This is a genomic window from Thiorhodococcus fuscus (assembly GCF_042682685.1).
Lineage (GTDB): Bacteria > Pseudomonadota > Gammaproteobacteria > Chromatiales > Chromatiaceae > Imhoffiella > Imhoffiella fuscus.
On record NZ_JBHUHX010000016.1, the window covers coordinates 1 to 378002 of the forward strand.

Annotated in this window: 313 protein-coding genes, 6 tRNA genes, 1 pseudogene and 1 CRISPR repeat array; of the genes and pseudogenes, 177 read left to right on the forward strand and 143 right to left on the reverse strand. The window is 63.9% G+C overall.

The window, feature by feature from the left end:
• Positions 1 to 178: 178 nt before the first annotated feature.
• On the forward strand, positions 179 to 1801 hold the full coding sequence (locus tag ACFSJC_RS07625) for a GGDEF domain-containing protein (RefSeq protein ID WP_386025367.1): 1623 nt from the start codon (positions 179 to 181) through the stop codon (positions 1799 to 1801).
• A gap of 229 nt (positions 1802 to 2030) precedes the next feature.
• On the opposite strand, the gene polA is transcribed toward ACFSJC_RS07625, so the two are convergent.
• Positions 2031 to 4733 (reverse strand): DNA polymerase I, encoded by a 2703-nt coding sequence (gene polA, locus ACFSJC_RS07630; RefSeq protein WP_386025369.1) that lies wholly within the window; start codon positions 4731 to 4733, stop codon positions 2031 to 2033.
• 120 nt (positions 4734 to 4853) lie between these two features.
• On the opposite strand from polA, the gene rapA reads away from it, so the two are divergent.
• The 4 genes from rapA to ACFSJC_RS07650 all read left to right on the forward strand — a co-directional run bounded on the left by rapA (position 4854) and on the right by ACFSJC_RS07650 (position 17440).
• The gene (gene rapA, locus ACFSJC_RS07635) at positions 4854 to 7634 is read left to right on the forward strand and encodes an RNA polymerase-associated protein RapA (protein ID WP_386025371.1); all 2781 of its coding nucleotides are present in this window, start codon (positions 4854 to 4856) and stop codon (positions 7632 to 7634) included.
• Positions 7635 to 7762: 128 nt separating this feature from the next.
• Entirely contained in the window at positions 7763 to 10231 is a 2469-nt protein-coding gene (locus ACFSJC_RS07640; RefSeq protein ID WP_386025373.1) for a putative bifunctional diguanylate cyclase/phosphodiesterase, read from the forward strand.
• Positions 10232 to 10263: 32 nt separating this feature from the next.
• A complete protein-coding gene (locus ACFSJC_RS07645) occupies positions 10264 to 12585 on the forward strand; it encodes a FecR domain-containing protein (protein ID WP_386025375.1) in 2322 nt (773 codons plus the stop codon).
• On the forward strand, positions 12578 to 17440 hold the full coding sequence (locus tag ACFSJC_RS07650) for a PKD domain-containing protein (RefSeq protein ID WP_386025376.1): 4863 nt from the start codon (positions 12578 to 12580) through the stop codon (positions 17438 to 17440). Before ACFSJC_RS07645 ends, ACFSJC_RS07650 begins: the two co-directional genes overlap by 8 nt.
• 318 nt (positions 17441 to 17758) lie before the next feature.
• Here ACFSJC_RS07650 and ACFSJC_RS07655 read toward each other — a convergent pair whose 3' ends face one another.
• On the reverse strand, positions 17759 to 18913 hold the full coding sequence (locus ACFSJC_RS07655; protein WP_386025378.1) for a GGDEF domain-containing protein: 1155 nt from the start codon (positions 18911 to 18913) through the stop codon (positions 17759 to 17761).
• Between the two features lie 248 nt (positions 18914 to 19161).
• Complete coding sequence (locus ACFSJC_RS07660) at positions 19162 to 19359, reverse strand: Trm112 family protein (RefSeq protein WP_386025923.1); 198 nt, start codon at positions 19357 to 19359, stop codon at positions 19162 to 19164.
• 174 nt (positions 19360 to 19533) lie between these two features.
• On the opposite strand from ACFSJC_RS07660, the gene ACFSJC_RS07665 reads away from it, so the two are divergent.
• Together ACFSJC_RS07665 and ACFSJC_RS07670 are read left to right on the forward strand one after the other, a co-directional pair.
• On the forward strand, positions 19534 to 21111 hold the full coding sequence (locus tag ACFSJC_RS07665) for an alpha/beta hydrolase (protein ID WP_386025380.1): 1578 nt from the start codon (positions 19534 to 19536) through the stop codon (positions 21109 to 21111).
• Between the two features lie 197 nt (positions 21112 to 21308).
• A complete protein-coding gene (locus tag ACFSJC_RS07670) occupies positions 21309 to 21758 on the forward strand; it encodes a hypothetical protein (RefSeq protein ID WP_386025382.1) in 450 nt (149 codons plus the stop codon).
• 58 nt (positions 21759 to 21816) lie between these two features.
• Here the strand turns inward: ACFSJC_RS07670 and clpX (ACFSJC_RS07675) are convergent, their stop codons facing one another.
• From clpX (ACFSJC_RS07675) to ACFSJC_RS07715, 9 genes are all read right to left on the reverse strand, one after another.
• The gene (clpX, locus tag ACFSJC_RS07675; RefSeq protein ID WP_386025384.1) at positions 21817 to 23103 is read right to left on the reverse strand and encodes an ATP-dependent Clp protease ATP-binding subunit ClpX; all 1287 of its coding nucleotides are present in this window, start codon (positions 23101 to 23103) and stop codon (positions 21817 to 21819) included.
• Positions 23100 to 23987 (reverse strand): nitrogen fixation protein NifM, encoded by an 888-nt coding sequence (gene nifM / locus ACFSJC_RS07680; RefSeq protein WP_386025386.1) that lies wholly within the window; start codon positions 23985 to 23987, stop codon positions 23100 to 23102. Before nifM ends, clpX (ACFSJC_RS07675) begins: the two co-directional genes overlap by 4 nt.
• A complete protein-coding gene (locus tag ACFSJC_RS07685; RefSeq protein WP_386025388.1) occupies positions 23984 to 24460 on the reverse strand; it encodes a nitrogen fixation protein NifZ in 477 nt (158 codons plus the stop codon). Before ACFSJC_RS07685 ends, nifM begins: the two co-directional genes overlap by 4 nt.
• On the reverse strand, positions 24444 to 24788 hold the full coding sequence (nifW, locus tag ACFSJC_RS07690) for a nitrogenase-stabilizing/protective protein NifW (protein ID WP_386025390.1): 345 nt from the start codon (positions 24786 to 24788) through the stop codon (positions 24444 to 24446). The genes ACFSJC_RS07685 and nifW overlap by 17 nt, the downstream gene beginning before the upstream one ends.
• A 69-nt stretch (positions 24789 to 24857) precedes the next feature.
• Entirely contained in the window at positions 24858 to 25400 is a 543-nt protein-coding gene (locus ACFSJC_RS07695; RefSeq protein WP_386025392.1) for a hypothetical protein, read from the reverse strand.
• Positions 25401 to 25407: 7 nt separating this feature from the next.
• Entirely contained in the window at positions 25408 to 26190 is a 783-nt protein-coding gene (cysE, locus tag ACFSJC_RS07700) for a serine O-acetyltransferase (RefSeq protein WP_386025394.1), read from the reverse strand.
• A 24-nt stretch (positions 26191 to 26214) separates the two neighbouring features.
• On the reverse strand, positions 26215 to 27369 hold the full coding sequence (gene nifV / locus ACFSJC_RS07705; protein WP_386025396.1) for a homocitrate synthase: 1155 nt from the start codon (positions 27367 to 27369) through the stop codon (positions 26215 to 26217).
• A 249-nt stretch (positions 27370 to 27618) separates the two neighbouring features.
• Complete coding sequence (locus tag ACFSJC_RS07710) at positions 27619 to 29649, reverse strand: bacteriohemerythrin (RefSeq protein WP_386025398.1); 2031 nt, start codon at positions 29647 to 29649, stop codon at positions 27619 to 27621.
• Positions 29650 to 29658: 9 nt separating this feature from the next.
• On the reverse strand, positions 29659 to 31437 hold the full coding sequence (locus ACFSJC_RS07715) for an ATP-binding protein (RefSeq protein WP_386025400.1): 1779 nt from the start codon (positions 31435 to 31437) through the stop codon (positions 29659 to 29661).
• Between the two features lie 719 nt (positions 31438 to 32156).
• Here ACFSJC_RS07715 and ACFSJC_RS07720 point away from each other — a divergent pair.
• A complete protein-coding gene (locus tag ACFSJC_RS07720; RefSeq protein WP_386025402.1) occupies positions 32157 to 32936 on the forward strand; it encodes a hypothetical protein in 780 nt (259 codons plus the stop codon).
• Positions 32937 to 33063: 127 nt separating this feature from the next.
• On the opposite strand, the gene ACFSJC_RS07725 is transcribed toward ACFSJC_RS07720, so the two are convergent.
• The 5 genes from ACFSJC_RS07725 to ACFSJC_RS07745 all read right to left on the reverse strand — a co-directional run bounded on the left by ACFSJC_RS07725 (position 33064) and on the right by ACFSJC_RS07745 (position 41436).
• A complete protein-coding gene (locus tag ACFSJC_RS07725) occupies positions 33064 to 34656 on the reverse strand; it encodes an Eco57I restriction-modification methylase domain-containing protein (RefSeq protein ID WP_386025404.1) in 1593 nt (530 codons plus the stop codon).
• Between the two features lie 269 nt (positions 34657 to 34925).
• Positions 34926 to 38165 (reverse strand): efflux RND transporter permease subunit, encoded by a 3240-nt coding sequence (locus ACFSJC_RS07730; protein WP_386025406.1) that lies wholly within the window; start codon positions 38163 to 38165, stop codon positions 34926 to 34928.
• Between the two features lie 129 nt (positions 38166 to 38294).
• Positions 38295 to 39446 (reverse strand): efflux RND transporter periplasmic adaptor subunit, encoded by a 1152-nt coding sequence (locus ACFSJC_RS07735; protein WP_386025408.1) that lies wholly within the window; start codon positions 39444 to 39446, stop codon positions 38295 to 38297.
• A 452-nt stretch (positions 39447 to 39898) separates the two neighbouring features.
• On the reverse strand, positions 39899 to 40813 hold the full coding sequence (locus ACFSJC_RS07740; protein WP_386025409.1) for an alpha/beta hydrolase: 915 nt from the start codon (positions 40811 to 40813) through the stop codon (positions 39899 to 39901).
• A 125-nt stretch (positions 40814 to 40938) separates the two neighbouring features.
• Positions 40939 to 41436, reverse strand: a complete 498-nt coding sequence (locus ACFSJC_RS07745) for a hypothetical protein (RefSeq protein ID WP_386025411.1) — start codon at positions 41434 to 41436, stop codon at positions 40939 to 40941.
• 252 nt (positions 41437 to 41688) lie between these two features.
• Between ACFSJC_RS07745 and ACFSJC_RS07750 the strand changes: the two genes are divergently transcribed.
• Positions 41689 to 43629 carry an EAL domain-containing protein gene (locus tag ACFSJC_RS07750; protein ID WP_386025413.1) on the forward strand — a complete coding sequence of 647 codons (1941 nt, stop codon included), beginning with the start codon at positions 41689 to 41691 and terminating at the stop codon, positions 43627 to 43629.
• A gap of 353 nt (positions 43630 to 43982) precedes the next feature.
• Here ACFSJC_RS07750 and ACFSJC_RS07755 read toward each other — a convergent pair.
• From ACFSJC_RS07755 to ACFSJC_RS07775, 5 genes are all read right to left on the reverse strand, one after another.
• A tRNA-Thr gene (locus ACFSJC_RS07755) sits at positions 43983 to 44058 on the reverse strand.
• Between the two features lie 121 nt (positions 44059 to 44179).
• Positions 44180 to 45295: a glycine oxidase ThiO gene (gene thiO / locus ACFSJC_RS07760; RefSeq protein WP_386025415.1), complete on the reverse strand. Its 1116-nt coding sequence runs from the start codon at positions 45293 to 45295 to the stop codon at positions 44180 to 44182.
• 36 nt (positions 45296 to 45331) lie between these two features.
• On the reverse strand, positions 45332 to 46279 hold the full coding sequence (gene ispH, locus ACFSJC_RS07765; protein ID WP_386025416.1) for a 4-hydroxy-3-methylbut-2-enyl diphosphate reductase: 948 nt from the start codon (positions 46277 to 46279) through the stop codon (positions 45332 to 45334).
• Between the two features lie 100 nt (positions 46280 to 46379).
• Positions 46380 to 46844, reverse strand: coding sequence for an FKBP-type peptidyl-prolyl cis-trans isomerase (locus ACFSJC_RS07770; protein WP_386025418.1), 465 nt, complete (start codon positions 46842 to 46844; stop codon positions 46380 to 46382).
• Between the two features lie 48 nt (positions 46845 to 46892).
• Entirely contained in the window at positions 46893 to 47030 is a 138-nt protein-coding gene (locus ACFSJC_RS07775) for a hypothetical protein (RefSeq protein ID WP_007041688.1), read from the reverse strand.
• A gap of 267 nt (positions 47031 to 47297) precedes the next feature.
• On the opposite strand from ACFSJC_RS07775, the gene rimO reads away from it, so the two are divergent.
• Complete coding sequence (gene rimO, locus ACFSJC_RS07780) at positions 47298 to 48641, forward strand: 30S ribosomal protein S12 methylthiotransferase RimO (protein ID WP_386025925.1); 1344 nt, start codon at positions 47298 to 47300, stop codon at positions 48639 to 48641.
• A gap of 70 nt (positions 48642 to 48711) precedes the next feature.
• Here rimO and ACFSJC_RS07785 read toward each other — a convergent pair whose 3' ends face one another.
• Positions 48712 to 48912, reverse strand: coding sequence for a YgaP family membrane protein (locus tag ACFSJC_RS07785; RefSeq protein ID WP_007041686.1), 201 nt, complete (start codon positions 48910 to 48912; stop codon positions 48712 to 48714).
• 222 nt (positions 48913 to 49134) lie between these two features.
• Between ACFSJC_RS07785 and ACFSJC_RS07790 the strand changes: the two genes are divergently transcribed.
• A complete protein-coding gene (locus tag ACFSJC_RS07790; RefSeq protein ID WP_386025420.1) occupies positions 49135 to 50742 on the forward strand; it encodes a bifunctional aminoglycoside phosphotransferase/ATP-binding protein in 1608 nt (535 codons plus the stop codon).
• A gap of 29 nt (positions 50743 to 50771) precedes the next feature.
• Here the strand turns inward: ACFSJC_RS07790 and ACFSJC_RS07795 are convergent, their stop codons facing one another.
• Positions 50772 to 51647 carry an EamA family transporter gene (locus ACFSJC_RS07795; protein WP_386025422.1) on the reverse strand — a complete coding sequence of 292 codons (876 nt, stop codon included), beginning with the start codon at positions 51645 to 51647 and terminating at the stop codon, positions 50772 to 50774.
• A gap of 271 nt (positions 51648 to 51918) precedes the next feature.
• Between ACFSJC_RS07795 and ACFSJC_RS07800 the strand changes: the two genes are divergently transcribed.
• Both ACFSJC_RS07800 and ACFSJC_RS07805 read left to right on the forward strand, forming a co-directional pair.
• Positions 51919 to 54543, forward strand: coding sequence for an EAL domain-containing protein (locus tag ACFSJC_RS07800; RefSeq protein ID WP_386025423.1), 2625 nt, complete (start codon positions 51919 to 51921; stop codon positions 54541 to 54543).
• A 4-nt stretch (positions 54544 to 54547) separates the two neighbouring features.
• Positions 54548 to 57094, forward strand: a complete 2547-nt coding sequence (locus tag ACFSJC_RS07805; protein WP_386025425.1) for a PAS domain S-box protein — start codon at positions 54548 to 54550, stop codon at positions 57092 to 57094.
• 1 nt (position 57095) lies between these two features.
• On the opposite strand, the gene dusA is transcribed toward ACFSJC_RS07805, so the two are convergent.
• From dusA to ACFSJC_RS07830, 5 genes are all read right to left on the reverse strand, one after another.
• Complete coding sequence (dusA, locus tag ACFSJC_RS07810) at positions 57096 to 58088, reverse strand: tRNA dihydrouridine(20/20a) synthase DusA (RefSeq protein WP_386025927.1); 993 nt, start codon at positions 58086 to 58088, stop codon at positions 57096 to 57098.
• Between the two features lie 194 nt (positions 58089 to 58282).
• Complete coding sequence (gene nifN / locus ACFSJC_RS07815) at positions 58283 to 59620, reverse strand: nitrogenase iron-molybdenum cofactor biosynthesis protein NifN (RefSeq protein ID WP_386025426.1); 1338 nt, start codon at positions 59618 to 59620, stop codon at positions 58283 to 58285.
• The gene (gene nifE, locus ACFSJC_RS07820) at positions 59608 to 60960 is read right to left on the reverse strand and encodes a nitrogenase iron-molybdenum cofactor biosynthesis protein NifE (protein ID WP_386025428.1); all 1353 of its coding nucleotides are present in this window, start codon (positions 60958 to 60960) and stop codon (positions 59608 to 59610) included. The genes nifN and nifE overlap by 13 nt, the downstream gene beginning before the upstream one ends.
• Before the next feature lie 272 nt (positions 60961 to 61232).
• On the reverse strand, positions 61233 to 62609 hold the full coding sequence (gene gorA / locus ACFSJC_RS07825) for a glutathione-disulfide reductase (protein ID WP_386025429.1): 1377 nt from the start codon (positions 62607 to 62609) through the stop codon (positions 61233 to 61235).
• 262 nt (positions 62610 to 62871) lie between these two features.
• On the reverse strand, positions 62872 to 63612 hold the full coding sequence (locus ACFSJC_RS07830) for a glutathione peroxidase (protein ID WP_386025431.1): 741 nt from the start codon (positions 63610 to 63612) through the stop codon (positions 62872 to 62874).
• A 378-nt stretch (positions 63613 to 63990) separates the two neighbouring features.
• Here ACFSJC_RS07830 and ACFSJC_RS07835 point away from each other — a divergent pair, with 378 nt between their 5' ends.
• The 14 genes from ACFSJC_RS07835 (at position 63991) to galE (ending at position 78939) form a co-directional block, all read left to right on the forward strand.
• Positions 63991 to 64287, forward strand: a complete 297-nt coding sequence (locus ACFSJC_RS07835) for a sulfur globule protein CV3 (protein ID WP_386025433.1) — start codon at positions 63991 to 63993, stop codon at positions 64285 to 64287.
• Between the two features lie 203 nt (positions 64288 to 64490).
• Complete coding sequence (glk, locus tag ACFSJC_RS07840; protein WP_386025435.1) at positions 64491 to 65471, forward strand: glucokinase; 981 nt, start codon at positions 64491 to 64493, stop codon at positions 65469 to 65471.
• Positions 65472 to 65556: 85 nt separating this feature from the next.
• Positions 65557 to 65754, forward strand: a complete 198-nt coding sequence (locus ACFSJC_RS07845; protein ID WP_386025437.1) for a heavy-metal-associated domain-containing protein — start codon at positions 65557 to 65559, stop codon at positions 65752 to 65754.
• Positions 65755 to 65785: 31 nt separating this feature from the next.
• A complete protein-coding gene (locus tag ACFSJC_RS07850) occupies positions 65786 to 67603 on the forward strand; it encodes an autotransporter assembly complex protein TamA (RefSeq protein WP_386025439.1) in 1818 nt (605 codons plus the stop codon).
• Positions 67604 to 67619: 16 nt separating this feature from the next.
• Positions 67620 to 71654: a translocation/assembly module TamB domain-containing protein gene (locus ACFSJC_RS07855; RefSeq protein WP_386025441.1), complete on the forward strand. Its 4035-nt coding sequence runs from the start codon at positions 67620 to 67622 to the stop codon at positions 71652 to 71654.
• Entirely contained in the window at positions 71623 to 72594 is a 972-nt protein-coding gene (locus tag ACFSJC_RS07860; protein ID WP_386025443.1) for a lysophospholipid acyltransferase family protein, read from the forward strand. The genes ACFSJC_RS07855 and ACFSJC_RS07860 overlap by 32 nt, the downstream gene beginning before the upstream one ends.
• Positions 72591 to 73586: a lysylphosphatidylglycerol synthase transmembrane domain-containing protein gene (locus ACFSJC_RS07865; RefSeq protein WP_386025445.1), complete on the forward strand. Its 996-nt coding sequence runs from the start codon at positions 72591 to 72593 to the stop codon at positions 73584 to 73586. Before ACFSJC_RS07860 ends, ACFSJC_RS07865 begins: the two co-directional genes overlap by 4 nt.
• A gap of 273 nt (positions 73587 to 73859) precedes the next feature.
• The gene (sdhC, locus tag ACFSJC_RS07870) at positions 73860 to 74240 is read left to right on the forward strand and encodes a succinate dehydrogenase, cytochrome b556 subunit (protein ID WP_386025447.1); all 381 of its coding nucleotides are present in this window, start codon (positions 73860 to 73862) and stop codon (positions 74238 to 74240) included.
• Complete coding sequence (gene sdhD, locus ACFSJC_RS07875; protein ID WP_386025448.1) at positions 74237 to 74581, forward strand: succinate dehydrogenase, hydrophobic membrane anchor protein; 345 nt, start codon at positions 74237 to 74239, stop codon at positions 74579 to 74581. Before sdhC ends, sdhD begins: the two co-directional genes overlap by 4 nt.
• Positions 74582 to 74588: 7 nt before the next feature.
• On the forward strand, positions 74589 to 76352 hold the full coding sequence (gene sdhA / locus ACFSJC_RS07880; protein WP_386025451.1) for a succinate dehydrogenase flavoprotein subunit: 1764 nt from the start codon (positions 74589 to 74591) through the stop codon (positions 76350 to 76352).
• A gap of 81 nt (positions 76353 to 76433) precedes the next feature.
• Entirely contained in the window at positions 76434 to 77126 is a 693-nt protein-coding gene (locus tag ACFSJC_RS07885; RefSeq protein ID WP_386025453.1) for a succinate dehydrogenase iron-sulfur subunit, read from the forward strand.
• 8 nt (positions 77127 to 77134) lie between these two features.
• Positions 77135 to 77416, forward strand: a complete 282-nt coding sequence (locus tag ACFSJC_RS07890; protein ID WP_386025455.1) for an FAD assembly factor SdhE — start codon at positions 77135 to 77137, stop codon at positions 77414 to 77416.
• Positions 77417 to 77422: 6 nt separating this feature from the next.
• Complete coding sequence (locus ACFSJC_RS07895) at positions 77423 to 77881, forward strand: protein YgfX (protein ID WP_386025457.1); 459 nt, start codon at positions 77423 to 77425, stop codon at positions 77879 to 77881.
• A gap of 47 nt (positions 77882 to 77928) precedes the next feature.
• Positions 77929 to 78939 (forward strand): UDP-glucose 4-epimerase GalE, encoded by a 1011-nt coding sequence (gene galE / locus ACFSJC_RS07900; protein WP_386025459.1) that lies wholly within the window; start codon positions 77929 to 77931, stop codon positions 78937 to 78939.
• Positions 78940 to 79059: 120 nt separating this feature from the next.
• On the opposite strand, the gene ACFSJC_RS07905 is transcribed toward galE, so the two are convergent.
• The 9 genes from ACFSJC_RS07905 to hrpB form a co-directional block, all read right to left on the reverse strand.
• On the reverse strand, positions 79060 to 80400 hold the full coding sequence (locus ACFSJC_RS07905) for an ATP-binding protein (protein ID WP_386025460.1): 1341 nt from the start codon (positions 80398 to 80400) through the stop codon (positions 79060 to 79062).
• The gene (locus ACFSJC_RS07910; RefSeq protein WP_386025462.1) at positions 80397 to 81095 is read right to left on the reverse strand and encodes a response regulator; all 699 of its coding nucleotides are present in this window, start codon (positions 81093 to 81095) and stop codon (positions 80397 to 80399) included. Before ACFSJC_RS07910 ends, ACFSJC_RS07905 begins: the two co-directional genes overlap by 4 nt.
• A gap of 55 nt (positions 81096 to 81150) precedes the next feature.
• A complete protein-coding gene (locus tag ACFSJC_RS07915; protein ID WP_386025464.1) occupies positions 81151 to 81381 on the reverse strand; it encodes a PepSY domain-containing protein in 231 nt (76 codons plus the stop codon).
• A 140-nt stretch (positions 81382 to 81521) separates the two neighbouring features.
• Positions 81522 to 81845 (reverse strand): hypothetical protein, encoded by a 324-nt coding sequence (locus ACFSJC_RS07920; RefSeq protein WP_386025466.1) that lies wholly within the window; start codon positions 81843 to 81845, stop codon positions 81522 to 81524.
• Between the two features lie 104 nt (positions 81846 to 81949).
• Positions 81950 to 83311: a DegQ family serine endoprotease gene (locus ACFSJC_RS07925; RefSeq protein ID WP_386025467.1), complete on the reverse strand. Its 1362-nt coding sequence runs from the start codon at positions 83309 to 83311 to the stop codon at positions 81950 to 81952.
• Positions 83312 to 83491: 180 nt separating this feature from the next.
• Positions 83492 to 83956 carry an Hsp20 family protein gene (locus ACFSJC_RS07930; protein ID WP_386025469.1) on the reverse strand — a complete coding sequence of 155 codons (465 nt, stop codon included), beginning with the start codon at positions 83954 to 83956 and terminating at the stop codon, positions 83492 to 83494.
• 121 nt (positions 83957 to 84077) lie between these two features.
• On the reverse strand, positions 84078 to 84686 hold the full coding sequence (mobA, locus tag ACFSJC_RS07935; protein ID WP_386025471.1) for a molybdenum cofactor guanylyltransferase MobA: 609 nt from the start codon (positions 84684 to 84686) through the stop codon (positions 84078 to 84080).
• Positions 84687 to 84697: 11 nt separating this feature from the next.
• Positions 84698 to 85432 carry a carbonic anhydrase gene (locus ACFSJC_RS07940; protein WP_386025473.1) on the reverse strand — a complete coding sequence of 245 codons (735 nt, stop codon included), beginning with the start codon at positions 85430 to 85432 and terminating at the stop codon, positions 84698 to 84700.
• A gap of 162 nt (positions 85433 to 85594) precedes the next feature.
• Complete coding sequence (hrpB, locus tag ACFSJC_RS07945; protein ID WP_386025475.1) at positions 85595 to 88141, reverse strand: ATP-dependent helicase HrpB; 2547 nt, start codon at positions 88139 to 88141, stop codon at positions 85595 to 85597.
• Positions 88142 to 88302: 161 nt separating this feature from the next.
• Here hrpB and ACFSJC_RS07950 point away from each other — a divergent pair, with 161 nt between their 5' ends.
• The 5 genes from ACFSJC_RS07950 (at position 88303) to ACFSJC_RS07970 (ending at position 91931) form a co-directional block, all read left to right on the forward strand.
• Positions 88303 to 89019 (forward strand): transposase, encoded by a 717-nt coding sequence (locus ACFSJC_RS07950; RefSeq protein ID WP_386025477.1) that lies wholly within the window; start codon positions 88303 to 88305, stop codon positions 89017 to 89019.
• A gap of 1 nt (position 89020) precedes the next feature.
• Complete coding sequence (locus tag ACFSJC_RS07955; protein ID WP_386025479.1) at positions 89021 to 89434, forward strand: cupin domain-containing protein; 414 nt, start codon at positions 89021 to 89023, stop codon at positions 89432 to 89434.
• Positions 89435 to 89511: 77 nt separating this feature from the next.
• Positions 89512 to 90114, forward strand: coding sequence for a flavin reductase family protein (locus ACFSJC_RS07960; protein ID WP_386025481.1), 603 nt, complete (start codon positions 89512 to 89514; stop codon positions 90112 to 90114).
• A gap of 84 nt (positions 90115 to 90198) precedes the next feature.
• Positions 90199 to 91647 carry a pyruvate kinase gene (gene pyk, locus ACFSJC_RS07965; protein WP_386025483.1) on the forward strand — a complete coding sequence of 483 codons (1449 nt, stop codon included), beginning with the start codon at positions 90199 to 90201 and terminating at the stop codon, positions 91645 to 91647.
• 209 nt (positions 91648 to 91856) lie between these two features.
• Positions 91857 to 91931 (forward strand) — tRNA-Val (locus tag ACFSJC_RS07970).
• Positions 91932 to 92046: 115 nt separating this feature from the next.
• Here ACFSJC_RS07970 and ACFSJC_RS07975 read toward each other — a convergent pair.
• From ACFSJC_RS07975 to ACFSJC_RS07990, 4 genes are read right to left on the reverse strand one after another with little or no spacing between them, the layout of a single operon-like run.
• Entirely contained in the window at positions 92047 to 92757 is a 711-nt protein-coding gene (locus tag ACFSJC_RS07975) for a potassium channel family protein (RefSeq protein WP_386025485.1), read from the reverse strand.
• A gap of 11 nt (positions 92758 to 92768) precedes the next feature.
• Complete coding sequence (locus ACFSJC_RS07980) at positions 92769 to 93338, reverse strand: HlyD family secretion protein (RefSeq protein WP_386025487.1); 570 nt, start codon at positions 93336 to 93338, stop codon at positions 92769 to 92771.
• Entirely contained in the window at positions 93326 to 93802 is a 477-nt protein-coding gene (locus tag ACFSJC_RS07985; RefSeq protein ID WP_386025489.1) for a biotin/lipoyl-binding protein, read from the reverse strand. The genes ACFSJC_RS07980 and ACFSJC_RS07985 overlap by 13 nt, the downstream gene beginning before the upstream one ends.
• Positions 93803 to 93805: 3 nt before the next feature.
• Entirely contained in the window at positions 93806 to 94171 is a 366-nt protein-coding gene (locus ACFSJC_RS07990) for a DUF3302 domain-containing protein (RefSeq protein WP_386025490.1), read from the reverse strand.
• Between the two features lie 312 nt (positions 94172 to 94483).
• Here ACFSJC_RS07990 and ACFSJC_RS07995 point away from each other — a divergent pair, with 312 nt between their 5' ends.
• Positions 94484 to 95770, forward strand: coding sequence for a TerD family protein (locus tag ACFSJC_RS07995; protein ID WP_386025492.1), 1287 nt, complete (start codon positions 94484 to 94486; stop codon positions 95768 to 95770).
• Positions 95771 to 95919: 149 nt separating this feature from the next.
• Complete coding sequence (locus ACFSJC_RS08000) at positions 95920 to 96432, forward strand: OsmC family protein (protein WP_386025494.1); 513 nt, start codon at positions 95920 to 95922, stop codon at positions 96430 to 96432.
• Between the two features lie 157 nt (positions 96433 to 96589).
• On the opposite strand, the gene ACFSJC_RS08005 is transcribed toward ACFSJC_RS08000, so the two are convergent.
• The 9 genes from ACFSJC_RS08005 to ACFSJC_RS08045 form a co-directional block, all read right to left on the reverse strand.
• Positions 96590 to 97297, reverse strand: a complete 708-nt coding sequence (locus ACFSJC_RS08005; RefSeq protein ID WP_386025496.1) for a P-loop NTPase family protein — start codon at positions 97295 to 97297, stop codon at positions 96590 to 96592.
• A gap of 295 nt (positions 97298 to 97592) precedes the next feature.
• Positions 97593 to 98087: a CreA family protein gene (locus ACFSJC_RS08010; protein WP_386025498.1), complete on the reverse strand. Its 495-nt coding sequence runs from the start codon at positions 98085 to 98087 to the stop codon at positions 97593 to 97595.
• Positions 98088 to 98131: 44 nt separating this feature from the next.
• Entirely contained in the window at positions 98132 to 99325 is a 1194-nt protein-coding gene (locus ACFSJC_RS08015; RefSeq protein ID WP_386025499.1) for a protoporphyrinogen/coproporphyrinogen oxidase, read from the reverse strand.
• A gap of 10 nt (positions 99326 to 99335) precedes the next feature.
• On the reverse strand, positions 99336 to 99839 hold the full coding sequence (locus ACFSJC_RS08020; RefSeq protein ID WP_386025500.1) for a hypothetical protein: 504 nt from the start codon (positions 99837 to 99839) through the stop codon (positions 99336 to 99338).
• A gap of 7 nt (positions 99840 to 99846) precedes the next feature.
• Complete coding sequence (locus ACFSJC_RS08025) at positions 99847 to 100452, reverse strand: Tll0287-like domain-containing protein (RefSeq protein WP_386025501.1); 606 nt, start codon at positions 100450 to 100452, stop codon at positions 99847 to 99849.
• Positions 100453 to 100629: 177 nt separating this feature from the next.
• A complete protein-coding gene (locus tag ACFSJC_RS08030) occupies positions 100630 to 102159 on the reverse strand; it encodes a methyl-accepting chemotaxis protein (RefSeq protein WP_386025502.1) in 1530 nt (509 codons plus the stop codon).
• A 268-nt stretch (positions 102160 to 102427) separates the two neighbouring features.
• Positions 102428 to 108052: an excinuclease ABC subunit UvrA gene (gene uvrA, locus ACFSJC_RS08035; protein WP_386025503.1), complete on the reverse strand. Its 5625-nt coding sequence runs from the start codon at positions 108050 to 108052 to the stop codon at positions 102428 to 102430.
• A 226-nt stretch (positions 108053 to 108278) separates the two neighbouring features.
• Positions 108279 to 108803: a Spy/CpxP family protein refolding chaperone gene (locus tag ACFSJC_RS08040; protein ID WP_386025504.1), complete on the reverse strand. Its 525-nt coding sequence runs from the start codon at positions 108801 to 108803 to the stop codon at positions 108279 to 108281.
• A 169-nt stretch (positions 108804 to 108972) separates the two neighbouring features.
• On the reverse strand, positions 108973 to 110589 hold the full coding sequence (locus tag ACFSJC_RS08045) for an RNA-binding domain-containing protein (RefSeq protein WP_386025505.1): 1617 nt from the start codon (positions 110587 to 110589) through the stop codon (positions 108973 to 108975).
• 188 nt (positions 110590 to 110777) lie between these two features.
• Between ACFSJC_RS08045 and ACFSJC_RS08050 the strand changes: the two genes are divergently transcribed.
• From ACFSJC_RS08050 to ACFSJC_RS08060, 3 genes are read left to right on the forward strand one after another with little or no spacing between them, the layout of a single operon-like run.
• Positions 110778 to 111242 (forward strand): PH domain-containing protein, encoded by a 465-nt coding sequence (locus ACFSJC_RS08050; RefSeq protein ID WP_386025506.1) that lies wholly within the window; start codon positions 110778 to 110780, stop codon positions 111240 to 111242.
• Between the two features lie 17 nt (positions 111243 to 111259).
• A complete protein-coding gene (locus tag ACFSJC_RS08055) occupies positions 111260 to 111559 on the forward strand; it encodes a hypothetical protein (RefSeq protein ID WP_386025507.1) in 300 nt (99 codons plus the stop codon).
• A gap of 34 nt (positions 111560 to 111593) precedes the next feature.
• The gene (locus ACFSJC_RS08060) at positions 111594 to 112361 is read left to right on the forward strand and encodes a M48 family metallopeptidase (RefSeq protein WP_386025508.1); all 768 of its coding nucleotides are present in this window, start codon (positions 111594 to 111596) and stop codon (positions 112359 to 112361) included.
• 48 nt (positions 112362 to 112409) lie between these two features.
• Here ACFSJC_RS08060 and ACFSJC_RS08065 read toward each other — a convergent pair whose 3' ends face one another.
• The 6 genes from ACFSJC_RS08065 to ACFSJC_RS08090 form a co-directional block, all read right to left on the reverse strand.
• Positions 112410 to 113939: a glucosyltransferase domain-containing protein gene (locus ACFSJC_RS08065; RefSeq protein ID WP_386025510.1), complete on the reverse strand. Its 1530-nt coding sequence runs from the start codon at positions 113937 to 113939 to the stop codon at positions 112410 to 112412.
• Complete coding sequence (locus tag ACFSJC_RS08070) at positions 113926 to 114993, reverse strand: lysylphosphatidylglycerol synthase transmembrane domain-containing protein (protein WP_386025511.1); 1068 nt, start codon at positions 114991 to 114993, stop codon at positions 113926 to 113928. Before ACFSJC_RS08070 ends, ACFSJC_RS08065 begins: the two co-directional genes overlap by 14 nt.
• Positions 114990 to 115730, reverse strand: coding sequence for an SDR family oxidoreductase (locus tag ACFSJC_RS08075; RefSeq protein WP_386025513.1), 741 nt, complete (start codon positions 115728 to 115730; stop codon positions 114990 to 114992). Before ACFSJC_RS08075 ends, ACFSJC_RS08070 begins: the two co-directional genes overlap by 4 nt.
• Complete coding sequence (locus ACFSJC_RS08080) at positions 115727 to 117046, reverse strand: FAD-binding protein (RefSeq protein ID WP_386025515.1); 1320 nt, start codon at positions 117044 to 117046, stop codon at positions 115727 to 115729. The genes ACFSJC_RS08075 and ACFSJC_RS08080 overlap by 4 nt, the downstream gene beginning before the upstream one ends.
• A complete protein-coding gene (locus ACFSJC_RS08085) occupies positions 117043 to 118488 on the reverse strand; it encodes a UbiA family prenyltransferase (RefSeq protein ID WP_386025517.1) in 1446 nt (481 codons plus the stop codon). The genes ACFSJC_RS08080 and ACFSJC_RS08085 overlap by 4 nt, the downstream gene beginning before the upstream one ends.
• Before the next feature lie 195 nt (positions 118489 to 118683).
• Positions 118684 to 120165 (reverse strand): leucyl aminopeptidase, encoded by a 1482-nt coding sequence (locus ACFSJC_RS08090; protein ID WP_386025519.1) that lies wholly within the window; start codon positions 120163 to 120165, stop codon positions 118684 to 118686.
• A gap of 111 nt (positions 120166 to 120276) precedes the next feature.
• On the opposite strand from ACFSJC_RS08090, the gene lptG reads away from it, so the two are divergent.
• Positions 120277 to 121341: an LPS export ABC transporter permease LptG gene (gene lptG, locus ACFSJC_RS08095; protein ID WP_386025521.1), complete on the forward strand. Its 1065-nt coding sequence runs from the start codon at positions 120277 to 120279 to the stop codon at positions 121339 to 121341.
• Between the two features lie 78 nt (positions 121342 to 121419).
• Here the strand turns inward: lptG and ACFSJC_RS08100 are convergent, their stop codons facing one another.
• Positions 121420 to 121884, reverse strand: a complete 465-nt coding sequence (locus ACFSJC_RS08100; protein WP_386025523.1) for an RDD family protein — start codon at positions 121882 to 121884, stop codon at positions 121420 to 121422.
• A 100-nt stretch (positions 121885 to 121984) separates the two neighbouring features.
• Between ACFSJC_RS08100 and ACFSJC_RS08105 the strand changes: the two genes are divergently transcribed.
• Together ACFSJC_RS08105 and ACFSJC_RS08110 are read left to right on the forward strand one after the other, a co-directional pair.
• Positions 121985 to 124522, forward strand: coding sequence for a PAS domain-containing sensor histidine kinase (locus ACFSJC_RS08105; protein ID WP_386025525.1), 2538 nt, complete (start codon positions 121985 to 121987; stop codon positions 124520 to 124522).
• Positions 124523 to 124542: 20 nt separating this feature from the next.
• Entirely contained in the window at positions 124543 to 125160 is a 618-nt protein-coding gene (locus ACFSJC_RS08110) for a response regulator transcription factor (protein WP_007042353.1), read from the forward strand.
• Between the two features lie 193 nt (positions 125161 to 125353).
• Here the strand turns inward: ACFSJC_RS08110 and ACFSJC_RS08115 are convergent, their stop codons facing one another.
• The 6 genes from ACFSJC_RS08115 to ACFSJC_RS08140 form a co-directional block, all read right to left on the reverse strand.
• On the reverse strand, positions 125354 to 126073 hold the full coding sequence (locus ACFSJC_RS08115; RefSeq protein WP_386025527.1) for a class I SAM-dependent methyltransferase: 720 nt from the start codon (positions 126071 to 126073) through the stop codon (positions 125354 to 125356).
• On the reverse strand, positions 126070 to 127299 hold the full coding sequence (locus tag ACFSJC_RS08120) for a BtaA family protein (RefSeq protein ID WP_386025929.1): 1230 nt from the start codon (positions 127297 to 127299) through the stop codon (positions 126070 to 126072). Before ACFSJC_RS08120 ends, ACFSJC_RS08115 begins: the two co-directional genes overlap by 4 nt.
• A gap of 214 nt (positions 127300 to 127513) precedes the next feature.
• Positions 127514 to 129115 carry a PepSY-associated TM helix domain-containing protein gene (locus ACFSJC_RS08125; protein WP_386025529.1) on the reverse strand — a complete coding sequence of 534 codons (1602 nt, stop codon included), beginning with the start codon at positions 129113 to 129115 and terminating at the stop codon, positions 127514 to 127516.
• Positions 129116 to 129121: 6 nt separating this feature from the next.
• Positions 129122 to 129403 (reverse strand): hypothetical protein, encoded by a 282-nt coding sequence (locus ACFSJC_RS08130; protein WP_386025531.1) that lies wholly within the window; start codon positions 129401 to 129403, stop codon positions 129122 to 129124.
• Positions 129396 to 129698 carry a hypothetical protein gene (locus ACFSJC_RS08135; RefSeq protein ID WP_386025533.1) on the reverse strand — a complete coding sequence of 101 codons (303 nt, stop codon included), beginning with the start codon at positions 129696 to 129698 and terminating at the stop codon, positions 129396 to 129398. Before ACFSJC_RS08135 ends, ACFSJC_RS08130 begins: the two co-directional genes overlap by 8 nt.
• A 137-nt stretch (positions 129699 to 129835) precedes the next feature.
• Positions 129836 to 131956: a TonB-dependent receptor gene (locus tag ACFSJC_RS08140; RefSeq protein WP_386025534.1), complete on the reverse strand. Its 2121-nt coding sequence runs from the start codon at positions 131954 to 131956 to the stop codon at positions 129836 to 129838.
• A gap of 581 nt (positions 131957 to 132537) precedes the next feature.
• Here ACFSJC_RS08140 and ACFSJC_RS08145 point away from each other — a divergent pair.
• Together ACFSJC_RS08145 and ACFSJC_RS08150 are read left to right on the forward strand one after the other, a co-directional pair.
• On the forward strand, positions 132538 to 133521 hold the full coding sequence (locus ACFSJC_RS08145) for an aldolase catalytic domain-containing protein (RefSeq protein ID WP_386025536.1): 984 nt from the start codon (positions 132538 to 132540) through the stop codon (positions 133519 to 133521).
• 2 nt (positions 133522 to 133523) lie between these two features.
• The gene (locus ACFSJC_RS08150; RefSeq protein WP_386025538.1) at positions 133524 to 134813 is read left to right on the forward strand and encodes a citrate synthase; all 1290 of its coding nucleotides are present in this window, start codon (positions 133524 to 133526) and stop codon (positions 134811 to 134813) included.
• Positions 134814 to 134933: 120 nt separating this feature from the next.
• Positions 134934 to 137306: a CRISPR direct-repeat array (repeat unit 28 nt; unit sequence TTTCTGAGCTGCCTATCCGGCAGTGATG).
• 129 nt (positions 137307 to 137435) lie between these two features.
• Here ACFSJC_RS08150 and cas6f read toward each other — a convergent pair.
• The 7 genes from cas6f to ACFSJC_RS08185 form a co-directional block, all read right to left on the reverse strand.
• A complete protein-coding gene (cas6f, locus tag ACFSJC_RS08155) occupies positions 137436 to 137999 on the reverse strand; it encodes a type I-F CRISPR-associated endoribonuclease Cas6/Csy4 (RefSeq protein WP_386025540.1) in 564 nt (187 codons plus the stop codon).
• 4 nt (positions 138000 to 138003) lie between these two features.
• Positions 138004 to 139044: a type I-F CRISPR-associated protein Csy3 gene (gene csy3, locus ACFSJC_RS08160; protein ID WP_386025542.1), complete on the reverse strand. Its 1041-nt coding sequence runs from the start codon at positions 139042 to 139044 to the stop codon at positions 138004 to 138006.
• Positions 139045 to 139065: 21 nt separating this feature from the next.
• Positions 139066 to 140091, reverse strand: coding sequence for a type I-F CRISPR-associated protein Csy2 (gene csy2 / locus ACFSJC_RS08165; protein ID WP_386025544.1), 1026 nt, complete (start codon positions 140089 to 140091; stop codon positions 139066 to 139068).
• Positions 140088 to 141392: a type I-F CRISPR-associated protein Csy1 gene (csy1, locus tag ACFSJC_RS08170; RefSeq protein ID WP_386025545.1), complete on the reverse strand. Its 1305-nt coding sequence runs from the start codon at positions 141390 to 141392 to the stop codon at positions 140088 to 140090. The genes csy2 and csy1 overlap by 4 nt, the downstream gene beginning before the upstream one ends.
• Positions 141393 to 141443: 51 nt before the next feature.
• Positions 141444 to 144818, reverse strand: coding sequence for a type I-F CRISPR-associated helicase Cas3f (cas3f, locus tag ACFSJC_RS08175; RefSeq protein WP_386025547.1), 3375 nt, complete (start codon positions 144816 to 144818; stop codon positions 141444 to 141446).
• Positions 144815 to 145804, reverse strand: coding sequence for a type I-F CRISPR-associated endonuclease Cas1f (gene cas1f / locus ACFSJC_RS08180; protein WP_386025549.1), 990 nt, complete (start codon positions 145802 to 145804; stop codon positions 144815 to 144817). The genes cas3f and cas1f overlap by 4 nt, the downstream gene beginning before the upstream one ends.
• A 113-nt stretch (positions 145805 to 145917) precedes the next feature.
• The gene (locus ACFSJC_RS08185; RefSeq protein ID WP_386025551.1) at positions 145918 to 146529 is read right to left on the reverse strand and encodes a 2OG-Fe(II) oxygenase family protein; all 612 of its coding nucleotides are present in this window, start codon (positions 146527 to 146529) and stop codon (positions 145918 to 145920) included.
• 129 nt (positions 146530 to 146658) lie between these two features.
• Here ACFSJC_RS08185 and ACFSJC_RS08190 point away from each other — a divergent pair, with 129 nt between their 5' ends.
• The 3 genes from ACFSJC_RS08190 (at position 146659) to ACFSJC_RS08200 (ending at position 149057) form a co-directional block, all read left to right on the forward strand.
• Positions 146659 to 147213, forward strand: coding sequence for a hypothetical protein (locus tag ACFSJC_RS08190; RefSeq protein ID WP_386025553.1), 555 nt, complete (start codon positions 146659 to 146661; stop codon positions 147211 to 147213).
• Positions 147214 to 147656: 443 nt separating this feature from the next.
• The gene (locus ACFSJC_RS08195) at positions 147657 to 148013 is read left to right on the forward strand and encodes an HPF/RaiA family ribosome-associated protein (protein ID WP_386025555.1); all 357 of its coding nucleotides are present in this window, start codon (positions 147657 to 147659) and stop codon (positions 148011 to 148013) included.
• A 126-nt stretch (positions 148014 to 148139) separates the two neighbouring features.
• Positions 148140 to 149057: an SDR family oxidoreductase gene (locus ACFSJC_RS08200; protein WP_386025557.1), complete on the forward strand. Its 918-nt coding sequence runs from the start codon at positions 148140 to 148142 to the stop codon at positions 149055 to 149057.
• 92 nt (positions 149058 to 149149) lie between these two features.
• Here the strand turns inward: ACFSJC_RS08200 and ACFSJC_RS08205 are convergent, their stop codons facing one another.
• Positions 149150 to 149971 carry a ferritin-like domain-containing protein gene (locus ACFSJC_RS08205; protein ID WP_386025558.1) on the reverse strand — a complete coding sequence of 274 codons (822 nt, stop codon included), beginning with the start codon at positions 149969 to 149971 and terminating at the stop codon, positions 149150 to 149152.
• A complete protein-coding gene (locus ACFSJC_RS08210) occupies positions 149968 to 151239 on the reverse strand; it encodes a glycerate kinase type-2 family protein (protein ID WP_386025560.1) in 1272 nt (423 codons plus the stop codon). The genes ACFSJC_RS08205 and ACFSJC_RS08210 overlap by 4 nt, the downstream gene beginning before the upstream one ends.
• 166 nt (positions 151240 to 151405) lie before the next feature.
• On the opposite strand from ACFSJC_RS08210, the gene ACFSJC_RS08215 reads away from it, so the two are divergent.
• Positions 151406 to 151663 carry a hypothetical protein gene (locus ACFSJC_RS08215; RefSeq protein ID WP_386025562.1) on the forward strand — a complete coding sequence of 86 codons (258 nt, stop codon included), beginning with the start codon at positions 151406 to 151408 and terminating at the stop codon, positions 151661 to 151663.
• A 116-nt stretch (positions 151664 to 151779) separates the two neighbouring features.
• On the opposite strand, the gene tsaB is transcribed toward ACFSJC_RS08215, so the two are convergent.
• The 3 genes from tsaB to ACFSJC_RS08230 all read right to left on the reverse strand — a co-directional run bounded on the left by tsaB (position 151780) and on the right by ACFSJC_RS08230 (position 154580).
• On the reverse strand, positions 151780 to 152454 hold the full coding sequence (gene tsaB / locus ACFSJC_RS08220) for a tRNA (adenosine(37)-N6)-threonylcarbamoyltransferase complex dimerization subunit type 1 TsaB (RefSeq protein ID WP_386025564.1): 675 nt from the start codon (positions 152452 to 152454) through the stop codon (positions 151780 to 151782).
• Positions 152455 to 152475: 21 nt separating this feature from the next.
• Positions 152476 to 153405 (reverse strand): hypothetical protein, encoded by a 930-nt coding sequence (locus ACFSJC_RS08225; protein ID WP_386025566.1) that lies wholly within the window; start codon positions 153403 to 153405, stop codon positions 152476 to 152478.
• A gap of 185 nt (positions 153406 to 153590) precedes the next feature.
• On the reverse strand, positions 153591 to 154580 hold the full coding sequence (locus ACFSJC_RS08230; protein WP_386025568.1) for an adenosine kinase: 990 nt from the start codon (positions 154578 to 154580) through the stop codon (positions 153591 to 153593).
• 281 nt (positions 154581 to 154861) lie between these two features.
• Between ACFSJC_RS08230 and ACFSJC_RS08235 the strand changes: the two genes are divergently transcribed.
• From ACFSJC_RS08235 to ACFSJC_RS08260, 6 genes are all read left to right on the forward strand, one after another.
• The gene (locus ACFSJC_RS08235; protein WP_386025570.1) at positions 154862 to 156073 is read left to right on the forward strand and encodes an MFS transporter; all 1212 of its coding nucleotides are present in this window, start codon (positions 154862 to 154864) and stop codon (positions 156071 to 156073) included.
• Between the two features lie 291 nt (positions 156074 to 156364).
• Complete coding sequence (gene megL, locus ACFSJC_RS08240) at positions 156365 to 157621, forward strand: methionine gamma-lyase (RefSeq protein ID WP_386025572.1); 1257 nt, start codon at positions 156365 to 156367, stop codon at positions 157619 to 157621.
• Positions 157622 to 157733: 112 nt separating this feature from the next.
• Positions 157734 to 160154 carry a DEAD/DEAH box helicase gene (locus tag ACFSJC_RS08245; RefSeq protein WP_386025574.1) on the forward strand — a complete coding sequence of 807 codons (2421 nt, stop codon included), beginning with the start codon at positions 157734 to 157736 and terminating at the stop codon, positions 160152 to 160154.
• Positions 160151 to 160588, forward strand: coding sequence for a hypothetical protein (locus ACFSJC_RS08250; RefSeq protein ID WP_386025576.1), 438 nt, complete (start codon positions 160151 to 160153; stop codon positions 160586 to 160588). Before ACFSJC_RS08245 ends, ACFSJC_RS08250 begins: the two co-directional genes overlap by 4 nt.
• A gap of 8 nt (positions 160589 to 160596) precedes the next feature.
• Positions 160597 to 161943, forward strand: a complete 1347-nt coding sequence (locus tag ACFSJC_RS08255) for a ribonuclease H-like domain-containing protein (protein ID WP_386025578.1) — start codon at positions 160597 to 160599, stop codon at positions 161941 to 161943.
• On the forward strand, positions 161897 to 163129 hold the full coding sequence (locus ACFSJC_RS08260; RefSeq protein WP_386025580.1) for a DUF1615 domain-containing protein: 1233 nt from the start codon (positions 161897 to 161899) through the stop codon (positions 163127 to 163129). Before ACFSJC_RS08255 ends, ACFSJC_RS08260 begins: the two co-directional genes overlap by 47 nt.
• Before the next feature lie 4 nt (positions 163130 to 163133).
• Here the strand turns inward: ACFSJC_RS08260 and cydC are convergent, their stop codons facing one another.
• The 3 genes from cydC to ACFSJC_RS08275 form a co-directional block, all read right to left on the reverse strand.
• Positions 163134 to 164900 (reverse strand): thiol reductant ABC exporter subunit CydC, encoded by a 1767-nt coding sequence (cydC, locus tag ACFSJC_RS08265; RefSeq protein ID WP_386025581.1) that lies wholly within the window; start codon positions 164898 to 164900, stop codon positions 163134 to 163136.
• Positions 164897 to 166696, reverse strand: a complete 1800-nt coding sequence (cydD, locus tag ACFSJC_RS08270; protein ID WP_386025583.1) for a thiol reductant ABC exporter subunit CydD — start codon at positions 166694 to 166696, stop codon at positions 164897 to 164899. The genes cydC and cydD overlap by 4 nt, the downstream gene beginning before the upstream one ends.
• A 129-nt stretch (positions 166697 to 166825) precedes the next feature.
• Entirely contained in the window at positions 166826 to 168241 is a 1416-nt protein-coding gene (locus tag ACFSJC_RS08275; protein ID WP_386025585.1) for a sigma-54 dependent transcriptional regulator, read from the reverse strand.
• A 593-nt stretch (positions 168242 to 168834) separates the two neighbouring features.
• Here ACFSJC_RS08275 and rpsP point away from each other — a divergent pair.
• From rpsP to sbcB, 5 genes are all read left to right on the forward strand, one after another.
• Positions 168835 to 169092, forward strand: coding sequence for a 30S ribosomal protein S16 (gene rpsP / locus ACFSJC_RS08280; RefSeq protein WP_386025587.1), 258 nt, complete (start codon positions 168835 to 168837; stop codon positions 169090 to 169092).
• 23 nt (positions 169093 to 169115) lie between these two features.
• Positions 169116 to 169622, forward strand: coding sequence for a ribosome maturation factor RimM (gene rimM / locus ACFSJC_RS08285; RefSeq protein WP_386025589.1), 507 nt, complete (start codon positions 169116 to 169118; stop codon positions 169620 to 169622).
• 99 nt (positions 169623 to 169721) lie between these two features.
• A complete protein-coding gene (gene trmD, locus ACFSJC_RS08290; protein ID WP_386025590.1) occupies positions 169722 to 170474 on the forward strand; it encodes a tRNA (guanosine(37)-N1)-methyltransferase TrmD in 753 nt (250 codons plus the stop codon).
• A 20-nt stretch (positions 170475 to 170494) separates the two neighbouring features.
• Positions 170495 to 170839: a 50S ribosomal protein L19 gene (gene rplS, locus ACFSJC_RS08295; protein ID WP_386025592.1), complete on the forward strand. Its 345-nt coding sequence runs from the start codon at positions 170495 to 170497 to the stop codon at positions 170837 to 170839.
• Between the two features lie 56 nt (positions 170840 to 170895).
• Positions 170896 to 172335: an exodeoxyribonuclease I gene (gene sbcB, locus ACFSJC_RS08300; protein WP_386025594.1), complete on the forward strand. Its 1440-nt coding sequence runs from the start codon at positions 170896 to 170898 to the stop codon at positions 172333 to 172335.
• Between the two features lie 52 nt (positions 172336 to 172387).
• Here sbcB and ACFSJC_RS08305 read toward each other — a convergent pair whose 3' ends face one another.
• The 5 genes from ACFSJC_RS08305 to ACFSJC_RS08325 form a co-directional block, all read right to left on the reverse strand.
• The gene (locus ACFSJC_RS08305) at positions 172388 to 173353 is read right to left on the reverse strand and encodes a sensor domain-containing diguanylate cyclase (protein WP_386025596.1); all 966 of its coding nucleotides are present in this window, start codon (positions 173351 to 173353) and stop codon (positions 172388 to 172390) included.
• Positions 173354 to 173357: 4 nt separating this feature from the next.
• Positions 173358 to 174002, reverse strand: a complete 645-nt coding sequence (locus tag ACFSJC_RS08310; RefSeq protein ID WP_386025598.1) for a chemotaxis protein CheX — start codon at positions 174000 to 174002, stop codon at positions 173358 to 173360.
• 3 nt (positions 174003 to 174005) lie between these two features.
• Positions 174006 to 174380, reverse strand: a complete 375-nt coding sequence (locus tag ACFSJC_RS08315; RefSeq protein ID WP_386025600.1) for a response regulator transcription factor — start codon at positions 174378 to 174380, stop codon at positions 174006 to 174008.
• A 124-nt stretch (positions 174381 to 174504) separates the two neighbouring features.
• Positions 174505 to 175221 (reverse strand): tRNA (N6-threonylcarbamoyladenosine(37)-N6)-methyltransferase TrmO, encoded by a 717-nt coding sequence (tsaA, locus tag ACFSJC_RS08320; RefSeq protein WP_386025602.1) that lies wholly within the window; start codon positions 175219 to 175221, stop codon positions 174505 to 174507.
• Positions 175218 to 175889 (reverse strand): TetR/AcrR family transcriptional regulator, encoded by a 672-nt coding sequence (locus ACFSJC_RS08325; RefSeq protein WP_386025604.1) that lies wholly within the window; start codon positions 175887 to 175889, stop codon positions 175218 to 175220. The genes tsaA and ACFSJC_RS08325 overlap by 4 nt, the downstream gene beginning before the upstream one ends.
• 203 nt (positions 175890 to 176092) lie before the next feature.
• Between ACFSJC_RS08325 and ACFSJC_RS08330 the strand changes: the two genes are divergently transcribed.
• Together ACFSJC_RS08330 and ACFSJC_RS08335 are read left to right on the forward strand one after the other, a co-directional pair.
• Entirely contained in the window at positions 176093 to 177172 is a 1080-nt protein-coding gene (locus ACFSJC_RS08330) for an efflux RND transporter periplasmic adaptor subunit (protein ID WP_386025606.1), read from the forward strand.
• A complete protein-coding gene (locus ACFSJC_RS08335) occupies positions 177169 to 180264 on the forward strand; it encodes an efflux RND transporter permease subunit (protein ID WP_386025608.1) in 3096 nt (1031 codons plus the stop codon). The genes ACFSJC_RS08330 and ACFSJC_RS08335 overlap by 4 nt, the downstream gene beginning before the upstream one ends.
• Here ACFSJC_RS08335 and ACFSJC_RS08340 read toward each other — a convergent pair.
• Positions 180197 to 181243 (reverse strand): EamA family transporter, encoded by a 1047-nt coding sequence (locus tag ACFSJC_RS08340; protein WP_386025610.1) that lies wholly within the window; start codon positions 181241 to 181243, stop codon positions 180197 to 180199. The two genes, ACFSJC_RS08335 and ACFSJC_RS08340, sit on opposite strands and share 68 nt — an antisense overlap.
• Before the next feature lie 98 nt (positions 181244 to 181341).
• On the opposite strand from ACFSJC_RS08340, the gene ACFSJC_RS08345 reads away from it, so the two are divergent.
• A complete protein-coding gene (locus ACFSJC_RS08345; protein WP_386025612.1) occupies positions 181342 to 182232 on the forward strand; it encodes a LysR family transcriptional regulator in 891 nt (296 codons plus the stop codon).
• A 496-nt stretch (positions 182233 to 182728) separates the two neighbouring features.
• Entirely contained in the window at positions 182729 to 183058 is a 330-nt protein-coding gene (locus ACFSJC_RS08350) for a hypothetical protein (protein WP_386025614.1), read from the forward strand.
• A gap of 104 nt (positions 183059 to 183162) precedes the next feature.
• Here ACFSJC_RS08350 and ACFSJC_RS08355 read toward each other — a convergent pair whose 3' ends face one another.
• Positions 183163 to 184899 (reverse strand): DnaJ domain-containing protein, encoded by a 1737-nt coding sequence (locus tag ACFSJC_RS08355; protein ID WP_386025616.1) that lies wholly within the window; start codon positions 184897 to 184899, stop codon positions 183163 to 183165.
• Positions 184900 to 185081: 182 nt separating this feature from the next.
• On the opposite strand from ACFSJC_RS08355, the gene ACFSJC_RS08360 reads away from it, so the two are divergent.
• Positions 185082 to 185501 (forward strand): PilZ domain-containing protein, encoded by a 420-nt coding sequence (locus ACFSJC_RS08360; RefSeq protein ID WP_386025618.1) that lies wholly within the window; start codon positions 185082 to 185084, stop codon positions 185499 to 185501.
• 105 nt (positions 185502 to 185606) lie between these two features.
• On the opposite strand, the gene ACFSJC_RS08365 is transcribed toward ACFSJC_RS08360, so the two are convergent.
• Positions 185607 to 187241 (reverse strand): alpha-D-glucose phosphate-specific phosphoglucomutase, encoded by a 1635-nt coding sequence (locus tag ACFSJC_RS08365; RefSeq protein WP_386025620.1) that lies wholly within the window; start codon positions 187239 to 187241, stop codon positions 185607 to 185609.
• A gap of 273 nt (positions 187242 to 187514) precedes the next feature.
• On the opposite strand from ACFSJC_RS08365, the gene htpG reads away from it, so the two are divergent.
• From htpG to ACFSJC_RS08450, 17 genes are all read left to right on the forward strand, one after another.
• Positions 187515 to 189434: a molecular chaperone HtpG gene (gene htpG, locus ACFSJC_RS08370; protein WP_386025622.1), complete on the forward strand. Its 1920-nt coding sequence runs from the start codon at positions 187515 to 187517 to the stop codon at positions 189432 to 189434.
• A 185-nt stretch (positions 189435 to 189619) separates the two neighbouring features.
• A complete protein-coding gene (adk, locus tag ACFSJC_RS08375) occupies positions 189620 to 190279 on the forward strand; it encodes an adenylate kinase (RefSeq protein WP_386025624.1) in 660 nt (219 codons plus the stop codon).
• 112 nt (positions 190280 to 190391) lie between these two features.
• Positions 190392 to 190769, forward strand: coding sequence for a thioredoxin (gene trxA / locus ACFSJC_RS08380; protein ID WP_386025626.1), 378 nt, complete (start codon positions 190392 to 190394; stop codon positions 190767 to 190769).
• 246 nt (positions 190770 to 191015) lie between these two features.
• Positions 191016 to 191531: a DUF1249 domain-containing protein gene (locus ACFSJC_RS08385; RefSeq protein ID WP_386025628.1), complete on the forward strand. Its 516-nt coding sequence runs from the start codon at positions 191016 to 191018 to the stop codon at positions 191529 to 191531.
• Positions 191532 to 191734: 203 nt separating this feature from the next.
• Positions 191735 to 192190 (forward strand): Rrf2 family transcriptional regulator, encoded by a 456-nt coding sequence (locus ACFSJC_RS08390; RefSeq protein ID WP_386025630.1) that lies wholly within the window; start codon positions 191735 to 191737, stop codon positions 192188 to 192190.
• A gap of 221 nt (positions 192191 to 192411) precedes the next feature.
• A complete protein-coding gene (prmB, locus tag ACFSJC_RS08395) occupies positions 192412 to 193335 on the forward strand; it encodes a 50S ribosomal protein L3 N(5)-glutamine methyltransferase (protein ID WP_386025632.1) in 924 nt (307 codons plus the stop codon).
• Complete coding sequence (locus tag ACFSJC_RS08400; RefSeq protein ID WP_386025634.1) at positions 193332 to 193718, forward strand: hypothetical protein; 387 nt, start codon at positions 193332 to 193334, stop codon at positions 193716 to 193718. The genes prmB and ACFSJC_RS08400 overlap by 4 nt, the downstream gene beginning before the upstream one ends.
• Positions 193719 to 193721: 3 nt before the next feature.
• Complete coding sequence (hemN, locus tag ACFSJC_RS08405) at positions 193722 to 195107, forward strand: oxygen-independent coproporphyrinogen III oxidase (RefSeq protein WP_386025636.1); 1386 nt, start codon at positions 193722 to 193724, stop codon at positions 195105 to 195107.
• A gap of 11 nt (positions 195108 to 195118) precedes the next feature.
• Positions 195119 to 196705, forward strand: a complete 1587-nt coding sequence (locus ACFSJC_RS08410) for a long-chain-fatty-acid--CoA ligase (protein WP_386025638.1) — start codon at positions 195119 to 195121, stop codon at positions 196703 to 196705.
• 158 nt (positions 196706 to 196863) lie between these two features.
• Complete coding sequence (gene tig / locus ACFSJC_RS08415; protein WP_386025640.1) at positions 196864 to 198165, forward strand: trigger factor; 1302 nt, start codon at positions 196864 to 196866, stop codon at positions 198163 to 198165.
• 78 nt (positions 198166 to 198243) lie between these two features.
• Positions 198244 to 198885, forward strand: coding sequence for an ATP-dependent Clp endopeptidase proteolytic subunit ClpP (gene clpP / locus ACFSJC_RS08420; RefSeq protein ID WP_386025642.1), 642 nt, complete (start codon positions 198244 to 198246; stop codon positions 198883 to 198885).
• Positions 198886 to 199081: 196 nt separating this feature from the next.
• On the forward strand, positions 199082 to 200356 hold the full coding sequence (gene clpX, locus ACFSJC_RS08425; protein WP_386025644.1) for an ATP-dependent Clp protease ATP-binding subunit ClpX: 1275 nt from the start codon (positions 199082 to 199084) through the stop codon (positions 200354 to 200356).
• A gap of 215 nt (positions 200357 to 200571) precedes the next feature.
• On the forward strand, positions 200572 to 203031 hold the full coding sequence (gene lon / locus ACFSJC_RS08430) for an endopeptidase La (protein ID WP_386025646.1): 2460 nt from the start codon (positions 200572 to 200574) through the stop codon (positions 203029 to 203031).
• A gap of 307 nt (positions 203032 to 203338) precedes the next feature.
• Complete coding sequence (locus ACFSJC_RS08435) at positions 203339 to 203650, forward strand: HU family DNA-binding protein (protein WP_386025648.1); 312 nt, start codon at positions 203339 to 203341, stop codon at positions 203648 to 203650.
• 13 nt (positions 203651 to 203663) lie between these two features.
• Positions 203664 to 203739 (forward strand) — tRNA-Val (locus ACFSJC_RS08440).
• Between the two features lie 6 nt (positions 203740 to 203745).
• A tRNA-Asp gene (locus tag ACFSJC_RS08445) sits at positions 203746 to 203822 on the forward strand.
• A 75-nt stretch (positions 203823 to 203897) separates the two neighbouring features.
• On the forward strand, positions 203898 to 205814 hold the full coding sequence (locus ACFSJC_RS08450) for a SurA N-terminal domain-containing protein (protein ID WP_386025650.1): 1917 nt from the start codon (positions 203898 to 203900) through the stop codon (positions 205812 to 205814).
• Positions 205815 to 205953: 139 nt separating this feature from the next.
• Here ACFSJC_RS08450 and ACFSJC_RS08455 read toward each other — a convergent pair whose 3' ends face one another.
• A complete protein-coding gene (locus tag ACFSJC_RS08455; protein ID WP_386025652.1) occupies positions 205954 to 206730 on the reverse strand; it encodes an enoyl-ACP reductase FabI in 777 nt (258 codons plus the stop codon).
• Between the two features lie 437 nt (positions 206731 to 207167).
• Here ACFSJC_RS08455 and ACFSJC_RS08460 point away from each other — a divergent pair, with 437 nt between their 5' ends.
• The 10 genes from ACFSJC_RS08460 (at position 207168) to ACFSJC_RS08505 (ending at position 226030) form a co-directional block, all read left to right on the forward strand.
• Positions 207168 to 209297: an ABC transporter substrate-binding protein gene (locus tag ACFSJC_RS08460; RefSeq protein ID WP_386025654.1), complete on the forward strand. Its 2130-nt coding sequence runs from the start codon at positions 207168 to 207170 to the stop codon at positions 209295 to 209297.
• A complete protein-coding gene (locus tag ACFSJC_RS08465) occupies positions 209294 to 210271 on the forward strand; it encodes an ABC transporter permease (RefSeq protein WP_386025656.1) in 978 nt (325 codons plus the stop codon). Before ACFSJC_RS08460 ends, ACFSJC_RS08465 begins: the two co-directional genes overlap by 4 nt.
• A 19-nt stretch (positions 210272 to 210290) precedes the next feature.
• Entirely contained in the window at positions 210291 to 211694 is a 1404-nt protein-coding gene (locus tag ACFSJC_RS08470) for an ABC transporter permease (RefSeq protein WP_386025658.1), read from the forward strand.
• A gap of 45 nt (positions 211695 to 211739) precedes the next feature.
• Positions 211740 to 213758: an ABC transporter ATP-binding protein gene (locus ACFSJC_RS08475; protein WP_386025660.1), complete on the forward strand. Its 2019-nt coding sequence runs from the start codon at positions 211740 to 211742 to the stop codon at positions 213756 to 213758.
• Between the two features lie 212 nt (positions 213759 to 213970).
• Entirely contained in the window at positions 213971 to 215305 is a 1335-nt protein-coding gene (locus tag ACFSJC_RS08480) for an EAL domain-containing protein (protein ID WP_386025662.1), read from the forward strand.
• A 541-nt stretch (positions 215306 to 215846) separates the two neighbouring features.
• Positions 215847 to 216059, forward strand: a complete 213-nt coding sequence (locus tag ACFSJC_RS08485) for a cold-shock protein (protein ID WP_007039980.1) — start codon at positions 215847 to 215849, stop codon at positions 216057 to 216059.
• Positions 216060 to 216301: 242 nt separating this feature from the next.
• Positions 216302 to 218890 carry a DNA translocase FtsK gene (locus ACFSJC_RS08490; RefSeq protein ID WP_386025664.1) on the forward strand — a complete coding sequence of 863 codons (2589 nt, stop codon included), beginning with the start codon at positions 216302 to 216304 and terminating at the stop codon, positions 218888 to 218890.
• A 174-nt stretch (positions 218891 to 219064) separates the two neighbouring features.
• Positions 219065 to 219658: an outer membrane lipoprotein periplasmic chaperone LolA gene (lolA, locus tag ACFSJC_RS08495; protein ID WP_386025666.1), complete on the forward strand. Its 594-nt coding sequence runs from the start codon at positions 219065 to 219067 to the stop codon at positions 219656 to 219658.
• A gap of 7 nt (positions 219659 to 219665) precedes the next feature.
• Positions 219666 to 220976, forward strand: coding sequence for a replication-associated recombination protein A (locus ACFSJC_RS08500; protein ID WP_386025668.1), 1311 nt, complete (start codon positions 219666 to 219668; stop codon positions 220974 to 220976).
• Positions 220977 to 220981: 5 nt separating this feature from the next.
• On the forward strand, positions 220982 to 226030 hold the full coding sequence (locus tag ACFSJC_RS08505; protein WP_386025670.1) for a diguanylate cyclase domain-containing protein: 5049 nt from the start codon (positions 220982 to 220984) through the stop codon (positions 226028 to 226030).
• 13 nt (positions 226031 to 226043) lie between these two features.
• On the opposite strand, the gene ACFSJC_RS08510 is transcribed toward ACFSJC_RS08505, so the two are convergent.
• The 5 genes from ACFSJC_RS08510 to ACFSJC_RS08530 form a co-directional block, all read right to left on the reverse strand.
• A complete protein-coding gene (locus ACFSJC_RS08510) occupies positions 226044 to 226811 on the reverse strand; it encodes an arylamine N-acetyltransferase family protein (protein WP_386025672.1) in 768 nt (255 codons plus the stop codon).
• Between the two features lie 71 nt (positions 226812 to 226882).
• Complete coding sequence (locus ACFSJC_RS08515) at positions 226883 to 227185, reverse strand: YkgJ family cysteine cluster protein (RefSeq protein ID WP_386025674.1); 303 nt, start codon at positions 227183 to 227185, stop codon at positions 226883 to 226885.
• A complete protein-coding gene (gene asd / locus ACFSJC_RS08520; RefSeq protein WP_386025676.1) occupies positions 227186 to 228070 on the reverse strand; it encodes an archaetidylserine decarboxylase in 885 nt (294 codons plus the stop codon).
• Positions 228067 to 228687, reverse strand: a complete 621-nt coding sequence (locus ACFSJC_RS08525) for an SCO family protein (protein WP_386025678.1) — start codon at positions 228685 to 228687, stop codon at positions 228067 to 228069. The genes asd and ACFSJC_RS08525 overlap by 4 nt, the downstream gene beginning before the upstream one ends.
• A gap of 12 nt (positions 228688 to 228699) precedes the next feature.
• Positions 228700 to 229896, reverse strand: a complete 1197-nt coding sequence (locus ACFSJC_RS08530; protein ID WP_386025931.1) for a pyridoxal-phosphate-dependent aminotransferase family protein — start codon at positions 229894 to 229896, stop codon at positions 228700 to 228702.
• 155 nt (positions 229897 to 230051) lie between these two features.
• Between ACFSJC_RS08530 and msrB the strand changes: the two genes are divergently transcribed.
• Positions 230052 to 230453, forward strand: a complete 402-nt coding sequence (gene msrB, locus ACFSJC_RS08535; RefSeq protein WP_386025680.1) for a peptide-methionine (R)-S-oxide reductase MsrB — start codon at positions 230052 to 230054, stop codon at positions 230451 to 230453.
• A gap of 34 nt (positions 230454 to 230487) precedes the next feature.
• Here the strand turns inward: msrB and ACFSJC_RS08540 are convergent, their stop codons facing one another.
• Positions 230488 to 231090, reverse strand: coding sequence for a hypothetical protein (locus ACFSJC_RS08540; protein WP_386025681.1), 603 nt, complete (start codon positions 231088 to 231090; stop codon positions 230488 to 230490).
• A gap of 216 nt (positions 231091 to 231306) precedes the next feature.
• Between ACFSJC_RS08540 and ACFSJC_RS08545 the strand changes: the two genes are divergently transcribed.
• The 3 genes from ACFSJC_RS08545 (at position 231307) to ACFSJC_RS08555 (ending at position 234609) form a co-directional block, all read left to right on the forward strand.
• Positions 231307 to 231801: an ATP-dependent zinc protease family protein gene (locus tag ACFSJC_RS08545; RefSeq protein ID WP_386025683.1), complete on the forward strand. Its 495-nt coding sequence runs from the start codon at positions 231307 to 231309 to the stop codon at positions 231799 to 231801.
• Between the two features lie 212 nt (positions 231802 to 232013).
• The gene (locus ACFSJC_RS08550; protein ID WP_386025685.1) at positions 232014 to 233474 is read left to right on the forward strand and encodes a circularly permuted type 2 ATP-grasp protein; all 1461 of its coding nucleotides are present in this window, start codon (positions 232014 to 232016) and stop codon (positions 233472 to 233474) included.
• A 172-nt stretch (positions 233475 to 233646) separates the two neighbouring features.
• Positions 233647 to 234609, forward strand: coding sequence for an alpha-E domain-containing protein (locus ACFSJC_RS08555; RefSeq protein ID WP_386025687.1), 963 nt, complete (start codon positions 233647 to 233649; stop codon positions 234607 to 234609).
• Here ACFSJC_RS08555 and ACFSJC_RS08560 read toward each other — a convergent pair.
• The gene (locus ACFSJC_RS08560; RefSeq protein WP_386025688.1) at positions 234600 to 235955 is read right to left on the reverse strand and encodes a YhjD/YihY/BrkB family envelope integrity protein; all 1356 of its coding nucleotides are present in this window, start codon (positions 235953 to 235955) and stop codon (positions 234600 to 234602) included. The genes ACFSJC_RS08555 and ACFSJC_RS08560 overlap by 10 nt on opposite strands.
• An 80-nt stretch (positions 235956 to 236035) precedes the next feature.
• On the opposite strand from ACFSJC_RS08560, the gene ACFSJC_RS08565 reads away from it, so the two are divergent.
• The 5 genes from ACFSJC_RS08565 to ACFSJC_RS08585 all read left to right on the forward strand — a co-directional run bounded on the left by ACFSJC_RS08565 (position 236036) and on the right by ACFSJC_RS08585 (position 243265).
• Positions 236036 to 236548, forward strand: coding sequence for a peroxiredoxin family protein (locus tag ACFSJC_RS08565; RefSeq protein WP_386025690.1), 513 nt, complete (start codon positions 236036 to 236038; stop codon positions 236546 to 236548).
• 148 nt (positions 236549 to 236696) lie between these two features.
• Positions 236697 to 240272, forward strand: a complete 3576-nt coding sequence (gene dnaE / locus ACFSJC_RS08570; protein WP_386025692.1) for a DNA polymerase III subunit alpha — start codon at positions 236697 to 236699, stop codon at positions 240270 to 240272.
• Positions 240273 to 240296: 24 nt separating this feature from the next.
• Complete coding sequence (locus ACFSJC_RS08575; RefSeq protein WP_386025694.1) at positions 240297 to 241721, forward strand: paraquat-inducible protein A; 1425 nt, start codon at positions 240297 to 240299, stop codon at positions 241719 to 241721.
• Between the two features lie 90 nt (positions 241722 to 241811).
• Positions 241812 to 242372 (forward strand): GNAT family N-acetyltransferase, encoded by a 561-nt coding sequence (locus ACFSJC_RS08580; RefSeq protein ID WP_386025696.1) that lies wholly within the window; start codon positions 241812 to 241814, stop codon positions 242370 to 242372.
• 194 nt (positions 242373 to 242566) lie between these two features.
• Positions 242567 to 243265, forward strand: coding sequence for an SDR family oxidoreductase (locus ACFSJC_RS08585; RefSeq protein WP_386025698.1), 699 nt, complete (start codon positions 242567 to 242569; stop codon positions 243263 to 243265).
• Positions 243266 to 243328: 63 nt separating this feature from the next.
• On the opposite strand, the gene ACFSJC_RS08590 is transcribed toward ACFSJC_RS08585, so the two are convergent.
• The 3 genes from ACFSJC_RS08590 to ACFSJC_RS08600 form a co-directional block, all read right to left on the reverse strand.
• Positions 243329 to 244213, reverse strand: coding sequence for a DMT family transporter (locus ACFSJC_RS08590; protein WP_386025700.1), 885 nt, complete (start codon positions 244211 to 244213; stop codon positions 243329 to 243331).
• 337 nt (positions 244214 to 244550) lie between these two features.
• Positions 244551 to 245786 carry a 2-oxoglutarate dehydrogenase complex dihydrolipoyllysine-residue succinyltransferase gene (gene odhB, locus ACFSJC_RS08595; protein WP_386025702.1) on the reverse strand — a complete coding sequence of 412 codons (1236 nt, stop codon included), beginning with the start codon at positions 245784 to 245786 and terminating at the stop codon, positions 244551 to 244553.
• Complete coding sequence (locus ACFSJC_RS08600; RefSeq protein ID WP_386025704.1) at positions 245783 to 248656, reverse strand: 2-oxoglutarate dehydrogenase E1 component; 2874 nt, start codon at positions 248654 to 248656, stop codon at positions 245783 to 245785. Before ACFSJC_RS08600 ends, odhB begins: the two co-directional genes overlap by 4 nt.
• Before the next feature lie 300 nt (positions 248657 to 248956).
• Here ACFSJC_RS08600 and ACFSJC_RS08605 point away from each other — a divergent pair, with 300 nt between their 5' ends.
• The 4 genes from ACFSJC_RS08605 to ACFSJC_RS08620 all read left to right on the forward strand — a co-directional run bounded on the left by ACFSJC_RS08605 (position 248957) and on the right by ACFSJC_RS08620 (position 251913).
• Positions 248957 to 249181 carry a hypothetical protein gene (locus tag ACFSJC_RS08605; protein WP_007040005.1) on the forward strand — a complete coding sequence of 75 codons (225 nt, stop codon included), beginning with the start codon at positions 248957 to 248959 and terminating at the stop codon, positions 249179 to 249181.
• A gap of 213 nt (positions 249182 to 249394) precedes the next feature.
• Positions 249395 to 250144 (forward strand): NRDE family protein, encoded by a 750-nt coding sequence (locus ACFSJC_RS08610; RefSeq protein ID WP_386025707.1) that lies wholly within the window; start codon positions 249395 to 249397, stop codon positions 250142 to 250144.
• Positions 250145 to 250218: 74 nt separating this feature from the next.
• Positions 250219 to 251145 carry a hydroxymethylbilane synthase gene (gene hemC / locus ACFSJC_RS08615; RefSeq protein WP_386025709.1) on the forward strand — a complete coding sequence of 309 codons (927 nt, stop codon included), beginning with the start codon at positions 250219 to 250221 and terminating at the stop codon, positions 251143 to 251145.
• Complete coding sequence (locus ACFSJC_RS08620) at positions 251146 to 251913, forward strand: uroporphyrinogen-III synthase (protein ID WP_386025711.1); 768 nt, start codon at positions 251146 to 251148, stop codon at positions 251911 to 251913.
• Here the strand turns inward: ACFSJC_RS08620 and ACFSJC_RS08625 are convergent.
• Positions 251881 to 252531 (reverse strand): hypothetical protein, encoded by a 651-nt coding sequence (locus ACFSJC_RS08625; RefSeq protein ID WP_386025713.1) that lies wholly within the window; start codon positions 252529 to 252531, stop codon positions 251881 to 251883. The genes ACFSJC_RS08620 and ACFSJC_RS08625 overlap by 33 nt on opposite strands.
• A gap of 151 nt (positions 252532 to 252682) precedes the next feature.
• Here ACFSJC_RS08625 and ACFSJC_RS08630 point away from each other — a divergent pair, with 151 nt between their 5' ends.
• The 3 genes from ACFSJC_RS08630 (at position 252683) to ACFSJC_RS08640 (ending at position 255020) form a co-directional block, all read left to right on the forward strand.
• Positions 252683 to 253552, forward strand: a complete 870-nt coding sequence (locus ACFSJC_RS08630) for an SDR family oxidoreductase (RefSeq protein ID WP_386025715.1) — start codon at positions 252683 to 252685, stop codon at positions 253550 to 253552.
• 305 nt (positions 253553 to 253857) lie between these two features.
• Positions 253858 to 254289 carry a heavy-metal-associated domain-containing protein gene (locus ACFSJC_RS08635; protein WP_386025717.1) on the forward strand — a complete coding sequence of 144 codons (432 nt, stop codon included), beginning with the start codon at positions 253858 to 253860 and terminating at the stop codon, positions 254287 to 254289.
• Positions 254290 to 254741: 452 nt separating this feature from the next.
• On the forward strand, positions 254742 to 255020 hold the full coding sequence (locus ACFSJC_RS08640; protein ID WP_007040013.1) for an RNA recognition motif domain-containing protein: 279 nt from the start codon (positions 254742 to 254744) through the stop codon (positions 255018 to 255020).
• A gap of 66 nt (positions 255021 to 255086) precedes the next feature.
• Here ACFSJC_RS08640 and ubiD read toward each other — a convergent pair whose 3' ends face one another.
• The 4 genes from ubiD to cobF form a co-directional block, all read right to left on the reverse strand.
• On the reverse strand, positions 255087 to 256562 hold the full coding sequence (gene ubiD, locus ACFSJC_RS08645; protein ID WP_386025719.1) for a 4-hydroxy-3-polyprenylbenzoate decarboxylase: 1476 nt from the start codon (positions 256560 to 256562) through the stop codon (positions 255087 to 255089).
• A gap of 21 nt (positions 256563 to 256583) precedes the next feature.
• Positions 256584 to 258617, reverse strand: a complete 2034-nt coding sequence (gene prlC, locus ACFSJC_RS08650; RefSeq protein WP_386025721.1) for an oligopeptidase A — start codon at positions 258615 to 258617, stop codon at positions 256584 to 256586.
• A 214-nt stretch (positions 258618 to 258831) separates the two neighbouring features.
• Entirely contained in the window at positions 258832 to 259404 is a 573-nt protein-coding gene (locus ACFSJC_RS08655) for a CNP1-like family protein (protein WP_386025723.1), read from the reverse strand.
• A gap of 103 nt (positions 259405 to 259507) precedes the next feature.
• Positions 259508 to 260293, reverse strand: a complete 786-nt coding sequence (cobF, locus tag ACFSJC_RS08660) for a precorrin-6A synthase (deacetylating) (protein ID WP_386025725.1) — start codon at positions 260291 to 260293, stop codon at positions 259508 to 259510.
• A 363-nt stretch (positions 260294 to 260656) separates the two neighbouring features.
• Here cobF and bchE point away from each other — a divergent pair, with 363 nt between their 5' ends.
• From bchE to ACFSJC_RS08695, 7 genes are all read left to right on the forward strand, one after another.
• Positions 260657 to 262297 carry a magnesium-protoporphyrin IX monomethyl ester anaerobic oxidative cyclase gene (bchE, locus tag ACFSJC_RS08665; protein ID WP_386025727.1) on the forward strand — a complete coding sequence of 547 codons (1641 nt, stop codon included), beginning with the start codon at positions 260657 to 260659 and terminating at the stop codon, positions 262295 to 262297.
• A gap of 170 nt (positions 262298 to 262467) precedes the next feature.
• Positions 262468 to 264036 (forward strand): cobyric acid synthase, encoded by a 1569-nt coding sequence (locus ACFSJC_RS08670; protein ID WP_386025729.1) that lies wholly within the window; start codon positions 262468 to 262470, stop codon positions 264034 to 264036.
• A gap of 44 nt (positions 264037 to 264080) precedes the next feature.
• Positions 264081 to 264311, forward strand: a complete 231-nt coding sequence (locus tag ACFSJC_RS08675) for a hypothetical protein (RefSeq protein WP_386025731.1) — start codon at positions 264081 to 264083, stop codon at positions 264309 to 264311.
• A 35-nt stretch (positions 264312 to 264346) separates the two neighbouring features.
• Complete coding sequence (locus tag ACFSJC_RS08680; RefSeq protein ID WP_386025733.1) at positions 264347 to 264676, forward strand: cysteine-rich small domain-containing protein; 330 nt, start codon at positions 264347 to 264349, stop codon at positions 264674 to 264676.
• A gap of 51 nt (positions 264677 to 264727) precedes the next feature.
• Positions 264728 to 265093 carry a CidA/LrgA family protein gene (locus ACFSJC_RS08685; protein WP_386025735.1) on the forward strand — a complete coding sequence of 122 codons (366 nt, stop codon included), beginning with the start codon at positions 264728 to 264730 and terminating at the stop codon, positions 265091 to 265093.
• Positions 265090 to 265824, forward strand: a complete 735-nt coding sequence (locus tag ACFSJC_RS08690; RefSeq protein ID WP_386025737.1) for an LrgB family protein — start codon at positions 265090 to 265092, stop codon at positions 265822 to 265824. The genes ACFSJC_RS08685 and ACFSJC_RS08690 overlap by 4 nt, the downstream gene beginning before the upstream one ends.
• Positions 265825 to 265901: 77 nt before the next feature.
• Complete coding sequence (locus ACFSJC_RS08695) at positions 265902 to 266345, forward strand: acyl-CoA thioesterase (protein WP_386025739.1); 444 nt, start codon at positions 265902 to 265904, stop codon at positions 266343 to 266345.
• Positions 266346 to 266396: 51 nt separating this feature from the next.
• Here ACFSJC_RS08695 and hypF read toward each other — a convergent pair whose 3' ends face one another.
• On the reverse strand, positions 266397 to 268760 hold the full coding sequence (gene hypF, locus ACFSJC_RS08700) for a carbamoyltransferase HypF (RefSeq protein WP_386025741.1): 2364 nt from the start codon (positions 268758 to 268760) through the stop codon (positions 266397 to 266399).
• Between the two features lie 85 nt (positions 268761 to 268845).
• Here hypF and ACFSJC_RS08705 point away from each other — a divergent pair, with 85 nt between their 5' ends.
• The 8 genes from ACFSJC_RS08705 (at position 268846) to ACFSJC_RS08740 (ending at position 278932) form a co-directional block, all read left to right on the forward strand.
• Positions 268846 to 269445: an NUDIX hydrolase gene (locus ACFSJC_RS08705; RefSeq protein WP_386025743.1), complete on the forward strand. Its 600-nt coding sequence runs from the start codon at positions 268846 to 268848 to the stop codon at positions 269443 to 269445.
• Entirely contained in the window at positions 269442 to 270917 is a 1476-nt protein-coding gene (locus tag ACFSJC_RS08710; protein WP_386025745.1) for a sigma-54-dependent transcriptional regulator, read from the forward strand. Before ACFSJC_RS08705 ends, ACFSJC_RS08710 begins: the two co-directional genes overlap by 4 nt.
• A 130-nt stretch (positions 270918 to 271047) precedes the next feature.
• Positions 271048 to 271584: a peptide-methionine (S)-S-oxide reductase MsrA gene (gene msrA / locus ACFSJC_RS08715; RefSeq protein ID WP_386025747.1), complete on the forward strand. Its 537-nt coding sequence runs from the start codon at positions 271048 to 271050 to the stop codon at positions 271582 to 271584.
• A gap of 243 nt (positions 271585 to 271827) precedes the next feature.
• Positions 271828 to 275586, forward strand: coding sequence for a methionine synthase (metH, locus tag ACFSJC_RS08720; protein WP_386025749.1), 3759 nt, complete (start codon positions 271828 to 271830; stop codon positions 275584 to 275586).
• Between the two features lies 1 nt (position 275587).
• Complete coding sequence (cobU, locus tag ACFSJC_RS08725) at positions 275588 to 276157, forward strand: bifunctional adenosylcobinamide kinase/adenosylcobinamide-phosphate guanylyltransferase (RefSeq protein WP_386025751.1); 570 nt, start codon at positions 275588 to 275590, stop codon at positions 276155 to 276157.
• A gap of 91 nt (positions 276158 to 276248) precedes the next feature.
• The gene (locus tag ACFSJC_RS08730) at positions 276249 to 277130 is read left to right on the forward strand and encodes an ABC transporter substrate-binding protein (RefSeq protein ID WP_386025753.1); all 882 of its coding nucleotides are present in this window, start codon (positions 276249 to 276251) and stop codon (positions 277128 to 277130) included.
• A gap of 9 nt (positions 277131 to 277139) precedes the next feature.
• Complete coding sequence (locus ACFSJC_RS08735) at positions 277140 to 278138, forward strand: FecCD family ABC transporter permease (RefSeq protein WP_386025755.1); 999 nt, start codon at positions 277140 to 277142, stop codon at positions 278136 to 278138.
• The gene (locus tag ACFSJC_RS08740) at positions 278135 to 278932 is read left to right on the forward strand and encodes an ABC transporter ATP-binding protein (protein ID WP_386025757.1); all 798 of its coding nucleotides are present in this window, start codon (positions 278135 to 278137) and stop codon (positions 278930 to 278932) included. Before ACFSJC_RS08735 ends, ACFSJC_RS08740 begins: the two co-directional genes overlap by 4 nt.
• Positions 278933 to 279034: 102 nt before the next feature.
• On the opposite strand, the gene ACFSJC_RS08745 is transcribed toward ACFSJC_RS08740, so the two are convergent.
• On the reverse strand, positions 279035 to 279445 hold the full coding sequence (locus ACFSJC_RS08745; protein ID WP_386025759.1) for a cobalamin biosynthesis protein: 411 nt from the start codon (positions 279443 to 279445) through the stop codon (positions 279035 to 279037).
• Between the two features lie 78 nt (positions 279446 to 279523).
• On the opposite strand from ACFSJC_RS08745, the gene ACFSJC_RS08750 reads away from it, so the two are divergent.
• Positions 279524 to 280840, forward strand: a complete 1317-nt coding sequence (locus tag ACFSJC_RS08750; protein WP_386025761.1) for a cobyrinate a,c-diamide synthase — start codon at positions 279524 to 279526, stop codon at positions 280838 to 280840.
• Positions 280841 to 280902: 62 nt separating this feature from the next.
• Positions 280903 to 281784 carry a radical SAM protein gene (locus ACFSJC_RS08755; protein WP_386025933.1) on the forward strand — a complete coding sequence of 294 codons (882 nt, stop codon included), beginning with the start codon at positions 280903 to 280905 and terminating at the stop codon, positions 281782 to 281784.
• Positions 281785 to 281809: 25 nt separating this feature from the next.
• Here the strand turns inward: ACFSJC_RS08755 and ACFSJC_RS08760 are convergent, their stop codons facing one another.
• Entirely contained in the window at positions 281810 to 282361 is a 552-nt protein-coding gene (locus tag ACFSJC_RS08760; RefSeq protein WP_386025763.1) for a YaeQ family protein, read from the reverse strand.
• Between the two features lie 143 nt (positions 282362 to 282504).
• Here ACFSJC_RS08760 and ACFSJC_RS08765 point away from each other — a divergent pair, with 143 nt between their 5' ends.
• Positions 282505 to 283137: a trimeric intracellular cation channel family protein gene (locus tag ACFSJC_RS08765; RefSeq protein ID WP_386025765.1), complete on the forward strand. Its 633-nt coding sequence runs from the start codon at positions 282505 to 282507 to the stop codon at positions 283135 to 283137.
• 33 nt (positions 283138 to 283170) lie between these two features.
• Here the strand turns inward: ACFSJC_RS08765 and cbiE are convergent, their stop codons facing one another.
• A complete protein-coding gene (gene cbiE, locus ACFSJC_RS08770; protein ID WP_386025767.1) occupies positions 283171 to 284418 on the reverse strand; it encodes a precorrin-6y C5,15-methyltransferase (decarboxylating) subunit CbiE in 1248 nt (415 codons plus the stop codon).
• 197 nt (positions 284419 to 284615) lie between these two features.
• On the opposite strand from cbiE, the gene ACFSJC_RS08775 reads away from it, so the two are divergent.
• From ACFSJC_RS08775 to cobJ, 3 genes are read left to right on the forward strand one after another with little or no spacing between them, the layout of a single operon-like run.
• Positions 284616 to 285239 carry a precorrin-8X methylmutase gene (locus tag ACFSJC_RS08775; protein ID WP_386025769.1) on the forward strand — a complete coding sequence of 208 codons (624 nt, stop codon included), beginning with the start codon at positions 284616 to 284618 and terminating at the stop codon, positions 285237 to 285239.
• Between the two features lie 5 nt (positions 285240 to 285244).
• Entirely contained in the window at positions 285245 to 285973 is a 729-nt protein-coding gene (locus ACFSJC_RS08780; protein WP_386025771.1) for a precorrin-2 C(20)-methyltransferase, read from the forward strand.
• Between the two features lies 1 nt (position 285974).
• Positions 285975 to 286793: a precorrin-3B C(17)-methyltransferase gene (cobJ, locus tag ACFSJC_RS08785; protein WP_386025773.1), complete on the forward strand. Its 819-nt coding sequence runs from the start codon at positions 285975 to 285977 to the stop codon at positions 286791 to 286793.
• Between the two features lie 103 nt (positions 286794 to 286896).
• Here cobJ and ACFSJC_RS08790 read toward each other — a convergent pair whose 3' ends face one another.
• Together ACFSJC_RS08790 and ACFSJC_RS08795 are read right to left on the reverse strand one after the other, a co-directional pair.
• Complete coding sequence (locus ACFSJC_RS08790; RefSeq protein WP_386025774.1) at positions 286897 to 287685, reverse strand: cobalt-precorrin-6A reductase; 789 nt, start codon at positions 287683 to 287685, stop codon at positions 286897 to 286899.
• Between the two features lie 63 nt (positions 287686 to 287748).
• Positions 287749 to 288291 carry a cytochrome b gene (locus ACFSJC_RS08795; RefSeq protein ID WP_386025776.1) on the reverse strand — a complete coding sequence of 181 codons (543 nt, stop codon included), beginning with the start codon at positions 288289 to 288291 and terminating at the stop codon, positions 287749 to 287751.
• Positions 288292 to 288592: 301 nt separating this feature from the next.
• On the opposite strand from ACFSJC_RS08795, the gene ACFSJC_RS08800 reads away from it, so the two are divergent.
• On the forward strand, positions 288593 to 289402 hold the full coding sequence (locus tag ACFSJC_RS08800) for an SAM-dependent methyltransferase (RefSeq protein WP_386025778.1): 810 nt from the start codon (positions 288593 to 288595) through the stop codon (positions 289400 to 289402).
• Positions 289403 to 289456: 54 nt separating this feature from the next.
• Here ACFSJC_RS08800 and ACFSJC_RS08805 read toward each other — a convergent pair whose 3' ends face one another.
• From ACFSJC_RS08805 to tcuA, 3 genes are all read right to left on the reverse strand, one after another.
• Positions 289457 to 290851 carry a DUF6513 domain-containing protein gene (locus ACFSJC_RS08805; protein ID WP_386025780.1) on the reverse strand — a complete coding sequence of 465 codons (1395 nt, stop codon included), beginning with the start codon at positions 290849 to 290851 and terminating at the stop codon, positions 289457 to 289459.
• Positions 290852 to 290956: 105 nt separating this feature from the next.
• Positions 290957 to 292069, reverse strand: coding sequence for a tricarballylate utilization 4Fe-4S protein TcuB (gene tcuB / locus ACFSJC_RS08810; RefSeq protein WP_386025782.1), 1113 nt, complete (start codon positions 292067 to 292069; stop codon positions 290957 to 290959).
• Positions 292056 to 293438 carry an FAD-dependent tricarballylate dehydrogenase TcuA gene (gene tcuA / locus ACFSJC_RS08815; RefSeq protein WP_386025784.1) on the reverse strand — a complete coding sequence of 461 codons (1383 nt, stop codon included), beginning with the start codon at positions 293436 to 293438 and terminating at the stop codon, positions 292056 to 292058. Before tcuA ends, tcuB begins: the two co-directional genes overlap by 14 nt.
• Positions 293439 to 293641: 203 nt before the next feature.
• Here tcuA and cobM point away from each other — a divergent pair, with 203 nt between their 5' ends.
• The 3 genes from cobM to ACFSJC_RS08830 all read left to right on the forward strand — a co-directional run bounded on the left by cobM (position 293642) and on the right by ACFSJC_RS08830 (position 296730).
• Positions 293642 to 294457 (forward strand): precorrin-4 C(11)-methyltransferase, encoded by an 816-nt coding sequence (cobM, locus tag ACFSJC_RS08820; RefSeq protein ID WP_386025786.1) that lies wholly within the window; start codon positions 293642 to 293644, stop codon positions 294455 to 294457.
• Positions 294458 to 294499: 42 nt separating this feature from the next.
• The gene (gene cbiB, locus ACFSJC_RS08825) at positions 294500 to 295459 is read left to right on the forward strand and encodes an adenosylcobinamide-phosphate synthase CbiB (RefSeq protein WP_386025788.1); all 960 of its coding nucleotides are present in this window, start codon (positions 294500 to 294502) and stop codon (positions 295457 to 295459) included.
• A 428-nt stretch (positions 295460 to 295887) separates the two neighbouring features.
• The gene (locus tag ACFSJC_RS08830; protein ID WP_386025790.1) at positions 295888 to 296730 is read left to right on the forward strand and encodes a hypothetical protein; all 843 of its coding nucleotides are present in this window, start codon (positions 295888 to 295890) and stop codon (positions 296728 to 296730) included.
• Positions 296731 to 297033: 303 nt separating this feature from the next.
• Here ACFSJC_RS08830 and ACFSJC_RS08835 read toward each other — a convergent pair whose 3' ends face one another.
• Positions 297034 to 297288, reverse strand: coding sequence for a Txe/YoeB family addiction module toxin (locus tag ACFSJC_RS08835; RefSeq protein ID WP_386025792.1), 255 nt, complete (start codon positions 297286 to 297288; stop codon positions 297034 to 297036).
• Positions 297285 to 297536: a type II toxin-antitoxin system Phd/YefM family antitoxin gene (locus ACFSJC_RS08840; protein ID WP_200286229.1), complete on the reverse strand. Its 252-nt coding sequence runs from the start codon at positions 297534 to 297536 to the stop codon at positions 297285 to 297287. The genes ACFSJC_RS08835 and ACFSJC_RS08840 overlap by 4 nt, the downstream gene beginning before the upstream one ends.
• Positions 297537 to 297685: 149 nt before the next feature.
• On the opposite strand from ACFSJC_RS08840, the gene ACFSJC_RS08845 reads away from it, so the two are divergent.
• The 3 genes from ACFSJC_RS08845 (at position 297686) to ACFSJC_RS08855 (ending at position 300776) form a co-directional block, all read left to right on the forward strand.
• Positions 297686 to 297808: a hypothetical protein gene (locus ACFSJC_RS08845; protein WP_386025794.1), complete on the forward strand. Its 123-nt coding sequence runs from the start codon at positions 297686 to 297688 to the stop codon at positions 297806 to 297808.
• 101 nt (positions 297809 to 297909) lie between these two features.
• Positions 297910 to 299199, forward strand: coding sequence for an alpha/beta hydrolase family protein (locus ACFSJC_RS08850; protein ID WP_386025796.1), 1290 nt, complete (start codon positions 297910 to 297912; stop codon positions 299197 to 299199).
• Positions 299200 to 299591: 392 nt separating this feature from the next.
• Positions 299592 to 300776, forward strand: a complete 1185-nt coding sequence (locus ACFSJC_RS08855; RefSeq protein WP_386025798.1) for an acyltransferase family protein — start codon at positions 299592 to 299594, stop codon at positions 300774 to 300776.
• A 270-nt stretch (positions 300777 to 301046) separates the two neighbouring features.
• Here the strand turns inward: ACFSJC_RS08855 and ACFSJC_RS08860 are convergent, their stop codons facing one another.
• The 3 genes from ACFSJC_RS08860 to ACFSJC_RS08870 form a co-directional block, all read right to left on the reverse strand.
• The gene (locus ACFSJC_RS08860; RefSeq protein ID WP_386025800.1) at positions 301047 to 303032 is read right to left on the reverse strand and encodes an NHL repeat-containing protein; all 1986 of its coding nucleotides are present in this window, start codon (positions 303030 to 303032) and stop codon (positions 301047 to 301049) included.
• A gap of 259 nt (positions 303033 to 303291) precedes the next feature.
• Positions 303292 to 306381, reverse strand: a complete 3090-nt coding sequence (locus ACFSJC_RS08865) for an efflux RND transporter permease subunit (RefSeq protein ID WP_386025802.1) — start codon at positions 306379 to 306381, stop codon at positions 303292 to 303294.
• Positions 306378 to 307610, reverse strand: a complete 1233-nt coding sequence (locus ACFSJC_RS08870; protein ID WP_386025804.1) for an efflux RND transporter periplasmic adaptor subunit — start codon at positions 307608 to 307610, stop codon at positions 306378 to 306380. Before ACFSJC_RS08870 ends, ACFSJC_RS08865 begins: the two co-directional genes overlap by 4 nt.
• Positions 307611 to 308152: 542 nt before the next feature.
• Here ACFSJC_RS08870 and ACFSJC_RS08875 point away from each other — a divergent pair.
• The 3 genes and pseudogenes from ACFSJC_RS08875 (at position 308153) to ACFSJC_RS08885 (ending at position 310603) form a co-directional block, all read left to right on the forward strand.
• Positions 308153 to 309466, forward strand: coding sequence for a glycoside hydrolase family protein (locus ACFSJC_RS08875; protein WP_386025806.1), 1314 nt, complete (start codon positions 308153 to 308155; stop codon positions 309464 to 309466).
• 132 nt (positions 309467 to 309598) lie between these two features.
• Positions 309599 to 309855, forward strand: a pseudogene (locus tag ACFSJC_RS08880) (transposase); the annotation flags it as partial.
• Positions 309856 to 310081: 226 nt separating this feature from the next.
• The gene (locus tag ACFSJC_RS08885) at positions 310082 to 310603 is read left to right on the forward strand and encodes a GNAT family N-acetyltransferase (RefSeq protein WP_386025808.1); all 522 of its coding nucleotides are present in this window, start codon (positions 310082 to 310084) and stop codon (positions 310601 to 310603) included.
• 406 nt (positions 310604 to 311009) lie between these two features.
• Here ACFSJC_RS08885 and ACFSJC_RS08890 read toward each other — a convergent pair whose 3' ends face one another.
• Positions 311010 to 311261 carry a hypothetical protein gene (locus tag ACFSJC_RS08890; protein WP_386025810.1) on the reverse strand — a complete coding sequence of 84 codons (252 nt, stop codon included), beginning with the start codon at positions 311259 to 311261 and terminating at the stop codon, positions 311010 to 311012.
• A 96-nt stretch (positions 311262 to 311357) separates the two neighbouring features.
• Here ACFSJC_RS08890 and ACFSJC_RS08895 point away from each other — a divergent pair, with 96 nt between their 5' ends.
• Positions 311358 to 311714 (forward strand): cupin domain-containing protein, encoded by a 357-nt coding sequence (locus ACFSJC_RS08895; protein ID WP_386025812.1) that lies wholly within the window; start codon positions 311358 to 311360, stop codon positions 311712 to 311714.
• Positions 311715 to 311742: 28 nt separating this feature from the next.
• Here ACFSJC_RS08895 and ACFSJC_RS08900 read toward each other — a convergent pair whose 3' ends face one another.
• Positions 311743 to 312348, reverse strand: a complete 606-nt coding sequence (locus ACFSJC_RS08900) for a DUF938 domain-containing protein (RefSeq protein WP_386025814.1) — start codon at positions 312346 to 312348, stop codon at positions 311743 to 311745.
• Between the two features lie 186 nt (positions 312349 to 312534).
• Between ACFSJC_RS08900 and ACFSJC_RS08905 the strand changes: the two genes are divergently transcribed.
• Positions 312535 to 313071: a protein disulfide oxidoreductase gene (locus tag ACFSJC_RS08905; RefSeq protein ID WP_386025816.1), complete on the forward strand. Its 537-nt coding sequence runs from the start codon at positions 312535 to 312537 to the stop codon at positions 313069 to 313071.
• 38 nt (positions 313072 to 313109) lie between these two features.
• On the opposite strand, the gene ACFSJC_RS08910 is transcribed toward ACFSJC_RS08905, so the two are convergent.
• Together ACFSJC_RS08910 and ACFSJC_RS08915 are read right to left on the reverse strand one after the other, a co-directional pair.
• Entirely contained in the window at positions 313110 to 314765 is a 1656-nt protein-coding gene (locus tag ACFSJC_RS08910) for a c-type cytochrome (protein ID WP_386025818.1), read from the reverse strand.
• Positions 314766 to 314916: 151 nt separating this feature from the next.
• The gene (locus tag ACFSJC_RS08915) at positions 314917 to 315423 is read right to left on the reverse strand and encodes a glycosyl-4,4'-diaponeurosporenoate acyltransferase CrtO family protein (protein ID WP_386025820.1); all 507 of its coding nucleotides are present in this window, start codon (positions 315421 to 315423) and stop codon (positions 314917 to 314919) included.
• A gap of 293 nt (positions 315424 to 315716) precedes the next feature.
• Between ACFSJC_RS08915 and ACFSJC_RS08920 the strand changes: the two genes are divergently transcribed.
• Positions 315717 to 317375 (forward strand): methyl-accepting chemotaxis protein, encoded by a 1659-nt coding sequence (locus tag ACFSJC_RS08920; protein WP_386025821.1) that lies wholly within the window; start codon positions 315717 to 315719, stop codon positions 317373 to 317375.
• A gap of 106 nt (positions 317376 to 317481) precedes the next feature.
• A complete protein-coding gene (locus ACFSJC_RS08925; RefSeq protein WP_386025823.1) occupies positions 317482 to 318081 on the forward strand; it encodes a hypothetical protein in 600 nt (199 codons plus the stop codon).
• An 83-nt stretch (positions 318082 to 318164) separates the two neighbouring features.
• Here ACFSJC_RS08925 and ACFSJC_RS08930 read toward each other — a convergent pair whose 3' ends face one another.
• The 4 genes from ACFSJC_RS08930 to ACFSJC_RS08945 all read right to left on the reverse strand — a co-directional run bounded on the left by ACFSJC_RS08930 (position 318165) and on the right by ACFSJC_RS08945 (position 321358).
• Entirely contained in the window at positions 318165 to 318524 is a 360-nt protein-coding gene (locus tag ACFSJC_RS08930; RefSeq protein ID WP_386025825.1) for a PilZ domain-containing protein, read from the reverse strand.
• Between the two features lie 271 nt (positions 318525 to 318795).
• The gene (locus ACFSJC_RS08935) at positions 318796 to 319137 is read right to left on the reverse strand and encodes a hypothetical protein (protein WP_386025827.1); all 342 of its coding nucleotides are present in this window, start codon (positions 319135 to 319137) and stop codon (positions 318796 to 318798) included.
• 17 nt (positions 319138 to 319154) lie between these two features.
• The gene (locus ACFSJC_RS08940; protein WP_386025829.1) at positions 319155 to 319535 is read right to left on the reverse strand and encodes a P-II family nitrogen regulator; all 381 of its coding nucleotides are present in this window, start codon (positions 319533 to 319535) and stop codon (positions 319155 to 319157) included.
• Positions 319532 to 321358, reverse strand: coding sequence for a DUF1538 domain-containing protein (locus ACFSJC_RS08945; protein ID WP_386025831.1), 1827 nt, complete (start codon positions 321356 to 321358; stop codon positions 319532 to 319534). Before ACFSJC_RS08945 ends, ACFSJC_RS08940 begins: the two co-directional genes overlap by 4 nt.
• A gap of 446 nt (positions 321359 to 321804) precedes the next feature.
• Between ACFSJC_RS08945 and gnd the strand changes: the two genes are divergently transcribed.
• From gnd to ACFSJC_RS09015, 14 genes are all read left to right on the forward strand, one after another.
• Positions 321805 to 322782, forward strand: coding sequence for a phosphogluconate dehydrogenase (NAD(+)-dependent, decarboxylating) (gene gnd, locus ACFSJC_RS08950; RefSeq protein WP_386025832.1), 978 nt, complete (start codon positions 321805 to 321807; stop codon positions 322780 to 322782).
• Positions 322782 to 323510, forward strand: coding sequence for a 6-phosphogluconolactonase (gene pgl / locus ACFSJC_RS08955; RefSeq protein WP_386025834.1), 729 nt, complete (start codon positions 322782 to 322784; stop codon positions 323508 to 323510). The genes gnd and pgl overlap by 1 nt, the downstream gene beginning before the upstream one ends.
• A 9-nt stretch (positions 323511 to 323519) precedes the next feature.
• On the forward strand, positions 323520 to 325067 hold the full coding sequence (gene zwf / locus ACFSJC_RS08960; RefSeq protein ID WP_386025836.1) for a glucose-6-phosphate dehydrogenase: 1548 nt from the start codon (positions 323520 to 323522) through the stop codon (positions 325065 to 325067).
• Between the two features lie 483 nt (positions 325068 to 325550).
• Positions 325551 to 325982 carry a phosphate-starvation-inducible protein PsiE gene (locus ACFSJC_RS08965; protein WP_386025837.1) on the forward strand — a complete coding sequence of 144 codons (432 nt, stop codon included), beginning with the start codon at positions 325551 to 325553 and terminating at the stop codon, positions 325980 to 325982.
• Positions 325983 to 326226: 244 nt separating this feature from the next.
• The gene (gene glyA / locus ACFSJC_RS08970) at positions 326227 to 327483 is read left to right on the forward strand and encodes a serine hydroxymethyltransferase (RefSeq protein ID WP_386025839.1); all 1257 of its coding nucleotides are present in this window, start codon (positions 326227 to 326229) and stop codon (positions 327481 to 327483) included.
• A 107-nt stretch (positions 327484 to 327590) separates the two neighbouring features.
• The gene (nrdR, locus tag ACFSJC_RS08975) at positions 327591 to 328106 is read left to right on the forward strand and encodes a transcriptional regulator NrdR (RefSeq protein WP_386025841.1); all 516 of its coding nucleotides are present in this window, start codon (positions 327591 to 327593) and stop codon (positions 328104 to 328106) included.
• Positions 328103 to 329248: a bifunctional diaminohydroxyphosphoribosylaminopyrimidine deaminase/5-amino-6-(5-phosphoribosylamino)uracil reductase RibD gene (gene ribD, locus ACFSJC_RS08980; protein WP_386025843.1), complete on the forward strand. Its 1146-nt coding sequence runs from the start codon at positions 328103 to 328105 to the stop codon at positions 329246 to 329248. Before nrdR ends, ribD begins: the two co-directional genes overlap by 4 nt.
• Before the next feature lie 38 nt (positions 329249 to 329286).
• Entirely contained in the window at positions 329287 to 329946 is a 660-nt protein-coding gene (locus tag ACFSJC_RS08985; protein ID WP_386025845.1) for a riboflavin synthase, read from the forward strand.
• A 75-nt stretch (positions 329947 to 330021) separates the two neighbouring features.
• Positions 330022 to 331152, forward strand: a complete 1131-nt coding sequence (gene ribBA / locus ACFSJC_RS08990; RefSeq protein ID WP_386025847.1) for a bifunctional 3,4-dihydroxy-2-butanone-4-phosphate synthase/GTP cyclohydrolase II — start codon at positions 330022 to 330024, stop codon at positions 331150 to 331152.
• A gap of 109 nt (positions 331153 to 331261) precedes the next feature.
• Positions 331262 to 331732 (forward strand): 6,7-dimethyl-8-ribityllumazine synthase, encoded by a 471-nt coding sequence (ribH, locus tag ACFSJC_RS08995; protein ID WP_007042619.1) that lies wholly within the window; start codon positions 331262 to 331264, stop codon positions 331730 to 331732.
• 1 nt (position 331733) lies between these two features.
• Positions 331734 to 332225 (forward strand): transcription antitermination factor NusB, encoded by a 492-nt coding sequence (gene nusB, locus ACFSJC_RS09000; RefSeq protein WP_386025849.1) that lies wholly within the window; start codon positions 331734 to 331736, stop codon positions 332223 to 332225.
• A gap of 10 nt (positions 332226 to 332235) precedes the next feature.
• On the forward strand, positions 332236 to 333189 hold the full coding sequence (gene thiL / locus ACFSJC_RS09005) for a thiamine-phosphate kinase (protein ID WP_386025935.1): 954 nt from the start codon (positions 332236 to 332238) through the stop codon (positions 333187 to 333189).
• Between the two features lie 255 nt (positions 333190 to 333444).
• Positions 333445 to 334212 carry a hypothetical protein gene (locus ACFSJC_RS09010; RefSeq protein WP_386025851.1) on the forward strand — a complete coding sequence of 256 codons (768 nt, stop codon included), beginning with the start codon at positions 333445 to 333447 and terminating at the stop codon, positions 334210 to 334212.
• A gap of 14 nt (positions 334213 to 334226) precedes the next feature.
• A complete protein-coding gene (locus ACFSJC_RS09015) occupies positions 334227 to 335366 on the forward strand; it encodes a hypothetical protein (protein WP_386025853.1) in 1140 nt (379 codons plus the stop codon).
• A 42-nt stretch (positions 335367 to 335408) separates the two neighbouring features.
• Here ACFSJC_RS09015 and ACFSJC_RS09020 read toward each other — a convergent pair whose 3' ends face one another.
• The 7 genes from ACFSJC_RS09020 to hoxE all read right to left on the reverse strand — a co-directional run bounded on the left by ACFSJC_RS09020 (position 335409) and on the right by hoxE (position 341130).
• Complete coding sequence (locus tag ACFSJC_RS09020) at positions 335409 to 335864, reverse strand: hydrogenase maturation protease (RefSeq protein ID WP_386025855.1); 456 nt, start codon at positions 335862 to 335864, stop codon at positions 335409 to 335411.
• A gap of 5 nt (positions 335865 to 335869) precedes the next feature.
• Entirely contained in the window at positions 335870 to 337297 is a 1428-nt protein-coding gene (locus tag ACFSJC_RS09025; RefSeq protein ID WP_386025857.1) for a Ni/Fe hydrogenase subunit alpha, read from the reverse strand.
• A 54-nt stretch (positions 337298 to 337351) separates the two neighbouring features.
• Positions 337352 to 337639, reverse strand: coding sequence for a hypothetical protein (locus ACFSJC_RS09030; RefSeq protein ID WP_386025859.1), 288 nt, complete (start codon positions 337637 to 337639; stop codon positions 337352 to 337354).
• Between the two features lie 44 nt (positions 337640 to 337683).
• The gene (locus ACFSJC_RS09035; RefSeq protein ID WP_386025860.1) at positions 337684 to 338226 is read right to left on the reverse strand and encodes an NADH-quinone oxidoreductase subunit B family protein; all 543 of its coding nucleotides are present in this window, start codon (positions 338224 to 338226) and stop codon (positions 337684 to 337686) included.
• Positions 338223 to 338954, reverse strand: a complete 732-nt coding sequence (gene hoxU, locus ACFSJC_RS09040; protein WP_386025862.1) for a bidirectional hydrogenase complex protein HoxU — start codon at positions 338952 to 338954, stop codon at positions 338223 to 338225. Before hoxU ends, ACFSJC_RS09035 begins: the two co-directional genes overlap by 4 nt.
• Before the next feature lie 63 nt (positions 338955 to 339017).
• A complete protein-coding gene (locus tag ACFSJC_RS09045; RefSeq protein ID WP_386025864.1) occupies positions 339018 to 340634 on the reverse strand; it encodes an NADH-ubiquinone oxidoreductase-F iron-sulfur binding region domain-containing protein in 1617 nt (538 codons plus the stop codon).
• Between the two features lies 1 nt (position 340635).
• A complete protein-coding gene (gene hoxE, locus ACFSJC_RS09050) occupies positions 340636 to 341130 on the reverse strand; it encodes a bidirectional hydrogenase complex protein HoxE (RefSeq protein ID WP_386025866.1) in 495 nt (164 codons plus the stop codon).
• 266 nt (positions 341131 to 341396) lie between these two features.
• On the opposite strand from hoxE, the gene pssA reads away from it, so the two are divergent.
• A complete protein-coding gene (gene pssA, locus ACFSJC_RS09055; protein WP_386025868.1) occupies positions 341397 to 342149 on the forward strand; it encodes a CDP-diacylglycerol--serine O-phosphatidyltransferase in 753 nt (250 codons plus the stop codon).
• Positions 342150 to 342352: 203 nt separating this feature from the next.
• On the opposite strand, the gene ACFSJC_RS09060 is transcribed toward pssA, so the two are convergent.
• Positions 342353 to 342439, reverse strand: a tRNA-Leu gene (locus tag ACFSJC_RS09060).
• Between the two features lie 115 nt (positions 342440 to 342554).
• Between ACFSJC_RS09060 and rnr the strand changes: the two genes are divergently transcribed.
• The 4 genes from rnr to ACFSJC_RS09080 all read left to right on the forward strand — a co-directional run bounded on the left by rnr (position 342555) and on the right by ACFSJC_RS09080 (position 351561).
• Complete coding sequence (rnr, locus tag ACFSJC_RS09065; protein ID WP_386025870.1) at positions 342555 to 344921, forward strand: ribonuclease R; 2367 nt, start codon at positions 342555 to 342557, stop codon at positions 344919 to 344921.
• Position 344922: 1 nt separating this feature from the next.
• A complete protein-coding gene (rlmB, locus tag ACFSJC_RS09070; protein ID WP_386025872.1) occupies positions 344923 to 345669 on the forward strand; it encodes a 23S rRNA (guanosine(2251)-2'-O)-methyltransferase RlmB in 747 nt (248 codons plus the stop codon).
• A gap of 201 nt (positions 345670 to 345870) precedes the next feature.
• On the forward strand, positions 345871 to 349764 hold the full coding sequence (purL, locus tag ACFSJC_RS09075) for a phosphoribosylformylglycinamidine synthase (RefSeq protein ID WP_386025874.1): 3894 nt from the start codon (positions 345871 to 345873) through the stop codon (positions 349762 to 349764).
• A 126-nt stretch (positions 349765 to 349890) separates the two neighbouring features.
• Positions 349891 to 351561, forward strand: coding sequence for a putative bifunctional diguanylate cyclase/phosphodiesterase (locus tag ACFSJC_RS09080; RefSeq protein ID WP_386025875.1), 1671 nt, complete (start codon positions 349891 to 349893; stop codon positions 351559 to 351561).
• An 88-nt stretch (positions 351562 to 351649) separates the two neighbouring features.
• On the opposite strand, the gene ACFSJC_RS09085 is transcribed toward ACFSJC_RS09080, so the two are convergent.
• Positions 351650 to 352141 (reverse strand): methyltransferase family protein, encoded by a 492-nt coding sequence (locus ACFSJC_RS09085; RefSeq protein WP_386025877.1) that lies wholly within the window; start codon positions 352139 to 352141, stop codon positions 351650 to 351652.
• A gap of 160 nt (positions 352142 to 352301) precedes the next feature.
• Between ACFSJC_RS09085 and ybgC the strand changes: the two genes are divergently transcribed.
• The 8 genes from ybgC (at position 352302) to ACFSJC_RS09125 (ending at position 358138) form a co-directional block, all read left to right on the forward strand.
• The gene (ybgC, locus tag ACFSJC_RS09090) at positions 352302 to 352763 is read left to right on the forward strand and encodes a tol-pal system-associated acyl-CoA thioesterase (RefSeq protein ID WP_386025879.1); all 462 of its coding nucleotides are present in this window, start codon (positions 352302 to 352304) and stop codon (positions 352761 to 352763) included.
• Positions 352764 to 352768: 5 nt separating this feature from the next.
• Entirely contained in the window at positions 352769 to 353443 is a 675-nt protein-coding gene (gene tolQ, locus ACFSJC_RS09095) for a protein TolQ (protein ID WP_386025881.1), read from the forward strand.
• Positions 353444 to 353462: 19 nt separating this feature from the next.
• The gene (gene tolR, locus ACFSJC_RS09100) at positions 353463 to 353906 is read left to right on the forward strand and encodes a protein TolR (protein WP_007042600.1); all 444 of its coding nucleotides are present in this window, start codon (positions 353463 to 353465) and stop codon (positions 353904 to 353906) included.
• Between the two features lies 1 nt (position 353907).
• Complete coding sequence (gene tolA, locus ACFSJC_RS09105; RefSeq protein WP_386025883.1) at positions 353908 to 355176, forward strand: cell envelope integrity protein TolA; 1269 nt, start codon at positions 353908 to 353910, stop codon at positions 355174 to 355176.
• Between the two features lie 16 nt (positions 355177 to 355192).
• Positions 355193 to 356503: a Tol-Pal system beta propeller repeat protein TolB gene (tolB, locus tag ACFSJC_RS09110; RefSeq protein ID WP_386025884.1), complete on the forward strand. Its 1311-nt coding sequence runs from the start codon at positions 355193 to 355195 to the stop codon at positions 356501 to 356503.
• Positions 356504 to 356515: 12 nt separating this feature from the next.
• On the forward strand, positions 356516 to 357061 hold the full coding sequence (gene pal / locus ACFSJC_RS09115; RefSeq protein WP_386025886.1) for a peptidoglycan-associated lipoprotein Pal: 546 nt from the start codon (positions 356516 to 356518) through the stop codon (positions 357059 to 357061).
• 13 nt (positions 357062 to 357074) lie between these two features.
• On the forward strand, positions 357075 to 357959 hold the full coding sequence (ybgF, locus tag ACFSJC_RS09120) for a tol-pal system protein YbgF (protein ID WP_386025888.1): 885 nt from the start codon (positions 357075 to 357077) through the stop codon (positions 357957 to 357959).
• A 103-nt stretch (positions 357960 to 358062) separates the two neighbouring features.
• A tRNA-Lys gene (locus ACFSJC_RS09125) sits at positions 358063 to 358138 on the forward strand.
• Between the two features lie 298 nt (positions 358139 to 358436).
• Here the strand turns inward: ACFSJC_RS09125 and ACFSJC_RS09130 are convergent.
• Complete coding sequence (locus ACFSJC_RS09130) at positions 358437 to 359102, reverse strand: DUF3313 domain-containing protein (protein ID WP_386025937.1); 666 nt, start codon at positions 359100 to 359102, stop codon at positions 358437 to 358439.
• A 112-nt stretch (positions 359103 to 359214) separates the two neighbouring features.
• Between ACFSJC_RS09130 and ACFSJC_RS09135 the strand changes: the two genes are divergently transcribed.
• The 3 genes from ACFSJC_RS09135 to ACFSJC_RS09145 all read left to right on the forward strand — a co-directional run bounded on the left by ACFSJC_RS09135 (position 359215) and on the right by ACFSJC_RS09145 (position 363655).
• Positions 359215 to 360132, forward strand: a complete 918-nt coding sequence (locus ACFSJC_RS09135) for a sirohydrochlorin chelatase (RefSeq protein WP_386025890.1) — start codon at positions 359215 to 359217, stop codon at positions 360130 to 360132.
• Entirely contained in the window at positions 360119 to 361573 is a 1455-nt protein-coding gene (locus ACFSJC_RS09140) for an FMN-binding protein (protein ID WP_386025892.1), read from the forward strand. The genes ACFSJC_RS09135 and ACFSJC_RS09140 overlap by 14 nt, the downstream gene beginning before the upstream one ends.
• A gap of 63 nt (positions 361574 to 361636) precedes the next feature.
• Positions 361637 to 363655 (forward strand): TonB-dependent hemoglobin/transferrin/lactoferrin family receptor, encoded by a 2019-nt coding sequence (locus tag ACFSJC_RS09145; protein WP_386025894.1) that lies wholly within the window; start codon positions 361637 to 361639, stop codon positions 363653 to 363655.
• A 146-nt stretch (positions 363656 to 363801) separates the two neighbouring features.
• Here the strand turns inward: ACFSJC_RS09145 and ACFSJC_RS09150 are convergent, their stop codons facing one another.
• The 7 genes from ACFSJC_RS09150 to ACFSJC_RS09180 form a co-directional block, all read right to left on the reverse strand.
• A complete protein-coding gene (locus ACFSJC_RS09150) occupies positions 363802 to 364608 on the reverse strand; it encodes an energy transducer TonB (protein WP_386025896.1) in 807 nt (268 codons plus the stop codon).
• Positions 364608 to 365021, reverse strand: a complete 414-nt coding sequence (locus ACFSJC_RS09155; protein WP_386025898.1) for an ExbD/TolR family protein — start codon at positions 365019 to 365021, stop codon at positions 364608 to 364610. The genes ACFSJC_RS09150 and ACFSJC_RS09155 overlap by 1 nt, the downstream gene beginning before the upstream one ends.
• The gene (locus tag ACFSJC_RS09160; protein WP_386025900.1) at positions 365018 to 365413 is read right to left on the reverse strand and encodes an ExbD/TolR family protein; all 396 of its coding nucleotides are present in this window, start codon (positions 365411 to 365413) and stop codon (positions 365018 to 365020) included. Before ACFSJC_RS09160 ends, ACFSJC_RS09155 begins: the two co-directional genes overlap by 4 nt.
• Positions 365403 to 366296 carry a MotA/TolQ/ExbB proton channel family protein gene (locus ACFSJC_RS09165; protein ID WP_386025902.1) on the reverse strand — a complete coding sequence of 298 codons (894 nt, stop codon included), beginning with the start codon at positions 366294 to 366296 and terminating at the stop codon, positions 365403 to 365405. The genes ACFSJC_RS09160 and ACFSJC_RS09165 overlap by 11 nt, the downstream gene beginning before the upstream one ends.
• 26 nt (positions 366297 to 366322) lie before the next feature.
• On the reverse strand, positions 366323 to 366757 hold the full coding sequence (locus tag ACFSJC_RS09170; RefSeq protein ID WP_386025904.1) for a Tat pathway signal sequence domain protein: 435 nt from the start codon (positions 366755 to 366757) through the stop codon (positions 366323 to 366325).
• A 130-nt stretch (positions 366758 to 366887) separates the two neighbouring features.
• Complete coding sequence (locus ACFSJC_RS09175) at positions 366888 to 367550, reverse strand: potassium channel family protein (protein ID WP_386025906.1); 663 nt, start codon at positions 367548 to 367550, stop codon at positions 366888 to 366890.
• Entirely contained in the window at positions 367547 to 369007 is a 1461-nt protein-coding gene (locus ACFSJC_RS09180) for a TrkH family potassium uptake protein (protein WP_386025908.1), read from the reverse strand. Before ACFSJC_RS09180 ends, ACFSJC_RS09175 begins: the two co-directional genes overlap by 4 nt.
• A 566-nt stretch (positions 369008 to 369573) precedes the next feature.
• Here ACFSJC_RS09180 and ACFSJC_RS09185 point away from each other — a divergent pair.
• From ACFSJC_RS09185 to ACFSJC_RS09215, 7 genes are all read left to right on the forward strand, one after another.
• Entirely contained in the window at positions 369574 to 370218 is a 645-nt protein-coding gene (locus tag ACFSJC_RS09185; RefSeq protein WP_386025910.1) for a DUF502 domain-containing protein, read from the forward strand.
• 79 nt (positions 370219 to 370297) lie between these two features.
• Positions 370298 to 373210 carry a monovalent cation/H+ antiporter subunit A gene (locus ACFSJC_RS09190; RefSeq protein ID WP_386025911.1) on the forward strand — a complete coding sequence of 971 codons (2913 nt, stop codon included), beginning with the start codon at positions 370298 to 370300 and terminating at the stop codon, positions 373208 to 373210.
• Positions 373210 to 373545 carry a Na+/H+ antiporter subunit C gene (locus ACFSJC_RS09195; protein WP_386025913.1) on the forward strand — a complete coding sequence of 112 codons (336 nt, stop codon included), beginning with the start codon at positions 373210 to 373212 and terminating at the stop codon, positions 373543 to 373545. Before ACFSJC_RS09190 ends, ACFSJC_RS09195 begins: the two co-directional genes overlap by 1 nt.
• Positions 373542 to 375131: a monovalent cation/H+ antiporter subunit D gene (locus ACFSJC_RS09200; protein ID WP_386025915.1), complete on the forward strand. Its 1590-nt coding sequence runs from the start codon at positions 373542 to 373544 to the stop codon at positions 375129 to 375131. The genes ACFSJC_RS09195 and ACFSJC_RS09200 overlap by 4 nt, the downstream gene beginning before the upstream one ends.
• Complete coding sequence (locus tag ACFSJC_RS09205; RefSeq protein ID WP_386025917.1) at positions 375128 to 375637, forward strand: Na+/H+ antiporter subunit E; 510 nt, start codon at positions 375128 to 375130, stop codon at positions 375635 to 375637. Before ACFSJC_RS09200 ends, ACFSJC_RS09205 begins: the two co-directional genes overlap by 4 nt.
• Positions 375637 to 375906 carry a K+/H+ antiporter subunit F gene (locus ACFSJC_RS09210; protein WP_386025939.1) on the forward strand — a complete coding sequence of 90 codons (270 nt, stop codon included), beginning with the start codon at positions 375637 to 375639 and terminating at the stop codon, positions 375904 to 375906. The genes ACFSJC_RS09205 and ACFSJC_RS09210 overlap by 1 nt, the downstream gene beginning before the upstream one ends.
• Before the next feature lie 14 nt (positions 375907 to 375920).
• A complete protein-coding gene (locus ACFSJC_RS09215; RefSeq protein ID WP_386025919.1) occupies positions 375921 to 376247 on the forward strand; it encodes a Na+/H+ antiporter subunit G in 327 nt (108 codons plus the stop codon).
• A 303-nt stretch (positions 376248 to 376550) separates the two neighbouring features.
• On the opposite strand, the gene ACFSJC_RS09220 is transcribed toward ACFSJC_RS09215, so the two are convergent.
• Entirely contained in the window at positions 376551 to 377885 is a 1335-nt protein-coding gene (locus tag ACFSJC_RS09220) for a hypothetical protein (RefSeq protein WP_386025921.1), read from the reverse strand.
• Between the last annotated feature and the right edge of the window lie 117 nt (positions 377886 to 378002).

Below are 378002 nucleotides of genomic sequence, written 5' to 3' on the forward strand. Positions count from 1 at the left end.
ATCGACCCGTATCCGGACTTTCAGTCCGTAGCTTCAACCCACCAGCTTTAGCTGGTGGTTGTTGAGTGTGTGTATGGTTTGATGCGTGTCGACCGCTCGGAGATCGGTGCTGTTGCGGGCGTGCTCGGACGGGGTGTCATGCTTGGATCCAGGGTTTCGATATTCGCGGATGGCGTCCATGTCCTATCGCACTGTCGTTTTCCTCGCGAGCGTGCTCTTGCTCGGCAGCTTCGCGGCGATCGCGCGCTTGGTCGACACCCTGGCCGAGCAGCGTCTGAGCGCGGATCTCGATCGCGAGGCGGTGCGTTTGAAGACGGCCTTCGGGGTGATGCGGGTGGAGCTGGAGCACGGGATGATCTCCATCGCGGATCTGCTCGCGTCGGATACGGAGATCAGGGGGTTGGTGGCGGACGGCGCGGCGGCGGTGCGTGCCGAGGGTGGAGGGCGCGGCGGCGCCGAGGCGGAGCGGATCCGTCGGGCGCTCGCGCACCGGCTCGCGCCTCAGTGGAAGACGATGCGCGAGGAGATCGGTCTGCAGCAGATTCATTTCCATCTGGCTCCGGAGGCCGTTTCCTTTTTGCGCATGAGCGCGCCGGGCGCGTTCGGCGATTCGTTGCGCGATAAACGCCGGCTGATTGTCGACGTGCAGCGCGATGGGCGTCGGCGCGCCGGTTTCGAGATCGGTCCTTCCTTTGCTGGGATTCGGAGCGTGGTTCCGGTCGTGGCGCCCGAGTCGGATCCGGGGCGGGCGTCGGCCATGATCGGCACCCTGGAGGTCGGGGCCAGCTTTCCTGAGCACCTCCGACGTCTGAGCGTTCAAGTCGGTGTCGGTTACGGTGTGCTGCTCAAGCACGAGGCCATTTCCGGGCTCCTGTCCGTCAACCGCCAATCGGCGCGGATTCCTGCCGAGGACGATGGCGACTATCTGCTGGCCGCCTCCCGCGACGAACTGAAAACCTGGCTGAGCCGATCCCTGCTGCCGGCCTATAACGATGCCGACCAGAATACCCGGCTCGACTGGAATGGCAGGATCTATCAGGTCGTGCGTTTTCCGCTGCATCGTTATCAGCGATGCACCGATCCGCCATCGCCACCGGTGGGTTCCATCGTCATCTGGAGCGACATCAGCGATCAGGTCGAGGCGCTGGCGCACTCGCTTGCTCGGGTGAACCGTTTCGCCCTCATCGGCTATCTGGGCGTGCAGCTTCTGCTTCTGGGGCTGGTGCGGTTCTCGCGTCGGGAATGGCAGCGCCAGCTCGACGCGCAGACCGCCGAGCTGAGATGCAAGGAGGCCCGTTTGATGGAGCTGGCGACCACGGATCCTCTGACCGGCTTGCTCAATCGCCGGCGATTCTTCGAGCGGCTGACGGATCAGCTGGCGCGACTGGACCGTCTGGGCGAGCGCTGTTCGCTCCTGATGATCGATTTGGATCACTTCAAGCGGGTCAACGACAGCTACGGTCATGCGGCCGGCGATGCGGTGCTCCAGCGTTTTGCCGATCACTGCCGGCAGTTGCTGCGCCAGACCGATTCGGTCGGGCGGATCGGCGGCGAGGAGTTCGCCGTCCTCTTGCCTGGCGAGGATCTGGGACACGCCAGGAGCGTGGCCGAACGTCTGCGCGCGCTGGTGGCGGACGATGCCGTCGAGACGGAGCGCGGGGCGGTGCGCGTGACCATCAGTCTTGGCGTCACCGAACTCGCCTCGACGGATGGTCCTGACACGGCGCTCGGGCGCGCGGACGAGGCGCTCTACGCAGCGAAAGAGGGCGGTCGCAATCGCGTCATCCTGTCGGAACCGTAGCCCTGACGAGGCGCTGGCGCGATCCAGATCCATGACGTTGAGACGGGCGATCTGGTTGGATTGAGGCGGCACAAAAAGAAACCCCCGAAGTCCGGGGGTAGGGGCTTCGGGGGAACATTGCCCGGCTTGGGGATGCCGGGTTCCGGGATCTCCATCCAGGGGGGGAATGGAAGATCCCAGCTCGCTCGTCCTATATGATTCAAGAGTATAGTGGAAGTTCCCGACTACGTTAGTGTGCTTCTTCCCAATTATCCCCGATACCGATATCCACGATCAGCGGGACGGCGAGTTGGGCGGCCGATTCCATGGCGGCGCGGATGGGCTGGCGGCTGTCCTCGATGGCGTCCTCGGCGATTTCGAGCACCAGTTCGTCGTGCACCTGCATGATGATGCGCGCTGGCGGGCGCTCGCGCTGGATCCAGTCGTCCACGGCGATCATGGCGCGCTTGATGATGTCGGCGGCAGTGCCCTGCATGGGGGCGTTGATGGCGGTGCGTTCGGCGGCGGCGCGCCGGCCCTGGTTGCTGTGGTTTATCTCGGGGAGATAGAGCCGGCGGCCGAACAGGGTCTCGACGTATTTGTCCTCGTGCGCCTTGGCGCGGGTGCGTTCCATGAAGTCCTTTACGCCCGGATAGCGTTGGAAGTAGCGGTCCACATAGTCCTGCGCGGCGCCGCGCGCGATTCCCAGCTGCTTGGCGAGTCCGAAGGCCGACATGCCGTAGATGAGCCCGAAGTTGACCGCCTTGGCCGAGCGGCGCTGTTCGCCGGTGACCTGCTCGGGATCGAGGTCGAGTATCTCGGCGGCGGTGGCGCGGTGGATGTCCTGTCCGCTGGAGAAGGCGGCCAGCAGGCGTTCGTCGCCCGAGAGGTGGGCCATGATGCGCAGCTCGATCTGCGAATAGTCGGCGGCGAGCAGCCGGTGCCCCGGTTCGGCGATGAAGGCGCGGCGGATGCGTCGACCTTCATCGGTGCGGATGGGGATGTTCTGCAGGTTGGGATCGCTGGAGGAGAGCCGGCCGGTGGCGGCGACCGCCTGATGGTAGGAGGTGTGCACCCGTCCGGTCTCGGGATTGACCATCTGGGGCAGCTTGTCGGTGTAGGTCGACTTGAGTTTGGACAGCCCTCGGTGCTGGAGGATGAGGCGGGGCAGGGCGTGCCCCTGGTCGGCGAGCTGCTCAAGCACGTCCTCCGAGGTGGACGGCGCGCCCTTGGGCGTCTTGGCGATGGGCTTGATGCCCTGTTCGTCGAACAGGATGGCGCCGATCTGTTTGGGCGAGCCCATGTTGAAGGGACGCCCGGCGGTCTCGTGGGCTTCGACCTCCAGTTCAGCGATGCGCTGGCTCAGCTCCTGGCTCTGTTGGGCGAGCAGGTCGCGGTCGATCCGCACACCGGTGCGCTCGATGCGCGAGAGGATGTCGACCAGCGGCATTTCGGTGGTGCGATACAGCTCGGCCAGCGAGGGCTTTGCCTCCAGCTGGGGCCAGAGGGCTTGATGCAGTCGCAGCGTGACGTCGGCGTCCTCGGCGGCATAGTGTCCGGCCGGTTCGAGCGGGATCTGGTCGAAGGTGATCTGTTTGGCGCCTTTGCCGGCGATGTCCTCGAAATGGACGGTGTTTCGATTCAGGTATTTTTTGGCCAGGGTGTCCATGTCGTGGCGACCGATGCTGTCGAGCACGTAGCTCTCCAGCATGGTGTCGTGGGCGACGCCGCGCATCCGGATGTCGTAGCGCGCCAGGACGCTCATATCGTATTTGAGGTTCTGCCCGACCTTGAGCCGGCTGGGGTCTTCGAGTAGGGGCTTGAGGCGGGCTAGGACGGCATCGCGATCGAGTTGATCCGGGACGCCGAGATAGCGGTGGGCGAGCGGGACGTAGGCCGCCTGTCCCGGCTCGACCGCGAAGGAGACCCCGACCAGTTCGGCGACCATGTAGTCGAGCGCGGTGGTCTCGGTGTCGAAGGCGAAGAGTTCGGCCCCCTCCAGCCGGCTCATCCAGGTGTCGAAGGACGCCTGGGTCAGGACCAGATCGTAGTCGGCGTCCTGCTGCGTGGGCGTGTCGGATGCCTCCGGCGTTTCGGGCGCGTCGTCCAGGCTGGCGAGCAGACGGCGCGATTCGATGCGCTCGTACCAGGTGCGCAAGGTTTCGCGATCGGGCGGGGTCGGTGCGAGATCGGCCGGCCCCAGGTCGAGCTGGACGTCGCGCTTGATGGTGGTGAGCTGGCGCGCGAGCTGGAGCTGATCCAGCGCCGCGCGCAGGTTCTCGCCGACCTTGCCCTTGATCCGCTCGGCGTTGGCGATGACGCCGTCCAGGTCGCCGTACTCTCCGATCCATTTGGCGGCGGTTTTGGGTCCGCACTTGGGCACGCCTGGCACGTTGTCGGCGGTGTCGCCCATGAGGCTCAGATAGTCGACGATGCGCTCGGGCGGGACGCCGAACTTTTCGCGCACCCCTTCGGGGTCGAGCCGGGTGTCGGTCATGGTGTTGACCAGGGTGATCCGCTCGCCGACCAGCTGGGCCATGTCCTTGTCGCCGGTCGAGATGAGGGTCGGGATGTCCTGTGCGGCCGCCTGGGTGGCCAGGGTGCCGATGACGTCGTCGGCCTCGACCTCGGGGATCACCAGCAGCGGCAGCCCCATGGCGCGGATGATGTCCTGCAGCGGCTGGATCTGTTCGCGCAGATCCTCCGGCATCGGCGGGCGGTGGGCCTTGTAGTCCGGATAGAGGTCGTTGCGGAAGCTCTTGCCGGCGGCGTCGAACACCACTCCGATGTAGTCCGGACGATGTTCGTCGATCAGCTTGCGCAGCATGTTGAGCACGCCGATCAGGGCGCCTGTGGCCTCGCCCTTGGAATTGGTGAGCTTGGGCAGCGCGTGGTAGGCCCGGAACAGATACCCGGAGGCATCGACCAGGATCAGGGGGTACTGGGTCGCCATGGTGGATCTCGTCGTCAGCGATTCGAATGCGATCGCAGAACGGTAGCACAGCCGTTGGGTCTCATTGGCCGCCGGTGTAGGATAGGCCGCTTTTCTGAACGGCTCGAATCTGTGAGTAGCATGCTTGACTTCGTTCCTGGCCAACGCTGGCTGAGTGAGACCCAGGGCGAACTGGGCCTTGGTATCGTCATTTCCACCGATGGGCGCTGTGTGCGCATCGCCTTTCCCGCCACCGGCGAGACCCGTCTTTATGCGATGCGCGAGGCGCCGCTGGCGCGGGTGGAGCTGGGGGCGGGCGAGCGGATCCGCGATCATAAGGGACATGAGCTGCGGGTGACCGGAACCCGTGTCGACGGGGGGCTCATCACCTATCTCTGCGAGGACCAGAGCGGACGATACCGCGAGCTTCCCGAGGCCCAGCTCGACGATCGCATGCGCGTCAACCGTCCGCAGCAGCGTCTGCTGGCCGGTCGCATCGATAGCGATACCTGGTTCACACTGCGGCTGCGCACCTGGATGCAACGCATGGCCGAGTCTGGTTCGCCGACCCAGGGTCTGCTCGGGCCGCGCGTCGCCCTCATCCCGCATCAGCTTCAAATCGCTGCCGAGGTGGCCGGGCGCGACGCGCCCCGGGTGCTGCTGGCCGATGAGGTGGGGCTCGGCAAGACCATCGAGGCGGGCCTGATCCTGCACCGCATGCTGTTGACCGGCGCGGCGCGCCGGGTGCTGATCGTAACCCCGGAGCCGTTGCTGCATCAGTGGCTGGTCGAGATGCGCCGGCGTTTCAATCTGCGCTTCGCCCTGTTCGACCAGGAGCGGGTCGAGTCGATGCCGAACGCCAATCCCTTCCTCGATGACCAGCAGGTGCTCTGCAGTCTGGATCTGATCGCCTCGCACGGGCGGGCTCGCGAGACGGTGGTCGAGGGCGACTGGGATCTGCTGGTGGTGGACGAGGCGCATCATCTGACCTGGTCGGAGTCCGAATCGAGTCCCGGCTATCAGGTCGTCGCCGATCTGGCCGAGCGCACGCCCGGCGTGCTGCTGCTGACCGCGACGCCGGAGCAGTTGGGGCGCGCCGGACACTTCGGGCGTCTGCGTCTGCTCGACCCGGCGCGCTTTCACGACTATGCCGCCTTCGTCGCCGAGGAGGAGGGCTATGCCCCGGTGGCCGATCTGGCGGCGCGTCTGCTCGACGGTGAGCCGCTGTCGGAGGCGGATCGGGCGCTGCTCGGTTCGCTGATCGAGGATGCGGAACGGCTCGGTACCGAGGAGATCATCGCCCGACTGCTCGATCGTCACGGTACCGGACGGGTGCTGTTCCGCAACACCCGCGCCGCCATTCCCGGCTTCCCGGGGCGCGAGCTGCATGCCTATCCCTTGCCGCTGCCTGCCTGCTACAGCGCGCTCGACGGCGATGCTCGGGTGCGACTGACCCCGGAGCGTCTGGCCGACAAGTCCTGGCTGGACGAGGATCCGCGCATCGACTGGTTGATCGAGACATTGCGCGAGTTGCGTCCGGCCAAGGTGCTGCTGATCTGTGCCCATGCCCGCACCGTGCTGGAATTGCGCGAGGCGTTGTTGCGGCGCGCGGGGCTGTTCGCCGCCATCTTCCACGAGGACATGGAGATCGTGGAGCGCGACCGTGCGGCGGCCTATTTCGCCGCCGCCGAGGATGGCTCCCAGTTGCTGCTCTGCTCCGAGATCGGCAGCGAGGGACGCAACTTCCAGTTCGCCCATCATCTGATCCTCTTCGATCTGCCGCTGGTCCCCGACCTGCTGGAACAGCGCATCGGTCGGCTCGACCGCATCGGTCAGACCGAGACCATCCGTATCCACGTGCCCTATCTCACCGGCACTCCGGGCGAGGTGCTGCTCCGCTGGTACGCCGAGGGTCTGGGCGCGTTCGACGCCATCTGCCCGGCGGCGACGGCGGTCTATGAACAGGTGCGCGACGATCTGATGGAGGCCCTGGAGGATCCGGCCCGGGTGGAGCCGCTCATCGCCGATACGCGCGACCTCAGCATGCGCATCAACGCCGACCTCGCGGCCGGACGCGACCGCTTGTTGGAGCTTCATTCGCACCGCCCCGAACTCTCGGCCCCGCTGGTGGACCGCATCGAGGAGCTCGACGTCAGCCGCGAGTCCGCCGACTACATGATGCGTTTCTGGGATAGCTTCGGCGTCGAGTACGAGTCAGGCTCCGGCGGTTCGTTGGTGCTGCGTCCGGGTCCGCAGATGCTGCACGAAACCTTTCCCAGACTGCCCGAGGATGGGCTCACCGCGACCTTCGACCGTGCCGGCGCATTGGCCCACGAGGACCGCGAGTTCCTGACCTGGGAGCATCCCATGGTGCGCGAGGCGATGGAGTTGCTGACCGCCTCCGATCTGGGGACCTCGTCCGTGACCCTCTTGCGCAGCAGTCGGTTCAAGCGGGCGACCCTGCTGCTGGAGATGCTCTATGTCGCCGAGTGTCCGGCGCCGCCCGAGCTGCTGGTGGGGCGTTTTCTGCCGCCAACCCTGCTGCGTCTGCTGCTCGACGTCGAGGGGCGCGATCTGGCCGGCGAGATCGATCATGCCGATCTGCGCGGCGACTGTCTGACCCGCAACTACAAGCTGGCGCGCTCGGTGATCAAATCGCAGGTCCCGCGTCTCGCGGCTATGCTGGAGCGCGGAGAGTCGCTGGCGAAGGCCGAGGTCGCCCGTCTGGAGTCCGAGGCCATGGTACGCATGCGCGCCCTGCTCGGCGAGGAAATGGATCGACTGACGGCGCTCGCCGAGGTCAATCCCAACGTGCGTTCGGATGAGATCGAACGGTTGCGCGCCCGGCGCGAGCGACTGGAGGGGTATCTCACCAAAACCCATCTACGCCTCGATGCGGTGCGTGTGATCGTGACGACCTGAGTTCCAAGGGTTCGAGCGGTCGCTCGGGTTACCCCCCATGCTACCTTCCGCGATAGGTAGCCGATAACGATATAGATCAGTGGTGCCAGGATGGGATGAACGGCGAGCTGCGAACAGGATCCGCGTCCGTGCCCCGGCCCTTCGGTATGGGGTGGGGACGGGCGTTTTGGCTTCGGCATCGGCTGGGTCTGAGCGCCCGGATCGTCCTCTTTGCCATCGCGTTGGCGATCGCTCCACTGCTGTGGTTCGGGCTCTCGACGCTGACGGAGACCGAGGCCGAGCTGAAGAGCGCGGTCAACGAGCGGGTGCTGGCGACCGCTGGCGCTCTCATGGATCGGATCCGGCTCGCCGTGGAGCCGACTCGGACCGCGCTCGTCCTGCTGCGCGATGCGGTGGACGATCCGCGCGTTCCGCCCGACGGCAAGATCGCCATGCTGGAGGGAAGTCTGCGGGGCTTGCCGAACGTGCGCGCCCTGCGGGTTTCGGTCGCCGGACAGTCGCCGATCTTCTTGCTCGAACGCTCCTTCAAGGCCGGTCTCGATAACATCCAGCCAGATCTGGAGACGTTGCTCGCGGCCGCCGAGGCCCCCGCCTCTGGACCGGATCCCTTGCAGGTTCGGGCCTCCGCGCCCCTGCGTATCGCGGCGCTCGATCGTTGGCTGCTGCCCTTGCAGGTCGAGTTTCGCGAGCCCTTGGACGCGCGACGGGCGAACCTCCTGGCCTATCTGGAGGTGACCGACCTGATGCGCCAGTTGCGACACGAGAGCTTCGATCCTCCCGGCGGCGTTTGGATTTTGGACGAGACGGGTGCGCCGGTCTTTCCGTCGCGGTCTGGTCCAGGCCCGCCGCCCCACGTCGGGGACCTGTCGGATCTCCATTCCAGCGGACCTGGCACCCTGCTCGCGACGCCTTTCGCGGGTGCGGATGGGGCGCCCATGCTGGGCGCCTTCGCGGTTCTCGATTTTCCGCCTTGGCTGCTGTTGGTCGGTGCGCCCGAACGCCAGGCCTATGGGTTGGCTCAGCGGGTGCGCGAGCATCTGCTGTGGTGGTTGGTGTTGTCCGCCTGCGTTGGGCTGGGCGGCGCGCTGATCCTGGTGCGTCATGTCGGGCGTCCGATCCGCGAGATGGCGGTCGTCGCGGAGCGTGTCGGCGGCGGAGATCTCGGGGCACGGGTGGGCCATGCGCCGCGCAATGACGAAATCGGTCTGTTGGGCGAGTCTCTCGATCGGATGATCGTGGAGCTGGCGCAGGGTCATCGGCGGCTCGATGCGCTTGCCCACCAGGATCCGCTCACCGGACTGCCGAATCGGCGCTCGGTGCTGCGGTATCTTCAACAGGTGCTCCCCGAACTCGACGGGGAGACCGACTCGGTTGCGATCTTCTTCCTCGATCTCGATCGTTTCAAACGGGTGAATGACAGCCTCGGGCATGGGGTCGGCGACGAGCTGTTGCGGCTCGCGGCGAGGCGTCTGAGCGAGAACCTGGGCGACGATGAGTGGGCGGCCCGGTTGGCCGGCGATGAGTTCCTGGTGATCCGGCGCGGTGTCGCCGATCGGGAGGCGATCTCCCAGATCGCGATGCGTCTGGTCGGGGCCTTCGGTGCGCCCTTCCATCTGGCCGATGTCGAGCTGCATCTGGGAAGCAGCATCGGCATTGCCATTGCGCCTCGTGATGGCGTTGAGGTCGCCGAACTGATCACCAATGCGGACATGGCGATGTATCGCGCCAAGGAACTGGGGCGGGGGCAACACCATTTCTTCGATGCCGCGCTCAAAACGCGCGCGGTGCGCAAGCTCGGGCTTGACGTGCAACTGCGTCGCGCCTTTGAGCGGGGCGAGCTGGAGGTCTACTATCAACCGCAGGTCGATATCGACAGCCGTCGGATCCTGGCCGCCGAGGCGTTGCTGCGTTGGCCCGACGGCGAGGGCCGCTTCGTCGCCTCGCCCGGCGAGTTCATCCCGCTGGCCGAGGAGACCGGCCTGATCCTTCCGCTCGGCGATTGGGTGATGGAGACCGTGTGCGCCCAGGTCGGCGCCTGGCTGGCGCAAGGGGCGTCTCCGGTCACGGTGTCGGTGAATGTCTCGTCGCTCCAGTTCAGGCGTAGCGATTTTGTCGATCGCGTAGGCGCGGCGCTCGACCGCAGCGGCCTGAATGCCTGCCACATGGGGTTGGAGCTGACCGAATCGGTCCTGCTGGATGACGTGGACCTGGCGATCGGTCGCATGGAGCAGCTCAAGGAAATGGGGGTTCAGCTGATGATCGACGATTTCGGAACCGGTTATTCGTCGCTCGCCTATCTGCGGCGTTTTCCGCTCGATTATCTCAAAGTCGCGCAGGAGTTCGTCGCGGGTCTCGAGACGAATCGGCACGACGCCATGATCGTCGGCGCCGTCATTGCGCTCTCCAAGAGCCTGGGGCTCAAGATCATCGCGGAGGGTGTCGAGACGGCGGGGCAGCTCGCCTATCTCACCGAACGGCGCTGCGATCTGATCCAGGGGTTCTATTTTGCCCGTCCGCTTCGGGCGGGGGATTTCGTGTCGCTCCTAGAGCGCGGTCCGATTCAGACGCCGGCTCTTCCCGTGCGTTTGGGCGTCTGAGTCGAGGCGTTGGACGCCTGGGGAGATTCAGGATGACATCTCGCGTCTCGTTTCGTGTCTGCATGCTGCTCTTGGGCGCGCTCTGGGGGCCGATCGTTCTGGCCGACGAGACCCTCTCTGTGACAGTGGGTCCGGATCAGGTGCTGCGCGATCTGGCGGCCGACTATCTGGGCGATCCGAATGCCTGGCCCGAGATCCTGCGCGCCAATCGGCTCGACGCGCCCCATCAGGTTCAGCCAGGCATGTCGCTGAACCTGCCGGTGAGGGCGATGCGCGATCTGGGCCGGGCCCTGATCCATCTGCGGGGACTCATCTATCGCGCTACCGCCGCCGGGGCGGAGGTGTTCGCAACCCAGTCCATCGCCAGCGCCCTTTCGGATCAGGCCTCCGCAATGGAGGCGCAGCGTCTGGGCGACCTGGCCGAGGCGCTCCGCTTGGCGCGTTCCGGGATCGTCGAGGCCAGTCGCGCGCTCGATCGCAGTCTGAGCCAGCGCGACGTGGCCGCCGAGGCCGTTCTGGACGCTGCGGGCGGTGTGGTGCAGCGGCGTTTGCCGAGCGAGTACGACTGGACCCCCATTCCGATCCGCACGCTCCTGGCCGAGCACGCGCGTCTGCGCACGCTCGAGCGTTCTTTCGCCCTGGTGCGTTTCCGCGATGCCAGCTCGTTGCGCATGAGCGAGCACGCCCAGCTGGAGATTCGCCGTCTGCGCCGCGACCGGCTCACCCGCTCCGAGACCGTGGACGTGGTGCTCTATGGCGGCGATCTGCGGGCCATCATCGCCCCGGGAGGCCGGCAGACGCTCCGGGTCGAGCTGCCTGGCATCGAGACCTCCGGGGATTCGACCCACTATTGGCTGCGGAAGAGTCCTGACGATACGCGCCTGGCGAACTATGCGGGCGAGTTCTGGGTGTCCGCCGGAGGCGGGAGCGTGGTGGTCGGGCAGAATCAGGGCACGCTGGTCGAGGCCGGTCGGCCGCCGGTGCCGCCGATCGATCTGCTTCCGCCCCCAGGGCCGATCTCGCCCGAGCAGGGTGCGGTTCGCTATGGCAAGGGCGTCGCGCTCGTCTGGAGCCCGGTGCCGGGTGCGCGCACCTATTGGGTCGAGATCGCCCGCGACCCGCAGTTCAGCCGTTTGGTCTTCACCGATACGGATGTGCGTGGGACCGAACGACGCGTTCCGATCGAGGGCGAGGGGCTCTACTACTGGCGGCTGTCTTCCGTCGATTCCTCCGGACTGCCCGGACCCGCGAGTGTGGGGCGGGTCTTCCAGATCGCTTCGGACAGTACGCCGCCTTTTCTGATGGTCGAGACCCCGATCGCCGCTCAGCGGGTGGCGGATGCAGCGATCGCGGTGCGCGGTCGAACCGAGCCGGACGCACGTCTTTGGCTCGATGGCGAGTCGATCGCGGTGGAGGCGGATGGGCGCTTCAGCCTGGAGCGTCCGCTGAGCGAAGGTCCTAACCGCCTGGTGTTCGAGGCGCGGGATGCGGCTGGCAATCTCGGTCGCCTCGAACGAGTCCTCTATCGCACGCCGGGATCGCCGATGCCGCTGCGGATGGCGGAAGGCGTGCCGCGTGACGATCGGGACCGGCTCCTGGTGGCGAGCCGGCGGTTCGCACTGTCCGGCGTGACGCTCCCCGGCGCCAGCGTTCGGATCGATTCAGAGGATGATCCGACTGTTTCGGTGACGGCTCCGGCCGATGCCGATGGGCATTTCGATCTGATCCTGCCGGCTCGTACCGAGGGGACGCGCTTTCATGCAGTCGCGAGCGGTCCGCTCGGCGAGCGCGCCGAGTCGGATCTGGAGGTGGTGCTGGACGGCACGCCGCCTCGGATCCTGCTCGACCAGGTCGTGCCTCGGCGCACCTCCGATCCGCATCTGTCGCTGAGCGGCCGGGTCGAGGACGGCGAATCGCTCGAATTCGACGGGCAATCGGTCGCACTGTCCGAGGAGGGCACGTTCGCGTTCGGTATCCCGCTTCGATCCGGCGAGAACCGAATTCGGCTGGTCGCGCGCGATCGGGCGGGCAATCGGGCGACTCTGGAGCGGTCCCTCCTGCTCGACCGCGAACCGCCTCGGCTGACCGCGTATCGGTTGAGCGAGGAGATCGGGCCACCGCGTCGACTGCGGGTCGAGATCGCGGCAGAGGATGCGAGCGGTCTGACCGCCGGCGTTCCCTATCGCCTTCAGATTGGAGAGACCCTGCACCAGGGGGTCGCTCGGCGCGGATCCGAGCGCGATGACTATGAGGATTGGGTGGCGCTCCCGGCCGATCTCACGGCCAAACCGCGTCTGCGCTCGGTCCAGTTGCGGGACTATCTCGGGAACCGACGGGAGGTGGTCATTGAATAACTCGCTGCTGCGTGGATTGCTGTTCTGTGTCGTCCTGCTGGGAGTCGGTGTCGCCGTGGCGGAGGATCGGGTTCGGCTCGTCACCTTCGGTCCGGAGGCCCATCCAGGGAAGGGCGACGACGACTTCACCGAGGTCGTCTATATCCAGGTGCCCGACTCGGCCCCCAGTCCGCTCTTCCTGCGGATCTGGGACCCGGATCTGGGCGGGGCCGAGGACGAGCCCAACGGTCTCTGGAACGGGCGTACCCGCTTCAGCCTGTTCGGCGGTGAGGGCGCCTCCAGTCAGGCCGGACCCACGGCCGATCCTGCTGCCTGGCGGTCGGCCGGTCATCTCTTGGGCAAGGCCGAATTCGGCGAGGATGCGTCAATCGACGGGCGCTGGCAGACCCTGGTCCGGTTCTCGCCCGATCAGGGCGAGAGGGTCGGTGAGGCGCGCGTCTTTCGGCTGGTGGTCGAGGGGGTCGCCGGCGACGACGGCAATCTCTACGATCTGGCGGTCAGCACGGATGCCGACTCCAATCGTCCGGTCGAGGGGCTGCGGCTGATCGATTATCGTCCGACCTTTTCGGTTCCGCCCGGCCCCGATCGATTGGCCGAGGCCGTCTTCGCGGTTCCTCCCGATGCCAGCGCGCTACGGATCCGTCAGTTCGATCTGGATCGCGCCCGGATCCAGCTGGAACTGCCCTTCATGGCGCCCGTCCCGCTACGGGCCTCGGGCGAGGCCCGATGGGAAGAGGCGCGGATCGCGCTCGATCCCGGCCTGGGTGCCGAGCGCGCTGCCATCCAGGTGCGCGGCGGACGCACGCTGCTGAACGATTTGGTGCTCGAAGCGGCCGATCAGTCTGCTGCCCCGCTTGCGTTCGAGCTGCCGATTCGTCTGCGTCCGCCGAGCATTCCACCCGAGCCGCAGGCGGACATCGCCATTCTGGACGACTGTCTGGGCGTCTCCTTCGATGCCGGACGTTCGGATGGCCGTGACGACGCCCTGATTGGTTTCATCTGGGATTTCGGTGATGGTCGGCAGGGTCGGGGCGAGCGTCTGGAGCACCGATATGCCGAGCCCGGTCTCTATCCGGTGACCCTCACCGTCATCGACGATTCGGGCCGGGTCATGGACCGGGCACGTCTCACCATGCCGCTGAAGGTGAATCGGCCGCCGCTCGCGGTGCCCGGTCCCGAGCGGACCGTGGCGCCGGGCGATGCCGTGTCTTTCGATGCCGCCGCATCCGTCGATACCGACGGGCGTATCACCGACTATCGCTGGGATTTCGGTGATGGCGCTCAGGGCAGCGGCGTTCGCGTCTCGCACGCCTATGAGCAGCCCGGACGCTATCCGGTGCGGCTCCTCGTCCAGGACGATGGTCCGGGGCCCTGCACCGACACCCGTGCCGAGACCCTGGTCTGGGTCAACGCCCAACCCGTTGCGTGCGCGGGTGACGATCGTCGCGCCACGGCCGGCGAGGTCCTGGTCCTGGATGCCGGCGCCAGCGGGGATCCAGACGGTGAGCTGAGGGGTTTCCATTGGGACCTGGGTGACGGCCAGACAGCGGACGGCGCGCGGGTCGAGCATGCCTATGCCGCGCCCGGACGCTATCGGGTCCTGCTTTCGGTCGAGGACGATGCCGGGGTCGGCAACAGCCGGGCGGAAGACGCACTGCTGGTCTGGATCAACGATCCGCCGCTTGCCGCCGCATCGGGTCCGGATCGCGGTGCGGTGGGCCAGACCCTGGTCTTCGACGCCTCTGCGTCCAGCGATCCGGACGGTGCGCTGGTCGAGTATCGCTGGGATTTTGGCGATGGCGGGGCGGCGAGCGGTGTGAACGTCGAGCACGCCTATGGTGCGCCGGGCCGCTATTCGGTGAGGCTCGATATCCGCGACGATTCGGGCACCGGCTCGGCGACGGCCAGCACGGCTTTCGAGGTCGTCGTCAATGCCCCGCCGGTCGCGGATGCCGGCGAGGATGTCTGGGTGACGGCCTGCGAGGTCCGCTTCGATGCGAGCGGATCCAGCGATTCTGACGGCCATATCGTCGCGTATGAGTGGGACTTCGGCGATGGCACCCAGGGCGTCGGACCGACCCCGGCCCATGTCTATGCGGTTGCGGGGACCTACGCGGTGCGGCTGACCGTGACCGATGATTCGGGAACGCCCTCGGCGAGCAGCCAGGACGGCATGCAGGTGCGGATCAACGCCGCTCCGGTTGCGGATGCCGGTCCGGACCGCCTGGTAGCTCCGGGCGAGACCCTGGATTTCGATGGGGCTGGGTCGTTCGATCCGGACGGGCGCATCCAAGACTATGCCTGGGATTTCGGCGATGGGACCTCGGCGACCGGTGTCGCCCCCAGTCACGCCTATGCCGAGCCGGGTCTCTACCAGGTGCGGTTGCGGGTCGCGGACGATTCGGGACATGCGGAGGCGATCGCCTTCGCCGAGGCGTCGGTTCGGGTGAATGCCGCTCCGGTGGCCCTGGCTGGCCCGGATCTGCTGGTGGCGCCCGGCCAGGAGATCCTCTTGGATGGCTCGGACTCCTATGATCCGGACGGACGCATCGCCTCCTATCGCTGGACCTTTGACGATGGCCGGTCGGCGGTCGAGACGGACAGGATCGCGCTGAGCTTCGCCGAGTCTGGAAGCTACTCAGCGAGGCTCGCGGTCACGGACGACAGCGGTGCGTCCAACGGACATGCCGAGGATCGGCTCTACATTCGGGTCAACCATCGCCCGATCGCCTCTGCAGGCGAGCCGGTCCAGACCTGCGAGACCCTGGTCGCCTTCGACGGCAGCGGTTCCAGCGATGCCGATGGCGATGCACTGAGCTATCGCTGGTCCTTCGGCGATGACGGGGAGGATGCGCAGGGGCCACGGGTCGCGCATCGGTTCGCCGAGGGTGGGCGCTATCCAGTCGTTCTGACGGTGGACGACGGCACCGGGCTCGACAACGCGAGCCATGCCGCATCCACCCAGGTCTGGATCCATCGTCGTCCGCAGGCCGTCGTCGATGCGCCCGAGGTGGTCTGCGCGGGCGATCTGGTCCTGTTCAACGGGCTGCAATCCAGGGACCCGGACGAGGGGCGCCTGCTCTATGCGTGGGACTTCGGCGACGGTAGCGACTCGCATTCGGCGACCCCGGCCAAGTCGTTCGCGCGTGGCGGACTCTATCCGGTCACCTTGCGGGTCGAGGACGATTCGGGGCTTGAGTGCGATTCCTCCAGCGACCGGCGCATGGTGCGTGTCGTCGATGCGCCGGTGGCCGAGGCCGGTAAGGATCTCGAAGTCTGCGCCAATACGCCCGTGACCTTCGATGGGACGGCATCGCGCGATTTCGATGGGGTCGTCAACAGCTATCGCTGGGACTTCGGCGACGGCACGCAGGGTGGGGGACCGAATCCGACCCATCTCTTCGGTCAGGCCGGCGATTATGCGGTGACCCTGACCATCACCGGCGACCAGGTCGGCAGCTGCGACAACAGCAACAGCGACCGGCTGAGCGTCACCGTCCTCGACACCCCCGAGGTTGAATTGACCGCCCCCGCCCAGGTCGCGCTCGGTGAGTCGGTGGTCTTGAGTGCGCATCCGCTCGGCGATACCGCCGATGCGGTGCGTTCGGATCTGGTCTACAGCTGGGATCTGGGCGACGGCACCCAGGCCGAGGGGGCGAGAGTCGAGCATGAGTATCGCGAGCCGGGACGCTACCTGTTGAGCATGACGGCCGACGACGGACGCGGCGGCGACTGTAGCCGCCTGACGCTCAAACATGCGCTCCAGGTCAATGCACCGCCCGTTGCGGAGGCCGGCGACGACCGTGTGGCCGCCCCGGGTGAGATTCTGCTCTTCGACGCCTCGGCGAGCCGCGATCCGGATGGTGCCATCCGTCGCTATGTGTGGGATTTCGGCGACGGTGCGGGCGCCGAGGGCATCCAGGCGACGCATGTCTATCGCCAGCCGGGCGACTATGCGGTCAAGCTGACCGTCACCGACGATACGGATCTGCCGAACGCGAGTCGCAGCGATACCCTTGTCGTGCGCTGCAACGCGGCGCCGTTGCCGGCATTCGAGGTCCGCCCTGAGGTCGCCTGTCCGGCCCGCGAACTGGTGCTGGATGCCGGCGGGTCGAGCGATCCGGATGGTGCGCTGACCGCCTGGCGTTGGGATCTGGGCGACGGGGCGGGCGCCGAGGGTGCCGAGATACGTCACGCCTATGCCGAGCCAGGGCGTTATTGGGTCGTCTTGCAGGTGGCCGACGATTCCGGGGCGGGGAATGCGCTCGCGACGCTCGGTCGTGAGGTGCGGGTGAATCAGGCTCCCGTCGCGCGTCTGGATCGGCTGCTCAGGGGGTGTCCCGGCGAGCCGATCCGCTTTTCCGGTTTGGGTTCATCCGATGCGGACGGTCGGATTGCCGCCTATCGCTGGTCGTTCGGCGATGGTGTCGAGGCCGAGGGCGCCGAGGTCGAGCACGCCTACTCGACCCCTGGCCGCTATGCCCTGGTGCTGCGTGTCGAGGACGATTCGGGCAGCGCTTGCGCCGGTGCCGAGCAGCGGGCCGAAGTGCGGGTGAATGCCGCGCCCCAGGCCGACATAGGTGCCGACTCCAGGGTCGCCTATCTGGGCGGTGCACACGATGGCGTGCTGTTCGATGCCTCCGGGTCCAGCGATGCCGATGGCGATCCGCTTCGTTTCCGCTGGGACTTCGGCGACGGCCACCAAGGGCGCGGAAGCAAGGTTCGGCATGCCTTCGCCGCGCCGGGACTCTATCGGGTCATGGTTCAGGTGGAGGACGATTCCGCGAGCGGGTGCGCCACCGCCAGCGCGGAGATCGAGATCGAGGTGAAGGCGCGGCGGTCCGAGGGACCTTAGAAGTGGTCCACGAACGCGGTCGTGGACTGGTTGTGATCCCGCGTAGGGCGCAATAGCGAACGCGTATTGCGCCGCATGGCATGCAACGACAAGGCTTCGGTCGCACCCCGGTGCTCGCATACGGCGCAATACGGCCGCTCCAAGGTCGAACGCTGGCGGTTCATGGACTGTATCTCCAGCGACATGGGGAGCAGCCACTCGTTGAAGGCGGCCTATTACGCCCTACCTGAGTCGGGGCTTCTTCCTTCGGGCGGTTTGGCTTGGAATGACCTTCGTGGGAATTGGGGAACGGTGGATTCGTTGCGTTTTCCGTCTGGCTCAGAGCGCCCGGACTACACAGTTGCGTCCCTGGCGCTTCGCCGCATAGAGGGCCGTGTCGGCAGCTTCGATCAGGTCGGATGGGACGCGTCCTGGATTCGGGATCAGTTCGGCCACGCCGAGGCTGATGGTCACGTGATTTGCGATGGGCGAGTTCGGATGCTTGATCCGCAACGCCTCGATCCTATGGCGTACCTGCTCGGCGATTCCCAGGGCGTCCTCTGAGGGGGTATTCGGCAGTAGGAAGGCGAATTCCTCGCCGCCGATGCGGGCGACTCGGTCTCCGGGACGTTTCGCGACACTGGCCATGGCCTCTGCGACACTGGTCAGACAGGCGTCCCCCGCCAGATGCCCTAGTCGGTCGTTGTAGCGTTTGAAGTAGTCGATGTCGGCCATGATCAGCGAAAACCGGTTTCCGGTGCGCAGGGCGCGTTTCCACTCGTCATTTAGGCTTTCGTCGAAGAGCCGACGGTTTCCGAGTCCGGTCAGCGGATCGAGGTGGGCCATGCTATTGAGCGTGAGCTGCTCTTCGATCGCTTGCGAGAGCTTGAGACGCAGCTCGGCCGTTTCACGAGCGAGTCGATGGACGCGTGCGGACGATGCGGTCATGGCGAGCGCGAAGATAATGAGCATCACACCCATGGTCGTGTGGATGCGGTCGTCCTGTATCAGCATCTGCAGCGTGATCGGCGAGAGGGTCGGAATGAGGAAGCTATGAAAGCTTGGGGGCAGCGAGGATAGAACGGGCACGGCTCCAGCAACCATGCCGCCGAGCGTGAAGGTAAGAAAGATCTGGTGTGGGAAGGAGTCCGGGTGGAATAGGATGATGCCCGCCGAGCCCCACGTCAGTCCCGAGGCCAGTGAGCCGAGTATGAAATAGCGTCCCCAGCTTTGGGTGTCATGCGTCTGTCGTTGTCGCCGGTTGTGGTAGGCCCGGACTAGGGCGAAACGACCGAGGGTGACGGCGAGAAGTGCCGTCAGCCAGATCGCCAGGCGCATGCCGTCGATGGCGTTCCAGAGCACTGCGGCCAGGATGAATCCGTTGAGAATTGTAACAAGAAGGCCGATCGGCAGTTGGCGGTAGGATTGTGCGATCTGCAGGGCGGCGACCTGCTCGTCATGACGCTGAGATTCGGCTGATGACGTGATGTCCATTGGGCGTCGCCTACCATGAGGCATCCGTGCGGGGACTGTCTCGGCCCTGTCGTCGATCGTTCGGTGGAACGAGGACGCTATCCCTGGATATGGCTGTATCGGCAGCGGTCCATGCCTATTGAGCCATCGCCGAGCATGTCTCCTATTCTAGAGCGCTCTGCTCGGTCTTGGCGACGCCTGTCGAGTTGGCTGCGCATTCCCGTCCTCTGCGTGGTGCGGTGTGACGGGAAGCGTCGGTGATCGCGGGTTCAGTGGGCGTTGCGGTAGGCGTCCATCTCCTCCAGGGAGAGATGCCGGGCCTCGTCCTCGAGCATGACCGGGATATCGTCGCGGATCGGGTAGGCGAGTTGCGCCGAGAGCGAGATGAGTTCGCCACGGTTCTTGTCGAGGATGAGCGGTCCCTTGGTGACGGGACAGACCAGGATGTCGAGGAGTTTCTTGTCCAACATGGATTGCGTGCTCCGGTGTGAGTCGGTCAATGGGGGCGCGTGGCATGGTCGAGGCAAGCGTCGGCGCCTCGCGGGTTTTAGCTCCGCAGTTTAACCGCCCGCGCCGCTTGGTGGCGAGCAGGGCGAACGTTCGTCAAATGCAGAGGCTTATTGAGGAGAGTGCGTGTGGTCATGAGTCGGTCGATTGTGGGCATTATCGCTGTTTGTCGCGGACGCTGTTGGCTGGCGGTCGCCGTTGCGCTCGCCGCCCTGCTGGCCATCGGGGTCGCGCTCTGGCATCTGCTCGGAGAAGCGGACACCGTGTCGGTGGAGCGGACCTGGGCCGGCTCGGTTCCATTGACCCTCTATCGTCCGGTCTCTCGGGGGCCGGCTCCGGCCGTGGTGATCGCCCATGGCTTCGCCGGTTCACAGACCCTGATGCGGAGTTACGCGCTGACTCTGGCACGTAACGGCTATCTCGCGGTCACCTTCGATTTCCCCGGTCATGGACGTAATGCGCAGCCGTTCGTGTCCGGTCTCATGGATCGCGAGAAACGGCTGAGTATTTTGGGCGGAGCACTGGAATCGGCGATCGATGTCGCGCTGCGACAACCCGGAGCGGATGGACGCCTCGCGCTGCTGGGGCATTCCATGGCCGGGGACCCGCTGGTCGACTACACCGAGAGACATCGCGGCAAGGTCGGGGCGCTGGTGCTGCTGTCGCCCTATATCTCCGACGAGACGCCGACGGAGGCACTGCCCGATCTGCTCTTGGCCTATGGCGAGTTCGAGCCTGAGATGCTGCACGAGCAGGGGCGCAAGATCCTCGCGGCGTCGGTGGGGCACGAGATCGAGCCTGACGCGACCTATGGCGATCCGGCGCTGGGCGATGCCAGACGGATGCTGATCGCCGAGCGCGTCGAACACATCGGTATCCTCTACAGTCGGGATGCCGAGCGGGCCGCGCTGGATTGGCTAAACCGGTCCTTCGATTGGCGCGGCGATGGATTCGTGGCGGAGCCTGGCCCCTGGATCGGTCTGCTGTTCCTCGGGATTCTCGTCCTGGCCTGGCCGCTGGCGCGGTTGCTGCCTCGGGTCGCCTCTCGGCCGCTGGGGGCGGGGCTCGCCTGGCGCGATCTGCTTGCGGTGGCGGTCGCGCCGGCCATCTTGACCCCGCTCATCCTCTGGCGTCTGCCCAAGCATGTTCTGCCGATCCTGATCGGCGACTATCTGGTCTTGCACTTCGCGGTCTATGGGGTGCTCACCTGGCTCGGGCTTTGGCTCATCCGGCGCCGTCGTGGCGCATCCGCCGCCGAGCCGATGCGAATCGACCGGAGACGCCTGGCGATCGCCATCCTCGCCGCAACCGGCTATGCCCTGTTCGCCTTCGCCATTCCTGTCGACCGCTTCGTCACGACACTGCTTCCGGGTAGCGAGCGTCTTCCTTTAGTGTTCGCCATGCTGGGCGGGACGTTGCTCTATTTTACCGCCGACGAGTGGGTGACGCGCGGTGTCGGGAGCGCCTCCGGCGCTTACGCGGCGACCAAGGCGCTCTTCCTGCTGTCGCTGGTGTTGGCGGTGGCGCTCAATCTCTCCGAGCTGTTCTTCCTCATCATCATCGTGCCGGCGATCCTGGTCTTCTTCCTGGTTTACGGTCTCCTGAGCCGCTGGATCTACGCGCGCACCGGGCATCCCATGGTCGGCGCCGTCGCCAACGCGGTCGCCTTCGCCTCGGCGACGGCCGTGACCTTTCCCTTGGTCGGGGCCTGATGCCGATTCATTGACCGCGAGCAAGCTACATTCAACGGACGCTTTCGCGTAAACTGCGGGAACCACTATGGTTTACTTGAGCCGTGACGTGAATCACGGCCTGTGCCTCGGTGCCACCACGTAGCATTTTCGTATCCCAATTGATACCGAAGTACCACACCTGACTTGCCAGCCACCGACCGGAGGAGTGTTTCGAAATGGTCGTCTTCGCCCAACTGCATGCCCAAAATCATAAGATCACGGAACTGTCGAACGTCTTCATGTACCTGGTTCGCGAGCGCTCGATGTGCGATACCGACGTCGCCTGCGATGTCTTCTTCGATCTGACCAACCGGGTCAAGGAACACATGGAACTCGTCGATCGCGAGCTGTGCGGCAAGCTGATCTCGCACCCGGATCAGTCGGTCAAGAATACAGCCAACCGCTTCCTGTCCGGCTCGACCGAGATCAAGCGGATCTTCTCGTCCTACGTCAAGGAATGGTGTTCGCACAAGCGTCATGCGCTGACCATCAGCGACCATGCCTCCTTCATGCAGGACACCGAGCAGATGTTCGCCCTGGTGATGGATCGGCTTCAGCGCGAGACCGAGCATCTCTATCCGCTGATCCGCAAACTCGAGGATTCGGACAAACAACAGGTCGCCTGACCTCGTGCGTTCCGGGACGCGATCGGCGCGTCCAATCGCATCCCTCCCGCCTCCCGATTCAGCCTCCCGCCGATGCCCGCTCGGCTTCGTCCTCTGATCCATGGATCCAGTGGACGGGGCCGGTGCCCTCGACCGTCTCGACGTCGACCTGGCAGCCGACGACATCGGTCATGGAGGGCAGCTCGAACATGGGGCGCTGCAACAGCCCCTCTAGCACGCTGCGTAGACCGCGCGCCCCGGTACCTCGATCGATGGCCTTGCGGGCGATGGCGGTCATGGCCTCGGGCGTGAATTCGAGCTGGACGCCCTCGAAGGCGAACAGTTGCTGATACTGACGGATCAGGGCGTTCTTCGGCTCGGTGAGGATGCGCACCAGCGCGGCCTCGTCCAGGTCGTGCAGCCCGACCAGTACCGGGAAGCGTCCGATGAATTCGGGAATGAGACCGAACTGACGCAGATCGTCCGGATGGGTCTCGCGATAGAGTTCGGGGTCGCGCCTCTTATCGTCCTCATTGCGCGCGCCGACGTCCGCCTGAAACCCGATGCCCGAGGGGCCGGGGCGCAGGCGTCGCGTCAGCAGCTTCTCCAGGCCGGCGAAGGCGCCGCCGACCAAAAAGAGGATGTTGCGGGTGTCGATCAGGGCGCCATCGCCGCTGTCTTTGCGCCCCTTGGGATTGATCTTGACCTGGGTGCCCTCGACCAGCTTGAGCAGTGCCTGCTGCACGCCCTCGCCCGAGACATCGCGTGTGCCGTGAGCCGTTTCGCCCTGGCGCGCGAGTTTGTCGACCTCGTCGATGTAGACCATGCCCCATTCGGCGACCTCGCGGCTGCCGTTGGCGGCGTCGAGCAATCGGCCGAGAATGCTCTCGACGTCCTCGCCGACATAGCCCGCTTGGGTCAGTGTGGTGGCGTCGGCGATGACGAAGGGCACTCCGACGATGCGCGCCAGGGTGCTGGCCAGCAGCGTTTTCCCCGTCCCCGAGGGGCCGAGCAGCAGGATGTTCGACTTGTCGATCTCGACCCGGTCATCGTCGTCGAGCGAGCGGCGCGGATTCTTGGACTCGGCCGCGAGACGCTTGTAATGGTTGTAGACGGCGACGGCGAGCGACTCCTTGGCCGCCTCCTGGCCGATGACGTAGCGGTCCAGCTGTTCCTTGATCTGCAGGGGTTTGGGCGGCGACTTGAGCGGGCCGCTCAAGGCTCGGGCGCGCCCCCAGCTGCTGACGACCTGATGCGCCAGGGTGACGCAGGCCTCGCAGATATGGCCATCGAGGCCGGCAATCAGCGGTGTGTCCGGGGCCTGGGAGGCGCCGCAGAAGGAACAGGTGTGGACCGTGTCGTTCATGCTGTTGATGTCTCCTCGGTCGGGGGCGCCTGCTGGCGCAGTTCGGCAATCCATGCCTTCTGACAGTCACGGCTCCGACGCGCGTCCAGCGCCTCGCGGATCTTGGAGCGCGCGCGTTCGAATGGAACCTCGGTGGTCGCGTGGATGCGTTCGCAGAGAATCAGATGGAAGCCGATCTCGCTTTCGACGACATCGCTCACCTGGCCCTCGTCCAGAGCGAACAATGCGGCGTCGATTTCGGGGTAGAGCTTGCCTCGGGGCAAGGTGCCGAGTGCGCCTTCCTCCATGGAGGTCGGGCATTCGGAATGCGCACGCGCGAGCGGGCCGAACTGATTCGGATCGGACTGCAGCTGGGAGGCGATGCGCTCGATCCGTGCCCTGGCGGCCGAACGCTCGTTTTCGGCGTACTCGGCGTTGATGGTGATGAGGATGTGGCGCGCGGTGCGTCGCTCGGGGGCGATGAAGCGCGCCTGGTTCTGTGCGTAGAAGCGACGCTCGTCGGCCTCGGTGACGGCCTCGGCGCGGGCGCCGATGCGTTGCAGCACGGCGTCGAACAGCAGCTCTCGCTGCAGGGCGACCCGCAATCCGGATTCGTTCAGTCCGTTGCGTTCCAGGTCCGCCTGGAAGGCGTCCTCGTCCTCGAAACGCGCGCGAAGCTCGGCGACGGCCTCTTCGATGCGTGTCTCGGGAAGAAGCGTGTCGCGTGCCTCCGGCGATGAGAGCACCAGACTCTCCAGCTCCAGGGTCTGATGCGCCTGGCGTTCGGCCTGGCTCAGCTGATCGGCGGCGAGCGTGCTCGGTGCGCCTTGGAAACGTTCGCTCGCAGCGCGCAGCAGATGATATCGGTACTCGGGGCTCGATTCGCTGGGTCGGGTTTCGGTCATGGCTCGCTGCTGTTGTCTGTGTCGTTGATCGCGGGTTCGGACTCGGTCAGCGCGGTCTCCGGGACCAGCAGTGTGTTGCGGTCCAGGAAATGGACGTGATAGGCCACGCCGTCGGGGTGATCGCGCACGACCTTGATCACCTCGCCGATCTCGCCAGCCTCGACCAGGACTTGGCCCTGGATGCCGAGCGGGATGCGTGTGGCGACCTTGTCGCGGAACTCGAAGCGGCTGGGAACCCAGGGTGCGTCGACCGGAATCAGCTCCTCCTCGCGGCAGCCGACGATGCGGTCGGCGTCGAGGAAGTGCACCGAATAGATGATCTGGTCCTGGAGAAAGGTGCCGACATCTTTGACGAAGCCGGTGCTGCCACGCCGCACCAGCAGGGTTCCGGTCGACTCGCCCGGAAAGGTCCCGTCGTTGCGCACGTTGCGCACGACGCGGACCTCGTCTCCATAGTCATACTGAGGGCGCATGTTTCACCTGTCCCATCAGGTCGCTGAGCGGAACCGAGGCGGTGCGCGGCTCGTGCATATGGAAAACGCGGAAGACCTTCTCGGTCTTGGCATCGGAGCCGACGAAATCCTGATAGGCCTGGTTGAGCAGGTCGGCGTGCAGTGTCCAGCGGGCTTGGGTCTCGGTCGGCATCTCATCGACCTTGGCCAGATAGTCGTGGAAGCGCTGCAGGATGTGCAGCCGATTGACCTGAACCAGGCGCTGTTCGTATTGGATGCCGAAATACTCGAGGAAGTCCTCTGCGCTTGAGAGCTCGCTCATGTCGAGGTCGAAATCGTCGTCAGTCATGTGTGCCTCCGGATGGCGTCTCTGTGATCGTTGGATAGGGTCGGTCGCGTCGGACCCGATGGTTTCGCCTCAGCGTTTGAGGAAATGGATGTTGTCTCCCGAGCGCTCGATTTCGCTTTCGGTGACCGCCGAGCGGGCGATCTTCAGCAGATCGGCGATGCCGAGACGGTCGCTGGTGTCGATCTCGGCGATCTTCTCGAAGCGCTCCAGGGCCTGTGGCGCCTCGTTCAGACGCATCAGCAGGTAGCCGGAGCCCTTGAGCGCGAGTAGCAGGAAGCGCGTCAGGGTCATGGAGACCAGAACCGAGCGTCCCAGATCCTGCTCGGACAGATCCTGCCAGCGCTCGGGCAAATCGAGCCGGTTCGCAGTGATGGCGATGGCACGATCGGCGGTGATCAGCGCCTCGCGATAGCGGTGACGATAGTAGAAATAGCGATAGAGCGCGACCAGGACCGTCAGGTGATCGGGCTCCAGGAAATAGGCCTGGAGCAGGCTGAGTTCGGCCGCATCCTCGCCGTAGCGGCGGGCGGCATCGAGCAGCAGGCCCTCGACGTCCGAGCTGATCGGCTCGTCGAAATACATGTCCTCGCCAGCGAAATCCAATAGGTCCATGGTGATCTCAGGCGGTCTCGTCCTGTTGGCGGGTGTGCGGTGGTTCGCACATGCGCACGGCGTCGCAGCTGCCGCATTCGTGTTCGGGCTGGGTACCGCCGGGGATGCAGCCGTGAACGCCCGCAGCCTTTTCGAGCAGGCGGATGCGCTCCAGCAGACAGTTGATGGCGCCTGCGACCGGATCGGGGATCAGATGGTGGTCCAGATCGATGCCATGCGGATTGGGGCTGGCCGAGCGTCGCGAGCGGACGATCTTGGCCGGGATCCCCACCACGGTGCTCGATGCCGGGACGTCGCCGATGACGACCGAGTTGGCGCCGACCTTGACGTGATCGCCCAGGATCACCGGTCCCAGTATCTTGGCTCCGGCCCCGACCACGCAGCCATCGCCGAGCGTTGGGTGACGTTTGCCCTTGCGCCAGGAGGTGCCGCCCAGCGTGACCCCATGGTAGAGGGTGACGTCGTCGCCGACCTCGGCCGTCTCGCCGATCACGACTCCAGCCCCATGGTCGATGAAGAAGCGGCGTCCGATATCGGCGCCCGGATGGATGTCGATGCTGGTCCAGATCCGGGCCAGATAGGAGATGAAGCGCGGCAGCCAGCGCCAGCCTCGGAGCCAGAGCGGGTGGGCGAGCCGATAGAGAATCACCGCGTGCACGCCGGGGTAGGTGGTGTAGACCTCGAAACGGGTGCGCGCCGCTGGATCGCGTTCGAAGATGCAGTCGACATCCTCGGCGATGCTGGCCCAGGCTCCGGGCTTGGCAAGTGGCGCGAGCACGGCTTCGTTCATCTCTCGGCTCTCCGATGTTGGCTGTTACTGGAGCGAGATGGCCTGGTGATGACCGATCTCGGACAGGAAGCGGCACAGGTCGCCCGTCTCGGGCGAACGCTTGGTCTCGGTGACGAAGCGGCGCACCAGAGGCAGGACACGCTCGGCCTCGTCCATATTCAGGTCGAAGTGCAGCAGCTCTGAGTAGACCTGACGCACCGCGTGCTTTCCTGAGTGCTTGCCCAGGACCATGCGGTGCATGCGTCCGACCTCGGCAGGATCGATGCCCTGATAGTTCAGCGGATCCTTGAGCAGACCGTCGACATGGATGCCGGCCTCATGGGTGAAGGCGCCCGCGCCCACCAGGCTCTTGTGCCAGGCGACCGGCTTGCCGGAGGCCGTGGCGACCAGCTGCGACAGTTCCTCGAAATGGGTCAGGTCGATACCGCAATCAATGTGGTGGACGTGCTTGAGGCCGATGATGACCTCTTCCAGGGCGGCATTGCCTGCGCGCTCGCCGAGTCCGTGGACGGTGGTGTTGACATGGGTCGCGCCGCCGCGCACGGCGGCCAGGCTGTTGGCGGTGGCCAGGCCCAGGTCGTCGTGGGCGTGCATCTCGATCTCCATGTCGACGATGGCGCGCAGATCGCGGATGCGCTCGTACAGACCGAAGGGGTCCATGAGGCCCACGGTGTCGGCGAAGCGGAAGCGGCGCGCGCCGGCCTCCTGAGCGGTTTCGGCGGCGCGCCAGAGGAATTCGGGATCGGCGCGCGAGGCGTCCTCGCCACCGACGCAGACCTCCATGCCGAGGTCCTGGGCCGCGCGCACATGGCGCTCGATCTGGCTCAGCACCCAGTCGCGGTCGCGGCCGAGCTTGCGCGCGATCTGCTGATCGGACATGGGGATGGATAGGTCGATCATCTGTACCCCGAGATCGCGGCACTGGGCGATGTCGTTCGGCAGCATGCGGGTCCAGACCATGAGTCGGGCCGACAGACCCAAGGCAGCGACGGCGCGGATCGAGTCGCGTTCCTCGTCCCCCATCGCCGGGATGCCGACCTCCAGTTCGGGGACGCCGAGTGCGTCCAGACTGCGGGCGATCGCGAGCTTCTCGTCCAGTGAAAAGGCCACGCCTGCAGACTGTTCTCCATCGCGCAGGGTGGTGTCGTTGATGGTTACCTTGGTCGAGTCGATGGACATGGGTTGGCTCCAGAATGCCTATGCAGCTTACTGAAGCAACGGTTATGCCAGTTATTGGCGGCTGTTTTTACAGCCACTTAACCTCGCTTGCTGGCCTGCTTTGAGGGGTTTGCGACAAGCAGCCCAGGCATCGGTTGTCGGGGAAATGACCAAGCAAAGTGGTCTTGGAATTGGCCTTGGAGCCCATTGCGATCGTCTCTGGACGCGTCGATCTCGGCGTTGGAGCTTCGGTCGGGCGCGGTTCGTCGATCAGGCGCCTTTCGCCACCGGCTTCAGGATCTTGCGGTCGGACTTGAGGATGTGATCGATCAGCCAGCTGCGCAGATATTCGAGCATCTCCACCCCGGCGATGAAGGGGTTATGCGCGATTTCCAGGCGTAGTTCGTGGAGCTTTTCCTCGAACTCGCGGTGCCTCAGCTGGTGGGACTCAAGCTCGATCGGCGAACGCCCCAAGGCCGAGATCAACCGTTCCTCGGCGCGAAAATGGATGCGGGTGTACTGCTCCAGGGCAAATAGCGCCTTGGCAACCTCGGGTGTCGCGGCTTGCTGTTTGATGGCGCTATGGACGCGATTGGCCCAATAGATGAGATAGCGGTGGTGTTCGTCGATGATGTCGATGCCGACCGAAAAACGTTCGCTCCAGACGATCCACTCCTGCCGGCCCGGCTCCAGATTCACCGCAGGCAGCAGTTCGCGCGGATCGATGGCGTCGTCCTGATAGCGGGCTTTGATCGTCAGCAGCTCCGGGAGCGTCTCGGAAAAGGCGCGAACCACGCGAGGATCGAACGAGGATTCGCTCAATGACTCGATGGTGGCGACGGCGCGCTCGACCGGCCAGGCCTCTTTATAGGGTCGCTCCATGGTGAGCGCGTCGAAAACGTCGGCGACCGCGCAGATACGTCCGGAGAGTGGAATCGCCTCCCTGGACAGTCCATGGGGATAGCCGCTACCGTCCCATTTCTCGTGGTGGGTGAGGGCGATCTCACGGGCCAGCTCGATCAAAGGATCGTTGCCCTCCAAGATGCGGGCGCCGATCAGGGTGTGCCGCTTCATGGTGGCGAATTCCTCGGCGGTCAGCTTGCCCGGCTTGCGCAGAATGCTGTCGTCGATGCCGATCTTGCCGACGTCGTGCATCGGCGCAGCCAGTTCGATGAGTTCGCAGAGCGTCTCGTCGCAGTGCAGGGTGCGTGCGATGGCGCGGGCGTACTGACTCATGCGGGTCACGTGCAGCCCGGTCTCGGTGTCGCGGAATTCGGCGGCGACGCCGAGTCGTCGGATGACCTCGTTGCGGACCATTTGGATCTCGATCTGATTGATCCTCAGTTTCTCCTCGATCATCCGGCGGCGGATCAGTCCGCTGAAGGCGTCGGCGAGCTCGTTCATGAAATCCTGCTCGCCCGGCTGTGGGGTGTGGCCCTGCGGCATGATGATGCAGAGCGCGCCGTAGATCCGCTCGCCTTCCGTCAGGGGGAGCGAATAACCGCCGACCTTGAGCGGCCCCATGATGCAGTGTTGCGTGCTTTCGGAGACTTCCGCCAGGAACAGCGTTTGCCGTTTGAGCAGCGCCTGGCCGCAGAGACAGGATCCCTGGCGCGCCTTGGTGCAGATCATGCCTTGGTTGATGCTCATGCCGTGCTCGGCGACCAACACCAGCTCGTCGTGCCGATTGAAGAGAAAGAGCAGTCCGCGCGGTTCGATATCGAGCCAGTCGATGGCGTTCAGCAGGTCGAGGGTCTCGACCAGAAAGTGTTGCGGCGTCAGGTCGCGCAATGCCGCCCGCGTGATCGCCAGCAGCGCCTGTTGGCGGTCATGGATACGCTGACGCTCGATCTCGGTTCGATCGCGCTCCTCGGACACCTCGGCGATACGCTGGTGGAGCATCTGATGCCGCTCGCGCAGCTGGGCGGCGAGCGCCAGTTGGGCCGCGACGCGCGCCTTGAGCACGGGCGGGTTGATGGGCTTGGGGACATAGTCGGCCGCGCCGACCGCGAAGCCTTTCACCTCGTCCTCGGACTGGGTCTTGGCGCTGAGGAAGATGACGGGGATATCGCGGGTCGCCGGATCGTCCTTGAGACGCTTGCAGACCGCGTAGCCGTCCATCCCAGGCATCATGATATCCAGCAGGATGAGGTCCGGGTGCGGCCGATCGGCGACGAGTTGCAGGGCCTCTTCGCCGCTGGTTGCGACCTGGATGCGATAGCTCTGCTTAAGCAGGCCTGAGATCACCTTGAGGTTGTTGAGTGTGTCGTCAACCGCCAGGATGAGTGGGTCTTCGGGCATGTCGATGTCCTACATGTCTCGCGTGAGCAATAGCGCGTCGAGCGTCGCCGAGGCGTCGGCGAAGCGGTATTGCGTGATCTGGTGGGATAGGGCGGCGAAGCACTCGGGCGACAGCGTCTCGGCGAGGATGTTGCGGTGCTCGGCCAGCAGATCCTCGGTTGTGGGGTCGCGTCTGGCCGCGCGCTGGCGCAACGCGTCGAGCAGATCTGCGAGCGCGGGGGCGGTGGTTTCCGTCTTGCGGGGATCCTCGGTCGTCGATCCTCTCGGATTGCTGGAGCGTTCTTTGTGCGTCCCAGTGACGCTATGGGCTGAGGTTGCGGTTTCGCTCGGGCATTCGGTGGAATCTGCGAGCGCATCCACCCAGATGTCGAATCTGAATGTGCTGCCGACGCCCTCCTCGGTCGTGACGCCGATGGTTCCGCCCATCAGCTCGACCAGGCGTCGGCTGATCGAGAGCCCGAGACCGGTTCCACCGTAGCGGCGCGTGATGGAGCTGTCGGCTTGGCGGAAGGGCGCGAACAGATGTCTGATCTGGGATTTGGCGATACCGATTCCGGTATCCGTCACGGTGAATTCGAGGCGGGTCCGCCGGCCGTGCCTCTCCAGTTGGCGCACGGATAGGCTAACCTCGCCGCGCTCGGTGAATTTGAAGGCGTTGTCGATCAGGTTGGTCAGCACTTGTCCCAGCCGCAGCGCGTCTCCGATCAGCATCCTGGGAACCTCCGGCGCGATCCGGACCTGGAAGCTCACCTTGGGATCCGGGCTGCGCTGGGTCACGAGCGCGGCCAGATTCTCGATCGGTTCCTCGATGGAAAAGGGGTTTATCTCCAGTGCCAGTCCGCCGGCCTCGGCCTTGGAGAGATCCAGAATGGCGTTGAGCTGATGCAGTAGCGATTCCGATGCTCGGCGTGCCGCGTCCAGATAGTCGCGCTGTTCCTCGGTCATGGGGGATTCGAGACAGAGATGGAGCATGCCGATGATGGCGTTCATCGGAGTACGGATCTCGTGGCTCATGTTGGCCAGGAAGGCGCTCTTGGCGCTGTCGGCTTTCCGCACCGCCGCGATGGCGGCGAACAGATGCTCCTCCAGTCGCAGCCTTGGGGTGAGGTTGACCTCGATTCCTTCGACGCGGACCGTGCGCCCCTGATCGTCCTTGACCGGTCGCGGATGGCTGATGAGTTGCTGGCGCATGCCCTCGCTGAAGAACTCCAGTGTGACCGGCGGTGGAACCTCTCCGGCCAGGCAGGTCTTTATGGCGGACTCGAACTGCTCGATGGCCGATTCGGACCAGGCGGCGATGTCCCTCCAATGTCGGCCGATCATCTCCTTGGCAGGGATCCCGAAGAACGCGAACGAGCTCGGGCTCGCGTACTCCAGTCGGCCGTCGGGCGTGATGGAGTAGAAATGGAAATCCGTGCTGCCAGCGGACTCGACCATCTCGCGATAGCGTCGCTCGCTTTGGGCTAGGGTCCGCTCGGCGCTGCGGCGTCTGGCGACCTCGTGTCGCAAGCGGCGGTTCCAGTAGAGTGTGACCGCCAATACCAGAGCGAAGATGGCCAGTGCTTCCCAGAGCGGGTCCTGGTTGGCGACCATCGGTGGTGCTTGGTCTTGGATGCCGGCGGGTTCGACTGGGTGTGTCGAGGAGGGCTGGGCCGAAACGTGCGTCGACAGGTGTTGCGCGATGTCCTTCCATGCGATCGTCGAGATGAGTTGCAGGGAAAGGAGCGCGATCGGCAGGCCGAGCAGGATTGCCCTGATGCGGCGTGAAGAGACTCTTGATGACCCCATGGGTCTGTTTATATCCAGCTCGGGTTTGTTCGAATCTTGTCCGCTACCGTCAGCCAGACGCATTGACCGAGAGGTCGCGCTTGTGCGGTCGGGCGGTCATGTCTGGTGCGTACCGAATCGTTTCATTGGTGGTTGCAGCTCGCGATCGAATGGTTCATCGGATCCGCTATTCAAGATGATAAACGCCGGAGTTTGGGCGATACGTGCCTGGGGTCACAGCTTGCGCTTGTCTTTTATCCCGCATCGCGAAATTGGGGGTGACGTTGAGTCGGCATGGGCAGGTTGTTGCACGGCTTTCGCCAGAGCGTCCTCCGGACCTCGTCTGCATCGGGGTCGATCGGGTGGCGTGTGCGTCCAGGCACCAACGATTTCGTCCAGTATTCTTGAATCCAGTACACATTTTTCCTCACGATAGACTTGTAATATCCCCAGAAGGCGTTGGCTTATAGGATCATGCGAAAGGCGGTTTCCGGACCTGCGCCGGTTCATCTGTTCTGTGTAGACGTCCCATACCCCAGCCGAGAACGGCGTGCATTGGTCTCTTTTTCGCGCTCGCCTGAGAGCAACTTGGTGCGATAGGTTACCGGGCTGACGACGCCGAGCCGTGCTGCCGAATCAAGTCTTCGGATGCTGGGCCTCGTTCACGAAATGGACGGGGCCGACCTGAAGTGCGCGTCGTTCAGTACCGAGAAAAAACAAGAAAAATGGAGGACACGATCTTGAAGCGCGAACTCGTCTTTCGCATCTCGTCTGCGGCCGGTATCCAGCTGCGGACCGTGCAACGCCTCAAGCAGATCGGCATCCTGACCACCAAACGGGGGTTCAAGGAAAGCCCGAATGGCGATCGGTTCATGGTGCTTGAGGTCATGGGCGCCCAGGTCTCCGATGAGGATATCTGGCGCCAGATTTCGGAGATCCAGGGGGTACTTTCTTTGGCCCAGACCGGCGATCTGGCGCCTGCGAAGGTTCAGCCCAGTGCCGAGACATCGATCAAGACCAAGCAGAAGACGCAGCCGGAGTTCGTCCCCGAATCCGGCGACGCGGCCATCCGCGACCGGATGCTGATCTTCTCCCTGCTCAGCCGTTATCCGAGGCTCGACGGTCGATTCAACGAGATCTTGACCGCCATCCCACCGGAAAGCCGCCGTGAGCGCGCGCTCGAACTGGGTCGGGGGTTCGGCGGTTATCTGGCTAAGCAGGTCAAGCCCGACAAGGCTCCGACCAAGCTCTCCGATGCGATGACGGACCTGCTGATCCCCGCCCTGTCTCCGATGACGACGCTACGATTGGACGGCGATGCGCTGCTGATCGGCGACAACCGGATCGACCTGAAGGGCAAGGGACATCGGGAAGAAACCTGCGACTTCCTCAAGGGAACGATCGCCGGACTGCTCGACACCTATGACCTCGCGCCACTCTTCATCGGGCACGAGTGCCGGAACGCATCGCAGGGCGAGACCTGCGTCTTTTCCTTCCGGCAAAGGCTGGAGACCGCCTAACCGTCCATGGGGCTGACGATGCCCTGAATCGGGGCTGCGACCCGGACGCTGGCGTGCCTGCGCCCGCCATGCCGTTCAGCGGCACCCGCGACGGGAGCAGGACGGGAAGCTGTCGGTGGGCGATTGCTCAGTTTCCATCGCCTCCAAGCGCGGCCCGTTCCTCTTGGGTCAATCCGTAAAGATCGAAACAGGCTCTGTTGCAGGCGTCCAGATCGTGTCCGATGGCGGCGTTCGCGAGTGCTTCCCTCAAGGCTGGGGGGACTTCGTTCCAGCGCGGCAGTCGGATTCGGCGCAGGTACTGCGCCTGAAAACGCAGGAAGCCGCCGCGCATCTGGGTCGAGTAGGTCGCGATGAAAAGCCGGGTGACGGAGGAGAGCAGCACGGCTTGCAGGGCGCGCAGCTCCCAGTCGTCCGAGACGACGTAATAGAGATTGTGATGCGGATAGCGTTCGCCCGGCTCGAAGACGATGTGGGCTTCGCCCTTGATGTCCGGTATCAGGAGTTTCGGTCTGGCGGCTAACGACGGAGTGATGCGGTCGATAGTTCGGTACCAGTTGCTCGGCGCCTTTTTCGCGCAATGGCGATTGGCGATCACCTCTTTGCGTGCCTCCAGATAGCGACGCAATCGCGGATAGTCGCGCAGATCGACGAGTCCACCCGTCTCCGTGAAGGGGTTGATGACCCCCAGGCCTTGCCATTGTACCTGGCCCGAGACGATGTCCTTGGTCGTGACCAGCGGGAGCTTGCGGTCGGGCTCGACATCAAGTCGCTCGAAATCGCCGATGAATGCCTTGTCGGCTCCGGTCGCCACGCCGATACCCACCTTGCACCCCACCTCTTCCAGGCAGGGGAATGCGCCTTCCAAGCGGCGGATCACGGCCATCTGGTCCGACGTCTCCAAGAGCCAGGGCTCGGCATCCTTCATGATGTTCGACAATTCGCGCACTGAGCCGGTGTCTTCCGGCAGATTGGGTGCCCGTAAGAGCTGCGCCAGAGCGTGCAAGGCGTCTCGGTCGATGGCCGGGCGATGAGCGATGCGGGTCGTCCCCGGCGCCTCCCGACCGATGACGGTGATCGCTGGATAGGCGATGACCTCGGAATGAAAGGCCGGGGTGTCGACCATGTCGACATGGATCTTCAGGTGGAAGCGCTCGGCCACGAGGCGGCGCAGCGGTCCGCCATAGCGATTCTTCATCCAGCGGTCGGCGCAGATGAAGCTTAGGTTGCCTTGGGGCGCGAGTAACGACAACGATCGCTCGATGAAGGGGACATACAGATCGGCCCGGTCGTACAGTGTCTGGTAGCGATTCCGATACTCGATCAAAAGGGGGGCGGGGATCTGCTCCTGGCGTACATACGGCGGGTTGCCGACCACGAAGTCGAAATGACCGGGAAGCGGGGTCAGCAGAAAGTCGCCCTGAATCAACCAGCGATCCGTGAGCGCGGTGGCTGTCTCACTGTCCAGTCCCTCGTGGCGTAGCAACTCGCGAAGCGCCGAGCGGGTCGCATGGTAGGTTTCGCGATGTAGTTCGACCGCGCGAACGGCGTCTCCCAAGGCATCGAGCGCGGCGCCTCCATGCTCTGCCGCACGCCAGGAAGCCAAGAGTCTTTCCACGCTGGGCAGCAGGAAATCGCCGCCGCCGAAGGAGGGTTCCAGAAGGCGTTTTCGATGGATCCGGTTCTCCGGCGTATAGCCGGTCAGGTCGAGAATGAAATCCACGACCTCGCGGCGTGTGAATACCGCGCCCCGCGACGCTCTGTCCGTCGCGATCGACAGTTGCTCGACCGCATCTGTGACCCTGTTTGAGGCGGGGAAGCCCCCATCGCCTTGAAGGTCGAAGCTGAGTTGTCTCGATAACAAGGCATGATCCTCGATTGAGCGTGCGAACCGCATCTGTGGCAAGCGATGCGGTTCGTTCCTCGCCTCATCCTACGACAGGTACTGCCCGGGCGTGGCGACCCGGGGCCTGCGTGGGATGCGGGCGGTCGTTACGCGGTCTTGCTCCGTGTCAGGTATTTGCCCGCGCTGACGCATCCCAATGGAATGACCACCAGGGTCAGGAGCGTTGAGACCAGGACGCCGAACAGCAGCGAGATGGCCATGCCCTGGAAGATGGGGTCGGTGAGGATGACGCTCGATCCGGCCACCAGGGCCAGCGCCGTGATGAGGATGGGGCGGGTGCGCGCCTTGCAGGCGTTGATGACGGCTTCGGTGACGCTTTGTCCGCGCGCGATCTCCTCGATGGAGAAATCCACCAGCAGGATGGAGTTGCGCACGATGATGCCGGCCAGGGCGATGAAGCCGATCATGGAGGTGGCGGTGAAGTCGGCGCCGAGCAGCCAGTGGCCGGGCACGATGCCGAGCAGGGTCAGGGGGATCGGGGCCATGATGACGCCGGGCGTGACCAGGTTGCCGAACTCGGCGACCACCAGCATGTAGATGAGCACCAGGGCTACGCCGAAGGCCAGTCCCATGTCGCGGAAGGTCTCGTAGGTGACGGTCCACTCGCCGCCCCACTCGAATCCGGACTGCCCGTTGTCCGGCGGCGCGCCGCTGAACAGGGTGCCCGATAGTGTGACGCCGTCCGGCGTCTCGTAGTCGGCGAGCAGATCCTCGACCTCCATCATGGGATAGAGCGGGGCGCCCAGCTTGCCGACGGCATCGCCGACCACGTATTCGAGCGGACGCAGATCCTTGTGATAGACGATCGGATCCTGGGGCGTCTTGACGAAGGCGCCGAGCTCGGTGAGCGGTACCGTGTAACCGTTTCCGGCCGGGATCGGCAGGTCGGCCAGACGGGTCAGGTTGGCGCGGATCGCCAGCGGCACCTCGATGGTGATGAAGGTCGGCTCGAGCAGGCTGCCGCGCTTGACGTCGCCGACCTTGAAGCCGCCGAGCGCCATGTCGAGATTGCGGATGACGGTGTCCACCGAGATGCCGAGACGCACCGCCTTCTCGGTGTCGACCTCGAAGCGCAGCATCTCGAAGGGCTCCTGCATGTAGTTGTCGACGTCGGCCAGGCTGTCGACCTGCTCGAAGATGCGGGTCATGTCGGCGGCGACCTGACGCCGGGTGGCGGCGTCCGGGCCGTAGATCTCGGCGACGACTGACTGCAGCACCGGTGGCCCCGGCGGCATCTCGACCACGGTGATGCGGGCGCCGGCCTCGCGTGCCAATGGGGTCAGCAACTCGCGGGCCTGGAGCGCGATCTCGTGGCTGGAGCGATCGCGTTCGTGCTTGTCGGTGAGCTGGACCTGGATCTCGCCCTGCCAGGGTTTCTGGCGCAGATAGTAGTGACGCACCATGCCGTTGAAGTCGAACGGCTTGGCGGTGCCGGCATAGGTCTGGATGGCGACCACCTCGGGGATCTCGCGCACTTTCTCGGCGATCATACGGGCGGTGTTGGCGGTTTTGCCCAGCGCCGTGCCCTCGGGCATGTTCAGCACCACGCCGAACTCGGGCTTGTTGTCGTAGGGCATCATCTTGAAGGCGACCGCCTTGGCGTAGAAGAGCCCGCAGGAGAGGAAGAAGGCACCGATCAGGGCCAGGAGGAAGCCATAGCCCAACGGCTTGCGCTCGATCAGCGGTAGCAGCAGGCCACGGAAGAAACGCTCCAGCGTCTCGCTGGTCTTGTGTTCGCGGGCCTCGGCCTTCTTCAGCGCCGACAGGCTCGGCTTGATGCGCATCGCCAGCCAGGGGGTGAAGGCGAAGGCGGCGAACAGCGAGAAGACCATGGCGACCGAACCCAGCGCCGGGATGGGTTCCATGTACGGCCCCATCAGACCGGAGACGAAGCCCATCGGCAGCAGGGCCGCGACCACCGTGAGCGTGGCGATGATGGTCGGGTTGCCGACCTCGGCCACGGCGGCGACGGCAGTGTCCGTATCCGTCTCGCCCTGCATCAGCCAGCGCCGGTAGATGTTCTCGATCACCACGATGGCGTCGTCGACCAGGATGCCGATCGAGAAGATGAGCGCGAAAAGACTGACCCTGTCGATGGTGTAGCCCAGGATCCAGGCCAGAAAGACCGTCATCAGCAGCACCACCGGGATGACCAGGGTGACCACGATCGCCGGCTTGACCCCGAGCGCCAGCAGCACCAGCAGGGTCACGGCGCCGGTGGCGACGAAGAGCTTGAAGATGAGCTCGTTGACCTTGTCGTTGGCGGTCTTGCCGTAGTCGCGGGTGACCTCGACGTGGACGTTGTCCGGGATCAGCTGTCCCTTCAGGTGTTCCACCTTCTCCAGGATGGCGTCGGCCACGGTCACGCCGTTGCTGCCCTCCTTCTTGGCCAGGGCGACGGTCACGGCCGGCATGCCGTCGGCCTTGGCGTCTCCCGGATAGCTGGGGCCGGTGAAGTAGTTGACCTGCTTGCTGTACTCCTCGGGCTCCAGACTGACCTTGGCGACATCGCGCACATAGACCGGCGAGTCCTTGTAGGTGCCGAGCATCAGACGCTCGACGTCGGAGGCGCTCTGCAGGAAGGATCCGGTGTAGACGGTCAGATGCTGCTCGTTGGACTCGGCGTCGCCGGTACGGCGCTCGGCGTTGGCGGTGCGGATGGTGTTGGCGATGTGATCCAGGGTCACTCCGAATCCGGCCAGACGCTGGGGCTCGACCTCGACCCGGATCTGCTCGTGACGCCCGCCGACCACGAAGCCCTGACCGACGTTGGGGATCTGCGACAGGCTCTGGAGCAGCTTGGCCCCGAGCGCGCGCAGCGCGGCGTCGTCGATCTCGTCGGACCAGAGGGTCAGGGTGACCGCAGGGACGTCGTCGATGCCCTTGGGACGCACGACCGGGGTCAGGGCGCCGGGCGGCATCACTTGCTGGTTGGCCTGGAGCTTGTCGTGAACCTTGACCAGCGAGGGACCCATCTGCTCGCCGACATCGAACTGGACGGTGATGATGCCCTGCTCGCGCTCGCTCGCCGAGTAGACGTGATCGACGCCCGGGATCTCGGAGAGCAGCCGCTCCAGCGGCTCGACGGCGAGGCTTCCGACCTGCTCGGTCGAGGCGCCCGGATATTGGACGAAGACGTCGATCATGGGGACCGAGATCTGCGGGTCTTCCTGGCGCGGCGTCGAGAGCAGGCCGAGGATGCCCATGCCGAGCATGGCGAAGAAGAGCAGCGGCGACAGGGGCGAATGGATGAAGGCCCTGGCGGTTAGACCGGCCAGGCCGAGCTTGCGTCCGTGTCCGGACGGCGTGGCGATGGTATCGGACATGGGATGTCTCTGAATCAGGTGTCGGTGGGCGCGGACGCCGGCCGGCAGGTCGGTTGCGTTCCGCCCTCCGCGCGGTCTATCCACGCTCGCGGGCGGTGCGTCAGCGCTGGCTCGGCGATCCGTGTTGCGTCAGTCTTGCTGGATCTTGGCGGGGTCGAGCAGGAGGCGCTCTCCGCCCTTGAGACCGGTCAGGACGGTGACGGTATCGCCGTATTGCTCGCCGAGACGCAGCAGGTGCAGGCGTGGCTGGTCGTTGGCGTCGAGAACGTAGACCATCGGCAATCCGCCACGGTAGATCAGGGCCGTCGTCGGGATCACCGGGGCCGAGTCCCGAGCGCTATCGGGCTGCGGGATCAGCAGTTCGGCGTACATGCCGGCCTTGGCCGGGGCGCCTTCCTGCAGGTCGAGCTTGACCCGAACCGTGTGGCGGGTGGGGTCGGCCATGGGAAAGACCTGGGCGACGCGGGCCGCGACCACGGTCTGTTTGGGGTCGTCGAGCTTGACGCGGGTGATGAAGCCGGGCTGCAGCGGCGCCGAGAGACGGGTCGGCACATCGGCTTGGAGCTGCAACTGGTTCATGTTGGCGAAGCTCAGGAGCGGCTGGCCGGGCTGGACGGTGTCGCCGGCATTGACGTGCTTGTGGGTGATGTAGCCGTCGAAGGGGGCGGTGCTCTTGGTGTCCGCGAGCTTGGCGTCGATCTCGCGCAGCTGGGCTTGGGCAGCGACCAGCGCGCCCTGGGCCTGCTCGATCTGGGTGCCGTACTGGTGCAGCGTGGCGCTGCGCGCGACGCCGGTTTCGCGATCTCCGCCGAAGAAGGGCATGGGCATCATCTGGCTCATCATGTTGCCCTGGCGCGGCGTCGGATCCTCTCGCTCGCGCTGGAACTGAACCTCGGCGTTGCGATAGGCGGCCTGGGCGTTGGCGATGGCGGCGATGGCGGCCTGGCGCTGGGCACGCAGTCCGGCCGGGTCGAGCGCGGCGAGCACCGCGCCCTTTTTGAAGAAGTCGCCCTCGTTGCCGGCGATGAGATCGACGCCGCCCGGCATCTGGGCGGTGAAGGTGATCTCCTCCAGGGGTACGATGGTTCCGCCGACCGTGGCGTTGCCGCCGAGGTTGCGGCGCTCGACGCGCACCCACTGTGGCGCGGATGGTGGCGTCTGTTCCGCGATGGGGCGCGGATCGTCGGCAGTGATGACGGGCTCCTCGGCGAAGAGGACTCCGGTCAGGAGCGATCCGCCTACCACCAGGGCGAGCGTGGGTTTCAGCAATGGGTGATGCATGATGCGCAGCTTCCTCGTCGGTTCTTATGCATTCGATCGACAGCCAGGCGCGACCTCGGACCCCGCGCTGGGGACGTGGCGTCGCGGCCGGGGGCGGGTCGGTTGGGATGGTCGTCGAGCGGCCTGTCGATGAAGGCCTGTAGCGTTCCTGCCCCGAGAGTCCGTCGCGAAAGGCGCGTGCCTTGGCGAGGCGGGATCATTTCCCAAGGGTTCGGTGCACGGGAGGGCGCGAAGGATACCACAAGCGGTGCCATGGACACCCGCGCTCGGCCGGGGATCGGTGTGGAGTTTCGGCGGTGCGTGCGAGCCGCCACCGGGACTCCATTTGGTTCGAACGCGGCACGGCCGTCAGCGGGTCGTGGTCGCCACGGGCAAGGTTCCGGTGCGCGCACCTTCGGCATAGCCGCCCCGGCCGAGGTGCGCGGCCCGAGTCGTGAGGAGACTGGCCGGGCTCAGCCCGTGACGCCAAGGCGCCGTAGATAGGGCGTCAGTGCCTCCAGGAATGCCTCGGGGGTCTCCTCGTGGGGCATATGGCCGCATTCGGGGATGACGACCAGCTCCGCCTGCGGCAGTCGGTTGGCAAGCCGCCGGCTCTCGTCCGGTTGGACGGCCCGATCGTGGTCTCCAGTGACGACGAGTGTCGGAATCGTAATTTCCGGCAGTCGCGGGTCGAGGTCGAGCCGATGGCTGGCGAGGAAAAGCTCGAAGAAGGCCTGTCCCCAGGGGCCTTGCATGAAGTCGGCCCGATAGGCGGCGAGATCCGCCTCGGGGAAGCCTTCTGGACCGTGCCAGAACTTTCTCAGGGCCGGGTCGTAGAGTCGGCCGATGAGAAAGCGCATGAAGCGCCAGAACAGTGGTTTGAGCGCGCGCATGCCCACCAGTACCGGTCCGGGGACCTCGCTCGTCGCATAGCCGCTGAAGATCATGGCACCGACCAGCACCAATCCCTCGACCCGTTCCGGGTGGCGCAGCGCGGTCAGGACCGACACGGTTCCTCCGGTCGAGTGACCGATGAGGATGGCCTTTTCGAAACCGAGCGCAGCGATCAGATCCGCGACCAGATCGGCCTGCGATTCGGCTGCGTAGGGCGAAGGTCCCTTGCCGTTTGGAAGCGGGCGGGAGGTGCGGCCGCAGACTGGACGGTCGAAGGCGACCAGGGTCGCCGTTTCGGCCAAGGGGGCGATGATGTGCCGCCAGGACCTGAGATTTAGAAAGCTGCCGTGCAGTAGCAGGATGAGCCGTGGACCGGATCCGAGCCGCTTGTAATGGAGTTGGAAGCCGCCAAGTTGAATGAAGTGGCTCTGTGCGTCGGCGAATGGGTCGTTCGCTGTCGGGTTTTTGTGCATTGGATTCGGGTTGTCTGTCATGGCGTCACGGGCGTCGAGAGTGCGAGGGGACGGACAGTTTACAGGTTTGGATCGCGCGTTCGGCGGGCGGCGGTGCATTGACATCCGGGAAGTCGCTCAGGAGACCTCACTGTATTCCGGTTGTGTCATTGACCATAACCCCAGTTGTTACGGATGCAATTCTCGTAGACGATATCGTAAACTCGCTGTGGATCTCGCATGGCGCTCTGGCTCAGCACGGCGCCGGTCGTTGCTCCAGCGACGGCACCCGCTCCTCGGTAATCGCGGCGGTAACCGTGATAGGGGTAGCCTCCATGATGCCAGTGAGATCGGCGACCCGGCGGGTAGCGCGGCTCCACGTCGTAGGACAACGCGCTGCCGATGGCGACCCCGGCCGCAATGCCGATCAGCGTATATCCCACCTCGCGGTTGATGTTCGAGCGTCTGGTTTGCTCGGCCAGACGATAGGCCTGACCTCGGCATTTGATATCCAGTTCCCAGGATATTCCGTCGGAACCACCGACCGGGGCCGGATAGGTCGGAATCATGGGGGTCGGTTTCAAACCGGAGCAACCTGCTCCGATGGTGAGTGTCATTGCGAGCGGCGTCAGGATCAGGATGCGCTGAGAGAGGGGGCGGCTCATCGCGGCTGAGACTCCGTGCGATTGGTTTGCGACGCGTGAAGGGAGGCGACACGAGGCGCGGCCGTCGGTCGGCGTGTCGCGTCGCGCCTTTCGCTCCAAAGTATCATGCGCCCAGTCTGCCGTGACGGCAAAGGCGCGGCTTCGACTTTCGGCTTGGCCGATCTCGGTGTGTGATTCGCGGAGCGGTTCGTTTTAGTGTTGAGCCCGCGATTCGCAGTTGTTGGACATCATGACAAGGGAGTGAGTCTCGGTATGGAGAAGACGTCGATAATCAGGGAAACCCAGATATTACAGGGTTGGTCCGTCGACCTGCGGGCGATTGCCGAGTCTTCGCTGGAATTGCTTCCCGATGATCTCAGTCTTGATGACATCTTGGATCGGGAGGAGGCGCAGCAATTTCAGGATGCCTTCGCGGCAGCGACCGACGTAGCCTCGATCATTACCTACCCCGATGGTCGGCCCTTTACGCGGCCGAGCAATTTCTGTCGGTTATGCGCTGACCTTATTCGTAAGTCCGATATCGGTCTTGCCAACTGCATGCACTCCGACGCGCTGATTGGTGCCGCCAATGGCGAGGGACCGATCATTTGGCAATGTCTGAGCGGCGGGCTGACGGATGCTGGCTGTCGCATCATGCTGGGGCAGAGGCACGTCGGAACCTGGTTGATCGGGCAGGTGATCTGCGGATCCGCCGACATGGACGAGGCGGCGCATTACGCCGAGACGATCGGAGTGGATGTGACCGAATACAAGGCCGCGCTCGACCAGGTGACTCGGATGTCGCCCGATCGGTTCGAGCGCATTGTCAGGGCGCTGTCGCTGATTGCCGGGCGGCTTTCGAATGCCGCGCTCAAGAATCTGGTCCTGGCGCATCAGGTGGAGCAACTGAGCGTCGCCGAGCATCGGCTGCATCAGTTGGCGCTCAACGATCCGCTCACCGGACTGCCTAACCGGGCGTTGGCCAATGATCGACTCAGGCAGGCGATCGCCCAGGCGCGGCGTGCCAATGCCAGGGTCGCGTTGCTGTTCGTGGACCTGGATCAGTTCAAGCAGGTCAATGACACGCGGGGCCATTCGGCTGGCGATGCGCTGCTGTGCGAGGCGGCCGAGCGACTGCGCGCTTGCTGTCGTGCCGGGGACACGGTGGCTCGTCTAGGCGGCGACGAGTTCATGATTCTGCTTCCGATGCAATCCTCTCCCGAGATTTCGGAGTGCATCGCGCGCAAGGTCGTCGAGTATTTATCTGCTCCCTTTCGCGTGGATGGTCATCTTCATCATGTCACGGCCAGTGTCGGTATCGCCCTCTATCCGGATGATGGGCTCAGCGGTGAGCGTTTGCTGTCCTGCGCCGATGTCGCCATGTATCGAGTCAAGGCCGAAGGTCGCAACGGATTTATGCGTTTCAGTCCGGACATGAACTCCAGGGCCTTGAGGCACGCCAGTCTGGAGGATGGTTTGGGTCTGGCCTTGGAACGATGCGAGCTCATCTTGGAGTACCAGCCCATTCATCGTTTCGGTGCGCGGGCTCCCGTTGGGATCGAGGCGTTGCCGCGCTGGAAACATCCGACGCTTGGGATCTGTCTGCCGGGTGAATTCATTCCGCTCGCGGAAGAGACGGGGGCCATCGTGGCCATCGGAAATTGGGTCCTGGAACAGGCCTGCATGGAGGCGATGGCATGGCCGAGGTTGGAGGATGCACCGTTCGTCTCCGTGAATCTCTCGCTCGTCCATCTGAACGACTCGGGATTTTTCGACACGCTCGGGCGCATCCTTGAGCGAACTCAGCTGCCGCCCGAGCGTCTCTGTCTCGAATTCACCGAAGAAATCATGACCGGGGCCAAGCACGGTGGTTTCGATCTGATCAAGCGTTTGCGTGCGATGGGCGTCTCGATTGCCATCGATCATTTCGGCGTGGGCAGCGCTGCCTTGAGTCATTTCAGGCATCTGCCGATCGACGTCCTGAAGGTCGACTCTGTCTTCATTCGCGATCTGCCCGAGAGTCCGGTCGACCAGCAACTGGTCAGCGCGATTGCGACCATGGGGCGCAATCTTGGGATCCAGGTCGTGGGCCAGTGTGTCGAGACCCAGGCTCAGGCGGACTGCGTTGAATCTTGCGGCTGCGACTGCTTCCAGGGTTACTGGAAGAGCCGGCCGATCGGCGCGGCCGACTTGGGGAGCTATCTGCAAGGGTGACTTGCGAGAGCGCGCAACGGTGCGTCGCCGACGCTGGCCGGGTCGGCATTGGGCGCGATGCTTTCGCACCTGTCCACTATGGTGCGCTCAAAGCCAAGATCGCGTTGGAAGCCATCCGCAGCGTGAGCGCTGTCAACGAAATGATCGGCCGGGAACATGGCGTGCGATCGGTGCAGGTCGGGCAATGGAAGACGGAGATTCCGGAGCAGATCGGCGACCGAGGGCGGCGCCTATGCGTCCGTTAGGCGGTAGTGAAGCTGGGACTTGGTGTGACGACGCGCGCAGGTGACGCGGCGGGAGGATTCTGAGAGTCGACTTGGCTCGCACACAAGCGAATCAAAGTCTTTGAATAATGGAGCCGATGAGCGGATTTGAACCGCTGACCCACGCATTACGAATGCGTTGCTCTACCAACTGAGCTACATCGGCACCGAGCGCGGTACTTTAATCGAAGCGTTAACGCGGATCAAGGGCGTTATGACGCGATTTTTCAATGACCCGATATTTGGGACGACCCGATATTTGGGACGTCCGTTCGGTCAATCCTTTCTCAACCACGAGCGGCGTCCAGTGCATAGGGATCCGGCGCCAGGATCGGCGGGCGCTGAAGCAAAAGATCCGCGAGCAGGCGCGCGGAGGCGGGGGCGGCAACCAAGCCGTTGCGGTAGTGTCCGGCGTTGAAGTAGAGCCCTTCCACGCCTGGGTAGTCGCCGATATAGGGGATGCCGCTGGGCGATCCCGGACGCAGGCCCGACCAGTGGTCTTCGATCGGGGTGCGTTTGAGGACGGGGAAGAGCTCGACGGCTGCGCGGTAGAGCGCTTCCTTGGCCTCGGCGGTGGTGCTCTTGGCGAAGCCAGCATGCTCCAACGTGCTGCCGAAGAGGACGCGTCCGTCCCGACGTGGGATGACATAGTGCTCGCGTTGGAGCGTGATGTGATTGATCTGGCCCGGGTGGCCGAAGAAGAGCAGCATCTGACCGCGCACTGGATGGATCTCGGGGGCGTTGCCGAGTTGTTCCAGCAGTTTGGCGGTCCAGGCTCCCGCGCAGATGACGGTCTGTTGGGCGAGGATCTTGCCCTTCGGGGTGCGTACCCCGGTGGCTTTGCCATTCTCGACGAGGAGTTCCAGCACCTCTTCGCGCTCGCGGATCTGGATGCGTCGCTCCAGAGACTGACGCACGGCCTTGGCGAGCCGGGGCGCGCGGATCTGGGCGATATCCGGGAGCAGCAGGGCCGGATCCTGTCTCAGCTCCAGTTGGGGCTCGCGCTCGTGCAGTTTCGCGCCCAGGATGGTTTCCATGTGCACGCCATAGCGTGCCCCCCAGTCCATGGCAAGTGCCAGCTCGTCATCGAGCGCGTCCAGCATGAGCAGGCCGTTGACGGTGAATTCCGGATCGATTCCGGTTTCGTCGTAGAGCGCCGTGGCCAGTCTAGGATAGGCCTCCTGGCTCCAGCTCACCAACTCGGAGACCGCGTCGGCGTAGCGCCAGGGGTAGAGCGGCGACAGGATGCCGCCACCGGCCCAGGAGGATTCTCGGCCGGTCTGGCCCATTTCGATCAGCGTAACCTGCGCCCCCGCGTCGGCGAGTTCGCGGGCGGTCAGCAGGCCGATGATGCCGCCCCCGATGACAAGCACATCACTCATGGGTTTGGTCCTCAGGTTCATGTCGCGATCGAGCTTTTCCCGGATATGTTTCCAAGATCAACCGGTGGGTTGGTTGTCCGTCAATTCGCGTGGGAGGGCGAAGACCACCTGCTCGCGGATTCCGTCCTGCTCTTCGATTTCGGTGGCGCCCCAGTCGCGCAGACAGCCGGTGACGCGTTCCACCAGGATCGCGGGCGCGGAGGCCCCAGCCGTCACTCCAATCCGGGATGAGGCGTTCAGCCATTCGCGCGAGATATCCTCGGGCCCGTCGATCAGATAGGCGCTACAGCCCTGTTTCTCCGCCAACTCGCGCAGTCGGTTGGAGTTGGAGCTGTTGGGCGAGCCGACCACCAGCAGCAGGTCGCAGCGTTTGGCGAGATCCCGCACCGCGTCCTGACGGTTCTGGGTGGCGTAGCAGATATCGCTCTTCTTGGGGCCTTGAATGGCCGGGAAACGCGCGCGCAACGCGTCGATGATGTCGCGGCTGTCGTCCATGGAGAGCGTGGTCTGGGTGACATAGGCGACGCGCTCCGGATCGGGAATCTCCAGGCTGGCGATGTCCTCGACGCCTTCCACCAGCTGGATCGTGCCGCCATCGCCAGTGCACTGTCCGAGCGTGCCCTCGACCTCGGGATGGCCGCGATGGCCGATCAGGATCACGCTGATGCCGTTCTGACAGTAACGCGCGACCTCAAGATGGACCTTGGTCACCAGCGGGCAGGTTGCGTCGAAGACCTTCAGGTCGCGCGCCTGCGCCGCCTGACGGACCGCTTGCGGAACCCCGTGCGCGCTGAACACGAGCGTGGCGCCGTCCGGAACCTCGTCGAGATCCTCGATGAAGATGGCGCCGCGCTGTCTCAGTCCCTCGACGACGAAGCGGTTGTGCACCACTTCGTGGCGGACATAGATGGGAGATCCATAGAGATCCAGGACACGTTCGACGATTGCGATGGCGCGATCGACCCCGGCGCAGAAGCCGCGCGGGTTGGCGAGCAGAATATTCATGATGGGTGAGGATAGGCGAAGCTGAACGGATGAAATAAATGGAGATTTATGCGGTTAATGGCGATCCATTGGTTTCGTGGGTCTCCGATGAGCGGTGGGATCAGGCGCATTGTCCGTCGATATCGAGCACCTGGATCCGAATCAGCAGACGCCGGCCCGAGAACGGGTGATTGAAATCGACGAGGACCTGCTGATCCTGCTGGGCGATGATGATACCGCTGGTGTCCTCTCCGCCCGGGGTCGTGAAGGCGACCAGCTGGCCTGCGACCGGGGGTTGGTCGGTTGGGAAATCGGCGCTGTCGACCCAGTGCAGATTGCGCTCCTCGTAGACGCCGAAGAGTTCGGATCCGTCGGCCGTGATCCGAGTCTCCGTGCCCTTGGCGAGCCCTTGGATGAGTGCCTCGAAGGCCGGCGTGAAGGAGCCGTCGCCGATGCGGCAGCGGATGGGGTCTTCTCCGAAGGTGGATAGCGCCTCGAAGCCGTTCTCGAAACGGATCTCCAGGTGCAGCCGTACCTCGCATCCCGGAGCGATGCGTGTGCCGGTGGAGTGACAGGTTTGATCCATGAAGCGATCGGATATTGGGGCGGGCGCCGTATTTTAGCCAATCTCGGGCTAGATGAGTTCTTGGGTGACGAACAGATAACCGAGCGAGAGGGTGACCACCGCGATGGCGAGGTAAGGGAGTAGAATGCAGATCCCTGGCAGGTCGTTGCAGATCTTGCTGTACTTACAGAGCGTGCAGTTTTTCATACCTGGTCCGTCCGTCGTGAAGTCTCTGCGGTGAGCCTCTGATGGGGCATTCTTCTTTCTATGTGTAAGGAAGCCGACCGTCGCGATCCTACGTATCCTTACCCAATTCCGCGACGCGATCAACGCACGCGTTCCTTTTAGGCGTGTGCCGGTCTCTCCATTGGCTGCGAGGGTGTGGCGCGCGACGGCGTACCCGGTCCATTGCGTTACTTTCAATCCCTGACATTCGAGGGCGATTCTCTCTTGTCCAGTTCTTCATTCAACGGCGTGACGTCTCCAGGCTCGGCTGAAGCCGGGGCACAGGCTCCGAACATCGGTTTCATCAGTCTCGGTTGTCCCAAGGCGACCGTCGATTCCGAGCGCATCCTGACCCAGTTGCGCGCCGAGGGTTACGACATCCGGCCGGATTATCGCGATGCCGATCTGGTAATCGTCAACACCTGTGGGTTCATCGATGCGGCGGTCGAGGAGTCGCTGGGCGCCATCGCCGAGGCGATGGACGAGAATGGCCGCGTGATCGTCACCGGCTGTCTGGGCGCACGCGCCGAGATGGTCCGGGAGACGCATCCCGAGGTCCTGGCCGTCACGGGTCCGCATGCGCTGGACGAGGTCATGACCGCCGTGCATGCGCATCTTCCGGCGCCCCATCATCCCTTCACCAGCCTGGTGCCGTCGCAAGGCGTCCGGCTGACGCCCCGGCATTACGCCTATCTCAAGATCTCGGAGGGCTGCAATCACCGCTGCAGCTTCTGCATCATCCCGAGCCTACGCGGGGATCTGGTCAGCCGCAGGATCGGCGAGGTGCTCGACGAGGCACACCGGTTGGTGGAATCCGGGGTGCGCGAACTCCTGGTCATCTCCCAGGACACCAGCGCCTATGGGGTCGATCTGCGTCACCGTCCGGATTTCTGGCGCAATCGCCCTTACCGGACCCATGTCACCGAACTCGCGCGCGCGCTCGGCGAGTTGCCCGCCTGGATTCGGATGCATTACGTCTATCCCTATCCGCATGTGGACGAGCTCATCCCGCTGATGGCCGAGGGGCTGATCCTGCCCTATCTCGACATGCCGCTGCAGCACGGCGATGAGCGTGTACTGCGGTCCATGCGCCGACCGGCAGCGACCGAGAAGGTCCTGGAGCGTCTGGCGCGTTGGCGCGCCATCTGCCCCGATCTGATCCTGCGCAGCACCTTCATCGTCGGCTTTCCGGGCGAAACGGAGGCCGAGTTCGAGGGGTTGCTCGATTTCCTGCGCGAGGCCCGGCTGGATCGCGTGGGCTGCTTCACCTATTCGCCGGTCGAGGGGGCGGATGCCAACGGACTCGCCGATCCGGTGCCCGAGTCGCTCAAACAGGAGCGTCAGGAGCGCTTCATGGAGGTCCAGGCCGAGATCAGTCGCGAGAAGCTGGCCGCCCGGATCGGGCAGCGTCTGACCGTGCTGGTCGACGAGGTGGAGGAGGACGCCATCATCGCGCGCAGCTATGCGGATGCGCCCGAGATCGACGGCGAGGTCATCATTCCGGGGGCCTGGGAGATCGAGCCGGGTGATTTCATCGAGGTCGAGATCACCGACTCGGGCGATCACGATCTCTGGGCACAGCCTATCGAATAGGTGTGCTGATCGCGGTCGAGGGGCTGTCCGTTCGAACCTGCCCTCGACCTGCGATCTGTCTGGGCGCGGCTTAGAAGGCCGGGCCGCTCTCCTTGCCGAGTTTCTTGAGGATCAGGGCCAGTGGGCAGAATCCTGTGAAGGCGGACTGGAACAGATTGGCCCCGACGAAGGCGGTGAACCAGAGCCAGTAGGGGCTGACGAAGTGTGCGAGGGCGACAGAGATGAGGATGAAGGCGCCCGCGACGGCGAAAACGATGCGTTCGATCGACATGGAATTCTCTAGACTTGTTCTGTGAGGTGGATTGTTCAGGTTGCCGGGAGTCCTGGGGTTTGTTCGGGAATCCAGGCCGGTAGATCGGGGCGGGATCTTACCCAGCCCGGTTTGCCGCGTCCAACGGTGTCCTTGCGGGACGGATGATCCTTCCTCGGGCGCGCCTGGCGTCATGGACGACTCGGGGCTTCATCCATCGGGTTGCGGCGGGTGGCCGTTCATATGGATAACGACGACTTTGCGCGTTTGATCGCAGGCTTGATGCGACCGGAGTCCTATCCCGGTCGGGTGGCGACGGTCGAACATATCGAGACCCACATCTCTCATCTGATGCTCGCGGGCGATTTCGCCTACAAGCTCAAGAAGCCGATCGATCTGGGCTTCCTGGATTTCTCCACCCTGGAGCGCCGACGCTACTGCTGCGAAGAGGAATTACGCCTCAATCGGCGCCTCGCCGACGACCTCTATATCGCTGTCGTGCCGATTTCCGGCACGCCGGATGCCCCCTGTGTCGAGGCCGAGGGTCCGGTGCTGGAATACGCAGTCAAGATGCACCGCTTTCCGCAGGCGTCCCTGCTCGACCGTCAGCCGCTTTCCGGGTCCTTGATGCTTCGACTCGGCGAGCGTGTCGCCGACTTCCACGCGGCCGTCCACTCGGCGGGTCCCGAGAGCGGCTTCGGGACCCCGGATGCGGTGCTGGAGCCCATGTTGGAGAATGTTCGGGCCGTGCGTTCGCGCGCGTCCTTGCCGGAGAATCTGTCGCGGCTCGACCGCCTGGAGGCGTGGATCCAGGAGCGCCATCGCCAACTGACCCCCTTGATCGAGCGTCGATTACGGCAGGGCTTCGTGCGCGAGTGCCATGGCGATATGCATCGCGGCAATATCGCGCTGGTCGGAGACGTCATCCATATCTTCGATGCGATCGAGTTCAATCCCACTCTGCGCTGGATCGATACCGCCAGCGAGGTCGCCTTCCTGGTCATGGACCTGGAGCAGGCGGGGGAGGGCGGTTGCGCCTGTCTCTTCCTCAATCGCTATCTTGAGCGCAGCGGCGACTATGGTCTGCTGGCGCTGCTCGATTTCTACAAGGTCTATCGCGCCATGGTTCGGGCCAAGGTGCTTGCGATTCGACTCGATCAGAGCGATCTGGAGCCCGACGAGGCGGCCCGGGTGCGGTGCGACTGTACCCATTATCTGCGGTTCGCCGAGTCCTATACCGTGCCGAGACAGCCGCACCTGTTGATCCTATGCGGTCTTTCAGGCTCGGGGAAGAGCTGCATCGCCAGCCGGCTGCGCGAGGCGTTGCCATTCATCCATCTGCGCTCGGATATCGAGCGCAAGCGTCTTTTCGGACTGCGTGAGAACGCCCGCACCGCGAGCGGCCCGGATTCTGGAATCTATTTCCCGAGCGCGACCGATTGGACCTACGATCGGTTGTGCCGGCTCGCCGCAGGCATTCTGGAGAGCGGCTACGATGTCTTGGTGGACGCCACCTTTCTGTCGCGGAGCCGACGCCGACGCTTCATCGAGCTGGCGCGTCGGCATGGGGCCGGGTTCGCGATTCTGGCCTTGGACGCGCCGCTGGAGATTCTGCGGCAGCGGGTGATGCGCCGCCTGGCCGCCAGCGACGATGCCTCCGAGGCCAATGTGTCCGTGCTGGAGCGTCAGCACGCCGGACGTCAGCCGCTCACCCCGAGCGAGCGGATGCATTCGGTCGTGATCGATACCAGTCGCCCGCCGCCGTTTCCAGAGATTCTGGCCGAGGTGCGGCGGGTGCTTGGCATGGATGCGCGAGAGTCGTCTAGACTGACCCGGTTGCCCGGAGCCTGAACCGCAGTTCGCGTGTCTATGCGGTGGTTTCAGATCAGGATCATGACGACCCCGGCGACCATAAGCGCCCCGGCGGGAAGGCGTGCCGCGAGGTTCGGCTCACGGAACAAGAGTCCGCCGTAAAGGATTCCAAACAGGAGGCTGGTGCGTTTGAGGGCAATCATGTAGGCGACCTCGACCTTTTGGATGGCGAGGAAATGGGTGTAGACCATCACCCCGAGCAGGCCGCCGATGACGAGGATGGGAATGGGTTTGCGCGCCAGTTTGTGCAGCATGGCCGGGCGGGGCAGCAGCACGAGGGCGAAGACGCTGAGGCCCAGCAGTCCGTAGTAGAAGGCTCCGAACGCTTCTGGTCCGAGGTAGTGCATGGCTCCCTTTCCCAGGGTGGCCGTCACACCATAGATCGCCGCGACCCCGAGCATCATGCGCGGTCCGGGGTCGCTGGCGATGGCCGTCAGCGGAGTGGCCCAACTGCGCCAGTCGCGCCGCCTCGCATGGCCGCTGTTGAGCAACCAGGCGCCCGCGACCACCAGCAGTACGCCGAATGCGCCCCGCCAGGAGATTCGCTCGCCCAGCGCGAACCAGGCGAAGCCCATCACGAACACCGGGGAAAAGGCCAGATAGGGTAGCGTCCTGGACAATGGATGATCGCGGATGGCCGCCATATACAGCAGCATCGCGGTGAGTTCGAGCGGGATGAGCAGGCCGATCCAACCCCAGAAGGCCAGCGGCAGCTCGCCGAGCGGCGGTAGATGCACGAGGAGCGGAGTCATCAGCAGGGCTGGAACGCAAAAACGCACGACCAGCAGTTCCAGTGCCGAGAATCCTTGCAGCCAGGCCTTGGTCGCCGCGTCGGCGCTCGCCAGGCTCAGCGCGCACACCAGCGAGAGCGTGATCCAGCTCATGGGACGAGGATGCAGATCCAATGAAATCGATAATTGAGGATGAGGAGGCGCGTCGAACGGGTCGCCGTAGATCTTACGCGCAGTCGGTCCCGCTACGGCGAAGAATCTCGATCGGATTCACATTCGCAAGACCGGGCTGGGCACTTTCATGACGCTCCTCTTGCGCTCGGGGTCCATGGCATGGTCCTCTTTGGTCACGAACCTGTTGGGTCAATTGCGGGTTCCGGCGCAGAACGCGCATTAGGAACTTGAAGGGGATGAACGGTCGCATATGTCCGCAACGATTCTGATTGTCGACGACCTCCCGGCGAATCTGCTCGTGATCGGTGAATTGCTGCGCGGTGCCGGTTACGACGTCAGGGCCGCGAACTCAGGTCTGGCCGCGCTTGAATACGCGGTTCAGGAACCGAAACCGGACCTGATCCTGCTGGACATCATGATGCCCGGCATGGATGGGCATGAGGTGCTGGCACGTCTGCGGGCCGATCCGCGAACCCGCGATCTACCGGTGATCTTCGTCACCGCCATTGACAGCATCGACGAGGAGACGCGCGGATTGGAGTCGGGGGCCGCCGACTATATCGCCAAGCCGATCGCGGCGCCTGTGGTGCTGGCGCGGGTGAAGACGCAGTTGGAGCTCAAGCGTGTTCGCGACTGGCTGCGCGACAAGAACGACTTCCTCGAATCCGAGGTCGAGCGCCGGGTCGGCGAGATTCAGGCCGTTCAGGTGGCCAGCGAACGTCTCGAAAACCGTCTCAATCATCGGTTGGAGCTGATCCTCAGCTCGGTCGGCGAGGGGATACTCGGACTCGATCGAGACGGTGTCGTGAACTTCATCAACGGCGCAGCGTCCAGGTTGCTGGACTATCCCAGGGAGGAGCTGCTCGGATCTCGGCTCACCGGAATTCTCTGTCCTGACGAGGGGTGCTCGGACCTTCCTCACTCGGAGGATTGTCTGCTGCTCATGGCTGTTCGGTCGGGGCAGACGCTGAGCGGACATGAGGAGCGCTTCTGCCGCAGGGATGGTTCCAGCATCCCGGTCGAATGCACCTTGATGCCCGTCATCGAAGGTGGCCAACTGTTGGGTGCGGTCCTGAGCTGGCGCGACGTGAGCGAGCGCAACCGCTATTTGGAGCAGCTCGAGCGCAAGTCCAACTTCGACGATCTGACCGGCCTGCCCAATCGAAATCTGTTGTCCGACCGGCTTGAGCGCGCGATTCGCCGCAGCCTCGAATCCAGCACGCCGCTCATGGTGGTCGCCTTGAATCTGGATCGATTCAAGAGCGTCAACGAGAGTCTCGGGCGGGACGCGGGAGACGGGGCGATTCGGGCAATGGCGGAGCGCCTGCTCGGGTTGCTGGGGGGCGGAGATACCCTGGCCAGGGTCGAGGGCGATGAGTTCGTCATCGTCGTCGAGGGTCGAGAGCCGGAAGGGATCAGCCGCTTCGCCCAGTCGATTCTGTCCGCGTCGCTTGTACCCTTCTCCATCGGCGGGCGGGAAGTGGTGCTGTCCCTGAGCATCGGCATCGCCGTGTTTCCCAAGGATGGCGAGACGGTCGAGGCGCTGTTCAGCAATGCTACGGCGGCCTTGATTCGTGCGAAGCGCGAGGGTGGCCAGCAGTTCCGCTATTACGCGCGGGAGATGAACGCGCGTGCGCTTGAGCGCTTGGATCTCGAGAACGAGTTGCGTCAGGCGATCGAGCATGGCGCTCTGGAGCTCTATTACCAGCCTCAGGTCGATCTGCGCGGGGGGCACATCATCGGTGCCGAGGCGTTGGTGCGCTGGCCGCATCCGACGCGCGGCTGGATCATGCCCGGTCACTTCATTCCGCTCGCCGAGGAGTCCGGTCTGATCGTGCCGCTGGGCGAGTGGGTGCTGCGCCAAGCCTGTTTGCAGAACCGCGCCTGGCAAGAGGCCGGACTTCCGCCGGTCAGCGTCGCGGTGAACCTATCGGCGCGTCAGTTCGCCTCCTGCGATCTGGTGGATCTGACCGAAGGCATCCTGCGCGAAACCGGGCTCGATCCGCATTTTCTGGAACTGGAGCTGACCGAGAGCGCGGTGATGTTGGACATCAATGCATTCATCAAGGCGACCAAACGGCTGAAGGATCTGTCCGTCGCGCTTTCCATCGACGATTTCGGCACGGGTTTCTCTTCGCTCAGCTATCTGCGCCGATTCGAGATCGACCGGCTCAAGATCGACCGCTCCTTCGTGAACGACATCGTGCACGACCCCAGCAGTGCGGCCATCGTGACGACCGTCGTTTCGTTGGCCCACAATCTGAACTTGGTGGCGCTCGCCGAGGGCGTCGAGACCGAGGCCCAGGTCCGTTTTCTTCGTTCTCGCGATTGCGATGAGATGCAGGGGTTCTATTTCAGTCGTCCCTTGCCTGCCGAGGAGTTCGCTCGGCTGTTGGGCTCGGCCTGCCGGCTGGATATTGCCTCGGACCTCAACGCGAGTGTCAGGCGGACGCTGCTCGTGGTCGACGACGACCCGCTCGTCCTCGCCACTGCCAAGCGGCTGCTCGATCTCGACGGCTACCGGGTCTGCACGGCCCATGACGGTCTGGAGGCATTGGAACAGTTGGCACTGCACCCGGTCGAGGTCATGATCGTCGATGCGTTGATGCCGAGGATGGACGGCGCCGAATTGTTGGGGCGGGCGAGCGCGCTCTATCCAAATCTCGTCTGCATCATGACCTCCGGCTACAACGACTTCCAGACCCTGACCAAGGCCCTGAATCGCGGTGCCGTCTTCAAGTATCTGAGCAAGCCCTGGCACGGTGGGACGCTACGCGCCGTGGTTCGCGAGGCATTACGCGCGGCCGAACTCCGCGCGCACCAAGGCCAGGGCGGGACTGGGGGCGCGAAGCCGGATTTCTCCGGGTCCGGTTGAGCCGATGCGCAAGGAGACTGTCGATGGTCGACCAACCGCTTTGGCGGTGTCCAGCGCGACTGCGATGGACCGTCTGGTCGGCTTTCGCTGCTGGCCGCAGTGGTCGTTCTATCTGATCGCCGTTCTGGTGGTCCTGCTCGCGCTGCTCCTTCGCTCGATAGTGGCGGTGTCGTTCCAGGGCCATACCTTCGTGCTCCTGCTCGTACCTGCGATCCTCCTCGTCGCCGCTGTCGGCGGTTTGGGGCCAGGGCTGTTGGCGACATTGGGCGCGTACCTGGGGCTCGCCTATACGGCGATGCCTCCCGTCGAGAGCTTCCTGGTCGCCGATGCCCATGATTCGGCGCAACTGGCGTTGCTCGTCACCAGCGGGGTTCTGATCAGCATCCTCTGCGAGTGGGTGCACTGGGGGCGTCGCCGCTGTGAGGCGATCCTGACCCGGCAGGCCGTGACCTTGTCGAGTATCGGCGATGGCGTCATCACGACGGATCCTGAGGGGCTGGTGACCTTCGCCAACCGGGCGGCGGAACGGCTGCTTGGGTTATCCGCCGAATCGGTTGTCGGATGCCCGCTGTCCAGTGTTTTGCATCTGGTCGACGAACGGACCCACCGTCCCAGGACGGATGCGCTGACCGAGTTTCTGGGGACGGGCACTCAGGTCGAGGAACACCGCACGGTCTGTCTTCTGTCCGCGTCCGCAGACGCAATCTCGGTCAGCGAGCATGCCTCGCCGATCCGGATGGCGGACGGTCGGTTGCTGGGTGGGGTGCTGGTACTGCGTGACGAGTCCCGCCGCCGTGATGCGGAAGCGGCGCGCGACCGCGAGCGCGATCTGCTCAAGACGCTGATCCGCACGCTGCCCGATCCGGTCTGGGTCAAGGATATCGACGGCCGCTATCTGGCCGGAAACGCCCGTCTCGAACAGCTGTTTGGGGTCTCGGAGGCCGAGATCATCGGCCGCACCGACTATGACCTGGTTGCCCCGGAGATGGCGGATGCCTTTCGTCACCACGATCTCGCCGCCCTGGCGGGGGAGGTTCCTTGCGTCAACGAGGAAGAGGTCACCTTTCTCAGCGACGGTCATCGCGAGTGGCTGGAGACCATCAAGGCGCCGATCCGCGACGCTCGGCACGCCCTGATCGGCGTGCTCGGGATTGGGCGCGACATTACGCCGGCGCGCGAGGCGATGACCGCGCTTCGGGCGAGCGAGGCGCGGTATCGCGAGTTGTTCGAGAGTATCCAAGAGGGTTTTTTCCTGGCCGAGTTGATCCGGGACGAACGAGGCGAGGTCGTCGATTGGCGCTATCTGGACGTCAATCCGGCCCACATCCGCCTGCTGGGTCTGCCGCGCTCGGCGTTCGTCGGGCATCGGCTCAAGGAGCTCTACCCAGCTGCCGAGGACGCCTGGCTTCGGATCGCCTCCCAGGTGGTGACAAGCTCCGTGCCCGCGACGTTCGAGCTGGAATTCTCCGGGCATTGCTCCGAGGTCCATTTTTTCGCGTCGCGCTCGGGTCTGCTCGCCTGTCTACACACCGATATCACCGAGCGCAAGGCGGCGAGCGAGCGTCTCCGCAAACTCTCCCAGGCGGTGGAGCAGACCCCGGCCAGCGTCATCATCACGGACACCGAGACTCGCATCGATTACGTCAATCCCGCCTTCCTGCGTCAGACCGGTTACACCCGGGAGGCGCTCCTCGGTCAGACGCCCGCACTGCTCCAATCGGGCAAGACGCCTCCCGAGACCTATGCCTCGCTACGCGACGCGCTACGTCGAGGCGATATCTGGAAGGGGGAGTTCCACAACCGTCGCAAGGATGGGACCCAATATGTCTGCGCCGCCATCATCGCCCCGATCCGCCAGCCCGACGGGCGCATCACCCATTTCGTCTCCATCCAGGAGGATGTCACCGAGCACAAGCGTTTGGCGAGCGAGTTGGAGCGGCATCGTCAGCACCTTGAGGAGCTGGTCGCCCAGCGCACCGCCGAGCTGGCCGACGAGCGGGAGCGCGCCGAGTCGGCCAATCGCGCCAAGGGCGTCTTCCTCGCCAACATGAGCCACGAGATCCGGGTCCCGGCGAGCATCATCATCGGATTGGCCCATGAGCTGCGCCGCGATCTGGGGGCGGGGTCGCAGGGTGAGCGTCTGGCGAGGATGGAGCGCGCGGCCGTCCATCTGCTCCAGGTCACCAATGACGCCTTGGATCTCTCCATGAGCGAGACGGATGGACGGCCGCTCGACGCGCGGGACTTCGAGCGCGATGGGACGGAGGCCGTTTCGGGGAGGGCTGAGTCGAAAGATGACCCTGAGGTCACGGTCGATTCGGCTGGGTTGGATACAGGGATCTTGATACGTCTCCAAACCCTGCTCGGCAAGGGCGATATGGCCGCTAACGATCTGGTCGTCTCGGAGTCGGTCCTGCTCGGGAATCGGCTCGGTGCGGACTATGCGCGTCTGTGCGCTCTGGTCGAGCGTTTCGAGTACGGCTCGGCACTCGACCTGTTGCGGACCTCTCTTTCGAATGTGCCCGGTCGAGAATCCGAAAAGCGCTGCTGAGTCAGGCGTCCTCCAAGCGGTCGCGCTCGGCCATGCGTGCGCATGCCAGAGAGATGCAGTCCGCCGACAGGACATCGACCCCGGCGCCCTTGCGATGGGCCTGCTCGCTGATTTGGCGACGCCAGGCCCGCGCGCCGGGCTGGGCTTGAAACAGTCCCAGGATGTGCCGGCTCATGGCGGCGAGCGGCGTGCCTCGCGCCAACTCGCGCTCGGCGTAACGGATGAAGTCGTCGAGGACCTGGAAGCGGTCCGGCGGCGCTCGGTCGTCGCCGAAGATGCGTCGGTCGGCCTCGGCGAGGATCCAGGGGTTCTGATAGGCCTCACGCCCGATCATGACGCCGTCAAGCTGGGTCAGAAATTCTGCCGCCTCGTCCAGTGTCTTGATGCCGCCGTTGACGGCCATGGGGAGATCGGGGAAGTCCCGTTTGAGCCGCAGGGCCACGTCGTAGCGCAACGGCGGAATGTCGCGGTTCTCTCTCGGGCTCAATCCGCTCAGCCAGGCCTTGCGGGCGTGAACGATGACGGCGTCGCAGCCGGCTTCGGCTTGAGCACCGACGAAATCGACCAGTTCCTCGTAGCTGTCGCGGTCGTCGATTCCGATCCGGGTCTTGACCGTTACCGGAATTGAAACCACGTCCTTCATCGCCTTGACGCATTCGGCGACCAGTCCAGGCTCGGCCATCAGACAGGCGCCGAAGCGTCCGTTCTGGACCCGGTCCGAGGGACAGCCGACGTTGATGTTGATCTCGTCATAGCCCCAGTCGGCGCCGATCTGTGCGCAGCGCGCCATGTCGGCCGGGTCGGAGCCGCCGAGCTGGAGCGCGAGCGGATGCTCGGTCGGATCGAAGCGCAGATGGCGCTCGCAATCGCCGTGGATGAGCGCACCGGTGGTGACCATCTCGGAGTAGAGCAGGGTGTGGCGCGAGATGAGACGAAGGAAATAGCGGCAATGCCGGTCGGTCCAATCCAACATCGGGGCGACCGAGAGTTTCATGTGTTCAGTATTCACCAGGGATTTCAGGTAGATGCTTGGTTGGCGCGAGGAATTCGCTATGGAGATGCCGATCGAATGCCTGACGGGCATTCGACGCGCTCCATGTTCAATCGCTTAGGCGCTTGAACATGCCGGACCATCCTTGGCCCGGACGGGAAACGCGAAAAATCAGCGTTTCCCTATTGCAGCGTTGGTCATGCCGATTCAGCGATACTTTGCCGCTTGATCCGTTCACGCTCATGGTGAACTTGGTCTTCCCTCATTTTTTCGGCGGTATTGGCGATTTCAAACAGGAAATAGGCGCCGCCCTCATAAAGGACGTCGTTTTTCAAGGCGATCCCGACCTCTTCGTAATTGGGAAAGCCCCTCATGACCGCCTTTTTCCCCACGCGATGCGCAAGGGCCTCGGTGTGGAAATTGCCGATGACGATATCGTAGTCATCGCCCATTTTTTCGGCATCTTCGAGATCCCCGACGATCACCTGATCCGCCTCGATGTCGTCGAGGATGGGCGAATCGACCGTGGCGATCGCCAGGGCGACCTTGCCGCCCACCTCGCGTAACGAGGCGGCCATGGACGCCAGATGATCCGGCTCGGCGACCAGCAGGAAACGGGTCTGCCCGATGGAGAAATGGCTGTCGAGCATGGCGTCCTGAAGCCGCTTGCGCCAGCGCTGCACTACCTCCGGAGGTGCGTCCCGACCGCTCGCATCGAGCAGCCAAGCGACCAGCGCGTCGGTTCCCCGCAGACCATTGACATGATCGAAGTGCCGGTGCTGGATGGACGGATTCTTCTTCTGCAAGGTTGCGCCGACAGGTTTAACGGAGGCCCCGAGGGTGACGACGAAGGCCGCGTCCGCGAGCCGTTCGAGTTCGGCGACCGTCACCCCGCCGCTGCTCAGGGACGCCTGTTTCTCGCCCAGATGATTGTCCAGCGAGGAGGAGAGATCCGGGACGGCGACGACCTTGAAGCCGAAGGCTTCGATGAACTCTCGGAGCTTCTCAACCTCGATCGGCTGCAGGCTGACGTGGGGGACCAGCACGATCTTCCGCGCATCGATCTGGTCGCTGGGCTTGGTGAGCTGATCGATCAGCGCCTGGGTCGTCAGGGTCCAGCCGCTCTCCAGGCCGCCCTGGTAGTCCGGGGTGTTGACGTAGACCAGGGGCACGTCGATCTTGCTGGCGACGCCACGGATATCGTCCCCCTTGGTCTCGGTCAAGCCGGTGGTGTGCAGCCCGACCAACTCGGGAGCGACCTTGTCGTGGATGTTCTTGATCGACTCGACGATGCTGTAGTCGCCGCCGTCCAAAACGGCGATCACGTCGTTCACCGCAGTCGTCTGCAGTGCGATGGGCTCGCAGAAATGACGGGTGAACATCACCTTGGTGAAGCTGGCGCAGCCCTGGGCTCCGTGCATCAGGGGCATGCAGCGGTCGACCCCCAGGAACGCCAGGGTCGCTCCCATCGGTTGGGAGAGTTTGTGGGGGTTCACCTGCAGCGGTTTGCCCGATTTGCGTCTTACTTTTGCCATGGTGCCTTCCTGTCGACCAGCTCGAAGACTGGGTTCTGCAGCGAGTTCTTGAGGTCCTCGGCGAGGACCAGCAGCCCGTTGTAACCGCCGTAGCTCTTCTTCTTCTCTTGATTGACGTCGGTGAAGGCGATCCGCTTCTTGATCGCGGTATAGAGCGAGCGCCCGCCGGCCAGGAGCAGATGGGCTCCTGTGTCGTCGATTACCTTCGCCTGCTGGGTCGCTGGGTTGGTCATGAGAATGGCGTTCTCTCCCAGATATTCGCGCGCCTTGGCCTTGTCGGCCTCGGTCGACTTGCGCACCGATGTCGCCACCACCTCGATCCCCAGGTCCTGCAGCGCCGAGGCGATTGACCAGGACTTGTTGCCGCCGGTGTTGAGCACCGCCTTCTTGCCGGCGAAGATCTCGCGATAGGGGGCCAGCTTCTCTTCCAGCCGGGCCTCCTCGCGGGCGATCAGGGCGCGGGTGCGCTCGATCAGATCGGCGTCGCCCAGGGCCTCGGCGATGGCCAGGATGCCGGCCGAGGTGTCGGTCTTGCCGTAGAAGGAACAGGAGATCCAGGGAATCCCATACTGCTCCTGCATCTTGCGGGTCATCGACACCAGGGACTTGGCGCAGACGATGACGTTGAGCTTGGCCCGGTGGGCGGTGCGGATGCTGGCGATGCGCCCGTCGCCGCTGAAGGTCGAGAGCACGCGGATGCCGAGCTCTTCGAGCAGATGCCGGTAGCGCCAGAGCTCGCCGGTGTTGTTGTGTTCGCCGATCAGGTTGATGTCGAAGGGGGTCGTCTCCTCCGGCTCTTTGGTCCCGATCAGGTGGCGCAGCACGGCCTCTCCGGCGATGCGGCTGCCGAGGTTCTTTGCACCGACGAAACCGGGGGCATGCACAGGCACGCAGGGGATGCCGTGTTTTTCACTCCGCTGCTTGCAGACGGCGTCGATGTCGTCCCCGGTCATGGCGGTGACGCAGGTCGAATAGACGAACACGGCCTCGGGCGCATAGTGCGCGACGATATGATCGATCGCTGCGGCCAGCTTCTTCTCGCCGCTGAAGACCACATCGTTGGTCGTGATGTCGGTGGCGAAACCGGTCTGGGTCAGATCGCGCCCGGACCAGCTGGTCGGCGTCAGACGCGTCTCCCAGGCCCCGCCGACGCAGGACATGGGGCCGTGGATCAGATGGGCGGCATCGGCAAAGGGAAAGAGGGCGATCTGCGCCCCGTCGAGGGCGCAGCCGCCGGTGGTGGCTCCGGGCGTGGGGGCGTTGCAAGATCCTTTCTTGCCTTTGTTGTGTTCGCAGGCGCTCTCGACGAGCAATTCTTTGATTTTCGGTTTGGACGACACGAGGCGTAGGTTTCCGTTCGTAAGAGTGGGGTCCGAATCGCCAGGATCGATCCAAAGGCTCGGACATGGCTCCAGTCTCCAACCGAGTGGGCCTCGATTCAAGTGCGCAATCTCTTCGTCGAGGGGGCGGCAGGCTCGATGCATCGGGTCCGCGACGTCCGAACCCGATTCCACCGGCGGCGCCTCGACCACATCCGGCGCCATGCGGACCGATTCCATCGTGCATCGACAGCCGAACCCGACGTCGGTCGGCGCCGGGTTCGAGGGAGAGCTTAGTGGTCGCCCGGGGTGCGCACCGGCACCTTCAGGGTGACCAACTCCTCGGCGCTGCAGGGATGGATGGCGACGGTGTTGTCCAGATCCGCCTTGGTGGCGCCCATCTTGAGCGCGACGGCGAAGCCTTGCAGCATCTCGTCGACGCCGTCTCCGATCAGGTGGATGCCGACCACCTTCTCCTCCGGCCCGGTGCAGACCAGTTTCATGGCCGTCTTGGGTCCGTGCGCGTTGAGCGCGTAGCGCATGGGCGTGAAGCTGGTCTCGTAGATCGTCAAGGTATCGCCGTAGCGTTCGCGCGCCTCGGGCTCGGTGAGTCCGACCTTGCCGATCGGCGGATGGGCGAAGACGACGGTCGGGATGTTCTCGTAGTCGAGCTTGAGATCCGGCTTGTCCTTGAACAGACGCTCGGCCAGACGGCGTCCGGCGGCGACGGCGACCGGGGTCAGCGGGTCGCGTCCGGTGATGTCGCCGAGTGCGTAGACGCCTGGGACGTTGGTGTTCTGGAAGGCGTCCGTCGGGATGATGCCGTTCGGTTGCACCTCGACGCCGGCGGCCTCCAGGTTGAGGTCGCGGGTGTTGGCGGCGCGTCCGACCGCCCAGATGACCTGATCGAAGCCGCTCAAGCGCTGGCCGTCGCTCGCCACCAGGGCGAGGAGGCCGTCGGCGTCCTTCTCCAGCTTGGAGACCTCGAATTCCAGATGCGTCTGAATGCCCTCGGCGTGCATGTTCTCGGCGAGGGTCTCGCTGATCAGCGGGTCGAAGAGCCAGAGCACCCGGTCCTCAAGGGCGACCATGGTGATCTCGGTGCCGAAGGCGCGCAGTACGCCGGCCAGCTCGACGCCGATGTAGCCGCCGCCGATGATGGCGACGCGCCGGGGGCGTTCCTCCAGTGCGAAGAATCCGTCCGAGCTGATGCCGAACTCGGCGCCGGGCAGGCGCGGCACGATGGGGCGCCCGCCAGTGGCGATCACGATATGGTCGGCCGTGTACTGCTCCTCGCCGACCGCGATGGTGTGTGCGTCGACGAAGCGACCGTAACCCTGGATCAGGCTGATGCCGAGCCGCTGCGCATAACCGTCCCAGTAGTCGTTGATGTTGGCGATGTAGCGGTTGCGTCCCGCGATCAGCTTGCCCCAGTCGAGTCCGTCCGAATGGGCGTTGACGCCGAAGTCCGGTGCGTCGGCGACGGCGGCGGCCAGATTGGCCGCATACCACATGACCTTCTTGGGTACGCAACCGGCGTTGACGCAGGTCCCGCCCAGCTTGCTGGCCTCGACGATGGCGACGCGCAATCCGAATTGAGCGGCCTTTTCCGCGACCGCCAGGCCGCCGCTGCCGCCCCCGATCGCGATCAGATCGAAATGCTGACTCATGTTGGGTACCTCTGAGGATGAAAGCTGCAACTATTCTCGCACGGATGAGGCAGCCTTTCGGCGCGGCTGGAGCTTCATGTCAATGGCGAGGGTGGGGGAGTGGGCCTCCCGGCATTGTGAATGCCGGGAGGCGTCGAGTCTTCGGAAGGGGTTCGGATTCCACCTTGGCTCCATCCCCGGCTGAGCCTGTTTGGCCTTCTGGACGGGGCGCGGCGGGATTCGAGGAGCCCCGCCGGTCGATGACGGGGCCCTGGCGGTCGTCTTAGGCCGCGCGGCTCTTGAGCCAAGCGATGGTGTCGTCGGAGCCGCCGATCAGTTTGCCGTCGACGAAGACCTGCGGCACGCTCGCGGCATTGGAGACGGCGCGCAGGCCCTGTTCCGTGTAGTCCTTGTTGAGGACCAGTTCCTCGAACGGGATGCCGGCGTCGCTCAGAGCCTCCTTGGCACGCGCGCAGAAGGGGCATCCGTCTCGGGTGAAGACGGCGACGTCCAGCGGCTTGGGCGCCTCGGGTGCGAGGTAGGCGAGCATGGTGCCGGCGTCGGAGACCTCGTAGGGGTCGCCTTCGACCTCGGGCTCGATGAACATCTTCTCGATCACGCCGTCACGCACCAGCATGGAGTAGCGCCAGGAGCGCTTGCCGAAGCCCAGGTCGTCCTTGTCGACCAGCAGGCCCATGCCCTCGGTGAACTCGCCGTTGCCGTCCGGAATGAAGGTTAGGTTGTCGGCGTGCTCGGCCTCCTTCCAGGCGTTCATGACGAAGGTGTCGTTGACCGAGATGCAGACCACGTCATCGACGCCATGTGCCTTCATTTGGGGCGTCAACTGGTTGTAGCGCGGCACGTGCGAAGACGAACAGGTGGGCGTGAAGGCGCCCGGCAACGAGAAGACGACCACGGTCTTGCCGGCGAAGATGTCGTCGGTCGTGACGTCCACCCATTCGTGTCCGCTGCGGGTGCGGAAGGTGACGTTGGGAATGCGGCTGCCTGTGCGATCTTCAAACATCTGTTGATTCTCCTTGTAGCGTTTTTAGGGCTGTTGATTCGGATCTCGGTCCGAAGCCGATCCAGGTTGAACGTTTCGGTGTTGGCGGGCTGTTCGCTGCCGACGGGTGCCATGATAGGAGGATTCGACTAATCCGTGAAATGGATTGTGGAAATCATAGCGATTGGTTTGGCCTATAAGTTTTCCGGGGATCGCTTCGACGTCCACTTAGATGGGGTTGCAAGACGGCGATGTTAAGCAAACCCTTATTGATAGAGATCAACGAAGCGGTAATTCAACCATCCTAATCTTAGTCTCGCGGAGGGTGAATCGGTTCGAAGCGTTCGGTCCGATTTGCCGATAGACACTCTACATTCGCGAGGAATTACGATGATGACCATGAAGCGATTCTTGATGGCCGCCACCGTCGCGGGCGTCTCTGCATTGGGTTCTGTGTCCGCCAACGCCTTCTGGGGTTGGGGTCCGTTCGATTGGTTCAACCCCTGGGGCGGTGGTCCTTGGTACGGCGGTGGTCCTTGGTATGGGGGCGGACCTTACGGCTATGGCGTCCCCTACTACGGAGGCTACGGCGCTCCCTATGGCTGGGGTGCACCAGTCTACGGTTACCCGGGATATGCCTATCCGGGGTATGCCTATCCGGCAGTGAGCGCGCCGCAAAGCATGACGACCAAATAGACGTCTGCTTGTACACGTAATGATGAAAATACGCCGCCGCCCGCGACTCGCGGGCGGCGGCGTTTTACGGCCGCGCCCAGGAATGCCAAGGTCCTGATTTCGCAGTCGAGCCCGCAAGTTGCTATTATCCCCGCCTTCCGGCCCGAGGCCTCTGTTTTGCCGGGGTCGTGGGTTGTTCGCCGTCTGACGATGGGAGACACGCAATGCGCTTGTTGGTGGGTGACATCGGTGGTACCAAGACGGCGCTGGGAATCGCGGAAACGGATTGCGAGGTTGTGTCGGTCACCGAGCCTCGACGTTATCCGAGCGCTGCCTTTGATTCCCTCGAGCAGATCATTCATCGCTACCGCATCGAGACCGGCGTGCATTGCCGCTTCGCGGCCTTCGCGGTCGCCGGTCCGGTGCAGGATCGCCGCTGCGAGGCGACCAATCTGCCCTGGTCGCTCGATGCCGATGCGCTGGAGGTTGCGTTTGGGTTCGCCGGTGTCGAGTTCCTCAACGATCTGGAGGCCGTCGCCTGGGGCGTTTCAGCGCTTCGCGACACGGATCTCGCAGAACTCCATCCCGGCGAGGGGGAGGGTAAGGGGAACGCCTGCGTGGTGTCTGCGGGCACCGGTCTAGGGCAGGCGGGACTCTTTTGGGATGGCTTTCGCCATCATGCCTTCGCGACCGAGGGCGGACATACGGATTTCGCTCCGGCGGACGATCTCGAGTTCGCCATGCTCCGCTACCTCAAGATGCGCTTCGGTCGAGTGAGCTGGGAACGTGTGGTCTCCGGGCCTGGGATCGCCAACATCTATGAATTCCTGCTTCGCTACCATGATTGCGAGTCTCCCGTCTGGCTGCGTCGCGCGATCGACGAGGGCGGCGATACGGCGGCCGTGGTCGCTCAGGCTGCAGCCATCGAGCGTTGTCCGATTTGTGTCGAGGCGATGCATCTCTTTCTGCGGCTCTACGGGCGCGAGGCAGGCAATGCGGCGCTCAAGCACATGGCGCTGGGTGGCGTCTACCTTGGCGGCGGTATCCCCTTGAAAAACCTTGCCCTGTTGCGTCAGGGCGGGTTCCTTGAAGGCTTTTTCGACAAGGGCCGCATGGGCTGCTTGATGCGACGCATGCCGGTGCGGGTTATCCTCCAGCCTCTGACACCCTTGTTTGGCGCCGCCCGCTTCATGGCTTCGCAATGACTTCGGTGCGAGCGCCGATCGCACTCGATTCTGTCACCTGACCTTGAAATCAGTGGGCGACACAGCCTAAGAGGAGACATCGACAATGGTCGAAATCAAGATCACGGGCATGCACTGTCCAAACTGCATTCGTTCCGCGACCCAGGCGATTCAGTCGGTTGCGGGCGTCGATAGCGTCGAGGTCGATTTGGAAACAGGATCGGCGCGGGTTGTCGGTTCGGTGGATTCGGCTGCGCTTATCGCTGCCATCCAAGAGGTCGGTTTCTCCGCTGAGCAGGTCTGACTCGCGCGGCGGCGGATTGCCGGGGGTAAGGATGGTTCGGACTCTCACCGATGGACGGAGTACAGGCGCGTTCTTTGCGCGTATCGGGCGCTACGGGCTGCGTGCGGGGACGGCCCTGTTGCTCATGCTCGCTCAGCAGACGGCCTTTGCGCTCAAGCTGGATGTCAAGGTCGAGGGTCTCTCGGGGGCACGGGAGTCGAACGTCCTGGCGCTGCTAGACATCTATCGCGAGCGCGGAGACGCGGATCTGACGCCGGCTCGGGTTCTGGCGCTGCATCGCATGGCGCCCGATCAGATCGCCGACGCCTTGGCGCCCTTCGGGCTCTATCGGGTTCAGGTCGAGGATGCATTGAAGGAGCCCTCGGACGCTGGAGGCACCTGGCTCGCGACCTACCGCGTGAATCCGGGCGATCCGATCAAGATCGGTTCGGTCGACTATCAGGTGGAGGGCGAGGGGGCCGAGGATCCGGCCTTCCCCAAGACGTTTCCGATGAAGATCGGGGACGTCCTGCTGCATTCGGACTACGAGAAGGCGAAGTCGGATCTGCGTTACAACGCAACATCGGCCGGGTTTCTCGACTATCAGATGGTCCGCCATCAAGTGCTCATCGACCCGGTGGCCTACAGCGCCCATATCCATGTCCATCTTCAGACCGGACCCAAATACCGCATCGGTCACGTCAGCTTCCGACAGGATCTGCTCGACGAGGACTTTCTTCAGAAATACGTGACCTTCAAATCGGGCGACGTCTACGATCCGGATGACTTGATTGGTCTTCAGAGCCGTCTGCTGGGCAGCGAGTATTACAGCGATGTCGAGATCATCCCGCACACGGGTGAGGCCGGCCCGGATCATGAGGTTCCGATCGAGGTCGTGGCCAAGCGTAACAAGGCCAACAAGTACCGGGTCGGCCTCGGCTTCGCGACCGATATCGGTCCGCGATTGAGCCTGGATTACCGACGCCGCTATATCGGGCGTCACGGACACAAGCTGCGTGCCGAACTCAGCCTGGCTCCCGCCCTGTCGACGATTGAGCTCGACTATCGCATTCCGATCCAGGATCCGACGCGCGACTACATCATCATCAAGCCCAGCTCCAGCCGCTATGACACCGATACCCGCAAAGGCTGGACGCACGGCGTTCAGGCTGCCCACTCGACTCTGACCGAGCACGGCTGGCGACGCAATATCGGTCTCGACTACAGCTACGAGGATTTCGACCTCGACAGCGCCTCGCTCGGCGTCACCAACGAGTTGGTGCCCAGCGTCTCCTGGTCCAAGACGGTTTCGGACGACCCCATCAACACCAATCGTGGCTACCGGATCAAATACGCGCTGCTCGGGGCGGTCGAGGGCGTAGTCTCGGAGACCTCCTATCTCAGCGGTCAGATCCAGTTCAAATGGATCAGGCGCTTCACCCGCGACTATCGCTTTATCACCCGGACCAATCTAGGCGCGACCTGGGCCGAGAATCTGGACGATCTGCCTGCGAGCCGTCGCTTCTATGCCGGTGGAGATAGCTCCATCCGTGGCTGGGGATTCGAGGCGCTCGGCCCAAACGATCCCAAGACCAATGAGACCGTCGGAGGACGCTATCTCGCCGTCGGCAGTCTCGAATTGGAACGGCGGATCAAGGGGCCATGGAGCGCGGCCGTCTTCACCGATTTCGGCAATGCCTTCGATCCGGATTACGAACAGGAATTCGCCCAGAGCGCCGGCGTCGGGGTGCGCTGGGCCTCGCCGATCGGTCAGGTCCGGCTCGACGTCGCCTTCGCCCTGACCAAGGACGACGATAGCGGCGGACTGCCGCCGGCCCGTCTGCACCTCGTCATCGGGCCGGATCTATGAACCTGCGGGATTGAAGATGACGGATTTGGACAAGGTATCGGAGAGCCCCGAGACGCCGCCGGATCGCGCGGCGGAGCAGACGCCCGCGCCCCCAGCCCGGCGGCGCCGGTTGCCGCGCATTCTGCTCGGTGTCTTCCTCGCGCTTCTGTTGCTCATCCTGATTCCGGTTTCAGCCGTATTGGGAACCCAGACTGGGTTGCGTTTCGCCGTGCAGACGGCGGAAGCGCTGCTTCCCGGTGTCTTCAGCGTCGGACAGTTGGATGGTCGGCTGCTCGGGCCATTGAGTGTGCGGGATTTCAGGCTGACCCTGCCGACGTTGGATGTATCGCTCGATGCCCTGGACCTCGACTGGTCGCCTTCGGCGCTGTTCGACGGTTTGGTGGCGGTCGAGCGGCTCTCGGTGCGCGGACTGGATCTGGCCCTCGGGCCGAGCTCGGACACGGACGATACCCCCTTCAGCCTGCCCGAGATCGCGCTGCCGCTGCGCGTTGCGATCGGCGAGGCCTCGCTGGAGCGATTCAGGCTCTTCGACAAGGGAACCGCCGAGCCCTTCATGGTGCTGGACCGGGCTGCGCTGGCCGCGAATCTGGACGGCAGCGCGCTGGAGGTCGTGACGCTTGAGGCGCGGATGTCCGAGCCTGAGGTCAGTGCGCGTCTCCATGGACGGGCCGATCTGGTCCGTCAGTATCCGCTCGGTGTCGATCTGGACTGGGAGCTGCGGCTTCCGCCCAAGGCCCGTCTCAGCGGTGTCGCCCATCTCGAAGGCGATCTGAAGCGGTTGGAGGTTCGGCATCGGTTGACCGGCTCGGCCGAGGCGGATCTGGAGGCCGAGGTCCGGGATCTGCTGTCCGCCCCGAGCTGGGACGCCCAGATCCAGCTTGCCCGGGTCGATCTGCCGGCCTTCGACGAGGGCCTCCCGGCGGTCGAGACCAAGGCGGACCTGGAGACGCGCGGCGATCTGAACCAGGCATCCGTCACCGGCTCGCTGGATGCCAGGGCGCCGGACCTGCCCGATTTCGGACATCTGGCCGCGACGCTCGATTTGCTGTGGAAAGACAAGCGGCTGGATATTCGACGACTGGATCTGACCGAGGAGATCTCCAAGGCGGTCCTGGACGCCAAGGGCCATCTCGATCTCGCGACCGATCCGGGTGCCTTCGCACTGGAGGCGACCTGGGCGCATCTGCGCTGGCCGTTGAGCGGGGATCTGCTCGCCCAGTCGGCACAAGGCGCGCTGAAGGCATCAGGCGATTTCGATGCCTACGACTACAGCCTTTCGACCCAGGTCGAGGGTCCGAGCATTCCGGCCTCGAAACTGGCCCTGCGGGGCAGCGGAACCCTCGACGGGACCCGCATCGCCGCACTGGGGCTGGATACCCTGCGCGGGCGGATCGAGGGCGATGGCGAGTTGAGCTGGTCGCCCGAACTGGCCTGGAACCTGACGCTCGACGGCAAGGGTCTGGACCCCGGCGCCTTTGTCGAGGGTCTGGACGATCGGATCGCGCTCGCCCTGTCGAGCAAGGGCGGGCTCAAGGGCTTCGATTACGATCTGACCGCGACCAGTGTCGGCCCCGGATTGCCGCCGGCCAAGCTGGCGCTCGCGGGGACCGGGGATCTCACCCAAACGGCGCTCGAGACGCTGCGTCTGGACGTGCTCGGGGGGCGGATCGACGGCACGGCCAAGGCGACCTTCGATCCCAAGGTGACCTGGGATGCGGCCATCCGGCTCGCCGGGATCGATCCGGGACGCTATGCGCCGGACTGGCCTGGCAGCATCGAGGGTCGGCTGACGACGAAGGGTTCGCTTGAGGATGCGGGGCCGGATCTGGTCGCGGTCATCGAGGAACTCAAGGGGCGGCTACGCGGCTATCCGGTCGCCGCTTCGGGTACGGTCAGCATGGCGGAGGGCTCGACCCGTATCCGGGATCTCAATGCCGAGTCGGGAAGCAGCAAGGTCAAGCTCCAGGGCACTATCGATACCGCACTGGATCTGGCCTTCGATCTCGACTCGCCCGACCTCTCCAATCTGCTGCCCGACGCCAAGGGAAGCCTGGCGGCCAAGGGGACGGTCACGGGGCCGCTGGAGACGCCGCGCATCCTCTTGGATCTGAAGGCCAAGGACGCCGCACTCGGCACGCAGGGGCTGGCCAGTCTGACCGGAAAGGCCGATCTGGACCTGACCGAACCCGGACGCTTCGAGGTGGCCCTGGACGGCAAGGATCTGTTCGCGGGCGGTCTGCGCTGGGACGCCCTGACTTTGCGCGGATCGGGCTCCATGCCCGATCACCGACTCTCCGCCACGCTCGATGGCCTTCCGCTCTCGCTCAAGTTGGAGGCGTCGGGCGGCCTGGCCGAGAACGGTGCCTATCGCGGACGTCTGTCTACGCTGGATCTGACGCCCGAGGATCTGGGGCACTGGCGCCTGGAGCGGGCGGCGCCCTTCGCGATCGATCAGGCAAAGATTCAGGTCGGCCCACTCTGTTTGCGCCATGATCGCGGCTCGGGCGGTTGCGCGAGCTTCGATCAGTCCGCCCCCGGCAAGTGGCTCGCGGACCTGAATCTGAACAGGCTGGATTTCGAGTTGCTGGAGGGCTTCCTGCCCGACGGTCTGGATCCGAGTGGCGGGGCGCGCCTGAGCGGGCGTTTTCAGGCCGATGGTGCCATCCTGACCGGCAAGGCCAGTTTCGAGATCCCCGAGGGGGGGCTTGCGGTCGCCCTGGGGCAGGGGCGGCGCGAGACGCTGGATTTCTCGGGAACGCGCCTGACCCTGAATACCAGCGCCCAGGGGCTCTCCGCCCGTCTGGTCCTGCCGCTCGGCGACCTGGGTGGCGCGGATGGCGATTTGGATCTGCCGGGCTGGCGCTTCCAGGATCCTGCCGCCCCAGGCCAGCGCTTACAGGGACGTCTGAAGGCGGACATGCGCGGGCTCGATCGTATCGCCAATCTGTTTCCCGACATCTCGGGTCTGACCGGCTCGATTTCGGCCAATCTCGCACTGGGTGGCACGGTCGCGCGGCCGGGCGTGAAGGGGCGGGCGGATGTGCGTCAGGTCGCCTTCGAGGTGCCGCTGATCGGGCTGGCGGTGAAAGATCTGAATCTGGCGGCTGTGGCTCCGTCCATGGACCGCATGGATCTGAGCGGCGGTGGCTTGGTCGGTGGCGGACGGCTCGATCTGAACGGCGAGACCCGTTTGGGCGCGAATGGTCCGGAGGTCGGGCTCAAGATCAGCGGCAAAAAACTCAAGGTGGCCAATACCAAGGAGTATTACGTCCTGGTTTCCCCCGAGTTCGAGTTGAAGGCCGGCCCGGATGGTGCGAGCGTCCGAGGCCAGGTCCGGGTGCCCGAGGCGCGGATCCGGCCCCGCTCGGTTCCGGCCGGAACCCTGTCGTCTTCGCCCGATGTTGTGATGGAGGAGCGCACGCAGGAGCCAGCCTATCCGGTGGATCTCGACGTCGGGCTCGTGCTGGGCAAGGACGTCACCATCGACGCCTTCGGGGTGCGTGGCCGGCTCGCGGGCAATCTTCGGGTCTCCCAATCCCCCGGAGCTGAGATGCTGGGCGACGGACAGCTCCAGATCACCGAGGGCGAATACCGTTTGTCGGGCGGCTTCGGTTTGGCGGCTGAGCTGGGTGCGCCGCTGAATATCACGCAAGGCCGCTTGATCTATGCCAAGAGCGCGATCGACAATCCCGGCCTGCTGCTTCAGGCCGAGCGCCAGGGTGGCGATACGACCGCCGGGGTGCGGGTCTTGGGGACGCTGAGAAATCCCAAGCTGGCCTTCTTCTCCGAGAGCGATCCGGATATGACCCAGGCCGAGATCACCAAGTATCTGATGACTGGCATCCCGCCCTCGAACAACGATAGTGCTGCGAATGCCGGGTTGGCCGTCGGCACCTATGTCGCGCCCAAGATCTATATGGAATACGAGAGTGCGCTCGGCGACGAGGCGAGCAAAGTCAAGCTGCGCTACGACCTGACACGTCATATCGAGCTTCAAACCGAGACCGGTGAGAGTCAGGGTGCCGACATCTTCTTCAAATTCGAGAACTGAATCCATTCCTAACATTCGACGTGCCCTGCTGCATCCCCGGCACTGGCCCAGCTGGATCGGGGTCGCCTTCGTCTATGCGATCGGGCGGCTGCCCTTTCCCGTCCTCTGGGCGCTAGGGAGCCTATTCGGGCGGCTCGGCTATCTGCTCGCCGGATCGCGCCGCCTAGTGGCGCGGCGCAATCTGGAGCTCTGTCTGCCCGAGCTGGATTCCAAGCGGCGCGAGCGCATCCTGCGCGCCCACTTCGGCTGGCTCGGCGTGGCCGCCTTCATCCAGGGGGCGGTTTGGGGCGCCTCGCGTCGACGTCTGTCGCGGTTGGTTCGGATCCGCAATCGTGACTTCATCGACGCCTGCATCGCCGAGGGGCGCCCGGTGATCGTCCTGGTGCCGCACTTCGTCGGGCTGGAACTGGGCGGTGCCGCCTTCACGGCGCTGGTCCACTCCGGGGTCTACATGTACCAGAAGATCCGCAATCCGGTGGTCGACCATCAGGTCAAGCGCGCGCGTCAGCAGTACGGAAGCGTTTCGGTCGAGCGCCAGGACGATCTTCGCAGCCTGATCCGCGAGATGAAGAAGGGAACGCCCTTCTTCTATCTGCCCGATCAGGACGGCGGACGGCGCGGCGTCTTCGTGCCATTCTGCGGCGTTCAGGCATCCACCGTCCCGATGCTGGGTCGTTTCGCCGGCATGACGGGGGCTGCGGTCATCCCCACGTTCGCCCGCTTCCTGCCGTGGGGCAGGGGGCTCGAGCTCATCTTCGATCCGCCGCTTGAGGACTTTCCGCAGGGGGATCCGCTGGCGGATACCGCACGTATGAACGCGGCCATCGAGGCGCGCATCCAGACCATGCCCGAGCAGTATTTCTGGGTCCATCGTCGCTTCAAGACCCGTCCTGCGGGCGAGCCGCCCGTCTATCCACCGAAACGCAAGAGGCGCAGATGAGCATCGAGTCCGATTCCTCCGTTCCGGCGTCCGGTCCGCTGCGTTTGGGACGACCGCGCGACTGGGCGCTCGGCGCGGCCTTGCTGGCCGCGCTGGTGGCGGCCGTCCATTACAGCGTCGGTTGGGCCGATCTGCTCGCCCCCTGGCGCACCTTTCCGCCGGTTCTGCTCCTCTGGCTGTTCATGCTCACCTCGGCGAGCTATGCGTTGCGGGCGGTGCGGGTGCATGACTATTTCCGACCACGCTTCAGCGGCGCCTTCGCGGTGGTGCTGAGGCTGTCCGTGCTTCACAACACGGCCAACAATCTCATGCCCATGCGCACCGGTGAGATGGTCTTCCCCTGGCTGATGCGCCGCTATTTCGGTGAAGGCTTCCTGGACTCGGCTGCGGCGCTCATGTGGATCCGGCTACTGGACCTGCACTTCCTCGTCCTGCTGGCGCTGCTCATCCTGAACCTGAGCCATCCCTCCTGGATCTGGTGGGCCGCCGCCGTGCTCTGGGTGGCCGGGCTCGCGGTCATGCCCCGTCTGCACGGGTTGGCGTCTCTCGGCTTCCTGTCCGGCGCGGGCAAGGTGCGCGAGGTGGCGCGCCGGGTGCTGCTCGCCGTGCCGCGTCGGCCCTGGCTGATCGTCCGGGTCTATTGTTGGACGGGGCTCATCTGGACGCTCAAGTTCGCCGCCTTCACCAGCGTGTTGCGCTTCTTCCTGCCGGTCGATCTCTGGCGCTTGCTCACCGGCGTCATGGGGGCGGAACTGTCCAGCGTGCTGCCCTTCCACGGTATCGCCGGCAGCGGCAGCTACGAAGTGGCGGCGGTTGCGGCCCTGGTGCCGCTCGGTATCGATCCCAAGCTGGCCCTGGCCGGTGCCGTGAATCTCCATCTCTTTCTGCTCGGCAATACCCTGGTGCTCGGGGCGCTGGCCTTTTTGCTGCCTCGATCGGTCAAGGCGCGCGGGGCAGGGACGTCTCGGAATCGCGTCCCTGACGCCATGTGAATACGCGTTTCGAGAGGCGATTCAGGGCGTTCCTTTATTCGTATGTAAAAAAGTCGGGTTTTATCTTTGATAAATTCAATTGATACCCACAGGAAAATACCTATATTCTGGCGCGCTGCACAATAGGCCTTGGCTTGGCCGAGACCGACGTCGGGATAGAGGTTTCGAATCTCCATCGCGGAACATCCTGGGATTGCGCCAGCGTTAGGGTGAGCACGCCTCTCTCCGAGCATGCGTTGGCCATGTGTCCCGCGTTTCACCAAAGGTCCGAGAATGCAAACATCCAGACCCGTTTTCCTGGAACTGTGGCGCATCAAGCTGCCGCTTCCAGGTCTCGTCTCCATCCTCCACCGCGCTAGTGGAGTCCTGATGGTCCTGACCATCCCCTTCGCCGCCATCCTGCTGCACTTGGCCGCGTCCGGCCAGCAAGGCTTCGAGTCCGCTGCCGGCCTGCTCGATTCCTGGTGGGTCGGGCTGTTCCTGGTCGGGCTCGTCTGGAGTCTGATGCATCACCTGCTGGCGGGCATCCGTCATCTGGTCCTGGACATCGGTGTCGGTCTGGATCGTCCGGTCGCTCGAAGCACCGCCGCGACCGTTTTGGTTGCGGGCCTGGTCTCGTCCCTGTTGCTGCTCGTTCTGGGGGTGATCTCATGAGTCGTCAGGCATCCGGCCTCATGGCCTGGCTCGTTCAGCGCGCCACGGCGGTCTATCTCGCCTTCTTCGTGCTCTATCTGATCCTGCACTTCACCTTCGATGCCCCCGCCGATCATGCCGAGTTCGTCGCCTGGCTGCGTCAGGCGCCGGTCGCCATCGGCCTGCTTCTCTTCGTCCCCGTGCTGATCGCCCATGCCTGGGTCGGTATCCGCGACGTGCTGATCGACTATGTGCATGTGCTCGGCCTGCGTATGGGGCTGCTGATGTTGTTCGGCTTTATCTTCTTCGCCTCCGGACTCTGGGCCATCAAGGCGATCGTCACCGCTGGTATCGGAGGTTAGGTTTCGCATGAGTCTTCCAACACGCCATTTCGATGCTCTCATCATCGGGGCCGGCGGCGCGGGTCTGAACGCCGCGCTGCAGTTGGCGAGCGCCGATCTGCGCGTCGCCGTCGTCTCCAAGGTGTTTCCCACCCGTTCGCATACGGTCGCCGCTCAGGGCGGCGTCAACGCGGCCCTGGCCAACGTGATGCCGGACTCCTGGCACTGGCATATGTTCGACACCGTCAAGGGTTCGGACTATCTGGGCGATCAGGACGCCATCGAATTCATGTGCCGCGAGGCCATCCCGACCGTCTATGAGTTGGAGCACGCCGGCGTGCCCTTCTCGCGTCTGGACAACGGCAAGATCTATCAGCGCGCCTTCGGCGGTCAGAGCCAGAACTTCGGCGGCGACCAGGCGGCCCGCACCTGCGCGGCGGCCGACCGCACCGGACACGCGATCCTGCACACCCTCTACCAGCAGAACATCCGCGCCCGGACCCATTTCTTCGACGAGTTCTTCGCGCTCGACCTGGTGCGCGACGCCGAGGGCGTCATCTGCGGCGCCCTGGTGCTCGAGATCGAGACCGGCGAGCCGCTGCTGATCGAGTCCAAGGCGACTCTGCTCGCCACCGGCGGCTGCGGCCAGGTGTTCCGCACCACCTCGAACGCCCACATCAACACCGGCGACGGTATGGCCATGGCCCTGCGCGCCGGCGTCCCGCTGATGGATATGGAGTTCTTCCAGTTCCATCCGACCGGCATCGCCGGCAAGGGCATGCTGATCACCGAGGGTACGCGCGGCGAGGGCGGCTATCTCGTCAATAAGGATGGCGAGCGCTTCATGGAGCGCTATGCCCCGCGCGCCAAGGATCTGGCGAGCCGCGACGTGGTCTCGCGCGCCATCGTCACCGAGGTCAAGGAGGGACGCGGCTGCGGCGAGAATGGCGACTACGTGATGCTCAAGCTCGACCATCTGGGCGAGTCGGTCATCTCCAAGCGACTGCCGGGCATCCGCGAGTCGAGCAAGATCTTCGCCGGGGTCGATCCGGTGGTCGAACCGATTCCGGTGTTCCCGACGGCCCACTACGCCATGGGCGGCATTCCGACCGACCGCTTCGGCCGCGTCGCCATGCCGGCGGGGCAGGGCTCGGAAGAGGTCGTGGCCGGTCTCTACGCCGCCGGCGAGTGCGCCTGCGCCTCGGTGCACGGCGCCAACCGGCTCGGCGGCAACTCGCTGCTCGACATCCTGGTGTTCGGGCGTCTCGCCGGTAAGGACATCATCGACTTCGTGCGCGAGAATCCCTACCAGCGTACCGTCGACTCGGCCAGCCTGGACCAGGCGATGGGCCGTCTCACCCGCTGGGATCAAAAGGACGATGGCGTTACGGTTGCCCAGATGCGCGCCGACTTCCGCAAGTGCATGGAGGACCATGCCGGCGTCTTCCGCACCGAAGAGGTGATGCAGGAAGGCTTCGAGCGTCTGTGCGAGTTGCGCGAGCGTCTTCCCGAGGTGCGTCTGTCCGATCACTCCAAGGTTTTCAACACCGCTCGGATCGAGGCGCTCGAACTCGAGAACATGATGGATGTGGGTCTGTCGATCGCGGTCTCGGCGTTGCATCGTCAGGAGAGCCGCGGGGCTCACTCCCGTCCGGACTATCCCGATCGCGACGACCAGGCCTGGCTCAAGCACAGCCTCTATTCGAAGGACGGCGACCGCATGGACTACAAGCCGGTGCGTACCAAGCCACTCACCGTCGAATCCTTCCCGCCGAAGGAACGGGTGTATTGAGGTTCGTGGGGTACGCCGGGCGCGTACCCTTCAAGGTTTGAGCAAGAGGGCGCGCGGTGCGTGCCCCACGGGGTATCGACGATGAGAATCAGCGTCTATCGCTACAATCCTGACACCGACAAGAAGCCTCGGATGCAGGATTATGAGGTCAAGACCTTCCAGGGCATGATGTTGCGCGACGTCCTGCTGGAGGTGAAGAAGCAGGACGAGTCCTTCAGTTTCCGCCACTCCTGCGGTGAGGGCGTGTGCGGCTCGGATGCGGTGAATGCCAACGGTCGCAACGTGCTGGCCTGCGTCACGGCCATCTCCGATCTGAAGCAGCCGATCGTGGTGCGTCCGTTGCCCGGACGTCCGGTGATCCGCGATCTGGTCGTGGATATGAGCCAGTTCTACGAGCAATACCGGGCGGTCAAACCTTACCTGGTGCGTCACGATCCGGCGCCCGAGCAGGAGATCCTGCAGTCGCCGGCCGATCGCGACAAGCTCGACGGACTCTACGAGTGCATCCTCTGCGGCTGCTGCTCCACCGCCTGTCCCTCCTTCTGGTGGAACCCCGAGAAGTTCCACGGTCCTGCCGCGCTGCTGCAGTCCTGGCGTTTCCTCGCCGACAGTCGCGACCAGGCGACCGAGGAGCGTCTCGACGCGCTGGAGGGGCCTTACAAGCTGTTCCGTTGCCACAGCATCATGAACTGCGTCGAGGTCTGTCCCAAGGGGCTGAACCCGACCCGCGCGATCGGGCATATCAAGGAACTCATGCTCGACAAGGGGCTGTGACGCTCGCTATGGAACCGTCTTCCCAAGACGCGGCGTCCGAGCTCAGACGGTTGCGCTGGCAGTGTCGGCGCGGCATGCTGGAGCTGGATCATCTCTTGAGCCGATTTCTCGATCTGGGCTACGCCGATCTGGACGAGGGCCGTCGCGAGACCTTCCAGCGTCTGCTCGGCGAGCAGGATCAGCGTCTGAGCGACTGGTTCATGTCTCGCGCACCGGCCTCGGATGAGGCGTTGCAGGATCTGGTCGATCACATCCTCGACGTCGTGCGAGCGCCTGCTCCAGGCGGTTGAGTTCGGATGGGGGCGCACCGCGATCGCCCCCCGCTGGTGCTGCGACCGCGTCGATCCAGGCGTCTGCTGCTCTATGCGGTCTCGATCCATGCGACGGCTGCGGCCGTCGTGCTGTTCCTGCCGATCGGTCTCTGGCGTCTGCCGCTCCTGAGCCTGATCCTTCTCGGTGCCATCCATGTCCATGCCGTCCATCTCGCCGGCTGGGCGCCTTGGTCGATTCAGACCCTGGAATGGCGCTCGGACGGTGCCTGGGCGTTGACCCTCAAGTCGGGCGAACGGCGTTCGGCGACACTGCTGCCCTCGACCTTCGTCAGTCTGCCTCTGGTGGTGCTGAACTTCCGCATCGGCCGTTGGGGGCGACGGGCGGTGCCGCTCTTCGCCGATTCCCTGGAGCCCGACCGTCTGCGCCGGTTGCGCGTGCTGCTCAAGATCGAGGGGCGATCCGGCTCCGTTCCGACGGCCTGATTCGGATAGACTGACGTCCGTCGAAATCCTGGGAGGAGAAAACTCGGATGCGTGTCTTGGTCACGGGCGGGGCCGGCTATATCGGCAGCCATACCTGCGTGGAGTTGCTGGCGGCGGGCATGGAGGTGGTCGTCGTCGACAATCTCAGCAACAGCAAGCAAGAGGCGCTGCGCCGGGTCCAGAGCATCGCCGGGCGTCCGCTCGGCTTCATTCGGGCCGATCTGCGCGACCGGGCCGCCCTGGACGCCATCTTCGGCTCGCACGACTTCGATGCCGTGATCCATTTCGCCGGGCTCAAGGCTGTCGGCGAATCGGTGCAGAAACCGCTGGAGTACTACGACAACAATATCGGCGGTACCCTGCGTCTGTGCGAGGCGATGGCCGCCGCCGGGGTGAAGCGGATCGTCTTCAGCTCCTCCGCCACCGTCTACGGCGATCCGGCGAGCGTTCCCATCCGCGAGGATTTTCCGCTCTCGGCGACCAATCCCTACGGTCGTTCCAAGCTCTTCATCGAGGAGATCCTGCGCGATCTCTGGATCTCGGATCCGCACTGGAGCGTCTCGCTATTGCGCTATTTCAATCCGGTCGGCGCCCATCCGAGCGGGCTGATCGGCGAGGATCCGAACGGGATCCCCAACAACCTCATGCCCTATATCGCCCAGGTCGCGGTCGGCAAGCTGCCCGAACTGCGCGTCTTCGGTAACGACTATCCGACCCCGGACGGCACCGGGGTGCGCGACTACATCCATGTCGTCGACCTGGCGCGCGGTCATCTCGCGGCACTGCGCCGACTCCAGGGCGGACCTGGCGTCATGACCCACAATCTGGGCACCGGACAGGGCTACAGCGTCTTGGAGATGGTTGCCGCCTTCGAGCGGGCCAGCGAGCGCCCCATTCCCTATCGCATCGTCGAACGCCGCGCCGGGGACATCGCTACCTGCTATGCCGATCCCGAGCGCGCCCGCGAGGAACTGGGCTGGCAGGCCGAATACGGCATCGACGCCATGGTCGCCGACACCTGGCGCTGGCAGTCCATGAATCCGCGCGGGTTCGATTGAGGCGGTGCGACATGTTGTAGGATGCGATGAGCGTCGCGAATCGCATCATTCGCGATCGGTGCGGTGCGTTCCTCACCGCACCCTACGGGTCTGGTGGTCGACGAATCCGGGCGTGCCCGATTAGGCGGGCAGATCCAGTCTGAATCGGGCACCGCCAAGTGGACTGCGGTCGACCTGCAGCCGGCCCCCGTAGGCATCGCTGATCTCGCGCACCACGGCGAGTCCGATGCCGTGTCCTGGGGTCGCCTCGTCCGCGCGTGCGCCACGTTCGAGTAGGCGCGATGCCTGCTCGGGCGGGATGCCAGGGCCGTCGTCCTCAACGACGAGCAGCAGTCTGCCGCGCGACCTGGTTCCCCCGACCCGGATGCGCCGTTTGCCCCACTTGAAGGCGTTTTCGAGCAGATTGCCGAGCATCTCCAACAGGTCGCCCTCGACGCCCAGGAACTGGATGCCCTGATCCATCTCAAGCGTCACCTGGATTCCCGAGTCGCGATAGACCTTGTTCAGTGTGGCGACGAGCCGCTCGGCGGTGCGTCGTATCGGGACCGGCGGCGCTAGTGTCGCGGCCTGCTGTCCGCCGGTCCGGGCACGCTGTAACTGGTATTCGACGATGTGTCCCATGCGTCCGAGCTGCTCTTGGAGCGTCTTTCCGGTGGGCGAGGGCACCTGCCCCTCTTCGAGCGCGCCGCGCATCACGGCGAGGGGTGTCTTGAGACTGTGGGCGAGATCGCCCAATGTGTTGTCGAGACGCCGTTGACGCGCCCGCTCATGGGCGAGCAGGGCGTTCAGGTTTCCAGTGAGCGCGCGGATCTCGGCCGGATAGCGCCCCTGGATCTGGGTCTGTTTGCCGGACTCGATCACCGCCACCTCCTCCGCTACCCGGCGCAGCGGTTTGAGTCCCCAGCGCAGGATGGCGACCAGGATCACCAGCATCAGGACCGACATGCTGCCCAGCCAGACAGCGAGACTGGCGCGGAACTGGCCCACCTCGGCATGGAAGGCGGCGGTGTCCTCGGCGACCACGAAGGTGTAGTCCTGCGGGGTCGGTCCTGTCGCCCAGGTGACGCCGAACGCCAACATCAGATAGGTGCTTCCGTCGGATCCCGAGAGACGTTCGAAACGGCGCCGACCGGGTGCGAGTGGGAGCGGCGTGGGGCAATCGGCGCCGATGGCGGACGGCGATTGCCAGATGGGATCGCCCAGCGCGTTCAGCACCTTGGCATAGAGGCCCGAGTCGGGCAGGTTGAGACGCGGTTCGGCGAGCGCCTTGGGGAAGACCAGTCCGCCGGGCTCCTCCTCGCCGGCCGCCATCAGCAGGAAGACCTGGGCCTGTAGCCGTTCTTCCCGCGCCGAGAGGACGGTATCGCGAACTGCGCGTTCCAGCGCCAGGCTGGTGAGCAGCACAAAGACGGTCAGCACCACGGCGCCGGAGAGCGCGACGCGGGTGCGCAGCGACATCATCCAGCCGGGTCCTTGCCGGCGTCGTCGCCCAGGGTCAGGCGGTAGCCGCGTCCGCGTAGCGTCTCGATCGGATTGAGCGAACCGTCCGGGTCGAGCTTGCGGCGCAGACGCCCGACCAGCACCTCGATCACGTTGCTCTCGCGATCCTCGTCATGCGGATAGAGACGGTCGGCGAGATCCTGCTTGGAGAGCACCTTGCCCCGGCTGGCGGCCAATTGTTCGAGTAGACGGTATTCATAGGCGGTGATCTCGATGGGTCGATCCCGCATCCAGACCTTCTGGGCGGTCAGGTCCAGTCGCATGGGGCCCAGGTGCAGTTCCTGCGAGGCGGTGCCAGCGGCGCGCCGGATCAGCGCCCGGAGCCGCGCGAGCAGTTCCTCTTGGTGGAAGGGCTTGGCCAGATAGTCGTCGGCGCCGGCCTCCAACCCCTCGACCTTGTCCTCCCAACGGTCGCGCGCGGTGAGAATGAGGATCGGCAGGAGGCTCTCCTTGGCACGCAGCCGGCGGATAATATCGAGTCCGGAAAGACCGGGCAGGCCGAGATCGATGATGGCGGCGTCGAAGGCGTATTCGCTCGCGAGATAGAGACCTTCCTGGCCGTCGCCGGTGCCCTCGACCGCGCAATCGTCCTGCGAGAGTCGGGCGGCGATCTGTCGACGGAGCTCGGGCTCGTCCTCGATGATCAGGATGCGCATGCGTTGGTGTCTGTTGGTGATAGCGGGCAGGGCTGCACGCGAGGCGGCCGCCTGCTCAGCGGTTGGGGACGAAGACGTAGCGCACCTGGCCGTCGGGGGTCAGGACCTTCACCCGGTAGCCCCCGTCGGCCGACTGGACGGCCAGCACGCGGCCTCCGGTCTGGCTGCGCGCGATTTCGCCGGCTCGGTCGGGCGACATCTGTCGGCCCTGTCCGGAGCCGGCCCAGGTGGTCGGCGGCGCCATGCAGAGCAGCAAGGCGGCCAGAATGAACGTAGACAATTGCATGTCGAATCGGCTCCCGTGCCTGTGACGGTCTGCGGGAATCTAGCACAGTCCGGGCGTGTCGCGGTGTAGATGCGCGCGGATGTTCCGGGTCTGTCGATCGGTCGGGCGCCTGCCCATGGCGCGCGACCGATGGCACCGGGTCAATAGTCGCGATAGATGATCGTGACTCCATCGCGGCGGTGGCGGCGCGGCCAGCGTTCCTTGTAGACCACTCTAGGCCGGTAGCCGTAGTCGTAGATATAGGTCCGCCGATGGTTGTGATGGTGGTGCCGGCGGTGGTGATGCCTGAAGTGACGCGGCGGAGGTGAGTCCCAGCGGTCCGCGTCACGGTGAGAGTCCCAGCCGCGTCCGCCGGCGGACGCGGCTGTTGGCAATGCCAAGGAACCCGCGACGAGGATCGCGGAGAACAGGGTCACGAGTCGCGTGAGTTTCGGTGTATGGAATGTGGTGGAAACGGGGCTCATGGGATGGTCTCCTCTGCTCCTGAAACGGGGGCCAGTTCCCCCGTCTTGGAGGCCATCCTAGGGCGTCGACCCTGAACCACCGCTGAATCAGCGGCCGGGATGGCTCAACGCCGGGAGAGTAGGAGCAATTCGTCGCCGCGTTGGATGCGCAGGCTGTAGAGCCCGCGCGAGCTTTTGAGCACGTCCCTGATGTCGCGCAGCCGGGCGATCTCTTGGCCATTGACCTGGATGATGCGGTCGCCTTCGCGCAGCCCGGCGTTCCAGGCCGAGCTGTTGGGCTCGACGCTGCCCACCGGGATCGCTGGAACCCCGCCGCTGTGGCTGAACTCGCCGAAGAGCGCGCCCTCGAGGCTGGACGAGATCTGTTTGCCCGGCACGAAGCTGCGGTAGGGGTCGCCGATTTCGCCGGTCAGATGCAGCGTCTTGCCGCCTCGCACGATATCCAGATCCACCCGCTCGCCGATGCGCAGCAGTCCGAAGCGGTTGCGCAGATCGGACGATCCGCCGATCGCTTTGCCGTTGACGGCGAGGATGAGGTCGCCCTGACGCAGGCCGGCCTCCTCGGCGGCCGAGCCTGGATCCACGTCTGCCACCAGGACGCCGTCACGATCGTTCAGATCCAATGCGCTGGCCAATTCGTCGGTCAAATCCTGCACCCGGACACCGAAGAGTCCACGTCTGACCGCACCGAACTCCAGCAGTTGTTCCATGATGGAGCGTGCCATGTTGGCCGGAATGGCGAAGCCGATGCCGATGTTGCCGCCACCGGGGGCCAGGATGGCCGTGTTCATGCCGACCAGTTCGCCGCGCAGATTGACCAGGGGGCCGCCCGAGTTGCCCGGATTGATGGAGGCGTCCGTCTGGATGAAGTTCTCGTATCCCTCGATTCCGAGTCCGGTGCGGCCGAGTCCGCTGACGATGCCGGAGGTGACGGTCTGTTTCAGCCCGAATGGATTGCCGATCGCGACCACGAAATCGCCGACCCGCAGGGTGTCCGAGTCGGAAAACGCGAGTGCCTTCAAATTCTTGGCCGGGATGCGCAGCACGGCGACGTCGGTGTCGGGATCGTTGCCGACGAGCGTGGCGCTCAGGGTGCGTCCGTCATGGAGCGTGACCTTGATCTCGTCCGCCTTGGCGATGACGTGATAGTTGGTGAGCACCAGTCCGCGTCGGGCGTCGACGATGATCCCGGAGCCCAGGCTGTTGTTTTCGCGTCGACGCTGCTGTTGAGGAACATCGAAGAAGTAGCGGAAAAAGGGGTCGCGCAGCAGCGGGTGGTCGGCGGCCGCGATCCGGGTGACGGTCGATACGTTGACGACCGCCGGCACCACCTGCTCCAGCATGGGCGCCAGGCTCGGCAGCGGTTTGCCATCCAGCGCAAAGGGCAGCGCGGCCTGGGCGGAGGACAGCGGCAGCAGCAGCGACAGACAGAGTATGAGCGGGATGGAGGCTGGCTTGGACATCATGGGTGTGATCTTCGCAAGGAACGCGTTGAATCGGCGCATCGTTCGCCGAGAGCGGGGACGATCAGGACGGTAACTGCGGGATGCCGATCGCGCAAGATCGAGACGGCCGGGCTGGCGCGCCGGTCGCCGAGACGAAAAACGCCGGGCGAATGCCCAGCGTCTTCTATCCGATCACGGGGGTCAGGCGGCCGCCTCATTGGCCGACCCGTCGATGAAGCGTTGGCTGTCGCCTCGGATCTCGATCTTGCGCGGCTTCATGGCCTCGGGGATCTCGCGTCGCAGGTCGATGTGCAGCAACCCGTTTTCGAGCCGCGCATCCACCACCTTGACGTAGTCGGCAAGCTGGAACTTGCGCTCGAAGCTGCGGTTGGCGATGCCGCGATAGAGGAAGCGGCGGGAACCGTCCTCTTCCTCGGGTCGTCCGCCGGATACCGTGAGGATGTTCTCTCGGACCTCCAGGCTCAGGTCTTTCTGGGAGAAACCGGCGACCGCCATGGTGATGCGGTAGTCGTTCTCACCGCTGGCCTCGATGTTGTAAGGGGGATAACCGCCCGGCTCGGACCGCGAGGCGTTTTCGAGCGCCGAGGTCATGCGGTCGAAGCCGATCATGGAGCGGAAGAGCGGAGAGAAGTCGATGTTGTTCAATGGCATATCCTCATGGGAGCAATATGTGAATAAGGCGTTCTGAACGAACCGCGTTGTATTCAAGCCTCGGATGAGCGCTTGTGTTATGTAAAGTAAAAACGCGAGCGAGGAATGTCAAGGGCTACCCGCTATCGGCGGCGAGCGTGCGTTCGAGTTGGGCGAGATCCGCAGGCGTGTTGATGTTCAGGAAGCGCTCGGATTGGTCGCTGAAGTCGGCGACGGCCAGTTGGTGGCGGTTCTGCCAAATATCCACCTTGCGTTCCGTTCCATCGAGAAAGCCGCGCAGATCCTCTGCGAGCGACGTTCGGATCAGCGCGTGCAGTGGCTGGTGCCGATGTCCGTCGCTGGCGATGGCCAGGTCCGCGTTCTCTGCGGCCATCACCGCGCCGAGCCGGGCGCGCAGATCCTTTGGCGCGAGCGGCGCATCGCAGGGTAGGGTCAGGATCCAGTCGGTGCGTGCGGCCAGCATGGCGGCGAGACATCCGGCCAGCGGCCCCTGGAATCCGCTCTGGAGATCGCCGATGACCGGGTAGCCATAGGTTGCGTAGTGCTCGAGGTTGCGATTGGCGCTGATGAAGATCGAGTCGACCTGAGTCGTCAGTGACTCGATTGCCCACTCGATCAAGGGGCGTTCGGCGAGCCGGATCAGTCCCTTGTCCCGACCCTCCATGCGGCGTGCTCGACCGCCTGCGAGGATGACGCCGGTGGTCGAGGCGCTGTCTGGACTCAAAGTGCGGGTTCCTATTCGAGGATCACGCGATGATTGGCCGCCTGGATCGGGCGGTTGTTCGGGTGTCCCATCACGCTGGCGAATTTGCGGATTTGGTCGGCCGAGGCCGTGACAGGCTCCTTCATCACCAGCCAGGCGACACCCTCGGTGCAGGGCGGGGTGGTGAGCGAGCCGGTGAAGCGGTAATAGTCGCGGTTCTTGGGTAGCAGGTCCTCGGCGGACACCGGATGATGCAGATGCACCTTTGTTTCGGGCTGTTCCGGCATGAGGGACCAGGCTTCGGTCAGGGCGGGGTTCTCCGCACCTTCCTGGATCATGACCGCGATGACGGCGATCTTGCCATGCGCGTCGACGTGAACTAGATGGGCCTCCATCGGGAACGCCTTGCCTCGGATATGATTCTCGCTGGGCGTATGGAAGTGGTACTGCTTGAGCGCGTACTCGTGACCGTTGAGGCTGATGCCGCTGCCCTTGGCGTAATCGATCTGGATGCTATGGCCGTTGTTCTCCTCTTCCTCGCCGCCAGGCTGGTAGTGGAAGCCGATCGGGGGCAGTTGGGCGTCGATGAATTCGGTCAGGTCCACCGGTGACTGGTTCTTGCCGCTGCCGCAGACGCTGAATGCCTGGTCGAGCTCGCCCCAGTGATCCGGCCCCTCGGCACCCGAATAGCCCCAGTGACCGTGGGCGGCGAACGCGGTGCAGCTTGCCGTCAGTAGGGTGAAGAGTACGACTCTCGTGTTTTTCATCTATCTCCCTCGTCGAGGTGTGTCGGTGGAGCGGCCCGGTGATTGGCCGATTGCTTCAATAACCGAATCGGTTCGTGTTTGGGTGGGATCTGCGCTGTCCCGATCCCGTCGAAATGATAGTCCGAGGCTGGCGGATTGAGGAATGGAGCTTCAGGTCGGCGTTCAGCGCTTCGTGTCGGGCGGGCGTCTCCTGCGGATTCCGCCGACCACCGCCTGGGCCTCGGTCGGATCCTCGGGCCACTGATGCTTGGGATAGCGACCCCGCAGCTCCTTGCGTACCTCGGCGTAACCCCTGGCCCAGAATCCGGCCAGGTCCTGGGTAACCTGAATAGGGCGGCGCGCAGGCGACAGCAGATGCAGCAGGACCGGCACGCGTCCGTTGCAGAGGCGCGGCGTGTCCTCCAGCCCGAACATTTCTTGGAGCGGCACCGCGAGCACAGGCACCTCGCCGCTGACATAGTCGAGCGGTCGCTGGTTGCCGGCCGGCGTGGTCAGGGTCTTGGGGGCCTCGCGATCCAGCCGTTGCCGCTGCTCCCAGCTAAGTTGAGAGAGCAGGATCTCAGACAGGTCGAGGCGCTGAATCTCGGCCATCCTCGATCGGCCGACGATCCAGGGGGCGAGCCATTCATCCAAGCGTTCGAGCAGCCCTTCGAGCGAGAGATCCGGCCAATCTCCATTCCCTTCGTTCTGGCGCATGAGGCCGACACGGGCCTGGACCTGGCGTGCCGATTCGGTCCAGTCGAAGGCGCGCTCGGGCTGTTCGCGAATGCGTTCGAGCAGGAGTCGCGCGGTCGCCTCCCCGTCGTTCAGCGCCAGCGGTCGCGAGGCCAGGCTGATGGCGCCCAGTTGCTCGGTCTCGCGGGCGACGACCGCGTCCCGTGCGGCATCCCAGAAGACCTCCTGCGTGCGTTCGATGCGTGACTCGAACAGCGTGCGCAATTCGGACGCCTCGATCGGTAATGCCAGTTGGATCCGTCCGTCCCGGCCGCGCGCGTCGAGTGCGGCGATGACCAGATAGGGATGGACTGCGAGCGCGTCGTCGCGGGGCAGCACGGCACCGCCGCCCGAGGCCAGCAGGTAGCGGTCGTCGGACCCATTGCGGCGCTGGGCGACGCGATCCGGATAGGCGAGCGCCAGCAGTGCGCCCGGAGAGCGGATGCCCGACGGTTCGGACAGGTCCGGCGAGACGTCCTTGATCAGCCCCAGCAGTTGCCGCGAGACCCGATCTATGGCACCGAGCCGGTTCGCGTCCATGCCTGCAATGCGGGTCTTCGCGCGGCCTTGTTGGAGCGCGCGCAGCCGAAGGTCCAGGTCGCTTTGCCGTCCTTGGTCTGGGCGGTACGTCATGGGATCGCGCTCGGTCAGGAGCGCGCAGAGATCGGCCGCCGTCTGGCGGGCCTGCGGCGCGGCGCCGAGCAGCATGGCGGCGAGTCGCGGATGCAAGGGAAGTGGCGTCATGGCGCGACCGAGCCGGGTCAGCGCGCCCCGTGCGTCCAGCATCCCGAGAGTTTTCAGCAGCGCGACGGCTTGCTCCCACGCCGGAGCGGGAGGCGGATCGAGCCAGGCGAGTGCGTTGGGATCCTTGACGCCCCAGAGGGCCAGCTCGACGACCAAGGGAGCCAGGTCCGATTGTAGAATCTCTGGGGTACGATGCGCGGGTCTTCCGTGCTCCTGAGCACGGGTCCAGAGTCGATAGCAGATGCCGGGGGCCACACGTCCGGCGCGTCCGGCTCGCTGATCGGCCGAAGCGATGGGGACAGGTACAGTGACGAGCCGTTCGAGCCCCGAGCCAGGATCGAAGCGCGGCTTGCGGCTGAGTCCGCTATCGACAACGACTCTGACTCCTTGAATTGTGACGCTGGTTTCGGCGATATCGGTGGCGACGATCACGCGGCGCGTGTCCGGCGTGCTCGGGAGCAGCGCCTGGTCCTGAGTCTGCGTGGGCAGACTTCCGTGCAGGGGAAGGATCGATGTCGCGGAATCAACCACGTCCTTGAGTTGCTCGACGCAGCGGTCGATCTCGCGCGCCCCGGGTAGGAAGACCAGGATGTCGCCGTCTTCGGTGCGCAGGGCATGGCGAATGCCGGCGAGGACGGCCGTCACCGGGTCTGGATCTGGTTGGTGGTCGGCATAGCGGATCTCGACCGGAAAGCTGCGTCCCTCGCCGCGCAGGATCGGCGCCCCGCCAAGCAGTCGTGCGACGGGCTCGGCGTCCAGCGTGGCCGACATCACCAGGAGTCTCAGATCCGGGCGCAGGTTGGTCGCGGCGTCCAGCGCCAGCGCCAATCCCAGGTCCGATGGCAGGTTGCGCTCGTGGAACTCGTCGAAGATGAGCAGACCCACGCCTTCAAGCGCGGGGTCCGATTGGATGCGCCGAGTCAGGATACCCTCGGTGACCACCTCGATCCGGGTGCGCGGCCCGATCCGGCGGTCGAAGCGGACCTGATAGCCGACACGTTCGCCGAGCGCCTCGCCCAGTACGGATGCCATGCGCGCGGCGGTCATGCGCGCGGCCGGCCGGCGCGGTTCCAGCATCAGGATGCGCTGTCCGCCAAGCCAGTCGGAGCCCATCAGCCGTAGCGGAACACCGGTCGATTTGCCCGATCCGGTGGGGGCCTGGAGCAGGGCATGACCTCGGCTCAGTGCCTCGTCCAGCGCGGGAAACACCGCATCGATGGGGAGTGCGAGCTCGGTCGATTCTGAATTCATGGGAGGCATCTGGGTGTGTCGGAAATCGAATGGGGGCGTACGGATGAATGCCGAGCGGGACGGGATGGCGCCGTATGTTTCGTTAGGTGCCGACCGAAAAGCAAGCCTGGATAAGCCGTCTATACTTGATTTCAGGTCAATCAACCGGATCCGACCCTATCATGGCACGCCTTCCCCGCTTCGTCCTTCCCGGCTATCCACAGCACGTTATTCAGCGCGGCAACAACCGTCAGCAAATCCTGTTCGAAGAGGATGATTACTGGTTCATCTGGGATAAGATGAACGTGGCCGCGCAGAAGTTCGAGTGCGACATTCACGCCTATGTGCTGATGCCGAATCACTTCCATGTGCTGCTCACGCCCCATGTCGAGAACGGTATCGGCAAGCTGATGCAATATGTCGGGCGGTATTACGTTCAGTATTTCAACAATCGCTATGACCGTACGGGAACCCTCTGGGAAGGACGCTATCGCGCGACGCTCGTCGATCCCAAGGGCTATCTGCAGGCCATTTCGCATTATGTCGAGGCCAATCCGGTGCGTGCCGGTCTGGTCGAGCATCCGTCCGAATATGGCTGGTCGAGCTATGCCGCCAACGCCACCGGGGCGGACGATGGTCTGGTGACCCCTCACTACGAATACGAACGGCTCGGTCGTAGCGCCAAGGCGCGCCGCGAACAGTACGCCAAGGCTGCGGAAACGCCAGCCTCAGAGACCTTGCTGAAAGAGGTTCGCGACGCGACCAACAAGGCGTGGGTGCTCGGGACGCCTGCTTTTTGCTCCGAAATCGAGGGCGTTCTCAACCGTCGCGCCCAGCCGCGTCCGCGTGGCGGTGACCGCCGCTCCGAGGCTTACCGCCGTCAGGCTGGACGGCTGTGAGATGAAGGCGGCACTCCAATCGCCCTCGGTGCATTCGCCAAGAGAGGGCGATGAGTTTTATATTGCCGAGGGGTGTTACATCCTGGAGTCCTGGAATCGCGATGAGGATCCGGATGTTTCGATTGCCCGTGCGCGGGTCGTGCCAGGTGTGACGACCCGTTTGCACCGGCTGGAGGGCATCGTCGAGCGCTATCTGATGCTTTCTGGACGAGGACGCGTCGAGGTCGAGGGCTTGGAGCCGCGTCTGGTCGGTCCGGGCGATCTGGTCGTCATCCCCGCCGGGGCTGGGCAGCGAATCGCCAATCTGGGTGAGACCGACCTGGTTTTCTACGCCATTTGCACGCCGCGTTTTGTTCAGCGCGCCTATCAGGACATCGATCCAGAACCATTCCCCGAGGCCGCACCGGCCCGATAGGCGTATCGTCACCCGTGTCTGTCATACTCTGAGCCCTGGTCCGCGCCGACCTTGGCCGACTACGAGAATCCGGACCCATGTCGAATCCAAACGCTCTTTCGGGTGCGCCGCTCGACGCCATCTCCAGGGTCTTCGAGTGCTACGACACGCCGCTGTGGCTGGTGACCGCATGCGACGGCGAGCGTCGTGGCGGACTGATCGCGACCTCGGTGACGCGCGCTTCCATCGTCGATAGCCTGCCGCGCATGCTGATCGTCATCGCCAGGCAGCACCATACCTGGTCGCTGATCGAGTCCAGTCAGCGTTGTGCCCTGCATCTGCTCCAAGGGTCGGACCTTGAGGCGATCTGGCGCTTCGGTCTGCCGAGCGGGCACGAGGTGGACAAGTACGCCGGTCTGGATCCGGCAACCACACCCGACGCCAATCCGCTCTACGGCGACGCCGTCGCCTGGTTGGATGGGCGGGTAGAGTTCAGCGCCGATATCGGCGACCGTAACCTCTATTTGCTTGAGATCGTCGCCGGTGGCGTGCTGCGGGATGCGCCTGCTCTGACCCTGAAGCGATTGCTCAAGGACGCGCCCCCTGGGCGTCGAGATGAGCTTCAACGACTCTATGCGCGCGATCAGGCCATCGATGCCGCCGCGATCCAGCACTGGCGCGATACCTCGCGCGCCGGATGATTCCAGCGCCATTTCGCCCGGATATCCGGGCGCTCGCGCTCCCAGACCCATTCTCAACCACGTTCCTCAAGGGGATATACCTCAATGCACCTGCCCGACCACAAGACCAAGATCGTGGCCACGATCGGACCTGCCTCGGATTCCCCGGAACTGCTGGTCCAGTTGATCCAGGCTGGGATGAATATCGCCCGATTGAACCTCTCGCACGGCGATCCCGACTACCACGCCGAGGTCGTCACGCGCATTCGCCAAGCCGCTAAAACGGCTGGACGGCGCGTCACCATCATGGGGGATCTGCCCGGACCCAAGATGCGTATCGGCGATCTCGCGTCCGAGCCCATCGAACTGCAGCGCGACGACCTGCTGACGCTGACCACGGACGATATCCTGGGCGACCAGGAGCGGATCGGCGTCAGCTTCCCCGATCTGCCGAATGCGGTGAAACCGAACGACCGGCTCTACCTCAACGACGGTTTCATTCTGCTGCGCGTGGAGTCGGTTCAGGGATCGGACATCCTCTGCCGCGTGCGGGTCGGCGGCGAGTTGACCTCGCGCAAGGGGGTCAACCTACCCGGAATCGATCTGGGGATCAGCGCCTTCACGCCCGAGGACCGCGAGTGGCTGAAATTCGCCGCCGAGCACCGTCTCGATGCGGTCAGCCAGTCGTTCGTCGCAACCGCCGATGACATCCTGGCGGTGCGCCGTGCTGCGGGCGAGATGGGTTATGCCCCCTTCATCATCGCCAAGATCGAGCGGGCCGGGGCGCTCGACAACCTGACCGAGATCCTGCGTGTCGCCGACGGCATCATGGTGGCGCGCGGCGACCTGGGCGTGGAGATCCCGATCGAGCGCATCGCCGTGGTGCAGAAACAGATCACCGATCTGGCCAACCATTTCGGAAAGCCCGTGATCACCGCGACCCAGATGCTGGAGTCCATGGTCACCTATCGTCGCCCGACTCGGGCCGAGGCTACGGATGTGGCCAATGCCATCCTCGGCGGAACCGATTGCGTCATGCTCTCCGCCGAATCCGCCGTCGGGCGCTATCCGGTTGAATCGGTCGCCATGCTCGCCAGCATCGCCACCCATGTCGAACCGGAACGCAGCAAGCAGCCCTTCGTGCGCACCATGGACAGCTTCGGCGGCAGCGACCGCATGAGCGCCGTCGATCTCATCGCCTCCAGCGTCTATCACACCATCGACAACAGCGAGCCCCGTTGCGTCCTGGTGCCCACCCGCTCCGGGAGCACCCCGCGCAATGTCGCCCGTTTCCGTCCGCCGGTCTGGATCATCGCCTTCAGCCCCAGCGCCGCCACCTGCCAGTCGCTGCAATTCTCATACGGCATTGAGGCGATCCAGGTCGACGCCGACCGTTCCGACTGGTCGGGATTCCTACGTCAATGGCTCCGCGAGCGTGGTGTCGATTCCGGACTCGCGCTCCTCACCCAGGGACCCACAGCGGAGAACCCCAGCGGCAACTACCGCATGGAGATCCTTGAGCTGGGCCGTGAGTCGAACGACGCCGGTTACTGATAGACGGCCTGGGCAACCAACCCAAGCCCAGACCAGGGCCGCCGACTGGCATTCGCCGTGTCCCCGGCCGGCGGCACCTCATACCGATCGCTCCAACGGTCAGCACGCCGTCCATACGTGTGTTACGCGCGCTTGCGTTGGAGCGACAATTGCCGTGAGTCGGGATGTTGACCGGGTCGGGTCATTCGGGTACATTAGCTGACCTCTTGGGGCGCATAGCTCAGCGGGAGAGCACTGCCTTCACACGGCAGGGGTCCGTGGTTCGATCCCACGTGCGCCCACCAAAATTCAAGATACAAATCGGCCGGTTAACGCCGGCTTTTTTGTGTCTGATCCAATCGCTTTTGGGCCAGTGTGCAAAGGCGTACCTGATTCGCTCCGCTTCGGTTGGTCGAGAACCTAACCGTTCCGCTCTGGCCGTTCGCAACGCTCCGCTTGGGGCGTATTCATCGACTGCGCGACCTGAATGCCCACCAAGCGTGCGACCAGGACCGCTAGATAGATTTGTCCGAGGAGGGCTTCGATATTCGCCCATGCTTGAGCAAAGGGTAGCTGCGGACTGATGTCTCCGTAGCCCACTGTGGTGAGCGTCACCAGGCTGAAGTACAGGAGCGGTTGCAGTATGGCGCTGTCAGGTGCCATGCCTGGAATCTGGAAGGCGCCAGGCATGGCCTGTTCGATCAAGGCATAAGTCAGACCCCAGGCAACCCCGAACAGCAGGTAGACGCAGAGCGCAGCCAAGATGATTTCGGTCGTGACGGTCCGCTGGGTCATCACATACGAGAGGATTCTGGCCGCGCTCAGCGCGATGAAGGCCGCGCTGGCGGCCAATCCGATCAGGATGATCGCGTCGTTCGAGACGAGATACATCAGCCAGCGGGCGCCGAGGACCGGGGCTGTCAGCACGAAGAAGACCATCCTCGTGAGCGAGTTGCTGGGTACGGCGTAGACGCTGGCGATGACGACCATGGACAAAAATACGTCGAAGAAGACGGATTCTCCAGCGAGCCCGACGAGCAAGGGGTGGAGCAAGATCAGCAGCAGCAAGGTCCCTAGCAGATAGGCGAAACGCCGAGGGGGCCTTTGATTGCAATCGATTGCTGCGGACATGATCGGGTCTGTCAGAACGGGTTGTAGACGTAGTTGAGCAGGCTCTCAGACTGGATTTCGATCATCCGCAGTACCTTGACGAGGTCCACCGCTTTATCCGTGAAGATGGCCGCGAGACCGCTGGCGCCAAACTCCAGCGGCGTCTGGGTGAAATCACCCTCCGGCACCAATTTGACGAAAAAGGTTCGGCTCGCCCCAACGGTTTGCTCGGAGGGAAGGATGCCCGATGCCTGCAACTGGGCGCGGCCGGAAGCCCATACGACCGAATCCACTCTCGCCTTGAAGATGTGTCCCGGATACATGCTCAAGGCGAAATGGGCGAGATCGCCTGGGCGAATCCACTGGGTCGCTCGCTGATCGATACTGGCCGCCAGATAAACCTCTTGGGTGCTGACGAAGGTCGCGACTGGCTGTTTGAGCCGGATGAAGGCCCCAGGACGTAACACCAAGTCCACCAGATAGCCGTCCGCCGGCGCCACCACGGTCGCGTGATCCAGGTTGTAGCTCGCCTCCTCCAGCTCGGCCTCAAGGCTCTGCTGCTTGCTCTGAATCTCTGAGATTTGAGCCTTCAGTCCGTCCACGCGATCTCCACGGAGATCGAGCTCTGGGCCGCCATCATCTGTTTCGGCACCAGCCTGGACGCCTCTTCCAGTTTGCGCTGGGCGGCGGCGAGTTCCGCTTCCACCGCATTCTGCTCCTGCTTGGCACTGGCCAATGCCCCTTTGGCCTCCTGCAGCTTTTCTTTCCAGGGCGACACGTCCATGCTGAAGATCGGGTCACCCTTGGTCATCGGATGGTTGGGTTTGGCGTAGACATCGGCTACCAGACCGCCAAACTCGGGAGCAAGTTGGACCACCACTCGCTCGACCACCATGTGTTTGGAGTAGGGCGTTGTCTGACCGAGGACGACCACTTCGGTCAGGACCGCAGCGCCGTAGAGGCCGAAGACGACGAACTTCCAAAACAGGTTGAACCGCATCAGGTGGAATCGGTAGAAAATCAGCCAGACGAGGCAGAAATACGCGACGGTGACGAGTAGTTCCATGGTTCACGCCTCTCCTGCGGTCGTTGCGGGTGCGTCGAATGTTACCCGCGTCAGTTCGGGCTTTGGCTCGGGCTTGGGTTTTTGCTCTGACCCCGGCTCGGGTGCGCTGCGATCGTTGCGACCAACCAATTCCACTGGCAGGGTGAACGGCCGGATAAAGGCCCACACCAAAGCGGCCATCCACAGTGGGAAGATCAGCAACCCGAGCAGTGAAAGGATCTCGATCGCCTCGGCTTGTGGATTGCCCCGCTTCCGCGCGATTTTCCCTGGCATCGTGTGCACGAAGATGATGAAGAGCACGATGATGATAATGCAGGACACAATCAGGCCGAGTGAGACGGCCATCAGTGCTTGAGGGTTGTCAGTCACTAAGGTTTCTCCGGTTGGTTGCGGGTCGCACAGACGTCGATCGGTGATTGCCTAGCGGATGGTCGTCCGGATCGTCCAGAGGTGTTCCCAGTGTTGCATTATTTCGCGAGCCTCGCCGCAGTGCGTCGGGGGTGTCGGAGATGCCTTGAGTTGCGGGGCAGGGGCTGAGTGTCGAGGACAGCTTGTCTCATCCCGTTCCAGCCGCTTGAAGCGCTTGGTCCTGGGTCGTTGCCCGGTCAGGGCTTACTGTGCAAGGCTGCGCCAGTAGCGGCTGCGGTAGGCCGTCTGTGAGCGAAGACGAGGAAAGCTGAGATGACGGATGTGTTGGTGCGGGGCGCGAATGTTCAAATCGATCATGAACGAATTCTCGTGGGTGTTGGTTGGGACGCGGACGCAACCTGCGAGATCGACGCCAGCGCGTTTCTGGTGAGCGCGAGCGGTCGTGTTCGGTGCGACGGAGACTTCGTGTTCTATAACCAGCCCGTGGCTCAATCTGAGTGCCTCATGCTTAACGCCGAGCCTAACAATGGTGAGGATCGCAGAGAGTTCGCGGTCGATTTGACGCGTGTCCCTGATGATGTCGCCAAGATCGTGATCACCATCACGCTCGACCTCCGTCAGGATGGCGAGCGCCCGAGCTTCGGGATGTTGGACCAGGTGTATATCCGACTCGCCGATCCTGCTGGCGACTGCTTCGCCCGGTACGATTTACAGGAATCGAACGACGAGCTTGCGCTGATCCTTGGGGAGCTGTATCGATATCATGGCATCTGGAAGTTCCGGGCCGTTGGCCATGGCTACAACGGTGGTCTGGAGGCACTTGCTGTTGCGTTCGGGGTGAACGTGGATTCTTCGGGCGATGGCGAGGATCCTGCGGAAGAGAACGATCAGGATGAAAGTCAGGTCCAGACGCCGACACTGAAGCGCAGAAAAACGCGCCAGCAGGCACTTATGGAGCGTGCTGCCGAGCTACAGAAAGTGCTCAGGTCCTTCATGCCTCTGATTCAGGCGGCTACGGAAAACCAGTGCAACGAAAGCAACACCAGGATGGTGATCGACAGGATCCTGATGGAGGCCTTCGGATACAGCATGGATGAGGTCAAGGCCGAGCAGCGCATTCAGGGCCGGAAGGCCGACTATGTCCTGTCGGTCGATTCCGAGGATCTGATGGTTGGCGAAGCCAAGAAAGCGGGGATGTCGTTGCGCGACAAACACATCTTTCAGGCCACGTCCTATGGCGCCTATTCCGGCATTCGCTGGGCCTTCCTGACCAATCTGACGACCTGGCAGGTCTACCACATATCGGCCCACGACAAGGTGGAGGCGAATCTGGTGTTCTCCGTGGATTTGCGGCCCGATATCAGTCTTGATGATTGCGCAAGACTCGCACTGATCTCCAGATATGGGCTGACCCGCAGACGCTTGCTTGAGCAGCATTGGAACAAAGTCAACGCGCTGGCTCGCGAAAACGTCATCAGGGCGATCCTGACCGAAGACATCATCAACAGGCTGCGGATCGTAATCAAGCGCGATTCCGGCTGCAACTTCGACAACGAGCAGGTGCAGCAGGCCGTTGAGGAGCTGCTGGCCGGCTTGTGATTGGCTGCTGGGCAGCTCTCAATTCATTGGGGTCGGTCTGTGAATCTGGGGCTGCGCGGCTGATTCTGGGAACGGCCAAGCGTTGATCGTCCGGGTTTCGCCCGCATCCCTCCTGTCTGCTGACAACACTGAGATAGCGAGGGTGGATAATGCATTCCGATGAGTTGCGCGCGCTCCAGGCACCGTTGAAGGAGCGATATCTAGAGGATCCCGAGTCGGCGATCGTTACGCTCAAGGCGGAGGGGCGGCTCGGCGAGAACCTGGCCTGCTCGATCGATACCGGTCGGGCGCTGGTCGAGGCGGGGCTGCATCCGGCGACCGGTGGCAGCGGGACCCAGGCGTGCTCCGGTGACATGCTGTTGCAGGCCCTTGCCGCCTGCGCAGGCGTCACCTTGCAGGCCGTCGCCACGGCTTTTGGTGTCACGCTGCGTTCCGGGCGGGTTTTGGCCGAGGGCGATCTGGATTTTCGCGGGACGCTTGGGCTCGCCAAGGACGCTCCGGTCGGTTTTCGCGAGATCCGCATGCGTTTCGAATTGGATGCGGATGCCGACGAGGAGACGCTCGACAAGGTAATCGCTGTGACGGAGCGCTACTGCGTGGTGCTTCAGACCCTGCGCAGCGCACCACCGGTCGTCGTTTCTCGCGGGGCGATGGATCGCTGATTCGAGATCGGCCATGAGAGCCGCAAAGGCGCGCTGATCGCCAAGAACGACCAGGCGCGTTACATCGGCGGCATTGGTGTGTGGATGAGCGCCACGTCCTGCCCGATACGTTGAAATCCTTTGCGGTTCCCCGTGCTGCCTGCGTGGCGTTCGACGATCAGTCTTCCGCCGGAGCCAGCAGTGCCTCATTCAGGGTGTCGAGCTGCTGGTAGGCGCGCTTGATCCAGACCTTGACCCGTTGGCGGTCCATGAGTCCGAGCCCCGATTCCTTGTTGTGGATCGCGGCCCAGAGGCTGATGCCGCCGTGATCGATCTTGCGCATGGAGCCGGCGTGCAGTTCGGGCAGGTCGATCTGGTACGCGCCCATCTCCTCGGCCTTGGCGCGAGCCTCGGATGCCTCGTAGGCGGAGAAGTTCTTGCCGCGCCCCTGATTGCGGACGACGACGTAGGCGGCACCGTTGCCGTAACGGTCGAGCAGGTTGTCGAGCAGGGCGATGCCGTCGGCGCCATCGTCGATCACATGCCAGAAGACGATCGGAATGTCTTCCTCGCTTGCCAGTTCAAGGAGATCGGCCTGGTCGATCCAGCGATGCAGCGGCGCCGAGGTCTGCGCGGCCAGATCCACCAGGACATTGCGCTCGGTTTCGAGCGCGGACTCCATCAGTCGGTCGGCACTCTCGGCGTCTTCGAGCAGGATCGGATTGCTGTAATCGGCATAGAAGCGAAGCAGGGCACCGTGGGAGCGGTCGGTGTCGAAGGCCGCGAAGGGCAGGTCCCTGTCGATGTGATACTGCGCCAGGACGCGCGCGAGCACCGATTTGCCGACGCCGCCTTTCTCTCCGCCGATGAAATGGATCTTGCTCATCTTGTCGTCTCTGTCTCGGTTGGTGTGACGCGGAAGAGTTACCGCGAGGCACGAATAGTAGCGGCTTCGACTCTTGCGGTCATCGCGGCGATGTTGCGGTCGTATTGGAAGAACTGAACCGCGAAGGCGCGAAGGACGCAAAGGGATTTTAGTGACCCCTTCTCTATGTCGAGGTCGGTCGGAATGGGTCGGCGGCCGAGGTGAATCCGAATGACTCTTCGCGCTCTTTGCGCCTTTGCGGTTCTATCCGGGAAGGGGCGACAGCGCCGAGGCTGGATGCCTCGACGCGGGGGGATCACTTGTTGGACGTGGCTGGCGCCGCTGCATTCGGCCAGGGCTGGATGGCCACGGCGGAGACGCTGTTCTTGGGCGAGCCCTCGATGATGCGGTCGCTGTAGGTCAGATAGACGACGGCGTTGCGCGGCGCGTCGTAGAAGCGCACGACCTGCAGGGTCTTGGTGATGAGCGAGGTGCGTTTTTTGAACACCTGCTCACCGTTGCGCTTGCCGGAACGAATGTCGTCGGTGAGTGCGACCGGACCGATCTGGACGCATTCGAGCGAGGCGTCCGAGGTGTCCTCGGCCACGCCGACGGCGCCCGAGACGCCGCCGGTCTTGGCGCGGCTCAGATAGCAGGCGATGCCGGGCAGGTCTTCGTCCTGGAACACCTCGACCACGATCTTGTCGTTGGGCCCCATCAATTTGAACTTGGTCGAAACGCTGCCGATCTCTTCGGCGGCGGCGGATCCGGTCAGGCAGACCAGGGTCAGTGCGACGAGTGTCTTACGCATATCCTCTAGGTTCTCGTTTCGGGTTGACTCGGGTGTCTTTGGATTCAGGCGCCAAAGAGACGGTCCGATTCGCTGCGGCTGCGGGTCAGGGCGTCCTCCATGGAGACGCCCAGGAACCAGTTGCCGGTCACGGCGAGCCGGGATCCGGCGAGCGCCGCGTCGAGCCGCTTCACCAGATCGAAATGGCCGCTGCGCAGCGCGGGCAGCCGGTTGTGGACGCGCGCCTGGGCGGCGATGCGCTCCGGGGCGACGCCGAGCGCGGTGCAGGCGCGCGTCACCTGGGTCTCGGGATCGAGCACGCCGGGTTTGAAGTGAAAGGCGAAGCCGCGATGGGCGTCCGGCTTGAAGTCGCGCGAGACCGCCGAGTAGAAGGCGTCCTCGATTGCGATCAGGCCGGCGATGGGCTTGAGTGGCACGTCCTCGTTGCGGAAGGCCAGGATCAGGGTCTCGATCTCGGACATGCCGATGCCCGAGATGGTGTCGCGCGCCGCCTCGAAGCCGGTCGGCATGAGCGCGGTGGCGACGTCGGGCGGTACGGCCAGAGTCAGGTGGCGTCCGCGCACCTGGCTGCCGTCCTCGCCGTGGACGATGAAGCCCTCGGCATCCGAGTCGATGCGGGCGATGCGCTGGCCGGTGCGGACCTCGATGGCATCCTGGGCGGCGATGGTTTCGGGGAGGGTGGAGATGCCCTTGGCGAAGGTGAACGCCTTGATGACCTCTTTGCGGCGCGGCTTGCGGCGGAACAGCGCCTCGGCCGGATAGTCGTCGGCGGGCTGGCAGATGACGGCCTGGAAGGCGTAGCGCAGCAGGTCGCGATAGTTGCGACGGCCGAGCACCTGGCCGTAGTAGTCGGCGACGCTGCGTCCGTCCTTGGGGGCGGTGAAGAGACGCGGGATGGAGCGTGCGGCCTCGAAGAGATGCAGCGCGGACAGGATAGAGCGACGTTTGCCGTCCTTCCAGAGCTTGTAGCCGACCTTGAGCTTTTCCTCGACCTTTGGCGTCAGGCCCAGGTCGTCGAGGATGGAGAGCATGTTGCCGTAGCTGTTGAAGCAGGTATGCCCGCCGCCCTCGGTCCAGAAGCCGCCGAGGTCGTCGAAGCGCTGGCTGTTGATGCAACCGCCGACGCGGTCGCTGGACTCCAGTACCAGGGTGGAGAGCCCGCGCTTGGCGGAAAAATGGGCGGCGCCGAGCCCGCTGATGCCGGCGCCGATGACGATGTGATCGAAGTCTGTGGTCATGAGTACCGCTTTAGTCGCCGCTGTCTTTGGTGGCTGGGTCGGGTTCGATCTCGGCGAGCGAGAGATGGCTCGTGTCCGGCGTTTGGGTCGCCGGTGGAGGCGCCTCGCAGTCTTCGAGGCTCCAGTCCGAACCCTGCACCAGGCTGAGATGGCTGAGGTCGAGGTCGGGCATCTTAACCGTGGGGGGCTCTTCGAGAAAGCCGTCCTGCGGGGCCAGTGAGAGCTGGCTGCCGGTCTCGACGGACGATGAGAATGACTGGTCTTGGGCCTCGTCGTCCGCTTCGATCGGGATCAACCGCAGGATCGCCCCCAATTGGTTGAAGACCTTTTCGAATTGGTTCGCAGTTGGCGCATCGACATCGCGCTTGATGAAGACCGGCTTGCCGCTGAAGAGACGCGCGATCCCCGCCTCGTCGAGTTTGAAGAGCGACTGCAGGCGCCGGCGTGCCAGCACCGGGTCCGCACCGGGGATCATGCGGCCGTCGAAGGCGATGTCGAAGCGTTGTTCTGCCATTGTGGACTCACTCGAGATGCAGGTTGGATAGGGCTAGGTTGATGAGCGGCTTTGATAGCGTGAAGGCGCCGCGAATGTCACCCACGGCGTAGCCGCGTGCCTGATCCTCAGGATAGTGCTTGTCTAGGGCGGCCGTCACCTCGGGCGAGAGGCTGCTGCCGTGACAGGCCAGGCAGACCTCCTGGGTCGGGATCGCCTTCATGAATCGGAAGCGCTGGCCCTGTTCGGTGTCGACGACCTCTGAATAGGCCATGGTCGCGACCGATTCGCCAGCCGTCTTGCGCTCCTCGAAGGCCGTGAGCACCGAGCGCTCCCAGTCGTCGGGTGTATTTTGGGTGTTGCGCACCTTGAGGCTGGTACGGCCGACTTCCCAGCCGCTGCTGCGGGCGAGGCTGGAGGCGATGGCGGGTGCGCGCTCTTTGCAGACACTGATGGCCTTGATCGGTCCCCCTTGTTTCATGGCCGCCTGCAGTTCGCCCTGGAGCCGGGTGGCGAACTGCTTCACGATGCCCTTGGCCTCGGCGCTGTTGGGATCCATGGCCGGGTCGGCGGCAAGCAGGGTTCCGCTGGTCGTCAGCAGGGCGAGCGCGAGCGCGTGGCTGGTCATTCTCATCGGGTGTGCTCCTCGTTATCGGTGTGAGTGTGATGCGTTCCCTCGCCACAACGGATCGGGTCACGCGCCTTCAGTGTGACGGCTGAACGGTTCTCTGCCTTTGATGGATCGCATCCGGGAAGTTTCCAGGTGAGACCCGAGTGGCTCGGCGTCTCCGGAATGCGGTCGCATATCCTGTCAATGGCGGTAGGTCGTCGCCAGTCGATCGAGCGTCTTGGACACCTTCTGCAGCGTCGAGGCCGAGGAGAGGTTGGTTTTCGACTTTTCGATCACGTTGGCGTTGTGGAGGGCGATGTTGCGGATGCTGCTGTCGAGGCTCTCGACCGCCTGGTTTTGTCGATCCACTGCCTGGGCGACCTGGTCGTTCATGATGCTGATCTGGGAGACGGACTCCAGGATCTCGTTCAGCGCGAGACCTGCCTGGAGAATCTCCGTTGAGGTCGCCGTGCTTTTCTGGTGTCCGTAGTCCGTCTTGGCGAAGGAGCGCTCGATGCCTGCCTGGATCTTTTGGATCATGTCCTGGACCTCCTTGGTGGAGTCCTGGGTGCGCTGCGCCAGGACCCTGACCTCCTCTGCGACCACGGTGAACCCCCGCCCGTGCTCGCCAGCACGCGCCGACTCGATTGCGGCATTGAGCGCGAGCAGATTGATCTGCTCGGAGATGCCTCTGATCACGTCTACGACCAGGCCGATGCTCTCGGCGTTGCTTTTCAGTAGTCGGATCGCGCCGGATGCCTCCACCATGATCTGCTGTAGCTCGGCGGTGGAGCGCACGGCGCGGTTGAATCTGTCCTGTCCTTCGAAGGCGCGGAGGTTGGCGGCATCGGCGGCATCCGCCGCCGATCGGGTGTTGGCGGCGACCTCCTCGATGCGCTTGAACATGTCGCCGATAGCGCTCGCGGCCTGCTTGGTTTGGGCGTGCTGCGCCGAGATGTCCTCCTCTGCCGTTCGGGCGATGTGCCCGAGTTGCTGGGATACTGCGCGGATCTCGTCGGCGGCATTCGAGACGCTTCGAGTGAGGATGGCGAATTTGCGCAGGGTGTCGTTGAAGGCGCTGAGCACGGGTGATTTGTCGTCGTTGGCGATCTGAAGGGTCAGATCCTTTTTGTCGTCCAGGGCCGAGATCGCGCCCACCAGTCGGTCGGCGACCTGTTCGTCTCGGCGCATCAGGAGCGCGTAGGCGATCAGCACCAGGCTCTCGGCGGCGATGAAGGTGAGATGCAGTGCGGTGAGGCCCCAGGAGCATCCGTCACTGAAGATCATGATCGGCATGCCGCTGATCGTCGCTCCGCTCAGCTGCAAGGCGGTGAACCCGAGATGGTGTACGGTGATGAGGCTGCCTGCGACCAGGATGTACACCCAGTTGCGATAGATGAGGAGAACCGCCAGGGCACAGAAGATGTGGAAGTGCATCTCGATCCGTCCCAGCTCGGACTGGATCATGATGGCCGAGAAGGCCATGAGCATGATGGCCGAGATCAGCCCGAACGATGGCGTGCCGCGCAGCAACAGATAGGCGGCGACGGTCAGGGTGCCGACCATGAGCGAGGCGGAGAGCGCGAAATCGTTCGTGCCATAGCCGATGGGTGCCAGAAAGATGGTGACCGGCAGATGGGCGAGCAGGATCAGCAGAAGGATTTTGTCGTAACGCCGTGTCTTCGCATTCTTGGCGGGCGCTCGATGTCGGAGGGTCGCGGCGGTGTGCATGGAGGTGTTCCTGGTCGTCTCGCACTCGATGGCATCGGTCAGTGTGTTCGGCAGGCCGTCCGCCTGCCGCCGCGATTTTCGCGTCCTTACACCAAACGCCGACTGTTCGGGCTGGATTGTGCCGTCTTGATCAACGAAGAGTCTATAAGCGGATTGTGGATCGGTGTCGCGCGGGCGGAGCCGATTCCGAGGTCCGGGGGCCGTTCCACGTCGGTCGGCCCGATCCGATCGGAGTGCGGCGCCCCCGGCGTCGGCGCTTCAGCGGCGTTCAGCCGTCGAGATGACGTCTCAGCGCCTGTGCGGTCGGTAGAGCATCCGCCGCTGCTATCTCCTCCGGCGTGCCCTGGGCGACGATGCGTCCTCCGGCGTCGCCGCCTTCGGGGCCCATGTCCAGCACCCAGTCGGCCTCGGCGATCAGATCGAGGTTGTGCTCGATCACCAGGACCGAATGACCGGCATCGACCAGACGGTGCAGGACCTCGACCAAGCGTGCCACGTCCGCCATGTGCAGACCCACGGTCGGTTCGTCGAGGACGTAGAGTGTCGGGCGGTTGGTCGTGCCTTCGGGATTCGGGCGCGCCTTGGCAAGCTCGGTGACCAGCTTGATACGCTGGGCCTCGCCCCCCGAGAGGGTCGGGCTCGGCTGACCGAGCGTCAGATAGCCGAGCCCCACGTCCTGGAGCAGCGCCAGCGGATGGCGGATGCCCCGGTGGGCGGCGAACAGCTCGGCCGCGCGTTCGATCTCCAGATCCAGGACCTGGCCGATGTCGAGCCCCTGGTAGCGCACCTCGCGCGTCTCGCGGTCGAAGCGGCTGCCGCCGCAGAGGTCGCAGGTCATGCGGACATCCGGCAGGAAGCTCATTTCCAGCTTCTGGACGCCCTGGCCCTCGCAGGCCGGGCAGCGTCCGTCCGCCGTGTTGAACGAGAAGCGCGCCGGTCCCCAGCCCCGGATGCGGGCCTCTTGGGTGGCGGCGAACAGACGGCGGATGGCGTCCCAGAATCCGACGTAGGTCGCCGGGCAGGAACGCGGCGTCTTGCCGATCGGGGTCTGATCGACCTCCAGGACACGGGTCAGCCGCTGCCAGCCGGAAATGCCCCGGCAGCCGATCAGCTCGGCCTTGCGGGCGCGACCCTTGGCCGTTCGTTGATTGCTCAGAAGATGGGTCAGGGTGCCGACGAGCACCTCGCGCACCAGCGTCGATTTCCCCGAGCCCGAGACCCCGGTTACGCACACCAGACGTCCGAGCGGCAGACGGGCCTCCAGATCCTGCAGATTGTTGCGCTGCGCGCCTTCGATGGTCAGCCAGTCGGTCGTTTTGTCCACTGGTCGGTGCGGTCGCGAGCGTCCGTGCGGACGTCCGAGAAAGCGGCCGGTGATGGAGTCCGGGTTGGCGATCAGTTGCTCGGCCGTGCCCTCGGCGATGATGGTGCCGCCTCGGGTTCCGGCGCCCGGTCCCAGATCGATCACGTGCTCGGCGCGGCGGATGGTTTCTTCGTCGTGTTCGACCACCACCAGGGTATTGCCCTTGCCCTCCAGGCGGGCGAGCGTGTCGAGCAGCAGACGATTGTCGCGCGGGTGCAGGCCGATGGTGGGCTCGTCGAGGATGTAGCAGACCCCCTGCAGATTGGAGCCGAGCTGGGCGGCGAGCCGGATGCGCTGGGCCTCGCCGCCCGAGAGCGTGGGCGCGCCGCGATCGAGGCTGAGATAGCCGAGCCCGACCTCGCTTAGGAAGGCCAGTCGGTCGCGGACCTCGGCGATCAGGTCCTGGGCGATGGCCGACTCGCGCGCGTCCAGCTCCAGCCTGCCTAGCTGGTCGGCGGCGGCGTCGATGGTGAGGGCGGACAGCTCGGCGATCGAGCGACCGCGAAAACGGACCGCCAAGGCCTCGGGCTTGAGTCGCGCGCCCGAGCAGGCGGGGCAGGGGCGCGAATCGGCGGTGCCGGAATCCAGCCATTGGCCTTCCTCGCCGCTTTGGTCGGCGTCGAATCCGGCCAGTACCTGGCCGGTGCCGAGACAGGCGGGGCACCAGCCGTGGCGCGAGTTGTAGCTGAAGAGGCGCGGATCCGGCTCGGGGAAGGCCCGTCCGCAGCTGGGGCAGGCGCGCTCGGTCGAGTAGTGGCTCTCGTCGCGCCAGCGGCCCTGCTCGACGCGGACCGCGCGTATCTGGCCCTTGCCCAGATCCAGTGCCTGGTCGAGCAGGTCGCGCAGCCTGGATTCCTGGGCCGGGACGATCTCGAGCTCGCCCAGCGGCAGGTCGATGCTGTGCTCGCGGTAGCGGTCGAGCCTGGGCCAGTCGGCGGTCGGCACCGGCTCGCCGTCGACCCTCAGACATTCCCAGCCCTTGCCGGCGGCCCAGGCGGCGAGCTCTTTGTAGAGCCCTTTGCGTGCGACCACCATGGGCGCCATGAGGGCGATTCGCTGGCCGGCGCGCTCGCGTAGCAAGCGGTCGAGGATGGCCTCACGGGTCATGGGTTCGATCGGGATGTCGCAGGTCGGACACCATTGGACGCCGAGCTTGACGTAGAGCAGGCGCAGATAGTGATGGATCTCGGTGAGCGTGGCGACCGTGCTCTTGGCACCGCCACGGCTGGTGCGCTGTTCGATCGCGACCGTCGGCGGGATGCCGAAGATGGCGTCGACGTCGGCCCGCGCCGCCGGCTGGACGAATTGGCGCGCATAGGCGTTGAGCGATTCCAGATAGCGCCGCTGTCCCTCGTTGAAGAGGATGTCGAAGGCGAGGGTGCTCTTGCCGCTGCCCGAGACGCCGGTGATGACGGTGAGCCGGCCGCGCGGTATGGAGAGCGAGAGGTCCTTGAGGTTGTGCTCGCGCGCGTGACGGATGGAAATGGCATGCGTCTGGGTCTCCGCGACGCCTGGCTCCGTGGCGCGATAGGTTGCGGCACGGGGTTCGGCGACGGCCGGCTCCTGTTGGCGGCGCATGGTTCGCAGCGCGCGCCCGGTATGGCTGGTCGGATGGGCGGTTACGTCGTCGGGCGTCCCGGCGCAGACCAGGCGTCCTCCCTCGTCGCCACCTTCCGGCCCCAGGTCGATCAGCCAGTCGGCGGCCGCGATGACGTCGAGGTTGTGCTCGATGACCAGCAGCGAGTGTCCCTGGTCGATCAGGTGGCGGAAGGCCTGCAATAGCACCGCGATGTCGGCGAAATGCAGACCTGTGGTGGGCTCGTCGAGCAGGAACAGGAGTCCGCCGTCACCTGCCTTGCGCCGGGCCGATTTGGCCAGGTGCCCGGCCAGCTTGAGCCGCTGGGCCTCGCCGCCCGAGAGCGTCGGTACCGGCTGGCCGAGGCGCAGATAGCCGAGTCCGACCGCCTGTAGCGGTTCCAGCACGCGTTGTAGGTCGCGGTCCCCGGCGAAGAAATCGAGCGCCTCGGTGGTGGTCATTTCCAGCACCTCGGCGATGGAGCAGGCGCGGCTGGGGTCGGTCGCGCTCGGCACCTGGACCTCCAGCACGGCGTCGCGATAGCGGCGTCCGTCGCAGTCCGGGCAGCGCAGATAGACGTCGGCTAGGAACTGCATCTCCAGGTGCTCGTAGCCGTTGCCGCCGCAGGTGGGGCAGCGTCCGTCGCCGCTGTTGAAGCTGAAGGTGCCGGCGGTGTAGCCGCGCTCCTTGGCCGCAGGCTGGGCCGCGAAGCGCTTGCGCAGCACCTCGAAGGCGCCGACATAGCTGGCGGGGTTGGAACGTGAGGTGCGCCCGATGCTGGACTGGTCGAGCAGCAGCACGTCGGCGATGGCGGCATCGCCCTCGATATCGTCGTGCTCGCCCGGCGTGCCCTCCGGGTGGGCCTTGGTTTGGCACAGGGCCTTATAGAGCACCTCCTGGACCAGGGTCGACTTGCCCGATCCCGAGACCCCGGTGACCACCACGAGCCGGTCGAGCGGGATGGCGACGTCGATGCCCTTGAGGTTGTTGGCGCGGGCGCCGCGCACCTGCAGCCAGCGGTCGGTGTCCGAGGGCGTGCGTGCCGGCGTCGGCGGGGCGACCTGGCGGCGACCGGCGAGATAGTCGCCGGTCAGCGAATCGGTTGCGGCGAAGATCTCGGCCGGCGCGCCCTGGAAGACGATGCGCCCGCCGTGTTCGCCCGGTCCGGGGCCGATATCGACGATGCGGTCGGCGGCCAGCATGATCTGTGGATCGTGCTCGACCACGACCAGCGAATTGCCCCGGTCGCGCAGACGGAGCAGAACCTGGGTCACCCGGTCCATGTCGCGCGGATGCAGCCCGATGCTGGGTTCGTCGAGCACGAAGAGGCTGTTGACCAGCGAGGTGCCGAGTGCGGTGGTCAGGTTGATGCGCTGCACCTCGCCGCCCGAGAGGGTGCGCGACTGGCGATCGAGCGTCAGATAGCCGAGCCCGACCTCGCACAGATAGCGCAGCCGGGCGCGGATCTCGGTCAGCAGCAGGTCGAGCGCCTGGTCGAGCGGGCCATCGAGGCGCAGCGACTCGAAGAAGTCGCGGCAGCGCGCGATCGGCAGCCGCATGAGGTCGTGGATGGCGAGTCCGGGCAGATCGTTCCAGGTCGACTCCTGCATGTTGGTGCGGGCGTGGCGGAAGCGTTCGTGCGTCGGCAGGATGCGCTCGGTCAGCTCGGTCGAGCCGATGCGCCAATCCAGCGCCTCGTCGCGCAGCCGGGCGCCGTGACAGGTCGGGCAGACGTCGTAGCTGCGATAGCGCGACAGCAGCACTCGCACGTGCATCTTGTAGCTGCGTCCCTCCAGCCAGTCGAAGAAGCGCCGTATGCCGTACCAAACGCCCGCGTCCCAGCTACCCTCGCCCTCGATGACCCAGTCCCTATCGGCATCGCTCAGATCGCGCCAGGCGATCTCGGTGGGAAGGCCGCGCTGACGGGCGAAGCGCATCAGATCCTCTTGGACCTCGGCATAGCTGTCGGACTGGATCGGCTTGATGGCCCCTTCGATCAGCGATTTGGACTGATCCGGGATTACCAGCGACCAGTCGATGCCGATGGTGCGTCCGAATCCGCGACAGGTCTCGCAGGCGCCGAAGGGTGAATTGAAGGAGAAGAGATTGGGTGCCGGGTCGCGGTACTGGATGTCGCAGTCGGGACAGTGCAGATCGGACGAAAAACGCCGGGGTGTCTCCAGTTCCTTGAGGTCGTTCTGCGGATAGACCAACAGCCGACCATGTCCCTTGGTCAGTGCGGTTTCGATCGCCTCGAGTGCGCGACTGAGGTTCTCGGGCGTGAGCCGCAGACGGTCCTGGATCACCTGGATCCGCTCGGGCTCCTCGCGCAGCAGCCGCACGTATCCCTGCTGGGCCAGCATCTCCTTGATCCGCTCGAGTCCGAGCGAGGCGGGAACCTGGACCGGGAAGACGATGAGGACGCGCCGCTCGGCGAATGCCGGATCGGCGCTCAGTGCGTTCCAGACCGATTCGGGCGAGTCCCGTCTCACCTCGTGTCCGCATCCCTCGCAGAAGAGCCGGGCACCGCGCGCGAACAGCAGCTTGAGGTGATCGTTCAGCTCGGTCATGGTCCCCACGGTCGAGCGTGAGGTGCGCACCGGGTTGGTCTGGTCGATGGCGATGGCCGGCGGAATGCCCTCGATACGGTCGGCGGCCGGGCGGTCCATGCGGTCGAGGAACTGGCGGGCATAGGCCGAGAAGGTCTCGACATAGCGGCGCTGACCTTCGGCGTAGAGGGTGTCGAAGGCGAGCGAGGACTTGCCCGAGCCCGAGACCCCGGTGACAACGGTCAGCTGACCGAGCGGCAGGTCGAGATCGAGATTCTTGAGGTTGTTCTGGCGGACGCCCCGAAGGCGGATCGCGTTTGGCTGACTGGAATCGGTGGGGTGGGTGGCGTCGGTGCTGGATGGAGTTGTGTCGTTCAAGTGGTCGCGTCTCTGCTGGTGCTGCATGGACCGTCCTGGTTGCTCCCCAGGGCACGGTAGCCTTGTAGATGGGGGACATGCAGCGAGATTTCCTATCCTGACTCTCAAGACCCTTGCCGCATGGGCCGCAAGGGTTGTCCTCGGTATTTTTACTCGGCCAGCGAGGCGGTGTCATCTGGCTTCGGACGCCCGGTTGCCGGTCCAGCTCCGGGTGTGTGAATCGGGGCGTCCGAAGTTCCTGCAGGGGGCGGTTCTAGCCGCAATCGGGGCGGCTGCCTCGATCGCCCCGATGGGGTGGACGGCGATTGTCACGCAGCTCCGATCGCTGTTCCTCGGTCAGGATCCCCGAGATGCGCTGACGGACCTCGGTCTTGGTCAGATCCGGGTTGTTGGACGCCTCCTCGAAGAGCGCCTTCATCTTGGCGACCTGCTCGTCGGAAAGATCCAGTCGGTCGGTCATACGTTCCAGACGACGATCCATGCGCTCTTTGAGCCTGGAGTCGCGTTTGCTCTTCTGTTCGCTCGTGAGCACGGACTCGATCTGCTCTCGGACCTCAAGGCGTTGCTGTTCACGCTGCACGCGCGCGTTTTCCAGGATCGTGCGGATCTGGGACTGTTGATCGTTGGTCAGGTCGAACTGGTCGGCCATGCGTTCGATGCGCGAGTCGATGTCCATGTCCGGTTTGGCATACGCAGCGCTCGCCCCGATCAGCGCGAAACCGAGCAACATGCCTCCCACAGTAGCGGCGATCTGGGTTTGGAAGCGTGGGTCTTTCATACGGTATTCCTCTCGAACCGAGTGTGTGCGGGCGATTCCGGGGTGGGCCTTGTGGCTCGTGACCGGGATCGACCCGAATGGGTGGAGCGCTCCGGCTCCGACGGTTCTCAGAATAGGGGGCGAGTGTGTATCGAGCGTGCAGTGAATGGTTAAAGAGAGTGGACGCGTGTCAGAAGCGGCTGCGGATGTATTTGAGCGCGCGGCTGAGCGGGAGCTCGATGTTCGATGGGCCGTTGCGGATGATGAAGAGTTCGCGCTTCTTGTCATCGCGCAGGATCGCAGGCGCGTCGGCACGCTCGCATTCCACCGCGCCGATCCGCAGTCCCTCGAAGTCGAGCAGGAAGAACCGCACCGAATGGGCGTACTCGGCGCCCAGATGCTGGTTGAGCAGATTCTTGAAGTGCAGCTGGCACTTGTCCTCGTTCTCGAACTTGTCGGCCTCCAGCCCCAGCACGGTGCCGTCGTCGGCGACGCCGATCAGGAGGATGCCGCCCTCGGTGTTGAGAAAGGCGGCGACGCCCTTGAGCCAGGCCAGCTCGATCTCCTTGCCTGGGGTCTTGTTGTGCAGGTTCATCCGCATGGTGGATTTGAATTCCAGATGCGGACCCTCGCCCGAGGCGATCAGTTCGCGGAGGTCCTGATCGGGATGCCGGCGGTTGATCGTGAGCTTGGGCAGATCGCGCAGTTGGCGGCTGTATCGGCGCACGACCAGCATGGCCAGGCTGAGGCTGGCGGCGAGGATGCCGAGCGCGGTCAGCAGGATGATGTGCCAGCGGTTCTGCAGGATGGTGATGGTGGCCGACACGGGCACGGTGACGCCGATCCAGACGCCTTCCTGGTCGCTGGTGAGCGGACGGAAGCCGCCCCACCAGTCCTCGCCGCCGCTGTGGAAGCGGATCAGATCCTGCGTCGGCTGGCCCGCCTCCTTCCAGGCGGACACGGCATCGAACTGGAGTGGGCCGCCGAGACGCGACAGGGCCGAGAAGAAGCCCTCGCCGTGGCGATCGCTGGAGGATGGGTGCTCGTCTTGAGGCGGTGGCACGAAGACCCCGCCGCTGCCGCTGAAGAGGAAGCCCTGTCCCTCGGGGGCGATGTCGAGACGCTCGATCGCCTGGACGATGGTCTGCAGCGTGACGTCGAAGGCCGTGACCCGCATCTGCTCGCCCTGCTTCCAGGCGATCGAGGCCGTCACGCCCGGTACCTTGAGCGAGGCGAAGACATAGGGCGGACTCCAGACGACCCGGTCCGGATGTTTCAGGGCCTGGTTGAACCAGGGGCGGGTGCGCGGATCTTCGCTGAAGCTCTCGACCTGCCGGTCCTTGCGCAGCAGGTTGGCGTTCCAGTGCGAGAGGTGCGACTGACTCCCATCGCCCTTCTCGCGGACTCGGGTCAGCCAGCCATCGCCATCGCGACGCAGAAAATATTCCTGTCCGTCCGCCGAGGCGTCGACGGTGCCGGCGATCTGCGGAATGTGAGCGAGCGTCGGAACCAGGCGTTCGGTGAGACCTTGCTCGTCGGTCGGTTCGAGGTTGGCGCCGGCCAGGCCGTCGCGCACGATGAGCAGTTGCTGCTGCACCGGCAGCAGCAGGTTGCGGACCTCGTCGCGAACCATGGCGGTTGCGTTGTCGATTCGGGTTCCGGCCAGGTCGTGCTTGATATCGTCGATCAGCAGCACGTTGATCATGACCAGCAGACCGACCGTGAAGGCGACCAGCAGGATGAGGTCGCGCAACAGTCGGGAGCGGATGGGTCCGGGCGAGAGTTGCAGGAGCGATTGGGGTTTCATGGGGGCCGATTATAGCCGGGCCCTGCGTCTTGTCGGTTGCTTTCTCGGGGTCGCGCCTGCTGCTAGTATCCCCAGCCTCAGCGACCGTTCTTCGTCGCCCAACGCTGCCGGTGGACGGCAATCGGCCTTCACGCCATTCCGGTTTCTCAACAGGTTCTCGTTTTTTCATGATTTCAACGGAGAATTCCATGTCCGAGCCCAGCTATGACGCGCACCCCTCGCTCCTACGGACCCGCCCCTTCGCAACCCTGATCACCTTGCTGCTGATGGCGGGAGGACTTCTGGTCGCGGTGTCGGGCGTTCAGTTCATACCGCCGCAGTTCTCCGGCCAGTTCGAGCCGAAGATGGTGCAGGTCGCCGGAATTGCCGTCTTCGCCATCGCGACCCTGAAGTTCCTCGTCTCCTGGGTTTCCACCCGCGCGGACCGTCTGGTCGTCACCGACGAGGAGCTCATCTGGACCCATGGTCTGTTGAGCAAGCAGTACACCGAGATCGGCATGGGGTCGGTGCGCAGCGTGCGAGTGAGTCAGAGCCTCTTTCAGCGGATCGTCAACGCGGGCGACGTCGAGATCTTCACCGCCGGCGACGATCCCGAGCTTGTGGTGCGCGGTTTGCCCGATCCGGGCCGGATCCGCGATCTGGTCAACGGTTGAGCGGCGGGCCAGGGTCCATGGGAAACGACAATCGCGGCGACCTCAAACTGTTTGGGATCCTGCTGCTCGTGGCCGTGCTGCTGCTGGCAGCGCTGATCTTGCTGGTTCTGCCTGCGGCGGCGCCGGCCGTGGCGACGCTCGACGAGGGCATGGGGCTGAAGGCGTCGGTTCCATGGGGCTTCGGCGTCACCGTCGGGCTGTTCGTGCTCTTCGCGCTGGTCGCGGGCGACGGTCTGCTCGGCGAGATCCAGTTCATGCTCGGATCTTTCTTTTCCTTCTTCCTCGTGCTCACCCTGCTGATCGCCTGGGTGTTCTGAGTGCCGGCCGGACGTGAAGCGGTCCAGGAGAACAATGGGGACTGGGCTGCCCGTTTCGGCGGATCTGGTGCTTCCGGACGGGCGACAGATCCAGTATCGGATCCGAAGCTCGGTCCGCTCGGTTTCGCTACGGCTTCGCCTGAGCGCCCGCGACGGTCTTGTGGTGACGGTTCCGGCGGATCTCACCCTGGCCGATGTTTCCGAGATGGTTTCGGCCAAGGCGGCCTGGGTCGCCCGTCACCTGCCCGAATACGAGCGCATGCGCGAGCGGATCGGCACGGGACGGTCCGAGCGCCCGGCCGGGCTTGAACTGAGGGCGCTGCACGAGACCTGGCGTATCGAATATGGTCCGGGCGTTCGACGCGGCGTTCTGGTGGACGTCGTCGAGCCTGGACTGCTGCGCCTGTCCGGCGCGGTCGAGGACGTTTCAACCTGTCAGGAGGTGTTGCGTCGTTGGCTGATGCGGTACGCCCGCACCGCCTTCGAGCCCTGGTTGACCCGTTTGTCGCGCGAAACGGGATTGGGATTCACCGGGGTCTCGGTGCGCAATCAGCGCGCCCGCTGGGGGAGCTGCAGCTCGCGCGGCCAGATCAGCCTCAACTGCAAGCTGGTCTTCCTGCCGCCAGATCAGGTGCGCTACGTGATGCTCCACGAACTCTGTCACACGCGCGAGCCCAACCATTCGAGCCGTTTCTGGAACCTGCTGCGGCGTTTCGAGCCAGGCTCCGACGCGCTACACGCCAAGATGCGGGATGCCTGGCCACTGATTCCGGCCTGGGTCGAGCGAGGGGATGCGCGGTAAGACGGTCTCCAGGGATTTTTGTCCCTCCCTGTTGCGCCCCCGGTTCCACTACTTGTCTGAGATTTTGATCAAAACGACGCCATCGACGACCTTGATGGATCCTTCCAAAGGCCATTCCGGCATCGTCGAGTAGTGGGGCGCCATCCGGGCGCGCGTTTTATTATCGGGTTCCACGTAGCGATGGTATCCGATGAGATTCATATAGCTGGTCATGCGATGAGGATTTCCTCCATCCCACTCGAAGAACGAGGCGCCCGCCGTGGTTGTCGGTAATGCGGGATAGACGCTTTCGAATTTTTTGGCGCCGCTGAAATCGATGGTTATCGGTCCTCGCTTTGGGAGGTTAGGGGTGCGAAGTATGTCCGTATTGATGGCGGATGCGAATAGCATGTCGTGTTTTTGTGCGAGGGCGGATCGCGCCTGATGGATCGATTGGATGTAGAGTCCTTCCAGTGCAATCAATAGGGCGGCCGCTAAGGCCGCTTTTCGAATGCGGCCCGAATCTGTCGAGTGATAGAAGAGGATTAGCAGAACCAATAGGGCGAAAGGCGCCCCGAGTAGGGTGCGGAGTGGAAGTTCATGGCCGGATAGCAAGCAAAATGCTGCGGGTGAGGCTAGAATGAATAGAAGCCCTAGAGAAACCCATACGCGTGTTCGCCAGGAGTCTCTGGCGGCATGCAGTGCGATCGCCGCTCCTGTTACGATCGCTGTGGGTATTGCGTAGGCGGCGGTGCCGAACGGTTTCCACCAAGCGAAGTAAACGTTCCATAGGTTTTGCATCATGCCTGATAGGGCATTTTGAGGGACAGAAAATAAAGTGTTTATATTGACGAAGCTGCTGCCGTATGACGATGGAGGCATGCCGTATATTTTCATTGCGAGCGCGGCAATCGCGAGGTAGAAAACGCATCCCAACAGAAAAGCGCTTGTGGCCGCGATGACGTGTCTGGTTTTTCCCGTTGCAGGACTGAGTGTGGGGGGCAGTCTGTCCTGGAGGAAGCGTCCGATTATGACGATTGGATATATCAGTACCGAGCTTTGATAGGCGCCTGCTGCGATGGAAATGAGAGCGGCCGGCGCGATAATGTGCAAAATGCTTTTACTGAATGGCTTGTCGATGGGGCGTGACGCCAACAGGGCTGAGGCCGAAATGGCTACTGTCGCCACGCCCAATGGGATAACGTTTCCGTTGAATTCTAACTGGGCTGGCCAGATGGGGAAGAGGATGAATGCGGCGAATGCCGAGTAATGGAAGAGCGTTGGTCTGAAAATTCCTAGGGCTCGCAGGATGTATAAATAACCGAGTGCGATGCAGAGTCCGAATAAGATGTAAGGTCCGAATGGCGTGATGATCTGCGGCCAAAAGCTTTCCCTTATCAGCGGGAACAGCCAGCGGCCTAAGTCGACAAAGCCCGATGCTGATCGGTATGCCAGTATCTCGTCATCGATTGATACGTTGAAGTTCGTGATTTCGTATGCGTATAAAACGAAGAATATCAGGAATAAATAGCTGAGTATTCTCAGGTCGTCTTGAGTAAGGTTTAGCGCCTTCCGGTTTGCTGTTTCAATCTGTTCCATGGTGTTCGGTGCCGGATGTTTTTGTGTTATTGGACTGTTGTCGTGTCCTGTCTTTGCTGTTCCCGGTCTGTTCGCTGCGACTGTCGCGAAGTTGTATCGATAGCATCAAGAAGCCCAGGAAAACAGCGAACCAGAGGGTCGCCACCCTGATCACCAGGGTTGCCGCAACGGCATCCGAGTTATCCATTCCTTGCCAAAGCAGCAGTCCGATCATGACGCCCTCCGCGCCGCCCAGTCCGCCGGGCATGAAGCTTAACGCTCCAGCCAGCATCGACAGGGCATAGACGAAGACCGCGAATGCGAGCGAGACGTCCATTCCCATCCACCGCAGGATCAGGAAAAAGGCCACGGCTTCGGATGCCCAGGCGATGAGGCTCAACAGCATTGCGCCGGCCAGTAGTCTTGGCTGATGACAGCGACGCGCCTGATGTGCGACCTGGAAGAGGTGGCGCAGCAGGTTGGTGAGCTTGGAGTCCCCGCTCAATCCCGCTTCCAATCGGTGCACGAATGCCTGGTTCGACAGGGTCAGCAACCCTAGCGCCACGCTGGCCGTGCCGAGTCCGATGATGGGCCAGGCGTCCGGATAGAGCGTCAATCCGAACAGGGTGAGCAGCAGGACTGCAAGCAGATCCGAGAGGCGCTCGCTGAAGAAGGCGGCGAAGCTGTGAGGGTAGGGTACGCTCCAGCGCTTGAGGAGCAGGCCGCGCAGTGTCTCGCCGGCCTTTCCGGGCGTGGTGGTCAGGGCGAAGCCGCTCAGGTAGATGCGTAGACTGGGGCTCCAGGGTACCGCATGCCCCATCCTGTCGAGATAGGCCTGCCAGCGCAGGAATCGCAGGCCGTAGTTCAGCAGCGACAGCGACAGGGCGATGAGTAGGCCGATGAAGCCGATCTGGCCCGCTGCCGCCGTCACTTCATGCCAGCCGCCCCAGAGCGAGACGCCCAGATAGCCCAGCGCCGAGAGCACGACCGAATAGATGACCGCCCGATAGCGCCAGCCGGACAGGAATGGCGCGCTTGAGGGCGGCGGGGCGGCGCGATCGGTGTCTGGCGTCACAGCGACAGCCGCTTGAAGATGGTGCCAGGAATGGAGCGGATGATCAGCATGATCCAGACCCAGAAGCCGGGCGCGTAGAGCACGTCGCTCCGGCGCTCGATGCCGGTCAGGATGCGTTTGGCGACCACGTCCGGCTGGGCGACCAGCGGCGCGGGCAAGGGGAGTCCCTGGGTCATGGGTGTTGCGACGAAGCCGGGACGGATATCGATCAGATGCGCACCCGCCTTGAACAGCCGCGCTCGCAGACCCTCGCAGAAGGTCGATACCGCCGCCTTGGCGCTGCCGTAGAGATAGTTCGATGGGCGTCCCCGATCACCGGCGACCGAGGTGATTACCGCGAGCGTTCCGCTGCGCTGTCGTTCCAGCTGGTTGGCCAGGAGCGTCAGCAGGGCGATGGTCGCGGTGGCGTTGAGGCTGAATTCCTTCACGGCCAGCGTCGCATCCCGCTCGCAGGCGGCCTGGTCGGGCAGGGTGCCATGGGCGATCAGCACGATGTCGATCGCGCCGAGTGCATCCATGCAGGCCGCGAGCATGGCTGGATGGGCGTCGATCCGGGTCACATCCAGCGCATGCGTGTGGCTGGCGCCCGCGCCTCGGGCAGTCAGGTCGGCGGCGGTCTGCGTCAGCCTGTCTGGATTGCGCGCGACGAGAAAGAAGGACGCGCCCTGGGTGGCCCAGGCGCGCGCGCAGGCGGTCGCGATGGCCGAGGTGGCGCCGATGATGAGGATACGTTTCATGTGGTCACTCGTGTCCAGAAGCGGGAGTTGAGCGCTGGATCGCGCAGTGCTTCGAGTCGTTCCCAGGCTGGATAGCTGCGGCGGAAGTCCTCGCCGCGCATGTGCGCATCCTTGGCCGGATAGAGTCGCCCCCCGGCCTCGCGCACGATGGCGTCGAGCTGCGGGAACAGGCGGCTGTCGAGCCGTTTGGACTGAGGGAAGTCCAACGCCAGCGTGGTGCCCGGCGCCGGGAAGGACAGCAATCCAGGCGATGTCATCGTGCCGCAGCGCTTGAGCACGGCGAGAAAGGAGCCGGTTCCCGAGGCGGCGATCGCGCTGAGCAGTGCATGGATGGCCGGCTGCGCCTGGCCATGGGGGATCAGGCACTGGTACTGCTGGAATCCCTTGGGTCCGTAAAGACGATTCCACTGATGAATGCCATCGAGCGGGTAGAAGAAGGGTGCATAACCGAGACGCTGATTTCGGCGGGTGCGCGGATGCTTGCGCCAGTAGACCTCGTTGAAGGCGCGCAGCGACAGTCCGTTGATCAGCGAGATGGGCGGTGTCAGCGGGATCGCGAGGCGGGCGGGGCCGGCGGCATCGAGTGTACCCTCGTTGGCGAAATCGCCCGCCATATAGACGCCGCGTCCGGTGGTTCGCCCGGAGGCGGCGCAGTCGATCCAAGCCACGCCATACTCATGCTGACGGTCGAGTTCGTCGGAGAGCGTGAAGAATTCGGCCAGGGTCTCGAAACGCTCGACGTGGCCGTCGATCTGGCTGGAGCGGATCGGCAGCAGTTGGATCTCGGCCCATTCGATGAGGCCCGTGAGACCGAGCCCGCCGATGGTGGCCGCGAACAGTTCGGCGTTGTCCTGGGGTGAGCAGGCCAGCCGCCCTTCCCGGGAGCGTAGCAGGCCGAAGCGTCGGACGTGACGTCCGAAGGTGCCGCGCACATGATGGTTCTTGCCGTGGACGTCGTTGGCGATCGCTCCGCCGAGCGTGATGAGTTGGGTGCCGGGCGTGACGGACAGGAACCAGCCGCGCGGGATGGCGAGCGCCAGGATCTCTTGGAGGGTGACGCCGGCCTCGGCGGTTAGGACGCCCGTTGTCCAGTCCGCCTGGATGAATCGATCGAGGTGGCGCAGATGCACGACCCGGTCGCTGGCGGCCAGGCAGCTGTCGCCGTAGCTGCGGCCGTTGCCGAAGGGCAGCGTCGAGCCATGCCCGCGAAAGAGCGCATTCAGCGTCTCGGGAAGCGCGTCGCGCCAATGACAGGGATGGGACGTTTGGGGGAACGGCGGATGCCGCCCCCAAGACAGCAGTTGCGGTGCGCTCATGTCGCGATCCAGAAGATGAGCCCGAAGAGCGCGCCGATGACCAGGCTCGTCCGATCGCGGATGGCGAACACGACCGGGTCGTCGTGCATCTGTCCGCGATGGGTGAGCATCCACACCCGCGTGATCCAGAGCAGCAGGAGCGGGCAGGCGAGCCAGATGACCTCGGGGTGGTGGTAGAGCGCGGTGGCGCTCAGATCGTTGATATAGAGCGCCAGCACCATGACGGCGACATAGCCGGAGGAGCCGCCGAGCGAGGCGAGCATCTCCAGGTCGCTCGGATAATAGCCGCGTCCTCGGGTTTTATCGGTGTGGCCCTTCTCGCGTGCCTGACGCAGCTCGGCATAGCGTTTGACGATCGCCAGGCTCAGGAACATGAACATCGAGAATGCCAGCACCCAAAAGGACAAGGGGATCGCGAGCGCGGCGCTGCCGGCGATGATGCGCAATGTATAGAGCGAGGCCAGGGCGATGACGTCGATCACCATCCGGCGTTTGAGCGCCAGCGAGTAGGCCAGGGTGAGCGCATAGTAGGCCGCCAGCACGGCGGCGAACGCCCAGGGCAGGAACCACAGCGCGCCCGCGAAGGCGGCCAGCAGCAGTGTTGGAATGGCGATCAGCCCCGAGCGGATCGAGAGGCGTCCGGCGGCGAAGGGGCGGTGGCGCTTGGTGGCATGATGCCGGTCGTCGCCCAGGTCCAGCAGGTCATTGAGCAGATAGACGCTGGAGGCGCATAGCCCGAAGAGCAGGAAGGCCAGGAGCCCTTGGCCGACCAGTGCGACCTCGGTCAGTCGGTGCGCGGCGAGCAGCGGCACGAAGATCAGCAGATTCTTCGCCCATTGATGGAGCCGCAGTGCCTTCGCCCAGTCGCGCAGTGACGACCGGTTGGAGCGAATGATGGCCGCGAGATTGTCGAGCTGGCGCGCGAGCCGCTCGAGCCTGTGCTCGGGGTTTACGACATAGGACCGCCGTGCCGCCCTCCAGACCGGCAGATCCTCATGGGCGTTGCCGGCATAGTCGAATCCGCCTTCGCCGAAGCGCTGGACGAGCACGTCTTCCTTGCGCTCTGCGGAGAGGTTGCGATCGGCATCGCTGGCGATGATCTCGTCGAACAGTTGCAGGTGCTCGGCGACGCGCTCGGCCAGTGTGCGATGGCTGGTGGTGGCGAGTACGATACGACGCCCCTTGCGGCGTTCGGCCTCGATAAGTTCGATGATTTCCAGATCGAACGGCAGGCGACTGACATCGAGATGCGTCGCCTGGGCCAACGCCTGTTCGAGTTTGGCCTGGTCGTGGGTAAGCCAAAGCAGGACGCACGGGAGTCGGGCGGGATGCGCGCGGACGAACGCCAGTCCGGTTTCCAGCAGCAGATCGGAGCACAGGAGTGTGCCGTCGAGGTCGATGACCAGCGGTGGTTCTGGGTGGATGTCGGGTGCCGAATGCATCGATGCTTACCTGCTTCCCTTCGATGACGCGCGCCTTCACGGGCGATTGGGTATGACGGCCGCACTGTGCCAAGCGAGCGCAAAGTGGCGGCGACTTTAGCACTCGGCCGTCAGGTCTTCCAGCACGCGCGCTCGCCGTCACCACCTCATGCGATCCAGGCCCGATCCGGGAGATGGTGCGGCGCGGATCGCTGTTCAGGCGCGATCCAACAGCAATTGGGTCAAGAGCGCGACCGGGCGTCCGGTGCCGCCCTTTTCCTTGCCGGTCAGCCAGGTGATGCCGGCGATGTCCAGGTGTGCCCAGCGGTATTTCTTGGTGAAGCGGGAGAGGAAGCAGGCGGCGGTGATGGCGCCGCCGTCGCGGCCGCCGACGTTGGCTATGTCGGCGAAGTTGCTGTCGAGCTGGGATTGATAGTCGTCCCACAGCGGCATGCGCCAGGCGCGGTCGCCGGCCGTTTCGCCGGCGGCGAGGATCTCGGCGGCGAGCTTGTCGTCCTGGGTGAAGAGGCCGGCGGCGTGTTTGCCGAGCGCGACCACGCAGGCGCCGGTGAGGGTGGCCAGATCGATGACGATCCCGGGCTCGAAGCGCTCGCAATAGGTGAGTGCGTCGCAGAGGATGAGCCGGCCTTCGGCGTCGGTATTGAGGATCTCGATGGTTTGACCGGACATGCTGGTGACGATGTCGCCCGGCTTGTTGGCGTCGCCGTCGGGCAGGTTCTCGGAGGAGGGCACCACGCCGATCAGGTTGATCGGCAGCTCCAGCTCGCAGGCGGCCTGGACGGCGCCGAAGACGCTGGCTCCGCCGCACATGTCGTATTTCATCTCATCCATCTCGGCGGCGGGCTTGAGCGAGATGCCGCCGGCGTCGAAGGTCAGCCCCTTGCCGACGAGGACGATCGGCTTGTCGCCCGACTTGCCGCCCCGGTAGTGCATGCAGATCAGCTTGGCCGGCTGGCGGCTGCCGCGCGAGACCGAGAGCAGCGCACCCATGCCGAGCGAGGCCATCTGTTCCTCTTCGAGCACCTCGACCTGCAGCTCCTTGAAGCGGTTCGCGAGGTCGCGTGCGGTGTCGGCCAGATAGCTCGGTGTGCAGATGTTTCCGGGCAGGTTGCCCAATTCCTTGGCCAGGGAGATTCCGGAGGCCATGGCCGAGCCGTGTCGCGCGGCCAGCTCGGCGGCGGCGATCTCCTGTTTCTTGGGTACCCAGAGGGTCAGGCGCTTGAGCGGCGTCTTGAGCGGTTGCTTGTCGTCCTTGGTGCGGGTGTAGCGGTAGGCCTTGTCCTCTGCGGCGAGCACGACATCGCGCACGCTGGCGTAGGTGTCGGCCGGCAGCGGATCCGGTAGCGCGAGCACGGCATCTCTGGCACGGCTCTGTTGCAGTTGCGGGAAGAGACCGGCCAGCGCCTTGCGGAATGCGGCGCGGTCGAAGCCCTTCTTCTTTCCGAGACCCAGCAGCAGCACCCGGTCGGCAGAGATGTCGGGCAGGTCGTAGAGCATGAGGGTCTTGCCGACCTCGCCATCCATGTCGCCCTTCTTGAGGATGCTGGCGATCCGATTGCCGCTCTTGGCGTCGATGTCTTCCGCCACGCCGGATAGCTTGCTCTTCTCGAATACCCCGAGGACGAGGCATGGGGTCTTCAGCGTGGCGAGTTCGCCGGTCTTGATCTTGAATTCCATCGGGGGCTCCTAGCGGGTATCAGGGGAGGCGGACTCGCCTGCTCTGGTCGGCTCGAACAAATGTTAGGATGTCGATCATTTAGTCTACCGATATGATGCGCATAGGTCGAAGTGAGAATCCTCGATCGTTATCTTGCCTGGGCCGTGATCGGCGGAACCTTGCTGACGCTGGGTGTTCTGCTGCCGCTGTTGGGCGTCTTCATCCTCGCCGACGAGGTCGACTCGATCGGCGTGGAACGCTATAACCTGTTCCAGGCGCTGCTGTTCATGCTTTTGAGCCTGCCGCGCTACGCCTATCTCATCTTTCCGATCGCGACCCTGATCGGCGCACTGATCGGGCTCGGGACGCTGGCGAGTCGCTCCGAACTGGTGGCCATGCGGGCGGCAGGGATGTCGGTGTCTCAGGTCGTGCGGGCGGCCATGCTCGGTGGCGTGTTGTTGGCCGTTTTCGCCGTGGTGCTCGGCGAGTTGGTCGCCCCGGCTGCGGAGCAGCGCGGGATCGAGCTACGCCGTCAGGCCCTGTCGGGGGATGTGGCCCAGCGCACGCCGGACGGTTTCTGGGCGGTCGACAAGGGCTCCTACGTCAACATCCGCGAGATCCGTTCGGGAACCCGTCTGAGCGACATCTCCATCTATCGCATCGACGCCGCCCAGGGCACCCTCGTCGCGACCCGCGCCGAGGGTGCGCGCTATCGGGACGGGCATTGGATTCTGGAGAACATTGCCCGCAGCCGGGTCAGCTCCGCCGGGGTCGAGGTCGAGCGCATTGCGAAGGCCGGCTGGGATTCGATGCTGGATCCCGGGCTGCTCAAGGTGGTGGTGGCGGATCCGAACGCCTTGCCGGTCTGGGGACTCTACAAGTACATCCGCTTCATGTCGGTCAACAAGCAGGATGCCGGCCCCTATGAAGTGGCCTTCTGGAATAAGGTGCTGCACCCGGTCCTGACGCTCTCGATGATCCTGATCGCCATCCCGCTGCTGCTGGGCTCTTCGCGCAGCACCGGCATGGGACGACGGATCTTCGTCGGTATCATGGTCGGGATTCTCTACTACCTGGTGAGCCGGACGTTCGCCTATCTGTCCCTGCTGTTCGGGATGAATCCCTTTCTGGCGGCTATCGCGCCGCCCTTGCTCTTCATCTCGGGCGCGCTGTTGCTCTTGCGGCGCGTGGGGTGAGGGTCGGTCCGTCCTGTTCTCGTCTCGGACAGGAGGGCGGGCCGAGTCCCCAAGCGAAGGGCTTGGGGACGAGGGGCGTCAGGCGGATTTTTCCAGCATGACGAGCTGGGTGTGGGACTTACGGTCGTGCCAGGCCAAGCCGTCGCGGTCGAACAGGCTCCACCAGAGCCCGAGGCCGGCGGGCACGAAGCTGACGATCGACCAGGCGAAGCGCACGATGGCGGTGCCGAGACCCAGATTGGAGCCCTTGTCTCCGACCACCCGAATCCGCCAGGCGCGCATGCCCAGGGTCTGGCCGCCGTGGGTCCAGAAGTAGACGTAAAATGTGCCGATCACGGCCAGCAGATAGAGACGCAGGAGCAGAAGCGGCAGGGCCTCTTCGTAGATATGGTGCCCCGTGATGACCTCGTAGGGGATGACGACGACGGCGTTGGCCAGCATCAGCACGCCCAGCAGCAGCACGATGTCGTACAGGAACGCTCCCAGTCGTCTCGGGAGGGAGGGTTTATTGGCTTGGGAAAGGTCGAATTCCATGTTGCTCATAGTCGATCGGTTGATTAGGGATTAGCTTCAGGCGGAAGCGGCTATTTTGATTCGAATCACTATTAAACCATTTCTGTTCCGGCTTTTGCGACGGGTGCCTATGCCCTGGATCGCAATCTGTGTCGGTCTCGCCGCCGGGACGGCCATCTGGACCGTGCTGGATCAGATCCAGAGCAAGCAGGTCGACAAGATCTTCGGCCAGGAACTGGAGGCCCAGCTCGACCTGCGGGCGCGCGAGAGTCTCATCCGGTTCGACCGCTATCTGTCGAGCTATGCCGCCACGACACGCCTGCTTGCCAATCATCGCAAGCTCTCCGAATACCTGGAGCCCCTGTTCTGGTCGCGGGACGAGGCGGTGACGCCCGTCATCTATAAGGACTTCCGTCCGCTTTGGCTACCCGATTTTTTCGAGCGCGACGCACTCACCGCGCCAAGCCATGTGCTGCTGACCGATGCTCAGGGCCGGGTGCGCGAGATCTTTCAGCCGACCGCCGAGCCGGTTCCGCAGGAGATCGCCACTCAGGTCCCGACTCAGTATCTCGACGAGCGCGAGGTCCGCGCCGTGATCGACCGTTTCGACGATCGTCTCTATCTGCTCGCGAGCGACGCGGTGGAGGACGCCGGCGGATACGATATGGGCTATCTAGTGGTGTTGGTACCGGTCGGCGACGCCTTTATCGGCGCCTCGCAGCGCGGGCTCGACCTGGGGCGCGCGGCGGTCGCGCTGGTCGACAGCGACGATCAGCGTATCCTCGCCAGCGTGGATTCGAGCACGCTTCCGCCAGGCACCACCCTGGCCGATTGGAGCGACACCTATGTCATCACCTCCCAGTCGCTGCCCGAATACGAGGGTTCGGACTCCAATCTGCTGTTCGCGACCTTCGTGCCCCATGCCAGCGTGGAGAAGATGTCGCGCCACGTGCGCATCTTCGAGCGACGTCAGCGATTCTTCGCCGCCGCCGTGTTCGTGGTCGTTTTTACGGGCGTCATCTATCTGGTCTCCTCGCGCCTGAACAAGGTGCTCAAGCGCATGACCCGCTTCTCCCAGCGCGCGCTCGGTATCCCCGAGCCAGGCTTCCGGCGTGGCGGCAACCAGTTGGTTCTGCTGGAGGAATGGATCCAGCACTTCACGCAGCTGGTGATGGCGGCGCGCGAGGAGATGAGCCAGCGCCACCAGGCCGAAATGCGCGAGAGCGAGGCGCTCAAGGCGGCCGTGATGGAGGCATCGCTCGATGCCATCGTCACCCTGGATCGCTACGGCAAGGTCATCGAGTTCAATCCGGCCGCCGAGCGTCTCTTCGGCTTGGCCCGCACCTTCGCGATCGGCGCCATCTTTGCCGAGCGTTTCCTGCCCGATGTAGCTCAGGCGGCCTTCAAGCGTTTGCTCGATCGCTCGCGCCACCTGCATCGCGAGCCCTTGGGCCGGGGGGAACTCATCGCCCTGCGTGGAGATTACAGCGAGGTGCCGGTCGAGATCTCGATCGCGCCGATCGAACTGGAAGACGAGCATTTCCATACCCTCTACATCCACGACATCAGCAGCCGCAAGCGCGCCGAGCAGGAAATCAAGAGTCTGGCCCGCTTCGCCAGCGAGAGTCCCAATCCCATTCTACGCGTGAGCGCAGAGGGGCTGATCGTCTACGCCAACAACGCAAGCCGGCCGCTGCTGATCGCCTGGAGCGCGGATCCGGGCGAGTATCTGCCAGACGGCTGGGCTCGCGAAGTGGCGCAGGCGCTGGAGACCGGTCTGCCGCTGGAGCGTGAGCTGGATCTCTCGGGACAGGTCTATTCGCTGCTCCTCGCACCGATCCGCGATCTCGGCTACGTCAACATCTATGCCCGCGACATCACCGCCGTGCGTCGCGCCGAGCAGGAGTCGCGCCAGCACCAGGCCGAGCTTGTCCATGTCTGCCGTCTCAGCACCATGGGCGAGGTGGCGACCGGCATGGCCCATGAGTTGAACCAGCCGCTCTCCGCCATTGTCAACTACGCCAACGGCTGTACCCGTCGGCTTCAAGGCGGTGCCAGTCAGGCCGAGGAGCTGATCGGGGCGATGGGCCAGATCGCCGCCCAGGCCAAGCGGGCGAGCGAGATCATTCGCCGTTTGCGCGCCCTGGTCGGCAAGCAGCCCCCGATCCGAACCCAGGCCGACCTCAATCATCTGGTGCGCGAGGTTTGCTCCTTTCTCGAATTCGAGACCAGTCGGGTCGGTGTCCAGATCCAGCTCGATCTCCACGCCGAAGCGATCCCGGTGCGGGTCGATCTGGTTCAGGTCGAGCAGGTTCTGTTGAACCTGGTCGGAAACGCGCTCGATGCCCTGGAGGAGCGTCCCGAGTCCGAGCGCCATCTACGGATTCTGGCCCGCATGGAAGGCGACTTCGCCGAGGTTTTGGTGGAGGACAGCGGGCCGGGCATCGCGCCCGAGCGTCTGCCTATCCTCTTCGACGCCTTCGTGACCTCCAAGGAGAGCGGGATGGGGATGGGCTTGGCGATCAGCCAGACTATCGTCGAGAATCACGACGGTCGGATCTGGGCCGAGTCCGAGCTGGGACATGGTTCGACCTTCCATTTGACCCTACCGCTCTCGCTCGCCGCCAAGGATGTGGACGGCGACACGATCGAATCGCTGGAACCCTAAGCAAGACGACCCGGATGACAATGACTACCGATGCAACCGTATTCGTCGTGGACGACGACCAAGCCATGCGGACCTCGCTCCAATGGCTGATCGAATCGACAGGCATGTCGGTTCAGACCTACGACTCCGCCGATGCCTTTCTCGCCACCTATTATCCCGGTCGGGCGGGCTGTCTCTTGCTCGACGTGCGCATGCCCGGAATGACCGGGCTTGAGCTCCAGGCCTATCTGGCGCGCGAGGGCTATCGCCTGCCGGTCATCCTCATCACCGGTCATGGCGACGTGGCGATGGCGGTGAAGGCGATGAAGGCCGGTGCCGTCGATTTCATCGAAAAACCCTTTCACGACGAGGATCTGCTGCGCAGCATCCGGGGCGCGCTGGACTTCGATCAGAAGACCCGCGCCAGCCGCTCGACCAGGGCCGAGATCCTGATGCGTCTCGCCGAGCTCACCCCGCGCGAGCACGAGGTCATGGCCATGGTGACCGACGGCAAATCGAACAAGGAGATCGCCGCCGCGCTCGGCGTCAGCTCCAAGACCGTCGAGGCCCATCGCGCCCGCGTCATGGAAAAGATGCGCGCCGAATCGCTCGCCGAACTGGTGCGCATGGCCCTGATCGCCGACCCGGACGCGCTTTGAGTGTAGCCGCCAGCTGTCAGCTGTCAGCTGTCAGCCTCCCTCGTCACCAAGCAAAGCTTGGTGACGCCGCCTGGAAGTTCTGCTTCACGTAGGTGCGAATTTATTCGCATCTCAGGCGCTCGAAGTCCTGGTAGCTGGTAGCTGGTAGCTGGTAGCTGGTAGCTGGTAGCTGGTAGCTGGTAGCTGGTAGCTGTCAGTAGTCCTTGCGTCCGACGAAGACGTAGTAGGGCACCCGCATGCCGGGCAGGTAGGGGACGGGCGCGAGCCGTTCCTGCAACTGGTGGTTGGGGAGTAGTTCGCGCAACAGCCGCAGGTGCTCGGGACTCGGGCGCACGCCGTCGTGGGCGAACCAGCGTGGCCAGAAGAGGCGTGCGAGGCGTCCGTGTCGGACGTTTCCCGGACCGCCCGATGCGTCCGAGACATAGAAGTCCACTACCCCCAGACGCCCGCCCGGAGGCAGCATCTCGATGGCGTTGAGGATGGCCGCCCGCCAGTCCGGGATCATGGTCAGCGAGTAGGAGAAATAGACGCAGTCCGGCGGCGTCTCGGGGCGATAGCGGGTCGCATCGGCCTCGATCACGCGCACGTTCGTCATGTCCTTGGTGCGCGCGCGCGCCTGCTCCAGGAGCGCGGGACAGAGATCCACCAGCTCGACGCTGGCGAGCTCGCCCAGCCGCGCTCCGAAGGACATCAGATTGCTTCCGGTGCCTCCGCCCAGTTCCAGCACCCGCGCGCCGGGAGCCGGATCCAAGAGTTGCAGCAGCGCCTCGCGGCCTTGCAGCAGACGCTCGCGGAAGCGGTCGTAATCGCGCGCCTGCGGGGCGTAGAAGGCCTGTAGCCGTTCGGCGTGCGAGCCGCGTTTGGGCTGGCCGAGCAGCAGTCGTAGCAGAATGCGGGCGTCGTTCGCGATCATGCGCGCACGTCTGCGATGTGGAAGCCGGCGTAGGTATGGACCCGGTCGAGCATGGTCAGGCGCTGCGCCAACTCGGGATGGAACTCCAGCCGCTCGGTCAGACGGGTGCGCTGGGGACCCAGTTCGATGCGGTCCAGATAGCTGGGCGCGGCGTGGGCGCTGCGGAAGATGATGCGCGCGTCGCTACGCGCCCGGTCGAGGATGGCGGCCCATTCTTCCTCCAGCGCCTCCGGGTAGTAGGAACTCATCCAGTCCATGTGGTCGAGCAGCACGAATTTGGAGATGGACTCGTCCGTGCCGCGCAGGAAATCGGTCACGGTGGAGGTATGGATGCTGACGCGGTCGACCAGTCCGTCCTTGAGCGTGGCGAAGTTCTCGGGCTTGAGATATTCGGGACAGCAGTTCTCCGTATAGCGCCCACGCAGATAGACCGACCAGAAATAGTTGGTCGAGATGGGTAGCTGGCGGAAGACGTATTCGATCGAGTCGCGCACGAATCCGGCGACGCCGAGCGAATGCTGGGCCTGGACCTCCTTGCGCTGGGGATGGGGCACGCCGAGCATGCTCATGGTGAGCTGGCGCGACAGGGTCCAGTTGACGCTCGGGGTCCAGATGAGCGGCTGTACGCGCGTGTCGTAGATATGGCGCTGGTCGTCGAGCGAGTCGGTCTCGAAGAGTTCCCGCACGCTCCGGGCCAGACGCGGGCGCACCTTCAGATAGCCGTGGAAGACGCGCGCCACGATGCCGGAAAGCCCGTGGAAATAGAAGCTGCCGTTGGGGTTGCCGAACCAGGCCGCGCGTCGATCCCAGAAGGCGACCGCCTGTGGCGACAGCTCCTGGCGCAGCGCATCGAAATAGAGGTCGCGGAACGCTGGATGATAGCCGTGTCCGAAGACGGCGAAGAAATCGGCATGCTCCAGTCGACGGATGCCGGCCAGCTTGAGTTCCAGCAGGGCGTTCTGGCGCGGATTGGCATCGACGGCATGGATGCGATTGGGGCCGGTGAGTGCATAGTCCAGTACGTTGCAGCCGGCGCTGGTGATCACCAATAGGGTGTCGTCTGCGGTCAGGTCGAGGGCGAGCCGATCGACCGCCGGATCCTCCCAGCAGGTGTTGTAGACCAGCGCTCGCGAATAGATGGCATTGAAGACCTGCTGATCGATTCGATCGGCGAGCGTCGGTTTGGCCTTGGTGGCTGGAATGTTCAGGGGATGGCTCCTCGCGATGCTTGTTCCGGTGCATCGCGACTTGGGTTGGCGAAATCGCTCCAGCTTATTCCGGGTCTATGACGTCCTGATGGCTGTCGGAAGACCGTTGAATTGCCGCGTCATGTCGGAGTGATTGCGGCGGATTTAATGCATTGCCGGCGGCGATTCGGCGAGAGGTGCGCCGCGTTTTACGGGAGACTCTTTTCTGAGGATTGCCGCATCGCCGGATGGGTCAGCCCGAGTGGGGCGGGGCGTTTTGGGAGGTCGCCATCGGATCGGGTCGCGCCGATTGTTTGAAATGGCGCCAGGCCAGCCAGAGCAACGCGAATGCGCCGCAGAGTGCGATCCAGTCGACGCCAGGCATGGCGCCTCCATGGCGGGCGAGAAGACTCTGGCCGAGTTCAAGGTCCGACGCCTGCCAACTCGCCCATGGGATTGCCAGCGTCGCGACCGCGCAGAGCAGCAGCAGGGGCCTTGCGGCCTGCTCGGCGCCTCGCCGCCAGGCCCAGGCGATCGCGCCGAGGAAGCAGAGGTAATAGGCCGTCCAGAGCCAGGGTTGCGGATGCGTCACATGGCCATGGAGCAATTTGCCAAGCGCGATCGCAACCGACAAACCGCCGATGCACCCCAGTATGCCGCCGGTCGTGAGCGCCTCCATGGCGCGAAGCGAGCGTGTCGGCCCGCTTGCTCCGTCCCGTGCGTGCGCGCGCCGTCGGCTCTCGATCCAGAGCCAATTGCCAGAGTAGAAGAGAAAGGCGCCCGCCAGAGCGAGAAGGAAATAGCTCCAGCGCACGGGTTCACCGCCAAAGGTGCCGAAGTGCAGCGCGAAAAAGGCCGCCACGATGGCTCCCCACGTCCCCTGTCGTCCCGGCAGATAGTCCGTGTTGAGGATCGCGCCGGAGACCGGACTCGATACGAGGAAGCCGTGCGCGCGGACCAGATGACGGGGATCCTCGCCCAGGATGACGGCCATTGCGCCCTCTGTGCCCGGGTTGCGGTACTGGATCGCCGTCGGTTCGAAACCCGGGGCGAACGCGCGGACGCGCGCGAGCAGGTCGGCAGGCGGCAGCATGTCCGCCGGACGCGCGTCCGGCGCGACGACGGTATATGGATTGGCCGCCTGCAGGATGGGACGTACCTGCCCTCCGTAGACCGTTCGATCCAGACTCGCATAGATCGAATCGTGCAGCCCGAACACGACCGCCGTGAGGGCAATGGCCAGATGAAACGGTAGGCTGGCGATGCCGACGACATTGTGTCCGTCCAGCCAGGCACGCTTGGGATTTCTCTCAAGCCGCAGCGCCAGCAGATCCTTGCGTGCCGAAGGCAGCCAGACGATGAACCCGGAGACGAGCGCGATCACATAGAGCGCACTGACGATGCCCATGACCAGCGAGCCGAATTCCAGTCCGCCCGGCAGTCCGGCGGTGCGGTGGATATGGTCGACCAGATCGCCGATATCCTTGGCGCCGCGTTCGGTCACCGACAGCGCGCCCTCTCCATCCAGGGTCGCCGTCCATTGCGAGCGCGCGTCTTGATCCTGGTGCCAGGATAGGTAGACGCTCGGATCGGAGGTCCGGCCCAGATGCAGCGTGAAGGTGTGGCGCGCATCCGCGCGTTCGGCGAGCGTGCGGGCGATCAGCGTCTCGGCCTGATCGAAGGCGGTCGTGGGGATCGGCTGCCCTGCGGCCGTCCAGTGCGACAGCGGCTCCTTGAACACGGTCAAGGCTCCCGCGTAGAAGGCGATGAACAGGGCCAGGCCGGCAAGGATACCCACCCAGCTATGGACGATTTTGTAGATGCGGAGGATCTCCGCAGGCACGATGCGACTCACGTGTTCTCACCCAGCGAGATGCTGGCACAGCCGGAATCCGGCGAATGCCAGCAGGTTGACCGCGCCCAGCCATGCCCAGGCATGCCAGCCGCTGCGAAACAGGTAGACCAGGCTCAGAACGCCCAGCCAGATCGGAGCCACGCTCCACATGACGAATTGGAGCTTGTGCGCGTCCTTCGGCCCTTGCCCGGAGCAGGCGATGATCCCGGCAACGGCGAAGGCCAGACTCCCGCCGAGCACCAGGCCCGCCAGCGTCTTGCCAACCCAGTCTCTTCTGATCTCAGACATCGGATGATCGCGCCTCGGCAGCGCTACGCCACAGTGCCGCCACGACCGGCAGCAGAATGAAACTGATCATGCTCACGGTGAGAAGGGTGAAGCACGCGGTCGCCGGCCGCTGCGTCGCCATCCAGCAGCACCAGGCAAGCAGCAGCAAGCCCATCGCCTGGACGCGGCTGCGCGCACCGGACAGCGGTCGCGCTAAGAACTGCTGACGCGCGAGTCCCAAATAAAACCCGGTGGCGCCCAAAACGGTCGCCACCAGCGCGATCCCCTGCGTGAGGGTTTCCAGGATGACAGGCAAGGGGGTTCTCCAGGGATACCGGACCATTGTTCGCGACGTTCGCGAAGCGCCAGATGCGGTCAAGAATGAATCCTGTTTTTCGCCGTGCCCGCGCCCGTTTCGGCCGGACGGGGGCGCGGCGATCGACAGAGCCTCGTCTAGAAATAGAACTCCACCGATGCGCCGATCAGTCGCGGTTGCTGCAGGGTCGGCGAGCTGGTGTCGTTGTCGACCACGAGTATCCGGCTGTCGTCATCGAAGAGATTGTTGGCGAACAGGGTGGCGCGCCCGTTCCTGAAGTTGTAGGCGAGTTGGACATTGGCGAGCCAGTAGGCGGAGATCTCGCCGTCCGGGTCGTTGTCGTACTCCGAGTAATAGGAATCGGAGTAGCGCACCGTGCCGCTGAGTTCGAAGCCATGGCCGAGCACGTAGGTCGCGCCCATGCTGGCGGTGAAATCTGGAGCGCGCGGCAAGACGTTGCCCTCGATCCCGCTATTGGAGAAGCGCTTGATGTCGGTCTTCAGCAGGCCGATGGAGCCGAACAGATCCAGATCCGAGATCGGGCGCCAGCGCGCACCGACTTCAGCGCCATAGGTCTCCACCTTGTCGGCGTTGCGCACGACCGTCGAGCCCGAGGCGAGCGAGTAGGGCAGCTGCATGTCGCTGTAGTCGTTGAAGAAGACATTGGACGTCAGCTCGAGTCGCCCGCCATCGAGGCGTTGGCGGCTATAGAGTTCATAGTTCCATACGTGCTCTTCATCGAAGGCGTAGTTGACGATGGGGGCCGCAAAGGTGATGCCCGCGCCGCCGGGGTTGTAGCCGCCCGCGATCTTGGCGCCCAGTGTCAGGTCCTGTTTGGGCGTCCAGGCGACATCGAGCTTGGGTAGGAAGACCTCGTAGACCTCGTCGAAATCGACCGTGATGCTACTGCTGCCGCCCACGCGCTCGCGATGTTCGCGCTCGAAGCGTCCCGCTAAGGTGACGTCCAGGCTCGGGTGCAGCGCATAGGTCAGCTCGGCATAGGCAGAGGCGGTCTCGGTCTTGTCGTCGAAGACGTTCTCTCCGTAATAGGACGAGAGATAGACCGATTCATCCTGTTTGGAGCTGAAATAGCGCACTCCAGCGAGTCCTCTGAGCCTGCCGTCCATGCCCTTGAAATGCACCCGGGGCTCGATCTGAAACTCCTCGCCGTCGATGTTCGCCGTCGGCAGGCCGGCATAGGCGAGACGCTCGGTGCTGAAATCGGTGTAAGTCAGGGTATTCTCGAATCGCAATCCATCGTCGACATCCAGAGACATATCCCAGGCGCCGCTGGTCGAACGGTTTGCAAATACCGGTCGGTAATTGCTGTAGCGGCTGCTTTGCCCGGCAGGGGCGATCTGTGCCTCGCTTTGGGGGGCGTGGGTGTCGTAGTAGGTTACCGACAGCATGGTGGACAGCCCCGGCAGACGCTCGGGCTCATAGAGGAGTTTGGCGCGGGCGGTACTGGTCTCGACCTCGCGCGGATCGCCCACCGGCGCGTAGGATTCCATGTCGACATAACTGGTGCGCTTCTGCCGATCGACGCTGAGCCGAAACGCCAGCTCGTTTTCCAGCAGTGGCCCGGAGAGCGCTGCGGCTGTCTGCGAGAAATCCTGCTCGCCCAGGGATCCCTTCACCGCCCCCTCCCAGTGGAAGGTCGGTTTCTTGGTCGTCATGATCACGGCGCCGGCGATGGCGTTGCGCCCTTGGATGTAGCTTTGCGGGCCACGGTAGATCTCCACCTGATCGACGTCCCAAAGGGAGCGCAGCCCGAAGGCGAGTTCGTTGTAGGTGAGCGCGCGCCCGTCGATCGACAGGTTCAGGCGTGGACGCGTACCGCTCAGAAAGGCGTAGGCGCCCGTCACCGGTCCCGACCCATCGATGCCTCGCACCGTGGGAAGTTCGTTGCCGATGCCGGTGTCGACCACGTTCGGCGTCTGTTGCAGCAAATCCTGCACGCCATCGGTATGGGGCAGGGCATCCAGGCGCGCCGAGTCGTAGACCTCAACGCTGGAGCTGGTGTCCTCGATCGCACGGGTCACCTTTTCTCCGGTGACCAGTATTTTCGAGAGAACGACGGATGCGTTTTCCCCCGTCCGCTCGGAGAGGGGGTCCTGCGGCTCGTCCGCCGCTTGAACCTCGGTTCCGGCCAACGCCCCGGCCAACAGCGCCGGGATCATCCCGCAGGCGGTATGCGCGTGCCACCATCCGCTGTTGGGACGGTCGCGCCGCATCTGTCTGCTCAACGTACTGCTCATCGAAAAGGCTCCCATCGATTTGCTCAAAATCTGGACTGAAACGCGTTGTCGACATCCGGTTTGCCGCATGTTTCGGCTAAGGCGACAAGCGCCAACGCGCATAGGCGCAGGATCAAGGGGCAGTCAAACATCCATCCTCGATCCAGGCAGAAGGGGCGCGCGAGATAGCCGGCCAATCCCTAGGTGCCTCGAATCATCGACCTTGGGAGGCGGAGAGGTTCTTCGGGGCGGGGTGGTATCCAGGTTGATGGGAGGGAAATTACCGCTTTCAGATCTAAATGTAAACCGTTCTTAATTGCGATTGAGGCTTTTGGTTCGCATCGCGTCCCACAGAGCAGGACGGGGTCGTGCTGGACATGCCGCAGGGTAGGGCCGGAATCCCGGCGGCGGTCGTATCGCCGGTCGGGTCTGTTCGCTCGATGGCCATCGTTGCCGTTGACGCATGGTCCGCCGGCCCTTCAGCGAGCATCGGGCGCAATGTTGTCAACTCCTCGTTAAGTCGAGGTGGGAGGTATTTGCCCGGACAATGGTTTTGGCCTCAAAATGGCGAATCGATCAATAGATTTCGCGGAGAGCCGCCCATGTCCGACAAAGCCCCCTGGATCACCTTTCGACCCGAACTCAAGGTGCTCGATTGCACCGTGCGGGACGGGGGCCTGGTGAACGCCCATCAATTCAGCGACGAATTTGTGGCTGCGGTCTATCACGCTTGCGTCGATGCGGGCATCGACTACATGGAGATCGGCTACAAGAACTCTCCGAAGACCTTCCCGAAGGAGAAGTTCGGTCCTTGGCGTCACTGCGACGAGTCGGATCTGCGCCGCGTGGTCGGCGATCACGATCCCGAGAAGACCGGGCTCAAGCTCGCCGCCATGGCCGACGCCGGCAAGAGCGACTGGGAGACCCAGATCGTGCCGGCGGCCGAGAGTCCGCTGTCCATGATCCGCGTCGCCTTCTACGCCCATCAGGTGTCCGAGGCGGTGGACATGATCCGCCACGCCCATGAACTCGGCTACGAGACCACCGCCAACCTCATGGCCGTCTCGAACATCACCGAGGAAGAGATCGATACGGTGCTGGATGCCATCGCCCCGACGCCGGCCACCACCATGGTCATCGTCGACAGCTTCGGCTATCTCTACCGCGAGCAGATCGACCGGCTCTACCGCAAATACGCAGGCGCACTCGAAGGCACCGGCAAGGAGATCGGCATCCACGCCCACAACAATCTCCAGCTCGCCTTCGCCAACACCATCGAGGCCATCATTCTCGGCTGCAATCGGGTCGACGCCACCCTGTTCGGCTTTGGACGTGGCGCCGGCAACTGCCACACCGAGCTGCTGCTCGGCTTCCTGCGCAATCCCAAGTTCGAGATGCGCCCGGTGATCGATGTCATCCAGAACTACATCATGCCGCTGCGCAAGGATCTCGACTGGGGACCGTCCATTCCCTACAACATCACCGGGCAGCTCAACCAGCACCCGCGCAGCGCGATCGAGTGGCGCGAGGGTGCGACCCCCGACGATTTTCTGGGCTTTTACGACAAAGTGGTGGCGGAGATCTAGCCATGTCCGACGACGCGATCCTGATCCTGGACGGCCAGCAATACCCATTTCCCGTATATGAAGGCACCGAGGGCGAGCGTGCCATCGACATCCAGGATCTGCGAGCGCGTACCGGGCACATCACGCTCGACCCTGGCTATGGCAATACCGGCAGCTGCCAGAGCGCCATCACCTTCATCGATGGCGAGCGGGGGATCCTGCGCTATCGCGGGATCCCCATCGAGCAGTTCGAGCAGGCGCCCAACTTCGTCGAGGTCGCCTGGCTGCTCATCTTCGGCCATCTGCCCAACCCCGAGGAATACAAACTCTTCTCGGAGCAACTGACCGCCAGCGCCAACCTCGACGAGAGCATGAAGCACCACTTCGAGGGCTTCCCGCGCTCGGCGCCGCCCATGGCCATCCTCTCGGCCATGATCAACGCCCTGTCCTGTTTCCACCCCGAGTATTTCGAGCTGGAAGGCGAGGATCACTTCCGCGCCGCCGCCGCAGGGCTCATCAGCAAGATCCGCACGATCGCGGCCTACGCCTACCGTCACTCCGTCGGCCAACCTTACATCTACCCCAATCCGGCGCTGCGCTACGTGCCGAATTTTCTGCACATGATGTTCTCGCAGCCCTATGCCGAGCACGAATGCGATCCCGTCGTGCGCGACGCCATCAACCTCATCCTGCTGCTGCACGCCGATCACGAGCAGAACTGCTCCACCTCCACGGTGCGCATGGTCGGCTCCAGTCAGGCCAACCTCTTCGCCTCCTGCGCGGCCGGCGTCTGCGCGCTCTGGGGACCCCTGCACGGCGGGGCGAACGTCGCCGTTCTGGAAATGCTGGAGCAGATACACAAGGGCCAGATCAGTCCCGAGGAGTACGTGCGCCTGGCCAAGGACCGCGACAGCAAGGTGCGCCTGATGGGCTTCGGCCACCGGGTCTACAAGAACTTCGACCCGCGCGCCCGAATGCTGGGCAAGGTCGCCGAGCGTCTGCTGCCGACCCTCGGCGTCAAGGATCCGCTGCTCGACATCGCCCGCAAGCTCGAAGAGATCGCCCTGGAAGACCCCTATTTCGTCGACCGCAGGCTCTATCCCAACGTCGACTTCTACAGCGGCATCATCATGCGCGCTATCGGCATCCCGACCAACATGTTCACCGTCATGTTCTCGATCGGACGCCTGCCCGGCTGGATCGCCCACTGGTGGGAGCAGTCGCAGACGCAGGGCAACAAAATCGCCCGCCCGAGACAGATTTACGTCGGAGCAGGCGTCACCGACCATGTGCCCAAGGACGAGCGGGCGTAGGTGAGTGCTGATGGATCGCTTCCCTGTTTTTTGAGTGAAGGGAAGCGATTCGGGGCGATGGAGTGCAGCTGCCTGTCCGGCAGTGAAGACGCCATTGGCGGCCGAGCGCGCCGATTGCGATTTCTGAGCTGCCTGTCCGGCAGTGATGAAGCGGCGGAAGGGGACGGACGCGCAGCGCGATTTCTGAGCTGCCTATCCGGCAGTGATGAGCAGCAGGACGCGGCGATTCGAGAGATCGCCTTTCTGAGCAGCCTATCCGGCAGTGATGTATCCGCGCGACAGCTACCCTCGCCTCGAATCTTTCTGAGCTGCCTATCCGGCAGTGATGCTCTTCGGCGCGCGGCCATCAAGCGAATCCTGTTTCTGAGCTGCCTATCCGGCAGTGATGGCCATGGCCGCGCGTCCCGAGCGCCTTCAAAATTTCTGAGCTGCCTATCCGGCAGTGATGTGATCGGCATCAGCCAGTCTCGCCGGCCAGGTTTTCTGAGCTGCCTATCCGGCAGTGATGACGCCTCCGGGCGCGGCATCCGCGCCGCGCGATTTCTGAGCTGCCTATCCGGCAGTGATGGGTGACGATCTCGACTTCTTTGAATCGCGACTTTTCTGAGCTGCCTATCCGGCAGTGATGAGACGGTTTTGTCGATCGTTAGCGTCGTCCAGTTTCTGAGCTGCCTATCCGGCAGTGATGGTGAATGTTTGGCATGGCGATCTCTTCTCTCATTTCTGAGCTGCCTATCCGGCAGTGATGATCACGGCTCGGTTGATGGATATTGCCCCGGTTTTCTGAGCTGCCTATCCGGCAGTGATGAGCAAGATGGGCGACGCGGCGGATCGCGTGCATTTCTGAGCTCTGCCTATCCGGCAGTGATGGCGCGGCGCGCCTTGGATGTAGAGCCGTCCCTTTTCTGAGCTGCCTATCCGGCAGTGATGACCGTCTATATCCGCTACGACGAGGCCGACCTTTTCTGAGCTGCCTATCCGGCAGTGATGTGTTTTCGCAGACGGACAGACGCCGACGAAGTTTTCTGAGCTGCCTATCCGGCAGTGATGATGAGGCGATCCCTAAAGCTCATTCACTGGCATTTCTGAGCTGCCTATCCGGCAGTGATGGAGAGAAATGCTGGGCTGGCCAAGATGTGCGATTTCTGAGCTGCCTATCCGGCAGTGATGCCCCAGACCAACACCATTCGTTATGCGCGGGTTTTCTGAGCTGCCTATCCGGCAGTGATGACCAAACGGGTATCGCAAGCTTTTGGCCGATATTTCTGAGCTGCCTATCCGGCAGTGATGGGACCGGACAGCTCGAGCAGTCGCTCGGCTGGTTTCTGAGCTGCCTATCCGGCAGTGATGTCGCCGCCATCTCGCCCTGATCTTCGAGCATGATTTCTGAGCTGCCTATCCGGCAGTGATGTCTATTTCTTCTTTCCCCCTAACAGCGAAATATTTCTGAGCTGCCTATCCGGCAGTGATGCGATCCGTTTCTGGGTTGATCCAGCGGCGCATTTTCTGAGCTGCCTATCCGGCAGTGATGCAGATGAATGAAACGATGATTGCGGGCCACTATTTCTGAGCTGCCTATCCGGCAGTGATGCTGCTGCGACACTACGCTCGATGGATCCCTGGTTTCTGAGCTGCCTATCCGGCAGTGATGGTCCGTCGCCGCAGCCAGCGTGACAGTTCCAATTTCTGAGCTGCCTATCCGGCAGTGATGAATGCTCGCCCACTTCATGCAGGGCTCTGCAATTTCTGAGCTGCCTATCCGGCAGTGATGAAACACCCGGTGCGGGTTCGTTTTTCTGACGATTTCTGAGCTGCCTATCCGGCAGTGATGATGGAACCGGTTCAGCTGGGCGCCGGTGCGGTTTTTCTGAGCTGCCTATCCGGCAGTGATGCTGCCGGACGCATGGCCAAGACTTCTCGACGATTTCTGAGCTGCCTATCCGGCAGTGATGACGGACAGCTGCACGGAATCCCGCGCCCTGACTTTCTGAGCTGCCTATCCGGCAGTGATGACGATGGGCTCTCGCGCCTCTGGCTGCACACATTTCTGAGCTGCCTATCCGGCAGTGATGTCGCTGATTTACGCACTGACCCGGCCACTGGATTTCTGAGCTGCCTATCCGGCAGTGATGAGACAGCAAGACGGTCGTGATGCAGAAGATCAATTTCTGAGCTGCCTATCCGGCAGTGATGGTCGACCAGCGAAGCGACCGTGTGCTCGGTCATTTCTGAGCTGCCTATCCGGCAGTGATGGCGCGTCGATCAGCTCTTGATATGTTGCTACTTTTCTGAGCTGCCTATCCGGCAGTGATGGCGATGCCCCCCGAGGCGCGCGAGCGTTTGATTTTCTGAGCTGCCTATCCGGCAGTGATGGACCTCGTGCGTGAAATGCCTGAAAGCTATCATTTCTGAGCTGCCTATCCGGCAGTGATGCGGGTGATCGGCGATGGTGCGTTTGTGCCGGATTTCTGAGCTGCCTATCCGGCAGTGATGTAGGTCTAATTTCAGGTACAGCTAAGATTCATAAGACATTTTCTCGGATTTGAGGATAGCCACCATTCTTTTCTGGTCGGCTGCAAGAGGTTGATTTATCTGCCTCTTGCAGACAGCCCCAGAAAAGGGTCAGAACCACGGGACCGGTGTTGAATTGCTCAAGCCGTAGGTGTTGAACGACCATTTTTCTGTCGCGGAGATTGGCGGCCCAAGCTCTAGGAACAATGGGAAGCGTTGTCCCGTGCTCGTGCTGCTAAGCGTCACGAAAGGAATTCGTACTCTGGCACCTTTATCGTTAGGGATGCGGTCAAGTGCCTGTTGTTCGGTCAATCCGTGCCGTCGCATTTGGCGACGTCTGAGTCGGTCGGGACTGCTCTTGACCTGAATGCGTCGCAGCGGACGATGGGCCGCATTCGCGGGGATCGGCGCGATGGGTTTGACCTCCGTATGATCTCGCATCCCTTTGAGCCATGGATTCTCCATCAGTCGAGTCAAATCAGGCTCCGGCCCTAGCAATCGCAGCGTATTACCCAGCGTAGGCGGGGTTTCCCTGTAGCCAGGGAAGCTCACGCCAATCGTGCAGGCTTGCACCTCGACCAGTAGACGGTGCAGTTTGGTGAACAGCGCTCCCATCAACAGGTGCTCTGGAAATTCCGGATCCGGCAGCAGGCGGATGTCGACGTAGTGCAGCATGGCTTCAATCCTTTCCGGCCTCGCCAAACACGCCGCCACGAACCAGGATGGCCATCACGAAATGTTGCTGATCCGGTGGTGGGGCCTTGTCCTTCAGCAGCCATCCATCGAGCAGGTTGTAGAAGTCGAGCTTGTCCGTGGGTTTGCGGCAGGCCTTGCCGAGTGTCGTGACCGAGCCGTAGGGTTCCACGGCGATCGGGCCGAGTGTGTCTGCTTCCGAGTGCCAGGTGTCGATGGTTCGCAGTGCGTTGCCCAGCTTCTGGGAGTGAATGCCCGCGATGCCTTGGACGTCGTAGAGGGTCTTGCTCTTCTTGCTAGTGGCCTTGTCGAGGATCAGTTCCTGCGAGGGATAGACCTCTTGCCCCGCGCCGATGCGGGCGAACGCTGTGACCTGTAGGAGCACATGGCCCTTACCGGCTAGACCGGTCGTGATGACATCGGCCAGGCTGTTGATGTCCTTTTCGACACCATTGGGCGTCTGGAAGTCGCGCAGTGAGAGCTGAAGGGCATCGAACGTCCAACTCGTTTTGGGCTGTCCCTTCTCCAAATGCTGGATACGTACCTCTACTTGCTCGGCCCCGATACGGTTGCGCCACAGAAAGCGGGCGTTGGCGAGATTGTGGGCATAGCGTCGGCCTAGCTCGCCGAATCCGTTGGCGTCGACGTAGCCTTGAACTGTGCTCAGCAGCTTCGTTTGGTACGCGGCGTTGTTGCAGGCCGAAGGCCGCCCAGTCCCACCGAGGATGCGTAAGGTGAAGCCGACCCTGAGCGTGTCTGCGTCGGCTGGCAGCGTGGCTACATCCACGGTTTGCAGGTTGGGATTTTCGATGGCGGCGTCGAGTTTTGCCGGGTCCTGATCCTTGGTCTTGAGTCGGTTCGAGATGGTGCCTCTGACAGATTTCTCGCGCAGCGTGACCGGCTTCCACGCGGTGGTGTCGTCTCGCCCATCCCAATTGCCGGCGTGGAAGAGTCCATCGGATGGATCCAGTTTTCGCTCGAACGCGAGCACTGAGGCGGTCTTGAGGGCGTTGTCTGTGCTGGCCATGGGGCGTCTCTCCTTGAACGTTCAGTATGCGATTACGTTGGTTGGGTCTGGAACGGGGTTCGGCGGACGATAGGCGTTGCGGCAGCGGTAGAGGCCGTGCTCGTCGGGCGCCTGCGCTTCCCAGATCAGCTCGTCCAGATCCTGTAGGCGGTGCGGGCTGATCCATTGACCCGTGGACCAAATCGTCTCGACGAAGCAGAAGGGAACCTCGGTGTCTCTGGCACCCTTGACGGTTCCCGGTGGCTGTAAATCGGATAGAGCAGCGAATCCAACCGGGATCGGGACGATCCAGCCGGGGCGAGGCTCTGTGATCCAGTCGATCTTGGGCACCTCCGCCTGCTCGTCCGTTGTCGGTTGCATGATGGCTTTCGAGCTCCAGCGAGACAGGTCGAGCCAGGCGTCCAACACGTTGGCATTCGGATTCAGGGCTTTCAGATCGGACAGCCGCGCCTCCAAGAGGTCATCGCGCGAGACTAAAGCGAAGCCTGGGAGCCAACGTCGCGCCAAGCGCTTGAATAGCTTGCTCCGTTCTTCGTCCTCGTCTGGCAATAGATCGAGGGTGGGGCGGGTCGGCCGGCGCGCCGAGCCTGCGATCGGTGGCATTAGACTTCCGCCGGCAATGCGCATCGAGGCTAGCTCGTGGGCGATCCGTTCGGCTAGGGCCGCGCGCTCGGCATCGCCGCGATGCGCGTCGCTGATCCGTGCCTCGAAGACCAGAGTGACATCCAGATGCACGCGTCCCTCTTCGACGATGGCGGCAACGCTGCCGTCGTGTAGAACCGGGTTGCGGGTAAGTCGAAAGGCGTGGGTGAATCCCTCGGTAGTGACCTGAGCCTCGAAACCATGGCAGATGATGCCGACGCCATAGAGTCCGATTCCGGCATCCTGTCCCAGCCGGCGTTCGAGTGCCGTCATTGCTCCGGTAAAGGCGGTGATCGCCGGGAAGCCCCAGGTCATGGGGCTGGAGATGGCATTGGCGTTCTGCACGCGGATGTGAGGCAGCACCAAGATGGCGGCATGTTTCGGTGTGTGAGCGTCGCCGTTCATTCAACCTCCCGACTAAAGTCCTTCAGCTGCTCGCGGGCCAGCTTGCGCCAGTACAGATACTCCGGATCGCCCATGGGTAGAGGCTCGCGGAGCCGTGCGTTCAGCCAGTTGGCAAAGTCGGATGCGATCGCATCGATGCTGTCGCCCAAGTCCGCATTCGATTGAGGATCCAGCCAGGCGCGGTGTGCCGCAAGCAGCTTGCATTGCGGATCCGTGCTCCAACCCGCGTCGAGCGTGCGCACTTCTGCGGTGAACTGAATCAGCTCGTCCAAGAGCGCGTCGATTAGGGCATCTCGATACTGGCGGGTTTCTTGATTGGAGGCTGGATCGCCTTCCAGGAAGCGCCGCAGGTTTTGCGTCTGCGCGTAAACCTCGCGACGCCAGCGAAAGACGTTGAACAACGATTCCACATTGAAGAGCGGTTTGATGGTCGTCGAGCGCCAGACTGGCGGTAACGAGGCGAGCAGATAGTTGTCGCCTCGGCGCTCGCTGTTCAGCTGGCTGATGTTCTGCGGCTTGCTGCTGCCGAGCTTCTGCACGGCGAGGTGCGGATACTCGTGAACCGTGCGCTCGTGCCAGGCGCTCGTCTTGCGTGCCTGTCGGGCGGCCTTGGCTTCCTCACTGAATCGGTCGTCTTGCAGGATTTGGTAAACGCGATGTACCAGCGACGTGGGGTAGAGCGGTGCGAGCAGATGGTAGTCCCGATCGTCGTGCGGATCGTTGCCGAGGGGCCAGAAGACTTGTTTCGCGAGGGTATGAGACGCCGCTTGCGTACAGCGTTTCGTGTCAATTTCTGTCAGCTTGTTGGCGATTTCCTGGGCTTGTGACGCATCTTCGCTGAGCGCGGCCACGGCATCGACATCGCCGCTTTCCAGCAGATCCAAGACGGACCGGCCATCGAATTGGGTCTGCAGTAGCCGATAAAGCTCATAGATCTTTTTGTTGAAGGCACCATTGCCGGTCGCGTCGACATCGATCTCATCCCTCAGGACATGGGATCCAACGAGTGTCAGGTCCGGCAATGTCGCTGGGTCGATGTTGAGGTTTGTTGCGACTCTAACCTTGGGATCTGGGTGGATTCCCTTGAGGATGTGGGTCGCCATTTGAATCTGGCTGACGCTTGCCGCGCCGCTGATTAGTAGTGCTTGTAATTCAAACAAATCGCGCTGCTTCTGGCGTTCTTTCTCTGAGGCGGCATCGGTGCCGGTGATCTTTGCCAATACTTCGTTTCGCCGCTTCGTCACATGCGTTTGCAGCGCGGTGCGGATCGCCGATGATCGATGGGGGTCGAGGACGGACATTTGCTTCTCCCTGCAATGGATTGGATCTGACGTTCTTCGTTGCGCTGACCTTCACCCTTTTTTAGCAAAACCTAGGACCGGATGATAACGCCATCCACATTCCTCATTGGCCCTGACGGTCGCGGTGCCGAACCGTTCCGCGCAGGTGCGGAGCGGCAGGTCCAGCTGTTCGGCGAGGTCCGACAGGGCCGTCATGTAATCGGTGATGCCCCAGGGCTCGATCCGCTCGCCTTGCGTGGAGGCGTTGGGTAGGTGATCGCACAGTGAGCGGTCGACTTCGATATACAAGGGCTCGTGTCGGCGTGCGCCCTCCATCATCCGATGTAGCAAGGCGGTTTCTCCGTCCTCATCCGGCAGCAAGACTAGGGTGATATCCCGAGGGATCGGTTCCTCGCGGAATGGGTGCTGTTGCTGCAAGACGGCGGTGAGCAGGGCGTCTCGGGGTGCCTGGTGCCACCAGGTGCTGGCATTCAACGCGGGCGTTGGCTTGGCGGCGGCGCGGGCGCGACGGCTCAATGGGTTGGCTGTTGGGGGCACTTGCTGCTGCGGCAGCATCCTGTCCCGCAGGCGGGCATGTTCGAGGTCGGACAGACGGTTCCGAGGGCGTAACGCGACATCTTCCGGAGAGAGGATTCGGGGCCGGGCGTCGATCACCGCGATCTCTTCGGTGTTCACCAGCTCCCGTAGATCGTGTGAGGCGAGACGAAACGGCCCTTCGTCCATCTCGAAGCCAGGTCTGCAAAAGGCGGCTTTATCCCGATAGCGGAAACTTCGCAGGTTGTGGCTGAGGATCAGGATGTTCGGTGAGTCGATCGCTCCGAGCCGATGGCGGCGGACTCGGCCGGCGAGCTGGATCAGGGAGCGCATCGATGAAGGTTCGACGACGGCCCAGTCATAATCGTGGTCGCGCCCGACCTCGGTGACGGGCGATCCGAGCACGATGAACAGATGATCTGGTTCTGGATAGACGTCCAATCGCTGGCGCACGTCGGCCAGAGAAAAGACGGTGTCCGGGTCGTGACGCTGTAGGGCACGGTCCAATTGCTGTTCGATGGCCGAGCGAACCAGTAGCGGGTGGCTGGCGTGATAGACGCACAGATGGATCCGAACGCCATCCGGTGGCGTTTGGCGGAACAGCGCCAAGGCAAGTTCGAACAGAGGCTCGATGTTGGCCATGCGCACCAGACCGAAGCTGACGCGCTTCTGGGTTTGTGGATCCGAGCTGTGATGGGTGCGATGCAGCCTCAGGGCGGCCGACAACACTTGGGGCGCGAGCGCTCCGGCCAGGGATGGCAACTCATTGAGTCTGTCCAGGCCCGTGACGGGCAGGATCTCGGCGCGCCGTCGCGGCTCGGACGCCAGGCGTGCCAGTTCGGCGTGGCGCTTGTGGGCGAATGCCGCATGGGCCTGGGAAAAGCTGGCCGGATCCGAGCAGTTTCGTGCCTGCTGATCGAATTCGTCGATCCAAAGGCAACCGATCTCCGGTGGTGTCTCTGCGGCGCCGGGGCGAGCCCCTCGGTTGCGTTGGAAGTGCCGGCGACCGTTGCGATAGGCCTCGAACAGGCCCTGAACCAGGGCTGGTGGCAGTGTGGCCGAGGAGAGCAAGACCCGTGCGCCGAGCAGGCCGGCCCAATGGACCAGCCGGGTCAGGGCCGGAAGATCTGCCAGGTCGAAATCGTCGGGCTCGTCCAGAACCAGGTCGCCGCTCATGAGACGGAGCATCGGTGCAATCTGTCGGCCACCGCGTTGGCTTTCGGTGGCTGGGGTCAGGTGGTCGATGGTGCAGACCAGCAGAGGCGCCACCAGGAGCTTACGAACCTGCGGATCGGCCACGGCGCGGCGCAGCAGTGGATGTCGATCGATCTGTCCCTCGAAGACGACATGACCATCTTCTTCCAGCAGCGCCTGGCGGGAGGCCGAACCGGTGGCTTCGGATTGGGCCTCATGGTGCTCGAACAGCGTGCGGTTGGCCGATCCGCCGACCCGAATGGCGAGATCCTCGTCGCTCAGGTTCAGTAAATCCTTGAATGCCTTGCCGGTTTGCAGGGTCAGGGTGCGCAGGCCCAGCGCGAAGGCGCAGCGCATGCCCTGAGCGGGGTCGGCGAGCGCATACATGATGCGGGCGTTGGCCAATGTCTTGCCGCAGCCGGTCGAGGCCATGTTGACGATGAAGGCGCCATGCGTCTGGGAGTGCTCGCGTAGGCTGGCAGCCAACTCGGCCGATTTATCCTGCCAACGGAAGCGGTCCTTTCGTGCGCGTTGTTTCAGCCCACGATGTTTGCCCAGGCCCGGCAAGGCTTGCTCGAAACGGGGCAGGAAGCGGGCGATCTGCGCGCCGTGCTGGGCCACGCCGAGCAGGTGTTCGTCCAGCGACTGGTTCGGCGCGGAACTCTTTCCGCAGGTGTTTGCGATCAATGGGTTGGATGGCTTGATCTCGACGCGCTCTTTGGTCTCTCCCTCCAGGCTGGAGTAGTGATGATCCGCCAGCATTAGGGCCAGTCGGCTGAGGTGCATGACGAAGGGGTTGTCCAGAAGGTCTGCGGACAAGGGTGCGAGAGGCAGCAGTCGGCGAGCGATGCGGCGGGTGCGATGTCGCCAGGCATCGCTGGCGATCGGCAATCCGTGGGGAAAGCGCCAGTAGGGCTTCAGTGCCTCGGGGGTCGCTTCGGCGAAGGCGCGTTCGTTCCATGCGGGGGCGATCTGGGTCAGCAGACCTTGCAAAGCGGTCATCTGAAACGGCTCTTCGGGCGGCAATTCGGGCAGGCGGTGGTGCGTCAGCATCAGCCAAGCTAGTGCCTGAGCGATTGGCGCTTGGCTCATGGTGTCGAATGGGGCCTTGTGCGGTCCGTCCAGTCCATCCTTGCGTAGCCGAGCCTGCCAACGGGCGTCATCGGCAGGGGTGGGTTCGGCCAGCCGACCGAGCCAGGTGGCATCGTCGTCATCGCCGACAAAGGACTCCAGCAGGCGCGCGGATACCCATTCGTGACGAATCAGATTGCGTCCGCTCAGCTTGCCTTGCAGTCGGGCCTGAAAGGCTTCGATGGATTTCCCGAGATCGTGCAGCAGACCGGCCATGTCGACCAGGAGGCGAATCAGGTCGCCGGTGTGCCAGTCGTTCTCATCGGTTTGACGCAGGATGTTGCGTCGGGTCATGTTGGTGGGCACGGCACCCTGCTCATTGAAGCGACGCCGGTCGCCAACCACCCAGAGCAGTTCGGAATGGTCGAGCCCTCGGATCCAGTGGCAGGCTACCGCCGTGTTCTTGCGCGCGGTCTTGCGCAGCAGTCGGTGCAGCGTGTCGAGTCCGTCTCGGGTGATCGGCGTCTGCCAGGTGCGGTTCCCTCGGCGCTCGGCGAACTGATCGAGGATGCGGCGGGTTTCGGTGAGAGCGCGTTTGTCGCATTGGGAGATCAGCAGGATGTTCATAGGGTCTCCCGCAGCGCGAGCTGTCCCATGACCTGGGCGACCTCCTTGATCGTGTCGATCATGAAGTCCAGGGCCTCACTACGCGTGAGGGTCTCGATGCAGGCTTGGCGAAACTCCTGCTCGGTATCGCCACGAGTGGCCGAGATAAATGCCTGAGGCAGGATGGTGGCGTCCTTGACCAGGTCTGCGACATCGAATACGAGCCCGCCTCGGCGGGTCTTGCCGTGCAGCACCGCCAATCCGTGAGGTAGGCCAAGCACCCAAGTCGCGGTGGCCGCCAAGCCGTAGGCGAGGTAGTTGCCGTGGTCGAGGCATTGGTTGGCGGCGTCGATGCCTTGGCCGCGCTGGCTGCGGGTGAAGTCGCCGTATCCCGTCGCCCGGCTGGCCAATTTGTAGAGTTGTTTGGTCAGGCGTGCCTCTTGGGTGAGCAGGTTAGTGTGGTCCGGGGCGGCCTCCATGGCGGGGCCAGCTTGGGCGAGCAGGGCATCGAGCGCGTCCAGGTCGGGTGCGTAGCCAGCCGTGCTCAGTCTGCGATCGGAGGCCCATTGGGTTCTGACGCGTTGTAGTCGCGTCTGCTGGAAGGTCTTGGCCGCCTTGAGGCGCAGTGCGTCATCGAACCAGAAACGGGTCCAGTTCTGGAGATATTCCGTCGGCCGATATTCGCTCTGCGGTGAAAACCAGAGGATGTCGGTGTCGCGCTCGGTCGCGGCGAGCAGTGGGGTGCCCCCGCCGCCGCTGAATCCGACCAGTACGCCTGCCTTGGCTAGCTCGCGCATCGCCGCCTGGGTGACGGAGGTTCCGGTCCCGAGCAGCAGGCAGGTGGTGTTGGCGATGGGGATGTTCCAGTAGAGCGAATTCTTGCCCTCGTCCGTGACGTATTCGACGCGCCCCCCGTTCACCAGGACCCGGCAGTGTTCCAGGTAGTAGAGGTTGGCCCGCTTGGAATGCAGGATGGTCTTGAGGTCTGAAGGCGTGAAGGTGTCCATCTTGTCCCTGGTTCCTTGATCGTGAGTTGGTGAAGGGGGGGCGCGACCCGCTTGGCGGTTGTCCCCGGATTTCGCTCGCGCTCCATCCGGGCGACAGGTCGTTTTCTGTGTCCTCAGGCGAAGACGATCCAGGTGGTGGCGATGTATTTGGCGCCTTCGCGCACGGTGGCGGCGCGGTGTTCGTGGGTCCAGAAGGGTGGGAAGAGCACTAGCTTGCCGCACTCGGGGCGGACGCTGATGCCTTGGTGGATGAATTCGGTCTCGCCGCCGGGGCCGGGGACGTCGTTGAGATACCAGAGCGCGACCAGCTGGCGCTGGCTCATCTCGTGGCTGCCGCTGTCGATGTGCCAGTGGTAGTAGTCGCCCGGCAGGTAGCGCTGGATCTGATAGCCCTCGTCTTTGAAGGGGCCTTTGAAATAGGGGTATGCCTCGCGGAACTCGCGGATCGCGGCGGCCAGAGAGCGGAAGAACATCTGGTCGACGTCCTTCCAGTCCTCCTTGTTGCTCACCACCAGATCGCGGGTGCGTTTGATGCCTGCGTTCTCGGCGCGTAGCTGGCCGATGCGGCCGGCGACCTGCTGCTCTGGGTTGGCCTCGAAGCGCTCGATTACCGCTTCGCAGAAGGCGGGCGGCAGTGCGAGCGGTCGCACGAAGATGAAGCTGCCCGGGCTCGCTTCCCGGATGCTGGTGAGCCTGGGGCGAGGGGCGTCTTGGGGCTGGTGCATGTGTCGGGATCCTGTTCGTGGTTTGTTGGGGATCTGCGTCGTCGGCGAATTTTCCGAGTAAAATACTGAGCATTCGGCGGCGGATTCGATGCGCTCGGCGTCCGCCCATCAACGACGCAGGAGGATTTCGTGGCCATTCGTATCAAGAGCCATTGGCAGGACGAGGTGCGCGAGCGCTCGCTTCCCGAGGTCGCCAGCGCGCTGGCCTACATCGCTTGGCGTGTCGCGCTCGACAAGGCGATCAATCTGCATTGCGAGCGCTTCGTCTACCGGGACGACGCGCAGCGGCTCGCGGTCATCCAGGAGTATCTGGCCTTTCTCATCCAGGTCGCCGATCGTCTTTCGCACGGCATGATCGAGGACGAGGGGCGGCGAGTGCTGGTCACCGCGTTCGCCAAGAAGGTCTTCGCCCATGTGCAGGACAACAGTCAGGATCTGCTCGGCCCAGGCGATTATGGTTCGCCCTTCATCGCCCTGCTCAACGTGCGCTCGGACGAGTATGCCGATTTCAGCTTCGACGACGACGGTCCCAGCTACGCCATGCTTCGGCACCTGGGGTTCGAAATCCAGACGCTGATGGGTGGCGGGCAGGAGAATCGGTGGGTGATCGATCAGGTGATGGACAAGGACGGCTGGGAGGCCTACAAGTCCTTCGCCAAAGCCTATCGCGACCTGTTCGAGTGAGGGTGATTGGTGTCGGCGTCGGCGAACGTCGCGCCCCGGTCTCCTGCCGGGGGCCGTTCGGATGATCGAGGCGATTTCCGGGAGGTCGATAGGGGTGGGCGGTCCCGGTTTCTGCCGACCGGGTCGGCTTAAATGAGCTGGTATTGCGGAAGAAAATGGATTTTTTCGCTCATTGCCCGAAATTAGGTGTCCAGATCTTGATCTGGATGGGTGAAACAGTGATGAATTCGGGGTAAATGGTACTTCTGGTCTTGCTTTTCGGCTGCTCGATGGCCATGATTCGGCCACCGCCGCAAGTCTCGTATCGCGTCCCCCCCGCCCTAGAGACACCTCAGCGACGGAATCACTCATTAAGAGGCGTTTGCCCTCATATCTGTTCCACTCGGCTTTCGAGAGGCGCCCGAAAGCGCAAGGATCTGCCGAGTCTTTGGAGAACGTCAAGTATGCCCATCAAGATAGGCGGCGACACGCTCGCGTTGGATGCCGACATTCGTCGGCAGATCGAGTCCGAGGCTAAAAAGTTCGCCGATCGATTTCCAGACGAACGGGTCGACGCTCACGTTACGATTAAGGAGGAATTCGATCCGCTGCACGGACATCGTGTCCGCTGCGAATTGAGTGCAAAGCTCTGTTCCGGGCGTCAGGTGCTGGTGCGCGACGCGCGCAAGAATGCCGCCGAGGCGATCGAAGAGGTGTTCGTATCGGCGCGGCGCAGCGTGCGTCGTTTGCGTCGTCAGCACTCTGTTGCCCTGTCCTCCGTGCCTTCCAAGGTGACGCAACTGGCGCAGGCCGGTCACTGACCGAGGCCGGGTCGTCTCGTCTTTCTGGGCGATGTTCAGGTTTTGCCTTGACCAGGGGTGCTCGGCACCAATCTAGTGGTTCATCCGATCTTTCGATCCAAGCCATCCATCGATGAGGAGTGTTCCATGAAGGTTGCAGTTATTGGCGGCACCGGGTTCGTCGGTTTTTACGTCACGCGCCAATTGCTTGCCGAGGGCCACATCCCAAGGCTGCTGGTGCGTCCCGGAAGCGAGACCAAGGTCGAGAACCCCTCGGCCTGCGAGATCGTTCAGGGCGATGTCGAGGATGTCTCGACGCTGGAAAAATGCCTCGCCGGCGCCGATGCGGTGATCTATCTCATCGGGATCCTGCGCGAGTTCCCCGCGCGCGGCATTACCTTCGAGGCGTTGCAGTATCAGGGGGTGGTGAATACCATCGCGGCAGCGAAGGCCGTGGGGGTCGAGCGGTTCCTCTTGATGACCGCCAACGGCATCCGCGCCGACGGTACGCCCTATCAGCGCACCAAATATCAGGCCGAGGTGGCCCTCAAGGGCTCGGGTCTGCGCTGGAGCATCTTTCGCCCCTCCGTGATCTTCGGCGATCCTCAGGGGCGCATGGAGTTCTGCTCCCAGCTCAAGAAGGACATCATCGACAGTCCGCTGCCGGCGCCGCTCTTCTACGAGGGGCTGTTGCCGCTCAAAGCGGGTGCGTTCGAGCTGGCGCCGGTGTCGGTCAGCGATGTCGCCAAGGCGTTCGTGCTTGCCTTGAGCGAACCGCGCACCGAATCTCAGACCTACAGTCTGTGCGGCCCGCAGCGTTTGAGCTGGAAGGCCATTCTGGGCGTTATCGCCGCTGCCTCGGGCAAGACCAAGGTGATGGTGCCGGCGCCCGCCATGGCCATCCAGGCCGCCGCCAGTCTGCTCGATCGCTATGCCTGGTTCCCCATCTCGCGCGATCAGCTGCAGATGCTGCTTGAGGGCAATGTCTGCTCCGAGAACGATAGCTTCGCCCGTCTCGGTTTGACGCCGACCCATTTCGGCGTGGATCAGCTCGACTATCTCTGAGCCATCAGCGGGATCCCCGGATTCCGCTGCGCTTCATCCGGGCTACGGGGCGCAATGTGGCCCGGCTGCAATGCCGTGCAATCCGGGAGATCTCATGGCCGCCGACAGCGTGCTTCGAGGCGGTCGAGTTCCGCGTCGTCGAAGCCGGCCCTGAGTCGCTCCGCGCGGTTCAGAGGGCCTCGGATCTCGCCGGTCATGTAGTCGTCGAGCAGCGCGAAGTAATGGTGCGCGGGATCGAGTCCGCGCTCGGTACAGAGCGTTTTGAACCAGTGCGAGCCGGCGGCGACATGCCCGACCTCTTCGGCGAGGATGACTCCGAGTCCGCCTCCGGTTTCGCTGTCGTCGACACCCTCGAAGCGGGCGATCATTCCTGGCGTCACGTCCAGCCCTCGGGCCTCCAGCACACGCGGAACCAGCGCCATGCGGACCAGCGGGTCTGCGGCGGTGCGTCGCGCCATCTCCCAGAGCCCGTCATGTGCGGGGAAATCGCCGTAGTCGCGACCCAGATCGTTCAGTCGCTCGCGCATGAGCATGAAATGCCGTGCCTCCTCGGCGGCGATCCGCAGCCAGTCGGCGTGAAACTCCAGCGGCATGTCGCGAAAGCGCTGCACCGCGTCCAGGGCCAGGTTGATGGCGTTGAATTCGATATGGGCCACGGCATGGATCATGGCCGCCCGGCCGTCGCGGCTGGTGAGCTTGCGTGCCACCAACTGGCGCGGTGCGACCAGTTCGAGCCTTTCCGGACGGCCCGGCTGGTCGCGAATGGGTCCGGCCAGAGCGGCATCGGCATTCAGACGTCCCGCCTCCCAGTCTGCGGCGGCCTGCAGGGTCGCGGCGACCTTGCGATCCGGATCGGGCTCGGCCAGGCAGTGCGCCACGCTGTCGAATAGGTTGGTCGTCGATCGCTCCGTCACAGCTTCAGCCCCAGGATCAGATCCATGACGTTGGTGTCGGTCGGTCCGGTACGGATGAGATCGCCGCTGGCCTCCAACAGCTGACCTGAATTCGCGGCGATCAGGGTCGATTCGGCGTCGAATCCATCCACTGCGGCGCGTTCCAGCGTCCAGGCGTCGACCAGCGCGCCCGCGTCCTCGGTCGGTCCGTCGGTGCCATCGGTCCCGGCGCTGAGCAGCAGACACTCGGGATGGCCGGCGAGCGCGATTGCCGCAGCCAGGGCTAGATGCTGGTTGCGTCCGCCGCGTCCAGGGGTGTCGGGAAGGGCGACGGTCGTCTCTCCGCCCCAGATGTGCAATCCCGGCTCGGCGTCGATCAGGGTACGGGCGAGGGTGCGGCCTTGCTCGGCCGCATCGCCCTGGATCGGTGGTGGATGGAGCCGGACGGAGAGACCGAGCTGTGACGCACGCTCGGCGGCCGCTTGCATGGCGGTGCCGATATCGGCGATCAGCTCGATCGTTGGTCCACGGGCGGGCGATCGACCGCGCTCGGCGAGCCCTCGACGGACCCGGTCGCCTAGCCAGTCGGGCAAGGGAAGCTCCAGGACGCGCGACCCAAGATCGGGCTCGGGAGACAGGGGGCCGGAGCCGATGACGCTCGGGTCATCGCCCGGCACGTCCGAGATGGCGAGCGCCCGTAGCGGTCGGTCGCCGACTCTTGAGAGCAGCCCTCCGCCCTTGATCCGCGAGATGGATTTGCGCACCCGGTTGATCTGCTCGATCGGCAGTCCGCTGGAGAGTAGCCAGGCATTGATCCGGCGCAGTTCGGGCAGGTCGATGCCCTGGATCGGGGCGTCGATCAGGCTGGATGCGCCCCCCGAGATGAGGAAGAGCTGCGTCGCCTTGCTCGGAATGTCGTCGAGCGCAGCCATCAGTCGCTCGCCCGCATCCAAGCTGGATTGATCGGGGAGCGGATGTCCGCCGAAAAGGCATTCGATCCCCCGCGCGGCGAGCGCGGTCCGATCGGCATGCCCCGGCTTGGTGACGACCAGGCCGCCGAGGCAGGCATCGCCACAGGTCTCCGTTGCGCCAAGCGCCATGGATGCGGCGGCCTTGCCGATCGCGTATAGCCAGATCGGTCCCTCAATGGGGCGTCGTGTCAGGGCGCGCCGGGTGGCCTCGCGTCCATCGACCGCTGCAATGGCGGCGGCAAAACAGTCGAGCAGTCTGGCGCGCGCGGTCTGAATGGGTGGGTTCGGAGCGGTGTGCATTGGGCGAGGATTGGACATGGTTCTCGGTATATTGATTGATTTCAATGCACTATCCACGTGGCGCGCGCATAGTGACCGCCCCATAGGGACGCGTTGTCCAGATCCCGATTCCATCCTCCACGCTCGCTGTCGCCCCGGTCGCGATGGCTCTGCCAAGCGCCCACAGGCGGTTCGAGACGCTCTCATGATGAATCTCTGTCCCAAATGCAGTCACTCACCCTGGCCCTTCGTCATGATCTTTGCGATCACGAGTGTCATCGGTTTCCTGACCTGGCTGGTGCTCGGGCTGTCGCCGCTCGATCCGCTGGCGCGGGTGGCGATCGCCGTGGTCGTCTTCCTGGTGGTGGGTGGAACCCTGCTGCACTATGTCGTCAGTTGTCTGCGTCGCCATTGTCGACACAAGGATGATGCCACAGTGGGGCGTCGCGAGGCATTGGGCTGAGTTTGGCGGGCGAGATGGTCGATGGCTGGCTGAGGCGACATCGATCGGTAGCCCGTCGACGCCCTCCGTTGAAGTCGCCTCGGGCGGTCGCGATGCGATGCGGAGCGGAGTTTCGCTCAGGTGCGAGTGACCCGGTCCCTCAAATAGACCGGCATGGCCTGATCGGCTGGAATCTGCTGGCCTGCCGCGTAGGCGGCTGCGGCGAGAGTGGCGATGTCGCGGGCCTCGCAGATGGCCTCTGCATCCGTTCCGGCGACGACCGCTCCCAGACGCTCGGTCAGTGCCGTGCGATAGGCGGACCAGCCGGGGCCGACGCCGAACCAGCCGGCGCCTGGAGGCGCCGCGACGGTCTCAGGGAGGCAAACGCGCTCGTCGCAACAGGACTCCGCCAATCCGCTCGGGTCGATCTCGAAGCATCCCCAGTAGACCTCGTCCATGCGGGCGTCGAGCGCGACGAGCAGGCGCTTCTCGCCCGTGCGCCGGTAGTGGCCCTGGGCCATGGCGGCGAGCGTCGAGACCGGAACCACGGGAACCTCGGCACCGAAGGCCGCGCCCTGGATGACGGCGGTGGCAATGCGCACGCCGGTGAAGGAGCCGGGTCCGCACCCGAAGGCCATGGCGTCCAGGTCTGTGACGGCCAGTCCGGCCTGTTCGAGCAGATCCTGCATCATCGGCAGGATGAGTTCGCCGTGGCGGCGTGGGGCGTGCTCCAGCCGTTGCTCGATGCAGGTGTCGATGAGCAGGGCGGCGGAGCAGGTTTCGCTGGAGGTATCGATCGCAAGCAGCTTCATGTCATGGCAGGTGGCTAGGGATCAGGCCGAAAAGGCGAGATCGAGTGGCTGAAAGCCGAAAGCGCCGATTCTATACCCTGCGTCCTCCAGTTCATGAATGAAGGGGTAGGGCGGTTGCAGAACCCAGCCGTGGAAGCTGGATTCGAGCGTGCTCTCCTGTTGGCGCGGTGGTCTGTCCTCCGATACCTCGACCAGGAACAGCCGGATGCGCCCGAGCATCCGCAAGGGATCCTCCAGCTGGGTCTGGACGGCCCAGCCTTCCAGTCCGTCGATGAAGTACTCGCTTCTCAGTGCCGACTCCTTGAGCTGGGCCGCCAGGCCGAACAGCAAGAGACGCTTGTATTCCAGTTCATGGTCGAATCTCGTCCCGGAGGTCGTGTCTTCATCCCAGGGCGAGCGGGCGCGCCGCGTGGAGAGGTAATAGTGCAGCTCGTGAAGGTCGCGCCAGGTGCCGGCCGGAACCGGGGTTTTCCAGAGCGCGCCATAACGGATCTGGCGTGAGGCGAAACGGAAGAGATTGCGCATCATCCAGTCGCGCTTGCGGGTCTGGCGGGCGGTGAGCGATCCGTATTGCTGGTCGAGCTGGCGCAGCGTTTGGTCGAGGTTGAGACACATGAGCCGGTAGAGGCGCTGTTCGAGCGTGATGCCGTTTAGTGGCTTGTCACCGTTGCCTTCACTCTCCTGATAGGGCTTTGGCAGCCCGGCGCAGGTCTTGAGGATGGGCACCTTGAGCGCCGAGAGCACCGAGATCCGCCGATTGGCGGTCAGGTCCGACTTGCGCAGGTTCTCCAGCGCCATCATCAACGCCGGTCCGGCCTGTCTCACCCCGGCGCCGCGCAGGCCGGACAGCCATTCGTTGAGCTTGTCGAGATTGCCGTCGAAACGCGGACGCGTGCATTCCCGCACCGCCAGCGGCGAGGGTAGGGAAGGGGCATTGAAGCTCGTCATCATCGCGCATCCTCCATTCGACGCACACCGACGGGCCGCCCTCCATGGGATGTGGAGGGCGATGCCCGCCGGTCGTTATCGATCGGTTCCGATCCTTTGGGGTGCATGCTAACGTCACGGGCGGAGCGGGGATGTCGAATGGTTCGCACTTCGGGACATCCAGCTCGGCCCGTGGATCGGGGCGTCGGTCAGCCGAAGGACTTGAGGATAGCCTGGGTCTCATCGGTCGAGATGCGCGGGCCGAGCGAGGTGACCAGCTTGGCCGAGGCGGCCGAGGCCAGATCGCCGGCGCGCTGGTGGCTCCAGCCCTGGCTCAGTCCGTAGAGGAAGGCGCCTGCGAACATGTCGCCCGCGCCGACCGTGTCGACGGCCTCGACCTTGACCGGATCGATTTCGATCAGCGTGTTGCCGTCCCACACCAGGGCGCCCTGTGGGCCTCGGGTGACGGCGAAGCTCTTGGCGATGGACTTGAGATAGCTCAGCGTCTGGTTCAGGTCTTCCGAGCCGGCCATGCCCATGGCCTCGAATTCGTTGGCGAAGAGCAGGTCCACGCCCGAGCCGATCATCTCCATCAGTCCCGGCTTGAAGAACTTCACCATGTTGGGGTCGGAGAGCGAGATGGACGTCTTGACGCCTGCCGCCTCGGCGATGCGTTTGGCCTCGATCGTGGCATGACGCGCCGTGTCGGAGGTGACCAGATAGCCCTCGGTGTAGAACCAATCGGAGTCGGTCAGTGCCTCCTCGACCAGTTCCTTGGTGGAGAGGTTGCCGCTGACCCCGAGGAAGGTGCACATGGTGCGGTCGCTGTCCGGGGTGACCAGCACCACGCAGCGCCCGGTGTCGCCCTGATCCTTCTCGGTATGCTGGTTGGTGTCGACGCCGCCGTCGAGCAGGTCCTTCATGTAGAAGTGGCCGAGTTCGTCGTCGGCGACCTTGCAGGAGTAGTAGCCCCTGCCGCCGAACTGGCTGAAGGCGATGATGGAGTTGGCCGCCGATCCGCCGGATCCGCGCTGATGCTGCCGGTCCTTCAGGTGGCTCATGATACTGGTCTGCTGGTGCTCGTCGACCAGTGTCATCACGCCCTTGTCGATGCCGAGGATGCCCAGATCCTCGTGCGCCACCTCGTATTCCATGTCGACCAGCGCGTTGCCGATCCCGTAGATCTGATATTTCGCCATGCGGACTCCATCGTTCGAGAAATCAAGACGCACCATTGTACAGATCCAGGTTTGCCCCGGTTGGGTCGGTCGGCAATTTGTGGCGATTCTTGTTCCTGTACAGTTCTTCGGAGGGCGTCTCCGATCCTTGGGCGCGCAGTCCGAGTGTGCGAGGATGTGCGCTGTTCGAGGATGTGCATTCATGCGTCCGCTGCGGGATGCGGTGGAATCCGTCTCGGGCCAAATCCGTTCTATCACCTCAGGCGATTGACAGAAATCGCCCCCGTACCTTTTCGACGTCCATGACCACGCATACGATCCTCCGGCCCCGTTTTCGGGTGCTGGGCGCCATCAGTTTCTCGCATCTGCTCAACGACACCATGCAGTCGCTGATGATCGCCCTCTATCCGCTCTTCAAATCCGGGCTGCATCTGAGTTTTGCCCAGATCGGTCTCGTCACGCTTGCCTTCCAGTTCACCTCGTCGCTGCTGCAGCCGCTGGTTGGGCTCTACACCGACCGTCGTCCTCAGCCCTTCTCGCTCGCCGCCGGCATGGGCTGCACCTTCACCGGCCTGCTGGCATTGTCCGGCGCCGACAGCTTTCCCATGGTGCTGATGGCCGCCGCCATGGTCGGCACCGGATCGGCCGTCTTCCATCCCGAGGCATCGCGGGTGGCCCGCATGGCCTCTGGCGGACGCTATGGGTTGGCCCAATCCATCTTTCAGGTCGGCGGCAACGTCGGCGCGGCCATCGGTCCATTGCTCGCGGCCTTGGTCGTCCTGCCGCACGGCCAGCGCAGCCTCGCCTTCATGTCGCTGATCGCCCTGGTTGCCATGCTGGTGCTGATCGGCGTTGGACTCTGGTATCGCCACCAGCAACGCCAGCCGCGACCGGCGGCCAAGTCGACCCATGATCCTCTGCCCAAGGGCAAGGTGCGGACCACGCTCGGGGTGCTGCTGGCGCTCATGTTCTCCAAGTTCTTTTACTCGGCCAGTCTGAGCAGCTTCCTCATCTTTTATCTGATGGAGCATTACGGCATCGGCGTGCGCGATGCCCAATTCCATCTCTTTCTCTATCTCTTCGCCATTGCCGCCGGCACCCTGTTGGGCGGGCCCATCGGTGATCGCATCGGCCGACGTCAGGTCATCTGGGCATCCATCCTCGGCGTCGCGCCCTTCACCCTGATGCTGCCCTATGTGGGGCTGGGAACCTCGGCAGTCCTGGTGATGATCATCGGCTTCATGCTCGCCTCCGCCTTTCCGGCGATGGTGGTCTATGCCCAGGAACTCATCCCAGGTCGCGTCGGCACCGTCTCGGGGCTCTTCTTCGGACTCGCCTTCGGCCTGGCCGGCGTTGGGGCCAGTGTCCTGGGCCTGGTCGCCGACCACTGGGGCATCGAGACCGTTTACCGCATCTGCGCCTTCCTGCCTCTGATCGGGCTCCTAGCGGTCTTCCTGCCGGATCTGCGCTTGAATCCGGAGCCGAGGGGAATGGCCGAGCCGACGCGGGCTTGAGGCGCGGGCTTTCGTTCCGGTCTGCGCGAACGTTGGCCTAAGGCGACTCGGATTGCGTTTTGATGAGACTTGAACGCTGCGCAAGCTCGATGCGTGGTTTGGATCGCTTGATGGGTGCGATCGATAGAGCAAAGGGGGATCGAAACGACGATCGAGGCTAGCGCCGGAATCGACCGTCAGTCAATCGGGATCGGACTGCCGTCCTTGACCGCCTTGAGCGAGATCGGTCAAGAGATTTCCCGACCTTTGCGGCATTCTACCCCTTTCATCCAATCCGGACCGGGCACCGCCATGACCCACGCTATCGACCCCAAGGACGTTCCGAGCCAGACCGACAGGGATTTCTCCACTCGCGCCATTCATGCCGCCTACGATGCGTTGCCCAACCAGGGCGCGCTGAATCCGCCGGTGTTCTGGTCCTCGACCTTCGCCTTCGAGTCCGCCGCCCAGGGCGCCGCCCGCTTCGCCGGGACCGAGCCGGGCATGATCTATACCCGGGTCACCAACCCGACGGTTCAGACCCTGGAAGAGCGCCTGGCCGAGCTGGAAGGTGCGGAGGCCGGTCTGGCCTTCGGCTCCGGCATGGGTGCCATCACCTCGCTGATCTGGACCCTGCTGCGACCGGGAGACGAGCTGCTGGTCGACCTCACGCTCTACGGCTGCACCCACTCGCTCGTAAACCATCTGCTGCCGCAGTTCGGCATCTTGACGCGCTCGGCCGATTTCACACGGCCGGAAGCGCTGTCGGAACATCTCAGCGAGCGGACGCGTCTGGTTCTCTTCGAGACGCCGGCCAACCCCAACATGCGTCTGGTGGACATCGCGGCCGTCTCCGCTCAGGTCCATGCGCACTGCTCGGCGCTGGTCGCGGTCGACAGTACCTACTGTTCGCCCTATCTGCAGCAACCACTGGCCCTGGGCGCCGACGTCGTCATCCATTCGCTGACCAAATACATCAACGGTCATGGAGACGTGATCGCCGGCGCGCTGCTGGGCCGGGCCGAGCTGATGCAGCAGATTCGCATGCAGGGTCTGAAGGAGTTGACCGGCGCCTGCCTGTCGCCCATGGATGCCTATCTGGTCCTGCGCGGTTTGAAGACGCTGCCGTTGCGCATGGATCGCCATTGCCAGAGCGCCCAGCTGATCGCCGAGCGTCTGGCCCAGCACCCGGCGGTGTCCCAGGTCCATTACCCGGGCCTGGAGTCGCACCCGCAGTTCGCACTGGCCCAGCGTCAGATGCGGTTGCCCGGCGGCATGATCGCCTTCGAGCTCGTCGGCGGTGTCAAGGAGGGTGCGCGTTTCATGGACGCGCTGCAGCTCTTCACCTGCGCGGTCAGTCTGGGCGATGCCGAGAGTCTCGCCCAGCATCCGGCCAGCATGACGCACAGCACCTATGCGCCGGAGGAGCGGGCAAGGCACCTCATCACCGAGGGTCTGGTGAGGCTCTCGATCGGGCTCGAAGACGCCGAGGATCTCTGGCGCGATCTGAATCGGGCGCTGGAGGTGGCGATCCAGTCGCCAGGATCCGGGCTGCCCTTCTTGTTCTGATTCCGGGACGGCCGAACGAGCGGTGCGTCGGCCCCGGCTATTGCCTGTCGAACGCGCCGCGTCCAAGCTGCTCCAATCCGACTTGAACCATTTGGACGCGGACCCTCTTCACGTGACGCCCTCGACATCGAACGACGCCTCCACCGCCAGCCATCCTTCCAGTTCGACGGTCCTGCCGGTCGAGCGTCTCAAGTCTCGGCTGCTCGCCAGGTACGCCACCCGCATCGGCGCCCGTCAGACCCAGCCGGCCACGCAGGCGCTCTGGCGCGAGCTGCCGACGGATCTGACGCCCGCGCTCGGCGCTGCCTTGCGGGCGCGCGGACTGGAGCGGCTCTACAGCCATCAGCGCGCGGCCTGGGATCTGGCGCGCGCCGGCCGCCATCTGGTGGTGGCGACCCCGACCGCGTCGGGCAAGACGCTCTGCTACAACCTGCCGGTGTTGGAGTCCGTTCTCAGTGCGGGCAAGAAGGCGCTCTATCTGTTCCCGACCAAGGCCCTGGCGCAGGATCAGGTGGCCGAGCTGATGGAGCTCGGCCGGGCGCTGACCGAGGCAGGCGGGGCGGGCATCAAGGCATTCACCTTCGACGGCGACACGCCGGGCGACGCGCGCAAGGCGGTGCGCACCCGGGGCGACATCGTGGTCAGCAATCCGGACATGCTGCACCAGGCGATCCTGCCGCATCACACCAAGTGGGCGCAGTTCTTCGAGGGGCTGCAGTATGTGGTGGTCGACGAACTGCACAGCTATCGCGGCGTCTTCGGATCGCACGTCGCCAACGTCTTCCGGCGCCTGCGGCGCATTTGCCGCTTCTATGGGGTCGAACCGACCTTCATCTTCGCCTCCGCCACCATCGCCAACCCGGCCGAGCTGGCCGAGCGTCTGTGCGGCGCGCCGGTGGAGGCGATCCTGGAGAGCGGCGCGCCCCAGGGCGAGCGGCATCTGCTGCTGTGGAATCCGCCGGTCGTCAATCCGGATCTGGGCATCCGCGCCTCGGCGCGCTCCCAGTCGACCCGCATCGCCCGCATGGCCGCCAAGCTCGGGCTCAAGGCGATCGTCTTCGCCCGCTCGCGGCTCATGGTCGAGGTCATCACCAAGTATCTGAAGGACGTCTTCGATCAGGATCCGCGCAATCCGCCGCGTGTGCTGGCCTATCGCGGCGGTTATCTGCCGAGCGAGCGCCGTCGGGGCGAGCAGGCGATGCGCGCCGGGTCGGTGGATCTGGTGGTGGCGACCTCGGCGCTGGAATTGGGCGTCGACATCGGCGCGCTGGACGTGGCCATCCTCAACGGCTATCCGGGAACGGTGGCCGCGACGCGCCAGCGGCTCGGGCGCGCCGGGCGGCGCTTGCAGCCCTCGCTCGGGGTGCTGGTGGCGAGCAGCGATCCGCTCGATCAGTATCTGGTGCGCCATCCCGAATTCCTGTTCGGTGCCTCGCCCGAGCATGCCCGCATCCATCCGGATCAGCTGCTGATCCTGCTCGACCATGTGCGCTGCGCGGCCTTCGAGCTGCCCTTCGGCGACGGCGAGACCTTCGGTGCCGAGGATCTGGGCGAGATGCTGTCCTATCTGCGCGACGAGGGCCTGCTCCAGCGTCAGGGCGAACGCTGGTACTGGGTCGCCGACAGCTATCCGGCCAATGCCGTGTCGTTGCGCTCGGTGGCCGAGGGCAATTTCGTCGTCATCGATACGACCGACGGCGCCCAGACCATCATCGCCGAGGTGGATTACGGCAGCGCGCCCGGCACGCTCTACGAAGGGGCCATCTACATGGTCCAGTCGCAACCCTATCAGGTCGAAACACTCGACTGGGTCGGGCGCAAGGCCTTCGTGACCCGCACCCGGGCGGACTATTACACCGACGCCATCGACTATACCCGGCTCAAGATCCTCGACCGTTTCGAGGGGCGATCGCAGGGACGGAGTGCCGTCGCCAACGGCGAGGTGCATCTGGTGCGCCGCTATCCGGGCTACAAGAAGATCCGCTATTACAGTCACGACAACGTCGGCTATGGCAACATCGCGCTCCCGGATCAGGAGATGCACACCACTTCGGTCTGGTGGCAGGCGGAACCGGCGGCGCTGGAAGCGGTCTTGCCCGATCGTCAGAAGGCGATCGAGGGCTTTCTCGGCGCGGCCTATGCGCTGCATCATGTCGCGGCCCTGCGAGTGATGGCCGAGCTGCACGATCTGGGGCGGGCGGTCGGCGACGGTCAGGGCACCTGGTTCGCGGTGGTGGGAAACGATGGTCGCGGTCAGATGCGCGGCCCGGACAACGAACCTTTGGAGGTCGACGGGGCGGGACGTTTCGAGCCCACGCTCTTCCTGTACGACAATTATCCGGGCGGCGTCGGGCTCTCCGCGCCGCTCTACGACGATGCCTGGCAGCTGCTGGGCGATGCCCGCGATCTGGTCGCGGGCTGTGCCTGTCAGGGCGGCTGTCCGGCCTGTGTCGGACCCATTCTGGCGGGCGACGAGGATCTTGTATCGACGCCACGCCAGACGGCGCTGGTGGTTCTGGAGCTATTGAAATGAAGTCATCTGTCATCGCCCTCCTGGCGATCGGTCTCATCGGGTCTGGCATTTCGGGAGGATTGCTCGCTACCCAGTACGGCCCCGTGCTCAAGGGGGACGAGGGTATCTGGTGGACACCCGATTCGAGTCCGCTGTCGCTCGACGAGACGGTGAGCGACTTTCGTCTCTATATCGACAATACATCCCTGCAGGCGCACATGCAGAATGGTTCGCTCACCGGGCTGGGCCGCGAGGGACTGGCCTTTCATGTCGAGCCCAAAGACGTCGCGGTTCTGATCAACAACTGGCCGTCGGTTCGGGCGGCCTTCCTGCAATCCGCGCTCTATTCGGCCTTCGCGCTCGGCGCCTCGTTGAGCTGTCTGCTGATCGGCATCGTCGCCGCCTTCCAGGGCGTCGGCCAGGGGCGGAGTCAAGGTCGCAGGCTGAGCAGCTGAGCGCGTCCATGGCCGACCGATCGCTTGCCGGGCGTCTGGGACGTCTGCGGGGGCAGACCAAGGGCGCGAGCGTGGGCGTCGATGACAGTCCCACGGCTTCGGGGAATGTCGATCCGGCCCCGCTGGTCCGGGCGGGGACGGTCGCCCAGGTCTCTTTCGCCGACCGGGTTCAACGGCTCATGGGCGCTCCGTCCGTGCGGCTGCCGCGCGAGCCGGACGAGTCGGCGCTGGCCGAATCGATCGGTGCGGAGCGGATCGCTCCGGGGGTGCTGAGACTGGACCGGCTTCTGGATGGCCGGACCCGGCACGGCTCCGCGCCGCTGTCGTGCTTTGTCCTCGACCCGGATCCCGGTCTTCAGCGACCGTTGGTCGAGATGTGCAGTCGTCCTGAGTGCGTGGATGGCGAGGGCCTGCGGTGGCCGGCGGTTTTTCTCGATACCGAGACCAGCGGTCTCGCTGGCGGGACCGGAACCTGGGCCTTTATGACCGGGGTGCTGCGCCAGGATGGCGCCGGCTGGCGGCTGCGTCAGTATCTGCTCGCCCGGCTCGATGCCGAGCCGGTCTATCTGGAGGCGGTGCGCGATGAGCTGGCCGATGCCGGGACGCTGGTGACCTACAACGGTCGGTCCTTCGATGGACCCTTGCTGAGCACCCGTTTCAGACTCGCCGGTTTTCCGGATCCGTTGCGCGATCTGCACCATCTGGATCTGCTGGGTCCGGTGCGACGGGCGTTCGGTCGGGTCTGGCCGAACTGCCGGCTGGCGACGGCCGAGACACGTCTGCTGCGTTTCGTTCGTGAGGGCGATCTGCCGGGCTCCGAGGCCCCGGCCGCCTGGCTCGGATGGCTGAGGCAGGGTGAGATCGCGCCCTTGTCCAGGGTGCTGCGTCACAACCGCTGGGATCTGCTGTCGCTGGCCGGTCTCATGCCGGTCCTGGCGCGCAGCTTTGAGGATCCGGCGGCCCTTGGGGCCGATACGCATGCGGTGGCGCGCTTTCATCGATCGAAGGGGCGCGAGAGCATGGCGCTGCGTCTGCTCGAATTCGAGCGCGGTCGTCTAGGTCCAGAGGCGCTGCTGGATCTGGCGCGGCTCTATCGGCGCCAGGGCGACTGGGAATCGGCCCTCCGGCTCTGGGAGTCGCTGACCGCTTCCGGGGACCCGCAGGCGCGTCTCGCGCTGGCCAAGTACCATGAGCATCGGACGCGGGATGTGGCGCTGGCCTTGGAGCTGGCGAACGGACTTCCGCCAGGGGCGGATCGCGAGCGTCGCTGCGACCGTTTACGGGGCAAATTGACTGAAGTGGGTGAGGATGCGGATCGTGATATCGAAGGGGATCGGCGGCTGTCAGCGGATTGAGTGGGCGAGCCTGGTTGGATGCCTTGCCATTGCGCTGGCAGGATGCTCCGGCACTCCGGTGGCGCCGGAGCGCCAGGGCGGAGCTGCGCCGGTCGTGCGCGCGCCCGTGGTCGAGTCCAAACCGCGTCCGCCGTCCAGGCCGCAGGCGCCGCCTCGCACGCCCGAAGAGCACTATGCGCGGGTCCTGGAGCTGGCCGAACGTCTCCTGCCGCCCGATCTGCGCGATCGTTCCGGTTGGGCGGGCGACATCGCGACCAGCATGACGGCCCTTTCGATTCCGGCTCTGCCGCGCAAGGTCTGCGCCGTCGCCGCCGTCATCGAGCAGGAGTCGGGTTGGCGCGCCGATCCGGTGGTGCCGGATCTGGGTGGGATCGCCCGCCGTGAGATGGAGCGCAAGCTGGGCCGTTATCTGATTCCGGGGGCCGTGCTGGATCTGGCGCTGCGCAAGACCTCGTCCAATGGCCAGACCTATGCCGAACGGATCGCCCATCTGCGCACCGAGCGCGAGCTGTCCGAGCTCTACGATGAGATGATCTCGGAGGTTCCGCAGGGGCCGCGTCTCTTCGGCGACATGAATCCGGTGCATACCGGCGGTCCCATGCAGGTCAGCGTCGCCTTCGCCGAGCAGACGATGCGCGAGCGTCGCTACCCCTGGCGCAACGCCGGGAGCGCGCGCGAGGAGGTCTTCAGCCGTCGTGGCGGGGTCTATTTCGGCACCGCGATGCTGCTCGACTATCCGGTCAGCTACAACCGCATGCTCTATCGCTTCGCCGACTTCAACGCCGGGCGCTATGCGAGTCGCAACGCTGCTTTTCAGCGTTTGGTTGCGGCTTTGACCCGAATCGATCTGGCGCCGGACGGCGATCTGCTGCGCTACGCCGACGGCAAACCGGCCGGCACGAGCCAAACCGAACGCGCCGTGCGGGCGGTCGAGGGTTTGGGCATGGACGAGAGGGCGATCCGTCGCGATCTGCTGCAGGAGAAGTCATTCGCCTTCGAGCGCACCAAACTCTATCGGCGCGTTCGAGAGCTGGCCGAGCGGCGCGGTCTGCCGACGCCCGAGGCGTCGGTCCCGGACATCGCGCTCGAAAGCCCAAAGATCACGCGCAAGCTCACGACCCGTTGGTTCGCCGAGCGGGTGGAAGGACGCTATCGGCGTTGTCTGGCACGCAATCACGAGGACTGAGGACTCAGGAAGAGTGGCTGGCGGCTGGAGTCTGGAGGCTGGTCGCCCTCTCCGCTGCCGTGACCAGCAGCTCTGCGGCCATCGCCTTGGGTACGACCGAGACGTCCCCGCGCGCCAGCTCGCGTCCCTGGTCGAGCACCAGGACCTGATCGACCCAGTCAAGCCCGGCTGGACGATGCGTGATGAGGAGCACGGTGCGCCCGGTCATGAGGCGGTCGAGTGCCTGCATCAGGTCGCGCTCGGTCGCCGCGTCCAGTCCCTCGGTCGGCTCGTCGAGCAGCAGGATGGGCGCGTCCTTCAGCAGCGCGCGGGCGACGGCGATGCGCCGGCCCTGTCCGCCGGACAGCCGGACCCCGGTCTCTCCCACCCAGGTGTCGTAGCCCTCGGGCAGTTCGGCGATGAAGTCGTGGATCTGGGCGACGCGGCAGGCCTGCTCGATGGCGGCCTGCGGTGCCTGCGGGTTGGCGATCAGCAGGTTCTCGCGGATGGTTGAGTCGAACAGATAGGTGTGTTGGCTGACCACGGCGATATGACGGCGCAGGTCGTCGCCGCTGAAGTCGGCGATGTCGTAACCGCCGATGCGGATGGTTCCGGTGTCCGGCGCCCAGAAACGCAGCAGCAGGTTGAAGAGCGTGCTTTTGCCCGACCCGGTCGCCCCGACGATGGCTGCACGGCTGCCCTGGGGGATCTGCAGCTCGATGTCCGCGACCGCCGGACGTCCGGCGTCGGGATAGCTGAAGCCGATCCCCTCGAAGGCGATATCGAAGCGTTCGGGGCGGGGCGATGGGCCGGCCGGGTCTGCGACCGCCGGCTGGGTGTCGACGATGTCGAAGAGTCTCCGGGCTGCGGCGAGCGTGCGTCCGAGGAGTTGGAATGCCTGGGGCAGGGGGGCGACGGCCTCGAAGCTGGCGAGGGTGAAGAGCGCCAGCATGGCCAGCTCGGGACCGCCGAGCTGGCCGGAGCTCGCCATGGGGATGGCGAGCCAGAGCAGCGCCCAGAGGCTCAGGCTGGCGCAGATGCCGACCGCCGCCTGGGTCAGTCCGTGGTCGCTGGCGAGCCGGGCCTGGTCGGCGATCAGTCGGTGGCTGAGTCCGTCGATGCGCTGCGCCTGGCGTTCGGTCGCCCCGTAGACAGTGAGTTCGGCCATCCCCTGGACACCGTCGATCACGGCGGTTCTCAGTGTGCTCTCGTCGTCGGCGATGCGCTGTCCCGGCCCCTGGCCGCGCGATCGCGACCAGATGGGCAGCGCGACCCCGGCGAGCAGGAAGAAGAGAAGTCCGGACGCCGCCAGGATTGGGGCGTGCAGATAGAGAAAGACCGTGAATAGTGTGACGCTGATGACGGCGACGACTGCGGGAACCAGTACGCGAACATAGAGGTTGTCCAGTGCGTCGATGTCGGAGCGGATGCGGCTGAGCAGATCGCCGCTGTGATATTGCTGGAGCCGGGCTGGGGCGAGCGGTTCCAGGTGCTGGTAGAACCAGACGCGCAGGCTGGCGATGAGCCGGAAGGTGGCCTCGTGGTTGATGAGACGCTCGCCGTAGCGTCCGGCAGTGCGGATCATGGCACTGCCGCGGATCATGGCGGCTGGCGTGAAGTAGTTCATGGCCACGCCGGCAATGCCGGCGGCGGCCATGGCGGTGAGGAACCAGCCAGCGGCGGCCATGAGTGTGACGTTGGCGATGAGTGTCAGGGTGGCGGCGAGCGTGCCGAAGATCATCCAGCTCCGGTAGGGACGGAAGAGTCGCCACAGACGCAGTAGCTCGTTCATGCCGGGTCGCCCTCCGGGTTCTTGTTGGTGACGCTCGATCCCGATTCGCCGTAGGCGGCGATCATGCGGGCGTAGATGCCGCCGGCTGCGGCCAGCGCGTCGTGGGTCCCCTGTTCGGCGACACACCCCTGGTCGAGCACCAGGATGCGGTCGGCGCCGCGCACGGTCGCCAGACGGTGGGCGACGACCAGAAGCGTGCGGTCGCGTGCCAGTTCGTCGATACCCTCCTGGACCAAGCGCTCGCTCTCGGGATCGAGATTGGCGGTCGCCTCGTCGAGGACGACGAGGGGGGCGTCGCGCAGGAAGGCGCGGGCCAGCGCGATGCGCTGGATCTGGCCGCCGGAGAGTCCGGCGCCGCGCTCGCCGACCAGGCTGTCGTAGCCGTCGGGCATGGACTCGATGAAGTCCTGAGCGCGCGCCCGGCGGGCCGCTTCGCGGACCGATTCCAGATCGGCGTCGGGTACGCCGAGTCGAATGTTGTCGGCGATGCTGCCCTGGAACAGACGCGGCTGCTGCGGTACCCAGGCCAGGTTGCGGCGCCAGTCGTCCAGGTCGATGCGGGAGAGGTCCTGCTCGCCGACCAGGATTCGGCCCGCGCCTGGGGTCAGGAAGCCGAGCAAGAGGTTGATGACCGTGGTCTTGCCCGCGCCGCTGGTGCCGACCAGTGCGATACGCTCGCCTGGAGGGATGTCGAAGCTCATGCCCTTGAGTGCGTCTCGACCTTCCTCGTAGCTGAAATGGACCGCTTCGAAGCGCACCCCGAGCGGGCGTGTCGCGGCGAGCGGTTCGGCGCCGGGTTCGAGCTGGGCCGGTTGGGTTTCGAGTACGCCGATGAGTTGCTCGGCGGCGGCAGCCGCTGCCATGCGGGCGTGGTACTGGGTGCCCAGGTTGCGCAGTGGCGCGTAGAACTCAGGCGCCAGCATGAGCACGAAGAGCCCCTGGAGATAGCTGATGTCGGGCACCTGGAGCCAATGCGGAACGGGAAGGGCCAGGTCGTAGAGTCGGAAGCCGATGAAGACGGCGACGATGGCGATGCCGACGGTGGCGAAGAACTCCAGTACCGCCGACGAGAGGAACGCGACCCGCAGCACCTGCATGGTGCTGACGCGGTAATCATCGGAAACGCGGGCGACGATTTCGACCTCGCGCCGGCTGGCCCCGAACAGCTTGAGCGTCGTGATGCCCTGGATGACGTCGAGGAAATGCGCGCTCATGCGTGCGAGCTGTTTCCACTGGCGCTGGTTGCGCGCCTCGGCGCCCGATCCGATCAGGATCATGAAGAGCGGGATCATGGGGGCGGTGACCAGCAGCACCAGGCTCGACAGCCAGTCGACCGGGATCACCACCGCGAGGATGGCGAGCGGCAGGATCATTGTGAGCGTCATGGCCGGCAGGAAGCGGGCGTAATAGCCCTCCAGATCGTCGATGCCCTTGGTCAGGGTCTCGACCAGCGCGCCGCTGCGATGCTCGGCAAGATAGCCTGGGCCGAGGCGCTGTAGATGACGGTAGACCTGATTGCGCAGCGTGGTGCGCACCCCGGCGGCGGCCTCGAAGGCCGAGCGCTCGGCGTGCCAGAGGATCAGGGCGCGAATGGCGAAGAGGGCAAGCAGTCCCCACAGCCAGGGGGCGACGGTGTCCAGACCGGCGCCCTCGAAGATGACGTCGTCGAGAACGACCGCCAGGCACCACGCCTGAACGATCGCGAGCAGTCCGTTCGTCGTATTGAGCCAGATGGACAGACCGAGCGATTTGCCGGCCAGCGGTCGTTGGGATTTGAGCCAGGCATTGACAGACATGTGACGCCGTTCCAGGAAGGACTCTATCGATCTTGGGACGACGAGGATACGGAACCTGGACCCGTGTCGGCAATGTGGATTCTCTATCGCCTGCTTGGATCCACAGGCGTGCCGTCTTCCTGCCTCGGGTCAGTTCGAGGCGTTGCGAGCGACGCCGTGTTTCGCCATGAGGCGATAGAGCGTCATGCGCGAGACTCCAAGCTCCTGTGCGGTTCTGGTGACATTGCTGGCATTGCGAGCCAGGGCGAATTCCAGATTGTGCTTCTCCGACTGCTCGCGCGCGTTCTTCAGTGTTCCCATCGTGTAGGGCTGAACGTTGGGGGCGGCGTGTCGTTCCTGGGGCTCAGGTGGTGGTGACGCAGCGGCTAGAGGTAGAGGTTCCTCCAGCTGGATCTTCATATGCTCCGGGCGGATCAGGGTTCCGTCGCAGCTCAGCGCCGCCTGGAAGATGACGCTGCGGAGTTCTCGGACGTTGCCCGGCCAGTGATAGAGGCGCAGCGCCGCGATGGCTTCGTTGCTGAATTTCAGATTGCGTATACCGGCCTCGGTGGCGACCTGTTCGAGGAAGTAGCTGGCCAGTAGCTGAATGTCGTGTTCGCGTTGATTGAGGTTCGGGGTCTGGATGGTCAGAAATGCCAGGCGGTAATAGAGGTCGGCTCGGAATGCCTTGTTTTGGATCGCCTGCTCCAGATCGACATTGGTCGAGGCGATGACCCGAACATCGACGCGCACGCCGCGTGTGGCGCCGATCGGGGTGACGATCTTGTCTTCGAGGAAGCGCAGCAGGGTTGCCTGGGACTCGAGCGGCATATCGCCGATCTCGTCGAGGAATAGGGTTCCACCGGACGCGCTCTGGATGTAACCGGTCTTGCGATTATTGGCGCTGGTGAAGGAGCCTTTCTCGTGCCCGAAGAGTTCCGATTGCAGTAGTGAAGGTGGAATGGCCGCGCAGTTGATTGCGACATAAGGGGCTTTGGATCGGGACGAATGGTCGTGTATGGCGCGTGCGGCCAATTCCTTGCCGGTTCCGGTCGGGCCGGTGATGAGCACCGGGACGTCGGATTCGGCGGCGCGTTGCAGCATGCGATACAGGGCGAGCATGACCTCGCTTTCCCCGATGAGTCCGAAGCGGTTTGGCGCCGTCAATGGCTCCATTGTGATCAAATCCTGTTCGATTTGCGCCATCCCGAAGGCGTGTCCTAGGACCGTTGAGATGCGGTCTCCTTCAAGCGGAAATACGTGAAAGTCGTACAGCCGCTCGGCAATGAAGTGTTTCATTCCGTGCCTGGCGATCTGTTGTTCCGCAAGCGCCGCAACCCATTTGATCTCCGGTAGGCATGTGACTAGCTCCCTAATGCGCTCCTCACCTTTTGCGTTCTTCTTTTCGGGAAAGATGGCTAGGGCGACGAGAAATTGTTGCTCTTCGGCGAGTTGCCGGGCAGCCTCCGGATCGGTGGCCTCGTGGACGTCCCACTGCTTGGCCTTCAGGGTTTCGGCGATTTCGTTGTTCAGCGGGGCCTGGGAAACGACAAGAAGCTTGCGCATGGCGTCGGATCTCTAAAGGGGGTTTGTACGCGTTCGGTGTCGGCTATGCGATCGATCCGAGGCTTCCCTATCTGTCGGAGCTGAGCATGGGCGCGTCGTTGGATCTGAGGCTTAGCATATCAACTCTGGGACATCCGATGTCACCCCTGCGTGACGATTTCCTGGCCTGCGTTTGCTGAATTGTGAATCGATTAACACATTTTGGGTACATGCTGTTAGATTAGGAGACGTTGTTTTTTGTTGTTTTATACGCTGTTGTGGCGTTCTTCTGTGTTTGGGGTCTGTGTTTTTTGTTTTTAATTGAGTGGTTTGCTGCTATTTTTGCGTGGTTTTCTGTTGGCCGATGTGTCGATTGGTCGATCTGGGTCGGTTCGACGTGTGACGCTTTTCGCAGGATGAGGGGCGGAATTGGTGCGTGAATGATGCGTCACACCCGGTTTACGCTGTTTTGCGTGCGTGGTCGACGCGGGTTTGGGCGCCCGGTCACGCGAGACTGAATTCCTTCTTCCATTTTTCCTCGGATTCTGTATATTTGGCAGTTTACCTGCGGGGCGACCCGCAACGCCTAATTCAGTTCTGAGCCAGGACAGCACATGGTCACGATTCGCTTGTCTCGAGGTGGTTCCAAGAAGAACCCCTTCTATCAAATCGTCGTTGCGGATATCCGCTCCAAGCGCGACGGTCGTTATATCGAACGCCTCGGGTTCTACAATCCGACCGCCAAGGGCGGCGAGGTGCCGTTGCGGCTCGATCGCGAGCGCGCCGATCACTGGATTCGCCAGGGTGCGCAGCCGACCGATCGTGCCAAGCAGCTGCTGAAGCAGGCCGCCCGCGAGGCCGCTGCAGCCTGATTCGTGCGGCCGGGGCTGCGGCGATGAAGGAGCGCGACCCTTCTCGGGTGGTTCTCGGTAAGATCGTTGGCGTTTACGGCGTCAAGGGTTGGGTCCGGGTCTTCTCCGAAACGGCTCCCCGCGAGGGTATCCTTGGTTACTCGCCTTGGCTGGTCGGCGCCGGGAGTTCCCCGTGTCGCGTGGCCGAGGGCAAGGTCCATCGCAAGGGACTGATTGTCCGGCTCGATGGCTGCGAGGATCGTGATCAAGCCGCCGTCCTGGTTGGTCAAGAGATCTCCGTTCCTCGTGACCGCTTACCTCCGCCGCGCTCCGACGAATTCTACTGGGTCGATCTCGAGAGGCTGGCGGTCTTCTCCGTGAGCGGAGTCGATCTGGGCTGCGTCGATCATCTCTTCCCGACGGGCGCGAACGACGTGCTGGTCGTCAAGGGCGATCGTGAGCGACTGATCCCGTTCGTTTGGGGCGAGGTCGTGAAGGACGTGGATTTCACCACGCGCCGGATCGAAGTGGACTGGGATCCTGATTTCTAGTCCCAGGTCTTGCTCGGTGCCGAATCGGCGCCTCGAACGATCTCCTTAAAGATCGCCGGACCGAACGCGTTTTCCTGTCGACGCCCGAGATTTCGTGCTATGCGATTCGATGTCATCACGCTGTTTCCGGATCTGTTTCGGATCCTTTCGGATCAGGGTGTGACTGGTCGTGCTCTGACGCGCGGGATCGCCGAGCTGCATCTCTGGAATCCACGGGATTTCACCCGTGACGTGCATCGGACGGTGGACGATCGCCCTTACGGCGGTGGTCCCGGGATGCTGATGAAGGTCGAGCCGTTGCGCGATGCGATCGCGGCGGCACGCGCCCAGGCGGGCGAGAGGACTCGGGTCGCCTATCTCTCGCCGCAGGGGCGTCCGCTCGATCAGGCGGCGATGATGGAGATCGCCGCTCGGCCGGGTTGGATCCTGCTCGCTGGGCGCTACGAAGGGGTCGACGAGCGTCTGATCGAGGCCCATGTCGATGAGGAATGGTCGATCGGCGACTATGTCCTCAGCGGTGGCGAGCTGCCTGCGATGGTGGTCATGGATGCCGTCATTCGGCTGTTGCCTGGCGCATTGGGGCATGCGGATTCTGCGCGACAGGACTCGCACATGGATGGGCTACTGGATTGCCCACACTACACTCGCCCGGAGCGGATCGAGGAAGGCTCGGTTCCACCGGTGCTGATCGGCGGCGATCATGCCGCGATCGAACGCTGGCGGTTGCGGCAGGCGCTTGGGCGAACCTGGTTGCGCCGCCCGGATCTGTTGACGCGGCGCGGTCTGAGCGCGGCGGAGCAAGCCTTACTTGATGAATTTGTCCTGGCCCATCGCGAAGGTGGCGCCGGTTGAGAACAGGAGCCAAGGAAACCATGAGCAATATCATTCAGCAGCTCGATCAAGAGCAGATGACCCGTGAGGTCCCCGATTTCGCCCCAGGCGATACCGTCGTCGTCCAGGTCAAGGTGACGGAAGGTACCCGTGAGCGTCTTCAGGCGTTCGAGGGCGTCGTCATCGCCATCCGCAATCGCGGTCTCAATTCCGCCTTCACCGTGCGCAAGATCTCTCACGGCGAAGGCGTGGAGCGCGTCTTCCAGACCTATAGCCCGACGGTTGCCTCGATCCAGGTGAAGCGCAAGGGCGACGTGCGTCGCGCCAAGCTCTACTATCTGCGCGGTCTTACCGGCAAGGCCGCCCGTATCAAGGAAAAGATCTAATTTCCTTGGCGGTCGTCGGTGTGGCGACCGCGATCGGCCAAACAGTCGTTCAAGACTTGGCTCAAAGCTTCTACTGGCACGATTACGAGACCTGGGGGATCGATCCCCAGCGTGATCGTGCCTGTCAGTTTGCAGGTGTGCGTACCGATCTCGATCTGGTCGAGGTCGGTGAGCCGCTTGTCCTCTATTGCCGCCCAGCGGCCGATATGCTTCCCCATCCCGACGCCTGTTTCGTTACTGGCATGACGCCACAGGATGCCGAGCGCGAGGGGCTGTGCGAGGCTGAGTTCGCCGCCGCCATTCATTCCGTGCTGAGCGCGCCCGGCACCTGTAGTGTCGGCTACAACAGCATGCGTTTCGATGACGAGGTCACGCGCAACCTTCTCTATCGCAATCTCTACGATCCCTACGCCCGCGAGTGGCAGAACGGGAATTCCCGCTGGGATCTGATCGATGTCCTGCGGCTCGCCCACGCGCTGAGACCCGACGGGATCGATTGGCCGCTTCATGAAGACGGTGTCGTCTCCTTCAAGCTGGAGCGGTTGACCGAGGCGAACGGCATCCCCCACGAGGGCGCTCACGATGCCTTGGCGGACGTCAAGGCGACGATTGGTATGGCGCGCCTGTTGCGTCGGGCTCAGCCCAAGCTGTTCGACTATGCGCTGACCCTGCGCGACAAGCGACGCGTGCGCGAGATGCTGGGCAAGCACCAGCCGCTGCTGCACGCCTCGGCGCGGTATCCGGCTGCTTGGGGCTGTATCGCCCCCGTGTTTCCGCTGGCGTCCCGTCCGGGCAATCCCAATGGCGTCATCGCCTTCGATCTGCGGGCCGATCCGCGACAGCTCCTGGATCTTTCCGAGGATGAGATCCGCTGGCGTCTCTTCACGCCTGTTGCCGAGTTGCCTGAGGGCGTCGAGCGGGTTCCGCTGAAGACCGTTCATGTGAACCGAGCTCCGATGCTCGCGCCTATGAAGACGCTCGATTCGGATGCGGCGGAGCGCTGGGGTATCGATCCGCATCTGGTCGCCGAACGGTCGCGCTTCCTAATCGAGCATGCGCCCGCGATCCAGGTCAAGGTGGAGTCCGTTCACCGGCCGCCGGAGGTTTCCGAGATTCGCGACCCGGATCTCATGATCTATTCGGGCGGGTTTCTCTCCGACAGGGATCGGCGCGCCCTGGATCGTCTGCGTGCGTTGACGCCGGCCGAATTGGCCGAGGAGTCGCCCCGGTTCGAGGATGGCCGACTGCGCGAGATGCTGTTCCGCTATCGTGCCCGCAACTGGCCTGAAACCCTGAGTCCAGAGGAGGCCGAGGACTGGGATGCCTATCGTTTGGCGCGCCTGACCGATCCGGACGGTGGCGGTAGCATCCAAGTCGATGGCTACGAGGCCCGTCTGGCCGAGCTCTGGGAGTCCGAAGGAGGAGATGCCTCCAAGGTGCGCATTCTGGAGGATTTGGCGGACTGGGCCGAGCGCGTGCTCGACGCCGATCTTTGATCGCCGTTCCTGTGCTTCGCTCAGGCTGCAGGGGCTTGCGCGGGCCGCTCTATCAGACGCAGGCGCGTACTTCGGTGACGGTGTGATCGAAACACATGCACCGATTGCGTCCCCGGTCCTTGGCGGTATAGAGCGCCAGATCGGCCTGGCTGACGAGGGTCTGGGGCGGCAGCTCCAGGCTTGGCACGACGGCGGATATCCCGATGCTTACGGTCACGTGTCGCGCGGTTCGCGAGGTTGGGTGTCGCAGCCTTAGTCCCTCGACCCTGAGTCGCAGGCGCTCGGCAACTGCGCAGGCGGCCTCCTGGTCGGCGCCCAGTAGCGTTAGAGCGAACTCCTCGCCGCCGTAGCGAGAGATGCAATCCCCTTCTTGGCGTAGTCCTTCCTGCAAGGCCGAGGCGACCATGATCAGACCTTCGTCGCCCTTCTGATGCCCGAATCGATCATTGAACGCCTTGAAGTCGTCGACGTCGATCATGAGCAGCGCTATATGGATCTGTCTCGACCGGGCCTCTCTGAATCGCTCCGAGAGGTCCTGATCGAATCGGCGACGATTGCCGACCCCGGTGAGCGAATCACGGTAAGTGGTCGCGATCAGCTGCGAGGACTGAGCGCGCAGTCTGCGTTCCCGGCGCACGGTGGCCGTCATGTCCTGGATCTGGATCAGACAAGCGTAAGGATCGCCGCAGATCGGTGTGACATACACGAGCTGCTGCATGCGCTGATTCAGCTCGCGGTCGCCGGGTTTTTGGTAAAGCGGGAGTACCGACGGGTTGAGTCCCGGCGTGAGGACCGAGGAAAGCCGAAATCGCAGTGCCTGCTGAATGCAGTTCAGCAGTCTGGAGTGTTTCATTTCGGTGAAGACGTCCTCTATGGGCCTTCCGGCGACATCTTCAGGCGCGATTCCGCTGTGGCGCGTCATCCAGGCATTCCAGGAGAGGATGCAGCCTCGATCGTCGAGCAGAACGACACCGGTTTGCAGCTGGTCTATCAGCTGGACATTCGCCGCGCGATCCATGCCGTTAGCGTATTCCGAGACGCGTCAGATAGCTGTCGACGCATGTCAGTAGTGCGTGCAACGAACTGACGCTGAGCAGGAACAGCAGGTGGCCATTGATGCGTTCCTGACGTATGGAAAGGTGAATCTGCAGAATGAGCAGTACCTCTTTCTGGTCGCCGCTGAACAGTGGCAGCGATTCGGTATCGCTGAAATGGTGCTCGGGCAGGCTGCCCATGAACTCGACGTTGAACTCGTCGGCCAGCGCGCTCATGCAGGCGTTGAGGATGATGTTGCCGATCTCGCACATCGCCTCTTGCTCGAATTCCGACAGTTCTTCCGGCGGCATGTTGGGGTCGAGCATGTGGCTCAAGATCGCCAGGGCGTTACGCTCCGGGAAGAGCAGTACGGCGCGCGCCTCGAACGGGCCGGAGAAGTCCATGGCCACCATGCTGAGTTCCTTGAATTCGGAGCCCAGCAAGGCCTGGCTGATCTGGGAGGGGTACGCGAAGCTGATGCTCGGCGCCGACAGTTCCACCTCGTCCTTGACGATCAGGCTCAGGCTGTTTGCCGCTCGTCCGACACCCAGGTTGAAGAGCTCGCCCAGTGCGTCTAGCTGCAATTCGTCGAGTGCGGGTGCATCGTGCCTGGATTTATCGGGCGCTATCACGTTTCATTCCTCGAACAGCTCGACCATGCGGGCAATCGAGTCCGGCGTGATCGGCTTGGCGGTGAACTTGACGCCCGCGTTCTCGGCTGCCTGGCGAACCGCATCCTGGATGTTCGCTGTACAGAGGACGATCTTGATTTCCGGGTTGTGTAGCCGAATGCGCCCGGCGGCCTCCAGTCCGCTCATGCCCGGCATATTGACGTCCATGCTCACGTAGTGCGGCGCCTCACGCTCGATCGCGGCGAGCGCGTCGACGCTGTCGGCTGCTTCGGCGAGGCGCCAGTCGGGGCGTAGGTCGGCGACGATCCGACTGATCATCATGCGCGACATCTTGCTGTCGTCGACGATCAGCAGGAGTGGGGAATCCGTGGTTGTCATGAGGTCCGATTTTGCTGGGGATGCGTTCGTGCGAATGTGCCGCAGGATAGCCAACGGATTATTCTACGCAGCGCCCTGGGGTTATGTCTTTAGGATTCCCCGATCTCGATGCCCAATTGCTGATTCATGACAAGGCATTCGCCTGAACGATGGTGGTCACCGTCGCCGCGCCGTTCTCCAGGCGCCAGCGGATATCGAATTCATAGAGCCGCATGCCGAAGTCGCGCCGGTTCGGGTAGCGGTCCATGTAACCCGGTCGCGGGTCCTGCGACAGCACTTGCACGATGAGTTCGCGCAGACGCAGTCTGCCCTCGGGGTCGGCCTGAGCCAGGTCGGCCAGGGCCTGTTCTGAGAAGCGTACCGCCAGTGCGGTCGTCTCCGGCGGAACCGCGAACCCGTTGCCCGCCTGGGGCAGGGCGTCGGCATAGGGTACGTAGGGTTTGATGTCGAGCACTGGCGTGCCGTCGAGCAGATCGATTCCGCGCAGGCGCAGACTCAGTCCTCGGCCTTCTTCGATCAGGCCCAGATGCTCGACCGCCGAGATCCCGATGGGATTGGGGCGATAGGGCGCGCGACTGGCGAAGACGCCGACCGTTTCGCGTCCGCCGAGACGGGGAGGGCGGACGGTGGGTTTCCAGCCCGCCTCGGGGCAGTCGGCGTGGAAGACGAAGATCACCCAGACGTGTGAAAACCCCTCGATCCCCTTGAAGGCCTCCGGGCGCGCGAATGCTGGAAGAAGCTCCAGTCGTGCCTCGGCCGCCGTCACCAGTCCGGGCTGACGCGGGATGCCGAATTTGTCGCTGTAGGGCGAGCGGATGAAGCCGATCGGGTCGAACCTCACGATGCCTCGCCCTCCGGTGCGTGCGCGCTCAGGATGAGATCGACACTGGATTCGATCCGCTGCCGTAGCGCCTGAGGCGCGGGTTTGGCGCATCCGCCGATCATGAGCCCTGTGGTCTGGAAGCCCTGCCACATTCCGAGGAGCTGCTCGGCGGCCATTCGGCAATCGTGCTCACGCAGGCCGCCACGTTGGACCGCCTCCCGCAGCAGCGCGGCCAGCTTGTCGCAGGTGGCCTCGGCGCCCTCCTGGTGGATGATCGGACCCAGCCAGGGGTGTTGCATCGCCTGCGAGGCGAGCATGCGCTGCAGGGTCAGGAATTCGTCGCTGGTCAGGTAGTCCATGAGGCAGAGCCCGAACTCGATCAGGGTTTGGCGCAACTGGGTCGGGTCCGTGGAAAGCGCTTCGAGCACGGCGGTCATGCGGTCGCGCTGGGCGAGGACGACCGCCCGGATCAATCCGGGAAGGTCGCTGAAATGGGCGTAGACGGTGACTTTGGAGACTCCGGCGGTGCGTGCGACCCCCTCCATGGTCAGGCGCTTGAGTCCCCCGGCGTAGAAGAGTGCGCGCGCTGCGGCGAGCATCGCCTCGTGCTTGACCTCGTCGGGCGGTCTGCCTCGGGTCGAACGGGGCGTTTGGTCGTTGGTTTCTGCAGAGATTTGCTCGGGCATGTGGCGGCTCGGGCTCAATGTGGTGCCTCTATCGATGGGTGAAGGGTACCAGGACAGGCGGCTTCGCTTCAGCGCCGACGGCTCGACGGCGACCATTCGTCGGGATGGGGGCTTTCCAGGATACGGTGGGCTGATCCTCTATTTACTAAACGAGACCGTACATTAATAATGGGGGCGTGGGTTCCACTTTAGAGGATGCGTGCGTGCGGCGATTCAAGATACCTCCGTCTCTCTTGGTCGGTGGTTTGATGGTTCTGACCGGCTGTCAACCAAGCGCCGAACCCGTCTTGGACGAGGTTGCGCCATTGGTGGTGACGACGCGTATCCAGGCGTCCAACGCCAGTACCTGGAGTCTCACGGGCACCTGGCAGGCGCGCCATGAGATCCCCCTGTCCTTTCGGATCGGCGGCAAGATCGCGGTGCGTCTGGTCGATGCCGGTGCGCGCGTCGAGATGGGGCAGGTGCTGTTTCGGCTCGATCCGCGCGACGTTGCCCAGCAACGGATCGCCGCCGAGGCCCAGGTCGCCAGCGCGCGCGCCGAAACCCAGAACGCCGAGCGCGAGCGGGCGCGTCTCGCCGATATGCTCAAGCGCAAGCTGACCAGTCAGCAGGAATACGACCGGGCGGCAACCTCGGCCCAGGCGGCGCGCGAGCAGCTGGTGGCGGCCGAGGCCGAGTTGGTTCAGGCGGTCAATGCCACCGAGTATGCCGTGCTGAAGGCGCCGGCTGCGGGCATCTTGCTCGATGTGACTGGGCAGCAGGGTCAAGTGGTGACCGCCGGCCAGTCCTTGGCGACGCTCGCCGAGACGGGGCCGCTGGAGGCCGAGGTCTATGTTCCCGAGGACCGTCGTGCCCAACTGCCGACGCGCGCCATGGCCGATCCGCTCGGAGACGAACCGCCGATTCCGGTGTCGCTGCGCGAGGTCGCCGGTGCTGTGGATCCGGCGACGCGCACCTGGCGCGCCCGGTTCAAGATCGATCCGCCGGTCTCTGCCGGAGTTCAGGGGGTAGCGCTTGGCACCACCTTGACCCTGCGTTTCGAACGTGCGGCAGAGGATGAGGGCGAGGTCCGCCGGGTTCCGCTCGGGGCCGTCCTTGAGCGCGGTCAGGGGGCGGTCGTTTGGCGTCTGGTCGACGACCGGGTCGAGCCCGAGCCGGTCACCCTGCTTGGGATCGACGGGGAATATGCGCGTATCCAGACCCGTCTGCCGGTCGGTACCGCGATCGTTGCGTTGGGCGTGGACCGGCTTCAACCCGGACAGACGGTCAGGGTGCGGCCATGAAGTCGCTCGGTACGGGAGCGCCTTCACATGGCGCGGGGTTCAATCTGTCCGCGCTCGCCGTGCGCGAGCGCTCGATCACGCTCTTTCTGATCCTGGTGACCGCCGTCGCGGGTCTCATCTCCTTCCTCGAACTCGGTCGGGCCGAGGATCCTGCCTTCACCGTCAAGGTTCTGGTGGTCTCGGCGGTTTGGCCCGGGGCGAGCGCCCAGCAGATGCAGGATCTGGTCGCCGAACCGCTGGAGAAGCGCATCTCCGAGGTCGACTATTTCAACAAGGTCGAGACCACGGCCCGACCCGGACGGGTCGATCTTTTCGTCGAGTTTCGCGACTACACACCGCCGTCCCAGGTGCCCGAGCTCTTCTATCAGGTCCGCAAGCGCATGCAGGACGAGGCGCCCGGCTTGCCCGAGGGCGTGCAAGGACCCTTCGTCAACGACGAGTTTTCCGACGTCTATTTCGCCCTCTACGCCCTGACCGCGCCGGACCTTCCGCAGCGTCTGCTGGTGCGCGAGGGCGAGCGCATTCGCGATCGGCTGGCGCGCATTCAGGGGGTGCAGAAGGTGCGCATTCTGGGCGAGCGTCCGCAGCGTCTCTTCGTCGAGTTCGATCAGGCGCGTCTGGCCACGCTGGGCCTGACGCCGGAGAGCATCGCCGATGCGCTCGATGCCCAGAATCGTCTGCTGCCGACCGGTTTGGTCGAGACCTCGGGGCCTCGGCTCTACGTGCGTCTGGATCAGGGGCTGGACGACCCGGAGCGCATTGCGGCGGTCCCCTTGCGGGTCGGGGATCGGCTGGTGCGCCTGGGCGAGGTCGCCACGATCGAGCGCGGCTACGAGGATCCGCCGGGCTATCTGATCCGCGCTGGCGGCGAGGATGCGATCCTGCTCGGCGTGGTGATGGAGCGCGGTGAGAACGGTCTGGATCTGGGCGAGCGTCTGGCCGAGTTCCAGACCCGTTTGCGCTCCGATCTGCCGTTGGGGATCCAGTTCAAGCAGTTGACCGACCAATCGGATGCCATCGCCCATGCCGTGGAGCTGTTCCAGCTCAAGTTCTTCGTGGCCGTCGCCGTGGTGATGCTGGTGAGCTTCGTAGCGCTTGGCTGGCGCGCCGGGGTCATCGTCGGGATCGCCATTCCGCTGACCCTGGGGCTGACCTTTCTGCTGATGCTGATACGCGGCGTCAATCTCGATCGCGTCTCGCTCGGCGCGCTCATCATCGCCTTAGGTCTCTTGGTGGACGACGCCATCATCTCGATCGAGATGATGCTGGTGAAGATGGAGGAGGGCTGGGATCGGCTCAGGTCCGCAGCCCATGCCTGGACGGTCACGGCCGCGCCCATGCTGAGCGGAACCCTGGTGACGGTCGTCGGCTTCGTTCCCATCGGTTTCGCCCGTTCCAGCGTCGGCGAGTACGCGGGCAATATCTTCTGGGTCCTAGCCTTCGCCCTGCTGGTGTCCTGGCTGGTGGCCGTGACCTTCACGCCCTATCTGGGCACCCTGCTGCTGAAGCCGCCCATGCTGAGACCCGAGGGTCATGAAGAGACGCTCTACGACTCGCGGCTCTATCGGCGGCTGCGGGCGGTCATCCGCTGGTGCGTGCGACACAAACGGCTGGTGGTCGCGGTGACCTTCGGTGTGCTGGCGCTGGCCATCGCCGGACTCGCCGGGCCGGTGCAGAAGCAGTTCTTCCCGACCTCGGATCGGCCCGAGGTGCTGGTGGACATCACTCTGCCGGAGGGCAGCAGCATCCGTGCGAGCCAAGCGGTGGCCGAGCGTGTCGAGCGGCTGATCCAGTCGGCGCCGGGCGTGCGTTCGTATGCGACCTATGTCGGTGCCGGCGCGCCGCGCTTTTTCCTGGCGCTCAATCCGGAGCTGACCAATCCGGCCTTCGCCAAGCTGATCCTGGTCGCCGAGGGACCGGCCGCGCGCGACGCGCTCATCGAGCATCTGAACGCGCACATCGAGGCCGGTGAATTCCCCGAGGCCCGCGTGCGGGTTCACAAGCTGCTCTATGGTCCGCCTGTGATCTGGCCGGTGACTTTCCGCGTGCTGGGGCCGGATCCGTTGGTGCTGCGGCGTATCGCCGAGCAGGTGCGCGATGAGATCGCGCGTCATCCCAATACCCGCGATACGCATCTCGAATGGGGCGAGCGGGTCCCGGCGCTGAAGCTCGAACTGGATCCCGAGCGCTTGCGTTCGATCGGCCTCACCCCGCGCGAGATCGCGGGACAGCTCCAGTACGAGCTGTCTGGGATCACCGCGACCGAGATCCGCGAGGATATCCGTCACGTCGATCTGGTCTTGCGCGGGCTGCCCGACGGCAGCGGGCGCTCCGGTCGTCTGCAGGATCTCACCATCAAGACGCTCGACGGTCGCCAGATTCCGCTCTCGCAGGCGGGGACGCTCAAGGTCGAGTTCGAGGATCCGGTCCTCAAGCGCTACAACCGCGAGCCCTTCATCGCCGTCAACGCCGAGGTGGTCGGTGCCCAGCCGCCGGACGTGACCGCAGCGATCATTCCTCGGCTTGCCGCCATCCGCGACGCCTTGCCGCTCGATTACCGGATCGACGTGGGCGGCTCCGTCGAGCAGTCCGGAAAGGCCGATGCTTCCATCAAACGCGTTCAGCCCATCATGCTGGTGCTGATGCTCACGGTCATCATGTTCCAGATGCGCAGCTTCTCCGGGACCTTCATGGTGGTGGCCACGGCACCGCTCGGGGTGATCGGTGCGACCCTGGCCCTGCTGGTCGGCGGGCAGCAGTTCGGGTTCGTCGCCTTGCTCGGCCTGATCGGGCTGGCCGGCATCCTGATGCGCAACACGCTCATCCTGGCCAAGCAGATCGAGGAGAACCGGGAGCAGGGCATGGAGGCGTCGGTGGCCGTGATCGAGGCGACCGTGCGACGGGCGCGGCCCGTGGTGCTGACCGCCGCCGCTGCCGTCTTCGCCTTCATGCCCCTAGCCACCGACACCTTCTGGGGGCCGCTCGCCTATGTGCTGATCGGCGGCGTCATCGTCGGAACCGGTATCACGCTCCTGTTTTTGCCGGCGCTTTATGCGCTTTGGTTTCGGATACGTGTGTCCGCGACGGCATGAGCCTGTACCGCCGAGCCCTGTCCCTCAGTGCTCGTAGCCAGCGTGATGCCCGGGCCATCAAGCGTCGATCGAGTCGCAGCCCTGAGCGCCAATGGAGTAGCCCCATGGCGGCGACCACCAGGGCGAAGCCGAGCGTTTGAATCGGCGCGATCTCCTCGCCCAGGATCCACCAGGCTGCGAGCAGGGTCACCGCCGGGCCGCTCAGGGCGATGAGGCTGGCGCGTCCGGCGCCGGTGTGACGGATGCCCTCGAACAGCAGCAGAAAGGGCACCACCGTGGCCACCACGACCATGACCGAGATCCAGCCGACGCCCTCGATCGGCAGATTCCAGTCCTCGGGGCTCGCCCAGAAGAGTCCATAGAGCAGGAACACCAAAAAGGTGGTGCTGTTCATCATGGCGGTGAGGCGCGGTCCGCCCACGCGCTTGGACAGATCCTGCCCCAGAACCAGGAAGAGTGCGTAGCTGGCTGCGGCGGTCGCGCCGCAGGCGATGCCGATCCATGCGCTTCGATCCAGATGACCGCCGAATCCCTTGGGCGCGAATAGCAGGATCAAACCGAGATAGGCGAGCGCGAAGACCAGCAGCTCGCGCCGGGTCGGCGCGCGTCGCTCGCGCACGGCGGTGAGCGCTTGGACCACCAAGGGATAGGTGAAGAGCAGCATGCGCGAGAGTCCGGCGCCCAGATGGTCGATCGCCATGAAGTCCGTGATCGTGGCCACCGTGAAGAGGGTGCCGATGAGCAGGGTGTCGCGCCAGTCTCGCCAGGAGGTGCTGTGTCCGTCCGGCAGCAGACGCACCACCAACCAGTAGAGCGGCATGGCGAGCAGGATGCGCAGCATCAGGACCTCGGCGACCGTCATCCCGGTCGCGAGCGCCAGCTTGGCGAAGACGCCCTTGAAGGCGAAGCCGACATTGGCGAAAAACACCATGAGCGCGGGTGAGTGGAGTGCGGCTGTCTGTCGTCGGTCGTCGTGCATGGAGATGTCCTGCCGGGAGTGCGAGACCTCTTTGTGCTACAGATGCCGCTATGATTCAATTTGAAATATCTGATGTCAGCTATGACGAATCCGCATAGATGGACAGCAAGCTCCTCAAATGCTTCCTGCATGTCCTGGACGCCGGTGGTCTCACCTCGGCGTCCGAGCGCCTGCATCTCACCCAGTCCGCGCTGAGCCGTCAGCTCAAGCAGCTCGAATCGGATCTTGGCGTCTTGCTCTTCCAGCGCACCGGGCGTGGTCTGATCCCGACCGAGGCGGGTCGCCAACTGGAGCGCCGCGCCCGACCGCTGATGGCCGAGCTGGAGCGTCTGGCCGCCGACATCGCTTTCGATCGGCAGGGTGTCACCGGCTCGCTGGCCCTGGCGGTTCCGCCGAGCGTGGGCGTTGCCGCGCCGGCCAGTCTCATCCGTCGCTATCGTGCCTTCTATCCCCAGGTGCGTCTGCGGGTCGTCTCGGCCCTGAGCGGCGCCATTCAGGACGGGCTGCTGCGCGGACGGTTGGATCTGGGGCTCGTCCATCATCCGTTGACCAGCGCCGGTCTCCTTCACGAGACGCTGTGGCGCGAGCGTCTCTGGTTGGTCGCGGAGTCTGCGGCTGGGCTCGATCCCGAGACTCCGGTTCCGCTCGGCGAGGCGCTGGCCGGCCCCCTGGTGCTGACCGGATCGCGTCATGGTCTGCGGGTGCTGGTCGAGGGTCAGGCGGCGGGGCTCGGGCTGGCGCTGGACGTGACGGTCGAGGTCGACAGTCTGCGCATCATGCTGGAGACGGTCGCGCTCGGAATCGGTCGGACCCTGCTGCCGTATCGAGCGATCGAGGCCGAGCTGACCGCTGGCCGCATCTGCGCGGCGCCGGTGGTCTCGCCCGAGGTCGAGCGGGTGACCGTGCTCGCCTGGCCGGCCGATCGGGCGCTCTCCAGGGCCGCAGAGTCTATGGCCGAACTCATCCGGATCGAGTTGCGCCAACCCTAAGCGTGTCGGCCGCTTCGCTCGCTATTCGTCGGCTTGCCGCCGAGTTTCCATCGGGGCGCGAGGGGTGGCCGTGCTCGCGAGCGCCATCCGTGACGTTGGGCCGACCTGAGTTGGGATGTTCGAGAAGCAAGCCGGCTTGAGGCCTGCGTCGTTGACGGAGCGTGAGGGCTTGGGCGCTTCGCTTCATCCTTGAATGAGGCGTTCAAGCGCGCGCATGCTGAGTCTGTGAATTCCCCATCTGAATGCAGGCGTGCGTTAATAACTAATATCTTTAAGGTTTATCGCTGTCGAAAGCGGTGATTCGTCTCTGGATTCGGTGGATACTCGCTGTTTGCGCCATCTTCGATGGCCGCGAGGATGATTGACAGTGCGTTATGCGTTGTTGCATAACGTGGATGGCGTTTGAGCAACGCCATGTGGATGATAACGCAACAGTGTTGGCTCGATTCGGCGCTGTGGCGCCTCATGTAACAATTTTCCAAATGACATCGGATATGTGACCGACTCGATGCAGATCGCCGGTTCCTTCACAATTCTGTCGCCGGTTCAGCCTGAACCCTTGCGAGACCGGTCCGCCGGAAAAGCGCCCGAGGTCGAGGCGAGGGTTGCCGAGGCATTTGCGTTCGAGCCAGTCGTTGAGGTCGAGGCGTTTCCCAAGGTCGAGGAGGTCGCCGAGGCTCAGTCGCCGCGTCCTTACCCGTTGCCGGTTCGGATGTCGGTCGATGGGCGCTATGCCAATCAGGCGGTGGCGGCCTACGAGGAGGTGCTGCACCTGCAGCGGCGCGACAATCTGCGCGCGATCATGGGTGTCGATCTCTACGCTTGATCCCGTTTCGTCCGGTCACCGGCGCTTGCGATGTTTCGCTGGCTGTTGGGCTGGCGGCTGTGCCGTCGCGGGACTTCTGTTGCTCCTCTACTGATGGATGCCTCTCAGTAGCGCACGCGCAGGATGAGCAGGTCGGTTCCACTCTGCTCGAAGAGGATTTGGATGGTGCCGTTGCGCCGTTCTAGCTTGGAGTCCGAATCCAGAAAGATGACCTCGAATGTGGCGATCGCGGCGCAGCGTTTGCCGTCGGCGGTCGGCTTGACACGGAGCTGGTCGAAGTCGATACGGCGCGCGCGCGTGGTAGCGAACCATTGCCGATAGGTTTGGCGGATCGCGAACCAGGTGCCGAGATCGTTCTCTTTGGCCAGCGGGCTGTAGAGGGCCATGAAGTCGTCCAGCGAGCCCGATTGATAGTTGTGCTGGAACGCCTGCATCAATGCCGGGACCTGGCTGCAGACGTTGGCCGTTGGGGTGGCGCTTCTGGTGCCGGGGATGGTCGCCGGTGCGGCGCCCAGCCGCATCGGTAGCCGAGGCGATTGGGGTGGTGTCGGCGGTGTCGGGGCCGGGGTCGAGGGGATTTGGAGCTCGGGCTGGAGCGGGGCTGCCGGCTCTGGAGCGAACCCAGGTTGGATTGGCGGCTGTTCAATGATCGGGGCCAGGTTTGGGGGCTCCTGTCCGATCGAGGTCATCGGCGGCACCAGGGGGGCCAAGGTCGTTTCTGGTTCGATTCCGTTCGGTTCGGTTGGCGGCGATGCGGGTTCGGATGCCTTCGGCGTCTCCGTGGATTCCGGGGGCGGCTCGACCGGTGCCGTCTCTTGGTCGGTCTCAGTGGGCGAGGGCGAGGGCGAGGCGGCGGGCGCTTCCTTCATCTGGTTCGATGAGGCGTCAGGCTCGCTCGTTTCTCCGGGTGACTCGGGCGCTTCCTGGGAAGGCTCGATCCGTGCGTCAGGCGCTGGCTCTAGGGTGGGTGGTGTTTCGGGTGTCGCCAGTGCGATTTGGGTCGGCGTCTCCGGCTTGGTCGGAGTTTCGCTCGTTCGGGTTGATTCCGGCTGCACGGGTGGGATCGCGTCCGTTTCCTCGGGCGCGGGGCGCGAGTCCTGCTCCTCGGGCTCGGCTTGAGCGAGCGGCTGGGGCTCGGGAGCGACGGTCTCCTTGGGTGGCGTCTTGCGCACCTCGCCGAGCGGGTGGTGGATGATCTTCGGTTGCGGCTTGGGCTTTTCGTGGAATAGCGGCGCGAGCGCCAGGATCAGCGCCGTCGCCAGGATGGCGCCGGCCCAGCGTCGAGCCTTGGGGCGGGCGATGAGTTCGCGCCAGGGTTGTGGGCGCGTCCAAGACTGAATCCATGCGATGGCATGCGTGATCCTTTCCCCGGGTGTCGATGGTCCAGGCGGAGTTTCCCTGGACGGGGTCGAGGACGTCGTGGCGCCCTTGTTGCTCGCTTCGGCGCGGCGGAAGGCGTCGAAGGCCCGGTTGAGCTGTTCGGTGTGCAGGGTGGCCCAGGCCGTTTTGTCCGGGTGTCGGTCTGGATGATAGACCTGGATCAGCCTCCGATAGCGCTGTTTCGCCAGGTCCTGATCGGCGTCCTGGGGTAGTCCCAGCGTGGCCGCCGAGGGATGTCGGTCGGTCGGGAAGAGCGCTTGGTCGAGCAATTGATAGGCGCGGGTTGCGGCCCGTCCTCGGTCCAGCCGAGTTGCCCCGATCGCCCTGTCGAGATCGCCTGCGCGCGGGTTGTCCGGATTGGCGAGCCAAAGCAGGAGTGCGTCCAGGTGTGTTTCGATCGCGCGCGAGGGGCGGCCGCTTTCGAGCGATTTGGCGATCTGTCGTGTCCAATGCGCGGTCATGATCTGGCGCAGGTCCGAGAATCTGGGCGGAATGATCTTCCATCATGAACGACCCAGAGCGTCAGGGCGAGTTCGGGGTTTGTTCTGGTGGTTGCCTCGCCAATGCGTAAAAAGGGAGGGGAAGACAGATCCGGTCCCTGGGCTATTCTTCTGTCCAGTGCATTTTTCGTCGCCCGAGGCCAATGACTAACGCCGAACGTCAGTTTCTTCGTCATCCGTCCGACGTCCCCATCAGTTATTCGTTGCGCGAGTTGGTCGTCGGCAGCAGCGACTATCTTCGCAATATCGGCGAGGGCGGTCTTTGTTTCAGGTCGCGGATTGCGATTGCGCCCGGTACTGGGATTCATATCGAGATTCCGATTGCCAAGCCCGTCTTCGAGGCCGAAGGGATTGTGGTCTGGTGTCGGGATGTGGAGGGTGCCCACGAGGTGGGTGTGCGCTTCGATGGGGTCGAGGTCGAATACGGCCTCCGCATGGTCGAGCAGGTGTGTCAGATCGAGCACTATCGGCGCAAGATGCTGGCCCGGGAAGGGCGGGCTCTCACGGGCGAGGAGGCGGCGATGGAGTGGATCCGGAAATACGCCTCGCACTTTCCGCGTTGAGTCGAATGCGATCGGGTTGGGCTGGCTAAAAGAATCGACGGGATTCCGAGAATACCGTCGATTCCCTGTCATTCAAGGCTCCGGTTGGATCGTATCGATTCGATATCAGGTGACGACGTCCGGTTCCTGACGTCCGGTGCGTGCTTCGATCTGGGCGAACTCGCGCGCGATCAGGATCAGGGGCTGCATCGCCTCTTGGGTGTCCTGGTCGTGACGCGCCGGATCGGCCTCGAAGGATTCGAGATAGACCCGAAGCGTCGCCCCGGAGGTGCCGGTTCCCGAGAGTCGGTAGACGATGCGCGCTCCATTCTCGAAGCCGATGCGGATACCCTGGTGCTCCGAGACGCTGCCGTCGATGGGGTCGGTGTAGGCGAAGTCGTCGGCGTAGCTGACGCGCATGCCGCCGATCTCCTTGCCAGGAAGGCCGGGAAGCAGCAGGCGCAGATGATCCATGAGCGCTTCGGCTGCGGCCAGATCGACACCTTCGTAGTCATGGCGGGTATAGAAATTGCGCCCGAAGCGACGCCAGTGATCCTGAAGAATCTCGGCGACCGACTGTTGTCGGACGGCCAACAGGTTGAGCCAGAAGAGCACGGCCCAGAGCCCGTCCTTCTCGCGCAGATGATCCGATCCGGTGCCGAAGCTTTCCTCCCCGCAGAGCGTGATGCGGCCGTCATCGAGCAGGTTGCCGAAGAATTTCCACCCGGTCGGGGTCTCGAAACACTCGATGCCCATGAGGTCGGCAACTCGGTTGGCGGCCTGGCTGGTCGGCATGGAGCGGGCGATGCCTCGGATTCCGCTGCGGTATCCGGGGGTCAGGTGGGCGTTGGCGGCGAGAATGGCGAGACTGTCGCTCGGCGTGACGAAGACGTCCTTGCCGAGGATCATGTTGCGGTCGCCGTCCCCGTCGGAGGCGGCGCCGAAGTCCAATCCCTCCGGCCCCGTGGTCAGTTCGACCAGCTCTGCGGCGTGGACCAGGTTCGGGTCCGGGTGACCGCCGCCGAAGTCCTCCTTGGGCTCGCCGTTCATGACGGTCTCCGGCTCGGCGCCGAGACGGTTCTCCAGGATTTCGATCGCATAGGGGCCGGTGACGGCATGCATGGCGTCGAACCGCATGCGGAAGAGACCCGAATTGAACAGCTGATGGATGGCGTTGAAGTCGAACAGCGACTCCATGAGGTCGGCGTAATCCGCGACCGGGTCCATGACCTCGATCTGTGCGTCGCCGAGCTGGAATGACCCGATTTCGTCCAGATCGATGGCCGGAACATCGAGGGTCAGATAGCGGTCGATAGTGCGGGTGCGGGCATGGATGGCGTCGGTCACCGACTCGGGCGCCGGTCCACCGTTGGCGGCATTGAACTTGATGCCGAAATCCTCGTCGGGACCGCCGGGATTGTGGCTGGCCGAGAGCACGATGCCGCCCTGGGTCTTGTACTTGCGGATGACGCAGGACACCGCCGGCGTGGAGAAGATGCCGCCGCGCCCGACCAGGATGCGGCTGACGCCGTTGGCGGCGGCCATGCGCAGGATGGTTTGGATGGCCTCGCGGTTGAAATAGCGACCGTCGCCGCCGACGACCAGGATGCCGCCCTTGAGTTCGGGCTGAGTGTCGAAGATTGCCTGAACGAAGTTTTCGAGGTAGCCCGGTTGCTGGAAGATTTTCACCTTCTTGCGCAGTCCGGAGGTGCCGGGACGTTGCCCGTCGAATGGCGTCGTGGCGATAATATGCGGTTCCATCTTCAAGCCCTTGATTTGTAGTCTTATGGACTTCACTGAGCGGCTGAGTGCGGGCAGTGGCTGTGGCGGCCTTAGGCCGATGAGGTATCGGCGTCGGACCGCCGAGGTCCGGGTTTCGCTCCCGGAGCGCGCCGCAGAGACGCGGACCAAGATCGGGCATTGTATCCCCCCGAGCCCGTGCGACAATACCGGATTGGCTGTGTCGGCCAGTCTGGCTATGACATCTCAAACACGCGAATCAACAACCTAAACCATCAGGGTAAAGATAGAAAGATGACAGTAGAAGCGCATAAGGAAACGTTGGAGTTCAAGGCCGAGGTCAGTCAGGTACTGGATCTGGTGATCCGGTCGCTCTATTCGAACAAAGAAATCTTTCTGCGCGAGCTGGTCTCGAATGCCTCCGACGCGGCCGAGAAGCTGCGTTTCGAGGCATTGAGCGATGATGGGCTCTACGAGGGCGACAGCGAGCTGCGGATCCGTGTCACCGTCGATCGGGATGCGGGAACCCTGACCGTTTCCGACAACGGCATCGGTCTCAGCCGCCAGGAGGTCATGGAGACCATCGGCAGTATCGCCAGTTCGGGGACCCGCCGCTTCCTGGAGAATCTCTCCGGGGACCAGGCCAAGGACAGCAAGCTGATCGGTCAGTTCGGTGTCGGTTTCTATTCCGCCTTCATCGTCGCCGACAAGGTGACCCTGGTCTCGCGTCGCGCCGGACTCGGTGCCGATCACGGCGTGAGCTGGGAGTCCGACGGTCGCGGCAGTTACTCGCTGGAGACGGTCGAGAAGGCCGATCGCGGCACCTCGGTGACCCTGCATCTGAAAGAGGACGAAAAGGAGTTCCTCGACAGCTGGCGTCTGCGCTCCATCATCGGCAAGTTCTCCGATCACGTCTCGATCCCTGTCGAGATGGCCAAGGAGCACTACGGCGAGGAGGCCGAGCAGAAGAAGGACGCGCCGCCCGAGTTCGAGCAGGTCAATCGCGGCATGGCGCTCTGGATGCGCAATAAGTCCGAGATCACCGAGGAGGAATATCACGACTTCTACAAGCACGTCTCGCACGATTTCGAGGCGCCGCTGGCCTATGCCCACAACCGGGTCGAGGGCACCAACGAGTACACCACACTGCTCTATGTGCCGAAGAAGGCGCCCTGGGACCTCTGGGACCGCGATCAGAAGCATGGCGTCAAGCTTTACGTGCGCCGCGTCTTCATCATGGACGAGGCCGACAAGCTGATGCCGCACTATCTGCGCTTCGTCAAGGGCATCGTCGACTCCGACGATCTGCCGCTGAACGTCTCGCGCGAGATCCTGCAGCACAACCGCAAGATCGACACCATCCGTCAGGCCAACACCAAGCGCATCTTGGGTCTGCTCGAGTCGATGGCGAAGGACGAGTCCGAGAAGTATGGCGAGTTCTGGGACGAGTTCGGCAAGGTACTGAAGGAAGGTCCGGCCGAGGATTTCGCCAACAAGGAGCGCCTCGCCAGCCTCATGCGCTTCTCCACCACCCATAGCGAGGGCACGGCCCAGCGCGAATCGCTCGACGGCTATATCGAGCGGATGAAGGAAGGGCAGGACAAGATCTACTACATCACGGCCGACAGCCCGGCGGCGGCGCGACACAGCCCGCATCTGGAGGTCTTCCGCAAGAAGGGCGTCGAGGTGCTGCTGCTTTCCGATCGCGTCGACGAATGGCTGGTCAGCCACCTGACGGAGTACAAGGGCAAGTCGTTGCAGTCGGTCGCCAAGGGCGATCTGGATCTCGGCGACCTGGCCGACAAGGAGGAGAAGGAGGCCAAGGAAAAGGCGGCAGCCGAGCACGGTTCGCTGATCGAACACCTCAAGAAATCGCTCGGCGAGCGGGTCGAGGAGGTGCGTCCCAGTACCCGTCTGGTCGATTCGCCGGCCTGTCTGGTCGTTGGCGAGACCGACATGAGCGCCAACCTGGCGCGCGTGCTCAAAGCGGTCGGTCAGGATGCTCCAGCGACCAAGCCTACGCTCGAAGTCAATCTCGACCATCCGCTGGTCAAGCGTCTTGAGGCCGAGACCGACGACGCTCGCTTCGAGGATCTCTCGATGGTCCTCTTCGATCAGGCCCAGCTCGCCGAGGGCGGCCAGCTCGATGATCCGGCGGCCTTCGTCGGGCGTCTGAACAAGCTGATGCTGAACATGATGATGGCTGGCGGCTGACGCCCATTCGCCTCAACCCTCCGGCCTGTCGCGGGCTTGGCCCGCGCTGGCCGGGCCTTCCATGCATTCGCGGGGTCTGTGTAGCTGCTTGAGGATTTGCCCGATCGCCGATCGGTGGTCCTCGGCAAGGCGGCTATGGCACACTGCGCCGACAACGATACCGAACTGAAGAGGAAATACTGACCATGCGCATCATCCTGTTAGGGGGGCCGGGGGCCGGAAAGGGCACTCAAGCCGGCTTCATCAAGGCGCACTTCGACATTCCCCAGATCTCGACCGGAGACATGCTGCGCGCGCACGTGAAGCAGGGGACCGAGCTGGGCAAGGCCGCGAAGAAGATCATGGACGAGGGAGGCTTGGTCTCCGATGACATCATCATCGGCATGGTCAAGGCGCGTATCGCGGAAGACGATTGCCGCAAGGGCTTCCTGTTCGATGGTTTCCCCCGCACGCTGGCGCAAGCGGATGCCATGAAGGATGCGAACGTCTCCATCGACGCGGTGGTCGAGATCGACGTGCCGGACGAGGAGATTATCAAGCGTATGTCGGGGCGGCGCGTGCATCTTTCCTCAGGGCGGACCTACCATCTGGTCTTCAATCCGCCCAAGGTCGAGGGAGTGGACGACGAGACCGGCGAGCCGCTGATTCAGCGTGACGATGACCGCGAGGAGACGGTCAAGGCGCGTCTCCAGGTTTACCATGACCAGACCGAGCCGCTGGTCGGTTACTACTCCTCTTGGGCGGAGCGGGGAGGCGAGGGCGCTCCGCGCTATATCCGCGTGCCGGGGATCGGTGCCGTCGAGGAGATCCGCAAGCGTATCATCGGCGAGCTGGAGTCGCTCTGATATCCGTCGGCAGGCCTGTCATCGGTTCGCAAGCCCGTGTCGGTCCTGGAAATACAGCGGGGAGCGGCCATGTTTGGTACCATCCCCGCACAATCTAGATAGAGGAGTCGGCATGGCCGTCGTTGAGCTCGATACCAATACTTTCGAACAAACCATTCAGAACAACGATTTCGTGGTCGTTGACTATTGGGCGCCTTGGTGTGGTCCCTGCCGGTCGTTTGCTCCCGTCTACGAAAAGGTCTCCAACGACTTCGACGATATCGTTTTCGCCAAGCTGAACACGGAAGAGCATCAGGAGATCGCGGCGCACTTCCAGATTCGCTCCATTCCGACGCTGATGATCTTCCGCGAACAGATCATCATCTTCTCTCAGGCGGGTGCCCTACCCGAGGGCGGCTTCCGTGAGTTGCTGTCCAAGGCGAAGGAATTGGATATGGCCGATGTGAAGCGCCAGATTGCGGAGCAGGCGCAGGCGTCGGGCAACGCCTAGCGTGTCGGGCCGGCCGACTCCACTGGCTCGGTACGGTCGGTCCTTCGCGTTTCCGGCCCGTTCGCGTCAATCGATCCAGAGCCCTCTTGTTCGGGGTCGAGGCCGGATCTGCGAATCCCGCCTGCTCACCGCGCGGCGGGTTGTATTCGCACCAAGAAATCCGTCGGTCCTGCTGAGCTGGATACCGATAGCTTGGTGTCCGTTCAAGCCATATCGCTCCCTCATCGTGCAACTCGGCAAGTCCTCATGCAGCGTTCCCATCCTTCGCGTTATGTTTCCGAACTCTGTTCGGCGCGCCTCAATGTCGGGGCCTTGATGGCGCTGTGCGAGGAGAACTACGGGCGGTTGTTGCGTCTGGCTCCGAATCTGCGCCACGCTCAGGGAAGTCTGGTCTCGCGTCAGAGTGGCACCATGGATCTCTATCTTCATGTGCTCGCGCAGTCTCGCTATACCAGCGAGGTTCGTCTGACCTATCTGTTCGACACCCATGAGGCGGAACGGACGTGCGCCGATCCCGACGCCCATCTGCGTGTCTATCACGATGCGCGGCAGGTGGAGATTCTCGATCTGCGTCAGGCGGTTTTGCCGCTGCGGACCCATTACGCGCACCCTGCGCTCGCCGACAAGTGGCAGGCGAACCTGTTTCTCTCCAAGTGGCTGGTCTTCTGTCTGAGGGCGGGTCATCGATTTCATTCCGATCCTTCCTGTCCGCTGTCGCTCGGCTCGGATATCCGCAATCCGGGCTGTCTGGTCCGCTCTTGATGGCTCTCTGAGTCGATCTCCTCTCGTGCCTCCGGCGCGGGAACTGTTCGTTGGCTCGCTCGATTGGACGTGCTTCGGATAATTTTCCCTATTGCCGACCATTGAAATGGGGTATTTGCTGACTAATTTAGTCAGTTGGGCGTCAGGCAATGAGGTATGCCGATTCGCCCGCGTCCCGTCAATCGGCTAGAGGCATCCGAACTATGAGACTATCGACCAAAGGCAGATATGCCGTGACAGCCATGCTTGACCTTGCGCTGAATGCTGGCAAGGGGCCTGTGACCCTAGCGGATATCTCGGCGAGTCAGGGGATTTCGCTCTCCTATCTCGAACAATTGTTCGCCGCGCTACGCGCCAAAAGCCTGGTGCGCGGCGTCAGGGGGCCGGGTGGAGGCTATTATCTCGGCAAGTCGGCGGAGGAAATCTCGATCGCGAACATCATCTGTGCGGTTGATGAATGGGTGGAGTTCACGCGCTGTGGTGGACGTGAAAACTGTCGCGATGGTCAGCGCTGTCTGACGCACCACCTTTGGGATCAGCTCAGCGACGAGATCTTCCGTTTTCTGAGCGATATCACCCTGCAGGATCTCGTCGAGCGCGGTAGTGTCAATGTGCCGATGCCCGAGGTTGGTCAGGTCCCTAAGCGGCGCGCGGCCTGATTCATACCCTTCCGTTTCGGTAACGAGGGCCGTCAGATACCGCCGTCCCGGCCCTCGTTGAGAATGCCGTATTCTCTGTATGCGCTTCGTAGGTATTCCGATGCCAAGCCCGTGCTGAAACACCGTCGTTGCGGTGTTATGCTTAGGCGCTTAATTTTGGGTGTCCGGCTCGTCGCCCTTTTCCGGATCCCCATGGAAACAACCTAACGAATTGATGCGCTATGGCAGAACAGCCGGACGGCTTGATAACGATCCAGGATTTCGTGCGCTGGGGTGCCAGTCGCTTCAATGCGGCTCAGCTCTTCTTCGGGCACGGAACCGACAACGCCATCGATGAGGCGGCCCATCTGGTCCTCAGTGGGCTCAACCTCGATCCCGGTCTGCCCGCAGGCTTCCGCGATTGTCGGCTCACCCCGGCCGAGCGTGTCTTGGTTTCAGAACTGATCGAGCGCCGCCTGGTCGAGCGGGTGCCCGGGGCCTACTTGACCGGGCGGGCCTGGTTCGCGGGCATGGAGTTCTCCGTTAATCGGCACGTCTTGGTGCCGCGCTCGCCGATCGCTGAACTGGTGGAGGCGGGGTTCGATCCCTGGATCGACGCCGAGCGTATCGGTCGGGTGCTCGACCTCTGTACCGGCAGCGGCTGTATCGGCATTGCCTCTGCCGCCTATCTTCCCGACGTGGATGTCGATCTGGTCGATATCTCGCCCGATGCGCTGGAAATAGCGCGTCGCAATGTCGAGCGTCACGGCCTGGCCGATCGCGTTCGGGTTCTGGAGTCCGATCTGTTCGATGTCCTGGCGGGCAATCGTTACGATGTGATCGTCTCCAATCCGCCCTATGTGTCCCAGGCGGAGTACGATTCCCTTCCGGCCGAGTACCTCAATGAGCCCGGGCTCGCGCTCTTGGGAGGCGACGATGGCCTCGACTTGGTCATCCGCATCCTGGAGGGCGCCGCCCACTTCCTGACCGAGGAAGGCATCTTGATCGTCGAGGTGGGAAATTCCGCTCAATATCTCGACAACCGTCTGCCTGGAGTCCCCTTTACCTGGCTCGAATTCGAGCGCGGCGGCGAGGGCGTGTTTTTGCTGACCCGCGAGCAGCTGATCGAGCACCGGGCTCAGTTCGAGGAGGCGCTCGCGCGATGACGCTTCGGCGTGCGCGCGGCGTTGACCAGTCTGTCGATCGGGTGCCTCAGGCGGTCTTTGTGGTCGGGGACCGCTCGACTGTCTGGAGTGCGACGATGCCGAAGAGATGGCCCGGTTTCCGTTTTTCTCGATCCGCACGAGACGGGCGTCAGGGCTTTCGCTCGGTCATGTGGGGCGGGAACGACATCTTCGGTCGGGAGGATCTGCCGTTCATGGACCTGGCCGGCAAGTACGTGCGGAAGAGATTCCATTCCATTCCCTGCTCGAACAGATCAATGAGACCCATCGCCATGGGCTCGATGCGGGCGGGGATGATGCCTGAACAGGCTTTTCGTAAGATGCCGTTCGGGGGCCAGACGCGCGCCCTGCGGCTGGAGGATTGAACGGTGGAGCAAGGCGTTTCCTTTGATCTTGATTTGATTCGTCGGTATGACCAGAGCGGTCCGCGCTATACCTCGTACCCGACCGCAGTGGAGTTCGACGAGGCCTTCGATGAGACGGCCTACAAGGCGACCTGCGCGCGTAGCAACGAGAGCGGCCGGCCGCTCTCGATCTATTTCCATATTCCTTTCTGCGACACGGTCTGCTTCTACTGCGCCTGCAACAAGATCGCGACCAAGGATCGTTCTCTGGCGCAGCCCTACCTGGATCGCGTCTATAAAGAGTTGGAGATGCAGGCGGCGCTGTTCGACTCGTCGCGTCAGGTCGAGCAACTGCACTGGGGCGGCGGCACGCCGACCTTCCTCAGCAATGCGCAGATGACCGAGCTTATGGACGTGACGCGCCGTCACTTCAACCTGGCCGGCGACGACGTCGGCGAGTACTCGATCGAGATCGATCCGCGCGAGGCGAATGCGGAAACCGTCAAGGTACTGCGTCAGATCGGTTTCAATCGCATGAGTCTGGGCGTGCAGGACTTCGATCCCCGAGTGCAGGAGGCGGTGAACCGCGTCCAGACCGAAGCGCAGACCATGGAGGTGCTGAATGCGGCGCTCGACGAGGGCTTCCGCTCGGTCAGTATCGATCTCATCTACGGTCTGCCGTTCCAGTCGGTCGACAGCTTCCTCAAGACGCTCGATCGCGTGATCGAGGTCAATCCGCAGCGCATGTCGATCTTCAACTACGCGCACCTGCCCGAGCGCTTCAAGCCGCAGCGCCGTATCAACGATGCGGATCTGCCGGCGCCCCAGGTGAAGCTCGACATCCTGCAGGCGACCATTCAGCGCCTTACCGATGCGGGTTATGTCTATATCGGCATGGACCATTTCGCCCGTCCCGACGACGAGCTGACCCTGGCCCAGCAGGCGGGTACCCTGTACCGCAACTTCCAGGGCTACTCCACCCATGCCGATTGCGACCTCATTGGGATCGGCGTGACTTCGATCGGCATGATCGACAATACCTACGGTCAGAACCGTCGCGGCCTGGACGAGTATTACGCCGACATTGACGCGGGGCGCCTTCCGGTCTTCCGTGGTATCGCATTGAACCGGGACGACCTCATCCGTCGCGACGTCATCACCCGGCTGATTTGCCATTTTCAGCTGGACATGCGTTCGATCGAGGCCAAGTGGGGGATCGACTTCGCGAGCTATTTCGCCGATAGCCTGGAGAAGCTCAAGGGGATGACCGAGGACGGTCTTGTCGCTGTCGACTCGGAACAGATTCGGATTCTGGCGCCCGGTCGTCTGCTGGTCCGCAATATCTGCATGGCCTTCGACGCCTATCTCGCGGCCAAGACCGGCCCGATCGGTTTCTCGAAGGTCATCTGATTCCTCCTCGCGTGGCTTCCGCCATCGCTTCCATCGACATCCCCGCGCGGTTCCGCAAAACGGCGGCGCGGCGCGGGGATGCCCTCTGTATCTTTGCCGACGAGCGCTCCTGGAGTTTTGCCGAACTGGATCGGGCGAGCGATGCCGTCGCGGGTGCGCTCGCCGATGCGGGTATCGCCCTAGGGGACCGGGTCGCGCTACTCTGCGGCAACTGTCCCGAGTTCCTGGTCGCCTATCTCGGCATTCTCAAGTCGGGCGCCACCGTCGTACCGATCAATACCCTGCTCAACTACCAGGAGATGGCCTATATCCTCGCCGACAGCGAGGCGCGTGGCCTCTTCTGTCAGGATGTCTTCGAGACGGTTGCTGACGCCGCGCTTCAAGAGATATCCACCGTTGCGGTGCGTGTATGCATTGGCGATGGTTTTTCTCAAGGCGAAGTCCGCTTGGCTGACCTGTTGGCCTCTTCCAGGGGCGCTCCCGCAGTTGCGTTGGATCCGCTGGATTCGGTCGCGGTCATTCTCTATACCTCTGGGACCACGGGGCGCCCCAAAGGGGCGATGCTGACCCATGCGAATCTGCTCGCCAACGCGCGCGGCGTGGCGCGGGCATTGGCGTTGGGCGATGACGACCGGCTATTGGTCGTGCTGCCCATGTTTCACGCTTTTGCGGCGACGGTCGGGATTCTGGCTCCTTTGCTCGAAGGCTGCGGGATGATCCCGGTGGGGCGTTTCGACCCGCGTCTCGTTTCCACTGCGATCGCGACACATGGCGCGACCATCTTTCTCGGTGTGCCCAGCATGTACGGCGTACTGCTTCGGCTCGACGATACATGGGTCGCGCATTGGAAGGGCATTCGTTTGTGCGTCAGCGGAGGGGCGGCGATGCCCGTGGCGCTGATGTCGGCCTTCGAGCAGCGTTTCGCCGTCCCTGTTCATGAAGGCGACGGGCCGACCGAATGCGGCCCCGTCACCTGCGTCAATCCGCTCGGGGGCGACCGTCGCCCGGCATCGATCGGGGTGCCTATTCCGAGTGTGGAGGTATGTATTTTGGACGCTGTCGGGCGACCGCTGCCGGATGGCGAAACAGGCGAGGTCTGCGTGCGTGGTCCGAGTGTCATGAAGGGATATTTCAAGCAGCCCGAGGCGACGCGCCAGAGCTTCTTCGGTGATTGGTTTCGGACTGGGGATCTGGGTTATCGGGACGTGGACGGATATTTCTATCTGGTCGACCGGCTCAAGGATCTGATCATCACCAATGGGATGAACGTCTATCCGCGCGTCATCGAGGAGGTGCTCTATCGTCACCCCGATGTCGTGGAGGCTGCAGTGGTAGGCGATCCGGACCCACGACATGGCGAGGTGCCCGTGGCGCATGTCGCGTTGCGCGCCGGAGCCGCGATCGAGTCTGCGGATCTGCGGTCCTGGTGTCGTCTGCATCTGGGGCAGCACGAGATTCCACGTCGCATCCTGCTCCGGGAATCCCTGCCGAAAAATGCGGCGGGCAAGATCCTCAAGCGCGAGTTGCGCGTGACTGGCGAGCATGAACGCGGCGTGCGTTCGTCGTCGATCGCCTCGGACGGAAACCTCTCCGAGTGAGCGCAGGGGGCCGGGCGGGTCGATTGATGGCGCTTGGATCCTCGGGTTGCGTCAAGCTATACTGACCGGCTTTTGAAGATATGGGCCGAGTGCCTGTGTCAAGATTCACGTAACGGGCGGTCCGAACCAAAACTGGCGGTACCGACGGGAGACAGTCAATGCAAGTTTCGGTGGAAGCGGGCGAAGGGCTCGAGCGGCGCATGAAGATCGATCTGCCTTTCGAGCAGATCGAGGGTGAGGTCGAAAAGCGTTTGCAGCAGTTTGCGCGTACCGCCAGATTGCCCGGTTTCCGTCCGGGCAAGGTTCCCATGAAGGTGTTGCGGAAGCGTTTCTCCGATCAGGTCCAGCAGGAGGTTTTTAGCGAACTGGTGCAGTCCAGCTTCATGGAGGCATTGGAGCAGGAGTCCTTGCGTCCAGTCGGCATGCCGTCTATCGAACCCGACATCGATCTCGAGGGTCAGAAGTTCGGTTTCACCGCGATCTTCGAAGTTATGCCTGAGTTCGAGCTGGCCTCGCTCGATGGAAAGACCGTCAAGCGACCGGTCAGCGAGCTGACCGATGCGGATCTGGAGGCCATGATCGAGCGTCTGCGCGAGCAGCGTAAGACCTGGGTGGCGGTGGATCGCGCCTGCCAGAGCGGTGATCAGTTGACTATTTCCTTCTCCGGTACCGTCGATGGCGAGCCCTTCGAGGGCGGGTCCAGCTCGGGCTTCAAGATCGAACTCGGCACCAGTCGGATGATCCCAGGTTTCGAGGATGGTTTGCTCGGCGCCTCCGCCGGCGAGCAGCGCACGCTTGACCTGACCTTTCCCGATTCCTATCAGGCCGAGCATCTGGCTGGCAAGCCGGTGCGTTTCGAGGTGACCGTCGATGAGGTTGCCGAATCTCGGCTGCCTGAGGTCGATGCGGAATTCGTCGAGATGTTTGGAGTCGAAGACGGCGACATCGAGCGCTTCAAGTCCGACGTCCGCGCCAATATGGAGCGGGAGTTGAAGCAGCGTCTCACTGCCCGCACTAAGGAAGGCGTGATGGATCTGCTCTTCGATGCGAATAGCATCGATGTGCCGAAGGCGCTGATCGAGTCCGAGGTGAAGGCGATGGCCGACCAGATGCGCCAGGCATTGGGTGGTGCTGGCAAGATGGAGCTGCCTCCTCAGTTGTTCGCGGACGGTGCTCGCCGCCGAGTCGCGCTGGGCCTGATTCTCGGCAAGATCGTCAACGATCGCGGGCTGACTGCAGACCCGGATCGTGTGCGCGAGGCGGTCGAGCAGGCGGCATCCACCTACGAGCAACCGCAGGCGGTGGTCGATTACTACTATGGCAACAAGGAACTGTTGAGCTCGTTCGAGAGCCTTGTGCTTGAGGGTCAGGTCGTCGATCTGGTGCTTGAAGAGGTGACTGTCGAGGAAGAGCCGCTGTCGTTTGAGGAACTGACCAATCCGTCGTCCGGCGCCCAATAGGCGCGGATCTGGTCCAATGGTCGCTCCGGAGATCGTCTCTTCGGAGCGCAGTATCCAGATACAGGTGAAGTCCAATCCATGAGCAATCCCCTGAGTCGTACTGACTGGCAGCCCCAAGGGCTGGGCCTAGTCCCTATCGTCGTCGAGCAGACCGCCCGTGGCGAGCGCTCGTTCGACATCTATTCTCGGTTGCTCAAAGAGCGTGTGATCTTTCTCGTCGGTCCGGTCGAGGATCACATGGCGAACCTCGTGGTTGCCCAGTTGCTGTTTCTCGAATCCGAGAATCCCGACAAGGATATCCATCTCTATATCAACTCGCCGGGTGGTTCGGTGACGGCCGGTCTGGCGATCTACGACACCATGCGCTTCATCCGTCCCGACGTGAGCACCATGTGCATCGGTCAGGCTGCGAGTATGGGTGCGCTGCTGCTCGCAGGCGGCGCGGCCGGTAAGCGTTTCTGTTTGCCGCATTCGCGGATGATGATTCATCAGCCCTTGGGCGGCTTTCAGGGGCAGGCGACGGATATCGATATCCACGCGCGCGAAATCCTCTACATCCGTGAGCGTCTCAATCAAATCCTGGCGGACCACACGGGGCAGCCGATCGAGAAGATCGCCGAGGACACCGAACGCGACCGTTTCATGGGTGGAGACGCCGCCCAAGAATATGGTCTGATCGACAAGGTGATCAACGAGCGCGGCCCGGCGGCAAAAAGCTGAACTCGCATGACGCGTCGTCGGGTGTCGGTGCCCGACGGCCACACCTCAAAATGACTGCGCGTCCGGATTTGTGACGCCGGACAAACCCTGTGTTTAACCGTCTTGCCATATATGCCCAAACGGTTATGATTGAGTTTGCCTCACTCGGGACTGCTGGATGTGCGTCCCTTATAGCCCCCCCGGAGAACTACCCCCGATGAGCGGAAACAACCACGGCAAGAGCGACGAAGGTAAGCTGCTCTATTGTTCCTTCTGTGGTAAGAGCCAGCACGAAGTCCGCAAACTCATCGCCGGCCCTTCCGTGTTCATCTGCGACGAATGCGTCGAACTCTGCAACGATATCATCCGCGAGGAGATGCAGGAAAGCGTCGGTGAAACGACCAACCACCTGCCCAAGCCGCGCGAGATCAATGCGCGCCTGGATGAGTTCGTCATCGGTCAGGAGAAGGCAAAGAAGGTTCTGTCCGTCGCCGTCTACAACCATTACAAGCGTCTTGAGGTGGCCGAGGCCAAGGAAGATATCGAGATCGCCAAGAGCAATATCCTTCTGATCGGGCCGACCGGCTCCGGTAAGACGCTTTTGGCAGAGACGCTGGCGCGGTTGCTGAATGTGCCCTTCACCATCGCCGACGCCACGACCCTTACCGAGGCTGGTTATGTGGGCGAGGATGTCGAGAACATCATTCAAAAACTGCTGCAGAAGTGCGACTACGACGTCGAGAAGGCGCAGACCGGCATCGTCTATATCGACGAGATCGACAAGATCTCGCGCAAATCGGACAATCCCTCGATTACCCGCGATGTTTCGGGCGAGGGCGTTCAGCAGGCGCTGCTGAAGCTCATCGAGGGTACTGTTGCCTCCGTTCCTCCGCAGGGCGGGCGCAAACATCCCCAGCAGGAGTTCCTGCAGGTCGATACATCCAACATCCTCTTCATCGTGGGCGGCGCCTTCGCTGGTCTGGACAAGGTGATTCAGAACCGCTCGCGCAAGACGGGGATCGGTTTCTCGGCCGAGGTCCACAGCGTGAGCGATGGGCGTCAGATCGGTGAACTGTTGAGTGCGGTCGAGCCGGAGGATCTCATCCGTTACGGTCTGATTCCCGAGTTCGTCGGCCGCCTGCCCGTCATGGCGACGTTGGAGGAGCTGGACGAGGCCGCGCTCATGCTGATCCTGACCGAGCCGAAGCACGCCATGGTCAAGCAGTACGCGCGCTTGTTCGAGATGGAAGGCGTGACGCTCGAGATCCGCGAAGACGCCCTGCGTGAAATCTCCCGCAAGGCGATGGAGCGCAAGACTGGCGCGCGTGGTCTTCGGACCATCATGGAGCAGATCCTGCTCGACACCATGTACGATCTGCCTTCGATGGAGCATGTGAGCAAGGTGGTGATCGATGCCTCCGTCATTGCCGGTGAAAACAAACCCTTCCTGATTTATGACGGGGTCGAGAAACAAGCCGCTGCAGCGGATTGATCTTCGCGCGTTCGGACCTTGGCATGCAGTCCTGGTGAGGTCGTCTGGATAGATCCAGGTTGGGCGGTTCGGGTCATCGTTGAACTCGATGACCTTCGCCCCGACCCTGTCAACATTCCCACCACACCGACATCTACGGTGGCGATTCGGCGAGTAGACCGGTGGATACTCGTGTCGCCAGTGCGTGGACTGTTGCTTTGACGAGATACGTTTTCATGTCGCAACACGATACTGTTTCCACGACTGATACCTCAAACCGCCAAGAAGTGCCGGTGCTCCCGCTTCGGGATGTCGTCGTCTATCCGCACATGGTGATCCCGCTTTTCGTCGGGCGCGATAAGTCCATTCACGCCCTCGACAGTGCAATGTCGAGCGACAAGCAGATCCTCCTCATTGCGCAGAAGAGCGCCGAAGTCGACGATCCGACGGTCAAGGATCTCCATCAGATCGGCACCCTGGCCAATATTCTTCAACTGCTGAAGCTGCCCGATGGAACCGTCAAGGTTCTGGTCGAGGGCAATCAGCGTGCGCATATCGAGCGCTTCCTCACGACGGAGGAGGCGTTTTCGGCCTTGATCGAGCCGCTCCCGGAAACGCTGGATGTCGATGAGCGTGAGCAGGAAGTCCTGATGCGCTCGGCGATGGCGCTGTTCGATCAGTATGTGAAGCTCAATAAGAAGGTTCCGCCCGAGGTGCTGTCGTCTCTGGCCAGCATCGATGATCCGGGGCGTCTCGCCGACACCATGGCCGCGCACATGTCGCTCAAGCTCGACGAGAAGCAGCATGTGCTGGAGATGGTCGATGTTCAGGCGCGTCTCGAGCATCTGATGGGACTGATGGAGTCCGAGAACGACATCCTGCAGATGGAGAAGCGCATCCGTGGACGCGTCAAGCGTCAGATGGAGAAGAATCAGCGCGAGTACTATCTGAACGAGCAGATGAAGGCCATCCAGAAGGAACTGGGCGAACTCGAAGATGCGCCGAACGAGATCGAGGATCTGGCCAACCGGATCGAGGCCGCCGGCATGCCGCGCGAAGCAAAGGACAAGGCCCAGGGCGAACTGAACAAGCTCAAGCTGATGTCGCCCATGTCGGCCGAGGCCACGGTGGTGCGCAACTACATCGACACCCTGGTCAACGTACCCTGGAAGAAGCGCACCCGCATCCGCAACGACATCAAGGTCGCCGAGTCCGTCCTGGACAAGGATCACTATGGTCTGGAGCGCGTGAAGGAGCGGATCCTCGAATATCTCGCCGTGCAGCAGCGGGTGCGCAAGTTGAAGGGGCCGATCCTCTGTCTGGTCGGGCCTCCGGGCGTCGGCAAGACCTCGCTCGGCCAGTCGATCGCGCGCGCGACCAATCGCAAGTTCGTGCGCATGTCGCTCGGCGGCGTGCGTGACGAGGCCGAGATTCGGGGGCATCGCCGGACCTATATCGGTGCGCTTCCGGGCAAGATCATTCAGAATCTGTCCAAGGCTGGTTCGCGTAACGCCTTCTTCCTGCTCGACGAGATCGACAAGATGGCGATGGATTTTCGAGGCGATCCGGCCTCGGCGCTCTTGGAGGTGTTGGATCCCGAGCAGAATCACACCTTCGCGGATCACTATCTGGAGGTCGATTTCGACCTGTCCGAGGTGATGTTCGTCGGCACCGCCAACACGCTCAATATTCCGCCCGCGCTACTGGATCGCATGGAGGTGATTCGTCTTTCGGGCTACACCGAGGATGAGAAGGTCGCCATCGCCGAACGCTATCTGGTTCCCAAGCAGACTCGCAACAACGGGCTCAAGTCTGGCGAACTGGTGATCCGCGAGGCCGCCTTGCGCGACATCATTCGGCACTACACGCGCGAGGCGGGTGTGCGCAACCTGGAGCGCGAGATCTCCAAGGTCTGCCGTAAGGTCGTCAAGGAGGTGCTGCTCAAGAAGCGCGATGCGCCGACGGTCGTGACCTCCAAATCGCTGGAGAAATATCTCGGTGTTCAGCGCTATCGCTACGGGCGCGCCGACGAGCATGATCAGATCGGACAGGTTACCGGCTTGGCGTGGACCGAGGTCGGCGGCGAATTGCTGCGTATCGAATCGGCGCTCGTTCCGGGTAAAGGCAAATTCACCTACACGGGTCAGCTTGGCGATGTCATGCAGGAGTCGATTCAGGCGGCCATGACCGTGGTGCGCGCCCGCGCCGATGCCCTTGGCGTTCCGCTCGACTTCCATAACAAGTTCGATGTGCATATTCACGTGCCTGAAGGGGCTACCCCGAAGGATGGTCCGAGTGCGGGTGTCGCCATGTGCACCGCGTTGGTCTCCGCGCTGACCAAGATTCCGGTGCGGTCGACCGTTGCCATGACGGGGGAGATCACGCTGCGTGGCGAGGTGTTGCCGATCGGTGGGCTCAAGGAGAAGTTGCTCGCGGCTCACCGTGGCGGTATCGAGACCGTCATCATTCCGATGGAGAACGAGCGCGATCTGACCGAGATCCCGAAGAACATCAAGCAGCATCTGAAGATCCATCCGGTGCGCTGGATCGATGAGGTGCTGGACCTCGCGCTGGTCGGTCGTCCGGAGCCCAAGGAGGCCGTTATGGATGGCGGTGAGCCTAGGCCGGACGATGAGGAGGCGCATGATTCCAGTACGGATGCCTCGCGCGATCAGAATGCGCGTTTGCATCACTAGCAGGGCGTCGTTCGAACCCTCTCGATCCGTAGTTTCTCGGGTATTTTTCGAGGGCTACGGATCTCTGTTCGTTCTTTCCTCGTTTCGCAGCGGAAATTTGGTTGCGTTGAACGATTGACAGGGCGTTCTTTGGGGGCATAGTGGTCTTTCGGTCGTCCGGCTTGCTGGACGTGATCAAATGCGGGTTGCCCTTCCGATGTCTCCGTCATAGCATGCATCGACTACTGAAGGGGTTCGTGACAGGGTTGTGCGGTCACCTCTCAGGTTGCGAGACGGTGGTCCGGCCGAAAGCGACACCGCAGTTCAATTGGCGAATAAAGAAAGCTGTTATCAACAGGGGAAACAGATGAACAAGTCCGAACTCATCGAAAAGATGGCTGATGCTGCAGATATCTCCAAGTCCGCTGCGGCACGTGCGCTGGATACTTTTACAGATGAGGTTGCAATCGCGCTGAAAAACGGCGATACTGTATCGCTCATCGGGTTTGGAACCTTCTCTGTTAAGGAGCGTGCCGCCCGGACTGGCCGTAACCCTCAAACGGGCGCGACCATCGAGATTAAGGCCTCGAAAAATCCTTCATTTAAGGCTGGTAAAGCACTGAAGGATGCAGTACAATAAGTTCTCGTCTCAAGGGTGCTTAGCTCAGTTGGGAGAGCATCGCCCTTACAAGGCGAGGGTCGCAGGTTCAAGCCCTGCAGCACCCACCAAAATTTGGAGCGGTAGTTCAGATGGTTAGAATACCGGCCTGTCACGCCGGGGGTCGCGGGTTCGAGCCCCGTCCGCTCCGCCATCTTGATTAGAATCGGGGCATCCATTGGATGCCCCTTTCTTTTATCTGAATCCCATACACTTCTGCGTACTCGCCATGCTTCAGACTATCCGTGACCGTGCTCAAGGGTGGATCGCTTGGGCGATCGTCATTCTGATCAGTATTCCATTTGCGCTATGGGGTATTCAGTCCTATCTCGACATCGGAGGCGAGCCGATCGCTGCAACGGTGAACGGGGCTGAAATCTCGCAGAGAGATCTCGATAAACGCGTGCAACAGGCAAGGTACGAGCTGCGCGAGCGTCTCGGTGCTGCCTACGACACGGCGGGCTTCGACGACAAGACGTTACGCTCCGAGGTCTTGGACGAGATGATCCGAGACGCCTTGCTGTTCGATACGACCAAGCGGCTCGGCCTGCGCGTTTCGGACCAAGAGGTCCAGATGCAGATCCTGTCTGAGCGAGCCTTTCTGCGCGACGGGCGTTTCGACCAGGATGCCTACAATCGAGTCCTACAGCTGCAGGGAATGTCGCCGGCGATGTTCGAACACCAGTTGCGGCAGCAATTGGCAGGGATGCAACTGGTACGAGCGGTTGGTGCGAGCGCATTTGTAACTGCATCCGAACTCGCTGATTATCAAAAGCTTGCGGATCAAAAACGCGAGATTTCCTTCCTTCGATTCGCCTCTGGCGATTACCTCGATGGGGTCAGTGTCGACGACGCCGCGATCGACGACTATTACAAGACGCATTCGAACGATTTCCAGACCCCCGAGCAGGTCAAGCTGGATTATCTCTTGCTGGACTCCACGACCCTCGCATCCAAGGTGTCGGTCAGCGATGACGAATTGAGTCAGCAGTACGCGTCGGAAAAGGGCCGTTTCGTCGTGCCGGAGCGGCGCCAGATGCGCCATATTTTGCTGACGGTGCCCAAGGACGCCGACGAGGCGACCGCGAACGGGGTGCTCGAAGCGATCAAGACGCTACGTGAGCGCATCCTGGGCGGTGAATCCTTCGAGGAGGTGGCGAAGGAAAGCTCTAAGGACCCAGGGAGCGCAGCCAAAGGCGGGGATTTGGGGACCGTCGAGAAGGGTGTGATGGATCCTGCCTTCGAGCGCGTCGCCTTTGATTTGCCGGTCGGTCAGCTGAGCGAGCCGGTGCGCACGCCGTTTGGCTACCATCTGATCGAAGTGACCTCGGTCACCCCCGCGCAGGTGCAGCCCTTCGAGGCGGTGAAGGATACCCTGCGCACCGAGGTCGCCAAGCAGAAAACAGATTCGCTCTATTACGATCTGGGCGAACGTCTGGCCAATATCGTGTACGAATCCCCAGACAGCCTTGAGCCTGCGGCCGAGGAGTTGGGGCTCAGCGTGCAGCACAGCGATTGGATGAGTCGTGAGGGCGGTACGGGTATCTTCGCCAATCCCAAAGTGATGGCCGCCGCCTTCAGCGACGAGGTGCTCAACGCTGGCTCCAATAGCGACATGATCGAGCCGGATCGCGATCAGCTTCAGGCGATCGTGCTGCGTGTCGCTGACCATCGCGAGGCATCGACCAAGCCGCTCGACGCGGTGCGCGATGAGATCGTCGCACGACTCAAGCAGGCGGGTGCCGAGGCCAAGGCGGCCAAGGCGGCCGATGCGTTGGCCAAGCAGCTCCGCGAGGGTGGCGACTGGGCGACCTTGGCGGAAAAGGCCGATGCTCCGGCGCTCGTCGGGCGGAGTGACCCCAAGGTTCCTGCCTCCGTGCTGGATGCGGCCTTCAAGCTCCCGGCGCCCGTAGCCGGGCAGGCCAGCGTTGGAACGGCCTCACTGGATGATGGGGATGCAGCGGTCGTGCGCGTCACCGCCGTTCAGGATGGCGAGACCAGGATGGCGGAGAAGGGCAAGCCGTCTCCCGATGCCTCCATGCTCTCTCAGCTGATGGGGCGCCAGCTCTATACGGCGATGATGGACGACATCGAGCGACGCGCGAACATCGAGCGTAAGACGACAGGAATCGAAGAGACTCCCTGACCCGTGTTCAAGCGTGAGGGTCTCGTGATGAGGTCACTCCCGTTTGCGTGTCGATGACCCCTCCAAATGATGGCGCCGAGCGATTCGGCGCCATCTGTCTCAGCGGATCGATCCGATCCGATGCCAGCCTAGACCGGAATCAACCCAGCCCGAGAATGTGGTATCCGGTATCCACGTAGATCACGTCGCCCGTGATACCCGATGCCAGATCCGAGCAGAGGAAGGCGGCGGCGTTGCCGACCTCCTCGATCGTCACGTTACGGCGCATCGGTGTGCGCTCTTCCACCTTCTTCAGCATGTCTCGGAAGTCGGAGATACCAGCTGCGGCGAGGGTCCGGATCGGGCCAGCCGAGATGGCATTCACGCGCGTTCCTTGGGGGCCGAGCGAGGCCGAGAGATAGCGCACGTTGGCCTCTAGGCTCGCCTTGGCCACGCCCATGACGTTGTAGTGCGGCACTGCGCGCACCGCGCCCAGATAGGACATGGTGAGCAGCGCGCCGTTGCGTCCCTCCATCATGGCGCGTCCGGCCTTGGCCAGGGCTGCGAAACTGTAGGAACTGATCTCATGGGCCGTGGCGAATCCTTCGCGGGTGACGGCGTCCACGTAGTCGCCCTCAAGCTGCTCGCGCGGCGCGAAGGCGATGGAGTGCACGATGGCGTCGAGTCCGTCCCAGTGCTCGGCCAGGGAGGCGAAGAGCGCCTCGATGTTCTCGTCCTTGCCGACGTCGAGCGGCAGGGCGATGTCGGAGCCGCACTTGCTCGCCATCTCCTCGACGCGCGACTTCAGCTTCTCGTTCTGATAGGTCAGGGCAATTTCGGCACCCTGCTTGTGCATGGCCTCGGCGCAGCCCCAAGCGATCGAGCGATTGCTCGCCACGCCCGTGACGAGGATCTTTTTGCCTTCTAGAAAACCCATGATGTTTCGTCTCTTTCCATTCTGTTGTCGGCGCATCGTGGCGCCGGTCGTGTTCTGGGCTGGAACCGCCGCAGGTGCTTTCGACCTCGCGGCTCTGCCTGCGCTCGGTGGTGGCTCGAAGCTTCGAACTCCATGATGTGCAGCGGTCGCGGACTGAAGTCCAGGCGCGACGCAGATGCGGGATGCCGGGGGTTGTCCCCAATGCGCTTGGCACGAGCCTCGGGATAGAATCCGAACGAGCAGGCCCAGCCGGGCGGTTACAGTACCCAATCTTGCTATTTGGTTAAACCTCAAAAGAGCAGTCGAACCCTAAAGCGCACACAGGGCGCGAAGGGCTTCAATCTGTTGCGCGGCTGGGGCGTCTGTTGCCGGAGTTGGGCTAAACGTGTGGGTGGGAGCCAAAGTCATTGATCAGGTTGATCCGGACCGCGATCCTCGTGATCGCGCTGTTTGCATTGGTTGGGTGCGGCGATTCCTCTTGGAATTCCCCCTACCCGTCCTCGGACGTCGATTCCAACACCTATTACAGCTCCTTCTACGAACGTCCAAAGCATTTGGATCCAGCGCGTTCCTACGGTTCGGACGAGACCGTCTTTCTGTCTCAGATCTACGAGCCGCCGCTGCAATACCATTTCCTGCTCAAGCCCTATCGCGTGGTGCCCCTGTCGGCGGCCGAGGTGCCGGTACCCCGTTACTTCGATGCCGCCGGAAACCCCTTGCCGCAGGATGCGCCCATCGAGACGATCGCGCGCAGCGACTACCTCGTCCACATCAAGCCCGGTATCCGCTATCAGCCGCATCCGGCCTTCGCCCGCGATGCCGAGGGTCGCTATCTCTACCATGCCTTGACCTCGGCCGACCTCGATGGCATCGATCAGCTCGCCGATTTTCGCGAGACGGGCACGCGCGAGCTGACGGCCGACGATTTCCTCTATCAGATCAAGCGGCTGGCCGCGCCCTGGCTGCATTCGCCGATCGCCGGGCTGATGCGGGAGCACATTCGTGGCTTCGGTGCTCTCGCGGATGAATTGGGCGCCGTGGAAGAGCAGGGCGCGTTGGAGCAGGTCGAAACGCTGCGCCGTGCGCGGATCTCGGGAGTGGAGACGCTCGACCGCTACAGCTTCAGGATCAGCCTCAAGGGCAAGTATCCGCAGTTCAATTACTGGCTGGCGATGACCTTCTTCGCCCCCATGCCGTGGGAGGCCGATCTCTTCTATGCCCAGCCCGGGTTGGCCGAGCGCAATATCCTGCTCGACTGGAGCCCGGTGGGCACGGGTCCTTACATGCTGACCGAGAACAATCCGAGTCTGCGCATGGTGCTGGAGCGTAACCCCAATTTCCACGGCGAGCGCTATCCGGTCGAGGGTATGCCAGGCGATGCCGAGTCGGGCATTCTCGCGGATGCCGGCAGGCCGATCCCCTTCATCGATCGGGCCATCTACAGTCTGGAGAAGGAGAACGTTCCGCGTTGGAACAAGTTTCTCCAGGGCTATTACGACAGCTCTGGGATCACCTCGGATGCCTTCGACCAGGCGGTGCAGATCGATGCGCGGGGCGAGCCGATCCTCACGCCTCAGATCCGCGAGCGGGGGATCTCGCTCCTCACGAGCGTCGAGCCCATCGTCTATTACATGGGCTTCAACATGCTCGACTCGGTCGTCGGTGGCGATTCGGAGCGTGCGCGACTGCTGCGGCGGGCGATCTCGATCGCGGTCGATTTCGAGGAGTTCGTCTCGATCTTCACCAATGGCCGGGGGGCGGTCGCGCAGGGGCCGCTGCCTCCGGGGATCTTCGGGCATCGCGAGGGTGAGGCGGGGATCAACCACTATGTCTACGAGTGGCGCGATGGCCGGGCGGTGCGTCGGAGTCTCGACGAGGCCAAACGGCTGATGGCGGAGGCGGGCTATCCGGGCGGCGTGGATCCGGCGACCGGGCGCGCGCTCGCGATCAACTATGAAGAGGTGGCGACCGGCCCGGACGACAAGGCGCGGCTCAACTGGCTGCGCAAGCAGTTCGCCAAACTCGGTATCGAGCTGGTGATCCGCGCGACCGACTACAACCGCTTCCAGGAAAAGATGCGCACTGGCGTTGGTCAGGTCTACATGTGGGGCTGGAATGCCGATTATCCGGATCCGGAGAACTTCCTCTTTCTGCTCTATGGCCCCAACGGCAAGGTGGCGCATCAGGGCGAAAATGCCTCCAACTACGTCAATCCAGAGTTCGACCGTCTCTTCGATCAGATGAAATACATGGATTCGGGACCCGAGCGTCAGGCCGTGATCGATCGCATGCTGGAGATCGTCCGTGCCGATGCACCCTGGAGCTGGGGCTTCTATCCCAAGGCATTCAGTCTGCATCATCGCTGGCTCATGAACGCCTACCCGAATCAGATGGCCAACAACACCCTCAAATATCGGCGCATCGATCCGGTTCTGCGCGCGCGTCTGCGCGATGAGTGGAACCGCCCCGTCACCTGGCCGCTGTGGACGCTCGGCGCCCTGGTTGCACTGCTGGTGATTCCGGCCTGGTGGATGGTCCGTCGACGCGAACGGAGTACCGCGCTGTGATCGCCTACATCATCCGCCGTCTGCTCTATGCGATTCCGATCCTGGTCGGGGTCAATCTCATCACCTTCCTGCTCTTTTTCGTGGTCAATTCCCCCGACGACATGGCGCGCATGCAACTCGGTGAGAAGCGGGTGACCCAGGAGGCGGTTCAGGCATGGAAAGCGGACCACGGCTACGGCAAGCCGTTGCTCTACAACGCAGGCGCGGAGGGATTGGGTCGGCTCACCGATACCATCTTTTTCGAGAAATCGGCCAAGCTGTTCGTCTTCCAGTTCGGTTCCTCGGACGAAGGGCGAGATATCGGCTACGACATCTCGCAGCGCATGTGGCCCAGTCTGGCGATCGCGGTGCCGGTTCTCCTGGTCGGTTTGGCCTTCAATATCAGCTTTGCGCTCTTCATCGTCTTCTTCCGGGCGACCTACGTCGATCTCGCCAGCGTCGTGCTGCTGGTGGCCATGCTCTCGATTTCGAGCCTCTTCTACATCATCGGCGGCCAGTTCGTTCTCGGTAAACTCTTCCATCTGGTGCCCATCTCGGGCTACGACACGGGTCTGAATGCCTGGAAGTTTCTGATTCTGCCGGTCATCGTCGGCGTCATCGGCGGTATCGGCTCGGGAACGCGCTGGTATCGGACGCTGTTCCTGGAGGAAATCGCCAAGGACTATGTGCGCACCGCCCGGGCCAAGGGACTCGGCGAGCGACGCGTGCTCTTCGGTCATGTGCTGCGCAACGCACTCATCCCCATCCTCACGGGCGTGGTGGTTGTGCTGCCGCTCCTCTTCATGGGCAGCCTCATCAGCGAGTCCTTCTTCGGCATTCCCGGACTCGGCAGCTATACCATCGATGCCATCAGCAATCAGGATTTCGCGATCGTGCGTTCGATGGTCTTCCTGGGGGCCGTGCTCTACATCCTGGGGCTGATACTGACCGATATCTCCTATACCCTGGTCGATCCGAGGGTTCGATTGCAATGAACGGCAAGGAGAGGTTTCGATGACCCCGGTCCTGCTTTGGACGGATGCGCTGGTCTATCTGCTGCTCGCCGTCGCGATCGCCTTCGGTCTCCATGCGGCGCGTCACGAGCATCTGCGGGCGCCCTGGCGGCGTGTCCTGAGATCCCGGATAGGGATGGCGACCCTCATCGTGCTGGCGGGCTATGCCTCGATCGCCGTGCTGGACAGCGTCCATGTTCGGCTCAAGGTCGATCGGCCGGGTGGCGAGTCGGTCTATGCCCCAGAGGTGCTGAGCCTGTTCGACCTGGCCCTGAGCGGTCTGCGCGAGCGCCAGGAAGTGACCTATTCGGCCCCGTTCGCGACCCATCTGTACGTCAAGGAGGCGGTCGAGCTGCCCGACGGGGGTGTGACGCGCGCCTATCCGAGGCTGATCCATGGCGGGGCCCATCTGGCCGATCCGGCCGAGGATCGCGCGGGCGACATCCTGATGCGCAGTCTCGTGGGTCTGCTGAAGGGATTCCTGCTTTGGGTGGCCGTCACTGGGACACTCTTATGGCTGAGCGGTCGGCGGCGCGCCGAGTCCTGGCAGGCGACCTGGATGCGATGGCGGGCACCCGGGACGGAGATTCCCTGGATGACGGGGCTGGCGGTGCTCGGCGGGCTGCTGGTGCTCGGATGCGTGGCCGGGGAGTTGGCGGCCGCATACCACATCCTGGGTACCGACAAGGTTGGCGAGGACGTCTTCTACCAGACGCTCAAGAGCGTGCGCACCGGGCTGCTGATCGGAACCCTCACCACGCTGGTGATGCTGCCGGCGGCGATTCTGCTGGGAATCGCGGCCGGCTATTTTCGCGGCTGGGTGGACGATCTCATCCAGTATCTCTACACCACGCTGAACTCGATCCCGGGCGTGCTGCTCATCGCCGCCGCTATCCTCATGCTCCAGGTCTACATGAGCAACCATGCCGAATCCTTCTCCAGCCTGGTGGAGCGGGCGGACCTGCGTCTGCTCTTTCTTTGCGTGATTCTGGGTGTGACCAGTTGGACCGGGCTGTGTCGGCTGCTGCGCGGCGAATCGCTCAAGCTGCGCGAGGCCGACTATGTTCAGGCCTCGCTGGCGCTCGGGGTCGGACATTTCACCCTGATCACCCGGCACATCCTGCCCAACGTCATGCATATCGTCATCATCACCCTGGTGCTGGACTTCAGCGGTCTGGTCTTGGCCGAGGCCGTGCTCTCCTATGTCAACATCGGGGTCGATCCGACCATGAACAGCTGGGGCAACATGATCAACAGCGCCCGGCTCGAACTGGCGCGCGACCCCGTCGTTTGGTGGTCTCTGGCAGCGGCCTTTCTGTTCATGTTCGTACTGGTGCTCGCCGCCAATCTCTTCGCCGACGTGGTACGCGATGCCTTCGATCCGCGTATCCGCACCGCGCGATGATCGGGATGCCTGTGCGCTCGATCTGCTTTTGCCTGGAGTCGAACCATGACTGAAACCCTTCTGGAGGTCGAAGGGCTGACGACTCAGCTCGGCGATGAAACCTGTCCGTCGCGAGTCGTCGATGGTCTGGATCTGCGAATCGCGGCCGGCGAGACCTTCGCCTTGCTCGGCGAGTCCGGCTGCGGCAAGTCGATGACGGCGCTGTCGCTGATGCGGCTGCTGCCGCCGGGCGGGCGTATCCTGTCCGGGGGCGTTCGGTTCGCCGGGACCGACCTGTTGCGACTCACCGAGTCTGAGATGCGGCAGGTGCGCGGCGGCGGGATGGCGATGATCTTTCAGGAGCCCCAGACCTCGCTGAATCCCGTGCTGACGGTCGGGGCTCAGATCGCCGAAGCGGTTCGCGTGCATGAAGGCGCCTCCCAGGCTCGGGTGCGCGAGCGCGTGGTCGATCTTCTGCGGTCCGTCGGTATTTCCGATCCCGAGCGACGGGTCGAGGCGTATCCGCATCAGCTGTCCGGCGGCATGAAGCAGCGCGTCATGATCGCTATGGCCTTGGCCGGCGATCCTCGGCTGCTCATCGCCGACGAGCCGACGACAGCCCTGGACGTTACCATCCAAGCCCAGGTGCTGAGTTTGATCAAGGACCTGCGTCGCGAGACCGGGATGGCTGTGCTCCTGATTACTCATGATCTCGGGGTGGTCGCCGAGACTGCCGATCGTCTGGCGGTCATGTATGCCGGTCAGATCGTGGAGACGGCCGGGGTCGCCGAGTTTTTCGCCGGCCCCGCGCATCCGTACAGTCGCAAGCTGATGGAAAGTCTGCCCTCGGCGCAGAAGCGTCACGGCCGCCTCGCCATGATTTCCGGTCGTGTCCCGCCGCTCGATCGGGCATTCGAGGGCTGCCGCTTCGCCGATCGTTGCGATTCGGTCATGCCGATCTGCCGCGAGACGGTTCCTGAATGGCGCCTGCTGGAGCGCGGTCGCGGGGTGCGCTGCCATCTCTGGGATGCGGATGCGCCAGTGTTCGAGATGCCCGTTGACGTCGAGTCGGTATCCGACCATTCCGTTGAGTCAGCGATGTCTCGGGGCGAGGCGCGCGAGCCCTTGCTGCGCGCGATCGATCTCAAGGTGCATTTCCCCATTCATCGCGGTCTCTTCCGTCGGGTCGTGGGGCAGGTGAAGGCGGTGGATGGGCTGTCGCTCGATCTGCGGGGCGGTCGTACCCTGGCCCTGGTTGGTGAATCGGGGTGTGGCAAGACGACCGCTGGCAAGGGCATTCTGCAGCTCATCCGACCGACGGGCGGCTCGGTCCTCTATCGGGATCGCGATCTGGTCGGGCTTGGGCATCGACAGATGCGTCCGTACCGCAAGGAGTTGCAGGTCATCTTTCAGGATCCCTATGCCTCCATGAACCCGCGCATGCTGGTCGGCGATGTGATCGGGGAGGGGCTTCAGGCGCTGAGGATCGAGCCGAGTCGGACGGGACGGGCACGGCGGGTGGCCGAACTGCTCGAACTGGTCGGTATGGATCCCGAGGCGGCCAGACGCTATCCGCACGAGTTCTCGGGCGGCCAGCGTCAGCGGATCTGTATCGCCAGGGCGCTGGCGGTCGAGCCACGCCTCATCGTCTGCGACGAGCCGACCAGTGCGCTCGACGTCTCGGTCCAGGCGCAGATCCTCAATCTGCTCAAGGATCTGCAGGCCAGGCTCGATCTCTCCTATCTGTTCATCACCCACAACATCGCGGTCGTGGCCTACCTGGCGCAGGAGGTGGCGGTCATGTACCTCGGGCGGGTCGTGGAGCGGGGTGGCGTCGACGAGGTTCTGGACGATCCACGGCATCCCTATACCCGGGCGCTTCTATCCGCCGTTCCCTCTGTCGATCCCGACAAGCGCCGGGCCGTGATCCGGTTGGAGGGCGATATGCCTTCTCCAAGTCATCCCCCGCAGGGGTGTCATTTCCATCCGCGCTGCCCTTTGGCGACCTCCGAATGCGTGCGGGCCTATCCCCCCGAGGTCGCTTTGAGCGATTCGCACTCGGCCCATTGCTTTCACCTCAATTGATGGCTGAGGCGGGCGTTTACTGTGATTTCTGGGGGCGATCGGAACAGGTGAATGCAAGAAACGCTATTGTTGAGAAGCGTGCTCGGTTCCTGCCGGCCTCAAGGCATTCCTTCTGGAGCGCCTCTTTTCGAGTGCTTGCGCTTTTCCCTGCCTCGACGTAAGGTTCGGCTACGAATAGGGTTGCGTTCACAATTCGATACCGTCGACTCCGGATGAGCAAAGTCAAGAAGATACTCTGCATCTATCCTGAACCAGCCGAGCTGCGGATCAGTGCGCTATTGAATCGGCATGGCATCGTGGTGGATCTGACCGAGGTGTCTCGGGCAGAGGCATTGCATTCCGCGCTTGAGCGGCCGCATTGGTGGGATCTCATCCTCTGCGATGCGGCCACCTATCTCGGCAGCGAGGTGTCGGTCGAGATCGATGCGGTCAAGGAGAAGATCGATGCCTCTCTGGTGCTCCTCAAGTCATCCGATCTCGAGCTTTCCGCAGCCGAGGGATACCGGCACGGTGCCTGCGATCTGGTCGATCGGGAGGATATGGATCATCTGCTGATGGTCTGCGAGCGCGAGATCCGGAACGCTGTCGTGCGCAAGCAGCTCCGTGAGGTGCGCTACTCGGCCGCCGTCTTCGATCCCGAGCTCAAGGCGGGCTTCTCGGTCGCGACCATCAACGACCTCAGTCGGTCGATCAGATCGCGGCATGCGCAAGAGGCTGCAGCCGCTGAGGCGTCGGAGACCCTTTCCCTCCCTGTATTGGACCAGAGCCGGCTTCGTGCGCTCATCGATGCGGGTGGGCTGACGCTCGAGTATCAGCCGATCGTGTCGTTCAGGGCGAATGAGGATCACCGCAACATGTTCGAAACCCTGGTTCGTCTCAAGGACGAATCGGGCGGTCTCTTGATGCCGGACAGCTTTCTTCCAACCCTGGCGGAGGCCGGTTGGATGGATAAGATTGATCTCTGGATCTTTCGTCAGGCGCTGTCGGTGCTGGAGGAGATGCAGTCGGGAGGGGCTCCGGACGCGATTCTATTCGTCAACGTGGCGACGGAAACCTTGCATTCCGAGCAGACCGTGCGTGCGCTGGGCGCTTTCGCCTCTGCGGCCCATCTGGCTCCAGGTTCGGTCGTGGTCGAGGTTCGCAAGGCGGCCTTTACCGAGGCGCGGGATGGGCTGGTGAATCTGGCTGCGCTGCTTCGGTCGTGCCAGCATGGTCTGCTGGTCGAAGACCCGAGACTCGAGGATGGTCCCTTTTTGGAGGCAAACAGCGATTTCATCACCCATGTGAAGCTTCCGCGCGCCATTACTCAGGGGCTGGTCGAAGGCCGAGCCTCGCAGAGCGCGCTCAATGCATTTGTCCGCTGTGCGCATAAAGAGGGTGTTCGAGTCATTGCGTTGGCCGTGGACAACGCAGAATTGATGCCGATGCTGTTTGCGGCCGGGGTCGATGCAATCCAGGGCAATTTCATGAGTATGCCGAATCCTGATCTCGTGTACCCCAGCGTACGGCATATCGAAACGGGGCCATATGTCCAGGACGCGGATTGATCATTCGCCTCTCGCACCTGGTTTCGCTCTGCTGTACAATGGTGCGCGAGAGAGAACGGGCAATCGGATTGGCCAGTTTTGAGCATGTTTTGGAGTGTCTCGCAGTACAGGTCCTTGCACTGATTAGCATCATTAGATTCGTAATTTCCGCAATAGCGTTTCCCTCCTTTTTGTTTCCTATATAAGTCAGACTTCAAACGCATTCTTTGGATGGTGTCTTGTTCAAGTCGGTTCGAACCGATTGTCTGAGTGCGTAATATCGGAGGCTTAGGGTAGGGTGTTTCTATTGAAGGTCGTTGCGTCGACGCCGATTGGTTCGGCGATCTGGCGATCGATCGTGATGCGCTGCGACAATAAGTGAACCCAGGGTCTATGGATTCATTTCGAATGATGTCGGTTCGAATGATCGGTTAATTATGGGGCCTGGCTTCCTGCGTGAATTTCCGCTCGATTGGGAGCGGGATGCGATACCGGCCTCAATGAAGAGGCTGGATCGAGTATTGCCAACCAAGGTTGGTGCGTTTTTTGTGATGAGGTTGATATGGCAGGCGATTTGGTTACCGGCACAGTGAAGTGGTTCAACGACGAGAAGGGCTACGGTTTCATTGAGCGCGAGGGCGGCAAGGACGTCTTCGTTCATTACAGTGCGATCAACGGCGCGGGTCGGAAGACCCTCCAGGAAGGTCAGCACGTCACCATGGAGGTCACGCAAGGCCCGAAGGGTCCGCAGGCAGAGAATGTGACTCCGAATTGAATCGAGTCTTCGGTCGGGGCGCGGTTGCCGTGCGCCGGCCGTCGTATTCCGATCGGTGAGCGCCCTGTCTTCAGGGCGTTCGCCGTATCGGGCTCCGCACTGGATATCGAAGGCGCATCCTTGCTCGGTTGGCTCCGGTCGATGTCCGCCTCCAGGCCCCGTCGTCGAGGGGTCTCGGCATCTTGAAACCGCACGAAAAATCTTCTGTAAGGCTATAATGCGCTGCATATTTGGAGAGGCGCATGGCACAGGCAACACGTTACGGGCAGTTGACATTCAGCGATTACGTGGAGCGCGCTCTGCGCGAGGGTGCCATGTGGGCCCTGGTGTGCGTGGCCATCTATCTGTCGCTGTCGCTGCTGAGTTACTCACCGACCGATCCCGGTTGGTCCTATGTGGGAGACACCTCCCAGGTCACCAATGCGGGCGGCCGCACGGGTGCCTGGTTCGCTGACGTGGCGCTCTACCTCTTCGGCTACTTCGCCTATTTGCTTCCCTTCATGGTGGCCTGGAGCGCGTGGCTGGTTTTTCGTGGACGCGCCGAGGATCTGGGGGTGCGAACCTGGATGCTGTCATTGCGCTGGGTGGGATTCCTTATTACCTTGGCCGCCGGTTGCGCCTTCGCGTCGATCCATCTTGCCGATTTGGCGGATAAGCTCCCGAATGGCCCTGGCGGAGGCATTGGACTCCTGGTGAGCCAGCGCATGCTCGCCGCCTTCAATTTCACGGGCGCGAACCTGCTGCTGGGTGGGGCGCTTCTGGTCAGCCTCACGCTCTTCTTCGGGATCTCCTGGCTCAAGCTGCTCGATAATCTGGGGGCGGCCGTTCTGACCGGCGGACGTCAACTCTGGTCGGTGTTGAGCGGCGTTGGCGCGCAGCTCGCCTTTTCGCGCGCGGACAGCTCGGATTCCGGCGATGCGGCCGTGCAGGCGCTGCCTGCCGCGCTGAATCTCATCGATCCAGAGTCCGTTCCGAGCCTGGAGACGCGCCGACCTCGCGTTTCGGCGCGCTCGCGCAAACCCTCCGGGCGCCTCCCTCAGGCGCTGCAGGATGCCATGACGGATCCGGCGCCCTTCGCCCCGGATTCGGAGCAGACCCTGGACGACGCCCTGCCATTGACCGATCTCATGCGCGGTCAGCGACCGGAGCCCGCACCTCGGGCCACGCGCGCTCAAAGGACGGTGCCCAAGATCCCCGAGCCTCCGCTGGATGAGGAGCCATTAGGGGTTCTGGCTGAGGCTCCATTCGAGGCGTCTCCGCCCAAGGTTCCCGCCGCGAAGCCGACGCCATCGCCGCGCCCTGCCTTGCGGGCTGCGGACTGGGGCGACAGTCCGCTTCCGCCGCTCGAATTGCTGGATCCGCCGAGCAAGAGCGGTCGGGGATACTCGCCCGAGCAGATCGAGGATCTCTCGCGGGATGTGGAGCAGACCCTGTCCGATTTCGGGGTCGTTGTGGAGGTGGTCGCGGTCTATCCGGGTCCGGTCGTGACCCTGTTCGAACTCCAGTTGGCGCCCGGCGTCAAGGCGAGCAAGATTACGGGTCTCGCGCGCGATCTGGCCCGCGCGCTCACCACCGTCAGCGTGCGCGTGGTCGAGATCATTCCCGGCAAGTCGGTGATCGGTATCGAGATTCCGAACAAGCAGCGCGAGACGGTCTTCCTGCGCGAGATCTTCGGTTCGCCGGCCTATCAGAATGCCGGCTCACCGCTCACCCTGGGGCTGGGAACCGATATCGCGGGCGAACCCGTGGTCGCCGACCTGGCGCGCATGCCGCACGCCCTGATCGCCGGAACCACCGGCTCGGGTAAGTCGGTCGCCATCAACGCCATGATCCTGAGCCTGCTCTACAAGGCCAAGCCAGAGGACGTGCGGCTCATCATGGTCGACCCCAAGATGCTGGAACTCTCGGTCTACGAGGGCATTCCGCATCTGCTCACCCCGGTCGTCACCGATATGAAGGAGGCCGCGAACGCCCTGCGCTGGTGCGTTGGCGAGATGGAGCGCCGCTACCGTTTGATGAGCAAGCTCGGGGTGCGCAACATCGGCGGTTACAACCGCCGAGTCGCCGAGGCCGAACAGGCCGGGACGCCGATTCCGGATCCGACCTTCAATCCGGCCGATGCCATCGACCCGGACATGGAACCGCCGGCGCTGACCCATCTGCCCTATGTCGTCGTCATCATCGACGAGTTGGCGGACATGATGATGGTGGTCGGCAAGAAGGTCGAGGAGCTGATCGCGCGGCTCGCCCAGAAGGCGCGTGCCTCGGGCATCCATCTGCTGCTCGCGACCCAGCGTCCATCGGTCGACGTGCTGACGGGTCTCATCAAGGCCAACATCCCGACGCGCATGGCCTTCCAGGTCTCCTCGCGGATCGACTCGCGCACCGTCCTCGACCAGATGGGCGCCGAGCAACTGCTGGGGAACGGCGACATGCTCTATCTGCCGCCGTCCGGGAACATCCCGCAGCGCGTCCATGGTGCCTTCGTCGACGACCATGAGGTGCATCATGTCGTGGACTTCCTCAAGAGCCACTATGGCGAGCCAGACTACATCCACGACGTGCTGCGCGAGCCGACCGAGATGCTGCCCGGAATCGATCCCGAGCCACGCGGCGGCGACACCGAGGACACGGATCCGCTGTTCGACGAGGCGGTTCAGTTCGTGGTCGAGAGCCGACGTGCCTCCATCTCGGGGGTTCAGCGCCGCTTCAAGATCGGCTACAACCGGGCCGCACGCATGGTCGAGGAGATGGAGCGGATCGGTATCGTCGGTGCGGCGGAGACCAACGGCAATCGCGAGGTGCTGGCTCCGCCGCCGATCGACGATTGAGTGGCATGAGACGTTGCCGCATCATGCGGCAACGCTCGGGCACTTCGGCGCGAAACCGCTGTCTCTGCCCTTGAATTCAGGGTCTCCGCAATCAACCCCACTGGCTTCGGTGTCCTAACCATGCTTCGCGCTTCGTTGTTCGTTCGCCCGCTGTCTCTGATCTCTGTCCTCCTGATGGCTTCGATTTGGAGTCTTGGCGCATCGGCCGCCGATGCGACCAATCGGATCGATGCGTATCTCGCCGGACTCAGCAGTCTCAAGGCCAGCTTCCAGCAGTACACCTTCAACGCCGACCACACCCAGATGATGGAGGGCCATGGAACCCTCTATCTGCAGCGTCCTGGACGCTTTCGCTGGGAATACGATGCGCCGACCAAGCAGGTCATCATCGCCGATGGCAAGCGGGTCTATCTGCACGATTTGGATCTGAAGCAGGTCTCTCACCAGAATCAGAAAGACGCACTGCGCGGAACCCCGGCGCTCCTGCTGGCCAACGAGGAGCCGATTCAGACCTATTTCGAGGCCAAGTCGATTCCGAGCACGGACGGTCGCGACTGGGTTCAACTGATCCCCAAGCAGAAGGACACCGATGTGGTCAAGATCGAGGTCGGTTTCAGTGGCAAGACGCTCGACAGCCTCATCATGCAGGACAGCTTCGGACAGGAGACGCGGCTGAACTTCTCGAACGCCCAGCGCAACATTCCACTCAAGCCCGATCTGTTCAAGATCGACCCGCGCGCCGTCGACGACTTCCTCCAGGTGGACTGATCCGCACATGGCCTCGGAGATCGACGAAGCCCCGCTCGCGGACCGCATGCGCCCGGCGGTTCTGAATGACTTCGTCGGTCAGGCGCAGTTGCTTGCACCCGGCAAGCCGCTACGCCGAGCCATCGAGTCGGGCCGGCTGCATTCGATGATCTTCTGGGGGCCGCCCGGGACCGGCAAGACGACCCTGGCCCGGCTGGTGGCGCAGAATTCGGGGGTGCATTTCATCACCCTCTCGGCGGTCCTGTCCGGGGTCAAGGAGATCCGCGAGGCGGTCGCCGAGGCCCAGAACGTGCGCCGGTTGGAGCAGCGCGGCACGGTCCTCTTCATCGACGAGGTCCATCGCTTCAACAAGGGCCAGCAGGATGCCTTCCTGCCGCATGTCGAGAACGGCACCCTGACCTTCATCGGCGCCACCACCGAGAACCCCTCCTTTTCGCTCAATAACGCGCTGCTCTCGCGGGCGCGGGTCTACGTCCTCAAGTCCCTGACGGTCGACGACATCCGTCAGGTGCTCCTCGGGGCACTGAGCGATGCGGAGCGTGGCCTGGGTGGACAGGGCCTCGAATTGCCGGACGAGAGCGCCCGGCTACTGGCCCAGGCCGCCGACGGCGATGCGCGTCGCGCGCTTAACCTGCTGGATCTCGCCGCCCAGCTGGCCGAGGGTGGTCGCATCGAGCCCGAGGTGGTCGCCGAGGTGGCGACGGCGTCCGTGAGGCGCTTCGATAAGGGTGGCGATATCTTCTACGACCAGATCTCGGCGCTGCACAAATCGGTGCGCGGCTCGGCGCCGGATGCGGCGCTCTATTGGCTCGCCCGTATGATCGACGGTGGCTGCGATCCGCTCTACATCGCCCGGCGGATCGTGCGCATGGCCAGCGAGGACATCGGCAACGCCGATCCGCGCGCCCTGCGCCTGGCGCTCGATGCCTGGGAAGCTCAGGAGCGACTCGGCTCCCCGGAGGGCGAACTCATGCTCGCTCAGGCCGTCGTCTATCTCGCCAGCGCGGCCAAGAGCAACGCCGTCTACGTTGCCTGGAAGGCCGCGTTGACCGACGCCAAGGCATCGGGTTCGCTGGATGTGCCGGTCCATCTGCGCAACGCCCCCACCAAGCTGATGAAGGAACTGGGCCACGGTCGCGCCTACCGCTACGCGCACGACGAGCCCGACGCCTACGCCGCCGGCGAGGTCTATTTTCCCGAGGAGATGGGCGAGCGCAGCTACTACCAGCCGGTCGAGCGTGGTCTGGAGATCCGTATCCGCGAAAAGCTGGATCGTTTGAGGGCGCTCGATCGGGCGGCGCGAGCGATACGGAGATGAGGTAGATGATCGATATCGCCGGATACGATCGGGCGGTTCGTATCTACGAGAGCCAGGTGTCGCTGGTGCTTCGGGCTCGCCGACAGGAGGATGGGCTATCGGTCATCCTCAAGATCCTCAAAAACGCCTATCCGAGCGCGCGCGATCTGGCCCGCTATCGGCACGAATACGCCATGCTGGGGCAGCTCCGCAGCGATCGCATCATCGGTTCCAGCGGCTTGATCGAGTATGGCAACACGCTGGTTCTGGTGCTTGAGGATTTCGGCGCCCAATCCCTCAAGTCCCTGCTTCAGATCCGTCCTCTGGCTCTCCCGAATCTGCTTCGCATCGCGCTCGACGTGGCGCGTGGGCTGAGCGAGTTGCATGGGAGCCAGATCATTCACAAGGACGTCAATCCGTCCAATATCGTCCACAATCCAGAGTCCGGACAGACCAAGCTCATCGATTTGGGGATCGCCGCGACGGTTTCGTCGAGCAATCCGCATCGCGACGACACCGGTCTGCTCGAAGGCACCCTGGCCTATATCTCCCCCGAACAGACGGGCCGCATGAACCGTTCGGTCGACTATCGCTCGGATCTCTATTCGCTCGGGGTCACGCTCTACGAGTTGCTCACCGGGTCGCTGCCGTTCAGCGCCAACCATTCGCTCGAACTGGTGCACGCCCACATCGCCAGGAGTCCGCGCCCGATTCGCGAGATTCGGCCGGAGCTTCCCGGCATTCTGTCGAGCATCGTCGATCGGCTGATGGCCAAGACGGCCGAGGCGCGCTATCAGAGCGCGGCCGGGCTCGCTCACGACCTTGAGGAGTGCCTGATCCGTCTGGAAAACGGCGGCGAGATCAGCCCCTTCGTCCTCGGTCAACGCGATCGGCTGGAGGTCTTCTATCTGCCGCAGAAGCTCTATGGCAGAGACCGGGAGATCGCCACCCTGCTCGATGCGTTCGAGCGCTGCGCGCAAGGCGAGGGCGCCTGGCTCCTGGTCTCCGGCTACTCGGGAACCGGCAAGACCTCGCTGATCAAGGAGGTCCACAAGCCGATCGCGCGGTTGCGGGGCTATTTCATCGAGGGCAAGTTCGACCAGTACCAGCGTGCCACGCCCTATTCGGCCATCCGCCAGGCGATCGTCGAGCTCGTGGATGTCTGGCTCGCGGAGCCGGACGAGAGACTCGCACGACGGCGGGACGAGATCCTGGAGGTGATTGGCGACCTGGGGCAGGTGCTGTTCGAGGTCGCGCCGAATCTGGAATTGATCCTCGGGCCTCAGCCGGCCGTTCCGGCCCTGTCGGGGATGGAGTCCCAGAACCGTTTCAACCTCGTCTGCCGTCGCTTTTTCAAGGCCGCCGCCGAGCATCCGCTGGTGATGTTCATCGACGATCTGCAATGGGCCGATCTGGCCTCGCTCAATCTGTTGAGTGCGCTCATCACGGATCCCGGCATTCGGCATCTGTTGCTGATCGGCGCCTATCGCGACAACGAGGTGGGTCCGTCGCATCCCCTGGCGCTCATGATCGATCGCATGAGCAAGCGTGGGTTCGATCCCACGGGGATCCGGATCGGGAATCTCGCGCTTGCGGATGTGACTGTGCTCGCGGGCGATGTGCTGCAATCCGAAAGCGACTCGGTCGGAGAGCTGGCAACGCTGATTCAGCGCAAGACGCTCGGCAATCCCTTCTTCGTGAGTCAATGTCTGATGGCCTTCCATGCAGAAGGCTTGATTCGCTACGACCAGGCTGCGAGCGCCTGGACCTGGGATGTGGCGGCGATCCAGCGCTGCGACATCACCGAGAACGTGGTGGAGTTGATGGCCGCGAAGATCCGATCGCTGGTTCCAGAGACGCGTCGGATGCTCGAACTCGCGGCCTGTATCGGCAATCGCTTCGACCGGGAAACGCTCTCCCTGATTGCCGTGTCCGACGGGCCTGGATTGGATCGCGCACTCGACGAGGGCGTGACCGAGGGACTCCTGATTCGGTACGGAGAGGGGCTCTACCGTTTCTCGCACGACCGAATCCAGCAGGCGGCCTATTCGCTGATCGCCGATACCGAGCGCGAGTCCCGTCACCTTGAGATCGGGCGTCTCCTATTGCGCGGTTGCGATGCGTCGGATCGCTCGCGTCGGGTCTTCGAGATCGTCGACCAGCTCAATGCGGGCCGGCGTCTGATCCTGGATCCCGATGAGCGTCTGGAGCTGACGCAGCTCAATCGCGAGGCCGCGACCAAGGCCAAGGACGCCGCCGCCTTCGCCTCGGCCGTCGGCTATCTCCGGGTCGCCCGTGAGCTGCTTGCGGCCGATTCTTGTGGCAAACAGCGCGATCTGGTCTTCGCGCTACTCTGCGAGCTGTCCGTCTGTCTCTGCTTTGCTGGCGAGACCGATGAGATCGAGCCGCTCTTCGCTCAGCTGCTGGAACGGGCGCGGGGACCGGAAGAGAAGGTCGCCGTGCACCGCATCCGCATGGAGCACTACCATCTGCGCGGCGACTATGCCCGTGCGGTCGAGATCCAGAAGGAGGCGCTGCGTCTGCTCGGGATCGATGTCCCGGGGGAGGCCGCGTCCTTGCAGGCGCTTCTCGAGCGTGAGATCCAGGATGTCTCGCGTCTGCTTGGCGCGCGTTCAATCGAGAGCCTCGTCGATGCGCCGCCGATGCGTTCGCGCCATCATCAGACGGTCATGGATATCCTCATGGGCCTATGGACCAGCGCCTATCTGGATTCGCAGCCGGAACTGGTCGCCTGGGCCTCGTGCCGCATGACCAATCTTTCGCTGGAGCATGGAAACAATCACCTGACCTCCTATGCCTATATGAACTACGGGTTCGTGTGCGTCGCTCTGCTGGACGAATACGCGCGTGGGCATCGTTTCGGTCAGGTCGCGATCCGTCTCTCGGACCGTTGCGAAAACCGGCTGATCCGTGGCAAGGTCTATCTGCTGTTCGCTGTCTTCGTGAACCACTGGCGCGCGCCGCTCATCGATTCGCTCGACTACAGCCTCAAGTCCTTTCCGCTGCTGGTGGAGAGCGGCGACTGGACCTACGCCGGCTATTGCGCCGAATTCGTGATCTCGGACCCCATGATCTGCGGACACTCCTGTCACACTCTCTACGAAGAGGCCCAGCGCTACATCCCCTTCCTGCAGACCAACGCGCCCGTCGTCCTCGATTCCTTCTTCCGTCCGGCCTGTCTCAATCCGCTGCTGCACCTGATGGCCCTGACGCAGAACGACGCGACCTTCGACGACGGGGTGTTCTCCGAGGCTGCCTTTCTCGATGCGCATCGCGACAACCCGCTTGCCTTATCCTATTTCTACACGGCCAAACTGCGCGCGCTCTACTGGCTCGGTCATTTGGACGCGGCCCTTGCCATGGTCGACAAGGCCGACTTCGTTGCCAGCGTCGCCCTGGCCCAGGCCAAGGTTCCCGAGATCTATTTCTTCGCCTGCCTGACGCTCCTGGAGCGCTATCCGCAGTTCTCGTCCGGCGAGAGGGCCGGCTATCGCGAGAAGATTGCAGGTTATCAGTCGCGAATGTCGCGCTGGGCGCAGGAGAGCCCGGCCAACTTCCGCCACAAGCAGTCTCTGGTCGCGGCCGAGCTGGCCCGGGTCGATGGGGACCGCTGGACGGCCCTGACGCTCTACGAGCAGGCGATCGATGCGGCGCGCGAGGGCGGCTATCTCAACAACGAGGCGCTTGCCTACGAGCGACTCGCCCGCTTCTATCTCGACCAGGGGCTGGATCGATCCGCCGCCTTCTACATGCGGGAGGCCCGTTACGCCTATCTCAAATGGGGGGCGGCGGCGAAGATCGCGCAGCTCGATCGGGAGCATCGGGCGCTGCTCACGCATGTCTGGGATGATTCGCAGCGGGGCGATCGTCTCTCGATGGAGCGCTCGACCCTGACGACCGGGACCTTCGAGATCAGCGAGCAGTCCGAGACCCTGGACCTCTTCTCTATTGTCGAGGCATCTCAGAGCCTGGCCAGCGAGATCCATTTGGACGGGCTGCTGGTCCGCATGATGGAGATCGTCATGGAGCATGCGGGGGCCGACCGCTGTCTGCTCATCGCCTCCCAGGACGCGCGTCTGTACCTCCGGGCGGAGACACGGGCCGATCGGCAGCGGGTATCCATGCCGCAGGATTTGGCGGTCGAGGATGCCGGCGACCGGCTTCCTTTGAGTCTGATCCACTATTGCGCGCGGACCCGCCAGCAAATCGTGCTTGCCGATGCCGGCGAGGAGGATGGCTACAGCCAGGATCCCTATTTCGTGGCTAGCGCCATGCGCTCGGCGCTCTGCGTGCCTTTGCTGTTGCGTGGCGAGCTGGCCGGTTTGCTGTACGTGGAGAACAGCCTCGCCCGGGATGCCTTCACGGACAAGCTACTGCGTATTCTGGGCCTGCTTTCGACCCAGATCGCCATCTCGATCCAGAACGCGGACTTCTATCGCCGCCTCGAATCCCTGGTCGCCAAGCGAACCGAAGAGCTGAGCCAGGTCAACGATCAGCTGCGGCAGGCAAACGAAGAGCTGCGCCAGCTATCCACGACCGACGGGCTGACCCGGCTGGCGAATCGCCGTTATCTGGACGAATATCTGCGGCGCGAGTGGAGGCGTCACCTCAGACGTGGGTTGCCTCTGGTCATCGCCCTCTGCGATATCGACTACTTCAAACAGTACAACGACACCTACGGGCACCTGGCGGGAGATCGATGCCTCGTCGGCGTCGCCCGCGCCCTTGATGCGGCTGCGGGACGCGAGGTCGATCTGGTCGCGCGCTATGGCGGCGAGGAGTTTGCGCTGGTCCTGCCGGATACGGATGAGAAGGGCGCGCGGACCATGATCGACAAGATACGCTCCAATATCGAAGCATTGGCGATTCCACATGCCCGATCCGATGTCGGGCGCCATGTCACGATCAGCATCGGCGTTTATCAGGGCGTGCCGTCGTCGGCCGATGTCGCCACCGCCTTGTCGGTGGCCGACCAGTGTCTTTATGCGGCCAAGTCGAGCGGGCGGGATTGCGCCGTCCTGAATGCGGTCATGGTGACCCGGTCCGAAGCCTGAGGGGCGTTTCGGCTCAGGCCCTCTTCAGTCCGAATTGCGCGCTGAGGACCGAGTCCAGGCGTTCGGGGGCGATGGTTTCGGTGGTGGTCCGTCCTTCGCGTTCCCGTTTGAGACGATCGCCGAGAAGGGTGTCCCGACCGGTCGGATGGTGCAGAACGACCAGGAGCTTCTGCACGAAGATGGTGTCCGGGTGGGTCGAGTTGAGATAGTTGGCAGGGGTGAAGTCGATCCATTCCTGCGGCCAGAGATCGAAGGCATATTGGTTCAGCCATTCCTGCTCCACCAGCGCCTGGAGCAGATATCCCCGTTCGTCGAGTCTGGTCAGCCGAAAACGGTCGAAATCCTGCTCGATCTCCCGATCCAGGTCGTCCAGTGCGATCGGCGCGCGGATTCCGTGACTCCCGAATCCCAGATCGCAGAGCCATTCGCGTCCGTCGAGTCGGGTGACGATGGCGGCGTGGGTTCTAGGGCGACGAACCGGGTAGAACATCGGTCGGGCGGCGACGAATTGGTAGTGGATGCCGAGCGCCTGCAGGGCCATGGCGAAGAGTCCGTTGACCTCGTAACAGTAGCCGCCGCGTCGATGATCGAGGATCTTCTCGACGATCTCCTCCGGGATCAGCGAGACGACCTTGCCGGCCTGGACGTCGAGATTCTCGAAGGGGACGCTGAAGAGCTGATGGCGCATCAGCGCGGTCAAGGTGGCCAGGTCGGGTGCGAGCGGGCCTTTATAGCCGATGCGCTGGCAGTAACGATCGAGGTCGAAATTCGCGGCCTCCATATGGACTCCTTGGGGTGTCGTTGAATGGCGCCAGGCATTTCTTATCTTGCTCGGCGCGTCGAATGAATCGGTCACTTCGGACCGGTCAGCCGCTCCAACTCTTCCAGATACCGCAGGGCCTCGTGGCGGTCGGCCCCGCACATCTCCGGCAACGGGATCAGCGATCCGCAGACCTGCGGCCGTTCGCGGTGCCCGAACAGTCGGCAGCCAAGCTCGGGAGTCAGCTGGGCGCAGGGCACTCCGGCCGGCTTGCCGTTCGGCATCCCGGGGATGGAACTGCTGATGGAGGGTGCGATACAGCAGGCGGCGCAGCCGGGTCGGCAGGCGATCGCTCGGGGCGGCTGGCCGCTGGAGGCTGGTAGCTGGAGGCCCATTCAGACCAGATTTCCGATCCGCTGACCGAGCCGAACCTTGTCTCCGGGGCGCAGTTCGGGATCCCACGCGATCCGCTCGGGCGGGAAGAGCAGGATCACCGTCGAGCCCAGATTGAAACGGCCCATCTCGACGCCGCGCTCCAGATGGATGTGGTGACTGTCGTCCGGGTAGTCCCAGCTCAGGATGGCGCTGCCCGAATGGGGCGGGGTGATCTCTCCCGCCCAAGCCGTTTCCATACCGCCGACGAAGATGGCGCCGACCAGAACCAGCCCCATGGGGCCGGCCTCGCTGTCGAAGCGGCAGACCACCCGCTCGTTGCGGGCGAAGAGTCCGGGAACGCCCTTGGCCGTGGTCGCGTTGACGCTGAATAGACGTCCGGGGACATGGATCATCTGGGTCAGGTCGCCCGAGAGCGGCATGTGGATGCGATGGTAGTCGCTCGGCGAGAGATAGATGGTCGCGAACTGTCCGCCGTCGAACGGGTGCAATGCCTCGGCGTCCAGACCGAGCAGGTCCTGGACGCGGTAATCGTGCCCCTTGGCCTGGATGAGTCGGCCGTTGGAGATGGCCCCGATCTGACTGATGGCTCCGTCCACAGGGCAGAGGATGGCGCGCGGATCCGGATCCAGCGGCCGCGCGTCGGGCCGGAGCGCGCGGGTGAAGAAGGCGTTGAAATGCGGATAGGCGGAGAGACTCGGTTCGACCGCCTGACTCATGTCGATCCGATAGAGCCGTGCGAAGCCATGAATCAGGAGCGATTTGAGCGGTTTCCAGCGCACCCGGGCCAGCCGATACATAAGCTGCGAAAGGGTGCGCTGAGGCAGGATGTGCTGGAGCCCGACGAAGAGACGCTGAGTCGGGGTCGGGGCGTTCGAGTCTGTCATGGATTCTCCGATGGAAGCAGTGCCCCTGCATTGGCGACGATCGCCTTGAGGTCCTCGGCCATCGCCGCGCCATTCTCGCGATCTGGAAACAGCGCCAGCAGATAGCCGCCTGGACCCAGGACGAAGAGCGTCAGCGGGGCGTCGGGGCTGACGCCGAGCGCGCCGCCCAGCCGGGCGATCTCGTCGCTGTCGCCGCCTAGGATGTGGAGCGCGGGGGAGAGTGTGGCGAAACGCCGGGCCAGCATGGGTTGGTCGGTCGTGGTCACCAGGACGAGTTGCAGCTGCTTGCGCAGTGTGTTGTGGTCGGCGATCCGGTTGTAAACCTCGATCAGGCGCTGGACACCGCGTTGTCCGGACGCCTGGGCAAGGTCGCCGAATCCGAGCAGGGTCCAATGCTCCGCGAGTCGTCGATGGTCGAAGGGTTGACCGAAGGATTCCTGAAGGCTGAAGCCGGGCAGGTCGCCCGGCGGCTGCAGCAGGACGCCGTTGATCGTGGGGATCTCGGCGTCTCCCTGTTGGTGCTGATTGCCCCACTGATAACCGAGCAGAAAGAGCGACATGGCCCCCAGCGCCATCAGCAGGCGGATCCAGAGGCGATGTCTGTTGCGAAGCAGCATGGCCGGTGCTCGTTAACGGGCCGGAGTTTTCTGATCGAGCACGGTGCGGACCGCTTCGAGCGCGGCTCCGGCGTCGGTCCGATGTCCGAGCGCCGAGAGTTCGTTGGCCAGCGCACCCACGCAGAGCAGGATGTTCGTCGGGCGGCTGCTGTATCCCATGAGTCCGATGCGCCAGATCTTGCACGCCAGGTCCCCAAGGCCGGCGCCGAGCTCCAGGTTGTAGTGTTGGAGCAGGCGGGATCGAACCAGCGCCTCGTCGATGCCGCCGGGGACCGCCACGCTGTTGAGCTGGGGCAGGCGCTCGTCCTCGGGCACGATGAACTCAAGCCCTAGCGCTTCCAATCCGGCGCGCAGTGCGCGATGGTGATGGGCGTGGCGCTCCCAGGCCTGCTCGACGCCTTCCTCGGCCAGCATGACCAGGCATTCGTGCAGTGCGTAGAGTGCGTTGACCGGCGCCGTGTGGTGATAGGTGCGTTTCTGTTCGCCGCTCCAGTAGCCCATGACCAGAGTGAGGTCGAGGAACCAGCTCTGGACCTTGGTCTTGCGCTGGCGGACCTTCTCCAGTGCGCGCTCGCCGAAGGTGACGGGCGCCAGTCCAGGGGTGCAGGAGAGACATTTCTGCGATCCGGAATAGACGGCGTCCAGACCCCAGGCGTCGACCTCCAGCGGCGAGCCGCCGAGTGCGGTGACCGCGTCCACGATCGTCAGACAGTCGTGCCGGCGGGCGATCTCGGCGAGCGTCTGGGCGTCAGAACTGGCGCCGGTGCTGGTCTCGGCCTGGACGAAGGCGAGCAGACGGGCGTTCGGGTGGGCCTTCAGGGTCTCCTCGACCTGATTCGGATCGACCGCGCGCCCCCACTGACCCTGGACGACGACCGGAATGCCGCCGGCGCGCTCGACGTTCTCCTTCATGCGTGCGCCGAAGACGCCGTTGATGCAGACCACGACCTCGTCACCCGGCTCGACCAGATTGACGAAGCAGATCTCCATGCCGGCGGAGCCCGGCGCCGAGACCGGCATGGTCAGGGCATTCTCGGTACGGAAGGCGAGACGCAGCAGGTCCTTGAGCTCGTCCATCATGGCGACGAACGCGGGGTCCAGATGGCCAATGGTGGGTCGGGCCAGCGCGGCCAGGACACGAGGGTGGACATCGGCTGGGCCCGGCCCCATTAGGGTTCGAACCGGCGGGTTGAAGGAACGGATCATGATGTTGCCTTCCGAAATGCTGTCGGTGGTAATGGCGATCCCAGCCGATCGCTGGATTCGATCGAATTTTTCGCGATGAACGGTCGAGTATAGAGTCCGCGCCCAGCGCGGCTCAAGGCGATCCGCGCTCGACCCCATCGCCTCTCGCAGAGGGCAGCATGTCTCGACAGACCGACAAGACCGATGCCGAATGGCGCGAAGAACTCACCCCGGAACAATATCGGGTATGCCGGGAAAAGGGCACCGAGCCGCCCTTCACCGGACGTTATCACGCCTTCAAGGACGCGGGGCTCTACCGCTGCTCCTGTTGCGGCGCGCCTTTGTTTCGCTCAGATGAGAAGTTCGATTCGGGAACCGGCTGGCCGAGCTTCTGGCAGTCGGTTGGGGCGGACGCCGTCGCCACCCAGGAGGACACCAGTCACGGCATGCGCCGCACCGAGGTTCAGTGCGCGAACTGCGGCGCCCATCTCGGACACGTCTTTCCCGACGGCCCGCGCCCGACCGGGCTGCGATACTGCATCAACTCGGTGTCGCTCGATTTCGAGTCCGAACAATCCTGATGCGCCGATCTGGGCGCCTCGGTCGCTCCGCGACTCAGCGAGGTGCCTCCGCCTTATCCGGCTGCGCATCGCTCGGTTGACCCGGGCCGGTGCCGAGCAGACCGGAGGTGACGCCCAATCCGGGCACCTCGAAGCGCATCTCGGGCCAGATGGCGAGCCCTTTGGCCGCCGAGACCGTTCCGCCGCTTTCCTCATCGATGCTGGTGCCGCTGAGCGCGGTGCGCACCACCATCGGGCTGTTGCCCGTAATTCCCGCGAGTTTTCCGGTGCCGCCGGTGAGGGTCAGGGTTCCCTTGCAGGCGCCCGGCTCTCCGTCGCAGTTGAACTCGGCGTAGACATAGTCGCCGGTCGAACTCTCGATGGTGCAGTAGCCATGCCCTTCAAGGGTGTTGGAGATGATGTGGATGATCTGCGTGGCGGGGCAGGTGAAGAGCGCGGTGTCCAGTAGGCCATCGCCCTGTTCGATGTACATGATGCCCTCGAAGGTTCCGATGAACTGGAGCTTGTCCACCGCGACCTGGAACAATTGCCCATTGGCCTCCCAAGGGGCCAGAATCTTGGCCGTGCCCACCTCCGCAGCGAGGGGTTGAGCCAGGATGGCAAGGGTGAAAGGCAGCGAAGTGACGAGGCTGCGCATGGATGGCTCCGGTGGGCTCGAATAAGAGGCAGGGGGAAGTGGCCGCGATTCTAGGCGAGGTCCGGTATGGCGTCGACGTCTATTCGATATCATGCGAGCCGAGCTTGATCGGCGTTTTGATCCCTGTGTTTTCGGTCGGTTAGAGGATTTCTCACGCGTGTTGCAACATGGGTTCTACGGGGTGCTCGATAAGGTCTTTTGGGAGCGGCAAAAAGGATGACTGAGACATCGACGAACAGCGCGTCTTTGTGTCTGGGCTGGCGCGAGTGGCTGGCGCTGCCCGAGCTGGGGCTGCCCTGCATCAAAGCCAAGGTGGACACGGGGGCGCGTACCTCGACATTGCACGCCTTCTATGTCGAGCCCTTCGAACTGGAGGGCCGTCCATGGGTGCGCTTCGGTGTGCATCCCCTGCAGCATCGGGACGATCTGGTGGTCCATTGCGAGGCCCCGGTGATCGACCGGCGTCAGGTGACCGATTCGGGCGGTCATCGCGAGGTGCGTTACCTGATCCAGACCCGTTTGATGCTGGGCGGAAACGGCTGGCCGATCGAGGTGACTCTGACCAACCGGGAGACCATGCTGTTTCGCATGCTGTTGGGGCGAACGGCGGTCGCAGGCCGCGCGCTGGTGGATCCGGCCAAGTCCTTTCTGCTCGGGCGCGAGGAGGCGCCTGGGGAACGGTATTCGGCTGTGGAGTCCACTGCCGAGTGAGATGTCCGTATCGCCCGGACGGTGTTTCGTCGGGTGTCCGGGATGGACTTGATCGGCCGCTGTCCAGCATACTGGAACTCCAGATCGCGACCGATCAGGGTCGCCAGAGCCCCGGGATCGTCCCGCTGCCTCGGGCATGCCGGATCCTCTCAAGTATCTCCGAAGCGTTTCGTCGTCCGGCTGGGATGGGATTCAGCGAGAGAGTAGGTGCCATGAGTATCGATTGGAATACATATCCTTGCGACGATTTCTACGATGAGCTGGTCGCCGAGCCGGGGCGCGGGCGTTCGGCCGTCGCCGGAATGCTGGCGGATCTCGAAGCGCTCGGGCCGGACGAGCTGGTCGCGCGGCAGGAGGCGGCCAACGTCTCGATCAAGGAGATGGGCATCACCTTCACCGTCTATTCGGAGGAAGGGGGCACCATCGACCGTACCTGGCCCTTCGACATCATTCCCCGCATCATCCCTCAGTCCGAGTGGGATCGGGTCGAGGCCGGGCTGAAGCAGCGCGTCCAGGCGCTCAACCTCTTCATCGACGATCTCTATCACGATCAGAAGATCATCAAGGACGGCGTCTTTCCGCAGGAGGTTCTGGCCAAGTCGGTCAATTTCCGGCCGCAGTGCGTCGGGGTATCGCCGCCGCTCGGGATCTGGGCCCATATCTGCGGCTCGGATCTGGTGCGCGATGGCGACGGGACCATCTACGTCCTCGAAGACAATCTGCGCGTGCCCTCCGGCGTCTCCTACATGCTGGAGAACCGGCTGGTCACCAAGCGGGTCTTCCCCGAGCTGTTCGAGCACTATGCCCCGCTGCCGGTGGACGACTATCCCTCGCAGCTCTTCGACACCCTGGCCGCGCTCTCGCCGCGTCCGGCCGACTATCCCGAGGTGGTGGTCCTCACGCCGGGCATCTACAACTCGGCCTATTTCGAGCACGCCTATCTGGCGCAGCAGATGGGCTGCGAGCTGGTCGAGGGACGCGATCTCTTCGTCGATGACGACGACTGCGTCTACATGCGCACCGTCGACGGCGCGGCGCGGGTCGACGTCATCTATCGCCGCATCGACGATCTCTTTCTGGATCCGGAGGCGTTCCATCCCGATTCGGCCCTGGGCGTTCCCGGGCTGATGCGGGCCTGGAAGGCGGGCAAGGTGGCCCTGGCCAACGCGCCGGGCGCGGGCGTGGCGGACGACAAGGTGGTCTACGCCTTCGTGCCGGAGATCATCCGCTACTATCTGGACGCCGAGCCCATCATTCCGAACGTGCCGACCTACCGCTGCATGGAGGCCGATGCGCTTGCCTACACCCTGGAGCACATGGAGAAACTGGTCGTCAAGCCGGCCAACGAGTCGGGCGGTTACGGCATGCTGGTCGGTCCGGCCTCGACCAAGGCCGAGCGCGAGACCTTCGCCGAGCTGATCAAGAAGGACCCGCGCAACTATATCTCCCAGCCCGCGCTCAAGCTTTCGACCGTGCCGACCATCATCGGCAGCAAGCTGGAGCCGCGTCACGTCGATCTGCGACCCTTCATCCTTTCCTCCGATCGTCAGCAGGTCACCATGGGCGGTCTGACGCGGGTCGCCATGCGCAAGGGATCCCTGGTGGTCAATTCATCCCAGGGCGGCGGCAGCAAGGACACCTGGATCCTGCCCGAACAGCCGGAAGGCAACTAGAGAAACGCTGACGTATTGCATTTCCCTTGCGGGGCATGGATGCCCCGACATTTCCCATGGCTGTCGGTCATGGAAAATGGAGCGATTCGAAAAGCGGTTTTCGAGTTGCGCGCCGATCAAGTGCCATGGTGGTCTTTGATCGGCATCTTCCTAGAGTCTGAGGAGCGGATCCATGCTGTCGCGTGTCGCTGAGAATATCTACTGGCTGTCCCGTTACGTGGAGCGCGCCGAGAATACGGCCCGTATCGTCACGGTCAACGCCAATCTGCTGATGGACCTGCCAAAGGGTATCGCCCCCGGATGGCGTCCGCTGGTCGATATCACCGGCGCCAACCCCCTCTTCGAGGAGCACTACAAGGATTATGGCGAGCGCCAGGTGGTGCGCTTCCTCATCGGCGACGAGCGTCACAGCGGTTCCATCCTGTCCGCCCTGGCCGCTGCCCGCGAGAATTGTCGCACCATCCGCGATTTCGTCCCGCGCGAGGCCTGGGAGCTGCTCAACGAACTCTACCTTTTCGCCCGCGACGAGGTCTCGAAAGGCACGACCAAGAGTGGTCGCCATGCCTATCTCAAGCATTTGGTGCAGAGCATTCAGACGATGTCCGGCATGCTCTCGGGAACCATGCTGCACGATCAGGGCTACGACTTCCTGCATCTGGGGCGCTTTCTCGAACGTGCCGACATGACCACCCGCATCATCGACGTGCGCTCGGCCAATCTGCTGCCCGAGGAGACTACCGAGCTGCGTCCATTCGAGACCATCCAGTGGGTCAGCGTGCTCAAGTCGCTCACCGGCTATCAGGCCTATCGGCGCAGCGAGCAGGTGCGCGTGCAGCGCGGTCCGGTGCTGCGCTTTCTGCTCCAGCGTTCCGAGTTTCCGCGCTCGGTGTGCTTCTGCGTCGACTCGCTGCAGAGCAATCTCACCAAGCTGCCGCGCAACGAGGGCGCGCTGCGGGTGGCCGGACGTCTCAAGCGCACGCTCGAAGGAGCCGAGCCGCGCCGGCTCAACCAGCAGCAGCTCAAGCTCTTCGTCGACGATCTGCAGGTCGGTATCGGCGAACTGCACGACGAGATCGCCCGCACCTGGTTTCCGCCGGCGTTCGGCATGGAAAGCCAGTCGCAGTCTCAGGGGTGAGTTGACGTTGGCGTTGCGGCTGTCTCTGCTGCGGCCAGGTCGCGGAGCGTGATGTCGCGCAGCGCATCGGTGATTGCGGCATCGATTCTGGACTCGATTCCGCGAACCGCCTCGTTCTGTGCCGGCTCCCGATAGCGCCCGTTCCCTTCCTCGAAGGCGCGGACCGCGTCCAGCAGGTCCTTGATCCCGATTCCCTCCGGCGCTCGGGCCAGCACGTAGGATGGCGGGTCGTCCGGCAGCGTCGGCAGGATGGTATCGGTCCGTTGCAGCATCTGCAGTATGCAGACGACCTGGTTGCGCGCTAGCCGCAGCTGTTTCGCCAGCATTTCTGCGTTCGGCGGAGGCTCGCCCTTGATATACCTCTCGGCGATCGAGACGGCGATTGCAAGTGCCAGGCGCTCGCGTACCCGGTTGCTCAATCGGGTGTCGCGGTCCCGTGTGGCGAGGTACTCGGGATTCTGGTGATAGAAGGCGATCGTGGTGCCGACGAGCAGGATCAGCCAGCCGAGATAGACCCAGATCATAAAGAGGATGAGGATCGCCAGGCTCGAATAGATGGCGGTGTACTGAGTCGAGCCCGCCATCACCTTGCCGAAGAACGAGCCTACGCTCTCCCACAGCAGACCGGCGATCAGGGCGCCGAGAATGGCCGATGAGAGATGGACACGGGTGCTGGGCACGAACAGATAGACGAAGGCGAAGGTGAGCGAGATCATGAGATAGGGCGCGACCAGGCTCAGCGTTTCCATGAGTGCGCCCATCGGCGCCATGTGCATCACCGACTGGACGAACTGGTTGTTGCCGAGCGAGGCCGAAAGCCCCAGCGCGCTGAAGAAGAGTACGGGGCCCAGGGTGAGCAGACTCAGATACTGCGGAAAGCGTTGGGCGAAGGGGCGCACGTCGGTTATGCGCCAGACATAGTTCAATGCCTGCTCGATCTTCTGAATCAGGCTGATGACGGTATAGAGCAGCATCGCCAGACCCACGGATCCCAGGACCCCGACCTGCATATTGTCGACGAAGCCGATGATCTGGGTCGTGATCTCGCGTCCGTTGGCGCCAAGCGGCGACAGGACGTTACCGAGCAGGGGTTCGATCTGATTGTGAACGCCGAACCCCTTGAGCACCGAGAAGCTGACCGCAAGTAGCGGGACCAGGGACAAGAGCGTGGTATAGACCAGGCTCATGGCGTGCAGTGAGAGATTGCTGCGCGTCATGTCCTGTGCCAGGGCGTACAGGAGTCGCCCGGACCAGATGAGCTTGACCTTCCAGTCCGGGAGTCCGTCGAGCGGCTGCCCCCAGAGTGCGATGTCGAACCGTTCGGCTAGCCTCGAATGCGCATTCATGTCATGACCTCGTTCTCGATCGTTCCCTGTCTCGGTTCCCTGTGCCGAGCCCCCTGTTTCCGTTGCGCTGGAGTGACCCCATGCCACCGTCCATTCGCCGAATCCTGGTATCGATCTGTTGTCTCTTGCCCCTTGCCCTCAATGCACAGGATCTCCTGACACGGGTTCCGGGAAAACCGCGCGCGCCTGAATTCGCTTTGACAGGGATCGATGGCGAGGTTCATCGTCTGTCGGACTTCAGCGGCAAGCCGCTGGTGCTCAACTTCTGGGCGACCTGGTGTCCGCCCTGTCGCGCCGAGATGCCCTCCATGCAGCGCGCCTACGAACAGCTCGCCCCGGAGGGGATCGGCCTGATGGCGATCAATGTCGGCGAGGAGCCCGAGGCCATCGCCCGCTTCCTCTCCATCTCGCCCGTTCGCTTTCCGTTGCCGATGGATCGCGATACCCAGGTTGCGCAAGGCTATCCGTTGGTCGGTCTGCCGACCACCTTCGTCATCGATCCCGATGGTCGGCTGGCGCTGATCGCGACCGGTGAATTGCAATGGGACGCTCCGGCCGTGCTCGACCAGATTCGTGCACTGAAGCGTCCCTGAGCGGAATCGGCGCGCCGTTCGTCCGGGCGCCTATCCCGAGGCGTCCGACGATGGGAATTTCCAACTCGGCGCAGCCCGGCGGTCTGGTTAGACTAAACCCCCTCTCACGACACCGTCTTCCCCTCGATCACTGACACGCAGGACTCCCGTGGATCCAAGCTTCGTTCATCTGCACCTTCATTCCGAGTATTCCCTGGTCGATGGGCTGGTCCGGATCAAACCGCTGGCCAAGGCCGTGGTGGCTGCTGGCATGCCAGCGGTCGCCGTGACCGACCAGGGCAACTTCTTTTCGCTGGTGCGGTTCTACAAGGCGGCGATCGGTGCCGGGATCAAGCCCATCGTCGGTGCCGATCTCTGGGTGCGCGATCCGGCCGATCCCAATCACCCGCACCGTCTGGTGCTGCTGGTCCAGGACGATCTCGGCTATCGCAACCTGACCCGGCTCATCTCGCGCAGCTATGTCGAGGGTCAGCACCTGGGCATGCCGCAGGTGGATCCGGACTGGATCCCCGAGGCGGCCGAAGGCCTGATCGCACTCTCGGGCGGTCCGCGCGGCGATGTCGCCCAGGCCCTGCTCAAGGGCTCGACCGAGGAGGCGGAGCGCCGGCTCGACCGTTGGCTCAAGCTGTTCGGCGATCGCTATTACCTGGAGCTGATCCGCACCGGCCGTGCGCAGGAGGGCGAGCTGGTCGAGAGGAGCGTGGATCTGGCGATCCGGCACGGCGTTCCGGTCGTCGCCACCAACGATGTCCGCTTCCTCGCCCGCTCCGATTTCGAGGCCCATGAGGCACGCGTCTGCATCTACGAGGGCCGCACCCTGGACGATCCGCGACGGCCGCGCGGATACAGCGAGGAGCAGTATCTGCGTACCCCGGAGGAGATGGCCGAGCTGTTCGCCGATCTGCCCGAGGCGCTGGAGAACTCGGTCGAGATCGCCAAGCGCTGCAATCTCGAGCTCAAGCTCGGGGACAATTTCCTGCCGGTCTTCCCCGTGCCCGAGGGCATGACGATCGAGAGCTTCTTCGCCGAGGAGTCGCGCAAGGGACTGGAGTGGCGTCTGGACCGCACCTTCGACCGCAATGCGCCCGACTTCGCCGAGCGGCGCAAGGTCTACGACGAGCGTCTCCAGATCGAGCTCGACGTCATCCTCCAGATGGGCTTTCCCGGCTACTTCCTCATCGTCGCCGACTTCATCCAGTGGGCCAAGGACAACGGCATCCCGGTCGGCCCCGGGCGCGGATCGGGCGCCGGATCCCTGGTCGCCTACGCCCTCAAGATCACCGACCTGGACCCCATCGAGCACGATCTGCTGTTCGAGCGCTTCCTCAACCCCGAGCGCGTCTCTATGCCCGACTTCGACGTCGACTTCTGCATGGAGGGCCGCGACCGCGTTATCGACTATGTGGCGCGCAAGTACGGACGCGAGGCGGTCTCCCAGATCATCACCTTCGGCACCATGGCGGCCAAGGCGGTGGTGCGCGACGTCGGCCGCGTCATGGGCCATCCCTACGGCTTCGTCGACAAGATCGCCAAGATGGTGCCCTTCGAGCTGGGCATGACCCTGGACAAGGCGCTCCAGGAGAGCGACGACCTCAAGCGCGCCTACGACACGGACGAGGAGGTGCGCGCCATCATCGACATGGCGCTCAAGCTCGAGGGTCTGACCCGCAACGCCGGCAAGCACGCCGGCGGCGTGGTCATCGCCCCGACCCTGCTCACCGACTTCGCGCCGCTCTACTGCGAGCCGGGCGGCGACAACCTGGTCACCCAGTACGACAAGGACGACGTCGAGCAGGTGGGTCTGGTCAAGTTCGACTTCCTGGGACTGCGCACCCTCACCATCATCGACTGGGCGCTGGCGACCATCAACGCCGGCCGCGCGGCCAAGGGCGAGGAGCCGCTCGACATCAACCTGATCGATCCGCACGACGCCGAGGCCTTCGCACTGCTCAAGCGCTGCGAGACCACCGCCGTCTTCCAACTCGAATCGCGCGGCATGAAGGAGCTGATCAAGAAGCTCCAGCCCGACAGCTTCGGCGACATCACCGCGCTCGTGGCCCTCTTCCGTCCCGGCCCGCTGCAGTCCGGCATGGTGGACGACTTCATCGACCGCAAGCACGGACGCGCCGACGTCGCCTATCCGCACCCCGACCTGGAGCCGATCCTCAAACCGACCTACGGCATCATCCTCTACCAGGAACAGGTCATGCAGATCGCCCAGGTCCTCGCCGGCTACTCGCTCGGCGGCGCCGACCTGCTGCGCCGCGCCATGGGCAAGAAGAAGCAGTCCGAGATGGACAAGCAGCGCGCCATCTTCATGGAGGGCTCGGGCAAGCGGGGCGTCGATCCGGAAACGGCGACCTATATCTTCGATTTGATGGATAAGTTCGCGGGTTATGGATTCAATAAATCGCACTCGGCCGCCTACGCCCTGGTCAGCTATCAGACCCTCTGGCTGAAGGCGCACTATCCGGCGGCCTTCATGGCGGCGGTGCTCTCGGCGGATATGGACAACACCGACAAGGTGGTGACCCTGATCGACGAGTGCCGGGCGATGACGCTCAAGGTCGAGCCGCCCGAGATCAATCGCTCCTCCTACCAGTTCACCATCGCCGACGAGCGCACCGTCATCTACGGCATGGGCGCGATCAAAGGGGTGGGTGAATCGGCGATCGAGGCCATGGTGGTGGCGCGCGAGTCGGGCGGTCCCTTCCGCGATCTCTGGGATTTCTGCGCTCGGATCGATCTGCACAAGGTCAATCGTCGGGTGCTGGAGGCACTGGTTCGTGCGGGTGCGCTCGACAAGCTCGGCCCGAATCGCGCGACCCTGATGGCCCATCTGCCGCTTGCGCTCAAGGCGGCCGAGCAGCACAACGCCAGCCAGGCGGCGGGTCAGGTGGATCTCTTCGGCGCGCTGGAGCCGACCTCGGCACCGCAGCCCGATCCCCAGTTGGTCAGTGACGTGCATCCCGATTGGGAGGATGAACAGCGTCTTCAGGGCGAGAAGGATACCCTGGGGCTCTATCTCACCGGCCACCCCATCGACCGCTATGAGACCGAGCTGCGGAGCATGGGCGGCGCGCGGATCGCAAAATTGCTGGAGACGGACCGCGAGCAGGGCCGGCGCGATCGCCGCGACCGCGAGAAGCGCACGGTGGTGGGGCTGGTGATGGGCGTGCGGCACGGCAAGACCCAGCGCGGTCGCATGGGGTCCGTGGTCCTGGACGACCGCACCGGACGGATCGAGGCGACCGTCTTCTCCGAGCTCTACGATCAGGTGCGCCCGCTCCTGGTCGCTGATCAGATCCTGAGCATCACCGGCAGTCTGAATTTCGACGAATTCCGCGATGCCTGGTCGCTGCGCGCCGACAGTGTGCGCACCTTCGAGCAGGCGCGCGAGACCATGGCCGACCATCTGGCCCTGACGCTGGATCTCTCCAAACCGGCCGATCACGCCCAGGGCGCGGCCAGGGTCGAGGCCCTGCGCGAGACGCTCGATGCCTTCCGCGACGGCGATCTGCCGGTTCGGTTGCGTTATCTGCGTCCAGGGGCGATGGGGGACCTGGTGTTCTCGGATGCCTGGCGGGTGCGGCCGACCGATGCCTTGCTCAAACAGTTGCGCGCACTGCTCGGCGCCGATCAGGTGGTCGTGTCCTACGAGCGTCCGGTATTGCCGGCGCCACCGAGCGAGTCGCAGATGCCACGGCTCGTGGCCGTGTCCTAAGGCGGGGGGAGCGGAATGGCGGGCATGTTCGACTTGGATTCCGGTTTTCTGGTTCGTCTAGTGCGGCGCGTCACGGCCGTGCTGATATTCGCCACAGCGCTCCTGCTCCTGGTCGAGCTGATCGAGGATGCGCAGCGGGTCCAGGTGCTGAAGACGGATCTCGCCGAGATGCATCACGTTCGCTATGGCCTGCTGGATGCCGATCAGTGGGTGGAGCGCCTCTCGGGCATCGTGGCCAAGCGTATCGATACCTTCGAGCTGACCGAAGCCAATCGGCCTCAGGTCGTCAAGGCGGTCGCCCAGGTGCTGAACAGCATGCTGGACGAGATCGAGCGCTATCTGCGCCGACGCAATCTGCGCGGCGGGAACAGTTGGATGGATCAGCTGCAAGGCGCCTTGCAGCAGGGATTGCAGGATCTGCTGATCGACTTCGACAAGCTGCGCAAGAAGGTCCCCGAGTATGCCGAGGCGGTGGTCGACCAACTGAGCAAGCCGGAGGCTAAGGAGGAGATCAAAAAACAACTGATCGAACTCATCCGCCAGACCTCCAGTTCCACCTTCGCCAAGACGGACCGGACCGCGCTCGCGGTCGTGCTCGAACGCCATGGCTGCACCGAGGCCGATTCCTGCGCGCGTCAAATCGAGACCCAACTCCAGGTCGCGGAAGCGCCCTTGCGTCAGCGGCTCTGGATCCTGATCGGGCTGCTTCTCGCGCTCTTCCCGATCTGTCTGGTCGGGAACGGGGCTCGATCGGGCCATACCCGACCCGAGCTGGCCGAGGGGATGTCCCTGTCGCGGCATGGCCCCTTGGACGCCTTCGCGCTACTGATCCTCACCGGGGCGACCCTGACCCTGCTCGCCGGCGGCATCCTGACGCCCATGATGGAGATCGAGGCACGTATCGCCGAACTGCGGCTCGAATTCTGGGGCGAGCCCGTGGTTTTCACCAATCAGGTGCTCTATTTTCAGAGCAAGAGCATTTTCGATGTGGTTCGAATCCTGACCGATACAGGCAAGCCCGACATGGCCCTAGTGGCGGTGCTCATCACGCTCTTCAGCATCCTCTTCCCGGCGCTGAAGCTCGTCTCGACCTATCTCTATTACTTCGATATCGGTTGGAGACGGGGCAGGGGGGCGCGGGAAAACCCCGTCATCGGCTTCTTCGCCCTGCGCTCGGGCAAATGGTCGATGGCCGACGTCATGGTCGTCGCGCTCTTCATGGCCTACATCGGCTTCGACGGCCTGGTCGCCAGTCAGCTGCGCGGCCTGACCAAGGTCGGCGCCGAGCCGGGCACGGCATCCGCCTCGCTCGGCACCTCCGTCCTGACGACGAACGGCACCACGCTGGATCTGGGCTTCTATCTCTTCCTGTCGTTCGTGCTCGCGAGCCTCGTGCTCTCGGCTGTACTTGAGCGGCAGTTCTCCAGTCGCTCCAAGGCGCGCGGCTGAGCGTCTGACGCCCTCAATCGGGTATTCATAGATAGAGTACAGGCGCTCTGGTTGCGGTCTTCGTTGTCTGTGCGGCAAGGTCCCTTGAGAATGGTCGATTTGATCGAGTTGGAAACCGAGCGTCTTCGCCTGCGTCAGTGGCGCGCGGAGGATCGCGAGCCGTTCGCCGCGCTCAATGCGGACCCTGAGGTGATGGCCTTCTTTCCGTCGACGCTCGATCGGTGCGCGAGCGATGCGATAGCCGATCGCTGCGAAGCCTTGATCGCAAGGCGCGGATGGGGATTCTGGGCGCTCGAAGCCAAGGAGGGCGGGCGATTCATCGGCTTCGTGGGTCTGCATGCGCCCGAATTGGAGCTTCCTTTTTCGCCCTGCGTCGAAATCGGTTGGCGGCTGGCCCACGCGTATTGGGGGCGCGGTCTGGCAACGGAGGCGGCGAGGGCGGCCCTTCGGGTTGGCTTCGAGCGCATCGGTCTCGCCGAGATCGTCTCGTTCACGGCGGTGATCAATGCGCGGTCGCGGGGTGTCATGCAGCGCCTCGGAATGCAGCCATCCAGCGCCACCTTCGAGCATCCTGCAGTCCCTCTCGGCAGCCCGCTTCGTGAGCACGTGCTGTACCGACTTTCGCGCGAATCCTGGCTTCGGTCTCTGTAGCCCTTTCGTTCCATTCCGACCCGGCACCGGGTTGAGGTGGCTCAAGCGCCCGCTCCGGTAGACGCGAATGTCTACGCGCGGTTATCTGTCTGTGGGTGCGGTGACTTATCCTCATCCTTTCTCGAACTGAGGGCGTGTCGGTGTGTTGACGGCACGAGATCTAGGATGACCAGCCGGGTTCGGAGCCCTTGACCATGATCGAATCGACCTTGAAGCAGGCGACCGTACTGGTCGTCGGCGGCAGTTCGGGTATCGGACTTGCGGTGGCCAGGCTTGCCCGGCGTGAAGGTGCGCGTGTCGTCGTGGCCTCGCGCGGCGCGCCCGAGCGGATGGCCGCTTTGCCCTCCCCGCTGGATTCGATAGAGGCCCATGCCTTCGACATTCTTGCTCCAGCGGACCATGTGCGGCTGTTCGAGACGCTGGGGGCGTTCGATCATCTGGTCGTGGCGGTGCGGCCAGATATGCGCTCGGGCGCCTTTCTTGAGATCGCTGTCGATGAGGCGAAAAGTGCCTTCGAGACCAAGTTCTGGGGGCTGTGCCGACTCATTCAGGCGGCGCATCCCTATCTGCGCGCGTCCGGCAGCATCACGCTGACGAGCGGGATCGCGGGGGAGAAGATCTATGCGGGTGCCTCGACCATGGCGCTCATCAATAGTGCGACCGAGACGCTCTGCCGGACCCTGGCGGTTGAACTTGCCCCCGTGCGGGTCAACTGCGTGAGCCCCGGCTTCGTGGCGCCCAAGCCGGCGCGCCTGGAGGAGGAAGCCGACCGGTTTCCGCTCAAGCGGCTGGCCTCCGTGGAGGAGGTCGCCTCGGCCTATCTATGGCTCATGGCCAATCCTTATGCGACGGGCACGGTCTCGGTGGTGGATGGTGGCGCCCGTTTGATCTGAAAGGGCGATATTCGATCGATGGAATGACGGGGCGGCGACTCGGGCCGCCCCGGTTCGCGAGGCTTATGACTGGATCAGACGACGCTGCCAAATCTCTCCCCACTCGAAGCAAGCCAGCCCAAAAAGGACCAGGGCGCTGCCGATCCAGGTGCTCGGCATCAGTACCTCGCCATTGAGCATCTGGCCCAGCATGAGTGCCAGCACGGGTGTGATGAGCGTGATGAGCGCGACCCGGCTGGCCTGTATCCGGTGCAGCACGAAGTAGTAGAGCACGAAGCCGATAGCCGAGCCGAACACCGCCAGATAGATGATGGCCCAGAAGGCGCGCGGGCTTAGCGCGGTCGGTGGCTGACCGTCGAATAGCCACCAGGTCGCGACGAAGAGCGGCACGGCGATCAGCAGCGCGCCGGTCGTGGTCTCCAGCGGGTGCAGCCGCGCGCCGATGCGCTTGATCCAGACCGCGCTCGCTGAGTGAATCAGCACCGAGATCAGGACGCCCGTGATGCCGAATATCGCCTGGGCGCCGAGTGCGACGCCTTGGTTCAGGATCAACGAAAGTCCGGCGATGCCCAGTCCGATTCCGAGCAGGCGCGTCGGGGTGAGCGCGCGTTCTCCGAGCCAGAGCGCCGCCATCAAGGCCGTCGCCACCGGGGTCAGGCCGAACAGCACCGAAACCAGCCCGGACGGAATGAACTGCGACGCCCAGTAGACGCTGGTCATGGCACCCCAGATGCCGACGCCGGCGGCGACGTAGGTGAGGCTCGCGTCCCGGTGCCAACGCATGCGACGGCTCATGAGTGCGACCAGGACCAGGCAGACGAAGACGCCGATCAGCATGCGTGCGGTAACGCCAAACAGGAATCCGCCGGATTCGCTGCTCCATTTGATCGCCAGCGGCGTGGTCGCCCAGATGAGCACCACGCCGAGGAAGGCCGCCGGTACGGACACGAGAGATCTCCTTCGAGTTGTCGAGCTTGGGGTTGTCGGAAAACGAAAAAGGCCGCGGTTTGAATGCCGCGGCCTTGGGGGAATCTGGAGCGCTCGGGTTATGGGCTCGGAGTCACCAGGGCACGCGGAGGCGTCTGGACCAGCGGACGACGCGGTTCAGGACGTTGCGGTGCGAAGGGGTGGGGCAGTGGAGGCTCATGGGGCGAGTGTCACCGAAAACTCGTGCGATGACAAGCGGCTGGAGTCTTGACGTTGTGGCATTCCCGGGTTCCGCTGCGCTGCACCCGGGTTACGGGTGGTTCGGTGCAGCGACGGCGGAATCCGGGAGTCGGTTGGGTCAGACCTTCAGCAGCAGGCGCGCCGGGTCTTCCAGTGCATCCTTGATGGCGACCAGGAACTGGACCGCCTCGCGACCGTCGACGATGCGGTGGTCGTAGGTCAGGGCCAGATACATCATGGGTGCGGCGACGATCTGGCCGTTCTCCACGACCGGCCGCTCCTGGATCTTGTGCATGCCGAGGATGGCGCTCTGCGGCGGATTCAGGATGGGCGTCGACAACAGCGAGCCGAAGACGCCGCCGTTGGTGACGGAGAAGGTGCCCCCGGTCAGCTCCTCGTAGCTCAGGCTGCCGTCCTTGGCCTTCTGACCGAACTCGGCGATGCCCTGCTCGATGTCGGCCATGCTGAGCTGGTCGCAGTTGCGCAGGATGGGGACCACCAGTCCGCGCGGCGAGCTGACGGCGATGCCGATGTCGTAGTAACCGTGATAGATGATGTCGTTGCCGTCGACCGAGGCGTTGATCACCGGGAAGCGCTGCAGGGCTTCGACTGCGGCCTTGACGAAGAAGGACATGAAGCCCATGCGCACGCCGTGACGCGCCTCGAACTGGTCGCGGTACTTGGTCCGCAGATCCATGACCGCGCTCAGGTTGACCTCGTTGAAGGTGGTCAGCATGGCGGCGTGCTGCTGGGCCTGGACCAGACGCTCGGCGATGCGGGCACGCAATCGGGTCATGGGGACCCGCTGCTCGGGCCGGCCGGCCTCGCCGGACAGGCTGGGCCTTGGCAGGGCGGGGATGTCTTCCTCCGCCTCTATCTGCGGGCTCGGAGGCGTCTCCTCCTCGCGCTCGTCGAGGAAGGCGAGTACGTCGGCCTTCTGGATGCGGCCGTCCCGACCGCTGCCATGGATCTGCTGCGGATCCAGGTTCATTTCCTTGACCAGCCGACGTGCCGAGGGCGTCACCTGCGGCGGGGTTTCGCTCGTCGGCTGGGGCGCGGGGGTCTTTGCCGCTGGTGCGGAAGATGCCTTGGGGCTAGCGGGGGCGCTGGCCGCCGCGCCTTCCTCGATCAGGGCGAGCAGTGCGTCGGCCTGGACCAGATCGCCTTCCTTGGCCTGGAGGTCGCCCAGCACGCCAGACGTCGGCGCGGGAACCTCCAGTACGACCTTGTCGGTTTCCAGATCCACCAGGTTCTCGGCCTCTTCGACCCTGTCGCCTGGCCGTTTATGCCAGGTCAGGACCGTGGCATCAGACACAGATTCGGGGAGGGTGGGTACGCGGACTTCACGGGTCATTGGGGCGGGATCCTTTTATTCATGCTCGGGTTGTAGCGGCCGCTCAGGGCTTCATCGATCAGGCACTCATGCTGTTCGATATGAGCGGCACGATGTCCGACGGCCGGAGCCGCCGAGGCGGGACGGCCGACGTAGTAGGGGCGCTTTCCATCTTGGATAAGGGTATGGAAGCGGTGCTTGATCTGGTCCCAGGCACCTTGGTTCTGGGGCTCCTCCTGGCACCAGACGATTTCCTCTGTGGCAGCGTACTGTTCGATGAAGGTGGCGAACTGCTCCTTCGGGAAGGGGTAGAGCTGCTCGATGCGCAGGATCGCCACGTTGGTCTGACCGCGTGCGCGGCGTGCCTCCAGAAGGTCGTAATAGACCTTGCCGCTACAGAAGACGAGCCGCTCGACCCCGGCTGGATCGATGGGGTCGATCTCGGGCAGGATGGCTTGGTACTGACCGCTGATCAGCTCCTCCAGCGAGGAGACGGCGAGCCGGTGACGCAGCAGGCTCTTCGGCGTCATGACGATCAGCGGTTTGCGGTAGGGGCGGACGATCTGACGACGCAGCAGATGGAACATCTGCGCGGGCGTGGTCGGGACGCAGACCTGGATGTTGTGATCGGCGCACAACTGCAGGAAGCGTTCGAGTCGCGCCGACGAGTGCTCGGCACCCTGGCCTTCGAGTCCGTGCGGCAGCAGCATGACCAGTCCGCAGCACAGGCCCCATTTGGTGCCGGCCGAGGTGATGAACTGGTCGATGACGACCTGGGCGCCGTTGGCGAAGTCGCCGAACTGGGCCTCCCAGAGCGTGAGCGCGTGCGGCTCGGCGGTGGCGAATCCGTATTCGTAGCCGAGCACCGCTTCCTCGGAGAGGATGGAGTCGATGGCGATGAAGGCGCCCTGATGCTCGCCCATGTGCTGCAGCGGGGTATAGGAGTCGCCGGTCACCTGATCGTGGGTTTTGGCGTGACGATGGAAGAAGGTGCCCCGTCCTACGTCCTGTCCGGAGAGCCGCACCGGGATTCCTGCATCGACCAGACTGGCATAGGCCATATTCTCTGCGTAGCCCCAGTTGAGCAGCTGATCGCCATGGATCATCTTGCGCCGCTCTTCCCAGATCTTCTCGACGCGTGGGTGCAGCTCGAAGCCTTCCGGTAGCTGCAGCATGCGCTCGGTGAGCTCCTGTAGCTTCTCGATCGGCACCCCAGTGTCCACGTCCTGATCCCAGGTGGTGCCGTGGCAGAAGGACCAGTCGACGCGCGAGGCGTGGTCCAGTCCGCAGAGCACCGGCCGGGCGATGACCACGCCCTGCTCGATCGAGTCGCGATAGTCCTCGACCATGCGCTGCGCCTGCTCCTGGGTGATCAGGCCATCGGCGACCAGGCGGTCGGCGTAGACGGCGCGCTGGGTCGGATGCTGGCGGATCTTCTTGTACATGATCGGCTGGGTGACCGCCGGCTCGTCGGCCTCGTTGTGACCGAGCCGGCGGTAGCAGATGAGGTCGATGATGACGTCCTTGTGGAACTGGTTGCGGAAGTCCAGCGCCAGACGGGTGACGAAGATGACCGCCTCCGGGTCGTCGCCGTTCACGTGGAAGACCGGCGCCTGGACCATCTTGGAGACGTCGGTGCAGTAGGGCGTCGAGCGGGTGTCGAGCGGATGGCTGGTGGTGAAGCCGATCTGGTTGTTGATGACGATGTGGACCGTGCCGCCGGTCGAGTAGCTGCGGGTCTGGGACAGCTGCAGCGTCTCCGTCACCACGCCCTGGCCGGCGAAGGCGGCGTCGCCATGGATCAGCACCGGCAGCACCAGATCGCCGGTGTGGTCGCGCCAGCGGCGTTGACGGGCGCGCACCGACCCCTCGATCACCGGGTTGATGATCTCCAGGTGCGAGGGGTTGAAGCCGAGCACCAGATGGACGATGCCGCCGGGGGTCTCGACGTCGGTGGCGAAGCCCATGTGGTACTTGACGTCGCCGGCCATCTGACGCCAGTCCATCTTCACGCGCCCCTCGAATTCGTCGAAGATGTCGTGTGGCGGCTTGCCGAAGATGTTGGTCAGCACGTTGAGGCGGCCACGATGGGCCATGCCGATGACGATCTCCTTCTGGCCCTTGCGTCCGGCGCGCTGGATGAGTTCGTCGAGCATCGGGATGAGCGCGTCGCCGCCCTCGAGCGAGAAGCGTTTCTGGCCGACGTAGCGTTGGTGCAGATACTTTTCGATGCCCTCGGCGGCGGTCAGCAGGGTCAGCAGCCAGCGCCGATCGGCAGTGTCCAGCTCGGGCTTGGCGCGGTAGCCCTCCAGACGCTTCTGGATCCAGCGCTTCTCCTGGGTGTTGGTGATGTGCATGTACTCGGAGCCGACCGCGCCGCAGTAGGTCTCCTCGACCATCGAGACGATCTCGTGCAGCGGCATGCGGTCGGGCGCGTAGAGCGAGCCGGTATGAAAGACCTGCTCCATGTCCTCGGCGCCGAGGTTGTGATAGGCCGGGTCGAGATCGGCGATCTTGGGCGGTTCGCGCAGTCGGATGGGATCGATGTTCGCGACCTGATGGCCACGGTAGCGGTAGCCGTTGATCAGGCTCAGAACCGCCGACTGTTTCTCCGCAGCGGCGGGTTCCAGGTGGGCGACGGATCGTGTGCGCGCGCGCGAGCGACTTTCTTGGGCGAGCCGCAGGAAATTCTCGCGAACGGGTCCGTGAGGCGCCTCGGCACCGCTCGACTCGTTGGCCGCTTCCTGGCGTATGCCGTCGAAGCGAGCACGCCATGCCAGATCGATGCTGTCGGGGTCGATCAGATAACGCTCGTAAAGATCTTCGATGAAATCCGCATTACCCCCATAGAGGGCGCCGGAATTCCTAAACAATTCCAGAATGGTGCTCATGCTATGTATTGGTTTTCCTTTGGTGGATCTCGCCGGTAAGGCGTCGGTTTATAACATAATCGTACGATTTCTGGACACGATGCCCCCTTGTGCGCGCTTCGGTAGAAAGCGCGCACAAGGGGGCGCTTTCCCGCATACTAGATATAGGGCGCACGGGACTGGAGTGGGACCCTCGACCGCGTCTGGCGCCTGTCGGTAAGTCGTCCGACTGCAGGCACGCCCCCTCAGGTATTTCGCCGAGCCGGAGACCGTCCATGATCGAATCCGGTTCCAGACCCGACTGCGAGCATGCGCTGGCACATGGATAATAAAGACACCTCGGCCGAAGCCGACGAGCGCAAACGTCAACGTATCCGCCTTGCTCGATTGGAGGCGGACATGGCCTATTTCCAGGCCCGTCTCGAATTGCTCGGCGAACCAAACAGTAATAATCGCGCCGCGCAGCGCAAGGTCTTTGGTCTGCTGCACAAGACGGTCGCCACCAAGATCCTCAAGGTCAAGCGGCGTTTCGCCGAACTGAATTGAGTGCTTTATTCAGCTGCCGGCCTCCAGCTTTCAGCGGCCAGCTTTTGGGGTCGGATAGCGGGTTATGGCGTGACGCCCGCTAGGTTTCACCCCTATTTTGAAACCCTTGGTAGAACACGAGCTGGTCGCTGGTCGCTGGTCGCTGGTCGCTGGTCGCTGGTCGCTGGTCGCTGGTCGCTGGTCGCTGGTCGCTGGTCGCTGGAGGCTTGAAATATGTGCACACTCGTTATCCTAAGACGTCCAGATCATTCCTGGCCGCTCGTGGTCGCGGCCAATCGCGACGAGCATCGTGCGCGCCCGGCACGCGAGCCCGGCCGCCACTGGCCGGATCGCCCCGAGACGGTCGCCGGTCTCGATCTGCTCGGAGGCGGTAGCTGGCTCGGGGTCAACGACCATGGCCTGTTGGCTGCCGTCATGAACCGCGAGGGGACGCTCGGTCCTCTGGAAGGCAAGCGCTCGCGCGGGGAATTGGTACTGGAGGCGCTGGATCACGCGGAGGCGGAGGCGGCCGCCGAGGCGTTGGCCGACCTGCATCCCGGCGCCTATCGCCCGTTCAACGTGGTGGTCGCAGATCCGCGCTCGGCCTATTGGATTCGCCATGATGGTGAGCGCGGGATCGAGGTGCATCCGATCGTTTCCGGGTTGCACCTACTCAGCAGCACCGAGCTCGACGATCCGGCCCATCCACGCATCGCAGCCTACCAGGCGCGTTTCGCGGCCGCAGCGGTCCCTGATCCCGAGTCCGGCGATTGGGCCGAATGGCGGGCATTGCTGGGATCTAGGACGGGCACCGAAGCTGGGGGGGCGGAGTCCGCCATGTGGCTTGAGGAGCGCGAGGACGGTTTCGGAACCCGCTCCAGCGCCTTGATCGCCGTGCCAGTCTATCCGGGGTTTCACAGCCATATTCTGTGGCTGCATGCCGAGGGGAGGGCGGACAGTGAAGCGTTTCGGTCGGTCATGTGACACAATCTCGCCTCGCCGGCGCGTTAGCGTTGCGCAGAGGGCGTTTTTTTCTGAAGTGAGTTCCAGGATTCAACATGTCGAACAGCATTCGTATCGCCACCCGTAAATCCCCTCTGGCCATGTGGCAGGCCGAACACACAGCCGCACTCCTGAAGGCGCGTTATCCGGATCTCAACATCGAGATCATCGGAATGACCACCAAGGGTGACAAGATCCTCGACGCGCCGCTGGCCAAGGTTGGTGGCAAGGGCCTGTTCGTCAAGGAACTGGAGCAGGGGATGTTGGACGGCGATGCCGATATCGCGGTGCACTCCATGAAGGACGTTCCGGTCGATTTTCCGGAAGGACTGCATCTCGCCGTCATCATGGACCGCGAGGATCCGCGCGATGCCTTCGTGTCCAACAACTACGAGAGCCTCGATGATCTGCCGCAGGGGGCTTGCGTCGGCACGTCCAGTCTGCGTCGGCAGTGCCAGATCGCCGATCGGCGTCCCGATCTGCGCATCGAGCCGCTGCGCGGCAACGTCAATACCCGTCTGGCCAAATTGGACGCGGGCGATTACGACGCCATCATCCTGGCCGCTGCCGGACTGGTGCGCCTCGGGTTCGAGGATCGTATCCGCAGCCGCATCGAGACCGACTTCAGTCTGCCTGCGATCGGTCAGGGCGCGATCGGCATCGAGTGCCGCAGCGAGGATCCGCGCGTCAACGACCTGATCGCGCCGCTCCATCACATCGATACCGCAGACCGCGTTCTGGCCGAGCGCGCCATGAACGCGCGTCTGAACGGCGGCTGCCAGGTCCCGATCGCCGGGCACGCGGTGCTCGACGGCGACCGCATCTTCGTTCGTGGTCTGGTCGGTAGCCCGGACGGCAGCCGCATCCTGCGCGCCGAACTGGAGGGGCCGCGCTCCGAGGCCGAGTCGATCGGTACGCGTGTCGCGGACGATCTGCTGTCCCAGGGCGCCGACGAGATCCTGAGCGCCTTGATGGAGCATTGAATGAGTACCCACTCTGATCTGGCGGGTCGCGGTGTATTGGTGACCCGTCCGGCGGGTCAGTCCGATGGACTCTGCCGTCTGATCGAGTCCGCCGGAGGGCGTGCGCTACGCTTCCCGACGATCGACATCGAGCCGACAGGGAACCCGGAGGCCGAGGCACTGCTGTCCGAGCCCTGGGATCTGATGTATTTCGTCAGCCGCAACGCGGTCGAGCAGGCCCTGGCGCTGGTTCCGAACAGGACCTGGCCGAATGTGGCCCGTTTGGCTGCGGTTGGTCGCGGGACTGCGTTGGCGCTGGGCGCGGCTGGTCGTGCGCCGGATCTGGTGCCGAGCGATCGTTTCGAGAGCGAGGCGCTGCTGGAGATGCCCGAGCTTGCGGAGATGCGGGGCCGTCGCGTCCTCATCGTGCGCGGCGAGGGTGGGCGCGGGCTCTTTGCCCAGGCCATGGCCGAGCGCGGCGCCGAGGTGCGCTTTGCCGAGGTCTACCGGCGGGTGCGTCCCACGGTGGATCCTGCTCCGCTATTGGCCTCTTGGTCGCGGGATGTGGATCTGGTCATGGCGACCAGTGACGAGGTGCTGCTCAATCTCGCCGAGATGCTGGGGCCGGAGGGTCGCGATTCATTGATCGCGACGCCTCTGGTGGTGATCGCCGAGCGGACCCGCGAGACCGCCAAGCGGCTCGGATTCGAGGTCGTGCGGGTCGCTGAGCGCGCCGAGGACGGCGCGATCCTGGATTCACTCTGCGAACTGGCCACCGGACTTGGTTGAGGCGGGCAGGAATCCGTCCGCAGCCATCTGAGAGACCAGCGTGGCGATCACCTCGCCGATGGTGGTCTCCTCTGATTCGGGGTCGAGTTGGCGGGAGCGCCCGGACCAGACCAGCTTTTCGCTCTCGGCGTCGTAGAGGTTGCTCTCCAGACGCAGGGTGCGATAGCCGGCGTAATAGTCGGGCGCGCAGACCGCGCGGTAGGTTCGCTTGAAGTAATCCTTCAGGCTTGAGTAGTGATCGGGGATCGCGCTCAGACGCGGCGGCGGCGCGCTCGATGCCGCCTCTTCGGCGATCAGATGGGAAACGACGACACCCTTTGCGCCCGACATGCGGATAGCGCGTCGGACCCGGGTCATGTACCTGAGGCTCGAATTTTGGATCAGGTGATGGCTCGGGTGAGTATCGACGCCGCGTGATTCCAGCGCCGAGGCGAAGTTGTCCTCCATGGCCTGTCGCACCTTGGTGCTGCTGGTGAGTCCGAATACGACGAGGCTGCGGTAGGGTGCGGCGGGGCGAGAGGTGTCGCTCCACACCGAGTTGACCTGTCCGGTCGAACAGGACGCCGTCGTGATCAGGACGAGCGTCCCGAGCGCGAGGGCGCGCAGGCTTGGAGCCATGGATTGTTTCCTCTGAAACTGCGGAAATTCTGATCGGGCGTTGGATTCTGCCGGCTCGACAGCAGCGCGGCAAGGACGCTCCATTGGCTGGATGTTCGCTCGGGCTTCGCTTCCTGAGCGCTTCCGCCGGAACTCAATACGGACGCATACCATGACAGAGACCATCATCGTCGGCTGCGGATATGTGGGTAGCCGGCTTGCGCGCCGCTATCTCGATCGGGGAGACGTCATCGGCGTGGTTCGAAGCGAGGACGGGGTCGCCCGTCTCGCAGCCGAAGGCATTCCGGCCCGACGTTGCGATCTCGCCCAGAATGAGCCGGACGGACTGCCGTTGGAGGGCGCCCATCTGTTCTATCTCGCGCCGCCGCCCGATCGGGGCGTCGAGGATTCATCGCTCGGGCGTCTGGTGGATGCCTTCGATCGTGTCGGCCGTCCGAAGCGGATTCTCTATCTCAGCACCACGGGCGTCTATGGCGACTGTCAGGGCGCCTGGGTCGACGAGAACCATCCGACCGAGCCGACCCAGGACCGCTCGCGGCGTCGTTTGAATGCCGAGGAGCGGTTGCGCGCCTGGCGCCGTTCGGGCGGCACCGAACTGGTGGTGCTGCGCGTGGGCGGGATCTACGGACCGGGTCGGTTGCCGTTGGAGCGTATCCGTCGTGCCGTGCCCATGGTGCGCGCCGAGGAGGCGCCCTACACCAACCGTATCCACGTCGATGATCTGGTCGAGGTCTGTGTGGCGGCGATGGAAAATGGCGTCGACGGCGCCGTCTACAACGTGAGCGACGACCACCCCAGCAGCATGACGGATTACTTCATGCAGGTCGCCGAGGCGGCCGGTCTGGAGCCTCCGCCGCTCATTTCGCTGGCCGAGGCCGATGGCCAACTGTCGGCCGGCATGATGTCCTACATGGGCGAGTCGCGACGTCTGTCCAACCGCAAGTTGCGCGAGGAACTGGGCGTCGAGCTGCGTTACCCGACATTGGTCGAAGGGCTCCGCGCCTGCGGTCTCGTCGTCTGACGCGTTTCAGTTCGTCGAGGTCGAATCGTGTTCGTTGAATCCTTTCTGCGATCCGATTCCCACCGAGCCCCAGCCCGAAGATCGTGAGGCGCCGCGTGAGCGCGGGATCGTCCCCGTGCTGCGCTATGCCGCGCTGGATCTGCTGGGCGCGATCGATCTCTGGATCCTTTTAGGCATCGTCATCGCCGTCTTCCTGACGCTCCTCCTGCCCGCAGACTATTTCCCCTCTCAGTCCTGGGCGCAGGGCATCTTGCAATATCGCGACCTTCGGTGCCGTGTACCGCGTGCTCGGCCGATCGATTCTCGTGATCTATCTGGGAACCGTCATCTTCATGAGCATCCTCTTCCGGCTCTTGTTCGAGGGGCTGCTCGATGCCCCTCCGATCCTGATGGACCATGTCCAGGCACACGGTGTGACTTGTATCGGCAATCTGAGCGCAGTGTTGCTGTCGCTCCTGCTGGCCGGTCTTTCGACACGGCGCCTGCTGCGGCGTCTGTATCCTGCTGCGGTGCTGGAAGCCGATCTGGTGCTCAAGGTCCAGGGTATGAGTTGTCAGCACTGTGTGTTCAGTGTGAGGCGCGCGCTCGAAGGATTCGAGGCGGCCGATGAGGCGGTGCCGGACCTCGATTCGGGTTTGATGCGCGTGAGCGGCGAACGTTTGGACGCGACCGCGCTGGTCGCGGCGATCCGCAAGGCGGGATTCGATGCGGAATCTGCGGATGCCGGGAGGGGATGAATGTCATTAGGGCTGTTGGGTTTTTTATCCCTCGCGCTGTTGACGCAGTGCGGCTGATCCACTAGCTTTCCCTTAGACCTAATCGCGGCAACTGCCAGGATCCCTAACCGCCCGAGCGAGTATCAAGCGCCAATGCCTCTCCGGAGCGTATCCGGGGTTTGACTTGGGGATCCGAGCCCGCCCACACATACGCCGAAAGCTATCGCTGATGCGTGTTTCGGTTGGAGGAATTGGACGACCTCCCGATCACACCCCCTTTGTTCTCGTCTCCGGTTGTCACGGGTATGTTCGTGAGCCAGACGCTCGTTTGTCGGTTGGTCCAGGTTCCGTCCGCGATTGATGTTGCCGGGATGCGTCCCCCGGGATCGGTGTCGTGGCTGTCGCGTCGGCTTGTGTGTTGGCCACCGGCGGCATTGGTTCGATCAACGCACAAGAGCGCGAGAGAATGAGAGATGAGGATTTACGTAGGCAATCTGCCCTATAGCGTGACAGACGACGATTTGCGGACCATCTTCTCCGAGTTCGGGGAGTTGGCGGCCGCAGAGGTCATCAAGGATAAATTTTCTGGCCAATCCAAGGGTTTCGGCTTCGTGGACATGCCCAGCAATTCAGATGCGGATGCGGCGATCAAGGCCCTGAACGAATCCGATATGAAAGGGCGCAAGCTGACCGTCAACGAGGCCCGTCCTCGGGCCGAGCGTCCGCGAGGCGGTGGCGGCGGTCGTTACTGAGTTTCCTGCGATGATGGAGACGCAGGCTCCCTCGGGAGCCTGCGTTCTTTCGAGCGCTACGATTCGCTAGACGGTTGGGCCGATTCCGAGCCCGTCCCAGATTCGGTCCACGCGTTCCTTGACGGCATCATCCATTCGAATGGGCTGCCCCCATTCGCGATTGGTCTCGCCCTGCCATTTGTTGGTGGCGTCGAAGCCGATCTTCGAGCCCAGCCCCGAGACGGGCGAGGCGAAGTCCAGATAGTCGATCGGCGTATTTTCGATCATCACCGTGTCCCGCGCCGGGTCCATGCGCGTGGTCATGGCCCAGATGACATCCTTCCAGTCCCGCGTGCAGACGTCCTCGTCCACTACGATGACGAACTTGGTGTACATGAACTGGCGCAGGAACGACCAGACCCCCATCATCACCCGCTTGGCGTGTCCCGGATACTGCTTTTTGATGCTGACCACGGCGAGCCGATAGGAGCAGCCCTCAGGCGGTAGATAGAAGTCCTGGATCTCGGGAAACTGCTTCTGCAGGATGGGGACGAAGACCTCGTTGAGCGCGACGCCCAGAACGGCCGGTTCGTCCGGCGGGCGTCCGGTGTAGGTGCTGTGATAGATGGGGTCGCGGCGCTGGGTCATGCGCTCGATGGTGAAGACCGGGAAGCGATCGACCTCGTTGTAATACCCGGTGTGATCGCCGAAAGGCCCTTCCGGCGCCATGTCGTCTGGATGGATGTGGCCTTCGAGGACGATCTCGGCACTCGCCGGAACCTGGAGGTCCGACTCCAGGCACTTGGCCAATTCGGTTCGGCTGCCCCTGAGCAGACCGGCGAAGGCGTATTCGGAGAGCGAGTCCGGCACCGGGGTCACCGCACCCAGTATGGTGGCCGGATCGGCACCGAGCGCTACGGCGACCGGGAAGGGCTTGCCCGGATTGGCGCGCTGCCAGTCCCGATAGTCCTGGGCGCCCCCGCGATGCGCCAGCCAGCGCATGATGACCCGGTTGGGTCCGAGCACCTGCATGCGGTAGATGCCCAGGTTCTGGCGCGATTTCTCGGGCCCGCGCGTAATCACCAGACCCCAGGTGATCAGCGGCCCGGCGTCGCCCGGCCAGCAGTGCTGGATGGGCAGGCGACCGAGATCGACTTGGTCGCCGGTGAAGGAGACCTCCTGGCAGGGCGCGTTGCGCCGGACCTTGGGGGCCATGTCCAGCACCTTCTTGAAGATCGGCAGGGTCTCCCATGCCTGCTTCATGCCCTTCGGCGGATCGGGCTCCTTGAGGAAGGCCAGCAATTTGCCGACCTCGCGCAGTGCCTCGACCGATTCCTCTCCCATGCCGAGCGCGACCCGCTCCGGGGTGCCGAAGAGGTTGCCCAGCAAGGGAATGTCGGACCCTTTCGGTCGCTCGAACAAAAGGGCTGGACCGCCGGCCCTCAGGGTGCGGTCGCAGATCTCGGTCACTTCCAGATAGGGATCGACCTCCAGCTGGATACGCTTGAGCTCTCCCCGCTGTTCGAGTTGGTCGATGAAGTCGCGTAGATCCTGATATTTCATGTCTGCGTCATCGTCCTTCGATCAGGCGGCAATGCCCGAGTGGCGCAGCAGTGCGTCGGTGTTGGGCTCGCGGCCTCGGAACTGGACGAAGAGATCCATGGCCTCCTCCGATCCGCCTTTCTCCAGGATGTTCTCCAGGAAGGCACGACCGGTCTCTGCATCGAAGACGCCCTTTTCCTCGAACAGGGAGAAGGCGTCGGCCGAGAGCACCTCGGCCCATTTATAGCTGTAATAGCCCGCCGCGTAGCCGCCGGCGAAGATGTGCGAGAAGCCGTGGGCGAAGCGGTGGAAGGCAGGTGGTCGGATGACGGCGACCTGGTCGCGGACCTCATCCAGGATCTCGTAGATCTGTCCGCCGCGTTCGGGATCGTATTCCAGGTGGATGCGGAAATCGAACAGCGCGAATTCGAGCTGACGCACCATCTGCATGGCCGACTGGAAATTCTTGGCGGCGAGCATGCGCTGATAGAGTGTTTCGGGGATGGGCTCGCCGGTCTCCCAGTGAGCGGCGAACAGATCCAGCGACTCGCGCTCCCAGCACCAGTTCTCCAGGAACTGGCTGGGGAGTTCGACTGCGTCCCATGGAACGCCGTTGATGCCGGCGACGGCGGGATAGTCGACCTTGGTCAGCATGTGGTGCAGGCCGTGGCCGAATTCGTGGAATAGGGTCTCGACCTCGTTGTGCGTCAGCAGCGAGGGTGTGTCGCCGACCGGCGGGGTAAAGTTGCAGACCAGATAGGCGACCGGAATCTGGTCGCAACCGGTGATGTGCATACGGTTGGTGCAGACGTCCATCCAGGCGCCACCGCGTTTGTTTTGGCGCGCGAAGGGGTCGAGATAGAACTGACCGCGCAGCGCGCCCGATTCCAGGTCGCGGATCTCGAAGAAGCGCACGTCCGGATGGTAGGTCTCGAATCCCTCGACCTCCTGGATGCGGATGCCGAACAGACGCTCGACCACGCTGAACAACCCAGAGAGTACCCGCGACACGGGGAAGTAAGGCCGGAGCTCTTCCTGGCTGATTTGATAGCGATGGACGCGCAGCTTTTCGGCGTAATAGCCGACGTCCCAGGGTTCGAGCCCAGTGACGCCATGCTGCTCCTGGGCGAACGCCTCAAGCTCGCGCAACTCTTGGCGGGCCTGCTCGACCGAGCGTTCGGCCAGATCGTTGAGGAACTGAAGGACCTCCTCGGGCGAGCGCGCCATCTTGGTTGCCAGCGAGCGCTCGGCGTAATTGGGGAAGTCGAGCAGCTGGGCCAATTCGTGCCTCAGCGCCAGGATGTCCTCCATGAGGTTGCCGTTATCCCATTTCCCCGCGTGCGGTCCCTGGTCCGAGGCGCGGGTGCCGTAGGCCTGGTAGAACTCGAAGCGCAGGTCGCGATCGTCCGCGTAGGTCATGACGGGCAGGTAGGAGGGCATGTCGAGCGTGAACAGCCATCCGTCCTTGCCCTGGCTCTCGGCGTTTTGACGGGCGAGCCCCAGCGCGGATTCGGGAAGACCGGACAGGAGGGCCGAATCCTGAACCAGCTTGCTCCAGGCGTTGGTCGCATCGAGCAGGTTTTCCGAGTATTTGCTGGTGAGCCGCGAAAGCTCCTGGCTGATTTCCTTGTAACGGGTCTTCTTCTCGGGCGGAAGATCCACCCCGGAGAGATGGAAGTCGCGCAAGGCGTTGTCGAGCAGCTTGCGCTGGGTCGCGTCCAGATGCTCCTGGGCGGCGACGGCCTGATAGGCGCGGAACAGCGCCTCGTTCTGGCCGACCTCGGTGCCGTATTCGCTGAGTTTGGGCAGGCAGGCATTGTAGGCGGCGCGTAGCGCGTCGCTGTTGAGGACCCCGTTGAGGTGCCCGATCGGGGACCAGGTGCGATTCAGTGTGTCGTCCATCTCTTCGAGCGGCTCGATGAAATTCTCCCAGGTCGGGAGTTCCGCTTCCTGGGTCAGTCGCTCGATCTGTGTGCGGCAGGCGGCGAGACGGGCGTCGATGGCCGGTTCGATATGTTCGGGGCGGATGAGGCTGAAGGCTGGCAAGCCGGTCTGTTCGAGCAATGGATTGGACATGGTGTGATGAAATGGATCTCGGGTCTTGAATGAATGGTGCGGGCGGCGGTTGGGCTGAATTCGGACGGTACACGCTGGCGTCGGACCCGCATATTGCGGGAGCGCGGTGGGGCGCGGAGCCGTTCCTGCGCGCCGTCCAGTCGATGGCCGTGCGCCGCCCGATTGTCCTGGCCAATCAGATGCGGGGTACGGTCGCATCTTCAATGGGGTACGGTTAATCGGTCAGGAAGCCGCTGTTCTGTCGGGGGGCGATCTGTCCCCGTAGCGAGCGCAGCATGTCCTTCTTGGGTCTGGGCTTGAACGCGTGAGGGATGCAGAAATGATAGCGCCACAGATCCTCACGGTAGCGCTCGGATGGCTCGAAGGACAGCGGCTGCCAGTCCGCTCCCTTGATGGGAGTGAAGTGCTTCGCTGTGCCGAAGGCGTAGATCTTGTACGTTCCTCTCGGTGTGCAGCGCAGGCCCTCGACCGAGAGATTGCGCGCTCCATTGCGCGCTTCGGCGACCAGGGTGTAATGCACCACCTCATCCGAGCCGGTCTCCAGGTGGGCCGCGTCGATATAGAAGCGGAAGGGTTGCGCGGTGGGGCTGTCGACCTGGAATTCGACGAGATCGGAGTCCTTCGGCCAGGGCGGAAGCGGGCGCTGAATCTCGGTCCAAGGCGTGCCCTCCTCGAAATTCGACGGCCCTGGGGGTTCTGGGTCGTTGACGAATGCATTTTCTCCCGCAAGCGTCGCTTGGCTCGTCAGGAGCAGTAGGCCGATGGCAAATGACGGGAGTCGTCTCATGGCGGAATCGATGGGTGACAGGATCATGGTGACCTCAATGATGCGGCATGCGTCCCGTAGGGTCGAGACTTGTCCTGTCGCTGGCCGCTGCTCCTGTGCGAGGTCAGATGTCGTGCCTGCGTCGGCGAAGCAGATAGATGTCCATCAGCCAACCCTTTTTCTCGCGCGCCTCGGCCTTGACGCGGAGCAGGTCGTCCGTGACCTCGTCTACCGGCCCGGAGACCAGGATCTCGTCGGGACAGCCGAGATAGCCGGCCCAGTAGACATCCATATTCTGACCTCGGAAGCGTTGGAAGGAGGCGTTGTAGTCGAGCATGACCACGGCGTTGTCGATCTCGGACGGGTCGCAGGTCTCGACATGACGGCCGGTCGTGATGGTGATGCTTTCGCCGATCCGGTTGAGCGGGATCTTGTGCTGGGCGGCCAACATTTGGACGGAGGTGATGCCGGGGATGATTTCGAAATCGAGCTGGCCCTCGGATCGGGCGACGAGGTCGGACACGAGCGAGACCGTTTGGTCGTAAATCGCCGGGTCGCCCCAGAGGAGTAGGGCGCCATTCTGGCCGTCCGCGAGCTCCTCGTCGATCAGGCGCTGGAAGAGCGCGTGCTTCTCCTCGTGCCAGATTTTGACGTCTTCCTTGTAATCGCCGCTCGCCATGCGCCGTGTCGGGCTGTTCGCCACCACGACGCGGTACCCGCTCTCGCCGAGCCCGTTCTCACCGAGATAGTGATCCAGGATGTCCCGGCGCATCTGCAGCAACTCCTCCTTGCCGCGCCCATCCTTTTCCAGCATGAAGAAGACGTCGGTACGCTTGAGCGCCTCGATCGCTTGAACCGTGAGGAATTCGGGGCGACCGGGACCCATGCCGATCAGATACAGCTTCTTCATTGTCGTGCCAGAAGGTTGGGCGCTCGCTCGGCGTCGTCGCGGTGCCGTGGAGTGCGGTGATTCGGGGATTCCGCCGCGATGCGTGCATGCACGCTCAATCTTGGGCGGGGTGGGTCCAGGCGTGGACCGATAACGTGGCGATTCTAATGAGTCGTTGGTATGATCGCCAACTTGATTCGGATTTCGCCTGCTGTGCTGTTTGCGGGGCGAATGCGCCTGTTCAACGAATGCCCCTACTCGGTTAGAGGTTGCTTGGGTCAGCAGCATTGATGCAGTCTCCTGGCCGCGATGCGCTGATGCCTCGTTGTCGCCATCCTGTGGTGCGGCTGCTGACCGACTGTTCTTGATTACCCGGAGCTGACAATGCGAATCCTTTTTGTCCACCCGAACTATAGCGCCGGTGCCGCCGATATCGCTGGCAACTGGTCGCCGGCCTGGGTCGCCTATCTGGCGGGCTATCTGAAGTCGGGAGGCTACCAAGACTATCAATTCGTCGATGCCATGGTGGACAAGCTGGACGATGATCAGCTACGTGTGGCCATCCGCGAAGCGAATCCCGATATCGTCGCGACCACGGCGATGACGCCTATGATCTACGCCGCGCAGCGTCTGCTGCAGATCGCCAAGGAAGAATGCCCGAACGCGATCACGGTGCTCGGCGGTATCCACGGCACCTTCATGTACGATCAGGTGCTGCACGAGGCGCCCTGGATCGACGCCATCATCCGCGGCGAGGGCGAGGCCGTCACCCTGAATCTGGTGCGCAGCATCGACCAGAGCGGCTGGCCGGGCGATCGCGAGAAGGTCCAGGGCATCGCCTATCTCGACGAGAACCAGCAGGTCGTCGCCACTCCGGCAGAGCCGTCCATCAAGGACGTCGACTCGATCTGGCCGGACTGGGGCATCCTGGAGTGGAAGAAGTACATCTACATCCCGCTCGGCGTGCCGGTCGCGACTCCCAACATGGCGCGCGGCTGTCCCTTCACCTGTAGTTTCTGTTCGCAGTGGAAGTTCTGGCGCGACTATCGTGTGCGCGATCCCAAGCGCATGGTCGACGAGATCGAGGAGTTGGTGAAGGTCCATGGCGTCGGCTTCTTCATCCTTGCCGACGAAGAGCCTCAGATCAACAAGAACAAGTTCGTCGAGTTCTGTCAGGAGCTGATCGACCGCGACCTCGGGATCCATTGGGGTATCAACACCCGCGTGACCGACGTCATGCGCGACGAGGAGCTGCTGCCCTTCTACCGCAAGGCCGGTCTGGTCCACATCTCGCTCGGTACCGAGGCGGCGGCACAGCTCAACCTGGATCGCTTCGTCAAGGAGACCACGGTCGCACAGAACAAGCGCGCCATCCAGCTCCTGCAGCAGAACGGTATCGTCACCGAGGCGCAGTTCATCGTCGGTCTCGAGAACGAGACCCGCGAAACGCTCGAAGAGACCTACAACATGGTCATGGACTGGGGTGCGGACATGGCCAACTGGTCGATGTACACCCCCTGGCCGTTCGCCGACATGTTTGCCGAGATGGGCGATCGGGTCGAGGTCTTCGACTACTCGAAGTACAACTTCGTCTCGCCGATCATGAAGCCCGACAACATCGACCGCGCCGAGCTGCTCGACGGCGTAATGGCCAACTACCGGCGCTTCTACATGAAGCGGATGCTGTTCCAGTATCCCTGGGTGAAGGATCCCTTCCGCCGCAAGTACCTGATCGGCTGCATCAAGGCCTTCCTCAAGAGCGCCATGGAGCGTCGCTTCTATCAGCTGGGCAAGCAGAACTACTGGGGCCCGCTGTTCAAGAAGTTCATCAAGTTCGACTACGACAAGAGCCGTTCCAAGATCGTCGAGCCGGATCACAACGCCTGGAAGAAGGCGCCTCCGGCCAAGCGTCCGGCGGTCAGTGTCGCGGGCGCCGCGCCTCAGGCCTGTGGCGGTCCCAAGGCGTGCGGCGGTGGCGATCAGCAGATGACCGAGGAGCAGATCAAGCAGTACGATAATGCTTGATTTTGAGCCGCCAGCTTCCAGCGGCCAGCCTCCAGCTGTCGCTTGCCGAGGTTTTTGCTTCTTCGGCTAGCTTTCGGCTGGCTGCAAAAAGCTGGTAGCTTTCCATTGACCTTGGCCCGCATTCGTCCGATGACGGATGCGGGCCTTGCCGTTTAGAGACGATTGACCGCATGACCGATTCCGCTCCCTCCATCTCTATCGAACTGCCGCCCCTCGTCGAGCACGGGCCGCGTCGTGCCCGGGTGCTCATGATCCAGGGCACCGCCTCGGACGTCGGCAAGAGCATGCTGGTCGCCGGGCTGTGCCGGGCCTATGCGCGTCGCGGTCTCGTGGTGCGCCCCTTCAAGGCGCAGAACATGAGCAACAACGCGGCCGTCACGCTTGACACCGACGCAGCCCCTGGACCGAACGGCGAGCAGCCGCGCGGCGAGATTGGGCGTGCTCAGGCGCTGCAGGCGCGCGCCTGCGGGGTGCCGCCCTCGATCCATATGAACCCGGTCCTGCTCAAGCCGCAGACCAATGTCGGCTCCCAGGTGGTGCTGCGCGGGCGGGTGCTCGGCAACTGTCCGGCGCGGGTCTATCACGAGATGCGTCAGGGGCTGATGCCGGCGGTGCTCGACAGCTTCGAGCGGCTCTGCGCCGAGGCCGATCTGGTGCTGGTCGAGGGGGCGGGCAGCGGGGCCGAGATCTATCTGCGTCACTGCGACATCACCAACATGCATTTCGCCGAGCGCGCCGACATCCCGGTGGTGGTGCTCGGCGATCTCGACAAGGGCGGCACCATGGCCTCCCTGGTCGGCACCTGGCTGCTGCTCGATCAGGCCGACCGCGATCGGGTCGTGGGCTATATCGTCAACAAGTTCCGAGGCGACTTCTCGCTGTTCGAGCCGGCCTGCGAGACCATCACCGAGATCACCGGCTGGCCCTTCCGAGGGGTGGTGCGCTGGTTCGAGGGCGCGAGCCGTCTGCCGGCCGAGGATTCGCTGGCCCTGGAGCGTCCGGCCGAGACCAGCGGCGGCACGCTCAACGTCGTGATTCCGCGTCTGTCGCGCGTGGCCAACTTCGACGACATGGATCCGCTGGCCGCCGAGCCGAGCGTCAATCTGCGCTGGATCGAGCCTGGACACCCGATCCCGGCCGACACCGACGTCGTCATCTTGCCCGGATCCAAGGCGACCCGCACCGATCTGGCCGTGCTGCGCCGCGAGGGCTGGGACATCGACATCCTCGCCCACGTGCGTCGGGGCGGTCGGGTGGTCGGACTGTGCGCGGGCTATCAGATGCTGGGCCGTATGGTGCGCGATCCTCAGGGCATCGAGGGCGAGCCGGGCGAGACGCCCGGACTGGGTTTGCTGGACATCGAGACCGAGATCGGCGGCGAGAAGCGTCTGATCGACCTCGAAGTGACCGACCAGCGCAGCGGTTGCCGGGTCAGCGGATACGAGATGCACATGGGCCGCACGACCGGGCCGGGACTGGAGCGCCCCTGGCTGCTGCTCGACGACGGCAAGGGCGAGGTCCGGCCCGAGGGCGCCATCTCGCCGGAAGGGCGGGTGATGGGCGGCTATCTGCACGGCATCTTCGGCGCCGACGATTTCCGTGCCCATTGGCTGGAACAGGTCGGCGCTCAGGCCGCGCGGATCGATTTCGAGGCCCGCATCGAGGCCGCCCTGGACGAACTTGCCGAGCACTTCGAGGCCAATCTGGATCTGGATGCGCTGTTGGAGTTGGCGCGGTAACCGAACGAATCGGTTCGGTTTGCTTCCCTGTAGCCGATGTTCGGTTGACGCTATTCGGGTTGCGCCAACTCCACATCCTCGTAGATCTCGGCGAGCGAGAAGGCGATGTCGAGATCGCCGCACCGGAACCTCAGGTCTCCTTCCTGATCGAAGATCTGGTGTCGTCACAGCCCGTCCGTTCCCAGGCTGTAGAACTCGACCTGGCGGCGCTCCTGGCTGATCAGCATGTAGTACCGCAGTCAGACGACAACGCCGTGACGGCGATGCCGCATTGAATGCCGCTATCTCTAGCCCTGTTTCAGTGGATGCCATGCAGCCGAAAGACACCACTCGCGACGAGTCCTACAAGGGATTCAGCAACGACGCCTGTCCCTTCTATCCCTGTCACCAGGGCGTGAAGCGCGCGTTCAATTGTCTCTTCTGTTATTGCCCGCTCATCGCCTACGAATGCCCAGGTCCCTATCGTCTCTATACGGACAAGAACGGTCTCACGCGCAAGGACTGTTCCGACTGCCGTCTTCCGCACGATGGTCATAACGCCTCCTGGGCCTTCATCCAGAAATGGCTGGAACGCCCGCAAATCTGGAACGGCCATCCGCAGCGCGAGCCATACGCCAAGACCCGGCGACGCGACCCCTGATGCCGAGACGCCGAATCCGTCCATCCGCCGATCGATCAGCGAGAACCATCCATGCTTGAGGCGCTGACACTCATCTTTTCCTGCCAACTGCTGGGCGAGAGCCTCGTGCGTCTCTTGAGTCTGCCGCTGCCCGGTCCGGTGGCCGGGATGCTCATCCTTTTTCTCGGGCTGGCGGTGCGCGGCGGCATTCCGAGCGAGGTCGAGCGGGCCGGCGCTACGCTGCTCGGTCATCTGCCGCTGCTGTTCGTTCCGGCCGGCGTCGGGGTCATGACGCATTGGGATCTCTTGCGGGATAACTGGCCCGCGCTGACGGTGGCGCTCCTGCTCGGAACCCTGATCACGCTGGTGGTCACGGCCCTGACCATGAGCGGGACCCAGTGGCTGTTGCGCCGTTTGCGCGGGGGCGATCCGTCGTGAACGAGGCGCCATTTCAAACGCTCTGGGTCTATCTAGCCGAGGCGCCGCTGTTCTGGCTGACGGCGACCTTACTCGCCTGGATCGGGGCGCTGAAGCTGCATCGGTTGAGCGGCAGTCTCGCGCTGCTCAATCCAGTGGTCATGACCATCGGTCTGTTGATTGGGCTCCTGTGGCTTACCGGGACGCCCTATGCCGTCTATTTCGATGGCGCCCAGTTCATCCATTTCCTCCTCGGGCCTGCGACGGTTGCGTTGGCGATGCCGCTCTATCGGCTGCGTATGGACCTGCGCGCCCTGGCGATTCCCATCCTGGCCGCGCTACTGGTCGGCGCTTTGGTCGCTGCGGTCAGTGCGGTGGAGTTGGCGTCCCTGTTCGGCGCGGATCGCACCATTCTGCTCTCGCTGGCTCCCAAGTCCGTCACGACCCCGGTCGCCATGGGGATCTCGGAGAAGCTGGGCGGAATCCCGGCGCTGACCGCCGCGCTGGTGGTGCTCACGGGGCTGGTCGGTGCGCTCTTCGGTGTCGGTCTGCTACGCCGGCTCGGGATCCGCGACCCGGCGGTCACGGGAATCGCCTTGGGTACTGCGGCTCACGGCATCGGTACCGCGCGCGCCTTTCAACTCGGCAATCGCGAAGGCGCCATGTCCGGGCTCGCGATGGCGCTATCGGCGATCGTCAGCGCACTCCTGTTGCCGGCCCTACTGCGCTGGCTTGGGCTGCTTGACGGCTAATCGTCTGGGGCGCCAGCCGCCACCGCTCACATCATTCTCAATACGCACCTATTGACCCAATCGAGGAGAGTTAACGGATGGATAGAGTCGACCCCGCAATGCCGCGCCTGACCGACCCGCGCGCCTGGCAACTGACCGCGCGTCTGTTCGCCATGCCCAAGGACACCAATGCCTATGGCGATATCTTCGGCGGCTGGCTGTTGTCGCAGGCCGATCTCGCGGGCGGTGTCATCGCCGTCCAAGTCGCCCAGGGTCGGGTCGCGACCATTGCCGTGAAGGAGTTCCAGTTCATGGCCCCGGTGTTGGTCGGAGATCTGGTCGAGGGCTTCGCCCGTTTGGTCAAGATCGGCACAAGCTCGATGACGATCGAGATTCAGATCTGGGCGCAACGCGAGCCCGATCCCCATAGCCGCCAACAGGTCGCAACCGCCAATTTCACCTACGTCGCCGTCGACGAAACGGGCCGTTCCAGGCCGATTGCGAATGCTGCCGAACTCGCCGAGGCACTGCCGGAGGATTGATCTCCTCCGGTCGCACCAGTGGTCCCCGGATTGCGCTGGCGCACATCCGGGCTACGGACGTATCGCTCGGGCGGCGGCGATGCATGCCTGACCGAGCGCGAGTCCGCCGTCGTTGGATGGAACCTGCCGCTGCAGCAGTACCTGAATGCCCGCATCCGACAGATCCTTGGAGACCGACTCCAAGAGAACCCGATTTTGAAAGACGCCACCGGAGAGCGCGATCGTCGCGATCTGGTGCCTGCGAGCGATCTCCAGCGCGAGTTCGACGACGGCCGCAGCGAATCCACGATGAAAGCGCGCCGAGATGCGCGCGATCTCCACGCCTTGGGAGAGATCCTGAAAGAGTGCCGGCCACATGGACGCGGCGTCCAGTTGGATTCCAGTCGGGCCTTCGCTGGTCTGGAACGGATAGCCGGACTCGGTGTCGGCCAGGCATCTGGCGGCCAGCGACTCCAGCTCGATCGCGGCCTGTCCCTCATAGAGAATGCGTTCGCCGCAGATACCCAGCGCTGCTGCGACGGCGTCGAACAGACGTCCGGCCGAGCTTGACAGCGGGGCGTTGATTCCGCGCTCGAGCATCGTTCTCAGCACACCGAGCGGCTGTGCGGCGAGTGCGTCGAGCGTCGTCAGATCCGGGTGGCGTCTTCTCATCGCATCCAGACCGCCGGCGCACTCCAGTTGGGCGAAGAGATTGCGCCAGGGTTCGAGGATCGCCTGCGTCCCTCCGGGCATGGCCACCGGTTTGAGGTGGCCGGCCCTGCGAGCGTCGCGATAGTCGCCGATCAGGAACTCGCCGCCCCAAAACGTGCCGTCGTCACCGTATCCCAGTCCGTCGAGGATGATGCCGAGGATCGGTGGCCCGTGCAGTGGCCAAGCGTTGTCGGCGAGCGTGGAGGCGAGATGGGCATGATGGTGCTGGACGTCGACCATGGGGATTTGCCAGCGGGTCGCGCGATCGCGGCCGATGAGGGTCGAGCGATAGTTCGGATGCCGGTCGACGGCCAGGATCTGGGCGCGGTGCTGAAAGAGGTCGAGATAGAGATCCAGCGTCCGCTCGTACTCACGCGCGGTGCGGGCGTCTTCGAGGTCGCCCAGGTGCTGCGAGAGAATCGCCTCTCCCTGGCGCAGCAGACAGAAGGTGCTCTTCAATTCTCCACCGAGCGCCAACACCGCCGGGGCCGTCTCGAAGCCTGGCGGCAGGCCGATGGGGGAGGGCGCATAGCCGCGCGCGCGCCGGATCATGCGGGGCGCGCCGGCCATGACGCGGACCACCGAGTCATCGACCCGGTTGAGGATGGCGCGGTCATGCAGGAGCGCGAAGTCGGCCAGTGGGCTCAGGCGCGCGACGGCGTCCTGATTGTCGATGCACTGAGGCTCTTCGCTCAGGTTGCCGCTGGTCATGACCAAGGGCCGATCCCAGTCTTCGAGCAGCAGATGATGGAGCGGGCTGTAGGGCAGCATGAAGCCCAGACTGGTTTGGCCGGGCGCGATGGCGTCGGCAAGCGCCCTTTCGCTGCCGGGATCCGGCTCGATTCCGTTCAGCAGCAGCACGGGGGCTGCCGCTGTCGTCAGGATCCGCGCCGCTTCGGTGTCCACCGTGCAATAGCGTTCGATCACCTCCAGGTCGCGGGCCATGAGCGCGAAGGGCTTGGCGTAACGGCGCTTGCGGCGGCGCAGCTCGGCGACGGCCTCGGCGTTGGTCGCGTCGCAGGCGAGGTGGAAGCCGCCGATCCCTTTGATCGCCAGGATGCGGCCCTCATGCAGCAGGCGGCTGGCGGCGGCGATGGCGTCGAGATCGCCCGTCGCGCCGGTGTCGATCTCCCGTCCCTGGGTGTCGACCAGCCAGAGTCGCGGGCCGCAGTCGGGGCAGGCGTTGGGCTGGGCGTGGAAGCGTCGGTTCGCCGGATCGCCATATTCGGCACGGCAGGCCGGGCACATGGGGAAGACCGACATGCTGGTGCGCGAGCGGTCGTAGGGGATGCCGCGCACGATACTGAGTCGCGGTCCGCAATGGGTGCAGTTGGTGAAAGCGTAGCGGTGGCGTCGGTCCTTCGGGTCGCCGATCTCGCGGACGCAGTCCGGGCAGGTCGCCGCGTCGGCGACGATGGCGGTGCGCGCCTGGGTGATCTGGCTGTCACGGATCCGAAAGTCGCTGTGTGGGATCGGCTCGGTCAGCGGCTGGCGCTCGATCGCGTCGATGCGCGCCAGTGGCGGGCATTCGGTCCGCAGGCGCTCGCAGAGACGCTCGATGGCGGCCGGGTCGATGTCTGCGGCCGGTCGTGCCCGGATCAGCACCCCTTCGCCGTCGTTGCAGACGTCGCCGATCAATCCGCATTCTCGTGCCAGACGCCACACGGTCGGCCGGAACCCGACACCCTGGACCAGTCCGCGTACCCGTATCCGTTCGCCGTGCATGCTCTCGGTTCCTCGTGGCTTGAAATTTGCTGTCGATTCTGTCTATCTGATGACTGATTTGGCAGAAGATCCAGAAGGACACCCAATGAATTATTGCAGCGACTGTGGCGCGCCCGTGACCTTGCGGGTGCCGGAGGGCGACAACCGCGAGCGCCATGTCTGCAGCCGATGCGGGACCATCCACTATCAGAACCCGAAGATGGTGGTGGGCTGCATCCCCGAGTGGGAGGACAAGATTCTCCTCTGTCGGCGCGCCATTCAACCTCGTCTCGGGCTTTGGACCCTGCCGGCCGGGTTCATGGAGCGTGGCGAGACCACCCGCGATGGCGCCGCGCGCGAGACGCTCGAAGAGGCCAATGCCCGCGTTCAGGTCGGACGACTCTATGGCCTGTTCAATCTGCCCCATATCGATCAGGTCTACATGCTCTTTCGGGCGCGTCTGCTCGATCTCGATTTCTCTCCGGGCGAGGAAAGTCTCGAAGTGCGGCTCTTCGCCGAGCGCGAGATCCCCTGGGACGAGCTGGCCTTCCACCCCATCCGTGAGACGCTCCGGCTCTTCTTCCGCGATCGGCTGACGGGAGATCGGGAGATGCGCAGCGGGGATATCGTGCGCGATACGGGAGACGAGCCGCGCCTACAGATCACCATCCATGACGAGCCGCCGTTCTACGGTGCCGGGGAATGAGTCGACCGAGCATTTTGGTCGTCGACGACGAGCCGCTTTCGCTCGACACCTTGGCGCGCACCCTGGACGAGGAGTTCGAGGTCCGTACCGCCACCAATACGGCCGATGCCGAGCGCATTCTGGATGAGGACTGGATCCAGGTGGTGATCTCGGACCAGCGCATGCCCGAGATGACCGGGGTCGAGTTCCTGTCGCGGGTACGCGAGCGCTGGCCCGACCTGGCGCGGATCATCATCTCGGGCTACACGGATGCCGAGGACATCATCGATGGCATCAATCGGGGCGGTATCCATCAGTACATCACCAAGCCCTGGCATCCGGACAATCTGTTGCTGATCGTGCGCAATGCCTGCCGGCTGGTCCAGTTGCAGCGTGAGAACGCCCTGCTGGCCCTGGAGATGAAGATGACCGCTCAAACGCTGGAGCAGCGTATCGCCCAGCAGCGCGAGCGGCTCAAGCGCAACTTTCGTCTCGACGGCATCGTGCGCAGCCCGGAGAGCCCCATCAACCAGGTCTGCGACCAGATCGCGCGCATCGCCCTCTACGACATTCCGGTCCTCTTGACCGGCGAGTCGGGGACCGGCAAGGAGCTGTTCGCGCGTGCGCTGCACTACAACAGTCCACGCGCGGACAATCCGTTCGTGGCCGAGAACACGGGCGCCATGCCGGACCAACTGCTCGAAAGCGAGCTGTTCGGGCACGAGAAGGGCGCCTTCACCGGTGCCGTCAACCCTCGGGTCGGACTTTTCGAGCAGGCCGACGGTGGGACCATCTTCCTCGACGAGATCGGCGAGGTCTCGACCGCCTTCCAGGTCAAGCTGCTGCGCTTGCTGCAGGAACAGGAGGTGCGTCCGCTCGGGTCCAACCGCCGTCGAAAGGTGAACGTGCGTGTCGTCGCCGCGACCAACCGGAATCTGGAGCATGAGATCCGCGCGGGGCGTTTTCGCGAGGATCTCTATTATCGACTCGCCGGTGTGCGCATCCATCTGCCGCCGCTACGCGACCGTCCAATGGATATCGTCCCCATCGCTCGGCATATCCTGGATGCCGCTCAGCGCGACTTCGTCAAACCGGTCGACGGTTTCACCCAGGAGGCACTGGACTGCATGAGTCGCTACGCCTGGCCGGGCAATGTGCGCGAGCTGCAGAACGAGATCCAGCGGGTGCTGGTGCTGGCGCCTGGACGCATGTTGGGTGCCGATCTGCTGGATCCGCGCATCCTGCACGCGAGCCCTTTCGACGACATGGGCGCATCCGGTCTGCGTGGAGCAGGCGGCCAGACCGTGTCGCTCAAGGCGCGCGTGGAGGCGCTGGAGTCCAGCATCCTGCGCGAGACCCTGATCCGTCACCGCTGGAACAAGACCCAGGCCGCCGAGGAGCTGGGCCTGTCGCGGGTCGGTCTGCGTGCCAAGCTTGAGCGTTATGGTCTGCTTCCATCCAATGCTGCGGGGTCGTCGGCCGAGGACGACTGATTCGCACGGCACCCTTTCGCGCGACCTCTTCCGACCCTATCTCCAGCGCACGGCATCGGTCTCTGGCCAGGTGTCCGGGTCCCGAACTGCCGCCGTGGTTCGGAATGCACGAGCTGATGGGGAGAATGCGATGGCGATCGAAACAGCGACCCTGGGTGGTGGGTGCTTCTGGTGTCTGGATGCCGTCTTGCGCGAACTGAACGGGGTGCGATCCCTGGTCTGCGGTTACGCAGGAGGCGAACTCGCCAATCCGACCTATCAGCAGATCTGTACCGGGGCCACCGGTCATGCCGAGGTGGTGCGGATCGAATTCGATTCCGACCAGATCGACTTTGCCACCCTGCTGCGTGTCTTCTTCGGCATGCACGACCCGACCAGCCTCAATCGGCAGGGCGCGGACGTCGGTACCCAATACCGCTCGGTGATCTTTTACCACTCGGAGGCGCAGCGGTTCACCGCCAACGAGGTGATCCAGGAGCTGAACGAGGCGGCGATCTGGCCGAACCCGATCGTCACCCTGGTCGAGCCGGCGCCACCTTTCTATCCGGCGGAGGCGTATCACCAGGACTATTTCCGTCGCAATCCGGGCCAAGGCTACTGCCAGGTCGTCATTTCCCCCAAGGTGGCGAAGCTGCGCCAAGAGCGCGCCCAACTGCTGGCCGGATGAGAGACGCTCCGTCCGTTTGACCTGAAGCCGCTGCTCTCGGACGAGAAGCCTGCGGTCATTTCTGTTATCGTTTCCCTTTCACCGCGTCAGGTTAAGGGCACTGGGCGCTCTTTGATTCCTCTGCGTTCCGTCCGCTGTTTCGGGTTGCCAGGATCCTCATAGGCCGGCACCGAGTGAATGTCCGCCGCCAGTCCGCGTGTTCGCCCGTTCGGGTACGCCCACAGACACTATCCGCGAGAAGTCATGACCGATTCCACCGCTCTCATCCGCGAGCGTCTCGAACGCTCGATTCTGATTCTCGATGGTGCCATGGGCACCATGATCCAGCGTCACGGCCTGACCGAGGCCGACTATCGCGGCGAGCGCTTCGCGGACTGGCCGAGCGACCTCAAGGGCAATAACGATCTGTTGGCGCTCACCCGTCCAGACGTGATCGAAGGCATCCACCGCCAGTATCTGGAGGCCGGCGCCGACATCATCGAGACCAACAGCTTCAACGCGACCCGCGTGGCCATGGCCGACTACGGCATGGAGGAGCTGGCCTACGAGATCAATGTCGCCGCCGCGCGCCTAGCCCGCCGGGCGGCGGATGCGATCGGCACCGAGAACAAGCCGCGCTTCGTCGCCGGCGTGCTCGGCCCGACCAACCGCACCGCCTCCATCTCGCCGGACGTTAACGATCCCGGTTACCGCAACATCGATTTCGACACCCTGGTTGCGGCCTATGCCGAGTCGACGCGGGGACTGATCGAGGGCGGCGCCGACATCATCCTGATCGAGACCATCTTCGATACCCTCAACGCCAAGGCGGCCATCTTCGCCGTGCGTCAGGTGTTCGACGAGGACGGCATCGAGCGTCCGATCATGATCTCGGGCACCATCACCGACCAGTCCGGGCGCACCCTGACCGGCCAGACCACCGAGGCCTTCTACAACTCGCTGCGTCATGCCGATCCGATCTCGATCGGACTCAACTGCGCGCTTGGCCCCTACGAGCTGCGCCAGTACGTCGAGGAGTTGGCGCGGATCGCCGAGTGTCGCGTCTCGACGCACCCGAACGCCGGGCTGCCGAACGAGCTGGGCGGCTACGATCTGGGGCCGGAGGAGATGGCTACCGAGATCGCCGAGTGGGCGCGCTCTGGCTTCCTCAACATCATTGGCGGCTGCTGCGGCACTACGCCGGATCACATCCGCGCCATCGCAGCGGCGGTCGAGGGCATGACGCCGCGTCCACTGCCGGACATCCAGCCTGCCTGCCGTCTGTCCGGGCTGGAGCCCTTCAACATCGGCGCGGACGCGCTCTTCGTCAACGTCGGCGAACGCACCAACGTCACCGGCTCGGCGCGCTTCAAGCGTCTGATCAAGGAGGGCGACTACGACACGGCACTGAGCGTCGCCCAGGAGCAGGTCGAGAACGGCGCCCAGGTGATCGACGTCAACATGGACGAGGGCCTGCTGGACGCGGTCGCCGCCATGCGCCGCTTCCTCAACCTGGTCGCGGCCGAGCCGGACATCGCCAAGGTGCCGGTGATGATCGACTCCTCCAAGTGGGAGGTGATCGAGACCGGGCTCAAGTGCGTCCAGGGCAAGCCGATCGTCAACTCCATCTCGCTCAAGGAAGGCGAGGAGAAGTTCCTGCATCAGGCGCATCTGTGCCGACGCTATGGCGCGGCGGTCATCGTCATGGCCTTTGACGAGGTCGGTCAGGCCGACACCCAGGCGCGCAAGATCGAGATCTGCACCCGTGCCTACAAGATTCTGACCGAACAGGTCGGCTTTCCGGCCGAGGACATCATCTTCGATCCCAACATCTTCGCCGTCGCCACCGGTATCGAGGAGCACAACAACTACGCGGTCGACTTCATCGAGGCGGTGCGCGAGATCAAACGCACATTGCCGCACGCCAAGATCTCAGGCGGCGTGTCCAACGTCTCCTTTTCCTTCCGCGGCAACAACCCGGTACGCGAGGCGATCCACGCGGTCTTCCTCTATCACGCGATCAAGGCCGGGATGGACATGGGCATCGTCAATGCCGGCCAGCTCGCCATCTATGACGATCTGCCCGCCGAGCTGCGCGAGGCGGTCGAGGACGTCATCCTCAATCGCCGCGACGACGGGACCGAACGTCTGCTCGACATCGCGCCCAACTATCAGGGCGGCGGCGCGGTCGAGGCGCGCCCGGAGGAGCAGGAATGGCGCAGTTGGCCGGTCGAGGAGCGCCTGAAGCACTCCCTGGTCAAGGGCATCACCGACTATATCGACCAGGACACCGAGGAGGCGCGCCAGGTGCTCGGGCGGCCGCTGCTGGTGATCGAGGGGCCGCTGATGGCCGGCATGAACCATGTCGGCGACCTCTTCGGTGCCGGCAAGATGTTCCTGCCCCAGGTGGTCAAGTCGGCGCGGGTCATGAAGAAGGCGGTCGCCTATCTCTTCCCCTATCTGGAGGCCGAGAAGGCCGCCTCGGGCGAGGCCGCCAAGAACAACGGCCGCATCCTGATGGCCACGGTCAAGGGCGACGTGCACGACATCGGCAAGAACATCGTCGGTGTGGTGCTCCAGTGCAACAGCTACGAGGTCATCGACATCGGCGTCATGGTCCCGGCCGAGACCATCCTCCAGCGCGCGCGCGAGGAGAATGTCGACATCATCGGTCTGTCCGGACTCATCACCCCCTCGCTCGACGAGATGGTGCATGTCGCCAAGGAGATGGAGCGCTCCGGGATGGACATGCCGCTGCTGATCGGCGGCGCGACCACGTCCAAGCTGCATACCGCGATCAAGATCGCCCCCCAGCGCGAGGCGCCGGTCATCTACGTCCCGGACGCCTCGCGCGCGGTCGGCGTGGCCTCCAACCTGCTGAGCGACGATCTGCGTCCGGGCTATGTCGCCTCGATCCGCGAGGAATACGCCCGCGTCCGCGCCGAGCGCGAGGGCCGGGGGACGGCGCGCAAGTCGATGGCGATCGCCGATGCGCGCGCCAACCGGGTGCCGATCGACTGGTCCGCCTATACCCCGCCGCGACCTGCGCTGCTCGATGCCGGTTTCAGCGACTCGGCCCCCTGGTCGCTTCAGCTGGAGCCGGTCGGCGGAGGTGTGGTCGCGACCATCGCGAATTTCCCGCTCGACGACCTGGTCGGCTGCATCGATTGGCTGCCCTTCTTCCATGCCTGGGAGTTGGCGCACAAACGCTTCCCCGATATCCTCGACGACGATGTGATCGGCGAGGAGGCGCGCAAGCTCTACGCCGACGCCCAGACGTTCCTGGAACGGATGGTCAGCGAGCGCTGGCTGGAGGCGCGCGCGGTGCTCGGCTTCTTCCCGGCCAATGCGGTGGGCGATGACGATATCGCGCTCTATGCGGACGCCTCGCGCGGTGAGACCCTGGCCATGCTGCACAATCTGCGTCAGCAGATGCCGCGCGATGCCGCGCGCAATCAGCCCAACTTCTGTCTGTCCGACTTCATCGCGCCGGCTGGCCAGGACGACTGGATCGCAGCCTTTGCCCTTACCGCCGGTATCGGGATCGACGCGCATCTGGCCCGCTTCGAGGCCGATCACGACGACTACGGCGCCATCATGCTCAAATCCCTGGCCGACCGTCTGGCCGAGGCCTTCGCCGAGCGTCTGCACCAGCTGGTGCGCACCCGCTACTGGGGCTATGCCCCCGACGAATCGCTGGACAACGAGGCGCTGATCGCCGAGAAATACCAGGGTATCCGCCCCGCGCCCGGCTATGCCGCCTGTCCGGATCACACCGAGAAGGGCATCCTCTGGGAGCTGCTGGAGCCGGATCGCCGCGTCGGCATCACCCTGACCGAGAACTTCGCCATGCTGCCGACTGCGGCAGTTTCGGGCTGCTACTTCTCCCATCCGCAGGCGCGCTATTTCGGCGTCGGCAAGATCCAGAAGGATCAGGTCGAGGACTATGCCGCGCGCAAGGGCATGACCTTGGCCGAGGTCGAGCGCTGGCTCGCCCCTGTGCTCGGCTACGATCCCGCCTAGGATGGGTCGAGCGCAGCGAAACCCATCGAGCGCGTCCTCGGCGGTCCTGGTCTGCGGTCCGGCCCGCAGCGGAAAGAGCGAGTGGGCCGAGCGTCTGGCCCACGAGTCGGGCCGTCCGGTCGTCTATGTCGCGACCGCCAGGGAGGATCCGGAGGATGCAGACTGGACCGCCCGGATCGAGGCCCATCGCCAGCGCCGTCCCGGGCACTGGTCGACCCTCTGCGTCCCGACCGACCTGGAGACGGCGCTGGTCGAGCATGACGGCTCGGACCAGTGTCTACTGGTCGACTCGCTCGGTACCTGGGTCGCGAACCTGATCGAGCTCGACGACACCCAGTGGCGCGAACGCGCGGAGCGCCTGGAGGCCGTGGTCGAAGGCTGTCGGTCGCCCCTGATCCTGGTCGCCGAGGAGACCGGCTGGGGCGTGATCCCGGCCTATCCGATCGGGCGGACCTTCCGCGACCGGCTCGGCAACCTGATTCGCCGGCTCGGTCCGCGCTGCGCCTCCAGCTATATGGTGACCGGTGGCTACGCGCTCGACCTGTCGCTCCTGGGCGAACCCATTTCTTGAGTCTCGGGGAGAATGTGAACCGCAAAGGCGCCAAGGGCGCAAAGGATTTTGTCGTGTGGTTATGGCGTGATTCCGTGACGGAAGGATGCGCATGAAGCCATCACTCATCATTCTTCGCGTCCTTTGCGCCTTTGCGGTTCTGATTCCGATTTCAGCTCCCGTCGCTGCCGATTCCACAGACCTGCCCAAGGTCGTCAGCACCAATCTCTGTGCCGATCTGCTGCTGTTGCGGATCGCCGCGCCGGAGCAGATCCTCTCGGTTTCCAACCAGGCCCAGGATTCGCGCGTCTCTTCCGTCGCCGAGGCCGCGCTAGCCTATCCGCCGAATCGCGGCGGGGTGGAGGATCTCCTCCATCTGAAGCCCGATATGGCCCTGGTCTACACCGGCTGGACGGGACGGCGGCATGCCGAGCTCCTGGCCGGTCGCGGGACGGAGATCGTTGCGATGCCTTATCCGACCACCTGGACGGATACTCTGAAGGCGACCCGCGAGATGGCGGCCCGGATCGGTCGCGCCGAGGCGGGCGAGGCCCGAATCCTCGATGCCGAGGCGCGGATGCGTGTTCTGCGCGAGCGCATCCAGCCCTATCGGGTGCTCTATCTGAGACCGAGCGGAGGCACGGCCGGCTCCGGAACCTATGTCGACGATCTGCTGCGCCTGCTGGGACTGCGCAATGTCGCGGCCGAGGAAGGGTTCGCCGGCTGGGGCCGTTTTCCGCTGGAGCGTCTGGTGACGGCTCCGCCAGATCTGTTTCTGCTCGGGTATTTCGATCGGTCTGGACCTGGAGCCGCCTCGGCCTATGGGCGTCATCCGCTGTTGAGACGGATGTTGGAGCGCATCCCTAGCGTCTCCGTCCCGGTGAAGGACTGGGGTTGCGGCGGACTGGAACTGGTCGACGCCGCCGAGCGGATCGTGACCCAGATCGAGTCGCTTCCCGCCCAGCCTGGCCTCATCGGTCAGGTCCACCCCTGATATCCATCCATGCTCCGGTTTCGATTCCGCTCCTTGAATGTCGTCCTTTTTCTGATCCTGCTGGGGCTCAGTCTGGTCTCGCTGCGCTTCGGCGAGGCCCCGTTGTCGCTCGGCGAGGTGATCGCCGGTCTGTTGGGCACGGGCACGGATGAGCAGAGCCTCATCGTGCGGCAGATTCGGCTGCCCAGGGTCGTCCTGGCCTGGCTGGTGGGATTCTCGCTCGGTGCGTCCGGCGCCGCGCTTCAGGGGCTGCTGCGCAATCCGCTCGCCGAGCCGGGGCTGCTCGGTATCTCGGCGAGCGCCGGGCTGGGTGCCGTGGTCGCGCTCTATTTCGGGCTGACCGCAGCCAGTCTCTGGGCGCTTCCGGGTGCCGCCATGACCTTCGCCCTGCTGGCGACCGGGGTCCTTTATGCCCTGACCCGGGCCGGCTCGACCAACCTGACGCTCATCCTCGCCGGAATCGCCCTGACCTCCCTGGCCGGTGCTCTGACGTCGCTCGCGCTCAATCTGGCACCGAATCCGGGCGGGGTGCAGGACATGGTGCTCTGGCTGCTCGGCTCGATCGCGGATCGCAGCTTCGATGACGTGCGGCTCTGTCTGCCGTTCGTCATCGCCGGGCTGGCGCTGCTGCTGATGACGGGACCTTCGCTCGACGTGCTGGCGCTGGGGGAGGGCGAGGCGCGCACCCTGGGGGTGGACCTCGGACGTCTGCGCGGGCTCGTCATCCTGGGCTCGGCGCTGAGCGTGGGTGCCACGGTCGCGGTGTCCGGCACCATCGGTTTCGTGGGCCTCGTCGTGCCCCATCTGCTGCGCCGATTCGTCGACTATCGGCCCGGTCGCCTGCTGCTGCCGAGCGCGCTCGGCGGGGCCGTGCTGATCCTGGCCGCCGACATCGCCGTGCGTCTGCTGGACACGCCCAGGGAGCTGATGCTCGGCGTGGTGACGGCGCTCATCGGCGCGCCCTTCTTCCTGGCCCTGGTGCTGCGCTCGCGGAGGGACATGCTGTGAGCCTGCTTGAGGTCTCCGGGCTGGATGTCGTGCTGGGCGGCAAGCCGCTGGTGCGTGGGCTCTCTTTCACGATCGGTGAGGGCGAACTGCTGGGTCTGATCGGCCCCAACGGGGCGGGCAAGAGTACGGTGGTCAAGGCTATCGCCCAGCTACTGGATCATGGCGGCGAGATCCGCTTTCGCGGGCGTCCATTGAACGCCATGCCGGCGCGCGAGCGGGCCCTTTGTCTGGCCTATCTGAGCCAGGAGGATCCGCTTCAATGGCCCATCTCGGTGCGCGATCTGGTCGGGCTCGGGCGCCATCCCTATCGCGGCAGCTGGTGGCGCGGTGCCGGCGGGCCGCGAAAGGGGGATCTGGAGGCGATCGAGTCGGCCATGCGCCTGACCGATGTCTGGCGTCTGCGCGAGCGTCGCGTCACCCAGCTCTCCGGCGGCGAGCGGGCCCGCGCCCGTCTGGCCCGGGTGCTTGCTGTCGAGGCGCCGCTGATCCTGGCCGACGAGCCGGTGGCCGCATTGGATCCGCGTCATCAATTGCAGGTGATGCGGCTTCTGCGCTCGGTCTGCCAGAGCGGGCGGGGCGTCCTGGTGGTGCTCCACGACCTGACGCTCGCCAGCCGTTTCTGCGATCGCCTGGTGATGATGGACCGGGGCGAACTGATCGCGACCGGCACGCCCAGCGAGGTGCTGACGGCGGAGAATCTCGCCCGAACCTATGGTGTGCGAGCCGTCATGGGCGAACACGATGGGCAGGGATATGTCGTGCCCTGGGATACGTCCGGGCCGATGCGATCCTGATGGGTAAAGGGCCGGTAGGGCGCAATAGCGAAGCGTATTGCGCCGCATGGAAAGCCACGCCATCATCGCAAACCCGATCTTACATTCAACCGCCATGGGTCCCTACGCGGGAGCCTCGGCAGGTTCCCAACGTGCGACGGCGATCGTCGCCCCCTTGCCGTCGGGTCCGATATGGCGGAGCTTCTCGACCAGGAGTTGCGGGGCATTCGAGGCGAGCAGCGCCGCCGCCTCGCAGACGCTGGCGGTCCCTACCTCCTCGGCGACGCGCGTGGATGGGTTGGGGACCCCGACTGCGTCGAGGCGCTCGGCGGGGTAGGTGAGGAATGGCCAGCCATGCCGCTCGGAAAGCGCCAGCAGTGCGGGCTCGTCCGCCTTGCGGACATGGCTGGCGATGCAGCGTACCTCCACCGCGTCCAGTCCGCGCAGCGCCTCGGCGATAGCCCCTTCGAGCGTTTCGAGCGCGGTTCCGCGCTGGCAGCCGATCCCGATGGCGACAGCTGTGGGTCGGGTCATGAAGGGAACCGCAAAGGTGCGAAGGACGCGAAGATAGCGAATAGTGTCATTGGATTCATCGAGTCGGTCGATCTCGTCATGTCAGAAAATGCCTTCAATAACCCATCCGCCGTTCGTCGTTGTCCGGCGCTCTTCCTGACCGCCTCCGCTTCGGGGCAGGGTAAGACGACCCTGGTCGCCGGTCTGGCGCGCCATCACGCGCGTCTCGGACGACGGGTGCGGGTGTTCAAGACGGGGCCGGATTTTCTCGATCCCATGATCCTGGGCCGGGCCAGCGGCGCGCCGGTCGGTCCTCTGGATCTCTGGATGGTGGGCGAGGCGGAGTGCCGACGCAAGCTGTGGGCGGCGGCGGGCGAGGCGGATCTGATCCTGGTCGAGGGCGCCATGGGGCTGTTCGACGGCACACCGAGCGGCGCCGATCTGGCCGAGACCTTCGGCATCCCGGTCGCGGCGCTGATCGACGCCAAGGGTATGGGTCAGACCTTCGGTGCGCTGGCATTGGGGCTCGCGACCTATCGTCCGGCGCTGCGCTTCGCCGGCATCCTGGCCAATCGGGTCGCGAGTCCGCGTCACGAGGAAATGATCCGGGGCGGATTCCCGCCGGATCTGCGCTATCTGGGCTCCATGCCGCGACTCGGCGACGCCGAGCTGCCGAGCCGGCATCTGGGGCTGGTCCAGGCCGAGGAGGTCGCGGATCTGGACGCCAGGCTTGACCGGATCGCCGACCGGCTGGGCGAGACGGCGCTCGCCGAGCTGCCGGAGCCGGTCGATTTCGGTCCGTCGGACGATACCGCCGAGATGCCGCGACCGCTCGCCGGGCGGCGGATCGCGGTCGCGCGCGATGCCGCATTCTCCTTCATCTACGAGGACAATCTGCGGCTGCTTGAAAGGCTCGGGGCCGAGTTGAGTTTCTTTTCGCCGCTCGTCGATGACCATGTCGCCGCCGATGCCATCTATCTGCCTGGTGGCTATCCGGAACTGCATCTCCAGGCGCTGTCCGCCAATCGCGGCATGAAGGCGTCGCTGGTTCGGCATGTCGCCGAGGGGCGTCCGCTCTATGCCGAATGCGGCGGGATGCTCTATCTGCTCGACCGACTGACCGATAAATCCGGCGACTCGGCCGACATGGCTGGCCTGCTGCCGGGTCAGGGGCTGATGCGGTCGCGTCTCGCCGGTCTCGGCATGCAGTCGCTCGACACGCCGCAGGGCTGTCTGCGCGGTCACAGCTTCCATCATTCCACCATGGAGACGCCTGTCGAACCGGCCGCGTTCGGTCTGCGCCGGAGCGACGGCCGTGCCGGCGAGCCCTTCTACCGCCACGGCACGCTGCGGGCGAGCTATCTGCACCTCTATTTTCCGTCGGCGCCCGAGGCGGCTGCGGCCTTGTTCGTGTAGCGCTTTCAGCCTCCAACCGCGCGCGTCCCGAGGAGGATCCCGTTCTGAGCATTCAACCACCCATCCGCTACGTCGAGCCCGTCTACCGCCCGCCGAGCGAGGCGCAGTCGCTGATCCTGCCGGTCACCGACGGCTGTTCCTGGAATCGCTGCACCTTTTGCGACATGTACCGCCCGTCGCAGAAGCGTTTTCGCGCGCGTGAGACGGGTGAGGTGCTGAAGGGCATCCGGCGCGTTGGCGAGCGGCTCGGCGACGAGGTGCGGCGGGTCTTTCTGGCCGACGGCGATGCGCTGGTGCTGCCGACGCGGCGTCTGCTGGTCTATCTGGAGGCGATCCGCACCCATCTGCCCTCGGTGCATCGGGTCTCCAGCTATTGTCTGGCGCGCAACCTGAACAAGAAGAGCGTCGCCGAATTGCGCGAACTGCGCGAGGCCGGTTTGACGCTCGCCTATCTGGGCGCCGAATCCGGTGATGATGCGCTGCTGGAGCGGATCGACAAGGGCGAGACCTTCGAGTCGACCCGTGCGGCGCTCGACAAGCTGGGCGAGGCCGGGATCCGTCGCTCGGTGATGATCATCAACGGACTCGGCGGCGAGTTGTTGAGCGTCCGGCATGCCGACAACTCGGCGCGTCTCATGAATGCCACCCAGCCCGAGTATCTCTCGACCCTGGTGCTCATGCTGAGCGATGGCGGCACGCGCTATCGCGCGTCCTGGCCCGAGTGGAGTCCTCTGTCGCCGGACGGTCTGTTCCGCGAGATGGAGCGGTTTCTGTCCGCGCTCGAACTGCGTCAGACCATCTTTCGCGCCGATCATTCATCGAATTGGCTGGTGCTCAAGGGTACGCTCGGCGCCGACAAGGAGCGCCTGCTGACGCAGGTGCGGTCTGCGATCGAGCGCCCCGACGCCGCTCCGTTGCGTGCGGCCTGGACGCGGGGGCTGTAAGTCCGGCCCGGTTCAATGCACGCCGTCAGTTCGACCCGATCTCCTGGCGTACCGTCGGGCTGATCTCGACCGTGCTGTCGGCATTGCCGAGCCACATCTGTCCGCCGTCGAGCGTGCATTGCAGCTCCATGTTGCGCCCAGCCAGCTCGGAGAGCGACTGAACCGTGTCGCTATCCAGATCCAGCACCCGCAGATTGCGCAGTCGCTTGAGTCCGTCTCGGTTCTGGTCCCACCAGATGTCCGAGCTGCGTCCGCCATAGTTGATGACGATCACCTCGCGGGCACGTCCGCAGGCCTGACGCAGACGGCGCTCGTCCGGTTGACCCAGCTCGATCCAGCGCTCGATCTCGCCGCTCAGGCTGTGCTGCCAGAGGTCGGGCTCGTCGTCGGTCGAAATCCCTTTGGTGAAGACCAGGCGCTCGTCGGCGTAGAGACAGAAGGCGAGCAGCCGCACCATCAGGCGCGCATCGGTCTCGGAGGGATGGCGGGCGAGGGTGAGCGCGTGGCCTTCGTAATAGTGTCGATTCAGATCCGAGATCTGGACCTGTGCCTTGAAGATGGTTGCCTTGAGGGCCATAGGGCGATCCTGAAATGCGTGGGCGTTGACTGGAAAGGCGCCGATGGTAACCGTTCGGCGCTGGGCGTGGCTTCTCGTGTCGGCTTGAGTAAGATGCCGCTTTCTTCGCTTCCACGTCTCAAGACATGCCTCCCGAGTCCATCTTGGATCTTCCTCTCGATCAGGTCATGCACGGCATCAGTCTGGGTGCCGTGGCCACGATGGCGGCTGCCGGCGTGTTGGAGGCCGGGCGCAAGCGCTTCGATCTCTTCGGGATGGTCGTGGTCGCCCTGGCCGCCGCGCTCGGCGGCGGCTCCCTGCGCGACGTGCTGCTCGATCGTCCGGTGTTCTGGGTCGCCGATCAGACCTTCCTGATCGCGGCGCTGCTGGCCGCGTTGGCCACCTTCTTCCTCGCCCGGGTCTTCGTGCTTCCGGCGCGGCTGTTCCTGATCCCAGACGCTGCCGGACTGGCGCTCTTCACCATCGCCGGTACCAAGGTCGCCCTGGTCTGGGGCGCGCCCTGGCTGGTGGCCAGCTTCATGGGCGTCATCACCGGCGTGGTGGGAGGCATCCTGCGCGACGTGCTCTGCAACGAAGAACCGCTGGTGTTCCAGGGATCGCTCTACGCCACCGCCGCCTGGGTTGGCGGGCTGGTCTTCATCGGACTCTTCTTCCTCGACATCGATCCCCGACTCGCCGCCGTTGCGGCCGGCTCCATCATCTTCCTGCTGCGCGTCGCCGCCATCCGGTGGGATATCGGTCTGCCGCGCTTCAGGACGCGACCGGATCGGGATTGAGTCTCAGCCTGGGGACGAGGACGGGGGCTGGGTTCAGGCGGGCTTTTCGGCGCTCAGGATGGTGACGGGCATGGCGGTGCGCCAGCCGTCGAAGCGGCCGAGGGGGGCGGCATGGGCGACGGATAGGCGGGTGAGGTCGCCGCCGATACGTTCGCGCAGTGCGACCAGGAATGCCTCGCTCTGGAGGGTGACGGCGTTGGCGACCAGGCGTCCGCCCGGTTTCAGTGCCTCCCAGCAGCACTCGGCGACGCCTTCGACCGTGAGCCCGCCGCCGATGAAGATGGCGTCGGGTGTCTGGAGCCCTTCCAGCACCTCCGGGGCGCGTCCGGCGACGATCTGGAGCTCGGGGACACCGAGCCGGTTGCGGTTCCGGTCGATGAGGTCGCGCCGCGCGGCGTCGGGCTCGATGGCGATGGCGCGGCAGCCGCTCTCGGTGCGCATCCATTCGATGCCGATGGAGCCGCTGCCGGCGCCGACGTCCCAGAGCAGCTCGCCGGGCAATGGCGCCAGTCGGGCCAGCGAGGCCGCGCGGACATCGCGCTTGGTGATCTGGCCTTCGTGGACGAAGGCGTCGTCCGGCAGACCGCAGCGGCGCGACAGCAGGCGGGCGTTCGCGCTGGCGTGGCATTCGACCGCGATCAGGTTGAGCGCGGCGCAGCTCGGGTGGGTCCAATCGTCGGCGATGCCGTCCAGTCTGCGTTCCTCGGGTCCGCCGACACGCTCGAAGACATCGAGCCGGCTGGCGCCGAATCCGCGCTCGCAGAGCAGTGCGGCGAGTCGAGCGGGTGTCTCTCCGTCGGCCGAGAGGATCAGCAGACGCGCGCCCTCGGCCAGATGCAGATTGACCCGTTCCAGCGGTCGGCCGTGGGCGGGGATGACGCGGCAGTCCTGCAGCGGCCAGCCGAGTCGGGCGGCGGCCAGCGAGACCGAGGAGGGGCCGGGGAGGATGCGCATCTCACCGGGCGCGACCCGGCGCGCGAGGCTGCCGCCGATGCCGTAGAACATGGGATCGCCGCTGGCCAGCACGCAGACTGGGCTGCCCCGATGCGACAGGAGTCGCTCATAGGCGGCGCTGAATGGGCTCGGCCAGGGGTGGCGGTCCTGTCCCGGCGGCGCCGGAACCAGGGCGAGATGACGCTCGCCGCCGAAGAGGATCGCCGCCTCGGAGACCGCGCGCCGGGCCTCCTCGCCGAGTCCGGCCAGTCCGTCCTCACCGATTCCGACGATGGTCAGCCAGGGTACGGTGGATTCGGTATCTGCGGGCTGGCGGCGATGGGTCATGCGTCGGAGGCTCGATCGAAGTGGGGGAGGGGCGTGGCAGAGTGGTATATCTCTTTGGTCGGCATTATAATCCCGCTCTTCACCAGAAAGTACATCCACCGCTTACGCTTACCTGTCGGCCACCCTATTCGTCCCGCCTCCGTCTGGACTCGCCCGAGTCCGTGTCGATCGGTATCACCGCGCGTTAGAGACCCACAATGATCGAATACAATCGCGATGCTCACGACATCTATCGTCAATCCTTCGCCATCATCCGCGCCGAGGCGAAGCTCGATCGTCTGCCGGCCGACCTGGAGGCGCTGGCGGTGCGGGTCATCCATTCCTGCGGCATGCCCGACATCGTAGAGGATCTGGTCTTTTCGGAGGGTGCCGGAACCGCCGGGCGCGAGGCGCTCGAATCCGGCGCGCCCATTCTGTGCGACAGCCGCATGGTGGCCGAGGGCATCACCCGCGCCCGTCTTCCCGCCGAGAACGCCGTCATTTGCACCCTGCAGGATCCGAGCGTTCCCGAGCTTGCCAAGCAGCTCGGCAATACCCGCACCGCAGCGGCCTTGGAGCTCTGGCGTCCGCATCTCGCGGGGTCGATCGTGGTGGTCGGCAATGCCCCGACCGCGCTGTTCCGGCTGTTCGAGATGCTCGACGCGGGTGCGCCCAAGCCGGCGCTGATTCTGGGCTTCCCGGTGGGCTTTGTGGGCGCGGCCGAATCCAAGGAGGCGCTCGCGGCCGATAGCCGTGGCGTGCCCTTCGTCACCGTCCGTGGTCGTCGGGGCGGAAGCGCCATGGCCGCCGCCGCCGTCAACGCACTCGGGCGGGACCACTGATCCATATGGCACAGGGGCGTTTATTTGGCCTGGGCGTCGGCCCGGGCGATCCGGAACTCATCACCCTCAAGGCGCTGCGCTATCTGCGCGAGGCGCCGGTGGTGGCCTATTACGCTGCAAAGGAGAAGCGCGGCAACGCGCTGACCAGCGTCGAGGACTATCTCGGCGCCGAGCAGCTGCGTCTGCCGCTGATCTATCCGGTCACCGGCAAGAAGCCGCCACCGCCCTTCGATTACGAAGCGGCGATGCGCGACTTCTACGACGCATCCGCCGAATCGATCGCCGGACATCTGGAGGCGGGTCGCGACGTGGCCGTGCTCTGCGAGGGCGATCCACTCTTCTACGGCTCATTCATGTATCTCTACGACCGCCTGGCCGACCGCTTCGAGACCGAGGTGGTTCCGGGCGTCTGCTCGGTGGTCGCCAGCGCCTCGGTGCTGCGCACCCCGCTGGTCTATCGCGATCAGCGTCTCCAGGTGCTGCCCGGTACGCTTCCCGAGGAGACCCTGACTCAGATGCTCGACGGCGTCGAGGCGGCGGCCATCATGAAGCTGGGCAGCAACTTCGAGAAGATCCGACGCGTCATCACCAAGCTCGGGCTCGAAAAGCGCGCCCTCTATGTCGAACGGGCGACTATGGACGGCGAATGCGTGCGACCCTTCACCGAGATCGCGCCAGAGACCGTGCCCTATTTCTCGATGGTCCTCATCCCCGGCGAACGGTGGCAGGGCTGAGATGGTCGAGTCATCGAATGACGTCGCCGGTACGGTGAGCACATCGCACTCGGGACGGCTGGCCGTGATCGGTCTGGGGCCGGGCGCCGCCGAACTGATGGCGCCGGCGGTGCGCGAGGAACTCGACCGGGCGCAGGACATCGTCGGCTATACCACCTATGTCGAGATGGCCGGACCCTTTCGTCCCGATCAGCGCACACTGGATTCGGACAACCGGTGCGAGATGGATCGCGCCCGGCTGGCCTTCGAGCTGGCCACTCAGGGGCGTCGCGTGGTGGTGGTGTCCTCGGGCGATCCGGGCGTCTTCGCCATGGCGACGGCGGTGATGGAGGCGCTGGACCAGTCCTCCGATCCGAGCTGGAGGCGCGTGGATCTGGCGATTCTGCCCGGCATCTCGGCGGCCCAGGCGACGGCCGCGCGCATCGGCGCTCCCTTGGGGCACGATTTCTGCGTCATCTCGCTCTCGGATAACCTCAAGCCCTGGTCGCAGATCCTGCTGCGTCTGGAGCATGCCGCGCTGGCCGATTTCGTCATCGCACTCTACAACCCCATCTCCAAGGCGCGTCCCTGGCAGCTAGGAGAGGCGCTGGAATTGCTGCGCCGTCATCGCGCTCCGCAGACGCCGGTCGTGCTGGGGCGGGATGTGGGACGTCCGGCCGAACGGGTGCAGGTGACGACGCTGGCCGAGGTACGTCCCGATCAGGTGGACATGCGCACCATGGTCATCGTCGGGTCTTCGCTCACCCGCCAATTCTCGCGTGGCGACGCTGGGGCTTGGGTCTACACTCCGCGCTGGTACCCGGAGGCTCCGGGCAGCTGACCGCGATATTTGAACCGCAAAGTCGCAAAGGACGCGAAGACAAGCAAACTCTCGGCGTCCTTTGCGCGCTTTCGCCTTCGCGGTTCGATTCCTCGTTCTGAACTCAGCCGGCCGCCTGCGCTGGCTCGCGTTCGCATCGCCATTTCTCCTTTCGCGTTTCCAGCCAGTTGAGTGCCCCTTCGACCGAGGTCGCCAAGGGTGTCTCCGGTCGCTGTGGGCGTTGGCGCATGATGACGCGGATTCCGCGTTCACGGGCGGCGATCAGTTTGGCCGAGGTCGCCACGCCGCCGCTGTTCTTGCAGACGATGGTGTCGATGTCGTGGTCGTCGAGCAGTTTGCGCTCGCTGTCCAGATCGAAAGGGCCGCGCGAGAGCAGCAATTCGGCCAAGGGAAATTCTGGCATCGGGTCCGGGGGCGTCACCGCGCGGATGAGGAACCAGATGTCATCGAGTCCGGCGAAGGGGACGAGTTCCTGCCGCCCGACGGCCAGCAGAACCCGCTGCGGTCGGTTCTGAATCAGGGTGTTTACCGCCTCGTCCCAGCCTTCGACCTGGTCCCAGCGATCGCCTGCTTCGGGGATCCATGCCGGACGTTCCAGTCTGAGCAGCGGCACGTGGGCCGCGTGACAGGCCTGATAGGCGTTCCAGCCCATGCTGGCGGCGAAGGGATGGGTCACGTCGAAGACCGCACGGATGCGCTGCTCGCGCAGATAGTCGGTCAACCCCTCGGGTCCGCCGAAACCGCCGATGCGGGTTTCGCCGGCTGGTAGACGCGGGTCGGTGGTGCGGCCCGCGAGCGAGTTGGTGACCCGCAGATCGTCATGGGCGGCAAGCGCTTCGGCGAGGACATAGGCCTCCGTGGTGCCGCCGAGAATCAGGATCCGTTCCTTCATGCTGGATGTCCTCGTGAATGTGAATGTCGACTGGGTTCGTCGGCCGTCCCTGGCCGACCGGCTTCAGGGCAGTGAGATGCGGGTCATGACGCCATCCTTGAGGCGCCAGTGCTTGAGTCCTGCGGCGATGTGGATCAGCAGCAGGCCGGCGACGATCAGACCGCCGATGCCGTGATAGGTGAAGAGCATCGCGCCGAGTTCCTTGTTCTCGCCGATGAGCCCCGGCAACTGGGTGCCGAAGAACTGGATCGGATATCCCGAGGCGGCGGTGGCGACCCAGCCGACGATCGGGAGCGCGATCAGGAACAGATAGAGCAGCAGATGGACTCCACCGCCGACCATGCGCTCGATCAGCCCGAGCGGTGGATCGTAGGGCGGTGCGGGCGTGCGCTTACGCAGCCAGATGCGCAGCAGGGTCAGCGCCAAAATCAGAATGCCGACGCTCTTGTGAACCATGAAGAGCATGTTGGTCGTGTCCTCCCCGAACAGTTTGGACAATCCCTCGTAATCGAGCGCCCAGAAGGCGAGGCCGCCGAGGAGCAGCCCGAGGACCATCAGGGCGACCAGCCAATGGATTAGTCGTTGCAATAGTGTATATCGGTTCATGTCTAAGTTCTCTCCTTGCGATCGATGCTGGGTCGATGTGAAACAGGATCTTCGGGCCTCGCGGCGAGGCGCCATCTTAAGACCTCAAGGGTCCGATCGACATCGTTTCGTCATATTGTCCCTTTCGGTGTGTGGTTGAGGTGGCTTCGTGCTGCCACCATTGGGAGTGGGCTCGGATCCTCGATCCGCCAACGAACAGGAACCGCATCCCGTGACTTCAGACTCGCTTGCGTCGACGCCTTCCCGAGGGAAGGTGCTTGGTCATCTGAATTGGTTGTTCAACCCCTTCCAGAGACTCGATGTGCCCCAGATTTACGACCTCCTCTCGATGGGGTCTGTCACCGAGCGCACCTTCTATCTGAACCTGGGTTACTGGCCCGACGCTGGCGATGCCGACGAGGCGAGTGAGGCGCTGGTCATGCTCATGGCGGACTGGGCAGACCTTTCCGAGTCCGATCAGGTTCTGGACGTCGGCTACGGTTTCGGCGACCAGGACATCCTCTGGTCGCAGCGCCGTGGGCCGCGCATGATCGTCGGGCTCAACCGGACCGCCTCGCAGGTCGCCGTGGCCCAGCGCCGTGTCGCCGAGCAGGGGCTTGAGGACCGGGTCGATCTGCGACTGGGGTCGGCGACCCAAATGCCGATCGCCGATGCCTCGGTCGACAAGGTGCTGGCGCTCGAATGCGCCTTCCACTTCGTGAGCCGTGAGGACTTCTTTCGCGAGGCCTGGCGCGTGCTGCGTCCCGGCGGGCGTCTGGTGACCGCCGACATCCTGCCGATGCCGTTGACCGGCGGCTGGAGGGATCGCCTGTTGCAGCGGTTGTCCTGGCGCCTGATGGCCAACAAGTTCGCGGTGCCGGAGGAGAACGTCTACGGCGTCGAGGGCTATGGCGAGCGCTTGGCGCGTCAGGGTTTCGAATCGGTCCGGATCGAATCGATCCGCGACCGGGTCTACGCGCCGTTGCACGACTATCTGCGGGCACATCCAGAGTCGCTGCGTCGGCTGCATCCGCTCGCCCGGGGCTTCGCCCGCATGGCGCTTCGATTCGACGCGGACAGCGTCTATCCGGGTCTCGACTACATCATGACGAGCGCGGTCAAGCCTGGCTGACTTCCGTCGGTCCGAGCGGGGACAGACTGCCCCGCGTCTCCATGAGAGCATGATTCATTCCTTGCGCGCCTTGCGTTTCGTCGTGGCCGGCTCCGCGTAGCGGGTCATGTCCTCGGGCGCGCGCTCGACCATGCAGCCCCAATCGAGCGGGCGGTCCTGCACATAGCGTTTGCCGAGCTGGTGTGCGATCTGGGCGCGCGCCAGTTCGACGCCCAGATAGAAGGCGTGCCCGCCATCCTGCTCTACGCCGAGATGGGGATAGAGCTCGAAGGGGTCGGTGTGGGTGTGGAGTCCGTCTCGGTTGTAGACGTGGATGCCCTCTTCGCTCACCTGGATGCGGAAATTGGGGTCGCGGATCGCTCCGGCCAGTTCGCGGATCTCGTCGGCCCCGTAGGGAAATGGATCGCGCTCGTGCAGCCCGGTGAGGCCGCCGTCGATCTGTTTGGGCAGGCTGTTCTCGCGTCGCGCCCAGTGCATGATGCGCCGCGCCCGATCGGCCTCGCGGATCGCCGTGCGGCAATGGGGGCTGACCTGGGTGGCGAGGATGTTGGTGATGCCCAGTTCCGAGATGAGCCCCATGAGCAGGGCGTTGATGCCGGCGGTATCGGCCTCGGTCAGTTCGGTCAGGTTGCCGACGCCCATGAGGATCTCTGCGTCCGGGTGGGCGCGTCGCAGGCTGTGGTAGCGCACGATGGAGTCGGCGAAACCGAAATGGATGGGGTCCAGGATGGGGTCGGCGATATAGGGCTTGCCGAGCCGATCCATGTGCGCCATGGCGCGCTCCAGCGAGGCCAGGTCGTCCTGTGGGTGGGGGATGAGGATGGGGACGGCATCCACCTCCTCGGCGACCCAGAGAGTCTGCTCGTTCAGGCTCAGCAGATAGTCGGCGCCGGCCTTTCCGGCCAGCAGCAGATCGTTCGGGCTCATGGAATCGACGCTGACCCGGTAGCCCGCTTCCTTAAGGTATTGGACCGTCTGTTCCAGGTGCGGGAAGGGGGTGTCCGGGAGGCAGCCGAGATCGATGACATCGGCCCCGTCGGCGGCGAAGCGTTCGGCCCGATCGAGGATCGCGTCGACTGTCAGACGCGGCGCATCGACGATCTCGCCGAAGATGCGCACATCGTATTGACCCAGGTCCGCCGGCTTGCCCTCCAGCCCGAAATAGCGGGGCAGGTCCATCATCTCCTCCGGGCCGCGCTTGACCGGGATTCCGAAGTGCTGGCTCAGCGCCTCCACATCCCCCCGGCAGCGGCCCGGAATCATGATCCAGTCCGCGTGCTCCGTATCGGTCAGACGGCGCTGGATCATCTCGGCCGTCATCAATGCCGCTACCTTGACGCCCATCTGGCGTATCGACCAGGTGCGGTCCGGCAGGTCCATCTCGGTCAGGATACGTGTGAGCGGCTTCTCCGCGAGCTGGCCGGTCAGAAAGAGGATGTGTTCGCCCATCGAATGTTCGGTGACCTGTATGAATGCGGGTGGAATGATGGAGCAAATCTTGGTCCAGAGAACATCGCCGCGTGGTCTGGCGCTGCTCTTGGGTTGGGCTGCGCTTCACCCAGGCGACTTCGCTCGTTTGCGTTGTCGTTCCATCGCCTCGATCAGGAGCGAGAGGAACCGGTATCCGGCATGCACCAGTTTGCTGTAGGGCAGTAGCAGGAAGAGCGCCAGGACGCTGCCGAGGTGGATGGCGAGCAGGAGTCCCATTGCCGCGCTGGTGCGCCAGATCAGCAGGGCGAGTCCGGTCAGTGCGACCCAGAGCAGCAGGCTCAGGATGGCAGAGTCGGAGCGGCGCGCCTCGGGGGCGGTGGGTTCGGGATCTTCGCGCCACTTCAACCATAGAAGTCCCAGCGCGCCGAGCGTCATGGCGATTCCGCCAAGCGTGCCGAGCATCACGGGCAGACTGAGGATGGGGTAGGGCGCCTCCAGGGCGAGCGCATGGTGGTAGAGGGTTGCGACGAGCGTGGCGGCGAAGCTCAGCAGGACGCCGCCCGCGAGGGTCTGGTGCAGTCGGCGGCGTGCGTGGGAGAGACGGTCGTCCAGGTCGTTGCAGCCGGGACCGCCGCCTCGCAGATTGCGCAGCAGGACGACATCGCGCACCGCGTCGGCGAGCGCGCGTGTCGTCAGCGGGACGGAGGTCGTTCGGATCCTGCGCCAGTAGCGGCGCAACCCGATGCCGATCGCCAGGCAGGACCAGCCGAGCGGAATGGCCCCGATCGCCGCCATCGTCTCCCAGGGCAGGACGCGGTAGAAGGCGCCCGCGCCCTGGTGCCGGTCGAAGAGGACATCGGGCGGGGCAGAGGCCAGGAGCAGCGCGATCATGATTCCGGTGGCCACGAGCGTGACGATCAGCGTCGAAAGCCGGCTGTGCTCCAGCAGCAGGGCGAGCCAGTTGGGCCAGGCATGCTCGACATAGGTGCCTTGACGCAGAGTGGCCAGGGTGCGCGGGACATTGACCGCGAAGACATGCGGCGGCGCGTACTGGCAGGCATAGAGACAGTTGCGGCAGGCGTGGCAGAGATTGGCGAGATGGGTTAGATCGCCGTCGCCGAGTGCCGGACGGCGTCTGGCCGCCTCGAACAGATCGCAGAAGCCGTTGCAGTAACCGCAGGCATCGCAGATGCCGAGGACGCGCCGCGCCTCGTCGCGGGGCTCAGTGGAGCGCATGGCGTGCCGCCTCCATTCCGGCGATGCGCCCGAAGACGATCCCGATGGTGAGCGCCAGACCCGAGACATAGCCGCGCGGGACGATGTTGGGCGCCATGATCATGCCGGCGGCGAAGAGGTTGGGGATGGCTTGGCCGTCTTCGCGCAGCACGCGCGCGGATTCGTCGACCGCGACCCCTTCGTAGGTGAATGTGATTCCAGGGCGCATGGGATAGGCGGCGAATGGCGGCTCGGTCAGCGGCAATGCGTATGCCGTCTTGGGTGGATCCAGGTCGCGGGTGTGCCAGCCGACCGGGTCCTGGTCTTCCTTGCCCGGCTCGGTCGCGGCGTTGTAATCGGCCAGGGTCGCGGCCAGCACGCTCGGCGGGAGTTCCAGTCGTTCGGCGAGCGACGCCAGGCTATCGGCTTGGATCGGCGGATAGAGCGAGGGCGGTGCGCTACGTAGCGCCCGCGCGTCCAGGATCAGATAGGCGATCTGAGCGGGACAATGCGCCAGTCGCTGGCCCCAGACCGCGTAGCGGGTCGAGGCGGTGTCGCCGCCCTCGTCGCGGAAGCGTCGGCCATCGCGATCCACCACGATGCCCGACGGCATACAGCGAATGCGGGTGACGATGCCGCCGTCGTCGGCCGGCGAGCGGGCATCGACCGCGACCAGATAGGCCGTCGTGGGATCGCCGACCCGGCGTGCGCCCTGGTCGAACAGGGACTCCAGCACGCTTCCCGTCGCGAACGGCGTGCCTCGATTGAGAAAGCCGTCGGCGGCCTCGCCCCAATGACGGCACAGCCAGTCGCGATTGGCTTGGGCGCCGCCGCAGCAAGCGACGCTGGCGCGGGGTTCGATCCAACGGCTGGCGCCGTCTTCCTGAAGCTGGACCTGCTCCAGGCGCTGCCTGCCGATCCGCAGATCTCCGACCGCGCAGCCATAGCGGATCTCGACCCCGAGGCGTTCGGCCGTCGCATAGAGCGCGTTGAGCATGGACATGCCGCCGCCGAGCAGAAAGGCGGTCCGGCGCGAAACGGGCAGGACGCCGCCGGCGGTCGGCTGGAAATGGACGCCGGCCTCGGTCAGCCAATCGGTCACGTCGGCCGATGCGCGCACCAGGAGCTGGGCCAGGGCCGCATCGCCGCTCGCGCCGGTGGCCCGATCGAGGTCGGAGCGGAAGTCCTGCTCGGGATAGACCCCGGAGGAGAGCGGCGTCGAGGTCTCGTGCATGAAACGCAGGTTGCGCGAGTGACGGGTGTTGCCACCGCGCAGCGTCCTGGGCGCGGCCTCGGCCAGCAGCACCGAGGCGCCGGACCGGCGCGCCGCGATGGCCGCGCAGAGCGCAGCCGTGCCGCCGCCGATGATGAGGACATCCGGTCGATGCATGCGTGTCTGTCCTGAGCTGGATGGCCGCGAGCGGCGGCGGGCGCGGGTTAATGGACGCGGGAGTCGTCGGCGTTTGACAATCCTCAAAGCTGGCTACAAAAATGCTCAACTTTGCGTTCGCAACGATACGAAAGGGTTATCCAGTATGCAACAGCACCCGTTTCCATGCCTCGGCCGTTCGGCGTCCAACCGGAGCCGCCGTCATGGGTAAGGTCTGGTTCGTAGGGGCCGGGCCGGGCGCGCCGGATCTCATCACGGTGCGCGGCTCGCGTCTGCTGGCCGAGGCCGGCGCCATCCTCTACACGGGCTCGCTGGTCGCCGAGACGGTGCTCGAATGGGCCTCTGAGGATTGCGATATCGCCGACTCCAAGTCGATGTCCCTGGATCAGGTTACCGACTGGCTGCTGGACCGGGCGAGCCGTCACGAGACGGTGGTGCGGCTGCAGACCGGCGACCCGACCCTCTACGGCGTGGTGGCCGAGCTGGCCCGGCCGCTCGATGCCGCCGGCATTCCGGTCGGCATCGTCTCCGGCGTCTCCTCGGCCATGGCCTCGGCCGCTGCGGCCGGCGAATCACTGACCCTGCCGGAGGTCACCCAGACCGTCATCTTCACCCGGCTTTCCGAACGCACCCGGATGCCGGAGACCGAGTCCTTCGTCTCGCTGGCGGCCCACGGCTGTACGCTCTGCATCTTTCTCTCGATCGAGCGGATCGAGATGGTCGTCGAGAAGCTCGGCGAGGCCGGCTGGTCGTCGACGGCACCGGTGGTGGTGGTGCATAAGGCGACCTGGCCGGGCGAGGAGCGTATCTTGCGCGGCACCCTCAAGGACATCGCCGCGCGCTGTCGTGCCGAGGGCATCGACCGTCAGGCGCTCATTCTGGTCAGCCCCGCCCTGGGTGCGCGCGGTCGCATCGGCGCCCAGACCTCGAAGCTCTACGATGCCGCCTTCCCGCGCCGGTTCCGCCCGGAGCGACTGCCTGGCGAGGCCGCCGAGGATCCCGCTTCGGATGCCAACTGACATGATCGCTCGCGTCTTGGCGTATGACGGACACCGACGGCCGTGACCGAGCACCTCTTGCTGATCGTCGGGGCCTGCGTGCTCGACGCGGCCTTCGGCGATCCCTTCTATCGTCTGCATCCGGTGCGGCTGATCGGGGATGCCAGCAGCCTGTTCGAGCGTCCCCTGTTCGCCCTCGGGCTCGATGGACGTCTGGGCGGCGTGCTGCACTGGGTGCTGGTCGTCGGCTCCGCCTTCGCCGTCTGGCTCGGCGTCCATCTCGGGCTGGAGGCGCTGCATCCAGGGCTAGCCTTCGCCTGGGATCTCTACATCGCCTATAGCCTGCTCTGTCTGCGCGGTCTGGTCGAGCAGGGCTGGCGCGTGCTGCGCGATCTCGACGACCTGGACGCCGTGCGCGAGCACATGAAGATGCTGGTGGGGCGGGATACCAAGCCGCTCCAGCGCGACGGCATGGTGCGCGCCACCATCGAGAGCCTGTCGGAAAACCTGACCGATGGGGTGCTGACACCGCTCTGGGCGCTCTGTCTGTTCGGATTGCCGGGGCTCATCCTGGTCAAGTCCGTCTCGACCCTGGACTCCATGGTCGGCTACAAGAACGCACGCTACGCCCGCTTCGGCTGGGCCGGCGCACGCAGCGACGACCTGGTGCACTGGCTGCCGGCGCGTCTGTCCGTCCCCCTGATCGCCATCGCCGCGATTCCACTCCGAGGCCATCCCTGGCTCGCACTCAAGGCACCCTTCCTCTATCGCGACCGACTGCCGAGCCCCAACTCAGGCTGGAGCGAGGCCGCCTGCGCCGGCGCGCTGCGGGTACGTCTGCTGGGGCCGGTCTGGCGTAACGGTCAATTGCTGACCAATGACTATATCGGCGACCCCGACTGGCCGGCCGACCTGGATGGAAACGATCTCAGACGCGCGCTGATGCTGATGTTGATCTGCTATCCGCTTGCGCTTGGTGTGGGGATGGTGTTTGCGTCTTGGGGGTTGGTTGTCGCAATGTGAGTGGGGGAGAGGCTACGCGGCGTGGTGTTATCTCGCGACCACTACCTCCGCTCCGTATGGATTGAGTAGTGAAGTCGGCGCATCGTGCTCCGCACCTCATCCATCAGCCTGGGTTGCTCCATGTCCATGGCTACGCTCCCTTGCTCGTGAGATGCCCGCCGGGTCGGGCTATTCGTCGGATTCTGGCCCGAAAATCCCGGCAATATCAACTTATCCTGTCACGCACGCCCTGATATGTGCTTTTCGGCAGGGTTATCAGGCGCGTTCGCCTCGATTAGCCGGAAATATCTGGGTATCAGGGCGTGGGTGCCTTGACAAGTGACTGAGGCGCGAAAATCTGGGCGGAAACGTCCGAAAACTGGGGTAATATCGGGTTATCCGGGCCGGATGGCTCAGATAATCATGGTTAGATTTACAAAAATAAAGATATGGATAGCAACACAATTACTGCATTAGCCACCGCTCTACTTGTTATGGTTGGGATTGCGCAAATTGGAATATTAATTGCCCAACGAAGACAAAGTCAATTTCAACTTCTTGAAGAGTATCGGAGAAGATGGAATGAATATAGAAGATACTGGGGGACAATTATATTTATTGGTAGAGATCAAGACGAATACTATCAGGTTATAGACAAAGAAGAAATTGCAAGATTGTCTAAATTGAAAGAGAGTGTTACCAACTCTAGTCCAACAATATGGGCTTTAGATTCCTCAAGGTTAGTTTTTACTACTTTAAGCGATATATGTTTAAAAATACTACAAAACCAAATAAAAGTAGGTGATGTTTACTCAATATTTGGCACAGAAGTACTGCGTCATAGCAAACCTCTCAGAGTTTTGCTAGATAGTTTCTATCCAAACGGGCATTCTAGGCCAGATCGTGCCCACTCAAAAGTCAGGGATGAAGTCCAGGACTGGCTGATATATCATGATGGCATAAGACGTAGGTGCTTAATATTAATTGATTTACTGTGGGCAGAGGCAGCCAGGCTTGAAGATCTTCCTCCATCAGATTTGAAAAGTGCGGCGGATGCAAAAATAGAGACTTCTAGCATAAACAAAAAGAGAGTAATCTCGGAATGTATCCGTTTAAATGGGCTTGGCAAGGCAATTCATGCATACAGATTGTCCTATTTCTTGAAAAATTCAGAATATAAGAAAAGATATTTTCCCATCGGAATTGAAAAAACACGTTTGGAGAAGCTTGAAAAAGAATGGACTGTAAGACTACTGAGAGATTATAAAAATATTAATCTAACAAAACATTAAACCCGGACTCGCTAAAGCTCGCCGGTTAATTCCACGTTAGCTTCGGCTGGGGTAGCTTCCCGACGCGACGAGAAAAGGGGACGAACATATTTCCCACGCGATCCGCTCCAATGACGCAGAAGCCGCCTCACTTGCTTGCTGCTGCGGCATAGCAACGGTGGGCTAATCGATGATCAAGGTCGAAAGGCCGAAGTGCTTGCGAATCACCTTCAACGTGTAGCCGCCGCAGGCGCGGTGGCCGTGGGGGACGGTTCTTGGCTTGCGCCTGACACCCTACCTCTTATTCTTTATGTGCAGACAGAATCAGTAGTGATGTCGAAGTTGAGCGATGAAAAGGGAGTGATCCTCGACTTTGTAAACAATGCGGTGTTCGTCGTTTGCGCGCCTTGACCAGTAGCCAGACAGCGCGTGCTTCAAAGGTTCCGGTTTCCCAATCCCTTCAAACGGGGAACGCTGAATGTCTTGAATGAGAAAATTGATCCGTTTCAGTAGCTTTTTGTCGGCGCATTGCCAATAGAGGTAATCGTCCCACGCGTTCTCTGCAAAAATCAGCTTCATTCGAGGAGATTCCTCTCCGTGCCACCACCACTCTCAAGCTCGGCAATAGATTCCAGCAATCGCCGTGCGTTTTTGGGGCTGCGGATCAAATAAGCTGTTTCTTCAAGGGCTTGGTAGTCATCAAGGGAAATCATTACTACCGAGCGGGAATTTTTCCGAGTAATAATCATCGGTGCATGGTCATCACATACTTTTTCCATCGTGTCAGCCAACTTGCTGCGGGCTTCGGAGTACGTCATTGTGTTCATTGGCCTGGCCTTCTAATTGCAGTTGTACAACTAATTGTACGCTGATAGTCGGCGCATAACAAAGGGCTCGCCCCGCACATCACAGGTGTCACCATAGGGCATCGTCCCGTCCGGTCCTTGTGAGCAATCGAGTGCCGAAGGACCGGGGCTTGAGCGAAGTCCCCTTCGCTCAGCGTTGCCCACCCGCCAAGCCGCTGGCCGAGTACGTCCGCTGTACTCCGATCGAGACCAAGCCATTGCAGCAGCCTACGCCAGCGGCGGGCACACTCTGAAAGACATCGGGGAGCATGTTGGTCTGCATTACGCGTGGATCAGCTGTATTGTTCGCGCAGCTGACGATATCTGACACCAAACAGAAAAGGAGTCCATGCTGATGCGCCGCAACGCCATCCTGTCCCTGCTTGCCGTTCTCGTCCTCGCCACCCTTGGGACCGAATCCTGTGCCTTGGGCGGCCCGGCCCCGGCGGCTGCAGCCAGACCCGTGTTCGTATTCGAGGACATCACCTTCGATTATGAGTTGCAGCGCAACATCGGCTATGCGGTCTCTGGCGGCGCGGACATCAACGAATGCCTCTTCACCGCCCATACCATTGTGTCGGGTGACGGCGACTCCTGGTTCAATGCCTGGAACGGACTCGCCCGACGCATCCACGCCGACGCAACCGGGGCGCTGGGCAAGGGACAGAAGGTTTCGGCGCGCGAGGCCCTGCTGCGTGCCAGCAACTACTACCGTACCGCCGCCTTTTTCCTGCACGGTAACCCGTCCGATCCCCGCATCGCAGAAACTGCGGACCTCAGCCGCGAGACCTTTCGGAAGGCCGCAACGCTCATGCCGAGGCCCGTGGAGACGATCCGCATTCCGTACGAGGATACGACCTTGCCCGGTTACTTCCTCCAACCCGACCGCAGCGCCGCGCCCAAAAAGACGCTGCTCCTTCAGACTGGCTTCGACGGTACGGGCGAGGAACTCTACTTCACCGCCGTCTTCGCCCTGGACCGCGGATACAACGTGCTTATCTTCGAGGGCCCGGGACAGGGTGCCGCGCTCTTGGAGCAGGGGCTGCACTTCCGCCATGACTGGGAAAACGTGGTCACTCCGGTGGTGGACTACGCCCTGGGCCGCCCGGAGGTCGACTCCGGCAAGGTGGCGCTCATGGGCCTCAGCATGGGAGGTTTTCTGACCCCCCGTGCCGCCGCCTTCGAACACCGTCTGGCCGCCTGCGTGGCCAATCCCGGCCAGTTCGACCTCTACGGCTCGAAGCGCCCTTCGCCTGATGCATGGAAACAGATGCTCGCTGACCCGGACGAGGCCAACCAAGAGCTTCGCGCCCAAATGAAGAACAATGTGGGCCTTCGCTGGTGGATCGAGAATGGCCTGTTCACTACCGGCGCGGCGACTCCACTGGATTTTATGAAGTTCTGGGGGGAATTCACCCTGAAGGACGTGGTCCAGGACATCCGGTGCCCGACCCTGGTCATCGGCTCCAACGGCGATCATTTCCTGACTCTGGCCGACTCCCGCGCCCTCTACGACAAGCTCCGGAGCCCCAAGACGTTCCTCACATTCCTCGGCAGCCACCAGGCCAACCAACACTGCCAGGTCGGGGGCATGGCCGCTGGCATGGCCCTGATTCTCGATTGGCTGGACGGGGTGTTGCAATAGTCCGTGGGGCGGGCTCGTTTTGAGCGCAAACCTGATGCCCTGGATTTCCCTCGTGACCAGGCCCCTCTGAGTCGAAATCGTTTGGGAAGGGCTGCGCCAGCAGGTCAAAGACATCGGCAGACCATTGTGGTCTGCATTACGCGCGGATCAGCACGGAATCTCCTGGCCAGGTGCAGATGGTGCGACGGTTCTTTCATCGAATCGTCTTGGTCCTGTTACATTGACGCAAAGTCGGCATCGCGCAGAGGCTCGCCGGCTCTTGTTGTCGCGCTCGGAGACCGAGCGCTCCTTGACTCGAATCCAGGTTGGCGGCCCTTTCCGCAGACCGGTGAAATAAGACCGATGTGGCGCTCCGCACCTTGGAGCGTCATGGCCAGGGAGTGATGTACCGAATGGATCAATCGACGATCGCCAAGCCGGACCATGGTGAACCTTACGTTCGACTCGATTTCCTCGATGCCTTGCGGGGCTTCGCGGCCTTTTATGTGATCCTCTATCACCTCGCTCTCATCCCGAAGCCCAATCTCGATATCCCCGAATGGCTGCGTTTCTACACCGCCAACGGTGGGACCGGCGTCACCCTCTTCTTCGTTCTCAGCGCCTTCGCGCTCGCTTACTCGCTCGACGCTCGGCGCGGCGAGCCGAATGCGAGCCTGCACTTCTACGTGCGGCGATTCTTTCGTATCGCCCCGCTCTTCTACGTGATGTTGGTGTTCTACTTTTTTCGCGACATCGCCGTCTACGACAAGGTGCATGGCGCCGACGAGATCCTGATCAACGCGTCCATGCTCTTCAATCTCTGGCCGGATCACATGCTGGGGTATGTCTGGGCGAGCTGGACGATCGGGGTCGAGATGCTGTTCTACCTCATGTTTCCGCTCATCCATCACCATGTTCGCGGACTCGTTCAGGGGATCACGCTCTTTTTCGTGTTCGTTCTGCTGGCGCAGGCCTGGGGTTTCTTCATCGGTCATTACGGTGTGCTGCTCGGCTATCTGTCGGCCGATCGGGTCGCAACGGCCGAGCATCACGGATTGTTGTCCAACCTGCCGAACTTCATGCTCGGCGTCCTCGCCTACCGGATCTACTTCGACCATCTCGTTCGCCTGGATCCGAAGATGCAGAGACAGGTTGGCGCGGCACTCATCGCGGCCTTCGTGTTTCTCTATACGGCGCTCCTCTCGGGGCGTTTGGATGGCATGCTGTGGGATCAGCTGATCTGGCAAGGCGTGTGTTACAGCCTGCTGGTCCTGGGGTTGGGGCTGAGACCACTGAGCCTGTTGGTCAATCGTCAGACGGTTCGTCTTGGCAAGGTCAGCTACTCGCTCTATCTGCTCCATCCGACCATCGTCTTCGCGCTGGCGCCGGTCTATTACTGGCTCTATCAGGTCTTGCCGAACAAGACGCTGGCCTACGGCTCATCCTTCATCATCACCGCCTCGGCGGTCACCGCGCTCTCGCTGCTGACCTATCGGATGGTGGAGCGCCGTGGAATCGCTTGGGGAGAGATCGTGATCGGACGATGGACCAAGGGACGCGAGGGATGTCGGGGTCAGGATGTCGGGGTCACGTCTTGAAGTCGCGTATTGCATCTTCGATCTCTCCAGCGCCCGGTCATCGGACGACCGATCTTGTCGCTCTGTCTCATCAGGACCGCCAGGCCAGTGCTGCAAGCCTTCACGCAGTGCGGGCACGCAGGGCGAGACGCCCGCGCATCTTTTGGCCAGCTGACCGAGCGGCGTTGGGCGCTGGTTCAGGCGCTCTTGAGCGCGGCGGGATGCTATGCCCCTTCGATGACATCCATGTCGATCTGCGGTTGCATCGCGCGGCCTGACCCGAGACGTTTCTCAGTGTGATCGCGGCGGGGGTGTGGCGAGTCCGACGAAGATGACGATCCCGTCGCCGCCGGGGTTCGACAGGATGTCGACATCGAAGCGAGGCTTCCAGTTGTTGATGGTCCAGACGTTCCCAGCGGCATCGATCTGCACGCTCGTCTGCCGCATCATGGGGGCGAAGCTCGGTGGCGCACCAGGACCGTAGAGTGGATCGCCATTGGAGAGCAGGACCGGGGCTCCCTCGGAGGGCAGGGTGTAACCCGTCTCGGGTGAGATCGGGTCGCCGAGTGCCAGTCCAGGCGGGCAGGCGGCCGGATTGGCTCCGCACAACTTCGACAGGCGTCCCCGGTCGAAGACGTTGCCGATCGCGAGGTCGCCGAAGTTGGCGACCCAGACGTTGCCCTCACCGTCCACCGTAACGCCCCAGGGACCATCGATTCCGCCACCGCTGAACTCTCCGAGCTGCTCTCCGTCCGGGCTGTAGGCGAATACCGAATCGGTGCCCTGCGAGGCGAACCAGGCATTACCCGCAAAATCCGTGGCCACCACCTTGAGGGTGTCGCCGACCGGCGCAATGAAGCTCTGCTTGAGTTCGCCCGTGTCGGTGAGCGCGTACTTGGCGATGCTGCTCTGGTGCTCGCCCGCGAGTCCGCCGGAGAAGGTGACCCAGGCCGCCGCCTGACCAGGGATCGGGGCGACCCCGAACGGCGCGTCCTCCCAGTCCACGACGGCTGAGACGCTGTCGTCGGGATTGCCGTCGCGAAACACCCAAACCCCGCTGCCGCCGTCGACATCGGTGTCGCCCAAGCTTGCCATCCAGATGTTCCCCCAGTCATCGGGTTCGATGGCCTGAACGCGGTAGGGGCCGAAGTAACCGACCTCGGAGAGCGGGGAGCCGTCGGCGGCGTCGAACGTGGAGACGCTTCCGGTTCCGGCCCCGCTGGAACTGCCGGGAGTCTGACTCGGATAATAGAGGTCCTTGGGACTGCCCCAGCCGAAATTGCCGTACCAGACCCGATCCTTCTGGTCGACCGACACGCCCCAGCCCACACCGAGCAGTCCGCCCGAGTCGAAGGGCGAGACGGGTTCGCCTCCGGTGCCATCCGCCGGTTTGCCGTCCGGCCTCAGGACGACGTTGTACTTGGTGGAGTTCGGCGTTCCCTGTGTGACGTTATTGGCGACCCAGGCGTAGCCATAGGAATCCCAGTCGACGTTGGCCGCGCCTCCGAACGGGATATCGGCTCGGCCCGTGTCGTTCAGCTTGACCGTGACGGTCCATTGATCGGGCGCTTGGCTCAGCGCCGGGGCATAGCCCTGGCGGAGAGAGGACAACAGATAGATGAGGTCGGGGTCTACGGCCGGGTTTCGAGCGAGATTGGCCAATCCGGTCGTCGTGTCCGCCGGCACCTGACCCCGCTCGTCGGCGAGCAGCGGCAGGAGCGCCTTGGCGTAAGACGGCGAGACGGCGCAGAGATTGAGCAGATTGGCCAAGGAGCGCGTGAGTCGGAGCGAATTGGTCTGATCCGCGTTCGGCGGTGAGCTCAGCACCGCCGAGACCGCTCCCGTGACCGGATTGGCGATATTCGCACCCATCATCGCCGCGATGCGCAGTCGGAAGGCGTCGCCGGCGATCTGGCCCGAGCGAAAAAACTGTGCCATCGCGTAGGAGGCGGCGACGCTGGTCACCTCGTTGATGGTCGCAAAGTGAGGAAGCGTCTCGCCGAGAAGGGCCACCAGCCGAACCTGGTCGGTGACGGCGGCGGAGAGGAAGAGGATGCTACTCGATGTCGTCCGGCCAGTTTCGAGGGTGAAAAGGCCATCGCTTCCGGTTTTCGTCGTCGCCAGGGCGATTGGGGCGAACTCGGTGGCCTCGTACAGCGTGATGGCGACGTCCTGGATCAGATCCGGGCGATCCGTCGTCGCGAGCATCAGCTGTCCGTTCAGCTCCGCGCCCCTGGCCGATCCCAGGAACAGATAGAGCCCGATGGCGGGAAGCATCCAAAGTCCTCGAAACCTGCGGATATCGGCGTGTCGATTCATGGTGTCACCCGGTCGATGGAATCTGAAGATGATTGTCCACGAATCGTCAGGTCGATTGACCACTGAGTTCGCGCGGATTGCCTCGTGAGCTGATCGATATCGGTCCACTGAAAGGCCGTGTCAAGCCTCTCAACGCGCATCGAGCGCAAAGGGCAGCGTGCCGCGAAGGGGGCGGCGGTCACCTCCGCGTCGTCCACGAAACTCGCCGATATAGGCGTCAGCTCCGGGTTTTCGGTTGCACGGCATCCCGATGAAACAGCGAATAGACCGCCGGTATCAGCACCAGCGTGATGAGCGTCGAGGCCGCCAGCCCGCCGAGCACGGCGCGGGCGAGGGGGGCCTGGGCGTCGGCGCCCTCGCCGATACCGAGCGCGAGCGGCAACAGGGCGAGCAGGGTGGTGGAGGTGGTCATGAGGATGGGGCGCAAACGGCGTCGGCCGGCCTCGGCCAATGCCTCGCGCACCTGGAGCCCCTCCGCGCGCAGGCGTCCGGTCTGGTCGACCAGCAGGATGGCGTTGTTGACCGCGATGCCGCAGAGCATGATGCAGCCGATCGCCGACTGCAGGTTGAGCGTGGTGTCGGTGAGCAGCAGGGTCAGGACCACGCCGACCGAGGCGACCGGGACCGAGAGCATGACCACCAGCGGGTCGAGCAGCGATTCGTACTGGGAGGCCAGCACCATGTAGACCAGCACCAGCGCCAGCAGCAGCGAGACCAGTAGTTCGTCGAAGGCCTTCTGCTGTTCCTCGTAGTTGCCGGCGATGGTGAGGTCGTAGCCGACCGGGCGCGGGATGTCGCCGAGACGCTCGCGCACGTCGGCGGCGACCGATCCCAGGTCGCGGCCGGAGACGTTGGCGGTGACGCTCACCACGCGCTGCTGGTCCTTGCGCTCGACGATGACCGGGCCGCGTCCCTCTTCAGTGGTGACCAGGTTGCGCAGGGCCACCTGCTCGCCGTCCGGGGTGCGCAGGGTCAGGTCCAGGATCTCGTCGATCGAGCGCTTCTCGGCGTTCTCGAGCTGGACCAGGATGCGGTATGAATCGCCCTGGGTGCGCAGCTCGCCGGCCTTGGATCCGGCCACGGCGGTCTCGACCACCTCGGTGACGTCGCGCACCTTGAGTCCCAGGTCGGCGATCTTGTCGCGCAGCATATGGATCTGCAGCTGGGGGATGCCGGCCTCGCGGCTGACCTCCACATCGGTCACGCCGGCGACGTCGCCGATGGCGTCCGCCACCTGACCGGCCAGCAGTCCCAGGGTATCCAGGTCGAATCCGCGCACCTCCACCGTGACGCCCTCGGTGCCGGCCAGCAGACGTTCGAGCAGGAACTGCCCCTGTGGCGCGCGGGTGCGGATCTTCATGCCCGGGATGCGTCCCTCGAGCCGCTGGCGCAGATCCTCGGCGATAGCCTGGTTGGAGCGCGCGCGCTCTGCCGCCGGGGTGAGCGAGAGCCGGATCTCGCCGCTGGCCTTGGCGCTGCCCCGGGTTCCGGAGGTGACCACGGAGACGACCGACGAGGTCGCCTCGGGCACGGCGGCATAGACGATCTCCTCCATCTGGCGGGTCTGGCGGTCGATGAGGTCCAGACGGGTGCCGACCTCCATCTCGCCCGTGACCCGTACCTCGCCCTCGTCGCTGGGCGGCAGGAACTCGGTGCCGATGAAGGGGGCCAGCGTCAGGCTGACGGCGAAGGTGGCGGCCGCCGCCGTGATCGTCGTCCAGGGATGGCGCAGGGCCTGCCGCAGCAGGGTGCCGTAGGCGTTCTCCAGGGCGGTCAACCAGCGTCCGGTGCGGTCGGCGAGGCGGCAGGTCCAGCCCTTGTCCGATCCAGGCGGCCGCTCGTCGAGCAGACGCGAGGCGAGCATGGGCACCAGACCGAGCGCGACCAGCAGCGAGCACACCAGGGAGAACATGATGACGTAGGCCAGCTCCTGGAAGAGCACGCCCGGTACGCCGCGCACGAAGATCAGCGGCAGGAAGATGGTGAGGGTGGTGATGGTCCCGGCGACGACCGCCGAGGCGACCTCCTGGGTGCCGGAGACGGCGGCGGCGGGCGGCGGCTCCCCGCCGCTCTGGTGGCGCCGATAGACGTTCTCCAGCACCACGACCGAGCTGTCGACCATCATGCCGACGCCCAGTGCCAGCCCGCCCAGGGTCATGAGGTTGAGGGTGAATCCGCCGAAATAGAGCAGGGCGAAGGTGGCCAGCACCGAGATGGGGATCGCCAGCGAGATGACGAAGGTGCTGCGCAGGTTGCGCAGGAAGAAGAGCAGCACCAGGACCGCCAGCGCGCCGCCGTAGAGCACCGAGTTGGCGACGTTGGTGATGGAGCGCTGGATGAAGTTGCCCTGGTCGATGACGGGGACGATGTGCAGCTGGGGGAAGTCGCGGTTGATCGCCTCGACCTGTTCGAGCACCGCGCGCGCGACCTCGACCGTGTTGGACTCGGCCTGCTTGCGGATGGCCAGGCGCAGACCGCGCTCGCCGTTGACCCGGATCAGGCGGGTCAGCTTCTCGTAGGTGTCGGTCACCTTGGCGACCTGGCCCAGGGTCACCAAGGTGCCCTCGCGGCGGCCGATCACGGTCTCGCGGATCTCGTCGAGGTTGGTGAATTCGGCCGGGGCGCGCAGGGTCACCTCGTAGCGTCCGCGTTCCAGCTTGCCGGCCGGCAGGTCGAGATTGGCGTCCTCGATGGCGTCGAGGATGTCGTTGAGCGCGAGCCCCAGGGCGTTGATCTTGCCCGGATCCAGCTCGACCCGCACCTCGCGGGTGAATCCGCCCCAGGGGTCGACCTGGGCCACGCCGGGGATGCGGGCGAAGCGGTAGCGGATCTGGTTCTCCACCAGCTGCGTCAGCTCGACCGGATCCAGATGGCTGGAGATGCCGAGCAGCACCACGGGGAAGGAGTCCACGTCGAACTTGCTGATGCGCGGTCCCACGATGTCGTCCGGCAGCTCGCTGATCTCGTCCTCGAGCGTCGCCTGCACGTCGACCGCCAGGTTGTCGATGCTGGTGCCCCAGGCGAAGCTGACACGCACGCTGCTGTTGCCCTCGTAGGAGCTGGAGGTCATCTCCACGATGCCGGGCACGGTGGCGACGATCTCCTCGACGATCTGGGTGACCAGACGCTCGATGACGATGGGGTCGGCGCCCTCGTACTCGGTGCGGACGGTGAGGGTGGGCAGCTCGATGCTGGGGAGCAGATCGACCTGGAGCCGGCTGAGGGAGAGCCCGCCGAGCACCATCACCATGAGGGTCACCATGACGGTGAAGACGGGCCGGCGGACGCTGGCGCTGGCCAGGTTCATGGCGCCGTCTCCGGCTCGACGACGCGTACCCTGGCGCCGTCGCGCAGCTGCTGCTGTCCCAGGGTCACGACCCGGCCCTCCAGACCGTCGCCGATCACCTCGAGCCGGTCGCCCTCCTGAATCCCCGAGCGGACGGGCCGCCACAGCGCCTGGCTCGACTCGGGGGCGATGACGAAGATCCCTTCTCCCGCGTCGCGCTTGGTGAGCGCCTGTTCGGGGAGGATGGTGGCGTCCTCGTGCCGGTCGAGGATGAGCGTCGCCCGGGCGAACATGCCCGGCTTGAGGCGGCGGGACGGATTCTCGACCCCGATCTCGACCCGGGCCTGGCGGGTGGACTCGCGGAATACGGGGGCGATGCGCTGGATCCGTCCCTCGAAGGACTCGCCCGGGAAGGCGTCGGTCGAGATGAGCGCCGCCATGCCGGTGCGAAGCTCGGCATAGTCGCGCTCGGTGACGGAGAAGACGGCGGTGATGGGATCGAGCTCGACGATGCGCAGCAGGGCCGTGTTGGCGGTCACCGTCTCGCCCTCGTCGACATAGCGTTCGGCCACCATGCGCCGCTCGCTGCCGCCGCGCCAGTCGGCCGTGACCTGGGTATAGCCGAGCCGGATGCGCGCCCCCTCCAGGTCCGCCTGGGCGCTCGCCACCCGCGCCTCGGTGACCGAGACCAGGGCCCGCTTGGCCAGCTGCTCGGCGCGCGAGGTGTCCAGCTGGGAGTCCGAGCTGAGACCGCGCGTCTGGAGCTTCTCGACCCGCTCCAGCTCGCGCTCGGCGATCTTCAGCAGGCTCTCCGCCTCCAGATGGCTGGCCCGGGCGACCGCCAGGTTCGCCTCGGCGCGTGCCACCTCCTGCACGTATTCGGCATCGTCCAGCATGGCCACCACTTGGCCACGCTTGACTTCGTCGGCCAGATCCAGGCCGATGTCCTCGATCCGGCCGCTGACCTTGGGGGCCACCACGAACTCGGCCTGGGCCTCCAGGGTGCCGGTGAAGGTGCGCCGCTTCTCGATGGGACCATGGACGATGGGGGCGACCTCGACCGGGATCGGCCGCTGGTCTCCATCGCGGCCCTGCGAGTCGGCGGTCTCCTGCAGCTGCTGCTGGACGGCCCAGGCCAGCCAGCCCAGGCCGCCGGCGAGGGCCAATGTGAATAGCAGGGTCTTGCGGCTGGGGCGTGTCACGGCATCGGGGTCCAGTTGAGTGTTGGCGCGGTTCGAAGGTTGGTCCATCGATCGTTGGGGGCGTTCCCCGTTGCCGATTATCCGTAACCGGCAACTGATCAGCTCTATCGATTCTGGATAGGCTATCGGCGTAGGCTGAGAGGTGATAGTTGGAATTCACCAAATTAGGAAATCCCAATAGAGGAAGGCGATTATCGCACTAGGGGCGTCAGTTTTGCGTGCACAAAAGGATGGGCATCGAACACATTTTTATAGCTCTCTACCGTGTCCGGTATTAAGATCGAGGCGTATTCGGTGACCTTGAATCGACCTTGAGGTCTGATGGACGACTTGGTTTCCGTCAAGCACGTCCAAGTGAGTTTTCTTTGGCGTTGGGCTTGTTCGGTGTGAGACGTTCGGCTGCAGCGTTGGCCGGAGGTCTTGGGTGAATATCGGGCCTGCTCGAATGTGAGGAGTCGATGCAGTAGTGATACTTGATGGAACTCGTCAAGTAAATGAATTGGAGAGTCAGTCTAGCATCACACTTCACAGCCTTTGGGCGCAAGGCCATACCTTAACGTATCCCAAGTGCAGAGTAGCTGGAACAACAAATGAAACCGAAAATCGTGAAGCCAGGTTGGGAAGAGGACTATTTCTTCGGTGATTTCTGGTACATCTTTGAACCATCAGACGGGACGTTCCATCTTTTCATTCAGTGCATGGAAAAAGGCTCTCGCTGGGTGGGCAAGTACCCCGAGGTTTCTCGAATGGCCTATGCCGTTACACGAGATTTCAAGACCATCAACTATATAGCATATGACCTTATCGAGACTCCAGACGTGCCTTATTCCTCGATCTGGAACAGCTGCACAGTGTATCGAGACTCTAAACAAGACTTCCTCACATTTTATACGGAGAGATCAACAAGAGATGTCAAGAAAAATAATGATGGTGGTGGCGAGACGAGGAGCTATTGGGCGAACCAGAATATAAAAATTGCCAAATCAACTGGACTGTTGGACTGGTCAGTTGTTCTTCCTCAGCCCTATACTTCTGATTTTGATGATTATGATAAAAATATTAACATCAGCCTAACAAATTTGGCAGTCGGCCAGGGAGGCTCAGAAAAAGCGGACAAGTATTTTCAGAGATATCCTGACCAACATAGTTGCACCGTCCATGCATGGCGAGATCCCCATGTATTTCATGCCGCAAGAGGTGACAAAAAAAATAATAGCAAAGATGAAGGTGGCGAAGATAAAAGCAAGAAGAAAGACAAATACTATATGTTGGTCGCTGCAAAAAAACTGGGCCCGTACCATCAAGATAACGTTGAAAAAAGGCAAGATGCGACCATCGCTCTGTTAGAGGCAGAAGACGACAATTTAGAAAAATGGCATCTTGCGACATATGATAAGGGTACGGAACCGATTATGTTGTCGCCCACAAATGGAGCATATGTCGGTGGGGAAAATCTAGGAGGACATGAGCTTGAAGTGCCGCAAATCTACCGCGACGTCACCAATAATGAAATTGTCGTGCTTGCCTCCACGGCGCACCCGGAAGACTATAAACAGAGTTATTACCGGGGGTACAACCCATGGAACAATCTTCCACCTAGTGCAAATGTTCGCGTTCGAGGTGGCTATTTGATCGCTATGCGCTACAAGAATTTCGATAGCTTGTTCAAAAAGAAGTGCAAACCGAAACACGAAATCGTTGCCGGACCAACCAGCGGCCTCTATGCGTGTCGCGTGATACCTGAGCTTGACGGCCATATCGTCGGTTTTGATGTAAAAAACGGCGTACCGCGATTCCGCGAAGGTGCACAGATGGCTAATCTTGACTACTTGACAGACGAAGACCGCCGCCTACACATGATTCCGGAATTGGATCGCACATGCGCTGCCGGCCATGGAGAGTAAAGCTATGGCAAATAGTCCTGGTTAGGCGTGGGCGCGTGCGTATCGCCGCAGCGGCGAAGGGGCCTGTGGTCCCGATGGGTATGAGTCAATACAGACTGGCCAAGCAGATCGGTGTACCGGTAATGCGCATCAGTGCACCACATCACCTCGCGTGGTGATCGTCGCGAGCCGTCTACGATGACGATCGCGAGGCGTTCTTGCGGGTGCTCGCGGAGGTGGTGGAGCGTTTCAACTGGCTGTGCCACGCCTACTGCCTGATGACAAACCACTATCACCTCATCATCGAGACGGTCGAGGGCAATCTCTCCAACGTAATGCGCCAGTTGAATGGCGTTTACATGCAAACCTCGAACCGACGTCATGGCCGCGTCGGCCACCTCTTCACAGGGCATTCCATTACACAGAACTTTAAGTGTACGATAGCTTACAGCTATCGCGAGATCGCGCAGCACTTTGGTGTTCATTTGGCGACCGTCGGACGCGTCGTGCGGAAGGGGTTGCAATGATGCGAGAACTGATCTTATTACGCGCTATTACGGAACCTATTGCGCGAATGATCGCGCGATCAGGATTACGGCTTCTAATTTACATCAATAAAATTCGAACCTAACCACCGTGAAAATCGAAATCAAGCCTAGCTCCAATCTTTCCGCAGCACTAAAGAGTGAGGTTGTTCATCTGTGCACTGAGGCTTACGAAGAACAGTATGAAGCAATACTGGACGAACTTGGCCCGGCGACGCACCTCCTGGGATTCATGGAAGATCGCCTTGTAGCGCACGCTTTATACATCAACCGAAATCTTCAAGCAAATGATCGCTCATTTAGAACGGCATTTGTGGAAGCAGTCGCCGTGCTTCCAGTGCTGCAAGGCCAAGGGCTTGGTTCTAAGATCATGAGAGCGATTCCGGAGCTGGTAAGTTCTTTTGAGTTGGCTGCACTGTCGCCTTCAGAGGAGTCGTTTTACTCGCGCCTTGGCTGGGAGCTATGGAGAGGGCCACTCTTTTATCGCGACTTGGATGGAGAGCAGATTGAAACCCCTGATGAACAAGTGATGATCTACCGGCTCCCACAAACTGGGGCTTTGGATCTCAGCTGTAGACTTTCATGTGAATGGCGGAAAGGCGATATTTGGTGAAGGTGAACACTACGTTCAAACCCGCACCGCTTATTTCCGAACAGCGTAAACTGCCGCTGTTCAGACCGCTTTCTGTGTCATCCAGATATTCGGCTTGCAGCGCCCGCTGATGGAGCAGCCGTCTGCCCGATCCTTTCCCGTGGCGATGATAAACGGATCCTGTTTCGCGCTCTGTCGCGGATCAGCCCGCCGTCTGTCCCGCGCCGATGAGTTCGATCAGGTAGCCGTCCGGATCCTCGACGAAGGCGATGAGGGTGGTTTCGGCGTTCATGGGAGAGTCGACGAGGCTGGATAGAGGGGGGCATCAAGCGGTTTGATGCCGGGCTCGGGGCTGGAGGTTTCTTTTCGATGGGGCTTCAGCCGCATGCCGCAGATTCGACTGCGGCCGATGGGGCTGAAGCTGCGCTTAGGCGATCGCGCGTGCGAACTGGGCACGGTGGCTCAGGTCGCGGATGCAGTTGTCGAGGCAGGCGCGTTGCAGTCTCCGCTTGCTGCCGGAGTCCAGACAATGCAGGTCGGCCGCGCCGATGCGTCCTTCTTCGATCAGTTGCTGGACCAGGTCGAGCGGGATTTCGACGCGCAAGGACTCTGGGCTGGATGCTTGGGGAGTGCCTTGTGGGCCGATCGGGGCAGGCCAGTCGCTGGGGTCTATGTACATGGTTCGATCCTCTCCGGGGCATTCTGAAATTCCTGACTAAAATAGTAATGTTTTTCGAGCCGATTGCAAGACTCTTTTCAAACCAGGGTATTTCGTATGCGCCATTCGTCCGGCAACCTGTTCTCTGGCCTAGATTTTCCTGCGGAAGGCGAGATTTTCGAGGATCTGCTGCGCCATGGCCGGCTACAGATCGAGCGCATCCTCAGCAGCGAGCGTCCGGACGGTGGGCTCTACGACCAGCCGCAGGACGAGTGGGTCTGTCTGCTGCAGGGTGAGGCGAGTCTCTGGATCGACGGCGAGACGGTGAGGCTTCAGGCCGGCGATTATCGTTTCATTCCGGCCCATACGCCGCACCGGGTGCTCGAAACCTCGCGTGAGCCGCCCTGTCTCTGGCTGGCGGTGCATCTGCACCCGGATGCCGGCGAGGCGCCTGTCGGAACACCTGGGGCTTGATCGTCCGTAGGTGCGAATGAATTCGCACCTATACCGGGTTGCGTTGCCAGATCAGGGTGAGGTTGTTGGCCGGCATGGGGTGCTCGGCGGTGAGGCTCAATCCCGCGTTCCGGGCCATGGCCTGCAGATCCGCCAGGTCGCGCACGCCCATTCGCGGGTTCTGGGCCTTCAGCCAGCCGTCGAAGCGGCGGTTGCTGTCGCTGGTGAAGTCGCCGTCGCGATTGAATGGGCCGTAGAGCGCGAACGAGCCGCCGGGTGCCAGTATGCGGCCCACGCCTTGGAACATGGCCTCGACCGCTTCGATCGGCATGATGTGGGAGGTGTTGGCGCTGAAGACGGCGTCGAAGGGTCCGTCCGGCCAACGCCAGGTGACGTCGAGCTCGATGGGCGCGATCAGGTTGGGCAGATTCGCCTCGTCGAGCCAGGCATGGATGCCGGGCAGGTTCTCGGCGACCTCGCTGGTCTGCCAGGTCAGATGCGGCATGGCGGCGGCGAAGAAGACCGCGTGCTGGCCGGTCCCGCTGCCGATTTCGAGCAGATGGCGCGCCGTCTCGAACAGGGGGCGGATGACGTCGAGGATGGGCGCCTTGTTTTCGTCGCAGGAAGGGGCGTAGGGCTTGTTTCGTGGTTGCATGTCGAGATCCTGGGCGCGGGCGGATGGTCTGATGGGCGATTTCGACACACCCGGACCGCTGGAGTTCGGCATCCTTGCGGGCACGACGGCCGGGTCTGGCGTTGTTCCTGGGTTGCGCTGCGCTTCACCCGGGCTACGGACTCCGGTCTTGGTGTGTGCTGTTTCACTCTCGAAGGGTAGTCATCGATGGGTAACGATCAAAATCGCTCGAAATCCGGTTCTGTGCGGGGGCGTCGTCTGCGCGGTTGGGCCGTCAACATTCTGATCCTGGTGGTGGTCTTTTCGGCCGTTCAATGGTGGAAGTCCAGGCCGTTGGCGACCGGCGATGCGCCGGAGCTGGCGGGGCTCGCGCTCGATGGCAGCCGCTTCGATCTACGCGATCTGCGCGGCGAGCCGGTGCTGGTGCATTTCTGGGGGACCTGGTGCCCGGTGTGTCGGGCGATGGATGGGGCCATCGACTCTGTCGCTAAGGATCATCGCGTCATTAGCGTCGCACTCCAGTCGGGCGATTGGATGGAGGTGCAGCAGTACATGAACAAGGCCGATATCGCCTTTCCGACCATCACCGATCCCGATGGCGAGATCGGTGTCCGCTGGGGTGTCTCTGGCGTGCCGGCGACCTTCATCGTCAATGCCGATGGCAGGATCGCCGACACGACCGTGGGGCCGAGCAGTTCCTGGGGGCTGCGTTTGCGGCTCTGGCTCTTCGGACGCAGCAGTTGATGCGCGGTGCGCACAGCGAGGCGTCCGCATCGTCTCCGTCAGTGCGGCCTTGGGCCGGATGTGGTGGCAGGGGTGCCCTCGCCGAGCCGATGGCCGTCGAGCGGGCTCGGGGTGCCGTAGAGGTCGTAGCGCCCGCCGTGATAGCGCTGCGCCGTTTCGGCGAGATCGCCGGTGAAGCGCGGATCCTGCGGCCGCTCTTGGCTGTTGATGAAGGCCGAGAGATCCCAGGCATCCTGGTCGGTTAGCTCGATGCTGCCGCCCAGCGGCATGTTGTGGCGGATGAAGGCGGCGGCCGTGTTGAGGGCGTGCATCCCGGCGCCCCAGTTGTAGGATTTGGGTCCCCAGAGCGGCGGGAAGATCGGGATGTCATCCTTTCTTGTGCCAGCGCCCCGTGCTCCATGACAGATGGCGCAGTTCTGTCGATAGAGCGTTGCACCGCGCTTGGCGTCATAGCCTTCGGCGGGTTCTTCGATATCCGAGAAGCCGCGCCCCGGAATGCTTCGATCACCGGTCGGTGCGCCGGTCGCGAGCCAGTAGACGTAGCTGAGCAGGGCGACGATCGTTTTGGAGTCGGCGTCCGGCGGTATGCCGCTGACCGAATCCTGGGCGTTCATCGAATAGCTGAAGCAGCCCTGGAGGCGGCTGGTGAGGGTATCGACACGGTTGCTCTTGGCGCGATAGGCGGGGTAAGAGACCCAGGCCGCCCACATGGGGGCGGCATTGGCCAGGCGTCCGGCGTCCAGGTGGCAGTTGCGGCAGGTCAGACCATTGCCGACGTGCGGCGCGGATTCCGGGTGTGTATCGGTCTGGGTGAAGATGGCCTCGCCGAGCGCGACCATCTCGCCGAACGGGCCTTCGGGCCGATCGTGACGGGACGGCGGTTTGAAATAGCCCTGAGTGTCGGGCGCTCGGCCGGCCGGAATGTCGTCCTGATTCGGGATGTGCTCGGACTGGAGGCCGGTTGAGGTCGGGCTCGGGGCTGGCAGTGATTCGAGCGCAGCGCCGGGCGATGTTTCGTCAGGCGCGTTCAAGGCGATTCCCTCTGGGGTGGATGCCACGAGTTGCGCGGCGAAATAGGCTGCGACGGAGCGCATCTCATCCTCGGTCAACCGAGAGGCAACGTGCTGCATCATCCCGAGCGGGTCGCCCGAGCGTGTGCCCTGCGCCCAGGCCGTCAACTGATTGAGCAGATAGCTGTATGGCTGACCGGCCAGTGCGGGAAAGTTTGCTCCAACACCCTGTCCACTCGGGCCGTGGCACTGGATGCAGCTAGGCAGCTTGCGGTCGGGCCAGTCGCCGAATAGGGCCAGATCGGTTCCGATGGCGGGATTGGGGGCAGAGGTGGGAGTCGTCGTCTGGCCGACGGGCGCGAGCGCGGCGTAGTAGTCGCTCACTGCAACCCGCTCGGCCGGGGTGAGCTGTTCCGCCCAGGGGCGCATCAGCGGATTGGCGCGTCGCCCGTCGCGAAAGTTTTCGATCTGACGTTGCAGATAGAGCGTGCTCTGACCCGCGAGCCGGGCCGAGCCGATGGCCTCGTTTCCGCTACCCTCCGGCCCGTGACAGGAGCTGCATGCCGGGATGCCGCGATTCGGGTCGCCTTGCGTGGCAAGCCGTTGTCCAAGCGGGGTTTCGGCCTGTGCCGGCATTGAGCAACAGAAGACGACGGGCAGCATGAGACGTTTCAGTTGATTCATTGGGGCATTGTATCCGGTGATAGATGGAGCTATATGGGGCCGGTGATCCCAATCTGGATCGCCGATCCATTGATGGCCTTCGATCCCCGAAGCCGATGGGCGTGCTGTTGGGGATGCGAGAGCGGCGGCGTCTTCCCGAGCCGATGATGGCTCATTCGCTGTCCGGGATCTGGACGTTCGGATGACTCCGCCGGATCTGGCGATCCAGAATCCTCAGCGTGCGTGTCAGACGGCATCGGTTATAGCGTTGAATCAGGATGAAGGGGATGTTGACGATCGCTCCATAAATAAGCATCACCACCCCGATCGACCAGGGGTTCCAGGCGAAAAAGGTCAGAGACAGGCCCCAGGTCAGCCAGTGCGAGCATTCGGCGCGGGACGTTTCCAGGACGAATTGCTCCAGATAGGCCGCATCGCGGCCCTGCAATCGCCGTTTCGAGAAGCCTTCGGGATAGAAGGCACCCGCCTCCGGCAGCCTGTCCTTCCAGGATCGTACACCGATCCATTCGTAGGCCTTTCCGTTGCGTTCCCAGGCGTAGGTGTCGTTGACCAACGGCAATGCGCTGAGAATGCGTTGCGGGAGACGATGGGCCAGATAGCCGGATCCGAAATGGAAGCAGATCCAGATGGCCGCATAGAGTGCGGCGTACTCCAACACGATGTGGGGGCGCTCCGACTGATCGATGAAGGGGGCGAATGCTATTGCATCGACCGGGATCCCGCAGCATCGGATGTCTATAAGACGTGGCGAGACTTCTGTCACGGAATGCGATAGGTGGCGTGGAGTCGGCGTCGTTGCTGTGTCACCGTTTGGCTGCCGATTCGCTCGCGTTGGTTTTAAAAGGCTGCGTATTTGACAGGGACTCAAAGGGAGCTCGTGTGTCCGGTCTATCAGGCGATGAGGCGCCTGATTGGATCTGAGTCGTGATGTGTTGCAACGAGGAATGTCGTATGAAGTTCTTAAGGACGCTTTCGATCAAGGTGCGCCTGTGGATCCTATCGGGTCTGGTCGTTTCCGGGTTGCTGATCATATTGACGCTTGCGCTCTTTCAGATTCGCTCCACGCTCATGCTTGAAAAGGTCACGCAGGTCAGGACCTTGATCGAGACGGCCCAGGGGGTCGAGGAGCACTTCAAGAAACAGGTCGATCAGGGTGAACTTCCCCTCGCCGAGGCCCAGAAGAGCGCCCTGGCCGTGTTGAGCGATCTGCGCTTCGACGGCGATAACTATTTCTGGGTGGTGGGGCTCGACGACAGCCGCATGTTGATGCATCCGGTCAAGCCCGAGCTCATCGGCACCGATACGAGGCCGATCGAGGATCCCACGGGCAACCTGTTTGTCGCCGATATGCTGAAGCGCGCGGGTTCCGAGGGCGAAGGGTTCGAGCACTACCTCTGGCCCAAGCCGGGGAAAAAGGATCCCGTGCCCAAGATCGCCTATTTTCATCTGTTTCCGGATTGGAATTGGGTCATCGTCACCGGCATCTATGTCGACGACGTGGACGCCGAGTTTTGGGGAAGCGTGGCTCGCTTTGGCGGACTGGCTGGCGCCTTGCTTTTCGTCGTGGTGCTTGGGGTTGTCCTGACCGGTCGCTCGGTCGTGACGCCCATTCGTGTGGCCGCGCGCGCCATGCACAATATCGCCGAGGGCGATGGGGATCTGACCCAGCGTCTCGAGACCAGCGGGCGCGATGAGATCACCGACATGGCGGTCGGCTTCAATGCCTTCGTCGGCAAGACCGAGAGCACGATCGTCTGTGTCGGTCAGGCCACGCGTCAGATCGCCGCTGCGGCCGAGCAACTCTCTGCGATCACGAGCTCCAACGACGAGGGTATGGAGCGCCAGCGTGGGGAGATACAGCAGGTCGCGACCGCCGTCACTGAGATGACCGCCACCATTCAGGATATCGCCAAGAGCGCGGAAGAGGCAGCGGCAGCGGCAGCGGCCGCCGACAAGAGTGCGCGTGCCGGAGGCGAGACCGTCAGTGGTGTGGTCTCCGCGAATCAGCGCCTGGCCCAGGAGGTCGAGCACATTGCCGATACCATTCGCCGTTTCTCGAACGAGAGCGTCGCGATCGGGACCGTGCTGGACGTGATCCGCAGCATCGCCGAGCAGACCAACCTGCTTGCGCTCAACGCTGCGATCGAGGCGGCCAGGGCGGGAGAGCAGGGCCGCGGATTCGCGGTGGTCGCCGACGAGGTTCGCTCGCTCGCCGGTCGCACCCAGCAGTCCACCACCGAGATCCAGAGCATGATCGAGAAATTGCGCGCCGGGGCCCAGGAAGCGGTGGACGCGATCCTCGTCGGCGAGAGCACGACCCAGGAGACGCTCGAACAGGCCGGCAAGGCTGGCGAGGCCCTGACTCAGATCGTGCAGTCGATCACGCACATCCGCGACATGAGCACCATGGTCGCCAGCGCGGCGGAGGAGCAGGCTACGGTTGCGGGCGAGATCGATCGCAGTGTGGTGCGCATCTCGGATCTGGCCGACGAATCGGCCGGCAATTCGCACCAGACGGCTCAGGCCAGCCAGGAGCTATCCAGCCTCGGCGAGGAACTGCACCAGCTCGTCGGTCAGTTCAAGGTCGACAGCTCCAAGCCTTGCCAATAGGGCGTTCGGCGTTGGGGGCGGGAGTGCGTTTCCCGATTCCCCTAGCGCCGGGCTGGCGGCCTCGGATGTGAGAGAACAGTCTGTCTCTACTTAGCGAGAGGTTGCCATGACACAGGAACAAGCCCCCGACGATTCCGCTTCCGCAAGTCCGACGCCACAGGACCCCGATGCCTTGGCGCATCTGTTCGAGGACCATCTGTTTCAAACGATCCAGACCGCGCTGGCAGGCGAGGATGTCGACGGGGGCGCCGTGCTCTTGGAAGGCGTTCGCAAGGCGATCGCGTCCAGGCTGGAGGTCATTGCCGCAGGCAAGGAGTTCGTGAAACTGATGTTATCGGGCAATGCAGCGGCGATCCTGCTCTTGGTCGCCTTCATCTATCAGCATCATGCGATTTCGGTGGATCTCTTCCTCACCAAGCTGCTGGTGGTCGTGGCCTCCTTGTCTCTGGTGTTGGCGCTGTTCCTGACGTTCAGCCAACTCGCCCGTCTTTCGGCTCAGGAGCAGATGCAGAAATGGCGGATCGCCTTGGCGGACGCGGGGAACTGGCAGCTGCTGGTGATGATGTGGCGGGATGCGCGGGCCGATCCTGTCGTGAAGAAGCTCGTTTCGGCGGAAGTGACCGTCAGGCTGGAGTTGCTGATTCTGCTGCTTTGGGGGATCGGCGGATTCTCCGTGATGCTGGCCTGGATGCTGTCTTTCTTCTAAGTGGCGTCGGATCGAGGTTCGTTTCCCGAGTAGGGGGCAATAGCGGTCGCGTATTGCGCCCTATGTCCGGCAACGGCGTTGGATCAGACGTCCAAATAATCGTTGATCGCCTCCAGGGCCTCTTCAGGAAGCCCTAGGAAGTTGAGCCCAATGCTGAAGCCGTCGCTGCAGCCATCTTCGCTGCCGATCAGAATGCTGAAGGCGACTCGGACCTTGAGCTCCACAGGGAGGCTTCCCGATGGTTTCAGTGGCAGGCGAACGCTCAGGATGAAGGTGGTGCCTGTCCGTGGATTGATCGGTGCGATGACCCGGATGCCACTCGGGCTGATATCGGCGATGTTAACGGCGAAGGAGCGCGAGTCCATGGTCGTGAGTCGTGCGTTGCCATGCATGACCCTTCGTTCATGGGATCGGCGGTCGGTGATGAAATCGGATTGCGCCATCGGATTGGTTGTTGAGTGAGACCTTGAATGTTGCCGCTGGGGCGGCGTGTGTCGGGAGCGCAAGGATATAGCGGGTTGCTGGCGTTAGGACATTGAGATCTAGTCATCCGGCGGATTGGGCTGTGTCCGCGATTCGGTCGATGCGCCTGTGCAAGCCTTTGAGCGTTTCGTCCGGATCGGGTTTCGTGGCTGGGGCCTTAAGGTGATTTCCGTCAATGCTCATGCCACCTGACGTGTCTCTCGACCCGCCTTCGGTATTTCCGGCAGTCGCCTAATCCTCTTCGGGCAGATCGGGCAACTCGAATGCGGTGGAGCACCGGCTGGCGTGCATGAACATGAGTCCGCCATGCGGTCGGTTGATCTCGGCGACCTCGTAGATGTGCGTGAAGAGGGTGTCCGCCTCATCAGCGGGGACGGCGACCGTGAGGATCTCGCGTTCGGAAGTCTCGCCGATGCCTCGGTGACGCAGCGGGGTAATGCGCCCGACGCCGCGCGCGTAGTGGACGTCGACGGTGGTCAGGCCGTGCTCGCATGCCAGGTGTTTGGCTAGGGCGCTGGCACGGCCCTTGGGTAGGATGCAGGTGATGACCTTTTGGCGTTGGCTGTTGCGCACGCTGTTTTACTCCTCGCTCAGGTTCGCCGTTTCGGGCTCGGGGGCGCGAGCCGCTCGACGATTTCGGGCGGGACGAAGGTGGCCGCCTTCTCCAGCGGCGTGACCCACATGAACCCCATGCCGGGGGTGTCCATCTTGCCTGCGATGTACATCGTTTCGAAGATGCGGTCGACCTGATCGCTGGAGACGACGATGTTGATCACCTCCTTCTCGGCCTCGATCGCGAGTCCCCAGATCCCGAGTCGCTCGCGCACGCCGCGCCCGTGGGCGTAATGGATGCTGGCGCCTTGGGCTCCGGCCTCCTGTGCCGCCTTGACGATCTCGTCGGCCATGCCGCGTTGGACGCTGGCGGTGATGAGTGTGACGTCGGTCAATACGACGATTTCTTGCTTGGTCACGCGGGAGCCTCCTGGGCATCGATCGTATTCATGGCTTCGTCGTAGCGACGATGCTTGCGGCGGACCTTCCATTGGATCCAGAGTCCGGTGACGAGCACCGAGAGGATCGGGCAGATCGAGGCCATGGAGAGGATGCCGAAGCCTTCGATCGCCTGCATGGCATCCCCAAATCCAAGACCCATCGCCAGCACCAGTGGAACGGTGACGGGACCGGTGGTGACGCCGGCGCTGTCCCAGGCGATGTTGACGAATTCCTCGGTCGAGAAAAAGGTCAGGACGACCGCCAGCAGATAGCCCGGAATCAGCAGCCAGGCGATGGAAAAGCCGAAGACGATCTTGGCGACGCCGAGCGCGAGACCGAAGGCGACCCCGAGCGAGACCGCGTACATGAGCAGCTGTTTGCGGAAGGCGCCGTTGGTGAGGTTCTCGACGGTCAAGCCCAGCGCATTGAGGGCCGGCTCGGCCAGTGTCGCGCCGAATCCGAGCAGCCAGGCGAAGAGGAAGGCGACGGCCAGCCCGACGCCGACGCTGTAGAGCGGATCGCCTGTGACTGTAGCGATGTCGGTGAAGGAGGCCGGGACCAGTCCGCCCGATTGTGCGCCGAGCTTCGAGAGTCCGTAGGTCAGGCCCAGATTGAAGATGATCATACCGAGCGCCGCCAGGGTGATGCCGTAGGCAATGTTCCCTGGATGCGGGATGCGCTCGCGCAGCACCAGACGCATCACCAGGAACAGGAAGAGAACCAGGGGCAGGATGGCGCGCAGTCCGCCAAAGATCTCCAGCCACGGGGTTTGGGCGGCCCAGCCTGGTTCGGCCCCCAGCGCGCTGGCCTCGGCTGCGGCGGCGACGATCTGCTCGGGGCTGGTGACGAGCGAGACATAGATCGCCAGCAACTCCACGCCTAGGATGGGAAAGAGCGAGGCGAGGGTGACGATGCCGAAGCCCGAGAGCGATGTCTGACCCTTGCCGGCCGAGGCGGCGATGCCGATCCCGAGCGAGAGCACCAGCGGGACCGTGACCGGTCCGGTGGTCACCGCACCGCAGTCCCAGGCCAGTCCGAGCGTCTTGGCGAGTTCGGGATCGGTCAGGATATAGAGCGTCAATCCCAGCGTGGGAACGAGTGTGAGATAGATGAGTGGCTTGAGGCTCCACCCATAGAGGAAGCGCAGGGTGCCGAGCACGGCAGCGATGCCGACCCCGAGTCCGACCCCCAGCACCAGGATGTCGGACCAGTCGTTGAGCAGGGCGTAGAGATAGGGGGCCGATTCGACATGGACAATCTGCCCGGCGGCCTTGAGCGCGCCGATCGCCGGTTCGGCGAAGGTGACGCCGATGCCGAGCAGAAAGGCGATGAGCAGCACCAGATGGAGATGCGCCTTGGCCGGCAAGGTACTGCCGAGGACCTCGCCGAATGGCATGAGCCCGACCTTGAGCCCTTCCATGAAGCACATGAGCCCGAGGATGACGGCGACCAGTCCGCCCGCGATGATTCCCGCGTCGAGGATGTCCTGGTGCAATATGAAGAGCTGAAAGAGCACCAGATAGAGCGCCAGCGGCACTACGGCCCGGATCTGCTCCACGAAGCGGGTGCTGACGTAGGGCCGGATCAGGCGGTAGGCATCGATCGGGCGCAGCCGGATCCGTGGTGCCTGGTAGGGGATTTCGCTGCCTTGGGCGTCGAGCCCGACTTTGGGGGTGAGGTTGTTGTAGGAGATGCGGTTCTGCTGGACCGTGATCTCGCGGACGAAGGCGCCGAAGCGGATCTCGGTTGGCGGCCGTCTCGGTTCTGGCCGATCTCGGCTATCGGCTTCCGTTGTTGGCAAGGGTGTCTCCTGGTGTGTCGCGCTCGCGAGCGCCAGGTGCTGAGGGTTGGTGCGCTTTAGGTCGCGACGGATGGCGATCTCGGCGCCTGTTTCGGTCTGGTCGTGACCGCCATGAGGCGCCGATCCTGGGTTTGGAGTGGGATCTTAAGTTCTCCGGCGTCTCGACTCCAGGCTCGCGGGATTTCAGTGTCGTGACCGAGGGGCTGTCCGGGTGCCTGCGTTTAGGGCGGTGAGGCGGATCAGGCTTTATCCCATGTTGATTTCATGGTTGTATCTTCTCGGTTAGGCTGCACTGGAATTCTGTGGTCGCGGTTGGAATCAGACGGATGATTCCGCTAGGGTCTCTGTCGATAGGGCGTGCTGGAAACGCATCCGTGCGAGCAAGGTCGAACACCGGGAGCCGCGTGCCGCGCGGTTCGTCCACCGAACGAGTCAGGAGGCAGTGTATGCAGATTGCAATGGTCGGTTTGGGGCGCATGGGTGGAAATATGGCCCGGCGTTTGATGCACGACGGACACGAATGCGTGGTCTTCGACCGTGATCCGGCGGCTGTGGATTCGTTGGTCGCCGAGGGGGCGATCGGGGTCGAGAGCCTGGCCGCCCTGGCCGAGCGACTGACGCCTCCGCGCACCGCCTGGGTGATGTTGCCGGCCGGGGCCGTCACCGACCAGGTGGTGTTCGAGCTGGCCGGGCTGTTCGACGTGGGAGATAGCATCGTCGACGGCGGCAACAGCTATTACAAGGACGACGTGCGGCGCGCCAAGGCGCTCGATGAGCGCGGCATCCAGTATCTGGATGCGGGCACCAGCGGCGGTGTCTGGGGGCTGGAGCGCGGCTATTGTCTGATGATCGGCGGACCGGTCGAGGCTGTGAAACGCCTGGAGCCCGTCTTCGCGACGCTGGCCCCGGGGGGCGCCGGAATTCCGCCCTCTCCGGGGCGAACCGGAAACGGCAGCGCCGAGCGCGGTTATCTCCACTGTGGCCCCTCGGGTGCGGGGCACTTCGTCAAGATGGTCCACAACGGGATCGAATACGGTCTCATGCAGGCCTATGCCGAGGGCTTCGACATCCTGCGCAACGCCAATGCCGAGGCATTGCCTGCCGACGAGCGCTACGACCTGGATCTGGCCGACATCGCCGAGCTGTGGCGGCGCGGGAGCGTCGTGACCTCCTGGCTGCTCGATCTTTCGGCCTCGGCCCTGGCGGAAGATGCGGCCCTTTCGGATTACAGCGGTTTCGTTCAGGACTCGGGCGAGGGGCGGTGGACGGTCCAGGCGGCGATCGACGAGGCGGTTCCTGCCGAGGTGCTGACGGCCGCGCTCTATGCGCGTTTTCGCTCGCGTCAGGAGCATACCTTCGCCGAGAAGATGCTCTCGGCCATGCGGCACGGCTTTGGCGGGCATCGCGAACCGTCTGGGGGGTGATGGTGACCTGGCCGCATCAGCATCCGCATTTTCGGGCGTTCGCGAGACGGGACGATTTCGAGCGGGCGACCGTGGCGGTGATTCAGGGTGTCGCGAAACAGTCGATCGAGTCGAGCGGACGCTTTGTCCTGGTGCTCGCTGGCGGTCGGACGCCGCGATCCATCTATCAGGCGCTGCGCTCGATCGATACGGACTGGTCGGTATGGTGGATCTATTTCGGCGACGAGCGCTGTCTGCCACCGACCGACCCCGAGCGCAACAGCCGCATGGCGGCGGAGGCCTGGTTGGATGCGGTGCCTATTCCCTCGGCGCAGATCCAGGTCATCCCGGCCGAGCTCGGACCGGAGCGTGCGGCGGAGCTCTATTCCCAGCGACTCGCCGAGGTCGGCGCCTTCGACCTGGTGCTTCTGGGGCTCGGCGAGGATGGGCACACCGCGAGTCTCTTTCCTGGTGGAGACTGGGAGCGTGTGGCGCACTGGCCGGATGCCATTGCGGTGCATGGCGCGCCAAAGCCGCCGGAGGAGCGGGTTTCGCTGAGTCCGGCGCGTCTGAGCTACGCCCGTCGCTGTCTCTATCTGGTCGCCGGTTCCGACAAACAGGACGCGGTTTTCCTCTGGTGCGCCGGGGGCGATCTGCCCGCGAGCCGGATCGCGGCGATCGAACGGGTTGATGTCTTCACGCTCATCGGTTCCGATGGCACGCTGTCTCTCGAATCCTCAGCCGCATAGGAGTGGCGCATGTCTTCGAACATCGACCTCATGAGCCCTGCCGAGCAACCGCAGTCGCCCCTGCCCAGGGCCGAACCCTGCGTCCTGGTGATCTTCGGTGCAACCGGGGATCTGACTCGGCGCAAGCTCATCCCGGCGCTCTTCAGTTTGGCCAACAACCAGTGTTTGGCGACTGACTTCCAGATCCTCGGCATCGGGCGGAGCGAGATGGACGACGCGCGTTTTCGCGATCGATTGCGCGAGGGCGTGGCTCAATCCTCCGAGATCCAGACATTCAAGGAGACGGTCTGGAGCGACTTCGCCTCGCGCATTTCCTATCTCTCCGGGGACTTTCTGGAGCCGAGCACTTATCAGTCCTTGGTCGAGCGGTTGGCGGGGTTCTCCACCGCGAACCGACTCTTCTATCTGGCGACCGCGCCGAGCGCCACGCCCGTCATCATTCAGCGTCTCGCCGACGTGGGACTCGAGCACGAGGACCGGGGGTTTTCGCGTCTCGTGGTCGAAAAACCCTTCGGTCACGACCTCGAGTCGGCACGGGAGCTCAACCGGCTGATCGCCGAGGTTTTCGAGGAGCGACAGGTTTACCGCATCGACCACTATCTGGGTAAGGAGACGGTTCAGAACGTCCTCTTCTTTCGCTTCGGCAATGCGCTCTTCGAGTCGGTGTGGAATCGCAACCATGTCGAATATGTCGAGATCACGGCCGCCGAGTCGCTCGGTGTCGGTCGTCGTGCCGGTTACTACCAGGAGTCCGGCGCGCTGCGCGACATGGTGGCCAACCATCTGCTGCAACTGCTGGCGCTGACCGCCATGGATTCGCCGGTCGCACTGGACGCGGATTCGGTGAACGACAAGAAGGCCGAGGTCTGGCGTAGTATCCGGCCTATGACGCCCGATGAGGTGGCGAGTCGCACGGTGCGAGCCCAGTATGCTGCCGGCACCATCGACGGCGCCTCGGTTCCGGGTTGGCACGAGGAGCCGAATGTGCCGCCAGATTCGCGCACCGAGACCTATGTCGCGCTCGATCTGCGCATCGACAACTGGCGCTGGGCCGGGGTGCCCTTCTATCTGCGCACCGGTAAGCGATTGGCCCGGCAGGTGACCGAGATCGCCGTACATTTTCGCCAGCCCCCGCTCAGCTTCTTCCCCTGTCAGGATTGCTTCCAGTCCAACGTCATCATTCTGCGCATCCAGCCGGACGAGGGGATCAGCCTGACCTTCGGCGCCAAGGAGCCGGGAACCTCGCGCAGTGCGGTACCGGTGAGCATGGATTTCTGTTATCACTCCGCCTTTGCTGAAGCGCCTCCGTCGGCCTACGCGGTGCTTCTGCTTGATGCGTTGCGCGGCGATTTGACCCAGTTCACCCGGTGCGACGGGGTGGAGGCTCAATGGCGGATCATGACCCCAATCGAAACCGCCTGGGCCGCTTGCAACGATGTCCCCCTACCGACCTACGTGTCGGGTAGCGAGGGGCCGCGCGAGGCCGATGGCTTGCTGGAGTGGAACGGGCACGTCTGGCGTTCCATCGGCGATGCGCAATGGGCCTGCCAGATCTGATACCCCTAGGCTGCGCCCTGCTCTAATCTAATCGGGCTCACGCCCGGTGGCTTCGGGGCGCGCGAGCGGGTTCTGGATCCCCGCCTTCGGCGAGTTGCGCAACGCCTGCGTCGGCGAGACTGATGGCGTGTGTATGCAGCCGATATCCGATTGGTCCGCAGTTCCTGAAATCCTTCCTCCTCGGGCTTCGGCTGAAGACGTCGCTGACGTGGGCGGACAGCGTTCGGTCAGGGCCTGTCGATTAGGCTAATGTCGCGCAGGAACCCAGGTGCGGGCCGTCGGTCGTAGTAGCCTGCCGCGTGCCTCCCGGCGCTTGTGTCTCGCGCGAGCGGTCGGAGGCCCTATTGCCGTTGAAAACAGACTGAACGAGATTGTTGAACCCATGAGTGTGAGCAGCACGACGAACCCCGGCCCCAGTGAATGGCTCGATATCCAGTCAGGCCCCGATGATGTGAACGGATGTGGCCGGCGGGGAGGTTTGGCATGACGAGCAAGCCACGTCATCCGCGTGTCGCGCGTCTCGTCGGGCGCGCCCTGACCTATGTCGAACTGGTCGGGCTCTGTGCGATCACCGTCGCGGCGGTGATCGCGGGCGGCCAGGCGATCCTCGAGATGATCGCGCTGCGCACGGTCACCCTGGCCGATCTGTTGCTGCTCTTCATCTATCTGGAGGTGTTGAGCATGGTGACCGTCTACCTGGAGTCCGGGGCCTTGCCCGTGCGAATGCCGCTCTACATCGCCATGGTGGCGCTCGCCCGCCATCTGATTCTGGACATGAAGGGACTCACGGAATGGCAGCTCATCGCCTCCTCGGTCGCGGTGCTGATCCTGGCGGCGGCCGTTTTGCTGATCCGTTTCGGGCATGTGCGCTATCCCTATGAGGTGTCGCGCGAGTCCGGGAAGCTTGAGGAATAGCCGCGTTGTGGCGCTGGGCGTCGGCCACCGGGCGTGATCGCCGCGACGCTCATCTGCCGGGCGCGATCCCTGAATCAGGGTCCGAACGGATGAATCGGGCGGCTGCGCGTCCGGCATGTCGATGCGGTCGTGCTCAAAGCGTGACCGGTCGGCGGGATGGTTTCGGGCAACCTCATCCGTTCGCGACTTGATCGGCAAAAATCGTTACAATGCCTCGCTTTGCGGCGCCGGAGGGGCGATACAGATGTTTAACAAGACCATGCAGATCAGCGATTATGACCCGGAGCTCTGGGCCGCGATTCAAGATGAAGAGCGCCGTCAGGAAGAGCACGTCGAGCTCATCGCTTCCGAGAACTATGCCAGCCCCCGCGTCATGCAGGCCCAGGGCGGCGTTCTGACCAACAAATACGCCGAGGGCTATCCGAGCAAGCGCTACTACGGCGGTTGCGAGTACGTCGATGTCGCCGAGCAGCTCGCCATCGATCGCGCCAAGCAGCTCTTCGGCGCCGATTACGCCAACGTCCAGCCGCACTCGGGCTCCCAGGCCAACACCGCCGTCTACATGGCGCTCTGCCAGCCCGGCGATACCGTGCTCGGCATGAGCCTCGCCCACGGCGGTCACCTGACCCACGGTGCCAAGCCGAACTTCTCCGGCAAGCTCTACAACGCCGTCCAGTACGGTCTGAACCCCGAGACCGGCGAGATCGATTACGATGAAGTCGAGCGTCTGGCCAAGGAGCACAAGCCGCGCATGATCGTGGCCGGATTCTCCGCCTATTCGCGCGTGGTCGACTGGCAGCGCTTCCGCGACATCGCGGACGCCGTCGGCGCCTATCTGATGGTCGACATGGCCCATGTTGCGGGTCTGATCGCGGCCGGCGTCTATCCGAGCCCGGTCCAGATCGCGGACGTCACCACCACCACGACGCACAAGACCCTGCGCGGTCCGCGCGGCGGCCTGATCCTCGCCAAGTCCAATCCCGAGATCGAAAAGAAGCTCAACTCCATCGTCTTCCCCGGCATCCAGGGCGGTCCGCTGATGCATGTGATCGCGGCCAAGGCCGTCGCCTTCAAAGAGGCGCTGGAGCCCGAGTTCAAGACCTATCAGGAACAGGTGGTGCGCAACGCCAAGGCCATGGCCGAGGTCTTCATCGCGCGCGGTTTCGATGTGGTTTCCGGTGGCACCGACGATCATCTCTTCCTGGTGAGCTTCATCAGTCAGGGGCTGACTGGCAAGGACGTTGACGCCTGGCTGGGCGACGCCAACATCACGGTCAACAAGAACGCCGTCCCCAACGATCCGCAGTCGCCCTTCGTCACCAGCGGCATTCGGGTCGGCACCCCGGCCATCACCACTCGCGGCTTCGGCACCGACGAGGCGACCGCGCTGGCTGGCTGGATGTGCGACGTCATCGACGGGCGCGGTGACGTTTCCGTCATCGCCGACGTGAAGGCCAAGGTGCTGGATCTCTGCAAGCGCTTTCCCGTCTACGGCCGCTGAGTCCGGATCCGGCGGTTGCGGCGCATGACCTCGAATCCATCGCCCCCTCGGTTTCCGGCCGCCAGTGTTGCTGGTGGCTGGATGCTGACGGCTGGAGGCTGAATCTCATGCGCTGTCCCTTCTGCGGTGCCCAGGATACCAAGGTGGTCGACTCGCGCCTCTCGGGTGAGGGCGATCAGGTCCGGCGGCGTCGCAAATGCTCGGTCTGCAAGGAGCGCTTCACGACCTATGAGTCGGCGGAGCTGAATCTGCCTCGGATCGTCAAGCGCGACGGCAGCCGGGTCCCGTTCGATGGACGCAAGCTGCGTTCCGGGATGATGCGCGCGCTGGAGAAACGCCCGGTCAGCACGGAGCAGGTCGACACCGCCATGGCGCGCATCCAGCGCCGGCTCATGTCGAGCGGCGAGCGCGAGATCCCCTCGCTCGGCGTGGGCGAGATGGTGATGGACGAGCTGCGCCAGCTCGATCAGGTCGCCTATGTGCGCTTCGCCTCGGTCTACCGCCATTTCGAGGACGTCGCCGCCTTCCGCGAGGAGATCGAGCGGCTCGAACGCCATCCCAGCCCCGATCTCCAGAACCATCAGATGGATCTGCTCGAGAATCTGGAGCCGAAAACGCGATGACCGCCGATCATCCGGGGCAGGGCGCGGACCAGGAATACATGGCCCGAGCCATTCACCTGGCTCGGCTTGGGCGCTTCACCACCGATCCCAATCCCCGCGTCGGCTGCGTGCTCGTGCGCGACGGACGTATCGTCGGCGAGGGCTGGCATCGTCGGGCGGGGGAGGCGCATGCCGAGCGTCATGCACTGGCCCAGGCGGGCAGCGAGGCCGGCGGCGCGACGGCCTATGTGACGCTCGAGCCTTGTTGCCACCACGGCCGAACCCCACCTTGCGCCGATGCGCTGGTCGAGGCCGGAGTCGCTCGCGTGGTGTGCGCTATGGTCGATCCCAATCCGCTGGTTGCCGGAAAGGGACTCGCGCGGTTGAAGGATGCCGGGATCGAGACGTCGATCGGAGTGCTGGAGGCCGAGGCTCGATCGCTGAATCCCGGTTTCATCAAGCGGTTGGAGCAGGGCCGACCCTATGTGCGCTGCAAGATGGCGGCGAGCCTGGACGGTCGCACGGCCATGGCCGATGGCGAAAGCCAATGGATCAGCTCGCCCGACTCGCGTCGTGACGTTCAGTTGCTGCGTGCCGAAAGCTCGGCGATCCTGACCGGGATCGGAACGGTCCTCTCCGACGACCCGAGCCTGAACGTGCGCCTATCGGCGAGCGATCTGCCCGGCATGGATGCGGACGCACCGGTGCGCCAGCCGATGCGCGTTCTGGTGGACAGTCAGTGGCGCATGCCCGCAGATGCGCGGATGCTTGCGCTGGCGGGCGAGACCCTGGTGGTCGGCGTCGCGGATGTCCCCGAGCGTATGGCGGCCCTGGAGTCGGCCGGTGCTGGAGTCTGGCGCGCGCCCGAATTGGACGGTCGCGTGGATCTCGCGGCGCTGATGGGCGAGCTGGCGCGGCGCGGCATCAACGAGGTGCTGCTGGAGTCGGGCGCGCGTCTGGCCGGGGCCATGCTGACGGCGGGTCTGGTCGACGAGATTCGGCTCTACCTCGCGCCTCACCTGATGGGCGACGCCTCGCGCGGACTCTTCCATCTGCCCGGAATCTCGGCGATGGCCGACCGTCTGGCGCTGGAGATCCAAGACGTGCGGCGGATCGGGCCGGATCTGCGCCTCCGGCTGTCGGTCGCTCGTTCCAACATCTGAATTCGTTAAACCGCGCCCTCGCTCACTGGAATCCACTCATGTTCACTGGAATCATCCAATCCGTCGGTCGGGTCCTTCGCTTGGAGCCGCGCGGCGGCGATGTGCGGTTGACGATCGAGACCGGCAAGCTCTCGCTCGATGCGGTAGTGCTTGGCGACAGTATCGCCGTCAATGGGGTCTGTCTCACGGCGGTCGAGCTGAATCCCCAGGGATTTGCCGCCGACGTCTCGCGCGAAACGCTGTCGCTCACGACCCTGGGCGCTCTGGTGCCTGGCGGTCGGGTCAATCTCGAAAAGGCGTTGACGCTCTCGACTCCCTTGGGCGGTCATCTGGTGAGCGGTCACGTCGACGGGATGGGAACGCTCCTGGAACGGCACGAGGACGCGCGTTCCTGGCGCTTGCGTATCCAGGCGCCCGACGATCTGGCGCGCTATATCGCGCACAAGGGTTCGATCTGCGTCGATGGGACCAGTCTAACCGTCAATCGAATCGATGGGGCCGTGTTCGAGCTCAACATCGTTCCGCATACCGTCCAGGAAACCATCATCGGCGATTACCGTCCCGGCGTCCGGGTCAACCTGGAGGTGGACCTGATCGCGCGCTATTTGGAGCGTCTGCTGCTCGGCGAGCGCGCGGCCGACCCCAAGGCATCGGGTCTGACCCTCGATTTTCTCGCCGAGCACGGCTTCGCTAGATAAGGGATACGCATCGCGCCGTATTCGTTCCGTTCACGCTCCAACTGTCTTCCCAGCATGATCGACGCACTGACACCCATGACTAGCCCCGGCCTGAACAGCACCGAAGAGATCATCGAAGACCTGCGTCAAGGCAGGATGGTCATCATCATGGACGACGAGGATCGCGAGAACGAGGGCGATCTTCTGATGGTCGCGGACTGCGTGACCCCTGAGTCGATCAACTTCATGGCCAAACATGGACGCGGCCTCATCTGCCTGACCCTGACCAAGGAGCGCTGCACGCGTTTGCGCCTGCCTCTGATGGTCAACGACAACCAGGCGGCCCATTCCACCGCCTTCACGGTCTCGATCGAGGCCGCGCGCGGCGTGACCACCGGGATCTCGGCAGCGGACCGCGCGACGACCGTCAAGGCAGCGGTCGCGTCGGACGCCGGTCCCAAGGATCTGGTGATGCCGGGGCATATCTTCCCCGTCATGGCGCAGCCGGGCGGCGTGCTGGTGCGTGCCGGCCACACCGAGGCCGGTTGCGACCTGGCGCGTCTGGCCGGGTTCACCCCTGCCGCCGTGATCGTCGAGATCATGAACGAGGACGGCACCATGGCGCGCCGCCCGGATCTGGAGGCGTTCGCCAAGACGCACGGCCTTAAGATCGGCACCATCGCCGACCTGATCCATTACCGGGTCCGCAACGAGAAGGCCGTGCTGCGCGAATGCGAGTGCGAACTGCCGACCGCCTATGCGAATTTCCGTCTGGTGGCCTATCGCGACACCATCGACAACGAGATTCATCTCGCCCTGACGTTGGGCGAGATCCGCCCCGACCGCCCGACACTGGTTCGCGTGCATCTGCAGAACACGCTCTGCGACCTCTTCGGGACGACCCACAATGCCTGCGGTTGGCCGCTGCAGGATGTGATGCGTCAAGTGGCCTCGGAGGGCGAGGGGGTCGTCGTGGTCTTGCGCAATCGCGATAGCTCGGACGACCTGCTGGCTCGACTCAAGGACTTCCAGTTGCACGATAGCGACGATCAGGTCCCGTCCCGCCGTCAGGACCGCAACGAACTGCGTACCTACGGGATCGGCGCCCAGATTCTGGCCGACCTGGGGGTGGGAAAGATGCGGGTCATGAGCGCGCCCAAGGCGATGCACGGTATCTCTGGGTTCGATCTGGAGGTCGTGGAATATACCGGTGGACGGCCGAGCTGAGGCCATCCGTCTGGCTGGAGATCGGTCTGCGATCGCCGCGCGATCAGGGCGAACGCACCCGGTGTCCAAGATAGATAGAGAGATAGACGCTGATTCATCTAGAGGTTCTATGACGATCAAGACCATTGAAGGCGCCATGCGCGCCGACCGTGCCCGTTTCTGTCTGGTGGTGTCCCGCTGGAACAGTTTCGTGGTGGAGAGTCTGGAGAAGGGCGCGATCGACGCGCTCAAGCGGCACGGTGCGACCGACGAGGACCTGACCATCGTGCGTGTTCCCGGCGCCTTCGAGATGCCGGTGACGATCGAGCGGATCGCGGCCAAGGGCGGCTATGACGCCATCGTCGCCTTGGGCGCCGTCATTCGTGGCGGTACACCGCACTTCGAGTACGTTGCCGGTGAGTGCGTCAAGGGTATGGCCCAGGTCAGCCTCAAGTACGGTTTGCCGGTGGCCTTCGGCGTGCTGACCGTCGACAGTATCGAGCAGGCGATCGAGCGTGCCGGCACCAAGGCCGGCAACAAGGGCGCAGAGGCCGCCATGTCCGCCCTGGAGATGGTGGACCTTCTGAGGCAGATCGACTGACATGGTGAGTCCCCGCACTCAATCGCGGCGTTATGCCGCGCTCGCGCTCTATCAATGGCGTCTGACCGGCGACGACCCCATGTCCATCAAGCGTCATCTGCTCGACGATCCGGAATGGCTGGACGCCGTTGCCGCCTCGCTGAGCGGCATCGGCGATGACGAGGCCCTGGAGAACGGGCAGCGCTTCAACTTCAACGTGGATCTGCTCGAACAGTTGCTGACCGGGGTGCCCGAGCATATCGAGGAGATCGATACTCAACTGGATTCCTTTCTCGATCGCCCCATCAGCCAGGTCGATCCGGTCGAGCTGGCGATCCTGCGTCTTGGCGCCTTCGAGATCCTCTTCGCGGACAATATTCCGGATCGGGTCGCCATCAACGAGGCGGTCGAGCTCACCAAGCTGCTCGGCGCTCATGAGGGGCACCGATATGTGAACGGCGTTCTCGACAAGATCGCCAGACGCCGTGCCGGGGACATGAACCGCAAGGTGTGAGTCCGTGAGTTTGTCCGAGTTCGATCTGATTCGTGCCTGTTTCACCGATGTCGGCCCCTGTCGTTCCGACGTGGGGCTCGGCGTTGGCGACGACTGCGCGTTGCTGGAGATTCCGGCGGGCCAGTCGCTCGCCGTCAGCATGGATACGCTGGTCGCGGGCACCCATTTCTTTTCCGACTGCGATCCGGCGGCCGTGGGATACAAATCGCTCGCTGTCGGGCTGAGCGACCTTGCCGCCATGGGTGCCGAACCGGCTTGGTCGACCTTGGCGGTGACCTTGCCGCAGGTCGATTCGGACTGGGTGTGCGAATTCGCCACGGGGTATTCCCGGCTCTCGAAGGCCTATGGCATGCGTCTGGTCGGGGGCGATACCACGCGTGGTCCATTGAGCGTGACCGTTCAGGTCCACGGCTTCGTGCCCTCGAACGCGGCGGTGCGTCGTGGCGGCGCGCGCGTGGGCGATCTGGTCTGCGTCACTGGAACCCTTGGCGATGCGGGCCTGGCCTTGCGTCACCTGCTTGCGGGCGAGTCGGTCGATCCCAGCCTGCGGCGCCGGCTCGAATATCCGACCCCAAGGGTCGAGCTTGGCCGGCGTCTGCGTGGTCTCGCGACCGCAATGATCGACGTCTCGGACGGCTTGGCTGCGGATCTGGGGCACATCCTCGATGCGTCCAGGGTTGCGGCCGAGATCGATTTGACGAAGCTGCCGCTGTCGCCTCAGGTTGCCGATGCCGTGTCCGAATCATCGGATTGGGGGTTGCCCCTGGCGTCCGGCGACGACTACGAGCTCTGTTTCTGTCTGCCAGCCGAGCGGCTCATGCAGGTCCAGGGGTTTGCCGCCTCCTTGGGATGTCCCGTCGCCCAGATCGGGGCGATTCGGGCAGGCTCCGGCCTGACCTGCCGCCTCCCAGGCGGGGATATCTGGCCCCTTGCTCAGGTTGGTTACGATCATTTTCTCCAATAGGACGAGTGACGGGCCTCTCACCCTCCAGTCCTTCACGATGCGCTTCTGATTTTTCCTGACGCGTCTTTTGCTATCGATTCGGTTTCCTATGTCCGATTCCTGAATCCTTTTCTCTCCGCTTGGATCGTTCAGGCGTGGCCCGATCCGCGATCGTTTCGGGTCTCGCCTTCGTATCCGTGTTCCGATCTTTGCGATCTTTTAGATGCGTTTCTGGCTCACCGCTTGCGGTGAGCGCGCCAATACCGACCGACTCCCATGCCATCGACCGACGAACGTTTCGACGACGGGGCTACGCTCCTCGTTTTCGCCCATCAAGACGACGATTTGCTCTGGATGCAGCCCTTTCAGGATTCCGCCGCCACGCTGCTGCTCGCGGCAGCTCCCCCGGCGCCGGCCCATGCCTGCGTGGTGGCCCAGCATTCGAAATCCTATCGAGACCGATGGCGCAGCCTCTTTGCCGGCACGGCGACGGACCAGGAATGGTTGGACAGCTTTGGGTTGCTCGATCGTTGCGAGCGCGAGAAGGACTGGAATTACGAGCGGATTCTCTCGGCGGTCGAGCCTTGGGTAGCCAAGCCCGAATTCGCTCGGATCGTGACCCACAACAACTGGGGCGAGTACGGACATGTCCACCACCGCTGGGTGAACCGAGCGGTCAGAGAGGCCGCCGCGCGACATGGAAAGGACGTTTGGGCGCTCAACACGGTGGTCATCTTTCACGAGGGCGAGGCGGTTTATCTCGATCTCGGCGACTGGCATCTGCCGGCATTCCGCGCCACGTTTTCCCAGGATGCCTTCTACGCGATTCGCGGCATCTACCAGCGCACCGAGTTCGATGCCAATCCGGCAGGGCTGGATACCTGGTCCTGGTTCGATGGTGAGGATCAATATCCGCACGGTGAGCGAACCTTCGTCAAAATCGTCGACCGAGGCGTCGATCAGACACAGTCTAATGTGTTGGTCCAAAAAGCTGTTTCCGCGCTCGAACGGGTGGTTCCCGTCCGCGAAGCCTGCACCTGTTGATCACTGGAATCCACATGGCCCGCAAACTGTTTCTCTATGGCTTTCTCGTCCTCTTTCTGCTGGGGACGATCGAACTCATGAGCTTCGGCGTCTTCCGCCTCTTTCAGGATCGCTTCACCTTCCTGGATACGGAACTCTATCGTCTCCCCAAGGCCGATCTTCCGCTTGCCGAACAGCATTTCGACGCGCGTCTGGGTTGGAGCGAGCATTATTCGACGCCTCAGGGCGAGCGCCCACTGGCAAGAGCCTACGGCAAGGCCTTGGTGTCGGCCTATGGCGATTCCTATACCCATTGCGACGAGGTGGAGGACGATCAGACCTGGGAAACCTTCCTTGCCGATGAAACAGGCTCGGATGTCTTCAATTACGGCGTCGGCGGCTTCGGGACCGGACAGGCCTATCTCCGGTTCAAGGACGAGTTCCCCGCCCATCGCACGCCGGTGGTCACGCTCGGTCTGATCACGGAGAACATCAACCGCACGGTCAACGTCTATCGACCCTACTACTACCCGGGCACCCAGCTCCACTTCACCAAGCCCCGATTCATCCAACGCGACGGCGAGCTGGCCCTGTTGGAGAATCCCATCCAGGATAAGTCCGATCTGCCCAATCTGATGGACGACGCCTTCCTGCGCTCCGCTGGCAAGCATGACTGGTGGTTCAATCGCGACGAGTATCCGGTTCTGGGCTTTCCATACAGCGCCATTCTCCTGAATCAGCGCATCTGGAAGGAGGCCATCTCCGGCAAGATGGAACGGCCGGTGACGGACATGAACCCTCGACCCTGGGCGGAGCTCTGGGAGCAGGAGGAGCCGCGCTCGCTCATGTTCGCCATCTTCGACCGCTTCTTTGTCGATGCACGCGAACAGGAGGCGCGTCCATTGCTGCTGGTTCTACCGCAGCGGGAGGAGGTTCAGGAAATGCTGCGTACCGGTCGCCTGCCCAGCGCGGTCCGGCACATCATCGATCATTGCGAGGCCGGTTCGCTCGACTGCATCGAGATGGTCTCGCTCTTCGCCAAGCACGTGCAGACCAATGGGCCGGAATCGCTCGACGGACTCTTCCTGCGCGCGCATGTCTCGCCAGAAGGCAATCGACTGATCGCCCAGCGCATCGCCGTTTGGCTGCGCGATCGGAATCTGATCGACCCCTAACCCGGGGCGACGTTCGGTCATGCCTGTCCGCGAGGTTGCTCCCTACGGGGCGGTTGGTGTGTCGATGAGCTGTGCGACGGCTGTCAGCATCTGGTCGAGCGCGGATTCGGCGATGGGCGTGAGCTGGTAGCTGGCGTAATCGAGCGAGGCGACGCCGGCGGAGATGAGATAGCTTTCGGGGGCATGGCCGTAGAGGCTCTGGCACCAGGCGAGCAACTCGCGCGGGTCGAGGAAATGGGCCATGGTCGAGACGGCGGCGGCATCCGGTTCGAGTCGTCGGCAGTTGACCGCCCCTGGTTCCACGTCTACGGCGGCATCGAGGAAGATCACTCGATCCGTGTCCATGAGGTCGGCGACCAGTTCCGCCGTCAGAATATGGCGGGAGATGACCGCCACATGCTCAGGCAGCTCGGTATTCTCCAGCCGATCTGCGGCCAGCGGTCCCAGTGCGTCGTCGCCTCGGATCGGGCTGCCGTAGCCGATGATGAGTGTCTTCACGGCGCTCAGTCTCGGTTGAGCGTGTCGACCACACGCCCGGCTCGGTCGACCAGTTCGATGCGCAGCGGCATCTGGCCGAAGGCGTGCGAGGCGCAGGATAGGCAGGGGTCGAAACAGCGGATGACCGCCTCGACGCGATTCAGCATGCCCTCCTGCAGGTTGTTGCCGTCGACGTAGGCATCGGCGACCTGGCGGATGGCCTGATTCATGGCCAGGTTGTTGTGCCCGGTGGCGATGACGAGGTTGACCCAGGTGATGAGCCCGTCGTCGTCGATCCGGTAATGATGGATGAGCGTCCCGCGCGGTGCCTCGGAGACGCCGATGCCTTCCGAGCGGTTGCTGCGCGCGCGTGCCCGCACCCGGCTATCCAAGATGGCGGGATCCTTGAGTAGACGCTCCATCATCTCCAGTCCGAAGATGATCTCGACCAGCCGCGCATAGTGATAGTGGAAGCTGCTGGCGATGGGGCCGGATTCCTGGAGCATGTGGAACTCGGCCAGTGCGACGTCGGCATAGGGCGTGCCGCAGGCGTTGGCGTTGTTGAGCCGGGCGAGGGGTCCGACCCGATAGATCCCCTGGGGATAGCCGTGCGGCTTGTAATAGGGGAACTTCATATAGCTGAAGTCCTCGACCGCCTCGCCGATCAGGCGCTCGTAGTCCTCCGGAGGAACCATATCTTCAAGGATGCGCCCCTGGGCATCCTTGAGCCGAAACAGCCCGTCGTAGTGCTCCAGATCGCCCTTGGGCGTCACCAGGCTCAGGAACATGGTCGGTTGGTTGCCGAAGTGGTTCGCCTCGTCCAGGAACTTGGGGACCAGCGTCTTGAAGAAGGCGTAGGTCCGCTTGGCGATCTCCAGCCCTTCCGGCAGGAGCTTGAGCATGGCGTCGCGCTTTTCCTGCGACAGCGGTTCGTTGACGCCGCCCGGGACGACCCAGGTCGGATGGATCTTCTTGCCCCCGAGCATTTCGATGACGGTCTGGCCGATCTGGCGCAGACGGATGCCGTCCTTGGCGAGCGCTGGGTCCTGACGCATCACGCCAAAGATGTTGCGCGAGGCGGGATCGGCATCCCAGCCCATGAGCAGGTCGGGCGATGAAAGATGGAAGAAGGAGAGTGCATGCGACTGGACCAGCTGGGCCAGATTCATGATCCGGCGCAGCTTCTCGCCGGTCGGTGGGATGCTGACCGAGAGCAGGTGGTCGCAGGCCTTGTTCGAGGCGAGCAGGTGGCTGACCGGGCAGATGCCGCAGGTTCGCGCGGTCAGGGCCGGCATCTCGCGGTAGGGGCGACCCTCGCAGAACTTCTCGAATCCGCGAAACTGGGTGAGGTGGAATTTGGCGTCTTCCACTTCGCCGCCGTCACCGAGTTGAAGGGTGATGCGCGCATGCCCCTCGATGCGGGTCACTGGTTCGATCGTGAGGGTTCGGCTCATGGATTCGGCCCCTTGTTGCATGACGATGAAGTCGATTGCTGCCGCGTTGAAGGGTCAGCCGTCGCTGGCCTTTTCTTCGTTTTCCAACGCCTTGGTCGTGATCTCGTGATAGAGATGAACGAGTCTGGCGATGATATCGTGCAGCTCGGGATGTTTCTCCCATGTGTGCTGCTGGCTCTGGGTGAAGTCGAACACCTCCTGCAGAAACTGGATGTCGAAGCTATCGAGGCGTTCGCCTTGGTCCACCTTCTCCTTGAGGTCGAGCGCCCGTGGCAGGCGTTGGGTGCGCATTCGATCCAATATGGCGACGATGACGCCTGCCTCTACTTGTGAGTCGCTCAACGTGGTTGTCTCCGGTTGTCTTCTTGTGATGGTGGTCTTGTGAGTCAAGCTCCGAACCGGGTGACCTGGCTGGGATCGGGGGTGCGACCCTCGATCAGTTCGCTCAAGACATACCAGATTGCGTCGGCGTGTGGCGGGCAGCCCGGCACGAAGAGATCGACTGCGACCACCCCATGGATGGGTTTGACGGTGCCAAGCAGGGCCGGAACCCCGCGCACCGGGATCTGGGGCTGCAGGGTGACGTTCTCGCGATAGGCCCGATCCATGACACCGGCGAGTTTGAAATGGTTCCGCATGGAGGGGACATTGCCGTTGACGGCGCAGTCGCCGAGACTGATGAGCAGTTTGCAGTGTTGGCGAAACATCTTCGCCTTCTCCAAATCGTCCTCGGAGCTGACGGAGCCCTCCAGGATGCCGACGTCTACCTGTTCGGGGAGCTCCTTGGTATCGACCAACGGGCTGTAGACGATATCGACCTGTTCGGCGAGCGCGATCAGGCGCTCGTCCATGTCGAGAAAGGACATGTGGCAGCCCGAGCAGCCGTCGAGCCAGGTGGTGGCGACCGTGATCTTGCGCTCATTGCTCATCGTGCATGTCTCCGGCGCGCGAGGATCGGCAGGAAGTGCTGGTCCTTGACCATCTCTCCGACCGAGGTCCCCTGTTTGACGAGCGCCCCGGTGGGGCAAACCTGGACGCATTTGCCGCAGCCGGTGCAGGTCTCGCTTGAACCCCAGGGCAGGGCCAGGTCGGTGATGACGCGGCAGTCGCTGCCGCGTCCCATGACGTCCCAGGTATGGGCGCCTTCGATCTCGTCGCAGACCCGTACGCAACGGGTGCAAAGGACGCAGCGATTGTGGTCGAGCCGGAACATCTCGTGCGAGCTGTCCACTGGGTAGGCCGCCTGGCGGTAGGGAACGCGTACATGCTCGACGCCGCAGCGTTGCGCCAGCGACTGGAGCTCGCAGTGACCGTTGGAGACGCACACCGAGCAAATGTGGTTCCGCTCGGCGAACAGAAGTTCGATGATGGTGCGCCGATAACGCTGCAGCCGCTCGGTGTTGGTGTGGATGCGCATGCCTTCGGCGACCCGGGTCGAGCAGGCGGCGGTCAACCGGTTCTGACCCTCCAGCTCGACGACGCACAGACGGCAGGCGCCCCAGGTCGAGAGTCCATCGAGGTAGCAGAGGCTCGGGATGGGAATCTTGTTTTCGCGGCAGACCTCGATGATGGTCTCATCCTCGCGTGCGGACAGATCCAGATCGTCGATCTTGAGTGTGACGACACGGATGTTCGGCTGGGTGGCTGGTCGCGGCATGGTGGCTCCGTGAAGGGTCGTCGGGTTCGGGTTCGCTGGCGCTAAGGTTGATGTCGGGCGGCGTCAGCTCGTCGGCTGCTGGAGCTTCTCCTCGTACTCGTCGCGGAAGTAGCGCAGCGTGCTGAGGACGGGGTTCGGCGCCGTCTGTCCCAGGCCGCAGAGACTGGTGGCCTGGACCACCTCGCAGAGTTCCTCCAGCAAGGCCAGGTCGGCCTGGGTGCCCTGAGATTTGGCGATCCTGTCCAAGAGGCCGTGCATCTGCCAGGTGCCGGTGCGGCAGGGAATGCATTTGCCGCAGGACTCGGTCATGCAGAACTCCATGAAATAGCGGGCCACGTCCACCATGCAGGAGGTCTCGTCCATGACGATCATGCCGCCCGATCCCATCATGGTGCCGAGCGTCTTGAGACTGTCGTAGTCGACCGGGATGTCGAGATGGTGGTCCGGGATGCAGCCGCCGGAGGGGCCGCCGGTCTGGACCGCCTTGAACGACTTGCCGTCGGGGATGCCGCCCCCGATGATCTCGATGATGTCGCGTAGCTTGGTGCCCATCGGCACCTCGATCAGCCCCGTGTTATGGATCTTTCCAGCCAGCGCGAAGACCTTGGTGCCCTTGGAGCGCTCGGTCCCGATCGCGGCGAACCAGTCGCCGCCCTCGCGGATGATGGGGGCGATGTTGGCAAAGGTCTCGACGTTGTTGATGAGGGTGGGACAGCCCCAGAGGCCTGACTCGGCCGGGTAGGGCGGGCGCGGACGCGGCTGGCCGCGCAGACCCTCGATCGAGGCCATGAGGGCGGTCTCCTCGCCGCAGACGAAGGCGCCGGCGCCAAGCCGGATCTCGATCTCGAAGTTGAACTGGGTGTCGGCGATCTTGTTGCCGAGGAAGCCGGCGCGCTTGGCCTTGCGCAGCGCCGTCTGCAGCCGCTCCACCGCGAGCGGATATTCGGCCCGGACATAGATGTAGCCCTTGTTGGCCCCGATGGCATAGGCGGCGATCGCCATGCCTTCGAGTACGCGATGGGGGTCGGACTCCAGCACGGCGCGGTCCATGAAGGCGCCTGGGTCGCCCTCGTCGGCGTTGCAGATGACGTATTTCTGTCCGGCTGGCATCTTGGCGACGGTCGACCACTTGAGCCCGGTCGGATAGCCGCCGCCACCACGGCCGCGCAGTCCGCTGGTCGTCACCTCGCGCAGCACGTCCGTCGGCGTCATCTCGCTCAGCGCGCGGACCATCCCGGCGTAGCCGCCCACGGCGACATAATTCTTGAAGCTGTCCGGATCGATGATCCCCGAGTTCTCCAGCACGATCTTGTGTTGTCGGGCGAAAAAGGGCTGGTCGGTCGGACATCGTAGGCGTTCTACCGGCGATCCGCAGACGCTGCCCATGATGTCCGGGGCGTCATTCGGGGTCACGTCGCGATAGAGCAGCGACTCATCGAGACCGCAGTCCTTGTCGGCGACCGCGACCAGCGGACCGGCCGAGCAGAGCCCCATGCAGCCCACGCCCTTTACCTGGCAGGTTCCGTTGCCGTCGCCGCAGGCATTCTTGAGCGCGTCCATGACGGCGAGCGAGCCCGAGGACTGACAGCTAGCCGCTACACAGACGCGAACCTCGCGCTGGATGGCGGCCTCTTCGGCGCGGAATTCGGCGGCCTTTTCGGCGAGATCTTCCAGATGCATATCAGTCCAGCTCCTCAAGCTTGGCGGTGAGCGTGTCGGAGGTTTGCTTGCCCAAGACGTCGCCGTTCAGAACGGCTGCCGGGGCCAGCCCGCAGGCGCCGACGCAGCGTGCCGTGAGTAGCGAGAGACGGTCGTCCTGCGTGGTTTCTCCGGGTCCGATGTCGTGGCGTGCCCGGATGCCGTCCAGAAGCTCTCCCGCCCCTTTGATGTAGCAGGCCGTGCCGGTGCAGACGACACAGGTGTGACGTCCTTTCGGCTTGAGCATGAAGATGTGATAGAAGGTAGCGACGCCGAAGACCTTGCTCAACGGTAAATCGAGCGAGGCGGCGACGAAGCGCAGTGAGGTTTCGTCGAGATAGCCGAAGGCGTCCTGAACGCTGTGCAGCGTCTCGATCAGGGCATGGCCGGCATAGCCGTTGCGGCGCATGGTGGCGTTGACCAGTTTCCAGCGCGTATCGGCGCTGGGCAACGGCGGTTTGACTTGCTGCAGCGTCATGTCACCTCCCGAGCGGATGATTGCGGTGCCTTGTCGAGCCTTCGCGGTGAGCATGAACCGAGCCCCGCGTTGGCGGAAATGCTGGATCTTGGGGTCCGGTGAGCGGACACTATGGCGCAAGTGTATGACAGATTCGTGTTCGCGATAGGAGTCGGTCGAGGCCGTTATCGCAAGCCCGTTTTCCTCCGCCGTCCTTCCGACGGCCGAGCGGCGGCCGCTATACTGCCCCGGTCATCAAGCCCCTTTCTCAACCGACTATCGATACTATGGACGAAACGCTTCCTCCCCGCAAAAGACCGCGCGGCATCTATCTCTTGCCGAATCTGTTCACTACCGCAGCCTTGTTCGCGGGTTTCTACGCCGTGTTGTCCGCGACCCAGAATCGCTTCGAGGCCGCCGCACTGGCGATCTTCGCCGCGATGGTTTTGGATGGCTTCGATGGGCGGATCGCCCGCATCACCCATACCCAGACCGATTTCGGTGCCGAGTACGACAGCCTGTCGGATATGGTCGCTTTCGGCGTGGCGCCGGCCTTGGTCGCCTATCATTGGGCGCTCGGCGAATTGGGCAAGATCGGCTGGTTGGCCGCCTTCGTCTATACGGCCGCCGCCGCGCTGCGCCTGGCGCGCTTCAACACCCAGGTCGGGATCGCCGATAAACGCTATTTCCAGGGGCTCGCAAGCCCTTCGGCAGCGGCCATCATCGCGAGCGGAATCTGGACCGCCAGCGATCTGGGCGTCGACGGGTCCGATGTGTCCTGGCTCGCCGCCTTCCTGACGGCGGGTGCCGGTCTGCTGATGGTCAGCAATTTCCGTTACCAGAGCTTCAAGCAGCTCAACCTGCAGGGGCGGGTGCCCTTTCTGCTTGCGGTGGGGGTCATGCTGGGGTTCGCGGTGGTCTTCGTCTATCCGCCGCTGGTGCTCTTCCTGCTCGCACTCACCTATGCCATCTCGGGGCCGGCCTGGACCCTGATGGTGATCAGGCAGAATCGGGCGAAGCGCCGTCACGACATGCCCTGATAGCCGTTCTCGCGAGTCCAAGCGCTGCTTGGGTTCGCGGGTTGGCTGTTAAGTCGTTGACTCGGGACGCGGGGCGTCCATCTGGGTGGGGCGCGTTTCTTTCGTGGGAACGTCGAGTCGGCTTTCGACGCGCCGAAACGCAAAAAGGCGCTGCATATGCAGCGCCTTTAGGGTAGGAGCCTTTTGACTGACTCCTAAGAATTTGGTGCCGAGAAGAGGACTCGAACCTCCACGAGCTTTCGCCCACATGGACCTGAACCATGCGCGTCTACCAATTCCGCCACCTCGGCAAAGGGGCCGGGAACCATCGTTTCGGTGTGTCCCCGTGGTGAGCTGCGAATATTAGAGAGACACGTCGGTCGTGTCAAGGGTACACTAACATTTTTCTGGAGATACTGAATTCACGTGGCAAGACGTCGAGCATCCACTACCGCGAGAGACGCGGACCCTCATCGCCAGCGCGAGGCGAAAAAGTACGCTAACCCTATCCCTAGCCGGGAATTTATCCTCGAAACGATCACCGGCAACGGTGCCCTTCTGTCCTTCGACGAATTGGCAGCCATCCTGGAGCTGCAGGACGAGCAGGATCTCGTCGCGCTGGATCGCCGCCTCGGCGCCATGGTGCGCGACGGTCAGCTGGTTCGGAATCGCAACCAGGCATTTTGTCCGGTCAACAAACGCGATCTGATCGCCGGGCGCGTGATCGGGCATCCGGATGGTTTCGGGTTCGTCCGTCCGGACGAGGGCGGCGACGACCTCTATCTCTATCCTAAGGAGATGCGCGCGCTCTTTCACGGTGACCGGGTCGTGGTGCGGGTGAGTGGACGCGATCGTCGCGGCCGGCTTGAGGGCGCCGTGGTCGAGATCCTAGAGCGCAACACGCGCACCGTCGTCGGTCGTCTCAATAAGGAAAGTGGCGTTGGCTTCGTGGTGCCGGACAACAAGCGTCTGACGCACGACATCATCATCCCAAGCGATCGCATCAATGGGGCCGAGCAGGGTCAGATCGTCGTTGCGGAGATCATCGATCAGCCGACGCGCCGTACCCAGCCGATCGGCCGTGTGGCCGAGGTCCTGGGCAACCACATGGCGCCGGGCATGGAAACGGATATCTCGATCCGCGCCCATGATCTGCCGATCGAGTGGCCCGAGACGGTCGAGGCCGAGATCGCTGCGCTGGGTCCCGAGGTTCCGGAATCCGCGAAGGAGGGGCGCACCGATCTGCGCGCGCTTCCGCTGGTGACCATCGACGGGGCGGATGCGCGCGATTTCGACGACGCCGTCTATTGCGAGCGCAAGCCCAAGGGCTGGAAGCTTCTGGTCTGTATCGCCGACGTGTCGAGCTACGTGCGACCGGGGACCGCCTTGGATGCCGAAGCCTATGCGCGCGGCAACTCGGTCTATTTCCCCGACCGGGTCATTCCCATGTTGCCTGAGGTCCTCTCCAACGGTCTCTGCTCGCTGAATCCCCATGTGGATCGGCTGTGCATGACGGCGGAGCTGTACGTGAACGCCGAGGGCAAGGTCACGCGCACGCGTTTCTTCGAGGCCGTAATGCGCTCCCATGCTCGACTGACCTACGACCAGGTTGCGGCCATGGTGGTCGATGGGGACGGGGAGCTTTGCAGCAAATACGCAGAGCTGCTGCCGCATCTGCATGAGCTCTATCAGCTCTATCAGGTGCTGCACCAGGCGCGGGTCCAGCGCGGTGCGATCGACTTCGACACCACCGAAACCAAGTTCGCATTCAACGACCAGGGGCGTATCGAGGCGGTCGTGCCGCAGGTGCGCAACGATGCGCACAAGCTCATCGAGGAGTGCATGCTGGCGGCCAACGTCGCCGCCGCGCGTCTGTTCCAGCGCAAGCGCATTCCGGCCATCTACCGCATCCACGATACGCCGAGCGAGGAGAAGCTCCACGATCTGCGCGAGTTCCTGGATCGATTGGCGCTCAAGCTGCCGGGCGGCCCCAAGCCGACCGCGCACGACTATGCCGAGCTGCTCCAACAGGTTAAGGGCCGCCCGGACTGGCGTCTGATTCAGACGGTGCTGTTGCGCTCCATGCAGCAGGCCATGTACAGCTCGGACAATGCCGGCCATTTCGGTCTGGCCTACGATGCCTACACCCATTTCACCTCGCCGATCCGGCGCTACCCGGATTTGGTGGTGCACCGGCTCATCAAGCATTTGCTGGCGGGCGGCACGACGGCCGATATGGACTACTCGGGCACCGAGTTGCAGCAGATCGGCGAGCATAGCTCGGGCACCGAGCGTCGCGCCGACGAGGCGACCCGCGATGCCGAGGACTGGCTCAAGTGCGAGTTCATGCAGGACAAGCTGGGCGAGAAGTTCGACGGCACCATCACCAGCGTCAACTCATTCGGCATCTTCGTCGAACTCGATACCTTTTTCGTCGACGGCTTGGTGCATATCACCGCGCTGGACAACGACTTCTATCACTTCGATCCCATCGGCCACCGTCTGCACGGTGAGCGCACGGGAACCGTCTATCGGCTGGGAGACCGTTTGCGTGTTCAGGTCGCCGCAGTGAATCTGGACGATCGCAAGATCGATTTCGTCCTCGCCGAGCCGGCTGCCTCGCAGACCGATGGATCGTCGCGGCGCAAGTCGGCCGGACGTGCGAAGGACAAGCCCGCCGCGCCATCCGGTTCTGCGGCACCATCGGGTGCCAAGGCGCCATCCGGTTCCAAAAAGCCGCGTCAACGCAATCGGCGTAAGCGCAAGCCCAGCGGTCAGGCGCCCTCCGATTGAAATGAAGGATCATTCTTCCGTTGCTGGCATTCACAGCGTTCGCAGCGCGCTCAAGTTTGGATCCGAGGGCGTGGGCGAACTCTGGTTGGAACGTACCCGTCGCGACCGTCGCTTGGGTGAGCTGGCCGATCTGGCGCGCGAGGGCGGTGTCAAGGTCCGCCTCATGGATCGGGACGACCTGGATAAGGCCGTCTCCGGCGCCAAGCATCAGGGTGCGGTCGCCTGGGTGCGGGTGCCCGTGTCGCTCACCGAGCAGGATCTGAGCGCGCATCTGGATCGGATCGAGGGGCCGCCTTTCCTGCTGCTGCTCGACGAGGTTCAGGATCCGCACAACCTCGGTGCCTGTCTGCGTACCGCCGAGGCGGTCGGTGCCCATGCCGTCATTGCGCCCAAGGACAACGCGGTCGGGCTGACGCCGGTGGTATGCAAGGTCGCGAGCGGTGCCGCCGAGACCATGCCCTACTATCAGGTGACCAATCTGGCACGCACCATGGACACGCTCAAGTCGCGCGGTATCTGGCTGACCGGCACCGCCGGCGAGGCGTCCACCGATCTCTATGCCGCCGATCTGGTCGGGCCGTTGGGTCTGGTGATGGGTAGCGAAGGGACCGGGATGCGTCGTCTGACCCGGGAGCGCTGCGACACACTGGTTCGACTCCCCATGCATGGTTGCGTCGAGAGTCTCAATGTTTCGGTCGCGACCGGCATCTGTCTCTACGAGGCGCTGAGACAGCGCCGACACGCCTAGACGCCTTCCGAGGTGTTCGCCCCCGCGCCCAGTCGAGTGAACCCCGTTTCGTTCGGTGTTTTGGAGCGGGGGTCTGCCTTCGGGAGCTTTTCCTAAACCTCAACTCGGGGCGATTCCGGGCACCGCTGCATGGCGGGTTCGTCACCCCCGCTGAGTCACGTTATGATGTCCGACAACTCCAAGCACTTAGAGCAATCGCCGATGCTGGTTCTCCGTGGCGCCCCAGCCATCTCCGAGTTCCGTCTGCGCAAGCTTGCCGATCGTCTCGGCGAGCAAACCGGAACGCCGATTCAACTCTATGCCGAGCTCGTGCATTTCGCCCAGCTTTCGGGCGATCTGGACGCGAGCGGCCGGTCCGTCTTGGAGCGTCTTCTGCGCTATGGGCCGAGCCTTCCGGCGCATGCGCCGGAAGGAGCGCTGGTGCTGGTCGTACCCAGGCCCGGCACCATCTCGCCCTGGTCGTCCAAGGCCACGGACATCGCCCATAACTGCGGTCTGACCCAGATCCAGCGTCTGGAGCGCGGAACCGCCTATTACCTCGCATCCGAGACGGGGACGATTGCCGAGGACGCGCTGCTCAAAGCGGCGGCGATTCTCCACGACCGCATGACCCAGGTAGCCCTGTTCGAGATGGACGCGGCGCATCGTCTCTTCGACGGCGCGGATCCGAGACCGGCCCAACGGGTCGACGTCCTGGGGCTCGGCCGTCCGGCCCTGGTCGCCGCCAACGGCGAACTGGGTCTAGCCCTGTCCGACGACGAGATCGATTATCTGACCGAGAGCTTCCAGTCGCTCGGACGCAATCCGACCGACGTCGAACTGATGATGTTCGCCCAGGCGAACTCCGAGCATTGCCGGCACAAAATCTTCAACGCCGACTGGATCATCGACGGCGAGGCCCAGGAGCGCTCGCTGTTCAAGATGATCCGCCACACCACGGACACCTCGCCCGAGGGGGTGCTTTCGGCCTACAAGGACAACGCGGCCGTCATCGAGGGCTGGGACGGGCGCCGTTTCATGCCCTGTCCCCAGACCGGGATCTACTGCGAGTCCGAGGAGGAGATCCATCTCCTCATGAAGGTCGAGACCCACAACCATCCGACCGCCATCGCCCCGGATCCGGGCGCGGCGACAGGCTCGGGTGGCGAGATCCGCGACGAGGGCGCGACCGGCCGGGGCGCCAAGCCCAAGGCGGGTCTGTGCGGCTTCTCGGTCTCCAACCTGCGCATCCCCGGCTTCGAGCAGCCTTGGGAACGCGATTTCGGTAAGCCGGGGCGCATCGTCTCGGCACTCGACATCATGCTCGAGGGTCCGATCGGCGCGGCGGCCTTCAACAACGAGTTCGGGCGCCCCAATCTGACGGGCTATTTCCGCACCTACGAGCAGGAGATTCCCACCTCGGACGGCGCGACCGAGCTGCGCGGCTATCACAAGCCGATCATGCTCGCCGGCGGCATGGGCAACATCCGCGCCGAGCACGTCGCCAAGGACGCCTTCCCGCCGGGCACGCCACTGATCGTGCTGGGCGGTCCGGCGATGCTGATCGGTCTCGGCGGCGGGGCGGCCTCCAGCATGGCCTCGGGCGCCTCGGCCGAGGACCTGGACTTCGCCTCGGTGCAGCGCGCCAACCCCGAGATGCAGCGCCGCTGTCAGGAGGTCATCGACCGCTGCTGGTCGCGCGGCGAGGAGAACCCCATCCTCTTTATCCACGACGTCGGTGCCGGCGGTCTCTCGAACGCGCTGCCCGAGCTGGTCCACGACGGCGAGCGCGGCGGGCGTTTCGAGCTGCGCGAGATCCCGAACGACGATCCGGGCATGTCGCCGATGGAGATCTGGTGCAACGAGTCCCAGGAACGCTATGTGCTGGCGGTCGCCGCCGAGCGTCTGGAGACCTTCAAGGCGATCTGCGAGCGCGAGCGCTGTCCCTATGCCGTGGTCGGCGAGGCGACCGAGGAGGAGCACCTGACTCTCGGCGACCGTCTGCTGGACGACCGTCCGATCGACATGCCGCTGCCCCTGCTGTTCGGCAAGCCGCCCAAGATGCAGCGCGACGTGGCTCGGGTCGCTCCGCCGGCCGCGCCCTTCGCGACCCAGGACCTGGATCTGCGCGAGGCGGTGTTCCGGGTGCTGCGTCTGCCCACGGTGGCTGACAAGAGCTTCCTCATCACCATCGGCGACCGCAGCATCACGGGCCAGGTGGCGCGCGACCAGATGGTCGGTCCCTGGCAGATCCCGGTGGCCGACTGCGCCGTGACCCTCAGCGACTATCGCGGCTACTGCGGCGAGGCCATGGCGATGGGCGAGCGTACCCCGCTGGCCCTGCTCGACGCCCCGGCGTCCGGGCGCATGGCGGTCGGCGAGGCGCTGACCAACATCGCCGCAGCCTCGATCGAGGCGCTGGGCGACATCAAGCTCTCGGCCAACTGGATGGCGGCCGCCGGACATGCCGGCGAGGACGCCCGGCTCTACGACACGGTGCGTGCGGTCGGCATGGAACTCTGTGCCGAGCTCGGCATCGCCATCCCGGTCGGCAAGGACTCCATGAGCATGAAGACGGTGTGGCAGGACGCCGAGGGCGGGCGCCGCGAGATGACCGCGCCCCTGTCCCTGATCGTCTCCGCCTTCGCGCCCGTCGACGACGTGCGCCGTACCCTCACGCCCCAGCTGCGCACCGATCAGGGCGATACGGATCTGATCCTCATCGACCTGGGGCAGGGCCGCAACCGCCTCGGCGCCTCCTGTCTCGCCCAGGTCTACGGCGCGCTGGGCGAGGAGGGGCCGGATATCGAGGACGCGGATCTGCTCAAGCGCTTCTTCGCCGCGATCCGCGAACTGCGCGGCGAGGAGATGATCCTGGCCTATCACGACCGCTCCGACGGCGGTCTCATCGCGACCCTCTGCGAGATGGCCTTCGCCGGGCGCTGCGGCATCGACGTGGACCTGTCGGCGGTCGGTGCCGACGACGTCGCATCCCTGTTCAGCGAGGAGCTGGGCGCGGTCATCCAGGTCCGTCATTCGGAAACCGATGCCGTGCTGCAGATCCTGGACTATTACGGTCTGGCCGAGTTCAGCCCGGTGATCGGCATGATCGACGACAGCGACACGGTGCGCGTCTGCCGCCGCTGCCGCGTGCTCTTCGAGGCCGAGCGGGTCGACCTGCAGCGGGCCTGGTCCGAGACCAGCTACCGGATGCAATCGCTGCGCGACAATCCCGAGTGCGCCGAGGAGTCCTTCGCGCGGATCGCCGAGGCGGATCCGGGGCTGCACGCCAGCCTCACCTTCGATCCGGACCACGACATCGCCGCGCCCTTCATCGAGCGCGGGGCACGTCCGCCGATCGCCATCCTGCGCGAGCAGGGCGTCAACGGTCAGATCGAGATGGCCGCGGCCTTCCACGTGGCCGGCTTCGAGTGCGTCGACGTCCATCTCTCGGACGTCATCGCCGGACGCATCGATCTGGAGCGCTTCCGCGGGCTCGTGGCCTGCGGTGGCTTCTCCTACGGCGACGTGCTGGGGGCCGGCGAGGGCTGGGCCAAGACCATCCTCTTCAATCCGCGTGCGCGCGATCAGTTCCAGTCGTTCTTCGAGCGTTCGGACACCTTCGGGCTCGGCATCTGCAACGGCTGTCAGATGCTCTCGAATCTGAGCGAGCTGATTCCGGGGGCCGAGCATTGGCCGCGTTTCGTGCGCAACCGCTCGGAGCAGTTCGAGGCGCGCACCCTGATGCTGGAGGTCACCGAGACCCCGTCGGTGCTGCTCGCCGGCATGGCCGGATCGCGCATGCCGATCGCCGTGGCGCACGGCGAGGGCCGGGCCGAGTTCCGCGATGCCGCGCACCTGGCCGCAGCCCGTTCAGGGATGGCAGCGCGCTATGTCGAGAACGACGGGCGGGTCGCCGAGCGCTATCCGGCCAATCCAAACGGCTCGCCCGAGGGCATCGCCGGACTCACGACGCTGGACGGTCGGGTCACCATCATGATGCCGCATCCGGAGCGTGTCTTCCGCGCGGTTCAGAACTCCTGGCATCCGGATGATTGGGGGCAGGACGGGCCTTGGATGCGGCTCTTCCGCAATGCGCGCGTCTGGGTGGATTGACGGTAGAGAACGGCCCTTGGATTGCCTTCGCCTCCGAGGGCCGTTCCAATCTCGTGATCTGAATCGCAGACGGTGGCGGGGCTTCTTGAGACTGTGCAGTAAACAGGAGCTCAAGGAACGATAGATATGGACGCAAGCCCGATCCAAGACACACGCATCAATCTGCGCGTCCTGCACGAGCGGGCGAGTCGGGCCTCTCTGCAGGGCATCCTGATCGCGATTGTCGCTGTCATTCTGGCGACGCTCGCGGTCTGCTATGTGTCCGAGCGCGGCATTAGCCTTGAGGGCTTGATCAATGCCCAGCGCACCAATTTCGCGCTCTGGGTGCTGGATCTGATGCCCTTCGTCTTCGCCTACGTCGGGCAATATGTCACCTTTACGCTCGCGCGGGAGGCGAACTCCCTGGTGCGTAAGCAGACGCGCGAACTGCGTGACCGGGCGGACGACCTGCAGAAGCAGGCCACCTTCGCCGCCACGCACGATCATGTCACCGAGCTGCCCAATCGGGCGCTCTTCTCGGATCGCATCGACCGTGCGATCAGGGTGTGTCCAGACCAGGGGGCACGTTTCGGCGTCCTGTTTCTGGCGATCGAAAATCTCAACGACGTTCAGGATACCTTGGGGGCGGCATCGAGCGACCTGTTGCTCAGACAGATCGCCACGCGTTTGACCGGCTGGATCAAGCCCCAGGACAGTCTGGCGCGCCTGGAGAGTCACGTCTTCGGACTCATGATCCAAGATGTGGTCGATCACGACTCGGCCGAGAAGGCGGCGCACGGACTGCAAAAGGCGATGGATCCGCCCTTCCAGGCCGGCGATATCAAGATCAGCATGCATACGAGCATCGGGATCGTGATCGTTCCCGAACATGGCGAGGATCAGGATCTCCTGCTGCAACGGGCGGGGGTGGCGACCTACATGGGCAGCCGTGCCTACAATGGCTTCGCCATCTATTCGCCGACACAGGACGACGAGAGCCCCAGGCGGCTGACGCTGATGGGCGAACTGCGCCAAGCGATCGACCGTGGTCAGTTCATGCTCTATCACCAGCCCAAGATCGACATCGCCAGCGGTCGGGTCATTGGCTCGGAGGCGCTGATCCGTTGGTACCACGGTCGCGATGGTTTCATTCCGCCGGAAGAGTTCGTCGGTCTGGCCGAGCGCACGCGCATGATTCGCCCGCTGACCCTCTGGGTCCTGGAGCATGCCTTCAACGATTGTGCCGGACTGCATCGGCTCGGGTTCGACTGGACCGTCTCCATCAATCTATCCGCCCGCGACCTGCACGACCCCGAGTTCCCCGATCTCGTCGCGGGGATGATGGCCCGCACCGGCATCCAGCCTGACTGGGTCATGTTGGAGATCACCGAGAGCAGCATCATGGCGGATCCGGTGCGCGTTCTAAACGTCCTCGAACGTATCCACAGCATGGGGTTCCACTTCTCGATCGACGATTTCGGCACCGGCTATTCGTCGCTCGCCTATCTCAAGAAGCTGCCGGTGTCGGAACTCAAGATCGACAAATCCTTCGTGATGGACATGCCGCGCAGCGAGAGCGATGGGGTTATCGTCCGTGCAACCGTCGAGTTGGGCCACAACCTGGGTCTCAAGGTGACGGCCGAGGGTGTGGAGGATGCCGAGTCGCTTCGCATTCTGCGCTCGATCGGCTGCGACACCGCTCAGGGCTACTACTTCTCGAAGCCGCGTCCCTTGAACGAGATTCTGGCCTGGCAGCAGAGCGGGCTTTGGAAGGCCAGCCGCGATTCCCTCTCGGAAGCGGATCTCCGGGCGTCGTAGTCGTCCGGAGATCCGCGTCTGTCATCATCGGCGCGGCCCGATCAGCTGAAAGCGGGTGTCCGGGGGCCGATAGCTGCCCGCTCCGTCTTCAATAGATCCAGGGAATGAACTTGCTCACGCGCCGGGCATAGTCCTGGTAGTCCGGGTGGCGCTCGGTCAGCCAGCTTTCCTCCTTGCGCGCCTTGTAATCGAAGAAGAGGAAGCCGATCGCGAGCAGCGCCAAGTGGGTGAGGCTGAGGGTGAAGAGCGTCCATCCCAGTGCGGCGAAGAGCTGACTGGAATAGAGCGGGTGCCGCACCCAGGCGTAGACGCCATGTTGGACCAGCTGGTTGTGATCGACCGGGTAGGGAAGGGGCGTGAGATACTCCTTGATATGCATCGAGCCCAGCCCGCCGAGCACGAGCCCCACTGAACCGAACAGGGCGAGCGCCGTCCAACGTGCCGACGCCAAGGTTTCGAGCAGCCCGGGAGTCGCGAGCGGATTCCAGGTCGGCGTCAGGATGAATGCGAAAAAGAGAACGAACTGGAGTACGACGAGGTACTCGCCGCGTTGACCTTTGAAGAAGGAAAGAAATGACATTGAGGTTTCCTTGATGCGTGATAGTTCAGGCTGCGTTCACCTGAGGTCGCGAGACGTCCAGGTGTGCTGAGCGTCCGGTCGTTATGACAGGATGCCGTAGCCCTGGGTTTCCGATACACTCATCGGCTTTTTAGGCGGGGTCTTTCTCCCAACGGATACCATGGCGAATTCGAGCGAACTTTCCGGCGTGACCTTCGACTGGCCGGTGCGTGTCTATTACGAGGATACGGATGCGGCTGGGGTGGTCTTCTATGCGAATTATCTGCGCTTCATGGAGCGAGGGCGAACCGAGTGGTTGCGTGCGATCGGTTATGAACAGGACGTTTTGCGTGACGCTGAGGGTATCGTCTTCGCCGTGCGCCGAGTCAGTTTGGATTATCTGAACTCGGCGCTCTTCAACGAGCTTCTGCTGGTCCGATCCGCAGTCAAGCAGCTCGGTGGTGCCAGTATGGAGTTCGAGCAGAGCATCCTGCGACCTGCGGACGGTAAGGTCTGCTGCCGGGGCGAGGTGAACGTCGTCTGCCTGGATGCAGCCACCAAGCGGCCTCGTCGTCTGCCGTCCGAGTTGGTTTCGGCGATTCAGTCGAGCATCGGGCGCGCTGTGCCTGACCCCTCGGAGTAATTGCGATGGCTTCCGATCTGTCCTTGCTGGATCTGGTTCTTCATGCCAGCTTCGTCGTCCAGATGGTGCTGCTGGTGCTTTTGGTCGCGTCCGTGATGTCCTGGACCATGATCCTCGATCGCGCCCGTGTGCTCGCCAAGGCGCGCAAGGCCGCCGACGCCTTCGAGGACCGCTTCTGGTCCGGCGGCGACCTGACCGCGCTCTACAAGGAACTGAGCCAGGACGAGAAGGGCAATCAGGGTCTGGCCGCCATCTTCAGGGCCGGATTCAAGGAATATGTGCGTCTGCGCAAGATCGAGGGCAACGACATGATGGCGGTGCTCCAGGGTGCCGATCGTTCCATGCGCGTCGTGCTGAGCCGTGACATGGATCGCCTGGAGACCAATCTCGCCTTTCTCGCCACCGTGGGATCAACCAGCCCCTATGTGGGTCTGTTCGGGACCGTCTGGGGGATCATGCAGTCGTTCCATGCGTTGGGCAACGTCGAACAGGCGACCCTGGCCCTGGTCGCGCCCGGAATCTCCGAGGCGCTGATCGCGACCGCGATCGGTCTCTTCGCCGCCATTCCTGCGGTCATCGCCTACAACCGCTTCGCCAATCAGGTCGAGCGGCTCAACAACCGCTACGAGGAGTTCATGGAGGAATTCTCGACCCTGCTCCAACGCCAGGGCCGCGACTGAACGCCGGGGACGCGACGCCATGATCAAGCACACGCGCAGCCGTAACCGCCGTCGGCTCATGGCCGAGATCAACGTGGTGCCCTACATCGACGTGATGCTGGTGCTGTTGATCATCTTCATGGTGACGGCACCGCTCATCACCACCGGAGTCAAGGTCAGTCTGCCGCAAGAGAAGGCGGGCGGCATCGAGAGTCCGACGCTCGACTCGGTGGTCATCACCGTGGACGAGTTCGGGGACTATTACATCGATGTCGGTAAGGACAAGCATCAGCCGGCGAGTGAGCAGATCCTCTACGACCGTATCCGCGTTGTTCTCGGCTACAAGCCCGAGACACCCATCCTGGTGCGTGCTGACAATCGCGTCGATTACGGCAAGGTGGTGCGCGCCATGGTCATCGCCCAGTCCGCCGGCGCGGCCGAGGTCGGTCTGATCACGGCCCCGCCGGAGCGTCGCGAGCCCTAACATGTGGCAGATCCTGCGGCGCAACCCCCAGGCCCTCTATTGGTCGTTGGGGCTGCATCTCTTCTTCGCGCTCCTGATGCTGTTGGGGGCGCATTTGGATCGCCCGACATTGGATCCCGCCAGCAAGGCCCGGGTCGTGAAGGCGACGATCGTCTCCGAGCGTGCGATCGAGGCCATGGCCGATACGCTCGATGCCGGTCAGGCCGCGTCTGGAAAGGATGCTGCGTCGGTCGATTCGGAGGCGGAGGCGCGGGCACGCCAGGCGGCGGAAGCCGAACGACAGCGGCTTGCCGATGAGGCTCAAGCCAAGGCCAAAGCCGAGGCCGAGCGTTTGGCTGCAGAGTCACGCCGCCAGGCCGAATTGAAGGCGCAGCGCGAGGCCGAGCAGCAACGTCTCGCCGAAGAGGCCGCCCAGGCCAAGGCAGAAGCCGAACGCCGTCGCGCCGAGCAGGAGGCCCAGCGCCAAGCCGAGGCCGCGCGATTGGCGGCGGAGGCCGAGGCGCGCCGACAGGCCCAGGAGGCCGCTCGGCGACAGGCGGAGGAGCAACGTCTTGCCGAAGAGGCGCGTCGGCGTGCCGAACAGGCCCAGCGCGCGGCCGAGGAGGCGGCGCGCCAGCAGGCCGAGCAGCTCGCACGCCAGCAGGCCGAGGAGCAGCGCGCCGCCGAGGAGGCCCGTCGTCAGGCGGAGGCGGAACGTCTCCGGGCGGAAGAGGAGGCCAAGCGCATGGCGTCCGAGCGTGAGCGGATCCGTCAGGAGATGGAGCGTCGCGCGGCCGAGGAGGCGGCGCAGCGCAAGGCCGCCGAGGCGGAGCGCCAACGTCAGATTGCCGAGGAGGCCGCCCGTCTCGCCGAGCAAGAAGAACGTCGTCTGGCCGAGGAAGAGGCCCAGCGGCGTAAGCAGCAGGCGGCGGAATCGCAACGCTCGGCCGCAGAGGCCCAGCGCGCCCTGGAAGAGGAGCTGCAGTCGGCGTTGGAGTCGGAGCGTCTGTCGCAAGAGGTCGATCGTTACGTGCCCGTGATTCGCGACCGTGTCCGGTCCTTCTGGGTGCGTCCGTCGACCGTCGACAAGGATCTCTCCACGACCGTGTCGGTCCGCCTGATCCCGGGCGGCGATGTGGTGCCGGGCAGCGTGCGTGTGGTCAGTAGCAGCGGCAATGTGGCCTACGATCAGTCCGTGATCGCGGCCGTCTACAGCGCCTCGCCCTTGCAGGTGCCCTCCGGACCCGCTTTCGAGTCTTTTCGGGAGTTCAATTTCACCTTTAGCCCTTGAATGGGGATCTCGCACCATGAGCCGATTCCAGCATCTGCTGCTCATCCTGACACTCTGTACGCTGAACCTGGCCGGTAGCGGCGCTGTCTTGGCGGCACCCCGACTCAACATCCAGATCACCGGCGGGGTCGAGGCCGCGCAGCCGATCGCCGTGGTGCCCTTCGGCGTGTCCGAGGGACTGATTCCCTCGGCGGACGTCGCCGCCATCGTCAGTGCCGATCTGGCACGCACCGGTCGCTTCAAGCCCATGCCGACCCGCGACATGCTCGACATGCCCAGCACGCGCGACGCGGTCGACCTGCGCGAATGGAGCCTGCTCGGCATGAACAACCTGGTCATCGGCCGGGTCGAGGCCGAGGGCACCGGATACCGTGTCAGCTTCAGCCTCTACGACGTCTTTCGCGGCAATGAACTGGCGAGCACCAGCCTCATCTCCTCCAAGGCCGGGATGCGCCATACGGCGCATCTGATCGCCGATATCATCTACGAGAAGCTCACGGGACAGGCGGGGGTCGCGGCGACCCGTATCGCCTATGTCACATCGAGCGGTAGCGGCGACTCCCAGACCGTGACCCTCAAGGTCGCGGATGCGGACGGGTACGCCCCCCAGACCATCGTCTCCTCCGGCGAGCCCATCATGTCTCCGGCCTGGTCCCCGGACGGGCGGCGGATCGCCTATGTCTCGTTCGAGAACCGCCGCGCGGCCATCTATGTGCAGGAACTCTCCAGCGGGCGACGCGACCTGGTCGCCAGCTATCCGGGCATCAACGGCTCGCCCGCCTTCTCGCCCGACGGTCTGCGGCTCGCCATGACCCTTTCGAAGGACGGCAATCCGGAGATCTACAGCCTGAACCTGCTCAGCCGCGAGCTGATACGGCTGACCGATCACTATGCCATCGACACCGAGCCCGCCTGGTCCCCGGATGGGCGCTCCATCATCTTCACCTCCGACCGTGGAGGCAGTCCGCAGATCTATCGGATGTCCGCGACCGGCGGTCCGGCCGAGCGCATCAGCATCGATGGTGACTACAATGGTCGCGCCTCCTATTCACCTGACGGACGCTCGATCGCCATGGTGACGCGCATCAACGGCAGCTTTCGGATCGGGGTCCTGGATCTCGACCGAGGCATTACGCGCCTGGTGAGTGCCGGAGATCTGGATGAATCGCCGAGCTTCGCTCCGAACGGTTCCATGGTCATCTACGCGACCATCTACGGCGGTCGTGGCGTTCTCGCCGCCGCCTCCGTGGACGGCGGCGGCAATCAGCGTCTCTCCCAGGATTCCGGCCAGGTTCGCGAGCCGGCCTGGTCCCCCTTCATGAAGTAAGGAGCCCGCAACATGCGCGTCCTCTCTCTCTCAAGCAAGGCACTGTTCGTGTCGACGATTCTGTCGCTCATGCTGGGTCTGTCCGGGTGTTCGACCACGCCGAAATCCGATGACTCCAGTGTGTCCAGGAGCGTTCCTCAGACCGTCCCGAGTTCTCGGGAGACCACCACCGCGCCGGTCGAATCGACCCGGCCGGTCTATGCCGGGCCTTGGGAGGATCCTTCCAGTCCGCTCTATAACCGGACCATCTATTTCGATTACGACAGCGCCGAGATCAAGCCGCAGTACCTCGATCTGATGCGGACCCATGCGCGTTATCTGGGTAGCAACACCGGCGTGAAGGTGACCCTGGAGGGGAATACCGACGAACGCGGAACCCGGGAATACAACCTTGCGCTCGGCGACCAGCGCGCCGAAACGGTGCGTCGCTTCATGTTGGCCGAGGGCGTGCTTCCGGGCCAGATGACGACTCTGAGTTACGGCGAGGAGCGTCCGGCCGACGGTGGGCACAGCGAAACGGCATGGCGCCAGAATCGGCGCGTCATCATTCAGTATTGAGGAGATTGGCGACATGAATCAGTCAGCGCATCATTCACGCCTCCTCTTGGCCGTCCTCTTGAGTTGCCTCTCGGTCGGGGTCGGGGCTGCCGACTATACCAACATCGAAGGACGTGTCGGACGGCTCGAGCGCATTCTCGAAAACCAGAGCGGCTCGGAGTTGCTGATGCAGATGCAGCAGCTACAGACCGAGATGCAGGAATTGCGCGGGATGCTCGAATCCCAGAAGCTCGAACTCGACAAACTCAAGCGGCAACAGCGCGATCAGTATCTGGACATCGATTCACGGCTCAGTTCGGTCAATGGTGGCGACAGCGTCACTCGGCCGAACCTGTCCGCGACGGTTGGCAACGCCACACCGACCCTGCCTTCCGGGGTGATCGATGCCAGTGGCGGCGGTTTGCCGGGGGCGGCTCCGGGTACTACGCCGCCCCAGTCCGGAGCAGCGGGGCCGACCGAGATGTCCGGTCCGGTGGGGATTCCTTCCCTACCGTCGCCAGAGACCGTCGGAGGCAACGAGCGCGACGCCTATACCGAAGCGTTCGAACTGCTCAAGGAGCGCAAATACGACGAGGCGATCACGGCCTTCAACGACCTGTTGCGCCGCTATCCGCAGGGCCAGTTCTCGGACAACGCCCGTTACTGGCTGGCCGAGACCTACTACGTCCAACGCAACCTCTCGGCCGCGCTCTCCGAGTTCGAGCGATTGTTGCAGCTCAATCCACAGAGCCCGAAGGCCCCGGGGGCCATGCTCAAGATCGGCTTCATCCAATACGATCAGAAGGATTTGGACCAGGCGAAGGTTTCGCTCGAACGTGTCATCGCGACCTATCCCAACAGCACCGAGGCCCGGCTGGCCAAGGGTCGCCTCGAACGCATCGGGCAGTCGAAGCCCTGAGTCCGAATGTGCATTTGTCCGGGACGGTGTGCCGGATGTTTGAATGGCGCGTGAGGGCGGGGTTGAAATTGTCCGTCATCCCTCTATAATACCTCGCTCTTTAGCGCCCTTAGCTCAGTTGGTAGAGCATCTGACTTTTAATCAGGTGGTCGTGCGTTCGAGTCGCACAGGGCGCACCAAATAATTTTGAAATATTAGGCGGTTAGGCATCAGTCTAACCGCCTTTATTTTGCCCGCCGTCCGGCCGTGCCAGATTCGCGTCAACTGGTCGCGCGCTCGTCTCGATCCGTGCCGCATGTTTCGCCAGATGTTCTGGTGCGAGATGGACGGGCGTATTTGCGGATCATCTCGAAGGATTGCCGCCCATTTCACCGCCTTCGCTGCGGACGGTGCGCGCTACATCGCCCTCCCCGCCGTGCCCGAGGGTTGCACTCACTCCCAGGTGCTCGAGAACATCGGCGTTGGCTATGCCATTGCCTATGTCTTCAGGGACGGTCGGGATGCGGGCGGCTGTCCTGCCCTTGGCCGAACGACCTGCTCCAGGTTCGGGAGCGCGGCGGCGGCGAGTTCGTCCAGCAACGGTTTGAGCGTCTCCAGGGTGATTCGGTCTTTGCCGGCGATCTTCTCGAGCTTGGCTCCGGCACCTGAGCCGACCTTCACCTGCTGCGCTAGCAGCTCTCCCGAGACGCCGTCCAGCAGCTCGCTTTCGCCGACGATGAAGGCACGCTGCAGGGTGCCGGCGACGGCCCGCTTGGCCATGGTGGCGGCGAGCGCGATGGGAACGTACTGATAGGGGGCGAGCCCCTCGCCCTGGGCGGCGACGCCGCTGATGGCCGCGCGCAGACGCACGGCGCCGGGCTGGGGTCGTTTCACCAGGATGAAACGCTTGGTCAGCTTGCGCTTCAGCGCCTGGTTCGCATAGGCCAGGATCCTCTTCAGCTCCTCGCGGCTCACCTGCTCTGTCGGTCTCGGTTCCGGATAGAGCCTGAGCGGTTCGAGCTTCCAGCCACTGCACGGCTCGGCGTATCCGTACCCCGGACAGCAGATCCGATCGAATGCGCCGAGACCTGGCGCGCCAGATAGGGCGCTTGTGGCCTGAGCCCGGTCGAGCCGCGAGCGGGTGAGGCATTGACAAGTATCAATTGATAATGATTCTCGAAATCAATATTATCCGCAGCCTGATCCATCCGGCTTTTGCCCCACGCATGGTGGCGTGATCGGGAACGAACATCGATTGAGGAGTCGATCCACTGTTATGAATAAGCGATTGCTGAATAGGGTGCTCGGCGCTCTGGTGCTGTTGCCGCTGCTGCTGAGCGGGTGCGGCGAGTCGATCTCGGAGGAGGACGGCCAGACGGCCAAAATCGGTGTGCTGCTGGTCAATCACGGCTCGCACTCCAAGGGCTGGCGCGACATGCTGATCGATGTCGAGCACTCGGTGCGCGATCGCGTCACGGCCGACGGACGGATCGCCGAGGTGCGCACCGCCTTCATGGAGTACACCGAACCCTCGATCAGCACTCAGATGCGCGCCTTCGACGAAGCCGGGTTCGACGAGGTGATCGTGGTGCCGCTGTTCCTCACCGTCAGCTCGCACTCGCTCGACGACATCCCGACCATCCTCGGCATGAAGGCCGACCCCAGGGTGATGGCCAAGCTCGCCGAAGAAAAGGTCGAGCTCTATCGCCCCAAGGCGCGGGTAACTCTGACCCCGATGCTCGACTTCTCTTCGCTGCTCAAGAAGAACCTGCTGCGCCGATCGCAGGAGCTGGCCGGTGAGACCGCCGATACCGGCGTGGTGCTGGTCGCCTATGGCGACGCCCGCTACAACCAGCAATGGGAGGCTCTGGTCGGCGACATCGGTCGCTATCTCAAGCTCAAGGCCGGGATCGACACCGTCGCCTATGCCTGGTGCGGACATCTGGTCGACTACTCGCCCGAGCCGACCCTGCGCGCCATTCAGCAGGTGCTGGACCTTGAGGACCGGGCGGCGGTGCTGCCGGTGCTGGTGGCGGTCGATCCGGCCTTTCAGGGCGACATCATCGGCGCTGCGGTCGAGCAGAGCCCGGATTCCAGTCGGGTGCTCTATGCCGGCGACGCCATCCTGCCCGATCCGGGACTCAACGACTGGGTGGTCGAGATCGTGAGGAAGACCCTCGATGGTGGAGCTTGAGCGACTCGGTCGACGCCGGATCGTCGCGACCCTGCTGCTCGCCGCGATCGTGGCCGTGCTGTGGGCACGTAGCGAGCCGCTCGGGACCGGGCCCGGCTTTCGTATCGATCCCATCGATCCAGCGCATTCGGTGCCACGGCTGATCGGTCAGGCGAGTGAGGTGTCCGGGGTGACGACGGGGTTCGGCGTGATGGCCGACAGCGTCTCCACTGAGGGACACGGCTATGCGTTGCTCGGCGCCGCCGAACCGCAGGAACTGAGTTCGTTCGGTCTGGTCGGCGGAGATGATACGGTGCAACGCCGCCCGGACGAGGTGCTCGCCGAACTGGCCGCGCGGGCCGAGGCCGGCGACCCGGACGGCTGTGGCGCGATGGCGCAGGCCACCGAGACGCTGCCGATCGTCGAGCGGCGTGATCGGGCCGGACGCTTCTGCGGGCTGTATCTCGACAACCTCGGGCACGACAGCCGGGTGCGGGGGTTCGCCGGACCGCTGCGCATCGGCGTCTATTTCGATGCCGATGGCCAGGTGCGCCAACTGGTGCACCTGGAGTCGCGCGAGACCCCGAGCTATCTGCGGCGGGTCGCGACAGCAGGCTTCTATGAGCGGGCGCGCGCCGTCGAGCTGGCGCCCGAACTGCAGCGGATCGATGCGGTGAGCGGTGCGACCCTGACCTCACAGGCGCTGGCGCGGGCACTCGACGAACTGGTCGCCAGCGCCGGGCCGGCGCTCGACGCTTACCTTGAACGCTCGGCCCAGGGTTTCGCGCTTGAGGCCCCGCTCTCCGAGCGCTGGAAGTGGCAGCTCGCACTGATCGTGGCGCTGTTCGCGCTGGTCTGGCAGCGGCGCTGGCGTCTGGATCGCTTCGGACTGACCCTGCTCGGGGTCGGCAGTCTGCTGACGCTCGGTTTTCTGTTCAACCTCAGCTTCACCTATCTCAACCTGCTGCACCCGTTGCTCGGTGTCTCTGTCTCGGCGCTGGTGGCCTGCTATGGCGTGCTGGTGCTGCTCGGTGCGATCTGGGACGACAACACCTATTGCCGTCACCTCTGTCCCTTCGGCCAGGCGCAGCGATTGGTCGCCCGTCTCGACCGGGGCTCGCGCTGGCGGCACTGGCCGCTCGGCAACCGCCTCATGTCTCGGCTGCGACTGGTGCTGGCGCTGGTGTTGATCGGCGGCGTGGCCTATGGCGTCGAGCGCTGGAGCGGCTTCGAGCTGTTCCCCGAGCTGTTCGGACTGGATATCGGCTCGATCTGGTTCCTGGTCGCGCTCTTTCTGGTCCTGCGGCTCTCGGCCTGGGTGCCGATGGTGTGGTGCCGGCTGCTCTGTCCGACCGGAGCCGTGCTCGATCTGGTCGCCCGTGCAGTTCGCCCGGCGTCGCGCCGGACTTCAGTGCGCGTTGCGGAACCCCAGCCTCCGCTCCGCACGCTCAAAACTTCCTGAACCAACCCCGACGCTCGCCAGCCCTCGCCAGTCGCGTCCTCATTAGAAATGAGGTGATCCATCATGTCCCAATCCGCATTGCTTCCGGGGCTGTCCGGTTGCTGCGCGCTGGTCGCGTTGTCTCAGCCGCTGGGCGCCGATACCGCTCTACCCGCCATCTCGGTGGTCGCCACCGGCACCGAACGTGCGGTCGACACCTTGCCCGACGCGGTCAGCGTGGTCGATCGAGCGCAGCTCGACCGTGACCAGCCGAGCACGATCGGTAAGGTGCTCGAAACCCTGCCCAACGTCGCAGTCGGCGGCGGTCCGCGCCCCGACGGGCAGCAGATCACCATTCGCGGCATCGATGATACGCGGATCCTGTATCTGATCGACGGGGTGCGTCAGAGTTTCTCTCGCTCCCACAGTGCCCGAGTGTTCGTCGAACCCGAGTTGCTCGAACGTTTGGACGTGTTGCGTGGACCCGCCTCGGCGCTCTGGGGCAGCGGTGCGCTCGGTGGCGTGATCGCGTTGCAGACGCGTGATGCGGCCGATTTGCTGCGTCCGGGACAAGCCGTCGGCGGACTGCTCAAGACCGGTTATCAGGACGTCAACGAGGAATGGCTCGGCTCTGCCGCGCTCTATGGAGCCACCGGAGGCGGGCTCGACTATCTGTTCAACCTCGCCTATCGCGATGCCGGGGACGTCGCGCTCGGTGACGGCACCGACCTCGATCACTCCGCATACGAGCGCTTCTCGGGGCTCGGCAAACTCAACTGGACCCCGGATGGCGTCAATCACTTCGGCGTTTCGCTGATGGGCGGCAAACTCTCCGGCGAGGTGCCGTCCAACGCACAGATCGCCGCCACCGACGAAGACTTGGTTGATCGTGACATCCAGCAGCAAAACCTTGCGCTGCGCTATCGTCACGAGGCGCCCGACCAGCCCTGGTTCAACCCTGCGTTGATGCTCTATCGCAACCTCACGGACATCGACGAGCGTCGCCTTTACGACGGGCGTAGCGACGAGACCCGGATCGAGACCTTCGGGGTCGACCTGCGCAACCACATGCGTCTGGACGGCGGAGATCGGTTCGCCCAGGTGCTGAGCTATGGGGTCGAATGGCACCGTGACACCGTCGAGGCCAGACGCAACGGCGCGCCGCGTCCTAGCTATCCGGACGGCGAGGGCGAGGTGCTCGGGTTCTATGTCCAGGACGAGATCATGATCGGCAGCCGCTGGACCCTGATCCCCGGGGTGCGCTGGGACCGCTACACTCGCGAGAGCGACGATCCGACGATGGACGAGCACGACGACAGCGCCTTCTCGGCCAAGCTCGGGGCCGACGTGGCGGTGACCGACTGGCTGTCGCTGCAGGCGAGCTACAACGAGGCCTTCCGCGCGCCCGACGTCACCGAACTGTACGTCTCCGGCACCCACTTCAGCTGTGGGCCGGGTTGCCGCAACCTGTTCGTTCCCAACCCGGATCTCGAACCCGAGAAGGCGCACAACAAGGAGGTCGGTTTGCGGTTGCACCAGGAGGATCTGTTCGCCTCCGGTGACCGCGCCCGCTTCCAGGCACGCTTCTTCCGTAACGATGTCGACGACTTCATCGATCAGATCGTGAACTTCACCTTCCGGCCGGTTCCGGGGAATCCGGGGCCGGGCGGGGTGAGTTCATTCCGCAACGTCGCCTCGGCCAAGCTCGAAGGCTTCGAGCTGGAGGCCGGCTACGATGCCGGACGCTGGTTCGCCAGTGCCTTCTATGCCGAGACCCGGGGCGAGGACACGTCGACCGGCGAGCCGCTTGCGAGCGTGCAGCCCGATACCTGGCAGCTCGAAGCCGGGCTGCGGCTGCCCGAGCAGCAGGTCGAACTGGGTTGGCGCGGGCGTTTCGTCGCCGAGCAGGACCGTGTGCCGGCCGATGGTACGCCTGCCGACGGTTACGATCTCCACGACCTGTGGCTGAGCTGGCACCCGTACCGCGATCTCACTCTCGACTTTGGCATCGACAACCTGTTCGACGAGGACTATCTGCCGTATCTCTCCGGGCTCAAGGGGCCGGGGCGTAACCTCAAGGCGACGGTGAGTTACAGGTTCTGATGTGGCCTCTCCCGCTCCATCGCGACCGGGATCGCGGCGGGTCGGGAGGGAAAGGGCGGGCTGGAGATCGCTTGCTACGGGGTCTGGTCGGCTGCGGGTTGGTTCGCACTGCGGTGCGAGCATGTTCGATCAGCGTCGAGGTATCCCTAACGTAGCGAGAAATCGATCGGCACCTGAACGCTGAGCCGGTTGCGGGTGATCTCTGCCGGGGGGGCGGGCATCGGGCTGGCGCGCTGGAGCAGTGCGCTCACCTCGGCGTCGATCAACGGATGACCGGAGCTGGAGACGATCCGGTGCGAGAGTAGCCGTCCCTGGCGGTCGATGACGAAGGCGACCGTGACCCGGCCTTGCTGGCGCATTCGCCGCGCCTGACGCGGGTAACGCTTGTGACGATCGAGCCAGTGGGCGAGTTGGCCGTAGTAGTTGCTGCGGCTGATCGTGCCGCCTCCGCCTCCGCCTCCGCCTCCGCCTCCGCCGCCATGGCCACTGCCGCTGCTTTTGCTGCTGCCTTTGCCGTGTGCGTTGCCCTGGCCGCTGCCGGTGCCACCCGGGGCACGATGACGCGCGGACGGAGTTTCGGGTGTGGGCTTGGCTGGCGACCGGGTCGGGTACTGCGCGGGCGGTTTCGGGGTCTTCTTGGGCTTGGGCTTTGGCTTTGGTTCGGGCTTCGGCTTCGGCTTCGGCGCGAGTTCACGCATCTGCACCAGTTCGGGCGGTGCGACCGGGGTCAATGGCGTTGGCGCCGGAGGCGAGGCCAGCATGGGGGCGGGCGCGGCAGCGCTGGCGACCGTAGGGCCGGCTGCGGATCCCGACGATCCGCCCAGTTCGATTTCGTAGGGGATGGCGGGCACCGGTTCGGGTAGAGCCGATGCGGTTAGCGCCATCAGCAATGAGCCGTGCAGCAGTAGCGCCAGTGCTGCCGCCGCCAGCCAGTGTCTGGATCGGATCTCCATCAGTTCGCGGGGGTCGCTAGCAGGGTGATGCGTTCGATGCCGAGTCCGCGCAGCAGCACCAGGGTTTCCTGGAATTGGCGGGCGGTGAGTCCGGCATCGGCCTTGATGCGCAGTTCGCGCTCGGGATCGTCTTGGCGCCAGGCCGCGAGCCGTTCTCGCAGTCGCTGCGCGTCGAGCGCCTCGCCGTCGAGCGCGCGCGCGCCGTCGGCGCCGATCAGCAGGGTGCGCTGGCGCGGTTCCGGTGCCTGCGCCTGAGGGGCCTCGGTGGAGACCGGCGGTTCGATCTCGAAGGGATCGCTGGGGGCGATGCGTCCGGACAGCATGAAGAAGATCAGCATCAGGAAGATGACGTTGATCAGCGGGATCAGCTGTTCGTCGTTGCCGGTGCGTTCGGAGCGGTGGACGAATTTCATTGCAGCCGCACCTCCGGGACGCCTGCTGCGACCAGTCGGTCGATGGTGGAGATGATGGTTTGGAGCCCGACTTCGGGGGCGGACTGGATCACCACAGTGAGCTCGGCGGTGCGTGCCAGCGCTGCGGCGATGCGTGGCGCGATCTGGTCGGCGGCGAGCGGTTCGCCGTTGAGGTCGAGTCGGGCGTCGGCGTGCAGCCGCAGCAGCATGGCCACGCGCGCATCGGCGCCTGCTACGCCGACCTCGGCACCGCGCGCATCGAGCGCGAGCGCGCGCCACTGGTCGAAGTGCGAGGCGAGCATGAAGAACAGCAGCAGGATGAACACCACGTCGATCAATGGGGTTAGTGAGATGGGGTTGCGCCGCACGCGGCGGACGACGTCAAGATGCATAGCCGACCTCGGTGGCGAATGACGGGGCCCTGGGTGCGGCTGCCGATTCGGATCCAGATCCAGATTCTGATTTGCGGTTCAGCGGTTCGGTCTCGGCCCCGGCGAGGTCGCGGGTGAAGACCCGTGTGACGGCGTCCTCCATGCGGTGACTGCAGCGTTCGACGCGGCGTTCGAGCCAGGTGTGCGCCAGCACCACCGGGATCGCCAGACTGAGTCCGGCGGCGGTGGTCAGCAGCGCCTGCCAGATGCCGCCGGAGAGGATCGATGGATCGACCTGCGTGCCTGCCTGTTCGAGCTGGCGGAACGCCTCGATCATGCCGAGCACCGTTCCCAGCAGTCCCAGCAGCGGGCTGAGCGTGGCGATGATCTCGAGTGCGCGCAGGTGGCTGCGCAACTGTTCGAGCTGGAGGGTCGCGACGCGGGCGACCTCCTCGCGCAGGATCGCTGGGTCGAGTCCGGGGTGGCGCAGTCCCGTCAGGGCAAGATGGACCACTCGGGCCACCGGCTGGGGACGCTCCTCGAGCCGGTGCAGGGCGCCGTGGATATCGCCCCGGCTCCACAGCCGCAGAGCCTCGTCGACCGGGGTGCGGGCGTCAATGCGCAGCCGCGCGAACTGCCACAGCTTGACCAGTACGATGGCCGCAGCGACCACCGAGAACAGTGCCAGGATCATCAGCACCGGGCCGCCGACGTCGCTGAAGACGGCGAATCTGTCCTGGAACAGGTCCAGTGCCGTACCCCAGAGCCCGGTGCCGTCGTCCAGGGTCGATGGTGTCGGATCGGCTGCCGTGGGGGCGATGGCCGCTGCTGCCTGCTGGGCTGGAGCGGTGGCGCCGATGTCGGTGGTGGGCATCTCGGTGATGCCGGTCGCGGATGCGGTCATGGTGTCCTGTCCTTCGCGCAGTGTGCTCACTTGAAGAGCTGGGTGGTGATTCGTGAGGTGGGCTCGATGCGTTGCAGACAATCGGTGCGTGTGCCCGCCGTGTCGGCGCAGGCGCCGACATCGTTGATGAGGATGCGCCCGAGTTGTTCGCAGCCGGTCTTCGGAACTTCGAATAATTTGACGCTGGTCTTGCCTGCGGCGATCGGAGCGGCTTCGAGTGCGAGCCGTTGCAGGATGAAGCCCTGATCGTCGAACAGCACCAGTTCGAGTTGCAGGCTGGTGAAGTCGGTCGAGGTCTGGTTGCCGAATACCAGGTAGGTCACGCAGGCGTTCTCGTGCGCTTCGAGCTTGTTGAGCTCGACCTTCAGCGCCCCCTCTGCGGCCGAAGCCCCGAAGGGTAGGGCGCAGCAGAGGAGGGCGGCGAGCGCGTGGGCGCGCGGGCTCTGGGGTGTCGATGTCATAAGTTGGATGCGTCTGTTTCTTGAGTGATATCGATAGTCATTCTCATTTTTTATGATAAACCAGGTATCCGGCTCCGGCAATGCGCGAGCTTGCGGAGACCTTTGCGCTACCTCGGTTTTCGGGGTTTTCTCAAGGACGTTCTTCGGTCTCTGCAGGCCAGCGCTCGCGGAGGCTGTCGAGGGTGTTCTGGTGAGCGATCAGGATGACCTCGTCCCCGGACTTCAATTTGGACGTTTTCTCGGGCAGCAGAAAGGTTTCGTCTCGATAGAGACAGATGATGCGGCAGCGGTCCGGCAACTCCAGCTCGTCGATGTGGCCGGCGTCGGCGTCGCCGACGATGAAGTCGAACACTGCGGCGTCACCTCGGATCAGCGACGAGAGTTCCAGCGATTTCTGCCCGCTCAGCAGTCCCATCAGATGCGAGGCCACCGCGCGGTTGGGCATCACGCTGTCCTCAAGGCCGAGTTCGTGACAGATGCGCTGGAACTGGGGATTGTTGACACGCGTCACGACGCGTTTGAAACCCAGGGAGCGTCCGATCAGGCTCGCCAGGATGTTGGTCTGGTCGCTCTCGTCCAGGCAGAAGAGTACCTCGGTGTTCTCGGGCTCGGCATCGCTCAGTACATCCGGCGAGGTGCCGTCGCCATAGATGAAGCCGGCGTCGAGCTGATCCGAGAGGGTCTCGATACGATCGCGGTCGCGCTCGATGATGATGACCTCGTGTCCGGCTTCGAGCAGCGTCTCGGCGGTCGACAGGGTCAGTGAGCTGGTGCCGATGAATGCCGTTCTCATGGGGATGCGCGCCTCCTTCCGATCCAGGTGGGGGGATAGAACACGACCAGCAGGGCCAGGATCTCGACGCGGCCGAACAGCATGTCGGCCGTCAGTACGAGTTTCAGCAATGGGGCCATGTCAGGTCCGGTGAGTCCGGCAGAGAGGCCGGCGTTGGATGTGGCCGAGACCACCTCGAAGAGGCTGGCCATGGGTGGTTGACCCTGTACCAGGAAGATCAGCCAGGACAGTAGCAGGACCAACGCCCAGAGACCGAGCAGTTGCAGGGCGCTGGCGATCATGTCGGGCTCGACCCGGTCGCCGCCGATGCGCACATCCAGAACCGCCCGCTCCGAGGTGGCGGTGCGTTGCAGTGCGACCTGGATCAACCGGATCAGAATCAGTAGCCGGATCAATTTGATGCCGCCCGCAGTCGAGCCGGTGCAGCCACCGATCGCCATCGAGACCATCAGCACCAATTGGGCCGCTGGGGGCAGGGCGGCCACGTCGGTGGTGCTGAATCCGGTATCGGTCTGCGCCGAGACGCCGAGCACCAAGGCGTCGGCGACGGCGGGTCGCCAGGCAAGATCGCTATGCGTCGCGGTGATCGCCGCGAGCAGGGCGGAGGTGATCAGAATCGCGATGACGAGTGCGCGCACCTCCGGTTCGCCGAACAGGGCGCGCGGGCCATGTCGCGGCAGCCGGGCATAGAGCGGCAGACTGATGGCGGCGACGACGCAGACGAGACTGAGCACCGCGACCGCCGCCGGGGGTAGCGGCGCGATGTTCTGGTCGGTCGTCCCGAATCCGCCTGTAGCCACCGCCGCGAGTCCGTGGACCAGCGCGGAGAAGGGGGCGAGCCCGCTCGCCCAGGCCGCAGCGACTGCGATCAGCGTGAGTGCCGCATAGACTAGGAAGACGCCCCGCGCATGCTCTCGGGCCCCCGCTTCGGTGAGCGATTCGCCGGTGGTCTCCAGCAGACGCCGTGCGCCGGCGTGGTGGCGCATGATCAGCACCACCGTGAACGCGGCAATGCCGAGACCGCCATACCATTGCATCCAGGCCCTGAGAAACAGGAAATCGGTCGGTCGTTCCGCCATGCCTCGCAGGGTGGTGAGGCCGGTCGTGGTCACGCCCGATACGCTCTCGAACCAGGCATCGACCGGTGCGATGCCGATGCCGACGAGCGGCCAAACCATCACCAGCGGCGCCAGGACGAAGGCCAGCCCGGTCATGGTGAGTGCCTCGTTCCATTGAATGTCCACTCCTCGGTGCAGCCTTGCGAGCGGCCAACCGACGACGCCCAAGAGGGCGCTCGTCGCGGCCAGACGCCACATCAATGGGGAATGATCGTTGAAGAGTGCCACCAGCACCGGAGCGATTCCGAGCGCCGCCAGTGTCATCAGCAGACGTCCGATCAGGCCGAGCAGGATCGGCGGGCGCACGGCGTGCATGAGGTAAGCGGCGGTTTGGCTCATTCGGATTGACTCATCTATTCGAATTGACTCATTCGGCCTCGGGTGTGGTGATGCGATCGATCGGACCGATGACAGTCCTCTGCGTCTCACAGCAAATAGCCTGCCGTTGCCTGAAGCGGTTGAGATCGACTCTCCGAGCCTGGTCTGGCGGTGCAATTGAACCTGGAGCGGTTGTAATGCCCCGATCGGCGGCGCGGTCGCTGGTCCTATCCGGCCTCTCTTCCCCTTGCCGGGATACCGTTCGTGGCGCGCATCGACCTCCAGCCGCTCATTCGGGGCGTCCTGGCATCCAGGGTGCTTAAGCCGAAGTACGCACGCCTGCGGCTTGATCGCGGCCTGGCCGGTCAACGTGCTGCTGATCCGCTTGGGCGTGAAATCCGGCATGCACGACCCCCGTGAAATGGCCGCGCACATGCACGGGCATGGGCATTGGTAGACCGCAGCGAACGCCTGAGTAGCGGGGGACGGCGCCCTCGACGTTCGGACGTGGTCGACGCGTCTGGATCGCGTCCCTGTGGACTGATTCGCTCCAAGTGATTCACCCCAAAGCATTGATGAGAGGAAACATGATCCAGAAAGACCTATTCGGAAGGTTGCGAAAGTGGTTCTTGCAGGGGCTGGCGCTGCTCGCGCCCCTCGTCATCACCATCGCCTTCCTAGTGTGGCTCGGCCGCTCCGTCGAACTCTTCATGGGCGACCTGATGCGCGTCCTGATTCCCTCTGGCTGGTACCTGCCCGGCATGGGGCTCGCCGCCGGCGTCGCCTTGACGCTTGTCGCCGGACTGCTCGCCAACCTTTTCCTGGTGCGCTGGCTGCTGGAACGCGCAGAGCGCGTGCTCGATCGTATTCCGTTGGTGAAGAGCCTCTTTCAAGGGCTCAAGGACGTATCCAGATTCCTCGCCAACGATCGCGACGAGGAGGTGGGGCGTCCTGTGGTCGTCGATATCCAAGGTGCCAGGCTGGTCGGTTTTGTGATGCAGGAGCGTGCCGGATTGCCGGGCATCGCATCCGATGGAGACCTGGTCGCCGTGTATTTGCCGATGAGCTACCAGCTGGGCGGCTTCACGCTCTACCTGGATCGCGACCGGATCACCCAGCTCGATGTCGGCGCCGACCGTGCGATGCGCGCGGTGCTCACCGGCGGCTCGCTCGGCAATGGCGCCGATTCGGGTGATGCGGGTCGTCGGGGCTTGACGGAGAAGGAGGCATGAGACGGCCCATGGATCGCTGGAGCGGTTGGGGCACCGTCCGGGACGGCACGGCGATCCGCGCTGGAATCGCTCGCTAACCATGATCGCAATCGCCCCGCCGCTTGTCGCGATCCTGCTGTTTCCTCTGTTCGGTGCACTCCTGGCGCCGCTGGCGGAGCGTCGCTGGGCGCGTGCCCCATCGGTCGTCGCTGCCGTCGCCAGCACTCTGGCGCTGGTCGCCCTCTTGCTGCAGGTGCCGTCGATCGTCGAGGGCACGACCCCGCTGCAGCAGTGGGCGTGGCTGCCAGCGATGGGGCTCGATCTGGCGCTTCGTTGCGATGGGCTGAGCCTGCTGTTCGCGTTGCTGATTCTCGGCATGGGGCTTTTGGTCGATCTCTACGCCCGCTATTACCTGCCGACCGACGCCCCGCGCGGGCGGTTCTATGGGCTGTTGCTGACCTTTCAGTGTGCGATGCTCGGTATCGTGCTCTCGGACAATCTGCTGTTGCTGGTGCTGTTCTGGGAGCTCACCAGCCTGGTCTCCTTCCTGTTGATCGGGTTCGATCCATCCACCGCTGGCGCCCGGCGCGGCGCGCGCATGGCCTTGCTCGTCACCGGGGCAGGGGGGCTGGCGCTCCTGGCCGGGGTGCTTTTGCTCGGCAGCGTCGTCGGCAGCCTGTCGCTGACCGACGCGCTGGCTGCCGGCGATCGGGTCCACGAGCATCCGCTCTACCTGCCGATCCTGCTGCTCATCCTGCTCGGCGCCTTCACCAAGTCCGCTCAGGTGCCCTTCCATTTCTGGCTTCCGGGGGCGATGTCCGCGCCGACCCCGGTGTCGGCCTATCTGCATTCGGCCACCATGGTCAAGGCCGGCGTCTTTCTGCTCGCACGGCTGTTTCCGATCCTGGCCGACGGCGGGCTCTGGTTCGCGCTAGTCGGCGGCGTCGGGCTCGCGACCTTTCTTTTCGGCGCCTATGTCGCCCTCTTCAAGCACGACATGAAGGGACTCTTGGCCTATTCGACCATCAGTCATCTCGGGCTGATCGTCTTCCTGATCGGTCTCGGGACGCCCCTGGGCGTCGTCGCCGGGCTGTTTCACGCCATCAACCATGCGGTGTTCAAGGCGTCGCTCTTCATGGCCGCCGGGATCATCGACCACGAGACGGGCACTCGCGACCTGCGGCGTCTGAGCGGGCTGTTCGTCTTCCTGCCGATCACGGGGACGCTCGCCATGGTCGCGGCGGCCTCGATGGCCGGCGTGCCGCTGCTCAACGGCTTTCTCAGCAAGGAGATGTTCTTCATCGAGACCCTGGATTCCGTGCGCATCGCGGGCTGGCCGCTGCTGCACTGGCTGATGCCGGCGGCGGCGGTCCTGGGCGGGGCCTTCTCGGCGGCCTATTCGTTGCGCCTGATCCACGATGTCTTTTTCGATGGCCGCTTCGATGGCCAGAGCCTGGGGTTGTCCAAGCCGCCGCAGGAGCCGAGGCGCCTGATGCGGCTGCCGATCGAGGTCCTGGTCGCGGTCTGTCTGCTGGTCGGGATCTTTCCGGAACAGGTCGTGCGACCTCTGCTCAGTCTCGGCGCTCGCGGCGTGCTCGGATTCGTTCCCGACTATCATCTGTCGCCCTGGCAGGGATGGTCGCCCGCCTTCCAGATGAGCCTGGCGGCGCTCGGTGGCGCCCTGCTGATCCATATCCTCCGGCGCTCCCTATTCGCCGTGCATGCGCGCTGGTTTCCTCCGGCGCGTGGGGCGCGGGGTTTTCAGCGATCGAGCGCGCGCCTGCTTGGACTGGCCTACCGTGCCCGCCAGCGGATCGAATCCCTGTCGTTGCCCGCGAACCTGGCGTGGTTGGTGGCGACGGCGATCCTGCTGGCGATCCTGGGATGGATCATGGCGCGGCCGTCGGATGGGATACCGATCCGCTGGATCGCGGTGACGCCGACGCCGCTCGATGGCCCGAGCCTCGCGGCCGCCGCGATCCTGACCCTGTCCACCCTGGGCGTCGTGCTGCGGCGCGGCGATCGTCTATGGGCGCTCTTGCTGATGGGCGCGGTCGGTCTCGTGGTCAGTCTGGCCTTCGTGCATTTCTCGGCGCCGGATCTGGCCCTGACCCAAGTGTCCGTGGAGATCGTGACGACCTTGCTGCTGCTGTTGGTCCTGACCCTGCTGCCCAACAGCCTCGATCTCAGGCCATCGCGCTGGCGACAGCGTCGCGACCTTCTGCTGGCCGTCAGCGGCGGCATCGGTAGCGCGGTGCTCGCGGCCCTCATGATGCTGCGCCCGGCCAAGCCGATCTCGGACGGGTATCTGCAGGCCGCCAAGCCTCTGGCGGGTGCCGGCAACGTCGTCAACGCCATCCTGGTGGATTTCCGCGCCTTGGATACGCTCGGCGAGATCAGCGTGCTGGCCATCGCCGCCGTGGGCATTGCCGTCATGGCGCGAGGGTTGACGTTGCGCCTCCCGGCGCGGGGCGTGACGGCGGGCTCCAGGGCGCGTCCCGAGGACCGCAGCGCGTCCGATCGCGACGCGCGCCATCCCTTGATGCTGACCGCCGTCGCGCGGCCGGTGCTGCCGGCGGCGCTCATGCTCGCGGCCTTCCTGCTGCTGCGCGGTCACGAGGCCCCAGGCGGCGGATTCGTCGCCGGGCTGGTGGTCGGGGCAGCACTGATTCTGCTACAGGTCGCGAACGGCTTCGGCTGGACCGCTGCGCGCGTTCACCCCGATTATCTGCGTCTGATCGGCCTCGGCCTCCTGCTTGCGCTGCTGACCGGGGTCGGCGCGCTGCTGTTCGATCGGTCCTTGCTGACCAGTGCGATGCTGCACTGGACCCTGCCGCTGTTCGGCGAAGTCCGCTTGACCAGCACCCTGATCTTCGATGTCGGCGTACTGCTGGTCGTGACCGGGACGCTGCTGCTGGTTCTGGAATCGCTCGGGCGTCTGAGCGACAGCGGTCGCGAACCGCCGGGACGACGCGATGTCCTGACGATTGGCGCATCTCGGGAGGTCGGCTGATGGAATGGCTGGTCGCCACCATGATCGGTCTGCTGATCGGCTGCGGCATCTATCTGTTGCTGCGCTCGCGCAGCTTCCCCGTCGTGCTGGGTCTGCTGCTGCTGTCCTACGGGGTCAACCTGTTCGTCTTCGCTGGCGGAGGGCTGCGCGTCGGTCAGCCCCCCTTGATCGCCTCCGGTCCGCCCTATGCCGACCCGCTGCCCCAAGCCCTGGTGCTGACGGCGATCGTGATCGGCTTCGCCATGACCGCCTTCGTCCTCATGCTCGCACTCCGCGCCTTGAGTGAGTTGGGCTCGGATCGGGTCGACGAGCGCCACGGGGATGAGGAGTCATGAACGCGCCCTCGCTCCCGCTCCCGCTGGTTTTGCCGCTGGCGCTCGGCGCGCTGCTGCTGGTCGGCGCGCGCCTGCCGCTTGCGGTGCAGCGGTTCATCGGTTTGCTGGGCACGCTCTGCGTGCTTGCGGCGGCACTCGACCTGTTGGCGCGCACCGCCCAGGGCGACGTACTCGTAACCGCCATCGGCGGCTGGCCGCCGCCCTTTGGCATCGTGCTGGTGTGCGACCGGCTCTCCGCCCTGATGTTGACCCTGACGGGGCTGCTCGGAACCGCTGCGCTGCTCCACGCGTCCGGCGGCGCAGATGCCTCTGGACGTCACTTCCATGCGCTCTTCCAGTTTCAGTTGTTCGGGTTGGTCGGTGCCTTCCTCACCGGCGATCTGTTCAATCTCTTCGTCTTCTTCGAGGTGCTGCTGATCGCCTCCTATGGCCTGCTGATGCAGGGCGGCGGTCCGGCGCGCACCCGTGCGGCGCTGCACTACGTGGTGCTGAATCTGGTCGGGTCATCCCTGTTCCTGCTCGGCGCGGCCCTGATCTATGCGGCCACGGGCACCCTGAATCTGGCCGATCTGGCGATCCGACTGGGGCAGCTGCCTCCGGTCGACGCGAGGCTCGCCGGGGCCGGAGGGCTGCTGCTGTTCACCGTCTTCGCGCTCAAGGCCGCGCTGCCGCCGCTGCATGCCTGGATGGTGCCCGCCTATGCAGCCGCACCGGCGCCGGTGGCCGCGCTGTTCGCTATCCTGACCAAGGTGGGGCTCTATGCCATGCTGCGGCTGCTGAGTCTGGTGCCGGACACCGGCTCGGAGCCGGCGCTCGCGGGGTTTGCGACCTGGCTGCTGACGGGGGCCGCAGTCGTGACTATCACCGCCGGCAGTCTGGGCGCCCTGGCCAGCACGCGACTCGGGACCATGATCGGCTATCTGGTGATGCTCTCGATGGGCACCCTGTTGGCCGGCATCGCGCCGGGCACGCCCGAAGGGCTGGCGGCGGCCCTCTATTACCTCGTCCATACCACGCTCGTCACCGCCGGGTTGTTCTTGCTCGCGGACCTGATCGCCAGTGGACGCGCTCAAGGCGATCGGCTGGTCATCGGCGACCCGCCGCGCGATGCGCAGATCCTGGCGCCGCTCTTCCTGCTCGGGGCGATCGCCATCGCCGGGCTGCCGCCACTGAGCGGTTTTCTCGGCAAGGCATGGATCCTGATCGCGGTCCAGGACTCGGCCGCGACCGGTCCGACGGTCTGGCCCTGGATCTGGGCGGCGGTGCTCGGATCCAGCTTCGTGGTGCTGCTGGGGCTCTCGCGAGCCGGCACGCTCTTGCTCTGGCGTCGTCGTGGCGCGGTGTCGCCGAGCGCCATCGCGAGCCGAGATGGCGGTCTGTCCGGATTGGCGCGACCCGCGCTCGTCGGCACGTCGGCACTGCTCGCGGCCAGCCCGCTCCTGATGCTGTTCGCCGGACCGCTGACCGGCTTCACGCTGGCGACCGCGCGCCAGATCCTCGACAACGGCGGGTATGTCGCGGCCGTCGCGGGACTCGCGCCCCTGTCCCACGCCTCGGACGCGCGTGAGGAGGGTCGCGATCGATGATGGCCTGGCTGCGTTTTCCACTGACCACACTCGCGCTGCTCGCGCTCTGGCTGCTGCTGGTCGGCAGCGTCGGGCCGGGGCAGGTGCTGCTCGGAGCCCTGCTGGCGATGCTCATCACCGGCGCTACGGCCGGGTTTTGGCCGAGACGCCGACGACCCGGTCGGCCGTGGTTGATCCTGCGCTATCTGTGGCGGCTCGCCACGGACATCCTGACGGCGAACGTTCGCGTCGCCGCGCTGGTGCTCGATCGGCGACGGCGTCCACGACCCTTCTTCGTCGAGGTGCCGCTCGCGCTCGTGGATCCCTTCGCGATCTATCTGTTCGCGAGCACCGTCTCGCTGACGCCGGGCACCGTCTCGGCGGATCTGCGCCGCCCGGCGGACGGCGGCCGCACTCTCCTGCTGGTCCATTCACTCGACGGCGGCGATGCGGCGGATGCCTCGGAGCGGCTGTGCCGGGACCTGAAGCAGCGTTATGAACAACCGCTGATGGAGATCTTCCGATGATGCTTGAGATCGTGATGCCGGCCGCCCTGGCCATGATTAGTCTGGCCCTTTTGCTGAATCTATGGGGGCTGCTGCGAGGACCGGATATGCCCGACCGCGTGCTGGCGCTCGATACCCTCTATATCGACAGCATCGCGCTCTTGGTGCTGCTCGGCATCCAGTTCGACAGCCAGCTCTATTTCGAGTCGGCCCTGGTGCTGGCGCTGCTGGGATTTCTCGCCACCGCTGCGTTTTGTCGCTATCTGGTGCGCGGCCGCGTGATCGAATAGGGGAGGAGACAGCCATGCTCATCGATCTTCTGGTCTCGGCACTGGTGCTGCTCGGGACCGCCTTCGCGCTCATCGGCTCCATCGGTCTCGCTCGGCTGCCGGACTTCTTCACCCGACTGCACGGGCCGACCAAGGCGACTACCCTGGGCATCGGCGCCATGCTCGTCGCCTCCAGCCTGCATTTCAGCACCCAGGGTGACGGACTGGCGCTGCATGAACTGCTGGTCACCGTCTTTCTCTTCATAACCGCCCCCGTCAGCGCCAACTTGCTCGCCAAGGCGGCGCTGCATCTGCGGGTCCGCTCGATCGCGGCGATCCCACGGGCGTTTCGCGACAGCTAAACTGCGTCCGAATTGGATTGTCCGCCATACCGCATCTTGCGAGAATTCGGGCAACCCCACGAGCCATAGGTCGATATCCATGCAGATCGAAGTCGATGTTTCCGTCGATGGTGTGCTGACGGCGCGCCTGCCGAGATGGAGGTGTTGGTGAGGCCGACTCGCTATCTGTAAGCTGCCTCCATCGCCTGTTCCTCTCCCTGTCATGATTGATCACCGAATCGAGAATCGTAAGCGTGGTCGCCCTCGCAGAGTCAGTTTCGATGACGAGCCTAATGAAACCTGCCCCATTTTCCGGAGGTGTAATTAGAGATCATTAATATATTCGATCAGAAATTCAACCTCTTCGCTGGCGGATTGATTAACAATATCAATCATCTTGTTGACGTCTTTATTCATAAAATCAGCAGCCCGCCAGAAATCATCTTTCACCCCTTCATCCAGTTTTTCTGTAGCGCTTAAGAGAGCATCGAGGTCATCACTTTCGTGAATGACGTTGGTACGTTCAAGGAATTTTTCAAAATCGTCTCCTTTATCGTTGGGCCCGTAATCGCTGAGAGCCTTGTCAGTTTGATCGAGCTGGTGTAGTTCATCAACCAGCTCATCTCTCTGGTTTGCTTCTAAACTTGAAAGCTTGGTAGCGAGGCTGGCAGCGCGGCGCGGCTCTTCTCGATTTAACCATGCATCTGTTATCAGCAGTTCAATGGTTTGTTTTTGATCTTTCCTTCCCGCTCCTGAATCCTTAATCTCATAAAAAGCGTGGCCATCATCAATGCGTTTTTCTCCGAAACGCGATTCGGCAATAAGAAGTCTTGCAGTATTGCTCGACTGTAATTTTTCTATGCTTTCCATTGCTTCATGATTACTCTCAAAATTAACGGGCTGCTCTTTATCCTTTCCAAGCAAACGCTCCAAACCTACGGTGGTAATATCAAGATATGCGCGTTGGTTGAGATTGTCCAGCTCACTCAGCTCAGACGTCATCTTACTGAGCTGAGTGTTGTTGAAATCGTAGTTCTCCGTCAATGATACAAACTGATCCATCATTTCCTTATTGACAGATTCTGCATTGGCATCGTAATCAAGTTTGATTCCCTGCCACGTAGTCAATGGGCTGTGATCCGGCACTCCAGGGTTGCTTTTTGCGAAAGGGGAAATTGATTGGGCAAGACCAGACATGTAGCTAATAACCTTGTCCTGAGTATCCTCCTCAAAGTCGGACAGTTTTTCCATTAGACGTATTCCTACGTCCGGGTCGATTCCCAATATTTCAAGTAATTCGCTTTCTCGGTCATCACTGTATTTGCTTAAGTTGTCAAAAACGGAGTTGACCGTCTCATCTATATTTTCAGGCTCAATAGTGCTGATGGCTTTGGTGAAATCATGAATATCATTGGCTGCAGGAGAGCTATTTGGCTGAGTACCATTTGCCAAATACCTCGAGGGGCGTTCACTTAAAGGGACAGGCAAACTCAGTTGGTTTGTTTTCTCCAAAACTCTGGAAGCCGTCTCTGTGTCCATTTTCTTTAGGCTCTGAATAAGGTTATTCACCTCAGCTGCGCCGGTAGCTGTTGAAAAGCCATACCTGCGATCTGTTCCGGGAGTCTGCAAGGCCGCAGCTGTACGAGCCAGATTGCTCAAGTCTTCATCGCTGAGTTGCTCGGCAAATTTGAGAAAATTTTCATCTTCAATTAATCAGTTGAGAAATCCCCCGGCTTTGCCGGGGAGACCGTAGAAGTTTGACATTTACAAGAGTCC

Excerpts from the sequence above, each read along its gene's own strand:
- ACFSJC_RS07625 (WP_386025367.1), top strand. The coding sequence starts at position 179 with ATGTCCTATCGCACTGTCGTTTTCCTCGCGAGCGTGCTCTTGCTCGGC.
- polA (WP_386025369.1), bottom strand. The coding sequence starts at position 4,733 with ATGGCGACCCAGTACCCCCTGATCCTGGTCGATGCCTCCGGGTATCTG.
- rapA (WP_386025371.1), top strand. The coding sequence starts at position 4,854 with ATGCTTGACTTCGTTCCTGGCCAACGCTGGCTGAGTGAGACCCAGGGC.
- ACFSJC_RS07645 (WP_386025375.1), top strand. The coding sequence starts at position 10,264 with ATGACATCTCGCGTCTCGTTTCGTGTCTGCATGCTGCTCTTGGGCGCG.
- ACFSJC_RS07655 (WP_386025378.1), bottom strand. The coding sequence starts at position 18,913 with ATGGACATCACGTCATCAGCCGAATCTCAGCGTCATGACGAGCAGGTC.
- ACFSJC_RS07665 (WP_386025380.1), top strand. The coding sequence starts at position 19,534 with ATGAGTCGGTCGATTGTGGGCATTATCGCTGTTTGTCGCGGACGCTGT.
- ACFSJC_RS07670 (WP_386025382.1), top strand. The coding sequence starts at position 21,309 with ATGGTCGTCTTCGCCCAACTGCATGCCCAAAATCATAAGATCACGGAA.
- clpX (WP_386025384.1), bottom strand. The coding sequence starts at position 23,103 with ATGAACGACACGGTCCACACCTGTTCCTTCTGCGGCGCCTCCCAGGCC.
- nifM (WP_386025386.1), bottom strand. The coding sequence starts at position 23,987 with ATGACCGAAACCCGACCCAGCGAATCGAGCCCCGAGTACCGATATCAT.
- ACFSJC_RS07685 (WP_386025388.1), bottom strand. The coding sequence starts at position 24,460 with ATGCGCCCTCAGTATGACTATGGAGACGAGGTCCGCGTCGTGCGCAAC.
- nifW (WP_386025390.1), bottom strand. The coding sequence starts at position 24,788 with ATGACTGACGACGATTTCGACCTCGACATGAGCGAGCTCTCAAGCGCA.
- ACFSJC_RS07695 (WP_386025392.1), bottom strand. The coding sequence starts at position 25,400 with ATGGACCTATTGGATTTCGCTGGCGAGGACATGTATTTCGACGAGCCG.
- cysE (WP_386025394.1), bottom strand. The coding sequence starts at position 26,190 with ATGAACGAAGCCGTGCTCGCGCCACTTGCCAAGCCCGGAGCCTGGGCC.
- nifV (WP_386025396.1), bottom strand. The coding sequence starts at position 27,369 with ATGTCCATCGACTCGACCAAGGTAACCATCAACGACACCACCCTGCGC.
- ACFSJC_RS07710 (WP_386025398.1), bottom strand. The coding sequence starts at position 29,649 with ATGCCCGAAGACCCACTCATCCTGGCGGTTGACGACACACTCAACAAC.
- ACFSJC_RS07715 (WP_386025400.1), bottom strand. The coding sequence starts at position 31,437 with ATGGGGTCATCAAGAGTCTCTTCACGCCGCATCAGGGCAATCCTGCTC.
- ACFSJC_RS07730 (WP_386025406.1), bottom strand. The coding sequence starts at position 38,165 with ATGTCCGATACCATCGCCACGCCGTCCGGACACGGACGCAAGCTCGGC.
- ACFSJC_RS07735 (WP_386025408.1), bottom strand. The coding sequence starts at position 39,446 with ATGCATCACCCATTGCTGAAACCCACGCTCGCCCTGGTGGTAGGCGGA.
- ACFSJC_RS07740 (WP_386025409.1), bottom strand. The coding sequence starts at position 40,813 with ATGACAGACAACCCGAATCCAATGCACAAAAACCCGACAGCGAACGAC.
- ACFSJC_RS07745 (WP_386025411.1), bottom strand. The coding sequence starts at position 41,436 with ATGAGCCGCCCCCTCTCTCAGCGCATCCTGATCCTGACGCCGCTCGCA.
- ACFSJC_RS07750 (WP_386025413.1), top strand. The coding sequence starts at position 41,689 with ATGGAGAAGACGTCGATAATCAGGGAAACCCAGATATTACAGGGTTGG.
- thiO (WP_386025415.1), bottom strand. The coding sequence starts at position 45,295 with ATGAACCTGAGGACCAAACCCATGAGTGATGTGCTTGTCATCGGGGGC.
- ispH (WP_386025416.1), bottom strand. The coding sequence starts at position 46,279 with ATGAATATTCTGCTCGCCAACCCGCGCGGCTTCTGCGCCGGGGTCGAT.
- ACFSJC_RS07770 (WP_386025418.1), bottom strand. The coding sequence starts at position 46,844 with ATGGATCAAACCTGTCACTCCACCGGCACACGCATCGCTCCGGGATGC.
- ACFSJC_RS07775 (WP_007041688.1), bottom strand. The coding sequence starts at position 47,030 with ATGAAAAACTGCACGCTCTGTAAGTACAGCAAGATCTGCAACGACCTG.
- ACFSJC_RS07785 (WP_007041686.1), bottom strand. The coding sequence starts at position 48,912 with ATGTCGATCGAACGCATCGTTTTCGCCGTCGCGGGCGCCTTCATCCTC.
- ACFSJC_RS07790 (WP_386025420.1), top strand. The coding sequence starts at position 49,135 with ATGGATAACGACGACTTTGCGCGTTTGATCGCAGGCTTGATGCGACCG.
- ACFSJC_RS07795 (WP_386025422.1), bottom strand. The coding sequence starts at position 51,647 with ATGAGCTGGATCACGCTCTCGCTGGTGTGCGCGCTGAGCCTGGCGAGC.
- ACFSJC_RS07800 (WP_386025423.1), top strand. The coding sequence starts at position 51,919 with ATGTCCGCAACGATTCTGATTGTCGACGACCTCCCGGCGAATCTGCTC.
- ACFSJC_RS07805 (WP_386025425.1), top strand. The coding sequence starts at position 54,548 with ATGCGCAAGGAGACTGTCGATGGTCGACCAACCGCTTTGGCGGTGTCC.
- dusA (WP_386025927.1), bottom strand. The coding sequence starts at position 58,088 with ATGAAACTCTCGGTCGCCCCGATGTTGGATTGGACCGACCGGCATTGC.
- nifN (WP_386025426.1), bottom strand. The coding sequence starts at position 59,620 with ATGGCAAAAGTAAGACGCAAATCGGGCAAACCGCTGCAGGTGAACCCC.
- gorA (WP_386025429.1), bottom strand. The coding sequence starts at position 62,609 with ATGAGTCAGCATTTCGATCTGATCGCGATCGGGGGCGGCAGCGGCGGC.
- ACFSJC_RS07830 (WP_386025431.1), bottom strand. The coding sequence starts at position 63,612 with ATGTTTGAAGATCGCACAGGCAGCCGCATTCCCAACGTCACCTTCCGC.
- ACFSJC_RS07835 (WP_386025433.1), top strand. The coding sequence starts at position 63,991 with ATGAAGCGATTCTTGATGGCCGCCACCGTCGCGGGCGTCTCTGCATTG.
- glk (WP_386025435.1), top strand. The coding sequence starts at position 64,491 with ATGCGCTTGTTGGTGGGTGACATCGGTGGTACCAAGACGGCGCTGGGA.
- ACFSJC_RS07845 (WP_386025437.1), top strand. The coding sequence starts at position 65,557 with ATGGTCGAAATCAAGATCACGGGCATGCACTGTCCAAACTGCATTCGT.
- ACFSJC_RS07850 (WP_386025439.1), top strand. The coding sequence starts at position 65,786 with ATGGTTCGGACTCTCACCGATGGACGGAGTACAGGCGCGTTCTTTGCG.
- ACFSJC_RS07855 (WP_386025441.1), top strand. The coding sequence starts at position 67,620 with ATGACGGATTTGGACAAGGTATCGGAGAGCCCCGAGACGCCGCCGGAT.
- ACFSJC_RS07865 (WP_386025445.1), top strand. The coding sequence starts at position 72,591 with ATGAGCATCGAGTCCGATTCCTCCGTTCCGGCGTCCGGTCCGCTGCGT.
- sdhC (WP_386025447.1), top strand. The coding sequence starts at position 73,860 with ATGCAAACATCCAGACCCGTTTTCCTGGAACTGTGGCGCATCAAGCTG.
- sdhD (WP_386025448.1), top strand. The coding sequence starts at position 74,237 with ATGAGTCGTCAGGCATCCGGCCTCATGGCCTGGCTCGTTCAGCGCGCC.
- sdhA (WP_386025451.1), top strand. The coding sequence starts at position 74,589 with ATGAGTCTTCCAACACGCCATTTCGATGCTCTCATCATCGGGGCCGGC.
- ACFSJC_RS07885 (WP_386025453.1), top strand. The coding sequence starts at position 76,434 with ATGAGAATCAGCGTCTATCGCTACAATCCTGACACCGACAAGAAGCCT.
- ACFSJC_RS07890 (WP_386025455.1), top strand. The coding sequence starts at position 77,135 with ATGGAACCGTCTTCCCAAGACGCGGCGTCCGAGCTCAGACGGTTGCGC.
- ACFSJC_RS07895 (WP_386025457.1), top strand. The coding sequence starts at position 77,423 with ATGGGGGCGCACCGCGATCGCCCCCCGCTGGTGCTGCGACCGCGTCGA.
- galE (WP_386025459.1), top strand. The coding sequence starts at position 77,929 with ATGCGTGTCTTGGTCACGGGCGGGGCCGGCTATATCGGCAGCCATACC.
- ACFSJC_RS07905 (WP_386025460.1), bottom strand. The coding sequence starts at position 80,400 with ATGATGTCGCTGCGCACCCGCGTCGCGCTCTCCGGCGCCGTGGTGCTG.
- ACFSJC_RS07910 (WP_386025462.1), bottom strand. The coding sequence starts at position 81,095 with ATGCGCATCCTGATCATCGAGGACGAGCCCGAGCTCCGTCGACAGATC.
- ACFSJC_RS07915 (WP_386025464.1), bottom strand. The coding sequence starts at position 81,381 with ATGCAATTGTCTACGTTCATTCTGGCCGCCTTGCTGCTCTGCATGGCG.
- ACFSJC_RS07920 (WP_386025466.1), bottom strand. The coding sequence starts at position 81,845 with ATGAGCCCCGTTTCCACCACATTCCATACACCGAAACTCACGCGACTC.
- ACFSJC_RS07925 (WP_386025467.1), bottom strand. The coding sequence starts at position 83,311 with ATGATGTCCAAGCCAGCCTCCATCCCGCTCATACTCTGTCTGTCGCTG.
- ACFSJC_RS07940 (WP_386025473.1), bottom strand. The coding sequence starts at position 85,432 with ATGAAAAACACGAGAGTCGTACTCTTCACCCTACTGACGGCAAGCTGC.
- hrpB (WP_386025475.1), bottom strand. The coding sequence starts at position 88,141 with ATGAATTCAGAATCGACCGAGCTCGCACTCCCCATCGATGCGGTGTTT.
- ACFSJC_RS07950 (WP_386025477.1), top strand. The coding sequence starts at position 88,303 with ATGGCACGCCTTCCCCGCTTCGTCCTTCCCGGCTATCCACAGCACGTT.
- ACFSJC_RS07955 (WP_386025479.1), top strand. The coding sequence starts at position 89,021 with ATGAAGGCGGCACTCCAATCGCCCTCGGTGCATTCGCCAAGAGAGGGC.
- ACFSJC_RS07960 (WP_386025481.1), top strand. The coding sequence starts at position 89,512 with ATGTCGAATCCAAACGCTCTTTCGGGTGCGCCGCTCGACGCCATCTCC.
- pyk (WP_386025483.1), top strand. The coding sequence starts at position 90,199 with ATGCACCTGCCCGACCACAAGACCAAGATCGTGGCCACGATCGGACCT.
- ACFSJC_RS07975 (WP_386025485.1), bottom strand. The coding sequence starts at position 92,757 with ATGTCCGCAGCAATCGATTGCAATCAAAGGCCCCCTCGGCGTTTCGCC.
- ACFSJC_RS07985 (WP_386025489.1), bottom strand. The coding sequence starts at position 93,802 with ATGGAACTACTCGTCACCGTCGCGTATTTCTGCCTCGTCTGGCTGATT.
- ACFSJC_RS07995 (WP_386025492.1), top strand. The coding sequence starts at position 94,484 with ATGACGGATGTGTTGGTGCGGGGCGCGAATGTTCAAATCGATCATGAA.
- ACFSJC_RS08000 (WP_386025494.1), top strand. The coding sequence starts at position 95,920 with ATGCATTCCGATGAGTTGCGCGCGCTCCAGGCACCGTTGAAGGAGCGA.
- ACFSJC_RS08005 (WP_386025496.1), bottom strand. The coding sequence starts at position 97,297 with ATGAGCAAGATCCATTTCATCGGCGGAGAGAAAGGCGGCGTCGGCAAA.
- ACFSJC_RS08010 (WP_386025498.1), bottom strand. The coding sequence starts at position 98,087 with ATGCGTAAGACACTCGTCGCACTGACCCTGGTCTGCCTGACCGGATCC.
- ACFSJC_RS08015 (WP_386025499.1), bottom strand. The coding sequence starts at position 99,325 with ATGACCACAGACTTCGATCACATCGTCATCGGCGCCGGCATCAGCGGG.
- ACFSJC_RS08020 (WP_386025500.1), bottom strand. The coding sequence starts at position 99,839 with ATGGCAGAACAACGCTTCGACATCGCCTTCGACGGCCGCATGATCCCC.
- ACFSJC_RS08025 (WP_386025501.1), bottom strand. The coding sequence starts at position 100,452 with ATGAGAATGACCAGCCACGCGCTCGCGCTCGCCCTGCTGACGACCAGC.
- ACFSJC_RS08030 (WP_386025502.1), bottom strand. The coding sequence starts at position 102,159 with ATGCACACCGCCGCGACCCTCCGACATCGAGCGCCCGCCAAGAATGCG.
- uvrA (WP_386025503.1), bottom strand. The coding sequence starts at position 108,052 with ATGCAGCACCAGCAGAGACGCGACCACTTGAACGACACAACTCCATCC.
- ACFSJC_RS08040 (WP_386025504.1), bottom strand. The coding sequence starts at position 108,803 with ATGAAAGACCCACGCTTCCAAACCCAGATCGCCGCTACTGTGGGAGGC.
- ACFSJC_RS08045 (WP_386025505.1), bottom strand. The coding sequence starts at position 110,589 with ATGAAACCCCAATCGCTCCTGCAACTCTCGCCCGGACCCATCCGCTCC.
- ACFSJC_RS08050 (WP_386025506.1), top strand. The coding sequence starts at position 110,778 with ATGTCCGAGCCCAGCTATGACGCGCACCCCTCGCTCCTACGGACCCGC.
- ACFSJC_RS08055 (WP_386025507.1), top strand. The coding sequence starts at position 111,260 with ATGGGAAACGACAATCGCGGCGACCTCAAACTGTTTGGGATCCTGCTG.
- ACFSJC_RS08060 (WP_386025508.1), top strand. The coding sequence starts at position 111,594 with ATGGGGACTGGGCTGCCCGTTTCGGCGGATCTGGTGCTTCCGGACGGG.
- ACFSJC_RS08065 (WP_386025510.1), bottom strand. The coding sequence starts at position 113,939 with ATGGAACAGATTGAAACAGCAAACCGGAAGGCGCTAAACCTTACTCAA.
- ACFSJC_RS08075 (WP_386025513.1), bottom strand. The coding sequence starts at position 115,730 with ATGAAACGTATCCTCATCATCGGCGCCACCTCGGCCATCGCGACCGCC.
- ACFSJC_RS08080 (WP_386025515.1), bottom strand. The coding sequence starts at position 117,046 with ATGAGCGCACCGCAACTGCTGTCTTGGGGGCGGCATCCGCCGTTCCCC.
- ACFSJC_RS08085 (WP_386025517.1), bottom strand. The coding sequence starts at position 118,488 with ATGCATTCGGCACCCGACATCCACCCAGAACCACCGCTGGTCATCGAC.
- ACFSJC_RS08090 (WP_386025519.1), bottom strand. The coding sequence starts at position 120,165 with ATGGAATTCAAGATCAAGACCGGCGAACTCGCCACGCTGAAGACCCCA.
- ACFSJC_RS08100 (WP_386025523.1), bottom strand. The coding sequence starts at position 121,884 with ATGAGCAACATGGAATTCGACCTTTCCCAAGCCAATAAACCCTCCCTC.
- ACFSJC_RS08105 (WP_386025525.1), top strand. The coding sequence starts at position 121,985 with ATGCCCTGGATCGCAATCTGTGTCGGTCTCGCCGCCGGGACGGCCATC.
- ACFSJC_RS08110 (WP_007042353.1), top strand. The coding sequence starts at position 124,543 with ATGACTACCGATGCAACCGTATTCGTCGTGGACGACGACCAAGCCATG.
- ACFSJC_RS08115 (WP_386025527.1), bottom strand. The coding sequence starts at position 126,073 with ATGATCGCGAACGACGCCCGCATTCTGCTACGACTGCTGCTCGGCCAG.
- ACFSJC_RS08130 (WP_386025531.1), bottom strand. The coding sequence starts at position 129,403 with ATGTCTGAGATCAGAAGAGACTGGGTTGGCAAGACGCTGGCGGGCCTG.
- ACFSJC_RS08140 (WP_386025534.1), bottom strand. The coding sequence starts at position 131,956 with ATGAGCAGTACGTTGAGCAGACAGATGCGGCGCGACCGTCCCAACAGC.
- ACFSJC_RS08145 (WP_386025536.1), top strand. The coding sequence starts at position 132,538 with ATGTCCGACAAAGCCCCCTGGATCACCTTTCGACCCGAACTCAAGGTG.
- ACFSJC_RS08150 (WP_386025538.1), top strand. The coding sequence starts at position 133,524 with ATGTCCGACGACGCGATCCTGATCCTGGACGGCCAGCAATACCCATTT.
- cas6f (WP_386025540.1), bottom strand. The coding sequence starts at position 137,999 with ATGCTGCACTACGTCGACATCCGCCTGCTGCCGGATCCGGAATTTCCA.
- csy3 (WP_386025542.1), bottom strand. The coding sequence starts at position 139,044 with ATGGCCAGCACAGACAACGCCCTCAAGACCGCCTCAGTGCTCGCGTTC.
- csy2 (WP_386025544.1), bottom strand. The coding sequence starts at position 140,091 with ATGAACGGCGACGCTCACACACCGAAACATGCCGCCATCTTGGTGCTG.
- csy1 (WP_386025545.1), bottom strand. The coding sequence starts at position 141,392 with ATGTCCGTCCTCGACCCCCATCGATCATCGGCGATCCGCACCGCGCTG.
- cas3f (WP_386025547.1), bottom strand. The coding sequence starts at position 144,818 with ATGAACATCCTGCTGATCTCCCAATGCGACAAACGCGCTCTCACCGAA.
- cas1f (WP_386025549.1), bottom strand. The coding sequence starts at position 145,804 with ATGGACACCTTCACGCCTTCAGACCTCAAGACCATCCTGCATTCCAAG.
- ACFSJC_RS08185 (WP_386025551.1), bottom strand. The coding sequence starts at position 146,529 with ATGCACCAGCCCCAAGACGCCCCTCGCCCCAGGCTCACCAGCATCCGG.
- ACFSJC_RS08195 (WP_386025555.1), top strand. The coding sequence starts at position 147,657 with ATGCCCATCAAGATAGGCGGCGACACGCTCGCGTTGGATGCCGACATT.
- ACFSJC_RS08200 (WP_386025557.1), top strand. The coding sequence starts at position 148,140 with ATGAAGGTTGCAGTTATTGGCGGCACCGGGTTCGTCGGTTTTTACGTC.
- ACFSJC_RS08210 (WP_386025560.1), bottom strand. The coding sequence starts at position 151,239 with ATGTCCAATCCTCGCCCAATGCACACCGCTCCGAACCCACCCATTCAG.
- ACFSJC_RS08215 (WP_386025562.1), top strand. The coding sequence starts at position 151,406 with ATGATGAATCTCTGTCCCAAATGCAGTCACTCACCCTGGCCCTTCGTC.
- tsaB (WP_386025564.1), bottom strand. The coding sequence starts at position 152,454 with ATGAAGCTGCTTGCGATCGATACCTCCAGCGAAACCTGCTCCGCCGCC.
- ACFSJC_RS08225 (WP_386025566.1), bottom strand. The coding sequence starts at position 153,405 with ATGATGACGAGCTTCAATGCCCCTTCCCTACCCTCGCCGCTGGCGGTG.
- ACFSJC_RS08230 (WP_386025568.1), bottom strand. The coding sequence starts at position 154,580 with ATGGCGAAATATCAGATCTACGGGATCGGCAACGCGCTGGTCGACATG.
- ACFSJC_RS08235 (WP_386025570.1), top strand. The coding sequence starts at position 154,862 with ATGACCACGCATACGATCCTCCGGCCCCGTTTTCGGGTGCTGGGCGCC.
- megL (WP_386025572.1), top strand. The coding sequence starts at position 156,365 with ATGACCCACGCTATCGACCCCAAGGACGTTCCGAGCCAGACCGACAGG.
- ACFSJC_RS08250 (WP_386025576.1), top strand. The coding sequence starts at position 160,151 with ATGAAGTCATCTGTCATCGCCCTCCTGGCGATCGGTCTCATCGGGTCT.
- ACFSJC_RS08255 (WP_386025578.1), top strand. The coding sequence starts at position 160,597 with ATGGCCGACCGATCGCTTGCCGGGCGTCTGGGACGTCTGCGGGGGCAG.
- ACFSJC_RS08260 (WP_386025580.1), top strand. The coding sequence starts at position 161,897 with ATGCGGATCGTGATATCGAAGGGGATCGGCGGCTGTCAGCGGATTGAG.
- cydC (WP_386025581.1), bottom strand. The coding sequence starts at position 164,900 with ATGAACGAGCTACTGCGTCTGTGGCGACTCTTCCGTCCCTACCGGAGC.
- cydD (WP_386025583.1), bottom strand. The coding sequence starts at position 166,696 with ATGTCTGTCAATGCCTGGCTCAAATCCCAACGACCGCTGGCCGGCAAA.
- ACFSJC_RS08275 (WP_386025585.1), bottom strand. The coding sequence starts at position 168,241 with ATGCGCAAGCTTCTTGTCGTTTCCCAGGCCCCGCTGAACAACGAAATC.
- rpsP (WP_386025587.1), top strand. The coding sequence starts at position 168,835 with ATGGTCACGATTCGCTTGTCTCGAGGTGGTTCCAAGAAGAACCCCTTC.
- rimM (WP_386025589.1), top strand. The coding sequence starts at position 169,116 with ATGAAGGAGCGCGACCCTTCTCGGGTGGTTCTCGGTAAGATCGTTGGC.
- trmD (WP_386025590.1), top strand. The coding sequence starts at position 169,722 with ATGCGATTCGATGTCATCACGCTGTTTCCGGATCTGTTTCGGATCCTT.
- rplS (WP_386025592.1), top strand. The coding sequence starts at position 170,495 with ATGAGCAATATCATTCAGCAGCTCGATCAAGAGCAGATGACCCGTGAG.
- ACFSJC_RS08305 (WP_386025596.1), bottom strand. The coding sequence starts at position 173,353 with ATGGATCGCGCGGCGAATGTCCAGCTGATAGACCAGCTGCAAACCGGT.
- ACFSJC_RS08315 (WP_386025600.1), bottom strand. The coding sequence starts at position 174,380 with ATGACAACCACGGATTCCCCACTCCTGCTGATCGTCGACGACAGCAAG.
- ACFSJC_RS08325 (WP_386025604.1), bottom strand. The coding sequence starts at position 175,889 with ATGCCCGAGCAAATCTCTGCAGAAACCAACGACCAAACGCCCCGTTCG.
- ACFSJC_RS08335 (WP_386025608.1), top strand. The coding sequence starts at position 177,169 with ATGAAGTCGCTCGGTACGGGAGCGCCTTCACATGGCGCGGGGTTCAAT.
- ACFSJC_RS08340 (WP_386025610.1), bottom strand. The coding sequence starts at position 181,243 with ATGCACGACGACCGACGACAGACAGCCGCACTCCACTCACCCGCGCTC.
- ACFSJC_RS08345 (WP_386025612.1), top strand. The coding sequence starts at position 181,342 with ATGGACAGCAAGCTCCTCAAATGCTTCCTGCATGTCCTGGACGCCGGT.
- ACFSJC_RS08355 (WP_386025616.1), bottom strand. The coding sequence starts at position 184,899 with ATGACCGCGCATTGGACACGACAGATCGCCAAATCGCTCGAAAGCGGC.
- ACFSJC_RS08360 (WP_386025618.1), top strand. The coding sequence starts at position 185,082 with ATGACTAACGCCGAACGTCAGTTTCTTCGTCATCCGTCCGACGTCCCC.
- ACFSJC_RS08365 (WP_386025620.1), bottom strand. The coding sequence starts at position 187,241 with ATGGAACCGCATATTATCGCCACGACGCCATTCGACGGGCAACGTCCC.
- htpG (WP_386025622.1), top strand. The coding sequence starts at position 187,515 with ATGACAGTAGAAGCGCATAAGGAAACGTTGGAGTTCAAGGCCGAGGTC.
- adk (WP_386025624.1), top strand. The coding sequence starts at position 189,620 with ATGCGCATCATCCTGTTAGGGGGGCCGGGGGCCGGAAAGGGCACTCAA.
- trxA (WP_386025626.1), top strand. The coding sequence starts at position 190,392 with ATGGCCGTCGTTGAGCTCGATACCAATACTTTCGAACAAACCATTCAG.
- ACFSJC_RS08385 (WP_386025628.1), top strand. The coding sequence starts at position 191,016 with ATGCAGCGTTCCCATCCTTCGCGTTATGTTTCCGAACTCTGTTCGGCG.
- ACFSJC_RS08390 (WP_386025630.1), top strand. The coding sequence starts at position 191,735 with ATGAGACTATCGACCAAAGGCAGATATGCCGTGACAGCCATGCTTGAC.
- prmB (WP_386025632.1), top strand. The coding sequence starts at position 192,412 with ATGGCAGAACAGCCGGACGGCTTGATAACGATCCAGGATTTCGTGCGC.
- ACFSJC_RS08400 (WP_386025634.1), top strand. The coding sequence starts at position 193,332 with ATGACGCTTCGGCGTGCGCGCGGCGTTGACCAGTCTGTCGATCGGGTG.
- tig (WP_386025640.1), top strand. The coding sequence starts at position 196,864 with ATGCAAGTTTCGGTGGAAGCGGGCGAAGGGCTCGAGCGGCGCATGAAG.
- clpP (WP_386025642.1), top strand. The coding sequence starts at position 198,244 with ATGAGCAATCCCCTGAGTCGTACTGACTGGCAGCCCCAAGGGCTGGGC.
- clpX (WP_386025644.1), top strand. The coding sequence starts at position 199,082 with ATGAGCGGAAACAACCACGGCAAGAGCGACGAAGGTAAGCTGCTCTAT.
- lon (WP_386025646.1), top strand. The coding sequence starts at position 200,572 with ATGTCGCAACACGATACTGTTTCCACGACTGATACCTCAAACCGCCAA.
- ACFSJC_RS08450 (WP_386025650.1), top strand. The coding sequence starts at position 203,898 with ATGCTTCAGACTATCCGTGACCGTGCTCAAGGGTGGATCGCTTGGGCG.
- ACFSJC_RS08455 (WP_386025652.1), bottom strand. The coding sequence starts at position 206,730 with ATGGGTTTTCTAGAAGGCAAAAAGATCCTCGTCACGGGCGTGGCGAGC.
- ACFSJC_RS08470 (WP_386025658.1), top strand. The coding sequence starts at position 210,291 with ATGACCCCGGTCCTGCTTTGGACGGATGCGCTGGTCTATCTGCTGCTC.
- ACFSJC_RS08475 (WP_386025660.1), top strand. The coding sequence starts at position 211,740 with ATGACTGAAACCCTTCTGGAGGTCGAAGGGCTGACGACTCAGCTCGGC.
- ACFSJC_RS08480 (WP_386025662.1), top strand. The coding sequence starts at position 213,971 with ATGAGCAAAGTCAAGAAGATACTCTGCATCTATCCTGAACCAGCCGAG.
- ACFSJC_RS08485 (WP_007039980.1), top strand. The coding sequence starts at position 215,847 with ATGGCAGGCGATTTGGTTACCGGCACAGTGAAGTGGTTCAACGACGAG.
- ACFSJC_RS08490 (WP_386025664.1), top strand. The coding sequence starts at position 216,302 with ATGGCACAGGCAACACGTTACGGGCAGTTGACATTCAGCGATTACGTG.
- lolA (WP_386025666.1), top strand. The coding sequence starts at position 219,065 with ATGGCTTCGATTTGGAGTCTTGGCGCATCGGCCGCCGATGCGACCAAT.
- ACFSJC_RS08500 (WP_386025668.1), top strand. The coding sequence starts at position 219,666 with ATGGCCTCGGAGATCGACGAAGCCCCGCTCGCGGACCGCATGCGCCCG.
- ACFSJC_RS08505 (WP_386025670.1), top strand. The coding sequence starts at position 220,982 with ATGATCGATATCGCCGGATACGATCGGGCGGTTCGTATCTACGAGAGC.
- ACFSJC_RS08510 (WP_386025672.1), bottom strand. The coding sequence starts at position 226,811 with ATGGAGGCCGCGAATTTCGACCTCGATCGTTACTGCCAGCGCATCGGC.
- ACFSJC_RS08515 (WP_386025674.1), bottom strand. The coding sequence starts at position 227,185 with ATGGGCCTCCAGCTACCAGCCTCCAGCGGCCAGCCGCCCCGAGCGATC.
- asd (WP_386025676.1), bottom strand. The coding sequence starts at position 228,070 with ATGACAGACTCGAACGCCCCGACCCCGACTCAGCGTCTCTTCGTCGGG.
- ACFSJC_RS08525 (WP_386025678.1), bottom strand. The coding sequence starts at position 228,687 with ATGCTGCTTCGCAACAGACATCGCCTCTGGATCCGCCTGCTGATGGCG.
- msrB (WP_386025680.1), top strand. The coding sequence starts at position 230,052 with ATGTCTCGACAGACCGACAAGACCGATGCCGAATGGCGCGAAGAACTC.
- ACFSJC_RS08540 (WP_386025681.1), bottom strand. The coding sequence starts at position 231,090 with ATGCGCAGCCTCGTCACTTCGCTGCCTTTCACCCTTGCCATCCTGGCT.
- ACFSJC_RS08545 (WP_386025683.1), top strand. The coding sequence starts at position 231,307 with ATGACTGAGACATCGACGAACAGCGCGTCTTTGTGTCTGGGCTGGCGC.
- ACFSJC_RS08550 (WP_386025685.1), top strand. The coding sequence starts at position 232,014 with ATGAGTATCGATTGGAATACATATCCTTGCGACGATTTCTACGATGAG.
- ACFSJC_RS08555 (WP_386025687.1), top strand. The coding sequence starts at position 233,647 with ATGCTGTCGCGTGTCGCTGAGAATATCTACTGGCTGTCCCGTTACGTG.
- ACFSJC_RS08560 (WP_386025688.1), bottom strand. The coding sequence starts at position 235,955 with ATGAATGCGCATTCGAGGCTAGCCGAACGGTTCGACATCGCACTCTGG.
- ACFSJC_RS08565 (WP_386025690.1), top strand. The coding sequence starts at position 236,036 with ATGCCACCGTCCATTCGCCGAATCCTGGTATCGATCTGTTGTCTCTTG.
- ACFSJC_RS08575 (WP_386025694.1), top strand. The coding sequence starts at position 240,297 with ATGTTCGACTTGGATTCCGGTTTTCTGGTTCGTCTAGTGCGGCGCGTC.
- ACFSJC_RS08580 (WP_386025696.1), top strand. The coding sequence starts at position 241,812 with ATGGTCGATTTGATCGAGTTGGAAACCGAGCGTCTTCGCCTGCGTCAG.
- ACFSJC_RS08585 (WP_386025698.1), top strand. The coding sequence starts at position 242,567 with ATGATCGAATCGACCTTGAAGCAGGCGACCGTACTGGTCGTCGGCGGC.
- odhB (WP_386025702.1), bottom strand. The coding sequence starts at position 245,786 with ATGACCCGTGAAGTCCGCGTACCCACCCTCCCCGAATCTGTGTCTGAT.
- ACFSJC_RS08600 (WP_386025704.1), bottom strand. The coding sequence starts at position 248,656 with ATGAGCACCATTCTGGAATTGTTTAGGAATTCCGGCGCCCTCTATGGG.
- ACFSJC_RS08605 (WP_007040005.1), top strand. The coding sequence starts at position 248,957 with ATGGATAATAAAGACACCTCGGCCGAAGCCGACGAGCGCAAACGTCAA.
- ACFSJC_RS08610 (WP_386025707.1), top strand. The coding sequence starts at position 249,395 with ATGTGCACACTCGTTATCCTAAGACGTCCAGATCATTCCTGGCCGCTC.
- hemC (WP_386025709.1), top strand. The coding sequence starts at position 250,219 with ATGTCGAACAGCATTCGTATCGCCACCCGTAAATCCCCTCTGGCCATG.
- ACFSJC_RS08620 (WP_386025711.1), top strand. The coding sequence starts at position 251,146 with ATGAGTACCCACTCTGATCTGGCGGGTCGCGGTGTATTGGTGACCCGT.
- ACFSJC_RS08625 (WP_386025713.1), bottom strand. The coding sequence starts at position 252,531 with ATGGCTCCAAGCCTGCGCGCCCTCGCGCTCGGGACGCTCGTCCTGATC.
- ACFSJC_RS08630 (WP_386025715.1), top strand. The coding sequence starts at position 252,683 with ATGACAGAGACCATCATCGTCGGCTGCGGATATGTGGGTAGCCGGCTT.
- ACFSJC_RS08640 (WP_007040013.1), top strand. The coding sequence starts at position 254,742 with ATGAGGATTTACGTAGGCAATCTGCCCTATAGCGTGACAGACGACGAT.
- ubiD (WP_386025719.1), bottom strand. The coding sequence starts at position 256,562 with ATGAAATATCAGGATCTACGCGACTTCATCGACCAACTCGAACAGCGG.
- prlC (WP_386025721.1), bottom strand. The coding sequence starts at position 258,617 with ATGTCCAATCCATTGCTCGAACAGACCGGCTTGCCAGCCTTCAGCCTC.
- ACFSJC_RS08655 (WP_386025723.1), bottom strand. The coding sequence starts at position 259,404 with ATGAGACGACTCCCGTCATTTGCCATCGGCCTACTGCTCCTGACGAGC.
- cobF (WP_386025725.1), bottom strand. The coding sequence starts at position 260,293 with ATGAAGAAGCTGTATCTGATCGGCATGGGTCCCGGTCGCCCCGAATTC.
- bchE (WP_386025727.1), top strand. The coding sequence starts at position 260,657 with ATGCGAATCCTTTTTGTCCACCCGAACTATAGCGCCGGTGCCGCCGAT.
- ACFSJC_RS08670 (WP_386025729.1), top strand. The coding sequence starts at position 262,468 with ATGACCGATTCCGCTCCCTCCATCTCTATCGAACTGCCGCCCCTCGTC.
- ACFSJC_RS08680 (WP_386025733.1), top strand. The coding sequence starts at position 264,347 with ATGCAGCCGAAAGACACCACTCGCGACGAGTCCTACAAGGGATTCAGC.
- ACFSJC_RS08685 (WP_386025735.1), top strand. The coding sequence starts at position 264,728 with ATGCTTGAGGCGCTGACACTCATCTTTTCCTGCCAACTGCTGGGCGAG.
- ACFSJC_RS08695 (WP_386025739.1), top strand. The coding sequence starts at position 265,902 with ATGGATAGAGTCGACCCCGCAATGCCGCGCCTGACCGACCCGCGCGCC.
- hypF (WP_386025741.1), bottom strand. The coding sequence starts at position 268,760 with ATGCACGGCGAACGGATACGGGTACGCGGACTGGTCCAGGGTGTCGGG.
- ACFSJC_RS08705 (WP_386025743.1), top strand. The coding sequence starts at position 268,846 with ATGAATTATTGCAGCGACTGTGGCGCGCCCGTGACCTTGCGGGTGCCG.
- ACFSJC_RS08710 (WP_386025745.1), top strand. The coding sequence starts at position 269,442 with ATGAGTCGACCGAGCATTTTGGTCGTCGACGACGAGCCGCTTTCGCTC.
- msrA (WP_386025747.1), top strand. The coding sequence starts at position 271,048 with ATGGCGATCGAAACAGCGACCCTGGGTGGTGGGTGCTTCTGGTGTCTG.
- metH (WP_386025749.1), top strand. The coding sequence starts at position 271,828 with ATGACCGATTCCACCGCTCTCATCCGCGAGCGTCTCGAACGCTCGATT.
- cobU (WP_386025751.1), top strand. The coding sequence starts at position 275,588 with ATGGGTCGAGCGCAGCGAAACCCATCGAGCGCGTCCTCGGCGGTCCTG.
- ACFSJC_RS08730 (WP_386025753.1), top strand. The coding sequence starts at position 276,249 with ATGAAGCCATCACTCATCATTCTTCGCGTCCTTTGCGCCTTTGCGGTT.
- ACFSJC_RS08735 (WP_386025755.1), top strand. The coding sequence starts at position 277,140 with ATGCTCCGGTTTCGATTCCGCTCCTTGAATGTCGTCCTTTTTCTGATC.
- ACFSJC_RS08745 (WP_386025759.1), bottom strand. The coding sequence starts at position 279,445 with ATGACCCGACCCACAGCTGTCGCCATCGGGATCGGCTGCCAGCGCGGA.
- ACFSJC_RS08750 (WP_386025761.1), top strand. The coding sequence starts at position 279,524 with ATGTCAGAAAATGCCTTCAATAACCCATCCGCCGTTCGTCGTTGTCCG.
- ACFSJC_RS08760 (WP_386025763.1), bottom strand. The coding sequence starts at position 282,361 with ATGGCCCTCAAGGCAACCATCTTCAAGGCACAGGTCCAGATCTCGGAT.
- cbiE (WP_386025767.1), bottom strand. The coding sequence starts at position 284,418 with ATGACCCATCGCCGCCAGCCCGCAGATACCGAATCCACCGTACCCTGG.
- ACFSJC_RS08775 (WP_386025769.1), top strand. The coding sequence starts at position 284,616 with ATGATCGAATACAATCGCGATGCTCACGACATCTATCGTCAATCCTTC.
- ACFSJC_RS08780 (WP_386025771.1), top strand. The coding sequence starts at position 285,245 with ATGGCACAGGGGCGTTTATTTGGCCTGGGCGTCGGCCCGGGCGATCCG.
- cobJ (WP_386025773.1), top strand. The coding sequence starts at position 285,975 with ATGGTCGAGTCATCGAATGACGTCGCCGGTACGGTGAGCACATCGCAC.
- ACFSJC_RS08790 (WP_386025774.1), bottom strand. The coding sequence starts at position 287,685 with ATGAAGGAACGGATCCTGATTCTCGGCGGCACCACGGAGGCCTATGTC.
- ACFSJC_RS08795 (WP_386025776.1), bottom strand. The coding sequence starts at position 288,291 with ATGAACCGATATACACTATTGCAACGACTAATCCATTGGCTGGTCGCC.
- ACFSJC_RS08805 (WP_386025780.1), bottom strand. The coding sequence starts at position 290,851 with ATGGGCGAACACATCCTCTTTCTGACCGGCCAGCTCGCGGAGAAGCCG.
- tcuB (WP_386025782.1), bottom strand. The coding sequence starts at position 292,069 with ATGCGCTCCACTGAGCCCCGCGACGAGGCGCGGCGCGTCCTCGGCATC.
- tcuA (WP_386025784.1), bottom strand. The coding sequence starts at position 293,438 with ATGCATCGACCGGATGTCCTCATCATCGGCGGCGGCACGGCTGCGCTC.
- cobM (WP_386025786.1), top strand. The coding sequence starts at position 293,642 with ATGGGTAAGGTCTGGTTCGTAGGGGCCGGGCCGGGCGCGCCGGATCTC.
- ACFSJC_RS08830 (WP_386025790.1), top strand. The coding sequence starts at position 295,888 with ATGGATAGCAACACAATTACTGCATTAGCCACCGCTCTACTTGTTATG.
- ACFSJC_RS08835 (WP_386025792.1), bottom strand. The coding sequence starts at position 297,288 with ATGAAGCTGATTTTTGCAGAGAACGCGTGGGACGATTACCTCTATTGG.
- ACFSJC_RS08840 (WP_200286229.1), bottom strand. The coding sequence starts at position 297,536 with ATGAACACAATGACGTACTCCGAAGCCCGCAGCAAGTTGGCTGACACG.
- ACFSJC_RS08850 (WP_386025796.1), top strand. The coding sequence starts at position 297,910 with ATGCGCCGCAACGCCATCCTGTCCCTGCTTGCCGTTCTCGTCCTCGCC.
- ACFSJC_RS08855 (WP_386025798.1), top strand. The coding sequence starts at position 299,592 with ATGGATCAATCGACGATCGCCAAGCCGGACCATGGTGAACCTTACGTT.
- ACFSJC_RS08860 (WP_386025800.1), bottom strand. The coding sequence starts at position 303,032 with ATGCTTCCCGCCATCGGGCTCTATCTGTTCCTGGGATCGGCCAGGGGC.
- ACFSJC_RS08865 (WP_386025802.1), bottom strand. The coding sequence starts at position 306,381 with ATGAACCTGGCCAGCGCCAGCGTCCGCCGGCCCGTCTTCACCGTCATG.
- ACFSJC_RS08870 (WP_386025804.1), bottom strand. The coding sequence starts at position 307,610 with ATGGACCAACCTTCGAACCGCGCCAACACTCAACTGGACCCCGATGCC.
- ACFSJC_RS08875 (WP_386025806.1), top strand. The coding sequence starts at position 308,153 with ATGAAACCGAAAATCGTGAAGCCAGGTTGGGAAGAGGACTATTTCTTC.
- ACFSJC_RS08890 (WP_386025810.1), bottom strand. The coding sequence starts at position 311,261 with ATGTACATAGACCCCAGCGACTGGCCTGCCCCGATCGGCCCACAAGGC.
- ACFSJC_RS08895 (WP_386025812.1), top strand. The coding sequence starts at position 311,358 with ATGCGCCATTCGTCCGGCAACCTGTTCTCTGGCCTAGATTTTCCTGCG.
- ACFSJC_RS08900 (WP_386025814.1), bottom strand. The coding sequence starts at position 312,348 with ATGCAACCACGAAACAAGCCCTACGCCCCTTCCTGCGACGAAAACAAG.
- ACFSJC_RS08905 (WP_386025816.1), top strand. The coding sequence starts at position 312,535 with ATGGGTAACGATCAAAATCGCTCGAAATCCGGTTCTGTGCGGGGGCGT.
- ACFSJC_RS08910 (WP_386025818.1), bottom strand. The coding sequence starts at position 314,765 with ATGAATCAACTGAAACGTCTCATGCTGCCCGTCGTCTTCTGTTGCTCA.
- ACFSJC_RS08920 (WP_386025821.1), top strand. The coding sequence starts at position 315,717 with ATGAAGTTCTTAAGGACGCTTTCGATCAAGGTGCGCCTGTGGATCCTA.
- ACFSJC_RS08925 (WP_386025823.1), top strand. The coding sequence starts at position 317,482 with ATGACACAGGAACAAGCCCCCGACGATTCCGCTTCCGCAAGTCCGACG.
- ACFSJC_RS08930 (WP_386025825.1), bottom strand. The coding sequence starts at position 318,524 with ATGGCGCAATCCGATTTCATCACCGACCGCCGATCCCATGAACGAAGG.
- gnd (WP_386025832.1), top strand. The coding sequence starts at position 321,805 with ATGCAGATTGCAATGGTCGGTTTGGGGCGCATGGGTGGAAATATGGCC.
- pgl (WP_386025834.1), top strand. The coding sequence starts at position 322,782 with ATGGTGACCTGGCCGCATCAGCATCCGCATTTTCGGGCGTTCGCGAGA.
- zwf (WP_386025836.1), top strand. The coding sequence starts at position 323,520 with ATGTCTTCGAACATCGACCTCATGAGCCCTGCCGAGCAACCGCAGTCG.
- ACFSJC_RS08965 (WP_386025837.1), top strand. The coding sequence starts at position 325,551 with ATGACGAGCAAGCCACGTCATCCGCGTGTCGCGCGTCTCGTCGGGCGC.
- glyA (WP_386025839.1), top strand. The coding sequence starts at position 326,227 with ATGTTTAACAAGACCATGCAGATCAGCGATTATGACCCGGAGCTCTGG.
- nrdR (WP_386025841.1), top strand. The coding sequence starts at position 327,591 with ATGCGCTGTCCCTTCTGCGGTGCCCAGGATACCAAGGTGGTCGACTCG.
- ribD (WP_386025843.1), top strand. The coding sequence starts at position 328,103 with ATGACCGCCGATCATCCGGGGCAGGGCGCGGACCAGGAATACATGGCC.
- ACFSJC_RS08985 (WP_386025845.1), top strand. The coding sequence starts at position 329,287 with ATGTTCACTGGAATCATCCAATCCGTCGGTCGGGTCCTTCGCTTGGAG.
- ribBA (WP_386025847.1), top strand. The coding sequence starts at position 330,022 with ATGACTAGCCCCGGCCTGAACAGCACCGAAGAGATCATCGAAGACCTG.
- ribH (WP_007042619.1), top strand. The coding sequence starts at position 331,262 with ATGACGATCAAGACCATTGAAGGCGCCATGCGCGCCGACCGTGCCCGT.
- nusB (WP_386025849.1), top strand. The coding sequence starts at position 331,734 with ATGGTGAGTCCCCGCACTCAATCGCGGCGTTATGCCGCGCTCGCGCTC.
- ACFSJC_RS09010 (WP_386025851.1), top strand. The coding sequence starts at position 333,445 with ATGCCATCGACCGACGAACGTTTCGACGACGGGGCTACGCTCCTCGTT.
- ACFSJC_RS09015 (WP_386025853.1), top strand. The coding sequence starts at position 334,227 with ATGGCCCGCAAACTGTTTCTCTATGGCTTTCTCGTCCTCTTTCTGCTG.
- ACFSJC_RS09025 (WP_386025857.1), bottom strand. The coding sequence starts at position 337,297 with ATGAGCCGAACCCTCACGATCGAACCAGTGACCCGCATCGAGGGGCAT.
- ACFSJC_RS09035 (WP_386025860.1), bottom strand. The coding sequence starts at position 338,226 with ATGAGCAATGAGCGCAAGATCACGGTCGCCACCACCTGGCTCGACGGC.
- hoxU (WP_386025862.1), bottom strand. The coding sequence starts at position 338,954 with ATGCCGCGACCAGCCACCCAGCCGAACATCCGTGTCGTCACACTCAAG.
- ACFSJC_RS09045 (WP_386025864.1), bottom strand. The coding sequence starts at position 340,634 with ATGCATCTGGAAGATCTCGCCGAAAAGGCCGCCGAATTCCGCGCCGAA.
- hoxE (WP_386025866.1), bottom strand. The coding sequence starts at position 341,130 with ATGACGCTGCAGCAAGTCAAACCGCCGTTGCCCAGCGCCGATACGCGC.
- pssA (WP_386025868.1), top strand. The coding sequence starts at position 341,397 with ATGGACGAAACGCTTCCTCCCCGCAAAAGACCGCGCGGCATCTATCTC.
- rlmB (WP_386025872.1), top strand. The coding sequence starts at position 344,923 with ATGAAGGATCATTCTTCCGTTGCTGGCATTCACAGCGTTCGCAGCGCG.
- purL (WP_386025874.1), top strand. The coding sequence starts at position 345,871 with ATGCTGGTTCTCCGTGGCGCCCCAGCCATCTCCGAGTTCCGTCTGCGC.
- ACFSJC_RS09080 (WP_386025875.1), top strand. The coding sequence starts at position 349,891 with ATGGACGCAAGCCCGATCCAAGACACACGCATCAATCTGCGCGTCCTG.
- ACFSJC_RS09085 (WP_386025877.1), bottom strand. The coding sequence starts at position 352,141 with ATGTCATTTCTTTCCTTCTTCAAAGGTCAACGCGGCGAGTACCTCGTC.
- ybgC (WP_386025879.1), top strand. The coding sequence starts at position 352,302 with ATGGCGAATTCGAGCGAACTTTCCGGCGTGACCTTCGACTGGCCGGTG.
- tolQ (WP_386025881.1), top strand. The coding sequence starts at position 352,769 with ATGGCTTCCGATCTGTCCTTGCTGGATCTGGTTCTTCATGCCAGCTTC.
- tolR (WP_007042600.1), top strand. The coding sequence starts at position 353,463 with ATGATCAAGCACACGCGCAGCCGTAACCGCCGTCGGCTCATGGCCGAG.
- tolA (WP_386025883.1), top strand. The coding sequence starts at position 353,908 with ATGTGGCAGATCCTGCGGCGCAACCCCCAGGCCCTCTATTGGTCGTTG.
- tolB (WP_386025884.1), top strand. The coding sequence starts at position 355,193 with ATGAGCCGATTCCAGCATCTGCTGCTCATCCTGACACTCTGTACGCTG.
- pal (WP_386025886.1), top strand. The coding sequence starts at position 356,516 with ATGCGCGTCCTCTCTCTCTCAAGCAAGGCACTGTTCGTGTCGACGATT.
- ybgF (WP_386025888.1), top strand. The coding sequence starts at position 357,075 with ATGAATCAGTCAGCGCATCATTCACGCCTCCTCTTGGCCGTCCTCTTG.
- ACFSJC_RS09135 (WP_386025890.1), top strand. The coding sequence starts at position 359,215 with ATGAATAAGCGATTGCTGAATAGGGTGCTCGGCGCTCTGGTGCTGTTG.
- ACFSJC_RS09140 (WP_386025892.1), top strand. The coding sequence starts at position 360,119 with ATGGTGGAGCTTGAGCGACTCGGTCGACGCCGGATCGTCGCGACCCTG.
- ACFSJC_RS09145 (WP_386025894.1), top strand. The coding sequence starts at position 361,637 with ATGTCCCAATCCGCATTGCTTCCGGGGCTGTCCGGTTGCTGCGCGCTG.
- ACFSJC_RS09150 (WP_386025896.1), bottom strand. The coding sequence starts at position 364,608 with ATGGAGATCCGATCCAGACACTGGCTGGCGGCGGCAGCACTGGCGCTA.
- ACFSJC_RS09155 (WP_386025898.1), bottom strand. The coding sequence starts at position 365,021 with ATGAAATTCGTCCACCGCTCCGAACGCACCGGCAACGACGAACAGCTG.
- ACFSJC_RS09160 (WP_386025900.1), bottom strand. The coding sequence starts at position 365,413 with ATGCATCTTGACGTCGTCCGCCGCGTGCGGCGCAACCCCATCTCACTA.
- ACFSJC_RS09165 (WP_386025902.1), bottom strand. The coding sequence starts at position 366,296 with ATGACCGCATCCGCGACCGGCATCACCGAGATGCCCACCACCGACATC.
- ACFSJC_RS09170 (WP_386025904.1), bottom strand. The coding sequence starts at position 366,757 with ATGACATCGACACCCCAGAGCCCGCGCGCCCACGCGCTCGCCGCCCTC.
- ACFSJC_RS09175 (WP_386025906.1), bottom strand. The coding sequence starts at position 367,550 with ATGAGAACGGCATTCATCGGCACCAGCTCACTGACCCTGTCGACCGCC.
- ACFSJC_RS09180 (WP_386025908.1), bottom strand. The coding sequence starts at position 369,007 with ATGAGCCAAACCGCCGCTTACCTCATGCACGCCGTGCGCCCGCCGATC.
- ACFSJC_RS09185 (WP_386025910.1), top strand. The coding sequence starts at position 369,574 with ATGATCCAGAAAGACCTATTCGGAAGGTTGCGAAAGTGGTTCTTGCAG.
- ACFSJC_RS09190 (WP_386025911.1), top strand. The coding sequence starts at position 370,298 with ATGATCGCAATCGCCCCGCCGCTTGTCGCGATCCTGCTGTTTCCTCTG.
- ACFSJC_RS09195 (WP_386025913.1), top strand. The coding sequence starts at position 373,210 with ATGGAATGGCTGGTCGCCACCATGATCGGTCTGCTGATCGGCTGCGGC.
- ACFSJC_RS09200 (WP_386025915.1), top strand. The coding sequence starts at position 373,542 with ATGAACGCGCCCTCGCTCCCGCTCCCGCTGGTTTTGCCGCTGGCGCTC.
- ACFSJC_RS09205 (WP_386025917.1), top strand. The coding sequence starts at position 375,128 with ATGATGGCCTGGCTGCGTTTTCCACTGACCACACTCGCGCTGCTCGCG.
- ACFSJC_RS09210 (WP_386025939.1), top strand. The coding sequence starts at position 375,637 with ATGCTTGAGATCGTGATGCCGGCCGCCCTGGCCATGATTAGTCTGGCC.
- ACFSJC_RS09215 (WP_386025919.1), top strand. The coding sequence starts at position 375,921 with ATGCTCATCGATCTTCTGGTCTCGGCACTGGTGCTGCTCGGGACCGCC.